Genomic DNA, 461,373 nt, shown 5'->3' on the forward strand with positions numbered 1-461,373 from the left:
TGATTACCGTGAGCACCATGACTTTGACACCCTTCCTCTCGCGGGAAAGCGTGGCTTTACGATTGGTGAAGTGGCATCCGCGCTATCGTAGCGGTGAGTCTGCCTGCGAAGTTATGTCGGGGCATGCCGTTTTATTGGGCTATGGACGAGCGGGGCCTCGCACGATGCACGCATTGAAAGAGCGTGGCATCGAGATGGTCGTGGTGGACGAGGATGCGGGTGTGATTCGGCAGTTGATCGCGCAAGGAATTCCCTGTGTGCAAGGCGATGGTTCCGACGAGCAGACGCTCGCGCGGGCGCATTGCCGTGAGGCCAAAGTAGTTTTTTGCTCAATGCGTCGCACGCGTGATGCTCAAGTTGCCCTTGAGTATTTGAGAGATTCGCCGGTGGAAGTCATTGTGCGTGTTTTTGAGACTTTCGAAGAAGATGCGGTGCGCGTCGCAGGTGGACATCCCGTGCAGACCGCTTATGCAGCGGCGGCGCAGTTCTTGGAATGGACGGCGGATGTGAATTTACCGAAGGAAGAAGATCAGTCGGCTTAGAGTTGGCGCTTGGCGGCGACGGCGAGGCCCATCAGCGTGAGGTCGCCGACGAAGAGGCTTTTGTGGGCCCAGTCTTTGGTTAAGTTGGCGATGCTGCCACCTGTGGAGAGGACGACCGGTTTGGGCTCACCGCGCTTTTGCAGTTCATTGGTCACTTTAAGTAGCAATGCATCGATCATGCCGGAAAAGCCGACGGCGACGCCGAGTTTCATGGCGTGGACGGTGGACTTACCGATGGCGCCTTCGACGTTGAGCAGGTCTTCGGCACTGAGTTCGGGGAGCAGTGCGGTTTGTTCGTGTAGGTAGCGTGTCATTACAGCGAGGCCGGGGGCGATGATGCCGCCTTCGTAGCCTTGGCTGCTGACGATGTCGAAGGTGACGGCGGTGCCCATATCGATGACGATGGCGGGGATGCCGTAAAATTCCTGAGCGGCGATGGCGTTGGCGATGCGGTCTTGACCGATTTCGTGTGGTTTGGGGTAGACCAGTTCCAGGCCCGCGCAGCTGTCACAGGTGAGGTGGAAGATCGGTTGTTGGCACGCGGCCAGGCTGGCGCGGAGGTTATCGTTGATGTCGGGCACTACGGAGCAGAAGGAGATGCTGTCTGCTTCTGCGAGCAGTGGGGCAAGCTTTTGCGCGAAGGCCGGAGAGGGCGCGTGGCGGAATTCTGCGGTGGGAAAGTGACCGGTGAATTGAACAGATTGGCCTGCGACCAGCCCGTAGTGGGTGCTGGTGTTACCGACGTCGATGCTGAGGGTTTTCATGTTTACTTTTTAAGAGTGACGTCTCCGGCGCGAACTTTTTGCACGCTGCCGTCGGCGGCGATGAGGAGGAGGGCGCCCGTTTCGTCGATGCCGCTGGCGGTGCCGGTGATCTCTTGGTTATTCATGATCGCGGTAACGGTTTTTCCTGAGAGTGAGCTGAGTGGTGCCCAGGCTTCGACTAAGCTCTCGGAGCCGTTGTCGAGGATGCAGGTGTCGTAGGCTGTCTGTATGGCGGTGATCACCTTGGCTGCGACTTGATTCATCGAAAGCTCTTTGCCTCCGACGGCGTAGAGACTGGTGGCCGATTTACGCAGTTCGCTGGGGTATTTTGTCGGATTACTATTCACGTTGAGGCCGATGCCGAAGATAATGCTACGCAGGCTGTCGGCGTCCATTTTAGCTTCGGTGAGCATGCCCGCGAACTTGCGACCATCGCAGTGCAGATCGTTGGGCCATTTGATTTTTAGGGCCGCATTTGGTGTTAGGCTTTGCAGGGCGCGGCAGATGTGGATGCCGGCCCAGAGGGTGAAGTGTTGTAGTGCCTGTGGTGGAATGTTGGGTTCAAACCCGACCGAGAGGTAGAGGTTGTCGGCGGTGGCGCTGTGCCACTCGCGCCCGAGGCGTCCACGGCCTTTGGTTTGGCAACTGGAAGCGATGGCGAAGGGGCTTTTGCGACGATGTGAGAGTTGGCGTTCCGCTTCGCTGTTGGTGCTGTCGATGACGGGGAAATAGAGCACTTCGAGCTTAGACCCGTTTAGTTGGGTGTAGTAGCGCAGCAGATCCGGGTGCAGGACTTCGGGCTCTTTGACCAGGCGGTAGCCCTTGTTGCGGATGGCTTCAAACTCGAAGCCCTGCTCGCGCAGTTTATCTAATTTACCATGAATGGCGGGGCGTGACATGCCGAGTTGCTCTGCCAATAAGCTACCCGAAATAAAGGCGTCCGGTGTATCAAGCAGGGCCTTCAGGATAGTCTGGGCATCTTTATTGGATTCGATTTGGCGATATTCGGTGTCGAGCATTGTCTATGGTTCTGAGTGTTTTCTTCGACTCTGTTAAGCTCATTTTGTCTGTCATATTATCGTAACGAACCGCGTTCAACCAAGCTGCCTTGTAAGCGTAGAATGCTGGGTGTCCGTTCGGGATCTTTGATGCGCTTCATCAACAGCTCTGCAGCCGCTTCACCCAAAAGTGCAGCTGGCTGACGAATTACCGTAAGGCCTGGATTCACAAAGGTCGCCCAAGGGGGATCGTCGAAGCAGGCAAAACCTATATGATTTGGTATCAATATCTTCTGCTTGTGAATTGCCCGATACGCACCGGTGGCAATGAGTGCACTGCTACAAATGACGGCGTCTGGCGCTGGATTGTCTTGCAGAATTTGCTCCATCGCAGCACGTCCTTCATTCTCAAATGCTGGGATACGTCTGATCGGAAAGGCAGTCTGTCCTGCTTCAGCCAATGCGGATTGAAAACCGGCCAGCCGTTCTTCCGCGGTAAAACTGTTGGCCCCGAAAATTCCGGCGATGCGTCGATAGCCGCCTTGTAGAATCCGCTGAGTCAATCGGTAGGCCGCTTCTTTATTATCAGAGAGAACGGCGTCAAAATCTGTGCCCACCTGCCGGTCAACCAAAACAGCAGGGATTCCCTGTTTTTGAAGCGCTTTCAACGGCTTCAAGCCTTGCGTTGAAGGAGAGATAATCACTCCAGCCACTTGTTCCTGGGCGACGAGCTCCAAATAGTGAATCTCCTTTTGAGGGTCTTCATCGGTATTACAGACGAAAACACAAAACCCACGCTTCTGGGCGAAGGTCTCGACGGATCGGCAAAGCTCTCCGAAAAACGGATTCTGTATGTCGGAGACAATAAGAGCGAGAATTCGCGACCCGGGATCCCGTAATTGTTGAGCCGCACGATTGGGGCGATATCCGAGCTTTTTAACGGCAGCCTCCACTTTGGCTCGTGCTTTGTCACTGATGTAACCCTTATTGGCCATCATGCGGGATACGGTTGCTGTCGAAACACCTGCTTCGCGGGCGACATCTTTAATACTAGCCATGGTCGGAATCTAAAAAGGGAGAGAGGCGGGCGCAATACTGATTTAGACTGCGCGTTTCGGAGGAATTTTTCATAAGTTATTCATGATTATGACATAATTTATGTAAACGATACCAGAAAAATATGAAAATAATTTAAGTCTTAAGTATCTAATTATTAACAATATCTGTGTAGTCATGTTCTGCGTTCCTTTTGCTGGGCCGCCTTTTTATTTGACAATTATATGTAAACGATTACACATCGTAACCATCTTCTTTTTCTAACCTCAAAATCAAATACCCCTCATGTTGAATCTAACCCCATCTGATATTCGTCTTGGTCAAAAGTTTTCCAGCAAGGAAGAGGCCATTCAAGGCATCGCGAAGCTTCTCGCAGAGCTCGGGGCTGTAGAGGCAGAATATGTAGATAGTATGCTCGGCCGCGAACGGACAGCGAACACTTACCTAGGCAATGGAGTTGCCATTCCTCATGGTCAACCGCAACAAGCTAACCTGATCCTCGAAACGCGGGTTGTGTTGATTCAGGTCCCCCAAGGCGTGGCTTGGAAAGGCGAGGAGCGGGCCCATCTGATCTTCGGTATCGCCGCAAAAAGTGATGAGCATATCGGCCTTCTCGCTCGGCTGACTTCCATCACGGCTGATGCCGATTTGGCCAAAGACTTGGCGAGCACGACAGACCCGGAAGTAATTATCGCAGCTGTCTCTGGAGAAGAAACAGAAGCCGGCGATGACATTGATGATGACTATGCAGGCGAACGTGTCTTCGTGAAATTTTCCAACCCACGTGGTTTTCACCTTCGCCCAGCCAGTCAGTTGGCTGAATTGACCGAACAGATGGACGGTAATATTAGTCTCGTGGTCAACGGCCGCGAAGCCGATGCTCGCAGCGCACTGAAGATCGTCAGTTTAGGGATCACCGCAGGAAGTCACATCGAGATTCGATCCGATTCTCCGTATGCCACGGATCACCTGGATCGGATCAGTCGCTTGCTCGAATTGATCAATGACGAGCCTCAGGAGCTTATGGATGAGGTCGACAGCGCGATCCATTGGGAGCCTGTTCAAACTGAATCCACATCCTCCATTTCGGGGACAATGGCCGCTCCTGGGATTGCGGTGGGTCCAGTCTTTCATTGGAACCTCGGTAGCCATGATGCAGCAGACCGTAAGCGTGGCGATGAAGCCTCCGAATGCTCCGCCCTCGAAGTCGCCATTGAAACCGCGGTAAGCGGTTTGACCGAGCTCGCCGATGACGAGAACATGAACAAAGTGCAGCGCAACTTGTTCACTGCACATGTTGCTCTGGTCGACGATCCGGAATTAAAAGAAGCTGCCCTGAATAAAATTAAAGAGGGAGAAGATGCCCTGAGCGCTTGGAACGCTGTAATCACCGATAAAGCCGCAAAGTTGGAGGCATTGACTGATGCCAACCTGGCTCAACGAGCCGTCGATTTGAAAGACGCGGGGCATCGTGTAAGCCGTGTCCTGCTCGGCGAGGTGCAGGATCCACTCGCTGAAATTACCGCCCCCGTGGTTTTGATTGCTGAAGATTTGGAACCCTCCGAGGCCGCTCAGTTGAGCTCAGAGAAAGTCTCAGGAATTTGCCTGCGCGCAGGCAGTCCGAATGCGCACTCGGCCATTGTCGCGCGTTCACTTGGTATTCCAATGGTTGTGGCAATGGGAGATGCTCTCGCGGATGCCGTTCGAGATGCGACTGTGTTACTCGATGCGTCCGGTGCTCGACTTTTCCTTGAGCCATCCGAGGCAGATCTTGAATCTGCCTGTAAAGCACTCAAGGCGATTGATGCACGTCGTGAGCAAGCATGGTCGCAACGTTTCAGTCCTACTTTGTTGACTGATGGGCATCGCGTGGAAGTGGTCGCAAACATTGCCCGGGTCGAAGAAGCAGAAAATGCACTCAAGGCTGGCGCGGAAGGGGGGGACTGGTTCGCACGGAATTCCTGTTTCTTGATCGCGAGCACGCGCCGACCGAAGACGAACAATACGAATGTTATAAAGCGATGGTCGAAGCTTTGGGTGGGCTGCCCATGGTCCTGCGTACAGTGGATATCGGTGGTGACAAGCCAGTCGATTATCTCGGCCTGAGCGAACACGATCTTTCCTTCCTTGGGCTGCGCGGTATACGTCTTGGTCTGGCTCGTCCTGATATTATTAAGACTCAGCTGCGGGCGGTTTTTCGTGCCGCGAAGCATGGCCCGATCAAGTTGCTCTTTCCTATGATTGCGACGCCGAACGACTTTCGTCGTATCCGTCAAATTGCGGAAACCGTACGTAAAGAAGTCGATGGCCCGCAGATTGATCTTGGGGTTATGATTGAAGTGCCTGCTGCGGTGACGATGGCACCTGAGCTCGCGAAGGTGGTCGACTTCTTTTCGGTAGGCACAAACGACCTTACGCAATACGGCCTCGCCGTTGACCGGACGCATCCGCTTCTCGCTAAACGGGCGGACAGCCTGCATCCGGTCGTGCTGCGCATGATTGATACTGCAACCAAGGCAGCGCATGCCGAAGGCAAGTGGGTGGGCGTATGTGGCGGGCTCGCGGCCGATCCGCTCGGCGCACAAATTCTCACTGGCATCGGTGTGGATGAATTGAGTATGCCAGCCGCGTTGATCCCTGCCGTAAAAGAAAAACTTCGAAAAGCGAATTTGGCCGACCTGCAAGCGCTGGCTAAACGCGCTCTCGCGCAGGACGACGCCGTCGCCGTGCGGTTGATCCCACCTGCCGTTTAACCCCTACCAGAGACTTATTACCATGACTACGAAACCCTCCATTATTACCGTCACGCTCAATCCGGCGATCGATCATACCGTTTTTCTCGATGAACTTGTGCCTGGTACCGTTCATCGCGCGACCGGATCACACCGCCAAGCCGGCGGCAAAGGAATCAATGTCGGCACCATGCTTGCTATTGGTGGAACCAACGTCGCGGTCTCCGGTTTCCTCGGTGAAGCCAATCCCTCGATTTTTGAAAAGCATTTTAAAGACCACAGATTGATGGACGCCTTTGTTCGTGTCCCCGGTGAAACTCGAACAGGTATTAAGATTGTGGATACAAAATCCAACGATACCACTGATCTAAATCTGCCTGGCCCGGCACCTACAAAGGCTCAGTGTGAGAAGCTCTTTTCCAGATTGCTGAAATTGGTTCAACCCGGCACTTGGGTTGTCATCGCAGGAAGTTTACCCACAGGCGTCGAGCCGGATTTCCTTGTCGAGTTGATTCATAAACTACGTGACGCCGATGCCAAAATTGCGGTGGATTCAAGTGGGGCCGCCCTTGCGGCCGCGGTCGAAGCCGGGATTGATTTGGCGAAGCCAAACAACCATGAACTGGCCGAACTCCTCGGCGCCGATCTGAGCGACTTTCAGTCGATCTTGTCGGCGGCCCGGGAACTCAACCGCGAACGCGTGCCCAATCTGATTGTCTCTCTTGGGGATGAGGGTGCTCTTTTTCTTTCCAATAAGGCTGAGCTCATGGCGAGCGCGCCACCTGTCAAAGTTATCAGCACGGTTGGTGCAGGCGATTCATTGCTCGCCGGGTATTTACAGGGCCGCCTCTTTGGGGAAACCGCACCCGACTGCGCACGCCGTGCCACCGTTTACGCCTGGAGCCGATTGGAATCCCTCGTCTCCGCGCTTCCTGAACCTGAAATCCTCTTAAAACGTTTGGCCCGCGTCACCGTACAGCCAATCGCCCCCTATCAACCCAAGTCCTAAATCCCATGTCAAATCTACTTGTTATCATTCAAGCCCCCAGCAATGCGCCCATCTTGCGTTTGGCTAAGGGCGCCCTCGAAGCAGAGGCTGCACGTCGTGGACTCTCGCTTATAATCAAAGCCGATGCGGATGCAGATCCTGCAGCCGTCTGGAAGTCTTCTTCCGAGTCGGTCAATGCCGTGCTTCTTTCCGCAATCAAAGCACCCGCGCAGCCAGTGTCCACATCAGTGCCAGTCATTGCGACCGAGCTTGCTCGCGTGGCCCGCGAAACCGGACATGTCCTGGATCAACTCTTCCCGGATAATGTGCCCGCACCAGCGGCTAGCCAGAGCGCATCACCGAAGGAAGCGGCCGAATCCACAGAGAGCAAATTCCTTGTGGGAGTGACCTCCTGCCCGACCGGGATCGCTCATACTTTTATGGCTGCGGAATCATTGCTCCGCGGTGCCAAAGCGCTGGGCTACACCATGAAGGTGGAAACCCGCGGCTCGGTTGGCGCGAAAAACGAACTCACGGAAGAAGAGATCGCTAAAGCCGATGCGGTGGTGGTGGCCGCTGATGCCAGCGTGGAAACCGCCCGCTTCGCAGGTAAGCGTTTGCTTGAAACAGGGACCAAGGCCGCTATTAATGATGCGTCCGGACTGATTAAAGAAGCACTCGCATTGGAACCTTCAGCCGCGCAATCCGGTGGCATGAAAATGCCTCCCAAGAAAGCACGCACCGGCGTCTACAAGCATTTAATGACGGGGGTCTCCCAAATGTTGCCACTCGTGACTGCGGGTGGACTTTTGATCGCTTTGGCTTTCGCCATCGGAGGGATCTACGCGGGCGATAACGAGGGTACGCTCGGTTGGGCACTTATGCAGATTGGTGGAGCTTCTGCCTTTGCACTCTTCATTCCCGTACTTGCCGGCTTCATCGCATTTTCCATAGCGGACCGTCCCGGTCTGGCTCCTGGATTGATCGGTGGTATGTTGGCTTCACAAATCGGCGCGGGTTTCCTCGGTGGTTTGGCTGCTGGTTTCTTTGCCGGTTATCTCACTAGTTTACTGAATCGTAAGATCAATCTGCCGGATACTTTACAGGGCCTTAAGCCGGTGCTGATTCTGCCTCTGCTCAGTTCGTTGATCGTCGGCCTTTCTATGATCTATGTGATTGGGCCTCCGGTGAAGTTCATTCTTGATGGCTTGTCCACTTGGTTGAACGGTATGCAAGAGGGCAGTGCCCTGATCCTTGGTTTGCTCCTCGGTGGGATGATGGCTTTCGATATGGGTGGTCCCGTGAACAAGTCAGCTTACACCTTTTCGGTCGGTCTCTTGGCCAGCCAGATCTACGTGCCGATGGCTGCAGTGATGGCTGCCGGTATGGTGCCACCGCTGGCATGTGCGCTGGCAGCAAATATCTTCCGTAATAAATTCACTGACGATGAGCGTCAGGCTTCCAAAGCCACTGCGATCCTTGGAATCTCATTCATCACGGAAGGTGCAATTCCCTATGCGGCCGCCGATCCGATTCGGGTCATTCCTTGCACCATTCTTGGTTCTGCGGTGACTGGTGGAATCTCCATGGTGATGGGCTGTAAGCTCATGGTTCCTCATGGCGGTGTATTCGTTTTGGCGATACCAAATGCCATCACTCAAGGCCTTGCCTACATCGCTGCGATCGTAATCGGAACTCTTGTTGCTACCGCTGCGCTCTACTTTGCGAAGCGTCCGCTCAATCAAATGAACAAAGCCGTCGCTGCTTAATTTTACCTCAACACAACATATATTATGAAAAACAAAATCCTACCTCTATCATTAATTATTGGACTCAATTCTGGTGTATTTGCGGATACAGAATCCGTAGAGAATCCATACGCGGATCGTTTGACCGGCGACTGGGGGGGCGCGCGCACGGAACTCTCCGAAGCGGGCATCGAGTTCTTCGCCTACTACAACACGATCACCTCATCAATTGCCTCAGGTGGTATTAGCAAGGATACAAACTTTGCTGGTGACTTGTTTACCGGATTTAACTTCGATCTTGAAAGAATACTGGGATGGGACGACACCATTTTTACTCTTACAGGAATTGATCGCCATGGGAGTGACATTACTCCAGATATCGGCAGCCAATACAGTGCAATGCAGCTGGTTGGCGGACAAAATGCCTTCCTCTATAATGTAACCCTGGAAAAGTTGTTTGCGGATGGTGACCTCTCCTTGAAGCTGGGCCGTATGACCGCGACCGATGACTTCGTCGGATCTCCATTTTACAGTTACTCTTTGAGCAATGCGGTCAACGGGCAGATTCGGGCTGTACTCTTTGATGGAGTGATGACATCCTATCCGTTTGCCGTTTGGGGGGGGCGGATGAAAGCCAAGCTCTCTGAAGAGAGCACGCTGCAAGTAGGAGTCTTTCAGCTCACTCAGGAAATGTGGGATCGAGAAAAACAAGGGCTCGATTTCAGTATCGATTCCGACGATGGGGTATCGGTTTTTGTCCAATACGACTGGACGCCTGAAATTAATGGGAAGCCCGCTCGTTTCTACGCCGGTGTCAATCAAACCTTCTCGTTTGAAATGAACGATTTCAATAGCATGGATACGACGGATAGTTTGACCCGCTTTTATGCGCATGCGGATTATCAATTTTACCGGGAGTCGGCTGATTCCGACGAAGGGCTGACTCTTTTTATGACCTTTGCGTACACCTCGCAGGATGAAGTCGCCATTGTTCCGGTCCAATCGACAATTGGCGCGCACTACAAGGGCCTGCTTCCCGGACGTCCCGATGACCGGACCGTTTTCTTTGCGACTTATGGAGGCTTCAGTGATGAATACTCAGATGGCTTGGAAGCTGGTGGAGGGAGTCCGGTTGACTATGAGATGGTCTTCGAGTTGGGGCATCGTATCCAGTTGACCGAATACGCGTACATTCAGCCGGACATTCAATTTATCAAGAATCCAGGTGGTAGTGGCGATATTGATGACGCCATCGTTGTCGGAGCGCAAATAGGCTTTAGCTTCTAGAGCCAGTCCAGCCCGATGTCTTTCCAAGTGCTTTGATGAATGGGGGCGCCCGTCGAGATGAAATCGAGGCCGAGGTCATTGAGCGCGGGGAGTGAGTTTAGGGTAATGCCGCCGCTGGCTTCGGTGCAGGCGCGGCCATCGATGATCTCGACGGCTTGCTTCAGTTGCTCCGGGGAGAAATTATCCAGTAGAATGATATCGGCGCCCGCTTCGACGACTGGGGGGATTTGCTCCAGTGAGTCCACTTCCACTTCGATGGCGAGGTATTCGCAGGTGTTGACTGCGAGCGCTACGGTTTCGGTCAGGCGGTTGCCACCGGTAGCGCCGGCGACGGCGAGGTGGTTATCTTTGAGCATGACGCGATCGAAGAGGCCGATGCGGTGGTTATAGCCGCCGCCGCAAGCGAAGGCGTATTTTTGCAGCACCCGATAGCCGGGCAAGGTCTTGCGCGTGTCGAGCAGCGCAGTCTCACTGGGGCCGAGTGCATCGACATAGAGGCGGGCCTCGGTGGCGATGCCGCTGAGGTGCTGTAGGAAATTGAGAATGACGCGTTCTGCCTGGAGCAATGCGCTGGAACTGCCGCTCAGGATGCCGATAATTTGGCCTTGGTCCAGAAAGTCGCCATCCTGCGATTGTGCTTCGAAGCTGCAGTCCTGACCATAGCTATCGAGCACTGCTTGAATCAGGCCGAGACCGCAGACTATCAGCGGTTCGCGTGCCGTCAGTTGCGCGCGTCCACTGGCACCTTCCGGCATGAGTGCGGTGGTGACATCGCCGAGGCGTTCCGGGCGGTGTGCCAGCCCGGCGCCGGCGAGGTCTTCGATCTTGGCGAGGCCGACCAGTTGTCGCAGGTAGTCGGGGTCCAGATCCTGCCATGTGAGGCGGGTCTTAAAGGTGTCTTTTGAGTAGCGGGCGTTATGGCTCATGCAGTGTGTGCTAGATTAGTTATAAGATTCGAAGGTGCTGACTTTTCCAGTCTGGCGGTCGAAGACGACGCGCTTGAGAAGCTTGGTATTGTTTGGGTTTACATTTACGCCAGTGCCGATGCCCACGCCGCTGCCGCGGGAGCCGACACCACCGCCGAGGCTGATGCCCATGCTCGGTTTGATTTGACGGTATTCCCACACGATCTGTTTGCCGGTTGCTGAGCTGACGGTTTTTTCATGTGTTGGATCGCCCCAGGACATGCGCACCATGTCTTGGTCGAAGCCGACGGCGATTTGTTGCGTGCGAATCATTTGCCGTTCACCGGGCGTGTAGGTGTCGAAAGTTGCCTGGTTTTGCGAGATACGTTGGCTTTGCGGGGTGCTGCAGCCCGTAAACAAGACTGCAAATAGTGCGAGGGTCCAAAATGTTAGAGTTTTCATATTATAATTCCTTCATTCAAAAACAGAGGTGATGTGCGGACTCTAGCGAATCGTCGGGTTCGCTCCAGTCAAATATGGCTTGGATCGTGGGAGGGTTTCTTATGCCTGTGGCTTACAGACAAAAGCCAGCCAGTCGGCGAATTCGCTTTCGGTTAACCTTAAATCGGCAAGTGCTAAGGTCTGGAGGGCAGCATCTTCTTCGCTGGGCAAAAACTCGTAGCCGTTCATTTCTAAAAAGACGGCAGCTGTCATCAGCCCAGAGCGTTTGTTACCGTCCAGAAATGGGTGCCCTTTTACGATTCCGGCAGCATAGGCAGCAGCGAGTTCGAAGTGCGTGGGTTGATCGTAGTGGAATAAATTCCTAGGTTTATCCAGGGCATTATCCAGTCGACCTTCATCTCGCATTCCGTCGGTCCCACCGAAGCGGGCGACCAGAGCGGAGTGGAATGCCAGACAGGTCGTTTTTTCGATCCAAAATGGTTCCTTCATTTAGCGAGTTCGCGAAAGGTGTTACGATAGCGCTGCATGAGGCTTTCGGCGATCTGCATCTGTTCCTCAAAGCCGGGGCGTTCGGGGTTGATGTTGAGGGAACAATTGGGGGCTTCGGTTAAATATACCGTCGCACCTTCTTCCACTTTGAGTGCTTGTAGCGCCTCCTTGGGCAATACGATGCCGAGAGAGTTGCCGATTTTGCGAACTTTTGTTTCGATAGCCATGTGTAATAACAAATGTTATTACGGGAAAATGTCAAGATAGGCGCGTAGGGCGTTTACAGCTGTTCGAGCGTTTCTCAAAAGTATGACGTAAATCGTATAATGAAATGAAGAAATCTAAATGAACCGTCTCATGCGCCAAAAGCGCTGAAGCGCTCACTCTTACCTGAGGATATACAGTCAAAGGTAAGAGTGACGGCTTTAGGCCAATGCCTTTAAGGATTGGATTTTAGTTAGCGCAATCATTTAAGACTCGTACTTTTAGTACGATTGCTTCTTTTGTATGAATGAGCGCATCCACCTCCTTGTGTTTCCCGTTGTTTTCTAATTTTCCAGCTGCCTTTGAGGAGCTATTTAGCCGTGAGAGTTGCGCTCTGATTTTCGCGCAGCACGGTCCTCGCGGTGGTGGCCAAGCCAAGTTAAATGGCTGGGAATGGTTGATGTCCAGGGTCTACCATGAGTTGGCACGTTCGGGTACTTTCTCGTCTAATACCAAGGCGGTATCCGGAGTGCGCATCTCGGACAGCGCGCTCAGCCAGCGGGCCTTGTCGATTGGCGAGAAGCTGATCGAAGAGATACTGCCTATCGCGCTACGTCCGTTAGCCGACCGTGAGCGAGATGTGCAGGCCTTTTATCATGCATATCGGTTGGTGGCCATCGACGGGACTCGTTTCAATTTACGTAATACCGGAACCATTAATGAACAGGCTTCAAAAGTGGCTTGCAACCGCGGTAGCGGTGAACCTGCTTTCGCGCATTTGCTGGCAGTTGTCCTGGTGGAATTGGGTATGCACCAACCTTTGGGCACCCGTTTAGGCTGGCAAGGCGAGGGCGAGTTGACACTCGCGCGGCAACTGTTTGCGGCTCAGGATCTGCCCGAGCGCAGTCTGCTTTTAGCCGACCGACTGTTCGGTTATCCTTCGCTGATCTGGGGACTCTGGTCAATGCTCCGGCGCACACACAGTCACGTTCTGGTTCGGATAAAGTCTAATCTCAAAGCCAAGCGCACGCGGCAACTCGCGGATGGTTCATGGCTAGTCGAAGTCAAAGCGATTGATCCATCCACACGCAAGAAGGTGGGGGTACTCGAACTACGTGAGATCTATGGTCGAGTCTGCTATGAAGACCAGAATGGTCACCGTTCGTGTCTTCAAATACGCTTGTGGACGAGTCTGCTCGATGACACCACCAGCCCAGCCACAGAACTGATCGCCCTTTACGCCGCACGCTGGGAGGAAGAGTTATTCTTCCGAGAACTCAAAAGCCACCTGCACGCCCGCGGAGAACTACTTGACGCACTCACTCCGCAAACCGCAGCCCAAGAAGTGCTCGCGATGCTCTTAGCGGCCGCGCTGATCGCCAAGCAGCGCCAAAGCGTCGCTTCTGCCGCAGGCGTTGAGCCCTTGCGCATCAGCTTTGCCAAGGTTTTGCACAAGACAGCCGCACTGTGCGAGCTACTGCAAGTCGGTGCAGACTTGATCACCCCGCAAGCGCTGGCTCAGTGGATACAGCGACTCTTAGATGATCTTATATATGATGCCGTTATTAAAAAACGAAGACCTAGAACTTGCCCCAGAACCCTACGACAACCCACAAAAGACTGGCCAAAAACTAAAGTTGCCCAGTCAAAACGAGTTGTTAAAACTATAGAAGTCACCAATCCTTAAAGACATTGGCCTGAAGGCGGGACTCCAACCCGCTCAATTGAAAATTGTATTAAATCGTAGTTCCCATAATGCCAAAATCACTTTGCAAAGTTAAATCATCCACCATCCACGGGCGCGGGCTGTATGCCACCGCCGACATTGAGGCGGGCACGGATATTATTCAATACATCGGAGAGAAAATCTCCAAGGAAGAGTCGACAAAGCGCGCCTTGGAGTGGGAAGAAAAAGCCCGCGAGACTGGCGAAGGCTTGGTTTATATCTTTGAGCTGGATGATGAGTATGACATCGACGGCCGGCTCGGGGATAATCCTGCACGCTACATGAATCACTCCTGTGACGGGAATTGTGAAGCGATCAACTACGACGGCGAGATCTGGATCGTAGCGCTCAAGGACATCAAGAAGGGCGATGAGCTGGTCTATGATTATGGCTACGACATGGAGCACTTTCTCGATCACCCTTGCAAGTGTGGCTCCGATAACTGCATCGGCTACATCGTGCGCGAAGATCAGCGCGCGAAAGTGAAGAAGCTACTGCGCGGCAAGAAAAAGAAGAAGAGCAAGAAAAGCAAAAAGTAGGTGGCTTGGGTAGGGTCTTCAGGTCTTCACTTTTGAAGACCTGAAGTCATGTAGCTCGGTATCGGCGGTCTTCACAAGTGAAGACCCTACGATTTTTAGTGCTCCAGCTCGTAAGTCAGTGTCTTGCCTGCGTGCTTAATGGTGACGTGGTTCTCGCCGTCTGCGCGCTCGGTGGCTTCGGTGCGGCCGATGATTTGGGCGGGGATGCCGAAGGATTCGCTTTGCGCGATGATGGCTTCGGCGGCGTCGGGCTCGCAGAAGATTTCCATCCGGTGGCCCATGTTGTAGACGCGGAACATTTCCTCGTCGCTGGTGCCGCTGGCCTTTTGGATGGCCTTGAAGATTGGAGGAATGGGCAGGAAGTTGTCCTTGATGTGGTGCACCCCGGTGCCGAAACGTATGCACTTGGTCTGGCCGCCGCCGGAGCAGTGCACCATGCCGTAGATGCTGTCGCGGTTTTCGGTGAGCAGCTTTTTAATGACGGGCGCGTAGGTGCGGGTGGGGCTGAGCAGGGCGTCGCCTACGGTCATGTCGGACTCGGGCAGCGGGTCGTCCATCTTGTAGGGGCCGCAGTAGAGATATTGCTTGTCGGTGGTGAGGTCGACGGTCTCCGGGTACTTCTCTAAATAGTAGGGGCTGAGCAAATCGTGGCGGGCGCTGGTCAGGCCGTTGCTGCCGATGCCGGAGTTTTCGAAAGTCTCGTAGTTGGCTTGGCCGGAAGAGGCGAGGCCCACTATCGCGAGGCCGGGCTTGATCTTGGCGTTGTCGATCACATCCGCACGGTCCATCACCACCACGGCGCAGGAGTCGACGGTGACGGTGCCGGTGAGGTCGCCCACGTCGGCGGTTTCGCCGCCGCCGCTGTGCACGCCGACTCCGTATTCGCGCAGCGTGGCGAGAAAGTCTTCGGTGCCGGAAATGAGTTGGCCCAGTGCTTCGCCGGGAATGGCGCGCGCGTTACGGTTGACGGTGCTGGAGATCAGGATGCCGTCGATCGCGCCCACGCAGAGCAGGTCGTCGATGTTCATGACCAGGCTGTCTTGGGCGGTCTTGCGGAAGCCCTTGGGGTCGCCGGTTTCCTTGTAGTGCAGGTAAGCGAGCGTACTCTTGGTGCCAGAGCCGTCGGAGTGGATGATATTACACTTGTCAGGGCTACCGGTCAGGATGTCGGCGCCGATTTTACAGAAAGCGCCCGGAAAGACGCCACGGTCCAGATTGTCGACTACTGCGTGGACTTCGGATTTCGAGGAAGAGACGCCGCGTTGGGCGTAGCGATCGGAGGATGTGCTCATGGGAATTGAATTTGGGACCGTGGATGGAGGACGTTGATTGGAACCGTTAATTTACGTTAATTAGCGTTAATTTTTATGACTTGGAAATGCGTGGACTTGGAAATGCGTGGGCTTGGAAATGTGTGAGCTTGGAAATGTGTGAGCTGGAAATATGTTGGGCTGGAAATGCGTGGGCTGAGAAGGGGGCTGTAATGAGGTGCTTATGATGGGTTTAGAGTGACTTTTCGCCACTGTAAACTTGGATGCTTAAAATTTATGATGAGACCAGTGGTTTTTTGCGTGAATCGCAGATAGGTCAACATCTGTCCGAGTTCGTAGTCGCCGATGTTTTCAATTGTTTTGGTATCTACGATGACTGCGTCTTCGACTTCGAGGTCGGGGATGTATTCGTCGACTTTGACATCGCGGTAGATGACTGGGTAGCTGGATTGTTGACTATATTGAATGCCGAGGTGCTGGAGCTCGACGACTAGAGCGCGTTCGTAAGTCTTTTCTCGGAGGCCATATCCAATCTTCGAATGAACCGTCATCGCCGCCCCGATCACCTTGTAAATCAAATTCTCTATCCCAGTCTTGTCCATGCGGTTCCCGATAGCTTTAGTGTATGGTGAGATGTTCGACTCGCATCATTTCAGTTTACGTATTTCCAAGTCATAAAAATTAACGGTCATTCACGTAAATTAACGGTCCAAAATCCGTCGTCCATGAACGGTTCAAACGATAGGTGTGATCGGCGGTTTAAGTGCGGCGATGCGTTGCATGATGCGGCGGCTGGCTTCCAGGTAGCGTTCAGGGTGCGCTTTGCCGGGGTCGATTTCGGTGGTTGTCATGGGCGTGCCGTAGGCGATGTGAATGTGGCCACCGAGCTTGGGGGCTTTGGCGTTGCGGCCGTAGGCTTCGTAGGTGCCGAAGAGGCGGGTGGGGATGACGGTTGCTTTGGATTTGCAGGCGATCATCCCAGCGCCGGGTTTGGGCTCAGCCAGTTGGCCGTCGGCGGAACGTGTGCCTTCTGGATAGATGGCGACGGCGCCTTGGGCTTTGAGGGACTTAAAGATGGCTTTGAGCGACTTGATCTCGGCGTTTTCGCGGGCGACGGGAATGGTGCCGATTTCAACCAGTGCTTTGCCGAAGAGGCCCTTAAACAGGGTGTCGCGTGCGAAGTAGTTGATGGCACGATGGTGACAGGCACCAATGGCGGGTGGATCGTAGAAGCTTACGTGGTTGGCCGCAAAAATGACGGCACCTTCTTGGGGCACGTTTTCAAGGCCACTTTGCGTGTAGTCGTAGCAGGTGTTGAAGAACCAGTCTGCGGTGACGCGGACGACTTCGTAGAGTTTTGGGTTGGGAATGGAGCTGGTGGACATCACTGGGTGAAGGTTGGAATCAATGTTTGAGAGCTTAGGCCTTGGACGGGTGGGCGCAGTGCCTATTTCTCGATTAAAGTGGCGATTTTGTCGATCACCTCCTCTAAGGTGTGCGGGCCGGTGTCGATTTGGGTGGCGCCGTCGGGGCAGACGAGCGGTGCGGTTTTGCGGGAGGAATCCATCTTGTCGCGGGCGGCGATGGAGTCGGTCTGGCCCTCTTTAGCGCGGCGTGCGCTGCGGGTGGCCTCGTCGGCATGGAGGAAAAAGCGGTGTTCGGCATCCGGGAAAATGACGGAGCCGATGTCGCGGCCCTCCATGATCAGGCCGGCATACTTGTGCTCGCGGGCGAGCTCGGCCAGCGAGCGCTGGTAATCGAAAAGCTTCTGGCGCACCGCGGGCACGGCGGCGAATTTGGAGACGTTGGCGTTGACCTCGGGGGAGCGAATTTCGGCATCCGCCGGCACTTGACCGTTGATGCCGAGGCGTGCGCTGCGGCCTTCGATTTCGGTGCTGAGGCGGAGTGTGTCCAGCACTTGCGGGATCGTTTCCGGCTGTCCGGCATCCGCGCCGGCGGCGAGTAGAGCGTAGGTGAGCGTGCGGTAGTGTGAGCCAGTGTCCACGTGCATGAGGCCCAGTCGCGTGGCGAGACCCTTAGATGTGGAGGACTTTCCGACGGCTGCGCCGCCGTCCATTGCGATGATTTTAAACTGTGTGGAATCTGACATTATCTTCAAGAAAACCGATAGTGGCTAAAGCTAAAGGCTAAAAGCGGCGGATTGTGGTCTGGCTGTTTAAATGAATTCACAAAAAAACGCCACCGCTGTAAAACGGTAGCGCTTTGGAGAATGAAGATGGGGCTCGCTCAGAAGCGGTAACTGGCACTTAGGCATACGACATGGCCGGCGTTCTGTTGGCTTTTGTCTGTGAACACGGTGTATGCCTGATAATGTCTCCCATAGCAGGGGTCACTCGATGAGAAAAAAGAATCGAAATATGTTGCATTCTTTTAATTGTTGCGACTGTGTCTCACTCGCATTAGAGAATTGTTAAAAATAAAAACCTCATAGCATGGACGAACTCAATCGAAGATGGCCGCAGAAAAACCGCATTGGTGTTTCCTATCCGGATGCGCCTTATTCGCGTCTGAGGCATGGCTTTCGCACGACAGCAGATGGGTTGATCCCAATTTTAGAGGATTGGTCGTATTTGTTATATTGTTTGAGTCGTGTGCCGCAGTTGTTTGTACAGCTTGACCAGCCCTGTGGACGGATGACAGTACGCATTGGGCGCAAGGACCTATTGGCTTCAGTGGATGGCCGAGTGGCTGGTAGCGCTTTAATACCTGCACCCAATTTTGAGGGTTGGAGTCGTGCCACTGCGAAATTGGAAGCGTGTCATTGTTGTGGATCACCGGGGGGCGTACAGTTATACAATGAGTTCGGTTTTCAGTTTATACAGATGAGTGCACCGAGTGATCTGGCGCCGTCGGGCTGGGCATCTGTACTGGGGGACATCGCCTTGGATAGGCCCACTCAGGCGCCAGTTGTCGCGTCGGCATCCACTCGTGATTGGGGGCGTCTGCTGTGCCCGGAGGATGCTGTGGAGCAGCATTGTTGTGGAGTGAGTTGTTTTCAGCCACTTCATGCCGCATATCAGATGGGTTTGCCGTTGGAAGTTACAGCGCGGCGTTATGAAGTAAGTCTGTTGCATACGTATGTGATCGAGCGCTTTGAGCGAGAGGGCTATTGGGCGCACTGTTTCGGTACCCTTGGGGGCTTTAGTTTAGATCTATATGCAGTCAAGCGAACAGTCTTGCATGATGAGGGTGGGCGTCTCGCCTGGCTTTTATTAGGTGATGGGGATGCGGTGCTGTATGAGCTGAGGGCGGCGCGGGAGCTTGCTGCTGAAAGTGCCTGGCAGCAAATTATGCAGACGCAATTGACAACAGGAGGGGCGAAGGATGCATACTAGTTTAAGTATTTATCATAACTGCACTGAAGGTGAGACTTGGGCTTCTGCTTTTATGCTTTGCCGCCATGCTGAAGATTGTGGCGTAAGGGCAGAGATGTTTGAACTATCGACTGTCAGTGAGCAGCGCTTACAGAGCGGAGGTTATGTAGTGTTTATCTTGAATCAGGCGGGTTCGATTGCATTACAGCAGCGTCTCGCGGCAACCAACTTATGGCTGGGGCGACTTAAATATTCTATTTTAATTTTAGGAGATGTTCTTGCTTCGGCTTCTGCCCAAGCGCTCGACGAGTGCTTTCGTTCGCTAGGAGCCGTCGCTGTGGTGGATTCGATTGCGGTGGATTTCTTTAAAGCACGAGTCATTGCGGATTGGGAAGACTGTGTCCTGCAATTAGCGACCGACCTGCAAGCGAGTTAAGCTGAGCGTTGTCTGAGGTCTGGCGCGTTTGTTAGGGAGAGCAGCAGCTGTTAATTAGCGGAGAGCATGCGTCGTGTCGGGAAGCTCTGGGGCACTCTTGTCTTTGGTCGCCAGGGCTAAGTGGCGTTCGCGTGCAAACATATCTTCTTCCCACTGCTCGAGTTCGGCTTCTTTTTGGATGAGTTGATTCATGCGATCCAACAGATCTTCTTCCATTTTGAGTAAATCAGCTTCGCGCATGTCGATTTGGTTCTGTAGGCTGGCCTGCTCGATTTGCTGCTGATCGAGCTGCCGCTTGAGTTTCTCTAAGGTCGTGCGGTCTGCCGTGACTATTTCGACTGTTTTGAGAGCTTGGTCGAGTTTGAGATGTAAGCGCTTTTTTTCCTTACGTAATTCGGAAATCAGACTTTCAAGTTGTTCAATCTGGCCGGCTGCGCGTGAAAGGAATCGCGGCCCTTTATTGAGCGTTCCTTTTTGAGTGCTCACGTAAGCGCTGGGTTCCAGATCATCGATTTTGAGCCCAAAGGTGGCAGTTAAATCGGGGTACTCTAAATTCGGTCCTACTGTGAGTAGATTTCGTCGTTTCCGATCCGGTGACTCCAGTAATACTACATAGTCTACATCGCGATCCGTAAATAGGGCTTCGACAGCTTTTCGCTTAGAGCGATCCACGCTCTTGAGCAGAGTTTCCCTGCTAATTTCTCTAATTGTATGATCTGTGCTCATTCGCTCTGCTTTCCATTCTAGCTAAAAGACTACTGCAGTAGGATAAGAGTTTGATAACATCAACCTTCGACGTGCTGCTACTGATTATTTAACGTATTTGACACTTAGTATCCGATATATGAATACGGTATGAGGTGTGAAGAAGGTTACGATTTTATCCGTTAGATGTCGAACGGGTGAAGTTTTTATTCACTCACTTATGTTCGCTCGACACCTTGATTTCCTTGAATCAGCAACTTGATGGCTAGGGAATATTAGATGAGTAATCCGAATAAAAAAAGTGTGTTGATGGATCTGTCTGATGCAGGTGGGTCAAATGAAAATCAGCGAACAATATCCGTTGTTTGGCTGTGCTTGGGCGCGTTGTTACTTTTTGCAGCTGGTTTGTATGCCTTTTTATCTATTTCAGGTCAGGGCGAGATTACGGAGACTTCTTTGGAGCAGTCGAAGGGGGCGCAGTCTGTTGAGCCTGCTGTCTCTCTGGCATCAGAGGTCGTTGCAGCCCCACTGAGTGTTGAGACTGCAGTGGCGGAAGCTCAGGCAGAGTCGTCCGATTTGTCGGAGTCCCTCGAGTCGAAAAGTGTAAACGATGCCTCTGAGATGGTTCCTTTGATGCAAGTTGGCCAAGCCCAGGGGCGGCATGTCGCAGAAGTGGATACTGCAACACATTTGAGTGAGATCGAAGCGATCACAGAGCAAATTGCCGCGGAACTCGCGAGCACTACTAGCGATCATGCCATCGAGGCGCTTGCTTTTCAGTTGGAAGAAGCGCGTGCTTTGAATTCGGATCAGTCATCGATTCTTATGTTGGAGACGGCGTATGCTCAGGCTTTGTCAAAGCAAGGGATCGAGAGCATTCGCCGTGATTTTGCGCGGCTTGATAAGCTTGCTCAAGAGCATGCTATGCAGAATTACGCGACTCTAGAGTGGCGGCAATACTTGGAACAAGTAGAACATGCTGAAGGCCTTGCGACTGAGGCAGGGCCCTACGCGATGCTTAAAGCATATCGGCAGGCCTATGAATTGGGAAAGCAATTTGAGCAGGTGAGCTTAAAGAATCTATCAGCTCTGGCTCAGCGTGCGATGAGCCAGTCGGAGCCTGCCCGCGCGGTGGAACTGTATCAGAAATTACGCTTACTGGATTCCGATAACGCCGAGGCGCTTTCGTATTTACACCAGCATGCTTATGCGGCAGGTGAGCGGGTGCATGTTGCCCCATTTGGAATTAGAATGCGAATGGTGCCGGCGGGGAACTATACGATCGGAACGCCTGAGTTGGAGTTTCAGCGTGATGCGGATGAGTACTTGCATTCGGTTACACTGACTCGCGCTTATTATATTGCCGAGACCGAACTGACTCAGGGGCAGTGGATGGCAGTCATGGGGGAGTTGCCACAACAAATGCGCAATGATGCTTCAGCTAGAGGTGATACGCTTCCTGTGCATTCAGTTACATGGACTGAAGCCGTCAATTTTTGTGAGCAGCTATCCGCGCATTCGGATTCGATGCAATATCGGCTTCCGAGCGAGGCGGAGTGGGAAATTGCCTGTCGTGCGAATCAACAAGCTGCCTACAATACTGGATCGAATCAATTGAGCTTACAGCAGGCGAATGTGTTTGATCCCCAGTCGCCTCGTAATCATGATCAAGCGCTCCCTGTCGCTAGTTATCAGCCGAATGATTGGGGCTTGTATGACATGCATGGCAATGTCTGGGAATGGTGTCATGATTGGCTCGCTGATTACTCCCAACTAGGTCCTGTCGATCCGATGAACGTTGAAGGTGGGAATGCGGCCGATGAAAATCTGCGCACCAAAGTCCTGCGCGGTGGTTCCTACTATGATGAGGCCCCACTCAGTCGTTCCGGGAACCGTTGGAGTTATGCGCCGAGTGTAGCCACCCAATACATCGGCTTCCGTATCGCATCTACGGCTCAGTTTTAATTTTTCAATTACTTACGTAAACTTGCTATGAAACATACCTACACAAGTCTGGGCTCCGCCTTTTTGCTGGCGATTGCACTTTTATCCGGCTGCCAAGAAGGCAATCGAAAGCAGGCGGCCACTCCGCTGGGCCAATCAGCTACAAGCCGCCAATCGGTCGCAGTCACTGCAAGTCCCGCGGTGATGACGCCGCAGCCGGTGCCTGCGATCCATGCAGTGAGCGCTCCATACCCTGCCTATTCGGTGCAGGTGCCATTGCAGGGGTATTTGAGGAGTATTGGCTCGGATACAATGGATGAACTGTTGGCGGAGTGGGAGGCAGAGTTAGGTCGATTTCAAACCGGGCTTCGTTTTCGACATGAGGGGAAGGGGTCTTCGACCGCGATCCCTGCTCTGTTGGAGCAGCGTTCCGACATCGGCCCGATGAGCCGTGTGATGAAGGGCGATGAGAGCGCACGCTTTGAGCAAGCTTTTGGTTACAAAGCAACACAGTTAGCAGTCGCAGTGGATACGCTGGCTGTGTATGTCCACCCAGATAATCCAATACTAGAGACGGGGCTATCGCTGGAGCAAATCGCGGCTATATTTAGCGAATCAGACTCTCCGATTCAGCGTTGGGGGCAACTTGGTTTAACAGGACCGTGGAGCAATGCGCCGATCCGACTCCATGGTCGCAATCCAGCCTCCGGTACCCACGCCTTCTTTAAGTCACATGCACTGAACGGACGCACCTTTCGCGAGAGTTTAACAGAGCATGCGGGGAGTGCCGAGGTGGTGCGCCATGTGGGGATGGATCCTTATAGTATCGGGTATTCCGGGATTGCATATAAAACGGCAAACGTGGCGACGCTTCCCCTGCAGGCAGCGGATGGCAATTTTGTAAACGCCAATAAGCGCAATGCGGCTCGCGGTATTTATCCCCTGACACGTAGTTTATATGTGATTCTCAATATCAATCCTGAGCAAGGGCCTACCGATCTACAGAAAGAGTTCCTACGCTTCGTTTACAGTCGTGAAGGGCAGCAGATTGTAGAGCAAGTTGGCTATTTTCCCATTGATCCAGCCATTGCGCAGCAAGTATTGCAGCAGTATTAGTTTAGCTGGGCCCATGCATTCATGGGCACTGAAATGAGTCGTTCATTGCAATTCTCAATTGCAATGCTGGTAGTGAGACTCAGTATCATGCTTGACCTGTTTGAGGCGAGCTCGCATTTTGCGGGCGGATTATTCAAACGCAGGCCGTTTTTCGAGGAGCTCCCTCGAGGATCGCGATGCTGGAACCACTCACTTTATTATGAAACGACTAACACTTGCGCTGATGAGCGCATATATATCCGTAGCCAGTGCCTCGCCGGAGGCGCTCGACGACGTGCGTACGACGATCGGCGAGTGGGCCACTGCTGAGAAGGCGATCTCGCGCGAATCTCTGCAATGGCAGGAGGAACGAGTGTTACTGGAAGATCTTTTAACTGTCGCGGACAAGCGGGTGGCCAAATTGGAAGCCATCATTGAAGAGCACGAAGGCTTTGTTTCGACTGCAGATGCCAAGCGTCTGGAGCTCTTGGACCAAAGTGAGCGAGTCGCCGCGGATGTGCAGCAGATCGAAAGTTTTCTGGTTAAAATGGAGCGCGGGCTGCGCGAGTTGAAGCCGCGCTTGCCGGAGCCCTTGCAGGAAGAGTTGGAGCCGGTTTATCAGCGCCTTCCTCTGCAGGCGGACGAAACGACTCTCGGTTTGGGCGAGCGCATGCAGTCTGTGGTGAACCTGCTGGGCAAGATTCGTGAATTTGACGCCAAGATTTCCTTAAGCGAAAGCATCCGCGCGCTGCCGGGCAGTGAGGTGGAAGTTTCCTTCCGCACGCTGTGGATTGGCCTGGGGCAGGCTTACTACCTGGCGCCAAACGATGCGGGCTATGGCAAATTAGGAACGGCGGGCTGGGAGTGGCACTCGCAGCCGGAATTGGCCGCCAAGATTCAGGAGTGCATCGCACTGGTGGAAGGCCGCAGCACCGAGCCGAAGTTAATTGAGCTGCCAGTTGCACTGAAAGAAGGGGCTGTGAAATGAATGGGTCTATCAACACTTTTAAACGCGGGCTAAAGCACCGCGCTACTTTTCCGGTCGTTGCGCTCGCACTCTTACTCGGCTCTTTGAGCGCGTCCGCGCAAACGCTGGAACAAATCACCCAGGCGCGCGAAGCGAAGCTCGAGGCCTCTTTGCAAGAGTTGCACGCTTTACGCGAATCGATCCAAGCTGAGCGCTTGCCGTTGACGCGTGACTTGAATGCGACCCATGCCAAAGCGGATGAACTGGAGGACGAAGTCGCACGTGTGCGTCGCCTCAAGGACAGTCAAAGTGTGGAGCTGGAGACCCTGCGTGAGCGGGTGACCGGGCGTCAGCGCGAAGTCGACTATGTGACACGCACCTTGATGCCTCGCTATTTGGCCAACTACGAGGCCGCGCTCTCGGTAGGCGAGCTGGAGACGGTGGGCGAAAGCATCCGTGAGTATAATTTATATCTTGAAAATGCCGATGCCAGTGAGGCGGACAAGCTGGCCGCTGGTTTGACGCTGATGGCGGATTCGCTGCAGCAGTTGGAGTCACTGCTGGGCGGGCAAATCTATGCTGGCAATGCGCTCACGCCAGAGGGCACCTTGCTCGCTGGGGATTTCGTGCAGGTGGGCCCCTTGCTCTACTTTGGAGCCAGTGATCAATCCACCGCCGGCTTCGCACTCGCCTCACGCTCCGAGCGTGCAGATTTGCACCCTCTGGAGGACGAGGCGGCCGGAGAGATCTTTACCGTGCTGTCCTCCGGCTCTGGCCAGCTGCCGGTCGATCCCACCTTGGGCGACGCGCTCGCAGTCGAGCAAGCCAAGGACAGCATTCCGGAGCACCTGGTCAAGGGCGGTGTCTGGGTCTATCCAATCCTCGCCTTCGCCCTTGTGGCCACGGTCGTGTCGATTTTCAAGGCACTGCAAGTCTTCTCGGTGCGTCATCCGCAGCCACTGGTCATCCACGATATTATCAAGCACTTACGCGCAGGCGAGAAGCCTGCCGCCCTAGAGCTTGCGAAGGCGCAGCCACAGCCCACACGTGAAATGCTGGTCATGGCCGTCGAACATGCCGACGAATCGACCGAGATGGTCGAGGAGGTGATGTATGAGGCCATGCTCACCACACAGCCGAAGCTGGAGCGCTTTCTCAATGTGATCGCAGTCACCGCCGCGGCGGCACCCTTGCTGGGGCTGCTGGGCACAGTGACGGGGATTATTAAAACCTTCCGCCTGATGACCGTCTTCGGTGCGGGCGATCCTAAGCCCCTGATTTCCGGTATCTCGGAAGCGCTGATCACCACCGAGCTCGGTCTGATTCTCGCGATCCCTGCCTTGGTGATGCATGCAATGCTCTCGCGCAAGGTGGCTGGTATCATGGCACGCCTGGAGAAGACGGCTGTGACTTTCGTCAATGGCCTCTCCCGCAGCAAGCCTGAGTAAGATTGTTCGCCATGTTTGGAATACTCGCAGTTCTCGAATCGAATGCACCGGAGAAAATTCCGGTGGATTTGCTCGATTACGCCCTCGGCATTTGGTCCAGCGGGGGCTGGCTGATGCTGCCGCTACTGCTCTTGACCATTTTTATCTATGCCACCGCGTTGAATCTATTTTGCCGGGTGCACTTTCACTTTCTGCTCAAAGGGCGTATTCATAACTTGGATGCGAGCACCCTTGCCCGCTCACAGGAAGAGTCGGTGGTCTTAGCGCGCAAGCTGGTTAACTACGGGGCGCTGAGTGCTGAGGAGGTGCGGCGTCATTTTGAAGCTGTGCGCAACGAGTATCTACCCTTCGTGGATCGCCGGATACGTTTTCTAGGCATCATTATCACAGCCGGTCCGCTACTGGGCCTGCTCGGCACGGTGACAGGTATGCTGTCGACCTTTGACGGTATGCTGGTGGTCGCGGGCAACCGCTTCGATAGCATTGTGACAGGTATTTCAGAGGCATTAATCACCACCCAGACCGGTCTCATTATCTCGATCCCCGCCATCGTCATCCTTTCGCTGATTGTGCAGCGCCGCAATGCCCTGGTGCTCGCGATCGCCCGCCTGGAGCGCTATAATACACGGCTGGCCCTGCGCGCCGACTGTCCCGTGCCGGCGCAACTCGAACGCTTTAAGGCCGCCATCGGAAAATCAAAAAGTAAATCATGAAACGTCGCCGCTTACTCTATGCTTCTGAAACGAAGAGTGAAGAGATCAATGTCTCTCCACTGATCGATATCGTTTTCATTTTGCTGATTTTCTTCATTGTGACGACCGTCTTCGTGGAAGAGACCGGCGTGGAGGTCAGCCGTCCGCAGGCCGCCTCGGCCAGCATGTTGGAAAAAAACTCAATCCTCATCGCCATCACATCCGAGGGCAACGTCGTATATGGCGGCCGCGAGATCGGGCTCAGTGGCGTGCGTGGCACGGTGCAGCGATTACTGAAAAGCGATGAGATGCCCGTGATCGTGCAAGTGGACAAGGCCGTCTCGATCGAGCTCTACACCAAGGTACACGATGCCGCGCTGCTAGCCGGTGCCAAGCGTATCAGCATGGCCACGACGCACTAAGACTGGAGCGCTGAAAACTGAATTTATAATGTCACAAGAATTTCCCAGGCAAAATTGGAAGTGGGCGCCCTATCTCGCGATCGGGGGCGCCTGTCTCTTGGCGGTGCTACTGTTCTTGTTGATCCCTCTCACGCAAATGTTGAATTCGCCCAAGCCACCACATCTGATGGTGCGCGAGATGCAGTTGAGCGCCCTGCCGCCGCCTCCAGCGACACCTCCACTACCCGAAGAAACACCTCCGCCCGAGCCACAACAGGTGGTGCAGGATATGCCGAGTGAGCCCACGCCGATTGATTTGCCTCTGTTGGATGTGGACTTGAGCCCCGGTAATGCCGATGCCATCGCAATGGGCGCGCCGATGCCCAGCTTGCAGATGCAGACCGATACCATTGCTGACATTCAAAAGATGTTTAGTTTCGACGACCTGCCCGAAGTGCCGCGCCTCGTCAATACACCCAACTTCCGTTTTCCTCCCAATTTGGCGCGTAGAGGTGTGGACAAGGGCAAGGTGATCGTCGAGATCGACATCCTACCCAACGGCTCCGCCAAGTTGCGGCGCATTGTGTCCTCTTCTCATGTCGAGCTGGAGGAGGTTGCCAGAAAGATCATCGCCCGTGCCCGCTTTACTAAACCGATGGTCGGTGGCGTGCCGCAAACCGTGCGCGGCTTGTTCCCACTTGTGCTGCAAAATTAAGAATCAATCCTTATGAAACGCTTCTCTACATTATATCTTGTATCTTCGCTACTCACTCTGTCCTTGAGTCATGCGGCCGTCCCTTTTCAGCTGACCGATTCCAGCCCCGGCAGCGTCGAGTTTCGTGAGCGCTTTTTAGGCAATTACGGCATGCTCTCCGAGCTCGAGCCTAGCGTGAGCGTTCAGGACAAGCCGCTGTTTGTGCGGGTGGAGCCCTTTCTACGCAATAACCCCCAGCAGGCGATTCAAGTGCTGGAGTCGGCCTTGAATAATGAGTCGAGCCCCGCCTTTCGCTTTCTGTTGGGCAGCTTGTATTACCAGACCAGCCGCTATGGACAGGCCGAGCAAAATTTGCGCATGGCAGTTAAAGCCTTTCCTGATTTTCGCCGTGCCTATCGCACGCTCGGCTTGATCTATGTGCAGAACAACCGCTACCCCGAAGCCATCACCGCATGGCTGAAGGTCATCTCACTGGGCGGGGGCGATGCGCAGAGCTATGGTTTGTTAGGCTATGCCTATCTGACCGAAGGCAAATATCAGAGCGCGCTCAGTGCCTATCAAATGGCGCGCATGTTTAAGCCCGACAGCGTCGACTTCCGTCGTGGCGAAGCCCAATCGCTGCTTGAGACCGGGCAATATCGCCAGGCCGCCGCGCTCTTCGAAGAGTTGATCGCCGAGCAACCCACCGTGCCCGACACATGGTTACTGCAGGCCAATACCTTCTTACAATTAGAGCGCTACGACGAGGCGATTGCGAATCTCGAAGTCGTGCACAGCATGGGCGCCGGCTCCCGCGACAGTCGCTTTCTGCTCGGTAACTTGTATCTACGCGAGGAGAACTATCGGCCCGCGCTGCAGGCCTATCAGGCCGGCTTGGCTCAGCCCGGCGAGCTCAATGTCACCTCCGCGCTCAAGCCACTTGATTATTTGATTGGTCGCGGCCTCATCGCCGAGTCACGGGTCTATTTGCAAGATTTGCAACAACGCTTGCCCGCGACACTCACGCCGGAGCAACAAGATCAGCTCGCCCTCGCCGAGGCGCAAATCGAGCGTCGCAGTGATGACTCCGCCGCAGCCATGGCCGTCTTAAAGCCATTGGTGGAACGCAACCCCTTACAAGGCGAGGCCTTATTGTTGATTGCCGAGCTCGAACTCGAAGCCGAGCATTACGAAGAAGCCGTATTTTATTTGCAGCGTGCCCAATCCTTGCCCGAGCACAAGGTCGATGCCTTAGTCGCCCTCGGCCGCCTCGAAGTGGCCCGCGACGACTTTGCCGCGGCGCTCAAGCATCTGCGCGCCGCGCAGGAAATAGAAGCCCGCACAGGCGTCGCCCGCTACATCCGCTCGATCGAGCAAGCGTTGTAAGGCATCGTGGACTTAGGTCTTTTTCTCGAATTGCTAGGCTCTGGTTCTGTGGCATTGCCGCGATCGCTGGCTTCGGCAGTGTTTGTGTGGTTGCCCGGTATCTGTCGCATACATCGAATGGGTGTGCTCGGCATGTTGATAACTTAATATGGTGAAATTCCTGGGTATAATCGCCTTCAAACAGACTGCGTAATCCCGCTTAGCGGAATGATCAGTCTGGCTGCGGTTCCGCACGGCCGCTGTCAGTCCCGCCCCGGGGGAATGAGCGTAGCGAGTCTGAAAAGCTGGGGGACTTAGTGCCCTGGCTACTCGATTTCGAGTTTTAGTTAAATGCTATAGGAGTAGTAGTAAAGTCTCTGATTGATTGTGTCATGGGCGATCCAGAAGAATTCTCCAGCAAATATCTTCATCCCTTTTGAGGAGGTCGGCCACCAATTGCCGTTAGTGGAGTCTTTGTCCCAGTATTCTGGAGGATCAGGAACTCGCGTCATCTTATTCTCAAATTCCCTGTTTTTGACAATAGTAGGGATTATCTTTTCGATATCCTCGTTTTTAGCGCTAAATGCGATCCAGCAGGTATAGTCCATGCCTGCGTAGTAGTAATACTCGAAATCATGTGCATCAGAAGGAAGCTTAATGCCCTTCGACTCTATTTTCTCTCTAGCTTGGCTTGAAGATTCATAATCCTGAGTTATAGCCCAAAAGCTTTCACTGATATTTTTTATTGTAAGAGCACCTACTCCGAGCATTAGGCCGAGGACTAACCCGATGGTGAATATTGCGAAGGCTTTCATTTTATTTCTCGAACATTAACAGTGTAGCGCGGAGTGAGATACGAACGTAGTTGTCCACTACTTATTGTTATCGTCCTTGATTAGTTCTAGAAGGATTTGGCACGCTTGTGCTAATGCTTTCAAAGTAATGAATATGATGCCTGAGGCGACTATAATTCCTATTGAGTAATAGACTTTCTCACTGTTCCCAATTCTTTGATTTGTTAAAGAAAGGATCGGAAATATGATACCAATAGCGATGCTAAGCGCAGCCATTAAATTTAATATTGCTTTAAGCAAATGTAGGTAGGTGAAGCGATGTCCTGATAAAATTTCTTTGATTAGCTGATCCAGTATACCTTCGGTTTGATTTTTCATTCCTCTGAGAACTTAAAGTGTTATTAGTGTATTTTTATCGAGGTGTAACGCTTTTATTGCTGGGTGAAGTTGGAAACCTTTTTGTCGCTAGGTCTATTAATTGCAATGCTTTGCTGGCTATTTTGTATTTTAAAATTGTAGAATCTTCACTTGCTGCGGCCTGCCTCGCTGATAGCGACGCAGCAAGTGAAGAGCGCGTTTGAGAAGTGGCTCGGCAGCTAGATTCTATGCGGCGTGCCACAAGTGGCAGCCCTAGGTTATACATGCATCGCACTTGCTGATATTCTCGGTGATGTTGCTTCATTTGATTAAACTTATTGACATCGGGTCTCAGTATCAATTATTCACCTGCGCTTCTTTTAACCGTTAAATATAATGAAAATAACTAACAAACTAACCATTGGCGCCTTCGCGGCTCTATTCCTTGCAGCAGCGGTCCCCGCCTCTGCTGAAGAGACAGAGTTGGCCCAAAATAATAATTCTGCAGAGTTATTGCAATTGGATGCCGTGTATATCTATGGCGACGAGCGTGAGAGCAGTGTTGACACGATCACAGGTGAGGAACTTGAGCGATCCACTGCCACGAGTCTCAACGAGATTTTTAAATCGAACCCTCAGGTGTCCGTCGGCGGCGGTGGGCTACCAGTGGCACAGAAGGTTTATGTTCGGGGTATCAACGATTCGTTGCTCAATGTTTCGATTGATGGTGCAACACAAGCGGGTGAAGTGTATCACCACCAGAGCCGAGTGTTCATCGATCCGATGTTGTTGAAGGTCGTGCAAGTGGAAGCTGGCGCGGGCGCAGCGACGAATGGCCCCGGTGCTTTGGGGGGGGCGATTCGTTATGAGACCAAGGACCCTTCGGATCTATTGAGAGAAGGCCAAGATTTTGGATTCCTTTGGAAAAATAGTTATTATTCTAACACGGATGGCTGGAAAAGCACATTGTCGGTATATGGTAATGCGACTAGCCAACTGGATTATCTGGTCACGGCCAGCATGCAGAAGCTGGATGATTTCGAAGACGGCGATGGGGACAAAGTAGACTACTCCAGCTCCGATCAACTGTTGGGTTACTTGAAATTTGGTTTCCAACACAACGATGTGCATCGCTCCGAGCTGAGCTATGAGCGCAGTGAAGAAAGTGGCAATAGATACAATCGACCCAATATGTTGGCAGGTTTCGGTCACCCAGTGCAGCCTAATAGCTTACATGAGCAGACCACGGTGAGAGACACGGTGACTTTCAATCACACCTTTAACCCTGACAGCGAATGGGTGGATGGTAAGTTCACGCTTTATTATACTTCGAATGACTTCGAGCGTGATGTGCCTGTTACTGAGCCTACTTATGGAAATGCAGGTATTGAATCCATCGGATTTGATTTTAGAAATACGTCGATCATGGGGGCTCACAGTGTAACTTATGGTATTGATGCCAGACATGATGAAGCCTACGCGAATCAGATTAATGCAGGCTTTTTGGGCATACAGCCAGATGGAGATGAAAACGCGCTTGTTTACGGCGTCTATCTCCAGGATAACTGGGACGTCAACGAGCACCTGTTGCTGACCGCTGGGGCTCGTTTAGATCGCTACGAGCACGAGGATGTGGACGGCGATGAAACAGAGGACACCGCCTTCAGCCCAAATGTAGGTTTCAAGTATTTCGTAAGCGAGGAGCTGACATTGTATGCAAACGCATCTCGGGTGGAGCGTGGTTTGGGCGTCTCTGAGGCTTATTTCTCTTCTTGGGCTGACACGGGTGATCAGGTTGAAAAAGAGGTCGCGACTAACTATGAATTGGGCTTTAATTATGAAGCCAATAATTTCTCCTTTGGGGTCGAAGTTTTTGACCAGAAAATTGAAGATGTCGTCAATTATAGTGATGGTGACACGCTGGGCGATATTAAGACCCAAGGTTATTCAGCTCATTTTGGCTACAGCTTTAATCAATGGTATGCACAAATCTCGGTCAGCGAAGCTGATCCCGAGCTTGATGGTGAGACAGTTATTTACAGCTCCTATGCCAGTGCATCGGGTCGCACTTGGGTGTTTGAGTTGGATTATGCCTTCGAGAATGCGGATGCTAGCCTTGGCTGGAGAACTCGTTTAGTCGAAGGAATGGGTACGATTGGTGGTTATGAATTCGATACTTACGCCACCAGTGATATTTTCGGTGAGTGGAGCCCCACGGAGCACGTGAGCGTCACCCTTTCGATCAACAACCTGTTTGACCGAGACTATAAGGATCACCTGACCTTGTATAATAGCTCGCCCACAACTCAAGACGACATCGGACGTGATATCCGTCTCTCTGTCGCCTACAAGTTCTAAGCGGTATAGTCTATAACTGAAATTAAACAAGCGACCATCTCTCTGTCCGCGAAGCGAAGCAGAGGGTGGTCGCTTTTTTGTGTAAGAGCATCAGCGGTTCTATGCTCTGTGAGCATAGGCATTGATGGCGAATGGCTGCTCTAGATTGTTCGTTTAGCTGCTGGCTGCACGCATCGTCTCCAGGGCCTCGAAGAAATTGGGGAAGGTTTTTCCGCAGCAGGCGGGATCGTTGATCGCCAGCCAGGGCTGGCCGTCTTCGAGTAGGTCGAAACTGCCGAGGATGCCGAAACTCATCGCGAAGCGGTGGTCCTCGTAGGTGTCTATGGTCAGCAGTTTGCCCTCGTTGCGGGCCTTGAGTGCGCGGGCGCGTAGTTCGTTGGGCTTAATCGATACGGTGAGGGCCACGGGCTCTTCTTTGACGAGTTGCCCCAGCTTGGAGAGCTCCGCAGCCATGCCGGCGATGCGGTCGGTCTCTTGTAGGCGGGTGTGCCCGATGCCGCAGATGCGCACGGAGCCGCCGAGTAGGGGAGCGATCGCCGCGTAGGTCAGAAAGGTGTCGGAGATGGTGTTGAAGTCGATCTCGCGGTGGCCGCGCTGGATGTCGCGCGGATCGGCGCAGGCGACGGTCCATTCGTTGTTCTCGGCATCCACGCGCAAGCCGTGATGACTGAGTACGTCCACGATATTAAATTAAGGAACAGGTTTTGAGATGTATTGCTATAGTATTATATTGTAATGGTTTATGTTATTTGGGTGGAGGGCTTTGTCTCGTCGGTATCGTTTGTTGCCTCGATTTGCTGGTTTCGCTATTTTACCTTGCCTTTGGTTGCTGCGCGCCAGTCATCTGTTCGAAAGGGTGTGACGGGTAAACCATTTCTGTCCTGTAGATTGGCTACTGGATTTCCTGCCCATGCATAGCGCACGGCAACTGGCTCTGTTACTTGATCACTGCATACTTCAACTTGATTTTTGCTTACTATTTTTGCCTGAGCCCATACAAATTGCTGGTCGGATCCGGCAATGCTGAAGCCTTTAACTTCCTCGGTATCAAAGGCTCGTAGCCCGCCACTGCTTACATGCTCAAAAGTGAGTGTGACTGTTTGGTCTTTCACTTGCATCGAAGTGTAACGTGGACTGTCACTTGCCATCTCGAAGCCATAGTTCTTGGCCAAAGCGTGGCGTACCAAACGGTCGGCCACAGTCTGTTTGTCGCGTGGATGAACGTCGCGTCCTTCGCCTGAATCTATGATGACTGCTTCGCCGGTGTTGGGCAGCGATAGTGTCATTGTTTGTGACTCGCGTAGTTCTGCCCAAGCTGAATTTTGAGGTGTCGCTACCTCTGGATGTCGATTGGCCAGTTGTACCCAATAGAAGGAAAAATCGCCTTGTTGCCATAGCTCACGCCAAGTGGAAATCAGTAGTGGGAAAAGTTCACGATAGGCGTATGCACGTCTGACATTTGATTCTCCTTGATACCAGATCACGCCACGGATGCCAAAACTAAGTAAGGGGTGCACCATGCCGTTGTAGAGATTGGATGGGCGTTGCTGGTCGACGCGTGGGTCTTTCGGCCAGTGCTGTTTTGGATGCGGCTTTCCCGCAGCGACCCATTCCCGGTATTCCTTTATTTTTTGTGCATGAAGCTCATCACTATAGTTCGCGCAACGTTCGTCCCACATTTCAATGTATTCGTTGTATTTATTGGCGTCTTCGAGCACATCTCGAGGCATCCATGCTTCAGCAGCTGAGCCTCCCCAAGCGTTATCGATCAAGCCGATTGGGACGTCTAAGGCATTTTGTAAGCGCTTGCCAAAGAGGTAGCCGACTGCGGAAAAGTCTGCCGCGGTCTCGGAGCTTGAGAGTTGCCATTCGCCCCTTATGTCATCTTGCGGTATGGTTGTCCCATTTCTTTCAATGGTCAGTAAGCGGATCTGCGGATTGTTCGCAGTCGCGATTTCAACGTCAGCGTGGTTGATATCATTCAATGGCCACTGCATGTTGGATTGCCCGGAACAAAGCCAAACTTCGCCCACTAGCACATCTTGAAAGTTTAATTCATTGGTCCCGGATACGCTTAATGTATAGGGGCCGCCAGCTTCGAGTGGGGCAAGTTCGACTCGCCAATTTCCATTTGTGTCAGCAACGGTGACATGTGATTGCTCTTCGATTTGAACAGTGACAGTTTCGCCTGCATCGGCAGTTCCCCAGACTGGATTGGCTTGCTCGCGTTGCAGGACCATGTGGTTCCCAAAGATGCGAGGTAGTTTCACGTCAGCTTGCGCGGTATAGCAAAGACTGAGGGTTGATAGTAAACATACTGTGGCGCGTAGGTTGAGCACTTGCATAAGCTTATTGGGGCGTGTTTGTGGATTTATCAGGGTGATTCAGTTCACCGACGGATAAGAGTGAATCGGAGGATGGCGTGTTATTGGCTGTGAGTGGTTTGTGTGAGAACTTGATAATATTTACGAATTTCAGGTGTACCTTCACTTTCTCCGTGAATGAAGACCCAAGCACGCCGTCTTTTCGGAGGGGCCCAGCGAGATTGATAAATCATTGTCCATCCATTGTTTTGCTGGTTTGCTGCCATTTGTACATCAACATTTTGAGTGTTGGAAGTTGCTAACGGTACAATTAGGCTATTGCCGGGTGCTATTTGAAATTTGTGTTCACCCACACGTATGGCCAAGCGCTTTTTTGTTAAGTTATAGAAGTTGAATGCATTACTCGTGAAATCAGCTTCAGCAGCGGGGAGCGCAAGTATTCTATAGGAATGGACTGAATCGATCGATGAGCGCGTTGGGAAGAAGATTAGCAGTAACTCTTGATGGTTTGCGACTGTTGTGGACGCGACTGTTGGGTAGATGTGCTTACCTTCTTCGTCGATCTCTTGTGTATGAAAACTCAAGTTCGGTGGGCCCTTGTAAGTGAACTCGGATCCGGGCGCGCCATTGGGAATTAAAATTGGAGTGGGAGCGCCATTATTAAAATAGAGCAGTTCCTTGATACTACCTTGCCATGAAAGTGTGCTAAAGGTCATCGTTACATCCTCTTCTGCGTCTTGTGCGACTATTTGTATTGATGAAATGACTACAGCGAAAAGCAGAAGGAGTGGCCGTTTTATCTTATGCATGTGTTGGGAAGTTATTGATCAGAGTATACGGATTGTTGCCATAAATAGGCTTATATTTCATTTTGATTGAGCCAGCGTAAGGATACTATTCGGAACTTGCGTCCGAATGGACTGGTCGGGTTCTGTAGTTCACTGTATGTGGCGTCGGCACCATTCGAGACAGGATCCGGTAGGCGTTGGACGATGGCCTCACACCAAGCAGATGCCGCTGCTTCGCCTGTGACGGGGTGAGTGCTGTTGCCATAAGCGCGAATCTTGAATGTATCCGATCGCACTGTCATTAGTGATCCTAGTGCCTGCAAGAGATCGCTTTGTAGGATCCAACCTGGCATGCCGGTTCCTGGTTTATCAGAGCTATTGTAAACGTCTTCAGCGAAGTCGGGGATGATCAGTTCGTCCGTTTCATTGTAGCCGATTAAGCCCGGGTCCAGAGTGTTATTGATGCTGCTATCGAGTGCCGCTTGAATCGCGCCTCTGCGTTGGTGTGCCGCTTGCGTGGCACTTGGGCGGCGGTTAATGAAATCCGCAAGTGATGAAAAGGGGCCGCGGTCTTTAACTTCGCTGACTATGGCTGTTGCTAAATCTGTGAGCTCGGAATCAGTTAGCTGGCGATATGCGTTCCAGAAATTGCTGCCATTTTCAGGGGTTACGAATCCCTGATCGTAGGAGTATGGAGAGCGAAAGGATATGGGCTGAGATTCGCTTACTGTTGAGGTCGACAATCCTGAAGATACATTGTAAATTGGCAGTTCCAGGTTAGAGTTGCTGGAGAGGAATGCCTTCCATGCGTCGATAGACGTCGAGTTGACGTTAAAGCTTCCCGCTGTCATTTGGAAGGCGGCGGCAATGGCTGCGGTCGCTTCGTCATTATCGTCTGTGAGCAGATCAGCGAGTTCTTGATTGGATAGCTTGTAATTTTCAGGTTGGTATGGAATGAGGCGAGGGTTGGGCATGCTTTGCGCATTGTTTTCGATTTCATCAAAGAGATCTGCTGCGTCGGCGCTATTCTGTGGGATCGTGGAGAAGTAGTAACTGTCCCAGACCGCTTGATTGATTGCATAGGACCAATCATAGACGTAGTGTGTGCGCGTGTATTCCGGGTAACTACTGTGTGTTGACGCAACGGGTATTTTTGAATTGGCGTAGCTATTGCCGAAGATATAGGTAGGTTGATGAGCGTATCGACCGAGAGCTGCATGCTGGAATGCACCGATTGAAGTGATGGGCTCGCGGGGTACGTGGAAGAGAACGACATGACTGGCAGGAGTGGCAGTACTATCGCTTAGAGCAGAGTTGCGTGTGTTGCCCCAAAAGCTGGTATACCGATCCAGATCTGCGATCTGAGGCTCCAGGTTGTCGCCGGCCTTATATTCAAACACAGTCCAGCCGGGAATTGTTCTAAAACCTTTCGAATTGCGGAAACCTGCCTGCTTGCCGGATTGCATTAGAGCGCGTGGGTTCGCATCGACAATCTGGCGGTGTTTATCCTCAGTATCATTGGTTGTGCGCAGGCCAAAAGCCACGGCAGCGATATCTGTGGGGTAGCCGACCAGTGCGCTTAGGTCAAATGAACTGGATTGCTCCTTAGGACGCATGGAGTCCGTGTACTCTTGATAATATCCATCGATGATCTGAGCCGTGATATTGGTGTTGCTGCCTGGACCTGTTCTTAAGTATAAAATTCTGTTTATTGAATTTGCACTTTCGCCAGAGTTGTTAACTACGTCGTAGTCGATGCTGACCTCAATTTGAGGGGGCGCTTCGTTCTCTGGAATTTCAACGGTGAGGCGATCGAGTTCATCGGTGGTAAAACCAAAGCGACTGCTTTTTTCATCTTCTCCAACACTGCGACTTGTGTATTGGGAGTATCTGGATGCGGTATTTCCATCCATTGTCGCAATCGGGATGAAGGGGGCGTTCTCATCGTCGCTGACTGTGCCCAGGCTGGAACTGGTTGCATCGATTAAATTAATGTAATAGGCGCCGTCTTCGCTCCAGTCAGCTTTCATTTGAGCAAAGTCGCTGCTACTCGTCCAATTTTGCATTTTATGGGACTGATCGAGTGCGTAGTAGCGGGTTTCACCTGCTTGCAAATCAGTATCGGTACTTATACGCCACCGGAAAAAAGATCCATACTGGTCATTTTCAGGTAGGATCTCCTGAATGTTGAATGACACAGACTCGACCGTACCTGATGCATAGGTTGAAGTTATGGTGATCTTGGGCGCGAATTCCCAATTTAAATTATAATCAGTTGGGCTTATGGCAATGTCATATGGATTGTAGAGTGCAATCAGAGGTTTTAAATGGAGAACGGGCTTGTAGACAGTCCTAGAAATGCTCGGATCACTTGGATCGGTGAGAGTATCCTCATCGTAACTTACGGCTATGGATAAGCGCATTAGGGAGACAATTGGATGGATGGCTTGATTGTATTGATACGGCTCTTTGGAGTTTTGGTAGGTTTCCTGACTGCTTGAATAGGTTGTTGGTAGAGGTGTGATGACTGAAATCGCGCCATTATTGACCTCACGGTATAGTCGATAGTAAGAGGCTAGAATGCCCCAATTGGGGGCCCCATAGGGGAAGTCGTAGCTATCCTCGGCATCATGAAATGTATAAGGTTCGGGCCAGTTTCCTACTGGAGATTCGGTGGGCCCAACTCCAAAGTAGCGCGTGAAAGCCGTATCGCTTTCCAGTAGATGGCTGAGGTCTTTTTTCAATCCACCGTTTTGAACGTCGACTTGTAGGCCCAGCCCATACGTGGACAGGTCGTGATAATATTGTTTGGCCACGGCTGAATCGATGTCGGCCATGCTAAGGTCATTTAAGTCAAAAATTCGACACAAGCGTGTGTCATTTGCTTGAATGCTAGCGAAGCCAGAGCTAATCAGCGGAAAACCTGTGTAGCGCGGCGCCATCAAATCTGGGTCTGAGTTGCTGGTGTTATTAGACTCAGACAGGCTGATGCGGGCTTTGGTGCCGAGTTCATCGCTCCAGAAAGCATAATATCCTGAGTCATTAATTTCGACTTTTCCTGCAGCAACGTAATCAGCCATTTCATTTGCTGTGACACTTTCTTTATTAACGATCGCGACCCAGTCATCTTCTTGCGCCCAGTCAATATCGTCGATGGCTGGTAGATTCAGGGTATTGTCGATCTGATCCGGCAAAGATACTAACCAGCCTAGAAAATCATTGTCGTTTGCGCCGCCCTTGCTACCTGACTGCCACACCCCAGTCCAATGGTGTTTGCCGTCGACCGTATCATCTTCAATTTTCGCAGGCGCGGTGATTCTCTGATCCGGCCCGGCTAGCTTTTGGAGATTACCAAGTGCAATTTGTAAGCCTAAGAGCGCATTTTGTTCAGCTTCAGTTTTTTTGAGAGTGAAGTTACTGCTCCTTGTTTCTACCTGTGCGAGTGTAATTAGACTGATGATTAATAGTAGAAGGAAAGCCATAAAGCTGAGCGCGAGCACTAGGGCAAATCCATTCTTGTCATTGCGATAGCACCGACACAGGCATTCATCTCTTGTAGTATTCTGAGGCATTTGAGGGGTATTCGTATAGGTTTTTAGTATAATTATTGAACTATAGATTGAACATCAAATGGATATGCGTTCAAACAGTTGCGCATGGAGCGTCGTGTTACATTAAAGACAATTGCCGAGTGTGTCGGCGTGCATGTTTCCACTGTTTCTTTGGCCTTGCGCGATCACCATCGTATTTCAGTTGAAATGCGTAAGAAGATTCAAGACTTGGCTGTAGAAATGGGGTATCGGCCCGACCCATCCATGCGGGCATTGTGTGCGTATCGTCATGCCGTTCAGCCTCGGGAAGTTCAAAGTGGTTTAGCGTATTTAACAAATTTCGATTCATCGGTGCCTTATCAGAGGTTGGTGCGTGATAACGCCCGCCGCAGAGCCGAAGAGTTGGGCTACAATTTGATTGAGTATAATTTGTTGAAACAGGATATCAGTCTAGAACGCTTAAAATCTATTTGGTGGAGTCAAGGGCTTCGTGGGATTATTGTGGGCCCCTTCCGTAATCAGACCAAGCTGGAGTTGACCCTCGATCAGTGGCCCGTGGTGGCGGTTGGACATTCTGTGCAAGAGCCTAATTTCAACCGTGTCACTACACATCATTTGCAGAATATGCTCACGCATTTGGAGGAATTACACTCGCGTGGCTATCGCCGCGTAGGCCTATGTCTTCCCACTAACTTGGATGAGAGGACCGGCGGGCAAATTCACGCGGCATATTTGCTGGATTCCAAGATGGCAGGTTTGGAGAGTCCCCCGCCAGTCTTTTCTAAGTGGCCAGCTTTGGATGGGATCGCGGAGTGGATTCAGCAACATCGTATTGAGGCAGTCATCGGGCATGTAGACCATTATAAAGCTCTGCTCGCGCTAGGCTTCGTAATACCAAAGCAGATTGGCTTTTCAGTTCTAACCATCAGTCGAGACCAGCAGGAGTGGGCGGATTTGGCAGGCTTCGATGAAATGACTGAAGAACTGAGTGCCAACATGGTTGATTTCCTGGTTTCATTGATTCACGAACAAGCGAAGGGAGTGTTGAATCCGCAGAGGTTTTTTCTTGTTTCAGGCAACTTTCGGGATGGGACCAGTCTACGTCCTAAGTGTTAGGCATCATTAGAGAATTATGCGCGATTTGAATGGGGTGCGCAACTGTTTGACTTTAAAATGATTTGTGAAGCTAAAATCAATTTTTACCTTAGTCGTTCTAGTAAGCTATATTAAAAAATAACCCCCTGAAATATTACATATGACCTCAAAAATGAAAACAGTATACTCCCGTGCTTTGTTGTTAAGTTTACCGCTATTGTTTAGCTCTGTTCAGGCAGACGTTCTGCTCTCGGAAGACTTTGATAGCGGTGAGCGAAACACTCAAGATCTGCCTGATACATCTGCCTGGTATAGCAGTGCCTCTGGCGGGTTGAATGATTCCAGTGGCGATTTGGTTTCTACAGCGAATCGCTTCGCGTTAACTTATTTTACTGATTCCGGGACGGTGGATCTCGCTGTAGGCGACTCTCTGACTGTTAATTTTAGCTTTTCGGTGTCGGGGCCGACCGCAAATTACACAAATTTACGTGTAGGGCTTATGGATTCGGGAGGTTCGCGTATCACTGGCGATTTGAGCAGTCTAAGTGATGCCGCCTTTGAGGATTATTCAGGGTACGCCGCCTTCATGAATGTAAATCAGTCATCCGGGTTTAAGTTGAACGAACGTCTTGATGGTTACCAACAATTGATTCATTCTGGGAGTGCTTATTCATCGTTAACTGCATCGTCTTTGGGAACCGGGGGAACTTATGATGAGGAAACTACATACAATGGTGTCTTTTCAGTGACCCGTACATCAACTGGCGTCGATCTTTACTTTAGTATTGATAATTTTGAGGGGTATTCGGCTACAGTATCCGATAATGTAGGGGCCACTATTTCATTTGATACTTTTGTTTTCTACGGCGCTGACACCGCTGTCAGCGGATATTCACTGAGCAGTGTCGAAGTTAATTACTCGGCGGTTCCTGAGTTTTCCTCGTCTAGTGTGGTGCTTGGGCTTGCCGCTGGCTTGGCCGCTTTGGTCAGTCGCCGCCGCAGGTAATTATTGTAAGCAACTTCAATGGTGTCGTAGGGGAGATGCTTCGCGCTCGCTGCCTGAGTCTCCTGTAGTGCCTTTATGTACTTAAGCGTTATAATTTTAATGTTAAAGAGACTTTCATACTTTAGCAGCTGTTTCATGGCTGTAATCTCGATGAATGCAGCGGGTGGTGATGGCACTGTCGTTTCCTTGGCTGCTAGCGAAACAGGAGTGGCTGTATGTTGTGAGGTTGATTCGTCGGCACATGCTCCAGCGTTTACGAAGCTGGCTGCCGATGCGACCTATGGTTGTCGTCGGCCGCATGGCTACGGCTTATACGATGAGGTTTCCAATAAGACATTTGTCTGCTGGAACGGGCCCGGGATGAGTGTGATGGGGCGCTCTTATGATCATGCGAGTCAGACATGGTCGCCCGCGCGTGAGCTTTGTCATCAGGAATACTATGCGACCTGGGATTATCATAACTATCCCAACATGGCACTGGCACCGGATGGGCATCTCATTATTACTTGGGCGGATCATGGTGCGGATCTTCGGGTGATACGTTCTCCACAACCCAACTCAATGGAAGGTGATTGGAGCTATCGAGTCGCAGGAGAAGATCGGAATTGTTATCCGATGATTATGACGGTGGGCGAACGGATATATGTATTTTACAGTCAAACCGTCGACCTGAAGTGGCCTTATCGTTCATTTGGCTATGTCTATTCAGATGACAGTGGTTTAACATGGTCGGATCATATTCCAACCATTGACTCGCAGCAGCTGGATCCAAACAGAATTGATGAAGTATATGGGTACCACTTCAGCGTAGAGCCAGCAAAGGGGGATGAGCCGGATAAAATTCACTTTGTATGGATCATGCGAGGTGGCCCGAATGGTCATAATCAAGGCTCACGTAATGTTTATTTTGCTTCGTTTATCCCGGATTCAGGCACTTGGCGCTCTTTGGACCAGACGGATTTAGGCACTTTGATCGACCTAGAGGAAATGTTGGCCTATTGTATCGTGCTGGATACAGGCCCCATCTATGAGGAGAAGCTGGTCACCCGCGCCCTTTGCTCCTGGTATAGCGATGGCAGTCCAATCGTGATTTATAATAAACGCGAAGAATGCTGGATCGCGGTTTGGAATCAGGATTCCGGACTTTGGGAGCACGAATACTATCAAGATACCTTAGCCAAGGATCTAGAGCGTATGGATGACGGGAGCCATCGTTTGTTGACCATATCGCCATCCTCAAGTGTGCCACATCTGCTCAGCATTTATCAGCAGGGCCAAAAAGGGGCGGATTGGACTCAACAATTTCAGCAAGCAATCCCTTACGAAGATGGTGCAGACCGTACTTGGTCGATGGCATTTTTAGATCATTCATTGCCCGAAGTAGATATCCTATTAAGCCAACTTAAAAAAGGCGAGGAGCAGCGTGACTACTCTGGCCGTTGGCCAGTCTGGACAGTTGATACGAGTGGGGCTGAATGAATTGATTTATGAAATGATACTATCTACTTAAACCATGTGTAATTACCACTTCCAATCTAAATGGGCTCGAGCGACTGGTCCTCTCAATTGCTTGCTTGCTGCCTATTTGTTTATAGTCGTGCAGTCTTTAAGTGCTATGTCTTATGCAAAAAATGATTCGCAGCCACTTCAATCGGTAGAGCCAGTTGTGGTCGGCTATGGTGTGGATGCATTTACCATCGGGGAATTGCTATACGAAACTGATTTTAAAAATTCTCAGGAATGGGAAGTGCAGATACAAGCGAGTGACTCGCCGATGGAGCCGCGGGTTGTTTTTGATCAGGGGATGCTCGACATCTATATGCCAGTGCGGGGAAGCACCGTCTGGCTAAAGCATAAGTTTGAGGGGCCGATCGCAATAGTCTATCAAGTCAGATGCCCCGAAGACACGCTATCCTTTCCGGAGGTTCAGGCGCGCGATATCAATAACTTCTGGCATGCCAGCGATCCCGAAGTCGCGGATGGTCTTTTCGATGCGTCTCGTTATGATGGAGCCTTTCGCAGTTATCATAAGTTACATGGATATTATGCCAGCACTGGTGGTGGGGGCGCGACAGGGAATCAAACCACACGCTTTCGGCGTTATCCACGGCAAGATGTTAAGGGGAATGATGTTCAGCATATTGCGCTAAACGATCGTGATGGGCAGGCAGATTATTTGATTTCACCCGGCAAATGGCACACGGTGCAACTTGTTGCGGCAGAAGGCATCGTGCAGTATTTGATGGACGGTCGAGTTTTCTACGAAATGAAGCCGGGAGATCTGGTTTCGTTGGAGCGGGGCACAGATCCAGTCATCGAGAAAGCCTATACGCTGGATCAATTTCCTGCGCATACAGCAGGGTATTTTGGATTTCGCTTAGTCCGCTCTCATCATCAATATACCGATTTTAAGGTCTATCGACTGAATGCTAAGTAGCACCTATGCTTTTGCTGTGCGAATGGCTGTCAGCGCCTCGAAGAAATCGGGGAAGGTTTTACCGCAGCAGGCGGGATCGTTGATCGCCAGCCAGGGCTGGCCGTCTTCGAGTAGGTCGAAACTGCCGAGGATGCCGAAACTCATCGCGAAGCGGTGGTCCTCGTAGGTGTCTATGGTCAGCAGTTTGCCCTCGTTGCGGGCCTTGAGTGCGCGGGCGCGTAGTTCGTTGGGCTTGATCGATACGGTGAGGGCCTCGGGCTCTTCTTTGACGAGTTGCCCCAGCTTGGAGAGCTCCGCAGCCATGCCGGCGATGCGGTCGGTCTCTTGTAGGCGGGTGTGCCCGATGCCGCAGATGCGCACGGAGCCGCCGAGTAGGGGAGCGATCGCCGCGTAGGTCAGAAAGGTGTCGGAGATGGTGTTGAAGTCGATCTCGCGGTGGCCACGCTGGATGTCGCGCGGATCGGCGCAGGCGACGGTCCATTCGTTGTTCTCGGCATCCACGCGTAAGCCGTGATGACTGAGCACGTCTACGAAGTGGGCATCGCCTTGCAGCGGATCGTTGCCGACTTTGGGGATTTTGAGTGTGCCGCCTTGGATTAGAGTGAGTGCCAGAAAGTAGCTGGCTGCGGAGAGATCGGGCTCGATGGCGTAGCTGCCGGGGCTGTTGTATTGAGTAGGCTCCAGGGTGTAGCTGCCGGCATCGTCGGCTTCGAGAGCTTGGGCGCCGAAGGCTTCACGCAGTTTGAGTGTGATCGCGACATAGAAGGGGCGCACGTTGGGGCAGCTGAGCGTGGTGGGGGCGCTGCCAGCGGGGGCGGAGAGGAGCAGTGCGGATAGGATTTGACTGCTGCTGCTGGCGTCGACCTCGACCGAGCCACCGCGATAGCCCTTGGCTTTGAGGGTGAAAGGGAAATGGCCCGCTTCACCGTGAAATTCAAATTCTGCAGCGTCGAGCGCGACCAGTGCGTCGAGCAGGCCCGCCATGGGGCGCTCGCGCATGGCGGGGTCGCCGTCGAGCTTGTAGCTGCCGCCTTCGGCGAGTGCGAGAAAGGCAGTGAGAAAGCGTGCCGCCGTGCCAGCATTGCCAATGTGGAGCTCCGCTTCTTTGACGGGGATGGAGCCGCCTTCGCCGCGTACGGTAATGGTGTGGGCCGCTTCGTCGGCGCTGACTTGGAAGCCGAGTGTCTCCAGCGCGGCTAGCATGATACGGGTATCGCGGCTGAAGAGTGCGCCTTCGAGGCGGGTGGTGCCGTTTGCCAGTGCGGCGAGGATCAGTGCACGGTTGGTGATGCTCTTGGACCCGGGTAATTCGATACGGGCATCGAGTGCTTGGGTGAGAGGCTGGATAGGTAAAGGATCGGACATTAAAAGAAGAGATCAGAGAGTGGTGAAGGTTGCGTGGTATCGGGGTCTTTAGAGACTGTCGCGGAATTTTTTTCCACGCTCAAGCTGGGCGATGAGAGCGGACGAGTTTTGATCGAGTAGGTTAGTCTTGAGGGCGTGAAGTTCGTTTTCGAAGCCATCGATGGCGCGTAAGACTTCCTCGCGGTTTTGCTCTAGGATTTGTTTCCAGAGAATGGGATCGCCAGCGGCGACACGGGTGCTGTCGCGTAGGCCGCCTCCGCTCAGTGGTTTCCAGTCGGGATTTTTGCTGGCCAAATAGCTGCAGAGACTGGATGCCAGCAGGTGGGGCAGGTGGCTGACGTGAGCTACGATTTCGTCGTGTTGTTCGGGGCTGCAAGTCGTGACCTGCATACCGATCGCTTGCCAAAGCTGGTGTAGGCGTGCGATATCTGTATCTGCAGCGTCATCCAGCGGAGTGACGATGCAGGCCGCCCCGTTAAAAAGGTCGGCGCGGGCGTGTGCCATGCCCGTGCGTTCGGAGCCAGCCATGGGGTGGGAACCGATGAAGTTGACGCCGGTGCCGCGTGCTTCGCGGCAGATGATACTTTTGGTGCTGCCCACATCGGTGACGAGTGTGTGGGTGGCTAAGGACGGCGCGACTTGTTCCAGCAAGGGGACGATCGTTTCGACGGGGGTGCAGATGACGACTAGTTCGCTGCCTGTGCAGGCGTCCTTTGGCTGGTCGAAGACGGCGTCGCACCACTCTGACTCAAGTGCTTGAGCGCGTGTTTCTGCGCGGCGCGACCATGCATGCACACGCTGGCAAAGGCCGCCCTCTTTGAGTGCGAGCGCCAGCGATGCGCCTAGTAGGCCCGGTCCAAGTATGGTGATTTGTTGAAACATGGGTGAAGATGACAAAAATTGGTGTGGACGAGTCGTAAGAGTGCGTCCATGTGCCTTTTGCCTTGCGGCGCAGGTAGCTGCGAGTCATTTAAGGCAGGCAATTTTTACAGCGCCAGCCCCAATTTACTTATGGCAAATTTTAAGAAGTCTTCTCATCGACATCTCCCTCATGCATCGAGTGGCATCAAAAAGTTCGTTATCGGACTGCTGATCGTCGTGCTTGCGCTCGCGATTTTAGCTGGTTTCTGGTTTTTAAGCCAGTTGGGCCCCAAGGATGTCGATTATCGTGATCTGAACTACAGTGTAGAGGTGCCTGAATCTGTGAAGGCCTTGCAGGAAGAGAGTCTTGCGTTGGAGTCACAGTTCGAAGACATACTGGCACTGCGTGATGCGGGGCCAGAGGATATTTTGTTGTTAAAAGGAGCGCTGACAAAGCAGGAAGCCTATCTCTCGCAGATTTCGAGGGTCGATTCGGAGGGGCAGAAGCGCTTGGTGAATTTGAAAGAGCGCTATCATAATCTGGCGGCTGAGCCAATGCGTTTAGAAAGTTTGGACTTGGAGCGTGAGGCGGAGGCCTTGGTCGCCGAGGAGGATTACGAAAATGCGCGCGTTAAATTCCGAGAGGCTTATCAAAAGCAACGTCAAATTAATGAGACTTTTCCTTTAAGTTCGGCTTATAACGTGGGCCGTGCGACGCGATTGGAACGGCAGGCACGTTATCTGATGGCGGTGCCTCTGTTGCAGCGTAGTATTGCGCTGGAGGAAGAAGCGGACCTCTTTATCGAGAGACAGGAGTGGGGGCCGGCAGAAGAGCGTTTGCAGCAAGCGATGGCGCTGCAGGATCAGTTGAACCGGGAATATCGTGGCACCAATCAGTCTAGTGTGGCGCGACTTGAGCGCTTGCGTATCAAGCTGGTAGGCATCCGTTCCGGCCAGAGCTATGTGGAAGTGCAGCGTGTCGCCCAGCTTGCGGATGAACGGCGTGCCGCGAATGAAAATCTAGAGGCGGCCGCGCTCTATCTGGAAGCGTCGCGATTGCAGCGTCAGCTCAATGATGCCTATCGCGACAGTCCTTATGCTTCATCGGAGCGTGTTTCCGAGTATCAACGCAAGAGCCAGACGGCCGAGAGTTTTGAGCTTGGTCTGGCGATCGAGCGTAACCACGACCTGATGCAAAAATTGCTGGCAGAGCGGCGCACCTACGAGGCGGCTGAAGTGATCGCAGCTTTGCGTCGTGATATTAAGCAGATGGAAGAAGCCTTTCCGCGTAGTTCACTCAATGATGAAGATCTGCAGTTGAAAGTCCGCTATTTAAATTTGGTTCAGAACGACTTGGGTTTTATTCAGGACCGTATTTATGATGCTTTACTGCCCATTCCTGAGGTTGAGGGCTGGCGAATGCTGCGCACGGAAGTGCCTCAGGCCTTGTATTCTCTGATTATGGGAACGAACCCCAGTCGTAATAAGGGGGATGTTCGCCCGGTGGATTCTGTTAGCTGGGTGGAGGCGAAAAATTTCTGTGAGCGACTCAGTTGGATTTTGGGGGAGTCAGTGCGCTTGCCGACGGAAAACGAGTTTCGCCAAGCTTTGGGTGCTTTGCGCTACGTGGTGTTGGAAGATCATGTTTGGAGTGTTTCTGATGCAGAGGGCGTGCCGCAATCGGTGGCAACAAAAGCAGCTTTCGCCAGTGGCTTTTATGATTTGTTGGGCAATGTCAGTGAGTGGCTAGAGTCGATCAATCGTTTTGATACAGAGGATGCACGCCACATCGGAGGCCATGCGCAGGATCGCCTGGAATCCATTTTCACTGTGCCCATTCGTGAGGCTCCACGTGGGGAACGCAATCGTCTGACAGGCTTCCGTGTCGTTGTAAAAGTTGATTAAAAAAGCGTGTGCGGAAAGTTCTCGTTGCTAAGGTCGAGGATATGCCTTGTCGTTAATTGATGGGGTCGAGTGAACAAGAGCCTGAACATCACGAGCTTCCGCCTGAAGCGCGGCGCGCGGTACGTGTTATTTACATCGTGATGGCTGTGATGATTTTACTGCCCATCTTGCTTATTTGGCTCCTTGATATTATTCGTTTTGGTGGCTCGTAGTATGATTTTATATGAATAAAACGATTATAATTGTTAGAATATTTTTCCTTCTCGTCAGTGTGCTGGGCTGTGTGCTTTTGACCTATGTCACGGACGGTTGGAGTCTTATGCCTGTGCTTTTTGTGGGGATGAGTTTGGCAGTCTTGGTGATTCTGACGGATGTATTGTTAGAGGGCTTTTCTTTGCGTGGACTTTCGGCGATTACTTTCGGTCTCGCGGTGGGTGGATTGATTGCCTATTTGATTTCCAGTTCGCCGCTATTTGAACCTTTAGAGGCGGACCCTGATCTAGCGGAAACGCTTTTCCTGTCCCGTCTGGCGCTCTATGTTATAACGATGTATTTGGCGACTGTGGTGGCGCTGCGTGGGCGGGATGAGTTCAACCTTGTTATCCCTTATGTTCGTTTTAGTCCACAGAATGTAGAGTCTTCGGTGGTCGTGGTGGATACCAGTGCACTTATAGATGGGCGCATCGCTGCAATTTGTGAAAGCGGTTGGTTTGGCTATGCGATGGTTATTCCGCGTTTTGTTCTGGATGAGTTGCAGACGGTGGCTGACTCGAGTGATACGGCTCGTAAGGAGAAGGGGCGTAAGGGGCTGGAAGTGCTTAATCGTATCCGGAAGATGAAGCATGTTGATATTCGGATACATGAAAGTGCTGTGCCCGACCGCGAGGCTGTGGACTCGAAGTTGGTTTACCTCGCTGAATCGATGAAGGCCAAGTTACTGACTACGGATTACAATCTAGCTAAGCTAGCTGAGTTCCATGGGGTGGATTGGTTGAATATTACCTCTCTGGTGAAGTCTTTAAATCAAGAGGTTTCCGTTGGGACACGTGTGAATGTTGAACTGGTGCGCCCAGGGAAGGATGCGGGGCAGGCGATCGGTTATCTGCCGGATGGTTCGATGTTGGTGGTCAATAATGGTCGGAAATGGATTGGACAAGAGATCCGCGTGGAGGTGGATTCGGTAGTCCCCTCGTCTGGCGGAAAGATGATTTTTGCGACTCATTATCCGGATGTTGCGGAGCTTGATCGCTGAATCTGCAGGCGTTGAACCAAACTTCTGTTTGATGTTAAAAACTTTGTTAAAGCCTGTTCGTTCATCGTTTTTACTTGGGTTTTTTGTACCGATGCACTTTATTTGCCACGCTCGGGGATTCTTCCCGACACTATATATATATAATACATCATACTAAACTAAGGAATATCATTATGAACACACAAAGCAAAAAGGGTTTCACCCTCGTCGAAATCATGATCGTGGTTGTTATCATCGGTCTTCTCGCTGCCATGGCGATTCCAGCTTTCCAAAAGGTTCGCACAACTTCACAAGAAAAAGCGATCACCAACAATCTTCGTCAGCTAGCTTCTGGTGCGGAACAGTACTTCCTTGAAGAAGGTGTCACTACTGTATCTAGCTCAAGCCTGGTTGCTGATGGTGGTTATGTTAAGGCCTTTTCTAATGTCTCCGGTGATGGTGACAGCTACACAGCTACGATCACTACAGCGTTAACTGAATTGACTGCGGATCATCCAAGTGGTTCAGGCAGCATCTCGATTGCTTTCTAAGCGAATCGGATCTTATTTTCTATAATCAAAGCCTTCCGCATCGTGCGGGAGGCTTTTTTTTTATGTATACTAGAGTTTACTTGTTACCATATGTTGTCTAGTTCAGTCGGTCGGTCTTTAATTGTTCAGCGGATTTATGGCTCATATATGGTTTATTAAGTGCATCACATTTGTACTTTCGTCAGTTTGCGCAATTGTTGTGGGCTTTTTTTGCTGTGATAAGTTAGAAGCTTTGCAGTTGATTGCGCGTTACGAGGTACTGGTCGCACTTGGTTCTTTTGCTGCTGTTTGCGACCGCAGCGCTGTGTTTTATGCGGTCAATTCCTAGGCGCATGGTCCAGGGGGCTCTCTTTAAGCGCTCTATGGGGCCAATTATATTTGTGGGCTTGGTTTCTGTGCTGCTTTTGAACTCTCAGCCCAGAGAGTTTAAGATTGTGATGGATGAGCCTGTGTTGATGGCGACTGCATTGCAAATGCACACTTTAAGAGAGTCCAAGACGGCGGCGAAGGCCTATCAGATTAATGGGAACTTCGAAATTTTGACTGCGTATACCGATAAACGCCCCACACTGTTTCCTTTTATTGTGAGTCAAGTCCACGCGTTGACAGGCTATCGTGCGACCCAAGGTATTTGGCTTAATACGCTTTTAACACCTGTGTTTTTGTCACTGTTGTTTTATGCAGGGGGAGTGTTGTGGAATAAGTGGGGTGGTTACATGGCAGTGGTTCTTTTTAGCACCGTGCCGTTGTTGGCCATGAATATGTGCGGGTCCGGCTTTGAACTTTTGAACATGACACTTCTGCTGGCAACAGCGCTGGCTGGATATGGCTATCTCAAGCAGTCGTCCGCTGATCGAGCGAATTTGTTTGTTATGTTCGGCCTTTTGTTGGCGCATACGCGTTATGAATCAGCTCTCTATATCGGGGCTATTGGATTGGTGCTCTGTTTAGTTTGGTGGCGACAGAGGCAAATTGAGTTTTCGTGGGCCGTCATTGTAGCCCCCTTGTTGTTGATTAGTTTGCCGCTGCGACGTATCATCCACTCTGATAATGCGCTGATTTGGCAACTGGACGCAAAAGGCGTGACCAGTCCATTCTCGATTGAATACGTGAAGGATAACCTGTCACATGCTTTGAATTACTTTTTTGCATATGATTTGGAACAAGCAAACAGTCTACTTCTTAGTATTTTATTTGCGATGGCTCTGGTGCTCTTAGGCTGGCTGCTGTTACGGCGTCGAGTGCGTATCGATACGACTTCTCCCCTGTTTTGTATTTCGAGTATTTTTGGAGTCTCCGTGCTGGGGAGTTTCATTCTATTGATGTGTTATTTTTGGGGGCAAGTGGACGATGTGATGGCTACGCGTATCATCTTACCATTTATCCTATTGCAAGTGCTCCTGGTGGTTTGGGGCTGTTCTCGATTGCCGTATGCGCACCGGGTGGCGCCTGTATTCATTTTGGGTGTTGCTATGTATTTTTTAGCCTTTTCACGGCCGTTGATGGCTCAAAGCAACTTCCTGATGCCATCGATTCAGCAACAGGAATTTAAATGGACTTTTGACTATGTTGCGTCTCGGTCTGAACGGCCGATATTATTTATTTCTAAGAGCCATATGGCAGCGCTGATTCAGCGTCGTTCTGCGCTGGTTCCAGATACGGCGATTCGTAATAAACTGAGAATCGATCTGCACTTAAAGCTACATACATTTGATGAGATCTTGATTGTACAATTTGTGCCGTATTCGCATACAGATTTAGAAATAAACAAGTTGTTAGTAGAGGAATTTGAACGAAATTTCGAGACGGAGACAGTTGTTCGAGAAAAAATAAACAATCATGGATTGATGCGGGTGGATCGGATTGTCGGGGTGAAAATGGATGCGCCTCTACGTGCTCGTGCGTTGGCACAGACACAAGAACTGTTCCAGCAAGAAGATGACCTTTGGGATTTTTATCAGACGCTACCATAAAGGATGAAGGAGATGAATATAGGCTTATTGAGTCGTTTTGACGTGATTCCTTGGCGTCGAATTGTGTGCGCGGGAATGCTCGCGCTGCTTTCTGTGGCACTGGTCTGCTTGCTGTCGGCTGATGCCATGAAGTGGGGCGTTCGCTACCTTGGTTATTACTTTGTTTTCGTTATCGTGGCTGCTAGTGGCTACTACGCTTTTCGGGCATGGCGCCAAAGTGGAGTGATTGTGCAATTTGCGAAGAAGGATCTTATTTGTGGCGGCCTGAGTGTCTTGGTCGGCGCATGGGTTATTTTCGTGCATGCCACGCTCGACTATAAGATTGCGATGGATGACTACTTGCTCGCGGCGACTGCCAAAAGTCTGCATGAGACACGTGAGGTCAGTATGGTTACGCTAGGTAACTATTGGGGAGATGCTTTTGTGAGTGAAGCAGTCGAGGTGGATAAGCGGCCTTGGTTCTATCCCTTTGTTGTTTCAGTATTGTATGATGTATTCGGCTATTCAGAGCGTATCCCCTTCTTGTTGAATGCGTTTACTGGCGTCGCTTTTCTATGTTTGGTTTATGTTTTTGGTCATTGGATGGGCGGTCGCTCGGCGGGCGTTTTATCGGTGCTGCTTTGGGCATCGTTGCCATTGTTGTCTCAGAATGCGACTGGAGCGGGCATGGAAATGCTGAACTTGTTCATGCTGCAATTGCTCTGTGTAGTATCGGTTGTTTATCTGAGGGCTCCTGGTGCAGCGCTTGAAGCATTGGTATCGCTGACTGCGGTCTTGCTAGTTTATACTCGTTATGAGTCGGGATTGTTTGTTTTTCCAGCTGCGATTGTGATCCTTCTGGGCTGGTGGCGGAGTGGACGTATTTATATGAGTTGGGGGGTGGTGCTATCAAGTGTGGCCTTGATTGCTGTCGCGTTACAGACGCGTATGTATTCGTTAAATGATGCGGCCTGGGAGCTTATGGATGGGGCGGTGGAGCCGTTTGCATGGGGGCATCTCATTGCAAATATACCACATGCTCTGAATTTCTTTCTAAGCTGCGATATGAGTTTGGCCAACTCTCCCTTGTTGGGCTTGTTGGCCGTGCCCGCTGTGCTCGCTTTTGTATTTCTCTTAGGACAGAGCTTAAGGTTTATTGGCGTCGCAATCCGGCTGGCTTGGTGACTGCTATTTTCGTGCTATTTATTTTGTTACAACTCGTGGTGACTCTCAGCTTCCACGCCGGGCAGCTGGATCAGCGCTTTGTATCACGCTATTCCTTGCCGTTTCATGTCTCTGTAGTCAGTGCCACAGTCTTGATTTTAGCTTATGCAGCCATTCGTTGGCGGTCTGCCTTGCAAGTCGCATGTTTCGTTACTGGTATTTTTATTCTAGTCTATACGCTGCCCAGTAATGATAAATCGATTTTCAATCATTCCAATTTTGTTGTTCGTGAGTTCAACTGGTTTGAAGAGCTTGCTCAGGAGGAGTTCGCACCTCGCAGTCTCTATGTAGACCGCTATGTGGTATTTTGGTCTCTTCAGGACCTCTCAGTCGTGCCGATACCGCGAGTGCTTAAGCGTGTGCCGAAGGTCCTCACTTATTTGGAAAGGGAAGTGTTCGACGAAATTTATGTAATCCGTCGTGCGAAGTACGTGGCGAATGAGTTTCAATCCATAGATCCAGAATTCGATGATTTGCAGCAGATTCTAAATTTAGAATTAGTAGCGGAAAAGAGTTTTAAGCCGCTTCAGCTGACACAGGTATATCGCGTGCAGGGATTGCAGCCAAACGTCGAACTTACTCTTTCAAATTAATTGTATATAGATGATTGAACTTGCTCGCCGTAGGGAGTGATACGAATTGGAGTAGCGTGGTAATATGGATAAAAGTAAATTAAGAGAGCATTTCGACTGGGTGGCTCAGAATGATGCGCGAGCGCGTCGTTGGCAGCGTGGTTTTCATTCGCAGATTAAAGCCTACTATCAATTCCATATTTCAGAAGGTAAGCGCGTATTGGAGTGGGGCTGCGGCGCGGGTGATTTACTTGCGTCGCTAAAGCCAGCGCAAGGTGTGGGAATTGATATCAGTCCTGAAATGCTGAAGCGGGCAGATGCGCAGCATGCAGCGGAGAATTTGGAGTTTAGAGTTGGAGACTTGGAGGATCTAGAGTTTGAGGGCACGTTTGACGTGATTGTGTTGGATTATTTGGTCGGTTATTTGCCGGATGTGCATGCGAGCATCGCTGCGCTGCGTAAATACTGCCATCCCAGGACGCGTGTTCACATTATGTCTTTGAATCATTTGTGGGAGCCGCTCTTGAAAATTGCTCCGTCTTTAGGTATGGCAACGCCTCAACCTCCCAGTAATTGGCTGAGTTCCAGTGATCTGGAAAATATATTGGAGTTAAATGGTTTTGAAGTGGTGAGTTCCGGGAGTGAGCAAATGCTGCCATTCCGGATTCCGCTGTTGGCACCCTTTTTCAACAGCTTTTTAGTGCGACTGCCTCTGCTGCGTCATCTAGGCATGTCGACCACAGTCGTGGCCCGTTTCATTGTGAAGCCGCAGATTGATGGTGAGATCTCTTGTTCAGTTGTGGTGCCTGCGCGCAACGAATCGGGGAATATTCGAGCGGCACTGGAGCGTATCCCAACTTTGGGGACGCAGACGGAGGTGATCTTCGTGGAGGGCAATAGTGTCGACGATACTTGGGAGGTCATTCAGCGCGAAGTGGCGGCTTACGAGGGGCCGCATCGTATTCAATACCTGCAACAACCCGGCAAGGGGAAGTGGGACGCGGTGTTTGCAGGTTTTGCGGTGGCGAAGGGGGATGTGTTGGTCATTCAGGATGGTGATTTGACTGCGCCGCCCGAGGATTTGCCTAAGTTTTATGAAGCGATTGCTTCGGGCAGTTGTGAATTTGCCAATGGCTGTCGCTTGGTCTATCCGATGGAAACGCAAGCGATGCGTTTTTTGAATTTGCTGGGAAATAAATTCTTTGCAGCAGCACTCAGTTTTGTTTTGGGCCAGCCCATCAAGGATAGCCTGTGTGGCACTAAGATGATGCTGCGCTCGGATTATGAGCGCCTGCTCAAACGAATCGAAGTGCTGGGAGACTTTGATCCGTTCGGCGATTTTAATCTACTCTTCGGAAGTGCGATGCTGGATTTGAGGATTCGTGATATCTTGGTGCGTTATCGTGACCGGACCTATGGGGATACAAATATCTCTCGTTTCCGACACGGTTGGATCTTGCTGCGTATGACATGGTTCGGGCTGCGAAAAATCCGATTTTTCTCCTTACGCGAGAGGTAGCCAGAAGTGGAAGGAGGTGCCCTCGGGGGAGGAGTGGGCGAGCTCAATATTGCCGCGGTGGTCGCGGAGGATGCGTTTGCTGATGGAGAGGCCCAGGCCAGTGCCGTCTGGGCGGTCAGTCAGGAAGGATTCGAAGATGTCGGCCTGTATGGCCTCCGGGATGCCGCTGCCATTGTCGGTGATTGTCAGGTGAGCGCAGCTCTCGTCGGTGGTGGCTTCGATTCGAATACGACCGCCATCAGGCATGGCTTGAGTCGCGTTGAGCACCAAGTTGAGCATGACCTGCAACATTTGTCCTTTATTGACGGCGACTAGTATTTTCTTTTTGGGCGGTTCGAATTCTAGGGTGATCTTTTGCTGATGGAGCTTTAGGCGGACCAATTTGAGCGTGTCGTTGACCAAAATACTGAGGTCCTGGCGGGTGTGCATGCCCTCGCGGGTGCGGCCAAAGCTGAGCACCCGTTCGACGATTTCTTCCAGTTGATTCAGCTTCTCTCCGATGACTTGCACATCTGTATGGCGTGGGTCTTCTTGCGTGAATTTGAGGTCGAGTGAGTCGAATAGCAGTTTTATGACTGTCAATGGGTTGCGGATCTCGTGTGCGATTTCGGCTGCAAGCATGCCTAAGGTCGTGAGTTTCTCATTGCGCCGCATCGACTCTTCGCTGGCAAAAATGCGGGAGTAGTGGCGTGCGTTTTGGATCGCGATGGCACCCACCCCGGCGAGTGTGGTGAAGGCGTTTTTTTCGTCGTTGTTGAAGCGATGCGATTGGTCGGTGTAGGCGATGATGACTCCGATGACCTCTTCGCCGAAAATGATTGGGGAGGCCAGCATAGAAATGAGACCTTCGCGTTGGATCGTGCGGAGGGAGTCGTTCTCTTCGGTAAATGCGAGATCGTGGACTTCGATTTGTTTGCGCCGATGAATTGTGGCCCCTAGCGCACTGTCTTCCAGTGGGAGGGATAGTTTTTCATCAACGGGGCCCGATGGATTTATAAAGCTGTGTAGGTGCAGTTCGCGGCCATCTGGACTGAGTAAAAAGAGGGCGCTACTGTGGCAGTCCATTAAGTGCCTCGCCTGCCGGGTCAGTGCTTCCATTAGTTCATCACTGTCGAGCTCGCCGACCAGTTGCTGGCTCATGTCGACCAGAGATTCCAGCTGGTTGGCCTTGGCTCGGAGTTGTTTGATCATCCACAGACGTGAAACGACCCGGGTGGCCTCATTTGTGAGCAAAGTGAGGATTTTGAGAGCGGATTCACCAAAGGCGTTGGTTTGCTCGCTGTCTACGTTGACGACTCCGATCACCATGCCTTGGTCTTCCATGGGCACGGCCATTTCTGAGCGCACACTGGGGCGCACGGAGATGTAGCGTGGTTCATTTCGTACATCGCCTACGATGAGCGCTCGGCCGTGGAGGGCGGTCCAGCCAGTAATGCCTTGGCCCAGGGCGAGTTCTAAATTGCTCCAGTCCTCGGGGAGACCGTAGGAAGCTTCGAGTTCTAAGCCCTTGGTATCGGGGTTGATTAAGGCAATGGACGCGCTACTGGGCTTGAGCACCTTGATGATTTCATCCAAGATGAGGCGCAGGGCCGTCTTAGGGTCTTCCGTATCCGATACTAGGCTGCTGATGCGATAGAGCGAGTCGATCGCGGTTTGCTCGTTTGCTGGGTCGTCCATCCAAGAGACGGTTCTATTCTTTTACGATTTTGTCGAGCTCTTCGCGCAATTCGAGTAATGAGGTGGTATAATTATCTTGTTCGCTCTTGTCGTTCTTGATGTAGAAAGTATCCATTGCGACCCCGCGTTCGGTGGCGATGCGGGCGAACCCGATGTCGAAGCCCTTCTTGGTAATTAAGCGCGAGAGTTGATAGAGCAGACCGATGCGGTCGCTGGCCTGCACTTCGATGATTGTCTGCTTGAGTGAGAGCTCGTGATAGACGTCCACGCTCGGCGGGAAGGGGGCCGGAAGCATGTCTTTAGTCTTGGTCTTGGCCATGATTTTGCTTTCGAGCTCGTTGATTTCTGGCATGAGCTCTTTCTCTTCAATCAGAGCTTCGTGCAGGCGTTTTTCGAAGATCTCACGGGCTTTTTTGTTGGAGACGACGCCTCCGTCCGGGTCCATTACGTAGAAAGTATCGATGGTGATGTGATCTTTGCGGGTAATGGCCTTCGTGCTTACGATATTGACCCCGGCCAGTGTGAGGGCGCCCGCTAGCTTGTAGAACAGACCCGCACGGTCCCAAGTGACGACGTCGATCACAGACATGCTTAGGTCGATGTCATCATGCCAATCGATGATTGGGGCGAGTGTGGCCATGGATTCGGCCAACTGAATCTGTGCCAGCAAGCGGTGTACCATGCGTAGATGAAGTTCGATGTCGTCCTGATGGGTATTTATAAAGTAGCGCTCCGGAAGTAAGTTGAAGTGCGCTTCGATTTCTTCTTCCGAAATGCCTTCAAGTTTTTTCTGGAGTAGTTGTTGGTGTAGCATGTTGATTTGGTCTTTCCGCTTTTGTTCAATGATGGCGTCGTCTTCAAACTGCTCAAGCGTTCTAACGTAAAGTGTGCGGTGCATGGCATCCTTGTAGCTGTTCCACAGAGTGGGGGCAGTTCCGCGGGCGTCGCAGTAGGTGTGTACGTATAGAAATCTGAGTTTTTGCGGGTCTTCGTTGAATTCTGCGAAGGAGGCCGCTGTCTTGGGATCGTCTAAGTCAAACCGTTGCCAGAATCGTGCCATTTCTAAGTGGTTACGAATAATAAATAGAATTTGTTCCTGTTGCTCATGCCCAATGCCAAAACGCGTAAGGATGGGTTGCGCGATGCGGACACCATTAACATCATGGTTCTTAACGCCTTCGGCTTTTCCAATGTCGTGCAATAGTAAGATTAAGTAGAGCAGCAGTGGGTCGTCATTCTTGCGTAATTCTTTTTCGTAGCGTGCGTATTCTTGGTCGTGTTTGCTGAAGACACGGTCGAGGTGCCGGATGGTGCGCAGTACGTGTGCATCGGCGGTGTAGCGGTGGTAATATTCGTGCTGGACCATGCAGGTGAGCTCGCCAAATTCGGGAAGATAGCGGCCTAGTACGCCCATTTCGTGCATTTGCATGAGAATGGGGTAGACTTCACCCGGGCTGCGTAAAATGGCGCAGAAGCTCTTCGCGGCTGAAGGGCTGTTGATTATATTATGGTCGATCAGCGGGATCGAGCGGGTGATCAAAAAGCGTAGGTCCGGGTCCAAGCGGGCACCAAATTGCTGTGATAGACGAAAGATGCGTATCAGGCGCACGGGGTCGTCTTTGAATACGTTGGGGCTGTCGATCGAAAAGTACTTTTTCGTACAATTGAAAGCCTTCGACCTTTTTGATTGGTAGGTGTTGGTGCGCACGTAGGGCCTCGCGGAAGCTGATGCGGGCTTTACTGCCAGTGGCCGCTTCCAGCGCCATGCGTTCCTTGAGCATTTCGCTGGTCTGGTAAATGGTGCGTGCGGCTGTATAGTAGTCCTTCATGAAGGACTCGACCCGTTCGAAGATGTCTTTTTGCGGGTAGTTTAATTGCTCGGCGATGTTGGGTTGTTGCTCCAGATCCAGCTTATCTGTGGGGCGTCGGTTTTGCAGATGGAGTTCCGTGCGGGCGCGCAGTAGAAAGTCGTATGACTCGACCATGGCTTGGCGCTCATCTTCGCGCAGCAGCTTTGCCTTGACTAGGTCTCGAAAGGAGCGAAAGCCGTATTTAATATGTGCCATCCAGAGTATGTTCTGGTAGTCGCGCAGGCCTCCGACGCCGTTTTTTATGTCGGGTTCTTGTAGGTAGATAGTATTGCCGGATTTGGCGTGGCGTTCCAATTCGTCTTCGAGTCGTTGTTGAATGTAGAGCTTCGAATTTTCCTTTTTTACAAACTCCTCAAAGCGGCTGCGCATGCTTTTGTAGAGAGGTTCGGAGCCGCAAATGATACGCGACTCTAAGATAGCGTTTTTCGATTGCACTTCCTTGCGGCATTCTTCGATCACCTCTTTAGCGTTGCGAGAGGCGTGTCCCACCTTGAGCCCCAGGTCCCAGAGCGGATAGAGAATGCCTTCGGTCACCACTTCCTGGAATTTTTCATAGTCCTTGCCCGCTGCTTTGAGCGGATAGAGAAACATGATGTCGATGTCGCTGTGGGGGTTTAGCTCGCGACGACCGTAACCACCAGTGGCGAGAATCGCCATTTTCGTGGGCAGTGGGCCGTGTTCAGTTGCGTAGAGGTCGAGCGCGGCGAGAAAGAGATTTTCGATCACCACGTCGATCATGGCGGCTCTGGCTTGGCACACCTTGCGGCCTGATTCGCCCTTTCGGTGCATACGCTCCAGCATGACGTTTTCCAGCTGCATGTAGCGTTTGTAAGCAGGAAGTTGCTTACTGCGGGAGACACCAGGATCGAATACCAGCCGCTTTTGAGCGTGTTGGTGGAGACGGCGGAAGAGCGGATTATCTTGAATAGGCATGTGCCGGACTGTGGTTGAGTTTCTGAAAGGAACCTTCTTTTTGCGCTTCGCGTCAAGTGAGTTCGCGAATCGTCTACCCAGCTGTTAAATAAATCTGTTTCGCTTTTGACCCCGGGCTGCTTTCTGCTACCGGTATCTGTTCTCCACTAATTAGAAACACCAATACCAAATATTATGCAAATTGCAGAAGGAACAGTCGTCGCTATGGACTACGCGCTTAAGGACGACGAAGGAACATTACTTGATCAATCTCAGCCAGGCCAGCCGCTGACATATCTTCACGGACATAAGAACATCATCCCAGGTCTTGAATCTGCCCTCGCTGGTAAGGTTGCCGGAGATACTGTCGAAGTGCGTGTCGCTCCAGAGGATGGCTACGGTGCGCCGAATCCAGCTCTTGAGCAGGTCGTGCCACGTGATCGTTTTCAAGGCGTCGAGTCGCTTGAAGTGGGCATGCAGTTTCAAGCTAGCACCGACCAAGGCCCCGTTTCAGGTACGTGTGGTTAAAGTCGAGGAAAATGATGTTACAGTCGATGGTAACCACCCGCTTGCTGGTAAACACCTAAATTTCAATGTCACTGTACAAGATGTGCGCGCGGCAACTGAAGAAGAGCTTGCGCATGGCCATATCCACCAAGGCGGTGGATGCTGTGGCGGCGGTGGTGGCGGCGAATGCTGCAGCTCTGAAGAGAGCGAAGGCGAATGCTGCAACGACGAGAAAGAAGAACAAGGCGGCTGTGGCTGCTCGCACTAATCTCATCGCTTAGGTATTTTATTTAAAGCGCCTCATCGAATTCTCGGTGAGGCGCTTTTTTTGCTAAAATTGATCGGTCACGAGCAGTGTCGTAGGTCCATCCGCGCTTAGGCTGACACCTGTCACGTAGGGCTGCAGGTAGTTGCTGCCTTTGCTTAGGATTGTTCCGCTTTGCTGGTCGGTCAACTGACCGGTTACGACGTGGATCAGGCGCGGGCCCTCGCCTGCTGGCAGTTCGAGGACGGCATCCCCTGCTTGTAGCTCGAATTTACGGATGCGGAATTCCTTGCAGTCTGCCAAGGTTTGCGTGCCGGGGACGATCTTGAGCGTTTCCGGCTCGTAGTCTGTGAAATCGATCGATTTGAGCGATTCTTCGATGTGTAATTGACGCGGAGCCCCGTCCAAGCCGACGCGGCCCCAGTCGTATACACGATAGGTGGTGTCGGAGTTTTGCTGGATTTCCAGGATTAAGTTGCCTGCATCGATTGCGTGCATGCGCCCGCTTTCGACTAGGATGGAATCACCCGCTTTGACCGGGAAACGATGCACGCAGTCTTCCGCTTTGTTGTCTGCCAGTGCTTGGGTAAATTGCTCTTTGGTGACGCCCGCTTTCAGGCCGACGATTAGAGATGCACCCTCGTCGCACTCCGCGATATACCAGTTTTCTGTTTTAGGTTCACCACCGAGTGAGGGGGCGATTTCGGCGGGTGGGTGGACCTGGAGTGAGAGGCGGTCCTGGCAGTCCAGCCATTTGATCAAGATTGGGAAAGGCTGGGAGCCGTCGCGCCCCGGGCCTAGGATGTCCGCTGCGGCGCTTTCCAGTAGCTCACGAATGGTTTTTCCAGCTAATGGCCCAGAGGCGACGACGGATTGTTCACCTTTACGGTCGACTAGTTCCCAGCTCTCCCCGATTACTTTGTTTTTAGGCAGTGTGCGGCCGAGTTTGGCTTCGAGGCCGCGACCGCCCCAAACGCGTTCCATATACAGTGGAGTAAATGTGAGTAATTCCATAATACCGTTTCTTGCTGGATTTTCCTGAGAATGCGATACTCAATCGAATCTTGTTATTCACGCATCTGCGTTTAATTTCCCTCCCCTTACATGGCACGAAAAGCAAAGAAAAAAGTCGTAAAGAAAAAAGTGGTCTCTCAACCACGCAAGGCACGCTCACGCCCAGTGTTGGGATTGTTGCTATTTACTATTGCGGCGCTGGTCGCAGTGTCGGTTTTTGATTATAATACCGAACAGTATAATGCCACCAACCCGACTGATCCAAATCTGGTCGGTCTGTTTGGTAGTTACGTGGGCTTCTTCGGCTTTCATTTCCTGGGAGTGGCGGTGCTGTTGGTGCCCTTGTTTCTGCTATGGTTTGGAGTGCGCCTGCTGGTGCAGCAGGAGTATGGGAAGCGCCTTTTAACTGGGCTTGCATCGCCCTTGGCAATTTTTTGCGTCTCTGGATTGATTGCGATGATGCGTCCTGTCAGCAGTACGACTGGTAGCTTGTTTGAAAGCCAACTTTCCAATGGTTTTGGGGGTGTCATCGGTGAGTTTATTGGTCCTGTCGTGTTGGAGCCATATATCGGTCCCTTCGGCGCTTTCCTGATTTTGCTGATGGGCTTTATTATTGGTTCGATCCTAGTGTTTACGGATAACCTCGGGCACTTTTTCGATTATTTACACACCAGTTACCGTGAGTTTCTTGAGAACCGCGCCGAATCCAAGGAGGTGCGCAAAGCCCGTAAAGCGGAGCGAGCCGAAGCTAAACGCGCGGCCAAGGAGGAGGCAGCACGCGCTAAAGCTCAGGCTAAAGAAGAGGCTGCCGCGGCCAAGGCGGAGGCTAAAGAAGCCGCAGCCGCGGCGAAGAAGGAAAAGAAGACTGCCAAGCCGTCTAAAAAATCGGCCGAATCCGCTGAGGCTTTGGACGACGAGCAGCCCCCGGCTGATGGTCGCAAGCCTTCTTTACTGAGTGGTGCGCCCACGCCTTTACCACCGTCCAGCGGGGCGGGGAGTGCTGCAGCGCCGTCTGCGCCTAAGAAGAAGCTCATACCCAAGCCACCTGAACCACCAGCCGAGCCGGAGCCGAAAAAGCCCGTGCTGGATACGGCTACAATTAAGATTATTACCGGTGAGAAAACCGAAAAAGCGATCGCCAGTATTCCGGAGCGTCGCGGCGATTATGTTTTCCCGCCGCTGAATTTGCTCTCGGAGGCGCCGGATGCCAGCAGCATCGCGCCCGAGGACCACGCGGGCACGATGAGCGCACTTGTTCGCACGCTCGACGAATTTGGAGTAAAAGTTATTCCCGGCGAGATTCACACGGGGCCGGTGATCACTCGCTACGAAGTGACTCCCGCGCCTGGTGTGCGTGTTGAGAAGATTGTGAATCTGGATAAGAATATCGCTCTTGGTCTTAAAGCGCTCTCTGTCCGTATTCTGGCACCTGTTCCGGGCAAAGGCACTGTTGGGATCGAGGTGCCTAATAAGGTATCATTGGCGGTTTGCATGCGTGATATCGTCGAGTCCAAAGCTTGGGCCGAAGCCAATGCGGAGATTCCCATCGTGTTGGGTAAAGATGTTACCGGTAAGCCGATGGTCACCGACCTGACTAAGATGCCGCACGTGCTGATTGCCGGTTCCACTGGCTCGGGTAAGACAGTCTGTATTAATGCGATTATCGCATCGTTGCTCTACCACTCCGGCCCAGAGGATCTGCGCTTTATCATGGTCGACCCCAAGGTGGTAGAAATGCAGATGTATAACGCACTGCCCCACATGTTGATCCCTGTGGTGACCGAGGCGAAGAAAGTACCCGGTGCGCTCAAGTGGCTGATCGCGGAGATGGAGCATCGCTATCAAATTTTCGCCAAGACCAATGTGCGCAACATCGCTGGTTTCAATGCCAAGATCGCCAAGGACAAAGAAGAGCAAGCTAAGGCCGAGGCGATGGATGCTGAAATGAGTCCCGAAGAACGCGCGGCCCTTCAGAGTATGGAAGTGCCCCGCGATGACGACGCCTTTGAGGTTCCACGTAAGAAGTTGCCCTATATCGTTTGCGTGATCGACGAGTTGGCTGACTTGATGATGGTCGCGCCCGCTGATATCGAGACCTGCATCGCGCGTATTGCGCAGCTCGCTCGTGCAGCTGGCATTCACCTCATTCTCGCCACCCAGCGTCCTTCGGTGAACGTTATTACCGGTGTGATTAAGGCCAACTTGCCTAGCCGCATCTCCTTTAAGGTCGCCTCTAAGATCGACAGTCGCACCATTCTCGACGGAGGTGGAGCCGAAGCCCTGATTGGCAAGGGGGATATGCTCTTCATTCCTCCCGGCACTTCCAATCTGGTACGTGCCCAAGGTGCTTTCGTTTCCGACGACGAGATCAACGCCATTGTGGAGTTCCTTCAAGAGAAGAATGATCCACCACAGTTTGCGGAAGACGTGCAAAAGCAGATCGACGCCGGTGGCGACGATGCCGGAGGCGGCGACGATGGAGGTCCCAGCGACGGCGACGAGCTCTTGCCTGACGCGATCGACGTGCTGCGTTCTACGAAGCGCGCGTCCACCTCCATGCTTCAGCGTCGCTTGCGCATCGGTTACAATCGTGCTGCCCGTTTGATGGAAGAGCTGGAAGAGCGCGGCATCGTTGGCCCCGAAAACGGCTCCAGCCCACGCGAAATCATGGTGGATCTCGACTCGATGTAGTCAGCGTCACTTGCTGACCTCTGAATTGAGCTTGGATCGAAGTTCGTTCGTCGCGCACGCACAAAAAAGCCCGCCAGGATTCTGACGGGCTTTTGTAAATCTTGTATAGCGAATGCTTCGTTAGAAGTATCTGCTTGTGTTTAACTACCAGGTGAAGACTGGTGAGCTAATGGATGTGTCACCTGCGGCGACTGTTCCGTTTTCGCCTTCGGCCCAAATCTCATCGTTGATGAGGAATTTGAAGGTGACGTCGCCCTTGGCTTGTGTGCTAACGAAAGACCATTCGTATGGACTTACGTTGTCGAGCTGAACGCCTTTGTCCCATGAGAGGCCGGCCCCTTCACCGCGTACGTAGAGACTGTTGCCGAAGCCGACGTCTACTCGTGCGATGATGGAAGTTTTTTCGACTGTCTTAGCAGGAGCCTTCTTAACTTCTGGTTCCTTCGCTGGAGCAACTACCGCTGGGGCGGCTGCCTTTGCCTTTTTGACCGCGACTTTCTTGGCTACCTTCTTGGCTGCTTTTTTGGCAGGCACTTTCTTGGTAGGAGCTTTTTTAGCGGCGACCTTTTTCACAGCCTTTTTGGCTGCGACTTTTTTGGCCGCTTTTTTAGTGGTGGTTTTTTTAGCCATGATGACTGAGTTTTCGAGTGGATTGATGTTTGATGTGAGTCGATTTTGCTGGAAAGACTTCCGCATGAGTGACCGACACAATGGGGACTAGCACAAACAAAGCCAAATTGACAGCTAAAAGTGACTATTCTCCAGTTAGTAGGTAGATGACTTCTTCCGCTAGATTCTTGGCGTGGTCTGCGATGCGTTCGATTGATTTGGAAATTAAGATCGTTTCCACATGGGTGGAGGATTCGCTACTCTCAAGTTTCATCTCTTTATAGAGTGTGGTGTAGTTTTCTTTATTGAGTCGATCGACTTCTTTATCGCGCTCGATGATCCCTCTGGCGAGCTCCAGGTCTTCATCTAAAAATGAAGTGATTGCGTCCCGCATCATCGCGAAGGCGAGTCGGCTCATCTTCTCGATTTGCACTGGATTCTTTGCCTTACCTTCGCTGGTTAGAATCTTGCGGGTCTTTTTCGCAATGCTATGGGCTTCGTCGCCGGCTCGCTCGAGGTCGTGGCTGGCTTTGATGGCGACAAAGATTAAGCGCACGTCACTGGAGACGGGGGAGCGTAGCGTAATGTAACGGACGGAAGCGCGGTCAATTTCGACTTCGAGGTCGTCGATCTCGTCATCCATTTTGACGGCAGCTTGAGTTTTCTCGAGGTCGCTTTCGATGAAGCCTTCAACGGCCAGACGACCAGCTTCGCTGGCTTTTTCGCCAATGAGTATGAGTTTGCTACGAATCTCTTCGAGCTCTTTGTGGAAATAGCGGTTCATTATATGTAGAGTACCAAGGGGAGGGGGAGGGTGAATGGTGATTAACCAAAGCGGCCAGAGACGTAAGCTTCAGTTTGATCGTTCTTTGGTTTCATGAAGATATTATCAGTTACATCATATTCGATGAGTTTGCCAAGGTAGAAGAATGCGGTGCGGTCAGATACGCGGGCGGCTTGTTGCATATTGTGCGTAACGATCACAATGGTATAGTCCTTTTTTAACTCATGGATGAGTTCTTCGACCTTACCGGTCGCAATGGGATCCAGCGCCGAGCAGGGTTCGTCCATTAGGATCACTTCCGGGTTATTGGCGATTGCGCGGGCGATACAGAGACGCTGCATCTGGCCGCCCGACATGCTGAGCGCACTCTCATGTAAGCGGTCTTTGACTTCATCCCAAAGAGCGGCGCCGCGCAGGCTGCGCTCCACGACTTCGTCGAGTTCGGACTTCTTGTTGCGGCCAGCAATGCGGAGACTGAAAACAATGTTTTCGTAGATCGATTTTGGAAAAGGATTATACTTTTGGAAGACCATGCCGATGCGCTTGCGCAGGGAGATGACTTCGAGGCTGGGGTCGTAGATACTTTGATCGCCAATCGTGATATCACCCGTGTGTTGGATGCCCTCGATTAGGTCGTTCATACGATTGATGCTGCGTAGCAAGGTAGACTTACCACAACCTGAGGGGCCGATGAAGGCGGTGACTTGTTTTTCAGGTATGTCGAGGTTTAGGTCGAAAAGCACTTGGGTCGAACCATACCAGAAGTTGTAGTTGTCTTTAATCTGGATGAAAGGCTCGAAGTCTTCTCGGCTGTCGGTTGTTTTAGGTGCTTGGATCATTGCGAAATATTTTGAAATTTTGTTTATGTTGGCGTCGCGTGCGATGGCTTAAAAGGTGTCGCCCTTATACTTTTTACGAAGATGGTTGCGGATTGTGATGGCGCTTAGATTGAGGACGATGACCAGCACGATTAGCAAGAGTGTCGTGGCAAAGACCATTGGCTTGGCGGCATCGGAATCGGGCGATTGGAAGGCGAGGTCGTAAATGTGAAAGCCCAGGTGCATGAATTTGCGGTCTAGGTGAACGAAAGGAAATTCGCCATCGAGGGGCAGGCTTGGTGCGAGTTTGACCACGCCCACCAGCATTAGTGGTGCGACTTCGCCTGCGCCGCGTGCCATGGCGAGGATGAGTCCTGTCAAGATGCCGGGCGCGCTGGCGGGCAGCACGATGCGTTGAATCGCTTGCCACTTGGAAGCGCCGCAGGCGAGCGCAGCCTCACGCATGCCTCGTGGCACCGCCGAGAGTGCTTCTTCTGTGGCGACAATCACGACGGGCACAGTCATGAGTGCCAAGGTGAGGGAGGCCCACAGGACGCCGCCGGTGCCGAAGGTGGCGGTTGGGAGTTTATGACTGAAAAACAGTTCGTCGATACTGCCACCGAGCACATAAACGAAGAAGCCGAGTCCGAAGACGCCATAAACGATGGAGGGCACACCGGCTAGATTGTTAACCGAGATGCGGACAGCTCGTACGATGACGCCCTGGGTGGCATACTCGCGCAGGTAAATGGCGGCGACCACACCGAAGGGCATCACGGCCAGGCTCATGAGCAGTGTCATGACAAAGGTGCCGAAGATCGCGGGGAAAATGCCGCCTTCAGTATTCGCCTCACGGGGGGCTTCGGACATGAAGCGCCAGATTTGTTTCAGAAAGAAGCCAACTTTGCCTGGCAGACTCATTTCATTGGGGAAGTGTGCCTGGGTGATGTTTTCAAAGCTGATGCGCCGCTCTTCGCCGGTGGCTAGACGTAGCAGCAGCGAGTCCTGGTGACGACGTTCGCGCAGCTCGCGGGCTTCCGCAGCGAGTTCGGTGTATTGTGCCTGCAAGGCGGCTTGCTGCTCGTTTAGTTCTTGAATCTGCGGCGAAGTTTCAGCGGCAGCTTCACCCAGCTCTTCGCGCAGTGCGCGTTGCTCGAGGCGGATGGATTCCATCTTGCTGTTGATGCGTCCGATCTGCTTCTTCTCGATCTTGGTATAGGTTTCTAAGCGTTCGTTACTTTCCTCGATCGTCTTGAATAGTGCGGCCTTCAGTGCTTCTGGCTCAGTGATTGTAGTCCCATCGGCGAGTTGGATTTCGAGTGGGAAGCCAAGTGCATCTCCGAACTCGATACGCTCTAATTGGAGGATGCCAGAGGCCGGTGTAAATAAGGGTTCACCTGCTGCGTCCGTCACGATTTGGTCGGCATCGACGTAGTGATACATTTGCCCGTAGGCATCTTTGTTGCCTGCGAAGAACTGGAATTCGCTGGTCAGGCCAGCATTGGTCGCTTCTTGTAGTCGCTTATGACGTTCCAGTGCGATGGCGCCGGCGAAGTTCTGGCCGTTGCGAGGGCCGGCGGTTGAGCCCTCGACCAATTGTACCTCGTAGATGGTGTCGGGCCAAAACATGGAGAGGCCGTTCTTGAGGATGATACCGAGTAGCCCGATAATCAGGAGGATGCCGACACTGAGCCCCATGCCGGTGAACCAAACGAGGGCTTCACCTTTGGGGCGGATCGATGTAAAACTGTGCTGCGATTTTGGCATGAGAAAAAATGCTGGTTTGCCTGTATGTGATGTGGCGGGCGCTGACTCTAGATCGTCTTGTATTTCTCGCGCAGGTGCTGGCGAGTGACTTCGGCGATCGTGTTCAGTATGAATGTCAGGAGGAAGAGCGCCATCGCACCGAGGAAAAGAGTGCGGTAGAGGGTGCTGTATTGTGGTGCTTCGGGCAGTTCCACCGCGATGTTGGCCGCGAGTGTGCGCATGCCGTTGAAGATGTTCCACTCCATGATCGGCGTGTTACCCGTAGCCATCAGCAAAATCATGGTTTCACCGACCGCACGGCCGAAGCCGATGATGGTGGCGGAGAAGATACCAGGTGAGGCTGTCGGTAGGATGACGCGCCAAGTGGTCTGCCAGCGGCTGGCACCGAGTGCCAGCGAAGCAGAGGTGAGGTAAGGCGGCACATTGGTGAGCGCATCCTCGGAAATGGTGAAAATGATCGGGATCACGGCGAAGCCCATCATGAGGCCGACCACTAAGGAGTTGCGTTGCTCAAAGCTAACGCCAGTTGTTTCAGTCCACCAAAGACGGAAGTTGCCAGCTTTGACACCGAGGTCTGGATCATAGACGCGGAACAAGACCGATTCCAGGGTGGGGCCGAGTTGCCAAGACAGGTAGCCGACGATCAGCACTACCGGCAGGATGACCATCCATTCCGAACCCGGGCGTATGCGGTTGCGCACGGTTTGAGGCATGCGTCCCCAGAAGTAGCCCAGCATGGCGGCACTGAGTGGAACGGCAATGAGCATGAGCAGGATGGAGGGCACACGATCTTCGATTAAAGGTGCCAGCCAAAGTGCTGCCAAGAAGCCGAGCACGACGGAAGGGAGCGAGGCCATGATTTCCATGGCAGGCTTGATGTAGCGCTTCGCTTCCGGTTTCAGATATTGCGAAACGTAAATGGCTGCCAAGATCGCGATCGGCATGGCAAAGAGCATGGCGTAGAAGGTGCCTTTGATCGAGCCGAAGAAGAGCGGCACGATCGAGAGCTTAGGCTCGAAGTCGGAGGTGCCGCTGGACGACTGCCAGTCGTATTCAGGCTCGGATTTGCCCTCATACCAGATCTTGCCGAAGAAGGCCTTTACACCCGCGTTTGGGTGTGGGTCGTCGACTGCATACACGTGTAGGTTTTGTTGTGCGTCGAAGGCGAAAATTGAATCCCAGCGTGGGCCGAGCGCGATCTTCTGTAGTGGGAAGTCGGTATCGGTTTCCCAGCGCACATCGCCTGTGGTGCTGTAGCGCAATGAGAGTTGATGCTCGTTGGAGATCAGGAATCCGCGGTTGCGTTGCGCGGGGCTAAAGTCGTTGGCACCTCCAGCATCCAGTGCTGGGAAGTCCTTGATCTTGGTGTAAAGAATTTGGCCAGCCGCTTCGTCTAGATAGCTGGCGAGTGTAATGTTCGCACCGGACTTTGAAGTTAAAATGACGGATTGTTTGCCGAGTAGCCAGTTGATCGAGTGGATCGATGTGTCCTCCAGATCGGCAAATGGCTGCAGCTTTTGCACGCGTTCCAGTTGCCCCTTGTTGAGGCGTAGGTAGTAAAGCCATCCACCCTCGGTGGTGAGTAGGATGCGGTCGCCTTGTCCCCCAATGAGTAAGCGCTCCGGCTTTTCGTCGGTGATGCCATGGCCGAGGTCAATCTGCGCGTCCGCCACCATCTTAGGCGCGCCAAACAGGCTGGATTTAACAACGTAGGTTTGAAGAGTGACGATGGTTTCGCCGTCTGCAGTTTCTTGTAAGGTGCCGATCGCTCGGTTGGTGGTGGACTCAAAGAAAGCCAGCTGGCGCACGGGGGCGTTCGACTGGCTGAGGGCCGGCAGCAACTCTGATTTGACCTGAGGCACGACCGTGCGCGGGGCGTCCGCTAAAAACTCAGCTTTGTAATCGAGGTGCAGCAGGGCGACGCGACCGTCTTCTGAGCCGAGCGCGATTTCACCTTTGTAGGCGTCGTAATAAAAAGCCGTCCAGTTCTTCTCTGGCAGTTTTGTGTCGACTTCAAACAGACCACGCGGGCCGAGCGCGAGTTGATTCAAGTCGCCACCGACACGTTCGTAAGTGCGGGTCTCCACATCGCGCGGTAGATCTGCGAAGTGAAGCTGTCCAGCTTGATTCAGGAAGAAAGGGAGTTCGCCCCATTCGTCGACACCCATCACGGCGACTTCCTCCAGTGGTATGGCAACTTTCCCGACAGACTTAACTTCTGGGTGCCCGAAAAGTGGCAGAATCTGCACAAAGATGAAGGCAAAGATGGCGAAGACCGCCAGCATCACCAACCAGCCGCCACCCTTGATCACGCCCGTCATCAGGCGGTCTAAAATCAGTGTGGTGCGGGCGACGGTGAAACGCTCTTCGGAGGGATTATTGGAAGTCGAACTCATAACGATGTCAGTCGATCATTGAAGGCTAGAATCAGCTAAAAAGCGGTACTGTCTCTATATAGCAAAAAAAAAGTGGGTGGAGAGGCCTCCACCCACGTAAAAATTATGTGACGCTTATTTAAGACTGTTTAGGATCTGTTCAGCGATCGGTGCTGGAAGTGGGTAGTAGCCGTCTTTCTCGACGACTTCCTGGCCTTGCTTAGACAGCACGAAGCGCAGGAACTCGTAAGTCAATTTATCCATGGGCTCGCGTGGGTCGCGATTGACATAGACGAAGAGCTGACGAGCCAGCGGGTAGCTGCCATCGAGGCAGTTTTCTGCAGTGGGTTCGATACCATCGATCTGGATCGCTTTCACGCCAGAAGTGGTGTAGCCGATGCCGGAGTAGCCGATGCCTGCGAGGTCAGAGCCGATGCCTTGCACCACAGAAGATGAGCCAGGCTGTTCCTTAACGCTGGAGGAGAAGTCACCACCAGCCAGTGCGACCTTCTTGAAGAAGCCGTAAGTGCCGGAGGCACTGTTACGACCGTAGAGGCTGAGTGCGCGACCGCCCAGGCTGCCCTCAAGTCCGAGTTGGCTCCATTCGGTGATGGGTGTGCCACCCTTGCGGTAAGTGCTGGAGAAGACAGAGTCGATTTGCTCGGAAGTGATGCTTTCGAGTGGGTTGTCTTTGTTGACGAAAACTGCGAGGGCATCGATCGAAGTGCCGACGGCTGTAGGCTTGTAACCGTAGCGAGCTTCGAAGGCGTCCATTTCTGAGCCCTTCATCTCGCGGCTCATGGGGCCGATTTGTGCCGTACCTTCGATGAGTGCGGGCGGTGCGGTTGAAGAGCCTTTGCCCTCGATTTGAATGTTAACATTCGGGTAAATCGCTTCGAAGCCTTCAGCCCAGAGGGTCATTAAATTGTTGAGTGTGTCGGAACCGATCGAGTTAAGGTTGCCAGATACGCCTGAAACGGATTCATAAACGGGCAAGTTCGGGTCAACGTTAGCAAGGCTGCTGGTCTGCCCAGCAAAACTCATGCAAAGGGCTGCGGTAAGACCGCGAAGGATGGATGTAGTGTTCATTCGTATGTGTGATCGGTTATTGTGATTAAAATGAGTGCGAGCTGATTTGCTCACTAACTTCATTACCTTTATACGCGTGTTTTGTTTCGGAAATGTGGCGCTTATGTTACAGGAAGGTTAATATTGTGACTATTTGTAGACCTGTGGGCAGTGTGCTTGTGGGGTGCTAGATGTGCATTATCTCACTTGTGGTGCGGGATTGTGGTCTTATTGGGGTGTTTGTTGTGTCTGTTTTGCTTGTAAATGGTGGGGCATATTTTCGTGTGTGTTTTACGGATGTGTCACATGGTTACCTGTTTGTGTCCTGGATGGCACATTAATGTAATAAAGTGCGGCTATGTGACGAAATTAACACTCCTGTAACTTTAATGGCTTAGAACTGTAACAATACGGGGGTATTTTTGTGACGTTGCCGCGATGGCGCATTTTACAAACACTAACAATGAAACTATATACATTCACACAATTGACTGCGATTTCGGCGGCCTTACTTGGTTCCGCTAGCTTTGCAGCATCTAATGATGCCTTGCTGGAACTTTTGGTTCAAAAAGGTGTTCTGACTCAAGATGAAGCCACGTCGGTGGCTGCCGAACTTGAGGAGCAGGATCAGGGATTTTCAATTTCGGCTAAAGGTAAGGAAACGGTGAAGCTTCGCTTTAACGGCCGCTTACAGGGGCAATACGATTCACTCGCCGGCAGTGTCAATGGTGCGGATACGCCAACTACGAATCATTTTTACTTCCGTCGCTTGTTCTTTGGTGTAAAGGCAAACTTGGACAACGGCTTTTATGCGGAATCCGTCTTCGACGTCGCAGGTGAAGACTTCTCATTCGATAAAGCATCTTTCGGTTACAAATTTGATGATAAGTTGAATGCACAGTTTGGCTTTCAGAAGGTGCCTTTCGGGTTCGAAGAAACTTCGTCGTCCTCAAAATTGCCAACCATCGAGCGCTCAGCCGCGAATCGTTTTTTCGCAGATCAAATTGATTTCTCTGCGCGTCACACAGGTATTCATGCGCAAGGCGATCTGGGAGCAGGCTTTAGCTATGCGGTCTCGCTGGTAAATGGTGCGCAAGGTGAAGGCACGAAACTCTGGGGAGATTCCGAGTCTGACAACGCGCTCGCCTACTTCGGTCGACTGCAGTGGGAGGCCGATGGACTCACCGTCGGTGTGGATGCGGGTGCTAATTCGAACAGCGACGATAAGGTCGGCGGCAACGATGTGGTCGCGTATACGGGCTATGTGAACTATAAGTTCGAAGGTCTGGATCTGTTGGGAGAATACTTCCATGGTGACTTAGGCGATTTTGGAGATGTCGACGGCTATGCATTACGTGCGTCGTATAAGATTGGTAAGTTCGAGCCAGTGCTTCGTTACTCTCATCTTGAAGCCGATGATTTTGATATCGATGTAGATGAGTTGATACGTCGTGCCTCATCGGGTCCTGATGCGCTTGCTACCAGTGCGAATGCAGGCAACGAAATTGATTCTGTCTATTTCGGCGCTAACTATTATTACAGTAAAGCTGTAACATTCATGGCGGGGTACGAGATCGCCGATGCCGAGGATGAGGCAGGCACTGAAGTCGAAGTTGATGGCTTTCGCGCACGTGTCCAATTACTCTGGTAATCTCTGTTAATTCACTCGTTTGTTTTGAGCCCGGGACGCGCATTGCGTGTTCCGGGCTTTTTTTTGGCATCTGGATCTTGCGCATATCATTGAGACTAGCCTGTGTCTTGGTATGTTTCTAATGGGTTACGGGTTTGCGCCTAAAAGGTCACAAAAGTTACAGCACTGTGATAATTGTAAGGAGGGCGTTATTTACTGTTGAGAGGGCTTAGGGGGCGCGCAAAAGGGATCGTGATTTCCAGTCCGTGGACACTTTTGCTCTGCGGCAACTCTACCTTTTTTCCACAAGAATCAATGAATAACAAAATTTACACTAGTGCCGTGCGCGTGCTCTTTGCTTCACTGCTGGCCGCGCAGTCAGCTTTAGCGATTAAGATCGTAGTGCCTGATCAATACAAGGATCAGGTCGAGGAAATGAAGAAGGCTGAACGCCAATTGCGTGAGCGTGAGTTGCAAGGAGGGGATGCGCCAAGTGATGCTAAGGGCATGTCGATTGCTACGAGCGAAGCGCCCGAAGAGGCGCCGAAGGTCGCAGCAGATGAGTTCCTGGTACAGTCTGTTGTTGAAGCTTCAGCCACCGCGAGCGAGTATGAAGGTACACTTGCGGCTGATCAGGGCTTGGTTTCCGGCCAGATCGTAGACAAGGAATCCGGGGAGCCACTCTCAGGTGTGGCTATCTTGGTGGAAGGTGAGGATATCGCCACAGTCACTGCGGAGGATGGCCGCTACTCGCTCGGACCTGTTGCGGCGGGGCAGTATACGCTCAGTCTTATTAAGGGTGGATACATTGAGGCGAACGTGACGGATTTTACGATCACTGGTGGTGAGGTGAGTGTGTTCCCCTTCGCCTTGCCTCCACGACCTGCGGAGATGTCGGATGATGTCTATGAGTTGCAGGATTTCACTGTGACGGCTGAAGAGGCGAACAACTTGATGATGAAGCTGGAGCTTAAATTTGACAGTAGCCGTGCGCTAGATGTGTTTAGCAGTGAAGACTTTTCTAAGTTTGCGGCGAGCGATGTGGCTTCAGCTGTGACCCGGATATCAGGTGTTTCCGTTAATGATGGTAAGTTTCCTTCAGTGCGTGGCCTGAATGATCGATATACTGTAACCACAATGAATGGTATGCCAGTGCCAAGTCCTGACCCGTTCCGGAAGTCTCCTCAATTTGATATTTTTCCTTCTTCCTTACTTGAATCAATCATCGTCAGCAAAACGGCGTCAGCAGACCTTTCTGGTGAGTCAACTGCGGCAAATTTCAATCTGATTACCAAACAATTGCCTGAAGAGTTCTTTTTAAAGGGTTCTATTGGTACTGGGTTTCATAGTGGATCTATTAAAGATTTTCGGACTTTTGATCGTCCTGATAGTTATCTGCTTACGGATGCTGCTGGAGGCTTAAAGCAGGCGCCATTTGACGAGCCACTTGGTAGCTCTGATCCGAATTTTCAAGGGTCAGAGCAACTGGGGTCCAAGGAGCGGGACGCACAGCCTAATGTCTCCTTTTCGCTTTCTACGGGAAATACATTCGAATTTGCTAATGGGGGAAAGCTAGGTCTCGTTTTCGCAGGCTATCATAAGCGAGAGACCTCCGCGATTCTCGATGCGCAGAATGTACAAGGTTACAATTTTAATGGTGCTGACCGGTTTGTTCCTGTGACAATAACTTTACCGCCTTTCTTGGGGGGCGGCACTGTCGATACTTTTGAGAACAGATCCATTCCATTTGGGGATGAAACAACTTACGACCACGAGGAATACGAAGAAAGCGTCAAGTTGGGTGCCCTCGTTGGAGCTTCCTATGAGCTTAACGAAGACCATCGTTTCTTTGGTAACTTTTTCCTCAGTCGAACGGCGGATACTGTGGTTTCCCGAAATTTTAACGGTAGCAATCCTGACGAGCAGATCTCAGAAGAGTCAGACCTATTTCTTTTACGTGAACAATTATACTATGTTGAGCGTTCTCTTGCTTTAGGGCAAATTGGTGGTGAGCATAAACTGCCAACCATCGACTTGGAACCAGAGATGACTTGGGGGCTTCAGCGTGCACGCACAAGCCAGGATGAACCTGATTTTCGAGATACTTTCGTTGTTCACCGTTACTCAGACTATCCGGATGGGGATATTCCAGAGTCGGTCAGTCGGGATAATCCGGCTTACAACGTCAACAGCGGCGACAATTTATCGCTCTCTTCAAATTCTTGGCGATATGTGCAGGAAGATGAAGATACTGGTCGCCTTGATTTTGCGCTCAATCCGATGGATACGGTCAGAGTCGCTTTCGGGGGGATGGCGAGGCGCGCAGAACGTACCTCAGAGATTCAGACATTTCTAGAGGGGCGCGGCGATGCTGACCCGACTGGTACTACTGAAGCAGGTACTGGAATCACTAATGCAAATTTGCGTAACGGTAGCCGTTCGATTCGTGGTACTTCGGCGGCGATTCGCGATATAGACGCGCTTTACTTGTCTACTGATCTAGAGCCTGCAGAATGGATAAAGCTTAACTTCGGGTATCGCTTCGAAGACTCTATTCTTTCGGTCGATAGTAGGACGATTTTGGATAGCTCGAATTCTTTGGCGAATGTCTTTCGCCAATATGATGCCGCTCGAGCGGAAATTGCCTCAAATCCTAGTGCAGACAGTTCATTCTACGTCCGTGCTGCCGAGGCTGACGTTCTCAACGTTGAGGACGGGCAACGTTTTATTCTCGGCGACAGCATTGCTCGAGACCTCGAAGATCGAGTTTACTTGCCAAGTGCTAACCTCACTTTGACACCAACTAAAGGTATGCAATTAAAGCTGGGCTACTACGAGACCTTGAATCGCCCATCTTTTCGTGAAATCACCCCGGATATTTTCGTTGATGTAGGCACTGGTGACCAGCTCGGAGGCAATCCATTTTTACAATCTTCGACTGCCGATAATTACGATTTTCGCGTCGAGCTTTATCCTGAGCAGTTCGAATTTTCACTCCCCTTTGGAGAGGCTTTGTTCCATGCCGATGATATGATCGGAGTCAGTCTTTTCCGTAAGGAGATTGAGAATCCCATCGAATTTTTGCGTCCTACTGATCGTAACCTCGATGAGATTCCATTTAATAACCCTGAAGGTGCGGTGGCCGAAGGAATCGAATTTGAATTCAGTAAAAATTTAGGTTTTGTGCCGATTCCCTATGCCGAATTTTTCACTTTTGGCGGGAACATGTCGTTTACTTCTGCGATGGTCGGAGTTTCCGACGCAGAAAAAGCTTTGTTGGGGCTTAACGTCAATACGGACGAGGCTCAGCTTGATGACGAGCGTCAGCTCGCTGAGCAACCTGATCGAATTCTGAATTTTAATCTGACCTATGAGCACCCGGATTACGGCACGCGTGTCACACTTGCTTATAACAAAAAATCCGAAATCTTGGAAGCGATCGGCTCCGAGCAAGATTATGATGCTTTTCGTGGTCCGACAGAACGATTGGATTTAATCGTTAGTCACGCATTCGAAAATGGGCTGACTCTTAATTTTTCGATCAAAAACCTTCTGGATGAAGGTTATGAAACCTATTTCCGTAATCGTGCTCCGGATTACAGTTCAGGAAATATCAGCAATATGGAAAACCCCGATGAGTTTGGGCAGGATCAGCCCCGGAAATCAGTCGATACGGTCGGCCGCTCGTTCTCATTCTCCGTCGCTTATGACTTCTAGATTCTTGTCACAGAATCGTAACGAGAAAGGCGTCTCTCTTTGACATTAATAGTATAAATTCTGGGCTCATTCGAAAGCTCGAATGTTCCTAAAGTTAAAAAATCACAAAATAACAAACATGAAAAAACTTATCTCCTCAACTTTGCTTGCGAGTTTGGCTGCGGCCTCTTCTCAGGCGGCCATCGTTCAAGTGACTGCCGACATTACATCGGACACCACATGGACCTCATCGAATGAATATATCCTCACTGACATCATTTATGTTCGCGACGGAGCCACATTGACCATCGGCGAAGGCACTATCATTCGTGGTGAGCCCTCAAGTGGCAACTTTACTTTTGACCCAGGTGCGCTGGTTATTACCACTTCAGGTCGCATCAATGCTCAAGGAACATCCACCAATCCAATTATTTTTACCACTGCTGCTGTCGATTCTAACCTTGATGGTATCGCGGATGGTTACGATTTTTTCGAGGATGACAATGGCACACCTGATAACGCCGACGACGATTCGAATCGTGTGGTTGCCGATCAAACAGTCGTCACTGGTGGTGTTCTACAGAACGGCCCGTTTTTGGATGCTAATCCTGCAACCAGCCCACTACCAGCAGCGCTCTATACAGGTAGCGGTGAGTTTGACCCGATCCAGACTTTTGTCGATGGTAGCGGCGATACGGTCGGCCTTGAATATCGTCAACTTTGGGGGGGGGTTATTATCCTTGGTGAAGCTCCGATCAATTCTGACGTGACTGCAGCTGGCGGTCTCAACCGACAGTTCATCGAAGGTCTTCCTGAGGATGAAGCACTCTCCGGTTACGGAGGTTTTAATCCAAACGACAACTCTGGTGTGTTCTCCTACGTGTCGATTCGTCACGGTGGTGAAGTTATCGGTTCTGGTAATGAAATCAACGGTCTCACCATGGGGGGTGTTGGCTTCGGCACGCAGATCGACCACGTCGATGTTTACTGCAACGCGGACGATGGCTTCGAGTGGTTTGGTGGAACAGTCAACACGAAGTACTTGACCTCTATCTTCAACAATGACGATGCCTTCGACGTTGATGAAGGTTTCACTGGCCTCGGCCAATTTTGGTTCGCGCTTATGAATGCTGACACCGAGAACGGTGACAAGGGCGCCGAGCACGATGGTGAAACTGGCGACGGTAACGACGCTACTTTCAGCACTTCGTTTTCCATTCCGAAAACTTATATGGTTGTTTACAACGCTACCTACATCGGTAACCCAAACAAATCGACTGAGGCTTTCCGTCTTCGCGACAATTGGGGTGGTGAATATCATAATTCCATCTTCTATGGCTTTGGTGGCAGCGATGCGATCGAATTCGAATCCGATGGTGAAGGCCGTTTCTTAGGCGGTGAAATCATCTTCAGTGGCAACACTTTCTTCGATCCGAACAAAGGTTTGACTGCTGCCAGCTATGGTAAGTCTGCTTCCGGTGGCTTCGTTGAAACTGCGCTCGATAGCATCTTCAGCTCCACCTTCGGCACAACTACTGCAAACTTCATCAAGGACCCCGCCTTCCGTAGCCTCAACCGTCGTGATACGACTGCAGATGGCTCTGGCCTCTCTACAGTCGGTGTGAATCCAACTCCAACCGATGCTCAAGCACGTGCCAACAATGGCGGCGGCGGTTCCTTCGGTGTTCCAGTCACCTCGACATTCTTCGATGCAACGCCGAACTACAAGGGTGCGTTTGATCCATCCACAGGCACCACGCTCTGGACAACTGGCTGGACTGCACTGAATGCACGTGGCGTTCTCGTTGATCGTCCAGACGGCAACAGCATTAACTAGCCGACTTTGGCAGCAGGAGGCGCTGGAGATCCCAGCGCTTCCTTTGTCTGCAAGAAATAAAACATAAATAGAAATTAATATGAAAAAAACAATACTAACATTAGCTGCGCTTGCAGGAATTGCTTCCTTCGCGCAGGCACAGCTGCAATTCGTAGCTGCTTGGGATTTTACGTCCCCCAGTGGATTCACATCGCTTGACGTCAATGATGACTTCGCAGCCGAAACAGAATTAGCCGCCGATTACGCGGGTTCCGGTTTATTTCAGTGGGCCAATGTCACTGAAGATACTTCGGGGTTCTACAGTGCCCATTGGAATGATGTGAATTCCGCCGATATATTTGCTGACAATTCCGGTCTTACCCAGCTCGGTGATGGAACTGGCTTCCGTGTTGTGGCAAATCCAGACACGAACGCGATTCTTACCTTCACTGGTTTAGATTTCTCTGGCTTGTCAGGTGCGAATCTTGATTTCGCAGCTGGGGTGCAGAACTTCGATGGATTGACTACACTTAACTTCGGTGGCGATCTCTCCGGGTCGATTGACTTGAGTGGCACAGGAACGGCCTACAATGTCGACTTGTCGGCGTTGGAAGGTAATTCCAACGCAACCTTCACCATTCAGTTCTCGAACTTTAGCGGTAATGAAAATGTTGTTTTGGATAACTTCCAATTCACTGGAACTGCAGTTCCTGAGCCTTCGGCCTTTGCTGCCATTTTTGGCGCTATCGCGATGGGGGTGGCTGCTACCCGTCGTCGGGCACGTAAGTAGTCCAGCGTAAATTTGAGTCTTTTTACAAAGGCGCGGGCATAGCCCGCGCCTTTTTTGATGCTTATTGCATCAGCTCAGCGATTAATAAGCTCGGTGTCTGCCTGTGGCCCGATCCCGTAGTTTTTATAGTTTTACAGGATCGCGTAGATGATGGCAGGACGTTGTCTGGCGTCGGGATGTCCTATGAAGAGCAAATTTTACATCCCGAGTTTACTCGGTCGCACTGCTTACTCGGCGGCGTCATGCTCTTTGATCTGATCTTGATCCAGCGTAGATGCCTGCATGAGCAGTTCGTCGATTCTTTGTCTTCCTTCTACTTGCTTTTTGTGTGCAAGCTAGTGCAACTGTAAACTTGGTCAGTGCCGTAGAGCTTTGAGCATAGCGTAACGGCCAGTATTGTCAGTCGCACGATCTCACGCCTGTCCATTTTCTTTCGGCGCAGTAGTAGCTTGCGTTCAAATGGCTACCCTGGCGTTCCGCTGAAAGTTTTTTGATTGTTACACTTGATCTAATCTACGTAGCGTTAAAAGTAATTTAGAGGGTATAACCTAAATGAGATGATTATTCATAAATTCTAGGCATTTAACTTTTGCCGCAGATCCACCGCCGCCACAGCGCTCAAAACTACTTTGATTTTGCGAATTGCATCATGACACCATCGCCCAAAGCAATTCAATCGTATCGTGGGGGGAGGATTTTCGCTTATTTGGCTAAGGCTTCGTCCAGCGTCGAAGAAGCGCCCAATCGCTTTCCACTCTTAGCGAGTAGGAGGAAATCATGTCCGGCTTCCCTCTCTGTATAGACTGCTTGGAGGAAGCCCTTCTGAAAAATGGGTACAACAACTGGGTGAGGTATTCTTGTTGTTGTCACGAAATCATAAAACTCCTGATTTTTCATGAATTCTTCGAAAACCAGAATAGGCTCAATGTTCTTTGCTTCTAGTGTTTCCTTATGTTCTTCCAGTTTATAAAGCAGGGTCATTAGAGTTTCCTCATCGGCGCTTGTTCGGCAAATGAGGAAAGCTTCAAAGCGGCTCAATTCAGCCTCTGGGACAGCCTTATTCTCGTCGTAATCAAAGTCGAACACTCGGCGGCCGATCTGGTTCAAAAAGTTGCTGAAGTTTCCAGCTTTTTCCGACTCGGCTTGGTGAGTCGCCACAAGACTAGAAAAATTCGTGCCCTCTGCTGCGATCAGAAAAGTGCCTGCTCGATCCACGATAGCTAGCATACCATCCTCGTAGGCGCGGATTAAAACCAATGGCAAGCCAGCTCGAAGTAGACGTTTACCTTCATCGGAGTATAGATCCTGCTCTAGTTCCACATGTGATGGCCATAATTTGTCCTGAGCGTAAACATATTCATAAGAGCCTGTCGCATCCAGTGATTCGGCTGAAGCTCCGACTAGGGAGAGGCAGGATGCGACTAGATGAAATGAAAATTTAGTGTATGCTTTCATGTGAATTTAAAATTGTTAGTTATTTTTCGGTGAGCAGCCGATTCATGTCTTCTGTCGAGGCGCCGCTCGCGATCATGGATTCTATCTCTTTCAAATCGACCGATTTGTCGATGCCCCAGCGAGGCGTATTCTGTTTATTGCGACCAGTCATGATTGGAGGAAATTCGATTTTAAAAAATTCATCGTAGTTGATCGCATCTCCCATTTCTGGTAAGAAATCATTGAGCTCCGAGAGTGAAGGGTTCTGAGCGAGGAAGCGTCTGAGTTGTTCGACCTTGCGGTTATCTTTAACGAGTCGTCCGGTTTCTTGACTCAGAGTACTTTGGATTAATCGCTCGCTCATCTCGTAAACCTTCTGGTTAAGTGGACTTATTTGCATGCTTTCGAGCGCGATAAAATGTCTGCTATTTTCGAATTCCTTGAGTAATAATGTGTGTGCTTGCTGATTCCATGAAATGACTAATTCTTTTTTAGTCGGGTTAAATGCCTCCACTTTAAAGCCGGAGCGTACCTGTCCAATTTGAGCCCACCAGGAACCGCCCATCTCCATGTCACGCAGACTGAAGTAAGAAGTTCCATTGATTATGTAATAACCTCGAAATTCGACTGGGATGGAGAAGTTTACGGCTGTAGCTCGAGGCATATTGTTTTTTGAATCTATACCCATGGAGAGCTGCGGAATTACGAATGCAAGTAGGAGAGCGAGCGCACATCTTTTAAGACTCAGCGTATTGTCGATCTCTTTGGTATGAAAATTCTGCATAGTCATGCTGGCAGATGAGCATACGGAACGCTCCCGCAGTGCGAGACTTTTTGAGTGACAATAAGGTTACATGCTTCGCGCATTTGTATAGTATTAATGGCCACTGCTATGTATAATGTGATGATCCGAACCTTGGACAGTTTGCAGCGTTGGGTAGAAGTTTCTCTCGTGGCGTCTTCTATTCTTCAGTCTAGCTCTGGCATCGTCTCCTAGTCACGGATATAGATGTAGTCATACTTAACAGCGCGCCAGAGCCGCTGGATCATGATGTTGTCCTTTTGCCGTACATATTGATTATAGTGGCGACCCATGAGCGTGCGCGGGTCTGTTCATTGTAGACTGAAAATTGGTACTGGCCCTGGTAGGCCATGATCCCTCGGATTTCAATCGGCACGCCTTCGTTTATGTTTACGCTGGCGTCCGTCGGACTGGCGCATAGCGAGCTGAGTGAAAGGCACACTATGTGAGTCCGCGGTGAGAGGTGCTTCAATGCATGATTAATCAATCTGGCCTTCATGGATGTTGTGTGCCTGCGCTTCTCTATTCTACTGACTCATCCCGCAGCGCTCTATTCAAGAGTTTAGTTGTTGGCAGTTTGTAGCGGATCACCGGCATTGAAATATTCCTTATAGATGCCTACACCGATCTCGATTGATTTCACATCCATGATGGATGTTCCTGTGCTTTTCGCGGTAATCGTAGTGCGAGTCGGGAGGTAGACGCCTTGACGCTCTGTGTAATTATAGAATGAAGTTTCTGTTATGTCTGTAGGTGTTTGAATGTGATGCGCGAGTAAGTGATAGCTGTCTCTGGATACAAAGAAACGATGTGTATGCTGTCTTTCGCTTTGTTCGATTTCCATTACGAATGCATTTTGTCCTTCGAAATTCTCTGTACCTGCTAAATGTATCCTAGCACCATTATGCCACAATTTGATCAGTGGCGGTAGGACTCCGGAGTCGGCAAGTAAGTCTGAGGCAGCTGCATCGTCGAGGGGCTTGCGGAGCATTTCAGTGGCTCCTGCGAGTCTCGTCGCGGTCCATCCATTGTGGCCATCATGCGCAAGAATCATTTGGTACATTTCGTTATTCGGTCCGGGGATGGTGATGGTGGCTCGAATTTGATTGGGACGCTTTTTGACTATGACGAGATCTACCGTCTTGCCTTGGCGCTCAATGCTACCACTGAGTCGAATGCTTTCGACGAGATCCCAGTTGTCCGGCCCTCCTGTGGCTTCCAGGTGCTTTTGTAGGATATTATTCAACGCAGGCGATTCTGTGGCTGTGGTAATATTTCCTAGAGCGAATAGAATGAGCAGTAGGGCGAATTTAAGTTTTGGTTTCACTGCATCACCATAGCTTAGCTAGCGTTTGCGGGCAATGAACATGGAGGTGACTTTAGTGAAGCTTAGGTGTCCCGTGACGGTGCCGTGACGGGAGGGATGATAACGGGTGTCGATTGAGTGACAGCTTGGCGTCTGACCAAGGATTTAGCCTTGGCTGCGAGCGGCTTTTTCGACGCGTTGTGCATAGTCTTCGAGATTGCTGTCAGACTTGAGCTTGAGCGCGCGGCGCAGTAAAGGTAGAGCTTCTTTGTAATCGCCATTGCGGACGCGTGCTTGTGCGTGTGCCACCAGTGCTTCGCGTTCGAAGGCTTCGATCTTTTCGGCTTGTTCGTAGCGGTTGATGGCTTTGGCCATGTCGCCTTGGTCTGCGTAGAAATTTGCTAGTTCGATGAGTGCATCGCCATTGAGTGAATCGCGTTCGACGATTTGCGAGAGTAGTTTAACGGCCGCCTCGTCGTCACCCTCGGCGCGTGCGATCTTGGCTTCAAGTGTGAGGAGCGTGAGTTCGTCTGATTCGGGCAGATCCAGTTTTTCTCGGATCTTAGCAATGATACTCTTGGATTGGTCGAAGTTACCGCTGCGGGTGAGTAATTCGGCGGCGCGGAGCAGTGCTTTACTGTCGCTGGCATTCGCAAGTTCGGTGGCGGCTAGATAGGCTTCCAGCGCCAGATCGGGCGAATTGTTGTTCATGTATATATCGCCAAGCAATGTGAGTGTGCTCAAGTCGGCAGCCCCCATGCGACGAACGATCTCCAGGTTTTTGGCGGCTGCAAGTGGCTCTCCTTTGCCCAGGTATGCGTTGCCTTGTAGCATCCAATAGTCGGCGTTGTTTGGCTCGTCGAGTAAGAGTGTATCAAAGAGTGCGATGGCGTCGGCGTAGCGTTCTGTTTCCAGTAGGCAGCGTGCGAGCCCCACCTTCCAGTCGGTGACCTCGGGTTGCATCAGGATGGCTTGGCGGTAGGCCGCTTCGGCAGGGTAGTAGCGTTCTTGTGTGAGGTAGCCGTATCCAAGTAGTCCATACGAACGACCGTCGACTTCGCCGAGTTCGAGTGCTTTGGAAATGGTTTTGATCGCTTTGTCGAAGTCACCCTGTTGCACCTGCACTAAGCCCAGGTTTTTGTAGGCACGGCGGAAGTCGGGATGCTTGACGATGGCGTTGCCGTAGTATTGTTCGGCCTTGGAGAGGTTGCCATCTTGAAAGTAAAGGTTGCCAAGGATGAAGTCGAAGGCGGCGCTACTGCTTTGGGTGATCTGTGGTTCTAAGGCTTGAATCGCTGCTTTGGGGCTGGCTTTTATGAGGTCGATTAGGTTGCGTAGTGCTTCCTTTTCTTCGTCGGAAATTTGTGGCTCCGCACCAGCAAGGAAGCCATAGCTGCCTAGGAATTCTTTTTGAAAACTTGGGTCGCTCCAGAGTTGGTGATTTGGAGTGGATTGGGCTGTGAGCGAGCTGGCTGTGATGCCTGCGGAGAAGAGAAGTGCGGTGATCTTGTTCATGGAAAAGGATTGCGAATTTTAAACTGATAACTGGAGAACTGAAAACGAGTGAACGGTCTCAGCGGTATGGGATGGCGGCGCGCATTCGGACTTTTACGGCGCGGCCGGATTTTTGTGCGGGTTCGAAGCGTGCGCGTTGCAGCACTTCTTCGGTGGCTTTGGATAGGATCTTGTTAGGAGAGTCGACGATGTTGATCTTTTCGACGTGTCCGTTCTCGTTGACAACGTATTCGACCTTGACCACGCCAGTGATGCCCTTGCGTTTTGCGGCTGCGGGATAGCTGAATTCGATTTTGGTACGTGGCTGTGGGGGGGAATCGACATCGCCTAGTTCAAAGATTTCCAGACCACCTAGATCGCTGCTTTTAACATCGAAAGTGGGTAGTGCGAAGTCGCCGTTCATGGCACCTCCGGTGCCGGGGTCGAGTGCCATTTCAAGTTGTTCGAGTGAAATGGGGGGAGGTGGTGTCTCGAGCTCGGGGGGAGGCTCTTCCTGCTCTGGCTCTGGAGGCGGGGGCGGGTCTTCCGGTGGTGGAGGCGGTGGTGGAGTCGCTATGTCGAGGGCTTCGATCTCATCCGGAGATTTTTCATACGTGGTAAAGATCTGCGTGAGAGGAATCGCTAGAAAAAGGGCCCCACTGATTCCGATGCCGAGCAAGGCACCGAAGGCTGTCATGCTTTTGCGATGTTGTGGTGGGTTGTAAATTTTAGCCATTGGTGCGAAACTGCGTGTTGCTAAAATGGTCTTCCGAAAGCGGACAGGCCACGGACTTAGCGCTTGGTGGAAAAGTTAATAGATTTGGCTCCGGCTAGTTTGGCTTCGCCATAGACTCGAGCGAAGACGCCGTGGCTGGCTCCTTCGTCGGCTTGAATGATGACGGGAATGTCTTCCTGGAGTGTGAGTCGCTTGACGATGGGGGAGACGCCACTGATGCCGATGTCGCGACCGCCGTAGATCACTTTGTTATCAGAGGTCACTGCGATCAGGATGCTGTTTTTTTCCAGTTGCACGGCAGCGGCGGCTTCGGGTTTGTTGACCTCGACGCCAGTTTCTTCCACGAACACGGTTGTGACGATAAAGAAGATCAGTAGGATGAAGACCATGTCGATCATCGGCGAGAGATTGATCTCTACGTCGTCGCGGTCGTCGGATGCTAAGTTTCTGCGCATTTTAAAAGAAGTTGGAAGTTATAAACTTGAAGTTGGAAGTCTTGGACTAATCAAGTTGTAGCTTGGTGAGGCTGAGTGATTCGATGCGGGCGAGGGCGGCTTCGACGGCGTGCTTACGGCGACGAATGATTAAGGTTAGGAAGATGCCCGGTAGTGCGATGAAGAGCCCTGTTTGAGTGGTGATGAGTGCTTCGGAGATGCCGGCCGCGACCATACCTGCGGTTTCTGCGCCGCCTCCGCTGGAGATAGCGGCAAAGGTGCCGAGCATGCCGATCACGGTGCCGAGCAGCCCCATGAGTGGGGCCGCGGCGACGAGTGTATTCAAAAAGATGAGACGGCGCTCGATATTGTGCAGCATGGTTTGGCGCACTTCTTCGAAGCGATTACGCACATGTTTGGCGGCGGTTACGTTTTCTTGAGTATAGCGTATGATCTCACCTGCACGGCCTTCGGCTTGTGCAGGATTATAGATCCAAGTCATCCATTCGCTTTCATGGCCGAGCTGAATGTTACCTTTCCTCAAGAAAAGTAGGAGCTGGATGCCGTTTGAATAAATCAAGACGGCGAGTAGTGCGAGTGGGATCATGACCCATCCGCCGCTGAACCAAATGTCTATGATTTTTTCTAGCATCTTAGTAGTTATTTATCTTTGTTACGGGCACCGAGTACGCCATTGATGAAACCGACCGCTGTCTGCTCCATGTCGCCAATTTTCTGGCGTGCCATGCGTGAGAGTAAGCCGTGGATGATTAGGGCCGGAATCGCGACGACGAGGCCGAGCTCGGTGGTGACCAGGGCTTCGGAAATACCCGAAGAGAGGCTTTTGGCATCACCAGTTCCGAAGATGGTGATCAAGTTGAATGTTTTGATCATACCTGTCACGGTGCCCAACAGACCGAGTAAGGGGGCGGCGGCTGCCGTGAGTGCGATGAAGGGCAAGAAGCGTTCGAGGGCTGGGCGCACGGCCAGGATTTTTTCGTAAAGAATTTCTTCCAGTGTGCCGCGCTTTTCGTCGGCGTGTTCGACGCCTTTGACGAGCAGGGCTCCACCTTGGCCAGGAATGTTGGCGGCGGTACTGCGGGCATTTGCCAGGTCGCCGTTTTCAATTTGGCCGATGATCTTTTGTACGTCTTCCGGGGAGGGTGTTTTGAATGCGGTCACTTCGACCGCTTTGAAGGCGCCGAGTATGAGGCAGATGGCTCCGAGGCTGATGATGACGACACCGACACTGCCACCCTTTTCCAGGTGTTCGAGGATCGAGTCGTTACCTTCGACGATTTTGAGAGCTTTACCGAGAGTGGCATCGGCTGGGATGGTGCCTTCGCCGGATTCAATGAAAGCACGGATGCCTGCGCTGAAGGCTTCGCCGGGCACTGCGATCGCGGCTTCGGCGGCGTTGAGTTTGCTAAAGGTGGTGCCTGCTAAGCTGGATTGCTTGGAGGCGAAGTAAACGGAAGGGCCGTAGGCTGCGAAAGTGCCTTCTTCGATTTCCCCGGTGGGGGAGAGTGCTTTGCCTGGGAATGTGTAGCCACCCACGAGTTGCTCTAGACGGTCGAGTGCGACTCCGATGACTTCAATTTGCTTATTGAAGCGGTCCGCTTGCGACATGTCAGGATCGTCGAGTGCGAGGCGGGCTTCTTCTGCGGCTGCGGAGTAGAGCTGCACTTCGCTGTAGTCGATGCGAGTTTCGAAGGAGCGCACGAATTCGTCCAGTAGGCCCGCAGAGTATTCATTCTGCGCGTTCATGGCTTTTACTTGTTCGCGCAGGCGGTTGAGCCCGAGGTCGCTGTTGTCACGTAGGCGACGTAGGCGGTTGAGCTCGTCGGCCTTTTGCTTCACCTCGTCTTCCAGCGAAGTGACTTCGCGGATGAGAGGGATTTTCTTGGTGGCGATCTCGGTGCGCGTTTCGGCGAGTTGTGCGAGCGCGGCTTTGAGGTCGCTGCTGGCTTGGTCGCTGGCGGAGTTAAAGGACTGCGCTTGAGCGAGGCCGAAGGGAAGCGCGAACAATGAGATCGCAGCAAAGATAGATTTAGCAGTGGTTTGCATGGTTTGGCAAAATTTGAGCTTTAGTTGATGCGTGCGGGAACTTCGACGAATTGGATGTCTTCAGCGCCTTCATAGACGTCGATCAGGCGTTTGATTTCGAGTCCCTTGCCTTCGATTTGCGGCCATTCCCAGCCGTCCGCGCCAGGGTAGCCGATGCCGGCATATTCGCCAGAGGCATCCACGTAGTAAGCCATGGCGAGGCCCCAGTAGAGTGTGCGTACTTCGACAACTTTGCCGCCGGCGATTTCGCGGGACTCACTGGTTTCGGTGAGCGTGGTGTTGAATTTGTCGGCTTGGCTGAGAATGCCGACGATGTTTTGCACACGTTCGCCTAGCGAGAGTTTGGTGTCGCTAGGATCGTCGGGGAGTCGGCGGATCAGTGGCTTGATCTTATGGATGAGTGGTTCCGGTAGTGAGCGGATGATGCGTTTGAGTTGTGTCTCGAGTGCACCGATGTGTTCCTCTACGACGTCTGCCGCTGCGCTCAGCTCTTCTTTCTCGGCAGCCAGTTGGCTACGATCTTCATCGGCGGCGGTGGCGGACGCTTCCAAGTCTGCAAGTGATTTTTCGAGTCGCTCTAGTTCATTGCTCAAAAGTTGAATCGTATCACCAAGAATGGATTGTTCGATTTTCCAGTTAGCTTTCTCTTCGGATATGATTTGACGGGTCTCGACCCATTTATCCAAGGTGTCGCGCGTTTCTGTAACTTTGTTTTGTGCGGACAGGCTAAATGGTGCGAGGGCGCAGCCCAATGCCAGGATTTGTAAAAGTGGTGTTTTCATAGATGAGCGAGATTCGATAGCAGAAAGCATTTTTAAAAGAAAGGGCTCTATCGTTAAGCTTGGGTGTCGGGAATGTGGCGGTTTTGTTACAGCCGGGTGATCTGCTGGTATTGAAAGGAATTTTCAGTAACATGTGAAGATCGATTATTGCTTTTAGGAAGCTGCGATTGTGTCCGTATTGTCTATGGCTAAAAACGTAAATGCTGCTTTAAAGACAGTGGGTGCATCACCGGGAGTGGTGATCGCTTGCCAGCCTTGCTCGGAAATGGCAAAGGCTTGAAATTGTGGCGTGCCGCCGGCGATGCTGTCGGGCCATGGAGATTTGCCAATCAGCTCGGGTGCGATGGCGGGCCATGGATAGTTTGCCGCGCGTAGATAGTCGGCTCGCGCGTCGGCGCTGAAATCGACGGAGTAGGTGAGCACCTCTATTCGCGGCTCGGCTGTGATGATGTCGGGGTATACGGCGCGCAGCGCTTTGGCGGCTTGTTGACAGGGCGCGCACCAAGAGGCGGAATAAAAGAAAATCACGAGCTCCACCTCGGGGCGTAGTTCGGACTGGAGCAAGCGGTAGCCCTGGGCTTGAACGATGCGGCGTCGGTCGCCTGGGTTGTCGAGCCTTGTCCCTACTGGAACGGCACTTAAACTCGTTATGAGGAGTAAGGCACCGCCCCAGAGGGAGCTTATGGCACGAATGGTTGTAGCGATGGGCATGCGTTTTAGGGCCATCTTGAGAAAAAAGCTGATGAAATCTCTGTGGGTGTAGCGGATCGGCGAAGCCGTTTCGACCGACAGGTGTCGGGCTGCCGCAACTCGAAATCGCTTCGCGAGTCCGCTACATTTAAACGAAAAATCATCCGTTAATATCTCAGTAGGCCTCTGAATGTTGCGCTAGAAGTCGATGCGGGCGCCTAGGATGAAGGTGCGCGGTGTGCGCGGGCCGTAGACGTAGCCGGGATCGCGCTCAAAGCCGGACTCTTGGTCGTCTTGATAGGCGTCGAGCACGTTGTTGATGCCGGCGCGTAGGGTGAGGTCGTAGCTATCGAACTCGAACTTCTTGCTGATGCCGAGATCGACGACGAAGAACTGTGGGCTTTTTTCTACGCCGGGCTCTGTAACAGAATCGAGGCGGTCGACATACATCTCGCCGGTCCACTTGAGCGCGAGGTAGGCGTCGAAGAGGTCGTCGTTGTCGTAGTTGAGCTGCACTAGTCCGGTCCAGTCGGGCGTTTTATTGTAGTGGTCGGTGCCGCGGTCGGCGTCTTCTTCATCGTAGCGCGCTTGGCTGAAGGCGAGCCCGGCATTGGCTGACCAATTGTTGTTAAACTGGTAGGCGGCGTCGAGCTCGATGCCGAATATGGTGGAGCCGTCGGTGTTGACGCGGTCGATCTTCTCACGTCCGCCTTCGATGCGCAGTGTGCTCTCGTCGAGGTCGAAGGAGTCTTTCAGGATGGTGTAGTAAGCTTGCACCGAGGTCTTGAGTCGGCCCTGAAAGGCGGCGGGGCTGTAGTCGAGGCCGAGCGCGAAGGTGTAGGAGCGCTCTTCTTTGAGGTCGTCGGCATTCACGATGTCGCGCGGCGTGCCGCCGATGTTTTCGATATGGATGTCTTCGTCAAAGACGCGAGGGGCGAGGAAGCCGCTGCTGAGATTGGAGCGCAGGGTGACCGTGTCGCTGGCGGTGTAGCGAGCGGCGATGCGTGGGGAGAATACCCAGTTGTCGAGTGTGTTGGCCTTGTCGATGCGGATGCCGGGCACAATTTCGAGTCGGTCGTTGATCTGCCACTCGTCTTGCAGGAAGAAGCCGAGGTTACTGAAGCTGTCGTCGTGCAGCATGGCGAGGAAGTCGCCTTCAGCGTTTAGCTGGTCGTCTTTGATCGCTTCGGTCTCATATTGAAAGCCGAATACGAAGCGGTGCTCGCCGGTTTCGCCGACTTGCCCGGCATCGTATTGAAACTTGGCGTCGAAGATGTAGGAGCGTGTGTCGGTCTGGCCGAAGCTATTGTAGGCGCCCCCGCCGGTGCCGTCGGTGGGATTGCCGAAGAAGGCTTCCGTTTCGGCATTGCCGCCGCCGTTGACGGTTTGGTTGTTGTAGTCAATGACGTCGCTGGCGGGATCGATGATTTCGCCGCCGGTGCCGCCGTAGTAGCTGTCGCGCTGGAAGTCGACCATGGCAGCGGAGAGCGTCATGCTCCAGTCGTCGGCCAGTTGCTGATCCCAGGCCAGCGTCGCCCAGTGGTAATCGGTGTCGAGTGCTTCGGCGACTTGGGCAAATTTCTCCGGCTTGCCGAGGCTGTCGCCCCCACGGCGCTCTTCGCCGATGTATTGGTAGTTGCCGCGCAGGCGGGTGCGATCGGTGGGCGTCCACCATAGGTTGGTGCCGATGACGCGATTTTCGCGTTCCACCATTTCGGTGAAGCCATCGCCGTCGCGGTCATACTCGTTTTGGTCGGAGTAGAGGCCGTAGAGCGAGGCCTTGAAAGAGCCGTCTTCGTTGACGTAGTAGCTGGCAAACTGGCTCTGATAGATCGGGCTCTCGCCGTCGGTGCTGCGAAAGGTGCTGTCGATGTGGGTGTGACTTTCGTAGGGCTCCTCCGGAATCAAGTTGACCACCCCCGCCACTGCGCCGGGGCCGTAGAGCGCGGAGCCGCCGCCTTTGACGATTTCCATGCGGTCGATGGCGATCGTCGGTACTTGGTCGATGCCATACACCGCGGCCACGCCGGTGAAGAGCGGCAAGCCGTCGACCAGGATCTGGTTGTAGTTGCCCGGCAGGCCGAGCAGTTGGATCTCGGCGGTGCCGCAGTTTTGGCAGTTCGCCTCGGTGCGGGCGCCATTGAGCAACTCCAGTGCCTGGCCGAGCTCTGTGATCGCGGCGGACTCAAAGATGTCGCTGCCGAGCACTTCCGTTTTGATCGGCACGTCGATGAGTAGCCGCTCCGTGCGGGTGCCGGTCGATACGACGGTGAAGTCTTGAAGTTCGTAGACTTCACCGTCGCCGTCTTGGAGGCTTTCTTGCCCGTAGCTTGTGAATGCTGCCGAAGAGGCGAGCATTAGGCTGGAGAGCTGCATCGCTCGGCTCGAAAAAGCTCGAGAATACAGATTTGTTTGATTGGCATCTTTGTTCATTTTGATGACTCAAAATTAATGGTTTGGCTATTGTCAATAACTTAGTTGGTTCAAAAATTAAGTTAGGACAGGAGAATTTAGAGGATGCCAATGCCGGCGACGGGCCTGACTTAAGCGGTGCGCGTCGGTGTAATTAGAGTGTGGAATCTTAAGCCATTTAATTTTGTAGCGTCGTGTTTATTTGACGGAATTGTTGCCATAATCGGCTGGATTTTACGGCGAAATCCTGTGCAGACTGAGTCTTACTATTTTCTTATGTCTGATATATTCATGATTCTGGGCTTTGCCCTCGCTGCGTACGCGATCGTTGCAAATGACTCGATCCAAACTCTGGGGACATTTTTGTCCTCTAATAGCAAGCGCCCCTGGTGGACGCTGTGGATCTGGATTTCCGGAATCATGGTGGTGACTGTGAGTTGGGGCTGGATAGTGAATGGTGGGGATCCTGCATTTGGGCGGCTTGCGGCTGCGGGCAAGAATATCGCCCACCCGGAGGCCTTCGGGGGAGCGATCACCTGGCTCTTTGTGATTCCGCCGCTTTGTTTGGTAATTCTGACGCGGATGGGGATCCCGGTGAGCACTTCGCTCTTGGTTCTGACTGGCTTTAAGGGGCTGGTCGCGGCGCAGCAGGGGAAGACGCCGAAGGATGCGGTCGACCTGTTTAACTCAATGATGCAGAAGTCCTTAGTGGGCTATGCGATTGCCTTTGCTTTGGGGCTGGCTCTGTATTGGTTGGTCATTTACTTGATGGAGCGCAAGGTAGCCGCGGAGCGAGATGGCGAGGGGCCGCACAATGAGTTACACCCGTTTTGGATGATCTTTCAATGGGGCTCGACTGGCTTTCTTTGGTCGATGTGGCTGATCCAGGATTTGGCCAATATTTTTGTTTATTTGCCGCGTGAGCTCTCGCTGGTAGGCTTGATTTTTGCGCTTGGGGGCATGGTGCTCTTGCAGGGCTATCTTTTCCGTGAAAAAGGCGGGGCGATTCAGCGCGTGGTCACCACTAAGACCAATACCATCGATGTGCGCTCGGCGACTTTTATCGATCTACTCTACGGGATGGTGTTACTCTTCTTTAAGGTCGACTACATTCCTAAGCTCTTTGCGGCGATGGATATGGATGTGCCATGGCCGGAGCAGATGCCGATGAGCACCACCTGGGTCTTTCTCGGTCTGCTGGCCGGTCGTGAGGTGGGGATCGCCCTACGCCTGAAGCTGCGTAAGAAGAAAAAGGTCTCGAACATGATCTTCCGTGATGCGGGTAAGGCCTTCCTCGGCTCTGCGGTGGCCGTGATGCTGGCACTCTTCCTGCCGACTTTTATCAAGCCGGTCGTGCAAGCGCGTGTCGATGCGGAGGCGGTGACTGCAGAGCAAGTTGAACAGGTCAGTGCCCCCGTCACAGATCGCCCACTGCCTGAAGTGCTTGCGCCCAGCGAGTAGCCTCGTTTTTAATACATTATAATCGAAAAGCGCTTCTCCTCTCGGGGAGGCGCTTTTTTTGTGAATTGTGATCATGCTTGATTCTTGCAATACAAGCTATTGCAGTTACTGTAATTCTCATGTCTGAATCAGTGACTACCAGCATACGGCTAAGTCCACGTTTACGGCGGGCGCTTGAGCAGCGTGCGCAGGCTGAGCGTCGCGGCAAGAATTGGGTGATTAGTCGAGCCCTGGAAAAGTATTTAGAAGAGGGGGCGCCGGACTTGGAAGCAGAGGCGCGCCGACAATCGATTTTAGCTTCGCAGCCTCCGTCTGAAGATTGGGGTGATGATGCGGATTTTGAGCAATGGATGTAAAGCGTGGCGATGTGGTCACTTGTGTGATCGCGGGCGATTATGGTAAGCCGCGCCCAGCGTTGGTGCTGCAGTCCAACTTATATAATCGCACCCATGCTTCAGTCGTGGTGCTACCGATTACTTCACATTGTATCGACGCGCCATTATTTCGAATTTCTCTCAGCCCGGGTAAGGGCAACGGCCTGAAGTTACCTTCCCAAATTATGGTCGATAAGCTGAGCGCGCTCCGACGCGATCGCCTCGGGCAACGAATCGGGCATGTTAGTCCGGCGGTGCTTGCGCGGGTCGAGAGTGCCTTAGTGGGCTTTTTAGATTTGCCCGCTAGCTGAAAGAGCATTGGCCGCGCTCCAGTTCCAGGTCGGGGATGTGGTTAAAGGCGATACGCATGGGGGCGGCTTCGCTGGACTTTTGCGCTTCCATGGCGTCGGCGTAGTAGAGGGTGCGGCCGCCGAAGTGTTTGTTTACTTTGTCCATGGCGTGTTGTAGCTGCATGCGGCGCGGATGGTTGTCCTCTGCGAAGAGCGAGGGCGTGTGCGCGGCCAGCGGCTCGAGGCGTGTGAGCGTCACGCTGACTTTGGTCGGCTCGGGTAGGTCGTCAGGGTGCTGTGCCCATAGCTGGTTGAGTAGTTTGCCCAGCACCACACTGTCCTGCGTGGGGAAGCAGTGCGTTTCCGCGCCCCAGCTGAATTCAAAGCCGAACTTCACGCCGAGCTCTAGCTGCCCGGTAAAGTAGTCCATCGCCCGCAGTCGCAGGCAGGCCTTTTGTAGCATGCGGTGCAGCGTGGCATGGGCCCCGTGAAAGCTGCGCAGCTTCGGCGGTAACACGTGCGAATGCCCGATGCTGCTGCGCTGTGTCTCCACCGTGGGCACTTCCACACCGCGCAGCGCATACCACATGCGGTCGCCTTCGATTCCGCCCCAGATGCGGTGCAGCTTACGCCGACTGGCTGCGCACAGGGCCTGCATGTCCATGATGCGGGCGGTGTGGAGCCGCCGCTCGATACGCCGCCCGATCCCGGTGATGTCGCTCAGCTCGAAGCGATACAGCTTTTCCGGGATCTCGTCGAAGTCCAAGGTGGTCAGCCCGTCGGGCTTTTCCAGCTTGCTGGCCAGCTTGGCTAGAAAGCGGTTCGGTGCCAGTCCGATTGAGGCGCGGATGTGTGGGCCGATTTCGGCGGCGAGCGCGGTCTTGATCTCCATGGCTTTGCCCCGCGCCACTGCCAACGGCTGCCAATGTGGCGGTAGACGGCCATACATCTCGTCGATCGAGAGCACCGCGTCGACGTAGATGATTTGATGGATGAGCTGCTTGATTTGTTCGTGCACCTGAATGTAGTTTGAGTGCCCCGCCTCGACGAAGACGATGTCCGGACACAGCGCACGCGCCTCGCGCACTCCCGTGCCGGTTTTCACGCCGAAGGCTTTGGCCTCATAGCTGGCCGCGATGCAGCAGGTCGTCGCCACGTTGAGCGAAGGCACCACGCCCACGGGCTTGCCGCGTAGCTCTGGCTGAAACTGCTGCTCCACCGAAGCAAAAAAACTGTCGAAATCGATGAATAAATAGCGGAGTCCCATTGCTTCGGAATGAAACTATGGAGTCAGTTGGATGCAATATTTAAGTGAACAAATGTATACTCTTTTTGAGTGTTGCCATCGATTCAAGTGATAGCGCCTCGACTTATTCTAACAGGATTTCAGGACGGTTTTCATTTCAGGTTTTACATGTAGCTGACTTTGAGCGAATGCTTGATTCAACATGACCGTAAAACCCCTGTTGTCTCGTGCGTTAGCAGCGCTTATTGTGTTCACGCCTTTGTCTTCGACCTTGTGGTCGCAAGATGAATTTTACCTGAAAGACGGCGACCGCGTTGTTTTTTATGGTGATAGCATTACGGATCAGCGTCTCTATACTACTTTCACTGAAACTTTTGTGGTGACTCGTTTTCCTGATCGAGTGATTGACTTTGTGCATTCTGGCTGGGGTGGTGACCGTGTCGGCGGTGGAGGCGGCGGTCGGATTGATACACGTCTTGAGCGTGATGTATTTGCTTATGATCCCACAGTGATGACAATTATGCTGGGGATGAATGACGGGGGGTATCGTGCCTTTGAGCAGGGGATCTTTGACACCTATGTGAATGGAATGAGTGCGATCGTGGATAAGGTTGTCGCTCAAATACCAGACATTCGTATGACTTTGATCCAACCGTCGCCTTACGACGATGTTACGCGTGAGCCAAAATTTGCAGGGGGGTATAATGCGGTCTTGCTGCGTTTTAGCGAAGCGGTGCAGGAAATTGCCGAGGTTAAGCAGCAAAACGTGGCGAATTTAAACGCGCCTTTGGTTGCTATGCTGGAAAGAGCTAAGGCGTCAAATCCAGAGCTTGCTAGTAAAATTATACGAGACCGTGTTCACCCGGGGCCAGCTGGGCATTTGATCATGGCCGAGCAGTTGCTCAAATCATGGAATGCACCTGCGGTTGTTTCAGTGGTTGAAATTGACGCGACTGCCGGGAAGCTGAATCAGGCAGATAATACAGATATCAGTGGCTTGAATGTTGGCTCTGAGCAGCTCGAATGGACGCAGCTCGACCATGCACTGCCGATGCCGGTCGATCTGAGTAATGCTGAGACTGCGCTAGCAGTTGAATCCTCCGACTTTGTTGAGGCACTTAATCAGCAAATTATTCGCGTGACTGGGCTTCAAGCTGAGGGCTATGCACTGCAGGTGGATGGCAAGGAGATCGGGAGGTTTTCACCCGATGAATTGAATATTGGGGTCAATCTCGCCATGCTCAATACGCCGATGAGTCAGCAAGCGGCAACTGTGCATAAGTTGACTATTGAGCGAGCGAACATGCACAATATGCGCTGGCGCACTTACCAGGTTCCTTACGCGAACGCATCCGAGGAGATTCAGGCCTATTTGCCTAACTTATTGGAATCGCTGGATGTTGCGGATCGTGAATTGGCGAATATTCAGCGGGCGACGGCACAGCCCGTGGCGCATCAATTCAAATTGATTGCGATCAGTGCAGAGGACCTCCTGTTGGAGGGAGCGCCCGTGAGTTCGGTGCCTGCAAGCTTGGGGCGTAATTTGGCGCTTGGGAAGTCTTGGGTGACGAACGCTCCGAATACTTATGGCTGGGATAGCGGTTTGACCGATGGCTCTTGGACGGTGGGGAAGGAGACTACCTTTGCGACAAACGATGCAAGCGATTTTCCTAAGCATGTGACGGTCGACTTGGAAGAGGCCGCCGTGGTCGGGCATGTCGTGATCGGCGTGCCGCAGTTCGGTTCGACTAGATTGGTCGAGATTGCTATCAGTGCTGACGGTGTTGATTTTACCAAAGTGGGGCGCTATACCTTTTCATTGCGCAAGAAAGAAAAGCGTTTGTTTGATTTTGATGCTCAATCAGCGCGTTACGTGCGTCTGACTTACCTAGATCATTATGATGAGCAGGTCGGTTATACGCCGAGCTTTGCATTTACGACGGACTTGCAGGTTTTTGCCGCATCGAAGTGAGTGGAGCGACTGGATCCTTCAGGCTGCAGATTTTATTCCTGTGATTTTGACTATTGAGAGTTGGTTATGAGGGATTGATGAATTTGATTCACTAAAAAATATTATGGAAATTTTCATGCTTCTCTTAGGCGCGGCGCTCGCAGCCACGGGTGTTTTCTTATTCGGAGTGTATACGGTCGGCCCGACAGAGCGCGGCGTGTTAACAACCTTTGGTCGAGCGCAAAGACTGGGCGCGCAGTTGATCAGTGAAGACCCCGAGCTTGGCGGCTTACTCTCTGAGGCCGAGAAACTGCGCTACGATTACCCGATGATACGTGTCATTAAGCCCGGCGGCCCCTATTTTAAGTGGCCATGGCAGCAATTGATAAAAGTGGACATGACGATTCAAACCACAGACATCACTTGGGATCCGGACATCACTCAGGAATCGATCGAGTCGGTGACTAAGGACAATCTGACCGTGGCCATCACCGGGCAGATTCGCTGGCGCCCGTGTGAGCGTAATCTTTATGCCTATGTCTTTGGCGTGAAGTCGCCCCAGGCGCATATTATGGGGTATTTCATTTCGGTTTTAAGGGACCGGATCGCCACTTTCAGCGGCGCTGACGCGAATTCCAGTGAGCAAGAACTCGTTGAATTTATTTCGATCAATGACCTGCGTAAAAATGTTTCGACGATCAATCAATACATGGAGCAGGCTTGTAAGAAGACTGCGGCCCGCTATGGGGTCGAACTGGATGCTGCCTTGATCACGACCATTGATCCGCCCAATGAAGTGGATGAGGCGCTGGCCTCGATTAATACCACCAGCAACAATGTGGCCGCCGAAATCTCTCAAGCCAAGGCGGAGGCGGATCAACGCTTAAAGATGGCGGAGCAGGCGGTCTTGATCGCAGAAAATCAGGCCAATGCAGAGGCCGCTCCGCTGCGCGAGCTGTTCGAGACGCTCTCGCAGATGTATGCCAATGGCGGACGAGCGGCTCTAGACTCCTACCTGCGCAATGCCTCCTTGCCGCTACGCAAGAAGGCCTCCCAAACGATTATCAACCTCAATTCGGACAAAGTTTAACATGTCTTATTTAGTCTCTCTGATCTTGGGCGGTGTCATCACTTTAGTCGCGATCCCTATTGTTTATAACCTTGGCCGTTCGGCTCAGCTTTGGCGTGTGATTCCGGAGCGGACAGTGTTGGTCTACACGCTCTTTGGCAAAGTGATCGGCACACTTGAAGAGCCCGGGATCAATTTGCCCTTCAAGTGTTTCGGGCTACGCACCTTCTTGGTGCCTTTCTTTGGGAAGGTCTATACGGTTTCCACGACTATTTATCAGCATTATCTCCGCAATCAATTGGTCAACTCCGCCGAAGGGGCCCCTATGGGCGTGGGGATTTGGTATGAGTGTTTCATCAGCAATCCTACGGCTTACTTGTTCGAAAATTCGGATCCGGTCGGTTCCTTGTCTGCCAACGTGTCCACCGCCGTGATCAAGCAACTATCGAATCTAGAGTTAGATGTGCTGCTTGAGGATCGTGACGCACTTTCGCGTAAGGTGCGCGAGGAAGTTTCCCCGACATCCGAGCAGTGGGGCTTCACCCTGGGCTCGACCTATATCCGCAAAGTTGCTTTCCGCGATGCGGGCATGATCAAAGAAATTGAGCGTAAGGTGGTGAACCGCCTGCGGCAAGTGACTGCCTCGATGCGGCAGGACGGGGAGAATCGGGTCGCCATTATCAGTTCCAATGCCGAGAAAGAAGCCTCCCGTCGGCTGGGCCAAGCTGAAGCCGTTCGCCCTAAAATTGTGGGTGAGGCGCTTTCCGAGATCCGTGAAAACGAGGATGTTGCTGCTGTCCTATTCGATTTGCTGGATCTGCAAGCGACACTGAAAAGTGACGGTAAGATCATCCTCAACACCGGCGATTCGCAAGGGGGCGCAGGCATTCTTTTGAATAGCTAGTCGCGAGGGGATGCTTGCCTAAGAATGAAATAGGCGGCGGCGCATCATGGCTGCTTTTTGAGCCTGTTTCGTTCGCTTATACTCATGTTGTGGAGGCAAATTGAACTTTAACGAGCACTAGATGTAGGGCATCCCTGATGGTATGGCTACGACATCTAGTGCAATTCAAGCAACTTTATTTGAAACTCCGCAATCACTTCCTTATCCCATTGTGCGTAAACGGGATGGCAGTTTTATCCCATTTTCACTCGAACGCATCGCTCAGGCCATCTACAAGGCGGGCCATGCGGCGGGCATCGACGACTTCGCTTATGCGGGCCAAGTGACTGCCTTAGTGACGGCGAAATTCCTGGGTCAAAAAGAGACCTGTGTGACGGAAATCCAGAGTCTGGTGGAGCACGAGCTGATGGCGGGGCCGCACAAGGAGATCGCGCGTGCCTACATCGAGTATCGCCACGATCGTGACGTGGCTCGCGAGCGTGTCAGCAAGCTGAACCAGGAAATTCATGGCTTGGTCGAGCAGAGCAATGCGGAACTGCTCAACGAAAACGCGAATAAAGATGCGCGGGTGATTCCGACCCAGCGCGATTTGTTGGCCGGGATCGTGGCCAAGCACTACGCTAAGCAATACCTGCTGCCCAAGGATGTCGTTGCTGCCCACGAATCAGGCGATCTCCACTATCACGATCTGGATTACGCGCCCTTCTTCCCGATGTTTAACTGCATGCTGGTCGACATGGAAGAGATGCTCACGCGTGGTTTCAAAATGGGCAACGCGGAGATCGAGCCGCCGCGCTCGATCGCGACCGCCACCGCGGTGACAGCGCAGATCATCGCCCAAGTCGCCAGCCACATCTATGGCGGCACCACCATCAACCGCATCGACGAGGTGCTGGCGCCTTACGTCACGATCAGCTATGGCAAACACCTCGAAACCGCCCGGCAATGGAAAGTCGCCGACCCCGAGGCCTACGCCCAAGCGCTCACCGAGAAGGAGTGCTACGATGCCTTTCAATCACTCGAGTACGAGGTCAACACCTTGCACACTTCCAACGGGCAGACGCCTTTTGTCACCCTCGGCTTCGGCCTTGGCGAGAGCTGGGAGGCACGCCTGATCCAGCAGTCTATCCTGCGTAATCGTATCCGCGGGCTGGGCAAGCAGGGTAAGACACCTGTCTTTCCCAAGCTGGTCTTTGGCGTCAAGGCGGGGCTGAACCGCAAGCCCGGCGATCCGAATTACGATATCAAGCAGCTGGCCCTCGAGTGCGCCTCCAAGCGCATGTATCCCGATATTCTAAATTACGATCAGACGGTCAAGGTGACTGGCTCCTTCAAATACCCGATGGGCTGCCGCAGTTTTCTGGGCGCCTATGAGTCGGAGGGCAAAGAAGTCCACGAGGGCCGCAATAATCTCGGGGTGGTCAGCCTCAACTTGCCCCGCATCGCGCTGGAAGCGCAGGGGGATGAGGCACGTTTCTTTGATATCCTAGAGCAACGCCTGCAGCTCGCCCGCAAAGCGCTCGATACGCGTATCGCCCGCCTGCAGAATGTGCCTGCCCGCGTGGCGCCGATCCTCTATATGGAGGGCGCGTGCGGTGTGCGGCTCAAGCCCGAGCAGCCGGTTTCGGAGCTCTTTAAAAATGGCCGCGCCTCCATTAGCCTCGGCTATATCGGCCTGCACGAGTGCATCAACGCGCTCTATGGCAGCGACACCCACGTCTTCGACAGCGAGGCGCTGCGCGGCAAATCGCTCGCCATCGTCAAGGCCCTGCGTGCCGCCGTCGACCGCTGGAAGGAGGAGACTGGCTACGGCTTTAGCCTCTACAGCACTCCGAGTGAAAACCTCTGCGACCGCTTCTGCCGCTTGGACCTCAAGAAGTTTGGCCAAATCGCTGGCGTCAACGACAAGGGGTATTATACCAACAGCTTCCACCTCGACGTCGAGAAACAGGTCAACCCCTACGACAAGCTCGACTTCGAGTATGCCTATCCGCCCGTCGCCAACGGGGGCTTCATCTGCTACGGCGAATACCCCAACATGCAGCACAACCTCGAAGCGCTCGAGGCGATTTGGGACTACAGCTACGACCGTGTGCCTTACTACGGCACCAACACACCCATCGATGAATGCTACGACTGCGGCTTTACCGGCGAGTTCGAGTGCACGGCCAAAGGCTTTACCTGCCCCAGTTGCGGCAACAACGATCCCGCCCGTGTCTCCGTGACCCGCCGCGTCTGCGGCTACCTCGGCAATCCCGACGCCCGCCCCTTCAACGCCGGCAAACAGGAAGAGGTGAAGCGCCGCACCAAGCACCTGTAGTGCATGCTCGCATGAATTATCATCGCTACATCGAGCTCGACGTCATCAACGGGCCCGGCAACCGCTGCACTCTGTTTGTTTCAGGCTGCGAGCATCGTTGCCCCGGCTGCTACAACGCGTCCACCTGGTCGCCCGAGTCCGGGCACCCAGTCACCGAGGCGCTCATCCAGCGCATCCTAGCCGACCTCAAAGACAGCCGCATCCCACGCCATGGCCTCTCCCTGACCGGGGGCGACCCGCTCTTTCCAGGCAATTGCGCCGACATACTGCAGCTGGTGCAGCGCGTCAAAGCCGAGTGCCCCGAAAAAAATATCTGGCTGTGGACCGGTTACTTGCTGGAAGACCTCACGCCTGCGCAAAATGCCGTGCTCGACTACGTCGACGTCCTCATCGACGGCCCCTTCATCCAGTCACAAGCCGATCCCAGCCTTCGCTTCCGCGGCTCCGCCAATCAACGGATTCTAGAGCTTCAGCCAGATGACGCGTTGGAATCGTTTGGGTTCAAGCTTCTGTTTTCTGACCTCTGAATTAAGCTTCAAGCATGCTCCAGTTTCTATACGAAATCCAAATCTAACGATGCGCACGCTCACAAAGCATCCGCCGGGCTATTCGGCCGCTTCGAGCCCTCGATATGCAAGTAACGCGCTATCCGCCTCTTGATACAGCGGGTTTCAGAAGCAAGCAGCCTTGAATATCAGGGTTTCAGCGCCATAAAGAATTACTTAAGAAATATACACACAGAAATAAGGTGAAAGCCCCGTAGTGTTGTAAGTGAAGAGCCTAGCCTAAGCGAGCGTTAGTCTTAATTATGAAAATGCTCCCCAAACTTCCTATATCAAGCTGATCCAGGGGCAATGGAGCCATCAAGCAATAACTCATCTAATAAATAGCAAACGATACTTAAAGCATCTTGCATCAAGTGCTTAAGTAAGCATTCATCTTAGTGTCTACCCCAAAGCTAAATGATTAGCCACGAGGTGTTATAATACTGATGTGGAAATAAAATGAAAAATGAAATCGACGAGCCGAGATATTCAAAACACGCTTTAAAGGTAAGATAAAACAGAATCCCCAGACGCTTGAACCGAGTCGTCGATTAGAAAAAGAGGAAAGCAAACAGACATTCGAAGCACTCGATGAAGACCAGTATTCTAGACTCCACACTCACCACGGCCTTCGGCCACATCCAGACGCACCTTGTCAACGGCTAGCGCCGCGCCAGTGCTCATCGATTCGAAAAAAAATAAAATATGACTACACCACGTCCAAAAGTATTCATCGGTTCATCAAGCGAAGGCAAAGCAATCGCCGAAGCAATACAAGTAAACCTTGATTACGATGCCGAGGTTACAATATGGAGCCAAGGTGTCTTCGGACTAAGTCGAGGAACTCTGGAGTCGCTTGTTTCAGCAGTAGAGGAATTCGACTTCGCGATTCTTGTTCTCACTCCTGATGATTTAGTTACTTCGAGGGATGAGACGCAGAATGCACCACGAGATAATGTATTGTTTGAGTTAGGCCTATTCATGGGAAGTCTGGGCCGTGATAGGTGCTTTATAACTTATGACAGAAGAGCAGACATTAAGCTTCCCTCTGACCTTGCTGGAATAACAGCTGCGGATTTTCAGCCACATAGCACAGGGAATTTGCAGGCAGCAGTTGGCAGTGCTACGACGCGAATAAAAGCTGTTATGTCCGAGTTGGGGCCTTTGGACTCAAATGCGAGCCTATCTATAGATAGCGACGTGACATTTCAGCTACTCGCAGACTTATTAGATCGAGCAATTCATCAGTTTCTAATATTAGCCGAAGAGAACGAAATTGCTTTAACCAGAGCTGGAGTATTTGGGTTTGGTCCTAGATATGAATACAGTATTGGTGAACCTGGTAGGCAAAGTAGAGGGAATGGTTATTTTAGTGTTTCGGACACGTGCCACAAGTTAGCAGACTCCGGATTGCTCCAAGTTGATTTAAGAGATCGAGTTACTCTAACCGAGCGTGGCAAGGCATTTGCCGAATGGCTAAGAGAAAGTGGTTACAAGGCGAGCTACTTTTGGAGTGATCATGGAGGATGGGGAGAACGCCCAGATGGCATGAACGGAAACCATCCTTCAGAGGCACCAAGAAACCCGCTACTACCCCAAAACGATTAATTCGAACTAGCCGGTGGTCCCAATTCCTTTCGCGCTCCGCGCTTCAGTCTTGAGGCACCTCGACGTTCGCCTAAAGAAAATCGCCGATGTGCAAGTCGCTCGATAACTACACCAAAGCTGATTGGCTAGCCGCGAATACGCATGGCGGTTTAAGTCATGACACCAACATCTATCGAATTTTCCGCGTCGATTTCTTGTTGGCTGACCTCAACAGTGGCAAGAACACGCTCGTAAACCCGTGCTACGAAACCCAAGGTGACGATCTTGAGAACCCCTTGAAGGACGCAACCTTTGAGGTGGACGGAACTCAACATCAGCTCTTTCGAAGCATGATGGCGGAGTACTGATTCTCAGTCCTGGTCACTATCCCCTATTCCATGGGGGACATTTGGTGAGGGGCGTGATGCGATCAGAGTTCGCACGCAGGCCGGAAAGCTATTTGAGCGTCTGATGGATGAGGAGGATCGATTCTACAGTCTGTTTTATCACATGAGTTTGATCACCTATGACGACGCACAAGACATCCGAGACGGTATTGCCGCTGCCCACTTTTCCGATTTCCTAGACAGTCGGGGATACGAATTGCTACGGACTGTGATGAAGATTAGATCTGACTTCGATAAGGAGCAGGAGGTCAGACTGGTTTACATCCGCTCTCCTCGCGACGGCTACGACACTCCGCTCAAGCACCCCATTTCAGGTGATCAGAATCAGTTCTGCGCCCATCAATTTGATTGGACGGATATTATTGATGACTTCGAGTTCGATCCCAACAATCAAGGCTCTCCTGATGAGATCGAAGACGCGATAGCACGCTCGAAAACCTAACATGGCGAACAAGTAGGCATGAGAAGGCGTAGCGAGTAAGCTTCAAAAATGGAGCTCAATCGCATAGAACTACGCCACTATGAATACAGCAAAAAACACCCATACCATCGGCATCGACCTAGGCGACAAGAGCCACGAAACTTGCACTCTAAACGCAGAGGGCGAGATTATCGAACGAACAACACTGCTCAACAACCAGCCCGAGCTGATCCGTTTCAGCAAAGCCAACCGAGGCGCCACTCTCATCATGGAAGCCGGTTGCCATTCACCATGGATTAGCCGTCTGTTTAACCAGCGCGGCCACAAGGTAGTCGTCGCCAATCCACGCAAGGTCCGTGCGATCTACCAGACCGACAACAAAAACGATGAGCGTGACGCGCTGCTGCTGGCTCGTATCGGACGTTTTGACCGCAACCTACTCTACGGCATCGAACACAAGAGCGAAGCGCACCAAAGAGCGCTGAAGATCATTGAAGCACGCGATGCCCTGGTGAGCGCACGCGTCAAACTGGTCAACCATGTGCGCGGCTCTCTCAAAAGCCTAGGCATCTTCCTTCCATCCGGGTGCAGCACGGAGGCCTTTGCCCGTAAGGCCACGGAGCATCTTGAAGCCGCGGATTACGCACTCGTTGCACCGGTCATCGAAAGCATCGGCCATCTGAGTGAACTCATTAAAGCCGAAGACAAACACATCGATACTATGATCGCCGAGGACTACCCTGTGGCTCAGAAGCTATTGACGATCCCCGGAGTCGGCCCAATCACAGCGCTATCCTTTGTCTTAATTATCGGCTCGCCAGACCGCTTTGCGACAGCGCGAGATGTCGGCCCGTTTCTTGGACTCGTGCCTGGGCGTGATCAATCCGGCGACGTCGATAAGCCCATGCGCATCACCAAAGCCGGCAACCGCATGATGCGACGCTTACTCGTCAGCTTCAAGCCAAACCATGGCGATACAATGAAAGCGTGAACCAGTTAGCAGCTCCGAGACAGGACACCCACAAGCACCGAGCCTGGTAAGCTCACAAAAAAGAGTGCGTATGGAAGTCTGACATAGGGAATCCGTCTCGACATCCTCTCAAACATACATCATCAAAGAGTAACAAAATTGAAATTTTCACATTAAATATTAACCCCTTCTCATGGAAGTCGGAGTAGTCAACGTGGCTAGCGCCCCGTGACTATCCTCGACGTTGGGCAAGAGAATGAAAATGAATAAACAATCAGATTGTAAGCTAACCATCGGTTTATTTGCGACTCTAGTCATTTGCCTTCTAATTGCTGTTCTAGTTTACCCTGATGATTGGGTGATTCCACTCCCACTTGCCGCAGTATTTGGTCCATTTCTTGGAATGAAACTTGGATTATATGACTCATTCCCACTTGCATTGCTAGCCATCGGGCTCATTGCTCCAATTGCCTTTAAAAGAAATAAATTAAGAGTATTCCTATCGATTATCGGCATCTGTATCTGGGCTTTTGTCGGCCTTGCATGCGGTGCCGTCCTTTACGCCTAAAGCCCAACAAGTCGGGAGATGACAACTCCGTTACGGCTTCGCCTCCACTCCGCGCATCCCCTCTACGATCTACAGAAATAATGAAGACCTTCAGATTCACAGTTCCTGAACCTCAGCTGACTAAGCACGAAAAAGAAGGAAGAAAGAAAAAGGAAAGCTTAGGGCATTCTGACTACATACGAGCTTTCATCGTTTTTTGGATTCTTGCCTGGGTTTTCAGTTTTGCTCTAGGAGTGATTCTTCCTCACATACCGATTGAGAATACTCTGGTCATTATCACGTTTTTTCTAGCGATATTAGCATCAAGCTATGTTTCATTTTTTTTGGCGACGAGACACTTCCTAGTTTCCCGACTGAAAGTAGATCAAGGCGGAGTGATCAACTCCGAGTCGCTGCGCTCCTCTACGTGATCATCCTCCACGTTCGCTGAATAAATGAGAGAATTTAAACATCCACCATCGAAAGGAATTAAATATTGCTCCATCCTTCTTTGGGTTCAATCCGCGTTCTATTTGTTGCTGCCCCTCACGTTTTTGAGTGGGTCGAATTCAAACAGCTTGCAGGAGAAAATAACGTCTTCCGTTATCCTGTCTGCCCTAGGCATCTTAGCTCTCATTACTGGAAAAAAATTAAGATCAGCAAAGAAATGGGCTTGGGTTGCAGCTATAAGCTTTTGCTTCGTCTCCTTGGGTAGTCCATTCTTACCATTTAGTGCTCTAGCGCTCTATTTCCTATTCAAGAAAGAGTCTATGATGTATTTCACTCTTCCACACATCCCGAAGAATCAGAGCGAACAAGGCGGGACTGGACAATCCCATTTACGCGCCTGATATTCGATAACCACTTAGACTACTAAATTCATAGGCTGGGATTCCAGCCTAACCGTTCGAAAAAAATGAAGCTACACTGGTGTAACATGATCTACGACCCGGACTTGCGTGTAATCAGAACAAAAAAACACAGTGAGATGATCCTCGGCACAGTCTTCGTTACCCTTTTTATTGCCGTGGCAATTTTCTGGGTGTATATCCCTTTTCCAAAATTGGCGGTATATTGCTCCCCCCTTATTGTGTTGCCAATATTAGTTAGTTTAACGAAGAAAAAAACAAAAATAATCCTAGGGCAGGAAGGTGATCAGAATATATTCTATGGCGATTATAAACAGACTATAAGGCTGCCCACAGAGGGGCTGTTTAGTTGTCATGTCACGCTCAGTCATGGAGACAGTTATTTGGCCGAAATTGCCCATCAATACGGGACGAAAAGAACTACGCTATTTCATTGCGATGACACACCGACGGAAGCTGAGTTTGAAGAAATGTTTAAACATTTTGGAGCAGGAACGAAATGGACCTTCGAGAAACATTAAGCAATAAGAGAAACTTATTCGAACCAGTAGGCATGAGAAGGCGTAGCGAGTAAGCTCGAAAAATGGAGCTCAATCGCATAGAACTACGCCACTATGAATACAGCAAAAAACACCCACACCATCGGCATCGACCTCGGCGACAAAAGCCACGAAACTTGTACTCTGAACGCAGAGGGCGAGATTATCGAACGAACAACACTGCTCAACAACCAACCCGAGCTGATCCGTTTCAGCAAAGCAAACCGAGGCGCCACTCTCATCATGGAGGCCGGTTGTCATTCACCATGGATTAGCCGTCTGTTCAACCAGCGCGGCCACAAGGTAGTCGTCGCCAATCCACGCAAGGTCCGGGCGATCTACCAGACCGACAACAAAAACGATGAGCGTGACGCGCTGCTGCTGGCTCGTATCGGACGTTTTGACCGCAACCTACTCTACGGCATCGAACACAAGAGCGAGGCGCACCAAAGAGCGCTGAAGATCCTTGAAGCACGCGATGCCCTGGTGACCGCACGCGTCAAACTGGTCAACCATGTGCGCGGCTCTCTCCTTTGTATTAATTATCGGCTCGCCAGACCGCTTTGCGACAGCACGAGATGTCGGCCCGTTTCTTGGACTCGTGCCCGGGCGTGATCAATCCGGCGACGTCGATAAACCCATGCGCATCACCAAAGCTGGCAACCGCATGATGCGACGCTTACTCGTCAGCTTCAAGCCAAACCATGGCGATACAATGAAAGCGAGAACCAGTTAGCAGCTCCGAGATAGGACACCCACAGCACCGAGCCTGGTAAACTCACAAAAAAGAGTGCGTATGGAAGTCTGACATCGGGAATCCGTCTCGACATCCTCTCAAACATACATCATCAAAGAGTAACAAAATTGAAATTTTCACATTAAATATTAACCCCTTCTCATGGAAGACGCTTCTGGACAACGCCTAAAGGCGCGCCAGCCCTCCACGATCTGTGAAAGAGAATTGACCGCTTCTAAATTGAGCTTATTCTCCCCAATATGCGCACTTTAATGGAGCTTCAAAAAGAAATTACAGCGCTCGGCGAAGAAGAGCGCTCTGGGCTGGCATCTTTCATTTTATCGTCATTACCGAACGCACCCCTAGGGCCGGACGACCAAGAAGTCGTAAAAAGAGAAAATGAAATGGATTCAGGCAAAGCGCCCCCAATCAGCTATGCAGAATTCAGGCAAGCAGTCGGGCGATGAAGAAGGAAATAGTGTTCCACCCGAAAGTTCCGAATGAAGTCCGCGATTATTTGGAGCACTAGGCCAGCATATCTCAAGAACTGGAGGAAGCCTTTTGGAGGGAGCTGAACCTCTCTTTGGAATCAGCAGCCTCAAACCCACAACACCACCATTTTGATTCGAGCGGCTTGCGCAGGGTGAATCTGACACGTTTTCCCTATCACATCCTTTTTCGCGTGTTTCCGGATTATATCCGCATTACAGTAGTCCGACACAATAGACGACATGCTGTCTTCGGAACAAAACGTAAGTGAAGGGCAGATTCAGTCGACGCAGACACCCCATTTACCCCGCCCCTAAAACTCAACAGGACGACGAAGCTCATTGGCTGGTTGTCTGGTATCCACGTTAGCCAAGAAAACGAAGGTCTTGACAAATTCAACTATTGGTATAATTTCTATACCTAAATGGAGTTTGAGTATGATCCCATAAAAAGTGAATTAAATAAGGCGAAGCATGGTCTTGATTTTGAAGAAGCTCAATCACTCTGGAACGACCCAGATTGCATTGGATTTCCGGTGAAAATCAGAAGACGAAGAGCGCTTCGCCCTGCTCGCGATGTTAAATAGAAAGCTCTGGGTCGCCTTCTACACTCCCAGAGGAGACAAAACACGGATCATCTCAGTGAGAAGAGCCCGAACGAACGAAAGGAAACTATATGAAAGCTAAGGATTTAGATAAAATTTTTGATGATGCCGAAGTCGACATCAACGATCACTTGGATTTATCGAAGGCATTCCGCCCGGGGCAGGAGCAAAAGCGAGTGAACGTAGATTTTCCAGTCTGGATGATCGAACGTTTAGACCGTGAAGCAAATCGTATTGGCGTGCCTCGACAGTCCCTAATAAAAGTCTGGATCGGTGAACACCTAGACGCACCTAAGTCCAAAAGAAAACTGAAGGCCAACAAGGCAGGATAGGACAATTCCGTTCGTGCCTCACTCCATGCCACACTTTAACAATCTACAAAGAATGAACCAGACCCTCAAAGAGTTCTATTCCCAAGACGCTAGCTACAAGGCTTTGAGCGCGGAAGATCAAATTCGTCTTTTTGGCGATTGGGCGGCTAAGAAAAAAATCAACCTACAACTCTCGTTTAAGAAAAGAAGTCAATCTAAGTGGTTACGGGCATTATGGATGCTTTTAGCTGTTGTTTATCTGCTATCCTACATAACTAAAAAAGGAACTGAATATACTGGATATCTTTTCCCAGTCATCCTAGTTCTACAAATGGCACTCTACACGCAATCACCACATCTAGAGAAGGTAGATCCAAGTGCTGTTGGGCAACGTCGCTGACGCGCCGTCGTCAGAGCTCCACGATAGACAGAATTAAAATGAAGATCTTCCCTGAAATAGAAAACTAATCGAGATGTCACTCACGTTGGGAACGATCTGTAATGTATCGAACTGAATCTCAAGCTAAGCATGCAGGCATCTTCTGGGGCTTAGCATTGGCGTGGTCACTCATCTGGTTTGTATTCGGATCAGAAGATGCGGGGCGTCCAATAATATTCTCTTTTTTTCTTAGTCATCTCATGGCTCTTGGTCTTCCAAGCATACTCAGCAAAGGTAATTTTAAGAATCTTAGACCGAAGCCGCTCTGCCGACACCTCTGGTAAAGATACTGAAGTCTATCCAGTCGATGGTGGACAATGGATTTTGCTGGCGCTCATCTATGTTCATCCTTCACGATATCCAGAAAGAGAATGCCCATTCAGCGTATTTTTTTAACCGCTTACCCACGCTTAATCAAGGACTGCCAACAGGGCAGTCCGATGGCATTCTTACAGTGCAATCGACCCGCCCCGTTGGCTCGGGCATTACAACTATTACGGTGTGATTGGAAACTCCAAGAGTCTGGGCAAGTTCCAGGATTGGTGCCAACCTATCCTATTTTAATGGTTGAACCTCTTAAAGCGGCCCCGCAGGGGTGAACGAAGTGAATCAAAACCGCACGCATGGGATCTGCGAGGGGGCCGCTCGGTAACGGGCGGTTCCTGTCTTGGTAGGAATTAAAAATGAAAAAAGAATAAGAGTTTGGAAGATAATCTTATCCGTTTTGGTTTTACTCTGTCTGACTTTTTCTCGGCTGATCCTCATTAATATGATTCGCGGAGCGTCGCCTACGTTCATCCCTCATATAGTTATTGGAGCCGTCTTTCTCATGCTGTCTATCCAGCAGTTTTTTACATCGCTTGCACTTTGGAGGTCTATCCAGTCGCGGTAGTCAATGCGATATCGCGAGCTTGTGCTGAGCTAAACCGCTTGCCTCGCATCGACTGCGCTTTACGATGGAGAGGAAATTGACAGCTTGACTTGTGTTGCGTATGCAACACATTTTAGGGGGTATGAAAACAGCAGCAGGACACAGCCGAATCGATCCAGAAACGAAACAAAAAGCGGAAACCATTCTCAACCGCCTAGGAATGAGTCCCACGGAGGCAATTCGTATGTTCTACACGCAGATCACCTTACGGAACGGTCTTCCCTTCTCGGTAGAAATCCCGAATGAAGAAACTGAAAGAGCACTGCAAGATTCGCGTTCAGGTCACAATCTAGAGCGTTTCGAAAGTGCGGATGACCTGATAGACAGCTGGAAGTAATGAAGCCAGTCATTCAAACCAGCCAATTTAAGAAGGATATCAAACGTCTAAAGAAAAGGGGAGAGAATCTCGAAAAGCTGGGGGATGTCGTTCGGCTACTGGCGGCAGATGAGCCCCTCGAAGAAAACTATCGAGATCATGCTTTGATTGGTAATTGGTTCGGTTCAAGAGATTGTCACATTGAACCTGACTGGATTTTAATATATCGAAATGAGCCAGAATCTTTATTCTTGGAGCGGTCTGGAAGCCACAGTGATCTCTTCAAAAACTAGCTCCATCAAGAGGCTTCTGGATAACATCGCCAACGTGCCATCGCTCAGGGGGCTAAAAGGGGACATGTCATTTCCTTTGTGGTCTGTCTTTGGATTGGGGGGCACTCGTGACGTCTTTTAAAAGTGTAAGAATACGTGGACCGCTTTAAGCGGCCCCGCAGGGGTGAACGAAGTGGATTAAAACCGCACGCAGGGATCTGGGAGGGGGGCTGTTCGACAACGGGCAGCTCTACCTCAATGGTAAAAGAATGGAGCGCCGATGTAATTGACTAATGGGCGTCGAATGATTCCAGACGTTGAAAGCATGACAAAAGAAGAGAAGTTACTCACAGTGAGAAACTTATGGGAAGACATGCGCAGCGACATTAGCACAAGCTCCGAATCTCCTGAGATCATTGACTTGCTGGACCAGCGCTCAGCTCGCATTGAATCGGGCGAGGCAGAGCTTCTGGAGTGGGATAAAGTCAAGGGAAGCATTGGTCGCCATTTGGAAGAAACAAAGACCCTATCAGTCGATAGTGAGCAATAGATTTTGCTGGCGCTCATCTATGTTCATCCTCCACGATATCCAGAAAGAGAATGCCCATTCAGCGTATTTTTTTAACCGCTTACCCACGCTTAATCAAGGACTGCCAACAGGGCAGTCCGATGGCATTCTTACAGTGCAATCGACCCGCCCCGTTGGCTCGGGCATTACAACTATTACGGTGTGATTGGAAACTCCAAGAGTCTGGGCAAGTTCCAGCATTGGTGCCAACCTATCCTATTTAAATGGTTGAACCGCTTAAAGCGGCCCTGCAGGGCTGAACGAAGCGAATCAAAACCGCACGCAGGGATCTGCGAGGGGGCCGCTCGGTAACGGGCGGTTCCTTCCTTAGTGGCCAGAATATGAAATCGACAAATTTGATTTTTGGGGTAATTAACCATTATGAGCGCAACATTTGAAGAAATTAGTAGGGATTCTGTGCAACTCCCTCGCAGTAAAAGACTTGCCCTCGCGAGGTTCCTCCTCGAGCTGGATGATCCGGCGGAGGACATGGAAGCTTCCGACCTTTGGCATTCTATCGCCGAGCAGAATGGAAAATTTGACAAGCGCACGTAATAGCGCACGCTACCTGTCATGACCACAATTACTGCCACCAGCGCTCGGAATAAGCTCTACAGTCTGATCGACGAGGCGAATAGTTCACACATTCCCATTCAGATCACAGGCAAGCGGGGCAATGCGGTGCTTGTTTCAGAGGATGATTGGAGGGCTATTTCTGAGACGCTTCATCTGAGCGCGATTCCCGGTATGGTCGATTCGATCAAAAAAGGAATGAAGGAAGAAATCGAGGACTGCAGCGAGACGGTTGAGTGGTGAGTTATCGGATCGTATACGCGAAGCAGGCGCAAAAAGATGCCAAGAAAATTTCTCGGAGTCATCTAAAAGAGAAAGCACTGGAACTGATCGATATATTACAGGAAGACCCATTCAGGAAGCCTCCGGAATACGAGGCACTGGTTGGTGACTTATTAGGTGTTTATTCCAGACGAATTAATATTCAACACAGATTGGTCTATCAGGTTTACGAAGAAGAAGAGGTCGTAAAGATCCTACGGATGGGGACACACTATGGCGATTGATGCGCCATCGAGTCGCTGGTATTAACTCCGATTCGCTGGGCTCCTCTCCGTGATACAGCTCTCCGTTCAGAAGGAAGAACTCAACCAAACCAATAATGAAGCAATAATAACCGCGAGCCTAGGAGATATAAAAAAAGAGAATGATTTCGCAGACGTCACGGATAGTTTCACTCTCCTTGCCGTAGAGCCTAATGCCTATTCGAAAAAAGTTTGGTCCTAATAGATATGTCTTTTGTAAGCTCGGTTCTCGCCAGTCCTAAGCTCGTCGAAAGGGGAACCGGGGCGATGCCGATCGCCCCCCGACTGTGTCCTGCATAGCCGAAGGCGACGCATGGAAACAAAGTTTCGAGGCTACGCAAAGCCCAAGCTTATAGATCATATATTCTTAGAAGTGGAGTGATATCTCGGTTGAGGCAGGTGCCCTGGGTGTATTCACTCCAGCATAATTCAGTTTAGAAATATAACCGGCTTCTGTAAACTATTTGTGGGCGGGGGAGTTTGGCTCTTTTATTTTAAATGGAATATGTTCTGCCGCTCATGTCCCTAATGCTGTGATATGAAATTTACACGACCATTCAAACAGGCACTCGCCGTCCTTCTTCTCCTTGTCGCAGCTTTGCCAGTTGTGGCGCATGGCCAATCCGCGCCTGCTCGCCCTAAGGTGATTTTCTTCGACGTTAATGAAACTCTGCTGGATTTGGAATCCATGCGGGCATCGGTGGGGCAAGCGCTCAATGGGCAGAACGAGCTTTTGCCGCTTTGGTTCTCGACTATGCTGCATTACTCGCTGGTGGATACAGCTACGCAGCGGTATCATAATTTTGGAGACATCGGTGTCGCTGCTCTCATGATGGTGGCTCACAATAATGGTATCGAATTGACTGAAGCTGCGGCTCGCGAGGCGATCGTGACACCGCTTCGTAGTCTGCCACCTCATCCTGATGTAAAGGCAGGGCTGCAAGCACTCAAAGACCAGGGTTTTCGTCTTATCAGCTTCACCAACTCCTCGAACAAGGGCGTGCAAACTCAGTTTGAAAACGCAGGCTTGATGGAGTTTTTTGAAGCACGCTACAGCATCGAAGATATTCAAATCTACAAGCCAGCACTTGCGTCTTATGAGTGGGCGCTGAAGCAGGCCGGAGTCGAAGCGGACGAGGCCATGATGGTGGCTGCACACGGTTGGGACATTGCGGGCGTTAAAGCCGCTGGCATGACTGGTGTGTTTGTGACCCGTCCGGGAAAGAGCACGTACCCGCTCGCGATACCGGCTGACAAAGAAGTGGGCAGCATTACCGAGCTGGCTGCATGGCTTGAAAGCTTGTAGTTCAACTGGCTCAGCCTGTCATCTTCAGGCCACTGGCAATGGCGTTGACTGTCAGCAGTAGGCGATTGAGCATGCTTTCGTCGGCTTTATCACTGCCGTTGGCGCGCCATTGCTTGATCAGCTCGATCTGGTAGAAGTGGAGCCCTTCGAGCGCTTTGTTGCGACGCTGAGTGGTGTTGACCAGGTTGGGACGGCGCTCCTCGATCGGTGCCACGAAGAGATGTTGCAGGTGTTTGTGCGCCAGCTGCATGTCGTGGTTGATGGGATCGATGAAGCGGTTGCGTAGTGCATCGTCCTCGACCAGCTCGGAGAAGGCGGTCATCACCTTGTGGTCGACGCTGATCAGGCTGGCTTCGACATTGGTGAATACGTAGCGCAGGAAGGCATTACTGTGGATGCCGTCCTTGAGTTGTTGGTAGGCATCGGCATCGCTTTCGCAGAGTTTGTCCAGGGCGCTGCCCACGCCATACCAGCCGGGCAGGAAGTAGCGGCTGAGCGACCAGCTGAAGACCCAGGGGATGGCGCGCAGGTCATCCAGCGAGTGCGCGCCTGTGCGGCGCGAAGGGCGCGAGCCGATCCGGCTAACTTCGAGCACGTCGATCGGAGTGGCCTGGCGGTAGAAGCTCATGAAGTCCTTGCCATGCAGCAGCGCTTGATAGGTTTCGGCGCTGTAGTCGGAGAGGCTTTGTAGCGTGGCGGCGGTGTCCTCGTCGTACTTGGTCTGTTTGTGTGGCTGGGAAAAGAGCAGGGTACCTGCTGCCAGCAGCTCCAGATTGTAAGTGGCGGTGCGCAGATTGGCAAACTTCTGGGCGATGACTTCGCCCTGTTCTGTGGTGCGCAGGTCGTAGGAGAGGGCGGCTTCGGGCAGGGCTTCGAGGAAGCGGTCCGTTGGCCCCGCGCCGCGGCTGATGGTGCCCCCGCGACCGTGGAAGAAGCGGATGCGGAAGCCGTGCTGCTGGCCCATCGCGACGATCTTTTCCTGTCCTTTGTGCAGGGCCCACTGGCTGGCGAGGATGCCCTTGTCCTTGTTACTGTCGCTGTAGCCGATCATCACTTGCTGGACCAGATCCTTGCGTTGGCGGTTGTCCGAAATCCAGCGCTGGGAGTGGCGGGTGATGGGTAGCTGTAAAAAGGCATCCAGAATTTCGGGGCCGTTTTCCAGATCCTGCACGGTTTCCAAGAGTGGGACGACTGGTAGCGGGCAGATGATATTGGCATCGGCATCCTGCTGTAGCAGTCCTGCTTCGCGGGCGAGGAAATACACCGCCATGAGGTCGGAGACCGTGCGGGTCATGCTCACAATCAGCGCGCCCAATGCGGGAGTGCCGTAGCGCTTTACGTGGCGGGCCACTACGGTGAGTGCGCCGATTGCTTTTTGTGCGTCTTCGCCCAGCTTGGCATTGTGGCGTAGACGGCGATCGGTACGGCTTAATTGTGATTTTAGGAAGTCGACGCGCTTGGCCTCATCCCATTGGTCATAGTCGGTTTCCGGGAAGTTCAGGCATTCCAGCACTTGGCTGACGGCGCGCTCGTGCACTTCGCTGTTTTGACGGATATCCAAGCTGGCGAGATGGAAACCGAAGGTGCGCAGCTGATTGATGGCAGGATCGATATCTTCCTCGACGATGGAACGGGCATTTACGCGTAGCAGGCTGCGACGTAGCAACTCCAGATCTTCGTTTAATTCGCTGGAGCGTTTGTAGCTAATAAAGTGATCCGTTGACAGGTGGTCGACCTCGGAGTCGACACCTTCGGTGACCGGAATGCGGGCGATCATCAGGCTGACGAATTGGCGCCAAGGCTCATTTTCGTTGCGCGCGCACATGGCCGCCGCACGGTTGCCGAGTATTTCCCATTGCTTGGCGATGCCATCCAACAACTCTTCCGGCGGTGATTGTAGGCTGGAGGACAGGCTCAGCTTGGCGCGGAGCTCAATCAATGCCTTTTTGTGAAGCTTCAGTGCCTTGATGCGATAGGAGAGCAGCGACTCTTCTGTTACTTCCGGTGTCACGAAGGGGTGACCATCGCGGTCGCCTCCGACCCAGCAGCCGAAGTTGATGTGGGGGCGGCGTTTTTCCAATGATGCCGGGTCGAAGCCGAGGCTTTCCCAGGCGTGGATCAGGTTGCGGTCCAGCGTCTGGATGGCAGTCGGAAAGATGGAGGTCAGGTAGTGTTCGATGCCCTGGCGCTCCATTTCGATGCTGGGCTTGGTCAGATAGATTTCTCCCGTCCGCCACAGACGATCGAGGATGGTGCGGATGCTGCGGCGGATGTCTTCGATCTCGCTAGGCGTCCACATGGAGTTTTCGCGCATCACAAGTTTCAAGTAGAGCTCGCGGTGCAGTTCCAGCACGGTGATCCGCTTCGGTTCGGTGGGGTGTGCGGTCAGCACAGGCTCCACGTGTACCTCATGCAGCGCATCGGCGATCTGCTCTTCGGAGAGGCCTTGTTCCTTCAGTTCTTTGAGGTGGCTGCCCCACAGACCGCGCCATTGGTGTAAATCCCCCTCCTGTTCGTGGATACGGCGAATTTGGTTGGCGGTATTTTCCTCCACCATGCTGAGGAGCTGGAAGGCGATCGAGTAGGCCTGCACCATGCGACTGGTAAATTGCTCTTGTTGGGCGAGCTTGCTGCCGGTCCAGGGCAGATAGTCCGTCATGTCGGCGTAGCCGGATTCCTTCATTACCTGTTGGAGTTCGCCCATCAGGTAGTTGACGTCGGCGTCTATTTTTTCAAATCCGCGGTTCTGAGTGGTGGCCTTGGCCGCTGTGGGGGCCGGTGTGGTGCTTTTTTGAGTCAAAATTGGTATCGGTTGGTATGAGTTTATGCAGTCGAATTGTCTGATAAGCAGCAAGAATGCCTGATATAAGAAAAGTCCTAGACTGATCAATCTAAAAGACAAGTTGGGCGGGGATGCAAGAGGACTGCAATGATTTGTCTGTGAATGTGGAAATCAGTGAAGGAGTGTGTGGGATTGTCTATGAGAACTCACTGCATGGAAAATCGTGCCGAGTAGAATTGATGTATATGATTTTTGTTGAGCTCAATCTAGATACTGTATCTCTTTGCGCAGTGTTGAACCTGGCATGGTTCGCAGAATCCCCATTATCTCAATCTGTTTGTATGATCGCTTCGACCTCATGGCTTAAAGACGCCGTTATCTATCAAATTTATCCGCAGTCCTTTCAGGATAGTAATCAGGACGGGGTCGGGGATTTTCAGGGGATTATTCAGCGATTGGATTACATTCGTGATTTGGGAATCAATACCATTTGGTTGAATCCCTGTTTCGACTCCCCCTTCGGGGATGCTGGCTATGACGTGCGTGACTTTTACAAGATTGCGCCGCGCTATGGAAAGGAATCGGATTTCGTAGCGCTGCTTGCGGCGGCGCATGCGCGCGGGATACGGGTGATCCTGGATCTGGTGGCAGGACACACTTCGATGGACAACCCATGGTTTGTTGAAGAAGCGAGCCATCCCCAGAGCCCCGAGGCGAACCGATACATTTGGAAAAACCGCGCATTTGATCCACAGCAGGGGCCTGTCAAAGACGACTTTGTGTCCAATTTCTTTTGGTATCAGCCCGCATTGAACTTCGGTTATTCTGAGCCGAGCGAGCCTTGGCAGGACCCCATCGACGCGCCGGGGCCGATGAAGAACCGTGCAGAATTGCGAAAAATTTTAGCTTATTGGTTTGATTTGGGGTGTGATGGCTTCCGCGTGGATATGGCGGGCTCGTTAGTCAAGCCAGAGAATACTCCCGCTTCGATCGAAGCGACCAAGGGCATTTGGCAGGAAATTCGCGCATGGATGGATGTGGATTATCCCGATCGCGTGTTGATGTCTGAGTGGAGTTATCCGAGTCGTGCCATCGCGGCAGGTTTTCATTTAGACTTCATGTTGCATTTTAATGCACCCGGCTATTCGTCGCTCTTTTTCAATGGCAACGGAACCCTGCCACCGCCCGCCGGGCAAACGCACTGTTACTTCGATGCAGCCGGTAAGGGGAGTCTTGAGGTCTTTCGTCAATCCTACATGGAGCAGCGGGCGGCCACCGCAGGGAAGGGCTTGATCACTTTACCTGTAGGCTGTCATGACTTTCAGCGTTTGCGCTGCGCGCCACGAGGCTGGGAGGAACTTCGTTGTGCCTGGGTGTTCTTTATGACGCAAGCCGGCCCGCCCACCATTTATTACGGCGAAGAGATTGGTATGCGTTACGTCGAGGGCGTGGCGGCGAAGGAGGGCTCGACGCTCGATGGGATCGTTGCGATCAATGCTGGCACCTCGGGACTAGGTGAACGAGCTGGCACGCGCACACCGATGCAGTGGGATGCGTCAAAGAACGCCGGCTTTTCCAGTGCCGAGGCGGAGGCGCTCTACCTACCGATCGACGAAGATGCAAATCGCCCGACCGTGGCGGCGCAAGAGGCCGACCAGGAATCATTACTCCATTTTGTTCGAAAACTAATTCGAATTCGCCGCGCGCACCCGTGCTTAGGCACGGATAGCAGCTTCACGATCCTCAATCCCAGGGAGACTCCGTATCCACTGGTTATTTTGCGAGCGTCGGAGCAGGCGCGTTGTATTGTTGTTATGAATCCCTCTTCCGAGTCTCAGTCCATCGAGCTCGCGATAGATGGGCAAGTCGAGGCAGTTCTCTTGAATCAAGGCTGCGACTGGACTCAGGAGCAGGCGGGCGTTTCGTTGACTGTATCTAAGTTTGGATATGGTATTTTCAATTTGAATACATTCCCCGGTTGAATCGCCCCGTGTGTAGTGTGCGGCCGTGTCCGGTGCTCCGGCGACACTCGATCCAGAGCACATATTAGAGTGGATGCCCAAAGTCTCACTCACTCTTCCAACTGCGGAACACTGCTGGTTGAAACATTGAAGACACTGATTGTCGCTTACGAATTTGTGCACGGAGGCGTCGAAGCGCCGCGTTTGCAAATTTGTGATAAAAAGTAGATTTTGAACTTTTTTGGAGAAGGGGCGTATTGTGGGATTGTTTCTGCAGAATGATTAGGGAGCAGAATGATTAGGGAGCAGAATGATTAGGGAGCAGAATGATTCGGGAGCGTTGTGTGTCTGCTCGCGGACGCGGCGCTTCCCAACCTTGCACCCGTCTTCGCACAACACCAACGCTCTTCTGCCGAGATGTAGGCTTTGACGCCTGCGCTCGTAAGCACCCTAAGGGCATAAACTCGCCCTACACCGCTTTGGCTTCGACCGCTTCCACGATCTTGGCGTAGATCGCTGCGACGGGCATCTGGGCCAGTTCGCTGGAATGGATGCGGGCTTGATTGAGTTCGGGCAAGGTGTCCAGTGACTCAGAGAGGCAGACGTCGCGGTTGGCTTCCACCTCTTCGACGCGGTCGATCGGGGTGAAGTGGGGCGCGGAGTTGAGCGCTTGCGGGTGCTCTTTGACCAGTTTCAAGATCGCTTTGACGGCTTCGGCGAAGCGGTCGAGCTCGGCTTGGGTGTAGCTCTCGGTGGGCTCGATCATGAGGCCGAGGGCTTCGGGCCAAGCCACGGTGGGCGCGTGAAATCCGAAGTCGAGGAAGAGCTTGCCGATACGGGGCGCGGCGTCGCTCTTGCGTAGGCCGACACTTTCGAGCGCCCCGAAGTCTTCGGTTTTGAGCGAAAGGATGAATTCGTGCATGCGCGGTTCGGCGTCGGAGCCGGTCGGCAGGGTGGCGTAGTCTTCGCGCAATTGCTCATGCAAGTAGCGGGCACTCAGCACTGCCATGGCCGACATGCGGCGCACGCCAGCGTGGCCGAGGCGCAGCAAATAAGTGAGGCAGCGCACCTTGTGGGCGAAGTTGCCCCAGTGACGGTGGAAGGAGCCAATTGACTTTTTCGCTTTGACGGGTGTGTAGGTGGTGCCGTCGAACTCGATTTGGTAGCCAGGCAGGAAGGGAATCAGCTTTTCACTGACCGCGACGATGGCATCGCCGGGGCCGCCTCCGCCGTGGGGGATGGTCCAGGTCTTGTGTAAATTATTGTGCACCGCGTCCACACCGAGTGCCCCGAGGTCGATCCAACCGGCAATGGCGTTCATGTTGGCGCCGTCCATGTAGACCAGGCCGCCGAGTGCGTGAATCTTTTCCGCGATCTGCTTGAAGGAAGTCTCGAAGATGCCCGAAGTGTTGGGGTTGGTGATCATCACGCCCGCGATGCGCTCTCCGTATTCTTCGATGCGGCGGTCGAGGTCTTCGTTGAGCACGCGGCCCTCGGTGTCGGCTTCCAAATAGACGATTTTGCCCTGCTTGCCGCCGAAGCCGGCCATGGTGGCGGTGGCGAAGTTGGTGCCGTGCGCCGAGCGTGGGATCAGGATGATGTCGCGTGTCTCACCTTTGTCGCGGTGGTAGGCTTGGAATAGTTTGAGTCCCACCAGTTCGCCCTGCGCGCCTGCGAGCGGTTGCGTAGTGACACCGGGCAGGCCGGTGATGCCCTTGAACCATTCTTGAATTTCGTGCAGCACCATCAGGCAGCCCTGTGAATCTTCGACTGGCGCTTGCGGGTGCAGGTCGGTGAAGCCAGGCAGGCTGGCCGCCCAGTCGTTGACCTTCGGGTTGTACTTCATGGTGCAGGAGCCGAGCGGGTAGCAACCGTCGTCGGGGCTGACGTTGAGTTTGCCCAGTTCCTGATAGTATTGGATCACTTCGTCGGCGCTGTAGCAGGGCAAGCCCGGCGCGGTGGCGCGGATTTGCTCGGCAGGCACGGCGGCCAATGTTTGCGCGTCAGCTGCGGGCGCTCCGAAAACGGATTCAAAGGCCGCGAGCAGTACGTCGAGTGGTTGCTCGCGATTGGAAAAGGAGAGCTTTAAGAGCTGACGTCCACCTGCGATGCGATCGGAAACATCGGCCCCAGCCAATACACCCGCTGCGCGAGCGGCGGTTAGCACGGAGGCGACCGGTTGGGAGAGCTTAAAAGTCACCTCGTGGTAACTTGTGGACTGGGGGAAGGCCAGCTCGACGCCATCGAAGCGAGTCAACTGGGCGACCGCCTGGCTGAGCTTGCTGCGGAGATCGCTTAAAATTTGTTCGAGTCCAGAGTCGCCGCGTTCCAGCAGCGCAGCCCCGACCAGTGTCGCGATGAAGGCCTGATTCGAGCAGATGTTGGAGGTGGCCTTGTCCTTGCGGATGTGTTGTTCGCGGGTGGAGAGCACGCCGACGCGGCATTCGCGGCCGGCGCTGTCTTTGGCCTTGCCGATGAAACGGCCAGGGGCGGCACGCACGCCGTTGCGGTCTTTGCTACTGAAACGCACACCGAAGAGTCCGAGTCCCGGGCCGCCGAAGTTGGGGGCCAGTGCGAGGTGGTGGGCTTCGCCGACGATGATATCGACGCCATTTTCGCCGAAATCGCAGGGAGCCTTGAGTCCGCCGGGCGCCAGCAAGAGCGGATCGATCACTGCGATCGTTTTGAGGCCGCGTTCAACGGCAAATTGAGTGAGCGCATCGACCTCTTCCAGTAAGCCGAAGGTGTTTACTTGGGGGAAGACGATGGCGGCCAAGCGATCTGCCGCATCCGTTGCGGCCGCGGCGAGGGCTGCTGGATCGATGAGACCCGTCTCCGGATCGGCGGGCACGCGGATGAGTTCGATTTCAGTGCCTTCTGATTGAGTGGCCAGCACTTCCAAGTCGCCCGGGTAGAGTGTTTCGGGGATGAGAGCCGCTGATTTGCCACGGCTCATGCGGATGGCGGCGCAGATGCCCTCGAAAATAGAAGTCGAGCGGTCGTAGAGTGAAGCGTTCACCGCTTCGAAGCCCGTCAGGCGGGCCATCGAGCACTGGTAGATCCAGTGCGCTAGCAAGGTGCCCTGGCTCAGCTCTGGCTGATAGGGCGTGTAGGCGGTGGTCATGTTGCGGATGTCGCAAATCGGCGCGATGACCGGGGACGGCACAAAGTCGGGCACGCCGTCGCCGAGAAAACTGGTGCCGATGCGATTCTTGGCTGCGATGGCGCTGAGGCGCTCTTTAAGTGCCTCGTATTCCAGCTCCTCCGGCAGCTCCAGCTCGTTGGGGAAACGCACATCACTGGGGATGTGGTCGAAGAGGTCGTCCAGCCGTTCTTTGCCCACGGCGTCGAGCATGGCGCGAATGTCAGATTCGCTGGCAGGAATGTAGTGGCGCGCGAGTTCGCGCTGGTCGGCTAGGCTGGTGTGCATGATAGGATGGTAGAAACTGCGTTAAAGCGCACGATCCAGACTTGTGACGCTCGCAAACACAATAATTTTTAGATAAGATTTCTATGCCTCCCGATTAAGTATCTTTGCGGGGAACTTGACTTTATGAGATGGAATTGAGTTTCATTGCTCACGAGCTCGCAGCCACTACTTTAGAATTATTACTAGCAACCGATACATCTTATGCCCAGCGTACTTCAAATTCCACTTCACGATTTTCATGCCGCTCAAGGCGCACGGTTCGTTGCTTTCGGCGGTTGGAATATGCCGGTGCAATACACTAGTATCTTAGAGGAACACAAGGCAGTGCGTGAAGCCGCCGGGCTCTTTGATGTGAGTCACATGGGGGAGTTTTTCGTGCAGGGCAGCGATGCGGCCCTGTTTTTGGACCGTTTGGTGGTGAATGCCGTGGCCAGTGCGCCAATCGGGAAGGCGGTCTATTCCCCGATGTGTAACAGTGAAGGCACGGTGGTGGATGATCTGATTGTCTATCGCACCGGAGAGGAGGCGTTTCTGGTCTGTGTCAACGCGGGGAATATTGAAAAAGACTACGGCTGGTTCTTGAAGCAGGCCGAGCGTTGGGGCTTGGATGTGAGTGTAGAGGATCAATCCGACGATTACGCGCTGTTGGCGCTGCAGGGGCCTCAGGCGGAAGCGATTTTACTGGCCGTTGGACTCGAAGAGGTTGCCGAAATTAAGCGCTTTTGGCACCAGTTGGTGACATTTGGGGGTGAAAAGATTCGCATATGTCGCACGGGCTACACCGGAGAGGATGGCTTTGAGATCTATAGTTCGCCCAAGGTGGCCGAGGTGTTGGCGAAGCAAATTATGTCCGAGGGCGAAGCCTTTGGGGTGAAGCTCTGTGGCTTGGGGGCGCGTGACAGCTTGCGCCTGGAAGCGGGCTTGCCGCTGTATGGGCATGAGTTGAGCGACCATATCACTCCATTTGAGGCCAGTCTCGACTGGACGGTGAAACTGAATAAGACTGATTTTATTGGTAAGAACGCGCTGACGGAGCAGAAGGAGAATGGCATTCCGTGTCGCGTGGTGCATTTCAAGCTCGAGGGGCGCCGTATCGCGCGTGAGGGCACGCCGGTGTTGGATGAGGCGGGCGAAGTTGTGGGGCAAGTGCTCTCTGGCACCTTGTCGCCGATTTTGAGCTGCCCGATTGGCAGCGCAATTGTTCGTAGTGAGGTTAAGGACGCACCACTATTTGTAGATCTGCGTGGGAACCAACTGGCGCTGCAAATCGCAAAGCCTCCACTGCACAAGTAGTGGGTTTTATTCGCTTTGCGGTGGGAAGCTGGCTAAGATTTCGGAGACGATCTGCTGTACTTCTTGATCATTGGGAGCGCTCCAGCCCAGGCGTTTGGTATAGGTGCCGCGCCAGACGAGTTCCTTGCTAGCTTGGTCGATGATGTCGACGATGAAGGTGCCTTCTTCGTATTGATTCACGTCGATTCGGCTGAATGCGCCGTATCCATGATAAGGATAGCGCCGGAAGGGAGTAGGGCCGACTCCGAGGTCGTTGACTTCGGTCTTGGTCTTGGTGATGGTGTTGAAGGTGACGCGAAAGTCGGGTTGGGCGCAGTCTTGGCTCATGCCTTTGGCTTGTAGTGTGCGGCTGATCGCTTGCTCAATGCGCCGATCTACGATGGGACTGAGGACGATGTCCTGATAGTTGGAGCGCTCCTCGCGGCTATCGATCACGAAGCACTTGTAATTGCTGAGCTTTGCTTTGGCGGAGCGGTCGTAGTCGACGGTTGTGGGAGAAACACAGCCTGCAAAGAATAGAGTCGCAAGTAAGAGAAGTTGGACGATGGGCTTCATGGTTATAGGAACAGTAATTGAAGGTCGCTGGATTGCAACTGTGAGTTTGCAGAGGAGCTATGGTTTGAATGCATTGCAGGCTTGGTGGCGGAGCTGGCCTTGGGGATGTCGTCGTGGGATGCAGCTGTGTGCCGTTGTCTTGGTGATATAATTATATGGGACGTTGCTTGTTTACGAAGCTTGTCTCTGCCACTTGCTAGCTTTCAATTGGCTGTATGAGAGCGGTGATTCAACGAGTATCGAAAGCGCATGTAACTGTGGCCGGCGAGGTGGTCGGCCAGATCGGGCCCGGTGTATTGGTCTTTCTGGGCGTGGGTAAGGAGGATTCGCAGGCGGATGCCGATTGGTTGGTCCGGCGCATCGTTAAGTTGCGCATCTTTGAGTCGGAGCCAGGGCGTATGAATGAATCCTTGTTGGATATCTGTGGGCAGGCATTGGTGATCAGCCAGTTCACCTTGTTCGGTAGTTTGAAGAAGGGGAATCGGCCGTCGTTTAACCGCGCTGCATTGCCGGAGCAGGCGGTGCCGCTTTACGAGTATTTTGTGACTCGCTTGAGGCAGGACTTGGGCCAAACAGTGGCGGCCGGGGTGTTTGGCGCGCACATGGATATCGAGGCCCAGAATGATGGGCCTATCACATTGGTAGTGGATACGCAGGAGCGAGACTTTTGATCGCCAGGGCGATTATTGCCGATGCGCTTCGATGTTGATGGTGACGTTCACTTCGTTGCCGACCGCGGGTTGACCGCCATTCACGCCCCATTCGGTGCGATCCAGTGTGGTGGTGGCTTCCCATCCGGAAAGGTATTTCCCACGCATGCCTTCGCCGAAGCCGAGTAGTTCGACATCGAGGGTGACGGGTTTAGTGATGCCGTTAAAGCTGAGGTCGCCAGTGACTTTGAATTGGTTTTCGTCCTCCGTGGCCTTCCACTGGGTGGACTTAAAGGTCATGAGTGGATGTTTGGCTGCGTTGAAGTAGTCGTCTTCCTGCAGGTGTGCATCACGCTTGTCGCTATCGGTGTCGACGGAAGGGATCTGGATCGTGGCTTCGACGGAGTTTTGGCTGAGGTCGTCGCGGTTAATGGTGAGTGTGCCTTCGAACTCGGAAAAGTTGCCCGTGGTCTTAGCGACGAAGTGGCGGATGCTGAATTTTACCGAGGAGTGGCTGGTGTCGATTACGTAGGTTTCCACTTCGGCGGCATGGCCAATGAGTGAAGCTAGAACTGCGCTGGTAAGTAGGAGGATGGTTTTCTTCATGATTGATTGCGTCCTTTATAATGGTAATTGCACGCGGGGTGCCTAGATGAATTCGGGAATGTTCTCTTTGGTTCCTTTGACAGAGAGGATTTTAACTTGTTCACCATCGACCCAGATTTTGAAGGCTTTTCCAGAGCACTGGAATACTTCGGGCTCGAGCGGCAAGGCGTCGGGATATGTTGCTTTATCGGCAGTGATCAGGTGATAAGTCTGTCCGCCTTTGAAGCAAATCATGCTGAATTTGGCGCCTTCGTATTCATAGGTGATACAGCCGATCGTGGGTAATTTTTCCAAGCAATCGGGGATCGCTTGTGGCGAGGGTGAATGTTTACTGGCTAGGAATGTTTGCAACTTTTCGGCTTGTACATCGCGGTGTTCAAACTGGCTTCTGCGCAGGGAGTCGATTTCGTTCGAGAGGAACTGAATGACGGGGGGGAGGCCTGCAACGGCTGCTTGCTCGGTGGGCTGTGAGCTTTTGGGCACATTCATGATGGCCATCATGACCACGAAGAGCGCGGCGATTCCGGCCCATGGGCTTTGCCACCATGCGCGGGCTTGCGGTGTGTTGCTGGTGTCTTGGGGGAAGTCTTCGCGGGCGCTGGGTTCGAAAGGAATGCTGGCATCGCTAGCTACGTCGCTGGCCGTATCGCTGGCATGTGCCTGGTGGAGGCGCATGCCTGCCAGAATGCTGGCCTTTAGGTCGACGGGAACTTCGACGGCGCAGATGCTCTCGCTGATGCGGGCGTCGATGGCTTGTTGTTCGTCAAACCAATCTTTGAGTTCGGGATCGTTTTCGAGCAGGGCAAAGGCTTCGGCAAGCACGGGGTCTTGACGATCGTCTGTATTGCCGGGACGGCAGAGTTCGAGGAGTTGTTTGGCTTCTTCGCGGTTCATTACGTGACTCCTTTAGGCGGTTTCGGTTTCCTTGCGTTTAAAAATGTCGCGCAGCTGTGCTTTGCCTCGGGAGAGGCGCGACATGATGGTGCCGATGGGCACGTCCAAGGTTTCGGCGATCTCTTTATATGAGAGATCTTTCATGTAAAATAGGGCGAGTGGCTGACGGTAAACTTCGTCAACCTCTTCGAGGGCTTGGACGGCTAGGTTGGCGTCCAATGAGCGACGGATATGTGGCTCTTCGGTGCCGCCGACGACTTCGAGCATCTCGGGCTCGTAATGGTCCATGCGGCTGTCTTTGCGGCGGCGACGTAAAAACTCGCGATAGAGCGTGGTGAATAACCAGGATTTCACCTTGGACTTATCGCGCAAGCTGTCGCCCTTTTCTGCAAAGATGAAAAAAGTCTGCTGGGCGAGGTCGCCCGCCTCATGCTCGTTTTTGGCTAGGCTGTAGCCGAAACGATAGAGCGGTTGATAATAGGCACTCACGATTTCGTCGAAGTTTAAGGTTTCTGTATCGTTCATGTGAGTGCTGGGGGCGGGGCTTATTCCCGAAATTATATATTGGTGTGGTATAGGGGGCGCGGCTAGAGGATTAGCATGGCATCTCCGTAGCTGTAAAAGCGATACTTGTGATCAATGGCTTCGGCGTAAAGTTCCTTTAACCACTCGATTCCATCTTTGCTGCCTGGTGTCAAAAAGGCCGACACGAGGCAGAGTAGAGTGGATTTTGGTAGGTGAAAGTTTGTGATCATGCCGTCAATTCCCGCAAATTGTGCGGGTGGATAGATGTAAATGTCGGCCTCGGCTTGCACGGAGCCAGAGGGGGTGATGCAGCTTTCGGGGGCGCTTTGGCTGCGGCGCATGGCGTCTTCGATCGAGCGCACCGAGGTGGTGCCGACGGCGATGCGGGGGCCGGCTTCGGGCTTATTGAGCTCAGCAAAGGCGGTGGCTGGTATCTCATACCACTCGTGGTGGATGTTGTGGTCTTGGATGTTCTCGACTTGGATGGGGTGAAAGGTGCCGATGCCGACTTGTAGGGTGAGATCGTGAAATTGTGCGCCGCTTTTCTCTAGTTCGGAGATCAGGCCGGGGGTGAAGTGGAGTCCGGCAGTGGGTGCGGCCACCGCGATGCGTTTGTCCAAATCGGCATAGACGGTCTGGTAGCGCTCGTTGTCGTTTTGGCGACGCGGGTCGTCCTGGCTGCGCTCGATGTAGGGGGGCAGGGGCAGGATGCCGAGTCGCTCCGAGAGCTCGGTGACTGATTCGTCGCGTTCGGGATGAAAGCGGACGCGGTAGTTGCCGTTGCTGCCGGCTTCCAGCACCTCGGCGTGATATTCGCCGGGCAGGCCGAAGCGACCCGCGTTGAAGGTTTTCTTGCCGGGCTTGAGCAGGCACCACCAAGTCGTTGCGTCTTCGGCGGGCTGTAACAGCAGGCACTCGACCTTGCCGCCGGTCGGGCGTTGGCCAAAGAGGCGTGCTTTGAGCACCGCCGCGTTGTTGCGGAAAAAGCGTGCTTGGGGGGGCAGGTATTGGCCGATCTCTGAGAAATGTGTGTGCGTCACGCGACGGGTGGCGCGGTCGACGACCATCAAGCGGGAGGCATCGCGAACGGCTGCGGGTTCTTGCGCGATGAGCTCTGTGGGGAGGTGATAGTCGAAGAGGGAAATATTCATTGCAGAGCTTTTTCGCGTGGGAAGGCGGCGAGGTAAACATTTTTATCTTTAATATTTGGCCGGCTTTGTTGCTATGAGGCGCATGAATTTAATTACACCCGAAGTTCGTTCGCAAATACAAGAGCTCACGCGTCGTGCCGGCCATATCTGGAGGTATCTTTGACGGGGCGACTAAAATTACACAAATTGAAGCGCTGGAAGCGCAAATGAGTGAAGCCAGCTTTTGGGATGACCAGGCGGCGGCACAGAAAGTGATCGGCGAGGCGAACCGTTTGAAAAATACGGTGAATCCGGCTAAGGCCTTTAATGCGGAAGTCGCGGACATGCAGGCGATGCTGGAGCTCGTCGATGAAATGGAGGGCGATCCGGATGCGGAGGCGTATCAGCAAGAGATTCTGGATACTTTGAAGCGTTTGCAGCCGAAGCTGGATCAGCTGGAGCTGGCCTCGTTCCTGAGCGGGCCGCATGATGCTTGTAACGCGTTTTTGACTGTAAACTCCGGAGCCGGCGGCACCGAGAGCTGCGATTGGGCGGATATGATGCTGCGCATGTATACCCGCTGGGCCGAGCATGCCGGCTTTAAGACGGAGGTGCTCGACATCCAACCCGGTGAAGATGCGGGCATCAGTTCGGCGACCATCCGTATCGAGGGGCCCAACGCCTTCGGCTATGCCAAGGCCGAGCGCGGCGTGCACCGCTTGGTGCGGATCAGCCCCTTCGATTCCAATGCGCGTCGTCACACTTCCTTTTCCTCGGTAGATGTCACCGCAGAGATCGAAGACGATGTCGAGATCGAGATCGACGAAGCCGACATTCGGACCGATGTCTATCGCGCCAGTGGTAAAGGCGGGCAGCACGTGAATCGCACTGAGTCTGCCGTGCGTCTGACGCACTTGCCCAGTGGCATCGTGGTGACCTGTCAGAATGAGCGCTCGCAGATCAAAAATAAGGCGACCGCCATGAAGACCTTGAAATCACGTCTCTACGAAAAGCAAGAAGATGAGAAGCGCAGCGAGATGGAGAAATTTTACGGTGAGAAAGGTGAAATCGCCTGGGGGAACCAGATTCGCTCCTATGTCTTTCAGCCCTATCAGATGGTCAAAGACCTTCGCACTGGCGTGGAAACCGGCAATGTGCAAGCCGTGATGGACGGCGCGCTCGATCCCTTCATCCACGCCTGGCTTCGCGCTGGGGGCCCCACTTCACGCAAGGCAGCCGCCGATCGTGAATTTGGCGACGAGTAAGTAAGAGAAAACTGATATAGAAAACTAACATGGTTGGTTTACCCGCAATTTCAGGCTGTCTGCAGCAAATCGCTGTTTATGGCAGTTAAGAAGAAAACGAAACTCCCAATGTCACGGAGAATGGTTTCACCATTTTGCGCGATTTGATTGTTTCTGTTTGTATTAAATGCTTTGATACGGCGTTGTTTCGCGCCGTCTCTTGACATATTTGCGTGCTCAGGCAGGTGTATTGTTCTTATTGGATTTTCTCCGCATTTAGTTCGTTGAAGGGCTTGAGCGAGGGTCCTACACCACTCGATATGAAAGAAGCACATTTATCCGGCCTTAGCTATGAAGACGCGTTGCAGGCGTTCTCTGATCAGAGCTTGTTTGAGAATAAGACCTGGCGCTATTCGCCCGAGGCGTTTCCGCTGACGTCGGCGCAGGTGAAGCAGATTGAACAGATTGGGCAGGCCTGCTATGAGTTTTATCGAGCGCAGGAGACGCTCTATCTGCGCTCGGTCGAGGGGAAGAATTTACTGCGCAATCGGCCGCTGAAAGCGCCCTGGGTGGCGGCGTATTTGGATCGTGGCAAGCCAGAGGCCTTGATTGCGCATGCGCGGGCAAAGGCGCTGCGCGGGACGGTGCCGATGGTGATCCGACCCGATTTATTGGTGACGGAAGAGGGCTTTGCCATGACTGAGATCGACTCGGTGCCGGGCGGCATTGGGCTGACGGCTTTCTTGAATCGGCTCTATACTGATGTGCATGGCGATGCGCTGATCGGTGCCGGCACGCAGGATATGGTGAGCGCCTTTTACGGGGTGCTGGCCAGTCGGGTACCGAATGTCTCTGCGCCTTATATTGCGGTAGTTGTGAGTGACGAGGCCGCGACCTATCGCCCGGAAATGGAGTGGCTCGCCTCGCAGTTGCGCCTGCTCGGCAAGCGTGTGCATGTTTTCCACCCCGATGATGTGATGCCGCTGGGCGACGATATCTGTGTGGACATGGATGGCGAGCCGCAGAAGGTGGATGTGATCTACCGATTCTGGGAGCTCTTCGACCTCGCCAATGTTTCGATTGCCGACTTTTTGCTCAAGGCGCGTGAGGCTTCGCAGGTGCGGTTGACTCCGCCGATGCGCCCCTTTCAGGAGGAAAAGCTCAATCTGGCACTCTTTCACCATCATATGTTGGAAGATTATTGGCGGGAAAATCTCTCCAAGCAGTCTTACAAAGCCTTGGCGAAGGTGATCCCTAAGACCTGGGTCATGGATCCCGTCGAACTGCCGCCCAATGCAGTCTTGGATGCGCCCTATGTGGGAGGCAAGCCGATGACCGATTGGTCGCAGTTGATCGAGGCGAGTAAAAAAGAGCGTAATTTGATTATCAAAATCAGCGGTTTTCACGAGAGTGCATGGGGCGCGCGTAGCGTGACCCTAGGCAGCGACTCTTCGCGCTCTGACTGGGAGAGTGCGATTCAACAGGCGATCGCGATGGCCGACACTTCACTGCATATTTTACAAAGCTACGAAAAGCCGAAGCGTTTGCGGCATCCGGTCTACAGCGACGACGGTCGTCTCTATCAGATGGAGGGGCGCATGCGACTCTGTCCTTACTACTTTGTGGATGAGTCGGCCAAGCTTGCTAACCTTCAGGGCATTTTGGCCACGCTCTGTCCCGCAGATAAGAAGATTATACACGGGATGAAAGACGCCGCCTTGCTGCCCTGTGTGCTTAGTGATTCGCCTCGCTAAACGGTCGAATAGGACAGGCGTGGCACTTTTTAGAAGACGAAGCGCAGATTTGTGCAGAATCGGCGTCTTTTTTGCTTTCTAACTTCCCTATCTGAGCGAAATGCCTATGAAATTCAAATGCACGGGTGCCGCTGAGCCAACGATATTTTACCTAACATCAGTTTCTCATGACAACAAAAGCTACAAAGTCTAAAAGATCTTCCACTAAAAAAGCACCCTCCGCAAAGGTCGCGGAGAAGGCTTTTCGTTTCGACGTTGGTGATACTAAAGAGTCGATGAAGACATCGATTCTGAATCACTTGCGTTTTACGCTGGCACGCCACCAGGCGAGCGCGACTAAGGACGAGTGGTGGACGGCCACCTGTTATGCGGTGCGCGACCGCCTGCTGGATCGTTTTATGAAGACCCAGGCAGTGCATCACGAGCAAAAGGTGCGCCGTGCCTATTACCTGAGTTTGGAATATTTGATGGGCCGCCTGTTGGTGAATAATTTGCATAATGCCGGACTGTTCGATCAGACGCGCGATGCGCTGACGGAGCTGGGGCAAGATTTTAATGAAGTTTGCGACGAAGAGGCCGATATGGGGCTTGGTAATGGTGGCCTTGGTCGCCTCGCAGCATGTTTCCTGGATTCGCTGGCCACACTGGATTTGCCAGCGGTCGGTTATGGTATCCACTACGAATTCGGTCTATTCCGTCAGGAGTTTAAGGACGGCTATCAAGTCGAGCATCCGGATGTCTGGATGGAGAAAGGCTGCCCCTGGGAAGTGATGCGCCCGAATTACGCTCAAAAGGTACAACTGTATGGTCGTGTCGAGCACCAGATGGACAGCAAGGGCGTCTTTAAGCCAAAGTGGGTGGACTGCAAGGTGCTTGAGGGCGTGCCCTATGATATTGGTATCGTTGGGCATGGTGGCGAGACGGTTAATTTCTTGCGCCTGTGGGATTCCAAATCGACTCAAGAGTTTGATCTTAATATTTTCAATGAGGGAGGCTATGTCGAAGCCGTTCGCGAAAAGGCAATGGGGGAGACAATCTCCAAGGTGCTTTATCCAAATGACTCGACTGAAAATGGTAAGGAGCTGCGCTTGGTGCAGCAGTATTTCTTCGTGAGTTGCTCGCTGAAGGATATCATCCGCCGCTTCCATGCAAATCATAGTGATTGGGCGGATTTTGATGATTACAATGCGATTCAGCTAAACGACACCCACCCTGCGATCGCAATTCCGGAATTGATGCGCCTCTTGATCGATGAGTATGGTCTCGACTGGGATGCGGCTTGGAAGATCACGCGTAACACTTGCAACTATACCAACCACACCTTACTGCCAGAGGCGCTGGAAAAGTGGAGTGTGCCTCTCTTTGAAAAGGTATTGCCGCGTCATTTGGAAATCATTTACGAGATCAACGCTCGCTTCCTGCAAGACGAAGTCGAAGCGAAATGGCCTGGGGATGATGCTAAGAAGTCCGAGCTCTCCATCATCGAAGAGGGCTATCCTAAGATGGTGCGCATGGCCTATCTGTCTGTGGTGGGCTCGACCAAGGTCAATGGTGTGGCTGCGCTGCACACTGAACTATTGAAGAAGCATCTCTTCGCGACCTTCCACGAACTCTATCCGAACAAGTTGATCAATATGACCAATGGCATTACGCCGCGCCGCTGGTTGCTGGCCTGTAATCCAGGCTTAAGTGAATTGATCACAGAGAAGGTTGGCGATGATTGGCCGAAACATCTCGATCAATTGCAGGACATTGCAAAACTCGCCGACGACGCGGAATTCCAAGAGCGTTTCATGGACATTAAGCGCTCGAATAAGCAAGCCTTTGCCGATTTCGTGTTGGAAGATTCGGGCACGGTTATTAGCCCTGATGCGCTCTTTGATGTGCAGATCAAGCGTCTGCACGAATACAAGCGCCAGCACCTAAACCTGCTGCACATCCTTACGCTCTACCGCCGTCTTTTGAACGATCCGAGTTATGAGATGAATCCGCGTGTCTTTATCTTCGGAGCGAAGGCTGCGCCAGGCTACGCGCTGGCTAAGAACATCATTCGCGCCATCAACAAGGTGGCCGATAAGGTGAACAACGATCCCCGCATTAACGATAAGATTAAAATCGTCTTCCCGCAAAACTATCGCGTGACCATGGCAGAAAAGATGATCCCAGCTGCGGATCTCTCCGAGCAAATCTCGACTGCAGGTAAGGAAGCTTCCGGCACCGGCAACATGAAGCTGGCCCTGAATGGCGCACTGACTATCGGCACCCTGGATGGAGCCAATGTGGAAATCGGCGAAGAAGTTGGCGACGACAATATTTTCATCTTCGGTAATACGGTCGAGCAGGTCGATGCGATTCGCTCCAAGGGCTACAATCCATACGATTATTACAACAGCAATTGGGAGCTTAAGGCTGTCATTGACTGGTTGCGCTCCGATTACTTCACTCCTGGCGAGCACGACGCTTTTGCGCCGCTTTGCAGCAGCTGGCTGGAAGGGGGCGACCCATTCCTTTGCCTTGCAGACTACGCCGACTATGTGCGTGCTCAGGAAGAAGTGGATAAAGCCTTCAGCGATAAGAAACGCTGGGCCAAGATGGCCATTATGAATACTGCGCGCGTAGGCAAGTTCTCCTCCGACCGCACCATTGCACAATACGCAGAGCAAATCTGGCATCTTAAGCCCGTCAAAATCGGTGCTTAGTCCCTGAGGTCGGAGGTCAGAGAACAGAGGTCAGAGAACAGAGGTCAGCTACTGTGAAGCAGTTCGTTATGGAAATCGCGGCATGCGCCATTTTGGCGAGATCGGAAGCGCTATAACTGATTGATATTCATATCGGGCCTCTGGCCTCTGTCTGCGGGCCTCTGTCTTCTGACTGCTCTCTCTCAGGTTCATAATGTAAGAGTGTGTGTTTCAGCGCTTCCAGTGGCAGCGTTGTTATCATTGCGCGCGTACATGCTTAGAGCTGCCGTCAACACGACGATGATCATGTGCTTGCAAAGCGGTTTTAAAGCGACAGAACTACGCATGGCTAGTTTTTGACTCACGAAGCCAGCCGAAACCTCTTACTTTCCAAATCCTTCTACTTTCGATCAGCAATGGAGCCGAGTTCAGCTAAGCATCGTCGTCACTCATTGAAGCGGCGACACATGGGGCCTCCCGCCAAGGGAGCCCGCAAGCATGCATCCTCGAAGCGGGTCGCGCCGACGGAATCTTTCGCGCCGCCTCCAGTGGCTTCGCGCAGAATGATTAGCTTGCCCAAACCGCCGGGGCCACCGCCTGCGTTTAAGCTGTTTCTAGGCGCATTTTTGAGTGTGATGCTCTTAATCGCACTCGGTGGGGGCTATAATGCAGTGGCTTTAGCATTTGCACTGTTGTTGCCGGGCATCGCCTTGGTGATCAAGCCTCCCAGCAAGGGGCTGGGGAAGCTCGGGGATTTTGGTTTCGTGGGCCTATTGCTGTGCTTGCTGCTGGCCTTTGTGCCGCAGTTTTATTGGCCGTCTGCCGCTTGGCGAGAGGAAGCAGCCGCACTCGGTATTGATTTGCCCGCGACTTTGTCGGTGCAGCCTTGGTTGAGTTTTGAGGCTTGGTTGCTGACGTTGGCGGGCTTTGGCTGGTTGTATGCGGCCTTGCAGTGGCCTGTGAATCTATCGGGGCGCCGTTGGTTGTATTTTGGATTGTCGATACTCGTTTGTGGGCTCGCGGGATTTGTGCTTTGGGGCAACCTAATGGGCGCGCGTTACCCCGCCGCGGGGGAAGTGGCTGTCTTTAGCTATTTCAAAGATCCCAAGCTGACGGCTAGTCTGCTGGCGATCGCTGGCATCGCCACTTTTATCTATTCCATCGAAGGGCTGCGTTCGCGCAACTTGGTGCCTCTAATCGGGGTGCCGGCAACTGTGCTTTGTTTCGCCGGCTTACTTGTGTCAGGGGCCTGTGTGGGGCTGTTACTGTATTTTTCCGGCATCGCATTGTGGTTTGTTTGTAGTATACGCTCACGCTCTTTGCCACGTGCGTTTAAGTTCGGCTTCCCTCTGGTGGTGCTGATATTCGGCGTAGTGCTCGTGAATAATGATCGCAGCGTGCAGCGTATGCTGGATCTCGTACGCACTGACACGCAGTTGAATGATCGCTTGCGACTGCCCGTATATGCGGATGCGACGGACATGGTGTTGGCTGCGCCATTGAGTGGTTTTGGGCTGGGCTCGTTTTCGGCTGTGTTCCCTCAGTATCGTGAGGCTTCTGCTAATTTTCAGACTGTGGCTCAGCCGAAGAGCGATCTTTTATGGCTTGCGTCTGAGGGCGGATTGCTGGCGCTTGTTTTCTTTGCGATCTTTCTATTCGCCTATGCCAAGCGTTGCCGTGGCATGCTGGAGGGGGCCAGTGCGAGTTATCGTTTGCTGGCTCTGATCGCGGTGATCATCTTTGCCTTGAACGGCTTATTCGATGTGCCATGGCACCGCCCCGGTACGATGTACTTTGCGATTTTGTTGGCGGCGTTGGCATTGCCGACACGCACGCGAGCGGCCACCCATCTTCCCAAACTGTTCTGGCGAGCTTCGGGCGCATTATTGATTTTGTTCGGCTTACTCTGGTTGGCGGCAGGACTTTTCAATGCACCGTTTTACTCAGCAGTTAAATTGTCACAGGCGCAGGCTACCTTAGAGGCGCAGCTGTCGGAGGGCACGAAGCCCCCGGAGCGACCGTCTGAGGCGGATTTCGCGAATGCGACAGCAGTCGCGGATAGCTGGGTCGCCCAGCGTCCTCTTGACTGGCGGGCTTATTCGCTGCGTGCGCAACTTCGGTTGCAGGATACGCGGGATCTGGAGCAGGCCGATGCAGATTTTCGCCGTGCGCGTTTCGTCGAGCCGGTTTTGGGCGTGGTGAGTCAGGCCGAGGGGCGCGCTTGGTTGCCCTATGATCCAGAACGCGTGGTGGGGGCATGGCGAGAGACCTTGTTGCGAGAAATTGAGGATAAAGATCGCACTTACTCGAGCATGCTGCAGCAGGCCAGTGAGTCTTCAAGGCTGCAGGAGCGTATGGCCCGTCTGTCGGAAGTGGACCCTTACTATCGTGCATTCTTTTTATGTTCTCTGCGTGGACGGGAACTACAGCGGGAGATGGCGCGTGAACTCGCGAAGGATGCCGGGTTGAAAGCTTACAACGTAAAACTGCGCACTGAAATTGTGGAAAATTGGATCCAGCACGGAGACTTGAATTTGGCCGAAGCGTTCTTACAAAGCTATGAAGATTCCTTGGCCAATCGCTGGTGGCTGTGGTCTTTGTTATTAAAGGATCAGGCGAAATTCCAGCAGGCGATTCAACAGATTCGTGAGCATGTCGAGGTGCCTGAAATCCCGGCAGTGAAGGTGAACCTGGAAGAAGTGTCGATGGCACGTTTGACGCGTGAATATGCGGTTGATTCCGGAGACCGGATGAAGGGCGCGACTCTCATTTCGATTTATTTGGAGGGACAGGAATATGAAAAAGCCCTGTCTGTTTTGGACCGACTGCTTGAGACGCCTCAGCCACCCTTGTATCTCTACTACTGGCGCGCGGAGTGTCTCTACCAGTTGCAGGATTATATTGAGAGCTGGTATTCTTTTGAGAAATATTTGGAGAGGCTGTGGGGACGGGATGACGCCGCTAACCCAGTAGCTCAGGGATCGTAAAGGAAAAGGTCGTCCCTTCGCCGGTCGCGGATTCCCAGGTTAGGTGTCCACCGTGGCGCTGAATGAAATCTTCACAGAGCAATAGGCCGAAGCCTGAGCCCATTTCGCCGGAGGTACCGCTCTTTTGTTTGCGACCGTCGATCTTAAGCAAGAGTGCCTGAGTATCTTCTGTCATGCCGACGCCCTTGTCTTTAACCTGAAACTCCCATAGCCCCGGTTGGCGATAGATGCAGACTTTAATCTCGCCGCCTTGGTGGGAAAACTTGATCGCATTGGTCAATAGGTTGCGAAAGATCGCTTGTAGCATGTAGGGGTCGGCACGGATGATGCCTGAGTCGAAGGCATCGATTTTAATGCGTTGTTTTTTCTGATGCGCCACTGCGTGTAAGCGGTCGACCTCAGTGTTGAGTAGCTGCAAAATATCGATGGATTCGAGGCGAAACTTGAGCTCTTGGCCCGAGTTGCGCGTCCAGGCGACCAAATCTTTGAGCAGATCTTCCGCATCTTGGCCCGCCTTGTAGATGAGTCCGCTGAGACGTTTGGCCTCTTCGATGTCGTTTTGTTCGAGTCGCTGGTCCAGCATCCGGACGATGCCTAGCACGCCGCCAATCGCTGAGCGCAAGTCATGGCCCACCAGCGAGAGCAATTTATCTTTTGAGTGGTTGAGCGCCTGCAGGCGTATTTCCTCATCCGTTGGGCTGCCATGGATAAAGCCGTTGGAGCTGTCTAGCGGGTATCCATTAAACTGTGTCGGCGGGGTATTTGAATCCATATTGGGCCGACGATACTTATTCTTCTCGCCATGTAAAGGCATGACAGAGCGCAACCGCGGCCGCATCGGACTCGTCGAAGCGTAGTTCGAAATTGGTGCCGGTTATGTTTTGAATGGTGCGGGCGACTTGCTCCTTACTGGCGCGTCCCATGCCGACCACGGCCTGTTTGATGCGTAGCGGTGCATATTCGAATACGGGCAGCCCGCGCATGGCGGCGGTGCCGATGGCCGCGCCCCGGGCTGCTCCTAGGATTTGCGCGGTCTGAAAGTTTTGCACGTAGATGGTTTGCTCCACGGCGACATGGTCGACGGAGTGTTGATTTAAGAAATCGTCCACTTGATTGCCAATCGCGCCCAAGCACTCCGGCATCGAGAGACTGCGGTGTAGTTTCAAGGTGGCGGCTTCCAATATACGGGCTGTGCCATCGGCGCTGTAGTCGAGCACCGCAAAGCCACTGCCGCGTAAGCTGGGGTCGATGCCTAACACCCGCCCGCGAAAACTCCGGCCCAGTGTGACCCGTGTGGGCGCCTGCTTGGCGCCTGCGGCCTTTCCGCCGCGGGCGATGTGCGCCGCCCATAGTTTTCGTGTTGAGTTACTGGCCATGGCTTTAGGGAATAATGAGTTTGATACCGCCCACGATTACAAAGAACCAGATCAAGTATTCAAACAGCTTTTGATTGATGTGTTTCACGATCATTGGTGCGATTGCAGCACCCATCACTGAATAGAGCATAAAGCTGGCGCTGAAACGAATCGAGGCGAAATCGATGATTTGTAAGTCCACCATCAGTGGCACTTTCACTAGGTTCGCGAGTAAGAAGAACCAGGCCGAGGTGCCAATGTAAGCATATTTCGGCAGACCGGAGGCGATGAAGTAAAGCGCGGCCACTGGACCCGCGGCGTTGGCGACCATGGTGGCAAAGCCGCCAATGATGCCAGTGCTGCTGATAAATACGGGATGGTGAGGTAGGGTGTCGATTTCGGTCGCATGGCGGCGTAACCATTTGCGGTAAAAGTGCACCCCGGTCATGCTGAGTAGGATCAGCCCGATTAAAAAGCGCACCTGCGCATCGTCGACGCGGCTGAACACAAAGTAGCCGATCACAATGCCTGTCAGCATCCACGGGGCGAGTTTCCAGATGTAGCGCCATTCGGCATGACGACGGTAGACGATCACCGCGATGATGTCGGCCGAAATTAAAATTGGCAGTAAGATGCCCACCGATGCCTTGGGCGGCAGTGCCAGCGCCATTAGCACCACCGTGATATTGCCGACGCCGGGCAGGCCGCCCTTGCCCAAGCCCACTAAGAAGGCGCCCAGAGCGATCAGTCCATATTGCCATAGTTCGAGTGTGTCCATCGTCGCGAGCCTTGCATTCCGCGCCGCTTTGGCAAGAGTGCTTCAATCTATGCGATGGAAATGTATATGCGCCTATGATGGCACCGATTTTGATGGCTGGCAGCGCCAGCCGGGCGGCGAAGCTGTGCAAAATTATCTCGAGCGCGCGCTCTCGCAGATCTTTGACCAGCCGATTCAACTGCAGGGCAGCGGCCGCACCGATGCGGGCGTGCATGCGCGTGGGCAGTGCTTCCACTTTGATGCCGATTGGGCGCACGCTCCGGAAAAGCTGATACGTGCCTTGCACTCGATCTTGCCGACTTCCTTGAAGATTCATTCGGTCAAGCAGGTGAGCGAGGACTTTCATGCGCGCTTCTCTGTGACTGGTAAGCGCTACCTGTATCGCTACTATCTGGGCCGTGCGGACCCGATCGACGATCGCTACGTCTGGGCCTGCCGCGATCTGCCACTGGACGTCGAGGCGATGCAAGCGGCCGCCGACATTCTGGTCGGCACTCACGATTTTTCGGCCTACAGCGCCAGCCATGGTAAGGATAGCGATCCCAACACGGTCAAAACCGTCACTCGGCTGCAGATCAAGCAGAGCGGTAAGCACCTGCGCCTGGATGCCGAAGGCAGTGGCTTTCTTTATCGCATGGTGCGCAGCTTCGCAGGCGCACTGCACTCGGTCGGCCGGGGGCAACTGAGTCCTGCTGATATCGCAGAAATTCTTGCCTCTAAAGAACGCACCCACCGCATCGTGACCGCGCCCGCCAAGGGTCTATTTTTGGATAAGGTATTCTATCCTTAGGTGAGGAGGGCGCTGTGCCCTGCGTAGCTCGAAGAGCGAAGCACGGGTGACGGCGCCGGCAAAAGGTCTCTTTTTGGATAAGTTTTTTTATTGAAAGAAACTTGCAATAAAGGACTTCTTGATAACAGTCGCGTCTATCTATGGAAAATGCGACAGTAAGTACATGCCGTAGCCACGGCTGGCTCGATCACCTTGCGATAGGAATGGCAGCGGTTTGCGCCTTCCATTGCTTGTTGACGCCGATTCTCGTGATCGCGTTACCGATCATCGCGACGAGCTTTTTTGTGCATGAGGATTTCCATTTATGGATGATTCTGCTGGTGCTGCCGACGACAGGTTTTGCAGTTTTTATGGGTTGTCGTCAGCACAAGGACCGCTGGGTGGCGGTATTCAGCGCCATCGGTCTTTCGATTTTAGTTTTTTCCCTGGTGCAGGAGCGTTTGCACAGTGCGGGGCAGATGGAGGCGGCGAATGAAGCGGCGCATTGTTCAGCTTGCGCGGGCGATGTGCTAGCAGAGCCCGCTCCACTGCACAGCGCGGCATGGATCAATACGCTGGGCGGCTTGACTCTAGCGAGCGCGCATATTCGCAACTTCCGGCTGTGCCGCAAGCGTCGTTGCCAGCACGATTAGAGCTGAGACCAGCGCGACTCACGCCGCTCCCCAAAACGGTGCAGTGGCCTCGGTTCTCTGAACCGGGGTGGAGGAGGCGGTGGCCTCGGTTCTCTGAACCGGGGAGCGGTGGGGATTGGGAACGTCGAACGTCGAACATCGAACGTCCAACTTCGAATAATGAACCTTGATTCAAAAGCTGGAAGCCAGAGGTCTGAAAACAGAAGCCAGTCACTGTGAATCAGTCAGTTATGAAAATCACGGCATGCGTCATTTTGCGAGACAGGAAGTGCCATCACTGATTGATATTCATCTCTTGCCTCTGATATCCATTCGAAAAAAGTTTGGTCCTAATAGATATGTCTTTTGTAACCTCGGTTCTCTGAACCGGGGCGATGCCGATCGCCCCCGAAACAAAGTTTCGAGGCTACGCAAAGCCCAAGCTTATAGATCATATATTCTTAGAAGTGGTATGACATCTGTCTTCTGACTGCTTTGTCTAAGTTGAATGAAATAGCGCACCCATCAGAGATTCATCATTGGACGTTCGATGTTGGACGTTCAACGTTCAATCTGCCTCAAGACATGAGTCTTCAAGCGGCTACGGTGCACTGGCCTCGGTTCTCTGAACCGGGGTGGTGGTCGTGGAGGAGGGCCGCGCGGCTAGGGCTTCGCGCACTCGTCGCACACGCCATAGACTTCCATCATGTGGGCGATCTGTGAGTAGCCGTGCGCTTGGGCGCGTTTCACGACTTCGTGCCCGACACAGACATCCAGCCGCTCGGCTTTGTGGCACTCGCGGCAAATCAGGTGGTGGTAGTGCTCGTCGGGCGCTGTCAGTTCGAAGAGGTGGGTGCCGTTTTCCAAGGGCACGCGTTGCAGCACGCCGAGCTTTTCAAAGGTTTCCAGGTTGCGGTAGACAGTCACCAAATCAGACGCGGGCAGCTGCCCGCGTTCGCGTATTTCTTCCGCGCTGGCCGGACGATCCATACTCAGGAGTGCCCCGAGCACGCATTCGCGTTTTTTTGTCATGCGGCCGCCAGTCGCCTTGAGGCGTTCCAGGATGATGTCCAATAACTCTGGTTTTTCTATACTCATGCGGCTTCCCTAAAAAAAGAGCCTGATCGGATATTCAGTCCGATCAAGCTCTTTTGAAAGTCGCGGTTTTCGCGCGGGGGGATTAAAACTCCATGCGTGCGCCGATTGTGACATTACGCCTGGGCAGTGGGGCTACGTCCTTGATGTAGGAGGTGTGATGTCGGATTTCTTCATCCAGCAAATTGTTGGCCTGGGCAAAGAGTGTCAGATCGATACCGCTGCCGAGCTGGAAGGTATAAGCGAGGTCTGCTTTGAGTTCGGTGTAAGCATCGGTTTCGGTTTCCAGCGGCGCGGTGTCGTTTTGCTCGAACGCATGACGTAGCAGTAAGCCGGCATCCCACTTGCCATGAGCCCACTGGATCTTTCCGCCCATCCGTAGGGGAGGGATGCGGGGTAAGTTATCGTTGCCGTCACGATTTTCTGCCCGCACGAAGTCACTCATCAGGCCGACTTGTAATTGGCTATCTTCTGAGCGAAAGAGGATGCGGTTTAACTCTGCTTCAAATCCATAGAAGTTGGCATTTACATGGTCGTAGGCGTAGACATCCAGTTCGCTCACAATACCGAGCGCGGTTGCGTCGGCTTCAGCCGCGTAGATGTAATCCTCGAAGTAGGTGTAGAAGAGCGATGCGCTCGCTTCCCACTTGTTTCCTTGATAGCGATAGGTCAGATCTACGCCGTAGGCGGTTTCCAGCCCTAAGTTTGCATCCCCACGCTCATATTGGCTAGTGACGATGTGTTCGCCGTCAGCATAGAGTTCGGTGGAGGTGGGATGGCGCTGTGAGCGTTGTAAGGAGAGTGCGAGCGAGTTGCGCTCATTGATGTCGTAGATGATGCCTACGGCTAGGCTCATGGCCATGTCGCTGTAGTCGGTGGTGCCAGCCGCATTGATTTGCTGGGTTTCTAGTCGACCGCCGAACTCATAATGCCAATCGCCGTGGTGAATGTGTTCGCTGATGAAGATGGCTTGATTGCGAGTTTGAGTGGCAGGGCCGAAGGCGGCGCCCTCTTCGCCTGTGGCTTCGAATTCGGTATCAGAGATCTGAATACCAACGATGCCCTCGTCGATGATTGACCATTCGTAGTGCGCCGCTTCGGCTCGCAGCTCCAAGCCATCACGTTCGAATACGGTGCCTGTTTCATCGCCTTCAAGCTCGATGTGCTGGTAGTCGGTGTATCCGAAGCGGACGCGAGCAGCCTCGATCCAGGCAATCGGCTCGAAGATTGCGAGTTCCAGATCGAAGCGCTTGCGTTCGAGATCGATGGCCACGCCCTCTTCTGCGTGTTCGTCCTCGTCGTCATGGTCATGATCGTCTTCCTCATGTTCGTGCTCATGTCCTGGCACGCCATAGTTCGAGTTGTAAGATGAGAAAGACGCGCCGATATAGTTCTGCTCGCCAAAGAACCAGCTACTGCCTACGGAGTAGTAGTCAGTTTCGACGAAGCTACTGCCTAGTTCGTCACTGCTCGTTTCTTCGTGCTCATCATCGTCATGATCGTGCTCTTCTTCGTGGAAGGCTTCGGCGTCGCCGGCGATTTCATAGTTGTCGGCATTTCGTTTGAGGCCTGTCACGCTGAGTGTCCAGTGTTCGCCGCCGATGGTGCCGTAGCCGAGGTGGGTCTCTCCGTTGGATACGCTATCGTAGCGGGTTTCGATGGCCCCTTCGTAGCCTTTCGAATCGACGCGTTCGCGTGGGATTTCTTTGCCCATAACATTGACGACTCCGCCGATAGCGGAGCTGCCGTAGAGCAGGGTGGAGGGGCCACGTAGTATTTCTACGCGGTCCGTGAGTAGTGGCTCCACGGATACGGCGTGGTCGGGGCTGGTTTCAGACACATCGAGTGAGCCGAGTCCAGCCTCCAGAATGCGCACGCGTGGGCCGTCAAAGCCGCGAATGATCGGACGGCTGGCACCGCCACCAAAGCTGGTCGCGGTCACACCAGCTTGTCCATCGAGCAGCTCACCGAGACTGCTGCCACCTTCTTTTCGAATGGCGGCTTCGTCGAGCGAGGTGAAAGGGCTGCTATAATCTTCGATTGCCCGAGCGACGGGTCCTGCGGAGACGATATACTCCTTGAGCTCGTAAATGGGCGTATTGGCGACTGAATTATTGTCCGCGTGAAGTGTTGTAAGAGCGCACGCGAGAGCGCTCATTGAAAGCTTTTGATGAAATTGCATGTGATATGAGTACTGACTTGTTTGACCGGCGAGCCGGCTTCCGGGAGGCGAGCCCTGACCATGTTATCGCGCTTTCTTCGAAAAGTGCGTTGGCATCGGTCGTCTGGACTTAAACAAGAGGACTCAAAGGCGGGGCACGTGAATGAAGCCGGATCGGGGCTTGGCCACACCAGAGACTTTCCATTTCGATGGATACGGTCGATAATAGCTGGTTTGTCCGCTCTGGTGTAGTGAGCGGTATGATTGCACTGCAACCAGTCGCTAGAAATGTGACCGCACAGACGTGTGTGTCATTTTCGGAGTTAGATCGCTTGTCATCCGCAGCATCGTCTTGCCCCGCGCAGGCATGCTCACAGTTCTGCTTGCCGTGTAGGTAATCATGCAGGTCTGCACTACTCGAGGCGAGTGTGAGCAGCACAATCAATACGACCAATGCACCCGAGAGTAATCGGGTGATGGGGTGCTTGGATTGTTTGCTGCTTAACATGTGATCAGGTATTGATTGGTTGTGTCAGCATGAAGCGCGTTTCTTTTACTAATGCAAGTAATTTGCGATAAAAATGTCTTATCGCAGAATTGCCGTTGCCAGTTACGGCAAAGCGCGCTGAATATTCCTTATGGAAATACTTCTCACGCTACTGTGTGGTGTCGTGCTGGGGGCGGCGATTATCTACCTCGCTCTCAGCTCAGTTCTCAAGCGTACTCAGCGCTCAGTGAATGCGCTAGAAGCGGAGTGCGATGCTGTGCGTGCGGCCCAGGGTGCAGCCGAGCAGGCCTTGGCCCGGTTGGAAGCGCAACGCGAGGCAGAACTCCGTGCTGCTGCGGAAAAATTAGCACTGCTTCAGGATGCGCAAACTCGTTTGCAGGAGAGTTTCAAGGTGCTTTCTTCGGAGGCACTGGCTAAAAACAATGAGTCTTTTCTGAGCCTGGCGAAGACTGCACTGGAGAAGTATCAAGCGAATGCACTGGGTGATTTAGATAAGCGGCAGGCGGCGATTCACCAAACTGTCGAGCCTGTCAGCCTAGCGCTCAAAGCCTTTAACGAACGGGTGGAGCGCATCGAGACACGTCGCACCGCGACTGATGCTAGCCTGCAACAGCAACTCCAGCAGCTAGCTGAGTCACAAGCGAAACTCAGCAAGACTACGGGGAGTCTAGTGCAGGCGCTGCGTGCCCCACAAGTGCGAGGCCAGTGGGGCGAAATGCAACTGCGTCGCACCGTCGAAATGGCGGGCATGGTCAATCGGGTGGATTTCTTAGAACAGGCCTCGGTCGATATCGCCGATGGCCAGCGTCAGCGCCCCGACATGTTGATCAATCTACCCAACGGCCGCCAAGTGGTGGTCGATTCCAAGGTGCCGCTGGCCGCCTACCTCGACGCCCTCGAAGCCGACGACCCCGCTGTGCAGACCGCTCGCATGCAGGCGCACGCACGCCACATCCGCGAGCACATCAAGGGGCTCTCCGCCAAGTCGTATTGGACTCAGTTTGAGAATACGCCCGAGTTTGTCGTGCTCTTCATACCCAACGAAACCATCTTCAGCGCCGCGTTGGAGCAAGACCCCGCACTGATTGAGCTGGGAGTGGACAACAAGGTCATCCTCGCCACGCCCACCACGCTCATTGCACTGCTCAAAGCGATCGCCTTCGGCTGGCAGCAAGAAGCCATCGCCCGCGAGGCCAAGGAGATCGCTGCCCTGGGCAAAGAGCTCTACCAGCGCATCAGCGTCGTCACCGGCCACTTTACTAAGCTCGGCAAAAGCCTCGAACAATCCGTCGGTCACTATAATAAAACGCTCAACTCCATCGAAAGTCGCCTAGTGGTAACAGCTCGGAAGTTTGAAGCCTTAGACAGTGCCGCCCCCGAGCCCCTCCCCGAGCCAAAAGGCATCGAAAAGATCCCAATCCTGCCACAAGGCGACTAGTGGCAGAGCCCGGGAACGCAACTCTCCTGAGTTGCCCTACGTCGGAGTCAGCCGCCGCAGCGAATGCGGAGATTCGCGAGCCCGGGAATGCAACTCTCCCGAGTTGTTCCGCGTCGGAGTCAGCCGCTGCAGCGAATGCGGAGATTCGCGAGCCCGGGAATGCAACTCTCCCGAGTTGCCGCGCGTCGGAGTTAGCCGCCGCAGCGAATACGGAGATTCGCGATCCCGGGAACGCAACTCTCCTGAGTTGCCCTACGTCAGAGTCAGTTGCCGCAGCGAATGCGGAGATTCGCGAGCCTGGGAACGCAACTCTCCCGAGTTGCCGCGCGTCGGAGTCAGCGCGCATTCCACCATTGCCATTCAGCGATCTTTACATAACGTTCATTCACAGCCTAAGTTAAGTTTAAGCGAGTCATTGCTCATTGACGCCCGTCCCTCCTTCAGCCCCAATCAAGTGTCTCAATCGTCGCCAGACCCCAACAGCCCTGGCGTCTGGCATTCAAGAGGTTACTTGCCTCATTTTGAAAGCCAGGTGAGCACACAGCACGTCACCGTGCACTTATCGGACAGCTTACCTCAATCTGCGATCGAGCGCATCGATCAAGCGATTCAGAGCCTTCCCGACGAAGCGCGAGCGATCGAGCGCAGAAAGCGCTTACATGCGTGGATTGATGCCGGTTATGGTTCCTGTATATTAAAGGAACCCGCCTTAGCCCAGATCGTGGAAGGCGCATTTCATTTTTTTGATGGTGAGCGTTATCGTTTATATGCGTGGGTGGTCATGCCCAACCACTTCCATGTCTTATTTCAACCCATGGCAGGGTGGACAATGGCTGAAACGCTAGCTTCATGGAAAAAGTATACAGCCACTGAGATCAAAAAATGGCTAAGAGCGAATACGGAGATTCGCGATCCCGGGAATGCAACTCTCCTGAGTTGCTCCGCGTCGGAGTCAGCCGCCGCAGCGAATACGGAGATTCGCGAGCCCGGGAACGCAACTTTCCTGAGTTGCTCCGCGTCGGAGTCAGCCGCCGCAGCGAATACGGAGATTCGCGAGCCCGGGAACGCAACTCTCCTGAGTTGCCCCACGTCGGAGTCAGCTCCCGCAGCGAATACGTCCGACAAGTCACCGTTATGGCATTCAGAATACTGGGACCGCTATATCCGTAACGAAAAACACTTTCACGATGTGATCGACTACATCGAGCAAAACCCTGTTAAAGCTAAACTCTGCGCATCACCGAGCCAATGGCGTTTTAGCAGCGCCTACCAATCATGAATCAAGAGCCCAACGACGACCCCATCGAGTTTGAAATCAACGGCGTGCTGGACCTCCACACCTTCCGACCCTCTGAGCTCGGCGACCTAATACCCGATTACATCGAGCTCGCTTTGGAAAAAGGCTATCACCGCATCCGCATCATCCACGGCAAAGGCATCGGCACCCTGCGCGAGACTGTGCACACACTTTTAAGGCGCGACACACGCGTTAAGAGTTTCCAGCTAGCCGACCAGAGCGAAGGCAGTTGGGGCGCCACCGTAGTGCAGCTCCGCTGGAAGAAGGAAGGAATTAAGGAACGTTGAACATCGAACGTCCAACATCGAATTTTGAATGTAGGACTACGTCATCGGGCGTTCAAAGCGAGTGGAGAGTCTCGTCAGACGGGTGCTAGTCTCCCGCAGCCCTGATCGCAATTCACCATTGGACGTTGAGCGTTGGACGTTCAATGCCTCCTCCGTTCTCTCGTTTCCTAGGAAAAGCGTTTCCAAGCCGAGGGCATAAACAGCACCAGCACCGCGTATAGCTCCAAGCGTCCCAAAATCATTAATAGCGATAGAAAGATCTTGGTGCTGCTGCGCAGAAACTGAAAATTCTCGGCGGGGCCGACTTCCATGAAGCCGGGGCCGATGTTAAACAGGGTCGCTTGCACGCTGGAAAACACCCCCATAAAGGACAGGTGCGGCTCATTGGCCGAGACAAACAGCATGGCCAGCAGCTGCAGCGCGGTCATTAAGATCACAAAGAGCACCACACTATGAATGGCGCGCTCGCTCAGCGTCTGTCCGCCCATGCGCATCGGAATGGTGATATTCGGCCGGTAGGCGTGCGTGATACTGCGCATCGCAGCCCGCAGCGCGATTACGATCCGCACCACCTTCACCCCGCCACTGGTGGAGCCGGAGCAGCCGCCCACAAACATGATCAGTAGCAAGGTCATCTTGGCCGGCGGCAGCCAGGTGTCAAAATTCGTAGTGGAATAGCCGGTGGTGGTGATGATCGAGACCGCTTGGAAGGCCGCCACTCGTAGCATGTTGTGATCGGGCAGTTGGCCGGTCAGGTCAATCAGGAACACCATGAGTAGCAGTGTGCTGCCAATCACGATGGCATAAAACCAATAGACCTCGTGGTTTTGCTTTAATATATGCGTCTGCCCCCGTATTAGTCGGATCATATACACAAAAGTGGTGCCACTGAGCGCCATGAATACGATCGAGAGCCACTCCAAGACCGGGCTTTGAAATTGTTCCATGCTCATCGGCTCGGTGCTGAAGCCTCCGGTCGAGATGGTGGTCATCGAGTGATTGATCGCCTGAAACCAGTCCATGCCGCCGACTTTATATGCGATCGTGCACACCAGAGAAATCCCCACATAGAAGAGCATCAGCTGAAAGGCGCCACTCTGAATGCGGCCGTGGTCGAAGTCCGACGAGGTGCCCGAGGACTCATTACTAAACAAAATTTTCGCGCCGGCCCCCAGCGAGGACAAGATGGCCACGAAAAATACCACTACACCCAAGCCGCCCACCCACTGACTCAGCGAGCGCCACAGCAGCAAGCTCTTGGGAAACTCATAAAAGTTGGAATAGGCGGTCGCCCCGGTGGTGGTGAGCCCCGAGGCGCTTTCAAAAATTGCATCCGAGAAGCTGCCATGCGTCTCCGTCAATGCATAGGGCAGGGCACCGATGAGTGTCGCCAGGATCCATGCCAGCCCAATCGCGCACAGGGCCTCGCGCCGAAACAGTTTCGCTTCCCCCTTGCGGCCGAGCATGTGGAAGAGTGCGGCCACGCTGATCGATATGCCCACCGTGCTGATAAAGGCCTGAATCGAATCGTCGTGGATGGACTCGCCCAGCAGGAGCCCCGCTCCCGCGCACAGCCCAAAGGCCACCGCCAGGGCCAGCAAGACCATGCTCAACAGTTTGTAGATAATTGCAGTATTCACAATTTATACCAAGCTCGCCATCACGGCTTTTTGTTGTGCTTCACTCACGATCACCACCACCCGGTCGCCGGCCAGGATGATGTCGTCGGCGGCGGGCACCTTCGCTTTGAATTTGTGCAAGAGCGCCACAAAGACCGCTCCCGGTGGCAGGTGGATGTCTTTCACCATCTTGCCCACGCAAGGGCTCGAGTGCTTGATGCGCACTTCCACGATCTGGCCATCCCCGCCCGGCACGGTCGCCAAGGTGGCACTGGAGTCCGCGGACAAGTTGCGCAGCATAAATTCCGCCGTCGCTTGGCGCGGCGAGACCACCACCTCGATGCCCAGCATCGTTTTCAAAATGCCCAACAACTGGTCGTAGTCCCCCTTATTGATGACCAACTGCACATGATTCGCTCCCAGCTTGGCCGCCTGCAAACAGGTCAGGATGTTTTCTTCGTCATCCTTGGTGCAGGCCACAAAATAATCCGCACTGCCGATTTGCTCCTCTTCCAGTAAGCGCAGCGAGGTCGCATCGCCATTAATCACCGTGATGTCGGGAAAGCGCTCCGCCAGCGAGCGGCACTTCGCCTTGTCTTTTTCGATCACCCGCACCTTGAAGCGCGGATTCGTCAGCAGTCGGATCAGGCTGATCGCCGTCTCACTGCCTCCGAAGAGCACCACCCGCGCCACGTCGATCTTATGCTTCGGGTCGAAGCGCTCGCGCAAGGTAAACAACACTTCCGGATGCCCAAACAATGTCACCATGTCGCCCGCCTCCAGTATCGTGTCCGCACTGGCCACCTCCGAGTGCCCATCGCGCTGCACGTAGCCGATCCGCACCCGCGAGTCCAGTTTCAGGTCTTTTAACTTTTTGCCGACCAGACGCGAGTTTTTCGCCACCTGCTGCTGCTGCACCTCGATTTGACCACGCGCAAAATTCTCCACCGCCACCCGGCCCGCACTGCGGATCTCCTTGGCCAGCTCCACCGCGCAAATCGCTTCTGGGTTCACCAGCAGGTCGATTCCGAAGTGCAGCTGATAATTGATCACCGAGTTGTCGCTAAAGGTTTCGTCATGGATGCGGGCAATCGTATTTTTGGCCCCCAGCCCCTTAGCCAGCGAGCAAGAGATCACATTCGTGCGGTCATCACTCGTCATGGCCAGAAAGGCATCGCAGGAGGCCACGTCCACATCCACCAACTGGCGCGCCGAGCTGCCGTTGCCCGTGATGATGCGCGCATTCTGTTCCTCGTCCAGCTTCTCACAGCGCACTTCCGATTGCTCGATGAGAGTGACGTTGTGCCCCGCTGCGGACAGCGTCGTGCACAAATTATGGCCGACTTCTCCGGCGCCTATAATGATAATCTTCATAAAGGAAAAACGCGCATATTGACGCCCCTGCCCAGCATTTCCAGAGTAATATTCAGCCCAGATTTTGGGCGTCTTGAGCAGAGCCAGTGGGAACATGGGAACCTAGGAACGTCGAACGTTCAACGTCCAACATCGAATGTTGAATTTCTTATTCGATGTTCAGCGTTCAATGTTCGATGTTCAATGTTCAGTCCGCGTTCCGCGTTCGTCTCTTACGTAGCCTCGGCTTCCATCGCGCCGTCAGTGCCACGTCGCTCGCCTGCAATACACGCCGCCAGCGGGAACGTCGAACATCGAACGTCTAACATCGAACATCGAATAAAGCCGATTCACCATTGGACGTTCGACGTTCCCAAATTCAGCTGCCGTCTTAGACTTGCATGCCGACTTCCACTCCGAAGCGGGCACTTGCGCCCGCGGGCACTGTATGCAGGCCTTTTTTGTGTTCCGGAGCATTTGGCGGGCCCATCCACGGCTCCACACAGTAAAACGGGCTGTCCGCCGCTTCCGTCCATATCACAAAGGCATTCCAAGGCGAGCGAGTGTCGGAGTCGTTCAATATGCGCACCGCGATGTCCTCGTCGCCGCTGTTGGGACCGAATACCGCCGTGTCGCCCTTGAGCGCAGTGTAGATTTGATCGCAATTGGCAGGATTCCCAAACGACTTGTCCTTGTTCCAGCCGCGCGGGGCCGGCTTCAGCGAGCCATCCGGCTCGTGAGTGAAGCATTTTTTGGCCGGAATTTCAAAGCGGTAGTCGCTGCGCTGCTGTCCCTCATGCCAGGGCAGGGTGAAGTAAAAATGGTGCCCCGCCGACCATTGGATCGCTTCGTCGCCCAAATTGTCCAGCTGCAAAAAGACCTTAAACGAGGTCGCTTCGAAGACATAGCGCACCGTGAAGCGGTAATTAAAAGGGTAGGCCTCCGCAGCCGCCGCGTTCGGTTTCAGTTCCGCGGTAAAGCCGGTCTCATCCGCCGCGACCATTTCGAATTGCCCATCCCGCGCAAAGCCATGGACTGGCATCGGCCGCACCACGCCCTTGGGATCCTTCCATTCACCGATTTTCCCCTCGTTGAAAGTGCGTGCCGAGAAGGGGAACAAGATCGGATTGCCGCCCCGCACCTTCGGGAAGCGATCATAGTCCGCATCATCGGGCCAATGGATCACATCACGGATGGAGCCATCCGCCATTTCCAGATTCCAGTTCATCAGGCGTGCGCCCAGTTCCGGGCGCGCCAAAAAGGTCGAGGGCCCACAGCTCCAGCGATGCAAGCGCACCCCATTATATTCGATCGTTTCCATCGCTCCGTTCTAAGCACAGCCCCCCGATAAAAGAAAGCCGAAAGCGCAGCCAAAACGACTCGCAGGATTCCGTAGCGATGTGACGCCAGTCACGTTCTGAATCCACGCGGCCGCTTAAAAGCGGAACTCCAACCTTGAATCGTGCGTGCTCCAAGGTTGGAGTCCCGGCTTTAGCCGGCCGCGTGGAGCGGAGCTTCCGGAAAGCGGGCTGCTGTTCGGTCCGTCGTATCTGGTCTTATGAAAGCGTCGAACGTCCAAGATCACACCGTGCCACATTCACCATTGGAAGTTGGATGTTCAATGTTCGACGTTCATCCCCTCCCTCTTCGCGTTTATCGCCCAACCGTACTTGCGTTTGTCGACAAGTCTTTCAAGATAGCGCTTACCATGTCGTTTCGTCCATTGATGGCTCTATTTTTCTTTCTCACGCTCGGGCTGATTGCCTCGGCGCAAGAGCCTGTATCTGTCCCTGCAACAGAGCCCGCACCGTCTGCCGAGCCTGCCGAGCCTGCCGCCCCGGCCGGGGAGCGCATCGACGTCTATGTGATCCCGATTACGGGGGCGATCAATAAGCCCAACCTCTACATTTTGCGGCGTGGCCTCAAAGAGGCCATCACCAACCAAGTGGATATGGTGCTGCTGGACATGGACACCCCAGGCGGGCGCGTGGACTACACCATCGAAATGATGGAGATGCTGGCCAAGTTCGATGGCATCACCGCCACCTTTGTGAATCCGGACGCCATTTCGGCTGGCTCCTTTATCGCCTCCGCCACACAAGAGATCTATTTTGCGCCGCAAGGTAAGATGGGCGCCTCCGCCGTCATTCAAGGCGGCGGTCAGGATGTGCCGGAGACTGCCCGCATGAAGATGGAAAGCTACCTGCGCGCCAATATCCGCAGCATCACCGAGGACTATCCCTTCCGTTCCGATGTTTTGCGCGCGATGCTGGATGCCGAGTTTGAGCTCAAAATCGGTGACGAAGTCATCAAGCCTGCCGGCGAGCTACTCACGCTGACCGCTCGCGAGGCTATGCGCGAATATGCCCTGCCCGATGCCGCGCCCCAGCCGCTGCTCGCCAGCGGTATTTACGATTCCGTCGACGCGCTGCTGGATGCTCGCTTAGGCCCCGATCAATACCAGATCAAAGACTTCCATATCACCTACTCCGAGGTTTTGGCCAAGTGGATGAATACCTTTGCGCCCGGCTTGCTGGGCATCGGTTTGCTGGCGCTTTTCTTTGAGTTCAAGACGCCCGGTTTTGGCATCTTCGGCATTGCGGGCATTGTGCTGCTGGGCATCTTTTTCATTAGTCAATACATCGCCGGTCTGGCGGGCAACGAGGCCATCCTCTTCTTTGCGCTGGGTGTCTTGCTGGTGCTGATCGAACTCTTCTTTTTCCCGGCACCCTGCTGTTTGCCCTGTCGGGCATCGCGCTGATTTTTGGCTCGCTGCTGTGGGCCATGGTCGATGTTTGGCCCAACGAGCCCTTTAGCCTATCGCCTGAGCGCTTGGCCGAGCCGCTGGTGGATTTGATTTTTGGCCTGTCGATTGCCGTGGCCGGCGCGCTGCTGCTGTCGCGTTTTTTTCCAGGCTCCTGGATGGAGCGCAAACTGGTGCTATCCACCGCCGCTGGTGGCGACAGCCAGACCCTGCGCGCCGAGCGCGCGTCGCAGCTGCCCCAGCCCGGTGCGCAAGGCATCGCCGTCACCGACCTCTTCCCCAGCGGTCGCGTCGAAATCGACGGCCAGCGCTACGATGCCCGCAGCGCTCTAGGCTCCATCGACCGCGGCGCCCAGGTGCAAGTGGTCCAGACCAGTGCCTTCAGTCTAATCGTAGAGGCTCCCGGGAACGCAACTCTCCCGAGTTGCACCACGCATGGCACCGCAGCGAATACGGAGATTCGCGCCGCCCGGGATCGCAACTCTCCTGAGTTGCCCCCTTCAGCGCCGCCCACCGCAGCGAATACGGAGATTCGCGATCCCGTGAACACCCCGCCCCCGAGTGAGACCACGTCCAATCCCACATCCCAGGAGGCCTCAAAATGACCACCATCCTCGGCCTTTTAGTCGCAGCCATCGTGCTGGTATTTTTCGAAGTCATTCTCCCCGGCGGTGTGCTGGGGGTGCTCGCTGCGCTGTGTCTGATACTCGCCACCTGGATCGCTGGTGCGCAGTACGGTGCCGCGATCGCTATGCTCACTTTTGTGGGCTCCGCCATCGCGATCGCCATACTCGTCTATTTTGAATTCAAATTACTGGCCCGCACTTCCCTCGGACGTGGCTTCTTTCTCAAGTCCACCGTGACCGGGCGCTCCAACATGGCCCCCGCACAGGCATCTATTATTGGAAAAGAGGGCACCGCATTAACGCGCCTCAACCCCAGTGGAAAGGTTGCAATCGACGGCCAGGCCTACGAAGCTTACTCGCAAGACGGCTACATTGATGCCGATCAGCGCATTCACGTGGTTTCTCAGGATAATTTTAAACTCATCATCAAAAAAATATGACCTCCATCACACTCCCACTCGCCCTCGCCGGCTGGCAGCTCGGCGCCGCCGCCATTCTCGGACTCATTCTCCTGATTGGTGCGCTCATTATGATCACCTTCTTTAGCATCTGGCTGCGTGCCTTGCTTTCCGGGGCCGCTGTCGGCTTCCCGACTCTGGTCGCCATGCGCTTGCGCGGCGTGCCGGCTTCATTGATCGTGGATGCCCGCATCACCTCTGTCAAAGCTGGCATCGAGATCAGTGCCAACGACCTCGAAGCTCACTACCTGGCAGAGGGCAACGTCATCCAAACGGTGCAAGCCCTCATCGCCGCCGACAAGGCCAACATCGCCCTTGACTGGCAGCGCGCCTGCGCGATCGACCTCGCCACCAAGGGCACCGGCAAGTCCGTGCTGGAAGCGGTGCGCACCTCCATCAATCCTAAAGTCATCGAGTGCCCCGCCGCCGGAGGCGGACGCTCCACCATCGACGGTGTGGCCAAAGACGGCATTCAGGTCAAAGCCCGTGCCCGCGTGACCGTGCGTTCCAACTTGGACAACTACGTGGGCTCCGCCCTCGAAGAGACCATTATCGCCCGTGTCGGTGAGGGCATCGTCACCACCATCGGCTCCGCCGACTCCTACAAGTCCGTGCTCGAATCCCCCGACAGCATTTCCAAAGTCGTGCTCCAACGCGGCCTCGATGTCGGCACCGCCTTTGAGATCCTTTCCATCGATATCGCCGACGTCGACGTCGGCGAGAATATCGGCGCCCAACTCCAAGAGTCGCAAGCCGAAGCCGACAAGAACGTCGCCCAGGCCAAGGCCGAAATGCGCCGCGCCGCCGCCGTCGCTCTCGAGCAGGAAATGAAGGCCCGCGTCGAAGAGATGAACGCCAAGGTCGTCGAAGCCGAAGCACAAGTGCCGCTCGCACTCGCCGAAGCCTTCCGCAGCGGGAACCTCGGAGTCATGGACTACTATCGCCTCAACAACATCAAAGCCGACACCGACATGCGCGACAGCATCTCCAAAGGCGACGAGAAGAGTTAGGGCTTTTTTTGATGGCGGATTAATGATTAATGATGGCGGATTAATGATGAATGATTAATGATGAATGATGGAGGATGAATCATGGCGAATGGAGGACTCTTAGACTTTGAGCAGATGGAGGTCTGGCAGGATACTCAGGACTTGGCTGTCGATGTCTATGGCGACTTCCGTGCCTGTCGTGACTTTACCTTTGTCGATCAGATTAAGCGCGCTGCTGTGTCGATTTCCAATAATATTGCAGAGGGCGCCGAGCGCTCGACAAAACCGGACTTTGCCAGATTCCTCGATATAGCCAAAGGATCTACCGGCGAAGTCAGAAGCATGTATCATCTAGCAGAGCGATTGAAATTCGTGGAGGAATCCACCGCCAACCAGCGCCGCGGTCAGTGCAAAAGCATTTCTCGGCAATTAGGCGGCTTTGCTAAACATCTACGTAAAAAGTAATCCACCATCATTCATCCCAGATCCGCCATCATTCATCCACCATCATTCATCCTTCATCCCCAATCCACCATCATTCATCCCTAATCCGCCATCCCTAAATGGACAACCTACTCAGTACATCATCCCCGTCATTTTCGCGGCCATTTATTTCTTTGGAAACTTGCTTTCCAAGAATGGTGACGAGGATGAGGCGGCGCCCGGGGCGCCTCGGCGCAGTTCCGAGTCGGACCCTGAGGCTGCGGAGCGCCAGCGGCGCATACAGGATGAGATTCGCCGCAAGATCTTAGAGCGTCGTCAAGCCGAGCAGGGCGGTGCCGGCACATTTGAGCAGTCGCCGGCGCCAAACATGCGGCAGGCAGACTCCGCCGAGGCTGCGCAGCGCGAGGCCGCTGAGCAGCGCCGCCGGCGAGAGACGGCCGCCCGCCGCTCACAGCCTGAGTCGTATCGTCCCCAGTTTGAGCCCGAGCGTCCGCAGGCGAATCCTTATCAGGACGAAATGCAGGCTCGCTTGCAGCAAATCGAGGCCACTAAGCGCCAGGCGGAAACGCTCAAGAAGCAAGCCCAAGCCTCTCGTGAAAAGCTATCGCCGCAGGCCGAGCGCCCGAGCGGGTCCACCTATCGCACCCGCGGCCCCATCCGCAGTCGACTCAAAGACCCCGCCGCCGCGCGTGCCGCCTTTATTTATGGAGAAGTCTTAGGCCCTCCCGTCAGTCAAAAGAAGAGCCAAAGCGTCCCGGGTCTCGCCTAGGCGATGGTTTTAGGCGGTCCAGTGGCCTCGGTTCTTCGAACCGGGGAGAGGCTTCTTGTGGTATTATTTTGGGGCAGAATCATTAGAGGCAGAATCATTTTTCCTATGGCTGCTGGTCGTGGTCGAGCTGGCTGTGAGCTGACGTAGCGGACGCCGGTGATTTGAATGGGGGCGCGGCTGAGCTCAAGCGGAGCGGGAGAGATCCTTTCGTGGCCTCGGTTCTTCGAACTGGAGAGGGTGCTGGTTGTGGCATTTTTCTGCAGAATGATTAGGGAGCAGAATGATTTTTCCCCTGTGGCTGCTGGACGTGGCCGAGCTGGCTGTGAGCTGATGTAGCGGACGCCGGTGATTTGAATGGGGGCGCGGCTGAGCTCAAGCGGAGCGGGGGAGATCTTTTCGTGGCCTCGGTTCTCTGAACCGGGGAGGGGCTTCTTGTGGCATTATTTTGGGGCAGAATCATTAGACGCAGAATCATTTTTTCCCTGTGGCTGCTGGACGTGGTGGAGTTGGCTGTGCGCTGATGTAGCGGACGTCGGTGATTTGAATGGGGGCGCGGCTGAGCTCAAGCGGAGCGGGGGAGATCCTTTCGTGGCCTCGGTTCTCTGAACCGGGGAGGGGCTTCTTATGGCATTTTCTGCAGAATGATTATGTAGCAGAATGATTTTTCCCTGTAGCTGCTGGTCGTGGCCGAGCTGGCTGTGCGCTGATGTAGCGGACGTCGGTGATTTGAATGGGGGCGCGGCTGAGCTCAAGCGGAGCGGGGGAGGTCTTTTCGTGGCCTCGGTTCTTCGAACTGGGGAGGGTGCTGGTTGTGGCATTTTTCTGCAGAATGATTATGTAGCAGAATCATTTTTCCCCTGTGGCTGCTGGACGTGGTGGGGCTGGCTGTGCGCTGATGTAGCGGACGCCGGTGATCCGAATGGGAGCGCGGCTGAGATCAAACGGAGCGGGAGAGATCTTATAGTGGCCTCGGTTCTTTGAACCGGGGAGAGGCTTCTTGTGGCATTATTTTTGGGCAGAATCATTAGAGGCAGAATCATTTTTCCCCTGTGGCTGCTGGTCGTGGCCGAGCAGGCTGTGCGCTGATGTAGCGGACGCCGGTGATTTGAATGGGGAGCGGCTGAGCTTAAGCGGAGCGGGGGAGATCTTTTCGTGGTCTCGGTTCTCTGAACCGGGGAGGGGCTTCTTGTGGCATTATTATTGGGCAGAATCATTAGGGGCAGAATCATTTTCCCTATGGCTGCTTGTGCTTTAACCTGAAAAGAGAAGTCAGATCTGGGACCATAGAAGAATATCAATGAGTGATGGCCCTTCCTGTCTCGCCAAAATGGCACCTGCCGCGATTTTCGTAATTAAGTGCTTCACAGTGGCTGGCTTTTGCTATCAGTCCTCAGTCCTCAGTCCTCAGTCCTCAGTCCTCAGTCCTCCTGTCACTTTGAAGCACGCTCTGGTGGACGCATGGCTAATTGAGGGTTGAAACTTTAATCAGCAAGTTTAAGCGTTCTCGAAGTCGTGGTATGCGCTTCGAATGCCCACTGGGCGCTTGCTGTTTGTGCGAGTCGCCGTCGTTAGCCTTTATACATCAACAAAGCCTACAACTTTATCCAATCCGTGTATCTCCGAGTCCATTCGTGCTTCAGTCGAGCCCTAGTTACGCTAGCGCTTGTGTTTACTTTCACCCGTGCTTCCGGCGCTGCTGAGCCTGAGCCTGCCGAAGCTTCCCCGCCCGCGCCGCCTGCCGCTGTCGCGGCTAGCCAGTCGCAGTCCGCCTATGCGGCCTCCATTCAGAGGCTCGATTCCATGGACACCACTGGCCTCAGTCCGGACCTTGTGACGGTTCTGACTGGCTACTATCGCAACAGCTTCACGAGCCAAGAGCACTGGGACTTGGTCGAAAGCATCCGTTTCGACGGCACGCTGCATCTGGAACAGGGCGTCATCCGCTTCACCGCCTTTAAGAAAAAGCCCGATTATAGTAAGATCGTGTTGTTCCTTCCCAATGACGGGCGCATTGTCATGGCATACGATGGCGCAGACGCTTGGCAACTCCAAGCATTCCGACCTGGCGCGGAGCCGATCGATATGCCGGCTGACGAAGCCCTCAACTTTATCCGCGACGCCACCACCGGCGGCCATCTGCTGTATCCATTGGTTGCGGGGAAAACGATCGAGCTTGTCGGCTCCGCCACCCTCAACGGTCGGCGTCATTACGATTTGCGCACCACCTTGCCCGATGGGCAAACCATCCGCTCGCTGCTGGATATGGCGAATTATGCCGAGGCCCAGCAGACCACCCTTAATAATGTCAGTGGCCTGACCGAAGTCACCACTCATGGTGATTTTCGCGTGATCGATGGCATCCGTCTGCCCTTTGTCAGTACCCTAACGGTAGACGGAGAGCACGTGCATGAAACCCGCATCGAGCGGGTGCAAGTCAATCTCGGGGTCATGCCTTGGATGTTTAGCCGATCTTCCGGGGCCAATGTGCCCGACCCCTTGCCCGCTGTCGCACCCGCGGCGGCCGCCTCGCAATCGCCTCGCCCCCTATACGAGCTTTCCGCGCCCGACCCGCGCTCGCAGCTCCGCCTCGGAGAGGCTCCCTTCGACCCCTGGTCCACTCAATCCGCCTTTGAGATGGATCCCGCGGACCTCTCTGAGCAGGAAACCGCCGACATTCTCAACGATTTGAAGGCTGTCGCTAAATAGAACTTGCCAAATCGCTCCGCACTGTCACATGTATGTTACCATGTTACGTTTGACCGTTGAGCACTGGATCGAGTCTTTTAGACTTGTGTGACCTGAGTACCCTATCAAATATTAGCCGAACATAGTTATGAAAAAATCTATTAAAACTTTCTCTCTTATCGCTTCGGCGGCTCTTTTAACTATCACCAGCCTTAGTGCGGTTTCAACCGATCCGGTCGGGTATGTGACGACGACTATTCCTGCGAATAGTGATGGCTTGCTTTCAACTGCTTTGCATCGGCCAGCTATATTTAGTGGTAGTGTAGCTTCTATTCCAGATTCTGATACGATCGAAGTTAGTAATTCTCCGGAATTTTTAGCTGATGAGTATGCTGGCGGCGGGAATTTTATTCTTTTTACTAGTGGCGATCGAGAAGGGCTTTGGGCAGTTATTGATTCTAATGATGCTGATTCGATTGATTTAACCTTTGTGATTCAAGATCTTGGTGAGGATGTTGAAGATCGTGTTGAGATTGGAGATACTTTTAGTATTATTCCATTTTGGACACCTGCTACTTTATTGCCTGAGGGAGAAACAGCCGCTGGAACTCAATTGTTAATGTTTTCTCGTAGTCAGCCTGGTATTAACATTTCTGCTGCATTTATTTATACCCTTTATGATACTTATGGTTGGTATGCGGGGCCAACGGATGTGAACAATGAGCCAATATATCCTGATGAGTCACTTATTGTGCGCAATGTAAGTGATGAACCCTTGAAGTTGGTCCAGGCTGGTAATGTGCCGATGTCTGCTTATCGCACCGTTTTGTCATCGTTAGCTGAGGGGGTTGAGCAGGATATTCGATTGACTTCTGGTCTTCCATCTGAAGTAGCTATTCGCGACCTTCTTGATCCAGGAACTGCAGGTGCAGGAGATCAAATCTTAATCTTTGACCAGGATCAAGTCGGTCAAAATAAAAGCGCCGCAATTATTGCTACTTATTATGAGACTTATGGATGGTATAGTGGTCCAACCGAGCGTAATAATTATTTGCTTCAACCAGGGCAAGGTTTTGTTTATCGGAAAGCCGCTGCCAATAATTTAGATATTGTCGTTACACATTCACCTTCTTATCAACAGTAACCTGTGGTAATAAACTAAATCGAGCTGATTAAAATTAACATGAAAAGATTATTAATTGTCGCCGCGCTAACAACTGCCTGTATTTCTTTGCAGGCTACAGTTACCATTAATATTAATTCTACTGGATGGGGAGATGCTAGTTCTACTGGTGTCAATGATCTAGCTTGGGGAATAATTGTTGACTCTGATGGTAATAGCGTTGGGGGAGATTTTGGTGGGACTTTTATTTCAGATTTGTCCGCTGCTCTCGTTGGTTTTTCTCTGCCTGGGACTGGTACTTTTAATTCGGGAGTAAATATTTTCGATGAGTATTATTTCGTTCAAGGTCAAGATCTTACAACAAATTCTGGGCCTCCAGCATTTTCAGATGGTTATATGAGTATTGTTGGCGTGAATCTAGATGGTAACGTAAGTGCTGGTGATGACTATGGACTGTTGTGGTTTTCCGTTGCAAATGGCACTCTTACCAATTCTGACTTCTTTGGTTTTCAGGACATTGGCTTGCTTCCTGCTGACTCTTCAGTCATTTCACCATCAACTACACCAGGCCAAACCTCGAATGCAATCGGCGTTCCCGAGCCTTCCGCTTTCGCGGCAATGGCTGGTTTGATGGCGCTTGGTTTCGTGATGGTTCGCCGTCGCGGATAAGACTCGTCACAATCTTTTATTCTAAAAGCCCTCTGGTGTCTGCCAGAGGGCTTTTTGTGTACGCTCAGCTAGGGGACGCATTCACTTGACTGTGAGGATGATGAAAGGCGGACAGGATCAGAGGACAGAGGACAGAGGACAGAGGACAGAGGACAGAGGATTGAGGGCAGAGGATTGAGGGCAGAGGGCAGAGGGCAGATAAGAATATCGGCACTTCTTGTGTCGCCGGAATGGCGTGTGCGGTGCTTGTTATCATACCCATTTTCAATAATGTTTGAACCTTCGCAAACCACCTCCACCTCAGCACTGACCAAGCAAATGCATTTTAACCTGCCCGTTTCCTGCCTCCTTCGCTCTGCGAGCTACGGCGGACAGGTCGGTCTCTAGAGTTCGCAGAGGACGCAAAGGAGGCGGATCGAGTTTAGTTAGAGCAAAGTAACCTAGAAACGCTGATAACTATTCGAATAGCCCTTGATTCCTTTATGAAGCTCTGCGCTCTCAGTGTTCTCAAGCGAAGCGAGCGGTTAAATAGATGTGTCCAAAGGTTTCTCGTAGCCTCGGTTCTTGGAACCAGGGCGATGCCCATCGACCCCAAAACTAAGTTTCGAGGCGCCCCTTCAGTCGCGTCGTAGTGTGCACCCGAAGGGCATAAACGAGCACACTACGAGCAGCGCACGCTTCAGGCTCCGGGTATTCATTCGAGCCGGCTCGCTTGCATCAAAATGAGTGACAAGGGGGTGATTTTGGTAGAGAGTTTGTGCATGGCAGTGGCACTACATTCTCTTCGTTTCAAGAATCCGGGGGCGCCGGTTTTAGTGGTTTTGCATGGGCTTTTGGGCTCTTCGCGTAATTGGTCGACGATTGGGCGGACGCTGCAGGATCGTTTTGATGTGCACGTGCTGGATCTGCGTAACCACGGCAGCTCGCCTCATTCGGAGGCGATGCGCTGGTCGGAAATGTGTGAGGATCTTCAGGCCTATCTGGACTTACATGAGCTTGAGTCGATTGAATTGATGGGACACAGCCTGGGGGGCAAGGTGGCCATGCGCTACGCCTGTGAGCGTCCGGAAGTGGTGGAGCGTTTGGTGATCGTGGATATCGCCGCGAAGCCCTACCCTCCCTATCATGATAATGAGTTTCGCGCGATGAAACGTATTCCGGTGGCTGAATTGGCTAATCGTAAGGAGGCGGAAGAGCTCTTGGAGCCGATGGTGCCGGATTGGGCGCTGCGACAATTCCTATTGACGAATTTGGTGCGCGATGAGGCGAGCGGCACTTTTCGTTGGCAGGTCAATCTTGAGGCCTTACACGCCAGTTTGCCCCATATTCGACAAAACTCTCTATTGGAGACGGATCGCTATGAAGGCCCTGTGCTCTTAGTGCGTGGGGCCAATTCTGATTTTATCGATGACGACGATGCGAATGAAATGCTGCATTGGTTTCCGCACCTGCATGAGGCGATAGTCTCCAGCGCGGGACACAATGTACACGTTGAAAACCGCAAGGGTTTTCTGGAAGTGCTGGATGCTTGGCTGTAGCGGAGCGACTCACTGAGTCAGTTGTCACAATAGTCTGTGTCCTGCTGTCTCATTTTTTGGCAGTGATGAGGGCCTGCCTGTGCCTGTGCGTGGTGCTTTGCTATTTGTAAGTTGCTATGTTTACGGGGGTAGCGAATTTTCGAAGAATTTTGGCACATTTTTTGATAAATCTTGTTCCAATAAGTAACGCAAATGAAGTCACACGAAAATTCGTTCATTCGATTATTTGTTTTGGCTGAGGGGCAGGCGAGTGGTTCACCTGCTTCAATCTTTGCGTGCGGTTTTAACAGCAAGCTTTCCCGCCCTCAGTGCGCCCGGACTTTCGGTGCGTGCTGAGGGCTTTTTATTAACCGATAACAAAGGATACATATACTATGGCTATAGCTACGAAATCATCGATCAAGATCACGCCGCTGGGAGATCGCGTTCTTGTGAAACGCATCGAAGCGGCCGAACAAATTAAAGGTGGGATCTACATTCCGGAAACCGCCAAGGAAAAATCGCAGGAGGCTGAAGTCGTCGCTCTCGGCTCTGGTAAACGCCTGGAGGATGGCAAGGTGCAGGCCTTTGAAGTGAAGGCGGGCGACCGTGTGCTCATCTCCAAATACGGTGGCACCGAGCTCGAGCGCGACGGTGAGCAATACGTGCTCCTCTCCGAAGACGACATTCTCGGGATCTTAGAATAATCATTAACACGTAGCGATGCGACGCCAGTCGTGTCGACGTAGGGTAAGCTTTCGCCTCCGAGAGGATGCAATCAGCCCTCCGTCGACCTCGCTGGCGCGAGGTCGCTACAATGCACAATCTAAACAATATTCAGAAAGGAATCACACATGAGTAAGAAACAACTCCGATTCAGCGAAAGCGCCCGCCGCGAAGTGCTTAAGGGCGTCGAAACTTTGGCCAATGCGGTCAAAGTGACTCTTGGTCCTAAGGGCCGCAATGTGCTTATCGATAAGAAATATGGCTCGCCGAAGGTAACCAAGGACGGCGTGACTGTGGCTAAAGAGATCGAGCTCAAAGACCCTTATCAAAACATGGGCGCGCAAATGGTGCGCGAGGTATCCAGCAAGACGGCAGACAAGGCCGGCGACGGCACCACCACCGCGACTGTCTTGGCTCACGCGGTCTATCGCGAAGGCGTCAAGGCGGTCGCTTCCGGTAGCAATCCGATCTACTTGAAGCGAGGTATTGAAAAGGCGACCGACTGCGTCGTCAGCGAACTCGCCAAGTCGGCCACTAAGATTAAGAACAACGACGAGCTGCGCCAGGTAGCCACCGTATCGGCCAACTGGGATCGGGAAATTGGCGACATGATCGCCGAGGCCATGGAGCGCGTCGGCAAGGACGGCACCATCACCGTCGAAGAGGCCAAGAGTATGGAAAGCACGCTCGACGTGGTCGAAGGTATGCAGTTCGACAAAGGCTTCCTCTCGCCTTACTTCACGACCGATCAGGAGTCGATGGAGGCGGTGCTGGAAGACACTTACGTGCTGCTGCATGAAAAGAAGATCAGCAACATGAACGATCTGCTGCCACTGCTGCAGGAGACTTCGAAGCAGGGCAAGCCGCTCCTCATCATTGCGGAAGATATCGAAGGCGAAGCGCTCGCGACGCTCGTGGTCAACAAGCTGCGTGGCGCGCTCAAGATCTGCGCGGTCAAAGCCCCTGGCTTTGGGGATCGTCGCAAGGCCATGATGCAAGACCTCGCGGTATTGACCGGTGGTAAATTCATCACCGAAGACCTTGGCATCAAGCTCGACAAGGTGAAGCTGGAAGACCTCGGCCGCGCGAAACGCATCACCGTGACCAAGGAAACCACCACCGTGATCGAGGGTGCCGGCAAGCAATCCGACATCCAGGGACGTGTCGCGCAAATCCGCCGCGAGATCGAAGAGACCACTTCCGATTACGATCGCGAAAAGCTTCAGGAGCGCCTCGCGAAACTCGCTGGTGGTGTCGCCGTGATCAACGTCGGTGCCGCCACCGAGGCGGAGATGAAGGAGAAGAAGGACCGCGTCGACGACGCCTTGCATGCCACACGCGCTGCCGTTGAAGAAGGGATCGTGCCCGGTGGGGGTGTCGCCTTGCTGCGTTCTGTCGCTGCGCTCGACGCCTTCATCGATAAGATGGAAGAAGGCGAAGAAAAGACCGGTGCCCGCATCGTGCGCCGTGCGATCGAAGAGCCTGTCCGTCAGCTCTGCGTCAACGCCGGAGTGGAAGGTTCGCTCATCGTGCAGGAAGTGCTCCGCCGCAAGGGGAACGAGGGCTACAATGTCGCCACGGGCGAATACGAAGACCTCGTCAAAGCCGGCGTGGTGGACCCTGCCAAGGTCACACGCACCGCTCTCCAGAACGCCACTTCCGTGGCGGGTCTGCTGCTGACGACCGAGTGCCTCATCACCGAGGAACCGGAAAAGGAAAAAGCGCACGCCCATGCCGGTGCCGGTATGGATGAGATGGACTACTAATCTGAATACGTCACGGATCGGCGGCCTGTCCGCCGATCCGTTTACCCCAAAATTTTCTTACGTAGTGGCGCGCTTTTGCCGCCATTTTCGAACCCCAGACGGCGGCTAAAGCTCGCCGCTACCTAACAACATCCAAAACTATGATACAGATCCAATCCCTGTCTCGAAATTATGGAGATTTCAAAGCGGTCGATAAGGTCAGCTTTGAAATCGGAAAAGGCGAGGTGGTCGGACTGCTCGGTCATAATGGCGCGGGCAAGACGACCATCATGAAAATGATAACCGGCTATCTGGAGCCGACGAGCGGGGAGATCCGTGTCGATGATCTCCAGGTCGGCCGCGATACCCGGGCGATCCAAGCGCGGATCGGTTACCTTCCGGAAAACTGTCCGGTCTGGCCGGAAATGACGGTGATCGAATACCTGGAATATCAAGCCAACCTTCAGGGTGTATCCGAAAATCAAATACAGTCAAGAGTGGCCGAAGCGATCCGGCGTACTGCGCTCGGTGAAAAAGCCACCGCGCCCATTCAAACGCTCTCGCGCGGTTACCGTCAACGTGTCGGCGTAGCGCAGGCGATCCTACACAAGCCGGACATCATCATTCTCGACGAGCCGACCAACGGACTCGACCCGACGCAGATTTTTCAAATGCGTGAGTTGATTCGGGATCTGGCTAAGTCGGCGACCGTCATTATCTCCACCCACATTCTGCAGGAAGTGCAAGCGGTCTGCGAGCGCGTGTTGATCATGCGTCAGGGCAAGCTGGTCGTCGACTCGCGGATCGAGGATTTGCAAACGGGCCGCCAGCTGCGGGTCACGGTCAACAACGAGCAGGCCGCCGACTATCTTGGCCGCGTGGCCGGCGTCTCTGCCGTGCACAAAGTAGAAACGGTCGACGAATTGTCGTCCTATCTTCTCGACGCGAAGGGCGACACCGCACCCGAAGTCGTGGCCGCAATCACTGAAGCCGGCGATAAGCTTTACCGCCTCCATCCCGAAACTCGTAATCTCGAAACCGTCTTCGCCGAAGTGAACCGCGGCGAGGCGGCGCTTACATAAAATGTAGGGGCGTCACTTGTGACGCCCGCCGAGCTTGAGCGCCGAGCCTGGCTGCGGCGGTCTTCATAAATGAAGCCCCTACGAAAAAACCTATTTGTTGAAATACTCATTATGAATCGTTTTAGGCATATCTTTCGCAAAGAGTTTAACAGCTTCTTCGCTTCGCCGGCGGCTTGGCTGTTTATGGGCGCCTTCTTGGTCGTCACTCTCTTTATCTTTTTCTGGGGCGAGGCTTTCTTTGCCCGCAACATCGCTGATGTGAAGCCCCTCTTCCAATGGATGCCGGTGTTGCTGATCTTCCTCGTCGGCACGCTGAGCATGCGCACCTGGTCTGAAGAGCGTCGTGCAGGCACGATTGAGACCTTGCTCACTAGCCCGGTCGGCTCCTTCCAGCTAGTGCTGGGTAAGTTTGCGGCCAATCTCGCGTTGGTCGGCCTCGCACTTGTATTGACATTACCACTACCGTTTTCCGTCGCGCTGGCGGGGCCGCTTGATTGGGGGCCGGTGATTGGTGGCTACGTGGCTTCGATCTTTTTGGCGGCGGCCTATGTGGCGATCGGTCTCTATATGAGCAGTCGCACGGATAATCCCATCGTCGCGCTGATACTCACCGTCTTTACGGCGGGCGTTTTCTACCTGGTCGGATCCAGTATGTTGACCACGCTCTTCAGTCATCGTGTTAGTGGTGTGCTTGAGTTGATCGGTAGTGGTTCGCGCTTCGATTCGATCACTCGCGGTGTGCTCGACTTGCGTGATATTTATTACTATTTGTCGATCGTTGGTGTCTTCCTCGCGCTCAACCTCTTTAGCCTAGAGCGCTTGCGCTGGGCGGGCAATCCGACCCAAAGCCGTCATGTGCAGTGGGTCACGGTGTGTGCCTTGGCAGTGGTCAATCTACTGGCGGCCAATGTCTGGCTGCACAGCGTTCGCTTTGCCCGCATCGACTTAACCGAGGGCAATGCCTATTCGCTTTCCGAAGCGACCGGGGCCTACTTGCAACAGGCTGCGGAGCCGTTGCTGATCCGCGGTTATTTCTCGCAAAAGAGTCATCCGCTGCTGGAGCCGCTAGTGCCGCAATTGAAGGATCTGCTCGAAGAGTATCAGGTGGCTGGTGGCGAGAAAGTGCGCGTCGAGTTTGTCGATCCGCACAGTGATCAGTCCATCGAAGAAGAGGCGGCCGATAAATATGGCATCCGCCCGGTGCCCTTCCGTATGGCCAGCCGCTACGAGGCTGGCGTGGTCAATTCCTACTTTGACCTCGTCGTTGCTTATGGCGATCAACACGAGACGCTTTCCTTTGATGATCTGATCGAGGTCAAGTCCTCTGGTTCCGGTGAGCCGGAAGTGCTGCTCAAGAATCCGGAATACGAGATCACCCGAGCTGTGCGCAAAGTCATCAACGGCTATCGCGCCGGATCCGACGTGTTTGCCGAGCTTCCCGCGCCGGTTGAATTTAAGGCCTACGTCTCGCCAGCGGAGAAATTGCCCACCGCATTGGCCGAGCTGCGCGCTTCGCTGGAGAACACCCTTGAAAGCCTGGCCGAAAGTTCCGCTGGTAAGCTGAGTTATGACTTCGCGGATCCCGATGCCAATAACGGTCAGCTGGGCCAAGAGCTCAACCGTGAATACGGCTTTGTGCCTCAGGTGGCCGGGCTCTTTGATACGCAGCCGTTCTGGTTCTACATGGTGTTGGAGGGCAGTGACGAATCCGTGCAAGTGCCGCTGCCGTCCGAGCTCTCCGAGACGCAATTGCGCCAGTCGATCGAGTCCGCCATCCAGCGCCTGTCGCCCGGCTATTTGAAGACCATTGGCCTGGTGGCACCGGAAGGGCCGGCGAACAATGCCATGAACCCTTACATGATGCAGCCGCCGGCAGCGAAGGAGTTTAATGAGCTGCGCAGCACGCTCGAGGCCAATGCCCGTGTGATCGATGTCGAACTCGATGCCGGCCAAGTGCCCGTGGATGTCGATCTGCTGATGGTGCTGGCTCCCGATAATCTGGGAGAAAAGGAGATCTTCGCCATCGATCAGTTTCTCATGCAGGGCGGCTCCGTCGTGATTGCGACCTCACCCTTTGATGTCTCGATCACGCGCTCGATCAATGCCAATGAACAGCGCTCCGGTTTGGACGAGTGGTTGGCCAGCATGGGCATCACTGTGGGGGACAGCCTCGTGCTCGATACGCAAAACGCCTCTCTGGCCATCCCCGTGCCGCGCCGCGTCGGGCCCGTCACGGTGAACGAAATCGTGATGATGCCGTATCCACATTTCCCCGACATTCGCAGCGAAGGCCTGGATGACGGCCATCCTGTGACAGCTGCGCTGGGACAATTGACCATGAACTGGGCCTCACCCATCACGGTTGATTCGGAAAAGAGCGCCGAGCGCGAAGTTGCTCGTCTGGTGCGCTCCTCGACCGACAGCTGGACTTCGGAAGAGGCCGATGTGATGCCCGACTACCAGATGTATCCACTCACCGGATTCGTGCCCGGACTGGCGCGCAGCCCGCAGACGCTCGCCGTGGCGACTCAGGGGCACTTCGATTCTTACTTCAAGGACAAGGAATCACCACTGCTGCCCGAGGAAGAGGCCGCGGAGGCCGAATCCGAGGATGCTGATGCAGAGGACAACGCAGTCGCCGCAGAAGCGACTGAAGAGCCCGAAGATTTGGTCGTTGGCTCAGTCATTCAGCGCTCTTCGGATTCCGCACGTCTGGTGGTGATCGGCAGTAATAGCTTTGCCGAAGACAGTGCCTTGAGTCTCACCTCGCAAGCACTGGGCACGGAATACACCGCGCCGCTGGAGTTCATGCAAAACGTGGTCGACTGGTCGCTCGACGATGCCGGTCTGCTCGCGATCCGCGGGCGCACCCAACTCGCACGCACACTGGAGCCGATGAGCGAAGAGGAAATGCGCGTGATGGAGCTCTCCAACTACGGGCTGGCCATCAGCGGTCTGGGGCTGGTCTGGCTCATTCGCCATCTCTGCCGTCGCAAGCGGACGGCGCACTACAAACAAATTTTAGCGGAGGTTTAAACGTATGAAAAAGAAAATCACAATACTGGGCGGATTGCTTGTCCTGCAGGCATTTTTGATTCTCGCCATCAGCTTTCGATCCGAGGGGCTGCAAAGCCATCAGGGCATGCAGGCGCTCCTCGACTTTAACCGCGAACAAGTCGACCGCATCCTTGTGGCCGACGGCGAACAGCGCAGTGAGTTGAAGCGCTCCGGCGACAGTTGGACGACCGCCGAGGGCTTCCCCGTTGAGGCCGACCGCGTGGACCGACTCTTGGACCGACTGAAGGAGTTGCAGCATGGTCTTGCGGTCGCGCAGACCGAGGCCTCGCTCAAGCGCTTCAAGTTGAGCGATGACGAATTTGAGCGTCGCGTTGAACTCTACGCTGACGGTAAAGAAGTCGCTTCGCTCACCCTCGGCAGCGGTGCTGGTGCGCGCCGTTCGCATGTGCGGGCAGGCGATGGCAAAGAGGTCTACGCCGTCGCCCTCGGCAGCTACGATCTACCCGCCGACATCGCACAGTGGCAGGACAAAACCTTGCTACAGCTTGAGGCTGATCAAGTGGCAGCCGTGCGCCTCGGCGATCTGACCGTGCGTAAGGAAGTCGTGGCCGCCGAGCCTGTAGAAGCGGCCGAAGGCGAGGAAGCCAGTTCCGAGGCTGAGCCTGAAACCACTTGGGTGGCTGAAGGCTTGAGCGAAGAGCAGTCCTTTGACGCGGATAACTTTGAGCGCGAGCTGAACCGCTTACTCACCCTGCGCTACACTCGCGCGGCCAGCGATGCCGGCTTGCCCGAGACAATTGAGCCGGTCAATACCATCACGCTTGAACTCGCCGATGGTGAAACGCGCAGCTATGAGGTCTATCATGAGGACGCGGCCGACGAGCACTGGCTCAAGGTTTCCGATCGTGATGAATACTTTGAGATCAGCTCTTATCTCGGTGGCCGTTTCTGTGAGCACCTCGCAGCTGACAAACTCATTGAAGTCAACGAAGCCACGGCTGAAGACGAATCCGAGCCGGACGCAGAGGAGTCCAGCTCCGGTGCAGTCGAAGGTGACAGCGCGGGCAGTGAGACGGCAAATCATCACGGAGCGGACGAAGCCAAGGCCGATGAAAGTTAATTCGATGTAGGTTTTACTGGAGGGGGGCAGCCCTGTGGCTTGTGTATTTAGCAGTGCGGAAAGCCCCGGGGCGGCTCCTCGCCATGGAAGGAGGTTAGCATATGGAGAAAGGAAAGCCGAAGGCGGATCTTTTGAATGATGTGGAATCCGCCTTTCATCACATACTCAACCAGTCACACCAAGGAGCATCGTGTGGTCTCTCGATTCACGAGCGAGCCCGCTTGCTGGAGATCTTACGGGATCTATACCGGGCAGAGTCGAGGGATTTGCACGAACGCGCCCAGGTCTGTTATTGTGAATTGGAAGACTTATTAGAAAAGATCGAAGCCGGTCCCAGTCGTTTGAGCGAGGCCTTGCACGTGATACTCTGGCGCGTTCGCCGCCGGTTCAGTGGTGCCCAGCACGTGGCGTGAGCTGGTGGGGTGCGTGTTTCCGGCTTGGGAGAATTCAGCGCTTTATCTTTGCACCTTTCGACCTTCCGACTTTCATGCTTGTTTATGACAACCCGCTCTCAGTCCGAAGTCGATCATGTAGCCGCCGCCGGTTTTGCCGAGGTCTATGCTCCAGTGAAGCCTTATCTCGATGATCTTGATGTTTTTTTGCAATCTCAGGTGGGTGAGCTTGAGCCTGAAGTTCAGGAGCATGTGCGCTATGTGTTCGGGCATAGTGGCAAGCGCTTGCGGCCGATGCTGGTCGCTTATAGTGGTTGGGAAGGCCCGGGGCAGACGCGTGCGCAAGATCTAATCAAGCTGGGCTCTGTGATCGAACTGGTGCATCTGGCCACACTGGTGCACGACGATATTCTGGATGAGGCGGATACGCGACATCGCCAGGAGACTGCGGCTAAGAAGTTTGGCCCTGCGGCAGCGGTGCTGATTGGTGATGTGCTTTTTTCGCATGCGCTGAAGTTGGCTGCTGAGTTTGATACCAATGAGATCTGTCGCTCGGTGGCGCGCGCGACTTCGCGTGTCTGTGCGGGCGAGATCGCGCAGACCTACCAGCGTGGCGAGGTCAATTATAGTCGTGAGTTTTACTTTCGTGTGATTCAGCTCAAGACGGCAGAGCTCTTTGAAGTGGCATGCCGCTTGGGGGCAAAGGTGGCCGGTTATTCGAATGAGTTTAGCGAAGCGGCGGGGCTCTTTGGGCGTCATGTGGGCATCGCCTATCAGATCTTTGACGATCTGGTGGATCTATACGCCGATGAGTCGATGATCGGTAAGACGCTGGGCACGGATCTGGACAAGGGGAAATTCACATTGCCCTTGTTGCTGCTCTTGGAGAAATTGCCAGCTGAGGAGCGTGAGGCGTTGATGGAGCGCTTCAACGCGGGCGATCAAACGGTGGCTGCGGATTTCACTGCGCGTCTGCATGATTTCCCTATTTTTGATGAGGTGGTGAAGACTTTTGAGCATCAGTTGTCGCTCGCGACGGATGCTGTCGCGCCCTTTGCCGAGTTGCCACCGGTGGCTTCGATGCAGAAGATCGCGGACTTGGTGCGCGCGCAGCTTGGGCGGATTGCCTAAGGGGCGGGGCTGGACTTCGGGCGGCTTTGGATATTCTGCTTCATTGCAGTAAATCGCTTTCGATTTCAATTGCCAGAACCGTTCTTCCAGTTAGCTCTCATGCTTTGTCGATGATTCGACATCTCACCCACCCATTCATTTATCCTCGCACACGTCCTTGACGAACCCCCTGAACGGGCGTTCTCCGTTTGCCGAGCCACTTTTTTACAGTTATATGGACATTGCAATTGTCACTGGAGCCGAGACCCCACTCGGGCTCAGCCTTATTCAACGCTTGGTTCGCCAAGGTTATCGCGTTCACGGAATCGGAAACAATTTTTCCAAAGTTACTTTCGCGGACCCCCAGTTTTTCGCCTATCCGGTGGATCTGAGTAATCTGACTGCGGTCACCGAGACCATGGCTAAGATCCTGGAAGGAGAGAAATCGCTGGATCTGTTGATCCATGCGATTGACGTCACGCCTGGTGCGGCTTTTGAGAAACTGCCCGTGGGGAATCTGGAGGCTATTTTGAAGATTGGCCTGCTGGGCCCGGTGATGCTGACGCGTTTGGCGCTGCCGAATTTACTGCGTTTTCGCGGGCAGTTGATCAACGTGATCCCTGCGAATAAGAGCGGTGCACCTGCCAGCGCGGTCAACGCTCTATTGGAGGGGGGGCTGCGTGAGATGAATCGTGCGCTGTTTGATCGTGCACGTGATGCGGGGCTGCGAGTCACGAATCTGGTGCTACGGCAGAACCCAGAGCCTGATGCGCTTTCTGTTAAGAGCAGTGAGCAGACGCATATCGATCTCGAGGACGTCGCTCGCGCGGTCGAGCACCTGCTGGACCCCAATTTTGCCAATGTGCCTGCGGAGTTAGTGTTGCATCCGCGCACCAGTGCGCACGCCGACCAGGTTTTACCGGAAGTGCCGATGGCGCTGGATCCTTACAGTGAGATTGTGCTGCCGCCGCAGGCTTATTGCCCGCCGGAGCAGCCTAAGATTCCGACTCAGCCCAAGGAGCGAGTCGAGCGCACGATACCTTACACCGACGAGGAGATGGAGGATAAGATCGCTGCTGCAATTGAGGATTTTGAAGCGCATCCCGAGCGCTACGAGCCTTCGTCTCGGCCAGAGCGTAAACCGCGGCCTGAGCGCAAGCCGAAGCAAGATCGTCAGCCGCGGCCTGAATCGGCTGCATCGCAATCTGAGCCCGAGGGACGGTCCGAACCGGAGCAGGAATCAAATCGCGATGCGCAGGATTCCGGCAATAGCAAACGACGCCGTGGCCGACGCCGGGGTGGGCGTAATCGCAACCGCGATCGCGAGTCCAACGAGGCGGAGCAGCCAAATTCTCAATCTCAGCAGGAGGGAGGCCAGTCGGCGCAATCAGGTGACTCATCGCATGGGCAGCCAGAACAGCCTAAGCCAAACCCGCATGCTCAGGAGACTGTGCAGGCGGCAAGTGGGGGGACGGGTGAGTCTCAACATGCATCCGCGGAGTCGCGGGGAGATTCCGCGCCACAGTCTCACTCCGATTCGCATGGCCAGACAGCCTCGGCTAAGCCCAAGCGTAAAAGCCGCAGAGGCCGCTCGCGTGTGGAGCCTAAACCTTTATTAGAGGCGCGGATTGATACCGAGTCTGAATTTTTGTCCAAGCCAGACCCGCGGCCACAGCGTAGAGGTCGTACTCGCCCGGAGTCCAAGTCGAAGTCCTCTGCGAGTGCATCGCCCGCGCCCGCACCTGTAGCTGCGCCGGCTCCTGTGCCTGCACCGGCCCCTGTGACAGTGGCTGATTCCAAGCCATTGCCTCGCGACGAGGTCCAAGAGTCTGAAGGGGCACGGGCGCCCAAGAAAAAAGCCGCCAAAAAGAAGGCACGTAAGAAGACCGCTTCCAAGGAGACGGCTTCGCAGGTGGAGACGGCAGGCAGCCCCAGTGGGGACTCGGCTGTGGTGGACGACGCGCCGGTGAAGAAGAAGGCCGCCAAAAAAGCGGCGAAGAAAGCGACTAAAAAGGCGGCCAAGAAATCTGCAGCTAAAAAGGCGACCAAGAAGGCGGCCAAGAAAAAGGCTGTGAAAAAGGTGAGCCCTGAGGCGGAGTAGTCCGGCAGTTTACAGCACCGCGTCGATGGCGCGGATGGCTTCGCCGAAACGGGCGGTTGGATCGCCGCGGAGTTCCACGTAGGGGAGTTGCAGCTTGTCGAGTGTCTCTTTGAATTTCGCCTGTAATTCCGCACGGGCAGCGGGGCTATCGCGCTGGCCGGGGTCGTCTTGCCACTCGATACCCTGCGGACAGCAGAGCAGGTAGAGGGTGTAATCGCGCTGTAGGAAGCACTCGTTGACCCAGTCGATCACTTCGTTGAAGTAGTGGTTCGCGTAGATGATGGATGAGAGCAAGTTGGTGTCGTGTAGGATCAGTCGCTTGGCTTTGTCGTGGCAGGCGTCTTCAGTGGCAATTTGCCCTTTAGCGATAGGCTCCAGATCCTCGCGTGTGAGTTCGCGACCAATGTGGTCGACGTAGTCGCGTACGTATTCCGCGGTCCAGGGCTCGCCGTAGTAGCCAGAGAGCGCCTGGGTGAGCGTGCTCTTGCCGGTACATTCGGCTCCAGTGAGGACGATACGTTTCATGTGGATGATTGGGAGCTTGGGTTTTGAGCGGCCAAGGCAGTGATTTTAGCTTTCCATTCGATCCAGCCCTTGATCGCTAAAATAATAAATACGACAAAGAGCACCACGCTGGGCCAGATGCGGTCGTTGAAGAAGAAGACCAGGTAAATGACATCGGAGAGAATCCAGAAGATCCAGTTCTCGATATGCTTACGGCTAAGCATCCATTGCGCTGCGAAGGCGCAGGAGGTGGCGAAGGCGTCGTAGTAAGGTAGTCGTGCCTCACCAGTGGAGGCGAGGAGCCAGCCGATCCCGAGGGTGCCGATGCCGATGCAGAGTGCCACCAAGCCGCGCTGCTTGGCGGGCATGTGAGAGATTTGGATTTCGCTGCCGCTGTGCTTGTTTTCAGGCTTCGTCCACTTATACCAGCCGTAGCCCGCGATTGCGACAAAGACGACGTTCATGCCGCCGAAGGCGTAGTAGCCTTCGCGAAAGCTAATATAGACGTAGGAGGTGTAGCACAGAATGAACAGTAGCCACGCGAGCGTCTTCTCTTTGACGCTTAGGTAGACGCCTATGATGCCTGCCAGCATTGCGAACCAGTCGATCAGACCGATTTCGCTCATTTGAGACACAAAGTCGTCCATTTAGGAAGTTATTCGGCGTCGTAAACTTTGACCTTTTTCCACTGTTCTTTGTGAGCAGCGATAAAGGCCTGATGCGTCTCATGGGCCTGGTAGGCATCATGAGCCGCTACATCTTTGAGGATGACGGTCAGGCAAAAGTCGTAGCTGGTGTCGAGCACGGGGCGCTCTGCGGTGTGTGCCGGGCTGCCGACGTAGACGGCATCCGCAACATCGATTGTCTTTAGGCTCTCCAGGCCCATCCGAAATTCGGTGATTTGGGCACCGTCGAGGTCTTTTCTTAACCAGAAGAATACTGTGTGAACTAGCATGATGTTTATTGTTTGGGGGGGTTAAAGAATGCCTTCGATGATTTGGCGAAGTTCCGCGTGATTACGTGCGACAGGGAGCTCGGGGCGCTCGGTCGTGAGACGCTCCGGTGGGCAGTAGAGTGCACGGTTGTGGGCGACATCGATCATGGAGAGGTCGTTATAAGAGTCGCCGGCTGCGAAGGTGTCGAAGTTGAGCGCCTTGAAGGCCTCCACTGCCTTGCGCTTGTGGTCCTTGAGGCGGAGCGCGTAGTCGGCGATGCGGTCTGTCTCATCGATCACCAGATCGTGGCAGAATAGGGTCGGATGCCCCAGCTTGGCCATGAGTGGGCCCGCGAATTGACGGAAGGTATCGGAGAGGATGACCAGGCGCGTCTGGGAGGTGACCCACTCGACAAATTCCACTGCGCCCGGCAGTGGGTCGAGGGTGCCGATGACCTCCTCAATGTCGGAGAGTTTGAAGCCTTCCTTGTCGAGAATGTCCAAGCGGTAGCGCATCAATACATCATAGTCCGGCTCATCACGGGTCGTGCGCTTGAGCGCTTCGATTCCGGTTTTTTCCGCAAATGCGATCCAAATCTCGGGGATCAACACCCCTTCCAAGTCTAGGCAAACGATATTCATGCCTACTAAACGGCTAGAATCGGCCTTAGAGTCAATCTCTTAGTCATGTCTACTCGTGTAAGGTCTGCGGAGAGAGGCGATAGATCGGCCTTGCTTTGAATTGCGTTAGGTGCATAACGGTCTTTATGCTATTTAGGTGCTTTACCCCTTCTTTGTGCCTGTTCGTCGGCTTGCTTTCAGCATCGTATTCAAAGTCACCTGCGCGAGCCTCATTGGTTGAATTGAGTGATTCAGCTTTATTTTCTTATATGGCAAAGCCCGGGCGCGCGCCGCAGGTGCCCCGCTCGGAGCCGAGTGAGCCCCAGTGGCTGCCGGCAGATTTTTGGCAGCTGAGTCCCGCAGAGAGTATGCGGCTCTGGATCGACCAAAGTCGTAGCGCGGCACATCGGGCGAAATTTGATCTCGTGCTTGAGCCGACAGAGGCGGCTTTGACACCCTTGCGTTTGTCATTGGATGATTCGCCCTCGCAGTGTTATTCGACGGGGTCGCGTCATTACTACGTCAGTTTTGCGGATGGCGATGCTTACTTTGCTTCGGGTCAAGTGCGTACGCCGGGCGGTGCTCGACTCTACGATGCGGTCTTTTCGCCTACGAAGTATGAACTGACTTTTGCGACACTCGATGCATCGATGGCACAGGCTGTGAGTGCTCGGATCGGGAGTTTACCGCAGATTCAGGTGGAGTATCGCCAGGATTATGAGCGGCCGAAACGAAGTTCGATGAGTTCTGCTTGGTCCTCGGCCGATGGTCGGGGCTATCTGCAGCTATGGGCGACTGCGGCACCAGACATGCCGATTGTTTGGTCGGGGACGCTTTGGAATTGGGGCGTGGAGCTGGCGAAGCGAATAAATTTCAAAATCGATCAGGAGGTCAGGCTTAATTATGCTAATTCATTGCTGACGCGTGTGCTGCCGCAGCATGTGGATCTCTCTTCTGCAGAGACGGATGAGGCAATTGAGGCTACCGTGCTTGCGATTTTAAATCGTTATGTGGCTGATGCGAGCGCGATGTCGCAGCCTGTTGTTCAGATCGCGGTGGAGGTGGCGGGCGAGCGGGGTGTGGCTGTGGCGCGGTCTCAAATCGAGTCCATCTTATCAGACGCTGCTTTGCCGGCGTCGGATACCAGTGCATTGCTGGCGGAAAAGGAATCGCTGCAGCAGGCGATTTGGGCGATTGCGCCGAAGTTGAAAGATTATGGAGTGCGTTATGGCCAATCAACTTCGCACATTCCAGAAGCGCAGGTGTTGATTGAGCAACGAGCGCTCCTGCTCGCTCAACTCAAAGCGATTGAGGTGAGCGTGGAAGATCAAGAGCGCTTTTCATTTCGCCAGTCTTTGCAAGGTGCGCTACTGAAGCTTGAGTTGGCTGAGGATGTGGATGCATTGAAAACCTGGGTCTTGGAGGAGCGCTATGGGGCTCGTTGGGCACTGCGGCGCCTGCATGCGCACTATCCGGCTGCCTATGCGGAAGTGTTGGAAAGCAGCCTCCAGCGGGGGGATCATCAAGAGCCGGGGGAGGTGTTGAATCGAATCTATATAGCCGATCGAGCGCGGGGTGTGCGGCTCGCTCAGCAGTGGATTGATACGACGGATGAGGATGCACTTTTCGTGGATTGCTTTCAAATATTGCAGCGTGCGGATGCGATGCCTGATGAGTCCGCTCAGGTGGCGCGCCTCATACGTTTGATACGCGCGGATTATACCAACAATTACTTGCGTGCACGTGCGCTCAATTTGCTGGTGCCGCAAAAAGAGCCGATGCGTTATACGGATCTTTCGGTTGATGCGGCCTTGCTCTATGTGATCGACCCCAAGGCAAACGGCTTTCCTGATCCAGGCTATAATTATACGAATGCGTCGATCAACTTGATCGAACGAGATGCCGCTCGCTATTATCCTCTTGTAATGCGGCATGTGGATTTAGTGAAGATGCCCCATCAAAAGGAGCATTTTCTTGTTCAGCTTGCGAGCTACGCCGAAGAGCTGCGCCCGGAAGACCGTCAGGCCTGTTTTGATTGGGTGCGTAAAGAACTGCGCTTTACGCAGAGTAATGTGAATAGTTTGTTGTGGATCGTTTGGCGTAATGACTGGCGGATCTTGACGCCTGAGTTGCGTGCCATGGCGACCGAGAGCGTCGGCGAGGAGGAATCGGAGGATGCCGTCTATGGCAACACAGAGACGCGGGCGATATCGGGGCGCTTCCATTTGGCGCGGCAGATCTTGGCTCTCTGGTCGGAGCCCGATCCGATGACTTGTGCGAAGCTTTATATCGCATTTGCTTATCAGCACGGTTTCCAAATAAGCACGAATGGTGAGGGACGCTCCGCTGCGCCGTTGCGAGCGACTTTTTTGCCCGCTTTGGCACGATTGGATGCCGCCGAGCGCGCTGAGTTGGTCGATTATTCGTCCTGGTGTCAGCAACAGGCCGCGTTGAGTTCAGTTAAGAAAGAGCGCATAACTCAGCTGCATGCGAATTTCGTTCATATGATCTTGGAAAGATAAGACTCTTGCCAGCCATCGTGATTTTTACCATTTTGGCCACTTTTTCGCATTTCGAGTGTCCTCTATGAGCTCGAACTTCGCGTAATTCTTATTTCAAACGCAGCTAACAGGTCTCATGATCTCATCTATTCTAAAGAAATTCTCTGGTCGTCACTACGGTAAATACCTCAAGAAGTGTCAGCCCATCATCGAGCGTATCAACGCTTACGAAGTGGAGTATCAATCGCTCACCGATGAGCAACTTCGTGCGAAGACGGCCGAATTCATGAAGCGCAACCAAGAGGGGGGCGAGAGCCTCGACGATCTGTTGCCCGAGGCCTTTGCAGCGGTGAAGAGCGCGGCGCGTCGCATGTGTGGCCAAAGCTACGATGTCTGTGGACACCAACTGCCCTGGGAGATGGTGCACTACGACGTGCAGTTTATCGGTGGTATCGCACTCCACGAAAAGCGTATCGCGGAAATGGCGACGGGTGAAGGTAAGACTCTGGTTTCGACCTGCCCGCTGTATTTAAATGCGTTGAGCGGACGTAATTGTCAGTTGATCACCGTCAATGACTACCTGGCTCGCCGTGACTCCGAGTGGATGGGGCACCTGTTCCGTTTCCTAGGGCTGACAGTCGGCTGTATCCAAAATAGCATGGACCCGCAGACGCGTCGTGAGATGTATAATTGCAACATCACCTACGGCACTGCTTCCGAGTTCGGCTTCGACTACTTGCGCGATAATGGGATGACCAGTCGCAAGGAAGACCAAGTGCAGCGCGATCACTACTTCTGTATTATTGACGAAGTGGACTCTATTTTGGTCGATGAGGCGCGCACGCCCTTGATTATTTCCGGTCCGATGCAGGATGACAACCCTTTGCCCTTTCACGAGGTCAAGCCCAGCATTCAGAACCTCTTTTCGCAGCAGCAGTCCTTTTGTAACAGGCTGGTCGCCGAGGCCAAGACTGTGTTGGAAGACGATAGCGCCAGTCAAGATGCCAAGCAAGAGGCGGTGTCCAAGCTCTATCAGGTCAAGCTGGGCATGCCGAAGAACAAGCAGTTTCACCGTCTCAACGAGGTGCCCGCGATTCGCCGTGCCGTTGACAAGTTCGACCTGGAGATGAACAGCGACTTCAACAAAGAGCAACGCTATGCACTCAAGGAGGCGCTCTACTACGTGATCGACGAGAAGCAGCAACAGGCCGACCTCACCGAAAAGGGGCGCACCTTGATGAGCCCCGACGATCCGGACGCCTTCATGCTGCCCGACTTGCCGACCCAGTTTATCGAAATCGATAAGCAAGAGGCCCTTTCTCCCGAGGAGAAGCAGCATGCCAAGCAGCAAGCCGAAACCATTTTTCAGACGACCAGCGAGCGCATCCACTGCATCAGTCAGTTGCTGCGTGCCTACAGTCTCTACGAGCGTGACAAGGAATATGTGGTGCAAGAGGGCAAGGTCAACATCGTCGACCAAAACACCGGTCGTGTCATGCCCGGTCGCCGCTGGTCCGATGGCCTTCACCAAGCAGTGGAAGCCAAAGAGAATTGCACCATCGAGAAGGAGACCAAGACTTACGCCACGGTTACGATTCAGAATTACTTCCGCATGTATGACAAGCTGGCTGGCATGACGGGCACCGCGGAAACAGAAGCCTCCGAGTTTCACGAAATTTACGGCCTCTCGGTGATGGTGATTCCCACCAACAAGCCGAACATTCGCAAAGACCTCAACGACGTCGTCTTCAAGACACGTCGTGAAAAGTTTAATGCGGTCATCGACCAGATTAAGGACGCGAACAAGACCGGGCAGCCTGTGCTGGTTGGCACCGCGTCGGTGGAAGCCTCTGAACTGCTCTCCCGCATGCTCAAGCGCAGCAAGATCGTGCACAGCGTGTTGAACGCCAAATTTCACGCCCAAGAAGCTGAAATCGTCGCCAATGCTGGTCAAAAGGGGGCCGTTACCATCGCCACCAATATGGCGGGTCGTGGCACGGATATCAAACTCGGGCCAGGCGTGGACGAGCTCGGTGGCCTCTTCGTGATCGGCACCGAGCGTCACGAATCCCGCCGGATCGACCGCCAGTTGCGTGGTCGTTGTGCCCGTCAAGGCGACCCCGGTATGTCGAAGTTTTTCGTTTCATTGGAAGACGACCTGATGCGTCTCTTTGCCAATGCAGGCCCGATTTCCCGCATTCTGGAAAAGTCCATGACCGAGGGCGAAGAGCTGGAACACCCCGCTCTGAACTGGTCGATCGAAAACGCTCAAAAGAAGGTCGAGCAACAAAACTTCTCGATTCGTAAGCGTTTGCTCCAGTTCGATGACGTGTTGAACACGCAGCGTGAAGTGATCTACGGTCTGCGCAACGATACCATCCATTCCGACACGCCGCGCGAGATCATCTTCGAAATGATCGATGAGGAGCTCGAAGAGCGCCTCAACACACTCGATGCCGAGAAGTCGGATACCGAGGCGATGGATCGTTTCCTAGGCTGGCTCAATGCCTACTTCCCGATCGCGCTGAAGGCCGAGGAAATCGAAACGCTGAGTGCAGAAGCGCAGCACGAGCTGATCCTTGGCAAGATCAACGAAGCTTATGATCAACGCGAAGAGTTTGAAGACAAAGAAGCCCTCATTGGGCTCGAGCGCTACTTAATCATTCGCTCGCTCAACCGTCGCTGGCAAGATCACTTGACGGAGATGGAAGAGCTGCGCCGCAGTGTGAACTTGCGCAGTTACGGTCAAAAAGATCCTCTCAACGAATACAAGAGCGAGGCCTACGGCTTCTTCCAGGAGTTGATGAGTAACGTCCGCACAGAGATTTGTAATTCCGTCTTCCGCAGCGCCACCAGCGCCGAAGCCTTTAACAACATGCTCGCTCGCATGTCGAAGGTGGCACAAGTCGCCGGCCCCGGCACCGGTAGTGAGCAAAGTGCGGGTGCACTCGCGGGTGCTGCCGCGGCACAGGAGCCACAAGCCGCGGCGCCGCAGAGGCCCGTTGAACTGCCCAAGGTCGAGCCCATCCGTCGCGAATTGCCCAAGATCGGTCGCAATGACACGGTGACCATCCGCAAAGGTAGCGAAGAAAAGACTTTGAAGTTTAAAAAGGCCGAAGCGATGATCCACACTGATGGTTGGGAGCTGGTGCAGAAGTAAGAGTGCTGATTCTTAAGAGCTCAGTAAGACTTGAGGGGCTGAATAAATTATGAAGAAGATCCTGAATGTTTGTATGTTGCTCCTGCCGCTGTGGGGGACTGCGGAACCTCTGCTTATTTCGGCTAAGGTCTTGGATCGCGCGCAGAATGGAGCCGCGATTCGAGGTCTTTATGTATATCCTTCGGTAGTTCTGGAGCCTGGTGAAAAGGCTTCGCTGCACATTGGGCCCGAGTTACAGTTTCCCGTGGGCGAGCACAAGGTCGATCTCGGGGAGGGTGTTTCCAAGATGGAAACGATCTATGACACCGTGCCCGTAGGTTTTAGTTTTACTTTGAGTTACACGCTGAAAGACGGCGTGATCAGCTATACTGGTAAAGGTAGCTCGAAGATGTCGTTAGGCATCGACGGGCAGACCTCGGAGACTGCTTCACGTGAGATTATTTTTTACGGTAAGACAGAACTCGGTGGCCTCGTTGAAGCTCAGTTAACCGGCCCGGATGGTAACCTAGAGGACTTTGCATTTCATTTCGGGCCCGCGCCCGAGGTGGACTAGAGTCTCTCCAGCCTCGGTTCTTTGAACCGGGGGGGCTTATTGTGGCATTTTTTGGCAGAATCATTAGAGGCAGAATCATTTTTCTTGTGGCTGCTGGACGTGGCCGAGCTGACTGTGCGCTGTTGTAGTGTGTCCGTTCGCGGACGCCGGTGATTCGAATGGGGGCGCGGCTGAGCTCAAGCGGCGCGGGAGGAGCTTTTCGTGGCCTCGGTTCTTTGAACCGGGGATGGGCTTATTGTGGCATTTTTGGGCAGAATCATTAGAGGCAGAATGATTTTTCCCTGTGGCTGCTGGACGTGGTCGAGTAGACTGTGCGCTGTTGTAGTGTGTCCGTTCGCGGACGCGGGTGATTTGAATGGGGGCGCGGCTGAGCTCAAGCGACGCGGGGGAGATCTTTTAGTGGCCTCGGTTCTTTGAACCGGGGGATTGTTGTTGGACGTTTGGCTTTCGCGGTTCCGCTGTGTCCCAAAATAGAGTTTTGTGGATACGAGATGTTTTTTATCTGCGGCTAAGTTGTCGGCGTAAACGGGATCAGTGTCGTGAGTCGCTCGACTTGCATTTCATACTGTGTAGCATCGTCGGGGACGAACCATTGCTTGCCTTGGCGGTTGACAATGCGTCCGTGTGAGAATTTTCCCCAGTTGGCGATCGTGATTTTGCCGGAGGTGTCGCCGCGGATCACGAGCACGGCATGATAGTTCATGAGTCGGCCAGTCATCGGGTCTTTGGGACGCACGGTTAGAATGCCAGCGCGATAGTTACGGGTTAAGTTGAGGAAATCGTGACGATTTAAAGGGGGTTGTTTGTATTCGAAATGAATGCGTGTCTTGTCGTTACTGGCCTTGCGTCCTAACTCGTCGATTGCGACCACTTGTTCCACTAGGTTTGTTCCATCGGCGCGGCTGCGCGAGTTTCCCTGTATTCTATTAATGATTTGGTCGATCTGCTTGAACTTTAGCTGCTTGTAAGTATACGGATCCGAGTGCTTTACCGACTCATGAATTAAACCGAATTTAGAATACCAGATGTATAAGTTGAGCAACGCGGTGGGGCCGCATCCGCCCTCTGGCTCGGGGTAATCGGATTGATTCTCCGATATGAAGTAACGGCGCACGTCGTGTCGGATTACGCGTTCGCTACCTTGCATGCCTACCCGGTAGAAATTGTAGCTTTGTTTTCGATTGTCCCATTTTTTCTCAGCCACATAGAAAGGGTAATCTCCCTGAGCTTGTAAGAAGCGTGTGTTTTGGTAGCGCGTAGCTGATAACTTCGGGGCTGAGGGCTTGCTTGTGATTCTGGGTGTCCTGTCTGTGGTGATGTATTGATTTACGGGCTCTGGGCGCTGCTTGAGGGCCGATGTGATGGGGCGAGGGAGGGGCGTTTTGGCTGCGACCTCTCTTGGCGCTGCGGAGGCTGGGAAAGTCGAACTGCTTAGGCGCTCGGGGGGGTGGCGCTCGGGGGTGTGGCTGTCTGTCGTTTTTTTCTGCGGGGTCGATAGTTGAAACCAAAAGGTCAATGCAATCACTAGGGTGCAGAGGAAGAGCGCTGTGAGTTCGGCCGCGTGGTTTTGGCTGCGCTTGCAGCTAGGGCATTTGCTTGTGTCTTCGGGGAGGATCACATTGCAATGTTGGCAGTTTCTTGTGCGTGGAGATTTCAACGGCGAGTTCGTTACTGGGAGTTTGTATGGCTTACATGGAGTTGGAGGTGCGCCGATTTGTCAATTTCTGGTGGTACCCTCGGCGGGTTCGCCGTAATTTTTTGGCTTACATATTGTAAGTTTGTTTAAAGTGAGTCACCTTCGGACCTGTGAACTCAAACGAAGGCATCCCTGATCTTGATCCTTACGAAGACGAATACTCTGCTCGATTGCGGAGAATTGAGAAACTCGCGTATCTCTTTGACGCACGTTTCGAGGTGCCGGGCACTAAGATTCGCTTTGGCTGGGATGGCTTGATTGGCTTACTGCCGGGCATTGGTGATACCCTGACATTGCTGCCGCAACTTTATCTGTTGTATGAGGCGCTGCGCTTGAAGTTGGGCATGGGCACGCTATTTAGAATGTTACTGAATATTCTGATCGACTGGCTCGTGGGCACGATCCCCGTCCTGGGGGATCTTTTCGATGTCGCTTTTAAAAGTAATTTACGCAATGCGAAACTTGTCGCCGAAGCCATTCGAAAGCAACGATCAGATGTATGAATTGCAATGATATGAGACCGTGAGGTATTTGCTTGCCTCATGTCTTTTTTTATTGTTGTTAGATCTATGAAAGTAAGACGTCCCCTTTTGGCGCTGTTGGCTGCCTTTGCTTTTGAATGTTATGGTCTTCCTTTGGATGCGCCTAGGGTGCGGGCGCCTGAGTTGACTGCGAGCGACATTGCCTGGGCGGAGGGGGCGAGCTATGTCAAAGGACTGTTACCCGATGTGGAGGGGTGTCGTATCTCGTCGGTTCAATTGGATTTCGTATATGTCGACGGTCGTCGTAGGACCATTGTAGAGAGGCAAGTTGTTGAGGTGCCGGAGAATCGACCGAATGCATGGCGTGGGATGAATGGTGAACTATTGATTTTCTTGCAGGAAGCTCAGGGTAAAACAAAGATCTTCATGGGGGTGGCCACCTTGGAGCGTTCCACGCATGTTCGTGCTTTGGAAGATTTTGGAGACAGTGCTTTGCCGGGTGTGATTCGGCAATTTGCTGGCAGCACAGGAAATACTACAGCAGACCTCAGATATACCGTCCCCGTGGGAGAGTCGGAGGTGTTTCAATTTGTCGATCAGGATGGAGAATATTATGGCAGTTTAGTCGTGGTGGCTGAGGGAGAGACTGTAAAAGCAGCGAGTGGACCTGCGAATCGTTCTGTGACTGCCGTAGTTCAGCGCGCGCACAGTCTCATTTTACGTGCCACGGGCGATGTGTATGTTCTGGTGAAGACTCGTGATACAAATGAAGAGGTCTTTAGACGCACTCTAAGCGCTGGTGATTCTGTTGAGCTCGAGGTGCAAAAAACGGTGGATCTTTTGTTTACTGCAGGGGAGCACCTGATCATTGAATGGGATGGTGAAGAAATGAAGCCGAGCACCCGGGGAACCGCCAAAATTAGTCTGAAATGATCTTGGCCCGGGTGCTTAGATTCAATTGAATATAAAGTAAATTATATGTATTTCGTTGGACAGACCGCAGACGTCACCCATCTGTGAAGCTGAAGCTTAACTTTCATCAGGGTGAATTCTATTACGTACTTTATTTCCGCCCCAATATAATATGCCGCTTATACTGAAAAAGAAGAGCGAAATGTAGATTACGTAGAGTCGCTGAGACCAAGGGTTGGGAATGAAGAGAAGTAAGAGGACCATTGCCCCAACTAGAAAGACTGCTTTGCTCAATACGAAATACTGAGAGTAGTCGATTTCGGAGGATCCAATTTCTTTTTCATAATCAATGGGGTGATGCATTGTCTTGAAAAAATCCACTGTTTTCTGGCGCGATTCAGCTGAAGATTTCGCATAGAAGAGTCGGCAGATGAGTGTCGCTAGTAGGCCAAATGCTAAAATCCAGAGTGTGCGTTCTTGCATTGTCCAAGAGACTCCAGTTTGTCGTTGATCGATGAAAGACCAAATCGATGGGATCATGCATGAGCCATATATAGGGAAGTATGACCAGTTTGGTAGTTTCTTGAACCAGAGTGCCATGAAGAGGGGGAAGCCCATGGGGACGCCAACAATCGAGCCAATTATGAGATAGGCGTCGAACAAGGCTATTTTATCCTGAATAGACAAGAATATTGAATAACTGATGATCAGCGTACCAAGCACTAGGGTCGCGACATGGCAGATTCTTAATTCTGTTTTCGGGGGCAATTCATTGTGATTGCCTAATGCCCCACGTATGCGCGGTATGATGTTTCGCACGATATTACCGACTTGACCGTTTAGACCAGAATCCATGCTGCTCATAGTTGCGGCAAACATCGCAGCAATCATTATTCCCATCATTCCGTTTGGTAGAAGTTTAGTTGCAATGAAGGAGTAGGCAGATTCTGCTGGCTTTTCGAGACCGCTTGCCATGATATCTGCTTCGAACAAAAAGCGTGCAACCATCGGTGGTAGAAACCAAATTGCGCTGCCAAGTGCCATTAGTAAGAATGCCCACCAAGAGGCACGAGATGCTTCTCTTCCGTCTTTTGCTGCGATGAAGCGTCCAGCAGTTGTTAGACTGATTTGAGAGTAGAACTGCATGAAAAACACGATCAATGCCCACTTTATAGTGAAGCGATCTTCTGGGAAATGGCCGGGTTCATTGAAGAAACTAAAATCTTCAGCAAAGCGTGGATCTTTAAAATAATCGAAGAAGGCTCCAAACCCACCAATTGCCTTAGTTGATAGGTAGAAGACCAGCATAGTAATTGATAAGAGAACTAATGCCTGTACGAAGTCTGTTGCCATGACTGCCCATTTTCCGCCCATGGTTGAGTAAAATGTGACGATGATTCCGATAATAATTATGAGTGGTACTAAGGGGAGTTGAAGTGCGGTACTGGCGAATAGGGCGAGTGCGTAGAGTTGAATTGCGGCCGCGAATGGCCCCAGTATAACCCAGAAAAAGGCGGAGAATTGTTCAACAGAAGTTCCGAATCGTGAGCGAACCACGTCAGCTGTTGTGTAAGCCCGTGTTTGCCGAAACCATCGACCCAAGAAAAGACCTCCCATTGCGTAGCCTGCGCAATTCGCCATATAAATAACGAGTAAGCTGGGGCCACCTTGATAGGCCGCTGAGGCATTGCCAGTGAAAGTAAAAGCGCTAATTCCACTCATCAACATGCTAGTTCCTACCATCCACCAAGTTCCCTGGCCTCCTCCTCGAACGAAGTCGCTTAAGTTCTTATTAAACTTCGAGAAGTAGCCGCCTAGTAGTAGGAGCAGGCCGAGATAAATTGCTAATGTAATATATTCTATCTTCATATAGTGGCGTGGACTAAAAAAGAAAAAAGGGAGGGGGGGGGCTCTGTGCTGAATGTGAAATGATAATTGCGCGAAAATGAGCAATTAATTGGGGATGTGCTGAGTCGTCCGGCAACTTAGGTTGCAGGATAAATTTGCCAATCTTTAGTTAGCTCAACAAGTTGACTTTATTAGCTGTCTGTCATGCAGGATTGTTTTTCCTGGTTTCCAATTGCCGGTAATTAACAGACGTTGGGGGATCTCTGGCACGCCATAAGTTTGGTTGTTCAACATTGATACTAGTAGATCTACAGCATTAGATCCCAGCAGTAGGCCGTTTTCATAGATACCTGTACTCTTGCTATCAGTTGAACTAACTGAGTGTCGGACGAGACCAATGTCATTGGGAATCTCAAGTTTCATGCGGTACAAATATTCCTGAATGACTTCGCTTGCAGATGTGGAGACGATGACCTGAGGTTTTTCTTTGGATAGCCACTTTTCGAAAGAATCAAATTCTAGATGGCAGCGAGGTTGCAATACCAGTGGTGAGAGGCGATTTTTTTTAGGCTGTCTATAGTAGTCTACCCAATATGCAGCTTCCCAATTGTGACTACAGCGCGATTCAAAGCCTTCTGTAAGTTCAAAGCCGATACGCGTGTAACCGATCTTGCGAAGTTTTTCTAGCATCAGTCTCATCTGTTGGTATTGATCGGGGCAGACCATGTGCAAACGTGGTTCCAGTAGGCTATAACCGAATGTCACGGCACTAAAGTCATCAAAATTAAAATCTATCTGACTAATTCCTGTTGGTTGAGGCTGTATTAATATTCCACGTATGTTACGGGCTTTTAGTATAGAGTGTAAACGTTTAGGTGAGTAGCCATTCTTTTGTAGCTTAAACTCTTCTATTTTATAGCCGAGTTTCAGTGCTTTGAGGCGTGCGCCTTCCAGATATTCAGGGAAGGGGCATTGATTATAAGATTTGGGAGTGACAGGATGGTTGTTAAACCAAGCTAGGGTTGCTTCATAAGGACGACTATTGTTTCTGCGGCGATAAGCACTGAGAGCATTAAGCATTGGATCTGGGCTATATCCCATTTTTTTTGCTAAATTTTGAATGCGTAGACGGGTTTTCTTTGGGATGCGAGGATTGTCATGTAGAGCTAAAGAAACTGTGGAATAATGTACATTTGCACGTTCTGCTACTTCGCGAATTGTCACTTTTTTCATTGTTGCATAGTTGTGCTCAACTTGTTGACCAAGGCAATGCTTTTAATTTTTTTTGCATAGCCTACAAAGGTAATCTTCACCCCCGTTTATAACATAAACCTAATCTATAACTATGACGTCTACATATACTAAAACATCCTTAACAAAAACATCCGTTTATTCTGTTTCTTTGGCTATGCTGCTATTGGGAGGTGCTGCGCTGGATGCGAGCACTGTTGCGCATTGGCGTTTCGAAGCAGGAGAAACATTTACCGATTCCAGTGAAAATGGCTATGATCTGACTTCAAAAGGCACTACAAACCCTTCTTCGACAGTTATACCAGCTAGCGGTAATGGTTCCAAGTTTCCTAGTGTCATTCCGCAGACAGATGAAACAAATGCTGGTATGGTTAGCCTTTCTACGAATAAGAACTTTAGTCAAAGTAGTTCGAGTGCATTTATCAATAACGAGTTCACTTTTGAGCTATATATGAATGCCAATGATTTCGGATCTTCAGTTAAGCTAATCGCGACTGTGGATGACAGTTGGAGATTGCTGACTTACAAGGGAGATTTGATTCTGGCACTTTACGATGCTCCGGGGAGTCCTGAAGAGGTTAAGCCTTCGATTAGTTTGTCGGTAAACGTTGACTATTATATTGGGGTTTCGGTGGATCTTGCGGATACGAGTACTGATGGAATCACATTTTATGTGCAGGACTTGACGAACGAGACTGCAATGCAAACTTACAACATTGCTCATACAACAACAACGCTGAATGCATCCACCTCAGCGTTTAGTATTGGTTCGCCTTCGAGGTACTGCAACAGGGTCCTATTTCGTTGGTGTGATCGACGAAGTCCGTTACTCGGATGCGGCTTTAAGTGAAGGAGAACTTTTGAATGTTATTCCTGAGCCTTCGTCATTTGCGCTGCTATTGGGAATTACAGCAGTTAGCTGGGTTTCCATGTCTCGTCGTCGCAAATAAGCTCCCATCGTAAAGTGATTTGATCCCACTTTCGCACCATTTAGTGGTGTGCTGTGCCTTAGTGTCTGCATTCTAGAAGCCGAACCGATGGAAATGGTCTAGTGTTTTACGCAGTCAACGGAAACTAGAATAGTCGTAATTGTTGAGCATAAATTATGAAGCGCTTCTTCAGTCATCAATCTCTTGTAAGTGTCGCAATCGTTTTCGCGGTCCTCATGTCCTACCAAATTGTTGGAGCCGTCGAAGAATACGATGCTATCCAGCCCGTTTCCCGGAAGCGTGTACAAGAGATTGTTCAATGGCTTGAGGATGAGCCTCGTGGTCTCGGTTACCCTATCGGCATTCGGGCGCAATGGGATGCTTTGGCGCAGTATCCAGAGTTTGCTCAGGTCGTGCAGAAAGCTGAGAAGTATATTGGTACGGAGCCGCCAAGGTTGACCGATGAAGACTATCTTGCATATCAGAGGACGGGTGTTCGTGTGTCAGATAAAATTTTCCGTGAGCGCCTGAAGCGGATCAATGATATGGCGCTCGCGGAAGCCTTGGAGAATCGCGGGCGTTTTTTATCAACCCTTGAAGCTGATATTGGAGCCATTTTGACAGAAAGGACATGGGTTGCAGCACCCACTGATCGTGAATTAAAGAATTTTCATGGAGAGCGCATGGAGACAGACTTGGAAGTGGCTATGCGTGCTTGGGCGCTTGCGACTGTCGATTATTGGCTAGGGGAACGTCTCAGTCCGAAAATTCGCGAAGGTATACGATATGAGGTCCACCGTCGTGCTTTAGAGCCGTATATGAGCATCCTCCGCACTGGTGAATACCCGGACGATGAACGCGGTTGGTGGTGGTGGATGACGGGGTCTAACAATTGGAATGCCGTTTGTCTTGCTGGTGTGACTGGTGCTGGTTTGGCGCTTTTGCCAGAGAAAGATGACCGCGCGTTACTCTTGGCCGGATTAGAGCAGTATCTGCCTAATTATCTAAAAGGGCTTGGGACTGATGGATACTGTAGTGAAGGGATGATGTATTGGGGGTATGGCTTGGGGCATTATGTGTTGGCGGCAGAATTAGCTCGGAATGCGACAGGCAATAAGCTGGATTTATATCAGAGTCCACGTCTCCATTTGGTGGCTAGATATCCAGAGAAATTGATGCTTGGCGATGATTTGTATCCAGCATACGCGGATACTAGAATTGGTTCGAAACCGAGCACTTGGGTTCTGGACCTATTGGCTCGTCGTCTTGATTTGGGGGGTGAAGGCTGGATTCAGCCAAAGCCTCAACGCAGGGACCCATGGGTATACATTATTGGAACTACGGCTTTTCTTCCGCGTGATCAACAGCAAGTGCACCGGACTGTCTTGCCGATGCGAAGCATCTTTGAATTAAGTGGGATTTATACATTGCGACAACGAGATGCAGCGGCTCCGCATTTTGCTGTGGCCATTAAAGGAGGCTCTAATGGCGAGTATCATAATCATAATGATATCGGCACGTTTGTAGTCGCCTCGGGAGGGACTGTGCAAATACTGGACCCTGGTCATGAAGGATATGATGCTGATTCTTTTTCTCCTCGTAGGTATGAGAATAAGATTCGTTCTTCATGGGGGCATCCTGTGCCCTTAGTCGGAGGGCAGCTGCAAGTTGCTGGTAAGGAGCGACGGGCCGAGTTGATCGCGACAGATTTTTCTGATGAACAGGATGTTATTCAGTTTGATCTTAAATCAGCCTATGATTTTGAGCCATTGAGTAAGCTTCACCGTAACTTTATTTATACTCGAGGAGAAGCGCCTTCGCTTGTAATTGAAGATTATGTTGAGTATACTTCGCCTGAAGCCTTTGGTGTGGCCCTTGTGGCGGGGAGCTCCTGGAAATCTTTGGGGGATGATCGGCTCATTATTCAGTCTGTGGATGGTGGTTTGTATGTTGATATCGATACGGATGGATTACCATATTCTATAGATGAGGATACATCCATCGCCCGTGATCTTCCTATCACACGAATAGGTATTAATTTGGATGAGCCGACCAGCAAAGCCCGGATCACACTTCGCGTTTATCCTCAACATATAGAATTATGATTCTGAAAAGCTTACTTCTGGTCTGGCTTTGTGTGCCTGTATGTTTACAGGCGGTGCTTCCACGGTCTGAGCTGTTAAGGCCAAAAGATCGTTGGGTTGTTGTGGGAGACAGTATCACCCAGAATGGTACATATTATGCCTGGGTTGCCTTGTATTATCTTACACGATATCCTGACATGGACTTCTCGGTCGTGAATGCTGGGATTTCAGGCGATAATGCTACTAAGGCGCTCAGTCGTTATTCATGGGATATTGCGTGTAGTCATGCATCTGTGGCTACAGTCATGTTTGGAATGAATGATATTGGCCGGTCTTTGTATGGAGTTGATTCTCCCAGCGAGAAGATTCTTCAGCGTCGGAAAATGGCAATGGATGATTACCAAGAGTCGTTGACCACATTAGTCAAACGTCTTAAAGAAGACGGGATGCGTGTCATATTGCTTTCTCCATCGCCTTACGATGATACTGCTGAAGTAAAATCTGAGAATCATAAGGGTGCCAATCTTGCGCTGAGAGCATGTGCAGATTATATGCGTGAACTTTCCAAGCGTGAGCAGGTTGATTTTATTGATATTCATAAGCCGATGACTGAATTAAATCAACAGCGGCAAGCTCAGGATCCGACACTCACACTTACTGGCCCTGATCGTATTCATCCCCAAACTCCGGGGCATGTGGTGGCTGCGTATTTCATGCTTACGAGCGCGGGGGTAACAGGTGAGGTCTCTAATGTTGTTTTGGATTATCAGACTAAGCGTGTCGTAGATGTTCAACGAGCGACGGTCAGTGATCTTAGCTTCAGTCCCGATGAAATGAGTTTTACATTGTTGGAAGAGGCTTTGCCTTATCCGTTGGGTAAATACGGAGCGCCAGCCAGGGAGTGGATTCCACTTGAGCAATCTCTGAGCCGGGAAGTTTTACGGATTAAAAATTTACCATCGGGTAATTATCGTTTGAGTATTGATGATATTGAGATTGCGAATATGTCAGCTCAAGAGTTGGGGCAAGGTGTCAATTTAGGAACCCATCAGAATACGCCTCAATATCTTCAGGCACAAGAGGTCCTACGGGTTTTGATGGAATGGCGTTATAACGTAGGTTATCGTAAACGTGCCATTGCACAGATTGAGTATTGGACATTGGGACACTTAAAAAAACCTGTGGATGTATTGACGGGCGTGACCGCCGCGACCAAGAAGAGGGAAGAAGTCGCACAGTCTGCTGATAGCAAAAAAGATTACATTCTGGGCTTATTAGATCGATATCTCGAATGGAAGGCCAGAGAGGCCGAAATAGATGAAAGGATCAAAAGGCTGTTTCAGCAAGCACGCGTAAAAGCTCGTCCAGTGTCACATCAATATACGATCAAACGAATTGCTGATTGAGGATAATTGTTATCATGAAGATATATATTCGGGCAAAGCAGAAAATGGGGTTTTCTTTAATTGAGTTACTCAGTGTGGTTGCGGTGATTACTATTCTTCTGGCGATATTGATTCCAGCGCTATCAAAGGTGCGTAATCAGGCCAAAGCTGTTGGTTGTCTCAGTAATATGCGCCAAATTGGACTGGCGATAAATATGTATGCAATGGAGCATAATCAAACTTTGCCAGGGCCACTTTACTTGGCGGGAGGAAACATTGTGGGGACGAAACGATTACCTTATTATATCGCTCCATATTTAGATCGAGGCCAAGCTGAAGATGGGGATTCGCTTGATGTATTTGTTTGTCCCGCATGGGCAGATGCAACGCAAGGCTTGGAGGGTGCGGGCATACAGTATATTCATGTGAAGACAAGTGCCGGTAAGGATCCTTTTGGTTATCCGGGTGCTAAAGTGACCGCGCCTCCTATGACGCTTTACGATATTGCGGAGGGGGACGGATTGGCTCAGACTGCGGTGTTGACTGAGTTGGATGCTCAGTCGCCAATCGTTTCGTCTGGTTGGGGAACACTGGCGCCAGAACCTGTCCATGGTACATTTCGGCATACTCTGTATTTTGATGGTCGTGTTGAGAAGACGCCACTGGATGAGGCTCCGTGAACTACTGATAAGCGCGATGCATCATCAGTTACTGTTGATAGCAATTGTCTATAATTGCGTACATATTTATGAAAAATAAACAAAATGATCTCACTGCTTTACAATCTGAGCAGTTAATTAATCTATCTGAATACGGATTGCGTTATCTCGGCGATATTCCTATTCGAGATTCGAAGGATATAGTTAAATCTCGAATCGGAGTTGGCTTTGAAACTTTGGATCGGCAGATGTTCGACCCTGAAAAAGTTTATCCACATTTGGCAAAATTGGGGGCGAAATTCGCGCGTGTTCAGACGGGCTGGTCTCGATGTGAAACATCGAAGGGAGTTTATGACTTTACATGGTTGGAGGAGATTGTGGATCAATTGATCGAAGTCGGAGTTGAGCCCCTATTCTCACTTAGTTTTGGCAATACTCTATACTGCACGGATGCTGAGCACGAATCAGCAGTCGGTTACGTTCCTCTCTATTATGGAGAAGAAGCGACCCAAGCTTGGCGCAATTACCTCACCGCCTTAGCGGAAACTTTCAAGGGGCGTGTGCGCAGTTGGGAAGTTTGGAATGAACCAAACATCTCTCAGTTTTGGTATCCTAAAGAGCCCGATCCCACTGCCTATGCGGAGCTGGTACGCATCAGCGCAAAAGCTGTGCGTAGTGGACACCCCAGCGCAAGGATCATTGGAGGTGCTATGTCAAAACTGGATTCGCATTTCCTCGAAGCAATTCTTCAGTGTGGTATCGCCAAGCATATTGATGCCTTTTCATTCCATCCTTACCAACTGGTTCCTGAGGATAACATGTTGAATATGCATGCGGTGATTCGGCGTCTTCTCGATAAGTATTCGGACGGGAAGGACATCGAAATCTGGCAGGGAGAAAATGGCTGTCCATCCCAGACCGAAGGGCACAACGATGACTGGTTGGGGCTCTATGATACCGATCAGGTGGTGCAGGCGAAGTGGGTCGTCCGGCGTATTTTATGTGACTTGAAAAATGATTATGACATGGCACTCTATTTTCATGCCGTGGATTTGATGGCGCGTCCTTATCGTCAATCTGATGGGAAAGAGCGCAAGCCAGTTATGATGGGGCTCGTTCATGGTGACAGTTACGAACCGAAATATTCATTCGAAGCTATGCAACGGGTTTGCACCCTCTTCGATAGTGACAGTCATGTGGAGGAACTTTATTGTCAGTTTTTAGAGCCGAACCCAGCACGGCCATCTCTTTGTGGACGTATGGGGGGCCCGATGTCTGCAAGCTTCACTCGTAAAGGAGTGCCTCTGGTCGCACTTTGGTTGACTGAAGATCCACAGCAAAAGCGTCCTGCGGAAGAAATCGATCTAGTGTTCTGGTGTGACAGCAATTTAAAATTCGATGAACCTGTATTGGCCGACATTATGACTGGAAGAATTTACGATGTGGCTCCACTTTTGTCGCCATTTGTTCCTGGTCGAAAAGATGTTGGCCTTCGTTGTCGTATTCCCTTGCCAGACTATCCACTTATTTTGACGGATCGATCTGTGTTTGATGAATTTGGAGGCATGGTTGATTCGCAGTAAGATTATGGGAGTCGCGGAAACGATTTAGCAATAATGAATCAACATACAGAGACTATGGAACATCAACATCAATGGTTTAAAGATTCCCGATATGGGATGTTTATTCACTGGGGAGCCTATTCCGTTGCTGCACGCGGCGAGTGGTTTGCCAATCGAGAACGTATTCCGAAGGCGGAATACACAGATCGTTATGTTGACCAGTTTAAAGCGGAGAATTATGATCCTGAATCCTGGGCACAGTTAGCGAAAGAGGCGGGTATGAAGTATGCCGTGTTGACTACGCGCCACCATGACGGCTTTGCGTTATGGGATACGAAGACTAGCGATTTCAATGCAGCAAAGATGGGACCGGAACGTGATCTGGTGGCTCCATTTGTTGAGGCCTTCCGTAAGGTTGGCCTTAAAGTGGGGCTTTATTATTCGCCTGCGGCGTGGTATCAAGAGGATTACCCAGGATACTTTTTTCGGGACTGGCCCGATGAAAGTGATTGGAAGTCGCCAGAGTCTAGGAGTCGGTTTATCGACTATTACCGTTGTCAGCTGGCTGAATTGATGACGAACTATGGCAAGATCGATTATCTCTGGTATGATGGTTGTGCGCCTGAGGACTTACAGCTCAGTGAGGTGAATGAGCAGATGCTGCAATTGCAGCCGGATCTTCTCATTAATTTACGTAATGGTGAGCCCGGGCATGTCAAAATTTGTGAGCAAGCGATTAAAGCGCCCAAGGAGGATGTGATGTGGGAAGCTTGTATGACCTTGAATGGGCATTGGGGCTATCACGGGGGGGACGATTGTTGGAAGCGCCCGAAAGAAGTCATTCGTATGTTATGTGATACGGCAGCGAAAGGTGGTAATTTGCTTTTGAATGTCGGTCCCAAAGCAGATGGGAGCTTGCCTGACGCGACGATAGAAATACTACGAGAGTCCGGACGTTGGCTATCAGTAAATGGTGATGCGATTTATGGTTCCGATCGCACGCCATTTTCATGGGTCAATTGGGGTAAAGTGACGGCGAGGGGAAATAAAGTGTATCTGAACGTCCTTTTTAGTCCAGGTGAGGAACTCTGTTACTCTGAGATTAAGAATCGAGTGCTTTTTGCTAAATATTTAAGCACAGGTGAACCTGTTGAGTTTGAGCAAGTTGGTGAGCGACTGTTTATTAGGCAGCTTCCTGTGCCTTTGCCTGATGCGATTGGGATCACCATTGAGCTCGAACTAGATGGAAAACCAGAGGAAATTCTCGCTCAAACTTCGTATTGGATTCCCGAGTGATCGTCACTCTAAATTCAAAAACGGTGGATCTTTTGTTTACTGCAGGGGAGCACCTGATCATTGAATGGGATGGTGAAGAAATGAAGCCGAGCACCCGGGGAACCGCTAAAATTAGTCTGAAATGATCTTGGCCCGGGTGCGCTTAGGCTTTACAGGCCGGGGTTTTTGTCCATGTTAGGTTAGCTGATTTAGGTGCAACGTAAGCCTGATTAGTTATCTAGCTATGGAGGTTAAAAGAAACACGTCACTGAATCATTTTCTTAAATTAAAGTCTTTGGGCGTTGTCGTAGTGGTGTTGATTGCGTGCTTTATTGTGTTTAGTTTTTATCGGGCTGAACGACAGAAGAACGTGGATCAGTTGTTAAGTGAGAATGGGGACGTGCTTTTGTTTGCGGATGAGTTGGTGCGTACTTATTTGGGGGGCGTGGTTGAAGACTTGTTGGTGGTCAGTCATTCACGTTCTTTGCGCGATTATATTGAAGATCCAGCGGATGCGAAGCGATTGCGTTTTTTGCAGGATTTGAGAAATCTTTCGCTGCACAAGAAAGAGTATGCACAGTTACGCTACTTGGATGTGAATGGGCAGGAACAGGTTCGTGTGGATTCTGGTGGGCAGGCGGTGCCAGTCGATAAGCTTCAGAATAAGTTGAGCCGCTACTATTTTACTGAAGGTATGCGTGTGGCTTCTGGTACGATTTATATTTCTCCAGTTGATTTGAATATGGAGAATGGGCAGGTGCAGTTGCCGCGTGTGCCGATGATTCGTTTTGTGTTGCCGATTGATGATCCTGAGCGAGGGCGACTTGGGGTGATGGTGCTTAATTTTAATGCGCGGCAATTGTTGGAGCGTTTACGTTTAATGGGTAATGACGCCGAGGCGAATGTTGAACTTGTCAACGAGGCTGGCTATTGGTTGGTGCATCCGGACTCTGCGATGGAGTGGGGATTTATGTTTCCTGAGGGAGCGAACTTAAGCATGCAAAAGCTGCATCCTGCTTGTTGGCAGCAAATGTTCGGCACAGTCGTCGGGTATGGTGAAGGGGGAGGAGAGTGTTCTGTTTTGGAGGCGCATACCTATTGATCATTCAATTAGTCCCAATTATAAGCCAGGAGTGGTGGATGCCACCCAGTATTGGACGATGGGCTTGCGCTATGATCGCGAAGTTTGGGCGGAAATGTTTCAGCCGATTGTTTCGAAATACTTAATTCTAGGAGTCTTCCTCATCTTTTTGGGGATTGGGGTGTGCGTGTATTTTGTGCTGCGAGAGCGCTACATTACGAAATTGGACGCAATTAACCAACTCAATGCGAATATCTTGGAGAATGCTCAGGTGGCTGTGATCTCGACGGATCCTGAGGGGCTGGTCACTTCGTTTAACGAGTTTGCGCAAAAGTTGTCTGGTTGGGAAGCGGATGACTTGGTGGGGCAGGAATCCGCTGAGATTTTCTTTGAGCCTTTTGAGCTGGAAGCACGTGCCCAGAAAATGAGTGAAGAGTCGGGTGCCTCGGTGGCGTCGGATTTTGAGGTGTTTTCTGCTGCGTCGTTAGAAGCTGGACGCGATGTGCGGGAGTGGATTTTTACCCGCAAGGATGGTAGCAAGATTCCAGTGATCGCAGCGGTGTCGGTGATCCGCGATGCGAATGATGAGGTGAGTGGCTATTTGTTGGTGGTGGTGGATATCAGTGAGCAGAAGGAGGTCGAGGGGGCTTTATTGGAAGCTCGTGAGCACGCGGAAGCTCTGGTCAAGATGAAGTCACAGTTTCTGGCAAATATGAGCCATGAGATCCGGACGCCGATGAATGGTGTGATCGGCTTGGCGAATTTATTGCTGACGGATGACATTAGCATGGAACAGCGCAAGCTAGTCGAGACCTTGGTGCGCAGTGCGGATACCTTGATGATCGTGATTAATGATATTCTTGATTTCTCCAAGATCGAGGCCGGGGCATTAGCTCTGGAGGAGGAGTCGTTTGATTTAAGAGAATCGATTGATAATACGCTAACGCTCTTTGCTGCGGACGCGGAGGCGCATGGTGTAGAGCTGATCAATCAGACGGCCCCTACGATCGATTATGCACTGTGGGGAGATGCGCACCGAGTGACTCAGATTTTATCCAACCTGGTGGGGAATGCGGTTAAGTTTACTTCGGATGGTGGGGAGATTGTGCTTTCGGCACATTCGAGCCGGGTTTCTGACGATGTGATCATGGTGCATTTTGTTGTCTCGGACACAGGGATTGGTATGGATGAGGAGTCGCAGAAGAAGATTTTTCAGCCTTTCATTCAGGCAGATGCCAGCACCACTCGCAAATTTGGTGGCACTGGCTTGGGCTTAGCGATTACGACGCAGTTGGTTGAGATGATGAATGGCACGCTTCGGGTGGAAAGCGAGTTGGATGTGGGCACGAAGTTCTCGATCGATATTCCCTTCTCGCCCGATTTTAAGAATGTGCACAATTACAGTACGATTTTGGAGCGGAACTCCTTTGTTGGTAAGCGTGCCTTAGTGGTGGATGATAATTTGACCAATCTGTTAGTGATTCAGGGGCAGCTTTCGAATTTGGGCTTTATTGTTAAAACTTTTGAGGATCCCAATAATGCTTATTTGGAGTATGTGAATCAGCCGGACTATGATTTGCTGGTCTTGGACTATTTAATGCCTGAAGTTGATGGCCTAGAGCTGGCTCGTCGTTTGAAGGGAAGTCGCTCGGGGCAAAAGACAAAATTGGTGATGTTGAGTTCGTCGCAGGTGGTGATTGATCAAGAGGAGCGTTCTTTTGCCGGGATTGATGCTTATCTGACCAAGCCGATTTCACAGCGTGAGCTGCATAGCGTGTTAAATGAGCAGCTAGTCCGGGGCGTGGTGAATGCCAGTAAAAAATTAAACTCAGCTGAGGAGATTCGTGCGCGCTTGAGCAAGCGACTCAATGGGCGTGTTTTACGCCTCATTTTAGTGGATGATAACGAGACCAATCGGATGGTGATGGGGCTTCAGTTTCGTACGATGGGGCTGGATGTGGTCGCGGTTGAGAGTGCTGAGGAACTGTTTAAGCGCATGGAGAAAAGTGTCTTTGATGTCATTCTGATGGACTGCAATATGCCTGACATGGATGGCTACGAAGCGACTGAATTGATTCGTAAGCGTGAAGCTGAGGGCGTGTACGCCGAGCATCGGGTCTGGGTCATCGCAGCCACTGCATTCGCTTTCGAGGACGACCGCGATAAATGCTTAGCTGCGGGAATGGATGATTACGTTTCCAAGCCCGCGCGCTTGCCAGAATTGTCGCAGGCGATTGAGCGCGCGATTGATGTGCAGCTGTAGCTTATTATGTATAGTGAACGACAGCTGCCCGTGGCGACTCGACGATGAACCCTTTTGGAGGGGGGGGGGATTGTGGATTTTTTCGAGCAAAATGATTTTTCCCGATTTATCAGAGGCGCGGTTGTGTTCTGGGAGGCATATTTCCAGCAAAGCTTGAGAGCGCTTATGGACGTTTATACCAGAAGCCGCATAGTTTGCGTGAGCGTACCGCGAGTGGCATCAGGACCATAAGTGCGACCCAGCCGAGAATTTGCGGGCCGGAGACCATTTCAATTTGCGGGCGGAGGTGTATGCGGGCGCGTGGCTTAGAATGGTGAAATGGAGCCCTTGAGCCTTACCCCATTTCTTAAGTTGGCGTGAGAAACGGACTTCTTCGCTGGCGTAGAGGCTTTGATCATAGCCGCCTACGGCGTCGAATGCATCACGGCGGCAGAAGAGAAAACTGCCTGCGGCTGTGCGGGTGAGTTTTGAAATGCGTTCCCACAGTGCTATGCCGAAGCGGCCAATGCGGCTGACTTCGCCTTCGAATTTTATGGTGGAGCCACCACCGACACAGGGGGAGGTTTCTAGTCTGCGTAGGGCTTCTGTGAGTAGCGGTGGGGCGATCCGTGTGTCGGCGTCGATAAAGATGAGCATTTGGCCCCGGCTTTGGGCGGCCCCTGCGTTGCGAGCGCGTGCGATTTGGTTGATCGGCTCGTATACGACTCGGTCGGCGCCATGGGCGAGGGCTACGCGGTGGGTCTCGTCGCTGGAGTTGTTGTCTACGACGATGCATTCGCCCGCGATCGCTGTGGCCTGCATGGCTTTGCGGATGGCTGTGAGCGTGGCTGGTAGTTCGGCCGCTTCGTTGTAGGCGGGAATAATGATGGAATATTCGGGGCGCATGATGAGTCTTGGTGGAGCCAGTCAGCCAGGCTTGAGGGTGTAAATGGAGGACCTGAGCTTGAGTTGTCTAACAGAATCGGTGCGGGGGCACATTCCTTACAGATTGTAAATGTGCACTTGTTCTGGAATAAATCAGGCGTCCCGCTATCCATCTTATTATGTCACAAAACATACTGCGACTTTGCTTTTCTCTTTTTATCTGGATGTTCTCGAGCGCGCATGCGGCGCCGGTGGAGGCGGAGCACACCACGGTAGAGCTGATCTCGGAAACGGACACCATCGTGCCCGGTGAGTCTTTCGATCTGGCACTGCGTTTTAAGATCGAGCCGCACTGGCATATTTATTGGGAAAATCCAGGTGCCAGTGGTTTGGCGACGACAATTGATTGGACACTGCCGGAGGGCATTGAGGCTGGGGAGATTCAATGGCCTGTACCAGAGCGCATTTCGATGGCGGATATGGTAAATTACGGTTACGAGGATGAGGCGGTGCTGATTGTTTCGATGCAGGCTGCTGAGGGCTTACAGTTGGGCGAGCGCCTGACGTTGCAGGCGGAGCTCTTTTGGTTGATTTGTAAGGAGGCCTGTTTGCCGGGCGATGCGCAGGTGGCCATCGAGTTGTTGGTCGCCGAGCAGGCGGTGCCGAGCGCAGAAAGTGCCGCTTTTGCAGCTGCGCGTGATCTACAGGCGCAGCCAGTCGCGCCGTGGGCGGTCACGGCTCATCTTGCTGAGGAGCAATTGGTATTATCTCTGGAAGGGAGTGAAATTCCAGAGGATCTTTATTTTTATGCGCAAACCGAGGGGCAAATTGACCCGAGTGGCCTGCAAACTTTGAGCTATCCCGCGGCCAATCGTGCCGAACTTCGCTTGCCCTTGGATGTGCCTTTCTTTGATGCGCAGCCAGAGGTGATGCGTGGGATCTTGCAGTCGAGTGCGGGCTCATGGCAGATTGCGGCTACGATTTCCGAGCAAGCGCCTACGGGGGCTCCTGCAACTCAGCAGGTGGTGGACCTTGCGGAGGCGGATTCGTCGGGAGCGCTTGGTTTCGAGCAGCGCTTGTTGGCGCTGGGGCTGCCAGGCTTCTTGGCCTTGTCCTTTCTTGGGGGGCTGATTTTGAATATTATGCCCTGCGTCTTGCCGGTGCTGTCACTCAAAGTGTTTTCTCTGCTCAAGCACGCGGGACAGACGCGTGCGGATGCCTTGCGACATGGTCTGGCTTATACGATTGGTGTGGTGCTGAGCTTCTTGGTGTTGGCTGGGGTCTTATTTGCTTTGCGAGCGGTGGGTGAGCGTATCGGTTGGGGCTTTCAGCTGCAGAGTCCGGGCTTCGTAGTCTTCCTCGCGGCCGTCTTCTTTTTGTTTGGTCTGAATTTGATGGGAGTCTTTGAGCTCGGTGGCAAACTGGTGGGTGCGGATGCGAATGTGGCGAAGCGCAACGATGTGTATGGCTCCTTTGGCATGGGGATTTTGGCCGCTGTGGTGGGGGCGCCTTGCATGGGGCCCTTGGTCGCGGGCGTGAGTGGGCTGGCCGTGCAGGCGAGCATGGGCACAGGCTTATTGATTTTTGGCACTATGGGCTTAGGGCTGGCATCGCCGTTTTTGCTACTTTCGGTTTTCCCTAAACTGGTGGCCTTTTTGCCTAAGCCAGGTCTTTGGATGGAGTCTTTTAAGCAAGGCATGGGCTTTTTGTTGATGGCGGCAGTGTTGTTTCTCGCTTTAGTCGCGGGGCGGCAAGGCGGAGTGGATGCCATCTTTATATTGCTGGTTATCATGTTGGCCTGTGGCGTGGCGGCTTGGATTTTTGGCCGCTGGGGGGCTGCTTTTCGTTCGAAGCGTGCGCAGTGGATTTCGAAGCTGCTGGCGCTGGCGTTGGTGTTTGGCTCGCTTGCTTGGGGGATCCCCGCAACGAAGGCCGCCTACGCGAGCTATGGTGAAAATACAGCAGCAGCGGATGCCTCGGGGCAGTGGGGCCCATGGTCGGCAGAGAAAGTGGATGCGCTGCTGGCTGAGGGGAAACCTGTGTTTGTGGATTTCACTGCCAGCTGGTGTTTGATTTGCCAGGTCAATAAGAAGGTGGCCCTGCGCACGGATGCCACTGCGGCCCTATTTGAAGCGGAGGGGATCGTCGCCTTGGAGGCGGATTGGACGCGCTATGATCCTGCGATTACAGATGCGCTAGAGAGCTTTGGGCGCTCTGGAGTGCCGCTGTATTTGCTGTATTCTCCGGATGGAGAGGTCACTGTGCTGCCCCAGAGTCTGACGAATGGCGTCGTGCGCGATGCAGTGGAGCAGGCGCTGTAGTCGTATTAGCCATGAGGACTCAGTTAATAGATTTGCAAAGTGCGGATACTCTGCTGAAAAAGGTGCATGTTTTACGACGAGGTCAAAGTTAATTTCAAGGCGGGTAAAGGAGGCGATGGCTGTTTCAGCTTCCGCCGTGCAAAGTATGAGCCCAAGGGAGGCCCCGACGGTGGCGACGGTGGTCGCGGCGGCGACGTCTATATTGAGGGCGATACCAATGTGGCAGATCTTACAGATTTTCACTTCAAACCAGGCTGGAAAGCCAAGAATGGCGAGCCTGGTCGCGGGCGTGATCAGCACGGTGCCAATGGGGCCGACTTGATTTTAAAGCTTCCTGTGGGCACGGTGGTGGTCGATCGTGATTCGGGTGATCCCATTGCTGAAGTGATGGAGCACGGTGAGCGCGTCTTACTGTTGGAAGGTGGCGAAGGTGGTAAGGGGAATGCCCAGTTTAAGTCTTCGACGAATCAAGCCCCGCGTCAGTTCACATTGGGCAAGCCTGCTGAAGAGGGCGATTTTCGTCTCATTATAAAGACGATTGCCGACGTCGGCCTGATCGGTTTTCCCAATGCGGGCAAGTCAACCTTGCTCAACATGATTACCAATGCGCATCCGAAGACCGGCGCCTATCCTTTTACGACTATTTTCCCAACTGTTGGCGTGCTGGAGTATCCAGAGCAATATGAGCGTATCACGGTGGCGGATATTCCAGGCTTGATTGAAGGTGCCAGTGAGAATCGGGGCTTGGGGCATCGCTTTCTTAAGCATGTGGAACGCTGTAAAGTGTTGATCATTATGCTCGACATGGAAGGCACGGACGGCCGCGATCCTTTGGGCGACTACAAGGTCTTAATTAACGAACTGAAGCTCTACATGCCCGGACTGGCGCGTAAGCCAGAATTGATTTGTGCCAATAAAATGGATGAGCCCAATGCGGCGGAGAATTTGAAGCTATTTCAGAAGAAGGTGAAGGAAAAGGTCTACCCGATCTCCTGTGTTTCTGACGAAGGTTTTGAAGACTTAAAGCAGGCTATGTTGGCGGAGGTGCTCAAGTTGCGTGCCCTTGAAGAAGAGGAAGAAGACGAGAATAGTGAGTGAGACGAAAAGAGTTGAGCTAACGGCTTGTTAGGTTCTTGTTTAGAACATGGCAAATCGCTACTTATCTCTTTTGATCCTTCTCGCATTTGTCGTATTTCCTGCTGGCGCTGAATTCCGTACTTTTACTAGTGATTTTGGTGACAGTGTAGATGCGAAGCTAGTGGAGCTGAAAGAGTCCGGAAGCATCGTCACGATTGAGCTTCGTTCGGGTAGACAAATAGATGCTCGGGTGACTGCTTTTTCGCAAAACGACCAGAAATTTATCCGTAAATGGTGGGCTGCGATTCAGGCGGAGAAGCAGCTACTCAAGGAGGATTCGCGAATTACAGTGAGTGCAAAAATGAACCGTAAGTCGCAAAGTAATCACTACGATAACTGGTATTCCATCGATGATGAGACGAAATCGTATTTTCCTGAAGTGGTGATTGAGAACGCTGAGTTGGATGCTTTTAAGGGGAACACGGTTCGCGTCGTCGTAGTCGCCGATGATCGGCATAATGAAGGGCAGAAATTAATCGTGTCGGCGACGACGGTGAAGGCTGATTTTCCAGATCGAGGTAAAGTCGTGCTAGAGACGGATCCCTTTCGCCTCCGCCTTTACGAGTATGACAGCAGCAGCTCTAACTACAATTACGAATACGGCTACGAATACAGCGGCTATATTGTAGTGATTCAGAATTCAGCCGGAAAAATTACTCATACGCGTGCATCGAAAACTAAATACTTGAGCAATATGGAAGTCGTCTTGAGTTGCGAGGCAGGGGAAATGTATGATGAGTCGCTCAATCGTAAGCTCAATGTGAGTCCGAGTTCGTATTTTGTGAGATGAGTTTTAGAAAAATAGTCGATATTGATGAGGCCGCGTTTAATCAGCAGCCTAAACTTGAGAGCCATTTAGCATACGAGAGCTTTATTGCCTTGGCGCGTCATCCGAGTCGCGAGCTGATCGTGGATCGCACGCTGCAGCGGCGTTCTATGAAGAGCGGGTTTCTGCTCGCAGTTTCCTATGTTTTGTCGCGTCGCATCGCGGCGTGGACTTCAAAACCGCGAGTCGGCATCGTATTTCCACCAGGTCTGGGTGGCTATATTGCGAATCTCGCCGTCGTCTTTGCAGGCAAGGTGCCGGTCAATTTGAACTTCACGCTCGGAGCGGCGAGTGCTGAGGCTTGTATGCGTCAGGCAGATGTCGATTGCTTGCTCACGACGAAGCAGGTGCAGATCAAGATGCCATTGTTTCCTTGGCCGGAAACGGGTGTGGTAGATTTAGTCGATGAACTGAAAGGCCTGCCAAAGGCAAAAACACTGGCGCTGCTCAGTTCTGTTTATCTATGTCCTGCCAAAATACTGGCGAAGTTACTTAAGATTCCAGCTAAGGGCGGGGAGCGTGAGGCTGGACTACTTTTTACCAGTGGCAGCTCTGGGGACCCAAAAGGTGTCGTGCTCACGCACCGTAACGTTTTAGGGAATTGTGCTCAAATCGATGCGTCGGGACTATTGCCGACTACTGAAAAGATCATCGCAAGCTTGCCTATCTTTCATAGCTTCGGTTTTACGGTGACGCTCTGGTATCCACTGCTGCGTGGCTGTGGTGTCGTGACATTGCCCAGTCCGTTGGAAACTAAAAAAATCGCGGATGCAATCGAGGCGGAGACAGCGACGATCTTGATCGCGACCCCGACATTTTTGAAGCCGTATCTCAAGCGGGTGGACCCGCAGAAATTGGCTACCCTCAGATATGTGGTTGCCGGTGCGGAGAAGACGCCGGCTGGCTTTGCCGATGCATGGGAAGCTCGCTTTGGTGGTTTATACCTAGAAGGCTATGGCCTGACGGAAACCTCACCCGTGGTGAGCGTCAACTTGCCGTCGGTTCCCGTTGGAGTCGAGTATTTCGGAAATTCTCAGGAGGGCAGTCGCTGTGGATCAGTCGGGCGTTTATTGCCTGGGCACGCGGCGCGTATTCTAAATCCGGATACGATGGAGCCGATGGATACTAGTTCCGTAGGCTTGTTGTCCTTGCGTGGGGCTAATGTGTTTGGCGGTTATTTGGAAGATCCGCAGCGTACGGCAGAAGTTAAGGACGGGGATTGGTTTCTGACCGGCGACCTCGCTCGATTTGATCAGGACGGCTTTTTGTATATCGAAGGGCGACTTTCACGTTTCTCGAAAATTGCTGGAGAAATGGTTCCGCATGGTACCATTGAGGAAGTGCTGGTCGAGGCGTATGATTTATTGGAATGCGAAGTGCCGATGTTGGCGATCGCGGGGCGACCCGACGATGCCAAGGGGGAGGCTTTGGTTTTAATTGCCTCTGAAGAGTTGGAACTAGATTTGGATGACGTTCGCCTAAAGTTGAGCGCTGCTGGACTATCGAATTTATGGATTCCTAAAGAGCTGAAGCAGGTCGAGTTTATTCCAACACTGGTGACGGGAAAACTGGATCTCAAAGCAATTAGTTTGCTGGCTCAGCAGAAAGCTGATTAGGCCGATTCGACTGTCCTGAATTTTGCATTATATAGCTGCAGTGGGTATTGCATACGGCATGATTGGCTCATGCTTTAGAGCTCTTCGTATTCTTTGTTATATTATTTAATTGCTGTTGGTCAGTGGTTTGTGTGGTGGTATGGTGTTTTCTGGCATCGGATTGGCATGCGGTTGGCATAGTAGTAAAGTCCTTAATTCAACTAAGAACGTTAACTAAAGGAAATTATTATGAGCACAAAAAGCACACTGAAAAGAGAACTCGAACGTTTAGTCATTCATGCCAACGATTCGGTGAAAGGTTACGAAAAAGCAGCTGAGCGCGTGCAAAATGAGGATGCAAATTTAGCACTATGCTTTCGCGAAATTGAAAGCGCTCGCCGTGCACATGTGAATGCGATTAATTCCCGTCTCGAATGTATCGGTGAAGAAGAGCAATCGCGTGGCTCATTGGAAGGAAGCGTGCACAGAGCACTGATTAGTGTGAAGGACATGTTTACCTCCAGTGACAACACTGAGTCTGTAATCGATGAAGCAGTTCGAGGCGAGCAGAAGTTGCTCGATTATATTGACGACACGTTTGATGATGTGGATGTCATGGACGGGGAGACTGTTCGCGTGATCAATGGTCTGAAAACTAGCATCCAGCAAGCCACTGAGCGCCTGCAAGCGAAGGCGCGAGCCGCATAAGCGAATTCAGCTGATCGCAATGGAGAGAGTCGTCCTATATGGGCGGCTCTTTTTTTATTGGCTCCTTTCCTCGCAGGCTTTGCGTAAGCGTGTTTGTAAGTGTGTGCGTCGGACTTGCTGCTCGTTATTTTTGATCGCCATTGCGTAGGCGTCGAGTGAGCCGACGATGTAGACTTTGCGGCGCGCGCGTGTGATGCCTGTGTATACTAGGTTTCGTTGCAGTAAGAGGAAGTGTTGTTTGAGCAGAGGGATGACTACCACGGGGTATTCACTGCCCTGACTCTTGTGGATGGAGATGGCGTACGCGTGCTGGATTTCAGAGAGTTCGCCTTTGGTGTATTCGACCTGCGTGTCGAACTCGATCGTAAGTCCAGAGCGGTCGGCGGCGATGGATTTGATAATACCCGTATCACCGTTGAAGACATTTTTATCGTAATTATTGCGGGTCTGGATGACTTTGTCGCCGATACGGTAGGTGTGGCTGCCGTATTCGATTTCAACGGGCAGCGGTTTGTGGGTTTTTTCCCGGAAATGGGTTTGGGTTGCGGGGGCGTAGTCTGGATCGGAGCGCATGCGTGATTCGGCTTTGCTCTTTGGGTTGAGCACGTCTTGCAGCTCCGTATTGAGTAGGGTGATACCGCCGCTGCCGCGGTGCATGGGCGACATAATTTGCAGATCTCTGATGGGATCAATGTTGTGCGTCTTCGGTATGTATTCTTTGGCGAGGTCCTTGATGGCCTTCACGCATTGCTCTGGTTGCTCCGCTTCTATGAAGGTAAAGTCACGTGCGGCGTCCAGATCTCGTAGGCTACGGTAAGTCATACCTGGGTGGGTTTCACCTTTTAGGATGGCGTGCGCAGTGGTGACGATTCCGCTTTCTTTGCCCTGTCGATAGATGATGTTGAGGCGAGTCACTTTAGCGGGGGGGGCGGCCATGAGGTCGCCGAGTATATTGCCTGCGCCGACAGAAGGTAGTTGGTCGGCATCGCCTACCAGTAGTAGGTGAGCGCCACTGGGAATGGCTTGAAAGAGGCTCGATGCGAGACGTGTGTCCAGCATGCTGGTCTCATCCAGAATGAGAAAGTCACAGGGGAGGGGGTTGTCTTCGTTATAGGTAAAACTGCGGGTGGCACCGTCGTATTTGAGCAATCGATGAATGGTGCTGGCCTCGGCGCCAGAAGCTTCGGCAAGGCGTTGAGCGGCGCGGCCTGTCGGGGAGGCTAGGCTAATGCGGGCTCGCTTGGCTGTTAGGATCTCCACCACTGCGCGCAGGATCGTCGTCTTGCCCGTGCCTGGGCCGCCGGTAATGATGGAGACTTTGGCTGCCAATGTGTTGCGTAGGGCTGCGGCTTGTTGCTCGGCGAATTGGAAGCCCGCCCGCTCTTGTGCCCATTCTACTGCGGCATCGATCTTAATCGTGGGTAAGATGGATGGCGTTTGAGCGATACGTGCGATGGCTTCAGCGATACGATTTTCCGCGCCTGCGGTTGTGGGCAGCTGGTATGCGGGCCCGAGCAGATCCTGGTTTTGATCGTAGGCCTGAATGCCGTATAGGCTTGCGGCTTTGTCGAGTGCACGAATGCGGCTTTGGATCAAGCTCGGATCTAGCGACAGCAATTGGGTTGCGTGCTCTAAGATCATCGTTTCGGTGCCCAGGGTGTGTCCCTCGTCTTCCAGTTGTCGCATGGTGTGGAGCACGCCAGCGTCGATGCGCTCTTTGGAATTCGTTGGGAAGCCGAGGTTGAGTGCGATTTTATCAGCAGTCTTGAAACCGATGCGTTCGATGTCTTCCGCCAGACGGTAGGGCTCGTCTTGTAAAATACGCTTGGCTCCGCTGCCATATTTTTTGACGAGTCGCACGCATTGGGCTGGAGTGATGCCGTAAGTTTGGAGAAACATCATCACGTCCCGAACGGCACTTTGTTCATCCCATGCCAGTTTGATAGACTTGGCGCGCTGCTTGCCGATGCCGGGGATTTCGTGGAGACGGCCGGAATCTTCGCTGATAATTTTAAGTGTGTCGGCTCCAAAGTGGTCGACAATTTTCTTTGCGTAGGATTTGCCGATGCCGTGAATGAGCCCACTGCCTAGGTATTTGCGAATGCCGTGAACCGAGGCGGGTAATTGTGACTTAAACTGAGCGATTTTGAATTGATCGCCGTGTTGCGGATGGCGTGTCCACTGCCCGCTCAATTGCAAGGTTTCGCCGCATTGCACTCCGGGCAAGGGGCCGAGTACGGTGACGGGGCGTTTACTGTCGGGCACTTGCAGTTCGGCCACGCAGTAAGCGTTTTCCTCGTTGAAATAAATAATTCTTTCGAGGACGCCTGTAATGGATTGATCGTTTTGTGTGGGAGGTGGCATCGGCTCGCGTGTATCAGCAATATGAATGAAGAGCCACTTGCTCGCTTGCGTCGATACGAAAAAATGCTCCTGCGTGCCTTACCTAGTTTGTCGTGACGGCTGTGAGTGCGCTTAGGACTAGTAGGTGCCGCCAGTTGCTCCGAAGTTGCCGATCGTGCCTGCAGAATCGATGTTGAAGCGGAGTAGAATGTAGCGTATTTCGATTTCGGGAAAGGTGACTGAGGGAATTACGCCTTTCTCGAAAGCAATGTCGTTGCTTAGTTGGAGCCATGTGTCGCTTTTCAAGTCTTCCAAGGTGTCGGAAACCAGCACTTTAAACGTTCCGGCAGCACTTTGATTGTTTAAGAAAAAGCGCGAAACACGCACGAATTTTCCCAAGTCGACAATATAGTCGTGTGGGCCTGCGCTGATGTTATAGCTGAGTGCGGAATTATCACTGAGAAAGACGGCTTCATCATATTGGCTGACCTCAGAGACATCTATTGGCTGAAATTTGCCATTTTGCACAAGTATCAAACGCGCTCCCATGTGCCAACGTGTGAGGTTGCGAGGGGCTTTGCTTCGCGTCTTGGACGACGTTTCGAGGCTCTGATACGAAGCTACGCGTTGCGGGGCCTGAGCATGACTGATGCAGTGTGTGGGGGCAATGGCTCCTGTTATCAATAAAGCGGCCATGGCTCTGAACTGGCGGAGGTCGTGTTTTCTCATTGTCAGGGCTGAATGTTGGGGGGATCCGAGATTGCTTACGAGTGATTTTATCCAGTGTGTAAGCATTTAGGAGGATGAATGCAATTCGCCATTAATCACGTCCTGTGCGCGTGTCGGGGGAGCGTTGTGACGTTCGCGTAACTGAGGGGTGTTTTCTGTTACCTAAACGTTGCCAGTATGCCGATGAACTGCCTTGCCTGTGACTCTATGCATTTTTAGCTGTCGCAGCTTACATATCATATATGATGCATACCTTTTCAAAGATTCTGATTCTTCCAATAGTTTCGAGTTCGATTTGGGCTGACCCGATTCATCGTCTGCCCGAATACGAAGTCGTCGGTCGGGAGACAAGTTTAATTGGTGCGGCGATGGTCGGTTCGGAGGGTGCCTACGGTCAGGCGGATTTGGAGTATCGACCTATTTCACGCATGGGAGAGGTCTTGGAAATGGTGCCGGGGCTGATTGTGACGCAGCATAGCGGCACTGGAAAGGCCAACCAGTATTTCTTGCGCGGTTTCAATTTAGACCACGGTACGGACTTCGCTACATTTGTCGATGGGATGCCCGTGAATATGGTCACCCATGCGCATGGGCAGGGATATACGGACGTTAACTTTATTATTCCCGAATTAATCGATCTGGTAAATTATACAAAAGGTCCTTATTTCGCGGCGCTGGGAGATTTTGCTTCCGCCGGTTCCGCTCAGATTCGGACGGAGAGCTGGTTGGAGCAGGGCATTGCTCAATTGGGGCTTGGAGAGCATGGCTACGCTCGCATCGTGTTGGCAGATGGCTTCGACCTGAGCTTAAATGAGCGTTTGGTGGTCGGTTTTGAATCGCACTATTACGATGGCCCTTGGGAGATTGGCGAAAATCTCAACCAGTTTAAGGGATTTCTCAAATATACCCAACAGCTTCAGGAAGGAGAGTGGGGGCTAACTTTTCATGGTTATGAGGCCAGCTGGGACTCGGCAGACCAGATACCATTACGCACGGTCGAGAGTGGAAGTATTTCCGAGTTCGGCTCGTTGGATGAAGACGTTGGTGGTGCGACTGCGCGCTATAGCTTATCGAGCGAATATCGGCGTGATACAGGAGATACCAATACTATCATCAGTGCGTATGCGATCTACTATGATATCAATTTATGGTCAAACTTTACTTATTTCCTGAAGGATTCAGTCAACGGCGATGAGTTTGAGCAGGCCGAGGATCGTATGGTTTACGGTGTGAATTTTGCACATAGTTTATTGCATACGCACCTATTTGAGCGTGATGTGCGGCATACATTTGGGGGGCAGTTACGTTATGATGTGATCGATGATATTGGTCTGTATCATACGCAAGGTCGCGAGCGCATGGAGGCTGTTCGAGTGGATGATGTGCAGGAGCTTTCTACAGGTGTGTTTTACGAGAATGAAATTCATTGGACAGACCGCTGGCGCTCCGTCATGGGGATACGCGCCGATTATTACGCCTTTGATGTCGAGAGCGACTTAGCCGCAAATTCGGGACAGGCGGATGACGTATTGTTGAGCCCTAAATTCAGTTTGATTTATACACCGAACCGGATGTTGGAGTGGTATAGCAGCTTTGGTTTGGGGTTTCATAGTAATGATGCGCGGGGCACCACGATTACGGTGGATCCCGCGGATTTGTCGCTGGTGGATTCGGTGGATCCCCTGGTGCGTTCAATGGGGGCGGAAGTCGGCGTGCGTGTGAATTGGAACGAGCAGCTCAATAGTGCCTTGTCCCTCTGGTGGTTGCAGTTGGACTCTGAGTTGCTGTACGTGGGCGATGGTGGGTCGACTGAAGCTTCGGAGGGGAGTCAGCGCTATGGTTTTGAGTGGACCAATGATTATCGCCCTTTGGAGTGTTTGACTTTCGATCTCGACCTCGCCTTGACGCATGCCCGTTTTGAGAATGGCGACGAGATCCCTGGTGCCTTGAATTCTGTTTTGAATGCTGGAGTGACCTATCAGAGGCGTTCCGGCTTTTTCACCAGTTTGCGTGCGCGTTATTTTGGCAGTCGTCCATTGACCGAAGAGGGTGCAGTGGAGTCGGATGCTTCGCTGGTTTTTAATTTGAAGGCCGGGTATGATTTTAATCCCAATCTGCGCATAAGCTTTGATGTTTTGAATCTATTTGATTCGGAAGATCATGACATTACTTACTATTATGAGTCGCAGTTGGCAGGCGAGCTTGTCGCTGTTGAGGATGTTCATTTTCATCCTATAGAGCCACGTAGCCTGCGTGTGACTGTGAGCTATCGCTTCTAGTGGACTCGGGCCCTTCTGGGCTGAGACTTTATTCCAATTTTTGCTGGCCTTGCTTGATGCTGGCCAAGGGCGCTGTGTTTCAAATGGATGACAGTTGGTTTACGAATGTGTCTGTTGCGTGTCCTATGATTGCGTGAGTGTTAAATGTGGGCGTTAAGCGCTGTACATATTTGACCTGAATTATTCGTGGCCGTTGATGGGGTGATCAAGATGCTTTGTATTAAATAAATGGATACGCTTTTTAAATTGGTCAAGTTTTTTTGCTTCTGCGCTTTTGCTCAGTCGATGTATGGGCATGGGGCCGCTCAGACCAGTATTCGTTTGAACGTTTATGAGGCGCAAGCAGAGGTTCACATTGAAGTTACGATGCCTGATCTGATTAAAATGGTCGGGGGAGAGGTGAGTGCGGACATTACAGCAGCACCGGAGGCATTACGTCGCTTTGCATTCGAGTATCAAGGTGAGGTGCAGAAGCACTTTAAGTTAATTGATACAAGTAATCAGATATTACTCCCTGCCAGTGCATGGGCACAGCTACCTGATTTTGATTCCTCATCGGTTCAAAACTTAGGATTGGAGCAACAACGAATCGAGGTGGTGTTGGGCTATCTGTTTGAGTCGCCGCCTGAATCATTGGCGGTGGTCTTCGATCTGGGGCAGGACCATCATGGTGCTCCGGTGTATGCGGATTGCATTCTGCGCCAGAATGATGAGATGACGGTGCTGCCCGCAAAGGTAGGGCCTGGATTTTCAATTCAGTATGCATTTGTGTGGGACGAACCCGTGCAAGGCATTCATGCGATGTCCAACTTAGACGCTGCGAGCATCGGATGGGAGTATCGCCCAGTGGTCAGCTATCTCTATGATGAAGGTTCACGTGTGAAGTGGTCGGTGGTGGCACCCTTATCCGCTTGGGGGGAGTATGCCTACGATCTTTCACGCATGCCGCGTCATGTGCTGGCTGATACTATAGCCGCTCAGTTTCAGTTAAGTGCCGCAGGGGTGGCCTTGCCGATGCAAGATGTGGAGGCGGTTTGCTTTCGCATGAATACATTTGATTACCAACGTGGGCGTTCCGTCAGAGGGGGCGATCCTGATAATATGATGCTCCGGTTGGATATGACTTTTGAGTCGCCAACTCTTGCGGCGGATTGGTTGGAGGCGCGTTGCATAGATTTCCCAGCGCTGAGCCCCCGCATGTTTTTAAGCGCATGGGTAGAATCTCAAGGTGAAAATTTTCAAGTCCTACATCCAGAGGCCAATTCTTTCCGCTGGCAGTCGCGGGCGTCTGAGGAGCGCTTGTTACAAGTCAATGCACGCTAGTGTGCTAAGGTAAATTTAGAGGTAATAATTTAATCATGTTCAATCAATTATATAATCGAGTAGCGCGCTACTGTAGTTACGGCTTTGTTGGCTGTTTGGCTACAATGGCGACGCATAATCATGTACACGCGGACGATGTCAAAGCACTCCATTTTGATGGAGTCGATGACTACGTGACAATGGGAGACACCTTAGGTCTTTCCGAACTCACGATCAGTGTCTGGTTTAAAAAAGACGCGGGCGGTGCTCTAGGCAGTTCTGGCGCGGGCGGTGTCAATGTGATACCACTTGTGGCTAAAGGACGTGGGGAGAATGATGCCAGCACGCTCGACTGTAATTACATCTTCGGGATCAATAGTGCAGGCATGCTTGCCGCTGACTTCGAAGAAGGCGCTGCGGGTGTCAGCCCCGGGGTCAATCACCCTGTGGTGGGTGTGACTCCTGTGGTTGAAGGCGTGTGGCAGCATGCCGCACTCACTTATGATGGCGCGACATGGAAGGTATATTTGAATGGACAGTTGGATGCGGAGCTTTACGTGGGGCAGCCCCTCCGTTCCGATAGTATCCAGCATTTCGGATTGGGTGCAGCAATGAATTCTAGTGGCACCGTTCAGGGCTATTTTGCAGGAAGCCTGAATGAAGTCAGCGTTTGGGATCATGCCTTGAGCCAAAGTGATATCGAGAACTTAATGACCTCGTCGCCTGCTGTCACAGAAACCGGACTTGTGGGCTATTGGCCACTGGAGCAGGCGTCTGGTGTTGCAGTCGCCGATGCGACGGGTAACAACGATGGTGTCTTTACTGGCGAGACCGAATCCACATGGGTGGACAGCAATTTTGTAAGAGCGGATTTTGTGACGCCTCCTACTAATCTGCGAGCCTGGGCTTCTCAGGTAGGAGCGATCAGCCTTAGCTGGACGGATCAAGCAAGCGCTGAGGCAGGCTATATTGTTGAGCGTTATGATTCAAGCACTGCAGCATGGTCCGAGTTGGCGACACTGCCAGCAGATAGCACTTCCTATCTGGATGAATCGGTCGACTTAGACGTCGATTATCTATATCGCGTACGTGTGTCTGGTGGCGCCACTTCATTAGTTACACAAGCCAATGCCGGCACTTCAGCCGGCCATCATGTGACGAAGCTGCGCTACGGAGTGAATGGATACTTTGATGCGCTTGATATCGGATTGCGTCAATATGTTGCGCCCGGACCCGATGTGACGTGGAACATTGTGACGCTGTATACTGATAATAATTCGTCAACGAACGAAGATCAGATTTTGATGCAATTCCCCAATCTTGAGGGAGCCATAGCCGATGGCAAAGTGCCTGCGGGCTCGGTGGTTCAAAGCGCGACTCTACGTATTTGGGTAGGCGATGGTAATGAGAAGAGTTCTAACACCATCAGCATGTATCCGATGTTGAGTGATTGGGACAGCCATAGCACCTGGAATAGCATGGTTGACGGAATCAGCCCCGACGGTGTCGAAGCCGCGAGCACTCCAGACTTTGCGCAGAATGGTTTGAATGTGGCCAGTGTCTGGTCAGAGTGGGATTTGACTGAGCGTGTGCAAAGTATTTTGGATGGCAGTCATACCAATCGTGGTTGGGTATTATTAAATGCGGGCAGTAATGGTTTCGGGATCACTTCCTCGGAGTCAAGCGACCTGAGTTTGCGTCCGGAGTTGGTCATTCACTATACACTCGGTGCCGTTCCTGGTTCGCCGACGGATACCAGCGTGAGCCGCACGCCAGAGAATGCCGCCTTGATTACATGGACTGATAGCGTGAGTGACGAGGGGAACTATATCGTAGAGCGCGCTTATTCGCTCGATGGTCCGTGGACAATACTCACGGATAGTTTGCCTGCAGGCAGCACGTCCTATAGCGACAGCACCGTGCTCGAAGATACGAAGTATTTCTATCGTGTGAGCGCTTCTAACACATTTGGCTCAGGCGAGCCCGATGCGGTGCAGGCCTTCCGCTTTGGAACAGGAACCAGCGCACTGGAGTTCGATGGCATCGATGATTACATCACCATGGGCAACACGCTCGGTATGTCTGAGTTGACCATTACCCTTTGGTTTAAGAAAACCGGTGAAGGTTCCACCGCAACCACTGGTGTGGGTGGTATTCACGGCATTCCACTCGTCGCGAAAGGCCGCGGTGAGAGTGATGGCTCTACAGTAGATTGTAATTATTTCTTCGGCATTGATTCTGGCACAGGTATGCTGGGGGCCGACTTTGAAGAAGGAGCCGGCGGCACCAGTCCGGGCCTGAATCACCCGATTGTAGGTGTGTCTCCGATTCAAGATCATGTGTGGTATTATGCCGCACTGACTTACGATGGCAGCACATGGAAGCTATATTTAAATGGTGCGCTGGAGAATGAACTCTATGTCGGACAGCCGTTGCGCGCCGATAGTATTCAGCACTTTAGTATCGGTTCCGCGCTCAATTCCTCCGGCTCACCGGCGGGTTATTTTGCAGGTTTGATTGATGAAGTCTCTGTTTGGAATCGTGCACTTGAAATGAGTGAGATCCGCGCATTGATGACTGAGAATCCCGCACTGCCGAATGCAGATTTGTCCGGCTTCTGGAAACTGGATGAAACTGCGGGCGCCGCAGCCTACGACGAAAGTCAGCAAATTCACGGCGCTGTTAGTGGGGTCTTTACTGATGCGGATTGGCAAGCCACCGACTTGGACACATCTGTGATCTCCTTTCCTCCCACGGATCTGACAGCATTGGCCACAGCCGATAAAGTGATCGAATTGAGCTGGGTAGATGCTTCCAGTAATGAGTCGGGTTTCACGCTGGAGCGCCGCGAAGGCACAGAGGGTGAATGGATTGTGATCGAAACGACTGCCGCGAATGTGGAAAGCTACTCCGACACGGAGGTTCAGCCCGATCTAGATTACTACTACCGTGTCAGCACTGTTGGGGGCACGGTATATAGCTCCGCGATACGTGCGAATATCGGCACGCGCTACAATGAGAAAGTTGCCAAGTTCCAGTATGGAATGAATGGATACACCGCGACTAATGATATCGGCATTCGCTCCTCGAGCTCGCCTGGTGCTGATGCAACCTGGAATACTTCCAACCTCTATACCGACAATAATAGTGAGACTGATGAAGATCAGGTGCTGATTGATTTCCAAGATATCATCGGAACCGGCGCGCAGCAAATACCATCCACTGCGATCGTTAAGAGCGCGACGCTACGCCTATGGGTTGGAGACGGGAATAACCCCAGCAACGATATCATTAGCCTACACCGCATGCTCGCGGATTGGTCGGCGAACAGCAGCTGGAATTCGATGGTCGATGGTATCACAGCCGACGATGTCGAAGCAGTCGCCACTGCGGAATATGTGCATGAAACCTATAAGGACATCGAGACCTGGAGCGAGTGGGACGTCACCGCTTCCATCGAAGCGTATCTTGCAGGCACTGCGACCAATCGCGGTTGGGTGTTGTTGAACTCCGATAATGATGGCTTTGGCTTCTGGACTTCCAAGGCCGCAGATATTGATATTCATCCTGAATTAGTGGTTGTCTATAGCGATGGCCCGACTCCTGCAGCGCCCACTTCGGTAGTTGCAGAGCCGGTCTCTACTTCAGAAATTGAGTTGACCTGGACTGACGTTGCTAGCGACGAGACCGCCTATATGATTGAACACGCCACGGACTACTACGGTGAGTGGGAGGTGTTAGTTGCGGATCTCGATCCAGATACGCAGTCCTACAGCCACACAGGCTTGGAGACGGAGAGCACACACTATTACCGTGTAGTCGCTTTGAGCGAAACTGGTGGCGGCATCAGTGAGCCCGCGTTTGCTCGCACCGACGATGGACCTTATGGTCTGCGTCAACTGTCCTTCCAGCAAGGCTTCAATGACTATGCGAGTGCATTGGAGATTGAGATCGATTCCGATACGCCTGAGGCCAATGCGCAGAATGGAATCCTATGGGTAGACCACAACTCGGATGGCAGTGAGCGTCAGGTATTGCTGAACTTTGGCGACATCTTTGGTGAAGCTGCGGGGCAAATCCCTGCAGGCTCGATTATCGATCGTGCTTATATCCGACTCTATGTCGGCACCGATACTTCCGTGCAAAGTGATGGCCCCATGCACTTCCAGCAAATGCTGGTGGATTGGGATGATTTGTCTAGCTGGTCCTCGGAGGCCTGGGGCGGTAACGGTATCGACGATGACGATATCGAATCAGATAGTCAGCCCGATAGCGTGAGCATCTTCTCTAGCCAAGAGTCATACTACGACGTCGAGGTCACGCCGACCCTGGTCGACTGGTTGAATGGTGCACCGGTCTATGGCTGGGTGATTCAAACTTACTCCAACGATGGATACGGTTTCTATTCATCATTAAGTGCCGATGCAAAGCAACGCCCAGAGCTGATTGTTGAAATCGATACCGATCCTGCGAATCTGTATCCAGAGATCACGATCAATGCGCCTACAGACGGTGCGACTGAAGTTGCCGAGCCCGCGATCATTAATCTGGATGTCACTGATGGCAATCTTGAAGACCTACTGGATGTCACACTCTTCGGACGTCTAGTCGCTGATTCCGACGAAGCGTTCTCGGTGGTATTGCTGCCGGATACACAATTCTATTCGGCAGAGATCAATGGAGCTGTGAAGGAAATCTTCGCTTCCCAAACACAATGGATCATTGATAATCGCGAAGCCTTGAATATCGCCTTCGTCTTGCACCTGGGAGACATCGTTCAAAACGGTGATACTTATGGTAACGGCAGCTCTGCAGAGCAGGAGTGGATCAACGCTTCGGACGCGCTCTACTTACTGGAAGATCCGCTAACCACTGGTCTGCCTGAAGGTATTCCTTATGGCGTCGCGGTCGGGAATCACGACCAAGAGCCGATCTGGGATCCAGATGGCACTACGACTTACTATAACAAGTATTTCGGTGTCGATCACTGGGCCGGTAAGAGCTACTACGGCGACCACTACGGCAGTAACAATGATAACTACTACCAATTGTATTCGGTTGGCTCATACGACTTCCTTTCGATCAGTCTGGAGTATCGTGGTTCTGCAAATGCAGAGGTGCTCGATTGGGCCGAAGGCTTAGTGCAAGCCTATCCCGACCGTCGTGTCATCGTGACGACGCACCACCTTGTCAATACCGGCAATCCTGCTTCTTGGAGTTCCTACGGTGAAGCGATCTACGAGCGCTTGAAGGGCTATCCTAACTTAGACCTGATGCTCGGTGGTCACATCCACGGTGAGGGACAACGCACGGATGACTTTGAGGGAAATATTACACACTCTCTCTTGCAAGACTATCAGGGCTATAGCGAAGGTGGCCAAGGTTACCTACGAATCCTGACATTCGAACCTGCACACAATAAGATCTACGTGCGCACTTACTCACCTTGGGTGGATGCCTATGAGACCGACACGAACAGTCAGTTCGAATTGGAGTATGACATGGGAACCATCATCTCCGAATTTGAGGAGTTGGCGACCTTCACCGATATACCTGCCGAATCCGAATTGGAGTTCGAATGGGATGAGCTATTGGCTGGCCGTCATTATGAGTGGTATGTTCGAGCAACGGATGGACGTAAGCCAGTAGAAACCAGCTTACAGTCATTCACCGCAGCGGGGGCGACTTATTCCGCTTGGCGTGATCAACTCTTCGATGCCGAAGATAGCAATGTCGGCCGCGAGGACGACCATGATGGCGACGGCTATAGCAACTACTATGAGTTCGTCTTTAATGGAAATCCTAAGAGCGGTTCAGGCCTGCACATGCCTACGGTCACCCTCGGTGAGGGCGGTAATGAAATGCGCTATCAGCGCATTAAAGATGCTGGCTTGCAATGGAGCTACCTCGTCTCGCAAGACTTGATCCACTGGGATCTGCCTAGTGAAGAAGTCGTCGAGATCACCGAGCACATCGTGGACAACGAGGACGGCACCGAATCGGTCCAGCTTGAGATTGATACTAAGGTCAAAGCACTCTTCTGGCGCATCGTCGCTGAATAGAATCTCAATCGCTAAAGTGAACACCACTATCGCTTGCGATAGTGGTGTTTTGCTTTGGTATGAGTCGCCTTTTATAACTGGTGCATCGGTATGGGTGATTGTTCTTGAGGAGAGTTTCGCCAGAATTATATCTGGCTTGGATTTTGCTAAGGTGGCTCGCATGAATTCCTACCTATTTCATGTGTTATGCCTGCTGGGCATCCTTTCTCTCGCGAAGCAACCTGGATTATATGGTGCGATTGCTTTACATCCTGAAGCACCCGCTGAGGCGTCTATCTATTTTAGTGGCGACTGGGGGCAATCCCCAGGTTATATGACGCGTGCTGAGTTGGCTGCGCTTGATGACTATACGACGATACGGACGGAGGTATTTCCTGGAGCTGCCGAGGCGGACTTGGGTGTCCTACCATTGAAATCATTGATTCAGGTTCTTGGTTTAGGGGATGAATGTGATGGTTTTGTATTGGAATGTACTGATGCTTGGGAGAGCTACGTGACCCTCGAGTATATCGAGGAGCATGACCCGGTTATGTTGCTATATTATAATGGTAAATCACCAGAGGAGGCTGAATGGCCTATGTTTGGGGGTGATATTGAAGCGCTTGCCCCCTATTATGTTTTTGTCGTGGGGGACCGGAGTGGTTATGTCGATGCTCCTAAATACGGAATGATTTCAGCGACGCAAATGAATGGTATCCGTGCGACGAATACGGCGGAGCGTTACGCACCTTTTTACAAGTCACCGATGGATCAGCTTTCGCCAATGGCTCAGGCTGGTCGCGATTTATTCTTGCAACGTTGTAATGTATGCCATGAAGGGCCGGGGGGTGTGGGCGGCAATGTTTCTCAGCGCCCTTTGATTGTCTTACAAGGACATGCGGTCTACAACGAAGATTATCTACGTAAAATGATTACGAATCCAAAGCAGTTTTACCCTGAGACGATCATGCCAAATCATGAAGACTTTGATGACCTCAAGTTTGCAAAGATTGTTACTTATTTAAAAGAAACATCAGCGCTAATGAAGTGAGTCTGTGGTTTTATTATTTGGGTAGGGGCATTTCTGATGCAAAAATACGGGATTTATCATCTTGAGCTCTGTCAGGATTGGCTCAGGAAATGCATGTGTGTGAGTCGATGAAGACCTTACATTATTGACTACCAAATATGAAAACCATGAGTAAAAAAGACGTATCCGTTTGCCCAGTATGCAGCAAGAATTTGAAGGTCGTGCGGGCCTCGGCCAAAGTGGTTACCGAGGAGCACACTTTCTGTTCGGCGAGTTGCCATCAAATTTCGTTGGCGCCAAGTAGTTTTTTTCAACCGAGTCGAGTCTTTGGGCGAGGTGGTAGCTCCTACCGTTCCAGAGAGTTGAAAGTGAGTTAGTTGGCTTGGTGTGCGCGTTATCAACTGTGCTGCGAAGTGAGCTGAGGTGCTTTTTGCCTAAATAATGTCCATGCTGCTCGGGTTTTACGGGCTGACATGTTCTTGTATTCGTTTGTGGATTGCGCATCTTGTGCAGCATGCGAACGATTAAATGGATACTTCTAGGAGCTCTCCTCGGGGTGGCGGCTTTGCCTTACTTGCTTTTTCAGCAACAGGAGTTGCCAGCGGGCACTCGCTTGAGTAGCCTGGATTTCGAATATTCGGAGGCGCGCTTGTTGGTTGATCGCACTATGTGGGATGACGCGACGGGAGAGGTGGTGCGCTCACATGAGATTTTTGATACGATTCTGCGGGAAATTGAGTTGGCCGAAACCTTTGTGATTGCGGATTTCTTCTTGTGGAATCCGTGGCGTGGTGCGGTGGAATCCTCTGGAGAGTTGCGAGCACTTGCGCAAGAGTTGGCGGAGGCGTTGATCCGCAAGCGTATTCAGAGTCCTGATATACCGATCCTGGTGATTACGGATCCGATTAATCGAATTTATGGCGATCATGCGTCTGATTATTATGCTCGATTGGCTGGAGCGGGCATCCCAGTGGTTTTTACTGATTTGAGTCAGCTGCCGGATTCGAATCGTATCTATGCGCCACAGGCTTGGTTTTGGGGGCAGTATTTGCCAGCTGAGAAGATCGACAGCGATCTTGCCCTGATTCCTAATCCATTTGATCAGTCGGGTGAAAAGCTGACTCTGGCGCAATTGGGGCGCTTGTTGTATTTTAAAGCAAACCACCGGAAGGTTTTGGTGACTGGTCGGCAGAGCACCGCGCCTCGTGTCTTAGTCGGTAGTTTTAATCCAGCTGATGGCAGTGCAAATCATTCTAATGTCGGGGCTTTGGTAGAGGGCGCAGTCGCGATCTATGCGGCGCATTCGGAGTTGGATATTGCGGAGTGGTCGTCGTCGAATCTCCAGCAGGTTGCGGGGGAGTTGAGTCAACAAATCGCCCAGGCGATTGCGACGATTCGGCTGCGTGTGCCAGCGGTCGCTTCCTTGCCTCGGGCTCGCGAGGGGGCACCGCGGGTGGCCTGGCGCAGTGAGGGGGCAATTCAGCAAGAGCTGCGGGAGCAGTTGAATCAGGCGGTGGCTGGCACGCGTGTGGATGCGGCTGTATTTTATTTTTCGGATCGCCGCATCGTGAAGGCCTTTATTGAGGCGATTCAGCGAGGGGCTGAGGTTCGATTATTACTGGATGCCAATCGTGATGCCTTTGGGCGCGAGAAAAACGGAATTCCGAATCGTGCGGTGGCGGCCGAGTTGATGGCATTGGCGGGGGTGGGCAATGTGGAGGTGCGCTGGGCTGCGACGCATGGCGAGCAGTATCATGCAAAGGTGCTACGTGTCGTGGGCGAGCGGCAAGATGTGCTCTTTTTAGGCTCTGCTAACTGGACGCGACGAAACTTGGATGATTTAAACCTAGAGGCGAACCTGCTGTTTCAAGACGCTTCTGACTTGGGGCGTGACTTCGATGCTTACTTCGAAGCTCTTTGGGCGAATGCGAATGGCTATGTGGAAAGTTTGCCCTATGAAGATTGGGCGGAGTCTGGCTGGAGTTTGCGCTGGAAGACCTGGCTCTACCGTTTTCAAGAGTGGAGCGGAGCTTCGACGTTTTGATTTTTATGCGTGTTTGACTGCGATCAGTGTCAGGTCGTCTAGTTGTCCAGTGCCTTGGGAGAAGCGCTTTACGCTTTCGAGGGTTTGTTCGATGACCTCTTGTGCGCCTTTGTCTCCGTGGGTGCGGAGTAATTCGGTGAGTCGTTGTGTGCCGTATTCTTCGCCTTGTTGATTCGCGCTCTCGGTGATGCCGTCAGTATATAGTAAAAGCGCGTCTTTATGTCCGAAATGAATGGAAGTGTCTTGGATGATGCTGTCGAAGACTTCAGGAGGCACCATGCCGACAGCCATGCCTGGTGATTGGATGGGGTCTACGTCGAGACCACCTTTGGTGTGCTGATCGTAGAAGAGCGGTAGCTCATGACCTGCGCGGGCGAGGGTGAGCTTATCAGTTTCCAAATCTATGACCGCATACACCATGGTGATGAACATGTCGCGCTGCATGGTATGTTCCATCGCGGAATTGATGGCGCTCAATACTTTTGAGGGAGATCTGTGTTGCTGTGCGAAATGGCGTAGATGTGTTTGGCAAATGGCCATCAAAATCGATGCGGAGATGCCTTTGCCGGAGACGTCGGCAATGGCGAATGCGATCGTTTTTTCGTCGAGGGCAAATACGTCGTATAGATCGCCGCCGACTTTTTGTGCAGGCGTGTAGTGGGACGCGAATGCAATGTGGTCGGCAGGCGGAAACTTCTTCGGCAGCAATAGTCCCTGGATGTTGCTGGCTAGCTCGATGTCGGTATCGAGTTTATTTTTGTCGATCTGTAGTTGCATGGCGTCGCTGTTGTGCACGGCGAGGCCCACTTGTTCGGCAAGTGACTGGACTAGGGAAAAGTCGGTTTCGGTAAACGCGAGCCCGTCAGAGGGATTGGCCACGGCGAGCACTGCGATGAGTTCTCCTTGAAAGAGCACCGGGGCGGCTATGAAGGAGCGAACTTTCAGTGCGGGGTCTTCGTGTTGTACGATGCGTGGGTCGTTTTCTGCGTCGACGATCAGTTGGGCACGGCGTGATTTGGCGACTTGTCCGATCAGGCCTTCGCCCATCTGATAAGTTTCGGACTTGAGGATGCTCTCTAGAAACTGGGCCCGCGTGGTTAGTTTACTGGTGACGGACTTAGGCAGTTTACGTTGAGGTGGAAAGAGGCCTTCGACGGCGATACCTTTCAAGGTGTTGTTGGGGCGTTTTTCAAAGATGCAGGCACTCATGGCACCAGTGCTTAGGATGGCGGCATGTATGATGCGTTGAAACATTGCCTCGCGGTCGCTGCCTTCGGCTACGGCCTCGACCATGTTGTGCATGAACTCCACTACGATTTGCTTCTCCTGGTGTAGGAGCTGTTTGTCTTCGTCGAGAATTTTGATTTGCCTGCGTTTTGCCGTGTAGGGGAGCCACAGTGCAAAGGCTCCAGCGATTAATCCAAGTATGAAAGGCAGCATGGCTGGGGCTTGGGGGTGGTGGCTTTAGTCTTTATCCTGCTTCTCGACTTGATTGCGTAAGAAGGCTATGACGTCTTGGAATTTCGCTACATTTTCTTTGTCGGCTACTGTTAGGTTCTCGTGGGCCTTTAGGATGTTTTTAGCGTCGGAGACTTCTTGATTTTTGAGTGCAGAGAAATTGTCGGCTACTTCGGCTTCGTCAGATACGGTCAACAGGTTTTGTAGGCCTAGATTGCAGATAAGTTCGTAATTGCGCTCACCTAGCTTGCCGACGACAAGTTCGCCAGCAGGGGTGAGCTTGCGTAGTTCGATTGCCGTGCCAGCCAGGATGCCAAGAAAAGTGCTGTCCATGCCTTTGCAGGCTTCAAAGTCGATGAAGATACGGCGACTCCCGCTGGAGAGGATCGTCTCGATAAACTCACGAAATGAATTACAGTTTAGGTAATTCGCTTTGCCGTTAATTTTGACTACGACGGGGTCGGAGTAAGCGCTAACGAGAAAAGTGGGCTGTTGTGGATCACTCATTTAGAGCGTGGGTCAGGTGAAGTGTGGAAATTGTGAGGAGAAAAATCAGACCAGAAAGCTGGGCAAGTAAGTTAGCAGTGTGAAGTTAATAATCAACAATCAATCGAGAGGAGGCAATAATTCATAAAATCTTCTTGAAATCCGTAGGCGAGGGCAGACCTTGTGTACTAGCTGAAGATATGAATACTTACCTAGAATACACCAAAGAGATTGAAGAACGTAAAGGTCAAGGGCTGAGCCCGAAGCCGATAGATAATGGCGAATTACTCGCTGTGATAATCGAGCAGATTAAAGATCTCGATAACGAGTATCGCAAGGACTCCTTGCACTTTTTCATTTATAACGTATTACCGGGCACGACCAGTGCGGCGACGGTGAAGGCGCAATTTTTGAAAGAGATCATTCTGGGGGAGTCTGTGGTGGAGGAAATTACTCCCGAGTTTGCCTTGGAGCTCTTATCGCACATGAAGGGGGGCCCTTCGATCAAGGTGCTCTTGGATCTCGCGCTGGGGGAGGATGCCGCAGTCGCCGCACAGGCTGCTGCGGTCTTGAAGACTCAGGTCTTTCTCTACGAGGCGGACACGGATCGCTTGGTGGCCGCTTATCAGGCAGGCAATGCCATCGCTAAGGAGCTATTGGAGAGCTATGCCAAGGCGGAGTTCTTTACTAAGTTGCCTCCTGTGGACGAAGAAATTAAAGTGGTCACATACATCGCTGGCGAAGGCGATATTTCAACTGACTTGTTGTCACCTGGCAATCAGGCGCACTCGCGCTCGGATCGTGAGTTGCATGGTAAGTGCATGATTTCCGAAGAGGCGCAGATTGAAATTCAAGGTCTGCAGGCGCAGCATCCCGATAAGCGTGTGATGTTGATTGCTGAAAAGGGCACCATGGGCGTGGGCTCCTCGCGCATGTCGGGGGTCAATAATGTGGCCTTGTGGACCGGTAAACCCGCTAGCCCTTACATTCCCTTTGTGAATATTGCTCCGATTGTTGCGGGCACGAATGGGATTTCGCCGATTTTCCTGACCACCGTGGATGTTACCGGAGGCATCGGGATCGACCTGAAGAACTGGCGCAAGAAATTGGATGCCGAGGGCCAGCCAGTCTTGAACGAGAGCGGTGATCCCGTGCTGGAGGAAGTCTACTCTGTCGCAACTGGCACAGTGCTGACAATCAACACCAAGGAAAAGAAGCTCTACAATGGTGAGCAAGAGTTGGTCGACCTGACCGCTTCGTTCACACCTCAGAAGCTGGAGTTTATGAAGGCGGGCGGTTCTTACGCGGTCGTTTTCGGTAAAAAGCTACAGAGCTTCGCGGCTCAAACTCTGGGTGTTGAGTTGGAGTCGGCCTTCGCGCCTTCCAAGGAAATTTCGCATGCAGGCCAGGGCCTGACTGCAGTGGAGAAGATTTTTAATAAGAATGCCGTCGGTGTGTCTGAAGGTGCTGTCTTGCACGCGGGCTCGGACGTTCGGGTGCGCGCCAATATCGTCGGCTCGCAAGATACGACCGGGCTGATGACCTCGCAGGAGTTGGAATCAATGGCGGCCACAGTCATCTCTCCGACCGTGGATGCCGGTTACCAATCCGGTTGTCACACGGCATCGGTGTGGGATAAGAAGGCACAGGCCAATATCCCACGTTTGATGGAGTTCATGAATAAGTTCGGGCTGATCACTGCACGTGATCCAAAGGGCGAATACCATGCCATGACCGACGTGATCCACAAGGTCTTGAACGACCTGACTGTGGATGAATGGGCGATCATTATCGGCGGCGACTCGCACACACGTATGTCCAAAGGGGTCGCTTTCGGAGCCGACTCGGGCACCGTGGCGCTGGCTTTGGCCACGGGTGAAGCCACCATGCCGATCCCTGAGTCCGTTAAAGTGACTTTCAAGGGCGAGCTCAAGGAGCACATGGACTTCCGCGACGTGGTGCACGCCACGCAGATCCAAATGCTTAAGAAATTTGGGGAGAACGTCTTCCAAGGTCGCGTGATCGAAGTGCACATTGGCACGCTGCCCGCCGACCAAGCCTTCACATTTACGGACTGGACTGCAGAGATGAAGGCCAAGGCCTCCATTTGCATTTCTCAGGACGAGACACTGATCGAATCACTGGAAATTGCGAAGAGTCGCATCCAGATCATGATCGAGAAGGGCATGGACAATGATTCGAAGGTGCTGCAAGGCCTGATCGATATTGCCAATCAGCGCATTGCCGACATTCGCTCCGGTGCCAAGCCCGCACTGATGCCCGATGCCAATGCCAAGTATTCGGCCGAATTCGTAGTCGACCTCGACGCCATCGTGGAGCCGATGATTGCGGACCCCGACGTCAACAACGAGGACATTTCGAAGCGCTACACCCACGATATTATTCGCGAGCTCTCTTACTATCAGGGTGAGAAGTCCGTTGATCTCGGATTCGTCGGCTCCTGCATGGTGCACAAGGGCGACTTGAAGATCGTTTCTCAAATGCTCAAGAATCTCGAAGCGCAACAAGGTGAAGTGAAGTTCCAGGCGCCCCTCGTGGTGGCTGCGCCGACTTACAACATCATCGACGAGCTGAAGGCTGAAGGTGATTGGGAGATGTTGCAGAAATACTCCGGTTTCGAGTTCGACGACGACGCACCGAAGGGCGCGGCACGCACTGAATACGAAAACATGATGTATCTCGAGCGTCCTGGCTGTAACCTGTGCATGGGTAATCAGGAAAAAGCGGCTCGTGGCGATACCGTGATGGCTACATCCACCCGTCTGTTCCAAGGACGCGTGGTGGAAGATTCCGATCGTAAAAAAGGTGAGTCTTTATTGGCCTCCACTCCCGTCGTCGTGCTTTCCGCGATCCTTGGCCGCACGCCTAATATTGAGGAATACAAGTCCGCGGTCGCCGGCATCAATTTGACCAAGTTCGCGCCTCCTGCTGAGGCGCTGATCAGTTAGAGGATTTCGCAAGTTGGAGTGCGCCACGCCTGTGGCGTGCTCCGCTGTGTGCGGGGGATGATCGCGTAGACCTCGCTGGCGCGAGTTCGCTACGTTTTTTGTACGTAGGGGTTCATTGTGTAGCGATGCGACGCCAGTCGCGTCTGTGTGGGGTTAGCCAGTGCGACCATACTGCGACTCCTAAATCGAGTGAGCTGGGAACATCGAACGTCCAACATCGAATGATTGTACCCTTATTCAAAATTGGACGTTGGATGTTGAACGTTCGACGTTCTCCCCCTCTCTACTCCCCACTCTCGCGCGTAGCGTGGTCCGCGACGATGTCGCGCAGCACGTATTGGAGAATGCCGCCGTGGCGGTAGTATTCGACCTCGATGTCGGTGTCGATGCGCACGGTGAGCTCGACTGTTTGTGTGCTGCCGTCGGTTTTTTTGATTTCCATCGGGACGGTTTGCCCGGGCTTGAGGGTGTCGCTGAGACCGGTGATCGAAAAGGTCTCTTCGCCAGTTAGGCCGAGCGTTTCGTCGTCCACTCCTGCGGGAAGTTGGAAGGGCAGTACGCCCATGCCGATCAAATTGCTGCGGTGGATGCGTTCAAAACTCTTAGCGACCACGGCGCGCACGCCGAGTAGGGCGGTGCCTTTGGCCGCCCAGTCACGGGAACTGCCCATGCCGTAGTCTTCGCCAGTAATGATGATCAGGCCGGTGCCGCGCTGCTTGTATTGCTGGCAGGCATCGTAGATGTCCATCGGAGTGCCTTCGGGCATCAGCTTGGTGTAGCCGCCTTCCTTGCCGTCGGCCATTTTGTTTTTGAAGCGCACGTTGGCGAAGGTGCCGCGGGTCATGATGCGATCATTGCCGCGGCGGGAGCCGAAGCTGTTGAAATCTCTTTTGGCCACGCCATGCTCGGCCAGATAGCGGCCGGCGGGGCCGTCTTCCTTGATCGCGCCTGCGGGCGAGATATGGTCGGTAGTGATGGAGTCGCCGGCGATCGCGAGTGGGCGCAGGTCTTTGAGATCGGTAATGGTGCCTGGCTCCATGCTAAAGCCTTCGAAGAAGGGCGGGCTTTGAATGTAGGTGGATTCGCTGTCCCACTCGTAGCTGTCGCCAGTCGAGGATTGCACAGCGTTCCACTCGGGGTTGGCGTCGTCGAGTTCGCCATATTTGCTGCGGAACATTTCCGGTTTGAGCCCCGAAAGTACCAGCGCCTCGATCTCCTGGTTGCTGGGCCAGATGTCTTTTAGGTAGATGGGCTTGCCATCGTTCCCATTGCCGATGGGTTCGTTGGCGAGGTCGATGTTGACGTTGCCGGCGAGGGCGTAGGCGACCACCAGAGGGGGCGACATCAGGAACGAGGCTTTGAGGGCGCCATGCACGCGGGCTTCGAAGTTGCGATTGCCAGAGAGCACGGAGGCACCGATGATATTGCCTTGCTTGAGGGCGTCTTCGATGGCGGGGTCCAGGGGGCCCGAGTTGCCGATGCAGGTGGTGCAGCCGTAGCCAACCAGTTGGAAGCCGAGGGCGTCCAGATCATCCTGTAAGTCGGTCGCTTTTAGGTAGTCGGTCACTACGCGCGAGCCTGGTCCGAGTGATGTTTTGACCAGTGGATTGACCTTTAGGCCTTTCTCGCGCGCCTTGCGGGCGACGAGGCCGGCGGCGATCATGACTGAGGGATTAGAAGTGTTGGTGCAGCTGGTGATGGCCGCAATCAATACTTGGCCGTGAGCGATTGGGGGCAGCTTCGCGGGATCATGTACTTCCGCTTGACCAGGCGTGGCTGGGCGATTGGCCACCATCTCGGTTTCGTTCATGGCGGCTCCTTCGTCGTTAGAGAGGTCAGTGACGCCACCGGTGGGTTCATCGCGGCCGCCTGCGGCGACCGGTGCCGTTACCCGCACTGTTTTGCTGAGGTCGCCTTGGGGGATGCCGAAGCCACCTTCAGAGGTGGGGGCGCTCAATAGCGTCGTGAATTTTTCTTTAAGCGCGGGCACCTCGATCCGATCCTGGGGCCGCTTGGGGCCCGAGACGCAGGGCACGATGGTACTAATGTCGAGTTCCATGTCGACGGAGTAGTCGATTTCGCCCTTTTGTGGAATACCAAACATGTTCTGCGCTTGGTAGTAGCTGCGAATGCGCTCGATCTGTGTCTCTTCGCGGCCTGTGAGGCGCAGGTAGTCGAGTGATTTTTCATCGACGGGGAAGAAGCCCATGGTGGCGCCGTATTCTGGTGCCATATTGGCGACCGTCGCGCGGTCGGCCAGGCTGAGTTGGGCGGCGCCATCGCCGTAGAACTCGACAAATTTGCCCACCACTTTGGCTTCGCGCAGCATTTGGGTGATGCGCAGGGTCAGGTCGGTGGCGGTGGTGCCTTCGGGCAACTCGCCGGTGAGGTGTACGCCAACGACTTCTGGAGTTTGAAAATAAACAGGTTGGCCCAGCATGCCGGATTCCGCTTCGATGCCGCCCACGCCCCAGCCGACAATGCCGAGGCCGTTGATCATGGTGGTGTGGGAGTCGGTGCCGACCAGTGTGTCGGGGTAGAGGATTCCGTCTTTTTCGAAGACCACCTTAGCCAGGTGCTCTAAGTTGACTTGGTGCACGATGCCGATCGCGGGAGGCACAACGCTGAAGGTATCAAATGCTTGCTGGCCCCACTTTAGGAATTGGTAACGCTCCTTATTGCGGCTGAATTCGATCTTCAAATTTTCCAAAAATGCGTTGGCCGAGCCTGAGCGGTCGACTTGTACCGAGTGGTCGACCACTAAATCAACGGGCACCAGTGGCTCGATCAGGGCAGGGTCTTTACCCAGTGCAGCGACGGCATCGCGCATGGCGGCGAGGTCGACTAGCAGTGGCACGCCGGTGAAATCCTGTAACACGACGCGCGAGACCACGAAGGGAATCTCTTTGCTGCTACGCTCGCTCGCGCTCCAGTTGGCGAGCACTGTGACATCTTCCTCTTTGACCTTTTTGCCGTCGCAGTTGCGCAGCACTGATTCGAGCACGATGCGAATGCTGACCGGTAGGCGGGAAATACAGCCTATGCCCGCTTCGTTTTCGAGGGCGGGAAGGCTGTAGTATTTTGAGCCGTTGAGCTCCTTGAGGACTTTGAATGGATCGTTCATAATTGGTTCGAAATTAAGACGAATGCCTGCCGGAGGTGGCGTCATGAATGGACTCGCCGGAAGTGGCGAGTCCATCGAAAACTAGCGATGCGGGCTAAGCGCTTATGCCAGCGCGGCCTTAATGGCATCGAAGTTAGGCAAATCGTGAGGATCATCTGAAGATTCGCTGTAGACGATGACGCCCTTTTCGTCGATCACGAAGGCGGAGCGTTTGGAGACGCCCTTGAAGCCTAGGAGATCGGAGTAGCATACGTCGTAGGCGGTGGAGACTTCTTTGTTGAAGTCGCTAAGTAGGGGGAATTGTAGGTTGTCGACTTTGGCCATTTGCTCTTGGGCAAAGGGGCTGTCGACGGAGATGCCATACACCGCGGCATTCAGGTCGTTGTAAGCGGTGATGCTCGAGCTCACGTCGCACATTTCCTTCATGCAGACGCTGGTGAAAGCGAGTGGGAAGAAAAGTAAGACAGTCTTTTTCTTGCCGAAATTATCACTGAGAGTGACATCGGCGAGGCCGTCGTCGTTCTTAGTCTTGAGTGTGAAATCAGGTGCGGTCGTGCCAGTTGCAAGTGCCATGGTCGTATGTATGAGGGTGGTTGGTTTTGTATTCGTGAAAGAATGTGTTAATAAAACGCAGTCTATGCGTCTTGTAAAGTGTCGCCTAGGATTGTTGCGGTGTTTTCTCTGCTAGGAAGACCGCGCCGACAATGCAGCTGCTGCCTAATGCTAGTCGAGCGAGGGCAGCGCCGTTGATTTCGGAGATTTCTCCGAAGATGAAGAGTGAGCAGGCCATTGCGAGGGGGACCACCGCATTGTTGCAGGCGGCAAGTGTGCCAGCGCTGCTGAGTGCCGCGCCTTTGTTCCAGAGGAAGAAGCCTAGGCCGGAAGCGACGAGACCTAGGTAGATGAGCACTTGGATTTGCTTGGCATCCACTTGTGTCTTGCCCCAATCAGTGAACAGCGCGCAAGCGGTGAGTGCTACGGCGATGCCGCCGATGTATAGGAGAGCAAACGCTTCGTGGTTTTTACAGGTGGGGTGCTGTAGTTTCCAGTCGCGGTAGTAAACTTGTCCATAACCGAAGGCCAGTCCTGCGATTTGCATGAGTCCAAAGCCGATCCAGATGGAGCCCGTCGAGCCGGATTTTGCTTTGATGATGGCGGCGCCCAGAATGGATAGCAGGGCTGCGTAGAGGTATCTGCGGTGGAATTTGCGCTCTCGGCAATCGTTGATGAGGACCACATAGAGTGGTGTGAGGATGGAAAACAGTGCAACGAGGTGGGAGGGGATGAATTGGAAGGCTTTGATGTATGCCACGTACATTACGCCAAACTGCACGGCACCGCAGCCGATTAGTTTTAAGTGGCTGCCAGTAGGCACCTTGGACCAGCGGAGGAAGGGTAGGAAGGCGAGGCCCGCTATGCTCAAGCGTATGGTGGCAACGAAAATCGAATCGATTCCGGTGAGTGCGTTGCCGATGAGTCCGAAGGAGAATGCCCAAATGAGTGAGACGATTGCGAGGTAGAGCATGGTGCTGGCCTAATAAAAAAGCCCCAGTAAACTGGGGCTTTGTATTAAATTCGAGGCTATGTTGCCTAGCGGTGTGCCTTAGTTGCCTGTGTTTGGGCTAACTACTCGGATGCTTGGGTCTTCGGGAGTGATCTCTGGTGCAGGAATCTCGATAATGACTGTGGGACTGCTTGAGCTGTCAGTTGGTATGCTGTTCTTGATCTTGTCGAACAGGGCTTCGAAGGCAGGGTTTCTGCGAGGTAGGCGTATGATGACTGTGTTGGTTGCGGGAACTGCTTCAATCTTAACATCGTCCACTTCCATGTTGTATTCTTTTTCACCTTCGCCGCCTTCGCTGTAGGCGATGTCGCCACTGTAGCGTGAGATCATGTCGACTCTGCCATCAATGTTCTTCACGGATAGCGTGAACTCGTTGGTGTCAGCATTGTAGCGTAGGATGATTGTGAAAAATGTGCCGCGAATCGCTGCGGTGCCCAGTGGTGTGTTCACCATGAAGTTGGAGCCTTCGCTCAATTTCTTGACGTGTCCGTTGAGTTTGCCGTAGTTGAGCTCTAGCATCGTTTGAGATTTGCTAGGGTCTGCTTGCAATTGCTCGTAGCTTTGATTGCCGCTAAAAGCTTCTTGCTCCATTTTTGTAATGGTGATGCTGGTGTTTTCCTCGACGGTCAGTTCGGATCCATTTGAAAAAACGAGCTTCGCCCAGCTGAGTGCGGTCGCGCTGATGGCATCGCCTTGAGTCAGGATGTCGCCGGCCTTGAGTTTGCTGTGTTTACCGTTGGCGGAATACTTCGTAACTGTGCCCGCGATTTCGAGTACTTTAGCGCTCGCTAGCTGCGCCGCTTGAGCAGAAAACGCACTGAGGGCGAGTAAGCAAAGAATAGTAAATGGAATTCGTAGAGTCTTCATAGCAGAGTTACGTTGTTTGTAGAGAGTATTGAATATGTGGACTTTGCTCTATTTCTTTATTCTTTCAAGCTTTTTCCCCGTTCTGAGGAGAGGTATTCCACCTATTTTACGAAACTGTAGCGATTCTTTTAGCTTTTCACCTGAGAGGCATTTGTTTTGTTTGCAACTCTATGACAAAATTTCGGCCCTGTATCGACCTGCACCATGGCAGCGTAAAGCAAATCGTAGGCGGGAGCTTAAGTGCTGATGAGCGGGGGCTCTTGACCAATTTTGAGAGTGATCAACCAGCAGGCTATTATGCTAGTTTATACAAGGCGGACCAGCTGCGTGGGGGGCATGTGATCAAGTTGGGCCCAGGTAATGATGTTGCGGCGCGTGAGGCGCTGGCGGCATATCCGGGCGGCTTGCAGATTGGTGGTGGCATTCATGTGGAAAATGCAGTGGACTGGCTGCGCGCAGGCGCAAGTCATGTGATAGTGACTTCCTGGTTGTTTGACAGTTCGGGGTGCTTTTTAAAAGAGCGACTGGACCAACTGGTGGCTGAGGTCGGCAAAGAGCGGCTGGTGCTGGACTTGAGTTGTCGTGGGCAGGGGGAAGGCTGGGTGGTGGCTATGAATCGCTGGCAAACGCCGACCGACCTGAAGGTGGATGTTGCGACGATTCTTGAATTGGCGGGCTATTGCGATGAGTTCTTGGTGCATGCCGCTGATGTAGAAGGTAAATGTGAGGGCGTGGACGTGCGCTTAGTTGAGTTTTTGGGGCGGCATAGTCCCCTGCCTGTTACGTATGCTGGTGGGGCGAATGCTTTTGAGGATCTTGAGCGCGTCGACCGTCTGAGTGGCGGCAAGGTCGATCTGACAATTGGGAGTGCATTGGATTTGTTTGGGGGATCGCAGATCCGCTACGCCGACTGCGTCGCGTGGAATCGGGGCCTTTGAAGTATGTGAGCATTGCTCGCTTAACTCTTGGACAAACGCATTCGACAAACTTGAGAGGATGTCCACTATGGTGTGACTTATGAAAATACAGCGTGTCGCGATGGCGATGATTATCGTCTTTTTGACCTTCTATTTGCTTTATCTTGGGCAAGCTCTGCTCTTGCCACTCGTGATTGCGGGGGCGGTGGCTTATTTGATTAGTATTTTGGCGCACGCGATTGCGTCGCCTATTTTTCGGGGGCTTTCTGTGCCAAAGCCGATTGCTATGTTTCTGGCGATTGCGATCATCCTATTGTCGCTCTCTTATTTGGTGCAGTTGATCACGGTGAACATTAAGAGCGTGATCGAGGTGGCGCCAGTGTATCAAAAGAATTTGGAAGCTCTGATCTATAAGGGCTATCGCCTGTTCGGTGCGGAGGAGGTGCCTAATATTCGTGAGTTTCTCAATCAGTTGGATTTCGGCGCCTACCTGCAGAGTTTCGGTGCGACGGTGCGAGCTCTGGTGAGTAGCATGGGCATTATTACGGTTTATTTGATCTTCCTGCTTTTGGAACAACGCACGTTCGGCGATAAGATGAAGGCGATCATTCGTCATCCCGAACGTCAGAAAGATGCCTTTGAGTTGATTGATAAGATGCGTTCGGATATACGCAGTTATGTGGGGATCAAAGTGCTCACTAGCGCGTCGACTGGATTGATTAGTTATTTTGTGCTTAAGATCGTAGAGGTGGATTTTGCGAGTTTCTGGGCGGTGCTGATCTTTTTGCTCAATTTCATTCCTACCATCGGCTCGATTATTGCCACTGCATTTCCATCAATGCTGACATTGGTACAGTTCGAGACCTTAGGGCCCTTCATCGTCACCGTTTCGGTTTTGACGGCAGTGCAATTTTGCATTGGCAGTTTACTGGAGCCTAAGTTGATGGGAAATCGTCTGAATCTGAGTCCGATTGTGATCCTACTGTCGTTGGGCTTGTGGGGCTCGATTTGGGGCATCCCGGGCATGTTCCTCTGTGTGCCGATCACTGTCATCATCATGATTATTTGCTCGTATTTTCCTGCGACTCGCCCAGTGGCGATCTTATTGTCGGGCAATGGAGAAGTCGTTAGTGGTGTGAAAAAAGAAGTGTTAGAGTCCTAGAACTTCCGACTCCTATTGACAGCGTGAATGCGCTGCTTTTCTCTACCTCACCTACCACTTATTACTACTATCATTTATCCTACCATATGAAGAAATTACTAGCCGCCAATCGCAGCGAGATCGCTGTACGTATCTTTCGCAGTGCAACCGAACTGGGCTATCGCACTGTTGCCGTCTATGCGAATGAAGATCGCTTTGGCGTGCACCGCTTCAAGGCGGATGAAGCGTATCTGGTGGGTAAAGGGCAGGGCCCCGTGGCGGCTTATCTGGATATCCCGAGCATTATCGATTTGGCGAAGAAGAAGGGCGTCGACCTGATCCATCCCGGTTATGGCTTCCTTTCGGAAAACGCTGATTTTGCGCGTGCCTGTGAGGAAAATGGTCTGACCTTTGTCGGCCCCAGTGCGGAGCTTTTGGGGCGCATGGGTGACAAGATTGAAGCGCGTAAGATTGCGGAAAAGGCAAAGGTGCCGACCTTGCCAGGCACGCAGGACCCCATTAGTGATCGCGACGAAGCAGTCAAAATCGCGAAAAAAGTGGGCTTTCCGTTGATCATTAAAGCGGCCTTTGGTGGTGGCGGACGCGGTATGCGCGTGGTGAAAGATCCTAAGGATTTAATTCCGCTGCTGGACGAAGCACAGGGCGAGGCAGGCCGCGCTTTTGGAAATGATGCGGTCTTTCTTGAGCGCTATATTGGTCGCGCGAAACACATCGAAGTTCAAATCTTGGGCGATAAGCAGGGCAACGTTGTGCACCTGCACGAGCGCGACTGCTCGGTGCAGCGTCGTCACCAAAAGGTCATCGAGATCGCACCCTCGGTGGGCCTTCCGGATGATGTGCGTAAAGACCTCTGCGATGCGGCCGTCAAGATCGCCAAGTCCATTGGCTACTACAATGCCGGCACTGTTGAGTTCTTGTTGGATCTGGATACTCACGAGTGGTTCTTCATCGAAATGAACCCACGCATCCAAGTGGAGCACACGGTGACGGAGGTGATTACTGGCATCGATATCGTGCGCACACAGTGCCTCATTGCCCAGGGGTATAGTCTCTTTAGCGACGAGATCGGCATCCCTGCGCAAGAGGATGTGCCACGCAACGGTTACGCCATCCAGGCTCGCATCACCACGGAAGACCCTGAGAAAAATTTCGCACCTGATTACGGTAAGATTGTCAACTACCGCAGTGCCGCCGGCCTGGGCATTCGCCTCGACGGCGCCATGGGCGATACCGGGGCAGTGATTACTCCCTTCTACGATTCCTTGCTGGTCAAGCTCACCGCTTCTGCGCGCACCTTTGAGCTCGCGATCCAGCGTATGGACCGTGCGCTGCGTGAGTTCCGTATCCGTGGCGTGAAGACTAATATCCCCTTCATCGAAAACGTCATTCACCACGATACCTTCCTCACTGGAGAGGCCATCACGACGTTGATCGATACCACGCCGGCGCTCTTTAACTTCAGCCGCCGTCGTGACCGCGCCACTAAGCTACTCAAGCTGCTCGGGGAGACCATCGTTAATGGCAACGATCAAGTGAAAGGCCGTCCCGTGCCGCTGATGGATTTGCCTGTGATCGTTCCTGACTACGATCCCAAGCAGCCTAAGCCCGCGGGCACTAAGGACTACCTGACCAAGCACGGCCCCGAGAAATTTGCCGAGTGGACGCGTAAGCAAAAGCGCCTATTGATCACCGATACCACCATGCGCGATGCGCACCAGTCTCTGCTGGCCGCACGCATGCGCAGCTCCGACCAGCTGGAAGTGGCCGACGCGATCGCGCAACACGGTGACAAACTCTACAGTCTTGAATGCTGGGGCGGTGCCACCTTCGACACTTCCATGCGCTTCCTGCATGAGAATCCATTCAAGCGCTTGCGTCGTCTGCGGGAACGCATCCCCAATATCTGTTTTCAGATGTTGCTGCGCGGCGCCAACGGGGTCGGTTATTCCAATTATCCGGACAACGTCATCCGTGGCTTCATCAAGCACTCCGCTGAGTGCGGCATGGATATCTTCCGCGTCTTCGATTCGCTCAACTACTTGCCGAACCTCAAGGTCGCGATGGACTCGATTCGCAAGGATACCAATTCCGTGTGTGAGGCGACTATTTGCTACACCGGTGATATCCTCAACGACGATCGCGACAAATACACCCTCGAGTATTACGTCCAAATGGCCCAGGAGCTGGAGAAGATGGGTGCTCACATCATCGCGCTCAAGGACATGTCCGGGCTCTGCCATCCGCACGCAGCCTATAAATTGATCAAGGCCCTGCGCGCTGCAGTGGCGCTGCCAGTGCACTTCCACACGCACGACTCCAGCGGTATCGCCGGTGCGTCTATTATCAAGGCAGCCGAAGCAGGCGTTGACGCGGTCGACCTTTCGATCGCTTCGCTCTCCGGACTCACCGCACAGCCTAACCTGAACTCGATTATCAACGCCATGCGTGGCGATAAGCGCGATACCGGTCTGGATCAAAAGTTCTTCGACGATCTCTCCATCTACTGGGAGGCGATTCGCCAATACTACGAGCCCTTCGACACCAGCCCCAAGTTTGGCAGTGCCGAAGTCTATCGCCACGAAATGCCAGGCGGTCAATACACTAACCTGCGCGAGCAAGCCCGCGCCCTCGGCCTCGGTGCACGCTGGCCGGAAGTGGTGCGTTATTACCACGAGGTCAATGAAGTGCTCGGCGACATTGTCAAAGTCACACCGTCTTCCAAAGTTGTGGGCGACCTGTCCATGTTCCTGCTGACCAAGGGCGTTGAGCCCAAGGATATGGTCAACCTCGAGCCCGGCACCGCATTTCCTGAGTCGGTGGTCGACATGCTCTCCGGTGGCCTCGGCCAACCCAAGGGCGGCTGGCCCAAGGATGTGCAAAAGGTCGTGCTCGGTGATCGCAAACCTTACAAAGGCCGCCCCGGCGCCCGCGCCGAAAAAGTCGATCTCGCGGCGACTCGCGAAGAGGTCAAGGCGATCACTAAGCGCAGCGAATGCAACGACGATGATCTCTACGCATACCTGATGTATCCACAGGTCTTCAAGGATCTGGTCAAATACATCAACGAGTATGGGCACGCCCGCGTGTTGCCGACTCCCGCGTTCTTCTACGGTCTCAAGCCCGGCGAAGAAATCTCGGTCGAGATCGAAGAGGGCAAGGTGCTCATTATTAAACTCATCTACGTCAGCGAGCCTGACAAAGAAGGCCTGCGCACACTCACCTTCGAGCTCAACGGCCGTGCCCGTGAGTGTGTCATCAAGGACCACTCGATTCAGTCCGAGACTAAGCGCCGCGTCAAAGCCGACTCTGCGGATAAGATGCAAGTCGGTGCACCCATCCCTGCGATGGTGAGTGCAGTGACGGCTACCGTGGGCCACAAGGTGAAGAAGGGCGACAAGCTCGCCATACTGGAAGCCATGAAGATGCAGACGACCGTCTACGCACTCGCCGATGGTATCATCGATCAAGTCGAAGTTCAGGCCGGCGACCAGGTCGAGAGTAAGGACCTCTTGGTCAAGCTGCGCTAATCGTCGGATCCGTCGTAGTTTTTCAGCAGCCCCTGTATCGCGCATCGCGGTCAGGGGCTGTTTTGTGCGAGCGGGCTAGAGCAATCTTAAGAAGTTTGCTGAGATATTAACGCATGATTTTTCGTTTAAATGTAGCGGACTCGCGAAGCGATTTCGAGTTGCGGCAGCGCTACAACCGTCGGTCGAAACGGCTTCGCCGATCCGCTACACCAGCAGATTTTTTATCAGCTTTTTTCTGAATATGGCTCTAGTGAGTAATTTTTGAATATGGCTATTGCACGACGCGGCCGTCTAAAGACGGAACTCCGAACCTGCTCAGACGTAGAATCCAGCACGTATCCGTTTAGGAGTCCCGCCTTTAGGCCAATGCCTTTAAGGATTGGATTTTAGTTAGCGCAATCATTTAAGACTCGTACTTTTAGGACGATTGCTTCTTTTGTATGAATGAGCGCATCCACCTCCTTGTGTTTACCGTTGTTTTCTAATTTTCCAGCTGCCTTTGAGGAGCTATTTAGCCGTGAGAGTTGCGCTCTGATTTTCGCGCAGCACGGTCCTCGCGGTGGTGGCCAAGCCAAGTTAAATGGCTGGGAATGGTTGATGTCCAGGGTCTACCATGAGTTGGCACGTTCGGGTACTTTCTCGTCTAATACCAAGGCGGTATCCGGAGTGCGCATCTCGGACAGCGCGCTCAGCCAGCGGGCCTTGTCGATTGGCGAGAAGCTGATCGAAGAGATACTGCCTATCGCGCTACGTCCGTTAGCCGACCGTGAGCGAGATGTGCAGGCCTTTTATCATGCATATCGGTTGGTGGCCATCGACGGGACTCGTTTCAATTTACGTAATACCGGAACCATTAATGAACAGGCTTCAAAAGTGGCTTGCAACCGCGGTAGCGGTGAACCTGCTTTCGCGCATTTGCTGGCAGTTGTCCTGGTGGAATTGGGTATGCACCAACCTTTGGGCACCCGTTTAGGCTGGCAAGGCGAGGGCGAGTTGACACTCGCGCGGCAACTGTTTGCGGCTCAGGATCTGCCCGAGCGCAGTCTGCTTTTAGCCGACCGACTGTTCGGTTATCCTTCGCTGATCTGGGGACTCTGGTCAATGCTCCGGCGCACACACAGTTACGTTCTGGTTCGGATAAAGTCTAATCTCAAAGCCAAGCGCACGCGGCAACTCGCGGATGGTTCATGGCTAGTCGAAGTCAAAGCGGTTGATCCATCCACACGCAAGAAGGTGGGGGTACTCGAACTACGTGAGATCTATGGTCGAGTCTGCTATGAAGACCAGAATGGTCACCGTTCGTGTCTTCAAATACGCTTGTGGACGAGTCTGCTCGATGACACCACCAGCCCAGCCACAGAACTGATCGCCCTTTACGCCGCACGCTGGGAGGAAGAGTTATTCTTCCGAGAACTCAAAAGCCACCTGCACGCCCGCGGAGAACTACTTGACGCACTCACTCCGCAAACCGCAGCCCAAGAAGTGCTCGCGATGCTCTTAGCGGCCGCGCTGATCGCCAAGCAGCGCCAAAGCGTCGCTTCTGCCGCAGGCGTTGAGCCCTTGCGCATCAGCTTTGCCAAGGTTTTGCACAAGACAGCCGCACTGTGCGAGCTACTGCAAGTCGGTGCAGACTTGATCACCCCGCAAGCGCTGGCTCAGTGGATACAGCGACTCTTAGATGATCTTATATATGATGCCGTTATTAAAAAACGAAGACCTAGAACTTGCCCCAGAACCCTACGACAACCCACAAAAGACTGGCCAAAAACTAAAGTTGCCCAGTCAAAACGAGTTGTCAAAACTATAGAAGTCACCAATCCTTAAAGACATTGGCCTTTAGGTGGAATGCTCTGCGCCGCGCGCTTGCAACGGCGCCTCGCATCTCATTATACTCTCGTGACGTAAATTGCTGTAAGCCTTAAAACAACGGAAAATTCATGGAGCCCAAGACTGTCGATTACCAGAAGCGCATTTGCTGCGCGATGAATTTTATCAGCCAGAATATTGAGCGTGAGCTCTCACTGGAGGAGATCGCGGCGTCCGCGTCCTTTTCTGCCTTTCATTTTCACCGTATATTCAAGGCCTCCGTCGGCGAGACGGTTGCTAGCTTTACGCGTCGTCTGCGGCTAGAATCCGCGGCCAGCCGACTGATTGCCACGCCGAACGGTGATATCACCACCATCGCGATGGAGTGCGGCTTCTCTAGTTCGCAGAATTTTGCGAAAGCCTTTCGTAAGCACTTTAGCCTCACCCCCACCGAGTATCGTCATAGCAAGATTGGACACACGCTCAGCAAGAACGAAAACGCATCTCTTTTTCAAATCAGGTATGATGTAGATTCAGTCACAAGGAATCTATCCAACCTAACGAAGAAAATGAAAATGAATACAGAAGTTAAAGTTCTACCAGAATCTGAAGTTGCCTATGTCCGCCGGATGGGGGCCTATGGCAAAGAAACCTGCCAGCCGGCATTTATCGAATTAATGGAGTATGCGGGGCCTCGCAATTTAATCGCTCCCGGCAAGATGCTGGCGATCTATTGGGACAACCCCGAGGTCACGCCCGCGGAGAAATGCCGTTTTGATGCCTGCATCATGGTGCCCGCTGGCACGGTCGCAGAGGGGCAGGTCTGTATTCAGACAATCCGTGGGGGCTCCTATGTGGTGCATCATGCCGAAGTGACGGAGGATGCCTTTCAGCAGGCCTGGCAAGATGCCTTTGTCTGGCTGTGCGATAGCGGATTCGAGGCCGGAGATGGCCCTTGTTTTGAGCTCTATCAGAATAACGGTATGGAGCACCCCGAGGGGAAGTGGTTGGTCGACATCTGCATCCCACTCAAAGAAAAAGTTTAATCAACCATATGAGAGCTGCGAAATGAGTGATATTGATCAAGACATTCAAGAGTTACGTGCCCGTTTAAAAGAGGGCTCCATTCGAAACGCGTATAAGGGAATTGTATCCTATATGGCTCGATTGCGATCCGCTTTGGCTGAACAACATGGTCCACGTCAGGTATCAGGGATGTACCAAGGCTATTTGGATATCACTCATTTCGCATTTTTTCCCGAGCCGCTGAAGGAGCGTGATCTTAAGCTGACAGTTCTCTTTAATTTCGAAACATTCACCTTCGAGGTTTGGCTCACTGCACGGAATCGTGAAGTGGGCAAACGTTACTGGGGATTGTTACGGGAATCTGGATACAATCAGCATCCACTGCTTGAGCCCGCTGTGGGGAATGTAGCTATCGTGAAAGCGATACTGTCCGATGATTTTTCGCTGGCCGATGAAGCCCGTTTGACGGAGCAGCTCACGCAGGGGCTCCTTGTTTTTGAGCGTGAGATTGTCGCGTCTTTGAGTGCTGTGGACGCGCGGTAAAGCTATCTGAAAATTCCAACGATAGACCGAATAGACACTAGGCGCGCTGTCGTCGCCAGCGGCGTATCGACATCCAGACTCCTGTGATCAGCAAAATGAGGCCTGCCAAACTGCTCACGGCCCAAAAGAGTCGCCCCCACCAAGGGAAGGGGTGCCCCGTGTGCAGGATGTAAAAGTAGCGGCGATACCAGCCAACGGGTCCGGTCGTCGTGACGTCAAATTCACTATGCAATTGGCCGCTGGTCGGCGCCACTGAGAGCTTGAGATTGCCGCCGGGATGGAATTCGTGGTGCTGCTTTAGATGAAAGATGTAGGGGCGTTTGGCATTGCGGGTGCCTTGCACGCCACGAATCTCGGCGTCCGGATAATTTGCCTGCACCCAAGTCGCGGCCTCGGCGAGTGTTACCCATTGTTCCTGGGCGGGAGCTGTCTCAACGATCAGTTGGGGCGCTTCGAAGCGGGAGGGCTGTTCTTGCAGCTTGTCCAGTTGCTGGAAAATGAATTTCCCCCAAGTGAAAGTGATACCTGTCAGGGCAAACACGCACAGGGGGAGTAATGCGATCAGGCCCAATGCATTGTGCCAATCGAGGGCGCGGCCCCTCCGCCAAGCGCGGCTAAAGGTGCGTCCGCGCATCGGCCACCACAGAATGAGTCCGATCAACGAACTGATCGCCAGGATGAGCGAGCTGGCTCCGACGCTCCAGCGCCCCCACTTCTTTAAAGTCAGGGTGCGGTGCAAGTCTTCCATCAGGCGAATGAAAGTCGGATTATCAAACTCGCGGGTGATCTTGCCGGTATATGGATTAAGGTAGGCGCGCAGACTGCGTTCGGGACTGCCGTCGCTGGGCATTTCACGTGCGAACGCAAGATAGGCGGCGTCTCCCGATTCGGGGACTTGGAGATAGTTTAACAGTAGCGGAGGCTGGGCTTGCTCGTAGGTATGCAAGACTTCGCTCAACGACTTGGCGGGCCCATTTGCCTGGATGGCGTAGTGCTCCGGCTGCTCCCATTGGTAAAATTCCTTTTCAAAGGACAGCAGCACGCCGGTCACAAATACCACCAGCAACGGCAAGGCCGCGATCCAGCTCAACCAAAAATGTAGGTGAAACCAGATCGGGCGTTGCCGTTTGGGGGCTTTGTTTGTTTCGGGCCTTTTCCTCATGCAGTTCTTTTAAAACTGAATGCGGGCACCGAGTGCAAAGAGAATTCCTGGATCTTCCTGCGTGGCGTTGTTGCGAGTGGTGGAGCCATCTGATTCCTCGCGGACAGAAGAATAGCCGAGGTCTTTTTCGTTTAACAGATTCTCGATACGACCGAATAACATCAAGTCCTCTGTGACTTGCCAGCTAACGGCGGCGTCGATGTGGAAAAACTCCTCGAAGGTTTCCACTTCACGCACGCCGGCGTCGTAGAATTCACGTTGTGAGCCGGAATCGTAGAGGGCAGTCGTGGTGAGTTCCCAATCCTCGGCAAAGCGCCAGCTGAAACCGAGCGATGCCGTGTGTTCTGGCAGCGGGGAGAAGCGTAGGTCGAGATTTGTCGCGGCTGGATTGGTGCTGTCGACGCGACGGTTTTTGAGGCTGGTATATCCGGTGAAGAGCTTGAGCTCCTCAGTGGCTTGCCATTCCAACCAAGCTTCGAAGCCTTTGGATTCGCCCTCGTCATAGTAAGGTGTGCCGGTGCCAGTATTGGCAAAATTGAAGATTCGGGATTCGGTGGTGTCGAAGTAAGTGAGGCGGATGGAGCCGTTGCCTTCTAACAATTGGAAGTTACGCTTCCAGCCGATTTCCAGCGTTTCGGATTCGGATGGGTCCAGACCATCGGCTGGAGCACGATCCAAGAAACTGCCGCCGCCCCACCAGAGGTAGAACGCTTTGTTCAAGCGGTAGCCGGTAAAGTGACTTACGTGGAATTGCCCTAAGGCATTGAGGTTCACTGCCGCGCCGACGTTGTGCGCGACATGATAAATATTGCGGAAAGCGTTGTCGATTTGCGTGCCGCGCAGCCCGACATTGAGTGTGACTCGATCGTTCCAATTGAAGCTGTTGCGCGTATAGACACTGGTTTCGCCGAAATCATAGCGTTTTTCTGCATTGGTTTGATCGCTGAAATAATCATCCGAAAACTCAACGCCATTGATGGTTTCCATGCTCCATTCTTCGGAGAGTTCGAAGTGCTTCGAGAGATTGGTAAAGAGCTTAAAAGCTTCTTGTGGTCGGTCGCGTTCGCTGAGCCCCGTCGTATTATTGATCCGATTTTCACGGAAATAATTGTAGGTCGTACCGATGTCCCACTTCAAATCGTTGTCCATGACATGGTCGTAGCGTAGACCCACGAAAATATTATCTTTCTCTGTGTGGTAGTCGGATGCATTTCCAGTGTTGAAGTAGTTGTGGTCTTCCGTGCCGCCGATCAACAACAATTCTACGCGTCCTTTGTCATTGGGACGATAGCCGATCTTGGTTAGCCCGGAATACAATTCTAAATCTTGCAGCTGGCGCGAGTGGGTGTCGTAAGCATCCCCATAGTCGGCCTGCACCGTTTGTACGGCAGCGTAATAATCCCATTTGCCTTCACCTCCGGAGGTTTCTGCCATGCCGGTGATTTCACCGATGGTGTTGTATTCCACTTGCAGTCCGGAATAAGGATTCTCTGCACTGCCGCGTTTGATCTGCGAACGAATGGCACCGCCTGTCGCTTGGCCGTAACGAACACCCAGGGCACCGGTCTCGACGCCCATTTCTGTGAGTGCGATACTAGGTATGATACTGGAAAGCCCCGCGGTGTAGCCACCGTCTTCAGCCGAAACTGGCACCACATCAATGACCGGATAGTCGTCCACCAGCTGTACCACTCCCCAAGTCACCCCGCCACGAATTGAAACGGGCCCGCCAAAGCGGTCCTTATTGCTCAAGCCACCGTTCACTCCGGGAAGCAGGCGTAGGAGACTGTAGTTATTTACAGGTGTGAGTGATTCCACCATATCGCCTTCCAGACTAGTTTGCGTCATGGTCGCATCAAAGCCTCTGGCGGCTTCCCCCGTTAGAGTCACCTCTGAAAAGGTGGCTTTGATCGGGGCGGCGGCTTCATTGGTGTCTGCTTGTGAAACAAGCGGACAGATCGAAGTGCTGGCGAGGTACCCTAGGGCTAGATATGTGCGGGCAGATATTTTCTTAGATTTGATTTTAGCGAGCATATGCAATGAGATGGAGTCTCATTATCACAATGCAAGCGAAAAAACATTATGATCATTATTTAGTTAGTGACTCATTGAATGCCCGCATTGCTTTGTGCGTCTTCACAGTTGAGCCTTAAGGGGCTGATCTTTGACCGCCCCGTTATCTTCTTCTTATTGGAGCCGAGCTTTGAATTAGAAGGCGCTCGTTCGAAGTTCTGGCGACTTAGAGCCGACTCATAAATGCATTGGCTTCGTCGATAGAGGCTTCCATTTCTTTGACCAGGCTGGCGACTTCTTCTTGGATTTTGACCACTTCCACATCCAGCGCGGCGATCGCGCGGGCGTTCAGGTTGTGCTTCAGGTAGAGCACTTGATCTTGAAACAGTTCGACCACGGGGGCCATGCTGGCTTCGGCTTTGCGCATTTTAGTCACCATGCCGTTGTAGCTGGCGCGGGTCTCGCGCAGTGAGCGTTGGCTGGAGCTACGCAGGCTAGCGCTTTGGTAGGATTCCAGTTCTTGTTCCCATTCGGCGAAGAGTGCTTCGGCCACCGACTCGACTTTGTCGATACGTTTGGAGACGCGCTCGGCGGCTTTCAAACTGTCTTCGTAGGCCGCGTTGATTTTGCTATAAACCGCCTCTAAATCGCCGCCCTGATACTCCGTCACGGCGGTGAAGGCCTCGAGTGCGTCGGCAAAAGTTTCCTTAGCCTCTTCTTGTTCATCGCGGGCTTCTTCCACCCGATCGACCATCAGTTCACGTTTTTCGATGCCGAGCTTCTCCATGGAGGCATAATAAACCGACTGGCAGCCAGTGGCAGAGAAAATCATCGCAGCACAAACGATCGCATAAAATACTTTCATAGTCCGAACTGTGGCGCGATTCAGCTAAACTGCAACTTCATAGAGCGCGTTCGTAGTGACAAGCTTCCAGCTTGTCGGAGATGGTTGCAGCACCCGTGCACAAGCTGGAAGCTCGTGACTACACCTTGGCTTCGTAAGCTTTTAGCAACTTTGCGTCGGCGAACAGTGGTCCGGCCGGCACGATACTGGCGACCAGTAGCCAGCCGGTGAGTTTCCACGACCACTTGTAATCCAGCTGACCCAATAAGGCGAAGCCTACGTAGGCCATCCACAAAATGCCGTGTGCCATCCCGATTGGCCGGATCAGCACATCGTTGCCCCAAATATATTTAAGCGGCATCGCAATGCCGAAGAGCAAGATCGAGGAGATGGCTTCCCAGGTGCCTACGGAGCGCAGGCGGTGAAGTGTGCTGTCGAAACGGAACATAGCGCACTGTTGGATACGATAAATCGAGTAAAGTCAAATGACCTGGCATGCGTAGCCGGATTTCTTTGTCATTCTTTGAGATATCGTTCTCGATACCACTTCATTTGTTTTTCTGGTAGCGTCATCGCATTAATTGCTTCTTGGACGACCGCCTGATCCAAGCGACTGGCTCCACTGGCGATGTTGCCGAGTGCTTGATTGCGTAACTTTTCATTCTCGATCGAATAGGCCCAGGGGAGTGCGTCTTTGGGAGATTTTTGATGAATTTGACCGACCAGCTCGGTGGCTGCGACATCTCGTTGGTGGCCCTCTGCGAGACTGTTGACCCATTCGGAGGCGGCCAGTGAATCTTCGCCCACCCAGCCCGCGACGAAACTCTGTGTCACGGAGTCTGTTTTTTCCTGTTCGGGCAGAGCTTCGATCCATTCCAATGCTTTCTGAGGATTGTCTTTTGTTGTAAATAAAACGTGTCGTCTGATGTAACTTGAGCGAGCCTCATCGGCTGGCATGGCCAGGATATAATTGCCCGCCGCAGTATTGTCGTTTCTTGCCCAAGCGCTCAACGCGTAGCCCACGGCTTCTTGACGGATCTCTTCTGCTTTGATTGCTCTTGCCCAGATGAGTGCTTCGGAAGGGGCATGTTTTGCCCAGTTGCTTGCAACCGACTTAGCTAGATCTACAAGCAATATGCTGTTTTCGCTAAAATTCTCAAAGGTGTATGCTGCGGCTTGTTCGGGCTCTATATTGGCCCAAGAGCCGATGACGTTTTGAAGGGCAGCTTGGCGGATCGCATCGTCTGGTTGTGTGAGTACCCAATTGAGGGTGCCCATCGTATCTGCGGCTGCGAGCCCATAGATGTTTTGCTGTATGACGCTGTCACGGGCATCGCCCGGAGACATCAAATCGATGAGTTGCATCGCTGCGCTGGGAGCTGATTGTGTGATTTGCCTGATGTCATGGCGAAAAATATCCGTAATTTCATTTGAGTCTAAATGCAATTGGCTCCAGTTGGCGACCTCTTGTGGGTTTATGGTTAACCACGATTTAAGGAAACCATCACGCGCTTGTGGGGTGACTAGGCCGTCGTTAGAAATCAGTGCGATTCCTTTATCCAAATCGGAGCGAGCCAATGCCCACATCAAGGAGCGCCAACCATGATCGAGCGCAGGATTCTGATTATTTTTTTCTGCCCATTCAAGCGTCGCATCGATGTCACGATAGGCTGCGCGACTCATAAACGCGCCAATCAGTTGATTCTGCAGCTCGGAAGACTCCATCGCTATGAGCTGGCGCCCTGCCGCTTGGAGGTCCTTCTTCACCCAACTGCTCACAAAACTCTGCTGATAGCTCCAAGCTATGGATGCCGTATTTGGCAATGTCTCTAGTAGTTCGAGCCCGCGGCTTGGGGCGTTGGCTCCTAAATAGGCGAGGATGGCACCATAAGCATCACGCTTGGAAGCTGTAGTTAACTGATCCGCTTCGATGATCGCGCTTTCGGCATCCTCTGTGGCGAGTTGATGGAAAATCGATACGATCAGGGCGGAATCGTTTCGCACGCTTGATAGCTCGCTATGTGACATTAAGTGGAGTGCGTGCAGCGGATCTGTAATGGCGAGCTGACTAATGATTGTCTGCTGCATCTTCTTCTTTAGCCGCGAATCTGTTCCTGATTCTGTGGCAGACATCCAAGCTGCCTGACTGTCTTCGCTCGTCCATATTCTTAAGATGGCTGATAGGGCACGGCTCTCCTCTGTGGCCTGCAGGTGTGACTTGGCAAATTCTAGCGCCCCGTCCCGATCCAACTCCGCCCAGCGTCGTACGGTCATTTCAAGCGCGGTCTTAGCTATGGGTGCTTCGGTTTGTTCTGTTAGCGCGACCGCGATACTCGCTAAGCCTTGTGCATCAGATTGATCGATCAGCGTCATCGTCGAGTAGATATTGTTCCACGAGGACTCCGAGGCTAATACTGGGGGGGATGCTTGCCATTCGGTTATAGCCGAGCTTTCTTCAGCGTCTTGGATGTTGAGTTCGGTATCCCGTATCGTTTTGCTGGATTCGTGGAAAGCCATTTGGCCGAGTAAAACTCCCAAAATCAATGTGGAGAAGAGGCTAGCTATAGATTTCATGCTGATACCTTATGATTTATATCCCGTTAGGCAAGGTTAGGGATTTTACTGTCATGTGTGTATGCGACCCGAGTGAGAGCGCAGTCGCTCAATTCTACTTGCAGTTTACACACGCTAGCCTTTTTTGCACTTCTAGCTATGCCGGAACTGCCCGAAGTTAAAACCATTCAAGACCAGCTGAACGCGATCATGCCCTTTCGCATTAAGCGCTGCTCGTTGAGTCGAGTCGCGGATTCGATTGTGCACACGCCCATGGATCACCTGGTGGGACGCAGTTTGCTAAGAGTCGAGCGCAAGGGGAAGCTGTTGGATTTCATTCTCGACGATGGCCACCACTTGTTGAGCCATCTCGGCATGTCGGGCGGATGGTTGATCGCGTCCGAGTGGATCACGACCAAGCATACCCATGTGCAATTTACCGGCGACTCTGGCTACCTTGGCTATGTTGATCCGCGCCGTTTCGGGCATATGTATTTATACGACGAGCCACGGGCCGCCGCGAAGCTGGCCGAGCTGGGGCACGATCTCTTGGCCCCAGAATTTACCGCTCCCTACTTTAAGGCCTGCCTGCTGCGCTATCCGCTGCGGGCGGTGAAAGTCTCGCTGCTGGATCAGTCGCTCTTTGCGGGCACTGGTAATTATATCGCCAACGAGATTTGCGCGCATGCTAGAGTCTTGCCGCATCGATTGGTCCAAAGCCTGAGCACTCGGGAAATCAATAAACTCTATCGCGCTGTTTCGACGGTAATTAACGGCACCATCACCCGCGGCGGCGTCGCCTTCGGAGGCGGCTACCGTGATACCAAAGGCGACAAGGGCACCGGCGTGCAAAACCTGGTGGTTTTCTACCAGCAAGAATGTCAACTCTGCAAAAAGACGCCTGTGGTCAAAACCGTCCTCGGCCAACGCGGCACCTACCATTGTCCACGCTGCCAGAAGTAGCTTGTGTCGCGAGTTGCGTAGCCTCGGTTCTTAGAACTGGGGAGTTGTAGCCTCGGTTCTCTGAACCGGGGAGTTGTAGCCGGGGAGTGTAGCCTCGGTTCTTAGAACCGGGGAGGGGCTTGGTAGGAAAGAACATTGAAGTTTTGCTTTAAATCGGTCGCTTATTGGGGGCAATGATCGCAACGACGCCCACTCAACTCATCCTCGAAAGCCTTCGTTCGGCGCCGCTCTTGATCGGGGACCTGCCGGAGGCGGCCGTGTTGGATCGCTCTCGATTGGGCTCGACGGGTGCATGCGCAGTTGATCCGCTTCGTTTTGACCAAAAATTGGGGCACCTCTACGAGCAAGCGCTCGGTCGTTTGCTGGAATCCTCGAATGCGCTCACCTTGTTGGCGAGTCACTTGCAGGTCTTTGCCGAGAGCGGACGCACCTTGGGGGAGCTGGATTATCTGCTGCATGATCATACGCGTGATCAGTACATCCACCTTGAGTTAGCGGTTAAATTTTACCTCGCAGTCAAAGGACGTGATGGCTGGCAGTTTCCCGGGCCGGACCCGCGTGATAATTGGCAGCGCAAGCTGGATCGGCTGCGCAGGCATCAGTTACAATTGAGTCGCTTGCCGGAAACGCGTCAGCTCTTATGTGAGCGTTTTGGGATCGATGCCATCCAGACACAGCAACTGATTTACGGCTGTCTCTTTCTGCCGATGGGACAGGATGCGGTCCCGCCGCTGGAGCTGTTCTCGCCCAGCGCCCGCGTCGGCCACTGGCTGTATCTTAGTGAGTGGGCACAAAACTTCGCCGGAGTTGAGGAAGTGTTGCTCATGGACAAACCACTGTGGCCGGTCGAGCTGAGCTCGCAGGCAAAGCGCCAGTTTCCAGTGATTTCTGTGCCCAGACTGCATCAACTCGCCAGCGAGCGCTGCACCCTGTTTTGCCTGCCCGATTCGACACAGCCCTATTTCTTAGTGCCGCCTAGCTGGCCGGGGGGAATGTCTTGATTGAGACGACCATAGGCCTGGGGTGACTCGGATGTAGCCAAGGTTCGTTTATGTCTCTGGCTGCATTGTCTCTTATGCGTCTATGTGAAAGCTTATAGCCCTCGGAGTGGGGCTTGCTTTGGTGGGGAAGTTTCGATTAGATATTTTGAATTCACGCTGAGTGAATTCTCTCCTTTTTATTCAGATAATTACCAATGATGCCTACCATACTTGCCTTCGGAGCTAGCACCAGCGCTCAGTCTATTAATAAGCAACTCGCTGGATATGCGGCCAATGCAATTCCTGATGCGAATGTTAAATTAATCGATCTCAACGATTTTGCGACGCCGATGTATTCCGTCGATGAGGAAGCCGTGAATGGGATTCCTGCAGCAGCGAAAGCTTTCGTTGCCGAGATTGAAGCCGTCGATGCGGTGATTGTGTCTTTGGCTGAGCATAACGGCAGCTATACGGCCGCGTTTAAAAACCTCTTCGACTGGGGCACTCGGCATAAGCAAAAAGTGTGGTCGGACAAAAAGATGTTGCTACTGAGCACCTCGCCAGGCGGGCGTGGGGGCGCAACTGTTTTGGCAGCCGCTGCCAGCACATTCCCGCACCTTGGCGGTGATGTGGTCGCGACCTTTTCCCTTCCATCGTTTGCTGACAATTTTTCGACGACTGACGGCATTCAGAACGAAGATCTGAAAAAGACTTTTGCGCGTAAGCTCGCGGAGTTTCGCGCCTCACTCTAATTAACTGCCAGGCTTGATGGCTTCCGTCCCCTGTAGTTCCGGTGGGAGCTTGTCGGCTTCGTAGGTGGGGAAGCTGAGCTCGGCCAGACTGTGGTGGGGCACGTCAAAGCTAGTCTTGCCTTGGCTGCGGTCCACGATCACGCCGACGGCGACGGGCTCGGCTCCGTGGGCGCGGCATTGTTCCAGTGCTTCGACCACGCGGCCACCGCGGGTGATCACGTCTTCGACGATCAGCACTTTTTCGCTCGGCTCAAATTTGAAATTGCGGCGTAGTGCCAGTTTGTCGTCCACTTTTTCAAGGAAGACAAAGCGCAGGCCCAGTTGGCGTGCCACTTCTTGTCCGATCACCAGGCCGCCCATAGCGGGACCCACCACGGTGGTGGCGCCGTATTTTTTGAGCATCGGCACCATGATTTCGGCCAGACGAGTGACTTTATCCATATATTGGCAGACTTGGGCGCACTGAAAGAAGTGTGCGCTATGTAGCCCCGAGCGGAGGAGGAAGTGGCCTTCAAGTAAGGCGCCGCTGTCTTTAAAAATTTGGATAACTTCGTCGTTTTTGAGTACTCATGCGGCGCAGTGTGCGCCTGATCGGCGTAGTGACAAGCTTCCAGCTTGTCGAATTTTGTTGGACGACCCGCTGGAAGCTTGTCACTACGTTGATATGCTTAATTTGCTACATCGCCATATACTTAAAGAGATCCTGGTCGCCACTGGCTTGGCTATGGGGCTCTTTATTTTTGTGCTGCTGGTGGGGAATGCGCTGCGCGATGTGGCTGAATTGGTGGTCGCAGGGAAGTTGGACTTCTGGGTCTTTCTTAAAGTTTTGGGCCTGCTGATCCCTTATGTGGCCTCCTTTGCGCTGCCGTTGGGGATGTTGACCGGCACTTTGATTGCGCTGGGGCGCTTGTCGTCGCAGCGGGAAATTACCGCTATGAAGTCGGCGGGGCTGAGTTTATACCAGATTGCGGCCCCGGTTTTTTTGATCGCTTGCGTGGGCATGGTGGTCGCGGTGGTGGTGAATTTACAGTATGCGCCACAGTCGCGTGTCGAGCGTAAGGCGCTGATGGCGAGTGCGCTCACGGATAATCCTGTCGGCTTCATTGAGGAGCGCCGTTTTATTCACGAGTTTCCCGGTTACGTGATCTATATGGGGGGACGCGATGGCTCGACCATGAAGGACTTTTGGATCTGGGAGCTGGATGCGCAAAAACGGGTGACACTGTTCTTGCGTGCGGCGGAGGGGGCGCTGGATTTTGACGAGGCGAATAAGGATCTGATTCTGACACTTAAAAATGGCACTGCCGAGAAGCGGGATGCAGATAATCCCGAGGCTTTCGGAGGAGATATGCCGGATTCTTTGTTTTTTGGCGAATTGCCGATCGCTCTGCCCTTGGATCAATTGTTTGGCGACAGTGATCGTAAGCGCAAGGTGCGCATTAAAGAGATGACTTTTGCCCAGCTGATGGAACAGCGGCAGGCGGAGTTGGACAAGGAAGCTGAGACCGGGGAGGGGATGACGGAGGAACGGTTGAAGGTGCAGATGCACATTCAGAAAAATTTTGCTTTGGCATTTTCAGTCTTTTCCTTGGCGGTTTTTGGAGTGCCGCTGGCGATTCAAGTGGGGCGTAAGGAAACGTATGCCAACCTTGGCATCGCGCTGGTGATCGCCATGAGCTATTACTTTCTGATCATTATGGTCAGTTGGTTAGAAGACTTACCCGCATTGCGTCCGGATCTATTGATCTGGTTGCCAAATATAATTTTTCAAAGCATTGGCTTTTGGATGATCCGTCGGGCGAGCCGCCACTAATTTAAGGATGAAAGTCCTCGAAATCCAGAATCCACCCTCGGTGGAAGCGCTCGTGGAGTGCTTCGGACGGCAGCCGCTGTCCTTTGTCTTGGATAGTGCGCAGTCCAATGATGGCTTGGGGGCCTGGAGTTTTTTTGGCGCGCATCCCTTTCAGACGGTTACTGGAGATCTGGACGATCTGCGCCAGGCGATGCAGGCCTATCCATTGGAATCGCATCCAGAGATTCCATTCACCGGGGGAGCGGTCGGTTACCTGAGTTACGACTATGGCCGGCGCTTAGAGCGTGTGCCCTGCCTCGCACAAGATGATCGCTCGATTCCTGATATGTCCTTTGCCCTCTACGATGGTGTGGCGGCACTCAATCACCAGAGCGGAGTGCTGTATTTGATCGGGCATGATGTTCACATGGCTGCGGACGCGGTGATCGAGCGCCTGCGGTCAATCGTAGGGGCGCGACTTGTCACGCCCGCATCAGAGTCAGCTTGCGTCACCTCCGAGTCGCTTCCGTTTTGCCAAACTGCGGCGGGCGTCACAAGTGAAGCCCCTACCACGGGCGCCTCGGCGGCCATGCCTGCCTGCCGCGGCGCTTGGCAATGGAACTTTTCAAAGGCCGATTTCTGCACTGCGGTGCAGCGTGTGCGTGACTATATTGCCAGTGGCGACGTGTATCAGGTGAATCTCTCCCAGCGCGCCCGTTGCACCTTCGAGGGTGACAGCATTGCACTGTATCAAGCGCTCCGTCGTGGCAATCCTGCTCCTTACGGGGCCTATCTGGACCTAGGCGACTGGCAGCTCATTTCCACTTCGCCGGAGCAGTTTTTGCAAAAGCGCGGTCGTGCCTTGGAGACGCGGCCGATTAAGGGCACTCGCCCGCGTGGTGCGAGCGCAGCAGAGGACTTGCAGCAAGCGGCCGCTCTGCGTGCTTCGGAAAAGGACCGCGCAGAGTTGTTGATGATCGTCGATCTCGAGCGTAATGACCTGGGGCGTATCGCGGAATTTGGCTCGGTGCAGGTCGAGGGATTGTATCAGTTGGAGCATTATGCGCGTGTCATTCACCAGACTGCGCGCGTCAAGGCCAGGCTCAGAGAGGGCAAGGATGTCTACGATGCCTTGGCGGCGCTTTTCCCCGGCGGCTCTATCACCGGCGCGCCCAAAGTGCGTGCGATGGAGATTATCGAAGCGCTCGAGCCCACTCGACGCGGCGCCTATTGTGGCTCCATCGGATACATCGGCTTCGATGGCGATGCCGAGTTTAATATCGCCATTCGCAGTTTGCACCTGAAAGCGGGGCAACTTGATTATCAAGTGGGCGGTGGGATTGTCTGGGACTCACAGCCAGAGGCCGAATACCAAGAAACCTTAGATAAAGCCCGCGCGATTCGCGAAGCGATTGATCAGTTATGTCAGACATCGTCATAATATCCCCCACTGAGTGCGTGATGCTCGCGCCGACGGATGCCGGTTTTGCGCACGGCTTCGGGCTCTTTGAAACCATGCGCTATGACGCGGGCCGCCTTTATTTTTGGCAGGATCACTGGGCCCGACTGACACGTTCTGCGCGGCACTTTACGCTCGATTTGCCCGCGGAAGCGGCAGTGCTGCGTGCTTTGCGTCAATTGGTCACGTCCGCGGCGATGCAATCTGGCATTTTGAAACTGTCCCTACTCAAGCATGCGGAGGGCAGCTGTCTCTATGTGTATGCCCGCCCACCGTTGCCGGCACCCGATCGCCGCTGCTTGTGGCTTGATACGGATTGTCCAATTGGCCGCCGTTCCTTGCTGGCTGGACATAAAACCCACAATTACATGGAGGCCATGTGCCTGCTGCAGCGCGCACGTGAGCAAGGTTTTTACGATGCCCTACGTCTCGATGACGCAGGCATGCTCGCGGAAACCACCACCGCTAACCTCTTTTTTGTCAGAGACGGTTGCCTATATACTCCTGCGCTCGATACCGGTATCCTGCCGGGGGTGACGCGTGCCGCGTTGTTGCGCGCCACTGAGTTAGGCATCGTCGAGGGACGATTCACTCCCGATGATTTGTTCGAGGCTGAGGCGGTCTTCGTGACTAATGCGACTCATGGCGTGCAAATCGTCGAGGGCATCGATGGTTTTAGTGGGGATCGCCGCCTTGATTTGACTGGCGCTTCGCAGGCTTGTCAGGCGATAGAGTCAGTGCTGGTACGGGCTCAGGCCGAACGGGCCTATCAACTCATTTGAAAAAACGCTTTACACTCGCCTGCTTTTCTGGCTCTTTCCAGCCTTTCCACTAATTTCAACAGCAATTTACACATGGGTAACCTCAAGAAAAAACGCCGTCTCAAGATGAACAACCACAAACGCCGCAAGCGTTTGAAGTCCAATCGCCACAAGAAGCGCACTTGGTAGTGTGTCACTGGTGTATTGGTAAGATCACTGGATAATCAATTTCTACAAACGACTCTCCCTCGCAGGAGAGTCGTTTTTTTATGTGCGGTGAACTCGCGCTACGCGAGGTCTCCGCGTTGCGTCAGCTCGCCGGCCAGGCGCGGCTAATCCGCCAGCAGACGCGACTAGCGTCGCATCGCTACCCGAGATGTGGTTTTCGTAGCGAACTCGCGCTAGCGAGGTCTCTGCAGTGCGTCAGCTCGCCAGCTAGGGGCGGCTAATTCGCCAGCAGACGCGACTGGCGTCGCGTCGCTACACAAACTGTGCCGAGCGCCTCACTACGCGAGTTATACACAGTGCATCGCTACAGATTGACAGCTCACCGACTCTTCAACTTTCTGGTGCGATGTCTTCGATTTTCGATCCCTATTTTGCCAAGAGCCCGACGCTGAAATTACTGCGTAGCCCGAGCGCTTGCTTTGTGTTGGGCTTCTTTTTTGTGAGTTTTAAGGAAAATGGTCTGACGCAAATTCCGGAAGAGGACTTGGAGGCGCTCTTGGATCGGCATTTGCAGGAGGCTCGCGCGGCAGAGCCCGATGCGATGCCGCGGGATGCGAAATACTATTTGACCCAGTGGTGCGAGGAGAGTCATCGACTCTTGCAGAAGCGTTTCGTGGAGGCGCAGAACAGCTATGTGTATCAACTCACGCAGTTTAGTGAGAAGGCGCTGGCCTGGGTGGAGGACTTGCGGCGCGGGGATCGACGTGGCTATACCACCTCGGATTCTCGTTTTACCCGTATTGTCTCGGAGTTGCGTCGCATTGAGCGCGAGACGAATGCTAACCCGGAGGCGCGACGCAAGGAGTTGTTGAAGCAGCGCGATGAGATCGATGCGGAACTGCAGCAAATCCGCGAGACGGGCAAGGTCGACACGCTGGATCCGGCAGCAGTCAAGGATGCGCTGCACGATTTGGAGACCGACATCGACGAATTTTTGAGCGACTTTCGCTCGATTGAGGAGACTTTCCGCGAGCAAGCGCGCGACATTCAGAATTTATATCTAGAGCAGCAACTCTCGAAGGGAGACCTGGTGGCCCATGTGTTGGACGCCGACGAGGCGCTGCGGAATCGAGATCAGGGCCGCAGTTACTTCGGCTTTCGTGAGTCGATTACCTCGGTCGAGAATCGCGAGGAACTGCTGGCACTGGCGAAACGCGCAGCCGAGCTGGCACAGACGCATGAGCTGGACGCGCACGTTTTCCAACAATTGCCCAAGCGTCTCTACGATGAAGTGTCGAGCGTCGCTGGAATTTACCGCCGCATCTCGGGGCAACTGCGTCGTGTGGTGGAGGAGCAGACTTCGCAACAGACGCGCTACTTAATGGAATTGCTGGCTGAGGTGCGCTCCTTGGCCAATGCCTGTGGCGATTTGCCTGCCGATGAGGCATTGCACCATTGGGAAGAGCCCGTTCGTTTTAACAATTTCATGGAAGTTGGCACTTGGGAAGCCCCGGAGTCGACGCGTTTCGAAGAGATCGATCCGGACGAGGCGAGGAGCGTGGCTTCCTTGAAGGATGCGTTGGGCCGTATTGGTAAACCGCTGAATTTGCCGAAGTATCGCAAACGCTTGACCGAGGTCTTAGAAGCGCAGCCACAGGTAAGCCTGCGCGAGTTGGTGGAGCGCTATCCGATCGAGTCGGGCATCGTGGATGTGGTCGCCTATGTCGCGGTTGCGGGCGAGGGCTCGCAGAATGTCTTTTACCCCGAAACCATGCAGATTGACTTAAAGCGCGAAGTGCAACCGCGCTATGCTGAACTTGAGAAAATCGTCTTTATAAAATGAATCCGTCCGTCATCACAATTCGTCACGTCATCGTTCAACTGGTGCGTGGACCACTCTATCAGGAAGAGACAGAGTCCTGGGCTCGTTTGTTGCGCGACCGCCATCAGGTCGAATCACATTTCCATCTGATGGGCCTGGACCTCGTCGTGGATGAGGACGCGGGCTACGCCTTTCTGCGCAATGAAGATACGAGCGAAGAAGAGGAAGAGCCGTCCGAGAGTCACGAGGGCGAAGCGCCGCTGCCACGATTGATGCGTCGCACGCCGCTGTCTTTTCTGCCGACGGTGCTGTTGACGGAGCTGCGCGAGCGCTTGCTGCGGCATGATCAATCCACCGATGGCACCGATTATCTCTACCTGGAATTTCGCGATATTCTGGAGTTTATGCGCCCCTATTGTGGCGAGACCGGTAACGAGCAAAAGATCGAGAAAAAGGTCAAAGCCGCCGTGGCACGCTTGGCGGAATTGTCCGCCCTGCGTCAAGTGCCCAACCGTAGCGAGGTGATCTATCGCGTCGAGCCGATCCTGCGGGCCAAGCTGCCTGTCGACCAGATCGAGGCGATTCGCAATCGTTTGAAAGCACACTTGGGCCAAGAGGATGTCGCCGAGGATGCGACGGAGGATGCCGACGAAGGCGAGATTGAAGCAACAGAGGAGGACGCAGAGGTATGAATCACGAACCACAAGCTACGCTAGAATTTGCACCCGATCGTTCCACGGCCGGATTTCGCTTACATCAATTTTCAGTTCTGAACTGGGGCACCTTTCATGGGCGCGTGCACAGTTTTGCGCCCGACGGCCGCACCAGTCTGTTGAGCGGTGGTAATGGTGCCGGTAAATCGACTTTGGCCGATGCGGTGCTCACCATCCTGATCGATAGCCGCAAGCGAAACTATAATCAGGCCTCGGCCGGCGGCGGTGAGCGTAAGCAAAAGAAAGAGCGTAACGAAAAGGACTATGTGCTCGGCACGTATTCCGAAGAGCACGATCAGGAGCGAGGCTACGGGCGTCCCAAGCAGCTGCGTAAAGCGGGGCAATCGGTCACTGTTCTGTTGGCTTATTTTTACAACGAAACTTATCAACAACATGTGACCTTGGCACAGGTGCTGTGGCTCACGCCGGCCAAGAAATTGGAGCGCGCCTATGTGGTGGCGAAGAAGAAACTGACCATCGAGGACGATTTCAAAGATCTGGGCAGTCCATCCGAGGTGCGGCAAAAACTGAAGGAGCGGGCACTGGAGCCCTTGGACACCTTTACGCTCTACTCGCAGCGCTTTCATGAGGCGCTTTGTCTGTCGGCGGAAAAGAATCCGATGGATATTTTCAATCAGGCGGTGTGCATCAAGGACATTAGTAACCTGACTAATTTCATTCGTGAATACATGCTGGACGACGGCGGCGCGCCCAAAAAACTGGAAGAGTTGCGCAATAACTTTGAGGAACTGCGCCGCACCTACGAGCGTATCGAGCGTGAGAAAAAACGTCTCGACCGGCTCAATGAAATTCACCGTCTCAATAACACCGTGCAGATCCAGGAGGATCAGGTCGACCATTGGACTGCTTGCATCGAGGCAGCGCCGTTGTTTTTCGCAGAGACCGAGTTGAAGTTTAGAACTGCGGATGCAGAAGAAATCGAACGCGAGTTGGTCAAAGCGCGGGCCGAGGAAATGTCCGAAGGTTTAAAAGTGGAGGCACAACAAGAACGCATCCAGCAGCTGACCATCGCGATTGAGTCCAGTGAGACCGGGCGTCGCCTACAGCAGATCAAGGCAGAGCTGGCGCAGTTGCAGCAACAGATTAAGCCACGCCAAGCGCGTTATAAACAGTTTATCGCGCGCGCCGAAAAGTGGCGCACGGGCACTGTCTGCCAAGCGGAAGCGGACTTTGTTGAGCTCTTGGCCGAAGCTCAGAAAGATGCCGAACGATTGGGTAAACGCTCTAAGGCCTTAGGGAAACAGCTGGATCAACTGCGGGCAGAATTGGAGCAGCTCACTTTGCAACAAGAGCAGATCAGTGCAGAGGTTCGCAGCCTACAAGAGCGGGAGGGCAATATCGACGACAAGCTTACTCGCATGCGCGACGGCATCGCCAAGGCCTTGAAAGTTAGCCCGAAGGAACTGCCCTTCGTCGGTGAGCTGGTGCAAATCAAAGAAAGCGAAGCCATCTGGACGGGTGCGATCGAACGACTGGTGCATAGCTTTGCACTCTGCGTGCTGGTGCCAGGGCGATTGCGCAAACAGATGGACGACTATGTGCACCGCACCAATCTGCGCGGGCTGTTGGTGTATCATGTGGTGGAGGGCGAAGCGCGCTCTACCAACCCGCAAGTAGAATCGGGCTCTGTGGCTACCAAGCTGGAGATTCATGCCGATGCGGGGGAGTTTGATCGTTGGCTGGCTGCCGAGCTTAGTTATCGTTATGATCATCTGTGCTGTGAGGCGCCGGACGAGTTGTTCAATCGCGCCAAGACGGCCATCACGGTTGGCGGCCTAATCAAGCAACGCGGCTCCGAGCGACGCAAGGACGACCGTCACGATATCAATGACCGCAGCCGCGATGTTTTGGGCTGGGATAATTCGACCAAGATCAAAGCGTTGCAAGCGCGCCATGCCGAGCAAGAGGTGACGCGCAGCGAACTCGTGGAGAATTTGCGTAAGCTGACTAACGAGAAAGATGGCATCGATACCGCCTTGCAGGCCGCGAAATCCTTGCCCGACATTGCCAGCGATTGGGATGCCGTGGATTACTTTAGCCCCGTGTTGACTCAGGATGAGCTCAAGGTCGAGCGCCAGCAGCTCGAATCCAGTTCAGACGAACAGAGTAGTTTACAGGCGCAACTCGAGGAGGCCAAGGCCGCCAAAGCACGCGCGAGCGAGAATAGCAAAAATGCGCGCGAACGCTTGGGGGCGTGGAAGGCGCGTCAGGAGCAAAACGAGAGCGGCATGCAGGACTGCCAGACGATTATTGATTTGGCCAACGAGAACCCCGAGCAAATGCAAGTCATGCAGGAGCGCTTGCCCGCGGTGAAAAAGCTACTCGAGATTCCGCCCACCAGTGTCGCGGCATTACAAACTGCAAAGTCGCAAATCAACAGCGAGCTGGATCGCAAGCGCAGTGAAGCCAACCGCAAACGCAATGATGCTGGCAACGCCGCCAAGTTAGAGATTCAGCGCTTCCTCGACGATGTCAAAAACGAGGAGCCCAAACTGCATGATGAACTTTATACCGATGGCCTCGCGGTTCCGGGATATAGTGAGTCCTTGTTCGCGCCCTTTGAAAAGCTGCGCATTCGCATCGAGGAGGAAGACCTGCCTAAAAATCAGCAACGTTTTAATCGCTTGCTACAGACCAATTTGATCGAAGACGTTTCGAGCTTTGATGGGCTGCTGAGTCAGCATGCGGAAACCATTAAGAACCGCATCGCCGATTTGAACTTACATTTGAAAGAAGTCGATTTCGACCGCAATAAACACACCTATATTCAGCTCGTTCCCGAGCGCACCGACGATGATAAACAGAAACGCTTTCGTGCGCTGCGTCAGTATGCTTTGGAAAATATCGTGCAGGAAGAGAACACCGACGAAGAGCGCTCCGAGCGCTTCAACCGCGTGCGTCACTTGCTGGACGAACTGAGCAAAGATGAGAAATGGACGCAGCAGGTTGTCGATGTTCGCAACTGGTTCAACTTCCGAGCCGACGAATTTTACCGTGAGACCGATGAAAGCTTCCAGTGTTATTCTGGTGCTTCCGGGAAGTCTGGCGGTGAAAAGAATCGACTCGCTTCCACCATTCTCGCCACCGCGATTGCTTATCAATATGGCATCTCGCTGAACAACGATCACCAGACCGAAACCTTCCGCTTGGTCGTGGTGGACGAAATGTTTAGTAAGACCGACGATGAGTTTTCGACTTATTTACTAGAGCTGTTTAAGCAGTTTAGCCTGCAACTGATCATCGTGCAGCCCTTGGACTCCAAGGTCCACCTGGTGCAGAAATATGTCGAACGCTATCATATTGTAACCCGGCCCAACGTGCATTCGGAAATTCATAATCTGGATGTTTATGAATATAAACAACTGATGGACGAAGTTGCGGACTCATGACCTTGGATGACTTACGCAATAAGGCCGCTCGCAAACTGAACGAAGTTTTGCGCGGTCTGATTGTGGGGGATTCTGTATTCCCTTTGCCAATACGTATCGCCAAACCCAAGACCACGGCGCCCCTGTCGGAGTGGCGTGCGATCGACAGTTTAATACGTTCGCAGAGCCGCGAGTCACTGGGCTTTGGTTATACCATCGAGTGGGCGACCGTGAATTCGAAGCGGCATGGCAAGAACGAGTTTCCCGTGCGACTTAGCTTCGCCTCCGCAGATGATTTTCTAAAGTATTTAGGAGCCGAGCACGAAGCGCAGGCAGTGCTGGCAAATGTGACCCGTCTCTGTGAGTGGGCCCCCTCCGCACGTACCTGGTGCGCGGAGCATCTGCCGCTGATGCGTAAGCCCGCCGAAACGATACAGTATGCTATCAAACTATTGACTTATTTACAGGCCAATCCCGCTCCCGGACTCTATCCGCGGCAATTGCCGGTAGCCGTGCCGACTAAGTTTTTCGAACAAGAGCGCCCCTTGTTGTCCGCGCTGGTGCAGGCCTTCGCGCCTGAGTGTCGCGTGCAGACGGAGGGCACACTCGAAGAGCAGCTCGGGCTGATGAGCAAGGAGAGCCTGATCGAGTTTCGCTCCTTGGACCCGACGATTGAATCGCTGCCCTTCGGTCATGCGATGGCCACCGCGCGTGAGTTAGCGGAGAAAGCGCATTATTTCGAGGCCTTTGAGCGCGTCATCGTCGTGGAAAATCACGTGCCTTTTTTGACGCTGCCGCACTTGCCCAAAACTATAGCGATCATGGGGCATGGTTTTGCGGTCAGTCGATTGGGCCGCGTTGGGTGGTTGGCAGCCAAGCACGTTTACTATTGGGGCGATATCGACCTCTCCGGATTTGGGATCCTTGCGCAAATCAGAGCGGCACTTCCCACAGTCGAATCGATCCTAATGGATGCCGAGACCTTTGAGCGCTGCCGCGCCTATCAGCAGCCGCACAGTGCGGAGCAGCAAGTCTCCGAAGCGCAGCAGATTTATTTAACTGCCGCAGAGTCGGCCATGGTCAGGCAGCTCCAAGCACTTTCCGGCATACGCGTCGAGCAAGAGCAGATCGATTATACCATGGTACAAGAGACCCTACGAAGACGCATTGCGCCCGAAGCGCTCACTCCTACCTGAGGATACACAGTCAAAGGTAAGAGTAACGGCTTCAGCCGTTTTTTAATATTTGTATTCAGATTGAGTGCCGTGTTCAGCGTGTTCACGCCAATGGGGGTGCGCTCGCACGAGCATGGTGCTACCTAATGGATGGCTATTTTACCTGAACCATGAGAGTGAATCAGGAAAAAACTTAAAATTGAGCGCTTGACTTGACCTTCTCAGATCGTTTTCTACCCTCTTTCACTTTACGCCAGAGTAGCTCAGTGGTAGAGCAGAGGACTCATAAGCCTTTGGTCGGCAGTTCAAATCTGCCCTTTGGCACCATTTTTTTTAAGACTAAAGCCTTTCGATTGCTCGGGAGGCTTTTTTCGTTTCGAGCGTTCCGGTGGGGCAGCTTTGAACTGCCTCGGCAGCTCAAATGTGTCAGTCGCCGCCCAGAGGGCACCCGCGCCTGCCACCCTCCGCTTCGCTGCGGGCGAGCGTTGCTCGCCATCTCCGTGCTGTCGCACTGCGTCTGCCCTTTGGCACCATTTTTTTTTAAGACTAAAGCCTTTCGATTGCTCGGGAGGCTTTTTTCGTTTTGAGCGTTCCGGTGGGGCAGCTTTGAACTGCCTCGGCAGCTCAAATGTGTCAGTCGCTGCCCAGAGGGCACCCGCGCCTGACACCCTCCGCTTCGCTGCGGGCGAGCGGAGCTCGCCATCTCCGTGCTGTCGCACTGCGTCTGCTCTTTGGCACCATTTTTTTAAGACTAAAGCCTTCCGATTGCTCGGGAGGCTTTTTTCGTAATATCAATAAGTTGTGGCGCTTTCTGTCTCGTCAAAATGGCGCATGCCGGAATTGGTTCATAACTAACTGATTAATAGTGGATGGCTTTTGTTTTCTGACCTCTGACTTAAGGTTAATCATGACTGGAGATTAGAGCCGTATACAGAAACAAGCTGACAAAAACTCTGCGGGGGGAGCGGATCGATCGGCGAAGCCGTTTCGACCGACGCTTGTAGCGCTGCCGGATTATCCGCTTGGTTTCTAACTATTTTTTCAGTATTGTATCGGGAAATCTGAAATCGGCAGACTATTTGCTAACAATTCTTCTGAAATCAGACGATCCCCTCATTATGTTTTTTGAAGATTATAAAACCGAGCATTTCTTCGATGAAATGTTCGACTCCGACGGCACCGTCCGTCCTCATTACCAAGCGATCTTTGAGCGCCTAGGTCCCTTTACTGTGGATGCTTTCGAGCAAAAACGGCAAGCGGTGGACCTGTCGTTTTTGCGGCAAGGCATCACTTTTACCGTCTATGGCGACGAAGAGGGCACAGAGAAAATTTTTCCTTTCGACTTGATGCCGCGCATTATCCCGAAGACCGAATGGGAGTTTCTGGAGCGCGGGCTCACGCAGCGGATGCAGGCTTTGAATATGTTCCTTAAGGATGTGTATTCGGAGCAGCGTATTATTAAAGAGGGCATCATTCCGGCTAGTTACATCCTGTCGGGAAAGCACTTCCGGCGTGAGTTTATGAATGTTCAAGTGCCGCGGGATATTTACATTCATATTTGTGGCACGGACTTGATTCGTGATGATGCGGGCAACTATTTGGTGCTGGAGGATAATGCACGCAGCCCCTCTGGTGTGTCATATCTGCTGGAGAATCGCCAAGCGATGAAGCGGGCCTTCCCTAATTTCTTTCCTAAGGCGGGCGTACGTCCGGTGGAGAATTACTCCGAGGAATTGCTCAAAACTCTGCAATATGTGGCACCTTACGGTAAGGAAAACCCAGTTTGTGTCCTGTTAACGCCCGGGCATTTCAACTCTGCCTACTTTGAGCATTGCTTCCTTGCGCGTCAAATGGGCATCGAAATCGTGGAAGGCAGTGACCTCGTGGTGCGTGATTACAAAGTCTATATGCGCACGACTCAGGGCTTGCAGCAGGTGGACGTGATTTACCGACGTATCGATGATGATTTTATCGACCCGAGTGTCTTTCGTCCGGATTCCATGCTGGGCGTGCCGGGATTGGTCAACGCACTACGTGCGGGCAATGTGAATATTGCCAATGCAATCGGCACGGGCATCGCCGATGACAAATTAATCTACGCGTATGTGCCGGATATGATTCGCTTCTATATGAGCGAAGAGCCGATTCTGGGGCAGGTGGAGACATTCTTTGCTTCGGAGGACGATGACTTTAAATATATCATGGATAACCTGGACCAGTTGGTGGTCAAATCGGCCAACGAAGCGGGGGGCTATGGTATGTTGATCGGTCCGAAGGCGACCAAGCAGGAGGTCGAAGATTTCCGTGCGTTGATTAAGGCAGACCCACGCAACTTTATTGCTCAGCCGCCGATCATGCTTTCGCGACACCCCACTTGGTGTGATGGCGACTTTGAGGGGAGGCATGTGGATTTGCGCCCTTACATACTCTCGGGGGAAAAAACTTCGATCGTTCCCGGCGGTTTGACACGGGTGGCTTTGAAGAAGGGCTCCTTGGTGGTGAACTCTTCGCAGGGCGGGGGGAGTAAAGATACCTGGGTGCTTTATTCGGATAGTTAAAGACTGCTTTGGCTGTATTCTATAATCTTATTGTTTCATATTTATGCTTTCACGCGTTGCCGATTCTCTCTACTGGATGAGCCGTTACATAGAACGGGCCGAAAATATCGCCCGTTTGTTGGACGTTAATCTCCAGCTCTTGCTCGATTTCGAAGCCTTGGACGATGATAAGCTCAAGGAACACTGGGAGCCGGTGATCCGAGCTGCCGGGGAAGAGGAGCTTTTCTACGAACTCTACGATCAGGCGGACTCGCAGAGTGTGACCGATTTTCTGACCTTTAATCGGGAAAACTCCAGTTCGGTGATTTCTTGTATGTTTGCTGCGCGTGAAAATGCGCGGATGATTCGCGACCAGATTTCGACTGAGATGTGGCAGTGCCTGAACCACGCCTATTTGTTTCTAAAATCAAATAACGCGAAGAAGGTCTGGGACGAGGGGCCTTATGAATTTTATAAACAGATTCAGGATTACAGTCACTTGTTTCAGGGGATGACGGATTCCACTTTTTCACATACCGAGGGCTTTTACTTCATGCAGGTCGGTAAATATTTGGAGCGTGCGGACAAGACGAGTCGTATCTTGGATATTAAATACCACATGTTGCTGCCTAGTGTGGATGATGTGGGCGGCGCGATTGATGCCGTGCAGTGGGGGGCGATTCTAAAGTCGTGTAGTGGCTTTGAGGCTTACCACAGTGTGTATGTGACTGCCGTGAATCCACTTAAAGTGTCGAATTTCCTGATTTTTAATCAACACTTCCCACGCTCGATTTTGTCTTGTGTGCGGCATTTGGATGCGAATTTGCACCAGATCTCGGGGTGCAATCCGGGCTTTTACTCGAACGATGTTGAACGCGTGTCGGGACGTTTGATGAGTGACCTGACTTATAGTAATATCTCGGATGTTTTTAAATCGGGGCTGCACGAATATTTATCACAGCTACAGGAGCGTTTTGTTGAGATTGGTAAGGTGATGTATGAGAATTATATGTTCCACGCGCGCCCCGATATGGAAACGGAGATTGCCACGCAACAGCAACAGCAGCAACAACAGTGAAAACGTAGAGGCGCGACTTGTCACAATGCCACGCCCGCGTCAGATTCAGCTACGTCCAAATAAGTTGCGTCAAATCAGACGGACGGATTCTCTGCGGTATTCACCCATGCGTCGCTTTCAGCTATGCAGGCCGCAGCAAGTCAAGCCCCTACGTTTATTCGTTCATTCGAGTTTACCTCCCCCATGAAATTTTCCGTCCAACACATCACTCGTTATACCTACGCCAAGCCAGTGTGGGATAGCTTTAATGATGCGCATCTTTGTCCCGTTTCGGATGATCTGCAGCATTGTGAATCATTTGAGCTCAAGATTGCGCCGAATCGCCCGAGTGTGATGCGACGCTTGGACTTTTATACCAATCAAGTGCATCATTTTGAGGTGATGGAGCCTCACGATTATTTAGAAGTTCAGGCGCGTTCAGTGGTCGTCACTTCCAGTGATACGCGCGACTTTACTGTTACTAGTGAGGTCTCTCGGCTTTTCGGACTCGATCGTAATGAGCGCTATTACGATTTTTTGGCGGGCAGTCAGCGAGTGTTTTTATGCCCTATGTTTGAGCATGAAGCGAAGGAGATTGTTACAGGCCTGCCAGACGTGCGATTGCAGGTTGAGGCGATAATGAGTTATATTTTTAGTCACTTTAGCTATGCGCCAGGTAGCACCAGTGTGGAGTCGAATGTGATGCAGGTGTTTGAGCACAAGCGTGGCGTGTGTCAGGATTTTGCCCATGTGATGATTGCGCTGTGCCGCTCCATTGGGATACCGGCACGTTATGTGAGTGGTTATTTTTATGTAGAGAAGTCCGAATCCGGTTCAGCTTCGGACAATTCAGCATCGCATGCGTGGGTGGAATGTTTTCTGCCGGGTATCGGCTGGGCGGGCTATGATCCGACGCATGATCGGCGCGTGGATGCGACTTATATCAAAGTCGCCATCGGGCGGGATTATGTGGATGTGCGGCCTCTCGCTGGCACTTTCCGGGGCGGGGCAGTCGCGGAGATGGAAGTCGCCGTTCAGGTAGAGCGGTTATGAGGCTAATCGGAAGATCAGAACGCCGAAGTTTCAAGGGCTAAAGTTGAATACTGAATCCGGTTTGGTGCCAAAGCGGAACGGTTCAACCTCATTCTCGGTATTTTTTCTCTTTTGTCTGGCACGAACTATCGAAGCCGCAACAGTGTGCGACCCACACCTCATGAAAGTTGTTTTAGCAGAAAAACCCTCCGTCGCCCGCGATATCGCGAAATACCTCAAAGCTACCAGCAAGGGGCCGGGGGTTTTGCGAAACGACGAGTGGGCGGTCACCTGGGCCTTCGGCCACATGGTGGAGCTGCAAGAGCCCGAAGAGTACCAGCCTGATTGGAAGCCCTGGCGCCTCAGTAATCTGCCCATCATTCCCGACGAATTTAAACTGCGCTCGCGTAAGGACGGCTCCGCACATGATCAGCTGATGATCATTAAAAAACTCTTTCAAGAAGCCGACGAAATTGTCTGCGCGACGGACGCCGGCCGTGAGGGGGAGCTGATCTTTCGCTACATCCTCACCTGGACCGAGTGCGAAAATAAGCCCTGCAAGCGCCTCTGGATCAGCTCCTTGACCAATGCCGCCATTGAAAAAGGCTTTAAGAAACTGGCCTCCAGCACCGACTACGACCGCCTCTATTACGCCGCCAAATGCCGCAGCGAGGCCGACTGGATCGTGGGGCTCAACGCCACCCGTTTCTTTACCGTCGAATACGGCAAGCGCAACCTCCTGCTCAGTCTCGGCCGGGTGCAGACCCCCATTCTCGCCATGATCGTTAACCGCGACCTCGAGATCGAATACTTCAAGCCCAAGGACTTCTGGGAGGTCCACACCCTCTGCCGTGAGGCCACCTTCAAGCACACCGGCGGCAAATTCGAAGATCAGGCCAAGGCTCAGGCCATTCTGGAAAAAGTCACCGGCCAGGAATTGGTGGTCAAATCCGTCACTAAAAAGAACGAAAAGGCCAACCCGCCCCAGCTCTACGACCTCACCTCCCTGCAGCAGGACATGAATAAGCGCTACGGCTTCACCGCCGATCAGACGCTCAAGCTCGCGCAAAACCTCTACGAAAGTAAGCACCTCACTTACCCCCGCACCGACAGCCGCTATATCAGCAGCGACATCCAGCCCACCATCCCCCCGCTGCTAGAAGCCCTGCGCCGCCTCAAGCCCGAAGAGATCGACAAGCTCGACACTGCCGCGCTCCCCTTCAATGCCCGCATCGTTGACGATAAAAAGGTCTCCGATCACCATGCCATCCTGCCCACCGAAGTGCTCGGCGACTCCCTCGCCGGCGACGAGCGCAAGCTCTATCAGGCAGTGGTCACCCGCCTAATCGCCGTCTTCTATCCGCCCTGCATTAAGGCCGTCACCGTGGTCAATGCCGTTGCTGCCGGAGAACCCTTTCGCGCCCGTGGCAAAGTCCTGGTCGATGCCGGCTGGCAGGCACTCTACGGCAAATCCGAGCCCGTGGAGACCACCAAAAAGACCAAAGGCAAGGCCGACGACGCCGCGCAGGAACTGCCCGACTTCCAAAAGGGCGAAAGCAATCCACACCAGCCCTCGCTGCCCCAGTTTAAAACCTCCGCGCCCAAGCGCTTCAACGAAGCCACCTTGCTACAACTCATGGAGACCGCCGGTAAGATCGTGACCGACGAAGCCCTCAAAGAAGCGCTCAAGGACAAAGGCGTCGGCACCCCCGCCACCCGCGCCTCCATCATCGAAGTCCTCATTTCGCGCAACTATGTCGAACGCAAAAAGAAAAACCTCATCAGCACCGAGTCTGGCCGCGGCCTCATTTCCCTGATCCAAGACGAGCGCCTTAAGTCCCCCGAACTCACCGGCAACTGGGAATTCCGGCTCAAACAAGTCGAGCGTGGCGAGTATGATCCCGCCCAATTCATGTCTGAGGTCGCCGACTACACCCGCGAGATTTTGCAATGCACTTCCGCCAAAACTGTCAGCCTCGCCAACCTCGGGCCCTGTCCCATCTGCAACGCGCCCGTCATCCGCGGCAAGGCCGCCTATGGTTGCTCCGATTGGAAGGCCGGCTGCAAATTCGTCCTGCCCGGTGAACTCTGGGGGCTAGGCATCGGGCCCCAACTCGCCCGTGAGATACTGACCCATAAGCGCAGCCTCACCCCGCACCCCATCGAAGTCGACGGAAGCAAACGCTTCGCCACCATTCAACTGGACAAACAAGGCAATTTCAGTTTCGAAGAAGCCGAAGTCGCCAAAAAAGAAGCCGGTCAAGAAGGCCTCGGGCAGTGCCCCACCTGCGGCGGCGACGTCGTCATCGGCCGTAAAGCCTACGGCTGTTCCAACTGGCGCAACGGCTGCAAATTTGTCATTTGGAAAAGCATGGCGCAAAAAGAGATCCCCTTGGAGGTGGCGCAACAACTCTTACAGACCGGCAGCACCGAAACTCTCAGCGGCTTCAAATCCAAAGCTGGCAAAGATTTCGATGCCAAGTTAAAGGTAGTGAACGGCGAAGTGAAATTCGACTTTTCGTAGAGGCTGACAATAGGTCGAATATCATACGGTTTGCCCGGTAGAGTCTTTGGGCGAAGCATGAGTCCTAGGTTCAATGTTGAGAGATTACTCAATCGTGAGGTGTGGAGCCTCGTCTTGCAGCGCTTTGTTTATATATGTATTGGCGAGCCGGGCTGCATTTTTAATAACATCATGTCGGTGTATTGCAGTTTGCGGGCAAGGTCGCGGGCGAGGTTGACCATCAGTTGGCAAAATATGTCGGGCGCCTCGCCGCGCAATTTGTTTAAGTTGCGGCGTGAGAGCATGATGAGTGTGCAGTCTTCGGCAGCGACAAAGGAGGCGGTGTTATTGATCAGCGAGAGCATGGCCGCCTCGCCAAAACAGTCGCCCACATGGAAGCTGCGCTTGCTGACAGTGATGGAGCGATCGGTGATCTGTAGCTCTACTTGGCCGCCTTGAATGATGTAAAGGTGTGAGGGCTCTTCCCCTTCTTTGGCGATGTAGGCGCCTTTTGTAAAGTGAGCGACCTGAAAATACTGGAAAATGAGTGCTCGCTTTTCATCTGTGATCCCGCCGAGAAATGAGATCTTTTCGAGAATCGGTAAAACGGATTTGGGATCTGTCAGTGCTTCGAATTGTGGTTTCGGGGGGATCATGATTCAGCGCGCGACTTGGGACAAGAGATGTGTCGGCGATGAATCTTTTGTAAGCAGGCCGCTTCGTCAAGACTTGCTCTTTGTGCGGGATCTTTCTCGCAGGGGCTTCACTTGCTGCGGCCTGCATAGCTGAAAGCGACGCATGGGTGAAGACCGCGGACGCTCCCCGGTTCTGAGAACCGAGGCTACCTAAGAAGGGGGGAGGAACGTCGAACATTCAACGTCCAACGTCGAATTTTGAATGAGAGTGTATTAATAATTCAACGTCCAACGTTCAAAGTTGAACGTTGGACGTTCCCATTTTTGTGGCCTGTCTAACGCGGCCGCTTAAAAGCGGAACTCCGAACCTTAACGAACTATAGTCACTTCAGTCACAGCAACGTAAGACAGGCGGGGCGCCTGTCTTACTCTTTGAATCTACCCGATTTACTTGCGCCCGAAGATCATGCCGCGCCAATGATTGTAGGAGTGGCTGAAGCCACTGCGTAGGTCGTTGGCGATTAGGATCATGATCGGCAGCAACACCAATGTTATGCCGGTGGCGAAGACGACGCCGAAGCCGACGGATACGGCCATGGGCTTTAAGAATTGTGCCTGGGTCGATGTTTCTGCGAGTAGTGGGATTAAGCCTACAAAGGTGGTGAGCGTGGTGAGCAAGATGGCGCGGAAGCGCTCGCCGCCTGCGCGGATGATGCGCTCGGCGAGTGGGGTGTCGGGGGCTTCGATGCCTAAGTCGTCGAGGCGCGACATCAACACGAGTGAGTCGTTGACTACGATGCCGCTGAGCGCGAGGATGCCGAAGACGGATAGGATGCTGATCGGGATGCCGATCAGAAAGTGCCCGAGCAAGGCGCCGATGATACCGAAGGGAATCACGGACATGATGAATAGGGGCTTGGTGTAGGACTTGAGGGGCACCGCGATCAAAATGTAGATCATTAGGATCGAGAGTCCGAAGCCGCGCAGTAGGGATTGCACGGACTTGGCGCGTTGCTCGGCTTCGCCGTAGAGGTTGATACTGACGTTGGGGTGCTCTGCCAGGAAGGTGGGGAAGTAATCTTCGCCCAGTAGTGCCAGGACTTCTTCACTGGAGGTGACGGCCTTATCAATGTCTGCTTTGACGGAGACGATGCGGTTGTTGTCGAAGCGTTCGATGGAGGCGAGGGAGTCGCCGTATTGTGTGTCGGCGACGACGGAGAAGGGCACGGCGCTGCCGTCGTCGGTGCGGATGCGCATGTCGCGCAGTGTTTCTAACTGGCTGCGTTCTTCGATCGGGTAGCGGACCATGACCTTAACTTCGTCGCGACCGCGTTGCACGCGTTGGGCTTCGGTGCCGTAGAAGGCGCTGCGCACGTTGTTGGCCAGTAGTTGCTTGTTGTAGCCTGCGGCTTGACCGGCGGGCGTGAGCTGCACTTGTATCTCGGGACGTCCGGAGTCGAAGGTGTCTTGGATGTCATGGATTCCTGGATACGTAGCGACTTTGGCTTTCATGGCCTCTGCGGCGACTTGTAGGTCGTCCAGTGACTGACTGGCGAGTTGTATTTCGAGGCCTTGCCCGGGGCCGCGGGTGCCGGAGATTGTGAGTGCTTTGGCGCCGGAGATGGGCGGAATTTTGGAACGCCATGCTTTAACAATGTCGCCGGTGGTGATGGTGCGGGTCTCGGATGTGGTGAGCTCGGCCGCGATGGAGGCTGCGGTATTGGAGGAGGCGTTGACGGAGATGTGGCGGAGTAGGGTTTCGCCGGACTTACTTTCCAGCTCACGAATGGTTTGCTGCAGGGCGTCGGCGATCATGTTGGCATTCTCGTGCAGGTAATCCACTGGCAGGCCTTGCTCGAGTTCGAGGTTGGCCGAAATGGAATCGCGATAGATGTCGGGGAAGAAGACGAAGCGCAGCTTGCCCGACGGTAGTAGGCCGATGACTAGAATCAGCACGGCGATAAAAGCGGCCAAGGTGACGTAGCGATAGGGAATCATGGCGCGCATGGCCGGTTGATAGAGGCGCTGGACGAAATACTTGAGTCCGCGAGCGATTGCCTCTTGGAAGCGAGCCCAGCGACGACTGATGAAATTCTTCGGCTCGTGTTTGATCCGAATGTGGTTCAGGTGGGAGGGCAGTATGAGCTTGGATTCAACCAGTGAGAAGATGAGGCAGAGAATCACACCTGTGGCGATCTGGCCGAAAACATTGCCCATGCGGCCGGACACTTGAGTGAGCGGATAGAAGGCGGCTATGGTGGTGAGCACACCGAAGGTGGCGGGCGTGACGACCTTGGAGACCCCGCGCACGGTGGAGTGCAGGTCGTTTTTGTGATGTTCGCCCTTGGCTTCGTCCTCTTCTTTGGTGCTATAGATGGATTCGCCGATCACGATCGCGTCGTCGACGATGATCCCGAGCACGATAATAAAGGCGAAGGCGGTGAGCTGATTGAGCGAGATGTCGATCAGCGGAAAAGGGAAGGCGGCCAATGCGCCGGCGATCGAGATGGGAATGCCAAGCGCGACCCAGAAGGCGAGCCGTAGATTGAGAAAGAGGGCGAGAGAGATTAAGACCAAGAGCACGCCTAGGATGCCATTGTCGATGAGTAGCTTGAGACGGGAGCGGATGGACTCGGAGCCGTCTTGCCAGCTGCTGATTTGCACGCCTTCGGGCAGGCCATACACTTCGGCATAGCTGGCCACGAACTGAGTGGCTTCGTCGGCGGCTTTAATGATGTCGTTGTCACCCTCGGAAGTGATCGAGAGTCCGACGGAGGGCTGCCCGTTAAAGCGGCTCAGGTATTCTTGATCGACAAATCCGTCGCGAATTTCGGCGATGTCCCCGAGTAAAATGCGGGTGCCATCGGCTTCGGTGCGTAGTGGGATCTTGGCGAAGTCGGCTGCGACATAGGCCTGGTCGCGGGTGCGCACGGAGATGTCGCCACTGTCGCTGCGCACGACACCACCGGAGAGGTCGATGGAGTTGTTGGAGATCGCATCGGCGACTTCGTTGAAAGTGAGGTTGTAAGCGCGTAGTTGATTTTCGGATACTTCGACCGAGACTTCGTAATCGCGGGCACCGCTGGTTTCGACCAGAGTGATGTTTTTAAGTTTGAGTAGATCGTCGCGCAGGGTGCGGGCAGCTTCTTTGAGCACGCTTTCGGCAACATCGCCGTAGAGGTTGACCCGCAACACATCGTGCGAGCGTTGGTTTTCGGTGATGATGGGTTTCTCGGCTTGTTCGGGGAAACTGGAGATGGCGTCGACTTGAATTTTGACATCGTCCAGCAGTTTGGTGATCGAATAATCTTCGATCGCGTTTATGGTGACCTTGGCATTCGATTCGGTGGAGGTGCTACTGATGTGGTCGATGCCTTTGATGCCTTGCAAGGATTCTTCAATTTTGATCGCAACCCCGCGCTCGACATCTTCCGGAGTGCCTCCACGAAAGGGAACGCTGACTGTGACGCTTTCCGCGTCGAAGGAAGGGAAGGCTTCCTTGCGCACGCTGATGGCTGTGGAGATCCCCATGCCGAGGATAATCAGCATCAGGATGTTGGCGACGACGGTGTTGTCGCAAAACCACGCGATGATTGGATGTTTTTTGATGGGACTCATTTAGCGTGCTTTCGCGTGTGGTTGAACTTTTTGGCCGATGCGAAATGAATTCAACGGGCGAGTGGCGATCTTAAGTATGGAATCTTTGGATACGGCATCGATATGTAGAATGAGTTCGTCGCCGTCGGCCACCAGTCGGGTGACAGGCAATTGCTGCAGTGTATCATCGGCATCGACGATCCAGACAAAGCGGTCTTCGACCAGTGCGGTATTGGGCACGCGGAAGGCATCTTCAATGGTGCGGGCAGGGATGCGTGCGTCGACGAAGGAGCCGATCGGCAGGAAGGCCTGTGGATTGGCAAAGGGCTCGGCGATTTCGCCGATGACGTAAATGACTTGATTGTTGAGATCGACGCTGGGTTCCGTGCGAGTGATGGTAGCGGTCCATTGTGCGTTGGGCTGAGTGGCTGTGGTGAGTGTGGCCCGTAGGGGGGCTTTGTTGGCCGAGTCCGCAGAGGGGGTCTGCAAGTGGAGGCGTTGCACTTGGGTGGCCGTGAGTGGTAGTCGCACTTCGGCTTTTTCGGTGGCGATTAGGCTGCCGAGGGTGCTGCCGTTATTGACGATGTTACCCGGGCTGGCGCTGCGGTTTTGGATGATTGCATCAAAGGGAGCGCGAATTTTTGTGCGGTCGAGATCCAGCTGTGCTTTTTGCAGGCTGGCTTGAGCGGAGGCGACGCTGGCTTGGGCGGCGGCGAGTTGTGGTTGGCGCAGAGTGAGCTCGCTGGCGTCTTCCAGGGCGCGGCCGGACTCGGTCCAGTCTTGAGCGGCCAGGTCGGCGCGAATGCTCTCCTCGCTGAGTGCTTGTTGCATGCTGGCGAGGTTGGCCTCTTCTTGAGCGATTACGGCTTGATAGTCGGATGGATCAATTTCCACCAGTAGCTCGCCAGCCTGCACGAATTGACCTGCGTTGAAACTGGGGCTGATGTGTCGGATTTCGCCGCTGACTTGAGCGGAGAGTTGCGCTTCGAAGAAACTTTGTACGTTGCCGTAGGTGGTGATGTCAGGCGTGGTCGCTTGTGCTTGGACTTCCACATAGCTCACGCTGGGGATGATCGCGGGGGGCGTGACATTGGGCCGCTCGGGCTTGTTCTTAATCATGACCCAGATGATTAGCGTGGCCAGGATGAGGATCGCCGGTAGGAGGACGATATTGGAGATGCGTTGTAATGCGGTCATACGGAATGTTGCAGGCTGCTTGAGCGGTCGTTTGCTTGGGTGAGAGAGAGGATTCTTAGAAGCCTTTGCCCAAGGCGAGGGCGAGGCTGACGCGGTTGCTGAGTCGTAGATTGTGTAAGCTGATGGTTTGGGCTTCGGTGCTGAAGACACGGCGCTGCGCCTCGAGGAGATCCAGAATGTCGATCAGGCCGGATTCGTAATCGCGCAGGCTCTTGGCTTCGGCGCGGCGGGCGGCTGCCAGTGCTTCCAGGCGCGCCGTTTCTTCGCGTGCTAGGTAGGCTTCCGAGTTGAGCGCGTTTTCCACTTCGGTGAATGCATTAATGACAACGGCGCGGTAGTTCTGGTAAGCTTGCTCGGCGCGGGCATCGGCGGCTCCGACTTCCGCGCGGCGTTGACCTGCTTCGAAAATGGGGGCACTGATTTGTCCGGCGAGTGACCACACATCGAAGGCGCTACGTCCAAGGTCGGACAATGTATCGGAGCTGCGGCCGCCACTGGCGGTGAGTGTAAAAGAAGGAAACAGGTCCGCATAGGCGGCACGTGCCAGGGCATCCGCGGCGCGGATGTTTTGATAGGCGGCAATAATGTCGGGGCGTGCTAGCAGCAGCTCCGAAGGCAGGCCGCTGGGAATGCTGCGATCCAGCGCGGGCCAGTTCGTTGAAGCTGACAGTCTGGCGTCAGGGTATTGGCCGAGCAGAGCTTTCAGGGCGCGGGCGCTTTGGTCGCGAGCGTCTTTGCTGGATTCGTAGTCGGCGCGGGCGCTGGCGGCATCGGTATGCGCGAGCTCCACTTCAGTGATTGTGACGATGCCTTGTTCGTATCGGCGCTGCACCAGTTGGTGGGTGTCGGCAAAGCTGTCTCGCTCGCGCTCGGCCAGGTTCAGTTGTTTCTCCGCCGCGATCAAATTGAACCAGGCCTGCATGGTTTGGGCGGCCAGTGATTGGCGGGTGGCTTGGTAGTTCGCTTCGCTGGCAAATTGGTCCGCTTGGGCGGCGCGCGTTTGATTGCGAAGCTCGCCCCACAGATCGACCTCCCATTCCACATCCAAGCTGGCAGAAAAAGTATTGCTGGCAGCGCTTGAGTTGGAGCCGGCGCGACTGGCAGCGCCATTGCCGCTCAAAGAAGGAAACAGAGCCCCGCGGGATTTTTCAAAATTAAAGCCCGCTTCATCCATTTCTGAAGCCGCGATCAGCAAGTCCGGATTGTGAGCCCATGCTTGCTCGACCAGTTGCTTGAGCTGAGGGTCATCGAAAAGCTCCAGTAAAGAATCGACCAGTTCCAAGTCCGGATACTCGCTGGTGGCGTAGATCGGAGCAATGGCCAGCGCCTCATCGACTTGCTGCGCACGTTTTTCGGGAATGCTGACACAGCTGGTAAACAGCAGCGTAAAAGGAAGGCAAAAGTAGAATGTAGGTTTCACTGTGTAGTTGTCGATAAAAGTGCGCCGTCAGCGTTGGATCCGCTGACGGCGCCTAGGCTCGCAAAGTAAAGGAGCATTTTTGAGAATTCTTCAAACAATTGTTTGAATAAAATGGTAGTTTTTTCGGATTGCTTGTCTATTGAATCAGGCAAGAGAAAAGGCCCGAATGAAGACATCGTCAGATGCGGCGCATAGTTTCAGAATCTTTTATGTCGAAGTGTTTTTTTTGCCCGCAGGGCTCGTCGGCCCCGATCCAGAGGATCGAGGATACGTGGCCTCGGAACTTCGTTCCGGGGGGGAGGTTGTCGTTTATATTTGTCTTGTCTTAATGGCGTTAATTTTCTTATTTTGGGTTCATGTGGAATGAGCGCCGACTCCCCCGACTGCCAGCTGAGTTTTATCAGGGATCGGCGCATGTGATGTGGACCTATGTAGTTAAAGACCGGCGTCAGGGTTGGTTGGGGGATGCGTTTCATTCTCTGTTTCGAGAAACGCTTTTGCACACTTGTGCGAGGTATCATTTGGGCTGCGCGCGTTATGTGCTGATGCCGGATCACCTGCATTTGATTTGGGTGGGGGCTGCGGCTCGCAGTGATCAGCTGAAGGCGACTAAGTTTCTTCGGCGCTATTTACCTTTGGAGTGGGTGAAGCAGGCGCATGATCATGTGCTACGTGAGGAGGCACGTGAACGGAATGCGTTTGCAGATACGTGTAATTATTTGCGTCAGAACCCTGTGCGCGCGAAACTTGTTGAGTCCGCCCAAGATTGGGATTTCGCGGGCAGCATGGTGCCCGGCTTTCCGGATCTGAATGAGTGGGAGAGCGATTCCTTTTGGAAGTGCTTTTCAGCTTACCAAAAGTCGTTGCTGGACGAGACTTAAGAAGTCCAGCCGGCCCCGATCCAGAGGATCGAGGATACGTAGCTTCGGAACTTTGTTCCGGGGGGAGGGTGCTGCTGGTCTTCTCACTTCGCACTCTCGACTCCTCACTGGCCCGCAGGGCCCCCGGCCCCGATCCAGAGGATCGAGGATACGTAGCCTCGGAACTTCGTTCCGGGGAGGGCGTGGCTGGACTTCTCACTTCCTACTCTCTACTTCTTACTGGCCCGCAGGGCCCGCCAGCCCCGATCCTGAGGATCGAGGATACGTGGCCTCGGAACTTTGTTTCGGGGGGAGGGTGCGCGGTTCTTCCCACTTCCCACTCTCTACTCTCCACTGGCCCGCAGGGCCCCGGCTACGCGATCGTGAGTGCGGCGTCGGCGCGTTTGCGGAGGGTACGATAGGTGGTCTCGCACTTGGCTAGGGATTTGCCGTGGGCGGGCAGCATCTCTGTGAGTTTGTTCTGCCAGGCATCGGTTTGCATCTCTTGGGAGAAGCATTTTTCGAGCACTTCGACGATGATGGAAACAGAGGTGGAGGCGCCGGGTGAAGCGCCGAGCAGGGCGGCGATGCTGCCGTCTTGTGCGGCCACTACTTCGGTGCCAAATTCGAGTTTACCGGTGCTGTCAGGGCTTTTCTTAATGATCTGCACGCGCTGGCCCGCGGTGACCAGCATCCAGTCTTCTTCTTTGGCGGCGGGAAAGAATTCACGCAGGCCTTCGACGCGGTCGCTGTGCGATTTGCGGCATTCGTTGATCAAATATTGGGTGAGCGACATGTTGTCGCGACCGACGGCGAGCAGTGGCAAAATGTTGTCGAGCTTCACGGACTTGATCAGGTCGAGCATGGAGCCTTCTTTCAGGAATTTAGGTGAGAAGCCGGCATAGGGGCCAAAGAGTAGGGCTTTCTTACCATCGATCACGCGGGTGTCGAGGTGTGGGACCGACATGGGCGGCGCGCCGACAGCGGCTTTGCCATAAATCTTTGCGGCGTGCTGCTCGATGATGTCGTGGTTTTTGCAAACGAGAAATTGTCCGCTGACGGGGAAGCCGCCAAAGCCTTTGCCCTCGGGGATGCCGGACTTTTGCAGTAGGTGCAGCGAGCCACCGCCGGCACCAATGAAGGCGAACTTGGCGCGTAGCTTGCGTTTGCCTTCGCTCTTGCTGTCGATTTTTAGGCGCCAGCGGCCGTCTTTTCTTTGCTCGATGTCGGTGACGCGGGCCTGCATGGCGAGTTCGACGCCGTCGAGTGAAATGAGGTAGTCGATCAGTTGCTGCGTGAGTGCGCCAAAGTTGATGTCGGTGCCGGACTCGACTCGGGTGACGGCGATCGGCTCTGCATTGCTACGGCCTTGTCCCAGGAGTGGCGCCCATTCTGCGATGGTGGCTGGATCTTCGGTGAAGTCCATTTCGTTGAAGAGGTGTTGCTCGCTGAGGGCTTGGTAGCGCTGACGCAGGAATTCGATATCCTTTTCGCCATGCACGAAGCTCATGTGGGGCACGCGCTTGATAAATGCGCCGGGGTCCTTGATCACGCCTTGCTCGACCAAGTAGGCCCAGAAGTGTTTGGAGTGCTCGAATTGTTCGTTGATTTTGATCGCCTTGGAGACATCGACGCTGCCGTCGGCGTTCTGTGGCGTGTAGTTGAGCTCGCACAGCGCGGCGTGTCCGGTGCCGGCGTTGTTCCACGCATGTGAGCTTTCCAAGGCGACACGTGGGAGCGACTCGACGATTTGAATCGTGAAGTCGGGATTCATTTTCTTAAGCATGATGCCGAGTGTGGCGCTCATAATACCGCCGCCGATGAGGACGATATCTGGATTGTTAAGAATAGGGCCTGTGGAAGGTCGAACTGTGCGTGTGGTCATTGGTATAGTGTGGCGTTATAGAGCAAAGGAGGTGCCGATCTGGTAGGTGCACGTATTCTCCCGCGTTCTAATGCGCGCCGACTAAAGTAGCGATGGCGCACAGATCAAACCCATACTGTATTTTTTACTTAAAACCACTTAAAATGGGGACTGATTTATTGGCTGATCTCCTGGAGCAGGTCGTGGATGGATTCTCTTACGTGATAGACGGCCAGGAATTGCTGCGCGGTTGTGGGATCGTTGAGCGGGAAGCTGCCGGAGCGGATCTGCGGTTGTGCGCGTGCGCTGACTTGCACTGGATGTGTGCTTGTGAGTTGAGCGGCCCACTGCTTGAAATCTCGACTGCCGGTCTTGCGCAATTGGGAGCGAGTCATGATCTGAAAGTAGCCGACGGAGCGCGGCGCGTTGTGCGACTCCAGTTCTAGGGCGACCCGGCCCATGGTGAAGCGTGGGTTGATTTCGACTACACTTTTGATTTGTAGTTGTCCGCTGTGATCACGGAAAAGCAGTGCGTCGACTCCGATGGGCCCACGAAATTGTGCGGCGTGCAGCGCAGCTTCCAATTTGTGAGCGAGGCTTGTTTCGAAGTGGTGGAAGACGCGGGGGCGGCCTTGCTCGGGTTCTCGTTGCATGAGGAAACGAACGAGTTTGGGGGCGAGCCCTTTGCACAAGGCATTGGTCAATATGCCCTGAAATTGTCCGCGCGGGTTGTTGACCATGCGAGCGTAGCCGATGTGCTTGAGGCCCTCGGCGCTCATTTCGTATTGCACGGAGAAGTCGAAAACACGCTCTAGCCAGGGCTCGACCACAACACTGCTTTGCTGTTGCCAGGCTGTCTCCAGCCATTTGCACAGCTCGGGGGAGAGCGCTTCGTCGGCCAGTAGGCAGCGGTTGCCGTGGGCGGCGGTGGCGAAGGGGACTTTGAAAACGATGTGCGGGTAGCCCCCTTCGGCGAAGTGTTTACGGGCGGCTGTTAACTCTTCGAAGTTGTGAACTGCGTGGCCATAGATGGAGTCCGGGGCGACCCAATCGAGCGCGTGGTGATCGGCAGCGAAGGTCTGGCCCCACTGTGCGCTCCAGGCCTTGGAGTAGAGCGCGCGTAGCGACTCGTTCCACAGTGCATCGTGGGCACGCGGGCGGGCGACGTGCGGCAGGCAGTGCTCAAAAAAAGCCCGACTGTCGGGGCTCCATGCCCAGGGGCGCAGCTCGCCGAGCTTGCGTTTGAGGTCGGGCGCGCGTTCGCCACCGCCGTCGGCGGAGCGTGCGGATACATGGATTTCCGGCAGGTGGAAGCCGTAGTCTTGAATGCGACGCAGAAATTCAGCGCTGGGGGGCTGTGTCATGATCAGCACATCATCCTGACGTGAGAGGTAAGCCGGCAGAAAGGCCAGATCACTTTGTAACTGCTGGCTGACCTTCGGGTGGGCAACCACACGATTGCTCGCCGCGCATTGCTCGGCCTGTGGGTTGAACCACAAAACATTAGGCGTGCGGCCGCGCGATTGTTGGAAAATTTTCAAGTCCTGGATGAAGCCCTGATCCAAGCCAGCTTCGAGGCGCCCGGCGGCATTGAAGTCGTTGCCCTTGGCACGTGCGGGAGAGAGCGGAAAGACGAGGCGTTCGCGATACGCCTCCCAATCGGTCTTGCCGGAGGCCTTCCAGTGGCGGAACCATTTTAGTCCGAAGCCTACGTGCTCGATTTCATCCTGGTAGATTTTGTTTAAAATTTTGGCGGTGCCCGAGTCGCCGACGGTATTGAACACTTTGCCATATTCGCGGGAGTAATCGAGGTTGGCCTGTTCAAAGGTGAGTGAGAGGCGGGTAACATAATCCAGCGGATCTTCCATCGAGGAGACACTCTTCCAGAAGTAATCGTTGAGGGGCAGTTCGCCAAACTCGACGCCGCATTGTTCCATGCGGTGCATGTAGAGGCGGGTGTGGATCTGTTCGTCCTTGAGGGTTTCCAGTAGGCCGCGTCGGAAGCTAGCGGGCGCATCGGGAAACTTCAAAATCGCCAGTGCCATCAGTTCGGTGGCCAGTAGCTCGTGATTTCCGAAAAAATGCAGTAATTTGCCCCGCTCTTTTTCGTCCACCAGTTTTGCCTGACTCGGATGCTTGGCGCGCACGCCGTCGTCGCGCAGCAATAGATGTTGGGGACGCGTGAGCTGACGCGGGGTGACGATCGGATCGCCAGGGCGGGTGTCGATAATCTCTTCGCGCGGAAAGCTGAGCTTTGCCTCGATGCTGGTTCCGAAGAGGACCTGTTCCGCAAATTCCTGAAGTTGTATCGCCATCGCTCGATTTATAGCGGCTCAAATTCTTTGTCAGCTGCGATGTAGAGCGGATCCCATTGATGCAGCAGCGTATATCGGTATTTTCGACAGTCAGAAAAGTTGCAGATGTTGTGCATATAAGCGCCTATTTTGCGAAAATTTGTATTTCGTCCGCCGAGTCAGTGTTTCGCAATACTATTTCTGAGTGGGCTCGGTTCGATTAAAGTTGAAGAAATTAGGCAAAGCGTTGAACTGTCGGTCATATGATTATCGATGAATCAGGCGTGCTCCCCATTGTGGTCTTTGAGAATGGTGGTGAATGGTCTGAGGTTTTGAAGGTAGCTGCTCCGCATTTGGATAAAAGAGGGCTGGCTAAGTTTGAACAGGCGTTTGGCGGGGCAGTGAAGACGGTTCTAGTGGAACGGCATTACATTGATAAGGACTACCGTGATACGTTCTCGAACTACCATTCAAAGCGTTTTCAAACGCCGAATTCGCGTTGTAATCGTCTTCACTTTTTTAATGAAGTGCTCGATAAGGCGGCATTGGTAGATGTCGAGCGAATGCAGCGCAGTTATTTAGGGTATTCGGTTATTCGCCCGACTCGGCCAAATTGTGTCGGACGAACTTTAATCTGCCCTGTTGATTCACGAGTGGGCGAAGCTCATATCCGAACCTGTGCTGAGGAAATTCACTTGCTCGGTGTTTCGCTAGAGGTTCATGGCTTTCCGTTTATTAGTCAAGATGCAGATGTTACGGTATGTGCGCAGTCGGCTCTTTGGACGGTTCTTCGTTATTTCAGTAATCGATACTCTCGGTATGGGGAAATTCATCCATTCCAGATCGGACAATTAACAAAAGATTACTCGATTGGGCGCATGTATCCGTCCGATGGCTTGACGATGTGGCAAATGGCAGAAGCACTTCGTCAGCATAGCTTTGAGCCATTAATATATTCGAGAGATCAGCATAAGGATCAGTTTGAGCACCTACTATATACCTATATCGAGTCGGGGATTCCTTGTCTTGTGGGGGTGCCGCAACACGTCATTTCAGCTTTTGGTCATTTTTCTAATATTGATTCGCTGCTAATCGCGGATGATAAACGCCTGCATTATTCGTCTGAGTTTAATCAAGGCTTTGTGATCAGCGACGATAATACCTTTCCTTATCAGCCTCTACGCCAAGGGGGTGCATTGTCGGCAAACGACTCTAGATTTGAGTTTAGTCAAATTGATAGTTTTATCGCCCCTTTGCCGGATAAGGTTTATTTGAGCCCAGAAGGATTTCGAAAAGCGGCCGAACTATCGCTGGCAAAGTTTATTAGCGAATCTCCTACCCTGCAGAATGAAACGCTGATGCTCCGCATCTTTTTAACGACTGGCACCTCTTTTAAGGGGCGAATCTTGGAGCGAGGCATGGGGCATTCCTCTGTGGCAGAGGTTTATCGTTATTTGCCGATGCCACATTTTATTTGGGTCTGTGAACTCTCGACGCCGGGATTGTTTGAGCAGCGCAAGGTGCTGGGCGAAATTATTTGGGATGCTACGAGGAATGGATATGAAACTTCTGGCTTGGTTGCTTGTCACTTGCCTGAGAAGCTGATTTTTGACTTAGGCTCGTCGCTGAACGGTGCAGAAAATCTCATTAAATCGGACTTGCAAAAATTTACCCCCTATGCTCTCTACGTGAGCAATTTAAGCCAAATCAACTAAAGGAAACCTTATGACTGACATGGTTATCGTCCCAGATCTTGCAGGCGAGTTCGTCCCTGCTTTTGACTCCGAAGAAGAGTACGCCCAGTTTCGTGAAGAGTTTTCTGAGGAAATGCAGGAGGTTCTTTTGGAGCAAAGCCGTGCGCGGGCGCGTAGTGAGGAAGAAATTCGTCGTAAGCGAGTGTTTTAATGCTAAAATTATTAAAGCAATCCGTCGCGGCGCAGTAGGGCGTCGGGATCGGGGGCGCGGTGCATGAAGTCCTTGTAGAGTTGGGCGGGGTCCTCGGAGTTGCCCTTGGCTAGGATTTTGCTGCGGAAGTCGCGGCCAGTTTCGCCGTTGAGGATGCCTTCTTGCTGGAAGCGGGTGAAGGCGTCGGCGTCTAGAACTTCCGCCCACTTGTAGCTGTAGTAGCCGGCCGCATACCCCGTCGGACTGCTGAAGAGGTGGCTGAAGTTGAAGACATTGCTCTTGGGCTTGGTCTTGTATTCCGCGCTGTAGCCGGTGAGCACGTTTTCGACGAAGGCGTCGAGGTCTTCCTTGGCGGATTCTGGCCAGTGGATGTGGAGCTCCAAGTCCATCTTGCCAAAGGCGAGCTGACGCACGTTGGCGCTGGCTTTCATGTAGTTGCGCGCGGCCAGCATCTTGTCGAAGAGTTCCTCCGGGATCGGCTCGCCTGTTTCGTAGTGACGAGCGAAAAGGTCGAGGCTCTCGCGCTCCCAGCACCAGTTTTCCATGATCTGTGAGGGTAATTCCACAAAGTCCCATGGCACGTTGACACCATTGAGTGATTTGACTTCGACTTCGCCGCAAAGGTGATGCAGCAGGTGGCCGAATTCGTGGAAGATGGTTTCGACTTCGCGGTGAGTGAGCAGTGCGGGCTTGTCGCCGACGGCGGGAGTGAGGTTACCGCAGATCAGGCCGAGGTGCGGCGTGCGTGGGCCCACAGAACTGTCGCGGTTGCCGGTGAGCAGGTAATTCATCCATGCCCCGCCGCGCTTGGACTCGCGCGGGTGCCAGTCGGCGTAGAAAGAGCCGAGTTGTTCGTCAGTCTCCGAGTCGAAAAGATCGTAGAATTTAACTTCGGGGTGCCATGTCTGCGGCTCCTCCGGAGCCGAACCTTGGGTTGAACATTGAACATCGAACGTTGAACGCTGAACGTCGAGTGTGGGTTCTTCCTTATTCGATGTTCGATGTTGGGCGTTCGATGTTCGACGTTCCTCAATGCGCAGCCCAAAGATTTGTTGTGCGATCTGGTACATCCCGCTGATGACGCGATCGATCGGGAAGTAGGGGCGCAGAGCTTCTTCGTCGAAGGCGTAGTTGGCCTTGCGCTGCTTTTCGGCCCAGTAGCCGACTTCCCAGGGCTGAAGAAGTGGGGAGTCGGAATTGGGAAGTGGGGAGTTTAGAGATGCTTTGAATTGGCGTAGTTGCTCGGCTTCTTGTTCGAATTGTTTGCGGACTTTTTGGAAGATTTCGTCGCCGAAGCTGAGTGCGGCTTTCCCGGAGGCAGCCATGCGGCGCTCGGTGACATGGTCGGCGAAATTTGCCTGACCGACGAGTTGGGCAAATTCGTGGCGTAGGTCGAGGATTTGGCGGACCAGTTCGCGGTTGTCGTGTTCGCCTTCGCGGCCAATGGCGGCGTAGGCCTGCCAGACCTCCTTGCGCAGGGCATCGCTATCCGCGTAGGTCATGACAGGGATGTAGCTGGGCGCCTGTAGCGTGAAGCGCCAGCCTTCTTTGCCCTTTTGCTCGGCGCTTTGGCGGGCGGCATCCAGTGCGGATTCCGGCAGACCCGAAAGTTGTTCCTTGTCGGTGACAATTTTCTCCCAGGCGTTGGTGGCATCCAGGCAGTTTTCCGAATATTTCTGAGTGAGCTTGGCGAGTTCGCTTTGGATTTCTCCGGCACGCTTCTTTTGTTCGGGCGGCAGGTCGGCGCCCGCCTCGCGAAAATCGGCGAGTGTCTCTTGAATGTAGCGTCGCTTGGTGGGGCTGAGTGTTTCGCTTTGTGTGCCGTAGGCTTTGAGGGTGGCCCAGAGTGCTTCGTTGAGCGGGATGCTGGCAAAGAACTCGCTGACCTTGGGGAGCATCTTGTTATGAGCTTCGCGTAGTTCCGGGCTGTTGGCGACGGAGTCGAGGTGGCTGACCAGGCCCCAGGCATGGTTGAGTGTTTCAAGGCCGTCGTCGAGTGCGGCGATAGTGTTGGCGTATGTTAGTGGAGCGGTCTGTTGGGCGACGGCATCAACGGCGGCCTGGGCTTCGTTGAGTGCTTTAGTGATGTCGGCCTCGATGTGCGAGGGGGTGAGCGTGGACCACTTGATGTGGAAGTCGTTTTGCAGGAAGGGATGCATGAGAATTAGGAATTAAGAATTAGGAATTAGGAAATGGGAAAGTGGAAATGGGAAATTTTGGGTAGATTCTGGATGAGCAAAGCGATTGTGGGCAAATCGACAACTGGGAAACTGAATGAGTTGCAAAGAAGTGAGAGAGTTTCCAGCTTTGAAGTATGGCACGTTATCGATCCTTTTTGTTCCCTGAAGCTTCTGTGGAGTCCAATTTATTAACATTGGACGCGCGGGAGAGTCATCATTTGGTACGGGTTTTTCGGGCGAAGGTGGGCGAGACGGTGGAGGTTTTGGATGGTCGTGGCACGCGTCATAGGGGGCGCATTGCGGCTGCAGATGCCAAAGCGGTGCGAATTGAAGTGGACGAGATTGTGCGCGATGCGCTGCCGATGCCGCGTGTGACTTTGCTGCAGTCGATTCCCAAGGGGAAGACGATGGACCTCATCTTGCGCATGGCGACTGAGATCGGCGCTGCGCGGGTGCAGCCGGTTTTTACGCATCAGGGCGATGTGCAGATCAAGGGGGAACGCCTGCTCTCCAAAGTGGAGAAGTGGCGGGTGACGATGATCGAGTCCTGTAAGCAATGTGGCTTGGGCTATCTACCCGATTTGGCGGCGCCGACTTCTTTGGTCGATTGGTTGCGAGAGCATCCAGCAAAAACGGGGACTTTACGAGTGGTCGCTAGCTTGGAGGACGGGAGTCGGCCTCTGCGCGAGGTATTGGACGCGGCTGGGGCGCTGCAAGAAGTGGTGGTGGCAGTGGGGCCCGAGGGGGATTTCACAGCTGAGGAGTATGCCGCTTTAGCTGAGGCAGGCTTTGTTCCCGTGCGCCTCGGGCAAAATGTGCTGCGGGCGGAGACTGCGGCGGCCTATATTTTGAGTGTGGTGGATCAGTGTGTGGCCGGAGGTGCTGACTTAGGTCAGCTCGAAGCCTAAGAGGGTGATGTCGTCTTGTTGATTCGGGCTTTCGGTGTATAGAACAACATCGTCGTAGAGTGTGTGTAAGGCTTCGTCGATTGGTTTGCTTGAAAGCTTTGTCAGTCGCTTGATTACGCGTTGCATGCCAAACTCTTCACCTGCGGGGTTAGAGGATTCTACGATGCCGTCGGTAAATGCATAGAAGCGGTCGCCAGTGTGGAGTTCCAGTGCTTTGGAGCGGGAGGCGGTGGTGCCGGGGATGCCCATTACTGTGCCATTTGGAAGGTTGATTAGCTCGATTGCATTTTCTTTTTTACGGTAAATGAGCACTTGCTTGTGTCCTGCATGAGAGAGGATGAGCTTGCGGCTGCCGTCTTCTTGTCGAGCGCTAAAGTGTCCGGCCAGACCTGTGACGAAGCCACTGTTGATACGCCCAGTGACGCCTTCGTTCACGGAGTTTAGAAAATCGCGCGGATTATCGTTGTAGACTTCAGCACTGTGTGCGGTCAGGTACTTGATCAATACTGTATAGAAGGCTGCAGTGACGCCATGCCCGCAGACGTCGCCCATGAAAAATAGTAGGCAATTTTTGGGATTGCGTGGGAAGTTAATGATATCGCCACCGACCATAGTCATGGGTTTCCACAGATGGGCGATGTTGACATTTTTGATATGTGGCACGCGTCCGGGGATCATGACGCTTTGCACTTTCATCGCGCTCTCGTAGTCGGAGAGCATAATTTTATTTTGTTCCCGCAGGCGTTGTTCGCTGTCGGCCAATTTCTCTTGAGCGATGGTTTCTGCGGTGACGTCGCGTGAAATGCCAATGATGCCGGCGAGTTTTCCGGAGCTGAGGTAGAGGGGGGCTTTGGTGGAAGAGACCCAGGTTGTGTTGCGGTCTTCCCAGGTTTCTTTTTCGACTTTGTTGATGATCGATTTTCCTGTGCGCAGGATTTCCTGTTCGTCGTCGAAGGCTTGTTGTGCGTGCTCGTGCGTGAAGAGGTCGAAGTCGGTCATGCCCTCCAGATCGTGTCTGTTTTTGAAGCCATGCATGTCTGCGAGTGCCTGACTGGCAGCAATAAAGCGGCTTTTTTTGTCCTTGATGTAGATGCGATCAGCGGTCTGCTCCATCAGGCTCTCAAATAAACGCTTCGCAGAGGCGCGAAGGAGCATGGAATTGCCGTCAGGTTCGATCTTAGCCGTTTTCTTCATTAGGGTGAATAACTTAGTTTTTTTCTAGGTGGATGGCAAACCTAGAGCTGCGGATTCAAAATGTTTTTATGGGGCAACTGTTGATCTGAAATGGAGCCGATATTCCTATGATCGTAGGCGTATTTCGATCAGTGGATTCGCTGAGAGTAGGCGGTCGATTTCGGCCTGTGGGAAATCTTTTTTGAGATGCAGTTCCCGTAGATTGGGGAGGCTGTGGAGCGGGGATAGATCGCTGCTTGGGATGTCGATGATTAACAGCGTCTCTAAGTGCCTTTGTTTGGCCAATGGGGTGAGGTCGTTAACTTTTGTGTAGGAGATATCGAGGTAGCTCAGCTTATTGGTCATGGGTAAGCTCTCGATGCTTTCGATGGGCGTGCGGCTGATGTTGAGCCTTGTTAGTTGAGGGAGTCGTCCGATCACTTGGAGATTGTCGACTTGTGACCCTGCTGCATCGATATCTTCCAGACTATAGCATTGAGCGAGCGGGCTAAGGTCCGCGATGGGGGTGCGGCTGATGAAGAGTCTCCGCAGGAAAAGGGTGCCCTCTAGTGCTGACAATGAGCTGACTTTCGTCGCGCGAATGTTCAGGTGGTCGAGGTATTTGAGCCCCTTTAGCCCTGAGAGGTCGTCCAGTGCGCTACAGCTCTGGGCGCTCATGTATTCGAGAAACGTATTGTTACGAGCGAAGTTCAAATTCGTGATTTCGGTGCAGTAAGCTACCTCGAGGTGGCGGAGGCTACTCAAAGCTGCCAAGGGTGTCAGGGCTTTGTCGGTCGCTTGCGGGTTGGTTGAAACGTCGAGATATTCGATCCATTTGAGCTGCCCAATCGGGGCATAGGAATCGAAGCTGTTGTCGCGGCTATTGATTTCTAGCAACTGCAGACGAGGTGTGCCACTGAGGAAGTCTAGCGTCTCGACAGAGGAATTGGTCAACTCTAGGCGTGTCAGCCGTGAGCATTTCACCAGGGCGGATGCATCTTTGATCGTGGTATTGCTTAGGCTGAGCACCTGTAGTTTCGAGCACTTGGCCAAGGGGAGTAGGCTGAAGGGGGTGTCCTTTTTGAATCCAGCATCCCTGGCATCAAAGGCGGCTAAGTGTGGGAGATCCGCTAAAGGCGCGAACGAGGTGATTTGGTCGTTGCGAAAGTTGATCGTGAGGTCAACGACAGTATCCAGTTTAGTCAGAGACTGTAAGGTTGAGTCGTCTGCAGATTTGCTCAGCGTGATCTCTTGGTGGGGCCAACTTTGTAGTGATTGGATTGCCTGAATCTCTGTAGTCGAGAGTGGCGCCTCTATTTCGATTTTGGACTTAGTTATTTTGTTGGCGGCCGATAGTCCGGTGGCATGGGCGAGCAGTAATACGAGAGTCAGTGAGATTCTATATGCTTGGAAGTTTTGCATATTGTTCAGTTGCTTGGCTTAGAGTCGGCAAGGTTGTTCGATGAATTGCCATTCGAGTTGAAATTTGAAGGCGACCTCGGCAGCAAGTGCTTTGACGCCGAACACTTCGGTGGCGTAGTGGCCACAGGGGTATAGGTTGAGGCCGAGCTCTTGTGCCATGTTGAAGTGATGTTGGCGCAATTCGCCCGTGATGAGGGTGTCGATGCCGTTGGCTAGCAGGTGAGGGACGGCGCTCTGGCCGCTGCCAGTCAGGATGCCGATGCGTTTGGGCTTTTCACTGCCATATTCGATGGCGTGGTAGGTGTCTGGAAAGAGGGCTTGTAACTTCTTGGCGATTTCTGCACGGCCTCCCATGGGGCCGAGGGCGACTGTTGCCATGTCGTTGCCTTCATAATTGAGGAAGGTGTCGATTTTTTTGAGGCCGAGCTCTTTAGCGAGTAGAGCGTTGTTGCCGATTTCCGGGTGGCAGTCGAGTGGCAGGTGGGCGCCGTATACGGCGAGATTACCGTCGAAGGCGGTCTTGATCTTGCGCGCGTTGCCACCTGTGAGCGGTGTCGGCGGTGTCCAGAATAGGCCGTGGTGGCAGATTAGGAAGTCGATGCCTTCGGCGATCGCGGATTGGAAAGGGCGTTCGCCGGCATCGACTGCGGCACCGATCTTTTTGACGGTGCCATCGTTCTCGATCTGGAGGCCGTTGTAGGCGCCGTCGAAGTCTTTCACTTCGCTGCGGCGGGTGCGTTGATCACAAAAGGCGACGATATCATGTAGCTTGGCCATAGCAGCAGAGTGGAGCGTATCGAGTGGAGAGTGAAGAGTTTTTTAACTTCTAACTTTGATCTTCTAAGTTCTAACTTCAAAAAACATGTCTGACTACGAAACACGATTTGGCGCGATTGGGCGCTTGTATGGCACTGCTGGCTTGGCTCGCATTCGCGGGGCGCATGTATGCGTGATTGGTCTCGGGGGCGTGGGCTCTTGGGTGGTGGAGGCGCTGGCGCGTTCGGGAATCGGTGCGCTGACGCTGGTCGACATGGATGAGGTGTGCCTGAGTAATGTGAACCGGCAGGTGCACGCGCTGGACGGGGCGGTGGGGCGGAGTAAGGCCTCCGTGCTGGCCGAGCGTGTCGGGCAGATCTCGCCAGAGTGTGCGGTGACGGTGGAGGAGGTGTTTTTTAGCGAGAGCACGGCCGATCGATTATTGGAGCCGACTTATGATTACATCATCGATGCAATCGATAGCACGCGGCATAAATGTTTTTTGATTGCCGAAGCGCGCAAGCGCGGGCTCAAGCTGATCACATGTGGCGGAGCGGGCGGTTGTATCGACCCAAGCCGAGTGCGTATCTGTGATTTGGCGCGCACGATTAATGATCCACTCTTGCTGCAGGTGCGTAAGCGTCTGCGTCAGCAATATGGCTTTCCTAAGTATAAACGTCAGAAGTTTAAGGTCGATTGTGTGTATTCGGACGAATTGCCAGTCTTTCCGCTGTCGGATGGTTCGGTGAGTTGCGAGCGTGAGGCGGGAGAAGATTATCGTCTAAATTGCGATACCGGTTTTGGCTCGGCAACGTATTTAACTGGTACTGTGGGCTTCTTTTTAGCAGCTGAGGTGATTAAGCGCATCGCTATGACGTAATTATTTTCTGTGTGGCATTTGTGAAAAAAGTTTGAAGCTTGGTTTGTTATATTGGAATGCTTGTCAGTATCTGTAATTATGATCTATATTAGCACTGGCTGACTCGGCCGTTTGGATGATGGATAACCCAAAAGTTGTAATCTGGTCGCATAGCGACCATCGGGCAGATTTTTATGAGCTGCCTACGGATGGCGCTGCGATGCATGTGGCCTTGGGCTGGTTGTTGCAGCACTATGCAGAGGTCAAGTTGTGGATGGGGGTGGAGACCTCGGAAGGTGCCGAGCTTTATTTGACGGGTGTGCCTGCTCAAGCGGCTTTGGTCGAGCAGTTGAGAGTCTATGAAGAGGAGCCCTCCATATTTGAAGAAATCACTGGAATCTCGGCTGCTTGTGTGAATGAGTAGCCTGCGCCTAGTCTGTGTGGTGGCGGTGGCCCGATGTTGGAGCGCTTAATGATTCGGGGCCTTAGCTGTTCGATGTTTTGCTATTACTTGGGCTCTTGTTGATGCGAATGTTTTCTTTGATGCGCTTTAGCAGATCTTCCGGCATTGATTTTTGGCGAATCTTAAATCGACCGCTGGATGCACTGATGTGATAGCCGAGGTGGTCGAGTGAGATTTTTTCCAGGTCTTCCCAGCGGATGAGTTTTGGCTTTTTGGGAAACGCGGCTAGGGTGATGCCTTCCTTGTTCCAGCTGATGCGCATGCGCCCGATGGTGGACAGTGTGAGCGCGATCATCGCGAGAGTAAATATTGCGATGAAGATCGTCATGCCGACACTGCCTCTTTGCCAGTAGCCCCACGCGACCATGCCGCCGAGGAGTGCGTAAATGAGTGCTTTGATTTGTCGCATAAGCGGCACAGTGGTGCGGCCTTGATCGCTTGTCAAAATTTTCGCAGTGTGGAGGCGTTTTCTGAGGTCGGTGCTGTAACCGACATAAGATTGCTTGGGATGTGAGTCGGAGCGTATGAGGTAAACGTAGTGCACGGGCTTGGCTGTTGTGGTGCCTTCTTGTTTGGATGGGTGGCTTTTTCATCCACAAGTCGCGCCCTGCTTCGTCCTTCGGACTACGCAAGGGCATGCTTCGCTCTGCGAGCTACTTTGGCTGCGCCATGCGTAGCTCGCAGAGCGAAGCCCGAGGCCAGGCGGAAGTTTGCTAGGTTAGTCGCTTGGCTATGAATGCTTTGCCTGAGTGCGTTTTTAAGTAAGCTTCGAATTCGAGTGCTTTGGTCTTATTGGGAAAGGCTGCGTAAAAGGCTAAGCTCCAAGGTTTGTACTTCGCAGTGTGGGGGCTGTCGCCTTGATTGTGGTAATAGAGGCGTTTTCTGAGGTCGGTGCTGTAACCGACATAAGATTGCTTGGGGTGTGAGTCGGAGCGTATGAGGTAAACGTAGTTCACGGGCTTGGCTGTTGTGGTGCCTTCTTGTTTGGATGGGTGGCTTTTTCATCCACAAGTCGCGCCCTGCTTCGTCCTTCGGACTACGCAAGGGCATGCTTCGCTCTGCGAGCTACTTTGGCTGCGCCATGCGTAGCTCGCAGAGCGAAGCCCGAGGCCAGGCGGAAGTTTGCTAGGTTAGTCGCTTGGCTATGAATGCTTTGCCTGAGTGCGTTTTTAAGTAAGCTTCGAATTCGAGTGCTTTGGTCTTATTGGGAAAGGCTGCGTAAAAGGCTAAGCTCCAAGGTTTGTACTTCGCAGTGTGGGGGCTGTCGCCTTGATTGTGGTAATAGAGGCGTTTTCTGAGGTCGGTGCTGTAACCGACATAAGATTGCTTGGGGTGTGAGTCGGAGCGTATGAGGTAAACGTAGTTCACGGGCTTGGCTGTTGTGGTGCCTTCTTGTTTGGATGGGTGGCTTTTTCATCCACAAGTCGCGCCCTGCTTCGTCCTTCGGACTACGCAAGGGCATGCTTCGCTCTGCGAGCTACTTTGGCTGCGCCATGCGTAGCTCGCAGAGCGAAGCATGGTGGGAGCTACAGAATTCGAATCTGCGACCTCATCCATGTCAAGGATGCGCTCTAACCAACTGAGCTAAGCCCCCGTAATCCATACGAAAGGGCGGGAATAAAGGTCCTAGTTTCAAGCAATGCAAGAAAAAATTTGCGGTCTTGGGGAATCAGTCGATTCTGCGGGTATATGGATATAGTACGTGTGCAGACTCAGGATGGTTCAATTCACTATGGTTGCGAGGTGGGGGATGCGGTCTTCTGCTTGCAAGGTGAACTGTATGGTTCGTTTTCGCAGGGGGCTGAATTGCTGGACCCTGTGCGACGGTTGGCACCGGTGGAGCCGACGGCGATCTATGCGATCGGCCTGAATTACCGTGAGCATGCGGCCGAAATGAAGTCGGAATTGCCAGAGTATCCGGTGGTTTTTATGAAAAGCACGAGTTCGGTGCTGGACCCTGAGTGTCCGATTGCTTTGCCGCGTTATTTGCATAGCGATCAGGTGGACTATGAGTGCGAGTTGGCTGTGGTGATTGGTAAGACTTGTAAGAATGTGGCTGTCGAAGAGGCGCTGGATTATGTTTTGGGATACACTTGTGCGAATGATGTGAGTGCGCGTGATTGGCAAAAAGCTCACGGTGGTGGGCAATGGGTGAAGGGGAAGAGTTTCGATACTTTTTGCCCGCTTGGTCCAGTGCTGGTGACGGCGGATCGTATTCCGAATCCGCAGATTTTACCGATTCGTACCATTTTGAATGGTGAAATTCGTCAAGAGTCCTATACTGGCGATATGATTTTTACCGTGGCGGAGCTGATTGCTTTTCTGAGTGGTAGCACGACTCTGTTGCCGGGGACGGTGATCTTGACGGGGACGCCTCCTGGTGTGGGTGTGGCCGCGAATCCGCAACGCTTTCTTAAGCCCGGGGACGAGGTGGCGATTGAGATTAGCGGTATCGGAATTCTACGGAATCCTGTGGTGGCGGAAGGGTAGGGAAGTTCACTCTCTGCCTTTCTGCTCGACGAGATAACTGCATTGTCTATCAAGAGTGGCTTATGTCGGCCACCGTATTTACTATTGCGAATCAAAAAGGCGGCGTCGGTAAGACGACGACTGCTATTAATCTGAGCTATGCACTCGCGGATCAGGGTGTACGCACTGTGCTCGTGGATCTGGACCCACAGGCCAATGCCACGAGTGGGCTGGGTCTTGAAAAGCTTGAGGGCGGTAGCCTCTATGGTCCGCTTTGCGGCGAAGGAAATGCGCTTGAGCGTGTGCAACCTGTGGGGGCCAATGATTGCTTGTTCATGATACCTTCCGAGGTGGATATGGCGGCGATTGAGATCGAATTGTATCAACGTGATGATTATTTGGTGCAATTGCGTGAGGTGTTGCGCCCGCTGCGTGAGTCCAATGATTACGATGCCATCGTGTTGGATTGTCCGCCCGCGCTTGGTATGCTCTCGATGAATAGCTTGGCGGCTGCGGATTATTTGATCATCGCACTGCAATGCGAGTATCTCGCGATGGAGGGCTTGGGACAGATTTTAAAAGTGGTCGATAAGTTACGTGATGCGGGTGTCAATGACGGCCTTCAGCTTGGAGGAATCTTGATGACGATGTTTGATCAGCGCACTAATTTGGGCCAGCAAGTTGTGGGGGAGGTGCGTAATCACTTCGATGAGCTGGTTTTTCGGAGTATGATTCCTCGTTCGGTGCGTCTGAGTGAGGCACCTAGCTTTGGTCAATCGATTTTTGAGTATGAGCCGAATAGCGCCGGTGCGCATGCCTACCGTTATTTTGCTGAAGAAGTGATTGAGCGTTTTAAGCTCGGTAAAAAATAGAGGTTTTTTTCGACCTTGGGTGCTGGCATTTGTTTTCTGACTGCGCTTCCTAGGCTTAACGTTTACACAATCATGTCTCCGCCCATTCCGCATCTCGACCAGTTTTGCGACCACCTGGCACATGAGCGTCGGGTATCGGAGTATACTTTGCGTAACTATCGCTCGGCTGTGGAGAACTTTGTTCGTCAGTTGATTGCTGCGGGGAAGTGGAAAGGTAATTTTGCGGCTGTCACTTCGATTCAGGTGCGTTCTTTTTTAATTGAGGAGGGGCGCTCCAAGGCACGTCGCACGCTGCATAATCAAGTGTCAGGTCTGCGAGCGTTTTATCTTTATTTGCGCCGACAAGGGATTGTGGAGAATAATCCCTTCACTGGCTTGACCCTGCCGAAGTTAGATAAGCCGCTACCAAAATTTTTGACCGAGAGCCAGATGCGCTGCTTGCTCAATACGCCGATCTTGCTTTGGAAAGATGGTAAGTTGAGTGAGTTTGAGGCCTTTCGTGATAGCTTGATCTTGGAGTTGCTCTATGGTGGGGGGCTGCGTGTGAGTGAACTTTGTGGGCTCAATCATAGCCATATTGATTTGAGCCAAGGTGTCGCGCGCGTTTTGGGAAAAGGGCGGAAGCAGCGATTGTGTCCACTGGGGCCTGTCGCGGTGCAATGTTTGAAAACATTTGTACAGCGTTTTGAACTGGAAGCAGCTTTGGAGGCTCCTGTGGTTTGCACGCGGGGGGGCAGCGCATGGTGCCGCGTCAAATTCAGAGATTGTTGAAGACACATTTGTCCGCAGCTGGATTGCCGCTGGATATGACGCCGCATAAGTTGCGTCACTCTTTCGCGACGCACATGCTTGACGAGGGGGCCGATTTACGTGCGGTGCAAGAGTTACTTGGGCATGCGAACCTTTCGACGACGCAGATCTATACCCATGTATCGATTGCACGTTTAAAGGAAGCGCATAAACAGGCTCATCCGCGAGCTTAGGGCGGACGAAACGAGTTCTTCGTGTTGCATGCGTTGAAATGGTGGCGGATGCGCGAAGCGCCTACGAGTCGGGGGTGTCGCTGTTGGCGTTGAGGTGCGGCTATAGATTTTAGAGGTGGATATGACTGTGCATTCGTTTAGATGTGGGGCTGTTATGTCTTCTCAATTTACAGATGCTGTTCGCCGTGCGTTGCATGCCCGTGTTGGGCGTGGGCGTATTGATTTTTTGATGAATCGACCTGCGGAAGGTGTGCATGAGCCGGTCGATCGATTGGAGTTGGATGTTGCACGGGGGATTCTTGGAGACCGTTGGGAGGAGACGGCATGGTTGCGTTTGCCGGATGGCGCACCGGATCCGCGGGTGCAGGTGAGCCTGACAAATACGCGAGTGATGCTATGTTTCACTGGGGCTGCTGCGGGTGCGGTTTATCGCTGTGGCGATAATATATATTGTGATCTAAATTTGACGGAGGCTCAGTTGCCTGTGGGGACTCGTCTAGAGGTGGGGGAGGCTGTGATCGAGGTGAGTGATGTGGTGAATGATGCCTGTGGGAAATTTGCTCAGCGCTTTGGGGCAGATGCGTTTCAGTGTGTGCGACTGGCTGAAAATGTGCCGCTTCGATTGCGTGGTCTGTTTTGCAGAATCGTACAAAACGGAACTGTGCGGGTGGGAGATCGCATTCAATGCCTGATGTAGCGGAGCCCCTAAGATGGGGGATCTGCGCCTAGGGTGCGGGCTCTGGTGCCTGTTCGCAGGGGGCAGTAAGTAAGACTTGCGCTTTGGTTAGGGGTGATGCTCTATTTCAGTCCATGGGAGCCCTCAATGTTCTAGTTTATTTCCTTTTGGCAACTGATCCGACTGCACGTGCGGTTGATGAGTCATAGTGTGAGATGTAGCCAGGCGATCCCACTTAATCTATCCTCGTTTGTTTTATTATGTCCGAACCCCGGTATTCTAAATATTTCTTTATTTTAGGTGAACCGATTCCGAAGTGGAAGGTTTACGTCAGTGTGGCTTCCGTATTGATATTGGTAACTGGGGGTGCTGGCTTCCTATATTATATGATGTTGAAGAATCGCTCTGCGGTGAGACCTGCGGCGCCAGCCGCTGTGACAACGGTCACTGAGGATGCGGCGCGTGTGGCAGAGCGTTCTAGTTCTCCAGGCGTTGAGCTAGGTTCTGCGCGGGTGACGTCTCGAAATATCTCCACTCGTTCCTTGATGATGAGTGAGGCGCGCACACCATTAGAGCGCTTACTGGAGCAACATATGGAGGCTACCGGGTTTGATCAGGTGAATTCTTATCTCGTCGAGGGATCTGTGGGCGTTGACGGGCATCATGAAATTGTGCTCATTGCGCGGGCACCGAACTTGTATAAATATAAGACGAAGTATACTGCATCAGGTGGGATGATTGAATTTGGCTATGAAGGGAGTGGTTCATGGCTGGGCGGAAGTGACATCGAGATTAGTCGCGGAGCCGCAGAGTATTACACTAGTTTAGCGCTTTTGGAGGGTTCGTTGACCCATTTGGCATGGTCGTATCTCTCTTCAGATGCGTCGGAGTATGGACTCGCTTCCGTGTTGGAATTGCAGCCATCGGAGACTTGGAATGGGCGTTCGTGTGCAGTCGTTCTGAGTCATGGCATTTTGCCGATTCCAATGTATCATTATATCGACTCCGAAACCTTTCGTGAGCTGTACCGACGGGCTAAGCTGACGAATTTGGATGGTGATCTAGTTGAGGTCGGTATTCGCTTTGATCCGCCTGATGAGAGTTTGCATGCTACCTTTCCCAAGGGCTATGAGCTCTATGTGGATGGCAAAATGTTGGATGACGTCGCATTTTCCAAACTTCGGTTGGATCGTGTGATTTTATCATCACTGTTCGATCCTCCAGCTAACAGCGCTTACGTTAATTTGGCGCCTGCCCGCTAAGACACTTTTAGGCAGGTTTAGGCGTCTTCAGCTGCAATGAGGATGCGTTTACGCTGTTTGCGGTAATTCGACTGTCCAAACTCGCTGCGCCAGTAGCGCCACGGCAGGAGCGCGGTGGCGATGAAAATGCATTGGCTGCTCCAGAACGCGAGTAGCCAGTAAAATCCGCTGTCGGTAAAGCCGTAGGAGTGCAGGCCGACGCCTAGTAGATTGGTGCCGAACCACGACCATGCGGTGATGATGTTACCGCAGATCGCGAGCGACATGAGGCCGCGCTCGCGACAGATGCCCCCCCAGCGGGCGTGTAAGAAGATTGCGCCCATGACAACGATCATCAAGGCACCATTCTCTTTGGGGTCCCAGCCCCAGAAACGGCCCCAACTTTGGTCGGCCCAGATGCCGCCTAGAATGGTGCCGACTAGGCTGAATAAGGTGGCGAAACAGGTGATGCCGTAAACCATCGCGCTGAGTGAGCGGGCAGTCTCTTTATTGAATTTGCGACTGAAGACGCCGAACGCGACGAATACTAAGGCGAGTGCGCCCGCCAAAAACATGGCAGAGTAGCCGAAAGTGATGACGGTCACGTGAGTAGCTAGCCAAAAGTTGGAGTCCAGCACTGCACGCATCATTTCCATGGTGTCCCCACTCATCGATAGGTGGTGCGCCACGATTAGCGTACAAAAGCCGACCAGAGAGGCCATCGCTGCGCCGATACCATTTTTGTAGAATTTTTCTATTAAAGCGCCGAGCAGGACGGCGCCCCAGCCGACAAAGACAGCTGACGAGTAGAGGTTAGTCACAAATACTCCGTAGCGCTCTTGGATGTACATACGGGACAATAAGCCAAAGGTGTGAATGCCAAAGGCTAAGAGTATGAGCCAAAACGCGCAGCGGCTGAGCTCTTGCGGCCAGCGCAGCCAGGAGATGCAGACGATCAGAAAGACCAGCACATAGAGCTGCATGGCAATATAGAAAGGCTGGAATGCGTTAAATAGGCGTTCGAAGTGCACGCGACCGATGGAGTTGGGGAAATCAGCGATAAAGCGTTGGCGTAGTTCTGCCACCTTTTGGTTAAATGCGTCTGCATTCCCCGCGCGATAGTCCATGGTCAGGCTGGCGTAGCTGGTTACGTAGGGGCTGAGGGCGTCGCCTTTCATCACGTCGAGCAATTCGAGGCCGATGTTTTTCCAGTCTTCGAGTGGATCGATGGGCGCGGGTGGGGGCACGACGCGTAGTAGTGCTGTTTGAGAGAGCTTTAAATAGTCGTCGGCGAAGGCGATAAAGCGGTTGAGCCGGTCGGCGTCGTAATCTTGGCCAGCTTGCTGTTTCCGTAGTTCAGCCATGCCGGGAGTGATCATGAGCACGTAGCTTTGGTATTCTTCGTCAAGCTTGTCGAGTCGGTCGGCTCCGCCGATGGGATGTAGCGAGTGCATGATGCGGTGGTAGCGCATGAGCCCGTTGTTGATGTCGACGATTTGATTATCGTAGGCGCTCCGTTTTTTGGGCTCAGGGTCGACTTCGCTATGGAGTTTGCGCAGTTCTTCTGAGAATGGGAGCAATTCGTTGAACGAGTAGTAGCGTTCACCTTCTTTAGCCAGTCCCGCGAGGCCCAGATCGTCGGGGAATTCGATTTTGAAAATCGGGTAGTTGTCCGCGATTTCCGGGCGCATCGTCAAGTCCATGAACCACTGGATCGGGCTGAGTTCTGTGCCCTCTGCCGTCACTACTTTTTGACGTCCGGAGAGTAGGAGCAGGGTATTGCGTGCAACTGAGTCGAGTGGCTTGATGCGTCCGCCGACTTGTACGGGGAGTTCGGCAAAACTTTCCAGATCGTATTCGGAGTCTGACTTAAATGAGCGCAGGCCACTGAGTACGACCGAGGCGGTGATGCCAAAAATGATGATGTAGATTAACTTTTTCACTGGATGTGTGGCAGGCTTATTGGCGTTTCCTGAGGAATTTTACGAAGTGCATGCCAAATTGGACACACATGCCGAGGCCCATCAGCAGTACGCTGATGTAAGGGAGCAGCCAGCCCGGGTTGCGCACGACTTGAAAGATTGAAGTGCGATCTTGATTCGCAAAAGACGCTTGGTAGAAGGTCAGGCCTTCATAGCGGAGAGGGTGATTCATGTAGATTAGCGCTTTTTGGTTCTTAGTGCTATCTTGGTGGTGTATCTTTACTTCGCTGGAGTAATTGTAGGGGATCTCGGTGCCAGGGTATTTGTCGTGCGAGAAGTCGATCAACTCGATTTCGAAGGGATAATACTGGCGCTGAAAGCGCAGGGCGATTTCCCATTTACTGTTGCCGGCTTCGACCATTTGGGGTGGGAAACGCTCATCAATTACATTGGATACCAGCCAGGTACCGAGAGATTCTTCGCCTTGAAACACTTCCACGTAGGCGGTGGCTGTGTTGATGTCGTTATCCGCGTAGCCGACTGGTTGTGGGGTCACGACGATGCCCATCTTGACTGCAGCACCGCGTGTGGCGGGCGATTCGGTGGGGGCTCCGTTTGTGGCTCGACCGATTGTTGCGTTGGGATAGTAGCTGACGGTGCGGATGCTCAGCGGTGTATTGGGCACCTCGATTGGCTTGCCGGGTTTAAGTAGCGACGCCGGGATTGCGTGCACGCTGTCGTAATCGGGGTGGCTGCGATCAATCAAGACCAGCTCGTTGGCACGGTGACTTTGCGAGTAGTTGCTGCGGCCGCCTTCGTCGACAGGCATTTGGCTTTCTTTCGATAGTAAATCAGTCATCAACTCGCTCACCAGTAGCAATATCAGGCCGAAGTGTCCTAAGAAAATGCCACTCTTCTGCCAGGTCATTTTGAAACGTGTGAAGTGGGCTGCGAGTAGATTGATAAATAGTAAGCCGCCGAGCAGGTAGCCGCCAGGCATCGGGATGCGCAGCCAGAATAATTGATCGTAGCCAGCTGCTTGCTCGGGATAGGCCCAGACGGCGATAAAGCTCTCGAAGTAGAGTTGCTGCGTATGCCAAATTCCGTATTGCACCTGATCGAGCGTGCCGAAAAAAATCAGCATCATCGAAAAGGCCAGCAGGACAACTGTGAGTTTGAGCGAGCTAAAGAATTGGAAGAGAGACTTCATCGATTAGTGGTGCGTGTCTTGTATTTGCACAGAATCGAGGAAGGCCTTCATGTTCGATTCATTGGCCAGCACGGTGCTGTTGTCGCCGAGGAATTTGAAAAACCAAGTATTGCCGTGAAAGGGGAGTAGGCCGCCGAGGATGCTTTGTTGTTCGCCTACCAGTCGCACATAGAGCCCACGATGTTGAGAGATCTGATAGCCCTCGGTAAATGCTGGTAAGTCATCGGGCGTAGAGGCTTCGAGCCCGATCTGTCCGCGCCAGCGGTTGATGTTCGCCAGGCGTCCGCCCACATCGCCCGGGAAGACGAGTACGGTTAACTCGGCGCTGCCGTTGGCGTCGGTCACTTTTAAGTTGGCCTTACGGATGCCGCTGGGGGCGAGTTCTTCCCAGCCTTCGGGCACTGTGTAGCGAATTTCGCCGGCTTGGTTGGCGGCTTCTTGCATGCCGGGTAGCACTTGCATGCCGCCGGGGGCGGTGGTCGGGGCTTGAGTCGGCATCGTGGGGGCCTGACTAGACGCGGCGGGGGCAGTCGCTCCGGGCATGCTGACGCTGCGTTCCTCTTTGGGAATCAGGTAGCTGGTGGGCTCGTCGCGTTCGCAACCAGAGAGGGCTAAAAGCAGAGTCGTGGCAGCGAGGCTGCGTGTAGTGAAGAGTTTCATGCTGTGAGGAGGCTTGACTGTGGGAATTCGTCAACCAATTCAGGTCCTGTATTTCTTCAACTAATAGCTACGATTAGTTGTTGAAGCGGAAAAGTGCGACGTCGCCGTCCTTGAATTCGTATTCTTTACCTTCGAGGCGGTATTTCCCGGCGTCGCGTGCTTTGGCCACGCTACCGGCTGCGATTAGGTCTTCGTAGGCGACGACTTCGGCCTTGATAAAGCCGTGTTCGAAGTCGGTGTGGATCACGCCAGCGCATTCGGGGGCTTTCATGCCCTTGTGGAAGGTCCATGCATGTACTTCTTGTACGCCGGCAGTGAAGTAAGAGGCCAGACCCAGTAAGTCGTAGGTGGCACGAATGAGTAGCGAGACGCCAGAATCTTTGACGCCTAGTGAGTCTAAATATTCGGTGGCTTCTTCTTCGTCGAAGTCGATTAATTCAGCTTCAACTGCAGCGGAAATGACACAAGTGCCCGCACCGTGGTGCTCGTGTGCGAATTTTTCGACTTGAGCCACATATTCGTTGCCGGAGGGATCGGCGAGATCGCCTTCAGCCACATTGCAGGCATAGAGCACACGTTTGGCAGAGAGTAGGCACAAGCGCTTGAGCACCACATGCTCGTCCTCGTTCATGTTTAGCGTGATGGCGGGCTTCGTCTCGTTGAGGTGTGGCAGTAGGCGTTCGATGAGCTGCAGGTTTTCCGATGCTTCTTTGTCGCCTCCGCGAGCTTTTTTGACCAGTTTTTCCCGCTGGCTTTCCAGCGAGCTAATGTCGGAGAGGATCAGTTCAGTGTTGATTACCTCAATGTCGCGGATGGGATCGATGGAGCCCATGTTGTGGATGATATCCTCATCTACAAAGCAGCGCACTACGTGCACGATGGCATCGACCTCGCGAATGTTTGCGAGGAATTTGTTGCCGAGTCCTTCACCCTTGCTGGCCCCTTCGACCAAGCCGGCGATGTCGACAAATTCGATGGCGGCCGGGATGATTTTGTTGGTCTTGGAGAGCTCACGCAATGGCTCCAGCCGAGCGTCCGGCACTTGCACGACACCCACGTTGGGATCGATCGTGCAAAACGGATAGTTTGCCGACTCAGCCTTGCGCGTGCGCGTAAGAGCGTTGAACAGTGTACTTTTGCCCACATTGGGGAGACCTACGATACCAGCTTGAAGCATAGCCGCGAAAAATGCCTGCTCTGTGCAGCAGTGCAATGAAAAATACTGGTGCTTTGAATCTGCTACGAATACACCGCTTGGTTGACTTTGCCGTATGAGGGCACTTTAGTGCCCATTTTTATTTTCCGCATCACTTTTAAACTTTCGCTGTGAATCAACCAGTCCCCATTAATATTGATCAATCTAGGATTCTAGTCGTCGATGACGACGAGATTATCCGTAAGCTTCTACGTCGAGTTCTTGAACGTAGTGGATTTGTTGTCGACGAAGCGGGTTCGGGCGAGGCTGCGATTGAGCGTATTCAAGCTCATCGACCGGACCTGATTTTGTTGGACGTGGTGATGGATGGCATTGATGGCTTCATTACTTGTCGGAAGATTAAAAATTCGGAGGGCATGGATGAGGTACCGATCATTTTTGTCACCGGACGCTCGGATACCGGTTCAATCGTCGAAGGTTTGGACGCGGGCGGTAGTGACTATATTACAAAGCCGATCAATCGTCACGAAGCGTTGGCACGTATCCGTAATCATTTAAAGATGCGGGTCCTGATGAAATTTCAGCGCGAGTTTATTGACGGCTTGAAAAAGGCGAACTTAGCCAAAAATCGTATTATCGGCATTGCGTCGCATGATTTGCGGAACCCGATCGCGTCGATTCGTGGACTTTCCGAGTTTTTGGAAGAAGCGGGGCCCCTGACGCCGGATCAACGTGAGATCGCTTATACAATTCAGTCCACATCAGACTCGATGTTGCATTTGGTCGATGAGTTACTGGATCTTTCTGTGATCGAAAGTGGTGAAGAGCGCTCGGATTGTGAGCCATGCAGCATTCTGGAAATTGTTTCCTCTTCGCTCAATATTTACCAGTTCACTGCCAATAAGAAATCGATCAAGCTCCTGCTTGAGGATGAAGGGGAAATTCCAGCAGTGTTGCTGTTGGATAAGATGCAGTTTCGTCGTTTAGTCGATAATGTGCTGAGCAATGCGGTCAAATATTCGCCGACTGACACTTCGGTGACAGTATTCTTGAGGCGCGAAGGAGATTTGGTGAAGATCATCGTAGAAGATGAAGGGCCCGGTATTCCTGAGGGCGAGATGCATAAGCTGTTCACTGACTTTGGAAAAACATCGGTTCAGCCCACTGGTAATGAAACGAGCACCGGTCTTGGCCTCTCCATCTGTAAGAAGATCGTGGAGTCACACCATGGCAGGATCTACGCGGCAAATCGTGAAGGGCAAAGCGGGGCGGTGTTCACGATTGAATTTGATGTGAATAAACTCGCGGTACGTGTCTAAGCGAGGGCTCGGCGCTGCCTTACATTTTAAGTTTGAGCGCTCAGAATGTCGCGGATGGTGAGGATGCCTTTTAGCTGATTGGATTCGTCTAGCACGATGAGCTTATTGCTACCCGTGCGGGTCATGGTTTCGAGGCATTTGCCTGCCTCCAATTCTGCACGAATGTGGGGGAGTTTGCTGAGTGTGATGGCTGCGATTGTGCCCTCGGTGGTCAGAGCGTTGTCTTGCAGATAGTCGTAAAACTGCTCTCTTGCGAGCACCCCGCAATGCTGTCCGCTTTGAGCATCGCAGACGGGGTAGTAGCTATGTCGCTCACTACTGAGGGTTTCGGAGACTTTGAGCAATGATTCGTCGTTGTGGATTTGCTTGATGTTGCGCGTCATTAAGTCGCCAGCTGTGGATTGTAGCACGGATTTAGGGAGCGTGTGAAGCAGAGCCTGGATCTCGCTCAAGGAGCGGTATTGTCGCGCGGAGTTTTCCAATAGCTGACGCATTGAAGTGCTGCTTTCGAGCAGTGTTTTAAACTCCTCGCTACCGAGCCCGACTAAGGTACTTTCTTCGCTCGCAGTGGCTTTGAAGCGCCAAATTTGGTCGGTGAGTAGGGCTCGTTCTCCGAAAAATTCGCCACTACCCACGCTTTTGATCAGGTCTCCGTTGCTGTCAGTGATGTCGATGCGGCCTTCTTTGACGATGTAGAAGGAAAAGGCCGGTTCGCCTGGGTTGAACAAAACGTTGCCTGCTTCCAAGTGCACTTGTTGTAGCGTCTTAGTGTAGCGTGGGCTGAGGAGATTGATGTCGCGGGGGAAGAAGAGGTCCAGGGTCCAGTCGATTAGAACTCGCAGTTTGCGATCCAGTCCCGGTAGCTTGGCCAGGTAGATGGTGCGCCACATCCACCAAGCGATGAAGCCGGAGAAGCGCATGCCCGCAATTTCTGCGACAGCGGTGTGATGGCCGATCGCTGCCAGTTCGCCCAGTCCCTTGAACGTGAACGGTTTGACGGGTTCCGCGCGTAGGAAGGCGTTGAGGTTCTTGCCCAGCAAAGCCCCCTGACGCATTGCAAACTGTGCAGTCGATGGGCAATATTCCTCCTCATCTTTTTCCAGCTTCATCGGCACCGCGGCACAATCGCCCGCAGCCCAGAGCCAGTCGTAGCCAGGCACTTGCATGGTGGGAGTGGTTTTTATGCGTCCATGCAAGCTGTCGACGCCAGTATCTTTGATTAGCTGCAGGGTGAGCGGGTGTGGGGCGGTGCCCACGGTCGAGACGCAGGTATTGCTCTCGATGATTTCGCCGCTTTGTAGGATCACCTGACTGGAAGTGAGTGCTTTGACGCGCTGTTGTAGTAATATTTTCAGGCCGCGGGCCTCTAGCTTATTCTTGGCGTATTCGCCTAAGGAAGTGCTGAGTGTCGGTAGCAAATGCTCGCGGCTGTGCACTAGGTAGACCTGAAAGTCTTTGGCGCTCACATTTGAGTAGTATTTGTTGATCCCCTGGAATAGGTCCAGAATTTGACCGGCAGTTTCCACGCCTGAGTAGCCGCCTCCGACGACGACGAAGGTCAGCAGGCGCCGTCGCCGCTCGGCATCCATCACCAAGTTGGCTTCCTCAAAACGAGCGAGCACGGTCGCGCGTAACTTCATGGCGTCGCCCACGTTTTGCATCAGAAATGCGTGTTCCGGCATGCCGGGGACGCGGCTTAGATCCACTTTTGCGCCCAGCGCAAAGACCAAGTGTTTAAATCGAATCAAAATGGGCGGCGAAAATGCACCCGGGCGAATCGTCAGTTGCTTGTTCTTGATGTCGATTTTCTCGACACTGGCTTTGTAAACTTCCAGTCCGCGGCAGAGGTGCCGAATCGGATTGACGACATGACGGGGGGAGAGCGACGCGCTGGCCACCTCGGGCAACATGGGTTGAAAGACCATGTAGTTTTCATCGGCGATCAGTCCGATGCGGGTGCGGGAGCCCTTGCTGAGTCGTTTTAGTAGGGCTTTGCCACAATAAACGCCTGCGAACCCTCCACCAATGATCGCGATGTCCAGATCGAGTTTCTTTTTCTTTTCCTTCATGTTGTGATGGGTAGTATACGTAGAGTTATGAAAAAACAAAATCCCAAGAACGCTTCTTCGAAGCAGAATCCCGCCAAGGCGCTCCGCAAGTTGCAAAAACGACTCGGGAGCCAAGTGTCTGTGGATGAAGACAGCTGTTTTCGTGCCTCTTTGGATAATCTTCGTCTTTCCTCGCTGCCGACAGCGGTGGTGCATGTTCAAGAGCCACAGGATGTGCGGATTGTTTTAAAATTAGCCAATAAGCATGGTGTGCCGGTGACGACTCGTGGCGCGGGCACTTCTGCCACTGGCTCTGCGGTGCCGATTCAAGGGGGCTGGGTGCTCGACCTCTCGCGATTGAATCAAATCGAAATCGACCCCATTGCTCGGATCGCCACGGTCGGTGCGGGCGTGGTGACGGCAGATCTGCAAGCCGAGGTCGAAGCCTTGGGCTTGTTTTTTCCGCCAGATCCCTCGTCCAAAAAATATTCAACCATCGGTGGAAATATCGCCTGCAACGCGGGTGGGATGCGGTGCGTGAAGTATGGCGTCACCCGCGATTATGTGCTGGGCTTAGCTGGATTCTTAGCGGATGGCAGCCCTTTCCAGTTTGGTTTGCCGCTTAAGAAGTATGTGTCCGGATTGAATTTGCGCGATTTATTGATCGGCTCCGAGGGGACGCTCGGTGTGATTACTTCGGCCAATCTAAAGCTGATTTCGAAGCCGGAGAAGCGTTGGACGGGGATGTTTGCATTTAAGAGTGAAGCGGCCGCGCTGAAAGCGGTGGTGGGCTTATTCAAGGCGGGCGTGAGTCCATCGATTTTGGAGTTTCTGGACCGTCAGTCAGTTGGTTGTGCTGAAGCTTATACGGGTAAGCCGATCTTTGCCGGTCAGCCGCGCAGTGCTATCTTGCTGGTTGAACTGGATGGCATCCCGGTCGAAGTGCGTGCGCAGCGTAAGCGTTTGTTGGACTACATGCTCGCCACGGCTGCGGCACATCGAGAGGCGCGTAGCGAGCTGCAGGCCGAAAAACTCTGGCAAGTGCGCCGCACATGTTCGCAATCGATGTTTTCGATTGCTGATACCAAGCTTAATGAGGATGTGGTGGTGCCTATTGAAAAACAGGCCGAGCTGATTCGCTACACCATTGCGCTCAAGAAGAAGATCGGGCTGTCGACGCCTACTTTCGGGCATGCGGGCGATGGCAATTTGCACGTTCACATTATGTATAATCGGGCCAGCGAGAGCGATGCGGAGAAGGCCAAGGCGGGCATTCAGCAGCTGATGCAAAAAGTCGTCGAGCTTGGCGGCGTGATTACCGGGGAGCATGGCATTGGGCTGGCCAAGGCACCTTTTATGAGTTTGCAGCATAGTGCGCCTGAAATCGCAGCCATGCGCGCAGTCAAGAAAGCGCTCGACCCATTAGGAATACTTAACCCCGGTAAAATCTTTGAACCTTTCGAAGTCTGGGATCACGATCTAGTTGACGTAAAGCTCCCTTGGGATCATCGTTAATACATGAGTGATGAATTACGTATCGGCCTAACTACTTGTGATAATCAAGATGTCGCAGATCGAATTGCGACCGAGCTTGTTGAGCGCGGCTTAGCCGCATGTGTCAAAATCGATGCGAATGTACGCGCCATTTATAAATGGCAAGGCGAGCTGCAGGATCACTCCGAGATTCGCTTGATGGTCAAGTTTTCTTCACGTAATTCCGAGTCGATTGAAGCCTTTATCAAAGCCAATCATCCATATGAAGTTCCCGAGTGGATCGTTTTGCGACCCGAGCACGTGTGTAAGAAATACCTCGACTGGGTGACTGCTTAACCTCGCCAACCGCTACGATTGGTTGAACTCACGGGCATTGGGGCTTGTCTGAGCTCTGTAGTCGTGTTGTCTCGGTTCCGCTGTGGCAGATCGGCGGGGCCTGTCAGTTTAGGCGACTATGCCTCGTCCGTTTCGATCACCTCCGTGCCCGCTTGTGCGGTCGCGATCATCGCGGTGTTGAGCCGATTTTTTAGCACAAAGTAGGCGATCATCGCTGGAATGCCGATCACCAAACCGGTGGCCGTCGTGATCAGCGCCTCGCCAATATCACCGGCCAATAATTCCGGGCGGCCCATGCCACCGCGGCCGATCGTTTGGAACGCGCTGATCATTCCGCTCACTGTGCCCAGCAGGCCGATCATTGGCGCGACCGAAGCGACCACGTTTAAGTAAGTCACCCATTGACTAACGGAATTCTCTTCCGCCTCCAGGTTTTCAATGAAGAGGTTTTCCGCCTTTTCACGGTTGCTGGCCAGTTTGGGCAGGGCGGGGGCCAGTGCTCGGCCCAGTAGTGTTTTGCCTTCTGTGAGCACGCTTTGCCCCTTTGCGTAGTCTTTGGCGGCTACCGCTGCGCAGGCTGTCTGAACTAGCTCGGGGGTGAAGAATTTCTTGCGACTGGTTTCCTTCCACGAATAGAAAATCAAGAAAAACATGGCGAGTGAACATGCGCCGAGTGGATACATCGCCCAGCCGCCCTGTTGGATCAGTCCCCATAAGTTGAGGCTATCTTCGCTGGCGATTTCGCTGGCCGCTTCGCTGACTTCTTGTGCGCATAACAGGCTGGGGAGTAGTAGCAGGCTCAGCCCCAGTCCCAGCCCTCGTGGAGCGGATTGGGGACCCAGTTTGAAACGGCGGGCTGGCTGTAGATCGTCAGAGGAGTGGGACGGGTCAGTCAGTTGCGTGAGGCGCGAAGATTCTTTAAAGCGATTCGGGCGTGTCTTCTTCATGGTCTTTAATGTATTCGGTAATCTCTTTTAGAGTGGCTTGTAGACTGCGGTCCTTGCGTGGCCATTGGAATCCGCGGGTTTGCATTTCTTGGTAAAGAGTGGCGGCGTAAGGGCGTTCGCGCAATCCTAGAGCGGCACTCACTGCGACGGCATAGCACTCGGCTAATTTATCGGTAGGGATCGGCGATGCAAATACGATCGGGCGCAGCGCCAGATCCAGTGCTTCCTCGTAGGCTTCATCCCGAAGCCGTGCGGCCCCAAGCACGTAGTAGCCCAATGCTGATTCGCCGAAAGGCTTACGCTCGGCGACCCAAGCCTCGGCGAGTGGCACTGCGTCGTCGTAGAGCTCTAGTGTTTGGTAGCTTTCCAATGTTGAGTCGTCCAGGGCGCGGAGCGCTTCCGGATTCTCGATCTGCGGGCGTAGTGTTTGAATGATTGCAATCGCGCGAGCTGGTTTGGGGGAGTCCAATACCAAGTCGACGTAGTAAGTGAAAAAGTGTGATTCGCTGGCAGGTAGCAGCGGGAGTAGTGGACCACGTTGTGCATACAGCATCGACATTAGCTCCAGTGCGTCTTCGGTATTGCCGGCTTGCATCCATTCTGCTGCAACAGATTTATAGCTTTCGCCGGGCACGGAGATCTCACGAATTTCGTCTGTTTGAAAGGTGAAGATGATTTCGCCTGCGCCTTCCGCTGAGGCGATTTGTATTTGATCTTTGGATACCTTGAACGGGTTGCCCGATACAGTGTTACGATTCTTTAACCTCAGCGTGATCGGTTCGGACAGTTCTGCTTTGATGGCAGCTAGTTCGTCCGCTGGGATCGCGTAGCCGGTCATTGGCAACAAGCTGGCCATCATTAATTTGATTGCGGCATAAAAGCTTGGAGTCCCGCCTTTAGGCGGCTGCGTATGATATATGATTCGCTTCACAACTTCACCTCCTGTTCCATTGCGGCCTTCTGCTCGACCAGCGCGTTGCGTGCGCGTGCGGCTTCTTCGAGGCGCGGCAACTCCGCTTCGGCTTGGGCATATTGTGGAAATACTTTTAAGCGATCATCGCGCAATAACTCGGCGAGAGTGTTGCGCGCAGCCACCGGATCGTCAATTTCTTCGAAGAGTTGTGCACTCTCCCAATAGGCCTCGACTACGATTTCCGGGTAAGCTCTGTAGAGCGTGTAGATGCGCTGCCAGTAGGGGATGGCACGTTTTGCATTGTCCTGCTCTGTTTCGATGCGCGCCAGTCCCGCGAGGGCTCGGGCATGTGGGCGCCCGCGCATTTCTTTGAGTTGCAAAATTTCGTTCAGTGCCTCGCGGGCAGCCGCATACACGCCTTGTCGTATCAAGATGTCCGCGGCTAGCAAGCGTGCGTCGGCGGCGAGTGGATGGGTGGGCGTCTCTTCCAAGAAACGGATTAGCCAGCGACGCGCTTCGTCGAGGCGTTGGTTTTTGGCCGCGAGTTTGGCTTTGCCGTAGAAGGCGGCGGCGCGTTCGAAACGTTTGGGAAACTCGTTTAAAATTTGTTCAAAGTAATCGTCGGACGATTCGTAGCCGCGCTCCACGAGCACGATGCCGACTTCCGCCAGACTTTCGGGGTCTTGTTGCTCAATGGGCACCAAGCGGTGGATCGAGAGTAGAGTGGCATCGGCTGTTGCGTCGTCGATCATACGGCGTTGCCGATGTGCCGTGAATAGTGTGAGGCGGGCAAACCATGTGAGTTGATTGTCCTTTAGACTTTGTTCGCCGGTTTCTTGCAGCCAAGTTTCGAAGCTGACATCGGCATCGTTTTGAGCGCGCTTAAAGAGGTCTGCGTAGGCGGATAGAATGGAGCTCACGGCGCGTGCTTGGGGATCGTTGCCGAAGCGAGCGAGTGCTTCTTCGTAGAGAGGAAACGCTTCTGCGGCGCGGTCTTCTTGTTGTAAGGACCAACCGATCCAATAGAGCGCTTCACTTACGCGCGGACGTTCGTTGGCGTCGGGGCGGTCTACATAGCTCTGCAAGTGGGTGCGCATGAGATCATAGCGCTCCAGAGCTTTATAGATTTTTGATGCCTGAAATACGGCATAGTCGTAGATGCGCGGCTCATCGGAGGGCACTTGGCGGAAGGCGACGGCCGCTTGGGCCAGTTCGCCCAGACCCATGTAAATGTCGCCCTTCAGGGCTAGGGTTTCGCCATAGCGCGTGTGATCGGAGAAGTTTTTGATCACGTAATCGATCGTTTTTAGGGCGTTTTCGTAATCGCGCTGGGCGTAGTAAAGATTGGCGATCCGGTAGTTGATTTCCGGATACATCGGGTGCTTTTGACTGCGCTTTTTCAGGTCCAGCAGTCGCTTGAGGCTTTCGTCATAATTGCGCTCGAAAAAGTAAGTCAGGCCAGCCCAGAGTTCTAACTGGGTGGCTAGTTCGCTCTTCGGATATTGGCTGAGTGCAGTTTCGAAATTCTCGCGGGCCTTGGCCTGTTGCTCCAGCACACTGTAGTTATAGCCACGGGTGAAATACCAGCGCGGTGCTTGTTTATCTTGTGGGAAGTTCGCGATCAAACTGTCCAGCACCTCGATGGCATCGTAAAATTTGCCTTCGCCCTGGTAGGCGCGGGCGATTAGGAAGAGCGCATTGTTGGCCAGGGGGTGTTTCGGGTGTAGGCTCAGGAACTGTTCCGCCGTGCTGCGTGCGGCTTCCCATTGCTCCGCTTCGTTGAGAGCGATTATCCAGCGATAGTGAGCTTCTGCGCGAATGTCGTTCGTATAGCTCGTATCCAGTGCAATGGTGCGGAACAGGATGGCCGCTTCGCGGTAGCGGCTGGCGAGTAGATAAGCCTGGCCCGAGCGTAGGAATAGCCCCGGCGTGTAGTCGTCCATATTTTCCAGGCGATCCAATTGACGCTCTAAGCGAGCAATGACTTGTGCGGAGTGATTTTTCCAGATGCTTGAAGCGAAGGCCGCTTGTTGACTGAAATTTTGACGGGTGCTGGCCAAGCGTTCGCGTTGTTTTTCGATCAGCACATCGCGAGGCAGGGTGAGGCGGTAAGCGCGGATGGCCTCCAGGAAGAGGCCGTCGGCGAGTAGCACATCGCCCGCGTCCAGAGCGGCGAAGCTCAGGACTGCGATATCCGGCATGGCGGCTACGTTCCAGTCGGTGCCGAAGAGGATTTTTAAACTGCGTTTCGAGTCTTGCGACTCGCTGGCGATCTGTAGTGCCCGCAGGCGCGCTTGCATCCTGAGTGCTGCGGGTGCCTGGGATTCGTAAAAGAGGTCTAATTGTTCGTTGGCGCGCTCCAGTTCTCCGATTTCGTAGAGTAGGTCTGCTTCTTGTAGTTTCGCGAGTGCCGCTTCGTTGGAGTCGGGGAAATTCTGCTGAAAGCTGCGGAAGGCCTCCGCTGCCGCGGCCAGCGCGTCGACCTGTGAGAGCGCGATGGCGTAGTTATAGATGGCAAAGGCCCGCACGCCGTCACGAGGGGCATGTGTGCGCAGTAATTCGTCGAAAAATACCAATGCACCTGTGGGGCGATCTGCCATCAAAGCTGCATAAGCTCGAACGGGCAGCACGGAGCTTTGAAAGTGCGGATCTAAAAATTCTGGTTCTTGCCCGTAGTCCAATTCAATGCTCTCGAATGTCCAGTAAGCCTGTGCATAGTCGCCCTCGCCGAAGGCTGCGACCGCCGCATCGACTTGTTCCTGCAAAGTCTGGGCCGACAGCAAGGAAAATGCACAGCTCGACAGAGCAGCCAGAGAGGCTGTTAAGAGAAGTTTTTTCCTCGACCAGAGTAGCGGCATAGCAAGTAAAGAAAGGCTGTCGACCCGTGAAAGAAGGGCGAACATTATTTCTGTGAAAATGTTAGTTGACAGACGGAAAAAATATGATGCACTTCGCCACTTCTTTGGAGAAACGGGGTGTAGCGCAGCCTGGCTAGCGCATCTGGTTTGGGACCAGAGGGTCGCAGGTTCGAATCCTGTCACCCCGACCAAAGATAATTGCCGCTAAGGCCCTTTAAAACGGGGCTTAGCGGCTTTTTTGTGTCTTGGCATCAGTTCGCGGGATATTGCGATGGTTCGCAAAAGTTCGCGTTTTAGGTGCAAAATTGGCAACTGTTTTGGCAACTGCTTTGGTTGCGACTGTCCGCATCGGACCATTTTGATGTGACGGTGAATGACTTTGAGTCGCTGGTATGTTCCCGGGTGTATAATACTCTTAGCCTATGCCTGACTTGACATTCAGCTGAAGTTTCTTCTTTTATTTTCTTACGAGGGGAGAAATTCCTCTCTGGTCTACGTGTAGATCACAGACGTCATCGGAGACATTTAGGTTTAATTATCTATTGTTCCCACTTTTGACGAGATGCGGAGAATTAGAGCTCCGCAATGAGATAGAATAGGGCAGTGCCCCTATCTCACCAAAGATCAAAATTACATGTCAAAGAATAATACCGACGACCTACGGGCACGTCGAAATGGTAATTCCCCAGTTGAAGGCGAGGATCTTCTAGTAACGCGGGAATTGTTATCGCAGGCCACAGAGCCTCCAATCAAAAAGACCACCTTCCACAAGCTAGTTAGAAAAGGGGTGATCGTCCAGTGCGCTCATATTAAGGGGCGCTATTATATGAATAAGTCTAGGGCGCGGATGAAATTGCCGCCCTTGGATGTTAGCCGTGTACGTGCTGAAATGCAGGCCTTGGCTGGTGCCAATCGCAACCGGGAACTACTGTTTGCCGCGATGGCAGTATTGGTAGAGGAAGCAGTTGTTGTTTTCTCTGGAGAGGCTAAGCCTGAGAATGTGACGCCCCAGGAAGCGCAATATGTCGCTGACTTGGTCGTCCTGCATGGCCGTAAATTGGATGGGAGTGGGGCTCCTATCCCGGATCGGTTTGTGGTGGATTCTGAATTTTCAGAGATCACCAAGATCGAGGACCCCATACAAAGGGTTGCATACGTTCGAGGAGTCTTGGACGGGGATGACTCCTTGTCAAAAGGTATCACTAACTGCATCAATAGATGAACAGAAAATCATTATTTAGATACGAGGCCTGCTTGAAATATTTGCAGCAGTATCCTCTAGGAAGCTTGTTCTTCCTAACTTTGACTACGCCGAACAAGGATTCTGCTCAATCGAAGCTTAAACTAAAAATGCCCTCATTGATTACCAATCTACTGGGCCGGAAAAATATCCTGTATGTGAAGGTTGTCGAAGCTGACCAGAGAGGTCGAGTTCACTGGCACTTCATTCTAGTGCTTCCATGGGATGCTGGGCCAGAAATTGTCGCCCGCCATCTCATAGAAACAGAGGCTAACCAATGGACAATAGAGCGTAAGCATTATACGGGTCGAATTCGTGACCTGTCTAATGAATATCGGAAGAGTATGAAGAAATATGGAGTGGGGCGATTCAATATGACCCCAGTTATTAACTTAAAGAAGTTAGCGAACTATATGACAAAATGTAAGTATGAAGCACCGGGATCACTTCCCGGTAATATGCGCCGCTGGTCTTGCTCGAAGCAGCTCAAGGTGATTCATGGGGATTTCGCATTTGTTTCCCAAAGGGCTCGGGCACAGCGCTTGCTGACTGCCTTGGTCGCGTTTTCAAAAGGATGCCTAGACTTAGACGAGATACGATCTAGATACGGGCGTAGTTGGTGGTATTTTGAGATTAGACCAGAAACGGATCTGATACTTGAGATGATCGCTGAAAAACGGCAGATGGATTTAATCTACTATCTGATTCCCGGGAGGCAGGCTAATCCTGAGGGAACAACTAATAGGATGATTGTTCAGCTTCATCGGAGGGCTTTCAAAGATCTCCTTTGCTTGCTCGATACTGATCCCACTGCACAACAGCGGGGGTGTGTGGCATGAAAATCAATTGCCACACAAACCCCCGCCATTGTGCTCAACCAGAGAGTGACCATCTCCCCACCGGAATTCCTCAACTGGATGCCGCCATGGAAGGTGGGATCCCTCGGGGGCGCTTGACTGTCTTTGCTGCATACATGGGAGTTGGAAAAACGATGGCTCTTTGTAACTTCAGTGGCACGATGCTTACTGAAGGTCACCAAGGCGTGTTTATGTCATATCGAAGTGGGAACCTCGTTTCGAGTTATCTATCGGCCTTTTTACCTAGCACTTCACACGGCGACCATGATCGTCGAGAATTAGATGCACAAGGTTGTAAGAAACTTTGTCATATTGATTGGTTGTATCGTCCTAAGAAGCTGCCTCTGCTAGAATCTCTTCGATACGAGATTGATCAGGTGGATTTAGACCAGGTGGATTTCCTTATGATTGATGAGATCAATGATGATGCTACTGAGGCGCGGCGCTGTGACTACATTGATAGAGAGGCCAAATACAGAGCTACGGCTGAATTTCTCGATGCGTTCGCTCGTGAAACTGGAATTGCTGTTGTCGCTGCAATTTCATCTAACAAGTCAGCTCTCTTTCATAAGTATAATTGTCCTTATTACACCTGTAGTTCAAAACAGTTCTCAAGGTCTGCGAAATACTTCATCGGCATGTCGTCTCTACGAGAAATAGACGAAGACAACTCTCCTGCTGGGTATCTGAAAAATCAGTTTCTGTCTGTTCACTACGGAGATACCTTGAAATTAAAGCAACACGTCCCAGTTGTTCGTTGGTGATGATAATCTAGTTAGAGGCATCCACCTCTGCAAGAGAGGCCTTATCTGCGCTATATATAAATGAACGGCGAAGGTTTCGCTATTCAATCCCCCAGTTGGTCATCCGCACCACTGGGGGATTTTTTGTATGCGGTCACCAAGAAAGGATAGCGATGGCTATTACATTAGAGGCAAATTATGCTAAAAAAATTGGACTCCCCAATTACTCCAGTCACCAATACAGTGTGACTGTCAGGACTGAGGTCTCAGACCTCTCACAAGTTGAGTCCGCAAGTGCTCAGCTTTATCAGCAACTACAGGAAGCAGTGGATCGCGATATTCAGAACACAGGCTTCCTTCCGGGAGATGAAGGGCAAGCACGTCAGGTGGTGCCGTTCAATCGAGGTGGTGCAAGTGCGCTATCAACACCCCGTAATCATGCCGCCCCTACATCGAGCTGGAACTGCTCGGAAAAACAGCAGGGCTTGATCGAAAAGTTGATGAAGGAAAACGACATCGCCTTCGAGTCGGTCGACGAGTTAGCGCATCATCGTTTCAATTGCGGACTCAAGCAGCTCAATAAGATGTCTGCTTCAGGCCTTATCGACGAATTGTTCGACACCTACCGCAAGCAACCGAAAGGGCGTAGCTCTGCTCCCGGTGGGTATCAAGGAGGTCGGCGATGATCCAGCCACTCAACCCGAAACCAAATGGGCAGTGTAAAGTCGTGGCGCTGCCAATGCAGAGTTCCGATGGTGCACTGCATCATATCTCGGCGTCTTCGCTGAAATTGTATTTGGGCTGTTCGCTCAAATACTACTTCAAGAAAATCCTGAAGCTAGAAGAACCTACGAGTCCAGCATTCCAGTTGGGCAAGGCGGTGCATGCTGGGCTACAAGCCTTCCATCTAGGGAGATGGCACGGGAAGTCGCACGACGAGCAAACCGTCCTTAAGGCTTATCACAGAGCCTTCTTGGAGCAGGAAGCTACGGACCCGGTTCAATACAAGAGCGGTGAACGGGAGAAGTTCCTTGAGAAAGGGGAATTGATCCTGAAAGCCTACTTGGATTCAGACCATGCGAAGATGGAAGATATCCCGCTGGGCGTCGAGGTGAAGCTGGAGGAGGAGTTCGCAGAGCTTCCGTCTCCATTGCTTGGTTACGTGGATCTTGTTCGCCCTGGAAACATCCCGGTGGATTTTAAGACCTACGCCGCCACTCCGAATGTGGAACTAGAAGCCTTCCAACACGAGCTTCAGTTGACAGCTTACCAGCTGTTGATTGAGGAAGCAACGGGGGAGGCGGTCGAAGGTCGTGAGTTGGTCTTCCTAGTGAAGACTGCTAAGCCTAAGATCATTGTTCATCGAATCCCCCCAGCGACCGAAGCTGCTAAGGCTCGGTTCTGGTTGGTCGCTCAAGCAGCGATCGATGGGATCTATCATGAACGTTTCTATCCTCAGCCGGGGATGGCGTGCTCTTGGTGCTCCTTTCGTCAGGAGTGCAAAGCATGGACTGGAGGTGTGTCGTGAAGCAATTCATAACACTATGCCTTCTCTCCAGCCTGACAGGATGCAGCGCGGTCGACACATCGCCAATTGGCGGTGGTCTGGCTGTCATCGGCCTTGCGCTGATTGTGGCAGCGGTGATCAATACACTCGCAGGGAAAGGGGGCGACAAATGAATAGCATACGCGAACTCATTCGAACCAGCTTCCCGGTCCTCTTGTTACTGGTCGTTGCCCTATCGGCGGTTCTTCTAGTATCCATGATGGTGCCAATATTAGTGCCTGTCTGTGTGGTTGGGATACTTATCCTAGTCGCGTGGCTCTGGTTCAATGGTGGGGGCAGTCTACGATCCGATTCTATGCGGCGAAAGCCACGCGATTACCCGGAGGACTTCCAATGAGGATCTTCGAAGCATCGCTCCAGTATCGGCTGGTCAGAGAAGGCTCCATTCCTTCGCTAGATACCCCTGAGAAGATCGCAGACTATGTCCGCGACGCTTTTGATGGAGATCCGACCGTGGAGTGGTTCATCGTGATTCCTCTCAACACGAAGAACATGCCCTTTGGCCGTGTTCTAGTGACGAAGGGAACGGCCACCTCCTGTCTGGTCAATCCGCGTGAAGTGTTGAGGCCTTGCATTCTCTGTAATGCCACGGCCTTCGCGGTGGCCCACAATCACCCCTCAGGAGACACCGCACCAAGTCGAGCCGACATCCAAGTTACCCGGCAACTCCGGGAAGCTGGTAAAACCATGGGCATCTCTCTGATTGATCATGTGATCATCGGGGATGCCTATTCCGAGTCCTATTCGTTTTGCGAAGCAGGACTCGTTTGATCGCCATTACAATAATCCCGGTGAAGGCCCGCATCCACGAAGTGGGGCGGGCCTTCGTCACATCTAAGGAAAAACATCATTATGATAACATCAGTATTAGAACTAGAACCGGTCGCACCACCTCAACAAAAACGGTGCAACCTCCTGCTGCATTGCGGGAGCAGTGCAGTGACTCGCGGTGAACTCTCTGTCAGTCATACTCCATTGCCTACGGCAACGCACAAGCCAGTCTCTCACATCAAAGTGTTACAGACTGTCGAGAAGGCACTTCTTCAGCGCAGTATCGTCATTACAAACCAAGCTCATGGTATGACCCATGACGGTTGTCGATATTTCGGCCTGTTGGAAGTCCGGGCGCATAATGCAGACAGTCCACATCGTTGGGTGGTCGGCGTCCGTAACAGTCATGACAAGACCTTCGCAGCTGGTATTGTTGCCGGCAGCCAAGTGCTGGTCTGTGACAACCTCTGCTTCAGTGGAGAGATCCTGCTGGCACGTAAGCACACCGGGCACATTCACGACGACTTGCCAATCATGGCCGGGCGTGCCGTGGATGGGCTACGTGGGTTTTGGAACACGCATGAGCACCGTATCGAAGCCTATCAGCGAAAACGCCTGACCGACACCCGTGCGCATGACCTTGTGGTTCGTGCCGTGGATAGTGGAGTGTGCGCCAATAGCTACCTGCCTAAGGTGTTAAAGGAGTGGAGAGAGCCCGCGCATCCTGACTTCGCCCCACGCAACGTGTGGAGTCTTCAGAATGCCTTTACGGAGGTATTTAAAGGTCGAGTGGATCTACTCCCGGAGCGGACGATGAAGCTCCATCAATTATTGGATCTGCATGTCGGACTCAACTAGGTGTCGCCATGGGGGCACACAACGGAAGAGCTTACTTTTAAAAGTGAGCTTTTCTTTAGCTGACAGCTCTCAAATCCTTGCATTCGAGTCTCTCCAATCCGATGCTCAGCTTCATGGCGCGTCTAAATCAAGATGAGTTTGAGCTTACAATGGACGATGATATCAAACTCGCATCTGATGAGTCAGATGGTCCTTGCTTAGACTTCTGGCCGTATGTTGACGGTCTTGATTATGAGGCCGTAGATGGCGTTGCTGACCAGTTTTCAGTGGATTATTTCTTTAAGAACTCGGTAAGAGGGTTGGAGCATGTCATGATCCGGACGGATCTACCCCATACTTACCTAACCGTGGTCATCGACACCAATGAACAAAAAATCGTCGGACACCATGTTTTCGAAGCAAATCCAAATCTGCCAGTGCACATTCTCCAGTTCTACCCGGAGCTCGATTTCTGAGTCTACTCCATATGAAATTACTGTTCCCATACCTCTGTGCCATAATCGCGCTTACTCTGAACGCTGCTGATACGCCGTGGCTCTATACGGAGGAAGTCCAGTTTGCCGAGCATCATGACTTTGCGGATGTCGTTTTAGTCGATGGTCGGAGGCTCGTCTTGAATGAAGGGGTGTATCACTCGGGTTCGACGGATGCTAAAGTCCAACAGGACGACTTCATCCATTTTGAGGACGTCGGAGAGTGGCAGCCTGAACGTGAATTATTCATCGCTTACGCGCCCGCAACTGGAGCTGTCCTGGTGGATCGTTCAACAGGGGAGACCATCGAGATCGTCCACGGGCTGGAAGGTGCCCATCCTTTAGATCAGCTCTACAAGGAGCGAGTCTACTCGAAGACGGCCAACTTTGACAGGTGGGACGCAATTAAGGAGATCATCGCGTTCTGGGAAACCGAAGTCCTTCGTATTTACGATCGCTTGGCGGAAGAGGTGAAAGCGCCCGATGTCATTGAGCAAGCCAAGGCCGCGTGGGAGGTGTCCTATGACAAGCAATGCACTGCAATCAGCGAAGCCTACGCGTCGAAGCCCGGATCAATTGCCTGGGATCGTTCTCTTGCCGCTCAACTGAATCTCGTGCGCAGCCATGCTTTAAGTCTATCGACTTGGGGGCAACCGGTGGGGTTGTGAGTGTTGTGGGAGATCAACTTTAATACCTAAAATCCCATATCTTATATGTAATACTACAGGTAATGCCACCAATAAGAAACAAGAGAACGCCATCTACGCCCGAAAGTAATAATGGGAAGGCTGTCGCCCAGACGACCCCGACCCCAATCACCCTAATCACGATATTCAGAGGTTTTTTGGGTTGGCGTTTTTTTGAACGATTTGGGGATTGAGCCTTAGAGTGTGAGTTTATACCTGATTTTGGTCTAGTATCCGCTTGCTTGTGCCTCTTTTCTGAGTGATTTCCTTTTACTGGCATTGCCTTATTAATCACACCAGCCTTGAAAGGCGGGGGAGTCTTCGGAAGAGCATTAGCGAGTTCAATCGCCTCATGGATTGGCTTCCATTGCTCCATGGCTTCAGTCCAGTAGAAATCATTGCGATTGAACCTACCCGATGAGATTTGATCCTTCAGTTCTTCTTCAGGGAATGGACCAGCTTGTTTGCCTGAACTAGTGATGTAATATAGCTTCATAGACTGTCGTTTTCAGCTGGCACGTCAGGGACATTTTGTGGTATTGGCTCATCCGATTGTGCTTTCCCATCCAGAAATAATTGGAGCAAGACATACCATCCGATAATTCCAATAATAGCTATCTTCCCCAAATGTCCAAGAGTTCCACCCAGTAGTGGTATTCCAAAGCTTGCGTTCCAGAACATGTGTAGCCCTACAATCAAAATAAAGATCTTGTAGAACTTTGGCTTTTTTATGTCGTCAAGGAATCCATTGGAGCTTTCTCGACATCTCCAAAGGGCTCCAACTGTAATTGAAGTCCAAGCAACATGGCAAAGTGGCGAGAATATAGCACGCTGTAAAATAACAGATCCAATGTGCTCGGAAGCATCGTATCCATACGCATAAGAGACTTCGATAACTGTAAGTAGTGCTTCGTAAACATAACCAGCCGTTTCAAAGATAGCAAAGCCAACGCCAATCCCGGCACCAATGACTAGGCCGTCACGCGTAGAAGATGCATTTATCCATTTACGACTCACAATAATCGCAGCCAATAATTTGGCACTCTCTTCTATCGGTCCAGATAAACTAGCGCCAAGAAAGCCAAAGCTGTTCGCTACATCAGTGCGGTGCAATAGAAGTGTGAAGATTAACGAAGCAACTCCACCTAGAATTACTAATTTCACAATTCGATAAGGCGTAATCGCTCTTGTGCCACATAACTCTAAGATGAATATATATGTGGCTGATGGAATCAATGAACATGCAATAAATAGATAGCCGGGGAATAGCTTGAGGTTTTCGAACTGATATAGTCCCCATAGCATTAAAGCTCCAGCTAAGCCTCCCCATAACAGTATTCTTGAGAAGAACCATGGTGTCCCTCCATGATATACGTTGGGAGTGAAAATTGCATCTGCTTCTACCTCTGAATGCTTGGAAAATGCAGAATCTATAACCCGTTTCCATGGCACTGGTTTAAGGGGAGGAAGTTCAGTTATTTTGTCAATCTGATCAAAAAATTTACGTTTGAGAGAAACATTTGCATCAGCACCGGTCAGGGGGCCGGGTTCGCCATCAGATTTAAGAGGGCCCTGATACTTCGGAGGGGGCGGAGGAGCACTTGGCAAATCCAAAACCTCATTAAGTGGCTTCCACTCTTCCATGCCTTCGGCCCAACAATAAATATTGCGGGCTATTTTCTTCTGCTCAACCGATTCTTTAAGCTCATCCTCGCTGTATGGCCCTGACTGACCATCGCTTTCAGTAATGTAATATTGCTTCATGGTTTACTTGTCTTTGTTCATTCGGTTGTCGCATTTCTTCCTTAGTGTTTAATTCTCACTATGCATCTGCTGTAGATTTATCGCGCCCACTACTTGGCTGTAGAGTAAGATGAATAGGGTAAGGTGCCCAATCTCTATCAATACGGCGAAGTAGGGGAACCACGCCAGAGTTAACGCGCAAACGGTAAGTATAGAAAAGGCCAATGCTAACCCACCTGTTTCATATGGCAGAGTATAACCGCTTTTCCTTAGTCCCCCAACAAGTTTTGGCCATGTTATAAAAGCCCAATAGAAGTTATATATTGGGACGAACATCAGTCCTACGGCCTTGCCTGGAGTTGTTACGCGACTGGATTCATCGATTGCTTGCCAGCATTTATAGTGAAGAATGCATGCGTATATAATGGCGACGATCGAAGGGATCGAAAGGATGATTTCTAGGGAGTCATTTTTATTTCTGTAAAATACAAAGGAACTGATGTTGGATCCTAGTGAACATGCTGTTGCTATGCTCATCCATAGCAAGGCAGGCTTCCAGTTGATCGCATTCTGCTGAAGTTGATTTCCCGGGGGGATATGAACCGGCGGAGGTGGCATGTTTGGAGGACTCGGGGGCGGAACTTTACCTCCCTCAAATTGGAGCGTTTCACTTATCGGAGACCAGTCGCTCATTTCTTCATGCCAGCATAGATCAAAGTAGCTGTATTCTCCAGTCGAGAGCTTCTCTCTAAGTTCCTCTTCGGAGACGGGGCCGAGTTGCTCCTGATTGTGCAGGATATAATATTTTTTATCCATTTTACGAAAGTATCCACGTTATCAATATGCCGACAGATAGAGTAACCCCTAGGCCTACGAAAAATAAGATTAGAAGCTTAATTAGGTCAGCGTCCCTCCCGTTGTCATCATAGAAGAGAGTGAGTGAATTCACTTTCAATGGCGTGCCGTTTGAATCCTTTCTCCATCCATAAATGCCGCCTTTGTGATGGGCATATACTCGGAAGATTATAATTGCAGCGATTCCGATGGGGCCTAGGAAGACTGCAAATTGCAAAAGCATGTGAGGCTGCCATTTTTGATACCACGTGATAATGCTCGGCTGACTGTTTGCGTCACGTTCCGTGACAATTTTCGAAGCATAGTGTAAAGGTGGAGGCGGCGGAGTTGATTGCCTTGGCGGCGGTGGCGGGGGAGAAGAATTCATGTTGAGTAGCTTTTTCGATGTTTGAGTCGTGAGTTTTTAGCAGGAATCCTAAGGGATGATGTTTAGTATCGGTTCGCTCCGAATCGTTAAAGTTGAGAAAAACTGACTGCCCCAGTCTTACATCGATAATTTCACCAATGTCGACTTTTCGGGGAGAGTTCCATTTTACCCGTTGTTTATATTCAATAGCCTGCTTATATCCGGGAGCATATTTCTCCAAGATATCATCAATTCCAGTGAAGCGCACCATCGTATACAATTCACCATTTTTAATTTGGATTTGTCGAAACCCTAGAAGCAATGCCAGTGTTTTGTCTTTCTCTGACCAATAATCGGGGTAGAAACCCGTGTAAGCGGTGCAATCGTTTAAAAAGCTAGGCGGGTCCGATTTTAAAAAACCACTCAGAAGCGGTCTTCCGAAAGTCGAGAAATTAGATTCAGTCCACTCACCATCACTACTATTGGGGCAATTGACTTCTAGCAAAGCTTCGTCAGGCCAGTCGCTGGAGCTTGTGCCGGTAATTGTAGTGTCTGAATCTGAACAACCGGCACATGAGATAATGGCGATAGCTAATAAAGATTTATATTTTAATTTTCGCATTAGAATAAATGTAACTGGTCACTTACGAACGGCCCATATCCCGGCTTGGTCTTGGACTCCTTGTTGTTTCAGCCGTTGATTTGCAGAAACACGGTATTGCCCAGAGATCTGCTCTCCTTCAATGACGCCCATCCATGTAATTGGCATTCCTTCGCCAGCGTCTGAACTAAATGAAATGCGATCTTTTTCGATTAGGCCGTTAATTGGAGCACTCCCGCCTAGATTGCCTGTGATATTTATGTAGCCAGTGACATCATTTCCATCAAGCTTGAGTATCAGAATGATTTGAGCCTTCCCACCATAGGTCTGGTTTTCACAGAATCCCTCGTATGTGCCTTCGGCTTTTGGACTGCATCCAGTGAAGCTAAGTAGCAACAAGGAGAATAGGAATACGACAAGGCTGCTAATCCTAAAACGATTCATTTAATCTTTGGGGGGTAGGGTAATGGCTCTTCGCGTAAGCGAGGATTGAGTGGGCATTTTAAATCGAAAAATACGGACTTGTCTAACGAAAAAAGCATAGACGTTCTTTCGTTAGAAATACTTTAATCATAGGTTGCTGAGTAAAGTAGAGCCGACGCCTCTTGGGGGAATGAGTTCGGCTTGGTAGATGCCAAGAAATTGTATTCAGTTCGAGCATTTGCCTGACGAGTCATTGGCACTGCTTAGCTCAGTTCCCGAAAATCCCATCACCACCGCATGAGCCACATTGATACTGGCCCTTCCAGCCAGTTCCATTGCACTGAATGCATTTAGCTCCAACTGCGAATGCCAAGGTGGAGACTGCAAGGACGGAAAATAGGACAAGGATCGTTTTACGTTTCATACTGGACAATGGGTGAATGGTGAGTGATTAGATTTGGACTTACTTACCCCAACGATCACAGGTAACAAAGTCAATGGATTTCCCCTATGATCGCTGGGAATGAATTCTGTTGAACGCGTAGCCAAACGAACCCGAGAACTTCGCGTCAAGCACGGCTTGACGCAGGAGGAGTTGGCTGGCCTTGCGGATATGAGTGAGAAGTTTCTTCAGCAGATCGAATCTCGTCGAAAAAAGGAGATTTGGGTTTCCACCGTCGAACGTATCGCAGCCGCTTTCTCATTGGACCTGCACGAATTCTTTGCCCCAGAGGTGCCTGACGAGTCAACGCCGGCCAAGAAGGTAATCAGCAGCCGGGTGCATCGAAAGTAACTCTCACAGGTGGGCGAGTTCGTGAATGATCACACTCCCCCTCACACATCCAACCCGGCACCATTGACCTTCAGCCACTCCTTACGTTCACGGTAGTTCGGCATCACCTTATCGACCTCGTTCCAGAACGCAGCTGTATGATCGAGGTGGTGGAAGTGGCACAGCTCGTGGACGATGATGTAGTCGATAATCGTTTGCGGGGCCATCATGCACTTCCAGTGAAAGCTCAGCTCTCCTAGTGGTGAGCAGGATGCCCAGCGATGCCCGAGTTCTTTGACTTCCACCCCTCGCGGCTTCGCATCGACCTTGGGGGCGAAATACTCAACGCGCTTCGAAATACGCTCGTAGCCGCGGGCCACATAATACTCCCGGAAGGCGGCCTTCGCCAATTCAACGTCACCTGACTCGACCAGATCCCGCCGCAGGGTAAAGCGTCCATTCTTCAAAAGCAATGGTTCTGCCTGTTCCGCAACGAGCTTTAAACGATATGAACGACCGAGATAGAGAAAGCCTTCACCGCTCTTGTATTCTCTCAGGATACGAGTCGAATTCAGGTCCCGCCACTCTGCTAAATTCCGATAGATCCAATGGAGCTTCGAATCCACAATCTTTTCGATCTGTTCATCTGCAACCGATTCTGGCGCACGCACGACGATGCGACCATCACGCTCCAGCACAATGTCAGCCGTTGAACGTTTTGAGCGCACGACCTCATATTCAGGACGTTCTTCCTTCACTGCATTCATGCTGTCAGCTCCTTGTGTCGCTTCTCTGCAAGCTTGATGATTTCAATCGCAACACGCTCATGCTTCTCAACCAGAGCCGGAATATTCGCGATCAAGATTTCAGTATCTAGATTGCCTCGAAGCTTTTTCACCTCGATCGCCTTGTCCCAGAAATCAATGACTCCAATCGTCTGCTGCAAGAGCGCCACGATCCGCTGTAACAGTTTCTTCAGTGCCTCATGATCCTCCAATGGAATCACACCATCAGGATACACCAGTTGAGTCACAAACTCATAGAACGTGGTCTCTTCTTTCGTCAGCCCATCCTGGCCATCCACACGCCCGGCAGCTGCTTCGTCGCGTAGCTTCTGATATTCATTCGCCAGCGCCTGCCAGTTTTTACCATGCTCCTGGATCAAGCGCTCTAGCTTCTCGCTCATCCGGGCATAGAACGCAGGATCTTCGTCAAAGTGCACCGTGCAGTGCTTACGGATCGCATGCTCCATCTCGCTGGCCTTGGCTTCGGCATTCCCCTGCGCGTGTTGGTTCACATGCGCGAGAAAGTCATCCGACAGCAATTCCACTGGCGGGATCTTCGGGTTAATGCCCAACTCGATCAAATGCTCATTGATCAACTGCTTCACCTTCGCGCCCGCATCCGCAATATCCAGCGAGTCATCTTTGTAGCGCTCCTTCACCATACGAAGGATGTAACCAAAGCGCCGAGCGGGACCGCGATACTTGTGCGCTGCAGCACTCGGTAGAATCAAATTCAGGCTGTGCAGGAATTTTTTAAAGTAGACCTCGAAATCCGCCCGCGGCTGGATCTTTCGCAGTGCGCCCACCGCTCGGTTTAACACTTCGACTTCAGCCTCGGGACTCGATAGTCGTCCGTTCACAAAGCCATCAATGTCCGCGACTCCACACGACTGAAAGTGCTGCAACAAGCGATGATAACGCTCTTCAAGTATCGGTAATTCACTCAAGGCATCTTTCAGCCCGTTCTCCAGATCCTGTTGATCCTCTTCGGAATAGATCGACAGCGCCTCACTGAGGTTATTCGCGAGACCAATGTAATCCACGATGAAGCCACGATGCTTGTTCTTCGCCACTCGATTCACGCGGGCAATCGCTTGCAGCAAGTTATGCTCACGCAGCCGCTTATCAATATACATCACCTGCTCGACCGGCGCATCAAAGCCAGTCAGTAGCATATCGCAGACGATCAAAAATGCGATGCCAGTATCCGCCTTATCCGGGTCCTCAAAGTCAAAGGGCTTACAAAAGTTCTCAACCGCGTTCAAGCGCTTCGCTTCCTTGCGAACCTCCGTAATCGCAGCGGGCTCATTGGTCGGATCAGCCGAGACGATCACCGCTGCTTTCAGAAACTGGATACGCTCAATTAAAACCGCATTCGGTTTCTCCACGGACTGCTCACGCAAGACACGGGCTGCCAGGGCCTCTTTGATTGCCTTTTGATAGCGAGTTGCCGCCAACTTCGAGTGACACACCACCTGAGCCTTAAACCCATCAGGCAGCACATTATCCACATAGTGATCCACTAGATCCCGAGCGATCGCCTCGATACGCTTCTCTGCTTCGAGAATGTCTCCCGTCGCGCCATACTTCTTTTTAATGGCAAGTATCTCCTCATCGGTGCGGGCTCGAAAGAGATCCTCAAACTTCGTATCGAAGCCGTGCTTATCCCGGATCGCAGTATCTGCGGTGCGGCCCTCATACAGGATTTGCAGCGTCGCACCATCGTGCACCGCATCCATTAGCTTGTAGGTATCGATGTATTCACCGAAGCGCTTCACCGTGCGCTTGGCACCATGCTGCTCCGTGATCAAAGGCGTTCCCGTAAAGGCCACCCGCGCCGCATTCGGAAAGGCCTCAAATAAATTATCCCCCATGTCCGAGCCTTGGGTGCGGTGGGCTTCGTCGATGCAAAGCACAATACGATCCGAGCGATTCACCACTCCAAAAGTCTCCGTCGAAGGCAAGGGCTTCGCGTTATATGCCTGCTGCGCCTCCGCCGCCTTCAACTCGGAAATGTCGCCACCAAAGCGCACGACCTTTAATGCCTCAGCGACTGAGTCCGGGACGCGCTCCACTCGATCCGAGAACTTATGAATCATCACCATGTTCAGATCCGATGCCTGCGTGCTCAAATGCTCCCGCAGCTGCTCCGTGCTCTCGATCACATTCACCTTACCACCGATCAATTTCGCAGTGGCCGCCAACTGCTCTTCCAGGTCGATGCGGTCATTGACCAACAGAACTTTATAATCATTCAGATCCTCAGAGGCCCGTAGCATCCGCCCGAGGAAGACTATCGTCAGCGACTTGCCGGAGCCCTGCGTATGCCAGACCACTCCAGAGCGCTCGTCTGCGGTTGTGCCATGCCTCAAGCGCTCCATGATCTTACAAGCCGCACGATATTGCTGGTAGCGACAGGTCACCTTGATCCGCTTCCCGTCATCCGTATCCTTAAACACCGTGCAGGTTCGCAAAACACGAAGCAGCGTCTCCGGGCAGAGTAAGCCTTGAATCATTCGCTCCTGTTCACGTTCCACCCCAAGCGGCTTCACATAGTCCTGATTCGCTTCCGGCCAGATGTCCTTCCACGCATAGAAATTCTCATGCCCCGAGCTGATCGTCCCGAACTCCGCCTTCTCTCCGCAGGTCCGGATCACCAGCAGGTTGGTATAAAAGAGTTTTGGCTCACCTTCCCGCAGTCCCGCCGCTAAGGTCTCGGCTCGTCCATTCCGATAACGCAGCAATTGCTCAAAGGCCGCATGCATCGGATTCGCGGTATTCTCATCACCGATCTTGGCCTCGATCACCACCAGTGGCAGCCCATTCACAAACAGCACAATGTCAGGGATGATGCACTGCTTCACGCATCCGGGCGTATCGACCTTAAACTGATTGATCGCGTGAAACTGATTACGCTCCGGGTGCTTGAAATCGATGAGCTGCACCACCGGATCATCCTCCCCCGTCAGCTCATTCACATCCACCTGCGCCTTGAAGAGCAAATGCTGCACCGCTTCGTTCGCCTCCAATAGGCTGAGATTCGGCTGACGCAGCAGCTGATCGCGCAAATCCGTCAGCTGTCGATCCGTCAGCCAAGACTCCCCCTCATCCGTCTTGTTGAGCGCCCGCACCGACTGCCGAAACACCTCCGGCAAGATCCACTCACGGAAGTTCGTCCGCAAACTCTTCGCCGGGTCCGTTGGAATCCCGCCATTGCCCTGATTCACAATAGTCCACCCCAGCGCACTCAGCTGATCCAGAAATGGCTTTTCGACATGGAGGTATTCAGACATCAGATAGCATCATTATAAATCGTCAGGGCATGACGAACCAAAATTTGAACACCTCCTTGTTTTACTAGAAAGGTCTTTTTTACTGGCCAGTAAAACTAGCTGATTCAGTAAAACGTCAGCCCTCCACTTTCGGTGGAAACTGAAACAACCCAACGTGGCCACCCGTCCCGCAGGAGCAAAAGTCCAAACCTGTCCCTTTTATGCGCAGTATCTGTCCGGGCAAACGAGTTAGAATATACAGCGACCAATTCAACGGCTTTGGTTCGGCAACATCAGACCTTATTAAAATTTCTCCAAACTTGCGACGAGTTGCTGAAAACAACTCAGGTGCACTCACTTCAACCATCCAGAAATAGTCAGGCAACTCCGATTCCATCCCTGTCATGCAACTCTCTTCTGTCGCCTGCCCATCCCAACATTCAGCAGCCTTCAGATGATTCAAATATTCTTCCCGCGAAACACGCAGTGCACGCAAAACAAGTAACCCCGACTGAGCATACGCCTTAAAGCGCTCCATCCAAACATTCCCGTCCACCAGTGCTGTCGAAATACCCTTCAAGTAAGCCAGAGCAATTGCCTCGGCCTCTACGGACCCGGTTTCTGAAGCATAACGTTTCAAAGACAGAATAATCCGGAAATTTTCTTTCTTCAAAAAGTGTCGCGGCAAGCAGTAGTAAGGACCGAAATTATCATCATGCACCACATATGTGCTCAACCAATTCTCACTAGGATAGTAGCTAAGCCCACCATCGAAATACCCCCTAGTTGCAGGAGCCACCCAAGTATCCTCATTGAATGTGTGACCGATTACAGGGATCACATGTCGCCCACCTGAGTTGCTTAACTCAAATCCTAGAAGCGCAGGCTGCCCCGACTCGATTGCGCCATAGAGGTCCGACTGATAATCGCCCGGCAGAACCAATGACGTATCTGTCGGCTCATGAATAATCTTGGAATACTCCATTCCAAATGCACTTAGCACATCCTCCATCTGTTCGGGGCCCATTCCTGCCCCTCCTCCGGCCTTCACATTGACGTGGTCAATACCTGCTATTTCATTTATTCTCGCATAAGAAACGTCTGCATCAGGTAAAACAGAAGCCAATACCGTTCGAAGGCAGACGTGTGCACAAACAAAAGTTAAATCATTTTGCTGCGCATATAGCACACCGCGCACCGATAACTCACCAATTGATGTCTTCAGTTCATATACTCGTGAACAATGTATATAATTATTCTGAGTCGCGCCTCGCGCTGGAATAAAGACCGACTCATAGACATGAAATTCAGGAACTGACCGACCATTGATCACATCCTCTTTGAATACTGCGTAGCCGAGCAGATCATTCGGTGCAGCTTCTTGACCAACGCCCGTTTTCAAGAACAGCAGTCGGCGCACTCGTGAGCCAGTAAACTTAGATTCTCGAATTAAAAGTGCCGAGTTCTCTTCTGCTAAAAGTGCACAATCCGCCTCGGTGATTTCCTCAACGACCAAAGACTGATACTGCAATTTACGCGCGAGTGAAAATATCCGCCTTAGAACCGGACTTGCGTAGAAGTGTTTGTCGACATAGAGGAAATTGGAAAAACCTTCCTCCTTAGCCGTTGCGACCCAAGCAATCTGAGTGCCCTGCGCCTCCCGAAAATTCAGCATTTCAAGAGACGATTAGTAGGAGCCTATGCTAACATTTCGTGTTCTTTCTTGAAAGTCCCGGCGAGTTGCCAAAAAACGATCAACCCCAGTAGGGAGTGTCAATACGCCCGCGCCATAGCCTTGATTCCCCAGAACAGCACAGTTAGCCGACTCTCTACTTTGCTCTGCCTCATTGGCGGCAATTTGTTGTAGAGATTCAGTAAGTTCTTTTGTGGCGTAGTCCATAATTCGTGTAATTGGGATGAAACACAGATGCTAAGATAGAGATATTGACGAAAAATCAATACAAAACACCCAAACGTATAGCAGTAAAGATATCACAATACAAGAAACATTGCAAAACTTGAAACGCCTTATTACAAGCACTTTACAGAGTTACACATCAACTGGAACAATCCGCCAGACATCCTCCGACAGGGCGATCAGCATCTCCTGACGTTCCTCGATCGTTCCAGTCGACCAAGTATCAAATGCCTTCAACTTCGCGTTGATCCGGGTGATCGAACTGTTTGTGCCCACTTCAGCCAACTTAACAATGCTCTTGGTCAGATAGGTTGCGCTATCGGTATACAAAGGCAGCTTCGCCGCAAAGAAATCATTACCTGCCACGATATTGATCGGCTTCTCCAGCAGGGTCAGATTCCCCAAGCGGTTCTTCCATTCGTCGTATTTCACCTCAGGCTCACCTTCTGCAACCTCCTCAAAAGACTTTTTCAATTCCGGCTCTGGTTTGTTGGGCAAAATATGCTCCACCTCCAAGCGCCTCCAGTTGTCGATCCGATCCTTTACCTTCACGCCTTGATAGGCCAGATCCACATGCTGCGCCAGTTTAGCCAACATGTATTGCGTGCGATACTTTTGCATCGAGCCCAGAGTGTAGCGTTTCAGCGCATCTTCCAGCTGATCCCGCTTCTTGTCCGCCCCCGCTTTAAAGCGACCTTCGATAAAGCCGTTGAGTAACTCGACTTGCTTCCCTGCATCAGCATCGACGATCTTCCGCAATTCATCCGCCCACGCACCAAAGGAGCGCTCTAGATCTTTAGTCGGCGACTTGGTGAAGATATAGACATATAGGAAGCTCTCCAACTGTCTCACAAAGTGATCAAACAAAGGCTTGGGTAAAGGGCTCACTGCCAGCAGTAGCACATAGTGCAAACTGAAGGCTCCCCCCGCTAAATGCCGCAAGGTCGCAACCGGGACATTCTCATGTTCGTCATTTCCACGTCCCTTCGAAAAACCGAGATATAGGGTAACACTTCGCTGGATTTTACGCACAAACGTAAAGGGATCATTGATGTATCCACAAACCTCCGCATTCGCTTTCTTCGTCAGCCAGTCATAGATTTCATCTTCCCGGATCACACCATCTCCGCGCTTATTCTCGACTTTGTAATTCGCCATCAGGAAGTAGCGCAAGAAACGCAGCGGCTTCTCACCTGCTTTTTCCAGCGGTGCCGTGATCTTTTTCCACTCATCCTTGAGCTTCGTAAAATGCTCTTGTCTGACCTGGGTAAAGAGCAAGTTCTTCAACAAATCCATTGGGTTCAGTCCAACCCCACGCTCATTGATCGTTTCAAAGATCTTCAACGCACTCCCTACGTCCGTGCTGATCTGGATAAAGACCACATCGTGCGATAGAAATCCCCAGTAGCGCTTCAATGCAGCCATATCCGGGTAGTTCGCATCGATATAATCAAAAATGATTTCGTAGGCCCGTAATAGGTTACGCAAGGAGCCAAAGTGCTGAATCCCTGCCGCCTGCACCGCAGCACGCACCACCGCGGGATTGTCCACCGTCTCAACCAGGCAGCTCATCACTTCACCTGCATTCTCATAGCGAGGATCCAGCTTCAGGCTATTGACCGTCTCGCCATCGCGCCGCGTCGTGCTAAACGAAATTAGATTGTTTAACATCCCCTCCTGCGTCTCCCCCTTAAACTTACAACGCAGCGCACAGAGCAGGAGGAACAAAGTGGTCAGGCGCTGCTGCCCATCGATCACGTCTAAGTGCCCACGCTCCAGCGTAGGAGCCACTAGAATCGTGCCGATGAAATACTCACGATCTGTCCCCGAATCCACTTGTTCGTTAATGTCCTCCAGCAACTGAGTGACCTCAGTATCGGTCCACACATATTCACGCTGATAATCCGGCACGATGTAGAAGCACTCACGAAACGCCTCCTCGATGGTGTATTTGTAGTTTTCGATTCTAGCCATGGTTATTCTCTAATATTTATTTAAGCATCAACATCATCAAAGATGCTTCTCGCATCTAGCTCGTCATCCTCAATCTCTTGATCCGTAGAAGAAGCCATATCCTGATTTTCCTCTTCTTCATCGTCGTCTTCGTCAGTTGCTTCGGCCGCTTTCTCCTCTAGCCGATCTACAGCTTCTCGGATTTCATCATAGGCCTCATCGATATAATCAATGGCGATATCATCTTCATCTTTTTCTTCATCAAACAGATCATATAAACGCCGGATATTCCCATCAAGATCATCTAGATAGTAGCTAGGCTCATCATATTCGGGATCAAAATCCGCCTCATAATCGTCAACTACATCTTTGGCGATTGGCAGCACCTTATGCCTTAAGAAATCTAATAGTTCAGCACGCTCAGCACTGGACAAAAGATTCGAAAAATCAGGATCTAACCCAGTCGAGTCTAGATCATTCTCTAAGACACTCCTTATACTCTTAATGAAATTTAACCGAATATTTTCATCTAGCAGATCAAATTCTTTAAGTTTTGAAATAAGTGAACAAAAGTTAGAATTCGAAGCGGGATTACGAGGCCTTTGGATAAAATCTGAGTGATAAGATTTAGCGGTCTTAACCCAGAGCGCCAAAAACTCTTTTGAACAACGAGTTCCTAGGAATCGACATAAGTAATAATTAAATCGAAATGCATCTGAGTCAGGAGCATCTAGCTTCTCAATAACCAGTGAAAAGCGATGCGGAGGGATCAAAATTTTAGCTTCTCCCATCTCCGAAACTCCACAGGCACACTCATTAACAATCTCAGATGCTTTAGCGCCAGCTAGGTAAATATCCAGCAAATCATCTTCACTTGAAATGATACTGGCGATTGCCTCCCGAATAGTAGGGTGACTAAATTTCCATGATCGGCTACCAGCATCGTATGCTTTCTTAACTAAAACTCCTTCAAGAGAAACCAAAGCTAAACGAAGATCAGCGACACCTGCGTTTATAACCGCCAAAGCACCCCCCTCATTCTGATCCAATTCTAAGGGGATCAAAGCTTGTCCAGAACGCATAAAGATAAGGGCTAAAGCGGCAAATTCAGAGTCACTTAATTGCTTAATAACATCGATCAAAAACTGAGTCGGCTCCTCCACAAACAAACTGAGAGCTGCCTCACTAACAGACAAATCCTGCGTGAAAGCTGGATCACCTAAGCGGCGGGCGATTTCAGGAAGGAACTTTGGATGCTCCGCAAAAGCCGGAAGAAAAGGCTTAACCTTAGCTCTAAACTCAACCGGTTGCTCCCCCATGCGGAGATGATTATAGAGTATCCGCTCTTTCTCAGGTAGCCCCAATTTCTCAACCTCTACCAAGACTTGAGAATCCGTAAGCAATGGAAATGAAGAAAGCTTCAGGTCTCGTTTCGCCGCGTTATAAATATTGGTGCGAGACGTAAATACCACGCGTGCTCCCTTCTTTATTGCGGTAGCTAATAGTGGAAACACACGGTTCCATCCTTGTGCCAAAGCACCATTATACTGCGTCTGACCAAAAGCGTCGTCTATCCAGAAAAACTGCTTCGGTTCATCAGGATTCCAATGTCGTTTAAAATCATCCGGGTCTGTCGCAAAAACAGGAGAGCACCCCCAGTTATCGGCAGCAGCTAATGCTAGAGCAGCCGAGATGGTAGATTTACCGGCCATCGGATCTCCGAGTAGCATGACAAAACGCTTGTTCTGCAAAGCTTCCACACTCTTACGGTGCGCAGCAGTCGGGACAAACTTAGCCAAGTTTTCCTTCCAACTTTGAAGCAATTCATTCGCTTGCTGATAAACTCGTTCATCAAGAATCTGAGACAAGTCTCCGAGCCCATAAAGCCGGGGAACCAATGCACGTAGCCGACGTGACTCTCGTATCTGATCGGTTAACCACTCCTCTCCTAAAATATCAAAGTGCTTGATCTTCGGAATCTTCAAAAACGCCTCTCGAATCAATTTATCACTCGCACCGCTTACCTTAGCATTCGTCACCAGTAGATAAGTCGAGGCATGATCCGCTGCGGCGAGACGCTCAGCTTTTTCCAACTCATCTTCTAGATTCGACAAGGATAAACTCGAATCACGCTTACATGTAAACTTACACTGCACAACGAATCGCCCGGCATAACTTTCCTTGCCTTTCTGTTCCCACGTCCCCTGAAATGCCCCGTCCTGTCCGGCATCATTAGTTGATGAAAATACTGTATATGTTTGCCCTAGATTCTCACGCAAAACGCAGCCACACAGATTCTGAAATGCCTCCCATCCCAATGTATGTAGCTCGAAGGTGATTTTAGACGCCTGTGCTTTCGCGGGTTCAACTGTGGAGATCTGCGCTTCGCTCATAACTGAACCGACACCTTCTCCGTTAGCAGGTCCTGCATCAGGCCTTGTTTTTGTTGCTTTAAAGCATGTTGATTTTTCAGATTCTCCACCAACACATTTTCTGATGAAGCAATCCTCTTTACGATAAGCTCTTGCTCCTCTGTTGCACAAAATGGATACAGCAACGATGACATGACGGCGTTGTTCAAGCTCGGCATTGTCGCCCCAACCGCACGCGCATCAACTTGGCGCTGAACAAAGCTCTGACGATAAACGAGCGAAGCAAAATCAGGACTGAGCGAACTGCCGGCGAGTCGAAGAAGAAAGCAACCAGTCCCACATAACCAACCGACTTCGGCTTCACCGATAGCAGCAGCACGAGACAAGTCGCCACGGCGGGCAATTACGATGTCACCAACTCGCATTCTATGACGTCCGAGTTCTTCGGCACGACGCTCATGGATGCGGGCAATTTGTCGGACGCCAATACATCCATCATTAATATCTTGAGGCATAACAACAGGCACGCCCTCTGATTGATATTCATGAGCATGTAATTGACTACCAAAGGGGCCAGTTTGTAAGCGTCCGCCAAAACGCTTCAATATCTCACCCAATTTCAACACCTCCCAATCCTTCGGAATCCATCCCAGCGGTGACTCCTGGTAAAGTTCGGGAGCGGTTTCGCGGGACGGGCGGAGTTGGCCGGGCTTCGCGGACGTGGCAGCGGGTGAGCCTGCTTGTTGGGCGCGGGCAATGGACTCCGCCGTCCAGACGCCTGGGTGAAGAGGTCGTGCATCAGCCCCTGCTTGATCTGCTGCTGCTTCGCAATCAACGCTTCCGTCGCCTCAATCGCATCGTCCACCGTCGAGAGGATCTCGGCGATGCGGCGTTGTTGCGAGAGTGGAGGGGAAGGTATCTTAATCTTTCTAATATCGCCAAGGACTAATCTCTTCAGCGCACTCCCCGACTGAAGGCCAAACAACTGCTTATCAAAGATAAAAGATGCTAGGACTTGAGCTAGGAACTCAGAATCAATCGCCTCAGTAGGCCGTAATATAGCAACGGACGATAGTAACACGACCCCAAGCTCTTCTCGATAATGAACAACACGCCCAATAGTCCCATCCTTCGAAAGTAGAACGTCTCCTACTGTTGGGGAGCAGTTTTGCAGACAGAGCAACCTCCAATCCGATTCTGAAATTAGAGTGCAACTAGACAAGTTGATACGTCCCTTAGGAATATCCTTTGCATTGACGATAGGAAAGCCCTCTTCGCATGGCGTTGGGCTAAAGTGAGATCCATCGGTAATCAATGAACACACACTCCACAGAGATTTAGTCGCAAAGCTCGGGTCACTCATACCCCAATTCCTCCAAGAAACCTTTGAGTTTTGCGGTGGCAGCATCGCGTTGCTGCTCAATCTCCGTCGCGGTGACTGCGTATTTTGCATGCAAGCTTTCCAATGACTTCAGGCATTCGCGTTGATGCGCTCGTAGGAAGCGCTGATACGTGGCCAAGAGAATCCGGTGCAGGCGCTCTAGGATCACGCGTTTGGCTTCATCGCTATCGATCTTAGCGCGGGCGGCTGTGACGAGTTCATCGCGCTTTTTTTCAGTGGCGCGGATGTCGGCCTTGAGTTGCTTGCCTTCGTCTTCGAGTGCTTTGTGGCGTGTCAGCTTGGTATCGATGCTCTGTGCTTCAGTGTAAGAATCCTGCCCCAGTGTCATCCGCATCTTAATTTCGGCAACGAAGTCGCTCTGAAACTGAGTCGAGTCGACCAGGTCAAGGATCGCTTGCGCACTGGCAAAGTCGGGTGCGCCCGCCGTGCCTTTGACCGCGTAATCCTTCTTTTTCTTCCCGGCAGGAATCTGTCCCGCCGCATTCAACTCGGTAAAGAGATCCGCCGCCAATGACTTTAATTCCTTAAAGGCTTGTTTGTAAGTGGCAGTGAATGTCTTTAGCTCGTCTTTTAAGCGTTTCACATCCTCCGCGGGTAGCACGCCGGTATCCTCTTCGTCTTCGAAATCTTCTTCGCTGGCCGCAGTGAACAAGGCATCCAGCTCCGCGATCCGTCCGCGTTTTTCGTCCATCTCCTGGAGTAGTTCCGGGAACTGACTTTGCAAAATATCCTCGTCGGGGATCAGCTCCGCATTCCAACCACTGTAGGCAATCGATTTAAACTCGGGCTTAAACAGCTCAAAGTAGCGTGCCAGCCCTCCGCGCACCTGATGCGGGGAGAGCAAGGTCTGATCCTTCAATGCGTCTTCAATGGATTCGAACAAAAGGCGTCGCAGTTCATAGACGTTGCCCTTCTTACCTCCCGCTGGAGCCAGCGCCTCCACATGGGGCAAGTTTGCCTGCCACCAGCCTTCGAGCTGATCCATAAAGTCCTTATGTGCAATCTGCACACTCTCGTCGCGCTCGACCATGCCCGCCAATTGACGCCGATCCTCGATTTCAGGTGCAAAGTCGAGGTAGGCAACGCCGAGGGCTGAGGACTGAGACCTGAAACCTGAGTAGGGAGCCTGCGCTTCGGCGGCTTGCAGCGCGTCCGCTTCGACGGGCACGGCAGCGTTCACTGGGCGCGGCACGAAGCAGCGCTCTCTCAAACCGCCGTAGTTCGACCAAAAGGCTGCTTGCAGCGCATCGACTTCCACCGTCGGCACCCCGCCATGCAAGTGCGCCCGCACATCATGCGGCTCGGGTGGTGGGGCGTTGTCCACATAACGGCGGATGTTGCAGTTGTAGCCCTCGTCGGCGATTTCCGTAATCGGCACCCGGCGGCCATAGGCCGGGATCTCGGGAGCCCCTGCGACGGTTAAGCTACGGTAGGCATGCACGATGCGGGAAATATCCTCCGCCCGCAGGAAGTTCTGCGCTTTGCCTTCCTCATAGTCACGATCCGCATTGATAAAAACCACATGCTCCCGTTCCTGAGCGCCCTCCTTATTGAAGACCAGAATCGAGGCCGGAATCCCCGTGCCATAGAACAGCCCCGAAGGCAGTCCGATGACCGCTTCCAGCCAGCCTTTTGAAATGAAGTGCTTACGCGCCTCCGCTTCCTCACCGCCACGGAAGAGCACCCCGTGTGGCATGACCGTCGCTAGCTTACCGTTGGGCTTCAGCACTGCGATCATGTGCTGCACAAACATCAAATCCGCCTTCTTGCCCTTTTCCGGCATCCACACCGGGAAGCGACCAGGGAAGTCGATATCCTTCTTGCTGTAGTTCAGGCTGAAAGGAGGATTCGCCAACACGCGGTCGAAGCGCTGCAGCTCACCGTCTTTCTTATGCTGTGGGTGACGCAAGGTGTCCTCTTGGCGGATGTCCGCGTGTGGGATGCCATGCAGCAGCATATTCATCTTACAGATCGACCAAGTCGTGCCGATCCGATCCTGCCCCGCCAGCGTCAGGTCCAGCGGGTTGCCCCCGCACTCGTTGATATAGTCGCGGGTCTGGATCAGCATACCCCCCGAGCCACAGGTCGGATCATACACACTCATGCCCGGCTGCGGCGCAGTGATTTCGACCATCACCCGCACCACCTCCGAAGGGGTGTAGAACTCGCCCGCCTTCTTACCCGCCGAGTCCGCAAAGAACTTGATCAAGTATTCGTAGGCGGCTCCCAGTAGGTCCGGGAACTCAAAGTTCTCATCCTTGAGTGGGATCTTCTCAAAATTCTGAATAAAATCGACCAGCGTATCGTCAGTCAAAACGTTGGAACCAATCTTACGGTTGAAGTTGATATGCTTCAGCACGTCCTCCAGCGCGTCGATATTCTCCTCTTCCAGCCGTTCCAGCGCCTTATTCAGGCCAGAGCCCACATTCGTCTTCAGGTGACGGATAGTCGACCAGTGCGAATCCTCCGGGACAAAGAAGGTATATTTGTCCGGATTCTTCAGCTGCGTCGCAATCGCGCCCTCCGGCATACCGCGCTCCCGCAGTTCCGCCTCCAGCTTCACCCGCTCCTGATCAAACAGATCCGAGAGGCGCTTCAAGAACAGCATACCGAAGATATACTCCTTATACTCCGAAGCATCCATATTCCCGCGCAGATCATCGCAGGCACGAAAGAGAAGATTAGAAAGCTGAGAAAGCGTAAGTTTGGACATAATAAGCAGCAAAACGGCGACTCCACCGAATCCCCACGAATTAAGGCCTCAAAACTTTATCGGTCGATTCTTTTCGAAAATACGCCCCGAGTTATTCACAAGCGCTTTCTGACTCCGAGAATCGTTCTAGCGCAGGACGCGAGGGGAAGCTCCTGCGAGTCGCTCAGATCCTCGGTGAAAGGCCTCTGGATGGTCGAAGGGAGGTCCGTACACGCGGATCTCATTGATGCGATTCTAGTGAGCGTTCTCAATGGCACCTATGAAAGAAGGGCGGAGGGGCAAGGGACATGAAAGAGTATCACTCATCGCGAAGAAACAGCCTTTATAATTTTCAGAGGGTTAGGACTTTTTTGCTTGTTAAGCGAAAAAAGTGCAAAAAACATAAAATATATAACTTATTGTTCTGCTTGTATTTATAAAATTGGAGCGGATGTTTATAGGTAAATGACGGGGGCAGGTAGGGGGATATTGCCCTCTTAAGTGGAGATTTACAGGTTCTACCGAGAAAATTGATGGAGGAAATTATACCCTGCCTAAGATTTCACCAAGGTTGCTCCTCCTCATTCTCATTAAAACGTAAGTGACCATACACATCGCTGATATCAACGACTTACGGAATATTCATCTGCTGTGCTTGAGGTGGAAGAACCAAATGGCTAAGAATGCCTGTTGGTCCGCATTCCACGGGTAATGGGAGCCAGTAATTCGCTCACGTGACCATACACATCGTTAATATCAACGACTTACAGAATAATGGAGGACACAGAATTGCTCAATCCTATCGAAGCGGGTAGCTTCTTCCCCGTCGCCGCAATCTTCCCGGGGGAGTGATAGTGTGATAGATGCCATCAGTGATGAGTACCTCAAAGTTCCTTATTCTTGAGGCAAGCGCGTTATGAGTCCCTTAGGATCTTTAAGAGCCCGATTTCTTCGCTTGTTCTCTCTGCCAGTGCCCAAATGGCGGCAGCTCAATCCCTTTCTTCTCGCAGCGTTTCTTAATCGCTGTGTCGGAGACGTGCAGGATTTTAGACAAGGCAGATAGTGGTCCCATCCATACCATTTTCTTGAGTTGTTTGTCAGCCGGCCAGTTTACGCGTTGCTTTACTGGGGGGAGTTCCACAGAGATGTTTTCTTCTCGGAGAGATTCAGGAGTGATCGTCCAGAAGGCCTCAACGTCTTTAGGGTCATCAATGCTTTGTCGGTAGTGACGATTAATCATTGAGGTAGATGTTCCGTTGTCTTCGGCGACCTGCACAGAATTTTTCAATTTCTCGTATTGAAAAGTGATGGAGGTATGGCGGATCACATCTTGCCGCCAATCTTTAGCCTTAGTGTGTTTCTTGAGAGTGCGCATTTTCTCTCTGCTTCCCTTGGGCTGACCTAAGTAAGGGAACTCTTTCAGCCAAAGGCTCAGGTTGTTTGAAATGGGGACGTCGCGATTTTTTTTACGTCTCATCTTCCCGCCGCTTACCGCGATTGAATCGTTCTGAATATCTCTCGGAGTTAGATCGACCAGTTCGCTCGGGCGCAGACCCGCAAATAAGCCGATCGCGATACCAGAAGCCATTTCCCCGTCTCGATAGTGCATGGCTAGTGTGAGGAGCCTTTTGACCTCATCTAGTGCTAAGATTGCGATTTGACTGTCATCAGGTGTAGGAGGATCGATTTGCTTGCAGGGGTTCTCCAGGGCATGCTTTCGGCGCACACACCAATTAAAGAAGGTGGAGAGTCCCCCAAGGTAAGTTTTACGTGTGGTTAGATTCTCGTAACGATTCAGGATCTGCTCGATATCCCGGAAGTTTACTTGGCTAACCAGTTTGTTCGGATCGAGGTGCTTCGTTAGAAGTTCTGTTGAGGTTTTATAATCCGAGTAAGTTTTTGGGCGCTTGTCTTCCTTGCCCTTTAGGAATTGTTCGATTGCGGAAGAGAGGCTTAGTTCTAGCATCTCCGGGTGGTAGTGTTTCTCGGTGAATTGTATCGCATGCCTGAGGCTCGTCACGCCCACTTCTAGAGCTCTACTTTCAAGGGATAGGTAGTCATTGACGATCTGGGTTAAGGATCTCCCTTCTAATGCCTTCAGTGCCGCCTCCGCATCGGCCAGTTGATCTTCATTCAATGAAGTGCGGACAAGAGTCCGGGATAGAGTTTCGCCCTCCTGTTCGAGTTAAGTTCCCCCATGCGATCCAGAGCTTCGGCCTTGGTGGAGAAGTTTTCTCTCACACGCACACCATCGATTTTACTTCCAGTGACTCGAAACGAAATTGATCCTGATGGGTTTTTGTGCGGCTTTACTACGAATCTCTGCATCTTCTTTTTACGCGCCATTTGTGCAGATTTGGCAACTTTATTGGCAACTGTCAAGTTTTGCGACTTCAATAATTACATAAGATATTGATTTGTAGTTATTCGGTGTTTGTTGAGTCCTGCTTTGGGACCAGAGGGTCGCAGGTTCGAATCCTGTCACCCCGACCAAAGAGAAACCTCCGCGCAAGCGGAGGTTTTTTTTGGTCTATAGGGGGGGGCAGGATTCGAAAAGAGCTGCGTAGCAGCGATGCGACGCAAGTCGCACCATAGGTTCGACGTAGCGAGCAACGCGAGCGAAGATGGCGAAGCAATCCTGTCACCCCGACCAAAGAGAAGACCTCCGCTTGCGCGGAGGTCTTCGGGGCTCAGCCTGCTGCAGGAGTGGACCGGCGGGGGCTGACTTAATTTCTATGAGCCGCTGGGGCGGCATCGTTCTTTTCGCTGCTGTCCAGCTCGGGATGTCGAATCATGTCGTGATTGGCGCCGCCGGGGGCAACCATCGGCAAAACCTGCTGCTCGGGGCAGATCGGGACGTGAATGAGAACCGCTCCTTTCATCGCAAAGGCTCGCGCCAGCGCTGCGTCGATGTCGGGCTCGTCCGCGAGGTCGACCGCAGCGATGCCCATCGATTGCGCCATCATGCAAAAATCCGGCCCTTGCTTGAATTTGGAGGCGGACAGACGTTTGCCGTAAAACAATGTCTGCTGCTGGTGAACGAGGCCTAAAGTCTGATTGTTCATCAAGACGATTTTCAGATCCGCACCTTCCTCCGCGGCGGTGATCATCTCTTGGTTGTTCATTAAGAAACTGCCATCGCCGCTGATGCAAACAACAGTCTCATCGGGATCAGTGAGCGCGGCACCGAGAGCGGCCGGCAAGCCGAAGCCCATGGTGCCGAGACCGCCGCTCGTCAACCACTGTCGTGGACGCATGAACGGGAAGGCCTGGGCCGTCCACATCTGGTGCTGGCCAACATCGGTGGCAACGATGGCGTCGCGCCCCGCGTGGCGAGCGATGGCGGCAATCAAACCGTAAGGACGTGTGGGATCTTCCGCGCCGGGTGTATTCATCGGGTGCTCCGCTTTCAATTCGGCGATCCGTGCATTCCAGTGCGTGCGCGCGCGTTGCGGCAATGTGGGCAGCAATTGATCCAGCGTGGCGGCGACGTCGGCGCAGATCGAGAGGGTGGGCTGGCGGATTTTTCCCAGTTCACTACTGTCAATATCTATGTGAATAACTTTCGCATTGGGGCAAAACTCTGCAACCTTGCCGGTCGCGCGGTCGTCGAAGCGTGCGCCGACTGCAATCAGTAGGTCACACTCATGCAAAGCCAGGTTTGTATAGGGCGCAGCGTGCATTCCAAGCATTCCAAGTGATAATCTATGGTCCGTTGGTAGGGCGCCCATCGCCATCAAAGTGTTCACTGTGGGCAAATTCGAGCGTTCCGCGAGGGCGCCAACTTGTTCACATGCCTCACTGTGAATAACTCCGCCGCCCAGATATAAGATCGGTCGTTCGGCGGCTTCGATCATCGTCTGCGCTTGTTCGATCGCTGGGCTCTCCGGTTCGATGCGTGGAGTGGCGCTGCCGATCTCGGGCCACTCATCAAACTCGATGCTGGCGTTTTGAACGTCCTTGGGAATATCGATCCAAACTGGGCCCGGCCGGCCACTGGCCGCGATGCGAAAGGCCTCGGGAATCGTATCCAAAAGTTCCTCAACCGATTTAACCAAATAGTTGTGCTTAGTGATTGAGAGGCTCATGCCGAAAACATCGACCTCTTGAAAGGCGTCGGTGCCGATCAAGTGCTGCGGAACTTGCCCGCTAATAGAAACAACTGGAATTGAGTCCAGTTTGGCATCCGCGATGGCGGTAATGATATTGGTCGCGCCCGGCCCGCTGGTGGCGAAGCAAACCGCGGTCTGCCCGGTGGTGCGAGCCATGCCTTGGGCGATGAAGCCAGCGCCCTGTTCATGGCGGGCGAGGATGTGTTGAATTACAGGTCGGCGCGCAAGGGCGTCGTAGAGGGGCAAGTTGGCTCCTCCGGGAATGCCAGCGATCTGGCGAATACCCTGGCGTTCAAGTAATCGTATAACGAGTTCGGCTCCGGTCATTTTCATGATATTGTCTGTGGCTGTGTGGTGATTCCCTTGAGGAATTCGGCGCGACGCGGGCAAAAGAAAACCCCCGTCGGATCGAATCCGGCGGGGGTTTTTAGAATTAATATAAAGTGTGTTCTAAGTCCGCGCAGATCCGATCGAGGTCACTAGGACCACGACTACATTGACGAGCACGACTGCGAAGAATTGATTCATTTCAAAATTAGATTTTTTCTTTGTCTGCTCCGATAGAGCCTTTGTCAAAGATTTTTTTCATTTCTATGGTTTGTCGCGATGTCGCGCTAGCGACGTCTTTGTGGTCTGCTTGGCGTGATTTTTAGGGAGCTGGTAGCTGGCTTGGGCTTTGTTTTTTGCAGAATGATTTTTGGGCAGAATGATTTGTAGGCAAAATCATTCCATCGAGACGTGATTGCGTGGGGATTAGAATGATGTGTTGTTTGATTCGTGTTTTCGACCGCGAGCCTCGCGTTGTTGGCTTTTACTGCGTAGAGGATTGTTGAAGACTCATTATTAGTGAAGATCAGTGGTCCCTGCATTTTTTAGTTCTGAATCGGCTCATTAGACTGTGCCTCGTATACGGGGCAAATGCGGAGATTTGCGATCCCGGCAACGCGGATCTCCTACCTACGACAAGGCTACGGAGGACATGCCGCATCTGCTGAGTCAGAGTCAGAGTCGGCCTCGGTGTTATTTCATACTAGCTTGCCCCACGGTTCTTGAGTTGCCGCAGGGTGCGCCGAGGTTTGAGCAGCTCCCATTTTGGCGAGACAGGAAGTGTCATAACTGATTGATATTCATCTCTGGCCTCTGGCCTCTGTCTTCTGACTACTCTTTCTAGCTCTCAGGTCTCACTGCTGCTTCATGCGCCGGTTGACTGCAAACGTGTCGACGACTGCGATGCTGGAAGGGATCTTCCATGGGGCCAGCTGGCCGCGGCAGTGGTTGCGGATGGCGCGTTTCCAAGCTCGGAGGTCTTGCTCTTTATTAACTACGATTTCGCAGGCGACGGCATTGCCGGTGATGGGGGCGGGCTTGGCGAAGACTTTACTGGCGGTGATGCCCGGCACTGTGTTGAGCACGGCTTCGACCTCTGCGGGGTGCACTTTTTGTCCGCCGACATTGATCAGGGCGCTGGCGCGGCCAAGGATGCGGAGGTATCCTTTGTCGTCCGTCTCGACGAGATCGCCGGTGCGGTACCAGCCGTCGGCTTCGAGCGAGTCGTTGCTGGCGTTGAGATAGCCGAGGATGCGCGAGGGAGTCTTGAGCCAGAGTTCGTCTGCGACGACCTTCCATTGTGTCTCCGAATCTTGAATACGAAAAAAGAGGCTGCCGTTGTCGGCGCTTTTTATGCGAATCGCGCCGGTTTCGCTGGTGCCGAATTTTTGTTGCAGCTGGGCATTGGGAAAGGCTTCGCCCAATCGGGTGAGCACTGTTTGTGGCATCGCCTCGGCGCCGTAGGCGATGATCTCGACGGAGCTTAGGTCATGTGAGGCGGCGACGCCGTTGAGTAACATGAGGTTGAGGAACGTGGGGGAGGCGGGCAGCACATTGACCTGATGCGTGGCAATCGCGGCACCTGCGGCTTCGGGGGTGCGGGCCGTGGGCACCACGAGTGTGGAGCCTGCAAACAGACAACGAAAGGCGGAGTCGAGGCCGCCGATGTGGTCGATCAGTAAGAGCAACAAGCTGCGGTCCTGGCGGGGGTGAATGTTTTGGTAACGCTGCAGTAATGCATCAAAGTTATGCAGCATTCCCTTGGGCTCGCCGCTGGTTCCACTGCTGAAGAGTATTAGGCCGCTGCCTTGGAGTTGATCGTAGAGGGGAGATGCGGCGGCGACTTGACGCATCTTGGCTTGCTCCGCTGCGGGCAGTTCGAGCGGGAGGGGCAGGGCGATGTGGCCGCGCTCTGCGATTGCGAGCAGTGTGGCCAGCCCTTCGATGGTGGTGGGTGTTTGCACCTCGACGACTTGTCGATTGCCCGAGGGGAGCTTCGCGGCTGCTTGATCAATCAGTTCAAGGAAGTCGGCATAGCTGTAGGCGCGGCCGCCTTCGTGGCAGGCGATGCGATCGGTGTAGGCGGCTAGCTTGTTGCGGATCCAGTTCATGCCATGCGCTCGAAACGGGTTCCCCGTTCCGCTACGTTTTGGTGGTCGAAGCGGGTTGGCTGTCCCGCTACGTTTGGGGGTGAGGAGCTCATCGTCTAACAAACTCCGCCGAGATACAGGTACTTGGGCGGTGATGAAATCGCTTTCGTCGCGTAGGTAAAAATCGACGGCGTTGATCACGTCGCGGACTTCGCCCATGCGTTGGACCGCCTGGCGGGCCAGTAAAGCGTCCATCTTGGCCTGTGGCACGCCGCGGATGAGGTCGGTCTCGATGGGGGTGGGGCCGATGGCGTTGACGGTGATTTTTAGCTGGGCCAACTCGCGTGCGAGGATGCGGGTGAGGCTCTCCACGGCGGCTTTGCTGGCGGCGTAAATGGCTTCACCCTCTAAGTTGAGTGGGTGTGCGACGGTTGTGAAGTTGACGATGCGTCCGCTTTTACTGCGGCGCATGAGTTTGGCCATTTCGCGGCAGAAGAGAAAGGTGCCCACTACGTTGGTCTGCAAAATGCGGTTAACTGTGTGGGCGGGGGTGAGCAAGGCGTGGTTCATCGAGGCGATGCCCGCGTTGTTCAGTAGGGCGTCGACGTTGCCGTGGCTACTTTTGATTTGGCGGGCCATGGCGACGACCGCTTGTTCGTCGCTCACATCGAGTGCGAAGTGTTGGTACTGCTCGTGGGAGATGCTGCTTTCACCGCGTGAACAGCCGATGACCTTCCAGCCTTGGGCGAGGTAATATTCGGCGAGTTCTTTGCCGATGCCTTTGCGCGTGCCTGTGATGACGATCGTCTTCACGCGGGCATCCTTTCGATTACGGCATCGGTCAGACTACGGACGCTGCGGTAGGGCGAATTTTTGGCACTCATCGCTTTTTCGTCGGCGAGTGCGATGGAGCGCTCGAACTTTTCGGCCAGCGCTTCTTCGATATCGGCGATCAGATTCACGAGTGCCATGCTGTCGAGTGCACCGCCTTCGCCGTAAAGAGGACTGTCGGAGTCGGGTTGTTTGAGTGCTTCGAGTTCAAAGTCTTCGGCGAGCATTTGAACGGATTCAATGATGAGAGCTTCAATAGCTTGGCGGTCAGGCATGAGAGTATCGTGAGGTTATTATTCGTTGCCGAGGAATTCGCTGCGTGTGGCGTGGCCTTCTTCGGAGATGTTTTCGCGGCGGAGAACGGTGGTAATGGTTAAACAGAGGATTTTTAGGTCGAGCAAGCAGGAATGGTTTTCGACATACCAGAGATCGAGCTCGAATTGTCGTTGCCATGTGAGGCCGTTGCGGCCTTTGACCTGGGCCCAACCCGTGATGCCAGGGCGGACTTCATGGCGGCGGGCTTGTTCAGCGGAATAGCGGTCTAAATAGATGGTCGGTAGCGGGCGCGGGCCGACGAGGCTCATCTCGCCCTTGAGCACATTCCATAGTTCGGGCAGTTCGTCGAGGCTGGTGCTGCGTATGAATTGGCCCCAGGTGGTGAGACGTTCCTCGTCGCTGCCGGGGCCATTGCGCATGGAGCGGAGCTTGAGAATGTTAAAGGCGCGCCCGTCTTTACCTGCACGCCTTTGTCTGAAAAAGAGGGGGCGGCCGAGATTAATTAGCTGCAGGATTAAGAGCAGTAGCAGTGGTAGGCACAATACCGACAAGAGTAAGAGACTACATAGGATGTCGAATAGGCGCTTCATGAATGCTTGGAATTAGGATAAATTTTCAAAATCATTTGCGATTTCATCACCTCAGCCCTATCAGTCAAACCTAGCTTTGACACAGCTCTGTGTCTGCTCTGAACTTTTTCGCCTGACTTTATTGCCTAACTAACGCCAACGAACCATGATACTCGACGCCAACGAACGCAGCTTCCCTCCATTCAGTCTCACTCGTCTGCTGACGACTTGCTTCGGTCGCGGTAATGGGGAAAAAGTCTGCATCCTGATCGATTTGCCGAATCCGGCTGACATCGAAGATTATAAATTTCTAGAGGACGAGACACTCTCGATTCAGAATTATGGGCACGAAGTCTTTTATAAGGGCTTCAAGGCGGGCGCCCTGGATGAGATGAACTGGACCGGCGGTGATATTTTTGCCTACAAGGAAACCGGCGGTAGTAATCTGGATATGGAGGACGATTGCTACGATCCGGATGGCAATCACTTGAGCTTGGATCGAGATATTTATACCAAGTACGACATCATTTTGACGGTCTCGACTTTTTCCGCGACGGCTCCGCTGACTGCGAAGTGCAAGGAGTTCGGCTTCCGTGGAGCGACTTTGCACGGACTGAATCAAATCATCCTGGATACCGGCCTGGCTGTGGATTACGAGGTGGTGAGCGCGGAGGCGGAAAAGCTGCGTTTGGGGCTGACGAAGGCCGACCGCTTTGAAATTGATTTCGAGGTGGAGCGCAAAGTCTACACTTTGATCCTGCACACCAATGGGCAGGAGGCTCAGAAAAGCCACGGTCTGTGCCCTCCCGGCAAGCCGGACGTGGCCAACTTGCCCGCGGGTGAGGTTTATTTCGTGCCTGAAAGTGCGGAAGGTGTTTTCCCGTTTAAATACGACGAAAGCACCATCGGTCTATTGCATGTAGAAGACGGCAAGATCGTGAAATCGCAGTTTGTATATGGAGACTATGCGGAGATCGAAGATCACAACCGTCGTTTGAAGGAAGATCCTATGATTGGTGCGCTGGGCGAACTCGGCTTTGGCACGCAAGTGCTGCCATTTTCTGGGCGTGATATTCAGGATGAAAAAATCCTCGGCACGATTCACGTAGCGACCGGACGCGACGATCACCTTGGCGGTCAGATCACGCCGGATTTGTTTAAAGAGCATGCCAATGCCTCGCACGATGACGTGCTCTACGCGCCGCATAAGACACCCGAAATTCGCTTACAGCAAGCGCGCATGATTCGTGGCGAACAGACCGAAATCCTGATCGAGCATTACAAGCCATCGAAATATATGGTGGATTTGTTGGAAGGGTAGATTCTTCAGGTAGGGCGGTTTTGCCAAAATCGCCGTTTGTCTATTGATCGCCCAGTAGTCGTATGTTTCATTTTGGCAATCGGTTTCATTTGGCGAACGGACCTCTCGGCGAGAGGTCCCTACCGGTAACCGAAAATCAACATTCTTGCAGAGTGCGCTGGGGATGGCGCTGGACGGGGGGCTAAAGAACCCCGCTACTTATTCAGTTCGTCTGCTTGTTGAGTCACGCTCACGGGGAAAGGCGGCGTTTCACTGCCGGCATACACGGTTAGGTGTGGGAAGGCGATCTCGATGCCTTCTTGGTCGAAGCGTTCTTTGATGTCTTGCATGATGCCGTTTTTGAGATCGACGAATTTGCTCTTCTCAAACCAGACGCCTAGTAGGAAATCGAGTGAGGAGGCTCCAAAGTCTTTAAAGAGTACGAGCGGCTCTGGCTCGTTGAGGCAGTGTGGGTTGCTGTCGGCGATTTCTTTTAATACGCGGATGACCTTCTTGACGTCTTCTTTGTAGGCGACCCCGATATTGATGTCCATGCGTCGGATCGGGAAGCGGGTGACGGTGGTGACCTCGGCTTTGATCAGTGTTTCGTTGGGCATGCGCACGAAGAGGTTGTCGACTGTGCGTAGTTTGACCGAAAGTAAGTCGATGGAGAGCACGACGCCGCGGGTGCCGCTGACGATAATGGTATCGCCGACTTCGAAGGGGCGTTCGCCGAGCAAAAATAGGCCGCTGATCAGATTGGATAGACTGGTTTGCGCGGCGAATCCGATGGCTACGCTGACGATGCCCGCCGCACCGAGCACGGCGGTCAGGTTGACCTGTAGCTGGATCAGCACTGTGCAGACGACCAGTACGATGCCGACATAGAGGAAGGATTTTTGCGCGAGCAGTAGGTGGTGAGGCGAGAAGCGCGGCTTCAGCACGCGAGTGAGTAGGCGCCCGATGAAGAATACCAAGAAGAGTCCGATGCAGAGGACGGCCAGAGTGTGGAGGATGGTCGGTAGGTCTAGCGGTTTCATGCTATGTGAGTGAGTTGCCGAGTCCGGCAAATGTGCGTCGAATGAGGCCGCTGAGGGGCGCTTCGGTGGCCTCGGTTATTTTTGTGGCCTGCGGCGCTTCGCTGGGAGCTTTCTCGCTGTAGTCGATCGAGCTGAGCTGGTCGTTGCCATTGAAGCGTATATGCACCGGAGAGGTCCAGAGTGAGGCCTCGCTGCGCCACAGGTGGCAGTGGTCCAGGCGTAGGCAAAACTTGGTGCAGTGCAGTTGCTCGATCGAGCGGTTGTGAATTTCGACTTTGCACAGGGCGCGAGCGGTGGTTTCAGAGTCGATCGTAGGGCATTCGCGGCGGGCGCGACTCTTGATCGCGTAGCAGAGCACCCCGCCGGCCAGATCGCCGAACCATGTGTCGGAGAGAATCTCGCCGCGGATGCGTTCGATGCTTTCGCCTGACTTGCCTTCGCCGGCGAAGAGTTGAATGTCCAATGGAATTGAGACGTAGAACTCGACCTTGGCCCGCGGTGCTAGGCGTAGCGGGTGAATGGGTTGAACGACGAGCGGGCGATCGGGGGTGCGTGGTTGCACATGGATACTTTCGACCGGGCTTTGGAAAGCATAGCGCCGAAAGTCGGACTCCGGATAGGTTCCGAGTTGGATGCCGCTGTGGCTGCCGTCACGGTTCTCGACCAATAGTAGATCACTGCCGCGTTTAACGATGCGGATGCGGAGTTGTTCCCATTGGAGACGGATCTCTTTTTGATTGGAAAATGGATGTAAGCCCCAGGGGGAAGTGTCGGATGACATATTGTAGCTACTATTGGTTTTGCTGAGAAAGGTCAACGGCTTCTTGCTAACTCTTCAATCCTTCAGTTTGTATCATTGATGATGTCAGAAAATAACCCTTACGAGTCCGATGAGCTGTTGCAGCAGTATTTAGTGTTTCATTATGCCAGTGCCGCGGAGCAATTTCCATATTCTTTGGGTGGAGGCGATGCCTTGGACTTTCCAAAGCGCTGTGCACTGGAGGGGCCGGAATTTGCGCGCTTGCCGGCGGATGCGCGTGCGCTGGACCTTGGTTGTTCGGTCGGGCGTTCAAGCTTTGAGCTGGCGCGTCATTGTAAAGAGGTGATTGGGGTGGATTATTCGCAGGCCTTTATTCATGCAGCGAGCCGCATGGCGAGCGATGGGCGGCATGCGGCGACGCGACTGGACGAAGGTTCCACGACGACGCAGCTCCTACTGGAGCTCGATCCCACGATTGATCGCAGTCGCGTGCACTTTGAGCAAGGCGATGCGCAGCATATCCGCGAAGACATTGGGCAATTCGACCTCGTGGTCGCTTGTAATTTGATCTGTCGGCTGCCCGAGCCGATGCGTTTACTGCGGCGTTTACCAGAGCTCGTGAGGCCTGGGGGGCAGCTCTTTATCACGACTCCCTTTACTTGGTTGGAAGAGTACACTGCATCGGCCAATTGGCTCGGCGATGGGGCGGCCGACTCTTTTGCCGGCCTGCGTCAGGCGCTGCAGCCCGCCTTCGTGCTGGAGGCGCAGTGGGATATGCCCTTTTTGATTCGGGAGCATGCGCGCAAGTTTCAATACAGTATCGCGCAAGCGAGCCGCTGGCGTCGCGTGTAGAGTGCAATTCGTAAATTATTGCTAGTGCCTTGATCGTTGACTTGCAAAAAATTGCGTAATCGCCAATGTTAAGTCCTATGAATGCAATGGAGGTTATCGACCAATTTAAGCGCTTGCCTGATAGTGAACAAGGTAAGGTCGTGGAGTTTATCCGGAAGGAGAACTCCGCCAAGGTGCGCTATGCCGACGATGAATCCGCTAAAGCGGCTGGGGAAGCTGTCTTTGAAGAGCATCCTGAGTTGTTTCGTAAGTTAGCAAAATGAGTGATCCGGTCTTTTTGACCGCAGCTCAGGTTGAGGCTTATCATGCACGTGGCCTGGAGATTTACGGCGGCTCGGCAGGTCTACGGAGTCGTTCTCTTTTTGAAGGCGCAGTGGCCCAGGCTCAAAATGTTTACTAGTATGCGAACGGTGATCTTTATGATGTTGCGGCGGCTTACTGCTTTCATATCGCGCAAGCCCAGGCGTTTCTCGACGGAAATAAACGAGCAGCTATGGCAGCCTGTCTTGTCTTTTTGAAGCTAAATGGCGTGCAGACGAAACTCGAGCTGACTGAACCTCTTTATGATGCATTGATTAGAATTGCTGAACATCGACTAGATCGTGTCGGATTGGCTGAGTTGTTGCGCGATTTGCTCGCGTAGGGGGTTCTGACTCTGATGGCCGCTGGCGTCGTGTGTAATTCCTAAATTACCGCTTGCACCTTAAGAATTGGCGAGCCAGCGTGTGCGAGTCGATTTCGGAGTGTGGGCGTTCGCTTGGTCGTAAGATTGAGAGGAAAGTCCGGACACCGTAGGGCAGGATTCCCTGTGAAAACGGGGGCGCGTCAGGGTAACTTGGCGTGACGGATAGTGTCACAGAAATTATACCGCCTCGAACTTGTTTGAGGTAAGGGTGAAATGGGGAGGTAAGAGCTCACCGCTCCGGAGGTAACGAAGGAGGCAGGATAAACCCAATCCGGTGCAAGGCAAAATAGGGGATCGGGCGGCCCGTCCAATGATTCCGGGTATGTCGCATCTCACTTCGGTGGGAATTTCGCTTCGGCGGGATAGATAAATGAACGCACAGCCAATCGCTTCGGCGCGCGGCGGACAAAATCCGGCTTACAGCACTTCGAAATCGACACTCTTTTATCAAAATTTACGTCTTGACAGGCTCGTTGGGTACCCCCACTTTCCCGCCTCTTAACTTTTTTTCAGCTATGGCTAACACAAAATCAGCACTTAAATACATCCGTAAGACAGAGACTCGCGCTCTGCGTAATCGTCAGGTCAAGACTCGTCTTAAGACTTTCTATAAGAAGGTTGCTGCTGCGGCGGCTGCGGGTGATAAGGACGCGCTTTCGGTTGCTGTTCGTAATTACATCTCCACTCTTGATAAGGCTGGTAAGAATGGCTTGGTGCATCCTAACAAGATCGCTCGTCATAAGGCGCGTTGCGCACAGCTTCTTGCTGCCTAAGTTGCATTTTTGCTCTTTCTAGAAGATGCCCTCGGTTACGCTTGTCGAGCCGAGGGTATTTTGTATCTACTGTTCGCGTGTCTGAGAAACCTAATAAGAAAAACGCCATTGGCTTTCCGCCTCCTTTGTTGGGGGATGCGCCTTATCGCATGCCGGTTTTGGCGGAGACTGCGGATTGGATTGCGCTGGAAAAGCCGGCCGGTGTCGGCACGCGTGCCTATCCTTGGGATGACGAGCCGGATATGGACGCGGCGCTCAATGCGCAGCTGCAGGCAGGGAAGCCGGAGCTACTGCGTCGCGATGCCACGCTCTTTGGCTCGATCTATTATCTCGACCCTGTGATTTCCGGGGTGGCGCTTTTTGCGAAGAATCGCGATGCGCTGGCTGATTTGCGTAACCGTTTTGGCTCGGGGGATTGTCGCTTTCGTTTTCAATTTGTTGCGGCGGCTCAAGCTGGACTGGAGCCTGTGATGCGAGCCGATGCGCCCTTGCTGCCGCATAATGTGAAGCCGAAGATGATCCCCTCGACTGCTAAGGGGAAGAAGGCTTTTACGGACTTCAAGCGAGTCGCGGAGTCGGCCAAGGGATGGGCGCTCTGGGAGGCTGAGGTTGATTTTTTTCGTCCTCACCATGTGCGGGCGCATGCCGCGGTGATGGAGATTCCCGTGATGGGGGATGATCTGTATGGCGGTCCTGAAGCGCCTAGTCAGCGTGATCTCCATCCTAAAAAGCAACGCGCGGGGCTTAATTTGCCTGCTTTTCATGGTGTTGCACTCCATCTGGCCGAGGTGCAATTGATCCCCGGCGACTCTGAAGCCACGATTTACTGCCCGCCTCCCAAGCACCTGCGACTACTCTTGAGGCGGATGGAGCTGGGGGAGTAAAAAAATAGGAACTTGCTATTTAGGGGCGACTCCCTTTCCTTCTGCGGTTTTTCAACAATCAAGCTCTATGTCAATTTCTGAAATTTCAACGCTCCTTCCACTCGCTCAGGCAGCTCCTGGCGGCGGTCTCGGTCAGTTCCTGCCGATCATTCTACTCTTCGTCGGTATGTGGTTCCTGATCATTGCGCCACAGCGCAAGCGTCAGAAGGCACACGATAAGATGCTCAGCGAGCTGAAGACTGGCGACGAGATCATCACCTCGGGTGGTCTTTACGGCACCATTACCAATGTAAAGGACGATCGTTTTGTCGTTCGTATTGCGGATAACACTAAGGTTGAGCTTGGTAAGGGCTTTGTCGCGAACAAAGTTGAGGCGGCAGACGCTAAGTAAATTTCTCTTTCATCTTAACCCTAGGCGTTAAGCTTTATACCCATGTCCGGAAACATTCTTTGGAAATTTCTACTCACCGCCGCCATTATTTTTTGGTGTGTGATGAGCATCACGCCCTTGCAGGATCGTCCTTTCGAGGATTACATCGTGTCTCAAGTCACGGCCGATCAGGCGGAGTTTACTGATGTGCTCCAGCGCGCGCAGGCTCGTGTGGATGCCGGGGACTCGCCGACGCTCTTTATTGCGTTACGCGATCTGGGGGTTGAGGAGGCGATTAATTACGCGAAGTTCTTTCCGCAGATCAATGTTGCCGATATCGCGAATCAGGATAAGCGCAACGACATTCTGCTCAAGCACATCTTGAAAAAGGCGCAGAGCCAGCTTCGCCTCGGTCTCGACCTGAAGGGCGGCGTGGGTGTGACGCTCAAGATTGATGAGTCTTCGCAGGCTGAACTCAATCAGTTTGAGCAAGCTGAGCAGCTTAAGGATGCGATTAGCATCATGGCCGAGCGTCTTGACGGTATGGGCGTGGCAGAGCCCGTCATCCGTGCCAGTGGTGATAACGCGATCGAGATCCAACTTGCTGGGCTGTCCACTAAGGATAATCCTGAGGTGATTGATGCAGTTAAAAAGCCTGCCCGTTTGGAATTTCGTGCCGTGCATCCTAGTCTGACTCCAGACACGACTCCAGCCAACCGTTATCCGGTCGGCTACGAAGTGCTGGCAGAAGAAATCGAAGATCATCGTTCCGGGGAAACTTATGAACGCCGCCAATTCGTGAAGCTCATTCCTGAGGCGACTGGCGAGATCGTTGACGATGCCTTTGCTTCGCAAACGCAAGCTGGCGGCTTCCAAATCAATCTTGTGATGACGAGTGAGGGCGCCGATATCTTCCGTTCGGTGACGGAGCGTATGGTCGGCCAGCCTTTGGCGATTGTTCTGGATGGCAAACTGTATTCCGCACCCACGATTCAAGGCGTGCTCTCGAAGAACGCTCAGATCACAGGTAACTTTTCGCAGCGTGAAGCGATTGAACTGGCCAATGTGTTGAATAATCCACTCGCCGTTGAATTACGCGTCGACGAAATGTATGAAGTCGGCCCAACGATGGCAGCCGGCGCACGTGATAGTTCGATCAGTGCGGCTCAGTGGGGTGCCATTGCGGTGGTTGGCTTCATGGTGGTTTATTATTTCCTCGGTGGCTTGGTCGCCGTGGTGTCGGCTTTGATTAATGTGGTGATTGTGCTAGGCGTGCTTGCCAGCCTTGGTGCTACTTTGACATTGCCAGGTGTGGCCGCTTTGGTGCTCACGCTTGGGATGGGTGTGGATGCGAATATTTTGATTTTCGAGCGTCTGCGTGAGGAGCTCCGCGCTGGTAAGAGTATCAAGAATGCGACTGCAGGTGCTTTTGAGAAGGTGACTTCGACCATTGTGGATGCTAATGTGACGACGCTGATCACTGCTTCGATTTTGATCTGGCTGGGCACGGGGCCCGTAAAGGGCTTCGGTGTGACGCTTGCGATTGGTATCTGTGCGTCGATATTCTGTGCCTTGGTCGTCACTCGCTTCATGGTCGACTTCCTGGTCCATCGTGTGGGTGTTTCCAGTATTCTCGGTCTTGAGATGTTTGGTGAGAAGAAGTTCGACTTCTTCCAATTCCGTAAGCCTGCATTTATTGGTTCATGGGTGATTGTGTTGATCGGTGTCATCAGTGTTGTGATTCATCATGATAACATCCTCGGTAAGGACTTTACTGGTGGTGACGAAATGACGGTCAACTACTCTCAGCAAATCGGGACTGACCAGTTAATGGAAGTCATCGAGGCGCAAGACTTGATCGATGTGACGGCACACTACCAAAGCCTCATCGGTGAAGACCGTGAAGTGCTCAAGATTCAAACACCTTTTGATCAAGCCCGTGTCACGCTGGAGGCATTGCAACGTGCCTTCCCGGAAGCAGGCTTCGAAGAGGCGGGCATCAATCAAATTGGTGCATCCGTTTCTAAGAACATTCAGTGGAACGCTCTAATTTCCGTGCTGACCGCGCTGGCTGGCATTTTGCTCTACGTTGCCTTGCGTTTCGAAGTCGGTTACGGTGTCGGTGCCGTGGTGGCGACGATTCACGACGTGCTGATGACGATCGGTATTTTTGTGATCTGCGGCGAGCTTGGCCTCTTTGTTAGCGGCCAGTTCACAGCGCCTATGCTTGCGGCGATTCTGATGATTGTCGGTTACTCGATCAATGATACCATTGTGGCCTTCGACCGTATTCGTGAGGAGTTGGAGCTCAATCCTGGCATGGATTTGCGTAGCATTATCAATCTTTCGATCAGCCGTGTGTTTTCGCGCACCTTGCTGACCAGTATCACGACCTTGTTGGCTGCGGTTTCGCTGTATGTCTTCGGCGCTGGTGTGATTAATGATTTAGCTTTCGTCTTTATCGTCGGTATTATCACCGGCACGTTCTCTTCGATTTTCATTGCGAGCCCCGTATTCTATTGGTGGCACAAGGGGAGTCGTCGTCACGTAGAGGAGCGTCAGCTTACACCAAAACGCTACGAGTGGGAGAGCCAGAAGGAAGAAGCCTAGTCTGCTGATATGCTCTGGACTACCATCGACATCGACGAGGGCGCTGCGACCGCATTGGCGGAGCGCCTCGGACTGTCGAAGGTGACTGCTGAGCTGCTGGTGCAACGGGGGATTTCGACCAGTGAGGCTGCGGAGCAATTTCTTCGTCCGCGGCTTGCTCAGTTGGATAATCCCTTTGAAATGGTGAATCTCGAAGCCGCCGTCGAGCGAATCGAGCAGGCCATTGAGCAGAAAGAGTCGGTTGTCGTATTCGGCGATTACGATGTGGATGGTGTCACCAGCACAGTGCAACTGGTCAGTATGTTGCGCACCCTGGAGCTGGAGCCGCGTTATTCGGTGCCTCGTCGTTTGGACGAAGGCTATGGGCTGAGTCGCGACGCCATTGATCGTATTTTTGATGGTGAGATTCCGCAGCTGTTTATCGCACTGGATTGTGGCACCAATGCGCACGAGCCGATCGCCTACTTGCGTGGGCTTGGGGTCGATGTGATTATCGTCGACCACCACCAGACCAAAACACAGGCACCGGAGGGTTGTATTTTCGTCAACCCGCACGTGAACGATCCGGAAGATGCACCATGGCACGACCTTTGCACTGCAGGGCTGGTGTTTAAGCTCTTGCACGGTTTGCTGAAGCATCGCCGTGAGGCGGAGGACCCGCGGGTCGAAGGTATTCAGCTTAAAGATTATCTCGATCTAGTCGCGATGGGCACGGTCGCGGACCTGGTGCCCCTGCATGGGGAAAATCGCATTCTATCATGGTTCGGGTTACGCCACTTGCGGGCGAATGGGCGCAGTGGTATTCGTGCGCTGGCTGAAGTTTCGGGCATCGACAGTGGGCAGGAGATGGCTAGTTGTGATATCTCTTTTAAAATAGCTCCTCGTATTAATGCCAGTGGTCGCCTCGCGGACGCGTCACTGCCGATCGAGTTACTCCTGTTGGAGGATTATCCTGAGTGTCGAAAAATCGCGCAGGAACTCGATGAGATGAATAAGGAGCGGCAGAGCATTGAGCGTGGCATCGCCAAGTCGGCGGAAGAGCGTGCAGCGGTCGAGTTTGCCGAGGAGCCAGGTATCGTCCTTTTTGGTGAGGATTGGCACCCCGGCGTGGTTGGGATTGTGGCCAGCCGTGTGAGTCGACATTTTCATAAGCCCTGTGTGATTCTCGGCTCCGAGGGAGACGAGGCGAAGGGATCCGGGCGTTCGGTTGCCTCCGTGAATTTAGTCGAGGTATTTCAACGCTGTGCGCACTTGCTGGGGCACTGGGGCGGACATCCCATGGCTGCAGGGGTTTCGATGCAGGCGAGTGATGTGCCTGCTTTTACGCAATGCTATCTTGAGAGCTTAAAGCTGCTTTATCCAGATGGCTTGCCCGAGCCTTCGTTGTCTATTTCTGCATGGTTGCAACCCGCCGATCTCGGAGAGTCGCTCTTGGAAGAGCTCGACCGTATGCATCCATTTGGGCAGGGCAATTCGGAGCCCGTCTTCGGCTTGAAGGGGGTCGCGCTGGAAGAGTTGCCGCATGTTTTCGGTGAAGGCAACTTTCGCTTTCGCATGCCCGCACAAGCTGGCGCCAGACGAGGTGTCGCTGGGATTGCCTGGCGTCTGGGAAATCCGCCGGCTCTTGGGCAGCGCATTGACATGGCTATACGCTTTTCTTGGAACTATTGGCGTGAAAATCGCTACCCACAAGTCACCCTAGTTGATTGGAAACCTGCACATTTATGAAGAAAGTATTTATCTCTGGTTGTTACGATATCCTCCACGGAGGACATATTCAGTTTTTTAAGGAAGCGCGCGCGTTGGGAGATCACCTGACCGTGTGCTTTGCTTCGGATAAAGTGCTTTGGGAGCATAAGAAGCGCCGCACTTCGATTCCTCAGGATCATAAATTAGCTTTGATGACCGCACTCGACATCGTGGATCAAGTTGTGATCGGCGACTGCGAAGAACTGGGGCTCGATTTTAAAGATCACTTTCTTCGGATTAAGCCCGATGTGCTGGCTGTAACGGAAGATGATCAATACGCCGATGGCAAACGTGCCCTCTGTGCCCAAGTCGGAGCGGAGTACATCGTGCTGCCCAAGACACCACCACAGTTTACGCCAGTGTCCACGACTTCGATTGTGCGAAACATTCGCACGCCTAGCTATGCGCCACTACGGGTGGATTTTGCGGGTGGTTGGCTCGATGTGCCGCGCCATGCACGCAAGGGCGGTTACATCGTGAATTGCGCGATTTCCCCCATGGTATCTTTGACTAATTGGGGCTATCAGCAGAAGTCTGGCCTTGGGGGCAGTGGTGCATGGGCTTTGCTCAATGGAAACGACGGCGTGGAAAGCGAACTCAACTTAGGCGTCGGCTGGCAAGACCCTGCGATCATTCGGGAAACAGGGCTCTGTGTGTGGCGTAGTGGCGACAAGCCAGTGCTGCATTTTAAGCGTAACGGTGATTTCCTGCATGGACTCATGGCGCTGCACTATACAGATATTCCGCATGATACTCCGAGCAATGCCGATAACCAGCGCGACTACGACATGATCGAAGCGGCTGGTCGTATCGCTGAGGAGGCTGTAGTTGAAGCCAATATCAGCAAGCTGGGGGAGGCAGTTTCTTTGACTTACGAAATGCAACTCAAGGAAGGTATGTGTCCTTTGCCAGAAGCGGCAGGCTGTATCGGTCGTAAATATTCCGGCGGTGGCTGGGGCGGTTACGCGCTCTACCTCTTTCACAGTTCGGAGGATCGCGATGCCTTTGTGGCGTCCGCAAATTGCAATCGTCCGATCGAGCCGTACATTACGATTCGTTAAGCATTGGCTTTTATCCTTTACGGAAACTGGGATCCCTTCAGTTTAGTCGGTTTCACCCGGTCACATGGCCGAGGCGTTTCCAACCTCGTACTCCTGACCTTTGACTCCTGAATAAATGAGCTTAATTGATATTATCCGTAGTAACACCGAGACTGTTATCGGTGAAACAGAACTTGAAGACCGCTTACACGGCAGCAAGCCCTTGCGCGTTAAGCTAGGTGTGGATCCGACGCGCCCAGATCTGACTTTCGGCCACCTTGTAGTCTTTAATAAACTTCGTCAGTTTCAAGACCTCGGCCATGAGGCGTTGCTGATTATTGGTGACTTCACGACCTTGATTGGGGACCCCTCCGGACGCTCCAATACACGGCCAGTTCTCACTAAAGACGAAATCGTCGAGAATGCGCAAACGTATCTGGATCAAGCTTTCAAGATCCTCGACAAGGAAAAAACCACTGTTTTTTATAACAGTGAGTGGTTTGATGATATGAGTTTTGAGGACTGTCTCAAGCTTTCGCGTAAAATGACTGTTGCCCGCATGCTGGAGCGTGATGATTTTGCGAAACGCTACGCGGCTCAGGCGCCCATTTCGATTATCGAGTTTTTGTACCCACTTATTCAGGGCTACGATTCACTCGTGCTCAACGCGGATGTTGAGATTGGTGGTACGGACCAACTTTTCAATATGCTCGTCGGCCGGGCACTGCAGAAGGATGCTGGCAAGCAAGAGCAGGCCGTCATCACCATGCCGCTTCTGGTCGGTCTTGATGGCACCAAGAAAATGTCAAAGAGTGCGGATAACTACATCGCGTTCACCGATAGTCCTAAAGAGATGTTTGGTAAAATCATGTCGATCCCAGATGATACGATGTGGGATTACTATCGGTTATTACTGGAATTGCCTGAGGATAAGATTGAGAAGCTCAAGACTGGCCACCCCATGGAGGCTAAAAAACATCTGGCTTCTTCGCTGGTGGGGCAGTTTCACTCCATGCAGGCAGGTAAGCATGAGCTAGAGCAATTCGAGCAAGTCTTCTCAAAGAACAAGCTGCCAGATGATATGCCCACTTTTACTTGGAGCGATTTGCTGGGCGATGCTGCCAGCGCACCGCTCTTTGAAGTGATGGCACAATCAGAGCTGTTTGAGAGTAAGGGCGCGATTCGTCGCCTCGTGAAGCAGGGCGGTGTTAAAATTGATGGCGAAAAACAAGATGACCCGAATCGCGAAGTGACTCCGCCCAGCGGCGAGCAAATTTTCCAAGCAGGCAAGCGTGTCTTTTTCAAGCTCGTAGGCTAAGCGCGGCAAAGATGTGCTTCGCTTGCGGTAATCATTTGACTTTCAAATGCTTTCATAGAAAAAGGGTTTATTCTCTGATCAGTCAGCGCAGCGCTATTTAACATCCATCTTATTGTGTTCGGATTCCTCTCCAACGACATCGGCATCGACCTTGGCACCGCCAATACGCTAGTATTTGCAAAAGAAAAAGGCATCGTCCTGCGCGAACCCAGCGTGGTGGCTATCTACTCGTCGACTAAGAAGGTATGCGCCGTCGGTGCCGAGGCGAAAAAAATGCTCGGTCGCACTCCGGGGAATATTACTGCGATCCGTCCCATGAAGGACGGGGTGATCGCCGATTTTGAAATTACTGAGGCGATGCTCCGGTATTTCATCAATAAGGTGAATAAGAAAAAGACTTTTGTGGCGCCACGCATTGTAGTGGCGGTCCCTTCGGGAATCACCGAAGTTGAGCGTCGTGCGGTCAAAGACTCTGCGATCCGTGCCGGCGCTCGCGATGTCGTGCTACTCGAAGAGCCGATGGCCGCAGCCATCGGCGTCGGACTGCCGATCGATGAGCCCGCAGCCAACATGATTGTTGATATCGGCGGGGGGACTACGGAAGTGGCGATTATCTCACTCGCTGGTGTGGTTTATACGAAGAGTATCCGTGTGGGGGGCGATGAGATCGACAGTGCGATTGTCAACTACATGAAGCGTGCTTACAATTTGATGATTGGGGAGCGGACCGCAGAAGAGATCAAGATCAAGGTCGGATCCGCTTTTCCACTGGAAGAGGAAATTTCGATGGAAGTGCGCGGTCGTGACTCCGTGGCTGGTCTGCCTAAGACGATTACCATCACTTCTCAGGAGATTCGGGATGCACTTTCGGATACGATTGCCGCGATTGTCGACCTCGTGCGAAATGCTTTGGAGCGCTGCCCCCCTGAACTTTCAGCGGACTTGGTCGATCGCGGGTTTTTCCTGGCTGGAGGCGGTGCCATGATTAAGGGACTCGACCAGCAACTCAGTGATGCGACGGGCTTGCCCGTAATCATTGCCGAAGATCCACTCAGTGCCGTTGCCAACGGGACTGGCTTGGTCCTGCACGAACTGGCCTTTCTTTTGAAAGACCTCACGGGAACCCCCAAAAGCTAGCGCTGCGCCGTGGCGAATCACCGCCTCGATAAAATTAAGCCGTTAGTCGCCTTGGGCGCCTTTCTAGTTGCTTGGTGGATTGTGCCGACCGCGATCAAATCCTTCCTTCGGGTGAGCTTTTCTGAATTTCAAGCGCCCGCGTGGGTCGCGACATCCTACCTCGACGATCTAGAAGGTTTTTGGGCGCGCCGTAGTCACTCTAAAGTAGAGCTGATCGAAGCGGGGCGGGAAGTGGCACGGGCCAAATCGCTCTATCAATTTAATGCGCAGCGTAATGAGACTCTGGAGAATGAGATTCAACGCCTCGAATCGATTCTAAACCTTCCCAGCCGGCGTGAGTTTCGTTATGAAGTCGCTCGTGTGATTCGTCGTGATCTAAATGCGTGGTGGCAGCAAATTGTCATTCGCAAGGGCGAGGACTATAAAATTCCAGTGGGTGCCGCAGTCGTCTTTTATGGCGGCGTGGTCGGGCGCGTGGTGGAGGTCAACGCATTTACCAGTCGTATCGAATTAATCAGTAGTCCCAATTTCCGCATGGCGGCTAATTTCGAAGGAGATGAGCGACCTGTTGTTTATCAAGGTCTCGCTCAAGGCGGCTTCGGTGAGCCGAAGGGAGTTGTGCGTGATGCGCCGCAAGACATGGTTGCCAGCACTCAAGCGCCGCTCAAGCTCGTCTCCACGCGATTAGGAGGCACCTTTCCTCCCGGTTTAATGATTGGGCGTGTGAACTGGTTACAACCTGGTAGCACTGGTATCTTTCAGACTGGCACCGTGGAGCTCAATTCTGACTTGCTCAGCTTGCACGAGGTGGCGGTTTTGATTCCGCTTTATCCGATTGACCTTGATTCCGATGCTCCTTGACCCACGTGCCATACTCATGTTTGGAGCCAATGCGCTGCTGCTCTACTTGACTTTGCTGGTGAACTCAGCGCTGACGAGTGGGTCTATTTACCTCATGCTCTTAGGGCCAATGCTGGTATTCCCCGCTCTTTACTTGCGGCATCAGTCGTATTTCATCTGCACCTTTTTTACTGGGTTATGGGTGGATGCCGCACTGCCAGCGAGCTTCGGCCTGTTCACCATCGGTTTCCTTTTTGCCGGTGCCTTTGTTTTTCAAATGCGTATTCGTTTTCGCGCCGAGCACAACTACCATCCGATTATGCTGGCGCATGGTTTGAACTTTTTTTGCATTCTACTTGTCACATTTTGGATGGGCTATGCCTATTTTTCCAGTCCTGGCTTTTGGTTGCAGGTCATTGTGACCAGTCTTGCGTCGCATTTGGTGCTCTTATTTGTGGCTCCGTGGTTTTTTGATTTTGAGCGTATGCTATTTGCGCTCTTTCGCTTCGATACTGAACCAGAGGATTTCCCGATCCTATGAGCGGCTACGACTTTCATCGCGGTGAGAACCCTCGTATTCTCTTTTTCTTCTGGATCGTGATGGCGGCTGGTATCACCCTGCTGGTAGGCTTGGGATGGCGGCAGTTGATTGCCTACCAAAAGTATGAGGAAATCGAGAGGCGCCAAACGGAGCGGCGTATTTTCAAGCCAGGCCCACGCGGTGATATCTATGATCGCAAAGGCAACCTTCTGGTCGGCAACCGACCGCAATACTCCGCAGTCGTTTATCTCGATGACCTGCGGCGTGAATTTCGCAGTGAGTATTCGCAAATTATTCGTGCCGAACGCGAGAAACTGAGGCAGGCCTATGAGCAGACGCCCGAATCCGAGCGTGAAGATTCACAGCTGACGCCAAATTATAATGATCTGCAATGGATCGCTCGCCAAAACGTGATTCAGCGCTACATCGATCAGATCAATCGAATCACCGGACGAGACGACAGCTTGTCCATGCGTAAGATAATTCGCCATTTTAATGAGCAACTCCTACTACCCTTGCCCTTAGTCGAAGACCTCAATGCGGATCAATATGCCCGCCTGATTGAGCAAGTGCCTGTGAAGTCAGCCATCCAGATACATACCGATACCGCACGCTATTATCCCTACGGAGTCGCCGCAGCGCATACACTCGGCTACGTGCAAAATGTGAATCCAGACCCTGATGAAATTCCCGATGATGGGATTAAGACTTTTACCTTTAAAACCAAGCGCGGGAAAACCGGCCTCGAACGACATTTTAACGATTTGTTATCTGGCGAGACGGGCACTGAGATTTGGCGTGTCGATCCCCTCGGATTTCAAGATTCCATGCTAGAGATGAAGACGCCCAAGCAGGGGCAGGACTTGATCACTAGCATCGACATCGACTTGCAGTTGGCAGCTGAAACCGCGCTCGGCGAGCGCACGGGCGCAGCAGTTGCGTTAGACATACATTCCGGCGAGGTACTGGCCATTGCCAGTCATCCCAGTTATGACCTCAATGACCTCAGCCCCTTTATTCCACGCAACACATTCGACGAGATCAACGAGCGTGGTGCTTGGCTTAATCGCGCCGTCCAGCTGTCTTACCCTCCAGGATCCACGTTCAAACTCATCACCTCGATCGCTGGTATGCGGCATGGCTCGATGACGCCTGAGACGGAACATGACTGCCAAGGACTCTATCGTTTAGGCAATCGCATCTTTCGTTGTAATGCCCGCTACGGCCACGGAATTGTTGATCTAGCCGCCTCGATTGAAGCGAGTTGCAACGTGTTTTATTATGCCGAAGGGCTGGAGATGGGAATCGATGTATTAAGTGCCGAGGCCAAACGCTTCGGTCTGGATCAAAAGACCGGCATTCAGATTCCCTTTGAAACCAGTCGTTTGGTAGTGCCAAGTAAAGAGTGGAAGCGTGAGCAGATCGGTTCCGGTTGGGTGCCAGGAGATACAGCCAACACCGCGATCGGCCAAGGCTTCTTGCTCGTTACCCCCTTACAGATGGCGACAGTGATTGCATCCATTGCGCGCAATGAAACGCGCACTCAGCCCACTTTACGCGCATTGACCAATGAGGAGGTCCAGCGAGTCGAACACGGAGGCGAAGCAATTGGCTTAACGCAAAAGCAGCATGATGCACTTTGGGAGGGGATGGAGCGTGTCGTTGGTCAAGACGGCACTGGTCGCTTAGTGCAGATCGATGGTTTGCGCATTGCCGGTAAGACCGGCACCGCGGATTTTCGTGCTCACGGCAAAGGCGTCAATTTAGCATGGTTTGTAGGTTTTGCCCCGGTAGAGAATCCGCAGATCGCCGTCGCCGTCATGGTCGAAGGTACCAATGCCAGTGAACGCTACCACGGAGGTTCCACCGCTGGTCCCGTAGCCAAAGACATCTTATTAGAATTTATCGAGCAGTATCCCGAGCGCGCAGGTTTTTCAGCCGCAAGATAGCCATAATTCTACATTGTTAAACTTTAAGCTTGTACTTTTTCGCCTGCTAGGATTGCCTGGTGCTCTCGCTTAAAAATATGAATCTACGCGTTCGCGATTCCGGGTAATCGGATCGCGAAATAAAAAAATATGACGTTACAGGCCTTCGCTCTATAGCGCGCGACTTTATGGAGTTTTGCGACGACTATTCGAGTTACTTTATCTCTCAGGGGCGCAATCGCACTTTACACGCACGCCAGTATCTAAGTGGCCTACTAGGAGATATTCGGCGTAAAAACATTGAGCGCATCGGTGAGAAAATCGATCAAGTCGATTATCAATCGGTGCACAACTTCGTTAGCGAATCGAACTGGAACCACCGAGCCTTGGTCGATCAAGTGGCTCGCGATGCAAATGCATTACTGGGCGGCAACTCAGAGAGTATGCTGTTGCTCGATGAGACTTCCTTCCTGAAGAAGGGCACTCGTAGTGTAGGCGTGGCGAGGCAGTATTGTGGATGCTCGGGTAAAATTGAGAACGGTCAGGTTAGCGTCTTGGGAGTTCTGGGCTGCCAGCGCGATGCGACCATCATCGACTACTGGCTATATCTTCCGGAGGCTTGGACGCAGGACTGTGAGCGCATGGATCGCGCTCATGTTCCTGCAGATAAGCGCACGTTTAAAACGAAACCGGAACTAGCTTGGGAGATTATCGAGAATGCGATCAATCAAGGACTTGAGTTCAACTGGGTCGGCATGGACAGTCTCTATGGCAGCAACAGCAAATTGCTAGCAAAGCTTGAAGAGCAAGGGCTACGTTACGTTGCCGACGTTCGCAGCAACCAGAAGTTCTATGTTCGCGATGTCAGTGGAGCGCTGGTGTATCAACGCGTGGATCGGCTTTGGATCGAGCGAGGTGGCGAGCAAGCCGAACATGTTCACTTCCGCAATGCAACCAAAGGCCCCCTTCACGCATAGGTGCTGCGCATAGCGCTTTACGATCATGACGGATGCCAGAATCAGCGCTGTTTGGTCATCAGCTGCGATGGAACCGGAGCGATCAAATATAGCCTGACCAATGATCAGGCCAGTGCCGTGCAACTATGCTATCGCCAACATCAGCGCTACTGGATCGAGCGAGCCATACAAGAAGCTAAGAGTGAAGTCGGAATGGCGCAGTATCAGGTGCGCGGCTGGCAAGGATGGCACCAAAACATGGCCATGGTCACTATGGCCATGCTCTTCGTTACGCAGCAAAAGCTCATCAATCGAGACTGCGCCCCATTGTTGAGCACACATGATGTGATCGAACTGCTCAGCTTTTACCTGCCTTCCAAGCAACGCTCAGAAAAGGAGATCTTCCACCAACTCCTACAAAGACACACACCTGTGCCGAGGCAATGTCCGAAAAGGCACAGGAGATGCATCAACGATTGACGCTGATGCTCGAAGGGATGAAGGCGCATTTAAATTAATAACCAGGCTATAAGAAATGAGTTGACTTCGTCGAGAATGTCGATGTTGTTGGGGAGTATGAAGGTTCGTCGCACAAAGGTTCATGGTCGGGATGCGGTTTATCATTGCATGACGCGGGTGGTGAATGGGGAGCGCTTGTTCCAGGATCGTGAGAAGGAGATGCTGCGTAAGATGATCTGGCAGGTGGCTGATTTTTGCGGGGTGCAGGTGCTGACTTATTGTGTGATGTCGAATCACTTTCACGTGCTTTTGCGTGTGCCGGATCGTCAGCAGGTGGATGATGCTGAGTTGATGCGCCGCTATCAGGTGCTGTACCCGAAACCTACCAAGTATCAGGCGGCTTCGGTCAAGGTGCTGCGCTCTCAGTTGGAGGCTGACTCTGAGGAGGCGCAGCTGTTGCGTGCGAAACTGTTGGCGCGGATGGGCGATGTCTCTGAATATATGAAGGCGGTGAAGCAGCGTTTTTCAGTCTGGTTTAATCGTAATCATAAGCGCTATGGCACTCTGTGGGCGGACCGTTTTAAGTCGGTCTTGGTCGAGGGGCATGGCAATCCGCTGCAAACGATGGCGGCTTATATTGATCTGAATCCGGTGCGTGCGGGGCTGGTGGAGGATCCTAAGGATTATCGTTTCTGCGGCTACGCGGAGGCGGTGGCGTCGCTTGGCTTAATTAGCTCAGGGGGCACAGAAGACTCCAAGTCGAAGGTGGACGCTCGGATGGGATGTCGAGCTGGTTTGTTACATGTTTGGGGTGACCACTTGTCGTCGGGAGCTGGTTTGGCAGAGGCCTTGATGCAGCATCGTCAGTTGATCTTTGGCAAGCGTGCGGCGGATGCTGACCTGTCTGAGGTGGAGCGTGCGGCTGCTTTGAAGGTGCTAAATGAAGAGGGCGGTCAATTGCCGAAGTCGGTGATGCTGCGCTGCCGGGTGCGTTATTTTACCGACGGTGCGATTCTGGGGTCGGCTGAGTTTGTACGCGGCTTTACGGGTGCGTGGCAAATGGAGCGTGGGCGCAAGCATCCTCCGAAGGTGAATGCGATGCGTGGTGATTGGGGTGGCTTGGCTGTGATTCAGGGGCTGCGCAAGCAGGTGTTTGGATGACTCCTTGGGTGTTAAGCACAAAAAAACTCCCGCATAGTCGAAACTAGACGGGAGTTGAACTGTGGTCGGCCTAATTGGACGCTTTATGTGAGGACTTGGCGTATTTTTGGATGATCACGTAGAACACGGGTGTCATGAAGATTCCGATCGCGGTGACGCCGAGCATGCCGCCGAAGACGGCGGTGCCTAGGGCCTGGCGCATTTCGGCACCGGCACCTGTGGCAAATACGAGTGGGACTACGCCGAGGATGAAGGCGATGGCGGTCATCAAAATAGGCCGTAGGCGTAGGCGTGAAGCTTCGATTGCGGCGTCGAAGCGGTTCATGCCTTCGTCTTGCTTTTGTTTGGCAAACTCAACGATGAGAATGGCGTTCTTGGCGGCTAAGCCGATGAGTACGATGAAGCCGATCTGTGTTAAGATGTTGTTGTCAAATCCGCGTAAGGCAACGAGACCGATGGCGCCACTGAGACTGAGGGGGACGATGAGTATGATGGCCAGTGGTAGTGACCAGTTTTCGTATTGTGCCACGAGCACCAGGAAGACGAAGGCGATGGCCATCAGGAAGACGACGGTGCTGCCGCCGGCTTGCTTTTGTTGGTAGGCGAGATCGGTCCATTCATAGTCCATGCCGGGAGGCAGAATCTCGGCGGCGAGTCGCTCCATGGTGGCAATTGAATCTCCGGAGGAGTAGCCGGGTGTGGTGGAGCCTTGCACCTCGGCTGAGGAGAATAGGTTGTAGCGCACATAGCGGTCGGGGCCAGAGGAGTTCTTGAGTTCGACCAGGGAAGCGAGTGGCACGATGTCGCCGTTGTTGTTGCGTGTCTTGAGGCTGTAGAGGTCTTCGGGTGTATCGCGAAACTCGGTGTCGGCCTGGGCGGTCACTCGGTAGGTGCGGCCGAGTAGGTTGATGTCGTTGACGTAGAGTGAACCGAGATAAATCTGCATGGTGCTAAAGATGTTATTGAGTGGCACATCCAGCATCTTGGCTTTGACGCGGTTCACATCGGCGTAGTATTGCGGCACCGAGGAGCGATAGGAGGTAAAAGTCTGCGTGATTGAAGGCTCGGCATTGGCCGCCATAGCGAGCTTCCATGCGGTTTGTTCGAGCACGGCGGGGCCGAGTCCGGCGCGGTCGCGCAGTTGCATCTTAAAGCCACCGCCGCTACCGATGCCGCGCACGGGTGGGGGCGGGATGACGAAGACGAAGGCTTCTTGAATGCCGCCTAGTTTTTGCCGTAGTTCGGCGATGATGGTGTCGCTATCGCGTCCGGATTCGAGGCGCTCTTCGAAGGATTCGAAGGGTGTGAAAATGGCCGCGGAGTTGGGACTATTGGTGAAGGAGGCACCATTAAAGCCAGCAAAGGCGACGGTGCCCTTGATGCCGTCGACAGTCATGATGGTATCGACGATGCTACGCGTGAGTTCGTCGGTGCGTTGCAGCGAGGAGCCGTCGGGCAACTGGGCCACCACGATGCTGTAGCCTTGGTCTTGTGTCGGGATGAATCCGACCGGGACTTTGCCAAAGCCAAACCAGGTGACTGCGAGTAGGCCGACATAGATAATGATGGCGGCGAAGCCGAAGCGCACGATCCGGCGAATGATGCCGGTGTAGCCGCGGGTAAATTTATCGAAGAACCAATTGAAGCCCTTGAAGAACCAGCCAAAGAGGAACATGTAAATGCGAGTGAAGCGGTCCTGCGGCGCATTACTCGGGCGCAGCAAAATGGCACCGAGTGCGGGGCTGAGGCTGAGTGATACGATGGTCGATATCACCACGGCGCCAGAGATGGTGAGCGCAAACTGTTGGTAGAATTGACCCGAGATGCCAGGAATGTAGGCGGTCGGCACGAAGATCGCGACCATCACTAAGGAGGTGGCGATTACCGCACCGGTGACTTCCGACATGGCGGCAAAGGCGGCTTCGCGTGGGCTCTTGCCCTCGTCGATATTACGCTGAATATTCTCCACCACCACGATGGCGTCGTCCACCACGATGCCGATCGCGAGCACGAGTCCGAAGAGTGTGAGGTTGTTGAGGGAAAAGCCCATGATCGCCATGGTGGCAAAGGTGCCGATTAGTGAGATCGGGATGGCGAGGAAGGGGATGATGGCGGCGCGCCAGGATTGTAGGAAGATTACGATCACTAAGACCACGAAGAGGATGGCCTGAAGCAGGGTGATTTGCACTTCGTCGATCGACTGCTGAATGAACTGGGTGGGATCGTAAATGATTTTATACTCCAAATCATCTGGGAAATCTTTTTCCAGCTCAGCCATGGTGGCGCGTATTGCGCTCGCAGTCTCCAATGCGTTCGAGCCGGGACGTTGAAAGATCGGCATCGCGAGCGCGGGTGTTTTGGTGGCGTAGTTGACGATACCATAGTCTTGTGCGCCTAGCTCGACTCGAGCGACGTCGCGTAAGTGTACGACTTCACCGTTCTGGCCTGTTTTGACGACGATGTCTTCAAATGCGGTCTCGTTGTCGAGGCGGCCGAGTGTGCTGACATTGTATTGAAAAGCATTGCCCTGGGAGGTGGGCGATTGCCCGATCACACCGGCGGCGACTTGCACGTTTTGCTCGCGCAGTGCTGCGACTACATCGCTGGGGATCATCGACAAGGAGGACAATTTTTCCGGGTTCAACCAGATGCGCATGGAGTACTCACGTGCTCCAAATAAGCGCACGTCGCCCACGCCTTGAATGCGGCGCAGCTGCTCGCGCACTTGAGTGATCGCGTAGTTACTGACGTAGAGATTATCGTAGGTGCCCCCCGGCGACATCATTTGCACCACCAACAAAATGTCGGGTGTGTTCTTGGTAACGGTGACGCCAGCGCTGCGAACTTCCTCGGGCAGGCGAGGCTCCGCAATGGCCACACGATTCTGCACTAGCACTTGAGCTTGGTCCAGATCGGTGCCCAGCTCAAAAGTCACGGTGATGGCCAAGGAGCCGTCGGCCGTGGAGTTGGAAGACATGTAGAGCATGTTTTCCACACCGTTGATTTCTTGTTCGATCGGCGCGGCCACGGTGTTGGCGATGGTTTCCGGAGTGGCGCCGGCGTAGCTGGCGCGCACCACTACAGTCGGTGGCGCGACTTCTGGATATTGTGCGATGGGCAGTGTCGGAAATGCGAGTATCCCGAGCACGGTGAATACGATCGATATGACGATCGCAAAGCGCGGACGCTTAATAAAAAAGTGAGAGAAATTCATGGCTTGGTTCGGTAGTCGGTCAAAGAGGAGCGCGGAGGATTATTGAGCCGCCGCTTGTGGATCCACCGTCATGCCTGGACGGATGAATTGGATGCCGCTTACAATGATACGGTCTTCGGTGCTTAGGCCCGAGCGCACGATGCGTAGACCCTCATGTGTGGGGCCTAGCTCGAGTGTGCGGCGCTCGACACTGTTGTCGTCTTTGAGTGCCCAGACATATTTGATGGTTTGGTCGGTGCCGATCGCTGTATCGGGAATGAGGATACGGTCGGCTTTTTCCGTGGTGGCGACACGTATGCGGGCGAAGAGCCCCGGTGTGAGGAATTCATCTTCGTTTTGGAACAAGGCACGCACAGTGAGTGTGGCGGTGTTGGGGTTGAGCTGATTACTGGAGAAGTTGATGATGCCCTGGTGTGGATAGCCCTCTTCATCGTCGAGGCCCAGCCAAGCAGGGATTTGCGCATCGGAGTGACGGCCCCCACTTTCACCGTTGAAATAGCGACGCAGGCTGCGCAGGAAGGCACGTTCGTCGACTTCGTAGTAGGCGTAGATGGGGCTGTGCGGCACGATGGTCGTGAGTTCAGTTTCTGAGGCGACCACCAGATTCCCCACTGTGACTTCGCGGCGGTCGGCAATGCCGTCGATCGGTGCGATGACTTGCGTGAACTCGAGGTCCAAGTGAGCGGCTTCCAGCGAGGCGATGGCGGCGGCGACATCGGCTTCCGCTTGCAGCGCTTCACTGTTACGAATGTCGGCCTCCTCTTGGCTGATCGCGTTGACTTCGATCAGCTTTTCAGCGCGCTTCAAGTTTGCTTTGGCGAGTGAACGCGCAGCTTCGGCTTGATTGACCTGTGCTTGCAGGCGGTTGACCTGTGCCTGAAATGGGCGTGCATCAATCACGTAGAGCAGATCGCCGGCCTTTACTTTTTGTCCTTCAGTGAAGTGAATCGATTCGATGTAGCCACTCACACGCGGGCGCACGTCGACGATTTCGACCGCTTCCAGGCGACCGGTGTAGTCGGCATACTCAGCAATGTGTTGTTGCGTGGGGTTGGCGACTGGCACCGGCAGAGCTGCGTTGGCAGCGGGGGAGGCGGGGCTGGCGGCTTTATTATCGCAGCCGACGAGAGTGGCCAGTAAGGCTAGAGTGGATACGGCGAGGGAGAGTGGCTTATTCATTGGTAGTGGTATTCTTTTTGATTTTTAAAGTGGGAAGCAGCTTAGTTCCAGTTGCCGCCGATCGCCCGGATGAGGCGAATGGAGTTTTCGTATTCGTCGCCGATGATCTGGGCTAGGCTACGTTCGGCCTCCAATGCGGTGCGCTCGGAGTCGAGCGAGGAGATGAAGTCGACGATACCATTGCGGTATTGATTGTCGGATATCGTTTGCGCGCGTGCGGAAGCGTGTGCCGCGCGCTCCAGAGCGGCGCGTTGCACGGAGAGGTGACGCCAGCCCGAGAGTGCGTCTTCCACTTCGGCAAAGGCTTCCACTACGGTTTGCTCATAGTTGGCGGCCGCTTCAGCGTAGGCATATTCACTGCGACTGAGATCGGCGCGTAGGCGTCCTCCTTGGAAGAGCGGCAGGTTGATATTGGGGCCGAAGCTGTAAAGTTCGGAACCGGCCTTGAACCAATCGCTCGCTGCCGAGGCGGCGAAGCCACCGCTGGCGCCCAGGGTGATGCGTGGGAAGAAGTTTCCCTTGGCCACGCCGATACGTGCGTTGGCTGCGCGTAAGTTTTGTTCGGCCAGACGGATGTCGGGGCGGCGCTGCAACAGTTCCGAGGGCAGGCCAGCGGGCGCGTCTACGGGTTTGCCAGTGAGCGCGGTGACTTGAATCGAAAAATCCGGGGCCGCTTGTCCCGTCAAGACCGCCAGCGCATTTTTGCGAGTATCGCGCGAGCGCAGCAGGCTGGCCAGGTCCGCTTCCGATTGTGCTAGCAGCGTCTCAGACTGTGCGACATCGAGGTCGCTGACGGCTCCATTTTCATAGCGCTTTTTAACGATTTCCAGTGATTCACGGCGTGTTTCGACACTGCGTTGTACGGATTGCACTTCGCGCTCGATGGCGCGTAGGCGGAAGTAGTTGATCGCTACGTCGGTTTCGGTGATCAGGAGTAGATCTTGATAGGCGGCCTCGCTGGCCGCGGCATCCGCCTCGGCGGCTTCGACTAAGCGTGCCACACGACCGAAGAGGTCCAGCTCCCATCCTAAGGTGAGTGAGGCATTGTAGGCATCCTCCGCATCGCCAGTATTGCCCAGTGCCTCCGAATCTTTGTAGCGTGCGTAGGTCCTGTCTGCATCCACTTGAGGGCGTCGGCCAGCCTGCTCTTGCCGAATGAGCGCACGCGACTGTCGTGTGCGCTGATAGAGCGCATTCAAGCTGTGATTGTGGGCACGCGCCTGGCTCACTAATTGCGTGAGTTGCACATCGGCGAAGAGCTCTGTCCAGTGCTTCACGTCGATTTCAACCGAGGGAGTCGGCTGTGTGTATGCCTGGGGCGTGGCGGGCTCAGGCTGGGCGAAATCGGGCCCCACCGCGCAGCCGGAAAGCACGAGCGATAGGACAGTCATGGATGTCAAGAGTGGTTGGATCATGGCTTGGTCGTTTGCGAGGTCGGTAGTGGTCGGTCGTCTTGTCGCGTATTATGCGGCGTGGCGCTTTGCGTGCCTGTTGAAACTCAGCGTGCGTGGCTGACCGATGCCGCCCGGGAGCCCGAGCAACTTGTGGCCTGTGTATTGGCGCAAGGGGCTCGGCTGCGGGCTGGCTGCTCTGTTACCTTCCGCTGGAGTGCGGTTGGTTCTTTGAACTCCGAAGATGCGATCCGCCAAGCGGTCGTGACGACCGTAGCGTGCGGCGTTGAGTTCGAGGGTGTCTTTGATTCCGATCATAATATAAATTTGTTAGTAGTTGACTGTTTAGTAGAGAATTGGGCCTGAGTATCTGCCGACAATTGTGCATCAGCAATGGGTGGAGGCAGCGGGCCAGGCGCTCTTAGGCGACTGAGATTTCTGGCAGCTGTTGAATGCGGAGGATACGGGCGGCTGCGACGGGAAGATCCTTGAGTATCTCCGGGTCGTTTTTCATGCGCGCTTGGGTAATCATACCCTCATAGAGGTTAAACAGAATACGTGTGGCTTCTTTGGTATCCATTTCAGGGATATCTCCATTGGCGACCGCCTCCGTGATGGTCGCTTCGAAGTAGCGCTGGAAGCGGCTTAGCATCTGGTTCACCTTATCGGCTAGCTCCGGCTCGATGGTTGAGATCTCGGCGCCGATGTTAAAGAAGGGGCAGCCCAAGACGCAGCCATGTTCGGCCGCGACTTGCTGGGTGCGCTCGTAAGCTTCCTGGAGTTTACGGGCCAGGCGCTCCAAGGGCGGGCGCGAGGGTGAAAAAGTCGCATCTAGGCGAGGTTGGATCTGAGTCCACACATGGTCCATTGCGGCGATACCGAGATCGAGCTTGGACTTGAAAAAGTAATAAAAGCTACCCTTTTTGACCTCTGCCTTTTCGCAGATGACATCAATCGTCAACGAGCCATAGCTGCGTTCCCACATCAGGAGCACCATCGCGTCGAGGAGTTGATTTTTGGCATTACTTGTTCGTCCCATGGGATGCACTAATAGATGACTATTTGGTAAAGTAAAGTCGTTCTGCTATTTTTTTTGAAAAATAGAGCGTTTTTCAGAATGGCGCCTGATTCAGCGGCGAGCAAGGGCGCGGCAATCCAGCGATTGCCGCGCGTAGAGTGTGCATGCTATTTTTCTAGCGATTACTCTGCTTCGGTGCGCGGAGTGACGCTATAAAACTCTGAGCTGGCTGCGGCATCGCTGCGGGTAATGATGCTGCTGCCTTCAGAGTCGCTCAATTCAGCCCATGTGCTGGCTGCAGTATCCAGAGTTTGGCTGCTTACGATTTTAAGGTCGTTGCTCCCGTTAAGGGTGAATACGGCTTCACCGTCGACTTGCACCAATCGTAGGTCCACGCTTTCTTCGAAGGTTTCGGGCGTATCGCTACTGATCTTTGTCAGCAGGCTGATGTTTACGCCATTGGTGTCTTGGCTGAAATTGTAGGCAAAGTTCTTAGAGGCATTAATATACAAAGGAGCAAGATCTCCCGAATCGTTGAACAGCAGCGAGTTTTCAGTATTGGCAATGCTGAAGCTACCATTGATGGCCCCGCTGGCATTGCCGGAGGAGTCGATGTGAATGTTACCTTGTTTGGTGGAAAACTCGTCCGTGTAGTAGATGTCTACGAGTTCTTCGCTCAAGCCAGTGCTGCCGGCATGGTCGTTAATATCGCCCGGGCGGATGTCTCCTGTTTGGCTATTATAGTATTTTTCCGTCATCTCGATAGGGATGAATAGGGAGGTGTAGCGCCAGTTGCCAGACAGCTCTGCCAGGTTTAGGGAAGAGGGGAGCTTGCTGATGATGATGAGTTCCACATATTCGCCTGCTTCCGTTTTGACGTGTACAATCACATCTTTGGCAGCATTGATGTTCATGGTCATCGGGCTGGTGTCGTCGCCCGGGGCGATTACGGGGCGAACACCATTGACAGATATGCTGCCTGAAAAGAGTCCACTGAAGGAGCCATCATTGATGGTGAGTGTGCCCCAATTACTTTCGAAATCTTCAATTCGGTGTAGATCGACCAATCGCTCACCTTCCCGCGCGTAATCGCTAATATCAGAGTGACGTTGATTATCGGTACTCTGATTATAGTAGGTCTCCTGCATCGCAGAGCCAATATAAGCGTTGCCCAGGCCCCATTTGCCGTCGAGTTCACTTAGGCTCAGGCTTGCCGGCTGTCGCAGGACTATGCTGAGCTCTTGGCTGTTGGAGTCCGCAGTGGAATTAGTAATGATGTCTTTCGCTAGATTCACGTAAGCCGGGCTGGCATCGGATAAAGATTCGCCGTCATCTTTGGCCAGGAGGCGTCCCCGGTTATAGTCGAGAATTTGGGCTGCTGCGCCTCCGCTGATATTGCCGGTGGCGTCGATGCTCAGGCTGCTGGCCTCGGTGGCAAAATCACTGCTATAGTAAGTATCAACTAAAAGTTCTCCACTCTGCGCATAATCCTGAGAGTCGCTGGATCTGCGCGTTTCGCCTGTGCTTATATTATAATAAGTCTCGATGAGAGCGGCGGGAGTTTCGAGTCGCAGTTCTCTCCAATTACCGGAAAGATCGGCTGTGTCGTCCGCGTAGGTCGCGCATGTGACGCTTAGGATTGCGAGTGTGGATGTGAATTTTTGGTAGGTAGGCATCATTTTTCGCAACTATTTCGCTGCAAGTCGTGCAGTCAATGATTGGAATCGCATATCTTAATTATGTGATTGCTATATGGCCCTGCTCCAGGCGGCGAATGGTTATTTATTTTGTTTCACGTATTCGACGAAGCGCACGAGCCCTTGCAGTGCTTGTGCGAACATTTGTGGTCGGACTGTTTCACTGTCGTACTGGTGGCCCGTGTAATTTGAGTTGATTTCAAGTTGAATGCAGGGAGTGCCCATAGCCGTGACAAATTTCGTAACGGTCTGGTGTGCAGTGGCCGCGAAGTAATCCATTGAAAAATTCGACATGCCTTCCTGCTGTAGGTAGGACATGAGCGAGGTCACAATCCAACGGTTGCCACGAATGCTTGCACCATTCATAGTGCCGAAGTCCACATCGTATGGGCGATACCAATGCGAGGCGTGGATATCGAGCACCAGTCGAGGCTGTTCCGTTTCGATGAGTTGTGCCAGTGCACGTTTAAAGTCGTTGTCATCGTAGTAGTTTGGATCGGAGGGGCTGGCATAGGTGGTGTAGATCACGGTGGAATCCGTCAGCTCCGCAAGCATGACAGCCAGTGATCCAGTGCCACCATCTGGAAAGCGCAGTTTTCCCTCGCGTGTGGGTCGAGTGGCGTGAGGGGCTACGATCAGCACATTCGAACTGCCGTGTTTGATTTCAAACCAAGACTCGCCGGCCGGGGCGAACTCTGCGCTGTTGTGTGCGAATGTCTCTTCGATTTCAATTGCACGATCAACATGTTTTTTGGTGATGATCGCCTTCTCGGGCAAGGTTGCGCATCCCGCGAGCAGCGAGAGTAGTGTGATTTGGAGGACTAATACTGAATGACGCATGTTTTTATTGATATGGTCGTCTCGGGCAGTGGCATGGTCTGTGGGCACGGAAGAAGTGACCACACCGAGCAAGAGAGTGTGTGGTATTGTGCACGCGGATAAGCACTAACTAAGCCGATTGCTGCGGGGGCTGGTTAAGTTTACAAATTTTTTGAGCAAATGTATGGGCTTTGATGACGTAAAAATATGTAAATCAGATGCTTGTGAGGAGCCATGCTCTGTTCCCGCTTGTTTTGTTGGGGTCGTTTTTGATATTTAAGCTGATCATAAACATGAAGAAGTGTATTCTAATTTGCATCCTGTTTCCTGTGCTCGCACTGACGCTGATGGCGAAAAGCCTGAAGATTGCGGACACGATTCTTTTTAAAGTTCCAGAAGATTGGAGCTACCTGAGGGCTGAGAAGCAAGTGGTGCCACACTTGGGCGTCTTAACCCGTGCGATGTTAGAGAATCCCGAGCAGGGGCAGAAGTTGACCGTTTCAGTGCTTTTAGTTGAAGAGCTCGATCCCAGCGTGCAGTATTCAACTGAACTGATCGAGGCGACTTTATCGCCCTTGGTTGAAGCCTATCGCAAACAGGGGAGTCACTATTATCCCCGCAAGATATTGGGGCGAGGGAACTTTGTATTTTACTCTCAAGAGGTGGGGCGTCTAGACGCTCGGAAGGTCGAGCTACGTGGTGTACTGATGAAGCGTGGCGATCATTGGGTGAACTTTTTCTGTCAGGGGCCGAAGGAGATCATGTGGACTCAGTATGAGCAACTGATCCTCGGTACGCGACTATTGTAGCCTGTACGGAAGTCCGCAGTCCTCCTCACAGTGAGCTGTTGCCGGAGGTGGACTATTCGCCAATATGGATCTGCCGCGACGCTCGATCGGAGTGAACGTCTTTGCTGATATTTAAGCTTCGGCGAGCGCTGCTTCTTTTTGCGCAGCTTGGTCCGCCAGCATTTGGCGGCGACGGGCGCGCACATCGAACATGTCGGATTGTTTGTCCGCATGGTAGGAGGAGCGAATCATCGGGCCGGACTCGCAGGCACCGAAGCCGATTTCCAGAGCAAATTCCTTCCAGCGCTTAAACTCCTCGGGTGTGACCCAGCGATCGATATTCACGTGTTTCTTCGAGGGCTGTAGATATTGTCCGATCGTCAAGATGTCGACACCGGCTTGGACCATATCGGTGAGGACTTGTTTGATTTCGTCTTCTTTCTCGCCGATACCCAGCATGATGCCGGACTTAGTAATAAATCCACGTGACTTGGCGTGTTGCAGTACCCAGAGCGAGCGATCGTAGCGGGCGGTCTTGCGGATGGGGCGTTGTAGGCGCTCCACCGTTTCAAGGTTATGGTTGAAAATATCAGGGCAAGCGTCGAGCACCACGTCGAGGTATTCTTGTTGGCCGCGGAAGTCGGCGGTGAGCACTTCGACTGCGCACTCGGGGGAGCGATGGTGTACTGCGCGGATGGTGGCGGCCCAGACGGAGGCGCCGCCGTCTTTCAAATCGTCGCGAGCGACTGAGGTGATGACGGCATGGCGGAGGTTCATGCGGGCGATGGATTCGGCGACACGCGCGGGCTCGCCGAGGTCGAGCTCGGTGGGGCGACCGGTTTGAATCGCACAGAAGCGACAGGATCGGGTGCAAATATTACCGAGAATCATCACGGTGGCAGTGCCGCGGGACCAGCATTCACCCATGTTAGGGCATTGGGCACTCTTACAGACTGTGTGCAGATCGTTGGTGTCAACAATCTCGCGCACTTCCTTATATTCGCGACTCGTAGGGAGCTTGGCTCGGAGCCATTCTGGCTTTCGGTTATCCATCTTGTGGCGCAGTGTTCCCAAAAATTGTTTCAAATTCAACTGCTAATCGCGCTTTTACGTCTGCTATGTTCACATCCTTATCGAGTTCATTAGCGAGTGAAGTCACCGTGCCATCTGTAATACCGCAGGGGACGATGCCGTTAAAGTGCGTCATGTCAGGATTTACATTGAGGGCGAAGCCATGGTAGCTGATCCAGGAGCGCACGGCCACACCGATGGCACAAATTTTGCGTTGGTTGTCGAGCCAGATGCCGGTCTTGCCCTCGCGGCGAGCGCTTTTTAGCCCATAAGTGGCTAAAGTCCGGATGACGACTTCCTCTAAATTCCGAAGGTAGGCGTGGAGGTCGCGCTGGTGGCGTAAAGAGAGGATGGGGTAGCCGACGATTTGCCCGGGGCCGTGGTAGGTGATGTCGCCGCCGCGGTTGGACTGCACGATACTGATGCCCTGGCGAGCGCATTCGGCCTGAGCCCAAATGAGGTGTTGAGCGGCATCTTTGCGCATGCCCATGGTATAGACGGGGGCGTGTTCGGTGAATATCAGTGCATCGGGGCAGCGCCCGGAACGCCTTAAGTCGACGCGTTCTTTTTGACGGGCAAAGGCCTCTTCGTAATCGGTGCGGCCCCAGTCCAGCACTTCCAGCGGTGCGGTCATGCCATCCAATATATTAAAGAGCACCTGGCGCATCCGGGCGTAGGTCTGGGGCGGCTCGGCCAGCAATTGCTCCGCGCTCATGACGAATGGACCGTCGTTTTCTAGCTCGTCGGTGCAGTTTCCGATCAGCGCGGTGAGGCTTTCGTGAGTGGTCTCCAGGTGGCACTGCCAGGCTAAGACGCGCTCGTTATAGAGGAAACTTTGATTGGGGCAGGCGGCGCTGGAGGCGATACGGATGGCTCCATCCGGGAGTTCGAAGCGGTCACCGTGCCAGTGTAGCACGCGCAGGTCTGTGGGCAGTTCGAGCCATGCGGGAGTCGTTTCCTCGGGCTGGATTGGATACCAGCCGATCTCCACTTGCGGCCCCTTCGTGACGCTGGCGCCCAGCGCGTCTGCAATCAGTTGTCCGCCCAGGCAAATGCCGACCACATATTTACCTGCGGCGATGGCTGAAACTATCAGAGCTTTTTCGGCGATAAGCCATGGATGCGCTTCAACTTCGTAAATATTCATCGGCCCGCCCATGATTAATAATAGATCGAAACGATCGATGGTGGGCAGTGGAGCTGATTCGAAGAGTCGGTGGCAGTGGAGGCTGTGTCCGCGCGAGTGGGCCCAGTCTGCGATGGCGGCAGGCCCTTCGAATGGCACGTGTTGGAGACATAGAATACGCATAGTGAATCGAATGCAAAGACGGTTGTCTTTATCCGCTCAGAGTCTAGTTTAAATATATATGAAATCCCTTCGTTTGCCTTGGATCTTGCTCGCTTTCGCATTGCTGGGAGCGCTGATCGGCTACTATCTCTCGACCCAGCGGCCCTTTTCTCTTGCGGTAGATGTTGCGCCTGAAGTCGTCGGGCAGGTCACGCCGGCCGAGGCAGCCACTGAGATGGTGCACGGCGATTGGACGGGGCAGGCCATTGCGGGGGCTGTGTCGGAGGACTTGGACTATCCGCGTGGTGCGATTGAGGGGGAATTGTTGCTTCAATTTGCCACACGTGAGGCGTATTTGTCTTATTTGCAAGCCTTGGCGGCGGCTGGCATGGCCCCCTTGGGGCAGATTGATGCTTTGATGGTGTTGCGCATCTCAGAAGGCGCCTTGAGTGTGGCAAATATTGGTGAATCTGGTGCGCGAGCCAGCTATTCGTATCGGGTCGAACGGCCACTGCCTCCGGTGCAAGTCGACCCCGAGGCGCTTGCGCGTTTAACCGCATTTGGCCAATCCGCACGTGTGATTACGGGCGGGCCGATTGCCGGCTCGGGAGCGGGGGTGAGCGTGGCGATTCTCGATTCGGGCATAGAAAGACATCCGCAATTTGACGATGTTTCGATCGTGCGGCTGGATCTGGTTGGCGGAGGCGTGGGGGGCCTGGGAGCGGGGCATGGCACTTCGGTGGCATCCATCATCGCAGGTCGTGAAGGCATCGCTCCGGATGCGGAGCTCTTCGTTGTACGCGTGCTGGATGCGGAGGGGCTGGGCAATAGTTATCATGTCGCTCAGGGCATCGTGGAGGCCGTCGACCGCGGAGTGCAGATGATCAATATGAGCCTCGGCGTTTATCAGGATACTGTTATACTGCGCCAAGCCGTCAATTATGCGCATGCGCGTGGAGTATTGATGGTGGCTGCTGCGGGCAACGACGGTTATGGGCGTATGCCATATCCTGCGGCTTATCCAGAAGTGCTGGCGGTGACTGCGGTCGATGGGAACGGGCAGTATGCCCTGTTTCCAAATCAATCCATGCAGATCGATTTTGCTGCGCCGGGGGTGGGGGTGTTGACGGCTTTGGAGGATGAGGGGACGGTGCTCTTTTCCGGCACATCCGCGGCTGCGCCCTTTGTGAGTGGCACTTTAGCCTCCCTGCTGTCGGGGGAAGGCGCGCTGCCGCCTCAGCAGGCAGTCGAGTTATTACAAGCTTACTTAAATGATCGAGGGGCCCCGGGGGTGGACCCTGTGTATGGCGCAGGCTTGCTGGATTGGGATCGCTTGCGAGAGCGTGCGACTCCGGGCATACTTGATGTTGCACTGGCGGATATTTATCTGCAGCCCGATTCCTTGCCTGGCACGACGATGCCGATTGAGGTGACGGTGCAGAATCGTGGCACTACCTGGTTCAGTGATGCCGAGTTGGAAGTATTTGTGGGTGAGGCCGAACCCGTCAGTTTTATACTCGGCTCCTTGGGCCCAGGGCAGACCACGACCCGTAAAGTCTTTACACAGATCCCAGCACAGGGTAGCGACGAAGTGCTGAGCCTCGCGGCGCGTGTGATTCCCCAGAATATAAATCAAGACATACGCCTTGAAAATAACTTGAAGTCGGTGGCCTTTCGCCCGGTCAGGTAGAGCTTGAGGTGAGGCCGGGGGTGATTTGAGGGCGCATTTTGTCAAAAATATGTGTGAGCCGCTGGGAGCTCCCTTTTTAACTGGATTTGACTACGCTCTGCGTGTACCGCTATCTGGCTTAAGTAAACTTTCCATATGAATGATTCCGAACAAGCGCCACTAATCTCTGATGAGGGAGAGGTCGGCTTCGTTGACTATCAGGATTTTGTCTCCAAAGAGCCGTTTCAATTCGTCTCGGGGGGCAGTATCCCTGAGCTAACGCTGCGCTATGAAACCTATGGACACCTCAGTGCGGCAAAAGATAATGCCATTTTGATCTGCCATGCCTTGAGTGGTGATCATCATTGTGCCGGGGTGCATGGTATCGAAGAACGCAAGCAAGGCTGGTGGAATTTTATGGTGGGGCCGGGGAAGCCAATCGATACGACGCGTTATTTTGTGATATGCTCGAATGTCCTGGGCGGCTGCCAAGGCTCGACGGGTCCAGGTTCGATCAATCCGGCCACTGGCCGACCCTATAATCTGGATTTTCCTAAGTTGACTGTGCAGGACATGGTTAAGGCACAGTCGCTGTTGATTGATTCTTTCGGTATTGATCGCTTGCACGCCGTGATTGGTGGTAGTATGGGCGGTATGCAAACCCTGCAGTGGGCGATCGACTTTCCGCAGCGCGTGGGGCGTTACATCGCGCTGGCATGTGGTGCACGTCACACCGCGCAGGCAATCGCCTTTAACGATACGGGGCGGCAGGCCATTATTTCGGATCCGGAGTGGAAGGGCGGTAATTATGATCCGCAAGAAGGTCCGGCTCAAGGGCTGGCAGTGGCACGCATGATGGCCCACATTACCTACCTCTCCGACGTGGGGATGGAGAGTAAGTTTGGGCGTAAGCGTCGCTCCGGGGATCAATCGCGGGAGCATTTTGAGGTCGAGTTTGAGGTCGAAAGTTACCTGCGCTATCAGGGCGCGAGTTTCGTGACTCGGTTTGATGCCAACACCTATTTATATTTGACCAAGGCGCTTGATCGTTTCGATTTGCACAGTCCTGAGTCCTTGGATGTCACTTTGCAGGCTGTTACCGCGCCGGGCTTGGTGGTGGGCTTTACATCCGACTGGCTCTACCCGCCGCAGGGGAATCGTGAGGTGGTTGAAGCCCTGTTGCGTCTGGGCAAGGATGCCACTTATGCGGAACTCGCAATGGACTTCGGGCATGATTCCTTTCTCTTGCGGGCGCCGCAATTATACGAACTGATGCACCGATTCCTGAGTCGTTAATCTGTGATGAAAGCAATTGATAAAAAGCGCCAAGCAGACTTTCAAATCATTGCCCATTGGGTCAATGAGGGCGACCGCGTGCTCGATCTGGGATGCGGACGTGGCGTGCTGCTGGAGTATTTAAAACAAAAAAAATCGATTTATGGCGTCGGTGTAGACATCGATCTCGACAAAATTCTTAGCTGTGTGAAGCGCGGCGTGCCGGCTTATCAGGGCGACATTCGAGCGATGTTAGCGACCTTTCCAGAGAATGCATTTGATCGTGTCATTTTCAGTCGCACAGTTGAGCAGTTGGAGGACCCCGATGCGGTGTTGGCCGAAGGCCTACGAGTGGGGCGGCGTGTGGCGGTAGGCTTTGTGAACAAGGCCTTTTGGTTGAACCGCTTAAATATATTTCTTAAAGGCCGTCGCACAGTGAACGAGGTCTACCCCAAGCCTTGGTATGAATCATTGCCAGCCAATCCCTTTTCGGTCGCTGAATTTGAGGATTATTGCGATGCGCGTAGGATTGTGATCGAAAATAGAGTGTTTCTTTCAGGAGATTGGCGCAGTGAGTGCTCCAGATTTCCTAATCTTATGGCAGGTTATGCTATTTATGACTTAGCATCCATTGATTAATGAATGGCCGGGCTTGATAAAGTTGCAGAATTAGAAAAAGCGATTGATCGCTTTTATGAACGTTACTCTGCGCAGCGCATCGCGGTGGCGACGCTAATGGTTGGCGTGTTATGTCTAGCTGTGTCGCTCGCGGTGTACTGGGGCTTTGGCAGTGGTATTTATGCGGCGTTGAGTGGTTTGCTTTTTGGCGTTATTGGTATTAATATTGCGTTTCTTAGCATCGTGCCGCCAGCGAACGCTTTAACACAGTCAAAGCGCTTGATCTGTAAGGCGATTCGAGAGCCGTCATGCATCCGATCCTATGATATGCATAAAGTCCAATTGGTCGACCCGAAAGGGAAGGTGCACACTTTGGGGGCGCGTGAATTGAAGGTGTGGACCTCGTTAGTCGTGCCTTATTTAATCGAGTCGCAGGCGCGAGGAGTGCAGCCTTCGCGTAAGAAACCTCAGCGTAAGCTCACTGCTTCGGAGCGGAAGTATATCGAGCAACGTCGCAAGGAGGTGCTTGCCATGGAGAAGAAGATTGAGGATGAGCGTAAGAATTTGGAAAATGATCGGCGCGAGTTGGAAATTCGGAGTATGGACCTGAAGCAGGCGGAAGAACTTGTTATCGAACGATTGACCGGGGTCGAGCAGGCGGAGGCAGAGCTGGAGCAACTTAAAATTGTGGCTGCGGAGCGCGCGGATGTAGCTGCTACAGCTTACGATGCCAAGGCGGCTGCGGCTCAGGCGGATGAATTGCGTGCTAAGGAACTGGAGTTGACGGAGCTTAAGCAGCAGTTGGCGGAAGATCGTCGTAATTTTGAAAGTCAAAAAGCAGAGATGAGTAAGCTTCAGGCTGCGGCGACACGCTCACCTTTTGGGAAAATAAAGGAGCCTACTGGGGCGCAGAGTTTGGAGGCACGCGAAGCGGCGTTGGAAGCACGAGTGAGAAAACTGGAAGAAGAGGCGCAAGCATTAGAGTCTAGAGCTAGTTATTTGACCGATAGTGAAAACTCCTTGATTGAGCGCTTGGATGCTTTGGTCGAGCGCGAAGCGCACATTGAGCAGAGTGAGGTCGACGCGGGAATACGTAAGGACTAGCGCCTGAAATCGCTAGGCGCGTTCACCTTGTTTGGTTTTATCCAGTACGGGGTCGACGTAAATCGAGACGTCTGCCTGGGTATCGCCGAGGTGTTCCTTGGCGCGTTTGAGTGCCAGTGCTGTGGACATCGTCGGGTTGCTCGGCTCGTCGGTAAAGATATTGCGTGCTTCGATTTCCTGGTAGAGTCCTGACTTCTTGAGCACCTGTAGCATGTCTGCTTTCACCTCGCTAAGGATCAGGTAGCGGCCCTTCTCTTCCATGTAGAGTAGGAGCTCTTCGAGCGCCATGACGCCAGTCGCGTCCAGGTTGTGGGCATTGCGCATTTTCAAGACTACGATTTTGAGATTGGGCTCTTCGCAGATGCGCCGCATTTGATCGCGGAATAGGTCGGCTGCACCGAAGAATAGCTCGCCTTCGACGTGTACGATGGAGACTTGTGGCACCGAACGTTGGGCCTGCTGGTGCATTTCGGCCAGTTGGCCCTCTTCGTTGAAGGTGTATTCGACCATCTCCGGGCGAGCGACTTTCTTTAGGAAGAGTACGATGGAGGTGCCGACTCCGACATAGATCGCGGTATCGAGTGGCATGAAGAGGCCGCTGCCAAAGGTCGAGAGGAAGACCGCGGCATCGGACTTAGTGGTGCGTGTGACGATGCGGATCGCATGCTTATTGATGAGTGAAAACCCGATCGCGATGACCAATACCGCCAAGGTGCACTGTGGAATATATTCGGTGAAGGGGCCGAGTGCGAAGGCTCCAATAAATACGATGACGCCGCTAATGTAGCTGGCCAACACCGTGCGACCGCCACTGGTGGCGCTGAGCGTGGAGCGGGTGAGGGAGCCTGAGGCCGGCATGCCTGAGAAGAATGCGCAGGCAATATTAGCCATGCCGATTGAGAACATTGCTTGATTGGCGTCGAGGCGTGCGCCCGTCTTGGCGGCCAGCGATTTACCGATGGAAATGCCTTCGAGGATGCATAATAGTGCAATCGCCAGCGCGGGACTGGCTAGAGTTTGAATGCTGCTTAGCGAGAATTCGGGCGCTTGGAAGGACCAGTCGGCCGCGTTGATACCTGTTAGAAAATGTATGTCGCTCTCGCGCCCCAGAAATTTGATATGCAGCTTTTCGATCACAAATTCAGTGAATGCTGATATGGCGAGCAGACTGATCGCCACATTAGGCAGTGATTTGAACTTTGTATTTAAAGCGAAAAAGAGCAGCGCGGTCACCACGCTGACGCCTACAGTGGCCCAATGCACGGTATCGATGGATTGGCACATCAGCATTGCCGACTCGTAAAAGGTGGCCCCTTTGCCTGGCATTTCGAGTCCCAGCGCCTTCGGTATCTGGTTGGTGATAATGAGCAAGGCCGCTGCCGTGATGTAGCCAGTGATGACTGAGCGCGAGATGTATTGCACCAAATTGGCCACTTTGAAGTAGTCACCTAGCGCGATAAAAAAGCCCACCATAAAGATGAGCAGTGGCACCATGCCTAGTTTTTCCGCGCCCACGATTCCCAAGCTGGCAAAGGCGCTCAGCAGCATGACTGAGGTCGCGTTGGTGGGGCCGAGTGTGATTAAGTGACTCTTGGCAAAAATCGGTGCGACCATTGCGGCAATGGCTGAGCCGTAGATGCCATACTGGATCGGCAGACCTGCGATAAGCGCATAGGCCATGCCTTGTGGAAATGCGAGCAGGGCGACATTGAGCCCTGCTCGCAGATCACCAGCGAAGTAGCTGGTTTGGTAATCTTTTAGGGACCGCCTAAGCGGCCAAAAGTTGAGTGTGTTGTAGTCTCGCGCAGCGCTCAGACCAGATTGTAGATGTCTAAGAAGGTCAGCCACGTTGCGCTCGTTTGATGTATCCGCTGCTTACTGTGCAGGGTAGAGGGTGGCCATGACTTCGTCGTGTAGCGGTGCTTTGGCTGCGATGATACAGCGCTCGTCGAAGGCGTCGCCGCCCTTCCAGCCAGTTACCTTGAAGCCTGCACCTTCCAGACAAGGGAGGATGGCTGCGCAGTCCCAGATTTCCATCATTGGGTCGCACATGATATCGATAAAGCCCGAGCAAAGTAGGATGTAGCCACCGGCGTCGCCCCATGAGCGGTAGAGCGCAGTCTTGGGAGGTAGTGCGGTCCAGTCAGCTTCGTTTTGCCAGAGTGTTTTGCGAATTGGATCGGTGGTGCACAGCGTCGCTTGACTGAGTGGGCAGGCCTCGCGTCCGGAAACGGGTTTGCCGTTCAAAGTGGTGGTTTCGCAATCGCCGATGACCATTTGTTTCAGCACTGGCTGGTTGATTGCCCCGATGACTGGGCGGCCTTTATACATAAGTGCGATGAGGGTGGCAAAAAGTGGCACGCCGGAGATGAAAGATTTGGTGCCATCGACCGGGTCGAGCACCCAGACGAAGTCGGCGTCGTCGCGCTCGCGGCCGTATTCTTCGCCAATGATGCCATGCTCGGGGTAGCGTTCCGCCAAAATCTCGCGGATGCGTTTTTCCGCATTACGGTCGGCCAAAGTCACCGGTGTGGCGTCGGACTTGCGCTCGATTTCTACGTCTGGACCGTAGTGAGGGAGTATCTCCTTGGCGGCTTCATCGCAAAGATATGCGATGAATTCGATGAATTCGTCTTTTTGTGCGCGTGTAAGTTCGGACATTTTCTGTGCTATTGATTCTAGTGACGCGAGCATCCTCTCGCTTCACTTTTGTTGATAAAATAATTGAGTTTCAAACGCTGAGGGTTCCCGATCTCCGAGGCAACAGCAGATTCACGTGAGTTGAAATTCTTGCTTCAGGTTTTCGAGTTATATGCGTTTGTGTTTTTGTGAAAGGCCTGCATAGCTCTTTTTATGGAAAAAAGACGTTTAGGACGTAGCGGCATGGTCGTTTCTGAAATTTGCCTTGGTACGATGACTTTTGGTTCGCAATTAGACGAGCGTGAGTCGTTTGCAATCATGGATGCGGCCTATGAGGCGGGAATTGATTTTTTCGATACCGCGGAGATTTATCCAGTGCCCCCGAAGGCGGAGTGGGTCCATCGGACGGAAGAGATCGTTGGTAAGTGGCTGCAGGGCAAGGATCGTAGCTCGATTTTGTTGGCGACCAAGGTCGTGGGGCCTGGTCACGGATGGTTTGTGCCGCCGATACGTTCAGGCAAGACGGCGCTGGATCGCCATCACATTCGCACCGCCATCGAGGGGAGTCTGCGTCGTTTGCAGACGGACTATGTCGATCTCTATCAGACGCATTGGCCGGATCATGATTTTGGCTACGAAGAGACTTTGCAGACGCTGACCGAGTTGCAGGAGGAGGGCAAGGTGCGTGTGATCGGTAGCTCCAACGAAACGGAGTGGGGCACGATGAAAGCCAATCAAGTGGCGAAAGAGAATGGTTATGCGCGCTACCAGACGATCCAGAATAATTTTTCGATTAATAACCGACGCTTTGAAGATGCATTAGCGGACATTTGCCGCCGTGAGGGGATCAGTCTGCTACCATACTCGCCTATTGCGGGGGGCGTGCTGAGTGGAAAATACAATGATGGTGCTTTGCCTTCCGGGGCACGGTTTTCGGAATATTTAGAGAAGGGTGAAGCGCGACAACGGCAGATGGCAGAGCGCTTCGTCAATGAAAAGAGCCTGGCAACGACTGCCGAGTTGATCGAATTGGCTAAGGAATTAAACATGGATGTGGTGACATTGGCAGTTGCTTGGAGTAAGCAGCACGACTTCGTGGCCTCGACTATTATTGGCGCGAATTCAATCGAGCAACTCAAGCCCAGTTTGGCTGCGGCCGGCCTCAAGTTGAGTGACGAGACGCTTAAGCGAATTGACGCCATCTCGGCGAAATACCCATATCCGATGGGGTAATATGCAGAAGCACAAAATCTATAATACGACTCGACGTGGTTTGCCCCTCGGTCGGAAGACGCATCTCGTCGGTATTCTGAATCTGACGCCAGATTCCTTTTCGGACGGGGGAGATTTTACAGATATGGATGCTGCGGTTGTGCGCTTCCATGCCATGGTGGAAGCGGGCGCAGTGATGATTGATGTGGGCGGCGAGTCGACGCGACCGGGCCACATTCCTGTTCCGGCTGCCGAGGAGATCGCTCGGGTGGTGCCTTTTATCGAGAAGGTGCGTCCACATACGGATGCCTTGATTTCGGTCGACACTTCCAAGGCAGAGGTGGCGGCGGCGGCCGTTGCGGCGGGGGCTGATGTCGTGAATGATGTTTGGGGCGCGCAGCGAGACCCAAAGATGCCGGAAGTGATGGCTGCGGCGGGAGCCTGTGTGTTAATGCATAATCGCCCCGCAGAGGAAGCCGGCATCGGCGATGTGATGGAGGCGATTCAGACTTATCTGCAGCGATCGATCGATTGGGTCAAAGCGGCGGGGGTTCGGGACGATGCAATCTTGCTGGATCCGGGGCTCGGGTTTGGGAAGAGCTACGAGGAAAATTGGGAAATTATGCGTCGCTTGCCAGAGCTGGTGGCGCTGGGCTATCCGATTTTTCTGGGGGCGTCGCGGAAGTCGATGATTGCCAAATTACTCGACCTTCAAGATCCCAAGGCGCGGCTCAATGGCACGCTAGCGACCACTGCACTCGGGATTCGGGCCGGAGTCGATTTCATCCGCGTACACGATGTGCGTGAGAATCGAGAGTGCGCGGATGTCATGGATCACTGCCTGCGGACTTAGGACTTTTGCTTCTTTCGGTTGACGATTTCCAGCAAGGTCGCGCGGAGCTCTTTAAGGCCGACCGGCTTGGGCAGGTAGTATTCCATGCCAGCTTCTTTGAAGCGACTACGGTCGGATATGACGTTGAAGGCGGTGACTGCAATAATGGGAAGGTCTTTGACTTCGTCGCCTGCCAGACCCGCACGAATGGCCATGGTGGCCTCCACTCCGTCCATGATGGGCATATCCACGTCTGTAAGTAGAACATCGAAGCTGGGATCTTGCTGGAGTGCGATGATGGCTTCCTGGCCATTTTCCACTGCGGTGACTTCTTGCCCCATTTTTTTCAGTAGCATGACGATTAAGTTGCGGCTGGCGCGATCATCTTCAGCTGCGAGCACTTTGAGTTTTTCGGGAAGTTCACGCAGTGTTTTGAGGCCGCTTTTGCCGCTTTGTACGCGTAGGCCGCCGATTGGCTTGGCAGAGGATGGAGAGGCAATCATGTGTTCCATAGTAAAGCGAAGGGTGCTACGAACGCCTCCCTCTGGGAGTTGTTCAGATTGGACGCTGCCTTTATAAAATCCTGCTAAGGCTTTGGCAACGGCCAAGTGTAGATATTCGATCTTGATACGACTGCGTTCTGTGCCCTTTGCGATGTTGAGGATTTCTTGGACGGATGCTTCGCGCTCAGGCTCCATGACTTCCAAGGGGTTTGTGACGCAGAGCTCGATTTCGGAGCCTTCTATGGTCCAGCTAATCGTGAGTGAATGCTTTTCCTCTGGGAGTCCTGTCATCGGGACGGCTTCGATGGAGCTGAGCACTACCGACTTTATGATGGTGCTGATGTGGTCGCTGTCGCCACGCAAACGCAGGCGATTGTTGGCGTGTTGAGTGTAGATCTTGATTTGGCGGCCATTGGCGCGAAAGGCGACATCCTCGCGGATCTGCTCGATGGTCTCGCGCAGGGAGACCCACTCGCGATACTGTGGGAGGAATTCGTTTTCGTTCTGGATACGGGCAAGATTAGTCAGTGTATGGAGCACTGAGTGCATGTGGTGAGCGCAGCCTTCCAGCTCGATGAGTTGATCGGAGGAGTCGTTTTCTTCGCGCAGTACTTGAGCGATGCCCATGATGCCATTGAGCGGGGTCTTTAATTCGTGCGAGAGTGTGGCTAGCAAGGAGTCGGAACTGTCAAAGTATGCGGGTTCCGGCTGTGATGGCTGGGCGACCGGCTCTGGTTCTACTGGCTGGGGTGGTTTGCTTATTTTTTTTGGGGGAAATGGCTCTTGAGTGCTGTCTCTGTGAATGGTTTTAGGAGCCGCTGTGTTTAATTTTGCCTCTAGTTCGGCGATGATCTTTGTCTGACTCTTCAAGCGAATGATCAGGAAGAGAATACAGAGTCCGAGTAGTAGTGTCGGGATGATGGCTGCAAGTATTGGTAACATTTTTAGAATCGTACCTGTGGAAATGGGCGCAAGTTAAATGGGCTTTACCGCTCTTGCAAGCTCACAACCTGTGCGGAATGCCTGCTTGGCGGCATCCCGCGCGGAGGCGGCGTGGCTGCTTTGAGTCCTTATTTTGATGCACGTTTGCGATTGCGGCCGTTCTTTTTGGGGCGTGTCGTTAAGACTTTGCCGCCTGTGCTTGGCTGTTTCGAGTTTGTGTTGGCTGGATTGGAGCTATCCGCGGAGGCCTTGCGTCGTGTGGCTGAGCCGCGCGAAGTTTTGGGTTTGCGTATCGTGGCTCTGCTGTCTGCGGTTTTGGCTGGGGTTTTGTGAGCGCTGCGTTCGCTGCTTATGCGGCGGCCCTTGAAGGGCTTGCCAGGCTTCTTGCCGATGTCGCGCTCGTCGGAGACGACGACTCGGAAGTCAATCTGTCGTTTGAAGCGATCCACGCGCTCGACTTGAACGACGATGTATTGGCCGAGTGAATACGCTTTTTGTTTGCGACGCCCCACCAATGCGGTGCCCTCGGCATTGGGGTGGTAGAAATCGTCGTCCAAGGTCGAGATATGTATCATGCCAAAGGCAAGTGTATCGGTGAGTTCGACAAAAAGGCCGTGGTTTTTTACGTCGGTAATGATGGCTTTGAAATGCTGTTTTTCCTTCTTTTGTAATTCACGGTCGTAGAATTCAAGCAGTTTGGTCTTTACGGATTCACGCTCGGCATCGATGGAGTTGCGCTCGGTGATGCTTATATGGTCTCCGAGGCTTTCCAGTTTTGCTTGTGGGTAGCGGATGTCGGGCTTGGAGAGTGCGGAGTCGGCCCCGATTTTGCAGAGATAGCCGTCGAGCACGCGGTGCACGATCAGGTCGGCGTAGCGGCGAATCGGCGAGGTGAAATGGGTGTAGTCGTGCTTGGCGAGTCCGTAGTGCCCATCGGCGGAGGCGCGGTATTGTGCTTGTTTGAGGCTGCGTAGGATATGTACTTTGAGCGTATAGCCTTGGGGGTGTTCTTTGAGCTTTTTGAGCAGTGCCGTCATCTCACGTGGTTTCTGTAGGTTCCCGCATTTGACGCCAAAGGCCATCATGGTCTCGCGTAGTTCTTTAAGCTTTTCTTCCTCCGGTTCGTCGTGCACCCGGTAGATGCAGGGGAAGTTTTGCTTCTTCATCGTGCGCGCCACTTGCTCATTGGCGGTGAGCATGAACTCTTCGATGAGTTGGTGGCTCTCGTCGTTGAACTGCTTTTCGATGCGGTCCGCGTAGCCGTCTTCGTCGACATAGATTTTGACATCTGTCATGTCGAGATCGAGTGAGCCTTTGGCAAAGCGGCGCGTACGTAGTTGTGAGGCGAGCTGCCAGAGTTGGTGGATGTGTTTTTTGAGGGTGCCCATTTCTTCGTCGCTGACTTCGTCGAGCGAGCGTCCGGTGGAGCCGGTCTGGTGCTTGGGCGGGAGTGGTGTCTGACGAATCGTGGCAAAGTCGTCTTGCGTCATAAACGCATAGGCCTGCTTATAGGTGAGCCGTTTGTTGCTGCAAATTACGGTGTTGGCAAATTGAACGTCGATGACGTCGGCATTGCTGTTGAAGGTGATAAAGCAGGTCTTGGTCAGGCGGTCTTCGGCTTCGACCAGTGAGCAGAGGCCATTGGAGAGTGCATGTGGCAGCATGGAGATCACGGTGCCTACGAGGTAGGTGCTGTTGCCCCGTTCTTGTGCCTCGCGGTCGAGTGGAGAGCCTGGTTTGACGTAATTGCTCACGTCGGCGATGTGCACGCCGACGCGGAATTTATCATTTTCCAGAAATTCTAGCGAAAGGGCGTCGTCAAAGTCTTTGGCATCGTCGGGGTCGATGGTGAAGGTGAAGAGATCGCGGCAATCTTGACGGTTACCGATGTCTTCGGGGCGCACTTTATCGGGAATGCTCTCAGTCTGTTTCTCCACCGCTGCGGGGAATTGTGGGCTGAGGTCGTATTTATAAAGGATTGCTTTAAATTCGGCATCCGGCTCGTGGGTGCGACCGAGCACTTCGATGATTTCACCTTCGGGGTTGAGGTGGCGTTGTTTCCATTCCAGTAATTTGACGACGACTTTATCGCCCTTCTGGGGGATGGGGCGGATGCCAGAGTTTTGCGGATCGGGCACGAGTATATCCTGTGTGATGCGCGGGTCGTCAGGGATGACATAGGTCGCGTGGCGGCCTTGCGCCAAGGTGCCGGGAATGGAACTGTGGGCACGTTTGAGAATGCGTATGACACGCACGTTCGGCTTGGCATCTGGATCGTAGACGGGGCGTTGTTTGCGGCCTCTGCCATGAAAGGGGCGCCTGGAAGGTTGAACCTTGCGGGCGAGTACGGTGTCGCCGTGCATGGCGACACCTGTGTCTTCTGCACTGATCGGATAGCCGTCGCCGGCGGGTGCTGCATCGGGAATGAGGATGGCAGAGCCGCTTTGTCGGACGATAATACGGCCACTGACCAGGTCGGCGTCTTCTGGGATGCACAGGCGATCTTTTTTCAGGCGGGCGATTTCCCCGCGCTCCAGCATTTGGTCGAGTAATGTGTGGGCTTGCTTTGTGTCTTCAGCATCGAGCTTCAGCACCGAGACGATCTCCATGCGGCGCATAGGGACATAGTCTTTGGCTCCGAAGAGCTTCAGTAGTTTTTGGCGTAGTTCCATTTTAATAAATTATGATTGGGGTGTGCGTCAGATGTATGACGATCTTTGGTTTAAGCGCCATCGCCCTCGGGATAGTAGGCTGCTTTGCCTTCCAGGCCGAGTGTGATGGTGATGTTCAGGAATGTGATTTCGCCCATTGAGTGGCAGAGCATGAAACGGTAGTCGTTGTGCATGTCTGCGAGTTCCTTACGAAGCTGTCGCATTTTTTCGGTGCTAGAGATTTGGTCGGCACACATACAAGCGCGTAGATGTTGCACCCGGTGTAGGGCAAAGCGGAGGCGCCGCCGCATTAAGGAGCGCTCTTCTCTTTGATACTGTTGACTAGTTTCGACATTAATCAACTCGGTGCAGAGTTTTACTACGGGGAGATTGTTTTTGAAAAATTGGGGCAGGTAGAGAGAGCGGCGCCCTTCGTAGCACTGTTGGTCGAAGTCGATTGCGCGCACGCGGTACTGGCTCTCTTCAAAATCGGGCGTGACTTCGACCACGTAATTATAAGCGCGCATGTCGCCCAGCAGGCGCACAAAGCAGCGTTCGTTGAATTTAATAAACTCTTTGGCCAGTCGGACGGAGTGCAGGTCTGGCTGTGGCAAATAGATGCGTATAAAATCGTCGCCAGGCACGCCAATGATGTGTTCTTCGATCAGGGTGTCTTGGTGGACGAGGAAATTGATGGCATTGGGGGAGAGCAGCTCTTCCAGTTCGAGGCCATAGATGCGGGAGGCATCGGCTTTTTTGACGTAGAAATAGTCGTGGTTGTCGTTATATTGGTTCACGACGCGTACCCGCATGGGCTTGGTGTTGCCAAAGGTGCAGAAGTCGACGCGATCGATGTAGAGGTTGGAGAGGATGCTTTCGTCGCCGCCTGAGCGTAGAAAAACGTAGGTTTTTTTGAGGCCTTCGTAGAGCTCGCGTCCGAATTGCTGCTCATAGATGAGGGTTTGCCAGAGCGTGTCGTCCCCGTTCTTGTTTATGAGCGGAAAGGAGTCCTCATATTTGAGCATATCCTCGTAGGTCACGGGGAGCTCCATCGCTCGATGGTATTCCGTCAAGTAATGGCGGAAACTGTTGTTTATAGGGAAGAACTGTTTGCGATGTTGAGTGGCGGCTGCCTGCATGTTGAGTATTGAAGTGTTTGTTAGATACGATGGCGAACGAAATATCTTCATTTTAGGGTTGCTGCGAAGTCAATTGTGGGTGTCTTCTGGACTTGGCCGGGTCCTATGCAATGGTGGACAGGTTAACTCCGTCAGGTCCGGAAGGAAGCAGCGGTCGCTTAATCCCCATGTGCCGTAGGGTGCCTGGCCACTTTTGTGTACCAATACCAAGAATTTGAGGACGAGCATGGCTAAAGATTGGAATCGCGCTTATGAAGCTGCCGATATCCCTTGGGATAAGGGGCAGGCTTCGCCCCCTTTGCTTGAGTTTTTGCAGCGGCGTGCAGTTTTGGGGCGTGTTTTAGTGCCTGGTTGTGGCACGGGGCACGATGTGCGCGCACTGGCGGCTCAGGGAGCCGATGTAGTCGGGATGGATATTGCGCCGCGTGCGGTGCAGATGGCGCACGTATTTGAGCGCACTGGCGGCGAGTGCTATGACACAGGTGATTTTCTGAATTTGGATGAGGCACACTGCGGCGCTTATGATTGGGTGGTCGAGCATACCTGCTTGTGTGCTTTGGATTTGAGCCAGCGTGCCGCATATGCGCGTTCCGTGCAGCGGGCATTGAAGCCAGGCGGGCATTATCTCGCGGTTTTTTATCGAGAAGTCAGTGATTATACCGGCGACGGACCGCCGCACCCAATTGCGCGTGAAGAGTCGGATGTCTTGTTCGGGCCCACCTTTGACGCGCTGCATGCATTTGTGCCGCAGCAGAGTTATCCCAGTCGCCCGATCGGTTCGGAGGAAGTTTGCCTGTGGCGGTTGCAATGCTGCGACGGCTGAAGCTCGTCGTTCCGCTACCAAACGCAGGGGCTTACATAATTGCCCAATGTGTCGCGGATGCTGAAGTCAAGCTCGGGTAAAAACTGCAGGCCTGTCCGCTTCTCGATCTGTGTAATTGAAGTCAGGTAATCGTTTAAATTCTTACTTTCAGCATCACTGGGGATCCGCAGTGCTAGGGCGCGTAGGCCGCCCGCATCGGTGAGGTCGAGTGCGATTGCGTAAAAGGCGTCGGGAACGAGGATGCCGGAGGCCAACTTCAAGCTGTCGCTGCTGTAAACCGGTCCGAGGTAAAGCCAGACTTCGCCGAAGCGGTGGGGGTAGCGTAGCGTGAATTCGCGCATGACCTTTGCCCAGACGCCGGTGGCGAAGGCCTCGGTCATGGGGACGTGATTGGTGGCGAGTTGAGCGTCTTTTGCCCCGCGCGCGCCGTGTTGTCGGATCAGTGCTTGGGCGGGGGCGATGGGGTGCGCTTGCCAGTCACCATGAGTCAAGGCGTGGGCAGTCAATTGGGCAACGCGTGCATCGACTTGGATGCGGTCCTCTGCCTGGGCTTCTTCCTGGTTTGCATCCTTTAGTCGTAGTGCGATGCAAGCGGTTTGTAGCCTGCTTTCGGAGAAGAGGTTGGTGTAGCTGGGTTGCGGGAGTGCCCGAATGGCCTGTCGGCTATAAGGGATGCCAGCGAGGAAGACGGAGTCGTCGCTGCGTCCGAGTTCGCCGCCTTCGACTAGCAGACCTTCGCTGGAAGGAATGCGATCATAGAGTGTGTCGAGTGACGCTGCTAGAGGTGCCGGCGTGGCGCCACTGGTGCGTGCTATATTGAGGGTGCCCAGTGCCCATTGTTCCATCTTGGCGCGCGTATCAAACGATCCAAAGTAGTAGATGCCGCCCAAGATCACAGCAAGTAGGACTAGGGCGAGTAGCAGATTGCGCAGCCAATGTGATTCTGTGCGCGGAGCTGCGTTTCTTTTGCGAGGCGCTTTGCGAGCGGTTCGCTTTTTAGCCGTTTTCTTTTTTGCGCGTTTAGTAGCCATTGGCGTGGATACAAGGGCAGCCGTGAGAATTATTCAAGGTCGAGCTTCTGCAGCTTGGGGCTAATGACCATTTGGCAATAAGGGGCGGAACTGTTGAGCCGATAGTAGTCTTGGTGGTAGTCTTCGGCTGGGTAGAAGGTGCTTGCCGCCGTGATTTCTGTCACGATGGGCGCGCTGAACTGTGCTTGAGCGGCGGCCTTGGATGTCTCGGCCGCTACACGCTGGGATTCGTTGTGGTAGAAGATGGCCGAGCGGTATTGGGTGCCGCAGTCGCCGCCTTGTCGATTTAGAGTCGTCGGGTCGTGCGAGCGCCAGAGCCAGTCGAGCAAGGTTTCATAACTGATCACGCTAGAGTCATAGTGGATCTGAGTGACTTCCGCATGTCCGGTGGTGCCTGTGCAAATTTCGCGGTAAGTCGGATTTTCAGTTTGTCCGCCCATGTAGCCAGACTCGACGGCATCGACCCCCGCGAGGCGTTCAAAGACCGCTTCCACGCACCAGAAGCAGCCCGCGCTTAAGGTGGCGATGTCGAGGGTGGGTGTTGTTTGAGTGCTCATTACAATGAAATCACACCGGGCACTTGCGCCACGCGTTGGTAGATGGCGATCACCTCGTCGCTCGAGTGCACATGCATTTCCATGGTGTAGGCGATGAAACGGCCGCTGGAGGATTCGTTGGCCTTGACCGGATCGTCGGCAAAAAGATCGAGCACCGTTGCGCACTGCTTCTTAGGCACGATGAATTTGAATGGAAACAGGCAGGGCCATTCGTAGTTGGCGTCCAGAGAGGAGCGGAAGGAGTCAAGGGATTCGTCGTCTTTCATGCCGTAGAGAGAAGAGTCGCTGGCCGTCTTGTCAAAGCCAAGTTACGCCGGGACAGGCTTCGTTTGCCGGAACAAGTTCCGGACGAAGCCTGGTTAGAGTATGGCTTGTTAAACATGGAAGACTTTGGCCTGCCCGGGCGTAGTTTGGAGGGGTGCTGTGGAGTCCGGCTACATTTCATTACGCCGGGACAGGCTTCGTTTGCCGGAACAAGTTCCGGACGAAGCCTGGTTAGAGAGTTGGCTTGGTGAACATGGAATATTTTGGCCTGCCCGGGCGTAGTTCGGAGGGGTGCTGTGGAGTCCGGCTACATTTCATTACGCCGGGACAGGCTTCGTTTGCCGGAACAAGTTCCGGACGAAGCCTGGTAGCTAGGGCGGGGCTCGAACCCGCACGCCCTTTCGGGCAAGGGATTTTAAGTCCCCAGCGTCTGCCAATTCCGCCACCCAGCCAGATGTGTTTTTCGGCAATGAAATGCAGAAAAAAGAGGGCAAGTGGCTACATTGCAAGTTTCTTTCCATCGGATTTTAGCCTTGCGCGTATTTAGTTACGATCTATTTTCCCGCGTTCCTTTGCGATGGTTGGGACCATCGGTTCCGTATTCTGCGGAATGAATCACCAAACAATAACCACAAACCAACTGCCGCTCCGGCGCGCAGTATAATACATACAGTAATATGAGTAATCTCATGGAAGAGCTGCTAGCTAGCAGCAATATTGATAACCTCGAAGAAGGTTCCATTCTTAAAGGAACGATCGTCGAAATCCGCCCCTCCGAAGTCGTTGTCGACATCGGTGGCAAGTCCGAAGGCATCGTTCACGCATCCGAATTCGTGGACATGAGTGACCTCCAAGTAGGTGGCGAACTCGAAGTCTATCTCGAAAAGCTTGAAGATAAAGAAGGTAACCCTGTTATCTCTTACGACAAGGCGGAGCAAAAGAAGAACTGGGAGAAGATCGTTGAGAACTGCGTTGAAGGTTCCATCATTCCTGGTCGTGTTCGCTCCAAAGTTAAGGGCGGCCTGATCGTCAGCATCGGTGTCGACTCCTTCATGCCTGCATCTCAAATCGATGTGCAGCCGCCTAAGAATCTCGACCAATACGTTGGTCAGACATACGACTTTAAGGTCATCAAGATCAATCTTGACCGCAAGAACATCGTTGTTTCCCGTCGTGAGCTTATCGAAGAGCAGCGTATGGAGAAGCGTCGTTCGCTCCTCGAAGACGTCAAGCCAGGCGATACACGTCGTGGCCAGGTCAAGAACATCACCGATTACGGTGCTTTCGTCGACCTCGACGGTCTGGACGGTCTCCTGCACATCACCGACATGTCATGGGGTCGTATCAACCACCCATCCGAGATGGTGAAGCAAGGCGAAGAGATCGAAGTGATGATCATCGAGATCGACCGCGAGCGCGAACGCGTCTCCCTCGGCCTCAAGCAACTTGCCGACAATCCTTGGGAAAAGATCGAAGAACGCTTCCCCGTTGGCTCTACAGTCAAGGGCAAGGTCGTCAACTTGGTACCTTACGGTGCCTTCATCGAAATCCAAGAAGGTGTCGAAGGTCTGGTACACGTTACCGAGCTCTCTTGGACCAAGCGCATCTCCAAGCCAAGCGAAGTGCTTCGCATTGGCGAAGAAGTCGAAGCCGTTGTTCTCGGCATCCAGAAGGAAGAGCAAAAGATCTCCCTCGGCACTCGTCAGCTCGAAACCAATCCTTGGGAAATGGCTCGCCACAACTACCCAGTGGGCGCCCGTGTCCGTGGTAAGGTTCGTAACCTCACAACCTACGGTGCCTTCGTTGAACTTGAAGAAGGTATCGACGGTATGGTGCACGTTTCGGACATGTCCTGGACTCGCAAGGTCAACCACCCATCCGAGGTGGTCAAGAAGGGCGACGAAGTCGACGCAACCGTTCTCGACGTGGATGCAGACAGCCAGCGTATCTCGCTCGGCATGAAGCAACTCAGCACAGACCCATGGGACGAAATTGAAACACACTTCAAGATCGGCGACATGGTCAAGGGCAAGGTTTCCAAGATCACCAGCTATGGTGCCTTTGTCGAACTCGACAACGACATCGACGGTCTGGTGCACATCTCGCAAGTTAGCGAAGAGCGCATCGAGAAGATCAAGGACGTCCTCGACGAAGGTGCTGAAGTGGAAGCACGTGTTATCAAGATCGACAAAGACGAGCGCCGCATCGGTCTCTCGATCAAGGCTGCGAACTACAGCGAGGCTGACCTCGCTAAGGAGCGTCAAGCCTTCGATAGCGTCACCACTGGTGAAGACCTCACTAGCCTCGGCGACTTGCTCGACGAAGCGACTAAGTAAACTTCGTTTACTTCAATCATACTACAAAAGCCCCGCTCTTACGAGCGGGGCTTTTTTTGCGTGCGCGGCGGGTGCGCTTACTTGGCAGTGATTATCATACTCTAAAAATGAGTTAAGTGTTCTTTAGAGGGCGTTTGCTAACTCTTAACTTCTGAATTTAGCTAATATGGAAAGTGCTTGCGGTGGTGACATGAGCGGCCCTGATTGTTGTTATGTATCCTTGGCAGCATGCGCGGCGCTTTAATGCATATCCGCAGTATTTTAAGAAGACCTTTGGTGAGCGGGTGCAAAAGGTCTCGATTGATGCGGGCTTTGATTGCCCGAATCGTGACGGCACGGTTGCTTACGGAGGCTGTACTTTTTGTGATAATGAGGCCTTTAATCCATCCTATTGTCGTCCTGATGTCAGTGTGCGGGAGCAGGTGGAGGTGGGCATTCGCTTTCATCGTAAGCGCTATCATGATCCGGGGCGCTATTTGGCTTACTTTCAGGCTTTTACGAATACCCATGCGCCCTTGGGGCGTTTGAGGCAGATCTACGAGGAGGCCCTGGCGGTGCCTGGGGTGGTGGGCCTGGTGGTGGGCACGCGTCCGGATTGTCTAGACGCGGAGAAGTTGGATTATTTTCAGCGCTTGGCTGAGCGTAAGCATGTGATTTTGGAGATCGGCATCGAGTCGTGCTATGATGCGACTTTGAAGCGCATTAATCGAGGGCATAGCTATGTGCAAGCGGTGGATGCGATCTGTCAGGCCGCCGAGCGGGGGATTCATGTGGGTAGCCATTTGATCTTTGGATTGCCGGGAGAGACGGAGGCGATGATGCTGGCAGAGGCGGAGATGCTTTCAAAGCTGCCGCTCAAAACGATCAAATTTCATCAATTGCAGCTGATTCGTGGCACGGCGATGGTGACGGATTATGAGCGGCATCCGCAGGATTTTCGCTTTTACTGGTTGGAGGCGTATTTGCAATTGATCCGTTGCTTTGTTGAGCGCTTGCACCCGGGCATTGTGATCGAGCGCTTCTTTGCGGAGGCGCCGCCTGACTTGGATGTGACTCCGATCCGCTGGAACTTGCGCAACGATCAATTGCTGCAGCAGTTTGAGCGACTACTGGAGCGCGAGGATACCTGGCAGGGGCGCTTGTATGCGTCGCCGTCGAGTCTCGGCCCGGGTTGCTAGCCGCCAACCACGTTGGAGAGTTGGAAGATTGGTAAGAACATGGCCATCACGATACCACCGATCACGACCCCGAGGAAAGTGATGAGGAGCGGCTCCATCAGCGATGTGAGTGCTTTGACCAGAGTGTCGACTTCGGCGTCGTAGAAATCGGCGACTTTGACTAGCATGCCATCGACGTTACCTGTCTGTTCGCCCGCCCGGCTCATGTGCTTGACCATGGGGGGGAAGTAGGGGTCGTTGGCGACCACGTCGGATACCTGTCCCCCTTCGCTGATGTGCTTGGAAATGTTTTTACAGGCGGCTTGGATGAAGGTGTTGCCGGCCGCGGAAGCGACGATGTCGAGTGTTTTAAGGATCGGCACCCCTGAGCGCATGAGGATGGCATAAGTGCGGCAGAAGCGTGAAAGGCTGACCTTGCGCATCAGCTCGCCGATGACGGGAATTTTGAGTATCAGTTGATCGGCGATTTTCTTGCCCTTAGGCGTGGCTACGAAGCGCCTGATTAGCCAGACTGCTGCGAAGAGGCCGACGATGATTAGGAGGATGTAGGACTTTAGGAAATCACTCAGCCCGATGAGGAATTGGGTCGGCTTGGGGAGGTCGGCGCCGAAGTCGTTGAACATCGTGGCAAACACTGGAATGACGAAAACGAGTAGGACGTTGACCAATACGACTGCCAGACCGATCACCACGGCTGGGTAGACCAGCGCACCTTTGACTTGCTTGATTAGTTTGACGGTTTCTTCGAAGTAGCTGGAGGTCTTTTCCAGGATTTCTGCCAAGCTGCCACTGGCTTCGCCGGCCTCGACCATGGAGATGAAGAGGTTGGGGAAGGCGCGGGGGTAGGTGGCGCAGGCTTCGGAGAAGGCGCGGCCGGCGGATACGTCGTTTTTGACGTTACGGATGATGATTTGAAAGACGGGGTTTTCGGTCTGCTCTTCGAGTGCTTCGAGTGCACCTACAAGTGGAAGGCCCGCTTCCAGCATGGCGGCAAGTTGCTGGGTGAAGACCGTCAACTCCATGAGTTTGACCTTCTTGCGCTTGGCTTGTTTCTCGTAGGACTTTTGCTTGGCCAGCCGTTGCCCTTCAGCAAAGCTTTTTTTCTTTTTAGTGGAGGTGGTTGCCTTCGGATTGAGTTTAGCCATGGGTGGGGTCTGGATGAATGTGGTGTGGTCCAGTTTTTCTAAAATACGCTCAAGATGCAAGTCCTTGCGTCTAGGTGTCCGTTTTTGCTTAAAAATTAACGAAGCAGAGCGTGGCAGAGTTTGTGGCCTCAGTTCTCTAACCGCGGTTTGTGTTGTGGGATTGTTTCTGCAGAATGATTATGGAGCAGAATGATTTTTCCCTATGGAAGCTTAGTGTGGTTGAGTTGAGGGTGGTTTTGAATCACGCATTCGCTGGGCTCAGTGTTCTCCAGTGAAGCGGGTGGTTTTACCTAGAAAGAGTAGTCAGAATGCAGATGTCACGGGCCCCAGTGCGGGGTTTTTACAAAGGCGGATTGCATTCCTGCGTCGTTTGAATCGACTCAAAGACAGAAAATCTCTGTGATCGCGCCTTGACAGCGAGGGGGGCAGGGGTTTTTCTCTCCCGCTTTTCCCAAATAGAGGCACTTTCTTATGAAACCAACATATCGACCTTCCAAACTTCGTCGCGCACGCAAATTCGGCTTTCGCGCACGTAATGCAACACACTCTGGCCGCAAGGTCTTGGCTGCGCGTCGCGCTAAGGGCCGTCATCGTCTAGCCGCTTAATCGTCTAGTCGCATTGGTGGCTTAATTCTCGCGGGCGTATTATATAGAGGCCATGGGTATCCCGGCTTCCATGCGCTTACGTAAGCCACGCGAATTTCTAGAAGTCCGCAGTTTGGGTCATCGTATCCACTGCGGACCTTTTATTTTTCAATGCCACGTGGGGGCGTGCACGGTGGCGCCTCGCTTTGGCATTATCGCGAGTCGACGTGTGGGCAATGCAGTGAAGCGAAATTACGGGAAGCGTATTTTTCGTGAGCTCTTTCGTCAACACGCGGACGAGTTGCCGCTGGGAAGCGAAGTGGTCGTGGTGCTCCGCAATCACTTTGATCGTTACAGCTTCGACAATCTGGAGGCACGTTTGTTGCGCGCCTGCCGTACGATCCGTCAGAAACAGGCCACTGAATGATGTCTTTGGCTCCGCAGATTCAGCGCTTGTTTGGCGCGCAACCTTCGTTGCTCGCGCGTTTTGCGGCAATTTTAGTGCGGGTGTACCAGTTAGTGATCTCGCCACTAAAGCAAATATTATTTGGCACTTCTTGCGGTTGTCGTTTTCAACCTAGTTGCTCGTGTTACACCCGTGATGCGCTCTTGCGCCACGGTTTTTTCTATGGCTCCTGGCTTGGTATACGACGGATTCTGCGCTGTCACCCATGGCATCCGGGTGGATTTGATCCCGTTCCAGGCTTGAATAGAGAGCCCGGACACGACATTTCACCTCCTTTCAATACTCATTCAGATGGATAAAAAGAATACAATTTTAGGCGTTGTCTGCATTGCGGCCGGTATCGGCTTCATGTTTTGGCAGAGCCAGCAAATCGAACAACAGCGCATTGAGCAGTTGCAACAGGCGGAAACGCTGGAAGCACCTGCCGGGGAGTCGACGACCCCCGCAGATGCCAAAATTGAATCGGCCGATGCTGATTGGAAGTCGTCGCAAGCGAAGTTGAGCTCTGGCGCAGTGGCCGACCTGTTCGAGGAGGCGGAAGCGGCCGTGGCCTTGCCCGATGCGCCGGTGTTGGAAGAGCAGACGGTGAGTCTGGCCAATGAATTTATCGAAGCAGTCTTCACCACGCGTGGGGGAGCGATTAAGACGGTCGACTTCTTGCAGACCAAGCGTGGCGAACGTGACGACTACGTCTTTAACCAAGGGGGGTATTTACCCGCGCTGAGTCTGAGTTATCAGGCCAGTGATGAAAGCATGCGTGAATTTGCGCTCGATTATCGGATTGAGCAGCAGACCTCCGATTCCATCACTTTCGTTCTCGATCAGGGGGAAGGCATGGTGATTCGCCGTAGCTATCGTATCGCAGCGACGGGTTCGGAGGCGGAGCCTTATGTGATCGAGCACAGCACTGTGTTTGAGAATAAGTCAGGCGTCGCGATCAACCCACGCACGATTTATTTCAACCTAGGCACCGCGCGTTCTATTTCTGCGAGTAAGCAGAGTGCGAACTATCTCAATGTGGGGCATTACAATGGTGAGGATGCTGATTTTGTGCCGATCACCAAGCTGAGTGGCGGCAATGGAGTTATGGGGATCGGTGCCAGCCAGCCCAAGGATCAGCTGGAGATTCAGGATCGAATCGAATGGGCGTCTGTTAAGAACCAGTTCTTTGCCAGTGTGCTTTCCTCGGAGACTCTGGGCGATGATCTTTATATTTACAAAGTGCCTGCATCGGCCGACAGCGATGCTCCCAGTAGCCATCAGGGCATTTCCGGTAGTGTTGGCTACGAAGTGGGCACTTTGGCTGCGGGCGAGTCGAAGACGATGGACTTTCAGTTCTTTATCGGGCCTAAGGAGTTTAAGCGTCTGCAGGCACTGGGCAATGAGCAGGACCTTGTCATGCAGTTCGGCTTTTTCGGCTTTTTCAGTAAGCTGCTATTGTCCTTTATGTATGCGATCCATTCGGTTATTCCAAGCTGGGGTTGGTCCATTGTGATTATGACGATCTGCATTAAGACGCTCTTCTGGCCTTTGACCTCTAAGGCCAGTAAGTCGCAGAAGCGGATGGCCAAGATCCAGGCACCGATGGCGGAGCTGAAGGAAAAGTATAAGGACAATCCGCAGAAGATTCAGCAAGAGACGCTCAAGCTCTTTAAGGAGCATCAAGTGAATCCGGTGGCAGGTTGCTTGCCTATGATCATTCAGATGCCGATCTTTCTGGGGCTGTTCTACATGCTGCGCACTGCTTCTGAATTACGCCATGAGCCATTTCTGTGGGTGGCGGACCTTTCGCTGCCAGATACGCAGTTCGAAATTGGCGGCTTTCCGATCAATATTTTGCCCATGATCATGGGGGTGACGATGTATCTGCAAATGAGTATGATGCCAGTTTCGCCGACTGCAGATCCCATGCAGCAAAAGATCTTTAAGTTTCTACCTTTTGTCTTTTTGATCTTTCTCTACAACTTTGCTTCCGGCCTGGTGGTTTACTGGACGGTGCAAAACATTCTTACAATTGTGCAGCAAAAGATCATTAACAGTCGCCCCGATGAGGAGTTAAAGCCCGCCGCTGCGACAGTTGCCGCTAAGTCAAGCGGTAAAGGAGGTGCAGCTCGCACCAAGTCGAAACGAAAATAGTCAATAAATTTCCTCTTTCCAAATTCTTAAAATTCAACTTTCTATACGCTATGTCAGGACACAGTAAATGGGCCACAATTAAACGAGCGAAGGGCGCTGCGGATGCGAAGCGCGGTAAAATATTCAGTGTGTTGAGTAAAGACCTCACGCTGGCTGCACGCGATGGCGGCGGCGATCCGGCGATGAATCCGCGCTTGCGCACTGTGATCGCGAAGGCGAAAGCCGCGAATATGCCTTCGGATAACGTCGAGCGCGCGATTAAAAAAGGCACCGGTGAGCTGCCGGGCATTGTATACGAAGAACTGGTATACGAAGGCTATGGCGCGGGTGGCGTGGGAATTATTGTTGAAATCACCACCGACAACAAAAACCGTTCCGCCTCCGAAGTGCGCAGCACGATGACTAAAAACGGGGGTAACCTCGCTGGAGTGGGCGCGGTGGCTTTCCAGTTTGATCGTAAGGGGCAGGTGATTATCGACTCCAGCAAGATCAGTGAGGAGGCCTTGATGGATCTCGCATTGGAAGCAGGCGCGGAAGATATTAAAAACGAAGGTACGCACTTCGAGGTGATTTGTCCGATGTCCGAATACGATACGCTCTCGCAGGCACTCAGTGAGAAAGAAATCGAGACCGAATCCTCCGAGCTCGCCTATGTGCCCAATATATTAGTGCCTATCGAAGATAAGGAGACTGCGCGTAAAGTGCTGCATCTGATCGAAAAGCTGGATGACCTGGAGGATGTGAAAGCCGTCCACTCCAATATGGATATCGCAGCAGATTTGCTTGACGATGAGGATGCGTAACTAATACGCACTTCGGTGCCCTAAAAACCACTTGCCAAGTGCAGAGACTGTGCTCAGGCTCTCACATACTTTAAATCAAACCCCACAAATAAAAAAAATGCGTATCAAGATTCTCGCTCTTCTGTCTCTTTCATTGGCCGCTCTAGTATTTACTGGATGTGATGGTGGCACTGCCCAAATGGGCCCTAAGGAAGCAAATCTCCTTGGTATTGCTACTGTTGAAAAAGAGTCCTATCAGCCAGCTGCTGTCACGACCCTTGCGGTGAGCACGGATGAGCTCTATACTCGCAAGAACTACAGTGGCGATCAAGTGACGCTCCTCTGGGGCTTGATTACTCTTCAAGACTACTAGGCTACTGAAATGGTGCCTGTGTCCTGAGAGATTGGGGCCTGAGTGCTTGTCCGCTTCGTTCTACAGTCGAAATATTTGATCAAGCCGTCTCCGTAGGGGACGGCTTTTTTATGTGTGAGCCCGGCAGGGCGCATTTACTTGACAGTGATTACAATGAAAATTGATAAAAGTCTGTTACTCACCCTGCTGCAGGATGGGAAGAGTTAGCCGAAGGGCAACTGCGGTATCGCGAGGTATCCGTGGGGAGGAAGCCTATGTCAAAGCACTGGCCTGACGAACAGGAATCGCATAGTAGGCAGTCACGTCGGATGAGGGGGGCACAGAACTCTAAAGTCCAAAACTTGCGCGGAAGGCGTGGATGTATATGTGGCAGGCATAAGAGTGAAGGTAAGTGCGCATTACCCGGGGAGGTCTCCTTTTCTGTTTGGAAACGAACTAGTCACGACGCCGTCAAACGCGTGGAGATCAAGAAGCCCGGCGGCGGTATCCGCAAGTTGGGTGTGCCCACCGTCCTTGACCGCGTGCTGCAACAAGCGGTCGAACAGGCGGTTGAGTGGATGCTTCTGACTAATGTTGAAGTGAGTTCGTTCGAGCAGGCGTGTGAAAAAGTTCGATGGTATGGATTGCGTTGGCGTATTGAGATGTTCTTTAAGGTCTTGAAGTCTGGCTTTAGAGTTGAAGCTTGCCGACTGGCCCACGGAGAACGGTTGACTCGGTACGTCAGGTTCGTATTTCATGTGCAGTCTCAATTTTTGAATGGTCGAGTGCATCGTCAGCCCTTAGGGTTGTGGGATGTCCAAATCAAATCAGAATAGCTTGGAAACCGGTCGCGAGGCCATGCGTGCGGAAGCCACTGCCATTGAAATGGCGGCCGCTCGCCTAGATGCTTCCTTCACTGCCGCTGTCGATATTATTTTGTCTGCGCCGAGTAAGCTTGTGATCTGTGGGATCGGGAAGTCCGGTCACATCGGTGCGAAGCTTGCCGCGACTTTTTCCAGTAGTGGGACGCCCTCGGTCTTTTTGCATGCTGCTGAAGCGATTCATGGGGATCTTGGCGTCTATCAACCGGGGGACCCGACAGTGGTGCTTTCCAAGAGTGGCAGCACCGCCGAGGTGCTGCGCTTGTTACCTTTCTTTCGCAAATTTAAGTCCCCTGTGATTGCGATCGTGGGCAATGTGGATTCACCGATCGCCGAGGCGGCGGATGTTGTGATTGATGCCAGTGTGGAGAAAGAAGCGGACCCTCTGAATCTTATGCCGACTTCCAGCTCGACTGTGAGCTTGGCGATTGGAGACGCACTGGCCGCTGCGCTGGTCAAGGCGCGCGATTTTACGGCTGAGGAGTTTGCCACATTTCATCCGGGCGGTCAGTTGGGGCGCAATTTGTTAATGACCGTTCGGGAGGTCATGCACCCCGTCGAGCGAGTCGCTTGTGCGCAGGCCGAGGAGACTTTGCGTGAGGTGGTGATCCGTATGACCCGGGCACCTTTGGGTGCCGCCTGTGTGGTTTCGGCATCAGGCGTTTTGGAGGGCATTATCACCGACGGCGACATTCGACGGATCCTTTCGGATGACGGCGACATTTTAGCCAAAAAAGTCGGCGAGTGCATGACGGCTTCGCCCATTTCCACGCATCTCGGTATGAGCCTTGGCGAAGCCGTGCGGGTGATGGAAGATCGGCCGTCGCAGATTTCGGTGCTGCCAGTCGTCGATCAGGTGGACGGTAAATGTGTCGGCTTATTGCGCTTGCATGATGTATATCAGCCTAGCTTTTCTTAGTTGCTAATTTAAGAAGCGTTCGGTTAGGCATTGCACGATATAATCGTGTGCTTCTTCGACGGAATCGATGATTTTAAATAGATTGACGTCTTCTGGTGAAATGGTGCCCCATTTTACCAGGGCGTCAAAGTTGACCACGTCGTTCCAAAACTCGCTACCGAACAGCACGATCGGTGGTACTTTTTCGATCTTTTTGGTCTGCACCAAAGTGAGTGTTTCGAACAGTTCATCCATGGTGCCGAAGCCACCGGGAAAGGCAATGAGGGCTTTGGCCATTGAGACGAACCAGTATTTACGTACGAAGAAATAGTGAAATTCAAATTTCAGTTCTTCAGGGATGTAGTCGTTGACGCCTTGCTCGAAGGGGAGGCTGATGCCTAGGCCTACTGATTTGCCGCCAGCAGAGTGAGCGCCAAGGTTGGCGGCTTCCATGATGCCGGGGCCGCCTCCTGAGCAGATTAAAAAGCGGTCTTGGTGTTCACCGGGTAGGCTCATCGACCACTTGGTTAAAGATTCGGCGAGCTGCACGGCGGCTTCGTGGTAGGGCGCGGCTTGCACGGCGCACTTGGCTTGGTGAAGGCTACGAGCTTCTTCGATCGTTAGATTCTCCGGGTCCTGAATGCGTGCTTGCACCGTTGCAAGTTGTTGTTCGGCCAATTTCAGAGGCTTGGTCCGCGCAGAGCCGAAGAGCACGATGGTGTCTTCGACATTTTCTTCGGCAAAGCGTAGGCCGGGCTCGGTCATTTCGCAGAGCACGCGGATATTGCGGGCTGGATCGCTGTTTAAAAAATCGAGGTTTTTATAGGCCTTGAGCGGCCATTCATCGCGGGAACATTCACGGGGCAGTGTCATAATTGTGTAATAGGACTGTGGGTTTTGTTAATGTGATATACGTTAGAGGTAGCTGTCGCTGAGTCATCGTGGCGGGCTTCTGTATTCTGAACTCTGACTTCTGAATTGGTTCAATCTTGGGTCTGCTTAGCCATAAAAGCCACGCACCTGACCTAAGATCTGTGTGCATAGGTGTAATTTGCGTGGATTGAGAATCAGTTGTATCGCGCTATGGCGACCTTCGTCACAAGGGAAAGGCAGGATGAGTGCTGGCAGAAACGTGAGACTGGCCGGGGCGTTGAGACGAATGAGGTCGTTGCTGATTTGTCCGTTCCAGCTGGCTCGATCGGGTGTTGCTAGGGGGCTGATGGGGATGATTAGATAGTCATACTTTTGAAAAAACTCGGCCATTGTTTCACGAATACTCTGCTGGACTGTAGCCGCCTGTTCGGCTTTTTCGACGGTGCAGATTTGGCCGGCTTCGATGCGTCGGAGTAAGTGCTCGGGGTAGCGTGTTCGATATTCTTCGATCCAATATTGGTGAATGGAGTAGAGCTCACGACACTCGATGGTGGCGAAGGCTTCACTTGATTCTCTGAAGGCTTTGCACAGACCTTTATTGGGCTCGGGATTGTCGTCGACGTCGAGATGCCGCGTTAGCTCCATCATGTTTACCTTGAGGTCGGCATCGAGTGTGATGCTTTGATCGTTGAGTAGGTAGCCGAATGGCGCTTCTTGGGGAGGGGTGGTCGGTGTCGGATAGAAAGCTTGGATACTCGTCTGTAGGTCTTCGAGTTGAGCAGTGAGCCATCCGACCGATTCGAGTGAGGGGATGATGGGAAAGACTCCATCCCGGGCGTAGTCGTTGTTGCCCATTCTAAATCCAAACAGTCCGTGGAATGCGGCGGGTATACGAATGCCGGCCGCGCTATCTAGGCCGAAAGCAAGTGGCACCCATCCTGCGCTGACAGCGTGGGCACAGGCGCCAGCGCCACCTCCGCAGATATAGCGTAAGCCATCGGCATGGGGGCAGTCGCCGAAACTCAGATTGCGACCGCGTAGGTCGATGCCGAATTCGCTTGGCACGGTTTTGCCCCATAGTATGCCGCCGAGACTCTTGAGTTTATGGTAGAGTAAGCTGCCGTCTTCGAGGGGCGCTTCGAATGGATCTTGAAAGGGAGCGCCACAGCGCGTGGGCAGTTCCTCCACATCGAAGAGGTCTTGCAACATGTATGGCACGCCAGATAGAGGACTGTCTTTTTGAGTGCAGCTGTTTTTGATGTCTTGAACCAACGAATCTTGGTCGGGGGTGGAGGCCAGCAACGCGCGGGCTGTCTCGGGGGGCAGCGATGCATACTTTTCCACGAAGTCCGCGGCCATCTGTTCGGGGCTGTCATGTGCGATCAAGCGCCACTGCTCAAAATTGTTGTTGGTGCCCGGCATAATTTATTCTTTACCGAAGCGGCGCTCCCATTCGCCCCAGCTGATTTCGCTAAAAGTCGGCTTGCCAAAAGGAGAAGTGTGGGGCGTGTCACAACTGAGTAGGGCTTCTGCCAGCTGTTGCACCGCGGCTTCACTCATGCCATCGCTGCGGCGGTAGCTGCCCTGCACGGCCAGTTTGGCTACGGCCTCCCAGACCAACTCGCTTTGCTTGCGGGAGCCGCCCCGTTGGCGCAGTAAGTCGACCATGTCGCGGACAAAGGCTTCGGCTTGTTCGGGCTCCAGCCATGCGGGCACGGCCTCAATGCGATAAAAGTGACGTCCAAATTCTTCGATGTGAAAGCCTTGTGCATTGACTAAGTCCAAGTGTGCGAGCAGTGCCTCCGAGGCTAAGGGTTCGAGCTCGACAGGATGTGGAATCAATAGCCCCTGACTCGGGGGGGCGCTCTTCTTGTAGCTTTCCAGGATGCGTTCAAAGCGTACGCGCTGGTCCGCATGCCGTAAGTGTAGCATCACGAGGCCGCGCGGTGTGTCGAAGAGCCCATATTGCTTTTTGAGTAGTGTGATTAGACGCCAGGTCGGCACGGATTGGGGCGCCGCCGCGTCGGTCCTGCTGACTGTCGCGGCGGGCTGTGGTTGCGGCGGTGTCTGTGGGCGAGGTTGAGGCGCTTTTTGAGGCGACGAGCTCGGAATGCTCACGGGGCTTGGTTTCGGAGTCCGCGTCGGCGCTGGAGGGGGCGAGGCAGGGGCGGCTTGGGGAGCTGGGCTCGCTTGGGGCGAGGTTTGGGGGCTCGTGGGGCGAAAAGATTCGACTACCTTGACGCTGGCCGAGCTGGGCGTGGCGGTTTCGACTGCTTCCGGATTGGCCTCGGGCTCGGTATCAGGCTTAGGTGCTTCGGCTTGCGGGCGTTGTGCTTCAGTTGCGGCAGCCAGTGTCTCGGTAATCGCACCCAGCACGAAGCGGCGGATTGCGCCATCATTTCGGAAGCGCACCTCACGTTTGGCAGGGTGTACGTTGACGTCCACTTCCTGTGGTTGAATTTCTAAAAATAAAAATGCAGGCGGGTAGCGCCCCTTCTGAATGCGTCCGTGGTAGGCGTCCAATACGGCAAAGCCAAGCGTGCGGCTGTCCACTGGGCGGCGATTTACCAGGGTGACTAGTTCGCGGCGTGTGGAGCGTCCGACACCGGGTTTGGCTGTCAGGCCCGTCAGTCGATAGCCCGTTTTGGGGTCGGATACATCGACGGGGAGCAGATCGTCGGCCAAGCTGCGCCCCCAGATTTCCGCCACGCGGTCGCGCAGGTTTTCACAGGCGGGGGATTGAAAAACGGTGCGGCCACCTTCCAGCACACGGAAGGCGACTTTGGGATGCGCCACCGCAAAGAGCCGTGTGTTGTAGGTGATGTGCGCGGTCTCGGTGGGATCGGTTTTTAAGAACTTACGTCGTGCGGGCACGGAGTTAAATAACTGTGCCACTTCGATCACGGTGCCTACTGGCATGCCGCAGGCTTTTTTTTCCAGCATCTTGCCGCCATTGATTTTGATCTCGGTGCCGTGTTCCCAGCCTTCGGCGCGGGTGCGCAGGGTGAAGCGTGATACCGATGCGATCGAAGGAAGTGCTTCGCCGCGAAAGCCGAAGCTCGACACTTCGTTTAGATCCACCGCTTCGCGTATTTTACTGGTGGCATGCCGTTCCAGTGAGAGCAGCGCTTCGTCCGGGCTCATGCCTTTGCCATTGTCCTCGATGCGAATGTAGGATTTTCCGCCGTTACGAAATTCGACTTCGATACGCGTGGCCCCAGCATCGATACTGTTTTCCACCAGTTCTTTGACCACGGCGACCGGGCGCTCGATGACTTCGCCAGCGGCGATTTGGTTGGCAACACGGTCGGATAATATGCGGATTGATGACATAGGTAAAGAGAAGCTACTCTTTTGAAGCACAGCGCGGTGGCTGCAAAGCAATTTCTGAATAAGTAAATCCGGACTTGTGGTTTTGGAGCATGGCTTACACTAACAATAGATGTGACCCATTGAAATGGCCACGCCGAGATTCGCTGGCGTGGTTGTGGGGTCGATCTTCTTAAACTCTTTACAAACAACGATATGTCAAACCGACTTGCAGACGAAAGCAGCCTTTATTTGCAACAACACGCCTCTAATCCCGTGGATTGGTATCCTTGGGGCGAGGATGCACTACGGGCTGCGGAGGAATCTGGTAAGCCTTTGCTGGTTTCCATCGGCTACTCGGCTTGTCATTGGTGCCACGTGATGGCCCACGAGTGTTTCGAGGACGAATACATCGCTGGCATTATGAATAAGCACTTCATCTGCGTGAAGGTCGACCGCGAGGAGCGACCCGATGTGGATCAAGTTTACATGGAAGCGGTGCAAATGATTCAACAGCAGGGCGGTTGGCCGCTCAATGTCTTTTGCTTGCCCGACGGACGCCCCTTCTTTGGCGGCACTTATTTCCCCCCGGAAGATCGGGGGCAGGGGCTCATTCCTTGGCCTCAAATGTGCATGCGCATCGCCGACTTTTATAAGCGCTCCAAGGATGAGCTGATTGAAAACGCGGAAGCCATTCAAAAGAATATTCTGGCGGGCACTCAAGCGGCCAGCACGGGCGGTGCCTCCGGTGGGTGGCATTCGGATTTATTGATCGAGGCAGCCGTCGGCATCTGCGGCAATCACGACGATCAATACGGAGGCTTCGGCAGTGCGCCGAAATTCCCACCTTCGATGTCGCTTAATTTCCTGCGTGCTCTGAGGCCGCAGGCTCAGCCAGAGCTGGCTAAGCGCATCGACGATATCAGCCATATCACGCTGCGCGCCATGGCGCATGGTGGGTTGTTCGATCAATTTGGCGGCGGTTTCGCCCGCTATAGTGTCGATGCGCATTGGCTGATCCCGCACTTCGAGAAGATGCTCTATGATAATGCGCTGCTAATTGACGCCTACACACGTGGTTGGCTGGATACGCAGGACCCACTCTATGCTGCGGTGGTCGCAGAGACCATTGGCTGGCTGGAGCGGGAAATGTCGGCGCCGGGGGGTGGTTTTTATGCCGCACTCGATGCAGACAGTGAGGGCGAAGAAGGGCGTTACTATGTCTGGACGCCCGAGCAGGTCGACTCTGTGCTGGGGCCATCGCTGGCTCGCGAAGTGCGCGCCGCGTATAACATCACCGCCGAAGGCAACTTCGAGCATGGCAACAGTAATCCCGCACTGGTGGAGCCCGACTTTGCGGTGCGCGAAAAACTTGCCGATGCTCGCCGCCTACTGCGTGAGCATCGCGAGGCCGAACGTGTGTCGCCGGGGAGAGACACCAAGGTGAGCACCGCGTGGAATGCCATGATCATTCGTGCGCTTGCCGACGCGGGGTTTTATTTTAATCGCCCCGAATGGACGCAGCGCGCCCGCAATGCTGCTGATTTTCTATGGGATGCACTGGTCACAGAAAGCGACGAGGGCATTCAGCTCAAAGCGGTCTATTATGAAACCGGCGGTGCTCAGGTCGATGGTTTCTTGCACGACTACGCGCTGTTGGGCGAAGCTTGTCTGGCGCTGGCGTCCAAAATCGATTGGGTTGAGCCTGGCGCCTCTGCCATATACCAAGCCCGTGCGCAGACCTGTTTGGATCAAGCGTTGCAAGCGTTTACGGATGCGCATTCGGTCGGTTATTATTTCACCGCCGAGGGCACGGCGACTCCTGTGGCTCGCCGTAAAGAGTGGTTTGATAATGCGACACCGTCCGGCAATTCTGTGATGCTGCATGCGTTGAGCGGGCTCTACGCCTTGACTGGTGAGGGGCGCTACGCCGCTGAGTTTGAGGCGACCTTGCCCGCTTTTGCCGATTACGCGCGCAAAGTCGCCGCTGGTGTCGCGCATGGCCTCGAAGCTGCCGCGACTCAGCAGGCGGGTATCGTCGTGATTAAAGTCGGGCAGGGGGTGGAGCTCGCCGCTGTGCGCGACGGCCTCGCCGCGCAGCCTTGGCGCAGAACCTTCATCCAGCAAAGTGTCGACTTGCCAGCCAAACAGCTACAAGTCTGCCTGGGCACGCAATGTTTAGCGCCGACTGAAGACCTTGCCAAAGCAATCGCTTCAATCTAGCTGAAGGTGGGACTCCTGCCTCAACCGCCACATTTTTAACTTTTAAGATGTCCGACGATCTTCACGACCTCTATCAGTCGATCATTCTCGATCACAACAAGCGCCCGCGTCATTATGGTGTACTTGCTGAGGCGACGCATCATGCCGAAGGCTACAATCCACTCTGCGGTGATAAGATTACAGTCTTCCTGCGCATTGTAGACGATCGAATCGAAGCCATTCAATTCGAAGCAGCCTGTTGTGCGATCTGTAAGGCCAGCGCTTCGATGATGACAGAGGCGCTCTTGGGCCAAAGCTTGGCGGCAGGGGAATCGATCAATGCTGAGGTGAGTGCTCTCTTAAATTTGGATACGGACTGCCAGCCGAGTTTGGAAACATCGGGCGAGCTGGCATCACTGGCAGGGGTGCGTCAATTTCCCGCGCGCATCAAGTGCGCGACCCTTCCTTGGCATACCTATCAAGCAGCTCTACTCAAATAGTGGAATCAAATTGCGCGGATCGTAGAGGGAACGGAGCTTTTGCTTCTTTAGAGTTCCGGTGAGCTCAAATTCAAGCAGGTTGGGGAGCGGCTTTATGATTAGGTCGCTGATTTTGCGCAGGTTGGAGTCGGGGTTGCCTGAGTTGGCAAAAAGAGATACTTTGAGCCGCATGTTGAGGGCTTGGTCGCTGAGGCGCAGAGTGCCCGGTGCGTTGATTTGGGTGCGGGTGCCGTCGATACGCAAGGGATCGAAGTGGACGATGTCGTTTTCGTAGTGAAAGTCGCCACGCATTTGATTGAGGTTAAATGAGGTAAAGTTGAAGTATGTGTTCTGTAGGAATTTTGAGAGAGGTCCAAGTAATTGGATGGTGCCTAGTTGATCGTTACGAATCTCAAAATTCCCAAACCCTGTGTGTTTAAAGGGATCTTTGGTGGGGCCTTCTCCGTGGATCTGTATGTCTACGCGTGCGTCTTCCCGTTTCGTGGATGCGGGGGAGTTTGTGGCCGTCGTTTCCAGACTGTGCTCCAGATTGTCTAATTGTGGCAGGTCGCGCAGGGCTTGGTTTTGATCGGCGTCCTTGAGGCTGAATTCATAGCGCAAAGTGCTGTCAGAGTCCGGGGGCGTATAGATGTCGATTTGTGCGCTGCCTTGACCGTCTGCGTAGCCAAGCTCTACCTCGCGCAGGTGAGTGACGTGAGAGCGGCCGTAGAGGTCAAAGCTTAGGTGGTCGAGTGGCACACCTCTGAATTTGAGAGGAGAGTCGAGTGCTGCGGATAAATCGAAGAAGCTCTTGCCCTGATACTCAGGGTAGCGGCTGTTAAAGATCGCGCCTTTAAGTTTAGTGACGGGTAGGTCGTCGGTCTCAAAGTCGGCGATGATTTGGGCTGCCGTTCCTTTGAATAGTTTGGCTGCATCTTCCAGAGTCAGTTTCGCGTCCATATCGAGGCGTAGGGAGACTGGCCCTTTGCCGTCGCCAATGCGAGAGGCGAAGGCGAGCTTGCCGTGGGCCCAGCCTTGGCCACTGCGGGTGTGTATATCGCGCAACTCGCAATAAGGGCCGCGTCCGCGTACGATGAGTTCAGCCGCGTCGAATGCGATGTCGCGGTAGCTGACGTTGCTCGCTTCCGCATGCCCGTAGTAGAGGTCGGCGACCTTGCGCTGGGTATTGCCGTAGATGATGAAGTCACCCAAGCTGTAGTCTGTGCGACTGAAGTCGAAGTCCTTAAAAATGGAGCCCCACCAGCGTGGTAGGATTGCATTATAATCGTAGGGCACCGCTGTGCCGTATAGGGTGAGTTTGTAATCGTGGCTATGGCTATCCAAGCTGAACTTGAGGTCGATCCATTGCTTTTGACGGCGGAGATAGAGGTTATTTATAGTGTATTGCCCGTCTTGATACGTGGCGTGTGTATTGATGTGGTCGAAGGTTAAGTGATCGACTTTCAGAGCATCGACTTGAGCGTAGACTGCGGCATGGTTGAGTGAGAAACCCGTGTCGAAGTTCATCTGGACGTCTAAGTAAGGTGGGGTTTCGTAGGCGATGTCCGGGAGGCGGTCGCGTATGGTCTCTGGAGTCAGTGATGCGAGGTCGATACTGCCGCGGGCGCGCACATGACCACTGTGAGTGTGTGCATCGATACGACCCTTCAATGCGATCGCTCCATTTAGACTACGTGTGGAGCCGTGGAAGGCGATTTCCGGATAGTGCTTCGGGTTGATTTGGAGCGTTGGTGCGTCCAGTTCATAGTCTTGGAGTGTGATGCGCTTTGCGGCCAAGTTACACGGGGGCCAATGGCCGGAGAGTAGCCCATTTAGTTCGATTCGGGGGAATTCCGCGCTGAGGTCTTCTGCTTGTATTTGGAAGCGTGGCGCATCGAGTTCTGTGCATGTGAGTCGTGGGGCGGACAGGGGACGGATCGTGCCATCCTGGATTTGTATGCGTGCTTGTAGTTCTACATTGCTAGCCTGGACTTCAGGGTGTCGCAGTTGTCGACTGCTCAGATGTAGGTCGATGATTTGATCCTGTGTATCGGTGGATGTGTATGTGAACGCGACTGTTGGGGCTTTGAAGTAACTGATGCGCTTCTTGTATTGTGAGAATTGGGCGACTTGGCTGTAGAAATTTTGAGTCCATTCGCTGATGTTTGCTTCATTGAGATTCAAATTTTTGTAGCTCGCTTTGGCTTTGGCTGAGGCGCTTTGGGGTGATTGAAAATGGAAGCTGCCTCTCAGTCGAATGTCATCATTGAGTGCTGCAAAGCGCTCGACATTCCAATTGCCTGCATCGGGTGCGATGCGGAAGGCGATACGTTCCAATATGGCACGCCGGTATCCGTCAGGCGAATACACTGATGGAATGTACAAAGTGCCAGCTGTGAGCACCAGGCCAGCGGGGCTGGGCAGCTGGTTAAAACCTTGCCATGCGAGTTGGACTTCCAGGGCATCGGCTTCTAGCAGATTTTGCTGAATTTCGCTGGAGCGTAGTTTGACGCCGACGAGGGTTACTGAGCCGTCCAGTTGAAGGCGAAATTCATCGGCCGTGAAGATGATGCCGGGCGGTAATTTTTGGGCGATGACTTGGTGGCTCCAACCGGTGGGAAGTGGCAGGTAGCCATAGATGAGTATGCAGCCGATGACTAGGGCTTGCGTGATAAAGATCAGGAGCAGGCTGGCATCCCAAAATAGCTCCAGCAATGTGCTGAGGCGAAGCTTTTTAAGGAGGGCCATGGTGCACGCTGTGACTTACTCGCTGATCTTTGAATCGATCACTCCGGGGGCGGCGACGGGGGCGATGGTCTCGGGGGCGGGCACTGGGTTGCCTGCTTGGGCTTCAGGCGGAGTTTCCATATCGTCCGTTAGTTCATAGAGCGCGTCCAACAATGGCTGTGGGATCTCGAAAATGGCATTGTGCTGTTTAGAGCCGGCAACTTGAATGGTGCCGGATAGCCGCTTGGTGAACACGTATTCGCGTTTTTCTGTTCGGTAGGTGCCGCCGCCGGGGAGCTGTATGGTCGCGCTGAGTTTGAAGATCCAAGGAAGTGTTTTCTCCGAGTCGACGGGGTAGGCATCCGCGTAGTTGTCGAGCAGATAGCTCTTTACTTTAAAGTCGCGAATGGCGTCGATTAAGACGCGAATGTGTGGGCCACGTTGGCCTTCGAGCTGTTCCAGTAGATTGTCCCAACGAATACTGTCCTTGGGGAGCGTGTAGTCAAAGATTGTCTCTCCGGTCTCTAGTTGTGTTAGTTGCAAGGAGCTAATACGTGCAGAGGAGGGCAGTGTGTCGAGTGTGCGATTGCGGTAGTAGGAGGTGTTGAGTGGCACTATTTGTAGGGTCGGGCGCCGTTCGACCTGAAAGATGAAGTCGGCTTGATTGGTTTTCGCGTAGAGTGCCTCGTTGTCCTCCTCGGGGTGAGCGAGAGTCAGGACGAGGGGATCGCCTTGAACGAAACTGAGTGTGACGACGCGGCGCGGCTTATTGAAGCCTAGGCGTTCTGTATCGGTGGGGGAGGGGGCATCGACGGCGAAGCCGCTGGCACGCAAGTTGGAAAGTTCGTCCATCAGCTGCTGGATGATTGCCGGGTCTGCGCGGTGAGGTTGGATCTCATCTTCGCCCTTGCTTTCAAGCACCTGCCAGTCGCCTGTTTCCAGCTTTTGTAGTCGGATCTTGCGTCCGTTTTCAGAAATGTTGATTGCGGAGAGCGTCGCGTGATTAAAGTTTATGAAATTACGTTCGCGCAGAGCTTCCTGTGCTTCGCGCAGTGCATCGAAAGGGCGAGCCATTAGCGTAAACACTGCAGGGTTGTCTTCGAGTTTTGCGAAGTATTGAGGGGGGCCTTTTGCGTTGGGATCGAGGTTGCCGATGATCAGGGTCTGGCGGCGCTTGTTACCGTGGATGGTCACCTGCATGAAGGGAGTCTCTAGACCTTGTAGGATCGGATCGGCTTCGTTGCCTTCAATGAAGCGGACGACTTTGGCCGCGGTGAGTGTGTTGATGGTATTGTCCACGAGTGCGGGATCGGCCTTGGCAGCGAGCGGAGCTTCGAAACGCCATGTGCCATTATTGCGGGCCAGACGCACTTTGAGCGAGCTGCCATCTGCGGTGCTTTCGGAGCGAATTTGTAAGCCGAGTGCATCGACTTCGAAGACCGGAATGTCAAAAATCTCGCGAGTGCGCAGGTCATTGAGGTCGACCAGTAGACCGTCGATGACTTGACGATTAACAACAAATATCTCGCGTCCGTCAGGGCCGAGTAGATAGACGTTGTTTCCGATTTCAGTCAGTGTGCCGATGCTGAGCGATATGGTTTGCTCGCCCTCGGCGATTACCAGCCTGAGCAAAGGGTCGTCCAGACCGTAGTCTGCCAGAGTTTGCCCGGATTTTTCGATTTCATCGACGGGGAAGGAGGCGTCTTCTTCTAGAAACTGCAGTTGGTTGAGAATGCGGTTGATGGCAAAGTAGTTGGCCGACCATTGCATGGGCTGGGTGATGGTCCAGGTAGAGCCTTTCCGCTCCAGAATACGCGGGCTTTCCAGGCCGCGGCCGTGTAGTTCGATGCGGTCCGCATCGAGCAGTTCGCGGCCGATCTGTCCAGACAGGCCGCCGAGCTCGGGCTGCACCTGATTGGCCTGTTTGTTGAGGTAGGCGATGAGGCCGAAGGTAATGACGTTGAGCGCGAGTAGAAAGACTGTGAATTTGAAGCGCATGTTCTTAGCGGCGGCGGATGAGATAGATGAGCAAACCCAGCAGCGCGGTGGCTCCCGGTAGAATTGCAAAGTAAATGAGTATGCGGTTGAGGTCCCGCTCGCTCATGACGACTTGATAGCTTTCGAGTGGACGGGTAGCGATCTTGAGCAGGCTGTTTTTGGAGAGCGCCCAATTGATGGAATTGAAAAACAGGGTGCGGTTACCAAAGGCGCGTAGGCGGTTGTTGGTAATGAAGTCAGAATTACCAAAGGCGACAAAGCGGCCACCGGGGATGTTGATGCCGAGTTCAGTGCCTGCGGTGCGTGTGGATACCGTGGCGATGGTGATGGGGCCTTTGAGGTCGCGCCCCGCGTCGAATTGAATCGGGTCCTGCGTGCGGTAGTCGCGCTCGCCCCAGCTCTGATCGGAGGTGCCGATGATTTGAGTCACTTTGAGGCGGGGGTCTTTGAGCGAGCCGGGATCGGTGCGCATGGGGCGAGGTTGCCCGAAGAGCGCGGTGATCTGGTAGTCGACCAGTAGATTTGTAATGGGGTGTTCGGCGAAGCGACGGATGATGAGGTCGCCCCCTTGTGAGCGAAAGTCGGGGCCGTCGTCCACCACGACCATGTCGTCGGCGAGTACGCCCCAGTCGTAAAAGAGCTCTTCCATGCCATGGCGACGGCCGGGATCAATGAGCACGATCATGCGGCCATTACGCTCGTTCATGTAGCGGCGTAGTTTTTCCACTTCCTCGGGGAGTAGGCTGGCTTGTGGCGAGGGCACGACGATGAGGTCGGCGTCGGCGGGCACATTTTCATCCACTGCGAGGTCGATGGTGGCGAGGGTGTAGTTACGCTCACGCAGAAAGGCTTCGAGCTGCGAGAGTCCACGTAGTGGGTCGACGTCGTCCAGTCGCATTTCGCCGTGGCCGACGAGGAAATAGATTTTGTCCTCATCCTTGGAGGAGACGTCGATGATGGCGGAGGTAATCGCTTTTTCGCCACGGAAGCCGGCGATTTGATTGTTCTCGACCTCATATAGATCCGCTTGGCGGATCTCACGAGTGCGTTCGCCCATGGCGACTAGGATTATGTTTTCTTGGGTGAGGTTGTATTTGTTGGCGAGTTCCTGTGCGCGCTTGCGCTGCCGGTAGATGTCGACGAATTCGATATTGATGTAGGCTTTGCCTTCGTGCATGCCTGCGGCTTCGTACTCGCGAAAGATTTTGCGCAAATGCTGATGGATTTGCTGTTGCTCGGCGACATCGGGGTCGTTGGGAATCGTGACGATAATGTCGACGGGCTCCTCCAGCTCACGAATGTAGGCTTTGGACTCGGGGGCGAGGGTATAGCTACCGGACTGGGTGAGGTCGATGCGGCCGTAGTATTTGGCTGCCAGATAATTGAGTGAGGCGATCAGGCATAGCCCGAGGACGATTTGCACCGATCGGTTGACGATGCGAAAACGCCGTGCGACGCGATATTCGTTGAAACGGTTGATTTGCATTGGGCAGTTTAGGCTTTCGCTTCGATCACTAGGGTGGAGAGGCCCAACAATAGAAAAGTTGTGCTGGCGTAATAAAAGAAGGGCCGTGTATCTATGATTCCGCGTGAGAAATCGTCCAGGTGTTCAAAGATCTGGAGGTAATTGACCGTAGCGACGACCCAGGATGAAAGTTCGCCACCGGCGTCGGCAAGGTTGGCCATCTGTTGGCCACCGATAATGACGACAAATAGGGTCGTGAAGCTGAGCATGCCTGCCACTAATTGGCTGCGGGTGACGCTGCTGGCAAAAATCCCGATTGAGATGAAGAGCATGCCACTGGTCGCGAGAAAAAGAAAACTGCCCGCGAGGGGGGCGAGATCGAGGAGTGCGCCACTTTCTGCGGCGTGCGGGTAGAGTTTTTGAGTGATAAATGGGAAGCCGATGGTGAGCACCCATAGTAGCATGTAAAAGAGATAGGCGCCGGCGAATTTACTGAGAATGACGGCTACACGTGATGTGGGCGTGGTCATGAGCGTGTCTAGAGTGCCAATGCTGCGCTCGCCGGCAATGCTGCGCATCGTCAGGAGCGGCACGACAAAGAACACCGGGATCCAGAAGATGCTGAAGAATTGCACTGTGGGGAGCACTTCTGAGGGAGTATTGATCATTCCGCGCAAGATGGCCCAATACAGGAAGCCCATTAAGCTGAGGAACAGCACCGCCGCGATGTAGGTGGGCGGGCTGATGAACAACATACGTAGCTCGTGTTTAAGTAGTATGAAAAAATGGCGCATGATCTAAATGACTGCTGGCAATGGCAAATGAACGGGGGAGCTAGGTGGAAATTTTAGGCTTGGTCTCGATGGTTTCTTCCCAAGAGCGCTTGGTGGCTGCGAGAAAGATCTCTTCGAGATTGGGCTCGCGGGGGGCGAGGCTGTGCAAGGTGAAGCCAGCTTGATTACTGAGGGCTTGAATCAGTTGCGGGCCGATTTCACCTTCTTTTTCAATGCGTAGAGTGAGCTTGCAGTGGTTCTCGGCCTGTGGGGTGTTTTCGAGTATGCTCGCTTCGAGTCCGTTTTGAGCCAGGCAAGGGAGCACTGCCTCGCTGTCGCCATCGATGAGTAAGCTGAAGCGGTTGCCAGGGAGAAATTCCTCTCGTAGCTCAGTGCTCGTGCCGGAAGCGACGATGCGGCCGCGATTGATAATGATCACTCGGTCGCAAGAGCGCTCGATTTCGGGCAAGATGTGACTCGATAGAATGACGGTGTGCTTGCCGCGCAGGTTGTTGATCAGCTTGCGGATGCCTTGGATTTGGTGGGGGTCCAAGCCGATCGTCGGCTCGTCCATGATGATCACTTCGGGATCGCCGAGCAGGGCATCCGCGATGCCGACGCGTTGGCGGAATCCCTTCGAGAGTGTGCCAATGATCTTGCGACGTGCGGTGCGGGCGAGGTCGCAGATCTCCATGGCTTCTTGCACGGTCGCACGCAGCTTACGGCTGGGCACTTCTTTTAAACGGGCGCGGAAGCGTAGATACTCGACGACTCGCATGTCGTCGGGGAGTGGGTTGTTTTCCGGCATGTAGCCGATCTTGCGTTTCACCTCGTGCGGGTTCTGAGCCACACAGATGCCGCCGACCCAGGCCGAGCCTGAAGTGGCTGACATGATGCCTGAGAGAATGCGCATGGTCGTGCTTTTTCCGGCTCCGTTGGGGCCGAGGAAGCCAACAACTTCACCCGGATTGACGGTAAAGTTGACTTTATGGATCGCGGTCAACGCGCCATATTGGCGGGTGAGATCTTTGACGCGTATGCTGGGGGTGGACTCCATAGTTCAGTGCTTGTTTGAGTGAATCCTGCATGCTAAAGGAAAAAATAGACAGCATCAAGGCTCTGTAAGGGGTATTTTACAGGAGTTCCATTCATCAAGCCACTACTCGCCCGCGGGGGGCTGTGCGCTTTTGCCTGTGAAGTAGTCTTTGTATTCAGCGAGGCCGTCTTCGATCGCATCTGCGACGACGATGGATGCCGCGAAAAACATGATAATGGCATTCGATGCGGCATCGCTCTCTTCCAGCACTTGTATACGCTCAGAAAACGCGCGGTTTAACGTTTCCAGCTCCTGATAATACATCTTTAGGCCATCGAGATCCCAGTCGGCTTCGCCGCCTTCTTTGTAAATAAAAAATTGCTGTGTGAGGTAGGCGCTGACGGTGCGATGCAGTGTTTCGCCAAAGGAGCAGAAGGGCATGTGGAAGTTCGCCATGATGCGCAGCTTTTCCAGGATGGGGCAGCCACTGGTCGCCATTTGTAAGCCGAGCATCGAATTCAGTGCGCTTTGTAGATCGCATTGCTGCTTAAATATGCGTCTGTGAGTGACTACGCTGAGGTCGATCTGCTCGACCGAAGCTGAATTTTTAAAGGTTTCGAGCACTTCGTGCACGCGCACCGCGGCAGGACAATGTAGGCAAGAGGGGCTTGTGAGCGGGCAGTTGGGACACTGCTTGGTTTCCAGCTTGGTCCACTCGGGGTAGGGCTGTGGGATGGGGATCGGTGGGCGAGTGTGCGTGGAGCTTTTACCGATGCCGATTGTAAATATCAGTTCTTCCGCTCCAAGTCCGAAGACATATTTGATCGTATCGGGGGCAGTCAGGTTCACAAAGACATATCAAACGGAAAATATGCCACTTGGCAAGACGCTTAGTAGCTCGGCTGTCGGGGCATATTAGGGGGAGGTTTTCGGGCGTGCTCAGATGGCTAATGACAGTCGCTGGCTTCTGAATTAAGGTTTATCGAACTTCGGTGGAGGAGGCCGGTGTCGGCAATTTATCGCCGCATACCTTACAATAGGTGGCGTCATGATCATGGCTTTCCCATCCACAAGCAGGGCAGATGGGGTCGCTGTCGGATGAGGGCGTGGCGGGATGTGTCATTTCCGCAGTCACGATCGCGGTGGGGACTGCAATGATTCCGTAGCCTATAATCATGATGATCGAGGCCACAAACTGGCCCAAAGGCGTCTGCGGGGAAATATCGCCGTAGCCGACCGTCGTCAGTGTCACGATCGCCCAGTAGACACTTTTGGGGATGCTGGTGAAGCCGTACTCGGCGCCTTCGATCAGATACATGAGTGAGCCGAGGATGAGCACTAGAATCAGTACAGCAAAGATGAACACGGCGATCTTACGGGCAGAGGAGCGCATTGCTCGCATCAGGGTGTTGGCTTCGCCAATATATTTGGCCAGCTTGAGCACACGGAAGATGCGTAATACCCTCAAGACGCGCAGTAGCATTAGATAGTGTGCGCCTGGGATCAGTAGGTCGATGTAGGTCGGTAAGATGGCGAGTAGGTCGACCACACCAAAAAAGCTGCGACTGTAGCGTGCAGGTTTATCTGAAACGTACAGTCGCAGAATGTATTCTGCGGTGAATAGGCCCGTGATGATCCATTCCAGGATGTAGAGTAGTTGACGTGTCTGCGGTGCGATCGAGGGGACGCTTTCCCACATCACCAGTGCGACGCTCAATAGGATCGCCAATATGAGGATGACATCAAAGGCCTTCTCATCCCATCGGGTGGATTGGAAAATGATGCGTCGGCACTCGGTTCTGAATCGTCCTGACATGGAGCGTTATGGAAGCTGCGAAGTGCGGCCTTGGCAAGTTGGTAAATGGAGGTGTCGGAGCCGTGCACTAGGGAGCGCTGTGGCTGGAGGCTTTGGGGGCTGGTGTTATCTTGTGCGCGGACATCGGTGACTCGAGCGCATTAGTTTATTTATAAAACCCGCCGCCGAGTAGTTTGTCGCCGTCGTAGAGGGCTAGTATTTGCCCCGGGGAGAGGGCGCGTTGGGGCTGGTCGAAGCTGACTTTGGCCCGGTTGTCACCTAGTGGTGTGTAGTGGATGGCTTGTGAGGGATCACGGTAGCGAGGCTTGGCTAATAAGCGGCAGGGTTTGGTGATCGTTTGATTGACGAAGCTGAGGCCGTAGACTTCGACCTCGGTGGTGAAGAGGCCGGGGGAGTCGGGCTTGTCGAAAGCGACGATGAGTTCGTTGCGCTCCATGTCGAGGCCGGTGACAACGTAGAATTCGTTGTCGGTGTTGGAGGGCACGCCTATGCCGCGGCGCTGGCCGGTGGTGTAGCGGTGCAGGCCGCGGTGTCGGCCGAGCACTTTGCCTTCAGGGTTGACGATGTTGCCAGGCTTGTCGTCGATGTAGTGTTCGAGGAAGCGACTGATGTTCATGTCGCCGAGAAAGCAGATGCCTTGGCTGTCTTTTTTGGTGGCGTTGGGCAGTTTGTTCTCCATTGCGAGTTCGCGCACGCGTGGCTTTTCCAGTTCGCCGACGGGGAAGAGGGCGTGTCGAATTTGCTCTTGGCGTAGCAGGGCGAGGAAATAGGTCTGGTCTTTGTTTTTGTCGAGGCCTTCGAGTAGGTCTTGGCTGCCGTCGTCGTTGGTGAATTTACGTACGTAGTGGCCGGTGGCGATGCCTTCGAAGCCTGCTTTGAGGGCATAGTCTTGAAAGATGCCGAATTTCATTTCTCGGTTGCACATGATATCCGGGTTGGGGGTGATGCCGCGTTGGTAGCCGTCGACGAGGTAGTTCACGACGTGTTCGCGGTATTCGTTGACGAGGTTCACGATTTCATAGTCAATGCCTAGGTGTGCGGCGACGGCCCGGGAGTCTTCGATGTCTTGCTGCGCAGGGCAATCTGCCAGAGGCATTTCTTCGTTCATCCAGGTGCGGATGTAGGCACCTGAAATATCGTAGCCTTGCTCTTTGAGGAGCCAGGCTGCTACGGCGCTGTCGACGCCGCCCGAGAGCGCTACCAGGATTTTCTTCATAAGCGGTCAAAGTTAAGTACTAGGATGGGATGGCGTCAATTACTGAGGGTGGGGTGAATCGGCTGATTTCTGCTGCTAGCTAGTGAATGGGTATTGCGCTTGCTAGCGTCTATTGCAGACAATAGAGCTGCTATGGGTAAGAAGACGCAAAAGATCGCGAATGCATTTTGGGAATCACGGGATGCCGGGTTAATCATCCTTTCGGCTAATTGGCCGAGCACGACGACCTTGCCGCCGCTTTTGCTGGGACCGAAGGAGCAACCGTTTGCCAAGGTCGAGCGTTTGTCGCCAGAGGAATGTGGGCACTATTGTCGTTACTATCGTCGTAAGAATAGTTGGGTCTTTACGCTGCGTTCGAATCGCTATCCGCAGCTGCTGGATCGCAAAGTGCGTGTGTTTTTGGGGGGAGATTTTAATAAGTGGGGCAAGGCGATTGGCCAGTCGCAGTGGGAGTTGAAGCCAGTGGATGACGCCGCGGAAACGGTTTATGAGCTTCGGGTGCCGCTGAAGTTAATTCCATCGGGTCGGGTCTTTGCTTTTAAGTTTGTGACGGATCAGGAGGTGTGGCTGGACGTGCCAGATAGCGCGCCGAATCGTGTGGAGCGGGATGGAGTGTCGAATTTCTTATTTCAACCAGAGCAAACCGGGAGCCATATCTTTCGCTTTCATACGCCGGAGGGCTATGAACCTATGGGGAATGAGAAGATTATCTGGCGTTCGGCGGAAGTGGAGGAAGTGCATGAATTGCCGCATACCCAGTTTCTGACCTCTGCTAAGAGCGATCTTGAGTTGGGAGCGATTGTGGCGAATGGGCAGACGACTTTTCGGCTGTTTGCGCCGCGGGCGACTGCGGTCAAGGTGTGCTATGGTCAGTTGGCTGACGGCAGTGATGCGCGCACGTTTTCGATGGGCTGTTTGGATGGGTGCACGTGGTCGCTTCTCGTGGATCAGGATCTGGATGGCTATTATTACACCTATCGAGTCGAGGGCCTGAGTGTGGAGGGGACTTCGCATTTTGATCCTAATTTTGCCGTGCTGGACCCTTATGCCAAGGCATGTCTGGGGCGGCGGGGGCCGGGAATCGTGGTGGCGTCGGATCGTATGCCTAAAGTGAAGCAGAGCTATACGCCGCCGGCTTGGCACGATTTGGTGATCTTGGAGGCGCACGTGCGTGATCTGGCGGCGCACGCACCGATTGAGCTGACAGCTCAAGAGCGCTCAGGCTACGCGGGGCTGCGTAAGTGGCTTAAGGCTGAAGGTTCATACTTGAGGGAGATCGGGGTCAATGCGGTGGAGCTGCAGCCGATTCAAGAATTTGATAATGAGCGGCCTGAGGATTATCACTGGGGCTACATGACGGTGAACTATTTTTCTCCCGAAAGCAGTTACGCTGCGGAGCCTGAAAAGGCCTCGCAAATCGAAGAGTTCCGTGCCTTGGTGGAGGACTTCCATCAGCAGGATATGGCGGTGATTCTTGATGTGGTCTATAATCATGTCGGGGAGCCGAATCACCTGCTCTTTATCGATAAATTTTATTACTTCCACCTGGATAAGGGGAATGACCTCATGAACTGGAGTGGTTGCGGCAACAACTTGCGCTGTGACACGGCGATGGGGCGGCGCTTGATTATTGATAGTTTGAAGCATCTGGTTGAGACCTATGACGTGGACGGTTTCCGCTTTGACTTGGCGGAGCTGATTGGGATTGAGGTCTTGCGGGAAATTGAGATCGAACTTAAAAAGGTGAAGCCATCGTTGATTCTGATTGCAGAGCCGTGGAGTTTTCGTGGTCACATTCAAGAGGAACTGAAGGAGACGGGCTTTGCTTCCTGGAATGACGGTTTTCGCGAGTGCATCGCCAAGTATGTGAAGGGGGAGGGCAGCCAGGATATTATTCGTCACTTCGTGGCGGGCTCACCAGGCACGACGCGCTTTGTGGCGCAGACTATTAATTATACTGAGTCGCATGATGACCACTGCTGGATTGATCGCATCACCGAGCGTCCGAAGGGTGATGGCACGGACCCGACGCTTTTGGATCGTCGCCGGACCCATTTGATGGCGTCGTTGCTCTTTGCTTCACTGGGGGTGCCCATGCTAGCTGAGGGGCAGGACTTTATGCGCTCGAAGCGTGGGATTGAGAATACCTATCAGCGTGGCGATATTAATGCCTTGGATTATAACCGCCGCTATGTGTATTCGGGCACGCATGGATATTTTCGCGATTGGATTCGCTTCCGTTTATCAGATTTGGGCAAGGCCTTGCGCTATGATGGCGGCATGAGTGAGGACTACGTAAAGTTTTTCTTTGCGGAGGGATCGAGTGCCGCGGTGGTGTTGTTTAATGCAGATAAGTCGGTCGATACGCCTCAACTGGTTTATGCGATCAATCCGCATTTGGTTTATGCGGATATTGAGTGTGCTGCGTTGAAGCCGGACACGCTCAAGCAAATCGCGGATCAGGAGCGCTTCTGTTTGCAGGGGATTGATTCGGCACGTATCCCATTGGATTCGAAGCGTATCTATCTACCGCCGCTGACCTGCGGTTTGTGGTTGGTGTCAGCTGCGGTTTAGTGCGCGAACTCGTATTGCTTGGCAGCGTTACGGGTGACTTCGACCCATTCGTCCCACGTTTCTTTGAGGGAGGCGCGGAGTGACTTGATCTCTTGTTGGAGGTGCACTTTTTGATCGTCGCTGGCCTTTTTTAGCTCGCGGGCTTTGGCCATGAGCGCGGCTGCTTTTTCTTCGAAGGTGGCGGAGAGCTCTTCGAGTTTTGCTTTGAGTTCGGTCGCGCAGTCGTCCATCTCGTGGCTGATGTGGTCCAGGATCATTTTCTTGTCCTTGGACACGAGCGATTTTTGCACGGTGATTTCGTTGATCACGCGTAGGTTTTTAACTAGGCCGAGCTTGGAGGCGAGCCAGATGGTCCACTTGGAGGGGTCGAAGTGATACCAGCGGATGCCGTTGCGGTAGTCAGCTGCAAAGGCGTGGTGGTAGTTGTGGTAGCCTTCGCCAAAAGTGAGTGTAGCTAGGATCGCGTTGTCTACGGCGCTGAGTTCGCGGGCATAGGTTTTGGAGCCGTAGGTATGGCAGAGTGAATTGATGAACCATGTGCAGTGGTGGATCATCGCCATGCGCATGAGAAAGCCCATGTAGAAGGAGGCCAGCGCGCTGCCGGTAATTGCCCATCCGAGTAGGAAGACTGCGAAGTTTACCCCCAGCAGGAATTTGCCGTAGTGCTTGTCCTGTAGCATCACGCGTGGGTTCTTCATTAAGTCGGCTACCAGGCTCTTGTCGAAGTCGCGCTTATAGTCGAATAGCCACAGAATGTGGGCATACCAGAAGCCCTTTTTGATCGAGTAGGGGTCCTTGTCGGTATCTACGTGATTGTGGTGGACGCGGTGGTCGTGTGACCATTTGAGCGCCGACATTTCAAAGGCCAATGCGGAGCTGAGTAATACGCACCATTCGAAGAACGCGTTGGCGGAGTAGGCTTTGTGTGAATACATGCGGTGATAGCCCACTGTGATCGACATCCCGCCCATAATGTAAGTGATCAGAAAGAGCGCGATAGCACTCCACGAAAATACGCTGATGAAGGCCGGCAGTAGCGCGATCAGCGCAATGTGGTAGGCGACGACAAATGCGAACATGTCCCAGTTTTTAATTTTCATAAATAAATCTTAAGTTGTGATGGCGAAGCTGCTTTTCGGGCTAGCAGGCTTGGCCTGTGTAAGTGCCTCATTTAGAGAGGATCGCAGCGCTGAATATGTTGTTGGCGCCACTCTGAGTAGTGGCGCGTAGTCATCGCATTACTCGCGCTAATGTCAAGCGCATTCGGGTAGTCCTCACTGCCCCGTGAAGTGCAGTTTGATTAATTAAACTTATAGCTTGACGGATCTGGATTAGCTGCGATGTTCGCTTTGGTTCAATTCAACTGAATCCGTGGAATAACACTTGCCATGGCAAAGTACCTGCATACAAGTGCCAGTTTTACGGATTTTATCTCAACCTGAAAACAAACACATATATCATATGGCTACTAAAATTGGAATTAACGGATTCGGTCGCATCGGCCGCCTAGTCTTTCGCTCTCTTGTCGAAAAAGGGCTTCTTGGCTCAGAAATCGAAGTGGTTGCTATCAATGACCTCGTTCCTGCTGAAAACCTCGCTTACTTGCTCAAGTATGACACGACACAGGGTCGCTTTAAGGGCACTGTGACTACAGAGGGTGATGACACGCTCGTAGTGAACGGCAACAAGATCAAGACTCTTGCGCTTCGTGAAGGTCCTGCAGCCCTTCCTTGGAAAGAGCTTGGCGTGGACATCGTGATCGAATCGACTGGTCTTTTCGTACAAGACGAAAAGGCAGCGGGTCACCTTGAAGCAGGTGCTAAGAAGGTCATCATCTCCGCTCCTGGTAAGGGTGACGGTGTGAAGACTGTTGTTCTTGGTGTTAACGACGAAGAGCTTACAGCAGAGCACAACATCATCTCCAACGCATCTTGCACCACTAATTGCTTGGCTCCGATCACTAAGGTGATTCTTGAGAACTACGGCATTGCTGAAGGTTTGATGACAACAGTTCACTCTTACACTGCGACACAAAAGACTGTCGATGGTCCTTCTCCTAAGGACATGAAGGGTGGCCGCACTGCTGCGTTGAACATCATTCCTTCCACTACAGGTGCTGCGAAGGCTGTTGGCCTCGTGCTTCCTGCGGTTCAAGGTAAGTTGACTGGTATGTCTTTCCGCGTTCCTACTCCAACTGTTTCGGTAGTTGACCTCACCGTTAAGACTGAGAAGAGCACAACTTACGAAGACATCTGCGCGAAGATGAAGGAAGCTTCCGAAGGTTCGCTCAAGGGTATCCTTGGTTACACTGAAGACGAAGTGGCTTCTTCTGACTTCATCCACGAAGAGTTGAGCTCCGTATTCGATGCGGGCAGCGGCATGGGGCTGAACGACACATTCTTCAAGCTCGTTTCTTGGTATGATAACGAGTGGGGTTATTCTAACCGCGTCGTTGAGCTGGTTCAAAAAGTTTCCAAGTTCCTTTAAACTGGATCTCTGGTAACCATTGATTGATTTTCTGGCCGCCGCGGCAGGTATCCCATCCGGATTCTTGATTGCGGCGGCCTTTTTCTTTTTCTCGACGCTTTCGCGGCGCTAAGAAAAAGAGCCCTCCGAAGCTCGTAAGAGTGTAAGACGGTTTTTTTTTTTAACACTTTCGCGGCCTGAGCTTGTCAAGGGTAGCGTCAAAGCAAGAGCTTCTCTCCTTCGTTCAATGGCGAAAGGGCAGGCTAGTGATTTCTTAATTCCTAATTTTAATTCCTAATTCTAAAGACATGGCCACTAAAACAATTAATGACGTCAATCTCTCTGGCAAACGCGTGTTCGTTCGCTGCGATTTCAATGTGCCGATCAAAGACGGTGTGATCAACGATGACTCTCGTATCGTTGCGGCGCTGCCGACTATTCAGCTCCTGGTCAAGCAGGGGGCTAAGGTGATTCTCGCGTCGCACCTCGGCCGTCCTAAGGGTGAGAAGAACGCAGAGTTTACGCTCGCACCTGTCGCTGAAGAGTTGGCAACACAGCTGGGGCAGCCAGTGACTTTTGTCGAAGACTGCATCGGTGAAGAGGTTGAAGCCGAGGTCGCCAAAATGGGCGATGGCGATGTGATGTTGCTGGAAAACGTCCGCTTCTATGCCGGTGAAGAAAAGAATGATCCGGAATTTGCTGCAGGGCTGGCTAAGTTGGCTGATGCCTTTGTGAACGACGCATTTGGTACTGCGCACCGCGCACACGCCTCCACTGCGGGAGTTGCCAAGCACCTCTCACCGTGCGTGTGCGGTCTGCTAATCGAGAAAGAGCTCGCTTACTTGGGGGACAAGACGGCTAATCCCGAGCGTCCGTTGACAGTGATTCTTGGGGGCGCGAAGGTCTCTGATAAGATCAAAGTGATCGATGCGCTCTTGGAAAAGGCCGATACCATCATTATTGGTGGCGCCATGGCATATACATTTGCACTCGCCGAAGGTCGTAAAGTTGGCGAATCGCTTAGTGAGCCTGATTTCATTGAGACTGCTAAGTCCGCTTTGGCTAAGGCTAAGGAAAAGGGCGTGAAGTTCTTGCTGCCAGTGGATAACCTCGCGGTGAAGGACCTCGACTTTGGTGCGGGTACCGTAGGTGAAACTCAGTTCTTCGAAGGTAATATCGAAGACGGCTGGGAAGGTGTTGATATTGGTCCTAAGAGTATTGAACTCTTTAGTAACGAAGTAAAGAACGCCAAGACTGTTCTCTGGAACGGGCCGATGGGTATCTTCGAAATCGACGCCTGCAATAAGGGCACTTTCGCAGTGGCCAAGACGATTGCTGAGTCCGATGCCTGCTCTATTATTGGTGGTGGCGATTCCGTGAAGGCGATCAAGATGGCTGGATACGGCGACCAAGTTACATTCATGAGCACCGGTGGCGGTGCTTCGCTCGAATTCCTCGAAGGCAAGGAGCTCCCCGGCGTAACCGCCTTGGACCAAGCCTAGAGTATTCTCTTTTCTAAATCTTAATTCTTAATTTTAAAATATTATGAGCAAATCAGCACGCAAATACCTGATCGCAGGTAACTGGAAAATGAACTTGAACTCTGCCGAAGGTGCAGAGCTCGCTAAGGACGTGGTCAGCCTCGTTGGCGCACAGACGGATGTCGCTGTCTGTGTCTGCCCTACGTTTACTGTTTTGGAGTCTGTCTCTAAGGTAGTCAGTGGCTCCAATGTTCAACTCGGTGCGCAAAACATGCACTTCGAAGCTTCCGGTGCTTATACTGGAGAGATCTCTGCGGAAATGTTGCGCCACCTATTCGCCAACTTCGTGATCCTTGGGCACTCCGAGCGTCGTGAGGACTTTGGTGAGACGGATGCGATCGTGAATAAGAAGACTCTGGCTGCTTTGGCTGCGAACCTTAAGCCTATCGTTTGTATCGGCGAGACTTTGGAAGAGCGCGAAGCAGGTAAGGTTAAAGAAGTGATCAAAACTCAGTTGGAAGGTGCCCTTGTCGGTGTCACCGCAGCTGCAGCCGATGCACTTGTGATTGCATACGAGCCAGTCTGGGCGATCGGTACCGGTAAGACTGCAACTCCGGAAATGGCTGAAGAGGTGCACGCGGAAATCCGCTGCCTACTAGCGGGCCTGATTGGAGCTGAAGCTGCTGAGAAGGTGCGTATCCTCTATGGTGGCTCCATGAAGCCAGAAAATGCAGACGAGTTGCTTGCGCAAAAGAACATCGACGGTGGGCTCATCGGCGGTGCTGCGCTTAAGGCGAGCTCTTTTGCGGCTCTGGTTGAGAGCGCTCAGAAGTTATCTAAGTAAGTTACGTATTCAGATTTTAAAGACAAAGCCGGAGGGGAGCCCCCTCCGGCTTTTTTTATTGCCGGGATTATTCTTCAGCAGTCGAGGCCAGGAAACAGAAGCCAGCCGCTGTTAATCAGTTACTTACGAAAATGACGACATCGACATTCTTAGCGAGACGGGAAGTGGCATAACTCCTTCGAAGAATCTTTGATCTGCAGCTAATGGCGCCGTGAAACGAGAGGGCTAGTTCCTTCTTTTAGCTGTGTGATTTGATTTTAGGCTCGACATTTTGCTCCTTAGTGCCCATTAATCAAAGGTTTATGCCGCCTCGGGCGGTTTTATCCACAGAAGACACATACTCATTAAATGAGAAAAAAGATCATTAGCTCGCGCAAATTCATCAAGCCTTCTTTCAGCTATTTAGTTGAAAAGAAGCGTGACGGTGGCGAATTCTCCGACGAAGAAATCCGTTTCATAGTCGATTCAATTTTAGACGAAGAAATGCCGAAATTTCAGCAGGCTGCCTTCGCTATGGCAGTCTTTTTCCAAGGCATGTCCGCACAAGAGACGGCTGTCTTTGCTGAAGAAATGATGCTTTCCGGTGAGGTCATCGACCTCACCAAGATCACACGCCCAAAGATCGACAAGTATTCGACAGGTGGCGTTGGTGACAAAACCACCTTGGTTTTGGCTCCATTGGCGGCTGCCTGTGGCGTGGTGATGCCCACTATGAACGGTGTGGACGAAGAGTACATTATCAGCAATCTGGATAAGCTTTCATCGATTCCCGGCTTTAATCCTGTCTTGGACTTAAAGGGCTTTCATTCGCAACTGAAGAAGGTCGGTTGCACCTTCATTCAGCAGGATCCGGAAATTGCACCCGTGGATAGCATTCTATATCAGATGCGCACGGAAACGGGCACGATTCCAAGTTTACCTTTAATTACCGGCAGTGTGCTTAGCCGTAAGCTGGCTGAAGGTGCTGAAGGTCTGGTGATTGACGTCAAGTGGGGGAACGGCTCTTTTATTAAGGATGTCGAGCAAGCGAAGCAACTTGCACGCTCCATCACACGTGTCGGTCGCTCCATGAAGCGTCGTTGTGTGGCCTTGGTTACGGATATGAATCAGCCGTTGGGCGATACTGTGGGCACTGGGCTTGAAATTAAAGAAGCAATCCAGCTGCTCAAGGGCGAAGGTCCAGAAGACTTGCAAGAGTTGGTGCTCAAGCTCGGCATGGAAATCGTGCGTCTGGCAGGAGTTGCCGGCTCGACGCTTTCCGCAAAGCAAACTGTGCAACGTCACTTGAAGGATGGTTCTGCGCTGCAGAAGTTTAAGGATATGATTGCGGCGCAAGGGGGCGATATTTCTGTGATCGATGATCCGGAGAAATTCCCGACTGCGAAGCACGTTCGCAAGTTGCCTGCGCCCAAGCGTGGTTATGTGCACACGATTAATGCGGGGCTGATCGCTGAAGGGGTCGCGAAACTCGCCAAGAAGAAGAATGGTAGCTACGATCCTGCTGTCGGAGTTTCTGAAATCAAAAAGGTCGGCACGCAGGTGAAGCAAGGTGAGCCACTTATGATGATTCATTACAACGACGAAGCGAAGATGGAAGAAGCGCTGGAGTATCTTAAGACTGCTTATCGTCTCGCGCCCAAGCGCCCGAATCCACCAGAATTGATCGTCGAGCGCGTCGCATAGGCGAGCTGTCGAGTTATTTTATCAAAGCCCTGTCGTTGCGTCGGCAGGGCTTTTTATGCTCCAGAGCTTAGGCTCGTTTCGAAGTGCGAGGAGCTGTTGCGCGCCATTCCAGTATGCGCCGGTAGAGGTGCCAGCGGGCGTAGGCGCTGACGGCCACAATTGCGCCTAAGGTGTCGGCGATCCAGTCGGCGACCTCGACGCTACGCCCCGGCGTGAGTGATTGGCGAAACTCGTCGCAGCAACCGTAGGCAGAGGTGATGACCACCGCGGTGATGAGGTCGCGGCAGCGCCGTCTCCTCAACCAGGGAGTGCGAAGGATGGCTGTAGCGACGAGTCCGAAGACTAAGAAGTGCGCGAGCTTGTCTTTTGAGAATTGAAAGCCGAGGTCGGGCGTGGCGAGGCGCGGAGTGCTTGAGGCTGCGAAAATCGCTAGAATTAGTAGGGCGGGCCACCAGTAAGCGCGCGGGATTTTTAAAAGACGAGTCGGCATTATAAACGCTTCATGTATTTTTTGCCGTTGTTGTCGATGAAGAGTACGCGTTCTTGCTGGATCACCATCACTTTGAGCCCGAGTTTATAATTTACAAAGTCGCCGACGCTATAGGCTTCGCCATTTATAATAACTTTGCTAGCTGTATCGGATAGTTTTACGCCAGTGATTTTTGCCTGTCCCAGCCATTGGATGCTGTCTTGGCTTGGTTTGGCGTCAGCTCGTGCCTGGGCTTCGGCGGCGGCTTGAGCTTCTTCCTCGGCGGCTTGAGCTTCGGCAATGGCTTTAGCCTCCGCGGCCTCGCGCGCTTTGCGTAATTCGTCGACCACGCTGGGCATGGGTGTGGCTTCTCTGCTGACCTGTGGTGAACTGTGAGTGCTGGCTTGTGGAATGACGATGCTCGTAGGTGCAGGCTCGGCTGCAGCCGGTGTTGGAGTGGGCGCTGGAGTGGGCGCTGAGCGGGGCACAGTTGATTGTGTCGTGTGTGCGATTGCTTGTGGTTGGGAGTCGCCCTTGAAAATGACGATGCTCAGGCCCACGACCAGGCCGATGAGTACTGCGACGGCGATGACCAAGCCGATCACCAGCACCGGGCTCATGCCGCGAGCAGCGGTGCTCGCGTAGGCGGCTGAACTTTGCTCGCCAGGTTGTGCCATGCGGTTGGGGCTGCGGTCACGTTGGGCTTTGCGAAGGGCTTGGTTGATTAGGCTCATGATCGATGTAAGCGGTTGATGTCCTTTAGGGCGCGGCGCACGTCCCAGTAGTTGACCTCATTGCCGTTGCGGATGAAGGTGGAGAGTAGTGATTTATCGCAGATATTATTAATCATGCGCGGGATGCCCAAGCTGCTGCTTGCGATTTTTTTGATCGCGCGGGGCGTAAATTGTGGCTGTCCGTTGCTACCGACCAGAGAGAGGCGGTGTAGCACATAGAGTTGCACTTCTGTCTGGTTGAGTGGTTTCAGATCGTAGTGTACGAGTACGCGCTGTCGAAATTGACGCAGGCGATCCTCTTTGAGTTTTTCATTCAGTTCGGGTTGCCCCATCAAGATGATCTGTAGCAGCTTTTGGTCGTAAGTCTCTAGGTTGGAGAGCATGCGTAGCATCTCCATCACTTCGAAGGAAAGGTTCTGCGCCTCATCGATGATGACTACGATCTCGCGTCCGGCATGGATGCGTTCCAGCAATACGTCATTTATCTTATCGAGTAGGTCGTTGCTGGAGCGTGCTTTGACGTCTTCGCCGAGCTCTTTCATGATGCCGCGCAAGAGTTGTGTCTCTGATACGCGTGGGTTCAGTAGTAGTGCCGTGTCGATCTCTTTGCGGGAATCCAGCTCTTCTAGCAGTTTTCGGCAGAGGGTGGTTTTGCCGCAGCCGACTTCGCCTGTGAGTACGATAAAACCTTTTTTGTCCTCAATTCCATAGCGTAAGTGCTGTAGCGCCTCTTCGTGGGTGGGGCTGAGAAAGAGGAAACGCGGGTTAGGCGTTACGTGAAAAGGCATTTCCTTAAATCCGAAGTATTCGAGATACATAGTGCTTAGGTTAAATTACCCTTTCCAAGTGCCGGAAAATGGCCTTCTTTGTCGTTTCTGATGTCAAAAAATTCTGCCCAGCGAAAGGAACGTGCTTTAGTGCTCATGTTGATGGGCATGTTATGCGTGTTGGTCGTGTTTTTTGGCGGGCTCGTAATGAAGACGCATCGTGAGTATATGAACTTCAAAGCCCGCGAAAATAGAATCGAGGCCAAGCTCATACAAGCTCGAAAAGAGTTTGAGCAAAAGGAGTCTTATATGGCGCGCTTGATTGAAGATCCCGAATTTCTAGAGCGAGTGGTCCGCGAGCGGCTTGGTTATGCGCGTCCCGACGAATTACTCTTTCGTTTTTCGGATGAGCCCTAGCGCTTCGCTGCGTTGGGAGTGGATGCAATTTAACGTCTTTTTATCGCTTTGCGTGCCACTTTTTTGATGGTTTGGCCTTGAGATTGCAGGGCTAGCTCTTGAGCGACAGGACTGGTGGCGATGTCGGCGACGGAGCGAGTGACACTGGCGATTCCGCTGGCGGTGCTGCCGACCGCTCCCGCGACTTCTCCCGTCATTTCACAGGCGGAAGAGGCGACCTGACCTGTTGTTTTTACAGTTGTTGTGGCTAGGTCAATGGGTGCTTTAACTACGGAGCACCCCGTCAAAAGTAATGGGATGGCGAGCCGGGAAAGCACATTTGGTAGAGAGCGCATGATCAGGGAGCATTTCGTTCAGTAGGTGGGCTGTCAATGCGAGGGGCTTCAGGCGCGGCATCCATTTTTTGCTCCCTACACGTTCCGTGTTTGCAATTTTATTTGGAGCTTTTATCTCCAGAGCTCATGGCTAATTCTACAAATTCACTGATTGAGTCCTTTAAGCAGGCTGGCCAAGGCCAAGTCTTTCAATTTTTCGACGATTTGGATGCAGATTTGCAAGCAAGTTTGATTGCCCAGGCCGAGACGATCGACCTCGCTGAGGTGAATTCCCTGGTGGAGGAGCATGTTAAAGGGGCGCACGATAGTTCGCTTAATCTGGATGGCTTAGAGCCTGCGCCGTATGAGGCGCTTCCTATCAACGGTGGCGATTCCGCAAAGTGGAAAGCTGCCTGGGATACCGGTTCGGCAGCCTTGCAGGCGGGACGCGTCGCGGCTTTCACTGTTGCCGGAGGGCAAGGCACACGGCTTGGTTATGATGGCCCGAAAGGCACTTATCCGGTGACACCATTGACCGAGAAAACTCTCTTTCAGGTCTTTGCAGAGAAGATCGCACGCTCTGGGGAGCGTTTCGGAGTGAGTATTCCTTGGTTTATTTTGACCAGTGAGATCAATAACGATGCCACGGTGGCTGCTTTTGAGGCGGCGGATTTCTTTGGCTTGGATCGCGACTCGGTACACTTCATAGTGCAAGGCTTGGTGCCTGCGGTCGATTACGAGGGCAAGATTCTCTTGGCTGAAAAGGGCAAAATCGCAATGACGCCCGACGGGCACGGTGGCTCGCTACGTGCATTGGTTCGCAGTGGGGCAATTGATGTGATGAAGGCGCAAGGGATCGACATCATCAGTTACTTCCAAGTGGATAATCCGATTGTGCAGTGCATTGATCCGGCCTTTATTGGATTCCATGTGCTGGGGCAGTCTGAGCTTTCCAGTAAAATGGTGCCCAAGGCATATGCTTTGGAGAAAGTGGGCCACTTCTGTATGCAAAATGGGCAGGCCTTGGTAGTTGAATATAGTGACATGCCAGATGCGATGCAGCAGGAAACGACGCCTGAGGGTGGAATCCGTTTCAATGGAGGCAGCGTCGCCATCCATATTTTTGATCGTGATTTCATCGAGCGTGCGGGTGGTTCCGGGGAAGGGGCTAAGCTTCCTTTCCACCGTGCTGATAAAAAGATTCCATTTGTCAATGCGTCTGGAGAGGCGATTAAGCCAGATGCGCCGAATGGTGTGAAGTTTGAGATGTTTGTTTTTGATGCACTTCCCCTGGCAAAGAACCCCGTCATTATCGAAGCGGCTCGTGCAGATGATTTTAGCCCGGTTAAAAATGCCGAGGGCGTGGATTCGCCCAAGAGTTGTAAGGAGGATCAGTTGCGTATGTTTGCTCGCTGGTTGAAAGCAGCTGGCGAAGCGATCGAGACCGACGAGACCGGGCTGCCTGCCATCACTTTTGAAATCAGTCCGCGCTTCGCTGCGGATGAAGCTGACTTCGTCGCTCAATGGGCCGCCTTGGAGGCTAAGCCAGAGCTTAAAGACGGTGTGGTCATTGCGTAACTATTGCTATCCATTGCTAAATTTTAATTCAACTACTTGAAATCATCATGAGCCTAATCGAAAAAATTGAATCCGCTGGAGCCGCAGGCTCCATTCTTGAAAGCACAGTTGCCAATCTGAAGATTTGGGCCAATGCGGACTTTCTGCCCGAGTGGGTGGGAGCCAGTATCGCCGAACTCGTTGAACGAGAAGAGTGGGATGAACTAAATGATCGTTTCTACCAAAATATGGCTTTTGGTACGGGCGGCATTCGCGGGCGCACCATCGCCAAAGTGCCCGCAGCTGCCGAAACGGGCACGCTCTCGCCACAAGGCACCCCGGAGCACGCTGCAGTCGGCACCAATGTGCTCAATGATTTTAACTTGATCCGTGCCACGATCGGTATGTTCCGCTACGTCGAGAAATATCTCAAGGAGAGCGGTCGGCACGATATGCCGCGGTTTGTGATCGCACATGACGTACGTCATTTTTCACGTCACTTCTGTGAGCTTGCTGCTTCGACTTGGTGCAAGCTTGGTGGACAGGCGCTGATTTTTGAAGGCCCTCGCTCGACGCCACAGCTGAGCTTTGCGGTGCGTCAGTTTAAGGCCACCTGTGGTGCCGTCATTACCGCCAGCCATAATCCGCCGCATGATAACGGGTTTAAGGCTTATTTCGAAGATGGTGCACAAGTTGTTTCGCCCCATGCGGAAGGGATTGTCAATTTAGTCAATGAAGTGGAGCTTGAAGAGCTGACACAATTTCTGGATGTTGATTTGACTCCAGTCACCGTATTGGGTGCTGAGGCGGATCAGCCCTATCTGGATTTGTTGCAGGAAATGGTCGTGGACACCGAGGTCATGCAGAAAATGGCCCCCAAGGTTGTCTTCACGCCGATCCATGGTTGTGGCGCAATTAGTTCTTTGCCTGCATTGAAGCAATTGGGGGTGGAAGTGATCGAAGTGCCTGAACAAATGGAGCCGGACGGCCGTTTCCCGACAGTTAAGTCGCCTAATCCTGAGAATGCCGAAGCACTGTCTATGGCGATCGCTAAAGCCAACGAGACTGAGGCTGATGTGGTGATCGCGACCGATCCTGATGCCGACCGTATGGGAGTGGCTGTGCGTGATCGTTCTGGTGAAATGGTGCTATTGACTGGCAATCAAATCGGCACTTTATTGGCCGAATATCGTATCTCGACATTGAAGGATGCAGAGATCTTGCCTGAAGACGGTTCGGAGAATGCAGTGTTGATCAAGACCTTCGTCACTAGCCCGATGCAAGAAGCTGTCGCTACCTGGCACGGTCTGAAAACTGTGAATACTTTGACTGGTTTCAAGTGGCTTGGTGAGAAACTCGCCGGCTATGAAGCTGAGATGAAGGCCAAGCTCTTTGAGAAAGAGGGATTGGCGGTCGACTATGATGCCTGCGATGTTTGGACGCGTGCAGACCTGATGCTCGATTATTCGACTTTCTTTGTTTTCGGTGGTGAGGAGAGTTACGGTTACCTTGCTACGGACAAGCTGCGCGATAAAGATGCGAATGCCGCGGTTGTGATGTTCTGCGAACTCGCTGCCTACTTGAAAGCACAAGAGATGACTTTTCCTGAGTATTTGGACGCTCTGTATTTGCAGCACGGATACTACGAAGAGAAGACGATCAATATATATTACGAAGGCGCGGCTGGTTCGCAGAAGATTAAGAATATCCTCGATTCCTACCGCAGTCATCCGCCCAAAGCATTTGGTGATGTGACTGTGAGTGGCTTTACCGATTTCGGTCGTGACGAAATTATCGACGCCGACGGCAAGCGCATTCCGCCACAAGATTTCTACTTCTTGGAATTGAGTAATGGTTACAGCTTTGCTGTGCGTGGTTCTGGCACAGAGCCTAAGATTAAGTTCTATGTCTTTGGTCGTTCTGATGTGATGGAGCCTGAAGAATTACCGCAGGTTAAAGCCGCCGCTAGCGAAGTCATGCAAGCTATGCTTGCCGCTATCGATGCGGACGCTCGTGAGCGCGCTGAAGCCTAGGCGCACGCGATCCGTTTGAGACTTTTGTAATCGTCGCACGTGGTGCCTCGGCAGGCTTGATTCTTTCTGCCGACGGCATCGTTGTGCGTCGCTATTTGCTGGAGTGGGGCGTTCGCTCGAGTTCTTGCTCGAGTCGCTTGATCAACGCTATCAGATCTTCCTTGGGGGCCGCTTGTTTGGACTGCTCGGAAATTTTTTCGACTAGTTGACTAATCCTTTCACAAGCCTGCACCCGACATAGGCCTAAGAGTTTGTGAATGATCTCTTCTTGCTCAGTCTTTTTGTTTAGAGCATAGGCGGTCCTAAGCTTATCAAGTTCTTCTTTAAAGGATTGATTGTATTCAGCTTGTAATTCTTGCAAGCTCATCGGGCCGTTCTTCGAGAGATACGCGAGTAAATCGCTTCCAGTATTGTTGCGACTTTTACGATGGTGGCATTTTAGTAATTTCTTAAGCTTTTCGGGATCGAGTGGTTTTTCGATGAAATGATTGAAGCCCGCAGCGATGCATTTTTCTTCGATATCGACACTGTTGTAAGCGCTGAGTGCGATGAACTTTGGATTGTTCTCACCTTGGTGCTTTTTGAAGTAGGCTTCGACGACTTCGATGCCGCTCATTTGCGGCATGTTGATGTCTAAAATCACAATTTCGTAGCTGAAGCTGTTGAGCTTGATCAGCGCGTTACGACCATTCTCTGCGACGTCGATCTCCGCTCCCATACTGTTCAACACGGCGGCACTGATATAGCGATTGAAGCCCATGTCGTCGGCTATCAATACACGTTTACCTTTTAGAATTTCTGAGAGTTTGGATTCCTGATTGGATTTGATTTTGCGTCGGAATAGCTCCAGCTCGAATTCTAGGTTCAGCACAAAACGAGCGCCCCCTTGATACTCTGTGTCGAGCTTGAGGCTGCCTCCCATGAGTCGAGCCATTTCGGCGGAGATGGTGAGCCCTAGTCCAGTGCCCGGGATATGGCTCATCTCACTTTCCGGTAGACGTGTGAATTCTTCAAAAATTAAATTTTCATGTTCTTTGGGCACTCCAGGGCCAGAGTCGATGACTTCGAAGCAGGCTTGTACGGATTCTTCTTTCGTTTCATAGCTTAGGATTAGCCGGACTGATCCCTGCTTTGCATACTTGATCCCATTGGAAACTAGATTGATGAGGATCTGACGCAGCAGAACTGGATCGCCCTTCCAGTTGTGTTTTATTTCGGGCTTTTCAAGTTCAAGTACGATGCCTTTCTCTTGTGCCATCGCAGATTGGATTTGGATGACTTCTTGCAGGAGTTCGCATGGGGCAAAGCTTTCGACGCGCGTTCTCAATTTGCCAGCTTCCAGACTGGAGTAATCGAGAGTTTGACTGAGCAGTTGGTTTAAATGCTGGCTGCAGCTATATAGGTGGGTGATTTCTTCGGACTCCATGCCCTGCTCTTTTTCTTGCAGCCTGAGGAGTTGCGAAATGCCGATGATTCCGTTGAGAGGATTCCGAATCTCGTGGCTCATGCTTGCGAGGAAGTTTTGTTTCGCTTTATTGGCCTGTTGTAATTTTAGCTTTTGTGCTTCGAGCTCGCGGGTTCGTTGTTGAATGATCGCTGTGAGACGTTCATTTCGTATGCGAAGACTTTTGTTTTTTAAGTAGTTAAGTCCAAAGAGGATCGATAGGCCAAATGCTATGTAAGAAACATAGGCATAGGGGGTTTGATACCAAGGGGACGCGATGTTTAGTTTAAGCGTCGCTATTGTTCCCTTGCGGCCAAATTCGTCAATCGCTCTGACTTCGAATGTATACGAGCCGCTGGATAGATTTGTAAATTTACGGTGTGTGTATGTATGTGGCTCTGACCAGGATTCATTAAAGCCTTCGAGTCGTGTTTGATATTGGATGACTCTGAGTGGGGTGGGTGTAGCTGCGTATTCGATAAGAAGAGATTTCTGGGGGAATCCTAAGTCTACATTCAGGGGAGCGGGGCCTGCTCCATCATAGTAGAGTTGTTGCGTGTCCAGTTCGCTGATACGGGTGATGTGGGTTGTGGGAGTCACATAGGAGGGCATCTGCGAGAGATTGTAACGTAGGATCTTTTTGCTGCCGCCTACCCACAATATCTCATTCGAGTTTTGATCGATTTCTTGAAATAGAGCTCTGACTTTACCTGCCAGATCGAGCGAGGGTAAGTGGTATGGGCTCCAGCTATATTGCCCCTCGTGCCAGATGAGTTTTCCTACTGGGTTATTCGAGTCGCTTCCATTGGGGAGGTAAATGATCCAGCCTGTTTGCTCGGGAACCGCGGAGTAGGCTAATCCGTAAGCATCATTGCCCAAATCGTCGCCTAAGATCGGATTGTAATCAAACATTTCCGTGTTATTATCATAGGTATAGAGGCCCTGATTGCTTATAATTATGATATGTTCTCCCTGCTGTAGAATATGCGACCAAGTGAATTTTTCAGGTAGTCCGACTTCCTCGCCGAGTGGATGTATGGGGTTTACTTGTTCCCAATCCGTTAACAGCACAGGAGCATTTTCGCTGGAAATGAGTAGTTTCGAGTTCGGCAGCTGAGCTAGCGAGAGTGCGCCTGAGTTAAATTCTTTCAGGGAATCGATGTAATGCCAGCCGGTCTCATCTTTCTGCCAACGACTGACTTTGGGAGGATCTGCTGTATATAGGATGTTTGAGTCGGTATAGCTGGGGTATATGGAGCCAATTTGTCGGGGTGTTTGGATTCGTTGTGGAGTTTCTGAATGGCGTATTGAATTGAAGCCATTAATGTCTCCGTAGATTAAGTCGCTGCCAACGTTTTGTATCGTCCAGATACTAGTGCCGCGGTCGATCACTTGAGGACTGCTTGTTTGACTGGGTGTATTGAGCAGCTTTTTTAAACTGTTGCCGTTCGTGTAGTAGAGCTGCCCGTTGTATCTTGAAATTTCATAGGCAGAGTCTGAAAAGTAACTAAGCGGTAGTCGGGGTAGTTTGAATATGGAGCCAATGCCTGCGCTCCAGATCGTCCCGTAGCGATCCGTCATGCTGTAGTAGATGGGCTTCTTGCTTGGAATCTGACGGGTGGTTTCTCCTCTGGCGTTTATGACTATGACTCCGTTATGGCTTGTGCTGAGTATGATACTATTATTCGGACATGTGAATGCATGTAGAATTTGATAGTCTGCGAGTGTGGGGTGTGTCGGGAAGGCGCGTTGGTATTTTCCGTCTTTTAAGTAGAAGAATCCGTTCCCGACGGTGGCACAGAGCAGGCCATTCTTAGTGTGGCCTAATACGGCAATAATACCAGATGCGACGGCTTCCGTGTCTTCTGCGATTTGTTCGAAGTCCTCACCCGCTAGGTGAAATAGACCAGAACCTCTGGCGTGAATGTAGAGGCCGTCCTTTATCCAGCTGGGCAGGATTCTTCTTTCGTCTTCGAATTTCCACGAACGCTTTTCATCTTGATTCCATTTTAATACATATTCGGAGGTGATTAAGTAGATGGAGTCGTCGCGTGCGTATAGCTTCCAAAACGTACCCAAGTCTTTCCCTTTAAAGGCCGAAGTGAGCTGACTGGTCATGTCGTTAAATTGATACTCTCCAGCTGGGGTGACTGTATAATAACCGACTGACTTTAAGGCCGCTACCCAGATGTTGTTGGCGCTATCAATCACGGTCGACATGACATAGCTGGAATGCCCCGTCTCGGGCATGAGCGACCAGTTTACCCCGTCAAATTTTAGTAGGCCGTTTTCGTTGCCTACGAATAGGTGGCCTTGTGCGTCTTCTATAATCGATGATGAAATTTCGCCAGCTTTATGATCATCTGTGGTGTAGACGGAAAACAGGTGATCGCCAGTTTCGCGATTGTAGGCTTGGGCGCATGGTATGTGTGCGAGCAGCACGAGCACGAGAGAGAGCATGCATAAAGCGAATTGAGAAGGACTGTGGCGATGGCTGTTCATGTGGCGAGAGGTGCACTGGTTCTCGTTTGATGCTAGGCGGCTCTGGACGGGAATGAGGTTCCGTATGTCTGCAATTTAGATGCAGGCCTGAAAAGATCAGTAAAATACGACAAGATTATTTAACTGTCATCGTTTGGGGAGGCGGATCATGCATGGTTTATTAAATATAGGGGTATATTTCTTGCCGCGTTTGTTGCACACTCCTTTACTTCTTGGTGATGAAAGCCTTAATTATTGAAGATGAGAAATTCGTGCGCGAGTATCTCTCGAGCTTGTTGCAGAATGAGTTTGATTTTGATGAGATCGTGCAGGCTGTGGATGGCGAAGTTGGCTGGGAGCTTTTTGAGCAGCAGCCATTTCAATTTATCATTTTAGACTTGTTGTTGCCTAAATTGGATGGAATTCAGTTGGCCAAGCGCATTTTGGCACGCGGGCGAGGGCATCGTATTTTGGCCATATCCAGTGAGTGTGATGACTTTACAGTGCGTGAAGTCTCGCGGAGCGGTATTCTCGGCTTTGTCAGTAAAAAGGACATGTCGCAAGATATTATGAACGAGGCCTTTGCGGAAATATTTGATGGTCACGTTTACTATTCCGCGAGTGTCGTGGAGGTCTTGGAGCGTGTACGTAATGACCCGGATGCATATTTTAAGGTGCTCTCGCAACGTGAACTGCAAGTACTACGATATATCGCTCAGCGTAAGTCCCATGAAGAGATCGCCTCTGAATTGGGCTTGAGCGACTATACGATTAAGCGGCATCGTCATAATGCGATGAAAAAGTTAAACTTGAAGAATGAATCCAGTCTGCTTCATTTCGCTTTGGACAAGGGGATTTTGAAGCATAAGAGTGGCTTGGACTGGAGCGCTTGAGGACTGATTATAGCGGCGCTCAATTTCTTTCACTGCAATTGGTATTTTGAGACCAGTTTTAAGTAATATCCGATTTTTTTCGATTTTTTACCGATTAGTTCCGCTGCAACATGTCGTTCTGTGTAAGTGGACGATTGAAACTGGATGGTGATTTGTTTGACTCCACTTGTGTCGAGAAACTGGTTCATTTTTAGTAGGTAATTCGTGCCAGACTTATTGCTTCGGTGTTTGCCCGAGGCACTTGTGAATGTGGTGACATTTGTGGGCTATTTTATGAGCCAGTTTCTTGACGCTTCTTTGGCTGTGGGCCGTCTTGGTTGTATGCTGAGTTGGAAGTTTTGAGCTGGAAGCTTTTGAGTTAAGAAGTGCTGTCTGCTGTCGACCCCACTTAGAATTCACGTTGAATGCTGATACGATAGCTTCGCCCTGTCAGGCTGTAGAGTGATGTGTCGTAACCGTCTGCGAAAGCACCTGCTGCAAATGGCGGAGGCGTATTGCAGACATTATCTACGCCGAGCACCAGTTTTGTATTGTGGAGCCATGTTTGAGCGCTGCCGGTCCACTGGTAACTGGCAACGAGGTCGAGTGTAGTCCAAGCCTTCACCTTGCGAGGCTGGCTATCTGTGGTAAATGCTGGATTGTCGTCGAGAGAGTCGATGTAGTTTAACGTGCCGCCCAAGGTGAGGGATTGATGCTGCCATAAAAGTCCGAGGTAGCCTTTGTATTCGGGGATCGAGCCGCGGCCTATGATGTTTCCACCGCTTGCGCGAGGGTCGATTAGTGTGCCGAGGTAGGATTCGTAGGAGGAGTCTTTAGAGGCTTTCAATTTATAGCGAAGTACCTGATTTAGCCCGAGTGTGGCCTGCCAGTGCCCCGTGCGGGTCGGGGCTTTGTAGCGCACTTTGTAGTCGATGCCATCGGTTATAGATTCGGAGGCGTTGAACCAGTTGGCAAATACGCCGCGGAGGGCTTGGGTAGTGGGATCGCGGATCACCGCGGCGCTTCCGATGTCGTTGCCTAGTGCTGCTTGGTCGATAAAGTATTGAGCGCCGTTGACGATTACATCTTTGGTATCGATTCTGTAGTAATCGAGCGAGAGCAGCCAACCTGGGTGGCTCTCGGGCTCGAAGCGAATGCCAAGGTTGAAATGGGTGGACTGCTCAGGCTCTAGTTCAGGATTACCGCTGACGATTGTATCGATGCGTGAACTTTCGGGGGTGAAGCCGAGTGGATCGTGGTAAATGGGGAATGTGGAAATGCCTCCGCCGTAACTTTCGCTGAGTGTGGGGGCTCTAAAGGAGGTGCCAGTGGTGGCGTGCAATTGAATGGCTTCTTGTGGACGATAGAAGACAGATGCCTTATACACGAAGGTGTCGTAAGTGTTGGCGCTTTGGGCGCTGTTGTCGGGCTTATCGCTATAGTTCTCGTAGCGTGCGGAGAGGTTGATGGCGAGCTCCTGTTCTGTATGAGAAAATACAGGTACCCAAGTTTCCGCAAATACTGAGCTCACTTTGCGTTGAGCCGCGTATGAACTCTCACTCGCGCCGCCTAGATTTGCGCCGGATTCGAATAAAGGATCGATGGCGACATCAATTTTTTCTTGGCGTAGTTCGAGTCCCGTCGCGAGTTGTACTGTGCCGCTCGAAAGTTCGAATATAGGTGCATTGGCTTTGAAGTCGTAGCTCCAGAATTCTTCCTGGTAATGGTTGTTGGGGCTGCGTGCTGCAGCTTGTAAGGCGGCCGTATTGTCGTAGCCTGCGCCGATGGCTCCGGCAGCTGCGAATGGGTTGAATGCGCCAGAGTCGATGAGGTCGACTAGCGTGGATTCGTCTGCGATGCCTGTATATTGCGCTTCAAGATCTGTTTCAATGTAAAGGGCGGCGCTTTCCCAGTCCCAAATTCCAAGTTCACCGCGAATGCCGAGCAGTCCACGCAGGGCAGATTTCTCCTGGTCGATCTCGAGTCTGCCGAGCTCGAAGCTGCGGTAGTTGATCTGATCCAAGTCGTCTGGGTTGATACCTACTGGCAGATGTGGACTGTTTTTGGCTGCATCCAAGAGTGCCGAATGTACCGGGAACTTGAAGCCAGCAAAAGGAAATGTGCCTCCAAACCACGGTGCCGGAGCCAGTCCGTTCTGAAACTGACTATGTGTGTAAAGCAATTCGCTCCAGACCTGTAATTGGGGGCTGATTCTATGGCTGAAGTTGGCCATTACGCTGCTGCGCTGAACTTCAGGGATCGCGACGGCCTGTTGGCTGAAATTATATAGGTCTTCATTGGAGTCCCATAGTCGATAGTCAGTTAGATTACTGGGGCTTGAGATGCCGTCTTTTAACACATACTCTGACCATCAACTTGTATGCGGCCAGGGTAAGTGGGGCTTCCTTGGTTTTGGCCACCTTGCGAGCGTCGGTCGGCATCCTTGGATATCTCGCGGTCGCGTGCTTCGATGGAGTTGCGCTGATACCAACTGCCGAGTAATGCGAGGTGGGTGGATTCGCTAAGCGCTTGGCCGCTCAAAAATGAAAATGTTTTTTCTGAGGCGTCTCCGTCCGAGGTGTTGCTAAAGCTAGCGTCCATGCGGTTTCCTTCGAAGTTGTCGTGTAGCAGCAGGTTTACTGTGCCCGCGACTGCGTCGGACCCGTAGGCAACGGAACTGCCGTCGGTGGCAACTTCGATCTCCTTGATGGCGGCCGTAGGGATCAAGGTGAGGTCGGCGAATCCACCGTGTTGAAAACCGACGGCACTGTTGCCGCCTGAGCGACGTCCATTGATTAAGGTCAGTGTCGATAGATTGCCTAAGCCACGTATGTTGGCTCCCGCCGAGCCCGTGCCGCCGTTGCTGTCATTTTCGGTATTACTACTTCCGAAAGAAAAGGCTTGTGTGCGCAAAGCGCTGCTGGCGGTGTGATCGCCCCAGAGCTTGAGCTCTTCCTGATCGATCCAGGTTACAGGCACTGACGGTATTTCTTGAGCGAACGTTAATTGACTGCCCGTGATTACATGTGCTTCCAGTTCGACCCAATCATCTTCAGGCGCTCCTTGGCAGGGGGGGAGGGAGCACGATATGATTGAGCCCCATGTTACCAGCAAAAGTGACGTGCCTTTCATTTGGGAAGTTGTGTGGTCATGTGTTGATTCGATTGCGCCGAGGATGAATCGTGGTACGAGTGACCTTATATATAGGGACTAGTTTTCAGTAGGCTAGGTTATAGTGCAGTGCTGAACACTTGTTATAATTATAGCTAATGCTAATTTGGATTGTTATTGGAAATGGCATTTGTGGCACTGCTGTTGATTTACACGCAAAAAAACGGCGTCGATTGCTCGGCGCCGTTCGTAGTAAAATCGTTGCAATCAGGAGGGCTTAGGCGCGTCCACCATAGGAGCGATCGGCGGTGTTTACTTTGATGACTTCACCCTCTTTGATGAACAGAGGTACTTGCACGGTGAGACCCGTCTCTAGCGTGGCTGGCTTTTGCACATTGCTGGCAGTGTCGCCTTTAACGCCTTCTGCAGATTCGATGACCTTCATTTCCAGTGAGGCGGGCAAGTCGATTGAAATAGGTTTGTCGTCGACATGGAGAACGCTGTAGGCTTGGGTTTCTACTAGGAAGTCCTTGGCGTCTTCGACGAGATTTTCGTCGAGAATCACATCCTCGAATGTTTCTGGGTCCATGAAATGGTAGCCATCCGCATCGATGTAGCTGAACTCCAACTTTATCATGTCGGTATGCATGATTTCGACACTGTCGGTGGTGCGGATCTTGGTATTCGTGCTCGCGCCAGTATTTAGATTGCGCATGGTGACTTGCATGAAGCCAGCTTGCCGACCTTGAGTTCGGTGCTGCACGTCGAGTACGAGGTGCGGATTGCCTTGATAATTGAGGACTTTGCCTTTGCGGACGTCTGTAGGTGATGCCATGGGTATGATTGGTTAAAAAAATGTCTGATTTGGCAGCGCGAAGCTCAAGTGTCAAGGATGCCCTCTCGCTGTTGCAGGGGCATCTCTGAATGAGGAATGCCAGCACTTAGATGGCGGATGCTGTCTACGGTCAGTCGTGGCTTGGCTTCCGGTTGATGAAGCAACTTTTGCTTTATGCGTATTTTCAATCCTGTCAGACCTCCTCGCAGCGATCAAAATTGTATTTTGAGAGGATCGGGATTTTGGGCAGTTAAAATAGGATCGCTTTATCTTGGGATATCGCTACGTGTATAGCTTATGTCTAAGGAAGTGTTTGAGTCGATTCTGCGCTTGGTTGAAGCAATCTTTGGCTATTCCGTAGGCGAGCCGGACTTCAATATCGTGTTCGGTGTATGTCTTTTTGCCTGGGTGCTGGCGGCGCGTGTATTTATGGCCATTTTCTCTAGTAAGCGTGGGATTATTGCCGCTTTTTTCGCCTTTGCGCTGCCGTTGGGGATTGGCTTACTTGGCTATGCGATGGCGGAGCGCTTTGTCGTGCCTCAGGTGAGTCAAGTAGGTGGTTGGACGGTGTATGCGATTCCCAGTGTGATTTGCGCCTTATTTGTTTTTCTTTCTGTCTTGGTGATTGCGAAGCGTATTTGGGCACTCTCTGCGGGCGTCAGCATTTTTATCTATATTGTTGCAACGGCAGCTGCGATCGGTGTTTATTTCGGTGCTCAAGTCACCTTGGGCGTGATCGAATACGGAGAAGAACAAATGGAGCAACGGGAACGTCGAGTGAACAGTGAGCTTGATTCTTTGTTGTAGCTGAAGTTTGGAGGGGAGTGTTTTTCGCAGCGCTCGGACTTTGACAAAGCTTCATCCCCAGCGCTTAAGTGTGCCTTGCGCATGTCAACTCTATTACCACCTCCACATAAATCTTCCAGCTCAGGGCTTAGCCTTTTGTTGGGCTGTGGGATGGCATTGTTCATTATGATGTTGGTGCCTTTGACTCAGCTCACGCAACCGTCACGTGAGCGAGTGGATACACTTGAGGCGGTGGACTTGGCGGTGCCGCCGCCACCCCCTCGATTAGAAGAGCCACCCCCTCCGCCTCAGATGGAAGAGAAGGAGCCGCCACCCGAATTGAAACAGCCCCCTCCGATGCCTACCTTGGAGCAATTGGAAGTCGCGCTCAATCCCGGCACCGGAGGGGACATGAGTTTAGACATTGGTCTCGGAGTCGACTTGACCACCGAGTCCACGGATCAGTTGGAGAAACTATTTGGTTTTGGCGAGCTAGACGAAGTGCCGCATCTTGTGCGTGAGGGGCGTTTTCGATATCCGCCCAATTCGCCGCGGGGCCGAGGTGAGGCCTTGGTTCGTCTTTTAATCTATGTGGAAGCCGATGGACGCATCTCAGTGCAGCGAGTGATTGATTACTCGCATCAAGAATTCATCGAGGCCGCAAGGCGGATGGCGGAAGGTTCACGTTTTTCGCCACCGATGCGTAACGGTCAAGCCGTGCGTTCTAAATACGAATGGCCGATCCGAATACCTTTAAGGTGAGCTCTGCGAGCATTGTTTTTAGCTTTGGAACCTCTTGTCCAAGAAACAGCACATTTTAATAATAACCAGGCTATAAGAATTAGGTTGACTTAATTGAGAGAATGTCGATGTTGTTGGAAGTATGAAGGTTCGTCGCACAAAGGTTCATGGTCGGGATGCGGTTTATCATTGCATGACGCGGGTGGTGAATGGGGAGCGCTTGTTCCAGGGGCGTGAGAAGGAGATGCTGCGTAAGATGATCTGGCAGGTGGCTGATTTTTGCGGGGTGCAGGTGCTGACTTATTGTGTGATGTCGAATCACTTTCACGTGCTTTTGCGTGTGCCGGATCGTCAGCAGGTGGATGATGCTGAGTTGATGCGCCGCTATCAGGTGCTGTACCCGAAACCTACCAAGTATCAGGCGGCTTCGGTCAAGGTGCTGCGCTCTCAGTTGGAGGCTGACTCTGAGGAGGCGCAGCTGTTGCGCGCGAAACTGTTGGCGCGGATGGGCGATGTCTCTGAATATATGAAGGCGGTGAAGCAGCGTTTTTCAGTCTGGTTTAATCGTAATCATAAGCGCTATGGCACTCTGTGGGCGGACCGTTTTAAGTCGGTCTTGGTCGAGGGGCATGGCAATCCGCTGCAAACGATGGCGGCTTATATTGATCTGAATCCGGTGCGTGCGGGGCTGGTGGAGGATCCTAAGGATTATCGTTTCTGCGGCTACGCGGAGGCGGTGGCGTCGCTTGGCTTAATGAGCTCAGGGGGCACAGAAGACTCCAAGTCGAAGGTGGACGCTCGGATGGGATGTCGAGCTGGTTTGTTACATGTTTGGGGTGACCACTTGTCGTCGGGGGCTGGTTTGGCAGAGGCCTTGATGCAGCATCGTCAGTTGATCTTTGGCAAGCGTGCGGCGGATGCTGACCTGTCTGAGGTGGAGCGTGCGGCTGCTTTGAAGGTGCTAAATGAAGAGGGCGGTCAATTGCCGAAGTCGGTGATGCTGCGCTGCCGGGTGCGTTATTTTACCGACGGTGCCATTCTGGGGTCGGCTGAGTTTGTGCGTGGCTTTACGGGTGCGTGGCAAATGGAGCGTGGGCGAAAGCACCCTCCGAAGGTGAATGCGATGCGTGGTGATTGGGGTGGCTTGGCTGTGATTCAGGGGCTGCGTAGGCAGGTGTTTGGATAAGTGGTCAAGTAGGGAACGACTTCTGTTGATCTTTGTCGCTGCCTTTAATCCGCAATTGATTTCAATTCCAGTGGCACGATTTCGATTGTGCTGTTTTCCTTAGCTTCCGTAATCGAAAGATTGAAGATGATTTGAAAATCGTTGAGCTCTTCGGGATCGATTAGGGTTTGTTCGATGAGCCAGCTTGTGCGGTCTTCGGATTCGGTGATCTTGGTGTTGGCTTTATTGCGCGCGCCGGGATCGAGGCGGATCCATTCGTGGCTTTCGTAGTAGGCTTCCATCGCGTTGCTGAGTGCGGTGTATTTCCAGCGGGCTTCGGGGAACATCTGGTCGAGTGGAAAGTGTTCGTCGATCTCTTGATATTCCTTGTTGGCTAGCATGCGTAGAAAGCGGAAGACTTCGTTGCGCACGAGGCGGGTGAAGGCTTCACGGTCGTGAGTGATATCGCTCGGGCCGGTGGGCGCGGGGAGGGCTTCGTCGCTATTGGGCTTATAGTCGGGGTCTTTGAGTGTCTCCCATTCATCCAATAGGCTGGAATCGGTGATGCGTAGCAATGTCTCGATATAAGTGACGACTTCGTTCACGGCTTCGGTTTTGAAGGCGGGAGGAATGGTGTTGGTGAGCACGCGGTAGACATTAGTCAGATGGCGCAGTAGCAGGCCTTCCGCGCGAGTGAGCCCGTAGAGTTTGACATAGTCGGCGAAACTGCTGTAGCGCTCAAACATCTCGCGGGCAATTGATTTGGGGCGAATGTTCTCGCCGCCGACCCAAGGGTGTAGGGCGGAAAAGCGGTTGAATGTTTCGTAAATGAATTCGCTTTCGGGCTTGGGATATTCGAGTTTTTCCAGCTCTTCCATACGGTCGTCGTATTCGATGCCGGCGGCTTTCATTTCGGCGACTTTGTCACCTTTTAGCTTGTCGAGCTGCTTGCGCAGAATGATGTCGGGGTTTTCTAAAATAGATTCCACTAGACTGAGCAGCTTGAGCTCATACTCGGGCGCGGTGGTGTCGAGCAGGCCGATTGTGTCGATGCAATAGAGCGCGAGTGTTTGATTGAGCGAAAAGTCGTCTTGAAGTTCCAGGTTGACGCGTAGTTTCGGTTCGCTGCCCTTAGGCATGATCTCGATGATGTTGCGGTCGGTGAGGGCGCGGAATAGCTGAAAGGCTTGTTTGCGCATACTCTTCTTGGACTGTTCGGAATTGTGGCAGTCGCGGATGAGTTGGCGCATGGCGGCGCAGCCGTCGTTCTGGCGGCTGAGCACATTGAGTAGCATGCTGTGGGATACCTGAAAGCTGGAAGTAAGTGGTTCCGCGGGAGCGCTTTGCAGGCGTTGGTAAGTTTGCTCGTCCCAGTGCACGAAGCCGCGTTCGGGTGGCTTGCGCTTGACTAGCTTTTTCTTCTTTTTCGGGTCAGCGGCTGCTTTGGCCTCCAAGCGCTTGTTTTCAATTACGTGCTCGGGTGCCATGGCGACGACGTAGCCGTGGTCGTCGAAGCCCTTGCGGCCTGCACGTCCACTGATTTGGTGGAAGTCGCGTGCGGTCAGAATGCTGGTTTTGACGCCTCCATATTTGCAGAGTTGGGTGAATAGCACAGTGCGAATCGGGACATTCACCCCTACGCCCAAGGTGTCGGTGCCGCAAATGATTTTGAGTAGGCCTTTCTGTGCCAGCTTTTCAATCAGCACCCGGTATTTGGGAAGTAGGCCGGCGTGGTGGAGACCGATGCCACTGCGAAGTAGTTTCTTGATCTCTTTGCCAAAGGGGCTGCTGAAGGAGGCGCCTTGTAACTCCTTTGTGATAATCGCTTTTTCCTCTTTGCTGCAGACGTTAATGCTGAGCAAGCTTTGTGCGGTTTCGGATGCCGCTCGTTGGGTGAAATGCACAATGTAGACCGGAAACTTGTTGGCCGCCTGCAGTTTCTCCAGCGTCTCTGTGAGCGGGTCTTCGACGTAGGTGAATTCCAATGGCACGGGGCGCTCGGTGCTGGATACGGTGACGCACTCGTTGCCGGTAACGCGCTCGAGTTCGCGTTCAAAGAAGCGCGTTTCACCCAATGTGGCCGAAATTAGCAAAAAACGTGATTGAGGCAAAGTGAGTAGGGGAGCTTGCCAAGCGCCACCGCGCTCCCCGTCGGAATAGTAATGAAACTCGTCCATGATCACATCATGGACTTTTGCCTGATCGCCGTCACGTAGCGCGATATTGGCCAAGATCTCGGCGGTGCAGCAGAGGATGGGGGCTCCGCGGTTGACGCTGGCGTCGCCGGTCATCATGCCGACATTTTCGGGACCAAAGTCGCGACAGAGGGCAAGGAACTTTTCATTGACCAATGCCTTGATTGGACATGTGTAGACAGATTGACGCCCCAGTGATGCAGATAGGAAGTGTAGTGCCGCCGCCACCAACGATTTTCCCGAGCCAGTGGGGGTGTTGAGGATGACGTTCTTGCCAGAGAAAATCTCAAGAATTGCTTCTTCCTGGGCAGGGTAGAGTTCGATGCCTTTGATTGCGGCATATTCCAAGAAATGCTCCATGAGTGCATCAGGATCGGTGACGTTACGAAGTGGCTTGAGTGGGAAATCCATGTAATTGTAGCATCTGTAATGCGAGGAGTGAGTGCAAGACTGCTTCGAAATGATCACTCTTGCTGCGGTTGTTACGTAAACTTTTGCTCACTTTAGCGATGAGTAGCCCTTTATGTGGGTGCATTTTGTACATTCTTAGGATCGCTGCTGTAAAAAATATATGTTTCTTGCTGATTGCTGGAATACGCTAGTCCGGAATGTTCAAATTTCGATCTTGTTTGCGTTATTTTGTTGGGGCGGGAATGTTTGAGATGAGGTTTATACTGGGATGGAGGCGATTTGAAGCTAGTTATTCTGTTATGATTATAGTGCGCTTTAGAAATTGATCAGGGATGAGTCTGATTCGATTCGGGTGTTCTCGTAGATGAATTATATTAATCCTATCGGTTCTTTATAAGTTAAAATAATATATTTTTTAAAAGTTGGCATCGGTTTAGCTAAGTAACGTTTGTGCGAAAAAATAGCACAACAACAACAACAACACAGTTAAACTAATCAGAATATGAAATTACAAAAACAACTTGTTGCATCGCTTGCGGGCGCTGCATTTTTTGGCTCCGTCGTGAACGCGGAGATTCCACTTACGGATGATCTGAGCGCTTATGGTTACATCGACCTGGCGTATACAGATTTAGATGATGATAGCAATCTCGAGGGCGGTGCTGCTGAATTCGAGTTGGGCTTTGCTTTTTCTCCTGTAGATAGCCCATGGTCAGCAGTTGCTGAACTATCGTTCTTGGGGACAGGTAATTTTGCTGGCGGTGAGGATGTCGAAACTCAGTGGGAAACTTTGACGATTACCTATGCGGCTTCGGATGAGCTGTCCTTCACTCTTGGTAATATCCTCAGCTACCAAGGCTTCGAAACGTATGATGCTACTGGCTTGTTCCAGTACTCCGCTCAAGGGTGGGATGGCACAGGGCACGCTTACGTTTATTCAGCTGCTTACGCTTATGGTGCATCTGCTGACTATGTGACAGACGACTTTGCCGCAGGTCTTTGGATTGGCGAAAGTGATGACTCTCTTAGCTATGAAGTCTTGTTGGCTTACACCGGTATTGATGGTTTAACTGCCAAGGCGATCTATGCGGACGATCCTGGTTATGAGACGATCAACTTGTGGGCAAGCTATGATATCGATGCTTTCACATTCGCTGTAGAATACACAGGAACTGATTACACCGGTGGTGCTGAGTTGGATGCTTATATGGCGCTCGCTTATTATGCATTTGGTGATGCTGGCGTAACAGTGCGTTACTCAGATGTCGATGATGGCGGATATGAGTATGAGAAGTACACATTCTCTCCTAGCTACGCTTTCTCGGATAGTGTGTTTGGTCTGCTAGAGGTCAGCTACATCGAAGATAACGCTGACGAAGACTTTACCACATTTGCTGCAGAGCTGATCTTTTCGTTCTAATTGCTGACGATTATCACCCTGTATCAATGATATTTAGCAGGGGCCTCATCCATTAAAAATGGGGCCCCTTTTTAATATGAAAAATCACAAAAATTATCTACTGTTACTACTCTTTAATGTCTTTCTCTTGAACCTTGGCGCTTCGGAAGTGACTAAGGAAGAGTTCATGGCTTTGGCTCAGCGTGTTGAGCAATTGGAGGCTGCTTTGCGTGTTTCGCGAGATGCTCAGGTCTCGTCGATCGCAACTGAAGCGTTTGCTGCGATGCCTATGTCGGCAGCGGATCGGGAGTCCTTGGTTGAGAGCGTTGTGAAGACGATTCAGACGCGTGAGGAGGATGCTAATTATCCTTGGATGGATGCAGCGAAGTGGGCCAAGCTGCACGAAGGGATGACTCCGGAGGATGTTCTTCTTGAGCTTGGTCGTCCCACCTTGAATGAGCCCTCGTTGCACCGGAGAATTGACAAGGTATATACTTATAAGGGCAAGCGTGTGGCTACGGCTCAGAAGGTCGAGGGTATCATACGTTTTTATAAGGGGAAGGTTGTCGAGATTGAGGTTCCAAGTTTGTAGATCGCCTGTTTTGGCATGTTTTATAATTTGTGATTATAGTTGTAAGTATGAATTTCTTGGCATGGCTAATGCTAAAAATAAATAGCCTGCCGAAGTCGGTGAGCGAACTCAAAATAACTAACTAAAAGTATATAAGTATGAAAAAAATATTTGGAAATATATCCAAGCTTGTGGCAACGAGTGCGATTGCTTTGTCTGCAATTTCTAGCGTGCAGGCAGAGGAAACTGTAAAAGTTGGCGTGCTTCACTCATTGAGTGGCACGATGGCGATCTCTGAAACATCGTTGCGCGATATCCTGCTCTTCACTTTTGATGAGATTAATGCGAACGGTGGTGTGCTGGGTAAAATGATTGAGCCAGTTGTTGCCGACGGTGCCTCCGATTGGCCGGTTTTCGCTGAAAAAGCCGAACAACTATTGGCACAGGATAAAGTTGCGGCGACTTTCGGTTGCTGGACTTCTGTGAGTCGTAAATTCGTGTTGCCTGTTTTTGAGAAATACAACGGTTTGCTCTTTTACCCGGTTCAATATGAGGGTGAAGAAGAATCGCCAAATATCATTTACACAGCTGAGGCAGTTGGCCAGCAAGCGATCCCTGCGGTGGATTACTTGCTTGAAGAAGGTTATACTAAGTTCTATTTGATCGGCACAGACTATGTGTATCCGCAAACCACTAACATTGTGCTTTTCGAATACTTGCTCTCGAAGGGAATTCCTGTTGAGAACATCGGTGGTGGTATTCGCTACGAAGGCGATGTTGCTGTATCGGCTGGAAACTACACTCCCTTTGGTCACACCGACTTCCAGCAAATCGTTGCTGAGATTAAAGACTTCGCCGCTTCAGGTGATGCTTGCGTGATCAACACCATTAATGGTGATGCGAATGTTCCTTTCTTTAAGGAAATTGCAGCCTCAGGAATTACTTCGGATGACTGCCCAATTGTTTCCTTCTCGCTTTCGGAAGATGAGTTTCGTGGTCTTCCTGCCAAAGACTTGGTGGGGCATCTTGGTTGCTGGACATACTTCATGTCTATTGATTCTGAGGCCAATGAGAGTTTTAAGGCCAACTTCCAGGAGTGGTTGGCGACTAAGGCACCTGATTCGGTGCAGAAGGAAGGTCGTGTAACTTGCTCACCTATGGTTCTTTCATACAATGGTGTCTATCTATGGAAGGCAGCTGTCGAGAAAGCTGGCACATTTGAGCCTGAGGCAGTGATTAAGGCGCTCGAAGGTGGTATTTCCTTTGATGGTCCTGGTGGTACTGTAACCAGTCAGGAGAATCATCACGTTACCAAAACGGTATACATCGGTGAGACTTTGGAGAATGGTCAGTTCGAAATTCTCGAAACGATTCCTGATGTCTATGGTGAGCCATGGTTGAAAGGCTCGTTTAAGTAAGTTAGTATTTTTGTTTGTAGTATTGTTTTGTTAGGCGGGGCCTGTGGGATTTTTCCTGCAGGCCCTAGCTTTTTATTACAAAGTTTCAGGATTGTGCGCGAAACTTGCTAGTAACGTTTGTATATGATATCCGTATTAAGATTTTCTCACCATAGTCTGATTCGAAGACTATTTGGGTTTTCGTTTTGCTTTTTGTTTGTGTGCGGTATTTTGACTGCTGAGGAGCGAAGCGCTCGGTTAGTTATGTCCGAGCTGATTTTGGCTACCGGAGATGAACAGGCGGCATTGATTGAAGAGATTGCAAATTATGGAGATCCGGTGATTGCGGAGATCTACGAGGCCTGGAGGACCGGTGGCGTTTATACTTTTGAGTCGGATACCGGTCTACAATTGCTGCAGTTTACTGAACTTCAGGAGTGGGTCTTGGTCTCTACGGGGGAGGTAGTTCCTCTTTCAGAGGCAGATGCCGATCGTGTCGAGAAGGAGCGCGCGTCGAGATCGGTGCGTAAATCGATGAAGAGTATTATCGATACTCTGGGGCTAAAGGCCGAGGATGCGAATGTCCGTATCGACTCCGCGATTAAAATGGGGCGAAGTCAGAAAATGGAATTTGTGCCTGCTTTAGAGGCACGTCTCTTGGTAGAGCCTTCTAAAGAGGTGAAACAGGCGATCGAGGAAGCGTTGGCGATTAGCCTATTGGAAAATGGGGATGCGGAGCAAAAACTCGCTGCAGTTAAAGATTTGACGAAAATGAAGTCGATTGCTGCGCGCGGATTTATTGAGAAGGTGCTACAGGCGGAGCGTGATGCAGCCCGTGCTCAGGGGCCACTGGCGCTGGCATCCGCCAATGCATTGTTGGTAATTGAGGAGCACGTTAAGATCATGGAGTTTCTGGGGAGCTTCTTTCGAGGTTTTAGCACTGGGTCAGTTCTATTGATCGTTTCTTTTGGCTTGGCGATTACCTTTGGCCTGATGGGGATTATCAATATGGCTCATGGAGAGTTTGTTGCGATTGGTGGCTACACGACCTACATGGTGCAGACATTTTTTATGAACCAATGGGGGCTGAGTAGTGAGGCATTTGGTTGGTATTTTGTGGTTTCCTTGCCCTTGAGCTTTTTAATGGCTGCAGGGATTGGACTTTTACTCGAGAAAACGATTATACGGTTTTTATATCGTCGGCCTTTGGAGTCTTTGCTGTGCACCTGGGGGATCTCGATGGTCATGCAGCAGGGCTTTCGTCTCATTTTTGGAGCGGCCAATGTGCAGGTCAATAATCCTACCTGGCTGATGGGGAATTTGAGTGTGGGTGGATTCAGTATGAGTTATACTCGCCTGTTTATCATGTTTGTTGCCTTGTTGGTGGTCTTGCTCACATGGTTGCTCTTGCGCAAAACGAATTTGGGCCTGCATATTCGTGCCGTGATGCAGAACCGGAGCATGGCTAGTAGCTTGGGGATACCAGTGGCTCGTGTGAACTCGATGACCTTTGCGCTCGGTTGCGGTCTTGCTGCCTTGGGCGGTTCGGTGCTTTCACAGATCGGTAATGTGGGACCTTTGATGGGACAACAATATATCGTCGATAGTTTTATGGTCGTGGTGATCGGCAGTGTGGGCAATCTCCTTGGTGCGGGCATTTCGGCGATGGGCATCGGCTTTGTGGATCAGTTGCTTCAACCCTCACTAGGGCCGGTGATGGGGAAGATTACCGTCTTCTTTGTTATCATTCTTTTCCTTCAGTGGCGGCCCGGCGGTCTATTCCCTACGCGTTCCCGCAGCCTTGATGATTAATTCAATTTTCTACGTATAATGATACTTTCTGCTGAAAATAAAAAAGAGATCGGAATCTTCTGCCTCGTGGCAGGTTTACTGATGCTGATTCCGAGCTTAAATGCTTGGGGGCCTGATTCCGGCTTCTTATCGATGAGTTCCTTCCAGGTTTCGCTTTGGGGTAAATATCTTACCTATGCGATCTTGGCTATGAGCTTGAATTTACTCTGGGGTTATACGGGTTTGTTATGTCTGTGTCAGAGTCTCTTCTTTGCCTTGGGCGGATACGCGATGGGGATGTATCTGATGCTGATGATTGGAGAGCGTGGAGCTTATAAAAGCCCATTGCCCGACTTTATGGTTTTCCTTGGTTATCAGGAGTTGCCGATCCACTGGCAGCCCTTCTACAGCTTCTGGTTTACTGCTGGCGCCGTGTTGTGGGTGCCGGGCTTGGTGGCCATGATCTTTGGCTTTCTCGCCTTTCGCTCGAGGATCAAGGGAGTCTATTTTTCAATCCTGACACAGGCGCTGACGTATGCGGTTTGTTTGTTGTTCTTCCGCAATGATTTTACTTTTGGGGGCAACAATGGCTTTACCGACTTTAAGGACATTCTTGGAGCGAGCATTAATGATGCGAGCACCACGCGCTGGCTCTACATTGCCTCGGCGCTCTTATTATTGATTACCTATTTAATTACATCGGGGCTGCTGGCTTCGAAACTAGGTAAGGTGCAGCAAGCGATTCGTGATTCTGAGAATCGAGTGCTTTTTTCGGGGTATTCCACGACAAGTTTCAAACTCGTGATCTTTGTGCTCTCTGCTATGATTGCAGGTGCCGCGGGTGCGCTCTATGTGCCGCAAGTCGGTGGGATTAATCCGAGTGCCATGGAAGCGGCAAAGTCGCTGGAGGTTGTAGTCTGGGTTGCTGTTGGGGGCCGTGGCACCAAGTGGGGGCCAGTCATTGGAGCGATCCTCGTGAACTTATTTAAGAGTTATACCACCCAGGCCTTTCCGGACTACTGGCTGATCATTATGGGCGGCATGTTTGTTTGTGTGGTTCTGTTTATGCCGGATGGGATTGTTGGGATCTACCAACAAATAAAAAGTAAGATCGCGCAGCAACGTTCACTACAAACTACGGAGGCTTAATTACGATGACGACTCATCACCACGATCCACTTTACCGGGATACGCCGCTCATTCTCTCTGTCTCGGGCGTGAATAAAGCCTTCGATGGCTTTAAGGCGATCAACGATCTAAACTTTTACCTAGAAGAGGGCGAGCTACGCACCGTCATCGGCCCCAATGGCGCGGGTAAGAGCACTTTTATGGACATCATTACCGGGCGCACGCGTCCGGATTCGGGCTCTGTCACGATGCACGGAAATGATGGACACGATATCAACCTCGCGAAGTTAAAGGAGTTTGAAATTAACCGTCTTGGTATCGGCCGCAAGTTCCAGACGCCCAGTGTGTATAAATCGCACACGGTGTATGATAACTTGGTGTTGTCGCTCAATCGTCCACGCGGGGTGCTAAAGACCTTATTCTACAAGGAAAGTGCTGAGGACCGTGATCGTATCATGGAGGTTTTGAAAACGATCCGCCTCGAGTCGAGAGTCAATGATTTGGCGGGTATGCTTTCGCACGGTCAAAAGCAATGGTTGGAGATTGGCATGTTGCTGTCGCAAGATCCGCGCATTTTATTGATCGATGAACCCGCAGCGGGTATGAGCGACGAGGAGACTGAGCGCACGGGGGAGCTTTTATTGAGCCTAGAGAAGAAGCATAGCCTGATCGTGATCGAGCACGATATGGAGTTCATCCGGCAGATCGCTCGTAAGGTGACAGTGCTGCATCAGGGCCACGTGCTTAAGGACGGCAGCTTTGACCATGTTAAATCCGATCCGCAGGTGATCGAAGTCTACCTTGGGCGCCAAGGCAAGAAGGACGAAAATAAATAATTGAACGACTCTATGATTTCTGAATCTGAAACTCCCGCGGTCACGCCTCTTCTCACAG

Annotated in this window: 381 protein-coding genes, 4 tRNA genes, 2 other RNA genes and 5 pseudogenes (2 of these 392 running past the window's edge); 227 read left to right on the top strand and 165 right to left on the bottom strand. The window is 52.8% G+C overall.

Annotated features, from left to right (window positions below):
• Positions 1-542 carry the final stretch of a cation:proton antiporter domain-containing protein gene (locus tag SH580_RS11845; RefSeq protein ID WP_319831079.1) on the top strand. Its footprint begins 1,051 nt before the window's first position, so the window shows 542 of its 1,593 coding nt (coding positions 1,052-1,593); its start codon lies off the left edge, out of view; its stop codon occupies positions 540-542.
• Here SH580_RS11845 and SH580_RS11850 read toward each other — a convergent pair.
• Genes SH580_RS11850 through SH580_RS11860 form a run of 3 tightly spaced genes read right to left on the bottom strand, consistent with a single transcriptional unit; the run spans position 539 to position 3,362 of the window.
• Complete coding sequence (locus SH580_RS11850; RefSeq protein ID WP_319831080.1) at positions 539-1,306, bottom strand: type III pantothenate kinase; 768 nt, start codon at positions 1,304-1,306, stop codon at positions 539-541. The genes SH580_RS11845 and SH580_RS11850 overlap by 4 nt on opposite strands.
• A 2-nt stretch (positions 1,307-1,308) precedes the next feature.
• Positions 1,309-2,325 (bottom strand): biotin--[acetyl-CoA-carboxylase] ligase, encoded by a 1,017-nt coding sequence (locus SH580_RS11855; RefSeq protein ID WP_319831081.1) that lies wholly within the window; start codon positions 2,323-2,325, stop codon positions 1,309-1,311.
• Positions 2,326-2,381: 56 nt separating this feature from the next.
• Positions 2,382-3,362 carry a LacI family DNA-binding transcriptional regulator gene (locus SH580_RS11860; protein WP_319831082.1) on the bottom strand — a complete coding sequence of 327 codons (981 nt, stop codon included), beginning with the start codon at positions 3,360-3,362 and terminating at the stop codon, positions 2,382-2,384.
• A 283-nt stretch (positions 3,363-3,645) separates the two neighbouring features.
• Between SH580_RS11860 and SH580_RS11865 the strand changes: the two are divergent.
• The 5 genes and pseudogenes from SH580_RS11865 to SH580_RS11885 form a co-directional block, all read left to right on the top strand.
• Positions 3,646-5,082, top strand: a pseudogene (locus tag SH580_RS11865) (HPr family phosphocarrier protein); the annotation flags it as partial.
• Between the two features lie 239 nt (positions 5,083-5,321).
• Positions 5,322-6,113, top strand: a complete 792-nt coding sequence (locus SH580_RS11870) for a putative PEP-binding protein (RefSeq protein ID WP_319835008.1) — start codon at positions 5,322-5,324, stop codon at positions 6,111-6,113.
• A 22-nt stretch (positions 6,114-6,135) separates the two neighbouring features.
• Positions 6,136-7,101: a 1-phosphofructokinase gene (pfkB, locus tag SH580_RS11875; protein WP_319831083.1), complete on the top strand. Its 966-nt coding sequence runs from the start codon at positions 6,136-6,138 to the stop codon at positions 7,099-7,101.
• 5 nt (positions 7,102-7,106) lie between these two features.
• Complete coding sequence (locus SH580_RS11880) at positions 7,107-8,849, top strand: PTS fructose transporter subunit IIC (protein WP_319831084.1); 1,743 nt, start codon at positions 7,107-7,109, stop codon at positions 8,847-8,849.
• Between the two features lie 24 nt (positions 8,850-8,873).
• Complete coding sequence (locus SH580_RS11885; protein ID WP_319831085.1) at positions 8,874-10,115, top strand: carbohydrate porin; 1,242 nt, start codon at positions 8,874-8,876, stop codon at positions 10,113-10,115.
• Here SH580_RS11885 and nadC read toward each other — a convergent pair.
• From nadC to SH580_RS11905, 4 genes are all read right to left on the bottom strand, one after another.
• Positions 10,112-11,041, bottom strand: a complete 930-nt coding sequence (gene nadC / locus SH580_RS11890; protein ID WP_319831086.1) for a carboxylating nicotinate-nucleotide diphosphorylase — start codon at positions 11,039-11,041, stop codon at positions 10,112-10,114. The two genes, SH580_RS11885 and nadC, sit on opposite strands and share 4 nt — an antisense overlap.
• Before the next feature lie 15 nt (positions 11,042-11,056).
• Complete coding sequence (locus SH580_RS11895; protein ID WP_308951079.1) at positions 11,057-11,482, bottom strand: hypothetical protein; 426 nt, start codon at positions 11,480-11,482, stop codon at positions 11,057-11,059.
• 99 nt (positions 11,483-11,581) lie between these two features.
• Positions 11,582-11,971 (bottom strand): type II toxin-antitoxin system death-on-curing family toxin, encoded by a 390-nt coding sequence (locus SH580_RS11900; protein WP_308951081.1) that lies wholly within the window; start codon positions 11,969-11,971, stop codon positions 11,582-11,584.
• Positions 11,968-12,198, bottom strand: a complete 231-nt coding sequence (locus tag SH580_RS11905) for an AbrB/MazE/SpoVT family DNA-binding domain-containing protein (protein ID WP_319831087.1) — start codon at positions 12,196-12,198, stop codon at positions 11,968-11,970. The genes SH580_RS11900 and SH580_RS11905 overlap by 4 nt, the downstream gene beginning before the upstream one ends.
• A gap of 284 nt (positions 12,199-12,482) precedes the next feature.
• Between SH580_RS11905 and SH580_RS11910 the strand changes: the two genes are divergently transcribed.
• Together SH580_RS11910 and SH580_RS11915 are read left to right on the top strand one after the other, a co-directional pair.
• On the top strand, positions 12,483-13,862 hold the full coding sequence (locus tag SH580_RS11910) for an IS4 family transposase (protein ID WP_319831088.1): 1,380 nt from the start codon (positions 12,483-12,485) through the stop codon (positions 13,860-13,862).
• A 68-nt stretch (positions 13,863-13,930) separates the two neighbouring features.
• Positions 13,931-14,440 carry an SET domain-containing protein gene (locus SH580_RS11915; RefSeq protein ID WP_308949335.1) on the top strand — a complete coding sequence of 170 codons (510 nt, stop codon included), beginning with the start codon at positions 13,931-13,933 and terminating at the stop codon, positions 14,438-14,440.
• 95 nt (positions 14,441-14,535) lie between these two features.
• Here the strand turns inward: SH580_RS11915 and SH580_RS11920 are convergent, their stop codons facing one another.
• The 4 genes from SH580_RS11920 to cmk form a co-directional block, all read right to left on the bottom strand.
• Positions 14,536-15,732, bottom strand: a complete 1,197-nt coding sequence (locus SH580_RS11920; RefSeq protein ID WP_319831089.1) for an AIR synthase-related protein — start codon at positions 15,730-15,732, stop codon at positions 14,536-14,538.
• A 200-nt stretch (positions 15,733-15,932) separates the two neighbouring features.
• Positions 15,933-16,313 carry a GxxExxY protein gene (locus tag SH580_RS11925; RefSeq protein ID WP_319831090.1) on the bottom strand — a complete coding sequence of 127 codons (381 nt, stop codon included), beginning with the start codon at positions 16,311-16,313 and terminating at the stop codon, positions 15,933-15,935.
• A 132-nt stretch (positions 16,314-16,445) separates the two neighbouring features.
• Positions 16,446-17,096 carry a lysophospholipid acyltransferase family protein gene (locus tag SH580_RS11930; RefSeq protein ID WP_319831091.1) on the bottom strand — a complete coding sequence of 217 codons (651 nt, stop codon included), beginning with the start codon at positions 17,094-17,096 and terminating at the stop codon, positions 16,446-16,448.
• 62 nt (positions 17,097-17,158) lie between these two features.
• Complete coding sequence (gene cmk / locus SH580_RS11935) at positions 17,159-17,821, bottom strand: (d)CMP kinase (protein ID WP_319835009.1); 663 nt, start codon at positions 17,819-17,821, stop codon at positions 17,159-17,161.
• A 343-nt stretch (positions 17,822-18,164) separates the two neighbouring features.
• Here cmk and SH580_RS11940 point away from each other — a divergent pair, with 343 nt between their 5' ends.
• Together SH580_RS11940 and SH580_RS11945 are read left to right on the top strand one after the other, a co-directional pair.
• Positions 18,165-19,067, top strand: coding sequence for a hypothetical protein (locus tag SH580_RS11940; protein ID WP_319831092.1), 903 nt, complete (start codon positions 18,165-18,167; stop codon positions 19,065-19,067).
• The gene (locus SH580_RS11945; protein WP_308984822.1) at positions 19,057-19,482 is read left to right on the top strand and encodes a hypothetical protein; all 426 of its coding nucleotides are present in this window, start codon (positions 19,057-19,059) and stop codon (positions 19,480-19,482) included. The genes SH580_RS11940 and SH580_RS11945 overlap by 11 nt, the downstream gene beginning before the upstream one ends.
• A 54-nt stretch (positions 19,483-19,536) precedes the next feature.
• Here the strand turns inward: SH580_RS11945 and SH580_RS11950 are convergent, their stop codons facing one another.
• Positions 19,537-20,208, bottom strand: coding sequence for a hypothetical protein (locus tag SH580_RS11950; RefSeq protein WP_319831093.1), 672 nt, complete (start codon positions 20,206-20,208; stop codon positions 19,537-19,539).
• A gap of 258 nt (positions 20,209-20,466) precedes the next feature.
• On the opposite strand from SH580_RS11950, the gene SH580_RS11955 reads away from it, so the two are divergent.
• The 8 genes from SH580_RS11955 to SH580_RS11990 all read left to right on the top strand — a co-directional run bounded on the left by SH580_RS11955 (position 20,467) and on the right by SH580_RS11990 (position 28,814).
• On the top strand, positions 20,467-22,152 hold the full coding sequence (locus SH580_RS11955) for an SUMF1/EgtB/PvdO family nonheme iron enzyme (RefSeq protein WP_319831094.1): 1,686 nt from the start codon (positions 20,467-20,469) through the stop codon (positions 22,150-22,152).
• A 27-nt stretch (positions 22,153-22,179) separates the two neighbouring features.
• On the top strand, positions 22,180-23,247 hold the full coding sequence (locus SH580_RS11960) for a PstS family phosphate ABC transporter substrate-binding protein (protein WP_319831095.1): 1,068 nt from the start codon (positions 22,180-22,182) through the stop codon (positions 23,245-23,247).
• 199 nt (positions 23,248-23,446) lie between these two features.
• Positions 23,447-24,214 (top strand): DUF3450 family protein, encoded by a 768-nt coding sequence (locus SH580_RS11965; protein WP_308984818.1) that lies wholly within the window; start codon positions 23,447-23,449, stop codon positions 24,212-24,214.
• Positions 24,211-25,641 (top strand): MotA/TolQ/ExbB proton channel family protein, encoded by a 1,431-nt coding sequence (locus tag SH580_RS11970; protein ID WP_319831096.1) that lies wholly within the window; start codon positions 24,211-24,213, stop codon positions 25,639-25,641. Before SH580_RS11965 ends, SH580_RS11970 begins: the two co-directional genes overlap by 4 nt.
• An 11-nt stretch (positions 25,642-25,652) precedes the next feature.
• Positions 25,653-26,354: a MotA/TolQ/ExbB proton channel family protein gene (locus SH580_RS11975; protein ID WP_308949321.1), complete on the top strand. Its 702-nt coding sequence runs from the start codon at positions 25,653-25,655 to the stop codon at positions 26,352-26,354.
• Complete coding sequence (locus SH580_RS11980) at positions 26,351-26,755, top strand: ExbD/TolR family protein (protein ID WP_308949320.1); 405 nt, start codon at positions 26,351-26,353, stop codon at positions 26,753-26,755. Before SH580_RS11975 ends, SH580_RS11980 begins: the two co-directional genes overlap by 4 nt.
• Positions 26,756-26,783: 28 nt before the next feature.
• Entirely contained in the window at positions 26,784-27,449 is a 666-nt protein-coding gene (locus SH580_RS11985) for an energy transducer TonB (protein ID WP_319831097.1), read from the top strand.
• 12 nt (positions 27,450-27,461) lie between these two features.
• Positions 27,462-28,814, top strand: coding sequence for a tetratricopeptide repeat protein (locus SH580_RS11990; RefSeq protein WP_319831098.1), 1,353 nt, complete (start codon positions 27,462-27,464; stop codon positions 28,812-28,814).
• Between the two features lie 326 nt (positions 28,815-29,140).
• On the opposite strand, the gene SH580_RS11995 is transcribed toward SH580_RS11990, so the two are convergent.
• Positions 29,141-29,608, bottom strand: a complete 468-nt coding sequence (locus tag SH580_RS11995; protein WP_319831099.1) for a hypothetical protein — start codon at positions 29,606-29,608, stop codon at positions 29,141-29,143.
• Positions 29,609-29,665: 57 nt separating this feature from the next.
• Complete coding sequence (locus tag SH580_RS12000) at positions 29,666-29,965, bottom strand: hypothetical protein (RefSeq protein WP_319831100.1); 300 nt, start codon at positions 29,963-29,965, stop codon at positions 29,666-29,668.
• A gap of 375 nt (positions 29,966-30,340) precedes the next feature.
• Between SH580_RS12000 and SH580_RS12005 the strand changes: the two genes are divergently transcribed.
• On the top strand, positions 30,341-32,302 hold the full coding sequence (locus tag SH580_RS12005) for a TonB-dependent receptor domain-containing protein (RefSeq protein WP_319831101.1): 1,962 nt from the start codon (positions 30,341-30,343) through the stop codon (positions 32,300-32,302).
• Positions 32,303-32,455: 153 nt separating this feature from the next.
• On the opposite strand, the gene SH580_RS12010 is transcribed toward SH580_RS12005, so the two are convergent.
• From SH580_RS12010 to SH580_RS12025, 4 genes are all read right to left on the bottom strand, one after another.
• Entirely contained in the window at positions 32,456-32,983 is a 528-nt protein-coding gene (locus SH580_RS12010) for a carboxyvinyltransferase (protein ID WP_319831102.1), read from the bottom strand.
• A 125-nt stretch (positions 32,984-33,108) separates the two neighbouring features.
• A complete protein-coding gene (locus SH580_RS12015; protein WP_319831103.1) occupies positions 33,109-34,647 on the bottom strand; it encodes a sialate O-acetylesterase in 1,539 nt (512 codons plus the stop codon).
• Positions 34,648-34,727: 80 nt separating this feature from the next.
• Positions 34,728-35,435, bottom strand: a complete 708-nt coding sequence (locus SH580_RS12020; RefSeq protein ID WP_319831104.1) for a hypothetical protein — start codon at positions 35,433-35,435, stop codon at positions 34,728-34,730.
• 50 nt (positions 35,436-35,485) lie between these two features.
• Entirely contained in the window at positions 35,486-38,986 is a 3,501-nt protein-coding gene (locus SH580_RS12025; RefSeq protein WP_319831105.1) for a hypothetical protein, read from the bottom strand.
• Positions 38,987-39,070: 84 nt separating this feature from the next.
• Here SH580_RS12025 and SH580_RS12030 point away from each other — a divergent pair, with 84 nt between their 5' ends.
• The 4 genes from SH580_RS12030 (at position 39,071) to SH580_RS12045 (ending at position 43,503) form a co-directional block, all read left to right on the top strand.
• Complete coding sequence (locus SH580_RS12030; RefSeq protein WP_319831106.1) at positions 39,071-40,081, top strand: LacI family DNA-binding transcriptional regulator; 1,011 nt, start codon at positions 39,071-39,073, stop codon at positions 40,079-40,081.
• Between the two features lie 151 nt (positions 40,082-40,232).
• A complete protein-coding gene (locus SH580_RS12035) occupies positions 40,233-41,066 on the top strand; it encodes a hypothetical protein (RefSeq protein WP_319831107.1) in 834 nt (277 codons plus the stop codon).
• Between the two features lie 135 nt (positions 41,067-41,201).
• Positions 41,202-42,545 (top strand): BNR-4 repeat-containing protein, encoded by a 1,344-nt coding sequence (locus SH580_RS12040; protein WP_319831108.1) that lies wholly within the window; start codon positions 41,202-41,204, stop codon positions 42,543-42,545.
• Between the two features lie 136 nt (positions 42,546-42,681).
• Entirely contained in the window at positions 42,682-43,503 is an 822-nt protein-coding gene (locus SH580_RS12045) for a DUF6250 domain-containing protein (protein ID WP_319831109.1), read from the top strand.
• A gap of 3 nt (positions 43,504-43,506) precedes the next feature.
• Here SH580_RS12045 and aroA read toward each other — a convergent pair whose 3' ends face one another.
• Positions 43,507-44,868: a 3-phosphoshikimate 1-carboxyvinyltransferase gene (aroA, locus tag SH580_RS12050; RefSeq protein ID WP_319831110.1), complete on the bottom strand. Its 1,362-nt coding sequence runs from the start codon at positions 44,866-44,868 to the stop codon at positions 43,507-43,509.
• Between the two features lie 48 nt (positions 44,869-44,916).
• Positions 44,917-45,750 (bottom strand): prephenate dehydrogenase, encoded by an 834-nt coding sequence (locus SH580_RS12055; RefSeq protein ID WP_319831111.1) that lies wholly within the window; start codon positions 45,748-45,750, stop codon positions 44,917-44,919.
• A 129-nt stretch (positions 45,751-45,879) separates the two neighbouring features.
• Between SH580_RS12055 and SH580_RS12060 the strand changes: the two genes are divergently transcribed.
• The 7 genes from SH580_RS12060 (at position 45,880) to SH580_RS12090 (ending at position 54,683) form a co-directional block, all read left to right on the top strand.
• Positions 45,880-47,634: an SUMF1/EgtB/PvdO family nonheme iron enzyme gene (locus tag SH580_RS12060; protein ID WP_319831112.1), complete on the top strand. Its 1,755-nt coding sequence runs from the start codon at positions 45,880-45,882 to the stop codon at positions 47,632-47,634.
• Between the two features lie 223 nt (positions 47,635-47,857).
• Positions 47,858-48,886, top strand: a complete 1,029-nt coding sequence (locus SH580_RS12065) for a PIN/TRAM domain-containing protein (protein ID WP_319831113.1) — start codon at positions 47,858-47,860, stop codon at positions 48,884-48,886.
• 173 nt (positions 48,887-49,059) lie between these two features.
• Positions 49,060-49,416: a prepilin-type N-terminal cleavage/methylation domain-containing protein gene (locus tag SH580_RS12070; RefSeq protein ID WP_319831114.1), complete on the top strand. Its 357-nt coding sequence runs from the start codon at positions 49,060-49,062 to the stop codon at positions 49,414-49,416.
• A 434-nt stretch (positions 49,417-49,850) separates the two neighbouring features.
• A complete protein-coding gene (locus SH580_RS12075; RefSeq protein ID WP_319831115.1) occupies positions 49,851-51,389 on the top strand; it encodes a hypothetical protein in 1,539 nt (512 codons plus the stop codon).
• Positions 51,390-51,401: 12 nt separating this feature from the next.
• Positions 51,402-52,553 (top strand): glycosyltransferase family protein, encoded by a 1,152-nt coding sequence (locus SH580_RS12080; protein ID WP_319831116.1) that lies wholly within the window; start codon positions 51,402-51,404, stop codon positions 52,551-52,553.
• 23 nt (positions 52,554-52,576) lie between these two features.
• A complete protein-coding gene (locus tag SH580_RS12085; protein WP_319831117.1) occupies positions 52,577-53,185 on the top strand; it encodes a hypothetical protein in 609 nt (202 codons plus the stop codon).
• A 64-nt stretch (positions 53,186-53,249) separates the two neighbouring features.
• Positions 53,250-54,683: a glycosyltransferase gene (locus SH580_RS12090; RefSeq protein ID WP_319831118.1), complete on the top strand. Its 1,434-nt coding sequence runs from the start codon at positions 53,250-53,252 to the stop codon at positions 54,681-54,683.
• Here SH580_RS12090 and SH580_RS12095 read toward each other — a convergent pair.
• Genes SH580_RS12095 through SH580_RS12105 form a run of 3 tightly spaced genes read right to left on the bottom strand, consistent with a single transcriptional unit; the run spans position 54,669 to position 59,164 of the window.
• Entirely contained in the window at positions 54,669-56,360 is a 1,692-nt protein-coding gene (locus tag SH580_RS12095; RefSeq protein WP_319831119.1) for a GAF domain-containing protein, read from the bottom strand. The genes SH580_RS12090 and SH580_RS12095 overlap by 15 nt on opposite strands.
• Positions 56,361-56,373: 13 nt before the next feature.
• On the bottom strand, positions 56,374-57,969 hold the full coding sequence (locus tag SH580_RS12100; RefSeq protein WP_319831120.1) for an HD domain-containing protein: 1,596 nt from the start codon (positions 57,967-57,969) through the stop codon (positions 56,374-56,376).
• On the bottom strand, positions 57,866-59,164 hold the full coding sequence (locus SH580_RS12105) for a [protein-PII] uridylyltransferase family protein (protein WP_319831121.1): 1,299 nt from the start codon (positions 59,162-59,164) through the stop codon (positions 57,866-57,868). The genes SH580_RS12100 and SH580_RS12105 overlap by 104 nt, the downstream gene beginning before the upstream one ends.
• A gap of 174 nt (positions 59,165-59,338) precedes the next feature.
• Here SH580_RS12105 and SH580_RS22035 point away from each other — a divergent pair.
• Positions 59,339-59,810, top strand: a pseudogene (locus SH580_RS22035) (FKBP-type peptidyl-prolyl cis-trans isomerase); the annotation flags it as partial.
• A 171-nt stretch (positions 59,811-59,981) separates the two neighbouring features.
• Here SH580_RS22035 and SH580_RS12120 read toward each other — a convergent pair.
• Entirely contained in the window at positions 59,982-60,929 is a 948-nt protein-coding gene (locus SH580_RS12120) for a type I phosphomannose isomerase catalytic subunit (RefSeq protein WP_319831124.1), read from the bottom strand.
• 90 nt (positions 60,930-61,019) lie between these two features.
• Here SH580_RS12120 and SH580_RS12125 point away from each other — a divergent pair, with 90 nt between their 5' ends.
• Positions 61,020-63,620, top strand: coding sequence for a DNA translocase FtsK (locus tag SH580_RS12125; protein WP_319831125.1), 2,601 nt, complete (start codon positions 61,020-61,022; stop codon positions 63,618-63,620).
• Between the two features lie 144 nt (positions 63,621-63,764).
• Here the strand turns inward: SH580_RS12125 and SH580_RS12130 are convergent, their stop codons facing one another.
• The 6 genes from SH580_RS12130 to SH580_RS12155 all read right to left on the bottom strand — a co-directional run bounded on the left by SH580_RS12130 (position 63,765) and on the right by SH580_RS12155 (position 71,062).
• Positions 63,765-64,250, bottom strand: a complete 486-nt coding sequence (locus SH580_RS12130; protein ID WP_319831126.1) for a hypothetical protein — start codon at positions 64,248-64,250, stop codon at positions 63,765-63,767.
• A 124-nt stretch (positions 64,251-64,374) separates the two neighbouring features.
• Positions 64,375-65,013 carry a phosphate signaling complex protein PhoU gene (gene phoU / locus SH580_RS12135; protein ID WP_319831127.1) on the bottom strand — a complete coding sequence of 213 codons (639 nt, stop codon included), beginning with the start codon at positions 65,011-65,013 and terminating at the stop codon, positions 64,375-64,377.
• A gap of 41 nt (positions 65,014-65,054) precedes the next feature.
• Positions 65,055-65,852 (bottom strand): phosphate ABC transporter ATP-binding protein PstB, encoded by a 798-nt coding sequence (gene pstB, locus SH580_RS12140; RefSeq protein WP_308984787.1) that lies wholly within the window; start codon positions 65,850-65,852, stop codon positions 65,055-65,057.
• A gap of 48 nt (positions 65,853-65,900) precedes the next feature.
• Positions 65,901-67,598, bottom strand: a complete 1,698-nt coding sequence (gene pstA, locus SH580_RS12145) for a phosphate ABC transporter permease PstA (RefSeq protein ID WP_319831128.1) — start codon at positions 67,596-67,598, stop codon at positions 65,901-65,903.
• A 47-nt stretch (positions 67,599-67,645) separates the two neighbouring features.
• Complete coding sequence (locus SH580_RS12150; RefSeq protein WP_319831129.1) at positions 67,646-69,994, bottom strand: ABC transporter permease subunit; 2,349 nt, start codon at positions 69,992-69,994, stop codon at positions 67,646-67,648.
• Positions 69,995-70,108: 114 nt separating this feature from the next.
• On the bottom strand, positions 70,109-71,062 hold the full coding sequence (locus tag SH580_RS12155) for a PstS family phosphate ABC transporter substrate-binding protein (RefSeq protein WP_319831130.1): 954 nt from the start codon (positions 71,060-71,062) through the stop codon (positions 70,109-70,111).
• A 442-nt stretch (positions 71,063-71,504) separates the two neighbouring features.
• Here SH580_RS12155 and SH580_RS12160 point away from each other — a divergent pair, with 442 nt between their 5' ends.
• The 4 genes from SH580_RS12160 (at position 71,505) to SH580_RS12175 (ending at position 78,973) form a co-directional block, all read left to right on the top strand.
• Positions 71,505-72,692 (top strand): porin, encoded by a 1,188-nt coding sequence (locus SH580_RS12160; RefSeq protein WP_319831131.1) that lies wholly within the window; start codon positions 71,505-71,507, stop codon positions 72,690-72,692.
• A gap of 294 nt (positions 72,693-72,986) precedes the next feature.
• A complete protein-coding gene (locus SH580_RS12165) occupies positions 72,987-76,388 on the top strand; it encodes a TonB-dependent receptor domain-containing protein (RefSeq protein WP_319831132.1) in 3,402 nt (1,133 codons plus the stop codon).
• A gap of 118 nt (positions 76,389-76,506) precedes the next feature.
• A complete protein-coding gene (locus SH580_RS12170) occupies positions 76,507-78,204 on the top strand; it encodes a beta-helix domain-containing protein (protein WP_319831133.1) in 1,698 nt (565 codons plus the stop codon).
• 79 nt (positions 78,205-78,283) lie between these two features.
• The gene (locus SH580_RS12175) at positions 78,284-78,973 is read left to right on the top strand and encodes a PEP-CTERM sorting domain-containing protein (protein WP_319831134.1); all 690 of its coding nucleotides are present in this window, start codon (positions 78,284-78,286) and stop codon (positions 78,971-78,973) included.
• Between the two features lie 702 nt (positions 78,974-79,675).
• Here SH580_RS12175 and SH580_RS12180 read toward each other — a convergent pair.
• The 11 genes from SH580_RS12180 to SH580_RS12230 form a co-directional block, all read right to left on the bottom strand.
• Positions 79,676-80,428: a hypothetical protein gene (locus SH580_RS12180; RefSeq protein WP_319831135.1), complete on the bottom strand. Its 753-nt coding sequence runs from the start codon at positions 80,426-80,428 to the stop codon at positions 79,676-79,678.
• A 19-nt stretch (positions 80,429-80,447) separates the two neighbouring features.
• Positions 80,448-81,071, bottom strand: coding sequence for a hypothetical protein (locus tag SH580_RS12185; protein WP_319831136.1), 624 nt, complete (start codon positions 81,069-81,071; stop codon positions 80,448-80,450).
• A 700-nt stretch (positions 81,072-81,771) separates the two neighbouring features.
• The gene (locus SH580_RS12190; protein WP_319831137.1) at positions 81,772-82,536 is read right to left on the bottom strand and encodes a hypothetical protein; all 765 of its coding nucleotides are present in this window, start codon (positions 82,534-82,536) and stop codon (positions 81,772-81,774) included.
• Between the two features lie 144 nt (positions 82,537-82,680).
• Complete coding sequence (locus SH580_RS12195) at positions 82,681-84,030, bottom strand: tetratricopeptide repeat protein (RefSeq protein ID WP_319831138.1); 1,350 nt, start codon at positions 84,028-84,030, stop codon at positions 82,681-82,683.
• Positions 84,031-84,088: 58 nt separating this feature from the next.
• On the bottom strand, positions 84,089-84,745 hold the full coding sequence (locus tag SH580_RS12200) for an energy transducer TonB (RefSeq protein ID WP_319831139.1): 657 nt from the start codon (positions 84,743-84,745) through the stop codon (positions 84,089-84,091).
• A 56-nt stretch (positions 84,746-84,801) separates the two neighbouring features.
• On the bottom strand, positions 84,802-85,200 hold the full coding sequence (locus SH580_RS12205) for an ExbD/TolR family protein (RefSeq protein WP_319831140.1): 399 nt from the start codon (positions 85,198-85,200) through the stop codon (positions 84,802-84,804).
• A gap of 46 nt (positions 85,201-85,246) precedes the next feature.
• The gene (locus tag SH580_RS12210) at positions 85,247-85,831 is read right to left on the bottom strand and encodes a MotA/TolQ/ExbB proton channel family protein (RefSeq protein ID WP_319831141.1); all 585 of its coding nucleotides are present in this window, start codon (positions 85,829-85,831) and stop codon (positions 85,247-85,249) included.
• 8 nt (positions 85,832-85,839) lie between these two features.
• The gene (locus SH580_RS12215; protein WP_319831142.1) at positions 85,840-87,246 is read right to left on the bottom strand and encodes a MotA/TolQ/ExbB proton channel family protein; all 1,407 of its coding nucleotides are present in this window, start codon (positions 87,244-87,246) and stop codon (positions 85,840-85,842) included.
• A gap of 20 nt (positions 87,247-87,266) precedes the next feature.
• The gene (locus SH580_RS12220) at positions 87,267-88,028 is read right to left on the bottom strand and encodes a DUF3450 family protein (RefSeq protein ID WP_319831143.1); all 762 of its coding nucleotides are present in this window, start codon (positions 88,026-88,028) and stop codon (positions 87,267-87,269) included.
• A 153-nt stretch (positions 88,029-88,181) separates the two neighbouring features.
• Entirely contained in the window at positions 88,182-88,754 is a 573-nt protein-coding gene (locus tag SH580_RS12225) for a TlpA family protein disulfide reductase (RefSeq protein ID WP_319831144.1), read from the bottom strand.
• A 162-nt stretch (positions 88,755-88,916) separates the two neighbouring features.
• Complete coding sequence (locus SH580_RS12230) at positions 88,917-91,151, bottom strand: TonB-dependent receptor plug domain-containing protein (protein WP_319831145.1); 2,235 nt, start codon at positions 91,149-91,151, stop codon at positions 88,917-88,919.
• A gap of 255 nt (positions 91,152-91,406) precedes the next feature.
• Here SH580_RS12230 and SH580_RS12235 point away from each other — a divergent pair, with 255 nt between their 5' ends.
• From SH580_RS12235 to SH580_RS12245, 3 genes are all read left to right on the top strand, one after another.
• Positions 91,407-92,591 carry a hypothetical protein gene (locus tag SH580_RS12235; RefSeq protein WP_319831146.1) on the top strand — a complete coding sequence of 395 codons (1,185 nt, stop codon included), beginning with the start codon at positions 91,407-91,409 and terminating at the stop codon, positions 92,589-92,591.
• A gap of 119 nt (positions 92,592-92,710) precedes the next feature.
• Positions 92,711-92,947 carry a ribbon-helix-helix protein, CopG family gene (locus SH580_RS12240; protein WP_319831147.1) on the top strand — a complete coding sequence of 79 codons (237 nt, stop codon included), beginning with the start codon at positions 92,711-92,713 and terminating at the stop codon, positions 92,945-92,947.
• Positions 92,938-93,276, top strand: a complete 339-nt coding sequence (locus tag SH580_RS12245) for a type II toxin-antitoxin system PemK/MazF family toxin (RefSeq protein ID WP_319831148.1) — start codon at positions 92,938-92,940, stop codon at positions 93,274-93,276. The genes SH580_RS12240 and SH580_RS12245 overlap by 10 nt, the downstream gene beginning before the upstream one ends.
• Here SH580_RS12245 and SH580_RS12250 read toward each other — a convergent pair.
• The gene (locus tag SH580_RS12250; RefSeq protein ID WP_319831149.1) at positions 93,269-94,522 is read right to left on the bottom strand and encodes a DNA polymerase Y family protein; all 1,254 of its coding nucleotides are present in this window, start codon (positions 94,520-94,522) and stop codon (positions 93,269-93,271) included. The two genes, SH580_RS12245 and SH580_RS12250, sit on opposite strands and share 8 nt — an antisense overlap.
• A gap of 181 nt (positions 94,523-94,703) precedes the next feature.
• On the opposite strand from SH580_RS12250, the gene SH580_RS12255 reads away from it, so the two are divergent.
• From SH580_RS12255 to SH580_RS12360, 24 genes are all read left to right on the top strand, one after another.
• Positions 94,704-96,473 (top strand): GDSL-type esterase/lipase family protein, encoded by a 1,770-nt coding sequence (locus tag SH580_RS12255; protein ID WP_319831150.1) that lies wholly within the window; start codon positions 94,704-94,706, stop codon positions 96,471-96,473.
• A gap of 103 nt (positions 96,474-96,576) precedes the next feature.
• The gene (locus SH580_RS12260) at positions 96,577-97,542 is read left to right on the top strand and encodes an SPFH domain-containing protein (protein ID WP_319831151.1); all 966 of its coding nucleotides are present in this window, start codon (positions 96,577-96,579) and stop codon (positions 97,540-97,542) included.
• Position 97,543: 1 nt separating this feature from the next.
• On the top strand, positions 97,544-98,425 hold the full coding sequence (locus SH580_RS12265) for an SPFH domain-containing protein (RefSeq protein WP_319831152.1): 882 nt from the start codon (positions 97,544-97,546) through the stop codon (positions 98,423-98,425).
• 142 nt (positions 98,426-98,567) lie between these two features.
• A complete protein-coding gene (gene nrdD, locus SH580_RS12270) occupies positions 98,568-100,745 on the top strand; it encodes an anaerobic ribonucleoside-triphosphate reductase (RefSeq protein WP_319831153.1) in 2,178 nt (725 codons plus the stop codon).
• An 11-nt stretch (positions 100,746-100,756) separates the two neighbouring features.
• Positions 100,757-101,272: an anaerobic ribonucleoside-triphosphate reductase-activating protein gene (gene nrdG / locus SH580_RS12275; RefSeq protein WP_319831154.1), complete on the top strand. Its 516-nt coding sequence runs from the start codon at positions 100,757-100,759 to the stop codon at positions 101,270-101,272.
• Positions 101,273-101,995: 723 nt separating this feature from the next.
• Positions 101,996-102,898, top strand: coding sequence for a TIR domain-containing protein (locus tag SH580_RS12280; protein ID WP_319831155.1), 903 nt, complete (start codon positions 101,996-101,998; stop codon positions 102,896-102,898).
• An 86-nt stretch (positions 102,899-102,984) separates the two neighbouring features.
• Positions 102,985-103,245, top strand: a complete 261-nt coding sequence (locus tag SH580_RS12285) for a hypothetical protein (RefSeq protein WP_319831156.1) — start codon at positions 102,985-102,987, stop codon at positions 103,243-103,245.
• Between the two features lie 142 nt (positions 103,246-103,387).
• Positions 103,388-103,726 carry a hypothetical protein gene (locus SH580_RS12290; RefSeq protein ID WP_319831157.1) on the top strand — a complete coding sequence of 113 codons (339 nt, stop codon included), beginning with the start codon at positions 103,388-103,390 and terminating at the stop codon, positions 103,724-103,726.
• 79 nt (positions 103,727-103,805) lie between these two features.
• Positions 103,806-104,696, top strand: a complete 891-nt coding sequence (locus SH580_RS12295; RefSeq protein ID WP_319831158.1) for an IS110 family RNA-guided transposase — start codon at positions 103,806-103,808, stop codon at positions 104,694-104,696.
• Between the two features lie 241 nt (positions 104,697-104,937).
• The gene (locus SH580_RS12300) at positions 104,938-105,243 is read left to right on the top strand and encodes a hypothetical protein (RefSeq protein ID WP_319831159.1); all 306 of its coding nucleotides are present in this window, start codon (positions 104,938-104,940) and stop codon (positions 105,241-105,243) included.
• 80 nt (positions 105,244-105,323) lie between these two features.
• On the top strand, positions 105,324-105,653 hold the full coding sequence (locus tag SH580_RS12305; RefSeq protein WP_319831160.1) for a hypothetical protein: 330 nt from the start codon (positions 105,324-105,326) through the stop codon (positions 105,651-105,653).
• A 506-nt stretch (positions 105,654-106,159) separates the two neighbouring features.
• Positions 106,160-106,612, top strand: a complete 453-nt coding sequence (locus SH580_RS12310) for a hypothetical protein (RefSeq protein ID WP_308951716.1) — start codon at positions 106,160-106,162, stop codon at positions 106,610-106,612.
• Positions 106,613-106,705: 93 nt separating this feature from the next.
• Positions 106,706-107,245, top strand: a complete 540-nt coding sequence (locus SH580_RS12315) for an IS110 family transposase (RefSeq protein ID WP_319831161.1) — start codon at positions 106,706-106,708, stop codon at positions 107,243-107,245.
• A complete protein-coding gene (locus SH580_RS22195; RefSeq protein ID WP_425607094.1) occupies positions 107,145-107,366 on the top strand; it encodes a transposase in 222 nt (73 codons plus the stop codon). Before SH580_RS12315 ends, SH580_RS22195 begins: the two co-directional genes overlap by 101 nt.
• A 1,064-nt stretch (positions 107,367-108,430) precedes the next feature.
• Entirely contained in the window at positions 108,431-108,541 is a 111-nt protein-coding gene (locus tag SH580_RS22040; protein WP_345786195.1) for a BrnT family toxin, read from the top strand.
• Positions 108,531-108,791, top strand: a complete 261-nt coding sequence (brnA, locus tag SH580_RS12320; RefSeq protein WP_319831162.1) for a type II toxin-antitoxin system BrnA family antitoxin — start codon at positions 108,531-108,533, stop codon at positions 108,789-108,791. The genes SH580_RS22040 and brnA overlap by 11 nt, the downstream gene beginning before the upstream one ends.
• Before the next feature lie 52 nt (positions 108,792-108,843).
• Positions 108,844-109,170 (top strand): hypothetical protein, encoded by a 327-nt coding sequence (locus SH580_RS12325; protein ID WP_308951726.1) that lies wholly within the window; start codon positions 108,844-108,846, stop codon positions 109,168-109,170.
• Between the two features lie 1,052 nt (positions 109,171-110,222).
• Complete coding sequence (locus SH580_RS12330; RefSeq protein ID WP_319831163.1) at positions 110,223-110,477, top strand: type II toxin-antitoxin system RelB/DinJ family antitoxin; 255 nt, start codon at positions 110,223-110,225, stop codon at positions 110,475-110,477.
• A complete protein-coding gene (locus SH580_RS12335; RefSeq protein ID WP_319831164.1) occupies positions 110,477-110,749 on the top strand; it encodes a type II toxin-antitoxin system YafQ family toxin in 273 nt (90 codons plus the stop codon). Before SH580_RS12330 ends, SH580_RS12335 begins: the two co-directional genes overlap by 1 nt.
• Before the next feature lie 304 nt (positions 110,750-111,053).
• Positions 111,054-111,278 (top strand): addiction module protein, encoded by a 225-nt coding sequence (locus SH580_RS12340; protein ID WP_319831165.1) that lies wholly within the window; start codon positions 111,054-111,056, stop codon positions 111,276-111,278.
• A gap of 399 nt (positions 111,279-111,677) precedes the next feature.
• Positions 111,678-111,851, top strand: a complete 174-nt coding sequence (locus SH580_RS12345; RefSeq protein ID WP_319831166.1) for a hypothetical protein — start codon at positions 111,678-111,680, stop codon at positions 111,849-111,851.
• A gap of 18 nt (positions 111,852-111,869) precedes the next feature.
• The gene (locus SH580_RS12350; RefSeq protein WP_319831167.1) at positions 111,870-112,112 is read left to right on the top strand and encodes a type II toxin-antitoxin system Phd/YefM family antitoxin; all 243 of its coding nucleotides are present in this window, start codon (positions 111,870-111,872) and stop codon (positions 112,110-112,112) included.
• Positions 112,109-112,375, top strand: a complete 267-nt coding sequence (locus SH580_RS12355) for a Txe/YoeB family addiction module toxin (protein WP_319831168.1) — start codon at positions 112,109-112,111, stop codon at positions 112,373-112,375. Before SH580_RS12350 ends, SH580_RS12355 begins: the two co-directional genes overlap by 4 nt.
• A 556-nt stretch (positions 112,376-112,931) precedes the next feature.
• Entirely contained in the window at positions 112,932-113,699 is a 768-nt protein-coding gene (locus SH580_RS12360) for a haloacid dehalogenase type II (protein WP_319831169.1), read from the top strand.
• 10 nt (positions 113,700-113,709) lie between these two features.
• Here SH580_RS12360 and SH580_RS12365 read toward each other — a convergent pair whose 3' ends face one another.
• The gene (locus SH580_RS12365; protein WP_319831170.1) at positions 113,710-116,499 is read right to left on the bottom strand and encodes a phosphoenolpyruvate carboxylase; all 2,790 of its coding nucleotides are present in this window, start codon (positions 116,497-116,499) and stop codon (positions 113,710-113,712) included.
• 323 nt (positions 116,500-116,822) lie between these two features.
• Between SH580_RS12365 and SH580_RS12370 the strand changes: the two genes are divergently transcribed.
• Positions 116,823-118,463, top strand: a complete 1,641-nt coding sequence (locus tag SH580_RS12370) for an alpha-amylase family glycosyl hydrolase (RefSeq protein ID WP_319831171.1) — start codon at positions 116,823-116,825, stop codon at positions 118,461-118,463.
• 448 nt (positions 118,464-118,911) lie between these two features.
• On the opposite strand, the gene gcvPB is transcribed toward SH580_RS12370, so the two are convergent.
• Entirely contained in the window at positions 118,912-121,872 is a 2,961-nt protein-coding gene (gene gcvPB, locus SH580_RS12375; protein ID WP_319831172.1) for an aminomethyl-transferring glycine dehydrogenase subunit GcvPB, read from the bottom strand.
• A 201-nt stretch (positions 121,873-122,073) separates the two neighbouring features.
• Between gcvPB and gcvT the strand changes: the two genes are divergently transcribed.
• Positions 122,074-123,165 carry a glycine cleavage system aminomethyltransferase GcvT gene (gene gcvT, locus SH580_RS12380; protein ID WP_319831173.1) on the top strand — a complete coding sequence of 364 codons (1,092 nt, stop codon included), beginning with the start codon at positions 122,074-122,076 and terminating at the stop codon, positions 123,163-123,165.
• A 6-nt stretch (positions 123,166-123,171) separates the two neighbouring features.
• On the opposite strand, the gene SH580_RS12385 is transcribed toward gcvT, so the two are convergent.
• Positions 123,172-123,720 carry a DUF4136 domain-containing protein gene (locus SH580_RS12385; RefSeq protein WP_319831174.1) on the bottom strand — a complete coding sequence of 183 codons (549 nt, stop codon included), beginning with the start codon at positions 123,718-123,720 and terminating at the stop codon, positions 123,172-123,174.
• A gap of 215 nt (positions 123,721-123,935) precedes the next feature.
• Here SH580_RS12385 and dtd point away from each other — a divergent pair, with 215 nt between their 5' ends.
• A complete protein-coding gene (gene dtd, locus SH580_RS12390) occupies positions 123,936-124,391 on the top strand; it encodes a D-aminoacyl-tRNA deacylase (protein ID WP_319831175.1) in 456 nt (151 codons plus the stop codon).
• Between the two features lie 12 nt (positions 124,392-124,403).
• Here the strand turns inward: dtd and SH580_RS12395 are convergent, their stop codons facing one another.
• The 4 genes from SH580_RS12395 to queA all read right to left on the bottom strand — a co-directional run bounded on the left by SH580_RS12395 (position 124,404) and on the right by queA (position 127,546).
• Positions 124,404-124,976 (bottom strand): YceI family protein, encoded by a 573-nt coding sequence (locus tag SH580_RS12395; RefSeq protein WP_319831176.1) that lies wholly within the window; start codon positions 124,974-124,976, stop codon positions 124,404-124,406.
• Positions 124,977-125,018: 42 nt separating this feature from the next.
• A complete protein-coding gene (locus SH580_RS12400) occupies positions 125,019-125,870 on the bottom strand; it encodes a hypothetical protein (RefSeq protein WP_319831177.1) in 852 nt (283 codons plus the stop codon).
• A gap of 12 nt (positions 125,871-125,882) precedes the next feature.
• Entirely contained in the window at positions 125,883-126,395 is a 513-nt protein-coding gene (locus SH580_RS12405; protein ID WP_319831178.1) for an RNA polymerase sigma factor, read from the bottom strand.
• Between the two features lie 62 nt (positions 126,396-126,457).
• Complete coding sequence (queA, locus tag SH580_RS12410; RefSeq protein WP_319831179.1) at positions 126,458-127,546, bottom strand: tRNA preQ1(34) S-adenosylmethionine ribosyltransferase-isomerase QueA; 1,089 nt, start codon at positions 127,544-127,546, stop codon at positions 126,458-126,460.
• A gap of 82 nt (positions 127,547-127,628) precedes the next feature.
• Here queA and prfB point away from each other — a divergent pair.
• The 4 genes from prfB (at position 127,629) to SH580_RS12430 (ending at position 136,188) form a co-directional block, all read left to right on the top strand.
• Positions 127,629-128,790 (top strand): peptide chain release factor 2 gene (gene prfB, locus SH580_RS12415; RefSeq protein WP_308951692.1). Its coding sequence is split into 2 segments (ribosomal slippage): positions 127,629-127,706 and positions 127,708-128,790, totalling 1,161 coding nucleotides; the frame shifts between segments, so codons are not numbered across the junction.
• Between the two features lie 299 nt (positions 128,791-129,089).
• A complete protein-coding gene (locus SH580_RS12420; RefSeq protein WP_319831180.1) occupies positions 129,090-130,523 on the top strand; it encodes a hypothetical protein in 1,434 nt (477 codons plus the stop codon).
• 167 nt (positions 130,524-130,690) lie between these two features.
• Complete coding sequence (locus SH580_RS12425) at positions 130,691-133,222, top strand: glycogen/starch/alpha-glucan phosphorylase (RefSeq protein WP_319831181.1); 2,532 nt, start codon at positions 130,691-130,693, stop codon at positions 133,220-133,222.
• A gap of 395 nt (positions 133,223-133,617) precedes the next feature.
• The gene (locus tag SH580_RS12430) at positions 133,618-136,188 is read left to right on the top strand and encodes an O-antigen ligase family protein (RefSeq protein ID WP_319831182.1); all 2,571 of its coding nucleotides are present in this window, start codon (positions 133,618-133,620) and stop codon (positions 136,186-136,188) included.
• Here SH580_RS12430 and SH580_RS12435 read toward each other — a convergent pair.
• Genes SH580_RS12435 through SH580_RS12445 form a run of 3 tightly spaced genes read right to left on the bottom strand, consistent with a single transcriptional unit; the run spans position 136,163 to position 138,321 of the window.
• Positions 136,163-136,960, bottom strand: coding sequence for a sensor histidine kinase (locus tag SH580_RS12435; protein ID WP_319831183.1), 798 nt, complete (start codon positions 136,958-136,960; stop codon positions 136,163-136,165). The genes SH580_RS12430 and SH580_RS12435 overlap by 26 nt on opposite strands.
• Positions 136,961-136,976: 16 nt before the next feature.
• Positions 136,977-137,564 (bottom strand): crossover junction endodeoxyribonuclease RuvC, encoded by a 588-nt coding sequence (gene ruvC, locus SH580_RS12440; RefSeq protein WP_319831184.1) that lies wholly within the window; start codon positions 137,562-137,564, stop codon positions 136,977-136,979.
• A 4-nt stretch (positions 137,565-137,568) separates the two neighbouring features.
• Entirely contained in the window at positions 137,569-138,321 is a 753-nt protein-coding gene (locus tag SH580_RS12445; protein WP_319831185.1) for a sulfite exporter TauE/SafE family protein, read from the bottom strand.
• A gap of 49 nt (positions 138,322-138,370) precedes the next feature.
• Here SH580_RS12445 and truA point away from each other — a divergent pair, with 49 nt between their 5' ends.
• Together truA and SH580_RS12455 are read left to right on the top strand one after the other, a co-directional pair.
• Positions 138,371-139,111 (top strand): tRNA pseudouridine(38-40) synthase TruA, encoded by a 741-nt coding sequence (gene truA, locus SH580_RS12450; protein ID WP_319831186.1) that lies wholly within the window; start codon positions 138,371-138,373, stop codon positions 139,109-139,111.
• 140 nt (positions 139,112-139,251) lie between these two features.
• Positions 139,252-139,743 (top strand): MerC domain-containing protein, encoded by a 492-nt coding sequence (locus tag SH580_RS12455; protein ID WP_308984927.1) that lies wholly within the window; start codon positions 139,252-139,254, stop codon positions 139,741-139,743.
• Between the two features lie 642 nt (positions 139,744-140,385).
• On the opposite strand, the gene SH580_RS12460 is transcribed toward SH580_RS12455, so the two are convergent.
• The 3 genes from SH580_RS12460 to SH580_RS12470 all read right to left on the bottom strand — a co-directional run bounded on the left by SH580_RS12460 (position 140,386) and on the right by SH580_RS12470 (position 143,486).
• On the bottom strand, positions 140,386-140,820 hold the full coding sequence (locus tag SH580_RS12460) for a Fur family transcriptional regulator (protein ID WP_319831187.1): 435 nt from the start codon (positions 140,818-140,820) through the stop codon (positions 140,386-140,388).
• Between the two features lie 82 nt (positions 140,821-140,902).
• Positions 140,903-142,975: a TonB-dependent receptor gene (locus SH580_RS12465; protein ID WP_319831188.1), complete on the bottom strand. Its 2,073-nt coding sequence runs from the start codon at positions 142,973-142,975 to the stop codon at positions 140,903-140,905.
• 133 nt (positions 142,976-143,108) lie between these two features.
• Entirely contained in the window at positions 143,109-143,486 is a 378-nt protein-coding gene (locus SH580_RS12470) for a hypothetical protein (RefSeq protein WP_308951708.1), read from the bottom strand.
• A gap of 130 nt (positions 143,487-143,616) precedes the next feature.
• Between SH580_RS12470 and SH580_RS12475 the strand changes: the two genes are divergently transcribed.
• The 3 genes from SH580_RS12475 (at position 143,617) to SH580_RS12485 (ending at position 146,508) form a co-directional block, all read left to right on the top strand.
• Positions 143,617-144,924, top strand: a complete 1,308-nt coding sequence (locus tag SH580_RS12475; RefSeq protein WP_319831189.1) for a DNA recombination protein RmuC — start codon at positions 143,617-143,619, stop codon at positions 144,922-144,924.
• Positions 144,925-145,456: 532 nt separating this feature from the next.
• Entirely contained in the window at positions 145,457-146,203 is a 747-nt protein-coding gene (locus SH580_RS12480) for a hypothetical protein (protein WP_319831190.1), read from the top strand.
• Complete coding sequence (locus tag SH580_RS12485) at positions 146,200-146,508, top strand: Smr/MutS family protein (RefSeq protein WP_319831191.1); 309 nt, start codon at positions 146,200-146,202, stop codon at positions 146,506-146,508. Before SH580_RS12480 ends, SH580_RS12485 begins: the two co-directional genes overlap by 4 nt.
• Before the next feature lie 167 nt (positions 146,509-146,675).
• Here SH580_RS12485 and SH580_RS12490 read toward each other — a convergent pair whose 3' ends face one another.
• The 3 genes from SH580_RS12490 to SH580_RS12500 form a co-directional block, all read right to left on the bottom strand.
• On the bottom strand, positions 146,676-148,148 hold the full coding sequence (locus tag SH580_RS12490; protein WP_308951712.1) for a TrkH family potassium uptake protein: 1,473 nt from the start codon (positions 148,146-148,148) through the stop codon (positions 146,676-146,678).
• A gap of 3 nt (positions 148,149-148,151) precedes the next feature.
• Complete coding sequence (gene trkA / locus SH580_RS12495) at positions 148,152-149,597, bottom strand: Trk system potassium transporter TrkA (protein WP_319831192.1); 1,446 nt, start codon at positions 149,595-149,597, stop codon at positions 148,152-148,154.
• A 274-nt stretch (positions 149,598-149,871) separates the two neighbouring features.
• The gene (locus SH580_RS12500) at positions 149,872-150,801 is read right to left on the bottom strand and encodes an aldose epimerase family protein (protein ID WP_319831193.1); all 930 of its coding nucleotides are present in this window, start codon (positions 150,799-150,801) and stop codon (positions 149,872-149,874) included.
• 387 nt (positions 150,802-151,188) lie between these two features.
• Between SH580_RS12500 and SH580_RS12505 the strand changes: the two genes are divergently transcribed.
• The 18 genes from SH580_RS12505 to SH580_RS12590 all read left to right on the top strand — a co-directional run bounded on the left by SH580_RS12505 (position 151,189) and on the right by SH580_RS12590 (position 172,818).
• A complete protein-coding gene (locus SH580_RS12505; protein ID WP_319831194.1) occupies positions 151,189-152,241 on the top strand; it encodes an NfeD family protein in 1,053 nt (350 codons plus the stop codon).
• Between the two features lie 23 nt (positions 152,242-152,264).
• On the top strand, positions 152,265-152,849 hold the full coding sequence (locus SH580_RS12510; protein WP_319831195.1) for an NfeD family protein: 585 nt from the start codon (positions 152,265-152,267) through the stop codon (positions 152,847-152,849).
• Positions 152,846-153,310, top strand: coding sequence for an NfeD family protein (locus tag SH580_RS12515; protein WP_319831196.1), 465 nt, complete (start codon positions 152,846-152,848; stop codon positions 153,308-153,310). Before SH580_RS12510 ends, SH580_RS12515 begins: the two co-directional genes overlap by 4 nt.
• A complete protein-coding gene (gene floA / locus SH580_RS12520; RefSeq protein ID WP_319831197.1) occupies positions 153,307-154,338 on the top strand; it encodes a flotillin-like protein FloA in 1,032 nt (343 codons plus the stop codon). The genes SH580_RS12515 and floA overlap by 4 nt, the downstream gene beginning before the upstream one ends.
• A gap of 81 nt (positions 154,339-154,419) precedes the next feature.
• Positions 154,420-154,782, top strand: a complete 363-nt coding sequence (locus tag SH580_RS12525; RefSeq protein ID WP_319831198.1) for a four helix bundle protein — start codon at positions 154,420-154,422, stop codon at positions 154,780-154,782.
• 160 nt (positions 154,783-154,942) lie between these two features.
• The gene (locus SH580_RS12530; RefSeq protein WP_319831199.1) at positions 154,943-155,530 is read left to right on the top strand and encodes a hypothetical protein; all 588 of its coding nucleotides are present in this window, start codon (positions 154,943-154,945) and stop codon (positions 155,528-155,530) included.
• A 1,665-nt stretch (positions 155,531-157,195) separates the two neighbouring features.
• Positions 157,196-158,236 carry a hypothetical protein gene (locus SH580_RS12535; RefSeq protein WP_319831200.1) on the top strand — a complete coding sequence of 347 codons (1,041 nt, stop codon included), beginning with the start codon at positions 157,196-157,198 and terminating at the stop codon, positions 158,234-158,236.
• A 127-nt stretch (positions 158,237-158,363) separates the two neighbouring features.
• On the top strand, positions 158,364-159,359 hold the full coding sequence (locus tag SH580_RS12540) for a TIGR02597 family protein (protein WP_319831201.1): 996 nt from the start codon (positions 158,364-158,366) through the stop codon (positions 159,357-159,359).
• 39 nt (positions 159,360-159,398) lie between these two features.
• Positions 159,399-160,007, top strand: coding sequence for a PEP-CTERM sorting domain-containing protein (locus SH580_RS12545; protein WP_319831202.1), 609 nt, complete (start codon positions 159,399-159,401; stop codon positions 160,005-160,007).
• Between the two features lie 761 nt (positions 160,008-160,768).
• Positions 160,769-161,545 carry an alpha/beta fold hydrolase gene (locus SH580_RS12550; protein ID WP_319831203.1) on the top strand — a complete coding sequence of 259 codons (777 nt, stop codon included), beginning with the start codon at positions 160,769-160,771 and terminating at the stop codon, positions 161,543-161,545.
• A gap of 374 nt (positions 161,546-161,919) precedes the next feature.
• On the top strand, positions 161,920-162,231 hold the full coding sequence (locus SH580_RS12555; protein WP_319831204.1) for a co-chaperone GroES: 312 nt from the start codon (positions 161,920-161,922) through the stop codon (positions 162,229-162,231).
• 147 nt (positions 162,232-162,378) lie between these two features.
• Complete coding sequence (gene groL, locus SH580_RS12560; protein WP_319831205.1) at positions 162,379-164,016, top strand: chaperonin GroEL; 1,638 nt, start codon at positions 162,379-162,381, stop codon at positions 164,014-164,016.
• A gap of 140 nt (positions 164,017-164,156) precedes the next feature.
• On the top strand, positions 164,157-165,077 hold the full coding sequence (locus SH580_RS12565; RefSeq protein WP_319831206.1) for an ABC transporter ATP-binding protein: 921 nt from the start codon (positions 164,157-164,159) through the stop codon (positions 165,075-165,077).
• A 111-nt stretch (positions 165,078-165,188) separates the two neighbouring features.
• Positions 165,189-168,113: a Gldg family protein gene (locus SH580_RS12570; RefSeq protein WP_319831207.1), complete on the top strand. Its 2,925-nt coding sequence runs from the start codon at positions 165,189-165,191 to the stop codon at positions 168,111-168,113.
• A 4-nt stretch (positions 168,114-168,117) separates the two neighbouring features.
• Positions 168,118-169,215: a DUF4340 domain-containing protein gene (locus SH580_RS12575; RefSeq protein ID WP_319831208.1), complete on the top strand. Its 1,098-nt coding sequence runs from the start codon at positions 168,118-168,120 to the stop codon at positions 169,213-169,215.
• Positions 169,216-169,316: 101 nt separating this feature from the next.
• Positions 169,317-169,628, top strand: a complete 312-nt coding sequence (locus SH580_RS12580) for a hypothetical protein (protein WP_319831209.1) — start codon at positions 169,317-169,319, stop codon at positions 169,626-169,628.
• 84 nt (positions 169,629-169,712) lie between these two features.
• Positions 169,713-170,738: a polyprenyl synthetase family protein gene (locus SH580_RS12585; RefSeq protein WP_319831210.1), complete on the top strand. Its 1,026-nt coding sequence runs from the start codon at positions 169,713-169,715 to the stop codon at positions 170,736-170,738.
• Between the two features lie 214 nt (positions 170,739-170,952).
• Entirely contained in the window at positions 170,953-172,818 is a 1,866-nt protein-coding gene (locus SH580_RS12590) for an SDR family NAD(P)-dependent oxidoreductase (RefSeq protein ID WP_319831211.1), read from the top strand.
• Between the two features lie 9 nt (positions 172,819-172,827).
• Here SH580_RS12590 and SH580_RS12595 read toward each other — a convergent pair whose 3' ends face one another.
• Genes SH580_RS12595 through thrH form a run of 4 tightly spaced genes read right to left on the bottom strand, consistent with a single transcriptional unit; the run spans position 172,828 to position 174,898 of the window.
• Positions 172,828-173,343, bottom strand: a complete 516-nt coding sequence (locus SH580_RS12595) for an AAA family ATPase (RefSeq protein ID WP_319831212.1) — start codon at positions 173,341-173,343, stop codon at positions 172,828-172,830.
• Positions 173,340-173,948 carry a nicotinamide riboside transporter PnuC gene (pnuC, locus tag SH580_RS12600; RefSeq protein WP_319831213.1) on the bottom strand — a complete coding sequence of 203 codons (609 nt, stop codon included), beginning with the start codon at positions 173,946-173,948 and terminating at the stop codon, positions 173,340-173,342. Before pnuC ends, SH580_RS12595 begins: the two co-directional genes overlap by 4 nt.
• Before the next feature lie 29 nt (positions 173,949-173,977).
• On the bottom strand, positions 173,978-174,277 hold the full coding sequence (locus SH580_RS12605; RefSeq protein WP_319831214.1) for a Dabb family protein: 300 nt from the start codon (positions 174,275-174,277) through the stop codon (positions 173,978-173,980).
• A gap of 21 nt (positions 174,278-174,298) precedes the next feature.
• A complete protein-coding gene (gene thrH / locus SH580_RS12610) occupies positions 174,299-174,898 on the bottom strand; it encodes a bifunctional phosphoserine phosphatase/homoserine phosphotransferase ThrH (RefSeq protein ID WP_319831215.1) in 600 nt (199 codons plus the stop codon).
• A 248-nt stretch (positions 174,899-175,146) separates the two neighbouring features.
• Between thrH and SH580_RS12615 the strand changes: the two genes are divergently transcribed.
• The 3 genes from SH580_RS12615 to SH580_RS12625 all read left to right on the top strand — a co-directional run bounded on the left by SH580_RS12615 (position 175,147) and on the right by SH580_RS12625 (position 181,091).
• The gene (locus SH580_RS12615) at positions 175,147-177,399 is read left to right on the top strand and encodes a hypothetical protein (protein ID WP_319831216.1); all 2,253 of its coding nucleotides are present in this window, start codon (positions 175,147-175,149) and stop codon (positions 177,397-177,399) included.
• A 115-nt stretch (positions 177,400-177,514) separates the two neighbouring features.
• Positions 177,515-180,538 (top strand): preprotein translocase subunit SecA, encoded by a 3,024-nt coding sequence (gene secA / locus SH580_RS12620; RefSeq protein WP_319831217.1) that lies wholly within the window; start codon positions 177,515-177,517, stop codon positions 180,536-180,538.
• Between the two features lie 49 nt (positions 180,539-180,587).
• A complete protein-coding gene (locus tag SH580_RS12625) occupies positions 180,588-181,091 on the top strand; it encodes a hypothetical protein (RefSeq protein WP_319831218.1) in 504 nt (167 codons plus the stop codon).
• Between the two features lie 508 nt (positions 181,092-181,599).
• On the opposite strand, the gene SH580_RS12630 is transcribed toward SH580_RS12625, so the two are convergent.
• Positions 181,600-182,709 carry a hypothetical protein gene (locus tag SH580_RS12630; RefSeq protein ID WP_319831219.1) on the bottom strand — a complete coding sequence of 370 codons (1,110 nt, stop codon included), beginning with the start codon at positions 182,707-182,709 and terminating at the stop codon, positions 181,600-181,602.
• 188 nt (positions 182,710-182,897) lie between these two features.
• On the opposite strand from SH580_RS12630, the gene SH580_RS12635 reads away from it, so the two are divergent.
• On the top strand, positions 182,898-183,290 hold the full coding sequence (locus tag SH580_RS12635; RefSeq protein ID WP_319831220.1) for a DUF4112 domain-containing protein: 393 nt from the start codon (positions 182,898-182,900) through the stop codon (positions 183,288-183,290).
• 66 nt (positions 183,291-183,356) lie between these two features.
• Positions 183,357-184,202, top strand: a complete 846-nt coding sequence (locus SH580_RS12640) for a RodZ domain-containing protein (protein WP_319831221.1) — start codon at positions 183,357-183,359, stop codon at positions 184,200-184,202.
• A gap of 96 nt (positions 184,203-184,298) precedes the next feature.
• On the opposite strand, the gene SH580_RS12645 is transcribed toward SH580_RS12640, so the two are convergent.
• Both SH580_RS12645 and SH580_RS12650 read right to left on the bottom strand, forming a co-directional pair.
• The gene (locus tag SH580_RS12645) at positions 184,299-186,050 is read right to left on the bottom strand and encodes a sodium:solute symporter family protein (protein ID WP_319831222.1); all 1,752 of its coding nucleotides are present in this window, start codon (positions 186,048-186,050) and stop codon (positions 184,299-184,301) included.
• Between the two features lie 153 nt (positions 186,051-186,203).
• Positions 186,204-187,262 carry a LacI family DNA-binding transcriptional regulator gene (locus tag SH580_RS12650; RefSeq protein WP_319831223.1) on the bottom strand — a complete coding sequence of 353 codons (1,059 nt, stop codon included), beginning with the start codon at positions 187,260-187,262 and terminating at the stop codon, positions 186,204-186,206.
• Positions 187,263-187,374: 112 nt separating this feature from the next.
• Between SH580_RS12650 and SH580_RS12655 the strand changes: the two genes are divergently transcribed.
• The 9 genes from SH580_RS12655 to SH580_RS12690 all read left to right on the top strand — a co-directional run bounded on the left by SH580_RS12655 (position 187,375) and on the right by SH580_RS12690 (position 198,518).
• Positions 187,375-188,130, top strand: a complete 756-nt coding sequence (locus SH580_RS12655) for a hypothetical protein (protein ID WP_319831224.1) — start codon at positions 187,375-187,377, stop codon at positions 188,128-188,130.
• On the top strand, positions 188,090-188,230 hold the full coding sequence (locus SH580_RS22200) for a PEP-CTERM sorting domain-containing protein (RefSeq protein WP_425607095.1): 141 nt from the start codon (positions 188,090-188,092) through the stop codon (positions 188,228-188,230). Before SH580_RS12655 ends, SH580_RS22200 begins: the two co-directional genes overlap by 41 nt.
• Before the next feature lie 155 nt (positions 188,231-188,385).
• Positions 188,386-190,314, top strand: coding sequence for a heparinase II/III family protein (locus tag SH580_RS12660; protein WP_319831225.1), 1,929 nt, complete (start codon positions 188,386-188,388; stop codon positions 190,312-190,314).
• Entirely contained in the window at positions 190,311-191,699 is a 1,389-nt protein-coding gene (locus SH580_RS12665) for an SGNH/GDSL hydrolase family protein (protein ID WP_319831226.1), read from the top strand. The genes SH580_RS12660 and SH580_RS12665 overlap by 4 nt, the downstream gene beginning before the upstream one ends.
• A gap of 14 nt (positions 191,700-191,713) precedes the next feature.
• Complete coding sequence (locus SH580_RS12670; protein WP_319831227.1) at positions 191,714-192,358, top strand: DUF1559 family PulG-like putative transporter; 645 nt, start codon at positions 191,714-191,716, stop codon at positions 192,356-192,358.
• A gap of 68 nt (positions 192,359-192,426) precedes the next feature.
• Entirely contained in the window at positions 192,427-193,920 is a 1,494-nt protein-coding gene (locus tag SH580_RS12675) for a GH39 family glycosyl hydrolase (RefSeq protein ID WP_319831228.1), read from the top strand.
• Between the two features lie 54 nt (positions 193,921-193,974).
• On the top strand, positions 193,975-195,195 hold the full coding sequence (locus tag SH580_RS12680) for an alpha-L-fucosidase (protein WP_319831229.1): 1,221 nt from the start codon (positions 193,975-193,977) through the stop codon (positions 195,193-195,195).
• A gap of 274 nt (positions 195,196-195,469) precedes the next feature.
• Positions 195,470-196,276, top strand: coding sequence for a cache domain-containing protein (locus tag SH580_RS12685; RefSeq protein WP_319831230.1), 807 nt, complete (start codon positions 195,470-195,472; stop codon positions 196,274-196,276).
• Positions 196,277-196,307: 31 nt separating this feature from the next.
• On the top strand, positions 196,308-198,518 hold the full coding sequence (locus SH580_RS12690; protein WP_319831231.1) for a PAS domain-containing hybrid sensor histidine kinase/response regulator: 2,211 nt from the start codon (positions 196,308-196,310) through the stop codon (positions 198,516-198,518).
• Positions 198,519-198,737: 219 nt separating this feature from the next.
• On the opposite strand, the gene SH580_RS12695 is transcribed toward SH580_RS12690, so the two are convergent.
• A complete protein-coding gene (locus SH580_RS12695) occupies positions 198,738-199,403 on the bottom strand; it encodes a glycosyltransferase (protein ID WP_319831232.1) in 666 nt (221 codons plus the stop codon).
• Between the two features lie 158 nt (positions 199,404-199,561).
• Here SH580_RS12695 and SH580_RS12700 point away from each other — a divergent pair, with 158 nt between their 5' ends.
• The 5 genes from SH580_RS12700 to SH580_RS12720 all read left to right on the top strand — a co-directional run bounded on the left by SH580_RS12700 (position 199,562) and on the right by SH580_RS12720 (position 205,969).
• Positions 199,562-201,703 carry a protein-disulfide reductase DsbD family protein gene (locus SH580_RS12700; RefSeq protein WP_319831233.1) on the top strand — a complete coding sequence of 714 codons (2,142 nt, stop codon included), beginning with the start codon at positions 199,562-199,564 and terminating at the stop codon, positions 201,701-201,703.
• 66 nt (positions 201,704-201,769) lie between these two features.
• A complete protein-coding gene (obgE, locus tag SH580_RS12705) occupies positions 201,770-202,801 on the top strand; it encodes a GTPase ObgE (protein ID WP_319831234.1) in 1,032 nt (343 codons plus the stop codon).
• Between the two features lie 70 nt (positions 202,802-202,871).
• Positions 202,872-203,630: a hypothetical protein gene (locus tag SH580_RS12710; protein ID WP_319831235.1), complete on the top strand. Its 759-nt coding sequence runs from the start codon at positions 202,872-202,874 to the stop codon at positions 203,628-203,630.
• Complete coding sequence (locus tag SH580_RS12715) at positions 203,627-205,282, top strand: AMP-binding protein (protein WP_319831236.1); 1,656 nt, start codon at positions 203,627-203,629, stop codon at positions 205,280-205,282. The genes SH580_RS12710 and SH580_RS12715 overlap by 4 nt, the downstream gene beginning before the upstream one ends.
• A gap of 228 nt (positions 205,283-205,510) precedes the next feature.
• On the top strand, positions 205,511-205,969 hold the full coding sequence (locus SH580_RS12720) for a PA2169 family four-helix-bundle protein (protein WP_319831237.1): 459 nt from the start codon (positions 205,511-205,513) through the stop codon (positions 205,967-205,969).
• Positions 205,970-206,023: 54 nt separating this feature from the next.
• On the opposite strand, the gene recD2 is transcribed toward SH580_RS12720, so the two are convergent.
• On the bottom strand, positions 206,024-208,333 hold the full coding sequence (gene recD2 / locus SH580_RS12725; protein ID WP_319831238.1) for an SF1B family DNA helicase RecD2: 2,310 nt from the start codon (positions 208,331-208,333) through the stop codon (positions 206,024-206,026).
• A gap of 117 nt (positions 208,334-208,450) precedes the next feature.
• Positions 208,451-209,041: a hypothetical protein gene (locus SH580_RS12730; protein ID WP_319831239.1), complete on the bottom strand. Its 591-nt coding sequence runs from the start codon at positions 209,039-209,041 to the stop codon at positions 208,451-208,453.
• A gap of 242 nt (positions 209,042-209,283) precedes the next feature.
• Here SH580_RS12730 and SH580_RS12735 point away from each other — a divergent pair, with 242 nt between their 5' ends.
• The 5 genes from SH580_RS12735 to SH580_RS12755 all read left to right on the top strand — a co-directional run bounded on the left by SH580_RS12735 (position 209,284) and on the right by SH580_RS12755 (position 221,737).
• The gene (locus SH580_RS12735) at positions 209,284-211,320 is read left to right on the top strand and encodes a TonB-dependent receptor (protein ID WP_319831240.1); all 2,037 of its coding nucleotides are present in this window, start codon (positions 209,284-209,286) and stop codon (positions 211,318-211,320) included.
• A gap of 228 nt (positions 211,321-211,548) precedes the next feature.
• Positions 211,549-212,643, top strand: a complete 1,095-nt coding sequence (locus SH580_RS12740) for a hypothetical protein (RefSeq protein WP_319831241.1) — start codon at positions 211,549-211,551, stop codon at positions 212,641-212,643.
• A gap of 35 nt (positions 212,644-212,678) precedes the next feature.
• Positions 212,679-218,684, top strand: coding sequence for a DNRLRE domain-containing protein (locus SH580_RS12745; RefSeq protein WP_319831242.1), 6,006 nt, complete (start codon positions 212,679-212,681; stop codon positions 218,682-218,684).
• A gap of 16 nt (positions 218,685-218,700) precedes the next feature.
• Complete coding sequence (locus SH580_RS12750; protein ID WP_319831243.1) at positions 218,701-219,714, top strand: c-type cytochrome; 1,014 nt, start codon at positions 218,701-218,703, stop codon at positions 219,712-219,714.
• Between the two features lie 493 nt (positions 219,715-220,207).
• Complete coding sequence (locus tag SH580_RS12755; RefSeq protein WP_319831244.1) at positions 220,208-221,737, top strand: phospholipase D-like domain-containing protein; 1,530 nt, start codon at positions 220,208-220,210, stop codon at positions 221,735-221,737.
• Between the two features lie 3 nt (positions 221,738-221,740).
• Here the strand turns inward: SH580_RS12755 and SH580_RS12760 are convergent, their stop codons facing one another.
• Both SH580_RS12760 and SH580_RS12765 read right to left on the bottom strand, forming a co-directional pair.
• Positions 221,741-223,177, bottom strand: a complete 1,437-nt coding sequence (locus SH580_RS12760) for a SpoIIE family protein phosphatase (protein ID WP_319831245.1) — start codon at positions 223,175-223,177, stop codon at positions 221,741-221,743.
• A gap of 24 nt (positions 223,178-223,201) precedes the next feature.
• Positions 223,202-223,702, bottom strand: coding sequence for an STAS domain-containing protein (locus SH580_RS12765; RefSeq protein WP_319831246.1), 501 nt, complete (start codon positions 223,700-223,702; stop codon positions 223,202-223,204).
• 179 nt (positions 223,703-223,881) lie between these two features.
• Here SH580_RS12765 and SH580_RS12770 point away from each other — a divergent pair, with 179 nt between their 5' ends.
• Positions 223,882-226,650, top strand: coding sequence for a bifunctional aconitate hydratase 2/2-methylisocitrate dehydratase (locus SH580_RS12770; RefSeq protein ID WP_319831247.1), 2,769 nt, complete (start codon positions 223,882-223,884; stop codon positions 226,648-226,650).
• Between the two features lie 283 nt (positions 226,651-226,933).
• Here the strand turns inward: SH580_RS12770 and SH580_RS12775 are convergent, their stop codons facing one another.
• From SH580_RS12775 to SH580_RS12790, 4 genes are all read right to left on the bottom strand, one after another.
• Positions 226,934-229,774, bottom strand: a complete 2,841-nt coding sequence (locus tag SH580_RS12775) for an aconitate hydratase (protein WP_319831248.1) — start codon at positions 229,772-229,774, stop codon at positions 226,934-226,936.
• 102 nt (positions 229,775-229,876) lie between these two features.
• Positions 229,877-230,347 (bottom strand): redoxin domain-containing protein, encoded by a 471-nt coding sequence (locus SH580_RS12780; RefSeq protein WP_319831249.1) that lies wholly within the window; start codon positions 230,345-230,347, stop codon positions 229,877-229,879.
• Between the two features lie 85 nt (positions 230,348-230,432).
• Positions 230,433-231,299: an EamA family transporter gene (locus SH580_RS12785; RefSeq protein WP_319831250.1), complete on the bottom strand. Its 867-nt coding sequence runs from the start codon at positions 231,297-231,299 to the stop codon at positions 230,433-230,435.
• A gap of 78 nt (positions 231,300-231,377) precedes the next feature.
• Positions 231,378-232,205: a FecR family protein gene (locus SH580_RS12790; protein WP_319831251.1), complete on the bottom strand. Its 828-nt coding sequence runs from the start codon at positions 232,203-232,205 to the stop codon at positions 231,378-231,380.
• 170 nt (positions 232,206-232,375) lie between these two features.
• Here SH580_RS12790 and hisA point away from each other — a divergent pair, with 170 nt between their 5' ends.
• From hisA to SH580_RS12820, 6 genes are all read left to right on the top strand, one after another.
• Entirely contained in the window at positions 232,376-233,143 is a 768-nt protein-coding gene (hisA, locus tag SH580_RS12795; RefSeq protein ID WP_319831252.1) for a phosphoribosylformimino-5-aminoimidazole carboxamide ribotide isomerase, read from the top strand.
• 79 nt (positions 233,144-233,222) lie between these two features.
• On the top strand, positions 233,223-234,284 hold the full coding sequence (locus SH580_RS12800) for an AI-2E family transporter (protein WP_319831253.1): 1,062 nt from the start codon (positions 233,223-233,225) through the stop codon (positions 234,282-234,284).
• Between the two features lie 86 nt (positions 234,285-234,370).
• Positions 234,371-237,811: a pyruvate carboxylase gene (locus tag SH580_RS12805; protein WP_308950007.1), complete on the top strand. Its 3,441-nt coding sequence runs from the start codon at positions 234,371-234,373 to the stop codon at positions 237,809-237,811.
• Positions 237,812-238,255: 444 nt separating this feature from the next.
• The gene (locus SH580_RS12810) at positions 238,256-239,635 is read left to right on the top strand and encodes an IS4 family transposase (protein ID WP_319831254.1); all 1,380 of its coding nucleotides are present in this window, start codon (positions 238,256-238,258) and stop codon (positions 239,633-239,635) included.
• Between the two features lie 113 nt (positions 239,636-239,748).
• A complete protein-coding gene (locus SH580_RS12815) occupies positions 239,749-240,663 on the top strand; it encodes an AraC family transcriptional regulator (RefSeq protein WP_319831255.1) in 915 nt (304 codons plus the stop codon).
• Positions 240,664-240,685: 22 nt separating this feature from the next.
• Complete coding sequence (locus tag SH580_RS12820; protein WP_319831256.1) at positions 240,686-241,186, top strand: DUF7000 family protein; 501 nt, start codon at positions 240,686-240,688, stop codon at positions 241,184-241,186.
• 37 nt (positions 241,187-241,223) lie between these two features.
• Here SH580_RS12820 and SH580_RS12825 read toward each other — a convergent pair whose 3' ends face one another.
• The 5 genes from SH580_RS12825 to SH580_RS12845 form a co-directional block, all read right to left on the bottom strand.
• Positions 241,224-242,348, bottom strand: coding sequence for a PepSY-associated TM helix domain-containing protein (locus SH580_RS12825; protein WP_319831257.1), 1,125 nt, complete (start codon positions 242,346-242,348; stop codon positions 241,224-241,226).
• Between the two features lie 9 nt (positions 242,349-242,357).
• Positions 242,358-244,382: a TonB-dependent receptor gene (locus tag SH580_RS12830; protein ID WP_319831258.1), complete on the bottom strand. Its 2,025-nt coding sequence runs from the start codon at positions 244,380-244,382 to the stop codon at positions 242,358-242,360.
• 205 nt (positions 244,383-244,587) lie between these two features.
• Positions 244,588-245,226 (bottom strand): DUF2959 family protein, encoded by a 639-nt coding sequence (locus tag SH580_RS12835; protein WP_319831259.1) that lies wholly within the window; start codon positions 245,224-245,226, stop codon positions 244,588-244,590.
• A gap of 118 nt (positions 245,227-245,344) precedes the next feature.
• A complete protein-coding gene (locus tag SH580_RS12840; protein ID WP_308950001.1) occupies positions 245,345-245,653 on the bottom strand; it encodes a DUF3817 domain-containing protein in 309 nt (102 codons plus the stop codon).
• A gap of 68 nt (positions 245,654-245,721) precedes the next feature.
• Positions 245,722-247,779 (bottom strand): hypothetical protein, encoded by a 2,058-nt coding sequence (locus SH580_RS12845; protein ID WP_319831260.1) that lies wholly within the window; start codon positions 247,777-247,779, stop codon positions 245,722-245,724.
• A gap of 138 nt (positions 247,780-247,917) precedes the next feature.
• Between SH580_RS12845 and SH580_RS12850 the strand changes: the two genes are divergently transcribed.
• From SH580_RS12850 to SH580_RS12860, 3 genes are all read left to right on the top strand, one after another.
• Positions 247,918-248,721 carry an Fpg/Nei family DNA glycosylase gene (locus tag SH580_RS12850; protein ID WP_319831261.1) on the top strand — a complete coding sequence of 268 codons (804 nt, stop codon included), beginning with the start codon at positions 247,918-247,920 and terminating at the stop codon, positions 248,719-248,721.
• Between the two features lie 173 nt (positions 248,722-248,894).
• Positions 248,895-249,722 carry a DUF1853 family protein gene (locus SH580_RS12855; RefSeq protein ID WP_319831262.1) on the top strand — a complete coding sequence of 276 codons (828 nt, stop codon included), beginning with the start codon at positions 248,895-248,897 and terminating at the stop codon, positions 249,720-249,722.
• Positions 249,723-249,916: 194 nt separating this feature from the next.
• Complete coding sequence (locus tag SH580_RS12860; protein ID WP_319831263.1) at positions 249,917-250,453, top strand: NADPH-dependent FMN reductase; 537 nt, start codon at positions 249,917-249,919, stop codon at positions 250,451-250,453.
• Here the strand turns inward: SH580_RS12860 and pyrE are convergent, their stop codons facing one another.
• Complete coding sequence (gene pyrE, locus SH580_RS12865; protein WP_319835010.1) at positions 250,454-250,999, bottom strand: orotate phosphoribosyltransferase; 546 nt, start codon at positions 250,997-250,999, stop codon at positions 250,454-250,456.
• A 118-nt stretch (positions 251,000-251,117) separates the two neighbouring features.
• Between pyrE and SH580_RS12870 the strand changes: the two genes are divergently transcribed.
• The 13 genes from SH580_RS12870 to SH580_RS12930 all read left to right on the top strand — a co-directional run bounded on the left by SH580_RS12870 (position 251,118) and on the right by SH580_RS12930 (position 268,882).
• The gene (locus tag SH580_RS12870) at positions 251,118-252,266 is read left to right on the top strand and encodes an LptF/LptG family permease (RefSeq protein WP_319831264.1); all 1,149 of its coding nucleotides are present in this window, start codon (positions 251,118-251,120) and stop codon (positions 252,264-252,266) included.
• Between the two features lie 7 nt (positions 252,267-252,273).
• Positions 252,274-253,686 carry an aminodeoxychorismate synthase component I gene (gene pabB, locus SH580_RS12875; protein ID WP_319831265.1) on the top strand — a complete coding sequence of 471 codons (1,413 nt, stop codon included), beginning with the start codon at positions 252,274-252,276 and terminating at the stop codon, positions 253,684-253,686.
• Positions 253,668-254,486 (top strand): aminotransferase class IV, encoded by an 819-nt coding sequence (locus SH580_RS12880; RefSeq protein ID WP_319831266.1) that lies wholly within the window; start codon positions 253,668-253,670, stop codon positions 254,484-254,486. The genes pabB and SH580_RS12880 overlap by 19 nt, the downstream gene beginning before the upstream one ends.
• Before the next feature lie 72 nt (positions 254,487-254,558).
• Positions 254,559-254,654 (top strand): AURKAIP1/COX24 domain-containing protein, encoded by a 96-nt coding sequence (locus tag SH580_RS12885; protein ID WP_155417653.1) that lies wholly within the window; start codon positions 254,559-254,561, stop codon positions 254,652-254,654.
• Between the two features lie 385 nt (positions 254,655-255,039).
• Entirely contained in the window at positions 255,040-256,476 is a 1,437-nt protein-coding gene (locus tag SH580_RS12890) for a DUF3375 family protein (RefSeq protein WP_319831267.1), read from the top strand.
• A complete protein-coding gene (locus tag SH580_RS12895; RefSeq protein ID WP_319831268.1) occupies positions 256,473-257,147 on the top strand; it encodes a DUF4194 domain-containing protein in 675 nt (224 codons plus the stop codon). The genes SH580_RS12890 and SH580_RS12895 overlap by 4 nt, the downstream gene beginning before the upstream one ends.
• Positions 257,144-260,578, top strand: coding sequence for an ATP-binding protein (locus SH580_RS12900; protein ID WP_319831269.1), 3,435 nt, complete (start codon positions 257,144-257,146; stop codon positions 260,576-260,578). Before SH580_RS12895 ends, SH580_RS12900 begins: the two co-directional genes overlap by 4 nt.
• A 2-nt stretch (positions 260,579-260,580) precedes the next feature.
• Positions 260,581-261,753 carry a Wadjet anti-phage system protein JetD domain-containing protein gene (locus SH580_RS12905; protein ID WP_319831270.1) on the top strand — a complete coding sequence of 391 codons (1,173 nt, stop codon included), beginning with the start codon at positions 260,581-260,583 and terminating at the stop codon, positions 261,751-261,753.
• Between the two features lie 231 nt (positions 261,754-261,984).
• A tRNA-Met gene (locus tag SH580_RS12910) sits at positions 261,985-262,059 on the top strand.
• Between the two features lie 791 nt (positions 262,060-262,850).
• A complete protein-coding gene (locus tag SH580_RS12915) occupies positions 262,851-264,290 on the top strand; it encodes a circularly permuted type 2 ATP-grasp protein (protein WP_319831271.1) in 1,440 nt (479 codons plus the stop codon).
• A 43-nt stretch (positions 264,291-264,333) separates the two neighbouring features.
• Positions 264,334-265,347 carry an alpha-E domain-containing protein gene (locus tag SH580_RS12920; RefSeq protein WP_319831272.1) on the top strand — a complete coding sequence of 338 codons (1,014 nt, stop codon included), beginning with the start codon at positions 264,334-264,336 and terminating at the stop codon, positions 265,345-265,347.
• Positions 265,348-265,530: 183 nt separating this feature from the next.
• Positions 265,531-266,379 carry a transglutaminase family protein gene (locus tag SH580_RS12925; RefSeq protein ID WP_319831273.1) on the top strand — a complete coding sequence of 283 codons (849 nt, stop codon included), beginning with the start codon at positions 265,531-265,533 and terminating at the stop codon, positions 266,377-266,379.
• Between the two features lie 160 nt (positions 266,380-266,539).
• Positions 266,540-268,882, top strand: coding sequence for a DNA topoisomerase 3 (locus tag SH580_RS12930; RefSeq protein ID WP_319831274.1), 2,343 nt, complete (start codon positions 266,540-266,542; stop codon positions 268,880-268,882).
• Between the two features lie 128 nt (positions 268,883-269,010).
• Here the strand turns inward: SH580_RS12930 and SH580_RS12935 are convergent, their stop codons facing one another.
• From SH580_RS12935 to SH580_RS12950, 4 genes are all read right to left on the bottom strand, one after another.
• Complete coding sequence (locus tag SH580_RS12935; RefSeq protein WP_319831275.1) at positions 269,011-269,517, bottom strand: cyclic nucleotide-binding domain-containing protein; 507 nt, start codon at positions 269,515-269,517, stop codon at positions 269,011-269,013.
• A gap of 426 nt (positions 269,518-269,943) precedes the next feature.
• Entirely contained in the window at positions 269,944-273,114 is a 3,171-nt protein-coding gene (locus tag SH580_RS12940; protein ID WP_319831276.1) for an efflux RND transporter permease subunit, read from the bottom strand.
• Complete coding sequence (locus SH580_RS12945) at positions 273,115-274,290, bottom strand: efflux RND transporter periplasmic adaptor subunit (RefSeq protein ID WP_308985860.1); 1,176 nt, start codon at positions 274,288-274,290, stop codon at positions 273,115-273,117.
• A 55-nt stretch (positions 274,291-274,345) separates the two neighbouring features.
• The gene (locus tag SH580_RS12950) at positions 274,346-275,710 is read right to left on the bottom strand and encodes an efflux transporter outer membrane subunit (RefSeq protein WP_319831277.1); all 1,365 of its coding nucleotides are present in this window, start codon (positions 275,708-275,710) and stop codon (positions 274,346-274,348) included.
• A gap of 356 nt (positions 275,711-276,066) precedes the next feature.
• Here SH580_RS12950 and SH580_RS12955 point away from each other — a divergent pair, with 356 nt between their 5' ends.
• Positions 276,067-276,591, top strand: coding sequence for a hypothetical protein (locus SH580_RS12955; RefSeq protein ID WP_319831278.1), 525 nt, complete (start codon positions 276,067-276,069; stop codon positions 276,589-276,591).
• Positions 276,592-276,943: 352 nt separating this feature from the next.
• Here the strand turns inward: SH580_RS12955 and mqo are convergent, their stop codons facing one another.
• Positions 276,944-278,455: a malate dehydrogenase (quinone) gene (mqo, locus tag SH580_RS12960; RefSeq protein WP_319831279.1), complete on the bottom strand. Its 1,512-nt coding sequence runs from the start codon at positions 278,453-278,455 to the stop codon at positions 276,944-276,946.
• A gap of 155 nt (positions 278,456-278,610) precedes the next feature.
• Positions 278,611-280,749 carry a DUF455 family protein gene (locus SH580_RS12965; protein WP_319831280.1) on the bottom strand — a complete coding sequence of 713 codons (2,139 nt, stop codon included), beginning with the start codon at positions 280,747-280,749 and terminating at the stop codon, positions 278,611-278,613.
• Between the two features lie 242 nt (positions 280,750-280,991).
• Here SH580_RS12965 and SH580_RS12970 point away from each other — a divergent pair, with 242 nt between their 5' ends.
• Together SH580_RS12970 and SH580_RS12975 are read left to right on the top strand one after the other, a co-directional pair.
• Positions 280,992-282,443, top strand: coding sequence for a hypothetical protein (locus tag SH580_RS12970; protein ID WP_319831281.1), 1,452 nt, complete (start codon positions 280,992-280,994; stop codon positions 282,441-282,443).
• 10 nt (positions 282,444-282,453) lie between these two features.
• Positions 282,454-282,633, top strand: coding sequence for a hypothetical protein (locus SH580_RS12975; protein WP_319831282.1), 180 nt, complete (start codon positions 282,454-282,456; stop codon positions 282,631-282,633).
• A gap of 11 nt (positions 282,634-282,644) precedes the next feature.
• On the opposite strand, the gene SH580_RS12980 is transcribed toward SH580_RS12975, so the two are convergent.
• A complete protein-coding gene (locus SH580_RS12980) occupies positions 282,645-284,792 on the bottom strand; it encodes a M3 family metallopeptidase (protein ID WP_319831283.1) in 2,148 nt (715 codons plus the stop codon).
• A 155-nt stretch (positions 284,793-284,947) separates the two neighbouring features.
• On the opposite strand from SH580_RS12980, the gene SH580_RS12985 reads away from it, so the two are divergent.
• Positions 284,948-285,721, top strand: a complete 774-nt coding sequence (locus SH580_RS12985) for an RsmE family RNA methyltransferase (protein WP_319831284.1) — start codon at positions 284,948-284,950, stop codon at positions 285,719-285,721.
• On the opposite strand, the gene SH580_RS12990 is transcribed toward SH580_RS12985, so the two are convergent.
• The 3 genes from SH580_RS12990 to SH580_RS13000 form a co-directional block, all read right to left on the bottom strand.
• Positions 285,701-286,915, bottom strand: a complete 1,215-nt coding sequence (locus SH580_RS12990) for a SpoIIE family protein phosphatase (protein WP_319831285.1) — start codon at positions 286,913-286,915, stop codon at positions 285,701-285,703. The two genes, SH580_RS12985 and SH580_RS12990, sit on opposite strands and share 21 nt — an antisense overlap.
• Before the next feature lie 105 nt (positions 286,916-287,020).
• The gene (locus SH580_RS12995; protein ID WP_319831286.1) at positions 287,021-288,316 is read right to left on the bottom strand and encodes a leucine-rich repeat domain-containing protein; all 1,296 of its coding nucleotides are present in this window, start codon (positions 288,314-288,316) and stop codon (positions 287,021-287,023) included.
• Between the two features lie 18 nt (positions 288,317-288,334).
• On the bottom strand, positions 288,335-289,093 hold the full coding sequence (locus SH580_RS13000) for a Nif3-like dinuclear metal center hexameric protein (protein ID WP_319831287.1): 759 nt from the start codon (positions 289,091-289,093) through the stop codon (positions 288,335-288,337).
• A gap of 85 nt (positions 289,094-289,178) precedes the next feature.
• Here SH580_RS13000 and SH580_RS13005 point away from each other — a divergent pair, with 85 nt between their 5' ends.
• Positions 289,179-289,952 carry a tRNA threonylcarbamoyladenosine dehydratase gene (locus SH580_RS13005; protein ID WP_319831288.1) on the top strand — a complete coding sequence of 258 codons (774 nt, stop codon included), beginning with the start codon at positions 289,179-289,181 and terminating at the stop codon, positions 289,950-289,952.
• Positions 289,953-290,067: 115 nt separating this feature from the next.
• On the top strand, positions 290,068-290,355 hold the full coding sequence (locus tag SH580_RS13010) for a hypothetical protein (protein WP_319831289.1): 288 nt from the start codon (positions 290,068-290,070) through the stop codon (positions 290,353-290,355).
• A gap of 61 nt (positions 290,356-290,416) precedes the next feature.
• Here the strand turns inward: SH580_RS13010 and SH580_RS13015 are convergent, their stop codons facing one another.
• From SH580_RS13015 to SH580_RS13030, 4 genes are all read right to left on the bottom strand, one after another.
• Positions 290,417-290,938, bottom strand: coding sequence for a GIY-YIG nuclease family protein (locus tag SH580_RS13015; protein WP_319831290.1), 522 nt, complete (start codon positions 290,936-290,938; stop codon positions 290,417-290,419).
• Between the two features lie 169 nt (positions 290,939-291,107).
• Positions 291,108-291,350: a GIY-YIG nuclease family protein gene (locus tag SH580_RS13020; protein ID WP_319831291.1), complete on the bottom strand. Its 243-nt coding sequence runs from the start codon at positions 291,348-291,350 to the stop codon at positions 291,108-291,110.
• Positions 291,351-291,519: 169 nt separating this feature from the next.
• Complete coding sequence (locus tag SH580_RS13025) at positions 291,520-291,762, bottom strand: GIY-YIG nuclease family protein (protein ID WP_319831291.1); 243 nt, start codon at positions 291,760-291,762, stop codon at positions 291,520-291,522.
• A gap of 149 nt (positions 291,763-291,911) precedes the next feature.
• Positions 291,912-291,988 (bottom strand) — tRNA-Val (locus SH580_RS13030).
• 95 nt (positions 291,989-292,083) lie between these two features.
• Between SH580_RS13030 and SH580_RS13035 the strand changes: the two genes are divergently transcribed.
• From SH580_RS13035 to SH580_RS13060, 6 genes are all read left to right on the top strand, one after another.
• A complete protein-coding gene (locus SH580_RS13035) occupies positions 292,084-292,884 on the top strand; it encodes a fumarylacetoacetate hydrolase family protein (protein WP_319831292.1) in 801 nt (266 codons plus the stop codon).
• A gap of 62 nt (positions 292,885-292,946) precedes the next feature.
• On the top strand, positions 292,947-293,735 hold the full coding sequence (locus tag SH580_RS13040; RefSeq protein WP_319831293.1) for a ParA family protein: 789 nt from the start codon (positions 292,947-292,949) through the stop codon (positions 293,733-293,735).
• 72 nt (positions 293,736-293,807) lie between these two features.
• Positions 293,808-294,506 (top strand): tyrosine-type recombinase/integrase, encoded by a 699-nt coding sequence (locus SH580_RS13045; protein ID WP_319831294.1) that lies wholly within the window; start codon positions 293,808-293,810, stop codon positions 294,504-294,506.
• On the top strand, positions 294,500-294,718 hold the full coding sequence (locus SH580_RS13050) for a tyrosine-type recombinase/integrase (protein ID WP_345786196.1): 219 nt from the start codon (positions 294,500-294,502) through the stop codon (positions 294,716-294,718). The genes SH580_RS13045 and SH580_RS13050 overlap by 7 nt, the downstream gene beginning before the upstream one ends.
• A 154-nt stretch (positions 294,719-294,872) precedes the next feature.
• Positions 294,873-295,415, top strand: coding sequence for an MOSC domain-containing protein (locus tag SH580_RS13055; protein WP_319831295.1), 543 nt, complete (start codon positions 294,873-294,875; stop codon positions 295,413-295,415).
• Positions 295,416-295,654: 239 nt separating this feature from the next.
• Positions 295,655-296,656, top strand: a complete 1,002-nt coding sequence (locus SH580_RS13060) for a hypothetical protein (RefSeq protein WP_319831296.1) — start codon at positions 295,655-295,657, stop codon at positions 296,654-296,656.
• 17 nt (positions 296,657-296,673) lie between these two features.
• On the opposite strand, the gene SH580_RS13065 is transcribed toward SH580_RS13060, so the two are convergent.
• From SH580_RS13065 to ychF, 4 genes are all read right to left on the bottom strand, one after another.
• The gene (locus SH580_RS13065; RefSeq protein WP_319831297.1) at positions 296,674-298,578 is read right to left on the bottom strand and encodes a cytochrome c biogenesis protein; all 1,905 of its coding nucleotides are present in this window, start codon (positions 298,576-298,578) and stop codon (positions 296,674-296,676) included.
• A gap of 16 nt (positions 298,579-298,594) precedes the next feature.
• Positions 298,595-299,767: a cytochrome c biogenesis ResB family protein gene (locus SH580_RS13070; RefSeq protein WP_319831298.1), complete on the bottom strand. Its 1,173-nt coding sequence runs from the start codon at positions 299,765-299,767 to the stop codon at positions 298,595-298,597.
• Positions 299,768-299,770: 3 nt separating this feature from the next.
• Complete coding sequence (locus tag SH580_RS13075) at positions 299,771-300,427, bottom strand: hypothetical protein (protein ID WP_319831299.1); 657 nt, start codon at positions 300,425-300,427, stop codon at positions 299,771-299,773.
• A gap of 73 nt (positions 300,428-300,500) precedes the next feature.
• Positions 300,501-301,604 carry a redox-regulated ATPase YchF gene (gene ychF, locus SH580_RS13080; RefSeq protein WP_319831300.1) on the bottom strand — a complete coding sequence of 368 codons (1,104 nt, stop codon included), beginning with the start codon at positions 301,602-301,604 and terminating at the stop codon, positions 300,501-300,503.
• 149 nt (positions 301,605-301,753) lie between these two features.
• On the opposite strand from ychF, the gene SH580_RS13085 reads away from it, so the two are divergent.
• Positions 301,754-302,902, top strand: coding sequence for a hybrid sensor histidine kinase/response regulator (locus tag SH580_RS13085; RefSeq protein WP_319831301.1), 1,149 nt, complete (start codon positions 301,754-301,756; stop codon positions 302,900-302,902).
• Positions 302,903-302,928: 26 nt separating this feature from the next.
• On the opposite strand, the gene SH580_RS13090 is transcribed toward SH580_RS13085, so the two are convergent.
• Positions 302,929-304,971, bottom strand: coding sequence for an FAD-dependent oxidoreductase (locus tag SH580_RS13090; RefSeq protein ID WP_319831302.1), 2,043 nt, complete (start codon positions 304,969-304,971; stop codon positions 302,929-302,931).
• A 27-nt stretch (positions 304,972-304,998) separates the two neighbouring features.
• On the opposite strand from SH580_RS13090, the gene SH580_RS13095 reads away from it, so the two are divergent.
• Together SH580_RS13095 and cutA are read left to right on the top strand one after the other, a co-directional pair.
• Positions 304,999-306,465, top strand: a complete 1,467-nt coding sequence (locus SH580_RS13095) for an FAD-binding oxidoreductase (protein WP_319831303.1) — start codon at positions 304,999-305,001, stop codon at positions 306,463-306,465.
• Between the two features lie 3 nt (positions 306,466-306,468).
• Entirely contained in the window at positions 306,469-306,780 is a 312-nt protein-coding gene (gene cutA / locus SH580_RS13100) for a divalent-cation tolerance protein CutA (RefSeq protein WP_319831304.1), read from the top strand.
• Positions 306,781-306,896: 116 nt separating this feature from the next.
• Here cutA and SH580_RS13105 read toward each other — a convergent pair whose 3' ends face one another.
• Genes SH580_RS13105 through SH580_RS13115 form a run of 3 tightly spaced genes read right to left on the bottom strand, consistent with a single transcriptional unit; the run spans position 306,897 to position 311,543 of the window.
• Positions 306,897-307,727: a MotA/TolQ/ExbB proton channel family protein gene (locus SH580_RS13105; protein ID WP_319831305.1), complete on the bottom strand. Its 831-nt coding sequence runs from the start codon at positions 307,725-307,727 to the stop codon at positions 306,897-306,899.
• On the bottom strand, positions 307,699-308,658 hold the full coding sequence (locus tag SH580_RS13110; protein ID WP_319831306.1) for a hypothetical protein: 960 nt from the start codon (positions 308,656-308,658) through the stop codon (positions 307,699-307,701). The genes SH580_RS13105 and SH580_RS13110 overlap by 29 nt, the downstream gene beginning before the upstream one ends.
• Positions 308,655-311,543, bottom strand: coding sequence for a tetratricopeptide repeat protein (locus SH580_RS13115; protein ID WP_319831307.1), 2,889 nt, complete (start codon positions 311,541-311,543; stop codon positions 308,655-308,657). The genes SH580_RS13110 and SH580_RS13115 overlap by 4 nt, the downstream gene beginning before the upstream one ends.
• 68 nt (positions 311,544-311,611) lie before the next feature.
• Between SH580_RS13115 and SH580_RS13120 the strand changes: the two genes are divergently transcribed.
• The 11 genes from SH580_RS13120 (at position 311,612) to SH580_RS13170 (ending at position 318,675) form a co-directional block, all read left to right on the top strand.
• Positions 311,612-311,689: transfer RNA gene (locus SH580_RS13120), tRNA-Pro, on the top strand.
• A 443-nt stretch (positions 311,690-312,132) separates the two neighbouring features.
• Positions 312,133-312,720, top strand: coding sequence for a hypothetical protein (locus tag SH580_RS13125; RefSeq protein ID WP_319831308.1), 588 nt, complete (start codon positions 312,133-312,135; stop codon positions 312,718-312,720).
• Positions 312,717-313,577: a rolling circle replication-associated protein gene (locus tag SH580_RS13130; RefSeq protein WP_319831309.1), complete on the top strand. Its 861-nt coding sequence runs from the start codon at positions 312,717-312,719 to the stop codon at positions 313,575-313,577. The genes SH580_RS13125 and SH580_RS13130 overlap by 4 nt, the downstream gene beginning before the upstream one ends.
• Positions 313,574-314,359, top strand: coding sequence for an AAA family ATPase (locus SH580_RS13135; protein WP_319831310.1), 786 nt, complete (start codon positions 313,574-313,576; stop codon positions 314,357-314,359). Before SH580_RS13130 ends, SH580_RS13135 begins: the two co-directional genes overlap by 4 nt.
• A gap of 152 nt (positions 314,360-314,511) precedes the next feature.
• Positions 314,512-315,024 carry a hypothetical protein gene (locus SH580_RS13140; protein WP_319831311.1) on the top strand — a complete coding sequence of 171 codons (513 nt, stop codon included), beginning with the start codon at positions 314,512-314,514 and terminating at the stop codon, positions 315,022-315,024.
• A complete protein-coding gene (locus SH580_RS13145) occupies positions 315,021-315,866 on the top strand; it encodes a RecB family exonuclease (protein WP_319831312.1) in 846 nt (281 codons plus the stop codon). Before SH580_RS13140 ends, SH580_RS13145 begins: the two co-directional genes overlap by 4 nt.
• A gap of 148 nt (positions 315,867-316,014) precedes the next feature.
• Positions 316,015-316,242 (top strand): hypothetical protein, encoded by a 228-nt coding sequence (locus SH580_RS13150; protein WP_319831313.1) that lies wholly within the window; start codon positions 316,015-316,017, stop codon positions 316,240-316,242.
• The gene (locus tag SH580_RS13155) at positions 316,239-316,676 is read left to right on the top strand and encodes a JAB domain-containing protein (protein ID WP_319831314.1); all 438 of its coding nucleotides are present in this window, start codon (positions 316,239-316,241) and stop codon (positions 316,674-316,676) included. Before SH580_RS13150 ends, SH580_RS13155 begins: the two co-directional genes overlap by 4 nt.
• Positions 316,677-316,757: 81 nt before the next feature.
• Entirely contained in the window at positions 316,758-317,534 is a 777-nt protein-coding gene (locus SH580_RS13160) for a DUF932 domain-containing protein (RefSeq protein WP_319831315.1), read from the top strand.
• Between the two features lie 101 nt (positions 317,535-317,635).
• Positions 317,636-317,989 (top strand): hypothetical protein, encoded by a 354-nt coding sequence (locus SH580_RS13165; RefSeq protein ID WP_319831316.1) that lies wholly within the window; start codon positions 317,636-317,638, stop codon positions 317,987-317,989.
• A gap of 11 nt (positions 317,990-318,000) precedes the next feature.
• The gene (locus SH580_RS13170) at positions 318,001-318,675 is read left to right on the top strand and encodes a hypothetical protein (RefSeq protein ID WP_319831317.1); all 675 of its coding nucleotides are present in this window, start codon (positions 318,001-318,003) and stop codon (positions 318,673-318,675) included.
• A 19-nt stretch (positions 318,676-318,694) separates the two neighbouring features.
• On the opposite strand, the gene SH580_RS13175 is transcribed toward SH580_RS13170, so the two are convergent.
• The 5 genes from SH580_RS13175 to SH580_RS13195 all read right to left on the bottom strand — a co-directional run bounded on the left by SH580_RS13175 (position 318,695) and on the right by SH580_RS13195 (position 322,682).
• Entirely contained in the window at positions 318,695-319,189 is a 495-nt protein-coding gene (locus tag SH580_RS13175; RefSeq protein WP_319831318.1) for a DUF4339 domain-containing protein, read from the bottom strand.
• Entirely contained in the window at positions 319,186-320,457 is a 1,272-nt protein-coding gene (locus tag SH580_RS13180; protein WP_319831319.1) for a PrsW family glutamic-type intramembrane protease, read from the bottom strand. Before SH580_RS13180 ends, SH580_RS13175 begins: the two co-directional genes overlap by 4 nt.
• A gap of 48 nt (positions 320,458-320,505) precedes the next feature.
• Positions 320,506-321,252, bottom strand: coding sequence for a DUF4339 domain-containing protein (locus SH580_RS13185; protein WP_319831320.1), 747 nt, complete (start codon positions 321,250-321,252; stop codon positions 320,506-320,508).
• 314 nt (positions 321,253-321,566) lie between these two features.
• Positions 321,567-322,259 carry a hypothetical protein gene (locus tag SH580_RS13190; RefSeq protein WP_319831321.1) on the bottom strand — a complete coding sequence of 231 codons (693 nt, stop codon included), beginning with the start codon at positions 322,257-322,259 and terminating at the stop codon, positions 321,567-321,569.
• 18 nt (positions 322,260-322,277) lie between these two features.
• Positions 322,278-322,682 carry a hypothetical protein gene (locus tag SH580_RS13195; protein WP_319831322.1) on the bottom strand — a complete coding sequence of 135 codons (405 nt, stop codon included), beginning with the start codon at positions 322,680-322,682 and terminating at the stop codon, positions 322,278-322,280.
• 502 nt (positions 322,683-323,184) lie between these two features.
• On the opposite strand from SH580_RS13195, the gene SH580_RS13200 reads away from it, so the two are divergent.
• Complete coding sequence (locus SH580_RS13200) at positions 323,185-323,454, top strand: helix-turn-helix domain-containing protein (RefSeq protein ID WP_319831323.1); 270 nt, start codon at positions 323,185-323,187, stop codon at positions 323,452-323,454.
• 41 nt (positions 323,455-323,495) lie between these two features.
• On the opposite strand, the gene SH580_RS13205 is transcribed toward SH580_RS13200, so the two are convergent.
• The 15 genes and pseudogenes from SH580_RS13205 to SH580_RS13270 form a co-directional block, all read right to left on the bottom strand.
• Positions 323,496-324,200: a M48 family metallopeptidase gene (locus SH580_RS13205; RefSeq protein WP_319831324.1), complete on the bottom strand. Its 705-nt coding sequence runs from the start codon at positions 324,198-324,200 to the stop codon at positions 323,496-323,498.
• On the bottom strand, positions 324,197-327,511 hold the full coding sequence (locus SH580_RS13210) for a type I restriction endonuclease subunit R (protein ID WP_319831325.1): 3,315 nt from the start codon (positions 327,509-327,511) through the stop codon (positions 324,197-324,199). Before SH580_RS13210 ends, SH580_RS13205 begins: the two co-directional genes overlap by 4 nt.
• 115 nt (positions 327,512-327,626) lie before the next feature.
• Positions 327,627-329,021, bottom strand: a complete 1,395-nt coding sequence (locus SH580_RS13215) for a hypothetical protein (RefSeq protein WP_319831326.1) — start codon at positions 329,019-329,021, stop codon at positions 327,627-327,629.
• 156 nt (positions 329,022-329,177) lie between these two features.
• A complete protein-coding gene (locus SH580_RS13220) occupies positions 329,178-329,390 on the bottom strand; it encodes a hypothetical protein (protein ID WP_319831327.1) in 213 nt (70 codons plus the stop codon).
• A 150-nt stretch (positions 329,391-329,540) separates the two neighbouring features.
• Positions 329,541-331,382 carry a DUF262 domain-containing protein gene (locus tag SH580_RS13225; protein WP_319831328.1) on the bottom strand — a complete coding sequence of 614 codons (1,842 nt, stop codon included), beginning with the start codon at positions 331,380-331,382 and terminating at the stop codon, positions 329,541-329,543.
• A gap of 20 nt (positions 331,383-331,402) precedes the next feature.
• On the bottom strand, positions 331,403-333,754 hold the full coding sequence (locus SH580_RS13230) for an nSTAND3 domain-containing NTPase (protein WP_319831329.1): 2,352 nt from the start codon (positions 333,752-333,754) through the stop codon (positions 331,403-331,405).
• Positions 333,751-334,359: a restriction endonuclease subunit S domain-containing protein gene (locus tag SH580_RS13235; RefSeq protein ID WP_319831330.1), complete on the bottom strand. Its 609-nt coding sequence runs from the start codon at positions 334,357-334,359 to the stop codon at positions 333,751-333,753. The genes SH580_RS13230 and SH580_RS13235 overlap by 4 nt, the downstream gene beginning before the upstream one ends.
• The gene (locus tag SH580_RS13240; protein ID WP_319831331.1) at positions 334,353-335,186 is read right to left on the bottom strand and encodes a restriction endonuclease subunit S; all 834 of its coding nucleotides are present in this window, start codon (positions 335,184-335,186) and stop codon (positions 334,353-334,355) included. Before SH580_RS13240 ends, SH580_RS13235 begins: the two co-directional genes overlap by 7 nt.
• Positions 335,089-337,848, bottom strand: a complete 2,760-nt coding sequence (locus SH580_RS13245) for a type I restriction-modification system subunit M (protein ID WP_319831332.1) — start codon at positions 337,846-337,848, stop codon at positions 335,089-335,091. The genes SH580_RS13240 and SH580_RS13245 overlap by 98 nt, the downstream gene beginning before the upstream one ends.
• A 913-nt stretch (positions 337,849-338,761) precedes the next feature.
• Positions 338,762-339,964 carry a tyrosine-type recombinase/integrase gene (locus SH580_RS13250; protein WP_319831333.1) on the bottom strand — a complete coding sequence of 401 codons (1,203 nt, stop codon included), beginning with the start codon at positions 339,962-339,964 and terminating at the stop codon, positions 338,762-338,764.
• Between the two features lie 589 nt (positions 339,965-340,553).
• Complete coding sequence (ilvB, locus tag SH580_RS13255; RefSeq protein WP_319831334.1) at positions 340,554-342,272, bottom strand: acetolactate synthase large subunit; 1,719 nt, start codon at positions 342,270-342,272, stop codon at positions 340,554-340,556.
• A gap of 848 nt (positions 342,273-343,120) precedes the next feature.
• Positions 343,121-344,377 carry a class I adenylate-forming enzyme family protein gene (locus SH580_RS22045; RefSeq protein ID WP_345786197.1) on the bottom strand — a complete coding sequence of 419 codons (1,257 nt, stop codon included), beginning with the start codon at positions 344,375-344,377 and terminating at the stop codon, positions 343,121-343,123.
• A 95-nt stretch (positions 344,378-344,472) separates the two neighbouring features.
• A pseudogene (locus SH580_RS22050) lies at positions 344,473-345,169 on the bottom strand (SDR family NAD(P)-dependent oxidoreductase).
• The gene (locus SH580_RS13265) at positions 345,166-345,462 is read right to left on the bottom strand and encodes a hypothetical protein (protein WP_319831336.1); all 297 of its coding nucleotides are present in this window, start codon (positions 345,460-345,462) and stop codon (positions 345,166-345,168) included. Before SH580_RS13265 ends, SH580_RS22050 begins: the two are co-directional and overlap by 4 nt.
• Before the next feature lie 18 nt (positions 345,463-345,480).
• Entirely contained in the window at positions 345,481-346,053 is a 573-nt protein-coding gene (locus SH580_RS13270; protein WP_319831337.1) for a sugar transferase, read from the bottom strand.
• 145 nt (positions 346,054-346,198) lie between these two features.
• Between SH580_RS13270 and SH580_RS13275 the strand changes: the two genes are divergently transcribed.
• Positions 346,199-347,353, top strand: a complete 1,155-nt coding sequence (locus SH580_RS13275) for a M29 family metallopeptidase (RefSeq protein WP_319831338.1) — start codon at positions 346,199-346,201, stop codon at positions 347,351-347,353.
• Between the two features lie 194 nt (positions 347,354-347,547).
• On the opposite strand, the gene SH580_RS13280 is transcribed toward SH580_RS13275, so the two are convergent.
• Both SH580_RS13280 and SH580_RS13285 read right to left on the bottom strand, forming a co-directional pair.
• On the bottom strand, positions 347,548-348,372 hold the full coding sequence (locus SH580_RS13280; RefSeq protein WP_319831339.1) for a mechanosensitive ion channel family protein: 825 nt from the start codon (positions 348,370-348,372) through the stop codon (positions 347,548-347,550).
• A 1-nt stretch (position 348,373) separates the two neighbouring features.
• Positions 348,374-349,153 (bottom strand): DUF432 domain-containing protein, encoded by a 780-nt coding sequence (locus SH580_RS13285; RefSeq protein WP_319831340.1) that lies wholly within the window; start codon positions 349,151-349,153, stop codon positions 348,374-348,376.
• A 78-nt stretch (positions 349,154-349,231) separates the two neighbouring features.
• Between SH580_RS13285 and SH580_RS13290 the strand changes: the two genes are divergently transcribed.
• The 19 genes and pseudogenes from SH580_RS13290 (at position 349,232) to SH580_RS13375 (ending at position 366,435) form a co-directional block, all read left to right on the top strand.
• Entirely contained in the window at positions 349,232-349,984 is a 753-nt protein-coding gene (locus SH580_RS13290; protein WP_319831341.1) for a putative 4-mercaptohistidine N1-methyltransferase, read from the top strand.
• A gap of 86 nt (positions 349,985-350,070) precedes the next feature.
• Positions 350,071-350,247, top strand: a complete 177-nt coding sequence (locus tag SH580_RS13295; protein ID WP_319831342.1) for a hypothetical protein — start codon at positions 350,071-350,073, stop codon at positions 350,245-350,247.
• On the top strand, positions 350,244-350,384 hold the full coding sequence (locus tag SH580_RS13300) for a hypothetical protein (RefSeq protein WP_319831343.1): 141 nt from the start codon (positions 350,244-350,246) through the stop codon (positions 350,382-350,384). The genes SH580_RS13295 and SH580_RS13300 overlap by 4 nt, the downstream gene beginning before the upstream one ends.
• A 21-nt stretch (positions 350,385-350,405) precedes the next feature.
• Positions 350,406-350,627 (top strand): annotated as a pseudogene (locus SH580_RS22055) (type II toxin-antitoxin system death-on-curing family toxin); the annotation flags it as partial.
• A 94-nt stretch (positions 350,628-350,721) separates the two neighbouring features.
• Positions 350,722-351,105: RNase P RNA component class A (gene rnpB / locus SH580_RS13305), an RNA gene on the top strand.
• Between the two features lie 79 nt (positions 351,106-351,184).
• Positions 351,185-351,442, top strand: coding sequence for a 30S ribosomal protein S20 (gene rpsT, locus SH580_RS13310; protein WP_319831344.1), 258 nt, complete (start codon positions 351,185-351,187; stop codon positions 351,440-351,442).
• A 77-nt stretch (positions 351,443-351,519) separates the two neighbouring features.
• The gene (locus SH580_RS13315; RefSeq protein WP_319831345.1) at positions 351,520-352,326 is read left to right on the top strand and encodes an RluA family pseudouridine synthase; all 807 of its coding nucleotides are present in this window, start codon (positions 351,520-351,522) and stop codon (positions 352,324-352,326) included.
• A 67-nt stretch (positions 352,327-352,393) separates the two neighbouring features.
• A complete protein-coding gene (gene yajC, locus SH580_RS13320) occupies positions 352,394-352,717 on the top strand; it encodes a preprotein translocase subunit YajC (protein WP_319831346.1) in 324 nt (107 codons plus the stop codon).
• Positions 352,718-352,759: 42 nt separating this feature from the next.
• A complete protein-coding gene (secD, locus tag SH580_RS13325) occupies positions 352,760-355,306 on the top strand; it encodes a protein translocase subunit SecD (RefSeq protein WP_319831347.1) in 2,547 nt (848 codons plus the stop codon).
• Positions 355,307-355,315: 9 nt separating this feature from the next.
• Positions 355,316-357,034, top strand: a complete 1,719-nt coding sequence (recJ, locus tag SH580_RS13330; protein WP_319831348.1) for a single-stranded-DNA-specific exonuclease RecJ — start codon at positions 355,316-355,318, stop codon at positions 357,032-357,034.
• Positions 357,031-358,116, top strand: a complete 1,086-nt coding sequence (locus SH580_RS13335) for an adenylyltransferase/cytidyltransferase family protein (protein ID WP_319831349.1) — start codon at positions 357,031-357,033, stop codon at positions 358,114-358,116. The genes recJ and SH580_RS13335 overlap by 4 nt, the downstream gene beginning before the upstream one ends.
• 115 nt (positions 358,117-358,231) lie before the next feature.
• Positions 358,232-359,413: a tyrosine--tRNA ligase gene (gene tyrS / locus SH580_RS13340; protein ID WP_319831350.1), complete on the top strand. Its 1,182-nt coding sequence runs from the start codon at positions 358,232-358,234 to the stop codon at positions 359,411-359,413.
• Positions 359,414-359,527: 114 nt separating this feature from the next.
• Positions 359,528-360,550 (top strand): rod shape-determining protein, encoded by a 1,023-nt coding sequence (locus SH580_RS13345; protein ID WP_319831351.1) that lies wholly within the window; start codon positions 359,528-359,530, stop codon positions 360,548-360,550.
• A 9-nt stretch (positions 360,551-360,559) separates the two neighbouring features.
• A complete protein-coding gene (gene mreC / locus SH580_RS13350) occupies positions 360,560-361,411 on the top strand; it encodes a rod shape-determining protein MreC (protein ID WP_319831352.1) in 852 nt (283 codons plus the stop codon).
• A complete protein-coding gene (locus tag SH580_RS13355) occupies positions 361,401-361,931 on the top strand; it encodes a hypothetical protein (protein WP_319831353.1) in 531 nt (176 codons plus the stop codon). The genes mreC and SH580_RS13355 overlap by 11 nt, the downstream gene beginning before the upstream one ends.
• On the top strand, positions 361,928-363,880 hold the full coding sequence (mrdA, locus tag SH580_RS13360; protein WP_319831354.1) for a penicillin-binding protein 2: 1,953 nt from the start codon (positions 361,928-361,930) through the stop codon (positions 363,878-363,880). Before SH580_RS13355 ends, mrdA begins: the two co-directional genes overlap by 4 nt.
• Positions 363,881-364,047: 167 nt before the next feature.
• Entirely contained in the window at positions 364,048-364,836 is a 789-nt protein-coding gene (locus tag SH580_RS13365; protein ID WP_319831355.1) for an IS701 family transposase, read from the top strand.
• A gap of 51 nt (positions 364,837-364,887) precedes the next feature.
• Positions 364,888-365,295, top strand: coding sequence for a hypothetical protein (locus tag SH580_RS13370; RefSeq protein WP_319831356.1), 408 nt, complete (start codon positions 364,888-364,890; stop codon positions 365,293-365,295).
• Between the two features lie 96 nt (positions 365,296-365,391).
• Positions 365,392-366,435, top strand: a complete 1,044-nt coding sequence (locus tag SH580_RS13375) for a transposase (RefSeq protein WP_319831357.1) — start codon at positions 365,392-365,394, stop codon at positions 366,433-366,435.
• Positions 366,436-366,505: 70 nt separating this feature from the next.
• On the opposite strand, the gene SH580_RS13380 is transcribed toward SH580_RS13375, so the two are convergent.
• From SH580_RS13380 to SH580_RS13410, 7 genes are all read right to left on the bottom strand, one after another.
• A complete protein-coding gene (locus SH580_RS13380) occupies positions 366,506-369,649 on the bottom strand; it encodes an efflux RND transporter permease subunit (RefSeq protein WP_319831358.1) in 3,144 nt (1,047 codons plus the stop codon).
• A 39-nt stretch (positions 369,650-369,688) separates the two neighbouring features.
• On the bottom strand, positions 369,689-370,828 hold the full coding sequence (locus tag SH580_RS13385) for an efflux RND transporter periplasmic adaptor subunit (RefSeq protein WP_308949583.1): 1,140 nt from the start codon (positions 370,826-370,828) through the stop codon (positions 369,689-369,691).
• Between the two features lie 41 nt (positions 370,829-370,869).
• Positions 370,870-372,219, bottom strand: a complete 1,350-nt coding sequence (locus SH580_RS13390; RefSeq protein WP_319831359.1) for an efflux transporter outer membrane subunit — start codon at positions 372,217-372,219, stop codon at positions 370,870-370,872.
• Between the two features lie 72 nt (positions 372,220-372,291).
• Complete coding sequence (locus SH580_RS13395) at positions 372,292-372,537, bottom strand: hypothetical protein (protein WP_319831360.1); 246 nt, start codon at positions 372,535-372,537, stop codon at positions 372,292-372,294.
• Positions 372,538-372,640: 103 nt separating this feature from the next.
• Positions 372,641-373,258, bottom strand: a complete 618-nt coding sequence (locus SH580_RS13400; protein WP_308949580.1) for a TetR/AcrR family transcriptional regulator — start codon at positions 373,256-373,258, stop codon at positions 372,641-372,643.
• A gap of 161 nt (positions 373,259-373,419) precedes the next feature.
• Positions 373,420-374,916, bottom strand: a complete 1,497-nt coding sequence (locus SH580_RS13405) for a hypothetical protein (protein ID WP_319831361.1) — start codon at positions 374,914-374,916, stop codon at positions 373,420-373,422.
• 99 nt (positions 374,917-375,015) lie between these two features.
• Positions 375,016-375,774, bottom strand: a complete 759-nt coding sequence (locus tag SH580_RS13410; RefSeq protein ID WP_308949578.1) for a hypothetical protein — start codon at positions 375,772-375,774, stop codon at positions 375,016-375,018.
• A 272-nt stretch (positions 375,775-376,046) separates the two neighbouring features.
• Between SH580_RS13410 and SH580_RS13415 the strand changes: the two genes are divergently transcribed.
• A complete protein-coding gene (locus SH580_RS13415) occupies positions 376,047-376,562 on the top strand; it encodes a hypothetical protein (protein WP_319831362.1) in 516 nt (171 codons plus the stop codon).
• 111 nt (positions 376,563-376,673) lie between these two features.
• Here SH580_RS13415 and lipA read toward each other — a convergent pair whose 3' ends face one another.
• Together lipA and lipB are read right to left on the bottom strand one after the other, a co-directional pair.
• Positions 376,674-377,594: a lipoyl synthase gene (lipA, locus tag SH580_RS13420; RefSeq protein WP_319831363.1), complete on the bottom strand. Its 921-nt coding sequence runs from the start codon at positions 377,592-377,594 to the stop codon at positions 376,674-376,676.
• Positions 377,587-378,921 carry a lipoyl(octanoyl) transferase LipB gene (gene lipB, locus SH580_RS13425; RefSeq protein WP_319831364.1) on the bottom strand — a complete coding sequence of 445 codons (1,335 nt, stop codon included), beginning with the start codon at positions 378,919-378,921 and terminating at the stop codon, positions 377,587-377,589. Before lipB ends, lipA begins: the two co-directional genes overlap by 8 nt.
• Before the next feature lie 58 nt (positions 378,922-378,979).
• Here lipB and SH580_RS13430 point away from each other — a divergent pair, with 58 nt between their 5' ends.
• The 4 genes from SH580_RS13430 to SH580_RS13445 all read left to right on the top strand — a co-directional run bounded on the left by SH580_RS13430 (position 378,980) and on the right by SH580_RS13445 (position 383,566).
• Positions 378,980-380,590 (top strand): S8 family peptidase, encoded by a 1,611-nt coding sequence (locus SH580_RS13430; RefSeq protein WP_319831365.1) that lies wholly within the window; start codon positions 378,980-378,982, stop codon positions 380,588-380,590.
• Between the two features lie 135 nt (positions 380,591-380,725).
• Complete coding sequence (gene metX, locus SH580_RS13435) at positions 380,726-381,865, top strand: homoserine O-acetyltransferase MetX (protein WP_319831366.1); 1,140 nt, start codon at positions 380,726-380,728, stop codon at positions 381,863-381,865.
• Between the two features lie 6 nt (positions 381,866-381,871).
• The gene (locus SH580_RS13440; protein WP_308985924.1) at positions 381,872-382,483 is read left to right on the top strand and encodes a methionine biosynthesis protein MetW; all 612 of its coding nucleotides are present in this window, start codon (positions 381,872-381,874) and stop codon (positions 382,481-382,483) included.
• 3 nt (positions 382,484-382,486) lie between these two features.
• A complete protein-coding gene (locus SH580_RS13445; RefSeq protein ID WP_319831367.1) occupies positions 382,487-383,566 on the top strand; it encodes a coiled-coil domain-containing protein in 1,080 nt (359 codons plus the stop codon).
• A gap of 12 nt (positions 383,567-383,578) precedes the next feature.
• Here the strand turns inward: SH580_RS13445 and SH580_RS13450 are convergent, their stop codons facing one another.
• Positions 383,579-385,414 carry a SulP family inorganic anion transporter gene (locus tag SH580_RS13450; RefSeq protein ID WP_319831368.1) on the bottom strand — a complete coding sequence of 612 codons (1,836 nt, stop codon included), beginning with the start codon at positions 385,412-385,414 and terminating at the stop codon, positions 383,579-383,581.
• A 27-nt stretch (positions 385,415-385,441) separates the two neighbouring features.
• Positions 385,442-386,227, bottom strand: coding sequence for an inositol monophosphatase family protein (locus tag SH580_RS13455; protein WP_319831369.1), 786 nt, complete (start codon positions 386,225-386,227; stop codon positions 385,442-385,444).
• A 192-nt stretch (positions 386,228-386,419) separates the two neighbouring features.
• On the opposite strand from SH580_RS13455, the gene SH580_RS13460 reads away from it, so the two are divergent.
• On the top strand, positions 386,420-387,439 hold the full coding sequence (locus SH580_RS13460; RefSeq protein WP_319831370.1) for an aldo/keto reductase: 1,020 nt from the start codon (positions 386,420-386,422) through the stop codon (positions 387,437-387,439).
• 1 nt (position 387,440) lies between these two features.
• Positions 387,441-388,271: a dihydropteroate synthase gene (gene folP, locus SH580_RS13465; RefSeq protein ID WP_319831371.1), complete on the top strand. Its 831-nt coding sequence runs from the start codon at positions 387,441-387,443 to the stop codon at positions 388,269-388,271.
• Here folP and SH580_RS13470 read toward each other — a convergent pair.
• The 3 genes from SH580_RS13470 to SH580_RS13480 all read right to left on the bottom strand — a co-directional run bounded on the left by SH580_RS13470 (position 388,268) and on the right by SH580_RS13480 (position 393,536).
• Positions 388,268-389,695, bottom strand: coding sequence for a hybrid sensor histidine kinase/response regulator (locus SH580_RS13470; protein ID WP_319831372.1), 1,428 nt, complete (start codon positions 389,693-389,695; stop codon positions 388,268-388,270). The two genes, folP and SH580_RS13470, sit on opposite strands and share 4 nt — an antisense overlap.
• 128 nt (positions 389,696-389,823) lie before the next feature.
• The gene (rnr, locus tag SH580_RS13475) at positions 389,824-392,367 is read right to left on the bottom strand and encodes a ribonuclease R (RefSeq protein WP_319831373.1); all 2,544 of its coding nucleotides are present in this window, start codon (positions 392,365-392,367) and stop codon (positions 389,824-389,826) included.
• 50 nt (positions 392,368-392,417) lie between these two features.
• Complete coding sequence (locus SH580_RS13480) at positions 392,418-393,536, bottom strand: hypothetical protein (RefSeq protein WP_319831374.1); 1,119 nt, start codon at positions 393,534-393,536, stop codon at positions 392,418-392,420.
• Between the two features lie 43 nt (positions 393,537-393,579).
• On the opposite strand from SH580_RS13480, the gene ffs reads away from it, so the two are divergent.
• Together ffs and SH580_RS13490 are read left to right on the top strand one after the other, a co-directional pair.
• Positions 393,580-393,677, top strand: an RNA gene (gene ffs, locus SH580_RS13485) — signal recognition particle sRNA small type.
• A 34-nt stretch (positions 393,678-393,711) separates the two neighbouring features.
• Positions 393,712-394,308, top strand: a complete 597-nt coding sequence (locus SH580_RS13490) for a methyltransferase (protein ID WP_319831375.1) — start codon at positions 393,712-393,714, stop codon at positions 394,306-394,308.
• A 14-nt stretch (positions 394,309-394,322) separates the two neighbouring features.
• Here the strand turns inward: SH580_RS13490 and SH580_RS13495 are convergent, their stop codons facing one another.
• The 4 genes from SH580_RS13495 to SH580_RS13510 form a co-directional block, all read right to left on the bottom strand.
• Entirely contained in the window at positions 394,323-395,339 is a 1,017-nt protein-coding gene (locus SH580_RS13495; RefSeq protein WP_319831376.1) for a DNA/RNA non-specific endonuclease, read from the bottom strand.
• 29 nt (positions 395,340-395,368) lie between these two features.
• A complete protein-coding gene (gene msrA / locus SH580_RS13500; protein WP_319831377.1) occupies positions 395,369-395,896 on the bottom strand; it encodes a peptide-methionine (S)-S-oxide reductase MsrA in 528 nt (175 codons plus the stop codon).
• Positions 395,896-396,162: a DUF493 family protein gene (locus tag SH580_RS13505; RefSeq protein WP_319831378.1), complete on the bottom strand. Its 267-nt coding sequence runs from the start codon at positions 396,160-396,162 to the stop codon at positions 395,896-395,898. The genes msrA and SH580_RS13505 overlap by 1 nt, the downstream gene beginning before the upstream one ends.
• Positions 396,163-396,525: 363 nt before the next feature.
• A tRNA-Leu gene (locus SH580_RS13510) sits at positions 396,526-396,612 on the bottom strand.
• Positions 396,613-396,837: 225 nt separating this feature from the next.
• On the opposite strand from SH580_RS13510, the gene rpsA reads away from it, so the two are divergent.
• Positions 396,838-398,496, top strand: coding sequence for a 30S ribosomal protein S1 (gene rpsA / locus SH580_RS13515; RefSeq protein WP_319831379.1), 1,659 nt, complete (start codon positions 396,838-396,840; stop codon positions 398,494-398,496).
• Between the two features lie 212 nt (positions 398,497-398,708).
• Positions 398,709-399,674 carry a tRNA modification radical SAM protein MnmL/YtqA gene (gene mnmL, locus SH580_RS13520; RefSeq protein ID WP_319831380.1) on the top strand — a complete coding sequence of 322 codons (966 nt, stop codon included), beginning with the start codon at positions 398,709-398,711 and terminating at the stop codon, positions 399,672-399,674.
• Here the strand turns inward: mnmL and SH580_RS13525 are convergent.
• Entirely contained in the window at positions 399,671-400,819 is a 1,149-nt protein-coding gene (locus SH580_RS13525; protein WP_319831381.1) for a type II secretion system F family protein, read from the bottom strand. The two genes, mnmL and SH580_RS13525, sit on opposite strands and share 4 nt — an antisense overlap.
• A gap of 471 nt (positions 400,820-401,290) precedes the next feature.
• On the opposite strand from SH580_RS13525, the gene rpmH reads away from it, so the two are divergent.
• The 8 genes and pseudogenes from rpmH (at position 401,291) to SH580_RS13565 (ending at position 406,940) form a co-directional block, all read left to right on the top strand.
• The gene (rpmH, locus tag SH580_RS13530) at positions 401,291-401,425 is read left to right on the top strand and encodes a 50S ribosomal protein L34 (protein ID WP_308948662.1); all 135 of its coding nucleotides are present in this window, start codon (positions 401,291-401,293) and stop codon (positions 401,423-401,425) included.
• A 52-nt stretch (positions 401,426-401,477) separates the two neighbouring features.
• Positions 401,478-401,831, top strand: a complete 354-nt coding sequence (rnpA, locus tag SH580_RS13535; RefSeq protein ID WP_319831382.1) for a ribonuclease P protein component — start codon at positions 401,478-401,480, stop codon at positions 401,829-401,831.
• On the top strand, positions 401,831-402,169 hold the full coding sequence (gene yidD / locus SH580_RS13540; RefSeq protein ID WP_345786228.1) for a membrane protein insertion efficiency factor YidD: 339 nt from the start codon (positions 401,831-401,833) through the stop codon (positions 402,167-402,169). The genes rnpA and yidD overlap by 1 nt, the downstream gene beginning before the upstream one ends.
• Positions 402,162-404,006, top strand: a complete 1,845-nt coding sequence (gene yidC, locus SH580_RS13545; protein ID WP_319831383.1) for a membrane protein insertase YidC — start codon at positions 402,162-402,164, stop codon at positions 404,004-404,006. Before yidD ends, yidC begins: the two co-directional genes overlap by 8 nt.
• Before the next feature lie 50 nt (positions 404,007-404,056).
• Complete coding sequence (locus SH580_RS13550; protein ID WP_319831384.1) at positions 404,057-404,809, top strand: YebC/PmpR family DNA-binding transcriptional regulator; 753 nt, start codon at positions 404,057-404,059, stop codon at positions 404,807-404,809.
• A gap of 97 nt (positions 404,810-404,906) precedes the next feature.
• Complete coding sequence (locus SH580_RS13555; protein WP_319831385.1) at positions 404,907-405,161, top strand: hypothetical protein; 255 nt, start codon at positions 404,907-404,909, stop codon at positions 405,159-405,161.
• Positions 405,162-405,469: 308 nt separating this feature from the next.
• Positions 405,470-405,883 (top strand): annotated as a pseudogene (locus tag SH580_RS13560) (transposase); the annotation flags it as partial.
• A 70-nt stretch (positions 405,884-405,953) separates the two neighbouring features.
• Positions 405,954-406,940, top strand: coding sequence for a KpsF/GutQ family sugar-phosphate isomerase (locus tag SH580_RS13565; RefSeq protein ID WP_319831386.1), 987 nt, complete (start codon positions 405,954-405,956; stop codon positions 406,938-406,940).
• Between the two features lie 3 nt (positions 406,941-406,943).
• Here SH580_RS13565 and SH580_RS13570 read toward each other — a convergent pair whose 3' ends face one another.
• The 3 genes from SH580_RS13570 to mutL all read right to left on the bottom strand — a co-directional run bounded on the left by SH580_RS13570 (position 406,944) and on the right by mutL (position 411,125).
• The gene (locus SH580_RS13570; protein WP_319831387.1) at positions 406,944-407,792 is read right to left on the bottom strand and encodes an LOG family protein; all 849 of its coding nucleotides are present in this window, start codon (positions 407,790-407,792) and stop codon (positions 406,944-406,946) included.
• 126 nt (positions 407,793-407,918) lie between these two features.
• The gene (locus SH580_RS13575; RefSeq protein WP_319831388.1) at positions 407,919-409,214 is read right to left on the bottom strand and encodes an amidase family protein; all 1,296 of its coding nucleotides are present in this window, start codon (positions 409,212-409,214) and stop codon (positions 407,919-407,921) included.
• Between the two features lie 3 nt (positions 409,215-409,217).
• The gene (mutL, locus tag SH580_RS13580; RefSeq protein WP_319831389.1) at positions 409,218-411,125 is read right to left on the bottom strand and encodes a DNA mismatch repair endonuclease MutL; all 1,908 of its coding nucleotides are present in this window, start codon (positions 411,123-411,125) and stop codon (positions 409,218-409,220) included.
• A gap of 192 nt (positions 411,126-411,317) precedes the next feature.
• On the opposite strand from mutL, the gene SH580_RS13585 reads away from it, so the two are divergent.
• Both SH580_RS13585 and sufU read left to right on the top strand, forming a co-directional pair.
• Positions 411,318-413,324 (top strand): thioredoxin domain-containing protein, encoded by a 2,007-nt coding sequence (locus SH580_RS13585; RefSeq protein WP_319831390.1) that lies wholly within the window; start codon positions 411,318-411,320, stop codon positions 413,322-413,324.
• Between the two features lie 47 nt (positions 413,325-413,371).
• Positions 413,372-413,803 carry a Fe-S cluster assembly sulfur transfer protein SufU gene (gene sufU / locus SH580_RS13590; RefSeq protein WP_319831391.1) on the top strand — a complete coding sequence of 144 codons (432 nt, stop codon included), beginning with the start codon at positions 413,372-413,374 and terminating at the stop codon, positions 413,801-413,803.
• Here sufU and SH580_RS13595 read toward each other — a convergent pair.
• The 8 genes from SH580_RS13595 to mnmA all read right to left on the bottom strand — a co-directional run bounded on the left by SH580_RS13595 (position 413,792) and on the right by mnmA (position 424,813).
• Complete coding sequence (locus SH580_RS13595; RefSeq protein WP_319831392.1) at positions 413,792-416,530, bottom strand: AsmA-like C-terminal region-containing protein; 2,739 nt, start codon at positions 416,528-416,530, stop codon at positions 413,792-413,794. The genes sufU and SH580_RS13595 overlap by 12 nt on opposite strands.
• A gap of 15 nt (positions 416,531-416,545) precedes the next feature.
• Positions 416,546-418,507 carry a DUF4340 domain-containing protein gene (locus SH580_RS13600; RefSeq protein ID WP_319831393.1) on the bottom strand — a complete coding sequence of 654 codons (1,962 nt, stop codon included), beginning with the start codon at positions 418,505-418,507 and terminating at the stop codon, positions 416,546-416,548.
• Between the two features lie 4 nt (positions 418,508-418,511).
• Positions 418,512-419,993, bottom strand: coding sequence for a GldG family protein (locus SH580_RS13605; RefSeq protein WP_319831394.1), 1,482 nt, complete (start codon positions 419,991-419,993; stop codon positions 418,512-418,514).
• 8 nt (positions 419,994-420,001) lie between these two features.
• Positions 420,002-420,766: an ABC transporter permease gene (locus SH580_RS13610; RefSeq protein ID WP_319831395.1), complete on the bottom strand. Its 765-nt coding sequence runs from the start codon at positions 420,764-420,766 to the stop codon at positions 420,002-420,004.
• Between the two features lie 40 nt (positions 420,767-420,806).
• Positions 420,807-421,802, bottom strand: a complete 996-nt coding sequence (locus tag SH580_RS13615) for an ABC transporter ATP-binding protein (protein WP_319831396.1) — start codon at positions 421,800-421,802, stop codon at positions 420,807-420,809.
• 102 nt (positions 421,803-421,904) lie between these two features.
• Positions 421,905-422,630 (bottom strand): DUF6901 family protein, encoded by a 726-nt coding sequence (locus SH580_RS13620; RefSeq protein ID WP_319831397.1) that lies wholly within the window; start codon positions 422,628-422,630, stop codon positions 421,905-421,907.
• A 130-nt stretch (positions 422,631-422,760) separates the two neighbouring features.
• Positions 422,761-423,597, bottom strand: coding sequence for an ion transporter (locus tag SH580_RS13625; protein WP_319831398.1), 837 nt, complete (start codon positions 423,595-423,597; stop codon positions 422,761-422,763).
• 145 nt (positions 423,598-423,742) lie between these two features.
• Entirely contained in the window at positions 423,743-424,813 is a 1,071-nt protein-coding gene (mnmA, locus tag SH580_RS13630; RefSeq protein WP_319831399.1) for a tRNA 2-thiouridine(34) synthase MnmA, read from the bottom strand.
• Between the two features lie 132 nt (positions 424,814-424,945).
• Here mnmA and SH580_RS13635 point away from each other — a divergent pair, with 132 nt between their 5' ends.
• On the top strand, positions 424,946-427,387 hold the full coding sequence (locus tag SH580_RS13635; protein WP_319831400.1) for an alpha-amylase family glycosyl hydrolase: 2,442 nt from the start codon (positions 424,946-424,948) through the stop codon (positions 427,385-427,387).
• Here the strand turns inward: SH580_RS13635 and SH580_RS13640 are convergent.
• Positions 427,384-428,487, bottom strand: coding sequence for an acyl-CoA desaturase (locus SH580_RS13640; protein WP_319831401.1), 1,104 nt, complete (start codon positions 428,485-428,487; stop codon positions 427,384-427,386). The genes SH580_RS13635 and SH580_RS13640 overlap by 4 nt on opposite strands.
• Positions 428,488-428,848: 361 nt before the next feature.
• Between SH580_RS13640 and gap the strand changes: the two genes are divergently transcribed.
• The 4 genes from gap to SH580_RS13660 all read left to right on the top strand — a co-directional run bounded on the left by gap (position 428,849) and on the right by SH580_RS13660 (position 433,861).
• Positions 428,849-429,874 (top strand): type I glyceraldehyde-3-phosphate dehydrogenase, encoded by a 1,026-nt coding sequence (gap, locus tag SH580_RS13645; protein ID WP_319831402.1) that lies wholly within the window; start codon positions 428,849-428,851, stop codon positions 429,872-429,874.
• Between the two features lie 287 nt (positions 429,875-430,161).
• Positions 430,162-431,355 carry a phosphoglycerate kinase gene (locus SH580_RS13650; protein ID WP_319831403.1) on the top strand — a complete coding sequence of 398 codons (1,194 nt, stop codon included), beginning with the start codon at positions 430,162-430,164 and terminating at the stop codon, positions 431,353-431,355.
• Positions 431,356-431,398: 43 nt separating this feature from the next.
• A complete protein-coding gene (gene tpiA / locus SH580_RS13655) occupies positions 431,399-432,178 on the top strand; it encodes a triose-phosphate isomerase (RefSeq protein WP_319831404.1) in 780 nt (259 codons plus the stop codon).
• A gap of 348 nt (positions 432,179-432,526) precedes the next feature.
• Positions 432,527-433,861, top strand: a complete 1,335-nt coding sequence (locus tag SH580_RS13660; RefSeq protein WP_319831405.1) for a thymidine phosphorylase — start codon at positions 432,527-432,529, stop codon at positions 433,859-433,861.
• Between the two features lie 67 nt (positions 433,862-433,928).
• Here SH580_RS13660 and SH580_RS13665 read toward each other — a convergent pair whose 3' ends face one another.
• From SH580_RS13665 to SH580_RS13675, 3 genes are read right to left on the bottom strand one after another with little or no spacing between them, the layout of a single operon-like run.
• Complete coding sequence (locus SH580_RS13665; protein ID WP_319831406.1) at positions 433,929-434,351, bottom strand: VanZ family protein; 423 nt, start codon at positions 434,349-434,351, stop codon at positions 433,929-433,931.
• Entirely contained in the window at positions 434,351-435,064 is a 714-nt protein-coding gene (locus tag SH580_RS13670; protein WP_319831407.1) for a hypothetical protein, read from the bottom strand. Before SH580_RS13670 ends, SH580_RS13665 begins: the two co-directional genes overlap by 1 nt.
• A complete protein-coding gene (locus SH580_RS13675; protein WP_319831408.1) occupies positions 435,061-435,882 on the bottom strand; it encodes an ExeA family protein in 822 nt (273 codons plus the stop codon). The genes SH580_RS13670 and SH580_RS13675 overlap by 4 nt, the downstream gene beginning before the upstream one ends.
• A gap of 60 nt (positions 435,883-435,942) precedes the next feature.
• Here SH580_RS13675 and SH580_RS13680 point away from each other — a divergent pair, with 60 nt between their 5' ends.
• Positions 435,943-436,248 (top strand): FtsB family cell division protein, encoded by a 306-nt coding sequence (locus SH580_RS13680; RefSeq protein WP_319831409.1) that lies wholly within the window; start codon positions 435,943-435,945, stop codon positions 436,246-436,248.
• Between the two features lie 29 nt (positions 436,249-436,277).
• Here SH580_RS13680 and SH580_RS13685 read toward each other — a convergent pair whose 3' ends face one another.
• On the bottom strand, positions 436,278-436,583 hold the full coding sequence (locus tag SH580_RS13685; protein WP_319831410.1) for a hypothetical protein: 306 nt from the start codon (positions 436,581-436,583) through the stop codon (positions 436,278-436,280).
• Positions 436,584-436,709: 126 nt separating this feature from the next.
• On the opposite strand from SH580_RS13685, the gene SH580_RS13690 reads away from it, so the two are divergent.
• Both SH580_RS13690 and SH580_RS13695 read left to right on the top strand, forming a co-directional pair.
• Entirely contained in the window at positions 436,710-438,140 is a 1,431-nt protein-coding gene (locus tag SH580_RS13690; protein WP_319831411.1) for a UTP--glucose-1-phosphate uridylyltransferase, read from the top strand.
• 47 nt (positions 438,141-438,187) lie between these two features.
• A complete protein-coding gene (locus SH580_RS13695; RefSeq protein ID WP_319831412.1) occupies positions 438,188-440,152 on the top strand; it encodes a phospho-sugar mutase in 1,965 nt (654 codons plus the stop codon).
• A gap of 91 nt (positions 440,153-440,243) precedes the next feature.
• On the opposite strand, the gene SH580_RS13700 is transcribed toward SH580_RS13695, so the two are convergent.
• Complete coding sequence (locus SH580_RS13700) at positions 440,244-444,056, bottom strand: hybrid sensor histidine kinase/response regulator (protein ID WP_319831413.1); 3,813 nt, start codon at positions 444,054-444,056, stop codon at positions 440,244-440,246.
• A 260-nt stretch (positions 444,057-444,316) separates the two neighbouring features.
• Here SH580_RS13700 and SH580_RS13705 point away from each other — a divergent pair, with 260 nt between their 5' ends.
• Positions 444,317-444,970, top strand: a complete 654-nt coding sequence (locus SH580_RS13705) for a response regulator (protein WP_319831414.1) — start codon at positions 444,317-444,319, stop codon at positions 444,968-444,970.
• Between the two features lie 388 nt (positions 444,971-445,358).
• On the opposite strand, the gene SH580_RS13710 is transcribed toward SH580_RS13705, so the two are convergent.
• The 3 genes from SH580_RS13710 to efp all read right to left on the bottom strand — a co-directional run bounded on the left by SH580_RS13710 (position 445,359) and on the right by efp (position 448,895).
• Positions 445,359-447,308, bottom strand: a complete 1,950-nt coding sequence (locus SH580_RS13710; protein ID WP_319831415.1) for a TonB-dependent receptor domain-containing protein — start codon at positions 447,306-447,308, stop codon at positions 445,359-445,361.
• Entirely contained in the window at positions 447,302-447,928 is a 627-nt protein-coding gene (locus SH580_RS13715; RefSeq protein WP_319831416.1) for a TonB-dependent receptor plug domain-containing protein, read from the bottom strand. The genes SH580_RS13710 and SH580_RS13715 overlap by 7 nt, the downstream gene beginning before the upstream one ends.
• 409 nt (positions 447,929-448,337) lie before the next feature.
• Positions 448,338-448,895 carry an elongation factor P gene (gene efp / locus SH580_RS13720; protein WP_319831417.1) on the bottom strand — a complete coding sequence of 186 codons (558 nt, stop codon included), beginning with the start codon at positions 448,893-448,895 and terminating at the stop codon, positions 448,338-448,340.
• A gap of 297 nt (positions 448,896-449,192) precedes the next feature.
• Here efp and SH580_RS13725 point away from each other — a divergent pair, with 297 nt between their 5' ends.
• The 3 genes from SH580_RS13725 (at position 449,193) to SH580_RS13735 (ending at position 451,608) form a co-directional block, all read left to right on the top strand.
• The gene (locus SH580_RS13725; RefSeq protein WP_319831418.1) at positions 449,193-449,702 is read left to right on the top strand and encodes a hypothetical protein; all 510 of its coding nucleotides are present in this window, start codon (positions 449,193-449,195) and stop codon (positions 449,700-449,702) included.
• Between the two features lie 150 nt (positions 449,703-449,852).
• Entirely contained in the window at positions 449,853-450,443 is a 591-nt protein-coding gene (locus SH580_RS13730) for an energy transducer TonB (RefSeq protein ID WP_319831419.1), read from the top strand.
• Positions 450,444-450,564: 121 nt separating this feature from the next.
• Positions 450,565-451,608 (top strand): transposase, encoded by a 1,044-nt coding sequence (locus SH580_RS13735; protein WP_319831420.1) that lies wholly within the window; start codon positions 450,565-450,567, stop codon positions 451,606-451,608.
• A gap of 44 nt (positions 451,609-451,652) precedes the next feature.
• On the opposite strand, the gene SH580_RS13740 is transcribed toward SH580_RS13735, so the two are convergent.
• Together SH580_RS13740 and SH580_RS13745 are read right to left on the bottom strand one after the other, a co-directional pair.
• Positions 451,653-454,193: a DEAD/DEAH box helicase gene (locus SH580_RS13740; RefSeq protein WP_319831421.1), complete on the bottom strand. Its 2,541-nt coding sequence runs from the start codon at positions 454,191-454,193 to the stop codon at positions 451,653-451,655.
• Positions 454,165-454,317: a hypothetical protein gene (locus SH580_RS13745; protein WP_319831422.1), complete on the bottom strand. Its 153-nt coding sequence runs from the start codon at positions 454,315-454,317 to the stop codon at positions 454,165-454,167. Before SH580_RS13745 ends, SH580_RS13740 begins: the two co-directional genes overlap by 29 nt.
• Before the next feature lie 378 nt (positions 454,318-454,695).
• Here SH580_RS13745 and SH580_RS13750 point away from each other — a divergent pair, with 378 nt between their 5' ends.
• The 7 genes from SH580_RS13750 to urtE form a co-directional block, all read left to right on the top strand.
• A complete protein-coding gene (locus tag SH580_RS13750) occupies positions 454,696-455,613 on the top strand; it encodes a hypothetical protein (RefSeq protein WP_319831423.1) in 918 nt (305 codons plus the stop codon).
• A gap of 76 nt (positions 455,614-455,689) precedes the next feature.
• On the top strand, positions 455,690-456,184 hold the full coding sequence (gene bamE / locus SH580_RS13755; protein ID WP_319831424.1) for an outer membrane protein assembly factor BamE domain-containing protein: 495 nt from the start codon (positions 455,690-455,692) through the stop codon (positions 456,182-456,184).
• Positions 456,185-456,321: 137 nt separating this feature from the next.
• Positions 456,322-457,581, top strand: a complete 1,260-nt coding sequence (locus SH580_RS13760; RefSeq protein ID WP_319831425.1) for a transporter substrate-binding protein — start codon at positions 456,322-456,324, stop codon at positions 457,579-457,581.
• A 243-nt stretch (positions 457,582-457,824) separates the two neighbouring features.
• Complete coding sequence (urtB, locus tag SH580_RS13765) at positions 457,825-459,372, top strand: urea ABC transporter permease subunit UrtB (RefSeq protein WP_319831426.1); 1,548 nt, start codon at positions 457,825-457,827, stop codon at positions 459,370-459,372.
• Positions 459,373-459,390: 18 nt separating this feature from the next.
• Positions 459,391-460,500 carry an urea ABC transporter permease subunit UrtC gene (gene urtC, locus SH580_RS13770; protein WP_319831427.1) on the top strand — a complete coding sequence of 370 codons (1,110 nt, stop codon included), beginning with the start codon at positions 459,391-459,393 and terminating at the stop codon, positions 460,498-460,500.
• 5 nt (positions 460,501-460,505) lie between these two features.
• Complete coding sequence (gene urtD, locus SH580_RS13775; protein ID WP_319831428.1) at positions 460,506-461,315, top strand: urea ABC transporter ATP-binding protein UrtD; 810 nt, start codon at positions 460,506-460,508, stop codon at positions 461,313-461,315.
• Positions 461,316-461,327: 12 nt separating this feature from the next.
• Positions 461,328-461,373 carry the 5' end (the start) of an urea ABC transporter ATP-binding subunit UrtE gene (gene urtE, locus SH580_RS13780; RefSeq protein WP_319831429.1) on the top strand. It continues 686 nt past the right edge of the window, so only the first 46 of its 732 coding nucleotides appear in the window; it begins with the start codon at positions 461,328-461,330; its stop codon lies off the right edge, out of view.

Source organism: Coraliomargarita algicola, assembly GCF_033878955.1.
Lineage (GTDB): Bacteria > Verrucomicrobiota > Verrucomicrobiia > Opitutales > Coraliomargaritaceae > Thalassobacterium > Thalassobacterium algicola.

Excerpts from the sequence above, each read along its gene's own strand:
- SH580_RS11850 (WP_319831080.1), bottom strand. The coding sequence starts at position 1,306 with ATGAAAACCCTCAGCATCGACGTCGGTAACACCAGCACCCACTACGGG.
- SH580_RS11855 (WP_319831081.1), bottom strand. The coding sequence starts at position 2,325 with ATGCTCGACACCGAATATCGCCAAATCGAATCCAATAAAGATGCCCAG.
- SH580_RS11860 (WP_319831082.1), bottom strand. The coding sequence starts at position 3,362 with ATGGCTAGTATTAAAGATGTCGCCCGCGAAGCAGGTGTTTCGACAGCA.
- pfkB (WP_319831083.1), top strand. The coding sequence starts at position 6,136 with ATGACTACGAAACCCTCCATTATTACCGTCACGCTCAATCCGGCGATC.
- SH580_RS11880 (WP_319831084.1), top strand. The coding sequence starts at position 7,107 with ATGTCAAATCTACTTGTTATCATTCAAGCCCCCAGCAATGCGCCCATC.
- SH580_RS11885 (WP_319831085.1), top strand. The coding sequence starts at position 8,874 with ATGAAAAACAAAATCCTACCTCTATCATTAATTATTGGACTCAATTCT.
- nadC (WP_319831086.1), bottom strand. The coding sequence starts at position 11,041 with ATGAGCCATAACGCCCGCTACTCAAAAGACACCTTTAAGACCCGCCTC.
- SH580_RS11895 (WP_308951079.1), bottom strand. The coding sequence starts at position 11,482 with ATGAAAACTCTAACATTTTGGACCCTCGCACTATTTGCAGTCTTGTTT.
- SH580_RS11900 (WP_308951081.1), bottom strand. The coding sequence starts at position 11,971 with ATGAAGGAACCATTTTGGATCGAAAAAACGACCTGTCTGGCATTCCAC.
- SH580_RS11905 (WP_319831087.1), bottom strand. The coding sequence starts at position 12,198 with ATGGCTATCGAAACAAAAGTTCGCAAAATCGGCAACTCTCTCGGCATC.
- SH580_RS11910 (WP_319831088.1), top strand. The coding sequence starts at position 12,483 with ATGAGCGCATCCACCTCCTTGTGTTTCCCGTTGTTTTCTAATTTTCCA.
- SH580_RS11915 (WP_308949335.1), top strand. The coding sequence starts at position 13,931 with ATGCCAAAATCACTTTGCAAAGTTAAATCATCCACCATCCACGGGCGC.
- SH580_RS11920 (WP_319831089.1), bottom strand. The coding sequence starts at position 15,732 with ATGAGCACATCCTCCGATCGCTACGCCCAACGCGGCGTCTCTTCCTCG.
- SH580_RS11925 (WP_319831090.1), bottom strand. The coding sequence starts at position 16,313 with ATGGACAAGACTGGGATAGAGAATTTGATTTACAAGGTGATCGGGGCG.
- SH580_RS11930 (WP_319831091.1), bottom strand. The coding sequence starts at position 17,096 with ATGTCCACCAGCTCCATTCCCAACCCAAAACTCTACGAAGTCGTCCGC.
- cmk (WP_319835009.1), bottom strand. The coding sequence starts at position 17,821 with ATGTCAGATTCCACACAGTTTAAAATCATCGCAATGGACGGCGGCGCA.
- SH580_RS11940 (WP_319831092.1), top strand. The coding sequence starts at position 18,165 with ATGGACGAACTCAATCGAAGATGGCCGCAGAAAAACCGCATTGGTGTT.
- SH580_RS11945 (WP_308984822.1), top strand. The coding sequence starts at position 19,057 with ATGCATACTAGTTTAAGTATTTATCATAACTGCACTGAAGGTGAGACT.
- SH580_RS11950 (WP_319831093.1), bottom strand. The coding sequence starts at position 20,208 with ATGAGCACAGATCATACAATTAGAGAAATTAGCAGGGAAACTCTGCTC.
- SH580_RS11955 (WP_319831094.1), top strand. The coding sequence starts at position 20,467 with ATGAGTAATCCGAATAAAAAAAGTGTGTTGATGGATCTGTCTGATGCA.
- SH580_RS11960 (WP_319831095.1), top strand. The coding sequence starts at position 22,180 with ATGAAACATACCTACACAAGTCTGGGCTCCGCCTTTTTGCTGGCGATT.
- SH580_RS11965 (WP_308984818.1), top strand. The coding sequence starts at position 23,447 with ATGAAACGACTAACACTTGCGCTGATGAGCGCATATATATCCGTAGCC.
- SH580_RS11970 (WP_319831096.1), top strand. The coding sequence starts at position 24,211 with ATGAATGGGTCTATCAACACTTTTAAACGCGGGCTAAAGCACCGCGCT.
- SH580_RS11975 (WP_308949321.1), top strand. The coding sequence starts at position 25,653 with ATGTTTGGAATACTCGCAGTTCTCGAATCGAATGCACCGGAGAAAATT.
- SH580_RS11980 (WP_308949320.1), top strand. The coding sequence starts at position 26,351 with ATGAAACGTCGCCGCTTACTCTATGCTTCTGAAACGAAGAGTGAAGAG.
- SH580_RS11985 (WP_319831097.1), top strand. The coding sequence starts at position 26,784 with ATGTCACAAGAATTTCCCAGGCAAAATTGGAAGTGGGCGCCCTATCTC.
- SH580_RS11990 (WP_319831098.1), top strand. The coding sequence starts at position 27,462 with ATGAAACGCTTCTCTACATTATATCTTGTATCTTCGCTACTCACTCTG.
- SH580_RS11995 (WP_319831099.1), bottom strand. The coding sequence starts at position 29,608 with ATGAAAGCCTTCGCAATATTCACCATCGGGTTAGTCCTCGGCCTAATG.
- SH580_RS12000 (WP_319831100.1), bottom strand. The coding sequence starts at position 29,965 with ATGAAAAATCAAACCGAAGGTATACTGGATCAGCTAATCAAAGAAATT.
- SH580_RS12005 (WP_319831101.1), top strand. The coding sequence starts at position 30,341 with ATGAAAATAACTAACAAACTAACCATTGGCGCCTTCGCGGCTCTATTC.
- SH580_RS12015 (WP_319831103.1), bottom strand. The coding sequence starts at position 34,647 with ATGCAAGTGCTCAACCTACGCGCCACAGTATGTTTACTATCAACCCTC.
- SH580_RS12020 (WP_319831104.1), bottom strand. The coding sequence starts at position 35,435 with ATGCATAAGATAAAACGGCCACTCCTTCTGCTTTTCGCTGTAGTCATT.
- SH580_RS12025 (WP_319831105.1), bottom strand. The coding sequence starts at position 38,986 with ATGCCTCAGAATACTACAAGAGATGAATGCCTGTGTCGGTGCTATCGC.
- SH580_RS12030 (WP_319831106.1), top strand. The coding sequence starts at position 39,071 with ATGGAGCGTCGTGTTACATTAAAGACAATTGCCGAGTGTGTCGGCGTG.
- SH580_RS12035 (WP_319831107.1), top strand. The coding sequence starts at position 40,233 with ATGAAAACAGTATACTCCCGTGCTTTGTTGTTAAGTTTACCGCTATTG.
- SH580_RS12040 (WP_319831108.1), top strand. The coding sequence starts at position 41,202 with ATGGCTGTAATCTCGATGAATGCAGCGGGTGGTGATGGCACTGTCGTT.
- SH580_RS12045 (WP_319831109.1), top strand. The coding sequence starts at position 42,682 with ATGTCTTATGCAAAAAATGATTCGCAGCCACTTCAATCGGTAGAGCCA.
- aroA (WP_319831110.1), bottom strand. The coding sequence starts at position 44,868 with ATGTCCGATCCTTTACCTATCCAGCCTCTCACCCAAGCACTCGATGCC.
- SH580_RS12055 (WP_319831111.1), bottom strand. The coding sequence starts at position 45,750 with ATGTTTCAACAAATCACCATACTTGGACCGGGCCTACTAGGCGCATCG.
- SH580_RS12060 (WP_319831112.1), top strand. The coding sequence starts at position 45,880 with ATGGCAAATTTTAAGAAGTCTTCTCATCGACATCTCCCTCATGCATCG.
- SH580_RS12065 (WP_319831113.1), top strand. The coding sequence starts at position 47,858 with ATGAATAAAACGATTATAATTGTTAGAATATTTTTCCTTCTCGTCAGT.
- SH580_RS12070 (WP_319831114.1), top strand. The coding sequence starts at position 49,060 with ATGAACACACAAAGCAAAAAGGGTTTCACCCTCGTCGAAATCATGATC.
- SH580_RS12080 (WP_319831116.1), top strand. The coding sequence starts at position 51,402 with ATGAATATAGGCTTATTGAGTCGTTTTGACGTGATTCCTTGGCGTCGA.
- SH580_RS12090 (WP_319831118.1), top strand. The coding sequence starts at position 53,250 with ATGGATAAAAGTAAATTAAGAGAGCATTTCGACTGGGTGGCTCAGAAT.
- SH580_RS12095 (WP_319831119.1), bottom strand. The coding sequence starts at position 56,360 with ATGGACGACCCAGCAAACGAGCAAACCGCGATCGACTCGCTCTATCGC.
- SH580_RS12105 (WP_319831121.1), bottom strand. The coding sequence starts at position 59,164 with ATGCCTATTCAAGATAATCCGCTCTTCCGCCGTCTCCACCAACACGCT.
- SH580_RS12120 (WP_319831124.1), bottom strand. The coding sequence starts at position 60,929 with ATGGAATTACTCACATTTACTCCACTGTATATGGAACGCGTTTGGGGC.
- SH580_RS12125 (WP_319831125.1), top strand. The coding sequence starts at position 61,020 with ATGGCACGAAAAGCAAAGAAAAAAGTCGTAAAGAAAAAAGTGGTCTCT.
- SH580_RS12130 (WP_319831126.1), bottom strand. The coding sequence starts at position 64,250 with ATGGCTAAAAAAACCACCACTAAAAAAGCGGCCAAAAAAGTCGCAGCC.
- phoU (WP_319831127.1), bottom strand. The coding sequence starts at position 65,013 with ATGAACCGCTATTTCCACAAAGAGCTCGAAGAGATTCGTAGCAAACTC.
- pstB (WP_308984787.1), bottom strand. The coding sequence starts at position 65,852 with ATGATCCAAGCACCTAAAACAACCGACAGCCGAGAAGACTTCGAGCCT.
- pstA (WP_319831128.1), bottom strand. The coding sequence starts at position 67,598 with ATGCCAAAATCGCAGCACAGTTTTACATCGATCCGCCCCAAAGGTGAA.
- SH580_RS12150 (WP_319831129.1), bottom strand. The coding sequence starts at position 69,994 with ATGAGTTCGACTTCCAATAATCCCTCCGAAGAGCGTTTCACCGTCGCC.
- SH580_RS12155 (WP_319831130.1), bottom strand. The coding sequence starts at position 71,062 with ATGAACACTACATCCATCCTTCGCGGTCTTACCGCAGCCCTTTGCATG.
- SH580_RS12160 (WP_319831131.1), top strand. The coding sequence starts at position 71,505 with ATGAAACTATATACATTCACACAATTGACTGCGATTTCGGCGGCCTTA.
- SH580_RS12165 (WP_319831132.1), top strand. The coding sequence starts at position 72,987 with ATGAATAACAAAATTTACACTAGTGCCGTGCGCGTGCTCTTTGCTTCA.
- SH580_RS12170 (WP_319831133.1), top strand. The coding sequence starts at position 76,507 with ATGAAAAAACTTATCTCCTCAACTTTGCTTGCGAGTTTGGCTGCGGCC.
- SH580_RS12175 (WP_319831134.1), top strand. The coding sequence starts at position 78,284 with ATGAAAAAAACAATACTAACATTAGCTGCGCTTGCAGGAATTGCTTCC.
- SH580_RS12180 (WP_319831135.1), bottom strand. The coding sequence starts at position 80,428 with ATGAAAGCATACACTAAATTTTCATTTCATCTAGTCGCATCCTGCCTC.
- SH580_RS12185 (WP_319831136.1), bottom strand. The coding sequence starts at position 81,071 with ATGCCTCGAGCTACAGCCGTAAACTTCTCCATCCCAGTCGAATTTCGA.
- SH580_RS12195 (WP_319831138.1), bottom strand. The coding sequence starts at position 84,030 with ATGAACAAGATCACCGCACTTCTCTTCTCCGCAGGCATCACAGCCAGC.
- SH580_RS12200 (WP_319831139.1), bottom strand. The coding sequence starts at position 84,745 with ATGGCTAAAATTTACAACCCACCACAACATCGCAAAAGCATGACAGCC.
- SH580_RS12205 (WP_319831140.1), bottom strand. The coding sequence starts at position 85,200 with ATGCGCAGAAACTTAGCATCCGACGACCGCGACGACGTAGAGATCAAT.
- SH580_RS12210 (WP_319831141.1), bottom strand. The coding sequence starts at position 85,831 with ATGCTAGAAAAAATCATAGACATTTGGTTCAGCGGCGGATGGGTCATG.
- SH580_RS12215 (WP_319831142.1), bottom strand. The coding sequence starts at position 87,246 with ATGCAAACCACTGCTAAATCTATCTTTGCTGCGATCTCATTGTTCGCG.
- SH580_RS12220 (WP_319831143.1), bottom strand. The coding sequence starts at position 88,028 with ATGAAAACACCACTTTTACAAATCCTGGCATTGGGCTGCGCCCTCGCA.
- SH580_RS12225 (WP_319831144.1), bottom strand. The coding sequence starts at position 88,754 with ATGGCCCTAAAACGCATGCCCATCGCTACAACCATTCGTGCCATAAGC.
- SH580_RS12230 (WP_319831145.1), bottom strand. The coding sequence starts at position 91,151 with ATGAACAAAGATGCCAATCAAACAAATCTGTATTCTCGAGCTTTTTCG.
- SH580_RS12235 (WP_319831146.1), top strand. The coding sequence starts at position 91,407 with ATGTCTGATATATTCATGATTCTGGGCTTTGCCCTCGCTGCGTACGCG.
- SH580_RS12240 (WP_319831147.1), top strand. The coding sequence starts at position 92,711 with ATGTCTGAATCAGTGACTACCAGCATACGGCTAAGTCCACGTTTACGG.
- SH580_RS12245 (WP_319831148.1), top strand. The coding sequence starts at position 92,938 with ATGGATGTAAAGCGTGGCGATGTGGTCACTTGTGTGATCGCGGGCGAT.
- SH580_RS12250 (WP_319831149.1), bottom strand. The coding sequence starts at position 94,522 with ATGGGACTCCGCTATTTATTCATCGATTTCGACAGTTTTTTTGCTTCG.
- SH580_RS12255 (WP_319831150.1), top strand. The coding sequence starts at position 94,704 with ATGACCGTAAAACCCCTGTTGTCTCGTGCGTTAGCAGCGCTTATTGTG.
- SH580_RS12260 (WP_319831151.1), top strand. The coding sequence starts at position 96,577 with ATGGAAATTTTCATGCTTCTCTTAGGCGCGGCGCTCGCAGCCACGGGT.
- SH580_RS12265 (WP_319831152.1), top strand. The coding sequence starts at position 97,544 with ATGTCTTATTTAGTCTCTCTGATCTTGGGCGGTGTCATCACTTTAGTC.
- nrdD (WP_319831153.1), top strand. The coding sequence starts at position 98,568 with ATGGCTACGACATCTAGTGCAATTCAAGCAACTTTATTTGAAACTCCG.
- nrdG (WP_319831154.1), top strand. The coding sequence starts at position 100,757 with ATGAATTATCATCGCTACATCGAGCTCGACGTCATCAACGGGCCCGGC.
- SH580_RS12280 (WP_319831155.1), top strand. The coding sequence starts at position 101,996 with ATGACTACACCACGTCCAAAAGTATTCATCGGTTCATCAAGCGAAGGC.
- SH580_RS12285 (WP_319831156.1), top strand. The coding sequence starts at position 102,985 with ATGTGCAAGTCGCTCGATAACTACACCAAAGCTGATTGGCTAGCCGCG.
- SH580_RS12290 (WP_319831157.1), top strand. The coding sequence starts at position 103,388 with ATGAGTTTGATCACCTATGACGACGCACAAGACATCCGAGACGGTATT.
- SH580_RS12295 (WP_319831158.1), top strand. The coding sequence starts at position 103,806 with ATGAATACAGCAAAAAACACCCATACCATCGGCATCGACCTAGGCGAC.
- SH580_RS12300 (WP_319831159.1), top strand. The coding sequence starts at position 104,938 with ATGAATAAACAATCAGATTGTAAGCTAACCATCGGTTTATTTGCGACT.
- SH580_RS12305 (WP_319831160.1), top strand. The coding sequence starts at position 105,324 with ATGAAGACCTTCAGATTCACAGTTCCTGAACCTCAGCTGACTAAGCAC.
- SH580_RS12310 (WP_308951716.1), top strand. The coding sequence starts at position 106,160 with ATGATCTACGACCCGGACTTGCGTGTAATCAGAACAAAAAAACACAGT.
- SH580_RS12315 (WP_319831161.1), top strand. The coding sequence starts at position 106,706 with ATGAATACAGCAAAAAACACCCACACCATCGGCATCGACCTCGGCGAC.
- SH580_RS22195 (WP_425607094.1), top strand. The coding sequence starts at position 107,145 with ATGTGCGCGGCTCTCTCCTTTGTATTAATTATCGGCTCGCCAGACCGC.
- SH580_RS22040 (WP_345786195.1), top strand. The coding sequence starts at position 108,431 with ATGTTAAATAGAAAGCTCTGGGTCGCCTTCTACACTCCCAGAGGAGAC.
- brnA (WP_319831162.1), top strand. The coding sequence starts at position 108,531 with ATGAAAGCTAAGGATTTAGATAAAATTTTTGATGATGCCGAAGTCGAC.
- SH580_RS12325 (WP_308951726.1), top strand. The coding sequence starts at position 108,844 with ATGAACCAGACCCTCAAAGAGTTCTATTCCCAAGACGCTAGCTACAAG.
- SH580_RS12330 (WP_319831163.1), top strand. The coding sequence starts at position 110,223 with ATGAAAACAGCAGCAGGACACAGCCGAATCGATCCAGAAACGAAACAA.
- SH580_RS12335 (WP_319831164.1), top strand. The coding sequence starts at position 110,477 with ATGAAGCCAGTCATTCAAACCAGCCAATTTAAGAAGGATATCAAACGT.
- SH580_RS12340 (WP_319831165.1), top strand. The coding sequence starts at position 111,054 with ATGACAAAAGAAGAGAAGTTACTCACAGTGAGAAACTTATGGGAAGAC.
- SH580_RS12345 (WP_319831166.1), top strand. The coding sequence starts at position 111,678 with ATGAGCGCAACATTTGAAGAAATTAGTAGGGATTCTGTGCAACTCCCT.
- SH580_RS12350 (WP_319831167.1), top strand. The coding sequence starts at position 111,870 with ATGACCACAATTACTGCCACCAGCGCTCGGAATAAGCTCTACAGTCTG.
- SH580_RS12360 (WP_319831169.1), top strand. The coding sequence starts at position 112,932 with ATGAAATTTACACGACCATTCAAACAGGCACTCGCCGTCCTTCTTCTC.
- SH580_RS12370 (WP_319831171.1), top strand. The coding sequence starts at position 116,823 with ATGATCGCTTCGACCTCATGGCTTAAAGACGCCGTTATCTATCAAATT.
- gcvPB (WP_319831172.1), bottom strand. The coding sequence starts at position 121,872 with ATGCACACCAGCCTAGCCGACCAGCGCGAACTCGCGCGCCACTACATT.
- gcvT (WP_319831173.1), top strand. The coding sequence starts at position 122,074 with ATGCCCAGCGTACTTCAAATTCCACTTCACGATTTTCATGCCGCTCAA.
- SH580_RS12385 (WP_319831174.1), bottom strand. The coding sequence starts at position 123,720 with ATGAAGCCCATCGTCCAACTTCTCTTACTTGCGACTCTATTCTTTGCA.
- dtd (WP_319831175.1), top strand. The coding sequence starts at position 123,936 with ATGAGAGCGGTGATTCAACGAGTATCGAAAGCGCATGTAACTGTGGCC.
- SH580_RS12395 (WP_319831176.1), bottom strand. The coding sequence starts at position 124,976 with ATGAAGAAAACCATCCTCCTACTTACCAGCGCAGTTCTAGCTTCACTC.
- SH580_RS12400 (WP_319831177.1), bottom strand. The coding sequence starts at position 125,870 with ATGAACCGCGAAGAAGCCAAACAACTCCTCGAACTCTGCCGTCCCGGC.
- SH580_RS12405 (WP_319831178.1), bottom strand. The coding sequence starts at position 126,395 with ATGAACGATACAGAAACCTTAAACTTCGACGAAATCGTGAGTGCCTAT.
- queA (WP_319831179.1), bottom strand. The coding sequence starts at position 127,546 with ATGAATATTTCCCTCTTCGACTATCACCTCCCCACAGAGCTCATCGCG.
- SH580_RS12420 (WP_319831180.1), top strand. The coding sequence starts at position 129,090 with ATGAAAGAAGCACATTTATCCGGCCTTAGCTATGAAGACGCGTTGCAG.
- SH580_RS12425 (WP_319831181.1), top strand. The coding sequence starts at position 130,691 with ATGACAACAAAAGCTACAAAGTCTAAAAGATCTTCCACTAAAAAAGCA.
- SH580_RS12430 (WP_319831182.1), top strand. The coding sequence starts at position 133,618 with ATGGAGCCGAGTTCAGCTAAGCATCGTCGTCACTCATTGAAGCGGCGA.
- SH580_RS12435 (WP_319831183.1), bottom strand. The coding sequence starts at position 136,960 with ATGGATTCAAATACCCCGCCGACACAGTTTAATGGATACCCGCTAGAC.
- ruvC (WP_319831184.1), bottom strand. The coding sequence starts at position 137,564 with ATGGCCAGTAACTCAACACGAAAACTATGGGCGGCGCACATCGCCCGC.
- SH580_RS12445 (WP_319831185.1), bottom strand. The coding sequence starts at position 138,321 with ATGGACACACTCGAACTATGGCAATATGGACTGATCGCTCTGGGCGCC.
- truA (WP_319831186.1), top strand. The coding sequence starts at position 138,371 with ATGCGATGGAAATGTATATGCGCCTATGATGGCACCGATTTTGATGGC.
- SH580_RS12455 (WP_308984927.1), top strand. The coding sequence starts at position 139,252 with ATGGAAAATGCGACAGTAAGTACATGCCGTAGCCACGGCTGGCTCGAT.
- SH580_RS12460 (WP_319831187.1), bottom strand. The coding sequence starts at position 140,820 with ATGAGTATAGAAAAACCAGAGTTATTGGACATCATCCTGGAACGCCTC.
- SH580_RS12465 (WP_319831188.1), bottom strand. The coding sequence starts at position 142,975 with ATGAGCGCTCTCGCGTGCGCTCTTACAACACTTCACGCGGACAATAAT.
- SH580_RS12470 (WP_308951708.1), bottom strand. The coding sequence starts at position 143,486 with ATGTTAAGCAGCAAACAATCCAAGCACCCCATCACCCGATTACTCTCG.
- SH580_RS12475 (WP_319831189.1), top strand. The coding sequence starts at position 143,617 with ATGGAAATACTTCTCACGCTACTGTGTGGTGTCGTGCTGGGGGCGGCG.
- SH580_RS12485 (WP_319831191.1), top strand. The coding sequence starts at position 146,200 with ATGAATCAAGAGCCCAACGACGACCCCATCGAGTTTGAAATCAACGGC.
- trkA (WP_319831192.1), bottom strand. The coding sequence starts at position 149,597 with ATGTTCCCACTGGCTCTGCTCAAGACGCCCAAAATCTGGGCTGAATAT.
- SH580_RS12500 (WP_319831193.1), bottom strand. The coding sequence starts at position 150,801 with ATGGAAACGATCGAATATAATGGGGTGCGCTTGCATCGCTGGAGCTGT.
- SH580_RS12505 (WP_319831194.1), top strand. The coding sequence starts at position 151,189 with ATGTCGTTTCGTCCATTGATGGCTCTATTTTTCTTTCTCACGCTCGGG.
- SH580_RS12510 (WP_319831195.1), top strand. The coding sequence starts at position 152,265 with ATGGTCGATGTTTGGCCCAACGAGCCCTTTAGCCTATCGCCTGAGCGC.
- SH580_RS12515 (WP_319831196.1), top strand. The coding sequence starts at position 152,846 with ATGACCACCATCCTCGGCCTTTTAGTCGCAGCCATCGTGCTGGTATTT.
- floA (WP_319831197.1), top strand. The coding sequence starts at position 153,307 with ATGACCTCCATCACACTCCCACTCGCCCTCGCCGGCTGGCAGCTCGGC.
- SH580_RS12525 (WP_319831198.1), top strand. The coding sequence starts at position 154,420 with ATGGCGAATGGAGGACTCTTAGACTTTGAGCAGATGGAGGTCTGGCAG.
- SH580_RS12540 (WP_319831201.1), top strand. The coding sequence starts at position 158,364 with ATGAAAAAATCTATTAAAACTTTCTCTCTTATCGCTTCGGCGGCTCTT.
- SH580_RS12545 (WP_319831202.1), top strand. The coding sequence starts at position 159,399 with ATGAAAAGATTATTAATTGTCGCCGCGCTAACAACTGCCTGTATTTCT.
- SH580_RS12550 (WP_319831203.1), top strand. The coding sequence starts at position 160,769 with ATGGCAGTGGCACTACATTCTCTTCGTTTCAAGAATCCGGGGGCGCCG.
- SH580_RS12555 (WP_319831204.1), top strand. The coding sequence starts at position 161,920 with ATGGCTATAGCTACGAAATCATCGATCAAGATCACGCCGCTGGGAGAT.
- groL (WP_319831205.1), top strand. The coding sequence starts at position 162,379 with ATGAGTAAGAAACAACTCCGATTCAGCGAAAGCGCCCGCCGCGAAGTG.
- SH580_RS12565 (WP_319831206.1), top strand. The coding sequence starts at position 164,157 with ATGATACAGATCCAATCCCTGTCTCGAAATTATGGAGATTTCAAAGCG.
- SH580_RS12570 (WP_319831207.1), top strand. The coding sequence starts at position 165,189 with ATGAATCGTTTTAGGCATATCTTTCGCAAAGAGTTTAACAGCTTCTTC.
- SH580_RS12575 (WP_319831208.1), top strand. The coding sequence starts at position 168,118 with ATGAAAAAGAAAATCACAATACTGGGCGGATTGCTTGTCCTGCAGGCA.
- SH580_RS12580 (WP_319831209.1), top strand. The coding sequence starts at position 169,317 with ATGGAGAAAGGAAAGCCGAAGGCGGATCTTTTGAATGATGTGGAATCC.
- SH580_RS12585 (WP_319831210.1), top strand. The coding sequence starts at position 169,713 with ATGACAACCCGCTCTCAGTCCGAAGTCGATCATGTAGCCGCCGCCGGT.
- SH580_RS12590 (WP_319831211.1), top strand. The coding sequence starts at position 170,953 with ATGGACATTGCAATTGTCACTGGAGCCGAGACCCCACTCGGGCTCAGC.
- SH580_RS12595 (WP_319831212.1), bottom strand. The coding sequence starts at position 173,343 with ATGAAACGTATCGTCCTCACTGGAGCCGAATGTACCGGCAAGAGCACG.
- pnuC (WP_319831213.1), bottom strand. The coding sequence starts at position 173,948 with ATGAGCGAAATCGGTCTGATCGACTGGTTCGCAATGCTGGCAGGCATC.
- SH580_RS12605 (WP_319831214.1), bottom strand. The coding sequence starts at position 174,277 with ATGCTAGTTCACACAGTATTCTTCTGGTTAAGAAAAGACCTCGACGGT.
- thrH (WP_319831215.1), bottom strand. The coding sequence starts at position 174,898 with ATGAATATCGTTTGCCTAGACTTGGAAGGGGTGTTGATCCCCGAGATT.
- SH580_RS12615 (WP_319831216.1), top strand. The coding sequence starts at position 175,147 with ATGGCAAAGCCCGGGCGCGCGCCGCAGGTGCCCCGCTCGGAGCCGAGT.
- secA (WP_319831217.1), top strand. The coding sequence starts at position 177,515 with ATGATCTCATCTATTCTAAAGAAATTCTCTGGTCGTCACTACGGTAAA.
- SH580_RS12625 (WP_319831218.1), top strand. The coding sequence starts at position 180,588 with ATGAAGAAGATCCTGAATGTTTGTATGTTGCTCCTGCCGCTGTGGGGG.
- SH580_RS12640 (WP_319831221.1), top strand. The coding sequence starts at position 183,357 with ATGAAAGTAAGACGTCCCCTTTTGGCGCTGTTGGCTGCCTTTGCTTTT.
- SH580_RS12645 (WP_319831222.1), bottom strand. The coding sequence starts at position 186,050 with ATGAAGATAGAATATATTACATTAGCAATTTATCTCGGCCTGCTCCTA.
- SH580_RS12650 (WP_319831223.1), bottom strand. The coding sequence starts at position 187,262 with ATGAAAAAAGTGACAATTCGCGAAGTAGCAGAACGTGCAAATGTACAT.
- SH580_RS12655 (WP_319831224.1), top strand. The coding sequence starts at position 187,375 with ATGACGTCTACATATACTAAAACATCCTTAACAAAAACATCCGTTTAT.
- SH580_RS12660 (WP_319831225.1), top strand. The coding sequence starts at position 188,386 with ATGAAGCGCTTCTTCAGTCATCAATCTCTTGTAAGTGTCGCAATCGTT.
- SH580_RS12665 (WP_319831226.1), top strand. The coding sequence starts at position 190,311 with ATGATTCTGAAAAGCTTACTTCTGGTCTGGCTTTGTGTGCCTGTATGT.
- SH580_RS12670 (WP_319831227.1), top strand. The coding sequence starts at position 191,714 with ATGAAGATATATATTCGGGCAAAGCAGAAAATGGGGTTTTCTTTAATT.
- SH580_RS12675 (WP_319831228.1), top strand. The coding sequence starts at position 192,427 with ATGAAAAATAAACAAAATGATCTCACTGCTTTACAATCTGAGCAGTTA.
- SH580_RS12680 (WP_319831229.1), top strand. The coding sequence starts at position 193,975 with ATGGAACATCAACATCAATGGTTTAAAGATTCCCGATATGGGATGTTT.
- SH580_RS12695 (WP_319831232.1), bottom strand. The coding sequence starts at position 199,403 with ATGCGCCCCGAATATTCCATCATTATTCCCGCCTACAACGAAGCGGCC.
- SH580_RS12700 (WP_319831233.1), top strand. The coding sequence starts at position 199,562 with ATGTCACAAAACATACTGCGACTTTGCTTTTCTCTTTTTATCTGGATG.
- obgE (WP_319831234.1), top strand. The coding sequence starts at position 201,770 with ATGTTTTACGACGAGGTCAAAGTTAATTTCAAGGCGGGTAAAGGAGGC.
- SH580_RS12715 (WP_319831236.1), top strand. The coding sequence starts at position 203,627 with ATGAGTTTTAGAAAAATAGTCGATATTGATGAGGCCGCGTTTAATCAG.
- SH580_RS12720 (WP_319831237.1), top strand. The coding sequence starts at position 205,511 with ATGAGCACAAAAAGCACACTGAAAAGAGAACTCGAACGTTTAGTCATT.
- recD2 (WP_319831238.1), bottom strand. The coding sequence starts at position 208,333 with ATGCCACCTCCCACACAAAACGATCAATCCATTACAGGCGTCCTCGAA.
- SH580_RS12730 (WP_319831239.1), bottom strand. The coding sequence starts at position 209,041 with ATGAGAAAACACGACCTCCGCCAGTTCAGAGCCATGGCCGCTTTATTG.
- SH580_RS12735 (WP_319831240.1), top strand. The coding sequence starts at position 209,284 with ATGATGCATACCTTTTCAAAGATTCTGATTCTTCCAATAGTTTCGAGT.
- SH580_RS12740 (WP_319831241.1), top strand. The coding sequence starts at position 211,549 with ATGGATACGCTTTTTAAATTGGTCAAGTTTTTTTGCTTCTGCGCTTTT.
- SH580_RS12745 (WP_319831242.1), top strand. The coding sequence starts at position 212,679 with ATGTTCAATCAATTATATAATCGAGTAGCGCGCTACTGTAGTTACGGC.
- SH580_RS12755 (WP_319831244.1), top strand. The coding sequence starts at position 220,208 with ATGCGAACGATTAAATGGATACTTCTAGGAGCTCTCCTCGGGGTGGCG.
- SH580_RS12760 (WP_319831245.1), bottom strand. The coding sequence starts at position 223,177 with ATGCTGCCTTTCATACTTGGATTAATCGCTGGAGCCTTTGCACTGTGG.
- SH580_RS12765 (WP_319831246.1), bottom strand. The coding sequence starts at position 223,702 with ATGAGTGATCCACAACAGCCCACTTTTCTCGTTAGCGCTTACTCCGAC.
- SH580_RS12770 (WP_319831247.1), top strand. The coding sequence starts at position 223,882 with ATGAATACTTACCTAGAATACACCAAAGAGATTGAAGAACGTAAAGGT.
- SH580_RS12775 (WP_319831248.1), bottom strand. The coding sequence starts at position 229,774 with ATGAACGATCCATTCAAAGTCCTCAAGGAGCTCAACGGCTCAAAATAC.
- SH580_RS12780 (WP_319831249.1), bottom strand. The coding sequence starts at position 230,347 with ATGGCACTTGCAACTGGCACGACCGCACCTGATTTCACACTCAAGACT.
- SH580_RS12785 (WP_319831250.1), bottom strand. The coding sequence starts at position 231,299 with ATGCTCTACCTCGCAATCGTCTCACTCATTTGGGCATTCTCCTTCGGA.
- SH580_RS12790 (WP_319831251.1), bottom strand. The coding sequence starts at position 232,205 with ATGAAGACTCTACGAATTCCATTTACTATTCTTTGCTTACTCGCCCTC.
- hisA (WP_319831252.1), top strand. The coding sequence starts at position 232,376 with ATGACAAAATTTCGGCCCTGTATCGACCTGCACCATGGCAGCGTAAAG.
- SH580_RS12800 (WP_319831253.1), top strand. The coding sequence starts at position 233,223 with ATGAAAATACAGCGTGTCGCGATGGCGATGATTATCGTCTTTTTGACC.
- SH580_RS12805 (WP_308950007.1), top strand. The coding sequence starts at position 234,371 with ATGAAGAAATTACTAGCCGCCAATCGCAGCGAGATCGCTGTACGTATC.
- SH580_RS12810 (WP_319831254.1), top strand. The coding sequence starts at position 238,256 with ATGAGCGCATCCACCTCCTTGTGTTTACCGTTGTTTTCTAATTTTCCA.
- SH580_RS12815 (WP_319831255.1), top strand. The coding sequence starts at position 239,749 with ATGGAGCCCAAGACTGTCGATTACCAGAAGCGCATTTGCTGCGCGATG.
- SH580_RS12820 (WP_319831256.1), top strand. The coding sequence starts at position 240,686 with ATGAGTGATATTGATCAAGACATTCAAGAGTTACGTGCCCGTTTAAAA.
- SH580_RS12825 (WP_319831257.1), bottom strand. The coding sequence starts at position 242,348 with ATGAGGAAAAGGCCCGAAACAAACAAAGCCCCCAAACGGCAACGCCCG.
- SH580_RS12830 (WP_319831258.1), bottom strand. The coding sequence starts at position 244,382 with ATGCTCGCTAAAATCAAATCTAAGAAAATATCTGCCCGCACATATCTA.
- SH580_RS12835 (WP_319831259.1), bottom strand. The coding sequence starts at position 245,226 with ATGAAAGTATTTTATGCGATCGTTTGTGCTGCGATGATTTTCTCTGCC.
- SH580_RS12840 (WP_308950001.1), bottom strand. The coding sequence starts at position 245,653 with ATGTTCCGTTTCGACAGCACACTTCACCGCCTGCGCTCCGTAGGCACC.
- SH580_RS12845 (WP_319831260.1), bottom strand. The coding sequence starts at position 247,779 with ATGAAATCTATAGCTAGCCTCTTCTCCACATTGATTTTGGGAGTTTTA.
- SH580_RS12850 (WP_319831261.1), top strand. The coding sequence starts at position 247,918 with ATGCCGGAACTGCCCGAAGTTAAAACCATTCAAGACCAGCTGAACGCG.
- SH580_RS12855 (WP_319831262.1), top strand. The coding sequence starts at position 248,895 with ATGATCGCAACGACGCCCACTCAACTCATCCTCGAAAGCCTTCGTTCG.
- SH580_RS12860 (WP_319831263.1), top strand. The coding sequence starts at position 249,917 with ATGATGCCTACCATACTTGCCTTCGGAGCTAGCACCAGCGCTCAGTCT.
- SH580_RS12870 (WP_319831264.1), top strand. The coding sequence starts at position 251,118 with ATGCTTAATTTGCTACATCGCCATATACTTAAAGAGATCCTGGTCGCC.
- pabB (WP_319831265.1), top strand. The coding sequence starts at position 252,274 with ATGAAAGTCCTCGAAATCCAGAATCCACCCTCGGTGGAAGCGCTCGTG.
- SH580_RS12880 (WP_319831266.1), top strand. The coding sequence starts at position 253,668 with ATGTCAGACATCGTCATAATATCCCCCACTGAGTGCGTGATGCTCGCG.
- SH580_RS12885 (WP_155417653.1), top strand. The coding sequence starts at position 254,559 with ATGGGTAACCTCAAGAAAAAACGCCGTCTCAAGATGAACAACCACAAA.
- SH580_RS12890 (WP_319831267.1), top strand. The coding sequence starts at position 255,040 with ATGTCTTCGATTTTCGATCCCTATTTTGCCAAGAGCCCGACGCTGAAA.
- SH580_RS12895 (WP_319831268.1), top strand. The coding sequence starts at position 256,473 with ATGAATCCGTCCGTCATCACAATTCGTCACGTCATCGTTCAACTGGTG.
- SH580_RS12900 (WP_319831269.1), top strand. The coding sequence starts at position 257,144 with ATGAATCACGAACCACAAGCTACGCTAGAATTTGCACCCGATCGTTCC.
- SH580_RS12915 (WP_319831271.1), top strand. The coding sequence starts at position 262,851 with ATGTTTTTTGAAGATTATAAAACCGAGCATTTCTTCGATGAAATGTTC.
- SH580_RS12920 (WP_319831272.1), top strand. The coding sequence starts at position 264,334 with ATGCTTTCACGCGTTGCCGATTCTCTCTACTGGATGAGCCGTTACATA.
- SH580_RS12925 (WP_319831273.1), top strand. The coding sequence starts at position 265,531 with ATGAAATTTTCCGTCCAACACATCACTCGTTATACCTACGCCAAGCCA.
- SH580_RS12930 (WP_319831274.1), top strand. The coding sequence starts at position 266,540 with ATGAAAGTTGTTTTAGCAGAAAAACCCTCCGTCGCCCGCGATATCGCG.
- SH580_RS12935 (WP_319831275.1), bottom strand. The coding sequence starts at position 269,517 with ATGATCCCCCCGAAACCACAATTCGAAGCACTGACAGATCCCAAATCC.
- SH580_RS12940 (WP_319831276.1), bottom strand. The coding sequence starts at position 273,114 with ATGAGTCCCATCAAAAAACATCCAATCATCGCGTGGTTTTGCGACAAC.
- SH580_RS12945 (WP_308985860.1), bottom strand. The coding sequence starts at position 274,290 with ATGACCGCATTACAACGCATCTCCAATATCGTCCTCCTACCGGCGATC.
- SH580_RS12955 (WP_319831278.1), top strand. The coding sequence starts at position 276,067 with ATGTGGAATGAGCGCCGACTCCCCCGACTGCCAGCTGAGTTTTATCAG.
- mqo (WP_319831279.1), bottom strand. The coding sequence starts at position 278,455 with ATGACCACACGCACAGTTCGACCTTCCACAGGCCCTATTCTTAACAAT.
- SH580_RS12965 (WP_319831280.1), bottom strand. The coding sequence starts at position 280,749 with ATGGCGATACAACTTCAGGAATTTGCGGAACAGGTCCTCTTCGGAACC.
- SH580_RS12970 (WP_319831281.1), top strand. The coding sequence starts at position 280,992 with ATGATTATCGATGAATCAGGCGTGCTCCCCATTGTGGTCTTTGAGAAT.
- SH580_RS12975 (WP_319831282.1), top strand. The coding sequence starts at position 282,454 with ATGACTGACATGGTTATCGTCCCAGATCTTGCAGGCGAGTTCGTCCCT.
- SH580_RS12980 (WP_319831283.1), bottom strand. The coding sequence starts at position 284,792 with ATGCATCCCTTCCTGCAAAACGACTTCCACATCAAGTGGTCCACGCTC.
- SH580_RS12985 (WP_319831284.1), top strand. The coding sequence starts at position 284,948 with ATGGCACGTTATCGATCCTTTTTGTTCCCTGAAGCTTCTGTGGAGTCC.
- SH580_RS12990 (WP_319831285.1), bottom strand. The coding sequence starts at position 286,915 with ATGAAGAAAACGGCTAAGATCGAACCTGACGGCAATTCCATGCTCCTT.
- SH580_RS12995 (WP_319831286.1), bottom strand. The coding sequence starts at position 288,316 with ATGCAAAACTTCCAAGCATATAGAATCTCACTGACTCTCGTATTACTG.
- SH580_RS13000 (WP_319831287.1), bottom strand. The coding sequence starts at position 289,093 with ATGGCCAAGCTACATGATATCGTCGCCTTTTGTGATCAACGCACCCGC.
- SH580_RS13005 (WP_319831288.1), top strand. The coding sequence starts at position 289,179 with ATGTCTGACTACGAAACACGATTTGGCGCGATTGGGCGCTTGTATGGC.
- SH580_RS13010 (WP_319831289.1), top strand. The coding sequence starts at position 290,068 with ATGATGGATAACCCAAAAGTTGTAATCTGGTCGCATAGCGACCATCGG.
- SH580_RS13035 (WP_319831292.1), top strand. The coding sequence starts at position 292,084 with ATGGATATAGTACGTGTGCAGACTCAGGATGGTTCAATTCACTATGGT.
- SH580_RS13040 (WP_319831293.1), top strand. The coding sequence starts at position 292,947 with ATGTCGGCCACCGTATTTACTATTGCGAATCAAAAAGGCGGCGTCGGT.
- SH580_RS13045 (WP_319831294.1), top strand. The coding sequence starts at position 293,808 with ATGTCTCCGCCCATTCCGCATCTCGACCAGTTTTGCGACCACCTGGCA.
- SH580_RS13055 (WP_319831295.1), top strand. The coding sequence starts at position 294,873 with ATGTCTTCTCAATTTACAGATGCTGTTCGCCGTGCGTTGCATGCCCGT.
- SH580_RS13060 (WP_319831296.1), top strand. The coding sequence starts at position 295,655 with ATGTCCGAACCCCGGTATTCTAAATATTTCTTTATTTTAGGTGAACCG.
- SH580_RS13070 (WP_319831298.1), bottom strand. The coding sequence starts at position 299,767 with ATGAAGTCTCTCTTCCAATTCTTTAGCTCGCTCAAACTCACAGTTGTC.
- SH580_RS13075 (WP_319831299.1), bottom strand. The coding sequence starts at position 300,427 with ATGAAACTCTTCACTACACGCAGCCTCGCTGCCACGACTCTGCTTTTA.
- ychF (WP_319831300.1), bottom strand. The coding sequence starts at position 301,604 with ATGCTTCAAGCTGGTATCGTAGGTCTCCCCAATGTGGGCAAAAGTACA.
- SH580_RS13090 (WP_319831302.1), bottom strand. The coding sequence starts at position 304,971 with ATGAAGGAAAAGAAAAAGAAACTCGATCTGGACATCGCGATCATTGGT.
- SH580_RS13095 (WP_319831303.1), top strand. The coding sequence starts at position 304,999 with ATGAAAAAACAAAATCCCAAGAACGCTTCTTCGAAGCAGAATCCCGCC.
- cutA (WP_319831304.1), top strand. The coding sequence starts at position 306,469 with ATGAGTGATGAATTACGTATCGGCCTAACTACTTGTGATAATCAAGAT.
- SH580_RS13105 (WP_319831305.1), bottom strand. The coding sequence starts at position 307,727 with ATGAAGAAGACACGCCCGAATCGCTTTAAAGAATCTTCGCGCCTCACG.
- SH580_RS13115 (WP_319831307.1), bottom strand. The coding sequence starts at position 311,543 with ATGTTCGCCCTTCTTTCACGGGTCGACAGCCTTTCTTTACTTGCTATG.
- SH580_RS13125 (WP_319831308.1), top strand. The coding sequence starts at position 312,133 with ATGTCAAAGAATAATACCGACGACCTACGGGCACGTCGAAATGGTAAT.
- SH580_RS13130 (WP_319831309.1), top strand. The coding sequence starts at position 312,717 with ATGAACAGAAAATCATTATTTAGATACGAGGCCTGCTTGAAATATTTG.
- SH580_RS13135 (WP_319831310.1), top strand. The coding sequence starts at position 313,574 with ATGAAAATCAATTGCCACACAAACCCCCGCCATTGTGCTCAACCAGAG.
- SH580_RS13140 (WP_319831311.1), top strand. The coding sequence starts at position 314,512 with ATGGCTATTACATTAGAGGCAAATTATGCTAAAAAAATTGGACTCCCC.
- SH580_RS13145 (WP_319831312.1), top strand. The coding sequence starts at position 315,021 with ATGATCCAGCCACTCAACCCGAAACCAAATGGGCAGTGTAAAGTCGTG.
- SH580_RS13150 (WP_319831313.1), top strand. The coding sequence starts at position 316,015 with ATGAATAGCATACGCGAACTCATTCGAACCAGCTTCCCGGTCCTCTTG.
- SH580_RS13155 (WP_319831314.1), top strand. The coding sequence starts at position 316,239 with ATGAGGATCTTCGAAGCATCGCTCCAGTATCGGCTGGTCAGAGAAGGC.
- SH580_RS13160 (WP_319831315.1), top strand. The coding sequence starts at position 316,758 with ATGATAACATCAGTATTAGAACTAGAACCGGTCGCACCACCTCAACAA.
- SH580_RS13165 (WP_319831316.1), top strand. The coding sequence starts at position 317,636 with ATGCTCAGCTTCATGGCGCGTCTAAATCAAGATGAGTTTGAGCTTACA.
- SH580_RS13170 (WP_319831317.1), top strand. The coding sequence starts at position 318,001 with ATGAAATTACTGTTCCCATACCTCTGTGCCATAATCGCGCTTACTCTG.
- SH580_RS13175 (WP_319831318.1), bottom strand. The coding sequence starts at position 319,189 with ATGAAGCTATATTACATCACTAGTTCAGGCAAACAAGCTGGTCCATTC.
- SH580_RS13180 (WP_319831319.1), bottom strand. The coding sequence starts at position 320,457 with ATGAAGCAATATTACATTACTGAAAGCGATGGTCAGTCAGGGCCATAC.
- SH580_RS13185 (WP_319831320.1), bottom strand. The coding sequence starts at position 321,252 with ATGGATAAAAAATATTATATCCTGCACAATCAGGAGCAACTCGGCCCC.
- SH580_RS13190 (WP_319831321.1), bottom strand. The coding sequence starts at position 322,259 with ATGCGAAAATTAAAATATAAATCTTTATTAGCTATCGCCATTATCTCA.
- SH580_RS13195 (WP_319831322.1), bottom strand. The coding sequence starts at position 322,682 with ATGAATCGTTTTAGGATTAGCAGCCTTGTCGTATTCCTATTCTCCTTG.
- SH580_RS13200 (WP_319831323.1), top strand. The coding sequence starts at position 323,185 with ATGAATTCTGTTGAACGCGTAGCCAAACGAACCCGAGAACTTCGCGTC.
- SH580_RS13205 (WP_319831324.1), bottom strand. The coding sequence starts at position 324,200 with ATGAATGCAGTGAAGGAAGAACGTCCTGAATATGAGGTCGTGCGCTCA.
- SH580_RS13210 (WP_319831325.1), bottom strand. The coding sequence starts at position 327,511 with ATGTCTGAATACCTCCATGTCGAAAAGCCATTTCTGGATCAGCTGAGT.
- SH580_RS13220 (WP_319831327.1), bottom strand. The coding sequence starts at position 329,390 with ATGGACTACGCCACAAAAGAACTTACTGAATCTCTACAACAAATTGCC.
- SH580_RS13225 (WP_319831328.1), bottom strand. The coding sequence starts at position 331,382 with ATGGCTAGAATCGAAAACTACAAATACACCATCGAGGAGGCGTTTCGT.
- SH580_RS13230 (WP_319831329.1), bottom strand. The coding sequence starts at position 333,754 with ATGAGCGAAGCGCAGATCTCCACAGTTGAACCCGCGAAAGCACAGGCG.
- SH580_RS13240 (WP_319831331.1), bottom strand. The coding sequence starts at position 335,186 with ATGCAAAATACGCAGTCACCGCGACGGAGATTGAGCAGCAACGCGATG.
- SH580_RS13245 (WP_319831332.1), bottom strand. The coding sequence starts at position 337,848 with ATGTCCAAACTTACGCTTTCTCAGCTTTCTAATCTTCTCTTTCGTGCC.
- ilvB (WP_319831334.1), bottom strand. The coding sequence starts at position 342,272 with ATGAAAATGACCGGAGCCGAACTCGTTATACGATTACTTGAACGCCAG.
- SH580_RS22045 (WP_345786197.1), bottom strand. The coding sequence starts at position 344,377 with ATGAACTGGATCCGCAACAAGCTAGCCGCCTACACCGATCGCATCGCC.
- SH580_RS13265 (WP_319831336.1), bottom strand. The coding sequence starts at position 345,462 with ATGCCTGACCGCCAAGCTATTGAAGCTCTCATCATTGAATCCGTTCAA.
- SH580_RS13270 (WP_319831337.1), bottom strand. The coding sequence starts at position 346,053 with ATGAAGCGCCTATTCGACATCCTATGTAGTCTCTTACTCTTGTCGGTA.
- SH580_RS13275 (WP_319831338.1), top strand. The coding sequence starts at position 346,199 with ATGATACTCGACGCCAACGAACGCAGCTTCCCTCCATTCAGTCTCACT.
- SH580_RS13280 (WP_319831339.1), bottom strand. The coding sequence starts at position 348,372 with ATGAAACCGCTAGACCTACCGACCATCCTCCACACTCTGGCCGTCCTC.
- SH580_RS13285 (WP_319831340.1), bottom strand. The coding sequence starts at position 349,153 with ATGTCATCCGACACTTCCCCCTGGGGCTTACATCCATTTTCCAATCAA.
- SH580_RS13290 (WP_319831341.1), top strand. The coding sequence starts at position 349,232 with ATGATGTCAGAAAATAACCCTTACGAGTCCGATGAGCTGTTGCAGCAG.
- SH580_RS13295 (WP_319831342.1), top strand. The coding sequence starts at position 350,071 with ATGGAGGTTATCGACCAATTTAAGCGCTTGCCTGATAGTGAACAAGGT.
- SH580_RS13300 (WP_319831343.1), top strand. The coding sequence starts at position 350,244 with ATGAGTGATCCGGTCTTTTTGACCGCAGCTCAGGTTGAGGCTTATCAT.
- rpsT (WP_319831344.1), top strand. The coding sequence starts at position 351,185 with ATGGCTAACACAAAATCAGCACTTAAATACATCCGTAAGACAGAGACT.
- yajC (WP_319831346.1), top strand. The coding sequence starts at position 352,394 with ATGTCAATTTCTGAAATTTCAACGCTCCTTCCACTCGCTCAGGCAGCT.
- secD (WP_319831347.1), top strand. The coding sequence starts at position 352,760 with ATGTCCGGAAACATTCTTTGGAAATTTCTACTCACCGCCGCCATTATT.
- recJ (WP_319831348.1), top strand. The coding sequence starts at position 355,316 with ATGCTCTGGACTACCATCGACATCGACGAGGGCGCTGCGACCGCATTG.
- SH580_RS13335 (WP_319831349.1), top strand. The coding sequence starts at position 357,031 with ATGAAGAAAGTATTTATCTCTGGTTGTTACGATATCCTCCACGGAGGA.
- tyrS (WP_319831350.1), top strand. The coding sequence starts at position 358,232 with ATGAGCTTAATTGATATTATCCGTAGTAACACCGAGACTGTTATCGGT.
- SH580_RS13355 (WP_319831353.1), top strand. The coding sequence starts at position 361,401 with ATGCTCCTTGACCCACGTGCCATACTCATGTTTGGAGCCAATGCGCTG.
- mrdA (WP_319831354.1), top strand. The coding sequence starts at position 361,928 with ATGAGCGGCTACGACTTTCATCGCGGTGAGAACCCTCGTATTCTCTTT.
- SH580_RS13365 (WP_319831355.1), top strand. The coding sequence starts at position 364,048 with ATGGAGTTTTGCGACGACTATTCGAGTTACTTTATCTCTCAGGGGCGC.
- SH580_RS13375 (WP_319831357.1), top strand. The coding sequence starts at position 365,392 with ATGAAGGTTCGTCGCACAAAGGTTCATGGTCGGGATGCGGTTTATCAT.
- SH580_RS13380 (WP_319831358.1), bottom strand. The coding sequence starts at position 369,649 with ATGAATTTCTCTCACTTTTTTATTAAGCGTCCGCGCTTTGCGATCGTC.
- SH580_RS13385 (WP_308949583.1), bottom strand. The coding sequence starts at position 370,828 with ATGAATAAGCCACTCTCCCTCGCCGTATCCACTCTAGCCTTACTGGCC.
- SH580_RS13390 (WP_319831359.1), bottom strand. The coding sequence starts at position 372,219 with ATGACTGTCCTATCGCTCGTGCTTTCCGGCTGCGCGGTGGGGCCCGAT.
- SH580_RS13395 (WP_319831360.1), bottom strand. The coding sequence starts at position 372,537 with ATGATCGGAATCAAAGACACCCTCGAACTCAACGCCGCACGCTACGGT.
- SH580_RS13400 (WP_308949580.1), bottom strand. The coding sequence starts at position 373,258 with ATGGGACGAACAAGTAATGCCAAAAATCAACTCCTCGACGCGATGGTG.
- SH580_RS13405 (WP_319831361.1), bottom strand. The coding sequence starts at position 374,916 with ATGATGCCTACCTACCAAAAATTCACATCCACACTCGCAATCCTAAGC.
- SH580_RS13410 (WP_308949578.1), bottom strand. The coding sequence starts at position 375,774 with ATGCGTCATTCAGTATTAGTCCTCCAAATCACACTACTCTCGCTGCTC.
- SH580_RS13415 (WP_319831362.1), top strand. The coding sequence starts at position 376,047 with ATGAAGAAGTGTATTCTAATTTGCATCCTGTTTCCTGTGCTCGCACTG.
- lipA (WP_319831363.1), bottom strand. The coding sequence starts at position 377,594 with ATGGATAACCGAAAGCCAGAATGGCTCCGAGCCAAGCTCCCTACGAGT.
- lipB (WP_319831364.1), bottom strand. The coding sequence starts at position 378,921 with ATGCGTATTCTATGTCTCCAACACGTGCCATTCGAAGGGCCTGCCGCC.
- SH580_RS13430 (WP_319831365.1), top strand. The coding sequence starts at position 378,980 with ATGAAATCCCTTCGTTTGCCTTGGATCTTGCTCGCTTTCGCATTGCTG.
- metX (WP_319831366.1), top strand. The coding sequence starts at position 380,726 with ATGAATGATTCCGAACAAGCGCCACTAATCTCTGATGAGGGAGAGGTC.
- SH580_RS13440 (WP_308985924.1), top strand. The coding sequence starts at position 381,872 with ATGAAAGCAATTGATAAAAAGCGCCAAGCAGACTTTCAAATCATTGCC.
- SH580_RS13445 (WP_319831367.1), top strand. The coding sequence starts at position 382,487 with ATGGCCGGGCTTGATAAAGTTGCAGAATTAGAAAAAGCGATTGATCGC.
- SH580_RS13455 (WP_319831369.1), bottom strand. The coding sequence starts at position 386,227 with ATGTCCGAACTTACACGCGCACAAAAAGACGAATTCATCGAATTCATC.
- SH580_RS13460 (WP_319831370.1), top strand. The coding sequence starts at position 386,420 with ATGGAAAAAAGACGTTTAGGACGTAGCGGCATGGTCGTTTCTGAAATT.
- folP (WP_319831371.1), top strand. The coding sequence starts at position 387,441 with ATGCAGAAGCACAAAATCTATAATACGACTCGACGTGGTTTGCCCCTC.
- SH580_RS13470 (WP_319831372.1), bottom strand. The coding sequence starts at position 389,695 with ATGTTACCAATACTTGCAGCCATCATCCCGACACTACTACTCGGACTC.
- rnr (WP_319831373.1), bottom strand. The coding sequence starts at position 392,367 with ATGGAACTACGCCAAAAACTACTGAAGCTCTTCGGAGCCAAAGACTAT.
- SH580_RS13480 (WP_319831374.1), bottom strand. The coding sequence starts at position 393,536 with ATGAAGATATTTCGTTCGCCATCGTATCTAACAAACACTTCAATACTC.
- SH580_RS13490 (WP_319831375.1), top strand. The coding sequence starts at position 393,712 with ATGGCTAAAGATTGGAATCGCGCTTATGAAGCTGCCGATATCCCTTGG.
- SH580_RS13495 (WP_319831376.1), bottom strand. The coding sequence starts at position 395,339 with ATGGCTACTAAACGCGCAAAAAAGAAAACGGCTAAAAAGCGAACCGCT.
- msrA (WP_319831377.1), bottom strand. The coding sequence starts at position 395,896 with ATGAGCACTCAAACAACACCCACCCTCGACATCGCCACCTTAAGCGCG.
- SH580_RS13505 (WP_319831378.1), bottom strand. The coding sequence starts at position 396,162 with ATGAAAGACGACGAATCCCTTGACTCCTTCCGCTCCTCTCTGGACGCC.
- rpsA (WP_319831379.1), top strand. The coding sequence starts at position 396,838 with ATGAGTAATCTCATGGAAGAGCTGCTAGCTAGCAGCAATATTGATAAC.
- mnmL (WP_319831380.1), top strand. The coding sequence starts at position 398,709 with ATGTATCCTTGGCAGCATGCGCGGCGCTTTAATGCATATCCGCAGTAT.
- SH580_RS13525 (WP_319831381.1), bottom strand. The coding sequence starts at position 400,819 with ATGGCTAAACTCAATCCGAAGGCAACCACCTCCACTAAAAAGAAAAAA.
- rpmH (WP_308948662.1), top strand. The coding sequence starts at position 401,291 with ATGAAACCAACATATCGACCTTCCAAACTTCGTCGCGCACGCAAATTC.
- rnpA (WP_319831382.1), top strand. The coding sequence starts at position 401,478 with ATGGGTATCCCGGCTTCCATGCGCTTACGTAAGCCACGCGAATTTCTA.
- yidD (WP_345786228.1), top strand. The coding sequence starts at position 401,831 with ATGTCTTTGGCTCCGCAGATTCAGCGCTTGTTTGGCGCGCAACCTTCG.
- yidC (WP_319831383.1), top strand. The coding sequence starts at position 402,162 with ATGGATAAAAAGAATACAATTTTAGGCGTTGTCTGCATTGCGGCCGGT.
- SH580_RS13550 (WP_319831384.1), top strand. The coding sequence starts at position 404,057 with ATGTCAGGACACAGTAAATGGGCCACAATTAAACGAGCGAAGGGCGCT.
- SH580_RS13555 (WP_319831385.1), top strand. The coding sequence starts at position 404,907 with ATGCGTATCAAGATTCTCGCTCTTCTGTCTCTTTCATTGGCCGCTCTA.
- SH580_RS13565 (WP_319831386.1), top strand. The coding sequence starts at position 405,954 with ATGTCCAAATCAAATCAGAATAGCTTGGAAACCGGTCGCGAGGCCATG.
- SH580_RS13570 (WP_319831387.1), bottom strand. The coding sequence starts at position 407,792 with ATGACACTGCCCCGTGAATGTTCCCGCGATGAATGGCCGCTCAAGGCC.
- SH580_RS13575 (WP_319831388.1), bottom strand. The coding sequence starts at position 409,214 with ATGCCGGGCACCAACAACAATTTTGAGCAGTGGCGCTTGATCGCACAT.
- mutL (WP_319831389.1), bottom strand. The coding sequence starts at position 411,125 with ATGTCATCAATCCGCATATTATCCGACCGTGTTGCCAACCAAATCGCC.
- SH580_RS13585 (WP_319831390.1), top strand. The coding sequence starts at position 411,318 with ATGTCAAACCGACTTGCAGACGAAAGCAGCCTTTATTTGCAACAACAC.
- sufU (WP_319831391.1), top strand. The coding sequence starts at position 413,372 with ATGTCCGACGATCTTCACGACCTCTATCAGTCGATCATTCTCGATCAC.
- SH580_RS13595 (WP_319831392.1), bottom strand. The coding sequence starts at position 416,530 with ATGGCCCTCCTTAAAAAGCTTCGCCTCAGCACATTGCTGGAGCTATTT.
- SH580_RS13600 (WP_319831393.1), bottom strand. The coding sequence starts at position 418,507 with ATGCGCTTCAAATTCACAGTCTTTCTACTCGCGCTCAACGTCATTACC.
- SH580_RS13605 (WP_319831394.1), bottom strand. The coding sequence starts at position 419,993 with ATGCAAATCAACCGTTTCAACGAATATCGCGTCGCACGGCGTTTTCGC.
- SH580_RS13610 (WP_319831395.1), bottom strand. The coding sequence starts at position 420,766 with ATGCGCCATTTTTTCATACTACTTAAACACGAGCTACGTATGTTGTTC.
- SH580_RS13615 (WP_319831396.1), bottom strand. The coding sequence starts at position 421,802 with ATGGAGTCCACCCCCAGCATACGCGTCAAAGATCTCACCCGCCAATAT.
- SH580_RS13625 (WP_319831398.1), bottom strand. The coding sequence starts at position 423,597 with ATGTCAGGACGATTCAGAACCGAGTGCCGACGCATCATTTTCCAATCC.
- mnmA (WP_319831399.1), bottom strand. The coding sequence starts at position 424,813 with ATGAAGAAAATCCTGGTAGCGCTCTCGGGCGGCGTCGACAGCGCCGTA.
- SH580_RS13635 (WP_319831400.1), top strand. The coding sequence starts at position 424,946 with ATGGGTAAGAAGACGCAAAAGATCGCGAATGCATTTTGGGAATCACGG.
- SH580_RS13640 (WP_319831401.1), bottom strand. The coding sequence starts at position 428,487 with ATGAAAATTAAAAACTGGGACATGTTCGCATTTGTCGTCGCCTACCAC.
- gap (WP_319831402.1), top strand. The coding sequence starts at position 428,849 with ATGGCTACTAAAATTGGAATTAACGGATTCGGTCGCATCGGCCGCCTA.
- SH580_RS13650 (WP_319831403.1), top strand. The coding sequence starts at position 430,162 with ATGGCCACTAAAACAATTAATGACGTCAATCTCTCTGGCAAACGCGTG.
- tpiA (WP_319831404.1), top strand. The coding sequence starts at position 431,399 with ATGAGCAAATCAGCACGCAAATACCTGATCGCAGGTAACTGGAAAATG.
- SH580_RS13660 (WP_319831405.1), top strand. The coding sequence starts at position 432,527 with ATGAGAAAAAAGATCATTAGCTCGCGCAAATTCATCAAGCCTTCTTTC.
- SH580_RS13665 (WP_319831406.1), bottom strand. The coding sequence starts at position 434,351 with ATGCCGACTCGTCTTTTAAAAATCCCGCGCGCTTACTGGTGGCCCGCC.
- SH580_RS13670 (WP_319831407.1), bottom strand. The coding sequence starts at position 435,064 with ATGAGCCTAATCAACCAAGCCCTTCGCAAAGCCCAACGTGACCGCAGC.
- SH580_RS13675 (WP_319831408.1), bottom strand. The coding sequence starts at position 435,882 with ATGTATCTCGAATACTTCGGATTTAAGGAAATGCCTTTTCACGTAACG.
- SH580_RS13680 (WP_319831409.1), top strand. The coding sequence starts at position 435,943 with ATGTCAAAAAATTCTGCCCAGCGAAAGGAACGTGCTTTAGTGCTCATG.
- SH580_RS13685 (WP_319831410.1), bottom strand. The coding sequence starts at position 436,583 with ATGCGCTCTCTACCAAATGTGCTTTCCCGGCTCGCCATCCCATTACTT.
- SH580_RS13690 (WP_319831411.1), top strand. The coding sequence starts at position 436,710 with ATGGCTAATTCTACAAATTCACTGATTGAGTCCTTTAAGCAGGCTGGC.
- SH580_RS13695 (WP_319831412.1), top strand. The coding sequence starts at position 438,188 with ATGAGCCTAATCGAAAAAATTGAATCCGCTGGAGCCGCAGGCTCCATT.
- SH580_RS13700 (WP_319831413.1), bottom strand. The coding sequence starts at position 444,056 with ATGCTCTCTCTCGTGCTCGTGCTGCTCGCACACATACCATGCGCCCAA.
- SH580_RS13705 (WP_319831414.1), top strand. The coding sequence starts at position 444,317 with ATGAAAGCCTTAATTATTGAAGATGAGAAATTCGTGCGCGAGTATCTC.
- efp (WP_319831417.1), bottom strand. The coding sequence starts at position 448,895 with ATGGCATCACCTACAGACGTCCGCAAAGGCAAAGTCCTCAATTATCAA.
- SH580_RS13725 (WP_319831418.1), top strand. The coding sequence starts at position 449,193 with ATGTCTAAGGAAGTGTTTGAGTCGATTCTGCGCTTGGTTGAAGCAATC.
- SH580_RS13730 (WP_319831419.1), top strand. The coding sequence starts at position 449,853 with ATGGCATTGTTCATTATGATGTTGGTGCCTTTGACTCAGCTCACGCAA.
- SH580_RS13735 (WP_319831420.1), top strand. The coding sequence starts at position 450,565 with ATGAAGGTTCGTCGCACAAAGGTTCATGGTCGGGATGCGGTTTATCAT.
- SH580_RS13740 (WP_319831421.1), bottom strand. The coding sequence starts at position 454,193 with ATGGATTTCCCACTCAAGCCACTTCGTAACGTCACCGATCCTGATGCA.
- SH580_RS13745 (WP_319831422.1), bottom strand. The coding sequence starts at position 454,317 with ATGCACCCACATAAAGGGCTACTCATCGCTAAAGTGAGCAAAAGTTTA.
- SH580_RS13750 (WP_319831423.1), top strand. The coding sequence starts at position 454,696 with ATGAAATTACAAAAACAACTTGTTGCATCGCTTGCGGGCGCTGCATTT.
- bamE (WP_319831424.1), top strand. The coding sequence starts at position 455,690 with ATGAAAAATCACAAAAATTATCTACTGTTACTACTCTTTAATGTCTTT.
- SH580_RS13760 (WP_319831425.1), top strand. The coding sequence starts at position 456,322 with ATGAAAAAAATATTTGGAAATATATCCAAGCTTGTGGCAACGAGTGCG.
- urtB (WP_319831426.1), top strand. The coding sequence starts at position 457,825 with ATGTCCGAGCTGATTTTGGCTACCGGAGATGAACAGGCGGCATTGATT.
- urtC (WP_319831427.1), top strand. The coding sequence starts at position 459,391 with ATGATACTTTCTGCTGAAAATAAAAAAGAGATCGGAATCTTCTGCCTC.
- urtD (WP_319831428.1), top strand. The coding sequence starts at position 460,506 with ATGACGACTCATCACCACGATCCACTTTACCGGGATACGCCGCTCATT.